This window comes from Salinibacterium sp. SWN248, from assembly GCF_015864575.1.
Classification (GTDB): domain Bacteria; phylum Actinomycetota; class Actinomycetes; order Actinomycetales; family Microbacteriaceae; genus Rhodoglobus.
On sequence record NZ_JADYWW010000002.1, the window covers coordinates 114,770 to 576,142 of the forward strand.

A 461,373-nucleotide genomic window follows, 5' to 3' on the forward strand; every position below is an offset into this window, starting at 1 on the left:
CGACGTCTTTCGCCACTCGATTTCGGCCGCGACATCCCGCAACGTTGCGGTATCGAGCTTGAGTTTGATGGAGTCGGCAGCGTGCGCAATCATGCGCGCTTTGCCCTCGAGGAGACGCGGCATCGTGCCACCGATGGTCTGCGGCCAAAAAGCGTTGAGCTGGGAGAGAGCCGAGGCGTGGAAGGTGCGCGCGGCGACGCCTTCTGCCCCGAGGCCACGTAGGCGCCCGCGCAGTTCCCCCGCGGCGCGATTCGTGAAGGTCAGAGCCATCACTCGGCCAGGAGGGTACACACCGGTAGCGACGCCGTACGCAATGCGGTGAGTGATTGCGCGAGTCTTTCCCGTGCCGGCACCCGCGAGAAGGCATACCGGTCCGAGGAGCGTTTCGGCGGCCTGACGCTGGCCCTCGTCTAGTGCGTCGAGTAATTCGTTAGCGTCAAGCGTCACGGTTGTTCGTCAATCGGTTGGCCGTACCAGTGCTCGATGATGGCGCGAGCGATCGAAGCATGGCCCGGCAGGCGGATGTCATTGAGAGAGTTCGCAAGCTCGTCGCGGCTGAACCAACGCAGGTCAAGAATCTCGGTGCCATCCGGGGTGCCGGGGCCCGTGAAACCGGGAGCAACGGATGCCGTGAAGCCGAGCATGAGCGAGGCCGGAAACGGCCAGGGCTGGCTGCCCAAATAGACGGGATCAACCACGGGAACACCGGATTCCTCAAAGATCTCGCGCTGCACGGCAGACTCCAACGACTCCCCCGGCTCCACAAAGCCGGCAAGCAACGAGTACCGGTTCGACTCCCACAGCGCGTTCGACCCGAGAAGCAAGCGGTCGTCGTTGTCGGTGACGCCCACAATGATCGCGGGATCAGTGCGCGGAAAAACTTCAAGTTTGGAGGCGACATCACGACGCACCCAACCGGCCTTCTCCACGACGGTCGGCTCTCCCGTGCGAGGTGAGAACAAGTGCGAGGAATGCCAATTCAAGATCGCGAGCGCTTCAGTGAAGAGCCCCGCATCGCGGTCGCTCAGCTGCGGAGCAATGCTGCGCAGGTTGCCCCACTCGGCCTCGGCAAAGTGGCCGGCATCCTCAAGTTCGACCGTCACGATAGGGGTGCCCACTGGTTCCGGACTCGTGGTCGACATCGAGCGCCCCAAATAGACGCTCGTGTGGCCGCGCTCGATCGCATCCGGGTGCAAGAGCGCTAACGAACCATCGGCAGACAGCAGCGCCGAGCCATTGAAAATGGGCAGCACGCGGGTGCCCGATTCGCGCCACAAGCGGTCAAGAAGACGCGGGTCTTCCCGAGCTAGGTGGTCACGATCGATCTCATATCGCGACAATGGCAGTCGCGAAAGAAAAGCCTGTGACATGTATCGACCCCGTCCCAAGTGCGTGGCGTGCGGCAAATGCACGTCAGAGCAACCTACCCTGAGTGTTATGGCCAGATCACATCTCACTCTAGCCGCGCTGGCGACCTCTGCTGTCGAGGGACTCGAAGTTGCCGCAGCCGCCCCGTTCGGCACCGGCAACGGAAACGACTTCGATTCCGCGCTCATCACTGACCGCGCCGGCAAACACTGGATTATTCGTGTGCCGCGAAACGCTGCGGCCGAGAACGTACAGTCCGCCGACCTCGTCGCTTTGCGCGCCTTGAGCGCCGGTGTGCGCACCCGTCTCCCCTTCAACGTCACGAGCTATGCGGGCCAGGTTCCCGTCGGACAAACGCGCGGCATCGTCTACGAATTTGTGTACGGCAGCAAAGTTCCGATGCGCTCGTACACCACCGGTGCTGGGTCGCTTGCGGCATCCATCGGTTCCGCGATCGCCGCGATTCACGCCCTTCCCACAAGCTTCGTGGCGGATGCCGGACTCCCCGTGCAGACCGCCGGCGAGTGCCTACGTTCCTGCATTTCGATCATCGATCGCGCCGCCGCCACTAAGTTGGTGCCCGCAGCACTGCTCGAACGCTGGCGCAAAGCGGCCGAAGATTCCAAGCTCTGGCAGTTCCAGCCCAGCGTCGTCAACGGTTCCCTCGTCTCCGATTCGTTCTTGAGCGCCGACAACGCAGTAACCGGCGTGCTCGGCTGGCAAGACATCAAGGTCGGCGATCCCGCCACAGACCTACAGTGGCTGCTTGGTCCACGCAACGACGCGATCATCGACACGGCGTTCGGAGCGTATGCGGATGCTCGCGGAGCGGGCGACCGCCAGCTCAAGCAACGCGCCACCTTCTATGCCGAACTTTCGGTCGCGAAGTGGTTGCTGCACGGCACCGAAGTGCGCAGTACCGAAATCGTCGACGACGCCGGTGAGATGCTCACGACGCTGCTCGATGACATCCGCGACGACGTCATGAACCCCATCAGCGCCAACACGATGCCGACCATGGCAGTGGACGAAGTTGAGGCAATGCTGCGCAAAGACAACCGCGCAGTTTAGGTTCATCTGCTGACCGCGCCTGCTCGCTACTTGCGTTCGCGGCGCCTCTTCGACGAAGAACGTAGGAGCGTCGAGCGCAACTTTCGCAACTTCATGCCGCGAGGTTCCGACGGCACTGCTTCAGCATCCACGATGGTGATGGGCTCGGTGATTGCGCGCGACTGATGCTTCGGCACAATGGCCACCCAACGACCGGCTCGGCGCGGCGCCACTTTTACTGTGAGGCGACCGGAGCGGGCGAGCACGATAGCGATGCCGATCGCGACCGCAGCGGGCACACCACCGGCGATGACGAAGGCAAGCTTGGCACCCCAGAGTTCGGCGATGGTTCCCATGAGCGGACCGCCAACGGCCTGACCGCCAAGAATCACCATGACCCAGAAGGCCATAACGCGACCACGAATGACGAGGTTCGACGAGAGTTGAACCATCGTTTCAGCGGCAGTCATGAGGAGGAGTCGGCTGAGGCCGATACCGATCAGCACACCCAAGAACATGCCGTAAATGGGCACGATGCCCGCGAGCATCATCATGGCGCCGTAGAGCACCGCGCCAAAGATGATCGTGCGCAGGCGGAGACTCGCTCGGCGGGCTGAAGCAAGTGCTCCGAGCAGGGCGCCGATCGCAGCGAGTGAGTTGTACAGGCCGTAACCGCTGGCGCCGGTGTCGTAGACGGTGTTGGCCATGGCGGCGAGAAGCGTGGGCATCGGCATCCCGAACACAGCGACAACGAAGACCATCACCATTGTCCAGAACAGTGTGGGTTTGGCACGAATGTAGCGAATTGCTTCGCGAATTTGGCCCTTCGATTCGGGAGCCCGCGGGGCGATCAGCAGTTCGTTCTTGCGCATGGACGCCAGGATGATCACTCCGATGACCACCGCGACGGCGTTGATGCCGATTGCCCAGCCGGAGCCAGCGGCCACGATGAGTGCTCCACTCAGGGCAGGCCCGAGGAAGGCGCCCGAGTGGAAAATCGACGCGTTGAGGCTGATGGCATTGCGCAAATGGCGAGGGCCAACGAGCTCGTTGACGAACACCGCACGAGCAGGGTTGTCGAAGACCTGGATGATGCCCATCAGGAGCACGAGCAGATAGACGAGCCAGAGCTGGGCGACTCCCATGATGGTGATGATTGCGAGCGCAAGACTGAGCATGCCGATGATGGACTGTGCGACCATCAAAGTCGCCCGCTTGTCGAAACGGTCGGCGATCACTCCGGCATACGCGCCAAGGATGATCGTCGGCGTGAACTGAATGGCGATCGTCAGGCCGACGAGCGCTACGTTTCCCGTGAGCTCCAGAACGAGCCAGTCGACGGCGATGCGCTGCACCCACGCCGCCGTGTACGCGATGAATTGCGCGATGACGTAGAGGCGGTAGTTGTGGAGCCGCAGGGAGCTGAAGGTATCGCGCCAGAGCGGCCGTTGCATGACCGCCGATATTGGCACGGTCGCCGGCGACGTCTCAGATGGCATGCTCACACGCTCAAGCGTATTGTCTCCTCACTCATTCCACGGCATAATCAACGCTATAAATTCGATTACGTTTCGTAATGGGGCATTGTGTTCGATCCTGTCTTGCTGAAATCCTTCGTCGCCGTCGCCGACACCCGCAGCTTCACCGACGCCGCTCGCACCCTCGAACTCAGCCAGCCCACGATCAGTCAACACATCCGCAAGCTTGAGGCTGCTGCAGGCCGGATGCTCGTACTGCGCGATACCCGCACCGTCTCCCTCACGGACAACGGTGAAGCCATGCTCGGCTTTGCGCGCGCGATCCTCGCGGCCGAAGACCAGGCGGTGAAGTACTTCACTGGCTCTGCGATGCGCGGCCGGCTTCGGTTCGGATCAGCCGATGACCTTGCCCTTACCCAGTTGCCGCGCATCCTGCGTGACTTTCGCCAGCTCTACCCACACATCAATCTCGAACTCACCGTGAGCCAGAGCGGCAATCTCGTACGCCGCCTGCAGGCCGGTCAGCTCGACCTCATTTTCGTCAAACAAGACGCTGGAGCGGAGGGCGGACGCTTAGTGCGCCGCGACCGGATGGTGTGGCTAGGCCACAAGAGCATGACCGTGGAATCGGGGACACCGGTTCCACTCATCGCTTATCAGGCGCCCAGTCTGGGGCGTGCGTACGCGATGCGCGCGCTTGAGGCTGTCGGACGCACCTGGCGCATCACCTGCAATGTGAAGGAAGTGAATGGGGCTCTCGCCGCTGTGCGGGCAGGCATCGGAATCGCAGTATTTCCGCAGTCGCTCATCCCGCCCGACTTGGCCCAGGTGCCAGCATCATTCGATCTGCCAGAGCTCGGCGACGTCGACTTTGTGTTGCTCGACAACCCCATGGCAGCCCGAGAACCAATCGAAGCGCTCAGCACCGCCATTCTGAGCCGCCCGGTGCAGCGGCGCGCCTAGCCACCGGCGCACCTACACACCGGCGCACCTACACACACTGACTGGCTCCGCCAGCGGCAGGCTCAGGCAGGCGCAGGCTCAGGCACCGACAGACTCAGCCACCGAAACTGGGTGCGGCGCCGACAGACTTCGCCCAGGCGTCACGCAGTTCGGCCTCGTCGGAGATGTGTTCAGGCCGAATCACGATGTCATCAGCGACGAAGTAGAACGCCGCATCGATCTTCTCGGGCGGCACGCCCTTCCACTGCGCGTAGGCCAGGCGGTAAAGCGCAAGCTGCAGTTGCTTCGCTTCGAGGTCGGCCGCATCCTGCGGAGCCCGACCGGTCTTCCAATCGACGATTTCGAAACGGTCACCGTCGGCATACACGGCATCGATCTTGCAAATGACGACGCGGTCGCCGAAGGGGACGTGAATCTCGATCTCAACATCGACCGGTTTGCGCGTGGCCCACGCCGAACGCTCGAAGGTGGCTTGCAGCTCGGCGAGCTTTTCGACATCCGCCGCGTTCTCGCCTTCGAACCCATCGAAGTCAGTGCCATCAATTTCGAGAACAAAAGCATCAAGCGTTTCGGTGGATGCTGTAGAACCGAATCGCGATTCGACCCACTCGTGAAATTGGGTTCCGAGGCGCGTGGCCCGGTAGGGCCTTTCGGGCATGGGACGACGGAGCGAGAGAGCGACGGCTTCGGGGTCGGCGATGTAGTCCTTGAAGCGCGAGGCCGGGATGCGCTGCGGCAGTGGAGTGCGGCGGGCTTCGCTCGCGGCACGACTGCGTTCGGCAAGCAGCAGGTCGATCTCGTGCGACCAGAGGCCGTCGGCGCCGGGGTCGGCTGTGGCGACGAGGTGCGCGGCGGTTTCAACGCTCGTACGACGGTTGCCGAGCGGATCGAACGGCCAGAGCGGGTCGACGACATCGTTGAGTGTGGGGTTCTCGTCGTTGACCGGGTCGGCGGGAAGCTCTTCGATCAGCCCGCGCTCTTCGAGCTCTTGCAGGAAGATACTCGGTGCTTGTGGTTTGCTGCGGCTCGACCAGAACGAACCGGTCAGCAGCAGATTGTCGCGGGCACGCGTGATCGCAACGTAGCCGAGGCGTCGTTCTTCTGCCTGATGACGGTCAGCCAGTGCCGATTTGAATTCTTTGAGAGAGCCATCGAACTCGGATTGGTAGTGCGCACTCTCCCACTCGAGTTCGGGTAGTTCGCCGGCGTCGCCACGAAATGCGAAGGGCAGCTTGCCAAAACTTACCCACCCTTTGCCCTCGCGGGAGGTGGCTGGCACTTCGCCCTCCACCAAGCGGGGCACGGCCACGAGATCCCATTCCAACCCTTTGGAGGCGTGAATCGTGAGCAATTGCACCGTGCCGGCTTCGGCATCGTCACTGCGCGGGCCCATCATGTCTTGCTGCGTTGCTCGTCGTAGCCACGACAAGAAGCTGCCCAAGTTCGCCTGATCATCACTGGCCAAGAAGCCTGCAAGCTCATCGTGGAAGGCATACAGATTCGCCATTCCGTGGGCCTGCGGGCGACTCGCCACTACTTCGATGTCAAGGAGCAGCTCTTGCTCAAGCAAGCGCACGAGGTCGCCGAGTTCGAGCCCTGCACGCGAGCGGAAGAATGCCAATTGCTTGGCGGCATCCTTGAGCCGAGACAGGCCTTCTTCGCTGAAACCCTTGAGCTGCGAGTGGCTTGCGGGAGCTTCGCCTACGAAGTCGAGAGCATCCACAATGGATGCCGAATCATCGACGGCGACGGAGTCCCGCATCCGTTGGCGCACTTCGGCGCTCAGCTCCTGCTGCGTGACTGAGCGGCTCAGCAACCAGCGCGAGAGTGACGCGAGCTCTTGCAGATCGCGCGGGCCGATGGACCAGCGCGCGCCCGACAGCAGCCGAATGAGTTCAGAGCCAGCGGTGGGGTCGTGGATCACGGTGAGCGCGCTCACAAGATCAACGATTTCGGGGGTCGAGAGCAGGCCACCGATGCCGAGCACGTGGTACGGAACGTCTTCTGCGCCTAGGGCAGTTGCGAAACGCTCCATGTCGCTGCGACGCCGGAACAGGATGGCGGCGGTCGGCGGGGTGGGAGCCTCAGCGTCAGGATCGGGGTTGTAGTGGTTCCACGCCTGCGGCGCTAGGGCACGAGCAAACCACTTCGCGACGCCGTGGGCTTCTTCATCAATGTGTTCGAAATAAAACGTGTCGACCGATCCAGCGGGGGCGGCGGGCCGAGCACCGAGCGATTCGACGCGCACCGGTGAGCGTGCGCTGAGCGGTTCGACGATCACGTTGGCGGCGTCGAGCACGGTGGTGGCATTGCGCCAACTCGTAGAGAGAGCGAAATATTGCGCATCAGCGTTCTCGGTGAAGTCACGGCTGAAGCGCGCGAGGTTGGCAGCACTGGCGCCACGCCAGCCATAAATCGACTGGTGCGGGTCGCCGACGGCCATGACCGAATGGTTGCCGAAGAGGCGTGCGAGCAGTCGGGTTTGCACGACGCTCGTGTCTTGGTATTCGTCGAGAAGAACGACTCGATAGCGGTCTTGGTAGTGCGCAACAACGTCGTCGGAGCGCTCAGCCACCTCAAGCGCGAGCGCAACCTGGTCGCTAAATTCGAGGAGACCCTGCGCCCGCTTCTGCTGGGCATACTGAACAGCCAACGTCAGCAGCGGCGCAAGCGAACCAACCTCTTTCACGGCATCAATAACCGAGGCGTAGGGTGTTTTCTTGCGGGCAGTCTCGGCGTAGGGAAGTTCGGAAATCTGGGTGAAGCGCTCCGCGTAGACGGCAACGTCAGCGGCATTGGCGACGTTGTCACTGAGCGCATGGCTGAGGTCGAGAACGGCCTCAGTGAGCGCGCTGATCGACTTTTCGAGGCCGATGAGCCGTTCATCCGTGCTCGACACCACAAGCTTGCGGGCCAGTTGCCACGAGGACGGATCGTTGAGGAGAGTCGATTCGGGTTCGCGACCGATGAGGAGCGCATTTTCGGTGAAGAGTGCGCTGGCAAAGGAGTTGTAGGTGGAGATCGTGGGCTGATCAAACTCGATCGAAGCTGTTTCGGGGGTCGCCATAAATCGTTCGGGATGCGCGCTCTGCACCTCGCGCAGGATCGCGATGCGTTCGCTCACCCGTTTGCTGAGCGAACCAGCGGCCTTGCGCGTGAAAGTGAGGCCGAGAATTTGGTCGGGGCTCACGAGGTTGTTGGCGACGAGCCACACGACGCGGCTGGCCATCGTATCGGTCTTGCCGCTGCCCGCGCCGGCGACGACGAGGGCGGGGCTGAGTGGAGCCTCGATCACGACACGTTGCTGTTCGGTGGGAGCGTGGATGCCCATGAGACCGGCGAGGTCGACAGAAGAGATCATCGGGCACTCACCGCCGGCACGACGTGGATGCGGCAGTTGCCGAAGCTCCACGGATCGGTGCAGTGGCTGCTCACCCTGGCTACGAATACGCTGCCGGCCATTCCGCGGGCATCCTCAATCACGCGCTGTCGGAACAGTTCGAGCTGCTCGTCGTTCATCGGTTGCTGCTTGGGTGCGTCATAGTCGCGCGTCTTGGCCGACGGCGAGAGCACGACAAGCTTCGCTCCCCCGTTGACGAGATCTTCGGGCACGCCGTCGATGGCTCCGGAGGCGAAGGCGAGTTGGTAAGCGGCGAGCTGCGGATGATCGGCAACGGCCTTATCGCTCGATGGCTCGTTCTTGCCGGTCTTGAGGTCGACGATCACGGCAGTGGTACCGCCGTACATCTCGACGCGGTCTATCTTTCCGCTCAGTCGGGCTTGTTCGAGGGGAAGCACGAAGCCCATCTCATTGCTGATGAGTTCTCCACCATCGGCAGTGAAATCACGGAGGTAGGTAGCGAGATGTTGCGTGAGTTTCTTGGCCCGCAGCTTCTCGGCCTCCGATTGCCAGGAGGCCTCGAAGGTCATCTCGCCCCAGCGTTCTTCGACCGCCTTATACAGCGCATCGGCACTGAAGTCGGTAGCTGTTTCTGCAACCCCATGAATGAGTGACCCCAGGTTCGAGGCCACGTTTGTCGTCGAGCCACCCAGCTGGTCGATCACCCAGTGCAGCGGGCACGTTTCGAACGATTCCATGCGCGAGGGAGACACCCGCACTTCGGCATCCGGTTCGCTCAGGTCGACGAGCGGCGCTGTGGTGCTTGGCGCACGAAGCCCGTACCAGGAACGCGGATCGGCACCGGGAACGCTTTCGCCGGCGAGGCGTGCCAGCGACGCGGCAGCAGCCTCCGGCTGAGCGCCCGTGGTCAGCTCGCGGCGCAGCACGCCCACGAGCCCACGCAGGCTGAGCGGCGGGCGCGAACGCACGGGCTCATCCGGTTCAGGAATGAGCGTCAAGAATGGGGACGGCATGTTGTCGTCACCGGCCACGGCAGTGACGATCACCTCGCTCGTGGCCCGCGACACGGCCTGAGCGAACATCCGCAATTCGTCGTGGAGCACTTCGCGGCGACGGTCGGCGACCGCGAGTTTCTCCCCCGCCAGCACACGCGGCAGATCGTGCGCACCGAGCAGCGACCCACGCACGCGGAGGTTGGGCCACACGTTCTCTTGCATGCCGGCAACCACCACGACATCGAACTCTTGGCCGATGACGGATGCCGGCGTTCCGACCGTGACCGAGTCAACAATCGAGCGCGCGGCGAGGGTGTCTTCCGCGACATCGGCCGAGAGCCATTCGTTGAGAAAAACGTTGGCGGGCGCATCCGGTCGACGTTCCACAAAGCGCTTGGCCGAGGAGAACAGGGCAACCACGGCATCGAGGTGGCGGTTGGCTTCTTCGGCGACAACGCCCGCGCCCAGTGCTTGCTCGAACCAGCGATCGGCGAGCCCGCTGCGCTGCCATGCGCCCCACAGGAGTTCTTCGATGGTGTCGCCTGCGGCCCCCGCAGCGGCGGTTTCGCGAAGGTTCTTGGCGACCGCTGCAGCCTGCCGGGCGACGCGATTGTCGATCGTGACGAACCCGGCCGGAGCCGCAAGCGCCTGCGCGATCAACTCGTCGGCCGAGTCGTAAATTTCGGCACCGAGCGCTTCGTGACGCAGCGCAGCCTTGAGGCGCCGCAGCGAGACGGTGTCGAAACCGCCAACGGAACTGCACAGCAGCTCGACGGCTGCTGCGGCATCCAGCGGGCGACGCTCTAATGCCAATTCAAGCAGAACGATTAAGCCGTTGACGCTGAATTCGTCGCGCACGGCACTGCGCGCACTCGACACGCTGGTCACCACTTCGAGGGTGCGCAACTGCCGGGCCAGCGATGGAATCAGCGAACCGGTGCGCACAATGACGGCCATGCGCGACCACGGCACCGACTCGAGCACATGCTTCTCGCGCAGGTGGCGCGCGATGAACGCAATCTCTTCGGCCGGTGTCGTCAGCTGAAAACTGTGGATGCTCGACGGCGCTGTGGCCACCGCCGGCGATTTGCGCTGCTCGATGAGCCCCGCAACACCGATGCGTTGAGTGAGGTTGGTGACCGTCTGACGCAACTCAGCACTGTGCCGATGCACCGACGACAAAAACAACGATTCGCAGCTCTCCAAGTGAAGGCGCGTCGCCCACTGCGACAGCACGGCGGGCTGAGCGCCCCGGAACGACCCTGTGGTGAGGTCAGGATCGCCGAAACCGATGATCGTAATGCCGCGACTGGCGAGTGCCCGCACGAGAGAAATGGTGGCCTCGGTGAGTTCGTGGGCGTCATCGACCACGACCAACCGCAGCCGATCGATCGCCGCATAGTGGCCGCCCTCAATCAGCCCGGCGGCCTCAGCCAGCAGCTCGCTCGCGTCGAAATGCCGATCGCGATAGCTGGCCTTCACCTGGTCGTACACAGAAATGAACGCGGATGCCGCCACCCATTCCGGTCGATCGGTGCGTTCGCCGAGCGCTGCCAAGTCAGCGGGAGTAACCCCAAACTCGACACAGCGCATCATGAGATCACGCAACTCGGTGCGGAACCCCCGCAGGCGGCGAACCTCTGGATCGAGGTGAGCCGGCCACGGCGCTCCCGTGCCGTCGGCGATTTCGCCCGCCAGCAGGTCAGAAATAATTTGGTCTTGCTCGGCGCCTGTGAGCAGTGTTGGCGGGCCTTCACCGGCAACAGCAGCAGCCTCGCGAATCACTTCGAACGCGAGCGAGTTCGCGGTTCGTGCCATTGGCCCCAAGGTAGGCGCATCAATGCGCGCCGCCAAACGATCACGCAGCGCCGTCGCGCTCTGACGGGTGGCCGACAGCACCACTATCTGCTCGGGAGACCAGCCGCGGGCGTGCACACGCTGCGCCACCAGCTCAACAAGAGTCTCGGTTTTACCCGTGCCCGGCGCTCCAACAACGATCGCGCTCACACCGTCGGCGAGGTCGACAACAGCGCACTGAGAATCGTCGAGCGTATGCGGTGCGGTAGCCGCGGCATCCGCACGCTCAGAGGGCAAGGTGACCATGCGTCAACGCTATCGGGATGCGCTGACAGTGAACGTGATATTCATCGCGCCCGGTTGTGTCGTAATCTTGGGTCGTGGACATTAGCATCGGTATCAACAACAGCCCCCGTGAGATCAACTTTGAGTCGGCACAGTCGTCGAGCGAGGTCGAGACCATCATCGCCGAGGCATTGAACTCGGATGCCAAGTACGTGAGCCTGCGTGACGCCAAGGGCAAGCTTTACATCGTTCCTACCGCGTCAGTCTCCTACGTCGAACTCGGCGAAGAAGAGTCGCGCCGCATCGGATTCGTGGCCTAACAGTGGAACTGCTGTTCGTCACCGTCATCGGAGCGTCGCTCGCGACCATCATTCGCTACCTGCTGCCGTCGCGCGGCATGTATGGTGCGGCGCTGCTGCCCGCTGTCGGTGCTGCCGTTACCGCAACCGTGTGGGTTGCTCTGGTCTGGGTCGGCCTCACATTTGACGGCACCTGGATCTGGGTTGCGAGCCTGCTCGCCGGCATTGCCGTGGCTCTGGTCGTCGCCATCCGTCTGCCGCGTCACCGCGAAGCCGCCGATGTGCGTTCCTTCGAAACGCTCTCGCGCAGCTAACTGAACACAGTTCGCTAGGCGGTCAGGCCGAGCGCATCCATTCGACGGGTGTGCGCTGCGATGAGCTCGGTAAACACCGGCTCAACCTGCGCCTCCGTGGTGCGAGTGTGGTCAGGGAAAACGAGCGCTGATCGCGCCAACAGCATCATGTCGCCCATGAGTCGACGGCCCCACATCGCCAGTCGCGAATCAAGGCGGGGATTGGCATCGATCGCTGCCTGCAGATATTCAGCGAGAACCTTCTCGCCTGACTCTCCGCGGAAAATCTCCACGAGTCGAGTGTGTGATTCCGTGGGAAGCCCGGCAGCAAGTCGCGCGTAAAAGTCGTCAAAGAATCCGGCGCTCAGGTAGGCCGTGATGAGCGATTCGTACCAGTCAGCGCCACGAGCAATGCGCTCGAAGTTGTCGACGGCTTCAGTAAATTGGTCCATCACTTCGGCAGGCGAGCCGCCAGCCTTCGTGATTTCTTCCACCAACCGGCGGTGCTTCGACAGCGACAACTCCGCCGCTTTGCCGATCGAGGTCTTCGCAGCGGTAGTGGGAGCGTTAGAAATGACGCGCGAGAGGTTCTCAAAGATCTTGAGCTGCACATACGCTGCGCGCCCTAAGAAGGCGAGAATGTCGGGAGTGAACTCCGCGAGGGCTACTTTTTCGGTCGCTGCAACATCAGATCGTGACCGAAGGCGAGGCACTTCGATGCGACCTGGCTTGCGCGAAAACCACTTAACCACGGAGCCAGCTTAGAGCGTGTGAGAGCCCTGCGCAGTTGCAACAACCCGCCTCGCCGCCTCAATTCACGGCCTCGACCCAGCAGAACCCGCTAAACTACGGGCATCCCCCCGACTCAGGAGGGGGTCCCGCGCCCCAGGTCAAAAAGGGCGCATCGCACCTAGACGGGCTTCATACGTGACTTTTTCAGAACTCAATATCGATCAGGACATGGTCGATGCTCTTGCCACCAAGGGCATCATCGAACCGTTCCCGATCCAAACTCAAACCATTCCTATGGGCCTCGCAGGCCAGGACATCATCGGTCAGGCCAAGACCGGTACCGGTAAGACACTCGGCTTCGGGCTTCCCGTGCTGCAGTCGCTCGGCATCGATCCTGAGCCCGGAGTAAAGGCACTCATTGTGGTGCCGACTCGCGAACTCTGTGTTCAGGTAGCTGAAGACCTCGTGCTCGCGGCATCCAACCGTTCGACCAAGGTTGCAGCCATTTACGGCGGCAAGGCATACGAAGGTCAGGTCGAACAGATCAAGGCCGGCGCCCAAGTCATCGTCGGCACGCCCGGTCGTTTGCTCGACCTCGCCAGTCAGCGCATGCTCTCGCTCAAAGACATCAAGGTCATGGTCTTGGATGAGGCAGACAAGATGCTCGACCTCGGCTTCCTCTCCGACATCGAGAAGCTGTTCGCGCAGACGCCTCCTACTCGCCACACCATGCTGTTCTCGGCAACGATGCCCGGCCCGATCGTGGCTCTCGCTCGTCGCTTCATGAACAAGCCCATCCACATCCGCGCCACCGACCCCGACGAGGGCCTGACGCAAAAGAACATCAAGCACGTCGTTTACCGTGCGCACAACCTCGACAAAGACGAGGTCATTGCGCGCATCCTGCAGTCTGAGGGTCGCGGCAAGACGGTTGTCTTCACGCGCACCAAGCGTGCTGCTGCCAAGCTTGTTGAAGAGCTGAACGACCGCGGCTTCAACGCTGCTGCCGTGCACGGTGACCTCAACCAAGAGCAGCGTGAGCGCGCCATGGCTGCGTTCAAGGCTGGCAAGAAAGACATTCTTATCGCGACGGATGTTGCGGCACGAGGCATTGACGTCAATGACGTCACCCACGTGATCAACCACACCATCCCTGACGACCACGACACCTACCTGCACCGTGCTGGCCGTACCGGTCGCGCCGGCAAGACCGGTGTTGCTGTCACGTTCGTGGACTGGGCAGACATGCTCAAGTGGACGCACATCAACAAGGCGCTCGAGATGGGCATCCCTGAGCCGACCGAGACCTACTCGTCGAGCCCGCACCTTTTCTCCGACCTCGACATTCCTGAGGGAACCAAGGGCCGCCTTCCTGGTTCGCACGCTCCGGCGGTGCGCACCAGTGGTGCTGCTTCGGGCTCCGGATCAGGGTCAGGCGGTGGCCGCGGATCACAGCGTTCAACCGACTCGTCACGTCCGCCCCGCAACCGCACGCGCTCTGGATCGGGTTCCGACTCCAATGCGCGTTCACGCTCGAGCGAGGGCGATTCTGTTTCCAGCGCACGCGCGGCTGACGACAACGTCCGCCCCGAAGGCGGCGGCACCCACGATGGTGGAGCCCCCGCCCGTCGCAAGCGCACGCGTCGCCGTCGCGGCGGAAACGAAGGCGCACCAACTGCGCCTCCGACCGCGTAGCGCACGCCGCCCGTCAGATTCATAAGAAAGCCCCACCTCGAGTGGGGCTTTCTTCGTGAGGGCACGGCGCACGCTGCAGCGGGCAATAGCTGCTCTCAGCGCGGTTCGCACAAGCACTGGTTTTATCGCCAGAACAGGCGCACAATAGAAAAAATGTTCCTCAGCGCACGGTAGCGAAGGAGGAGAACAATGCCGGTGCAACAGAAGAACTCTTCACCAGATTTCATGCCCGTTCTCTCTGCCGGGCGCCATCGTACTCCCCGCCGGGGCGGCTGCTTCATGGAGTTCGCCTCCTATCTTGCCGGCGAAAAATGGAGCGATCATCCTTCGTGCACTCATCCGGCGTTGGCCCTTCTGGCGCGTCTCGTGAATGACTGCACCGCCGACCACGACCGCTCTGAGCTCGTGGAGCTCATTCCGTCGGTGATTGGCATCACGAGCGATGATCCACGCCTAGCGCTTCGTATCGCGCTGCGTGCAGCAACGACCGCTCTGCCGATCGCCAGTGAAGGACGTCAGCGTGCTCTCGCCGTTGGCATCCTCTCGACACAGTCGCAACTGGCTGCATTCGAGCCCCTCCCCCACGACGATCTGAAAGATGCGGTTGCCTTCGCGTTCGCGCAAGCCCCAGCGGCTGAGTTCTGGGCACGCACGTTCAGTGCGGAGTGCCCCAGCGATCATCGCGCGCGCCATAGTCGTGAGGTGACGCGAATGGCCCAGGCGATCATCCGCACGTCCGTCATTGGCATCGCCTACGCGTGCTCCCCCAACGCTGACGCGCGGCTCAAAGCGCTGCTTCAGGATGCCATCGATGATTGCCGGATGCTCGTCGCCAGCACTGCCGCAGAGGCCACCGCCACTACGGCATCGCCGAAGCCTCGGACACGGTTGCGGGCGAGGTCGCTTCTACGGTCGTAGCGACTCCGCAACGCCACGAAGCGTGTTCGCCGACTCGGTGAGGAGGCGCAGTTCGGTCTCACTAAAGGTGGTTTCTTTGATCGGTGCCGCCCCGGCTGCGCTCACGATGCAGGGCACTGACAGTGCGACACCGCTGAGTCCATGGAAGTCAGTGAGCACGGGAGCAACCGGCATGACGGAGTGCTTGTCACCAAGGATCGCTTCCACGATGTGGGCGGTCGACAACCCGATCGCATAGTTCGTCGCGCCTTTGCCTTCGATGACCTTATAGGCGGCGTTGCGGACGCCGTCGGCGATGTCGTCGAGTTCGGCTTCTGTCATGCGGGGGTGGCCATCGCGTTGCCATTCCAGAATCGGCACGCCACCGATGGTGGCGCGTGACCACAGCGGAAACTCTGAGTCACCGTGTTCGCCAATAATCGACGCGTGAACGCTAGAAGGTGAGACACCAGCGCGCTCGGCAAGCTTCCAGCGCAATCGCGAGGTATCGAGCACAGTGCCAGACGCAAAAATACGCTCCGGCGGCAGGCCCGACTGCTCTTGCGCGAGCACCGTGAGCACGTCACAGGGGTTGGTCACGATGACATAAATCGCGTCAGGCGCGACCTCCATCAACTGCGGCATCATCGAACCGATAATGCGCGCGTTGACATCAGCAAGTTCGATGCGGGACTGGCCGGGATTCTGCTTCGCGCCAGCGGTGATCACCACAACGTGCGAGCCCTTCACGACCGAGATGTCGCTCCCGCCCATGATCTGACTCGACCCCGTGAACTGGGTGCCGTGGGCAAGGTCAAGCACTTCGGCATCCACCTTTTTAGTGGCAATGTCGTACAGCGCAATCTGTCGGGCAGACCCTCTGATCAGCGCAGCGTAGGCGGCACTAGCCCCCACGCTTCCGGCTCCAACAATGGTCAGCTTTGAGTTCTCGACAAGGCTCATGCGATTAGTGTCCCACGACTGCCCGCGACCTACGCTCGAAACTCAGAGAGAAAAAGCACGAGTTGGTAGACAGGAACCAAGCCCGCCGCGAGAGCGCACAAACCAGCCACGATGCGAAGCTGCCGCACGCGTCTTTCCATCTCCTTAGCTGGTTCATAGACAGCCTCATCCGTCATCTCCCCAATCTCAGTCCGAGGTTTGTACAGACTGAGATTGCTTGATTCATCAAGCGTTATGGAAGCCGCACGGCGCGACAGCACACGAGCGGTCGCGAACGAAAGCACTGCGGCTCCCAAGAGCACTACAGGCCAGTAAGCAGAAAAAAAGACGATAATCAGAGGTCCAGGTGCTTGCATGACTAAGAGCGCAATGCCCACCACTTGGTAGACAACAAAAAATACAACGATAAGAACAATCGCGGTAGCGCCAAGGAGAAGATTCCTCGCCGCATGCTTTAGCGCATTTCCCATTCGCTGATCATGACAAAAAAACAGCCTTTTGTGGCGACTTCTCGGCTACCCGTCTAGATAAGGTCTGCACGCGCTGACGAGGCGTGGACGAGAGCGGACTCGCTGCGGCATCCGACAATCGCTGGCGCTTGCCCGATGAGGGCGTCATTGGCGATTGCCTCCACCATGAAGAGGGCGAAATCGGTGCGGCGCGTGAGGTTACTCTCCAAGATCGACGAACCGACGGCGGAGCTCCAGACGGGCAGGCCCTCGCTCTCTCCCTCTTCGAGATCGCTCCCGCGCACGAGCGTCCACTGCGTGTTGCTCGCGAAGATCTGTTCAGCGGCGCGGGTCTGGTCAGCGATGTCGACGGCGCGCACCGCCTTCGCGAGCCAGGATGCGATGGCCACCGTCGCGAGGAAGCGTCGCGAATAAACGTCGGCTGCACTCGCTCTCACATGCCAGCCGCACGAGAAGATCAGTCGCGCCCCCACCGGAGCGAAATCCATGACGGCTTGAGCGGTGCGCGACGAATAATCTCGCACGCCCCACGGCGCAAGAACCGTCAATACGGCGGTGCAGCCCACGACCGCTCGCTCAATGACGCTGCGATCAGAGGTCTCCCCCGGTATTACCGTGATGCGATCGCCGAAGTGTTCAAGCTTCGTCACGCTCTTCGGGCGGCACACTCCCACGACTTCATAACCGCGTTCAAGTGCGTGAACTGCTAAATACTGGCCGAGCTTGCCGGAGATGCCAACGATGCACACGCGCTGGCGTGCGGCCGGGGTTGCTGGACGACTGTTTTCGGAGCTGGTCATGGTTTCCTCTCGAATTAACCTTACGCCGTAAGATTACCTTACGAAGTAAGATAGTCAATACCTCATACGACAAGGAGCAGCCGAGTGGCAGACAAGAGCCGAACGCGCACCGCCAAGAAGCGCCCACCGATCACGCGCGAAGCCGTGCTCGCCGCCGCCCTCGAGCTTGCCGATGCAGAGGGCTCCGCTGCTCTCACGATGCGCAAACTCGCCGATCGCATCGGCGTAGAAGCAATGTCGATTTACTACCACGTGCCCAACAAGGATGCGATCCTCACGGGTCTTGTCGATTTGGTCTTCGGAGAAATCGAACTCCCCGCCACCGAACACGGTTGGCGGCGGGCCATGCACGACCGCGCCGTCTCCACCCGCAACGTGCTCGTGCGCCACCGCTGGGCTATCGGGCTCATGGATTCACGCCGAGACCCCGGGCTTTCGACACTGCGTCACCACGATGCCGTCATCGGCGCCCTGCGAGCCGGCGGTTTTTCCATTGCCGGTGCTGCCCATGCCTTTTCCGCGCTCGACAGCTATATCTACGGTTTCGTGCTGCAAGAACTCAGCCTGCCCTTCGAGACGTCTGAGGAGCTCGCCGAGGTCGCCGACGGAATCGTCACCGAGATGCCGGCAGGCGAGTTTCCGCATCTCACCGAAATGGCCGTTCGCCACGCGATGCTGCCCGGCTACAGCTACGCCAACGAATTTGAGATCGGCCTCGACCTCATCCTCGATTCACTCGAACAGCGCCTGCCCCTCCCGGGTTGGGGCGAGGCGGCCGCAAGCGACTAGGCCGTCATCGCCGCAGCAAGCTGCGCAATGATGCGTTCCAGAATGGAGCGCGACGTTGCGAGGTTCACCCGAATGTGGCCAGCCCCGACAGCACCGTAGCCGACACCACCATTGACCCGGATGCCCGCCTTCTCACCCAGCATTTCCGCCAGTTCTGGCTCGTCAGAGTAGGCGCGCAAGTCAAGCCAGGACAGGTAAGTGCCCTGCATCGGAGCCATGCGTGCCTCGGGCAGCAGTTCTGCGAGCGCCGCCCGCGCATACTCGATATTGCCTTCTATGTACTCGCGCACTTCGCCGAGCCACGGCTCGCCACCGAGGTACGCGGCGGTGTTGAGGCGCATTCCGGGGGTGCTGGCACCGTGTGACGCCATCCAACCGATGGTCTCCCAGAGGGCACGGTCGGCGTCGTTGCTCAGGATAATTTGCGCACACTTGAGCCCGGGCAGATTGAAGGCCTTCGACGTGCTGGTCGCGGTGATCGCAACGCGTGCTCCGGCATCCGAGACGCTCGCCAACGGCACGTGCTTCGTGCCGAACAGCGTGAGCGGCGAGTGGATCTCGTCGCTGAAGACACGAGCCCCATGAGCATCGGCGACATCGGCGAGCGCCGACAACTCATCAGCCGTGAAAACCTTGCCGGTGGGGTTGCCGGGGTTAGCGAGAACGAAAAGGTTCGCGCCCGCAGCGAAGTGACGAGCTACGTCGTCGAGGTCAATTGAGAAACTGCCGTCTTCGCCGCGCAGCATGGGCGACTCAATGAGCTCGCGGCCGAACATTTTCGGCAGCATGAGGAATGGCATGTACGCGGGCGTCGGCACGATCACCGGCGCACCAGGCTTGCTGAACTCAAGGATGGCAAGCTCTAGCCCCTTGATAACGTCAGCGAGCGGGTGAACATCTGCGGCATCCACGTTCCAGCCGTATTGCTCGTGGTGCCATTTCGCGGTTGCCGCGCTCATCTCAAGAGCAACTGACTCATTCGGGTACCCAAACTCAAGGCGCTCGGCGATCAAGGCCCATTCGTCGAGCACAGCAGGTGCCGTGCCAAAGTCCATCTCGGCAACGCCGGCACACAGCAGTTCGCCTTCGGGTGCAGTCCATTTGTTGCTGCCGCGGCTGCGGAGCAATTCGGGGGTGAGGGCGTTCCACTGTTCGGCGTTGCTGGTCATGCTGTCTCCTACTCGGCGGGGTGATGCGTGTGCGCTGGCCTGTCCGGCCACGCAGTCGTTAGGCAGTGGTGCCCGCGATGAACGGCTTCGAACCGGTCGCACGGGCAATGAGTTTGTCGAGCACTTCGGGGTCAGTCGTGTTCTCGGCCAGACGGTTGGGTTTGCCTTCGCCGTGATAGTCACTCGACCCGGTGATTTCGAGCCCGAATTTCTTCACGACGGTCAGCAGCCATTCCTTGCCCTCGTCAGTGTTATCGCGGTGGTACACCTCAAGACCGAAGAGCCCGTTGTCGACGAGTTCGCGAATCACCGCGTCATCCATTGATCGGTATTTTCCGTGGGCGGCCGGATGCGCGAGCACGGGCACTCCCCCGGCAGCGACGATCATCTTCACGCCCTCGAGCGGACTCGGCGCGTAGTACTTCTCGTAATATCCGCCCTGCCAGTGCAGGATGCTCTCGAACGCAGCACTGCGGTTGGCAACGTGCCCCTTGCGCACGAGCGCGTCGGCGATGTGCGGACGCCCCAGCGTTGTGCCATCCGACGACTCGGCGAGCACGTCATCCCACGTCAAGTCGTAGTCGAGAGAGATCTTCTCGACGATGCGCTCGGCACGACGAAGCCGACCATCACGAATGCGTGCCGTTTCGGTCACGATGGTGCGATCGAGCGGATTGAACAGGTACGCGAGCACGTGAACGCTTGCTGGCCCAAAGTTGGTGCTCAACTCCATGCCCGGAATCACATTGATTCCCGAGACGGATGCCGCAGAAATCGCCTCCTGCCAGCCAGCGGTGGAGTCGTGGTCGGTGAGCGCTACCGTGCCGAGCCCAGCGCGGGCGGCAGAGCGCACCAGCTGGGTAGGGGTTTCGGTACCGTCGGACACGGCACTGTGAGTGTGCAGGTCGATCGGTGTGTTGAGCATTATGCAAGCCTATTGCTCTAGGCTCAGGTCGCTATGATTCAACGCTTTCTTGCGGCGATCTTTATACTCGCCACCGCAGCCGCCCTTATTGTCGCGGCCTGGCCCCAACTGTTCTCTCTTGAGCAGACGGTTGGCATTGCCCAGGTGGTTTCGTTGCGCGGACTCAGCGCTGCCGCGGCCTTCATCGCTGTGCTGGCGTTGACGCTCATTGCCCTCTTGTCGGCGCGGATGCACCGCTTCGCGGCATCCCTCGCTGTGGTCACTCTCGCCTTTAGTGCGCTCAGTCTTGTGGTGTTGGCGACTCGTGGTTTCGGCAGCCCGGGCTTTGAGACGAAAGCAGAAGGCGACGTGACCGTGTTGTCGTGGAACACTCTCGGCGACGCTCCCGGGGCCGAAGCGATTGCCGACCTCGCGCTAGAAAATGATGCCGACATCGTGGCGTTGCCCGAAACCACCCGAGAATTGGGCTTTGAGATTGCCCAACTGATGGCAGCAGCCGACCGACCGATGTGGGTTCACACGGTTGCCTACGACCAAATCTCGAAGTCACGATCAACAACCGTGCTCATCAGCGTTGCTCTGGGCGAATACGACGTAGACCTGCAGGCGCGCACCACCTCAACGCTGCCGAGTGTCGTCGCGATTCCTCAAGACCCCGCCAATCCCACGATTGTGGCCGTGCACGCCGTCGCCCCCGTACGAGGCGAGATGACGAACTGGCGCACCGACCTCGACTGGCTGGCCGAACAGTGCCGCGCAACCAATGTCATCCTCGCTGGGGATTTCAATTCGACCCTCGACCACTACGCGTCGCTCACTGATGGCGCAGACTTTGCGCTCGGTAGTTGCACGGATGCCGCGTCCACGACCGATAACGCCGCCATCGGCACCTGGCCAACCCAGTTGCCGTCGCTCCTGGGCGCTCCCATCGATCATGTGATGACCACAAGCGAGTGGACCACGACGGGGATGCGCGTAGTCGAGTCTCATGATGGGTTCGGCAGTGACCACCGCCCTATTCTCGCGAATCTCTCTCGCACTCAGTAGCCGCCCAGCCTGAGCGCCGACTACCCCGCAATCAGGCGAACACTGAGGGACCCTCTCGATGGTGCGTTTTACCGTGCAACGAGAGACACTAGAGGTATGGCAGATACTTCGACACCCAGCCCCCGCGCGACCTCCAACCGTTCTACAACTCCGCAGTCTTCGGGCTTCGCTGAGTACATCTCTTCGGGGTGGGCTGAGCGCGTTGACGCCGAGGTCACTCCCCGCGAGCAGTCTGCTTTTGCTGCTGCCCGCCGCGAGCGCCTCTCGCAACTTCATGTCGGCCAGCGCCTCATCATTCCGGCAGGTGCCGCCAAGGTGCGTTCCAACGACACCGACTACCCGTTCCGTGCCCACTCCACCTTTGCGCACGTCACCGGGTGGGGTTCGGATGTTGTTGCCGGCAGTGTTCTCGTGATGGAACCAACCGCTGATGGTCATTCGGCCACCCTGTACTTCCGTCCGACTGCAGGCCGTGACACGAGTGAGTTCTACGCAAACCCGGATGTCGGAGAGTTCTGGACCGGACCGCGCCCCTCTCTCGACAACGTCGCCACCGATCTCGGCCTTGCGACTCTCCCGTTGGTGGAGTTTGAGGCAGTGCTCGACAGCGTCGACGCCTCGACTGTGATCGTGCGCGACGCCGACCGCGACGTCACCGACCAGGTTGATGGCCGCCGTCTGCTCGCCGCCGATTCTGAAGCTCTCGAGCATGACGGTGACGACGAATTGAGCCGCGACCTGAGCGAGCTACGCCTCGTCAAGGACTCCTACGAGGTCGCTGAAATGCGCGCCGCCGTTGATGCCACGCAGATGGGCTTCAACGACGTCATCGCTGACTTGTCCAACATTGTGGAGCACACCCGCGGCGAGCGCCTCGTAGAGGGCACCTTCAACCGTCGCGCCCGCGCCGAGGGCAACACGGTCGGCTACGACACCATTGCCGCTTCTGGCCCGCACGCGTGCGTCTTGCACTGGACCCGCAACGATGGTCCGGTCAATGCCGGCGACCTCATCCTGATCGACGCCGGTATTGAGCTCGACAGCTACTACACGGCCGACATCACGCGCACCCTGCCCATCAGCGGCACCTTCACCGAGGTGCAGCGTCGCGTATACAACGCGGTGTTGGAAGCGGCAGATGCGGCGTTCGCTATCGTGCGCCCCGGAATCAAGTTCCGCGACATCCACGCCGAAGCAATGCGGGTCATCGCTGAGAAGACCGCCGAGTGGGGCTTCCTGCCTGTCTCCGCCGAAGAGTCGCTGCAGGCTGACAAGCAGTTCCACCGCCGCTACATGGTGCACGGCACAAGTCACCACCTCGGCATTGACGTGCACGACTGCGCTGCAGCCCGTCGCGACATGTACCTTGATGGCGTGCTGGAGCCCGGCATGGTCTTCACGATCGAGCCCGGCCTCTACTTCCAGCCCGACGATCTCACCGTTCCCGAGGAATACCGCGGCATCGGCGTGCGCATCGAAGACGACATCGTCGTTACCGAAGACGGTGCCGAGAACCTGTCGGTGAACATCCCACGAACAGCGGATGCCGTAGAAGCGTGGATCGCCCGCTCCTAGTTGTGTAGGCGCGCGTCAGCCAATCGAGGCGCGCGCCACCGCAGCACTGCGAGTAAGCGGCGCCTGCCCGCTATTTGGCGGCGTTGTCTGAGCGTTCGGTATCGGAGCCTTCGGCATCCGACTCAGTGCTCTCGCTGCTCTCGACCGTTCCTGAGGGAGTCGGCACGTGCGGTGCTGCGTGTACGCCATGCGCGCTGGCAGCCGTGCCCAGAATTGTGTGAGCCTTGGCGGTGAGGCCGGGAGCGATGATGATGTCGTAGTGCTCGGCAAGCAGTTGGGAGCTCGCCGCGTAGTCGCGACGCTTGCGCATGATCGAGTAGTTGACGACACCGAAGATCATGCCGATTCCAGCACCGGCCACGATAGCGGCAAAGAAGATGCCGATCTGCTGCGTGCTGAAGGGCGAAATGATCGTGGAGATCAGTCCGAAGAAGAGTCCGAGCCAGGCACCGCTCGTAGCACCGGAGAGTGCGGCACGACCATAACTGAGGCGGGCAGTGACCACTTCGACGGTCGTGAGCTCGCGACCGACGATCGCGACGCCTTTGATATCGAACTCTGCTTTGGCTAGTTGGTTGATTACGGCTTGGGCGTCGGTGTAGCTGGCATACCGGCCAAGTACGTCTCCGCGGGGCACGCTCGTCTGAAGAGGTGCGCGGCGGGAAAATCCACTGAAGTTACTCATCGGTTCATTCTCCCATGCAGGGGTAGGGTTTTACTTGTGAGCACCTCAAGAGTATTCGTCGCCCGATTGGTGGGCTGCTCAATTTTCGACCCCAATGGCGACCGCGTGGGCAAGGTCCGCGACGTGCTGGTCGTTGAGCGCGGCGATGCGAGCCCTCGCGTGGTCGGAATGATCGCTGAAGTTCCCGGTAAACGCCATGTTTTCTTGTCGATTGGTCGCGTCACGAGCATTGGCTCCGGCCAGATCATCACCACGGGTCTTCTGAACTTGCGCCGCTTCGAGCAGCGCGGTGGCGAAATCCGTGTCATGGCTGAGCTATTGGGCCGGCGCGTGTCGATGCGCGATGGCTCTGGCGAAGCTCAAATCGAAGACGTGTCGATCGAAGAGGTCGACATTGGCGAGTGGGAAATCAGCCAGCTGTTCTTGCGTCGCCCCAAGGCCAGCGGTTCACCGCTCTTCGCGAAGGGCCCCACCGATTTCGCGGCCTGGGATGAGCTGAAGCACAACACGCACGAGGGCGAAGCACAGTCGGCCACTCAACTGGTTGCGAGCTTCTCTGACCTGCTGCCTGCCGACCTCGCGAATGCCATGCTCGAACTTCCCATGCAGCGCATGATGGAAGTGGCTGAAGAACTTTCTGACGATCGCCTCGCTGACGTGCTCGAAGAGATGCCCGAGAACGAGCAGGTTGCTCTACTCAATAAGCTCGACGACGATCGTGCGGCTGATGTGCTCGACGAGATGCAGCCGGATGACGCGGCCGACCTCATCGCTCATCTCAGCGATGAGCGCGGCGAGACACTCCTCGATCTCATGGAGCCCGAAGAAGCCGAAGATGTGCGCTTCTTGCTCAGCTACGCCCCCGATACGGCAGGTGGACTCATGACCACCGAGCCCATCATTGTTTCTGCTGACGCCACTGTTGCTGAGGGCCTCGCCCTCATCCGCCGTCACGACCTTGCCCCGGCGCTCGGTGCCGCCATTTGTGTCACGCTGCCGCCCTATGAGCCGCCGACAGGTCGCCTGCTCGGCATGGTGCACTTTCAGCGGATGCTGCGCTACCCACCCAATGAACGCTTGGGTGCCCTGATCGACCAATCGCTTGAACCGGTACGCTCGTCCACGACTGCCGCAGAAGTGTCGCGCATTCTCGCGAGTTATGACCTCGTGTCAGTGCCCGTGGTCGATGACAACCATCGCTTGCTCGGGGTGGTGACCATTGACGACGTGCTTGACCATCTGCTTCCCGATGACTGGCGAAGTACCACCGACGAGTCGGCGAGCTTCGACGACACCTCTACGAGACCTCTAACCATCGTTCAGCAGAAAGAAATTCGCGCAGGGAGGGCACCCCGTGGCACTAGCTAAGCGGTCATCTCGATCACAGCGCAATGAACAGCGCCTCGATACCCCTAAGGGTTTGCGCAGCGGTTTTGGCATGTTCCAGAGCCGCGACCGCATGGGCCGCTACTCCGAAGCTTTTGCTCGCGGCATGGGCACCCCCTGGTTCCTGGTGGGGCTCTCCGCTTTCGTAGGCGTTTGGTTGATTTACAACACAAGCGCGCCTCTGGATGCGCAGTTTGACCCGCGCTCCACCAACTTCACCCTGCTCACGCTCATCCTGTCGCTGCAGGCCTCCTACGCTGCGCCCATGATTCTGCTCGCCCAGAACCGTCAAGATGACCGCGACCGCGTGCAGATTGAACAAGACCGTCAGCGTGCAGAACGCAACCTCAACGACACCGAATACTTGGCACGCGAAGTTGTTGCGCTGCGCCTGGCCATGACTGACCTCGCCAGCAAGGACTTCATTCGCGCTGAACTTCGTGGTCTGCTCGAAGAACTCGAGAAAGACGACGACGCCGACGCCGACACGGAGAACCGTGAACGCTGAGCTCGAAGCCGCGGTACTTACCTCCCTCGCCTCGGTGATCGACCCCGAGATTCGGCGACCCGTGACAGAGCTCGACATGATCTCTGGGGTTTCTGTCGACGACGCTGGTGCGGCATCCGTGGGTCTGACGTTGACGATTGTCGGATGCCCGGCCGCGACCTCCATCGAACGTGACGTGCGGGAGGCTACCGAGCGTGTGCCCGGCATCACGGCGGTGACCGTTGACGTGTCGATCATGTCGCCGGCGCAGCGCACTGCTCTCACCGAGAAGCTGCGCAAGGGCAAGCCCAAGACGATGCAGTTCGGGCCAGATTCGCTCACCCAGATTGTGGCTGTGACAAGTGGCAAGGGTGGCGTCGGCAAGTCGACGCTCACCGCGAACCTTGCGGTCTCGATGGCCCAGAGCGGCCTGCGCGTCGGAGTGATCGACGCCGATGTGTTCGGCTTCTCGATCCCGGGACTCCTGGGTCTGCACGGCGCCAAGCCCACTCAGGTGGGCGAGATGATTTTGCCGCCTGTCGCCTATGACGTGAAGGTCATCTCGATCGGCATGTTCGTCGAAGAGAACACGGCAGTTTCGTGGCGTGGGCCCATGTTGCACCGCACGATTCAGCAATTCTTGACCGATGTGTTCTTCGGCGATCTCGATGTGTTGCTGCTCGATCTGCCTCCCGGCACCGGCGATGTCGCTATCTCGCTCGGGCAATTGCTGCCGCACTCCGATGTGGTTGTCGTGACGACTCCGCAATCGGCCGCCGCCGATGTTGCTGAACGCAGCGGCCTCGTTGCGCGCCAAACCGGTCAGCGCGTGATCGGTGTCATCGAAAACATGGCAGGTCTCCCCCAGCCCGACGGCAGCGTGCTCGAACTCTTCGGCTCTGGTGGTGGGGCGGATGCCGCAGCCAAGCTCTCCACGCCAGACGAGCCGGTCTCGGTGCTGGCCTCGATCCCTCTCAGCATCGCCCTGCGCGAAGGTGGCGATTCCGGGGTGCCCGTAGTGATCGCGGCTCCCGAGGATCCGGCGGCTCAGGCCATCACGGCTCTTGCCACGACTCTCCGTTCGCTCAAGCGCAGCGTTGCCGGCCGCAAGTTGGGGCTCAGCCCCCGCTAACGCTGCGCCCCGATTGCGCGCTAATTCGCCCCGTTAACGCAAAAACACCACAGCAGTAATTGCTGTGGTGTTGCGTAAACCGGCTGGCGGTTGGCTACGGCATGGTGTTGTAGCGACGGGTGGGCACGCGACGGTATCCGTCGGTTGCAACGGCACGCAGGGTTGCGGCGATACCGGTTGCAGCTAGTGCCGCGATGATGATGATTTCGAAGTTCATGTCTATAGTCTGGCCGTGACCAACCTTTTAGAACAAGATGATCTTCCTTATCTAACCTTGTAGAGTAACTACATGGATATTCGGCGCTTGGAGTTGCTTCGCGAGCTGGCCGACCGTGGCAGTATTACCGCGGTCGCCAAGGCGACGATGCGCACGCCATCCGCGGTGTCTCAGCAGCTCAAAATTCTGGAACGCGAGGCCGGAATCCCTCTTACCGAGCGCGTAGGTCGCGGCATCGTGTTGACGTCGGCCGGCCGAGCGCTCGCCCACACCGCGGCCGATGTGGCTACCGCGATCGAGAAAGCCGAAGCGCTGTGGAACGACTTTCGAGAGTCCCCACGCGGCGACGTCACCATGACCATCTTCCCTACCGGCGGCGAGATGCTGCTGCCGGGGCTGTTTCACGCCGTGAATCGGCAGCCGGGGCTCACCCTGAGCTGCCACGACCAAGACTCTGTGCTCGAAGATGTCGCCAACCTCACCGCCGACTACGACGTTGTCGTCTCCGACTCGCCTCACGTACTCCCCGCCTGGACCGAGCGGGGGCTCGCTGTGGTTCCTCTCATGCGTGAGTCTCTGGATGTCGCTCTGCCCGAAGATCATCCGCTCGGCCGCAAGACGGCGCTCACCCCCGCCGACCTTCTCGACGAAACGTGGATTGGTGTGCCATCCGGCCTGCCATTCGACCGCATCCTCCGACGAATCGAAGCGGCAAACGGCGCCCCCGCGAAGGTTGCCCAGCGCCTGACGGACAACAGCATTGTTGAAGCTGTCGTGGCTGCGGGGCACGGCATCGCCATCCTGCCGCGCTTCACGACCCGAGACCGCGAAAACGGTCTCATCACCCGCCCCCTCAAAGGTGTTCCCTCGTCGCGCCTCATCTCGGCGCTGCTGCGCCCCGACCGCGCCGAACGTCCCTCCGTGCGTGCGATCGTCAAGGCCCTCGTCGATGAGGCGACGCGCTTCGAACGTGAGCACACGGTCTAGCGCCGCCGCGCATCCGCCCGCTTAGAATCACGGAGTGGAATACTCGCTACGCCCCAGCACCGCGCACGATCTCGACTGGTTGCTTGACCTTCGCACAGTCGAGCTTCGGGCCGACCTCGAACGCCACGGCATCTTCGACCCCGTGCGGGTGCGCACCTGGATGAGCGATGCCTTCGCACCGGAGAACACCCAGATCATTCGGGTCGCTGGCAACGATGTCGGCTCGATTAGCGTGCGCCACGAACCGGATGCCCGCTGGATCGAACACTTCTATCTGCCCTCGCGCCTGCAGGGGCACGGCATCGGCAGCCAGGTTCTCGCCGAAGTGCTCGCCCGGCCAGACCACCGCCCCTTTCGCCTCATGGTGCTTCAGGGCAGCGCCGCGCTGCGGCTCTACGCACGACATGGCTTCACGCCCTACGACGAAGACGATCACGACGTGTGGCTGACGCGACCCGCCTCCGTCTCGTAACGCTCGAAGCGACGGCGCCCTACTCGGTCGGCTCGATCAGTCGCGCGAGCAACTCGACAAGCAGGCGTTCGGTGAGCGGTGCCGGCATCGCGGCGATGAGAGCCAGCAGCGGCGCCATCCGGTCGGGAAGTCCCTGGTCGCCAGCACCGATGCCCAACGCGCCGAGGAGGCCCGCTGCGGTCACCGAATCGAGGGGTGCGGCATCCGCATCACCCAACGCTGCGAGCGCCTCAGCGGGCAACGTGGCCAGCACAGCTTCGGCAGAGACCGCAGGCACGCCGCGCACTTCGTCTGCCGCCGCCCGCAGCGCCGCGCTCAAGTCGTCGAGCACGTTAGCGGTCACGGGAGTCACCGTGAGGTGGGTCGTGGCGGGCAGCATCGTCCCATCACCCTGCACGAGTGAGGGCTGCAGTTGCAGCAAGAAGCCGTGCTCGCGCGTCTGGTCGGCCCAGTGGTGCGGGTCAACGCGACGATCAGCAGCAACGGAATCATCGGATGCGATAGCCAACAGCGGTCCGACCGGGTTGCCCACAACGCGGAGGCCTTCAATCTCGCCAATCACGTCGCGCAGGGCCTGAGTGGACCGCGCACACGACTCGGAGAGCTCGGCGAGCCCACTCGTGCCGAGTGCCTGAATAATCGCCCACGCAGCCGCGAGCGGCCCCGCCGACTTCGAGCCCAAGATGGTGGGGTTGACGATCGGGTAACCCGGCCACTGCGTTGTCGCAAAGTATTGCGTGCGTTGGCGGTCACGACCGCGCTGCAAGATCACCGAGGCGCCCTTGGGCGAGTAGCCAAACTTGTGCAGGTCGGCGCTGATGCTCGTGACGCCCGGTACTTCGAAGTTCCAGGGCGCGACGCCCTCCCAGAACGGCAGAACCCAGCCGCCGATGCAGGCATCAACATGACAGGCGATTCCGCGCTCGGATGCCGCAGCAGCGACCTCAACGACAGGGTCCATCGCGGCGTGCGCATAGCTCGGAGCTGAGACCACTACGAGCGCAACATCGTCGCCCATGCGTGCAATGAGATCGTCCGCGGCAACGTCGCCGCCCGGCCCGACCGGCACGAGGTCGAGTTCTAGGCCAAAGTAGTGTGCTGCTTTCTGGAACGCCGCATGCACCGTCACAGGAGCCAACAACCGGGGCATTCCCGTCCGCGCCGAAGCGCCCGTTCCCCGCCACACGTCGCGCGCCGTCTTGACGGCCAGCAGGCAACTTTCGGTGCCGCCCGTAGTGACGGTGCCGACGACATCCTCATCGCCACCAAGCAGGTCGCGAGCAAAGCCGAGCACTTCGCGTTCCATGACGGCAACCGAGGTGAAGGTCGTCGGGTCGAGGCCGTTGACGGGCTGCACGGCACGAATGGCGTGCGCCGCAAGTTCGTCGAGCTCCGCGAGGCCGGAGTCGTAGACATACGACAGCACATGCCCGCCATGGGTGGGAGCATCCGCTTCGCGTAGCGCGTTAAGGCGCTCAAGAATATCGGCGGGCTGGTGGTCGAACTTCATCGGGTCTCCTGATCGTTCGAAGTGGTGGTTGGGCCACTTGTGGGGTGTGGTTCGGCATCGGCATGGTCAATGTCGCTGCGGCGCAACGGGTAGCGCCTAAAGGTCAGCAGCGAGAGGCCGATGATCACGGCGGGCACGATGCTGAAGCTGATGATGATTCCGGCGATGGCCGAATCGGGCTGGGCGACCGTCTGATTGGCGACGGATTCGAGGTAGCCGGATGCCGCGAGCACGGTCGTGAGCACGGTGGCACCGAGTGCCATGCCGGTGGTTTCGCCCGCAGTCCACACGCCGCCAAAGGTGCCGGCCGAGGCGAGCTTGTGGCGACGGGAGTCGTGGGAAATCACGTCGGGCAGCATCGACATCGGCAGTGCTTGCATTCCCGCGTAGCCTGCTCCGGCGAGCGCGACGGGGGCGTAAATCCACGCACCGGGCGCCCACAGCTGCGGCACGATCAGCAGGGCGCCGAGACCATAGCAGGCGGAGGCCCACACGAAGGCGCGCTCTTTGCCGATGCGGCGGGAGATGGCAGCCCAGACCGGAGCGAAGAGCAGCGCTGGCCCGATGAGCGAGACAAAGAGGATCGCAACACCGGTGCCGAGCACCCAGGTGGCGACGTATTGGGCACCGGCCAGCATGACTCCGGTCGCGAGCCCCTGCAGTAGAAACGTCAGCAGCAGGGCGCGGAACGGTTGGCTGCGTTTGAGCGCGGCAACTCCGGCGCGATACGTCTCCACGATCGATACGGTCGGCGTCACCGACATCGTGCCGGTGGGCGCCGAGAACGAGGAGATGACGAGCGAGACGCCCATCAGGGCGGCCGCAGAAAGTGCCATAACGAGATAGCCGAGCCGTTCATCCGCAAAGGCATCACGAATCTCGGGCGCCCCCGCACCGAACAGCAAGATCGCCACCGTGAGCACGACGACGCGCACCGCGAGCAACCGCGTGCGTTCGTCATAGCTGCGGGTGAGTTCGGCGGGCAGGGCGATATACGGCACCTGAAACAGACTGAAAGCCGTTGCCGTAGCGACAAAGGCAATGAACACCCAGATGCCCGACGCAAGCGGGCCAATACCGGCGGGCACCGCAAACGTGACAACAAACAGAATCGGCAAGAGGATGGCGCCCACGAGCATGGCCGGTCGCCGAGTGCCGCGGTGAGCCAGACTGCGGTCGCTGCGGGCACCGATCACGGGATCGATGATCACGTCCCACACTTTGGCTGCGGTGACGAGGATGCCGGCGGCGAGCGCGGCGATCCCCAGAGTGTCGGTCAGGTAGTACACGAGCACAAGCCCGGGCAAGGCACCAAAACCCCCGGTGCCGAGCGAACCAATGGCATAAGTGGCGATGGAGCTTCGGGTAAGAGCTCGCGGCGCTGCGGTCGTCATCTTCGTGAGCCTAGCGCTTTGCTCAGCCGAAATTGTGGCGCGCGGTCGTAGTGTTGAGTTATGTCGCCACACACAGTCACTTCGCTCATCGGGTCTCGTCGCCGCGACACTCTCGTCGCCCAGCTGCGGTGCACCACTTCCGACACGGCCACCGTGATTGTCCCCTTCACGGGCAAGGCCCTGCATGAGCTGCCGCAGAGTTCGACCCGCGATGTTCGGGATGCCGCGACATCCGCCCGCCGAGCGCAGCGCGCCTGGCAGTCCGCCGGCTTTGCCTACCGTCGCCGCGTGCTGCTGCGCGCCCACGATCTGCTGCTGGAGCGCAAGGATGAGCTTCTCGACCTACTGCAAACCGAGTCGGGCAAGACGCGTGGTCAAGCGTTCGAAGAGATCTTTCAGGCCGCTACAATCACGCGCTACTACGCCGTTTCTGCCGAGCGGGTGTTGGCCACGAAGCGTCGCCGAGCGGGTATTCCGCTGCTGATGTCGACGCGCGTCAGCTACTCCCCCAAGCAACTCATCGGTGTCGTCACGCCGTGGAACTACCCGATCGCACTCGGGGCAATGGATATCGTTCCGGCCCTCGCTGCCGGCAGTGCCGTCATTCAAAAGATCGACAATCAGGGTGCGCTCTCGATGCTCGCAACCCGCGAGGCCTACATTGACGCGGGCGTCCCCGCCGCCGTCTGGCCGATTGTGGCGGGCCCCGGCGATCAGGTCGGCAACGCTGTCGTCGATAACAGCGACTACATCTGCTTCACGGGCTCAACGCCCACCGGCACCAAGGTCGGTAAGCGCGCCGCCGGGCGTCTCATCGGCGCCTCCCTTGAGTTGGGTGGCAAGAACCCGTTGCTCGTGCTCGGTGACGCCGACCCGGTGCAGGCCGCTGAGGATGCCGTCTACGCCTGCTTCGCCTCCATGGGCCAGCTGTGCGTCTCCATCGAACGCATCTACGTGCACAAGTCGATCGCAGCGGAGTTCAGTCGCGAGTTCGCCACGCGTGTGAAGGCGCTCACTCAAACCTCTGCTCTCGACTATTCGGGAGACGTGGGCTCACTCACGTCGCAGGCTCAGCTCGAGCGCGTCCAGGCGCACGTGGAGGATGCCGTCACAAAGGGCGCCACCGTGCTCGCTGGTGGTGTTCCCCGCCCCGATCTCGGCCCCTACTTCTACGCTCCGACCGTGCTGACGGATGTCACCGCCGAGATGGAGTGCTTTGCGAACGAAACTTTCGGCCCGGTCGTTGCTATCACGGCTGTCGAGAGCGATACCGAAGCAATTGACCGCGCCAACGACACTGAGTTCGGGCTCAACGCCTCGATCTTCAGTGGCTCCATCGCCCATGCGCGCCGCCTTGCCGATCGCTTGGATGCGGGCAGCGTCAACATCAACGAGGGCTACCGCGGTAGCTTCTCGAGCGTCGATGCGCCGATGGGTGGCATGAAGCACTCCGGGCTAGGACGCCGCAATGGGCCCGAGGGCATCCTGCGTTTCGTGCAATCGCGCACGGTCTCGCAGTCGAACGGCATTCTGCAGTTGCCTCGCTCGGGCGCCGAATTCGCGGCAATGGCTGGCCTCATGGTGACGCTGTTGGGCGTGCTGAAGTTGCTGCGCCGCCGCTAACCGCGGCTGGTCGTGAGGGAGATGGGGAGCTAAGTAGCTTCGTTATCGAAGGGCGCGACTTCGCCGGCCTTCAGTTCAGCTTTGAGTTGCGATTGGCGTTCAGCGAGCGCTGCTTGCCGTTCGGCATAGGCGGCTGAGCGCGGGGGCCGCACTTTAACGGGCGGCGTCTCATCTTCAAGCAGGGCATCGCGGATGATGCGACGCGGGTCGTACTGGCGCGGGTCAAGCTGCTTCCAGTCGATGTCGTCGAAGTCGGGGCCCATCTCTTCACGCATGCGATCTTTAGCGCCATTGGCCATGTCACGCAGCGAGCGGACGAGGCGTGCGAGTTGCGACGCGTAGTAGGGCAAACGGTCGGGGCCAAGCAAAAAGACAGCGATGATCCCAATGATCAGCAGTTTGTCGAATGTGAGACCGAAGGACACCCGTTTAGCTTACCGGTGCCTTCGCTCGCTGCGTCTACAGTTGACACAGCGATAGGAGCAATGTGTCAGACAAGCAGTTGAGTTGGAAGTACGCCGAGGAGTTCGTCGTCGAACCCCCAGAGATCGCTGCGGCGCGCGTGCATTCCAGTGAGCTGGGAATCGAAGCGGTGAGCCCCGCCGTCGGCGCCCAGTTGGCGTTGCTTGCTGCCGCTACCGGCGCCAAGAGCATCATCGAAGTGGGCACCGGTGTCGGCATTAGTGGACTCTGGATGCTCGCCGGCAGCCCTGGCGCACTGCTCACCACTATCGACTCCGAGATCGACCACCAGCAGGTTGCTCGCTCAGTCTTTGCTGAGGCAGGCATTCAGGCGAACCGAGTGCGCCAAATCGGCGGCAGGGCATCCGAGGTTCTTCCTCGCATGAACGAGTCAAGCTACGACCTCGTGTTTATCGATGCCGACCCACAGTCAGTGATCGAGTATGTCGAGCACGGCCTGCGCTTGGTGCGCCCCGGTGGCGTTGTGGCTGTCGCGCATGCCCTCTGGCGCGATCGTGTTCCGGATCCCGCGCAGCGCGATGCCACGGTTTCGAACTTCCGTTCGCTGCTCAAAGAGATTTCTCAGTCGACCGCCGTGATCAGTTCGTTGATCCCCGTCGGCGACGGGCTTTTGCAGCTCACCAAGCTCAGCGACTAACGCGCTCAGCGAACGCTCACTCGGCGTTCAGCATTGTGTCCGTACTGTGGATGAACAATCGCCACCCTGTACGTACACGACAGAGCGCGCGCTGCCGAGGAACTTGGGGTCTCCGCACGCCGTGAGAACGGAGCATCCATGAACAGCAATGATCGTGACGGCTGGGTTCGCGTTCGAGGGGCCCGCGAAAACAACCTCGCCAACATCGACCTCGATGTGCCCCGGGATTGCATGGTCGCCTTTACCGGCATCTCCGGCTCGGGAAAGTCCTCCCTTGCGTTCGGAACGCTCTACGCCGAGGCTCAGCGCCGCTACTTCGAGTCGGTCGCGCCGTATGCACGCCGACTACTCAATCAGGTCGGCGCTCCGGACGTCACCGACATCACTGGTTTGCCCCCGGCGGTTGCGCTTCAACAGCGCCGCGGAGCGCCCAGCTCGCGCTCGAGCGTCGGCACAATCACCACACTCTCCAACCTGTTGCGCATGTTGTATTCCCGCGCCGGCACGTATCCCGCTGGTGTCTCGCACTTGTCTGCCGAAGCGTTCTCGCCCAACACGGTAGCCGGCGCCTGCCCGCGCTGTCACGGTCTTGGCGTGGTGCATGACGTCACTGAGGACCTCCTCGTTCCCGATGACTCTCTCTCGATTCGCGACGGTGCAATCGCTGCCTGGCCCGGCGCCTGGCAGGGCGCGAACCTCAAGAGCATCGTCAACGGCCTCGGCATCGATACCCGCGCGCCGTGGAACTCGCTCAGCCGCAAGGATCGCGACTGGCTGCTGTACACCGAAGAACAGCCCTCCATCTTTATCCAGCGCGAAGAGGGTCGCATCGATCACGGTTACAACGGCAAGTTCTGGAGCGCCCGCAAGCACATCATGAACGTGCTCTCGCAGTCCCAGAGCGAGCGGATGCGCGAGCGCGCGCTTCGCTTCGTGCAGAGCATGACGTGCCCCGAGTGTGGCGGCAGCGGTCTGCAGGCGAACGCCCTCTCCGTTACCTTCGCGGGGCTCAGCATCGCCGAACTGAACCAGGTGCCGCTCACCGCTCTCGCGGACCGATTGCGAGAAGGCATGGGTCGGGCTGATTCCGAAAGCGAATCGTCCGAAGGCAACGAGGTTGCACATCGCATCGGCGATGACGTGATCGCCCGCGTGGATGTTCTTCTCGACCTTGGCTTGGGGTACCTCAGTCTGGGTCGCAACTCCACGACCCTCTCCCCCGGCGAAGCCCAGCGCCTGCGCATCGCTACTCAACTGCGCTCCGGCCTCTTCGGGGTTGTCTATGTGCTCGACGAGCCCTCAGCGGGACTGCACCCGGCGGATGCCGCACCGCTATTGAAAGTGCTCGACCGTTTGACGGAATCCGGCAACTCTCTCTTCGTCGTGGAGCACGACCTTGACGTCATTCGGCGTGCCGACTGGATCGTCGACATCGGTCCCGGTGCTGGTGAAGGCGGCGGGCAGCTCGTGTACTCCGGCCCCGTTGACGGCCTCAAGGATGTGCCCGAATCGGTCACCGGCCGCTATCTCTTTCCGCAGCAAGCGCAGCCGCTGCGCGAGGTGCGCACCCCGGAGTCCTGGGTGCGCCTCGACAAGGCGTCGCTGCACAACATCCGCGATCTCACCGTCGACTTTCCGCTTGGCGTGATGACCGCCGTGACAGGCGTGTCAGGGTCGGGCAAGTCAACGCTCGTGACCCAGGTACTCGCGCAGGCAGTGCGCTCTCATCTCGGTGCGGCTCCGGATGACGCCACCGAAGCGGATGACCAGCCGCACGACCTGACGCTCGAAGACACCACCGGGCTCGACTCTTTCGATCGTCTCGTGCTCGTCGACCAGCGCCCCATCGGACGCACCCCGCGCTCGAACCTCGCGACCTACACCGGAATGTTCGATGTTGTTCGCAAGCTCTTCGCGGCAACCGACGAAGCTCAGAAGCGCGGGTATACCGCGAGCCGGTTCTCCTTCAACGTGGCCGGCGGACGCTGCGAGACCTGCCAGGGCGAGGGCTTTGTCTCGGTCGAACTGCTGTTCCTGCCCGGAACATACGCTCCCTGCCACACCTGCCACGGGGCGCGCTACAACGACGAAACGCTCGAAGTCACCTACCTTGGCAAGAACATCGCCGAAGTACTGGGCATGACCGTCAACACCGCCGCAGACTTCTTTGCCGGATCCACCTCGGCGCTGCGCAGCCTCGACACCCTGCGCGATGTTGGCCTCGGCTACTTGCGTCTCGGCCAGCCAGCCACAGAACTCAGCGGTGGAGAAGCGCAGCGCATCAAGCTCGCGACCGAGCTGCAGCGCGCCCGTCGCGGCCACGCGCTCTACCTACTCGACGAACCGACGTCGGGGCTGCATCCTTCCGACACCGAGCTTTTGCTCGCCCAGCTTCAACAACTCGTGGATGCCGGCAACACTGTCGTGCTTGTCGAGCACGACCTCGCTACCATTGCTGCCAGCGACTGGGTAATCGACTTGGGGCCGAGCGGCGGAGACAAGGGCGGCACGATCGTCGCCACAGGAACCCCCCGCGAGGTTGCCGCGGGCGACGGCGCGACAGCGAAGTACCTCAGCGAGTGGATCGGTACCCGAGCAGCGGGCTGACCACAACCAGCGCGGGCTAACCACAACCATTGCGCGTTAACCACAAAACACCGAACACGAAGTGATCGCGTTCGGTGCTGTGTGTCGACTAGCTTCACGCTGTGAGCGTGGGCCGCCGATTAAGGCTGAGAAGGAAAGCTAGGCGGGAGTAACAACACCCGCGAGTGCGTCGTGCAATTCTTTTGCTTCATCGTCGTTTACAGAAACAACGAGACGACCGCCGCCTTCGAGAGGTACACGCACGACAATAAGTCGGCCCTCTTTGACAGCCTCCATCGGCCCGTCACCGGTCCTCGGCTTCATGGCTGCCATAGATAGTCCCCTTTCATCGGTACTACGTTCTATTATCCAGCAAAGACCGCCGATACTGAAACTCTGTCGAGTCATTAACCCCAGGGGTACCCCTAGGGCGGGGTCCAGTCATAGCCATCCACCCACCACGCGAGGTGGATCCAGGCCCACTGTCCTGCAATGCACGCCGCGAGGAGCAGTCCGCGATACACCCGCGACTGCGGCAACGCGAGAGCGCCCGCCAGCGGGAACATGGGCATCAGGAGACGGAATGTGCTCGATTGCGGAAAGAATACGGCCAACAAATACAGCGCATAACTGGCAACCCACAAGCGCAGATCTACCCCGAGGCGTCGCGCAGGATTCGTGAAAAGAAAAACGAAGAAAGCGAGAACACCGGCGACGAGCATCACGAGTAATAGCCACTGCGGCATCCACCACCACTGAGCCCAAAATTCGGCCCCTTGGATCCAGGCCGCGAACGGTACCAACTCGCCGTACCCGACGTAGGGCGCCCGCCACGCGAGCTCGGTGTCGGTGTACGCCGTCAGCGACCCCGTGGTCACCGCTGCGATGAGCAGCCAGGCAAAGCCCATCACGAGGCTGAAGGCAGTTGCCGAGAGTGCAGCAATGCGCTCGCGCAGCGAAAAGTCTTCACTGCGGCGAACCCACCAGCGATAAACCACGTGTAGTCCGAGCGCGAGCGCAAAGGCCAAGCCGCTTGGGCGGGTGAGGGACATGACCGCGATCACCGGCAACAGCATCCAGTATTGGCGCTTCATCAGCCAGTAGAGCGCCAAGGTGAGCAAGAAGAGATGCATCGACTCGGCGTAGGAGACCTGCAGGATGGCCGAGAGTGGCGCGAAGCAGAAGATGGCGACCGCGAACAGGGCGGTGCCAGCGGGTAACACAAGGTGCATCACGCGGTAGAACAGCAGTGCGGCCCCCAGCGAGAACGCGACGGAGACGATGACGCCCGCCACGGCGAAGTCGAGCGTTGTCAGCGTCATGACGAACCGCACAACGGCGGGATAACCGGGCATGAAAGCCCACGCATTCTCGGCGACGTGACCGGCGTCGGTCAGCGGCAACTCCGAGGGATACCCGGTCAGCGCAATGATGTAATACCAGTGGCCGTCCCAGATTCTCGCGAACGAGAAATAGTCGGGGGCAGGGCCCGTCCACGGGTTTTGCCCTTGGATGGATGCGAACCACAGCAGCAGCGAAGTCGTCACGACCCGCGAGGCAGCAAAGATCGCGATAACGGCGATCCACCAGCGCTCGGGAGCAAGTATCGCGGTTGTTGCGCGGCGCACCGTCGAGGCGAGCGAGCTGGTGGAGGCTAGCGAGCCGTCAGCCACGCCCGCAGTCCCTGCTCGCACGCCACGATCTCACTGGTGGCGACGCGCTCGTCGTCGGCGTGGGCGCGCAACGGGTTACCGGGGCCGTAGTTCACGGCGGGAACGCCGAGTTCAGCGAAGCGTGCCACATCGGTCCAGCCATACTTCGGGGCTGCTGTGCCACCGACCGCGGCGAGGAAGTCACGGGCGAGCGGAGCATCCAGTCCGGGGCGTGCGCCGCCAGCAAGGTCGGTGACTTCGAACTCGAAGCCGGCAAAGACCTCACGCAAGTGCTGGATCGCTTGCTCGGTACTGCGGTCGGGGGCGAACCGAAAGTTCACGGTCACCGTCGCAGCATCCGGAATCACATTGCCCGCAACACCACCGGTGATGCCGACGGCGTTGAGGCCCTCGCGATAGACGAGGCCATCAACCTCGTGCTGCTCGGGCTCATAGGCGGCCAGAATGGCGAGCACGGGCGCTGCCGCGTGGATGGCGTTCTCGCCCATCCAGGCACGCGCAGAGTGTGCGCGCAGCCCCGTGAGCGAAATGTCGATGCGAGCGGTGCCGTTGCAACCGCCCTCCACTGTCGCGTTCGAGGGTTCACCGATAATCGCGAAGTCACCCGCCATCAGGTCGGGGCGGTTGCGCGCAATGCGGCCGAGGCCGTTGAGGTCGGCGGCGACCTCTTCGTGATCGTAAAAAATCCAGGTCACATCGACGGCGGGGTCGGTGAGTTCTGCCGCCAGTTTGAGAGCAATCGCAACGCCGCCCTTCATATCAACGGTGCCGCGGCCAACGAGGTGTTCCTCACCGTCGATCATCTCGAGGGTCGTTGGCAGGTTCTCGTTCACGGGAACCGTATCGAGGTGCCCGGCGATCACAACGCGCTGCGCCTTGCCGCCGTTCGTGCGGGCAACGACAGCATCCGCATCCCGAATCACTTCAAGGTGGCTGAACGCCTTGAGGGCCGTCTCTACGGCATCCGCGATGCGCTGTTCGTTGCCAGAAACCGACTCGATATCGCAGATCTGGCGGGTAAGGTCGGGGCTTGACGCACCCAAATCGAGCACGGGAACGGTGAGATCGGTCGCAGGCATGCACCCAGTGTAAGTAACCTTGATGCATGACTTCGCGCACAGCATGGGGATACGGACTCGCAACAATCGCCAGCGACGGAACAACACTTGACGTGTGGTTCCCCGCTCCGCACCTGGGATCCATCCCTGAGGGCACTGACCCGCACTACACGCCCGCCGATCTTGAAGAGCACTTGGGGGCCGATGAGCGCCGCCGCGTGCGCACCGAATTCGTGACCGTTGAGATCGATTTAGATGCCGCACCGCAGAACGTTGCCGACGCCTACCTGCGTCTGCACCTGCTCAGCCACCTGCTCGTGCAGCCCAACAGCATCAACCTCGACGGTCTCTTCGGCGCCCTGCCGATCGTCGTCTGGACCAACGCCGGCGCAGTGCACCCCGACGACTTCCGCGAACTGCGCGTCTCGCTCAAGCGCCACGGCATCGTCGTGACCGGCATCGACAAGTTCCCACGGATGCTCGACTACGTCCTGCCCGAGCGCGTGCGCATCGCTGATGCCTCGCGCGTGCGCCTCGGCGCCTACCTCTCCCCCGGCACCACCGTCATGCACGAGGGCTTCGTCAACTTCAACGCCGGCACGCTCGGCAGTTCGATGGTCGAGGGCCGCATCTCTCAGGGTGTTGTTGTGGGTGACGGTGCCGACATCGGTGGCGGAGCATCCATCATGGGAACCCTCAGTGGTGGCGGAACCGAACGTGTCTCGATCGGTGAGCGCGCGCTCTTGGGCGCCAACTCGGGAATCGGAATCGCGATCGGTGACGACACCGTCGTCGAGGCTGGGCTCTACGTCACGGCCGGCACCAAGGTCACCATCATTGATGGTTCGGCAACGCCGCGCCGCGTCAAAGCTGTCGAACTGAGCGGCGTCAACGGGCTGCTGTTCCGCCGCAACTCCGTCACGGGTGCCGTCGAGGTGCTGCCTCGCAGCGGCAGCGGTGTCGAGCTGAACACCGCACTGCACGCCTAACGATCCGCGCTGTGTGGTCCGCTCATCCGAACCGCACGCCCCCAAACACGAACGGCCGGTTCCCCGAGGGGAACCGGCCGTTCGTCGTTAAGCTGCTGGTGCGCTAGCGCTGCGGCCAGTCGCGGGCTGCAGGGCCCGTGTAGAGCTGCTGCGGGCGACCAATCTTGGTCTTGGGGTCCTGGTTCATCTCGCGCCAGTTGGCAATCCAGCCCGGCAGACGACCGATGGCAAAGAGCACCGTGAACATGCGCGGCGGGAAACCCATTGCCTTGTAGATAACACCGGTGTAGAAGTCGACGTTGGGGTACAGCTTGCGCTCGATGAAGTAATCATCGGCCAAAGCGACCTCTTCGAGTTCACGAGCAATATCGAGCAGCGGATCGCTGACGCCCAAATTGGCGAGCACCTCATCCGCACTCTCTTTGACGAGACGTGCACGCGGGTCGAAGCTCTTGTAGACGCGGTGACCGAAGCCCATCAGGCGCACGCCATCTTCTTTGCGCTTCACACGATCAACAAACTTCTGAACGCCTTCGCCCGACTCCTGAATCTCGCCAAGCATCTTCAGAACGGCCTCGTTGGCGCCACCGTGAAGCGGACCGTAGAGAGCATTGATACCGGCGGAGATCGAAGCGAAAATGTTGGCTTCGGTCGAGCCGACCAGGCGCACCGTGGAGGTGGACGCGTTCTGCTCGTGGTCTTCGTGCAAAATCAGCAGGCGATCGAGCGCCTTGCTCAGCACGGGGTTGACCTCGTACTCCTCGGCCATGTTGCCGAAGTTGAGCTTCAAGAAGTTGTCGACAAAACTCATCGAATTGTCGGGATACAGCAGTGCCTGACCGAGCGACTTCTTGTGAGCATAGGCGGCAATGACGGGCAACTTTGCCAGCAAACGGATGGTCGAGATCTCGACCTGCTCGGGGTCACGCACGTCGTGCGAGTCTTCGTAATACGTCGACAGAGCCGACACCGCACTGGAGAGCACCGACATGGGGTGTGCGCTCGGCGGAAGGGCGTCGAAGAAGCGACGGAGGTCTTCGTGCAGCAGCGTGTGCCGACGGATCTTCTCATCGAACTCTTCGAGCTGCGACTTCGACGGCAGTTCACCGTAAATCAGCAGCCACGCTACTTCGAGATAGGTGGAGTTGGCCGCGACATCTTCGATCGCATACCCGCGGTAGCGCAGGATTCCACGGTCGCCATCGATGTACGTGATCTCACTGCGGGTTGACGCGGTGTTCACGAAACCTTGATCAAGCGCCGTGTATCCGGTCTGCTTCATGAAGGTGGAGATATCGATGCTGTTGTGACCATCGACCCCACGGATAATGGGAAATTCTGCAGCACCGCCCGGAAAGTGGAGGGTGGCCTTCTCTGGGTCTTGAGGGGCTTCATTCACCGCTACAGCCTACAAGGGTTGAATGGCCACTGTCACACCAACCAACCAAACCAGACCGGTTTTAGAGGTCAACGACAAGGCCTTCGCCGGTTAGTGCACTTAAGCGAGCAAATCGAGGCGAGCGACCGCGTCAGCAATGGTGTCGTCACTCGCGGTGAGCGCGATTCGCACGTGTCGCGCAGGGCTCTCGCCGTAGAACGAACCCGGGACCACGAGGATGCCGGACTGCGCCAAATCTCCGACCGTCTGCCACGAGTCTTCGTACTTTGTTGCCCACAGGTAGAGACCAGCAACGCTATCGTCCACGAAGAATCCCGCCCGTTTCAAAGCGGGCAGCAGCTTGGCACGACGTGCACGATAGAGCTCCCGTTGGGCGGCAACGTGGGCGTCATCCTGAAGTGCGGTGACCATCGCGGCTTGCACGGGGCCGGGCACGAGGAGTCCGACGTGTTTGCGCACGGCGAGTAGCTCTGAGATGAGCCCCGAGCATCCGGCCACAAAAGCGGCACGGTAGCCGGCCAAATTCGACTGCTTACTGAGCGAATACACCGCAAGCACTGACGACCGATCGCTGCCAATAACCTCGGGATCAAGAATGGATGGCGTGGGGTCGGGGCCATTCCAGTTGAGTTCGGCGTAGCACTCGTCTGAGGCGATCACCGCACCCAATTCGCGAGCGCGGGCAACAGCAGCGCGCAGCTGTTCAACGTCAGCCACACGGCCATCAGGGTTGCCTGGGCTGTTCAGCCAGACGAGAGCAGTGTTCTCGGGCCACGATGCCGGGTCGTCGGATGCCACAGCAGTAGCGCCAACCATGGCCGCCCCAATGGCATACGTCGGGTACGCAACCGAAGGATGCACGACGACGTCGTCTTTGCCGAGCCCCAGCAGCAGCGGCAGCAGTGCCACCAACTCTTTGGAACCGACGGTCGGCAGAACATTGTTGACGGTGAGCCCTGGCACACCACGGCGGCGCTCGAACCACTCCACGATGGCCTCGCGCAGCTGAACTGTGCCCATAGCGGTGGGGTAGGCGTGAGCATCCGTGGCCGTCGCCAAACTTTCGCGGATAACCGTGGGGGTGGGGTCTACCGGTGAACCGACAGACAGATCAACGAAGCCATCGGGGTGAGTGCGCGCAATCGTGCCGTACGGCACAAGCGAATCCCACGGAAAATCGGGGAGAGCCAATGGCGTGCGCGCCATTAGTCTGAGGACCCGCCACCCTCAGGCAGGGCCGCAATGAGGGCATGATCCTTGGGGATGACACCGACCTTTGCTGCGCCGCCGGGTGAGCTCACCTCGAGGAGATCAAAGAACTCAACGTTGGCCTTGTAGTAGTCGGCCCACTTATCGGGCAGGTCATCTTCGTAATAGATGGCCTCAACCGGACACACCGGCTCGCACGCACCACAGTCAACACACTCATCCGGGTGGATGTAGAGCATGCGGTCGCCTTCATAAATACAGTCGACTGGGCATTCATCTACACACGCGCGATCCTTAAGATCGACACAGGGCTGAGCGATGACGTAGGTCAAGAGATATCCGCACCTTTCACAGGAGAGTTCAACTCAATGTTAGCGCGGCTCGCCGACGAAACCTGACGGTTCACCCGAGGCCACCCCACCACAATGAGCACCACAAGCACCGGTGCAAAGGTCCACACGTAGCCCGCAACATTTGCCGGGATCAAAATTGTTCCGCCTGGCATTGCCGCAGCCAAGATTGCCGACATCACCAGAACACCGAGCGAAGCAAAACCTGCCGCGACTCGGGTGTCATAGATCAAGCGCAGGCCCAGAATGAGCGCCGTCACGAGCGTGACAGACACCACAATTCCCCACGGCACACGAACATTGCCGATCGTGAACGCCGACTGATGCACCGCGGTCAAGACGAGACCGACCAATGCGCCCAAGGCGAGCGACACCAGCGCCAAGATGACGCGCTCCACACGACTGCGTTCGCCAATCACCAATTCGCGGCGACGCAAGCGGCGCAGATATTCCGGAGGCGTCGAGATGCTCTCCCCCACCGGCACCTCATTGCGATAAATCTCGGTGGCCCGGCGCTTGAACGCGAGCGCCGTTGCCGACGACACCGCCACGCCACGATCAACAGGAACAGCGGATGCCGTATAGAAAGGCACCCCCGCAAGCTCTGTCGCCAACACCGTGGCCTCGTGCACGAGCAGTGCCTCAGCGCCGCGCGCCGTACCGCTGGACTCCTTGGCGTAGCTGACGACGACATCCGGCTTCAACGAGGTGATCGCTGCAGCGAGGTCAGACGCGAGAGCGCGAGCGTCGAGCTTGCTAAACTGGCGACCGTTGTCTTCGCGCAAGATGTGGTGAGAGGTAATGCCAAGAATTTCGCGGACAACCTCATCGACGGACACCGCCGTGCGTTCCCCGGTGTCGGTGTCGGCATCGGCATCGGTGTCGGCATCCGCATCAGTAGCGGAGTCAGCATCTGCGGTGTTCGCTTCAGCGCTGCTGCCCGTCGCGGCGCTTAAGGCCACAGAACCAGGCACTGCGGCGCCGTGCGAGACCGTCTCTGGCACGCTTCCGGTCGAGGGCGATGCCTCAATAGCGGCGGTCGCGTTGTTGCTGCAGCTGAGCACAATGAGTTCAGTGCCACGCTGAACAAGCGTTGCAATGGTGGCGCCGAAAACGTACGCCTCATCTTCTGGGCGTGCGGCAACAACCAATACCCGTTGTGCGCGATCTTTCACGGCCATTCCTCCACCATTTATTCTGCAGTAGACAGAATAAGCACAGGTAGCCGAATTAGGGTTGCTTAGGTTAGGCTTACCAACCTGTCCAGAACTCAATCGACAAGAGAGTCTCGTGCTCGCAAACTTCCTGATCGGCCTACGAGAAGGCCTTGAAGCCGCGCTTGTGGTTGGCATTCTCATCGCCTACGTTCGCAAGATCGATCGCACCGATGTACTCCCCCGCATCTGGCTCGGAGTGGCTATTGCCGTCGTGTTGTCCCTCGGCCTCGGTGCGAGTCTCACATTTGGCGCCTATGGCTTGTCATTCCAGGCTCAAGAGCTCATCGGCGGCATCCTCTCTATCGTTGCGACCGCCTTTGTCACGTGGATGATCTTCTGGATGCTGCGCGCCGCACGCGGCCTCGGTCGCGAACTGCGCAGCGAGGTTGATTCTCATCTCACGGGCGCGGGCTGGGGCCTCGTTCTCGTCGCGTTCCTCGCGGTCGGTCGCGAAGGTATCGAAACCGCCCTCTTCATTTGGGCAGCAGTGCAGGCGAGCGGCTCGACCGCACTCCCCCTCACTGGCGCAGCACTCGGCATCGCTGCCGCAATCGTGCTCGGCTACCTCATCTACCGCGGCGTCGTCAGCATCAACCTCACTCGCTTCTTCACCTGGACAGGCGCGATCCTCATCATCGTCGCCGCCGGCGTGCTCTCTTACGGTGTGCATGATCTGCAGGAGGCTGGCGTGCTGCCGGGGCTCCACGCGCTCGCCTTCGACGTCAGCGCGGCTATCCCGCCCGACAGCTGGTACGGCACCTTGCTTAAGGGCACGCTCAACTTCTCCCCCGCAACCACGTGGCTCGAAGCCGGTGTGTGGCTCGCCTATGTCGGGGCTGTCATGACGATTTTCATCCGCACTGTTCGCGGCAACAAGCGTGCTGACAAGCCGCTGCTGCCCGAAGCACACCTCAGCACTCAAGGAGCCTGATGACCACCCGCCCCACCCGCTACGGATTCGCCGCGGCGGCAACTGTCGCCGCGCTCGCTCTCACCGGCTGCGTTGCTAACAGCACCGAAGCCACCGCCGACAACACAATCACTGTCGACAGCAGTGCCACAGACTGCGCCGTGAGCGCCAGCGAAGCGCCAAGCGGCACCCTTGTCTTCTCCGTCACGAACTCCGGTGACCAGGTCACCGAGTTCTACCTGCTGGCGGATGACGGGCTGCGCATCGTCGGCGAGGTCGAGAACATCGGCCCCGGCATCAGTCGCGATCTCGTCGTACTGGCTCAACCGGGTGACTACTTCACGGTCTGCAAGCCAGGCATGATCGGCGAGGGAGTTGGCACGGCCGCGTTTACGGTCACCGATTCGGGCACCGATTTGTCGTTCAGCGGTGACACTGCCGAGCAAATCGCCGCGGCTAACGCCAATTACAAGAGCTACGTCAAGGATCAGATTGAGAATCTCGTCGTAGGCACAGAAGACTTTGCTGCCGCGTACATCGCTGGCGACGATGACGCTGCTCGCGCTCTCTACGCCCCGACGCGCGTGTTCTGGGAGCGTGTCGAAACAGTCGCTGAGTCGTTCGGTGACCTCGACCCCCGCATGGATCTGCGCGAAGCCGATCTCGAAGACGGTCAAGAGTGGACCGGCTGGCACGCCATGGAGAAAGACCTCTGGCCGGCGGATGCCGAAGCCGGCTTCGAACCCTACGACCAGTCGAAGCGTGAAGCGCTTGCGTCGCAACTCGTCGAAGACACCAACACGCTGTACAACAACGTGCAAGATCTTGAGTTCACACTCGACCAGCAGACCAACGGCGCCATCGGCCTCCTCGACGAGGTGGCCAGTGGCAAGGTGACCGGAGAAGAAGAGTTCTGGTCGCACACCGACCTCTGGGATTTCCAAGCCAATATTGATGGCGCTCGCGTGCTCTACGACGGTGTTCGCGACATCCTCGTCGCCAAGGATGCCGATCTTGCGGCCACCCTCGACGCGGAGTTCGACGAGCTGCAGGTGTTGCTCGATGCCCAGCGGGAGGGCGATGGCTTCCGTCTCTACACTGAGCTGTCCACGAGCGAAATTCGCGCGTTCTCCGATCAGGTGAACGCACTCGCCGAGCCCCTGTCCCGTCTCACCGCGGTGCTGGTGCTCTAGCTCCACTCCGCCCATCCCTGGCCGCTGCAGACAGCAAGCGCCGCCAACCACCCCACACCGAAAGAACTGCAATGCCGACAGATGACACCAAGGGTCTCTCCCGCCGCGGCCTCCTCGGGCTCGCCGGGGCTGGTGTCGTGGGTGCCGGACTTGGCGTTGGTGGGGCTTTCGCCTTCGGCGGCGGTGACGGCTCGTCGACGACGGGCAACGATGTCGCCGCGACCTACCCGTTCTTCGGCGATCACCAATCGGGCATCATTACGCCGGCGCAAGATCGACTGCACTTCGCCGCCTTTGACGTCAATGACATCTCTCGCGACGAACTCATCGAATTGCTCCAGGACTGGAGCTACGCCGCCGCGCGCATGACCACCGGCGAAGCCGCAGGCGACTACGGCCCCGCGAGTGGACCCTACGATGCGCCACCGGATGACACGGGCGAAGCCCTCGACCTGCCACCGGGTGGTCTCACGATCACTTTCGGGTTCGGCCCCGCCCTGTTCGATGACCGCTTCGGGCTCGCCGGCAAACGACCAGCAGCCCTCATTGACCTCCCCAAGTTCCCCAGTGACGCCCTGCTGCCCGAACTCGTCGGTGGTGACCTCTGCATCCAAGCGTGCAGCGACGACCCGCAGGTCGCCGTTCACGCGATCCGCAACCTCTCGCGCATCGCCTTTGGCCGCGCCACATTGCGCTGGTCTCAGCTCGGCTTCGGCCGCACGTCGTCAACAACGCAAGCGCAAAAGACGCCCCGCAACCTGTTCGGCTTCAAAGACGGCACTGCAAACCTCCGCGCCGAAGACACCGACGGCGTGAATGAACATGTGTGGGCGGCATCCAACGATGGAACCTCGTGGATGACCGGCGGCTCCTATCTCGTCAGCCGCAAGATTCGCATGACCATCGAAACGTGGGACCGCACCTCGCTCCGTGAACAAGAGACGATCTTCGGGCGCACCAAGGGTGAAGGCGCACCGCTCAGCGGCGGCTCCGAGTTCACCGACCCCGACTTCGAACAGGCTGGTCGCGATGATGCGCCACTGATTGACGAGAATTCACACATGAAGCTCGCCCACCCTGACACTCACGGCGGCGCACAAATTCTGCGACGCGGCTACAACTTCGTCGATGGCAACGATGAGCTCGGGCGCCTCAACGCTGGCCTGTTCTTCATCAGCTTCCAGCGCGATCCTGAAACCCAGTTCGTGCCGATTCAGCTTGCGCTCTCCCGCAACGACCTCATGAACGAATACGTGCGTTACGTCGGATCAGCGATCTTCGCCGTGCCGCCAGGGGCGCACTCGGGCAGTTTCATCGGCGCTGGGATGTTCGACCTCGCTTAACGCGGTCGACCCCGGCCGCTAGGCAGCCAGCCGTCGGGCTTGCTCGCCCTTCCGACCACTGAGCTTCCGAACTCTGTGCCGAGGTAGCCTATTCGCCCATCGAAGCGGGCGCGACGGTGTAGTTCGCGGTGTAGCCATCATCGGTCTGTGCGACGAGTACGACGACATTCCACGAATCGTTTGAGAAGAGAACCGAACCGGCACCATCAGCACCGCTGGCTTGCACTTGTGACTCGTAACCGGCATCCGCAAATTGCGTTTCGATGGCATCGAGGGGCGATTCAGTGCCCGTCAAGATGGTGATGTTGTAGCCGCGGTTATCTCCGTCGCCGGCAGCGATGCCAAACTGCACTTCGCCGGCGGCCAGTGGCACCGCGCTGGGGAAGCCCTCGGGAACCTCATCGCCGCCGAGGCTCACTTTGCCGCCCGTAGCCTGTTCCACGATTCCACCGATGGGGTTATCGCCGAAACAGCCCGACAGCGCTGGCGTAATGGCCAAGGCCAGAACGAGGGCGACGGATGCGCTAACACTGCGGCGGGCGCTCAACATGACTAACTCCAGAAGTGACGCGATGGTGCGGCTGAGTGCGCCGTTAACCAGCGATGCAGCCACGATCAGGATGACCGTAGCTGCATCGTACTCCGCGCAGATTGCTGACTCATGTGAGCCTGCTGCGAGAAGAAAGGTTAGGCGTTTTGCTTCTTCATACGCGACGTGCTGCGTGCGCGAGCGTTGGCATCGAGCTCGACCTTACGGATTCGCACGAACTCCGGAGTTACCTCTACGCACTCGTCTTCGCGAGCGAATTCGAGGCACTCTTCCAACGTGAGCTTGCGCGACGGTGTCATACGCTCGAACGAGTCCGAGGTCGACTGGCGCATGTTGGTGAGCTGCTTTTCCTTAGTGATGTTGACGTCCATGTCATCGGCGCGTGAGTTCTCGCCAACAACCATGCCTTCGTAGACCTCCTGCGTGGGCTCAACGAAGAACGACATGCGCTCCTGCAAAGCAACCATCGCGAACGGAGTAGCCGCACCGGCACGGTCAGCGACGATTGAGCCGTTGACACGGGTAAGGATTTCGCCGGCCCACTGGTCATAGCCGTGCGAGACCGCGTTGGCGATACCAGCACCGCGGGTGATGGTCATGAACTCGGTGCGGAATCCAATGAGACCACGCGAAGGAACAACGAACTCCATGCGAACCCAGCCGGTGCCGTGGTTGCTCATGCCGTCCATGCGGCCCTTGCGGGCGGCGAGAAGCTGAGTGATTGCACCCAAGTACTCTTCTGGAGCGTCGATCGTAAGGTGCTCGAACGGCTCGTGAAGCTTGCCGTCGACCCGCTTGGTAACTACCTGAGGCTTACCGACGGTGAGCTCGAAGCCTTCGCGACGCATCTGCTCAACGAGGATGGCGAGAGCAAGCTCTCCACGACCCTGAACTTCCCAGGCATCCGGACGACCGATGTCGACGAGCTTGAGCGAGACGTTACCGACGAGTTCGCGGTCGAGACGGTCCTTGACCATGCGAGCGGTGAGCTTGTGGCCCTTGACCTTGCCGATGACCGGCGAGGTGTTGGTTCCGATGGTCATCGAGATTGCGGGGTCGTCGACCGTGATGGTCGGCAACGGGCGAACATCGTTGGGGTCACAGAGAGTTTCACCAATGAAGATGTCCTCGAAGCCTGCAACAGCGACGATGTCGCCGGGGCCGGCGCTTTCGGCCGGGTAACGGTCGAGAGCCTTCGTGATCATGAGCTCGGTGACGCGCACGTTAGCGACGCTTCCATCGTGCTTGACCCAGGCAACAGTCTGGCCCTTCTTGATGGTGCCGTTGAAGACACGCAGAAGAGCAAGACGGCCGAGGAACGGCGAGGAGTCAAGGTTGGTAACCCAGGCCTGCAGGGGGTGCTCGTCGTCGTATGACGGTGCGGGAACGTGCTTGAGGATGGCGTCGAACAAAGGCTCGAGGTCATCGTTGTCAGGCAAGGTGCCGTTCTCGGGCTTGTTCCAGCTTGCAGCACCGGCACGGCCGGAAGCGTAAACGATCGGGACATCAAGAATGGCGTCCAAGTCGAGGTCGGGAACGTCGTCTGCCATGTCGCTCGCGAGGCCGAGGAGCAGGTCCTGGCTTTCGGCAACAACTTCGTCAATGCGCGCATCCGGACGGTCAGTCTTGTTGACCAACAGGATCACGGGAAGCTTGGCTTCAAGAGCCTTACGAAGAACGAAGCGAGTCTGCGGAAGCGGGCCCTCACTGGCGTCAACGAGCAGAACAACACCGTCAACCATGCTGAGTCCACGCTCAACCTCGCCACCGAAGTCGGCGTGGCCGGGGGTGTCGATGACGTTGATCGTGATGGGACCATCGGTGGCGTACTTGCCGTTGTACGAAATCGCGGTGTTCTTCGCGAGAATCGTGATGCCCTTTTCGCGCTCGAGCTCGTTCGAGTCCATTGCGCGCTCTTCGAGGTGCGCGTGCGCTTCGAACGAGTTCGTCTGGCGAAGCATCGCGTCAACGAGAGTTGTCTTTCCGTGGTCAACGTGGGCAACGATTGCTACGTTGCGCAAATCGCTGCGAGTGGCCATAGCCATAGCAATATTCCTTAATTCATTGGAGGCTGTGCGGTCTTTCACCGCAGACGCTGCGCAGAAATTCTCGGCAGCAGATCGGCGGCCTGATGCCACCGGGTAAAGATCTTGGGAGGGCGCAGAAGATCATTCAGAGTATCCTGCTCCACCAGTTTACCCTGTTTGACAAGATTTATCGCAGCCGCCCCATCAGGGAGTCGAAAATGCTAAGGCTTCCACTCCCACACGTTCCACCATACGCCTGGATTCAGCGACGATAGCGAGACGTTAGCAACCCGGTCTTGGTCGAACGCGATTGTGGTGGGGTATTGAAATAACGGCATTCCATAGGATGCACTCCACAGCGCAGCATCCGCCGTCTTCAGGGCGTTCGATCGCCCCTCGTCATCGAGGGCGGGGTCAGTCGCATCGGCGATCAGCGAATCGACCGTTGGATCCGAGAAGTAATTGAGGTTGGCATAGCCATCGGTGCTGTAGATAGCCGCCGAAAGACCTACGCCGGGGCGAGGATTCTGCCAGCTGAACAGCGCAGCGTCGTACGCACCGGGGGTGCCGAGTTGGTCACGCCAGTCATCACTCGAACAATCACTCACCACGAAACCCGCCGCCTCGGCCGACTCGGCAATGAACGCGTACTCGGCGGCACGCATGTCGTCGGCGGCGTCATAGAGGATGCATACGGCAGGCTTAGAGACGCCCGCTTCGGCAAGGAGTTCTTTGGCGCCGGCAATGTCTGGCTCGACGAAGTCGGCGGAACCGTTAGCGGCACGCGCGCTGCGATAGTCCTCATCGCCGGGAGCGAAGAGGAATGAGTCACGCGGCGTTGCTCGGGGATACAACTCCCCCAGCGCAGTCTGAACAACTGCGGCGCGCGGCACCGTTGCGAGGAAGGCTTGACGCACGAGCGGATCGTCGAAGGCGCCACTCTTTGATTCCGCGAATTGCAGGTCAAGGTGTTCAAAGCTATCGGTGGTGCCGTCGATGACGGTGGCGTTCATCGTCGCGAGAGCATTGCGCACGTCCTGATTCATCGTCGGCACTGCCACTTGCACAGCACCGACGAGCAACGCCTGTGCCTGCGCGAGCGGATCGCTCATGAACCGAACGCGAATCTCCTGAAAGGTCGGCTCGCGCATGCCGCTGTAGTTTTCATTGGCACGGAGCGTCACGTATTGATTCGCCACAAAATCTGAAACTACGTACGGCCCGTTCGAGACAACAAGGCTTTTGTTCGCGGGCATGCCTTCGAAATTGAAGACCGTATTCCAGGTGCGAGCAATCGCGGCAAGATCATTCTCATTGCCCTCACTAATGGCCGAGAAAACGCGCTCTTTCGCCGCAATCGAGTCGTCACTGGCAAACGCCATCATGCCAACAACATGAGCGGGTTTGGCGGCAGACTCCGCACCAAAGAAGGCAGATTGCCAGTTGGCTGTCGGTTCATCAAACACGAGGGTGAGCGACATCCGGTCATCGCTCATCTGCGGCATTTCAGTGACGAGAGCGATTCCGGTATCTCCCGTAGCGCTCGCGTCGAACAGCACGCGGTCATCCGAACGATCTATTGGCGCCCCGGTTTCGGGATCCACCGTGCTTGCGGCATCCGCATCAGGGGCATTAAGCGCACCGGATGTCGCAGCCCACTCGAGGAGCAGATCAACGGCGTCCACGGCGGAACCGTCTGACCAGCGCACGCCGTCAGACACCGTGTAGGTCACAGCGAGGGGGTCATCGGAGACCTTCTCGAAGTGGCCAAAAGACTCATCGCGCACAAGCGCTGACGTGTCATCAAAATAGGTGAAGCCTGAGCCTGTGGCATAGGCGATCGTCGCATTGGTGTCACTTGCGCCAAAGGACGTTGACGGGTTTCCCGACGTATAGGGGTGGGTGACCGCGACGGTGAGCTCAGAGCCTTCGATGGTGGGCGATTGCTGGGGAACACAGCCCGCCAACACCAAGACTGCGGCGGCGGCAACAGCAAGGCTCGCCGTAATTCTTGTGGCGCTCACGAAACCCCTCCTGCACACGGACACACAGCGCGCGGTGGCACGCTAGAAACGAGTCTAAGTCAGAAGGGCCGCTCCCCGAGTGGGGAACGGCCCTTCTGCACCGAGAAACTAGGCGCCGAGTGTGATGTTGGCGCCGGGGATCGCTTCGAGCAATTCCTGTGTGTAGGGATTGCTGGAGTTCTCAAAGACCTCGTCTGTTGATGCGGCTTCTACGATGCGGCCACCCTGCATGACGCAGACGTTATCCGCGACCAACCGCACGACAGCAAGGTCGTGGGTGATGAACAGGTAGGTCAAATCGAGCTCAGTCTGCAGTTCGGTGAGCAAGTTGAGAACTTGCCCCTGAACCAGCACATCGAGCGCCGACACTGCTTCGTCAAGCACCAGAACTTCTGGCTTGAGCGCCAACGCCCGAGCGATAGCCACCCGCTGACGCTGACCACCGGAGAGTTCGCCGGGGTAACGATGACGTGCGGCCTGCGGAAGCGAGACCTGATCAAGCAATTCGCTCACGCGCTTGAAACGCTCTTTCGCTGTGCCCAGCTTATGAGCCAGCAGGGGCTCAGCGATCGTGTTGCCTACGCTGTATTGCGGATCGAGCGAACCGTAGGGATCTTGGAACACGGGCTGTACACGGCGACGGAACTCGAGGAGCTCCTGTCCCTTGATTCCGGCAAGGTCTTTGCCATCGAACTCGATGGTTCCGCTCGTGAGGGACTCAAGTTGCAGAATCAGCTTGGCCACCGTGGACTTGCCAGAACCAGACTCTCCAACCAGGGCGGTCGTCGTGCCTTTCTTGACGCCGAACGAGATGTCGTTGACTGCGAGGAGCTTGTCCTTGCGGAACCCCTGCTTGCGAATCTCGTAGACCTTGGTGATGTTGCTTACCTTGATCAGGTCTTGATCTGCCGCCGCTTCTCGAGTCGCAGCTCGAGCAATGAGGGCCTCATCGAGCGATCCTTCCCCGAAAATCTTCGGGGCTTCGCCGTCGGGGCTCGACGTCTTGATCGATTGAATACGACGCGATGCCAAGCTCGGCGCCGCAGAAACAAGACGCTGAGTGTAAGGATGCTGCGGGTTCTCAAGAATCTCCCGCGACGGGCCTGACTCAACAACCTTGCCCTTGTACATCACCACGAGCTGTTCTGCGCGCTCCGCGGCAAGGCCGAGGTCGTGCGTGATGAACAACACTGACGTGCCGTAGTCTCGCGTGAGCGTTTGCAGGTGATCGAGGATCTGACGTTGCACCGTGACGTCGAGTGCTGAGGTCGGCTCGTCGGCGATCAGGAGCTTCGGGCGGGCGGAGAGCCCGATACCGATGAGTACGCGCTGGCGCATTCCTCCCGAGAACTGATGGGGGTACTGTTTCAGGCGCTCGCTCGCGTCGCTCAGACCAGCTTCCTGCAGCACTTCGATAGTGCGCTCTCTCGCTTGTTTGCCTTGAGCAAGCCCGTTGGCCCTGATCGCCTCTTCGACTTGAAAGCCGATGCTCCAGACGGGGTTCAGGTTCGACATGGGGTCTTGGGGAACGTAACCGATCTGGCTACCGCGCACTTCAGCGAACTGAGCGTCAGTGAAGGTAGAAAGATCGTTTCCCTCGAACTCAATCGAACCGCCGACGACCTTTCCGGCGCCGGGAAGAAGCCCGATGACAGCTTGGGCCGTCGTGGACTTGCCCGATCCGGATTCGCCAACGATCGCCAACGACTGCCCTTGGTAGAGCGTGAGGTCGACACCACGCACGGCGGAAACTATTCCGCGCTGCGTTTCGAAGCCCACTTCGAGCCCGCGGATTTTCAGCAGCGGGGTTTCTTCGGTAGAAGCGTCAGGAGTCACTGGAACTGTTTCTGGATTGGTCATCGGCGTGCTCTCGCTTCCGGGTCAAGGGCATCGCGAACTACGTCGCCGAACATGAGGAAGGCGAGAACGGTGATCGACAGCGCAGCCGAGGGCAGCAACAGGGTCTGCGGATGCGTGCGAACCGTTACTTGCGCCTGGTTGATCTCGTTTCCCCACGACATCACGGTCGGGGGCAGGCCGATTCCGAGGAACCCCAGCGTCGCTTCAGCAACGATGAAGATACCCAGCGACACGGTCGCTACGACGATTACCGGCGCGATTGCGTTGGGCACGACGTGGCGCACGAGTGTCTTGAATCGCGAGACACCGAGTGCTGCTGACGCAGTGACGTAGTCAGAGTTGCGTGCCGAGAGAACTGCACCACGCATGATTCGAGCGATCTGTGGCCACGCAAAGAGCGACAGCACGAGCGAGACCGTCAGAGCATCGCGAACCGAGATAACCGAGAACAGAACGATTGCTCCGAGAACGGTGGGGACAGCGAAGAAGACGTCACCAAGACGCGAGACGATCGAATCGAGGAGCCCGCCATAGAAGCCAGCAAGAGCTCCGATGACGCCGCCGAAGAGCGTGACGATCACGGTGGTTAGCAGACCGATCGTTACCGAAGCCTGCGTTCCGAAGATGATTCGCGAGTAGACGTCGCAGCCTTGACGGTTGAACCCGAGCGGATGACCGGCCTGCGGATCGCCATTGCTGAACTTCAGGTAGCACTCGCGTGGATCGACGCTCGCAAACAATCCAGGGAACAGGGCGACGATGAGGATCACGAAGATGAGACTGGAGGAAATCCAGAACATAGGACGACGACGCATGGCCTCCCACGCATCGGTCCATGTGCTGCGAGCCTTGCCGGTTTCGTCAACCTGATCGACCTCGGCTACCGGGGTTTCCGCCAGCGAGGCGATGAAGTGTTCTTGACCGGGCCGCTGGCGGCCAGTGTTGTTACTTTGCATAACGAATCCTTGGGTCGAGCGCGGCGTAGAGCAAGTCGACGAGCAAGTTGGCGAGCACGAAGATGATGACCATCACTGCAACGAACGAGACGACTGTGGGGCCTTCTCCCAACGTGATTGCTCGGTAGACGGTTCCACCGACACCGTTAATGTTGAAGATTCCTTCAGTTACGATCGCGCCGACCATGAGCGAACCGATGTCGACACCCAGGTAGGTGACGACGGGAACGAGCGAGTTCCGCAGAACGTGCACGGTAACAACACGACGTCGAGAAAGTCCCTTCGCCGTGGCGGTGCGCACAAAGTCAGCGTTGAGGTTGTCTGCGACGCTCGCACGAGTAAGCCGCACGATGTAGGCAAACGACACCGAGGCCAGCACGATCGCGGGCAAGATCAACTCGCCCCAGGGGGCCGAGCCGCTCACCGTTGTTCTCGCCCAGCCAAGCTGGATACCGAAGACGAATTGCAGCACGAATCCAACCACGAAGGTGGGGACCGAAATGAGCAGAAGGCTGATGACAAGAGCGGAAGCGTCGAAGAGCTTTCCCTTGCGAAGACCAGCAACGAGACCAACGATGATTCCGAAGAAGGCTTCGATCGCGAGCGCAAGAATGGCGAGGCGGGCAGTGATCGGGAAGGCCTGAGCCATGACATCAACCACGGGGCGACCCGAGAAGGTGGTTCCGAGATCACCCTGGAACAGTCCGCCAATGTAGAGCAGGTACTGAACGAGGAACGGCTTGTCGAGGTTGTACTCGGCCCGAATAGCTTCGATCACTCCCGGAGCTGGCGGGTGGTCGCCGTACAGAGCGGCGATGGGATCGCCAGGAACGGCGAAAACCATGAAGTAGATCAGAAAGGTCGCGCCGAAAAATACGGGGATCATCTGAAGGAAACGCTTGCCGGCGTACCACAGCATTAGATGGTTTCCTCGGAGGAACGGATAAGCATAAGAGTCACAATCACTGAATGAGGGTACTCAGTGTAATGCCCGGGGCCAAAGCAGCCCCGGGCATCACACGTTGAGAGTGGAAACTGGGTAAACCGATGAACTACTTAGTTCTTGGTTACCTCGTTGTACAGCGGGACAGAGTCCCAACCGAATACAACGTTGTCAACGCTGTCAGAGTAGACACCGGTGACGTTGGAGTACCACAGCGGGATCGAAGGAAGGTCGACCAAGAGAACTTCTTGAGCTTCCTGGTACTTCGCTGTTGCCTCTTCTACCGAAGTTGCACTAGCACCCTCAGCAAGGATGGCTTCGAACTCGGGGCTCGAGTAGCCTTCCTTGTTCGAGCCAGCGCCATCAACGTAGAGCGGGCCGAGGAAGTTGTACAGCGACGGGTAGTCAGCTTGCCATCCAGCACGAGTTCCACCGGTGAGTGCGTTAGCGTCACGGTCGTTGAGTGCGTCAGCGAACGTGGGGTATGCCTTGCCCTGAGCTTCGATTCCGAGCGAGTTGCTGATGCTGTTAGCAACAGCGTCAACCCATGCCTGGTGTCCGCCATCAGCGTTGTATGCGAGGTCGAAGACAGTGTCTCCGTACGGCGCAATTGCATCAGCTTCTGCCCACAGCTTCTTGGCCTCATCCGGGTTGAAGTCAAGAACTTCAGCACCAGCAAGGTTGTCGGAGTGACCAGCGATTACCGGCGAAGTGAAGTCGGTAGCGGGGGTACGGGTGCCCTGGAAGATGACATCCGTGATCTCAGCGCGGTCGATCGACATCGAGATCGCTGCACGACGCAGCTCTCCCTCTTCGCCCGACCAGTGCTCGAGGTAGTACGGCAGGTTGAACGCCTGGAAGATTGCTGCAGGCTGGTTCACCGAACGACCCGGGAAGTCTGAATCGTAGGTAGCAAATGCCGAGTCGGGGACAGCATCGAGGATATCGAGGTTGCCACCGAGAGCGTCAGCGTATGCCGCGTCCTGGCTGGTGTAGAAGATGATCGAAACGCCACCGTTGGCGGGCGTACGAACACCGTCGTAGTCAGGGTTCGTGACGAGGTCGATCTGTACGTCGTGCTGCCAAGCGCCTTCTTCGGCGAGCATGTACGGACCGTTACCGATGGGGTTCTCGCCGAAAACGTCGAGGTCTTCCCATGCAGCCTCAGGCAGCGGCATGAATGCCGAGTAGCCGAGACGCAGCGGGAAGTCTGCTTCAGGGTTGATGAGAGCAACGGTGAACTCAGTGTCGCTTACAGCGTCAAGACCGGTAAGTTCTGACTCTTCGTCGTAGCTGAAGCCTTCGATGTTGTCGAAGAAGTACGAGGAGCTCTGTGCGTTGCTGAGGAGCGCGCCGTACTGCCAGGCCTTAATGAAGGAGTCCGATGTGACGGGCTCACCGTTAGTGAAGGTCCAGCCCTCGTTGAGCGTGACGGTCCAGTTTTGGCCATCCTCAGACTCGATCGACTGAGCAACTTCGTTTTCTACATCGCCATCGGCGGTGTACGAAACCAGACCAGCGAAGATCGAGGTAACAATCTTTCCACCGCCAGTTTCAGTGGTGTTCGTCGGAATGAGCGACTGCTGCGGCTCGCTTCCGTTTGTGGTGATGATCGCGGCGCTGTCACCTTCGGCAGGCGCCTCGCTCGCCGAGCAGCCCGCAAGAGCGAGCGCTGAGGCTGACAGCAGTGCGACTGCACTGATGCCTATGCGTGATCTCTTCAATGTTTCCTCCTGTGCAGAATTGTGCTAACGGCACGGAATTTTTGACGCCGCACCGCGCTTGATAGTTCACACCCTAAAACGGGGGGATGCCCCAAGCAAAACTGTAAAGCCAAACGTTACACAGCAGTAACGCTCGTGAAGATTATGTGCATACTTTGCAGAATTCCCGCGCACTAACGCTGTCATTCACTACAAATCTGCGCAATCGCCTCCGGAGCAGCGCCCAGCAACGTGAGTTAACATCTTTCCATGTCGCAACCGAGCCCGGCTTCCCGCACGCCCCAGTCCATACTGATCTTTGACGGTGACTGCGCATTTTGCACTCTCTGGGTCAATCGTTTGCAGGCCATTCTTCCGGTGTTTCCCGAAAGCACTCCTTGGCAATGGACCGATCTCGATGACTACGCGCTGACTCAGGACGACGTCGAAAAAGCAGCCTGGTTCGTGACTCCTACTCGACAGTTCGCTGGACACATGGCTTTCTCCGCCCTCCTCCGAATTCAGCCACAGATCGGATGGCGCTTCCTCGGCCACCTCATTGCCACTGAGCCATTCAGCACCATCGCCTCTCTCGGCTACCGCTTCGTCGCGCGCTACCGCCACCGTCTGCCCGGCGGAACGCCAGCCTGCGCCGTGCGCCCCTCCGCGTGATTTCAACACCAGCGCTTCCCCAATCGCGCGGGCGACTGTGGTCAGAAATATCGATCGTTCTTGCACTCTCGCTTGGAGCATCCGCGATCTATTCGATCGTCTCGATCACGAACAGGCTGACCCGCACCGAATCGCTGTCGCAGCAAACCGCAACGCTGAACTCGTCACTCAGCACACGGCCAACTTTCGACCTGATCTACCAGTTGCTGGGAATCACCTTTGATCTCGCGCCCATCGCGCTCGTAGCGTTTCTCTTGTGGAACACCACAAAGCCTCGACTGTCGCGACTCGGAATCGACTTCACACGACCGGTTCGCGATGGCCTGACCGGCGTCGCACTGGCACTAGCGATTGGAATCCCCGGAATTGCCGTGTACCTCGGCGGGCGTGCTCTCGGCGTCACCGTGAACGTGGTTCCGGCCGCACTCGACCAGTACTGGTGGACCGTGCCCGTGCTGCTGCTCTCGGCTCTGCGTGCCGGCATCACCGAAGAAGTCATCGTGATCGGCTACCTGTACGCCCGACTCGGCGACCTTGGCTGGGGCCGGTGGCAGATCATTATCTCTACTGCAATACTGCGCGGCACGTACCACCTCTATCAGGGCATCGGCGCGTTTATTGGCAATGTCGCCATGGGGTTGCTCTTTGGCTGGCTCTACACGCGCTATCGCCGCGTGTTGCCTCTCGTGATCGCCCACACGCTCATCGACGCCGCGATCTTTGTCGGCTACGGCTGGGCTCTCGGCGCCTTCCCCGCGCTCTTCGGCACCACCGAATAAGTTCTCCACAACCGGTACCGCTCGCCAGATGCGAGGCGTAGAGTGTGGCGCATGTCGCCGGAAATCACTATTGAAACAGTGCCAAGCCATATCGTTGCCGGCATCGAGTTCTCGACAACGATGGAGACTCTGCCTGCCGACATGAGCAGCGTTATCGATACCCTGCTCGCCGAAACCGCCGACTCTGCCATCACCGTCCTCGGGCCAGTGATGGCTGTGTACACCGACGAGATGCGCGCTAATGGGCCGTGGAACTGCGAGGTCTGCGTTCCGGTCGCGAACGGTCTCATCGATCACCCGGTTCTCACGACACATGAACTCGCCGGTGGCCGTGTCGCCACCGTCACGCACACGGGCCCGTACGACGGCCTGAAGACGACCTATAACGTCATCTTTGGATGGTTCACCGAACACGGTCACACTTACGCCGGAGCGCCGCGCGAGATCTATCTCAACGCCCCTGGCGAGGTCGATGAAGCGGAACTCCTGACCCGCATCGAGTTTCCCGTGGTTCCCGCCGCGGGATAGCCCCAGAGAGGAAACGCCGATGAAAACGAACCCTTACCTGAGCTTCAGAGACAAAGCTCGCGAAGCCCTCACCTATTACCAGTCCGTCTTCGGCGGCACCACGGAAATTCACACCTTTGCCGATTTCAATGCTAGTGAAGATCCTGATGAACAAGAGTGGGTCATGCACGGACAGCTGGAGTCCCCGGCCGGAATCACTCTCATGATGGCCGACACCCCGAAAACACAGGAATACGCACCCGGTGGACCGATGTCGATCTCAATTGCGGGATTCCTCAGCGAAAAAGCCGCCATCGAGAACTACTGGGACAAGCTGTGCGACGGTGGACGAATCGACATGCCGCTCGAACGCGCCGAATGGGGCGGGATCTTCGGAATGGTGCTCGATCGCTACTCCGTGAACTGGATCGTCAGCATCAGCGACGACAACGAGACTCGTTAGCTCTCGGCCAGTTCAGCCGGCCGCCCCGGCTGCTACGTGCAGTTCGGGCGACACGACCGTTGACTCAGGGCATCCACGAGCACCTTGCCGAGGTCCTCGGGCACAGCAGCGGAATACGCTGCACCACCCGTCGACTGGGCAATCTCTGTCATTGACTTGAGGTCAGTGTCGGGACCGAATCCGATCAAGATCACCGGAACGGGCTCATTCGGGTCGTCAATCGCCTTCAGGTTTTTCAGAAGCGCCGACAGGCTGATGCCGTTGTCATCTTCGTTGTAGCCATCAGTAATGAGCAGAACCGAGTTGATCTTCGACGGGTCGTAATCTTCCTTGACCTCCTTGACCGCAGCCAAGATGGTGTCATAGAGCCCCGTGTAACCGTAAATGCGATCCGGCAACGATGCGACGACGCCGTTGATCTGCGACACGTGAGCGGGATCAGACAGCGGCGCAATCGGCGACAGCGGTTCCCAGTCTTGGGTGCCGATACGGTTTTGCGAGAAGGCCCACACCCCCAGCTCGGCTTCACCCGAGAACTTTGACAGCGCCTCGCTTGCCGCAAGCTGGAACACGTCGATGCGGCGCAGGCCGTTACTCGCCGGGTCGAGCATGGAACCTGAAGTGTCAATGACAACGAGAAGTCGCGAACGAAGCGTCAGAACACTCCACGAGCGAAGAATCTCGATCTGGACGGCAGCATCCGCCGTCGGCTTCGCTTCGGTCGCTGTCTCGGGGACTCCTGTCACCCTCAAGTCACCGCCGCCGTCAGCATCGCGGAACCCCTGCTTGGCCAAGACTTCAGCGGACAAGCGCGTCGCCGCAGCCAGTGCCGTCAAAAGCCGTTGGGGAGAGTCGGCCGCACTTATCTCGCTCGCCACTGCAGCAGAAGCCGTAGTAGACGTCGACGTGGCAGAAGCGGAAGTCTCCGCTGTCTCATCCCCGCTGATGACCTCAACGAAGGGGTAGGTCAATTCGACCGTGCCGTCCGTCGGATACAGCGCAATCATGGGCGAGGACTCTGACGCACTGTTGTAGGTGGCAACTTCTCGTTCCGTTGTCACGACAACGGTGGGCAGCGTTGCATCAGTCGCCAGCCCGAAGGCCTCTTCGGACGTCTGGGGAATTGTCTTTCCCATGGCGATCATGGCGCCGGCGAACTGGCGCGGATCTTCAGCAGACGAGACCGACTGGAGCTGCGCAAGCCCGGCAAGACTCGCGGTATTCGCCTCGGGATCGGGCACAAGGGTCGTTACGGTTCCGGTGAGCAGTGATTCCCACGACAGCGGGGTGTCTCCGAGTTTGGCTACTTGGGACGCCGATGTGGCCAGCACGACGGGGGTACTCGCGACGTAGTCGGTGATCTCGAGCTCGGGAGCAGTGCGCCCGAGCGAATCAGCCATCGACGTAACGCGATCAAGCCAGGCCGCCGAATCGGGAACCCACGCATCAAGATCGCCCGCAACACCCGAAGCGAACAGCGCAGCAGTGTCTGCGGAGACGAGTGAACGCACTTCGGTCTCGGTGCAGTTGCCGTCAGCCTCATCGAACTCCGCCGCGACAATGGTCAGCGCGGGAGCAATCGACGGGTCAGCCGCAATCACCACAGGGCGAGTCTCAGTGCAGCCGCCAGCGAGAGGCGCAACAGCGTTGGAAATCCACCCAATTGCACCCAATTGGATGCCAGCGAGCGAGAGCGCAGCAATAGCAACCAGCGCAATAGGCGCCAGCCACCAGCGTTTCTTCCACCGCTGCCAAAAGGTCTTACGGTGTCGATGCCGTCGGGTGGTCACGAACGTCTCCAGTCGGTGAAACAGCGATTTGGGGTTGTCGGGTCAACCACTCGCCGTACACCAGACGCACATTACAACATCCGGAGAGGGAAAATCCAGCCAAAGTGAAGAATTTTCTCCACAGGAGAGGCCGATGCCAGATGAATACTGGTGTCCCACTTTCGGGGGACAAAGTTATGGCGCGTGCAGAACCGAACTGGATCGGTTCTGCACGCGCCATTTTCCGTCTCAGAAGCGACGGAAACTAGCGCGATTTGTTAGTGCGCAAACGCCTCGATCGGAGGGCACGAGCAGACCAAATTGCGGTCACCATACGCGTTGTCAACACGACGAACCGGCGGCCAGTACTTGCCCGATACGAGGGAGCTCAACGGATACACCGCTTGCTCCCGCGAGTAGGAGTGATCCCAGTCGCCCGCGATCACCGAATGCGCCGTGTGCGGAGCATTGATGAGGGGGTTGTCGTCTGCTGGCCACGTTCCGGCCGCCACGGCATCCGCTTCTTCCTTGATGGCAATCATCGCGTCGATGAAGCGATCGAGCTCGGCGAGGTCTTCACTCTCGGTGGGCTCGACCATGAGCGTGCCCGAGACCGGGAACGACATCGTGGGCGCATGGAAACCGTAGTCAATGAGGCGCTTGGCGACATCGTTGTTGTCGATGCCGGTCGCCTCCTTGAGCGGACGCAAATCGAGGATGCACTCGTGAGCAACGAGGCCGTTGTCTCCCGCGTAGAGCACGGGGAAATGGTCGCGCAGGCGCACCGCAATGTAGTTCGCGGAGAGCACCGCAGCACCGGTTGCCGCCTTGAGGCCGGCCGATCCCATCATGCGCACGTACGCCCACGTGATGGGCAGGATGCTCGGGCTTCCGTAGGGCGCAGCGCTGACCGCTCCCCCGGCGTGAACATACGGACCGGCAGCACCGGTCTGCATGTCGAAAGCCGGATGATGCTGGCTCTGCGCCATAGGGTGGCCAGGCAAGAACTTGGCCAAGTGTGCTTTCGCAACGACCGGACCAACGCCGGGGCCGCCACCACCGTGCGGGATGCAGAAGGTCTTGTGCAGGTTGAGGTGGCTGACGTCTCCGCCAAAGTCACCGAACCGCGCGTAACCGAGCAGGGCGTTGAGGTTGGCACCGTCAACGTAGACCTGACCGCCCGCATCGTGCACAGCCTGCGTGATTTCACGCACTTCGTGCTCGTACACCCCGTGAGTCGAGGGGTAGGTGATCATCAGCGCAGCGATTTCGCTCGCGTGCTCAGCGATCTTGGCGCGCAAGTCATCGAGGTCGACGTTGCCGAGGTCATCGCAGGCCACCACGACAACACGCATTCCGGCGAGCATCGCGCTGGCGGCGTTCGTGCCGTGAGCACTCGACGGGATGAGGCAGATCGTGCGTTCCGGATTGCCGTTCGCGCGGTGGTAGCCACGAATCGCGAGGAGCCCCGCGAGTTCGCCCTGGCTGCCCGCGTTCGGCTGCAACGACGCGGTGTCGTACCCAGTTACCTCGGTGAGCCACGACTCGAGGTGCGAAATCATGACGAGGTAGCCGGAGACATCTTCGGCAGGAGCGAAGGGGTGGATGCCCGCAAATTCCGGCCAGCTCACCGCTTCCATCTCGCTTGCAGCGTTCAGCTTCATCGTGCACGAGCCCAGCGGGATCATGCCGCGGTCGAGCGCGTAGTCCTTGTCGGCGAGGTACTTGAGGTAGCGCATCATGCTCGTCTCCGAGCGGTGCGTGTTGAAGACCGGGTGCGTAAGGTACTCGCTCGTGCGGTTGAGAGCCTCGGGAATGCTGGAGTCGTCAAGCGGCGTCGTGTAGCCGCTCTCCAGCCCGAAGGCGTCGGCGAGATCATTCTCTTGTGCGGCGAGCATTCCGCCATAGGGCTGCGTCGATACTTCGTCGAAGCTCACACGCACAGTGTCAGCATCCACGACATAAATCAGGATGTCACTCTCGAGTGCCTTGGCGGCGATCGCCTGAGCCTGGCCCTTTTTCGTCACCGAGAGGGTGTCAAAGAAGGTGCTGTTCTCGACCGTGTAGCCCGCGGCGGTCAGGCGTGCCGCGAACTTGGCAGTGTCGTGATGAATGCGCTGAGCGATTCGCTTGAGACCTTGGGGACCGTGATAGACGGCATACATGGATGCCATGACAGCCAACAAAACCTGTGCAGTACAGATGTTGGAGGTCGCCTTTTCGCGGCGGATGTGCTGCTCACGCGCCTGCAACGACAGACGGTAGGCGGGGTCGCCGGCGGCATCCTGAGATACGCCGACGAGGCGGCCGGGCAACTGACGTTCGAGGCCCTTGCGCACGGACATGTAGCCGGCGTGCGGTCCGCCGAAGCCCATCGGAACGCCAAAGCGTTGCGTGGTGCCGACAGCGACATCTGCGCCAAGTTCTCCTGGCGACTTGAGAATCGTCAACGCAAGCAGATCAGCGGCAACAACGGCGAGTCCGCCGTGAGCTTTCACCGCAGCGATAACCTCGCTGGAATCCCACACGCGACCGGTTGCGCCCGGGTATTGGATGAGCGCGCCGAAGCACTCCGGCAGCTCAGGGTTCGCACCGAGCGTTGCCAGGTCGATCTCAACAAGCTCAATTCCGAGAGCCTCCGCGCGGTTCGCCAGCAGAGCCTTGGTCTGCGGAAAAGTATCGGCATCCACGATGAACACGGGCGACTCCACGCGGGCCGCACGGCGCGCAAGGAGCATCCCCTCAACAGCGGCGGTGCCCTCATCGAGCATCGACGCGTTCGTCGTGGTCATTCCAGCAAGGTCAGCAACCATCGTCTGGAAGTTGAGGAGAGCCTCAAGGCGACCCTGCGAAATCTCCGGCTGGTACGGCGTGTAGGCCGTGTACCAGCTCGGGTTTTCGAGCACGTTGCGCTTGATCACCGCGGGTGTGATGGTGTCGTAATAACCGAGACCGATCATGCTGCGACGAATCTTGTTTGCGCCAGCGAGAGCACGCAGTTCGGCGAGCGCTTCACGCTCGGAAGCAGGAGCCGGGATCGTGGAATTCACAATCGGAGTCTGGTGAATGGCGGGCGGAACCGCGGCATCCACGAGCGATTCAAGGCTGTCGTAGCCGACAGCGGCCAACATGCTGGCCTGCGCGGCGTCATCCGTGCCGATGTGGCGGTCAGCGAAAGTGCCGCTGATGAAAGGGTTGGGCATTATTCGCCTGTCAGTGCGGTGTATTCGTCGAGGCTGAGCATCGACGGGAGTTCGGAGAATTCGATCTTCACGAGCCAGCCTTCACCGAAGGGGTCGCTGTTAACGAGCTCGGGGCTATCGGCCACAGCGTCGTTGGACTCGACGACGGTTCCCGCAACGGGAGCGAAGAGTTCGCCCACCGACTTGGTCGACTCGATCTCGCCGACGATCTTGCCCTCGGCGACAGTGGCGCCGACCTTGGGGAGATCAACGAAGACGATGTCGCCGAGCTTTCCCGCGGCAAAGTCGGTGATTCCGACGGTTGCGACGTTTCCGTCAACCAGCACCCACTCGTGCTCGGCGGTGTACTTCAATTCGCTCTTCTCAGCCATGATCAGGCCTCTCTCTTGTAGAAGGGTAGGGAAACAACGGATGCAGCAATGCGACTGCCCCGCACATCAATGTGAAGCTCGGTGCCGACCTCACTCACGTCGGAGTCGACGTAAGCCATAGCGATCGGGTGCCCCAGCGTTGGCGACAGCGCGCCGGAGGTGATGACTCCGACCTCGGTGTCACCGTGAAAAAGAAGGTAATCGGCGCGACCGGCGCGACGCCCCTCGGCAGCGAGACCGACGAGAACGCGAGCACCGGCATCCGGGCCCGCTTCGATCGCGCTGCGACCGACGAAGTCACCTTCCTTGCTGAGCGCGACGACGCGGCCAAGACCGGCTTGCACGGGGAAGGTGCCGAGGTTGAGTTCGTGTCCATACAGCGGCATGCCCGCTTCAAGGCGGAGAGTGTCTCGGCACGCGAGACCGGCGGGCACGAGACCGAGCGGTTCGCCGGCGACCGTGAGCGCTGCCCACAGGGCGGCTGCGGCATCCACGTGAATGTATAGCTCGAAGCCGTCTTCGCCCGTGTAGCCAGTGCGACCGATGAGGAGGTCGGTGCCGTTGAAGGTGGCCGCGGTTTCGCGGTAGTACTTGAGTTCGTCGAGCGGTGTCGCAAAGTCAGTGAGCCCCGCGGTCGCCTCGAGGATGGCACGCGAGACCGGCCCCTGAACGGCGATCAGCGCATAGTCGTCGCTCTCATCGGTGACCGCGACCTCAAAGCCGACGGCCCGTTCAGTGAGCGCTGTTGCTGCGGCAAAGCGGTTTCCGGCATTGGCGACAACCAAGAAGTGGTCATCGGCGAGGCGATAGGTGACGAGGTCATCGATGATGCCACCCGCCTCATTGAGCAACAGGCTGTACTTAGCCTGCGCAAGAGCGATGCTTGAGAGCTTTCCGGCAAGCGCGTAGTCGAGGTACGCGCCAGCGTCAGCGCCGCGCACGTGAATCTCGGCCATGTGCGAGATGTCGAAAATACCGGCAGCGGTGCGCACGGCATGGTGCTCGGCGAGGTCGGAGCTATACCGCACCGGCATCATCCAGCCAGCGAAATCGGTGAACGCAGCACCGAGTTGCTCATGGATGCTGTGCAGCGGTGAGTACCTCACCGCGGTGGGCGAAGATTCAGCAGATGAAGCTTCAGAACTTGATACATCGGTCACGGAGTTCTCCTGGCGCATGGGCTAGTGAATAGAACTCCCCCTCTGTGATGAGCCTGAGAGCTTCACACGCTAAACGCTAGCGAGCTTTCACCGTCGGCGGAACCTCAGGGTGATGCGAGGTTCTCTTTCCAGAGTGGCCAAGTGCGATGCGGTACATGAACCTGAGAGATTGGCGGGGAGGCTTGCTCCTTCGGTGCCGGCCTAGCGCCTGCCAATTTCTGTTGACTAGCGCTGGGTGCCCGGCTCTCCCGCATCGTGTTGCGGCCCGATGTTCAGTTGTGAGTTCAGCATAGCAATGCGGGGCGGATGCTCGCGCCGATGAGCACGCCAAGAGCGAGCAATTCGTGCCTTTGGCCGACTGGTGCTCGGGTGGTCTACAGCGGCGGCCCGGATCGGCATCGGCGGTCGGGCTAGAGAAGTGCTGAGCTGAGCAACAAACTGGTCTCGCTGTTCACGACGCCCTCCACATTGCGCATGCGGGCCAAGACACGGTCAAAGTTGCTCAGGCTGTCGGTGCGGATGTCGGCGACCAGATCCCACGCGCCATTGGTGGTGTGGAGTTCATGGATCTCGGGCAGGCCGCGCAGCTGGCTGATCACGGAATCCGTCGATCGCCCTTCTACCTCAACGAAGGCAATCGCCCGGATGAAAGAAGGGTCGCGGTCCTCTCTAATGCGGATCGAGAACCCGAGAACGGTGCCGTTGCTCACGAGGCGATCGATACGGCTTGTGACGGTCGCTCGCGTGACGTTAAGTCGACGCGAGAGGCTCGCCACTGACTCGCGCGCATCAGCTCGAAGGGCGGCTAAGAGGCGGCGATCAAGGTCATCTAAGTCAGACATGAACAAATTGTACAATTCTGCCTCCCATTATGCATAGTTATTGGCCGGAAATAGGGTTGACTGGGAGTTGTAGATACATAGTGCATATTCGTAACGTAGGAAGCTCTAATACCGCAACGAAAGGAGTGACCATGGTTCACTACGTAGACGTCAACAACATGCGCCGCTGGATTGCCGACACCGGCATCGAGCCGATCATTATGGGCATCGTGGGTTACCTCGAACAGGATTATGCCAAGTGGCCCCAGTTCGACAAGTCACCTCGCGTTGCCGCTCACTCCCCTGAAGGCGTCATCGAATTGATGCCGACAAGTGATGGCGAAACGTATGGCTTCAAGTACGTCAACGGCCACCCTTCCAACCCTGCACTGGGCTTCCAGACCGTCACCGCGCTCGGCATGCTTGCTCGCGTCGACAACGGCTACCCCACCTTCTTCTCGGAGATGACTCTGCTCACGGCGCTGCGCACCTCTGCGACATCCGTCATGGCGGCGCGCGCTCTCGCCCGCCCCGACTCGAGCGTTCTCGCCCTCATCGGCACCGGCACTCAGTCTGAGTTCCAGGCACTCGGCTTCCGCGCTGGCCTCGGCATCACGAGCCTGCGCGTCTGGGACACCGACCCTGCTGCGATGGACAAATTCATTCGTAATGTGGAGCCGCTCGGTTTCGAGATCGTACGCGCAACCTCAGCAGCAGATGCTGTTGCGGGCGCCGACATCGTCACGACCTGCACCGCAGACAAGAAGAACGCGACGATCCTCACGGCCGACATGATCGAACCAGGAATGCACCTCAACGCCATTGGCGGAGACTGCCCGGGCAAGACAGAACTCGAAGAGGCCATCGTGCGCAGCTCGACCGTGTTTGTCGAGTTCCCCGAGCAGACCCGCATCGAGGGAGAAATTCAGCAGGTCGAAGCTGACTCCCCCATCACCGAGCTGTGGGAAGTTCTCGCCGGAACGGCTGCCGGCCGCACGTCTGCCGAAGAAGTAACCCTCTTCGACTCCGTTGGCTTCGCGATTGAAGACTTCTCGGCGCTGCGCTATGTCTTCGATGCCGTTCGCGACACCGACTACGCCACCGACCTTGACCTGATTGCCGACCCGGCTGATCCCAAGGACCTGTTCTCGCTCGTATCGCGCGTTCCTGCGCTGACCGCATAAACCACCGGTGAGCGTTCAAGCCCCAACGGCCGCTGTTCTCATCCGCCCGCACCGATTCACACCGAATAGCCAAACTGCGGGCGACAACGCCTTCCAGTCGACAGATCCCAGCCGAACCCCGGATGAGATCGCTCGCGCCGCGTACGACGAATCCACCCAGGTGGCCGAGACGTTGCGTGACGCGGGCGTGAACATCCACGTGTTCGAGGATGAGGAGAGCACGCGCCCCGACAGTGTGTTCCCGAACAACTGGTTCTCGACACACAGTGGTGGCCGCGTTGCCGTGTACCCGATGTATGCGCCGAACCGCCGCACGGAACGACGTACCGATGTCATCGAGATGTTGAAGCACGACTTTCGGGTGCAGGATGTTGTCGATTATTCCGGCCTGGAACACGACGGCATCTACCTCGAGGGCACCGGCGCGATGGTCATCGACCACACCAACCGGGTGGCGTATGCGGCTGAGTCGCACCGCGCCAACCCGCTCGCATTAGAGCGGTTCTGCGCTTCGTTTGGCTACGAGCCGATGATGTTTGAGGCCCGCGATAGCCATGGTGTGCCGATTTATCACACCAACGTCATGATGTGCATCGCGACCGATTTCGCCATGATCGGTCTCGACCTGATCGCCTCGGGAGACCGCCGTATGGAGATGGCTGAACGCTTGACCGCTCCGGGCCGCACTCTGATCGACCTCACCGCTGATCAGATTGCGAACTTCGCGGGCAATGCTCTCGAGCTGAAGACTCCGAACGGCCGCATCTTGGCACTCTCTACCCGCGCGCTCGCGAGCCTCACTCGCGCTCAGCGCTCGGTGATCGAAGCGAGTTGCGAGATCGTGCCGCTGGATATTCCGACGATTGAGTTGGCTGGCGGATCTGTGCGCTGCATGGTGGCCGGCATCCATTTGGATCGCCGTTCACGCATGGCGGCCGATGTTGCCGCCGGCGTTCCTGCTGCCGGCGCTGCCGAAACAGCCCCGACAGCAGGCGCCTAGCCAATCTGTGGCGGAAGCGGGTCCCTCCGCTTTCGCCACAGACCGCAGCAACCTGCGACACCGGTGGTGCCGCAGGTGCTGGGCGTTCGCTAACTGCAGTTCGGGCGGCAGTCGCGCTGTGACAACGCCTCGAGCATCACATTGCTGAGCTCGGTGGGGTTGTTTGCTTGGTAGGCCGTTCCACCGGTGACCTGGGCGATCTTTCGCATCGCCTCGACGTCGGTGTCTGGCCCAATTCCGACGAGCACCACGGGAACGGGCTCGTCGGTGTTCTTGTCGATCATCGCGTTCAGTTCGTCGACCAGTTTCTCCAAGGAGATGCCGTTGTCGTCTTCGTTGCGACCGTCGGTGATGAGGATCACCGAGTTGACTTTGTCGGGGTTGAAGTCTTCACGCACGTGGGTGACCGCAGCCAGAACGGTGTCGTTGAGTCCGGTGTAGCCGTTGATACGCGACGGCAGTGTGTCGATGATCGCCTGAAGGCTCTCGACATGCTCGGGGTCATTCATCGAGCGGATGCCCGCGACATCTTCCCAGTCTTCAGTGCCGACTCGCTCCTTGGAGAAGAGCCACATGCCCAGCTCGTCATCCTCCGAGAGAGTGCTGAAGGCATCCTCCGCGGAGTTTTGGAACATCTCAATGCGGCGCTGACCATCCCAGGCCCGCTCAAGCATGGAACCAGAGACGTCAACGACGGTGAGGATGCGCGAGCGAAGGTTGAGGGCGTTCCAGTTGCGCAGGATGCTAACGAGTTCGTCGGTGTCTCCGACGGTCTTGGTGGCCACCGGGGCTGCGATGACACCGGACGCGAGGATCTCCCCCTCACCGGCGTTGTCGCGGAAGCCTTCGGCGTTCAAAACCTGAGATGAGCCTCGGACGAGGTCAGCAAATTCCTCGAGGAGTTTCGTGCGGGAGGTCTCAAGCTCGGCGAGTTCTGTGCGCTCTTCTTCCGTCATCCGCGATGCTTCGAGCTCGGTGACTCCCGAGCTATCTACGACCACAAAGGGGTAGGTGAGGGCAACGGTGCCTTCGGACGGGTACAGCGCCACCAGGGGCTCATCAGGGCTCGACGCGTTGTGTTCCACAATCTCGCGCTCGGTCGCGAGAGCAACCATGCGGGAATCGGAGATCTGAAGCTCGGTGAACGCTGCCTTAGTGGAATCAGGAATCGAGCGCCCCAGATTCATCAGCACTCGATCGAAGTCAGCAGGGTCAGTGTCGGCGGCAAGATCATTGAGCGTAGCCAGCGCGATCATGCTCGCTGATGACGACTCGGGATCGGGCAGCAACGTGCGGTAGCGGCCGTCGAGGATTGCACCCCAGCCCACCTCAGACGCTTCGAACTCCGCGACCTTCACGGCCGGGGTTGCCAGCACGAGCGGGCTTGAGGCGATCGAATCCCACTCTTGAATTTTGGGGATTTCGCGGCCGAGAGCAGTCGCTGTGCTCTCCACTCGGTTGAGCCAGATCGGCGAATCAGGGATCCAGGCGTCGGCACCAGTGGAGGTGCCGGATGCCAGCAACGCGGCAGTATCCGCGGAGCGCTGCGTCACGATCTTGACGGAGAGGCACTGGCCAACGTGCTCAGCGTTGAAAGCATTCGCAACCGTTTGGACGGTCGACGAGATGGTGGGATCGGTGACGACGACGAGTTCGGTTGCGTTCGGGCATCCGAAAGTCTGGGCCACAAAATCGTCGAGCTTGTTCTGGGCGGCCAGCGCTACGAGAGCGCCACCACCGGCGAGGGACAAAGTGAGCAGGGTTGCGAGGGCGGGTGTACTAGCGCGGAGGAACCAGGATTTAATTGTTCTGGAACGGTGGCGAGGTCGGGACACAGGGGGACTCCATCGATCACGGGTGCTCATGGTTTCGGGGGAACCACAAGTTGACCCCCTTTCGGGGGTCTACACAATAGTGACACAATTTCGCGTCAGTGAAACGGTTACCCACAGGCTTTTCTCACTTATGCGATCGAAAACTGCCGATGTCACCACAAAGGCGCACACAATCGAGTCCCTGCGCAACAATGCGTCGTCGCTCAATCAGAGCGATGGCAGCTGCATCGCGCACCACAACAACCTCACTCCCGCCACGACAAATGCGCACCTAGCCAGCTTTCGTGACTTCGTAGTCAAAAGGATCGGATTCGAGACTCATCGAGTCGTCTACGGATGCCGCCAGCGGAGTGCGCGTCGCCGCAGGCTCTAGAGCCGAATCTCGAGCGCCACAGACTGCCCCGCAGTGCCACGGACCTTTTGCGCGAGGCGAATCGCGGTGTACTTGGCACCGTATTTTTTCTTCAAGGCCGCATCCATTACATCCAACGTCGCTGTGTCGTTGCGCACGGCTGCCGTTGCCGGCACCGCAACGGCTCCTTCGACAATGTTGCCGCGCATATCGCAGGGCGTGACCTCAACCCGAGGGGTGTGCCGCACCCGCTTCACCTTGCCCGAGGAGGGCGCCGTCGTGACGAACAATCGGTCCCGGTCGGCGACCACCCACACCGGTGTCGACACCGGCTCCCCTGACTTGCGGAAGGTAGTGACGGAGACATAGGTCTCGGTGGCGAGTGTGGAAAAGTCAGCGGCAGTCATGCGCCCATTATCCCCGTGGCACTACGCCTTGAAGTTGATCAGCTTGTGAGTGCCGTCACAAAACGGCTTTATCGCCGAGACCCCACACCGACAAAGAGCAACCGTTGTGCGTGTCTGCTCAATAGCTTCACCGTCGGAGGAGCGCAGGTCAATCTCGCCGCGGACGAGCAGTGGCCCGTTGGTGCAGGCCACTATCTCAACGTCATCTTTACTCTCTGACGAACTCATCGGGCCGCTCCCGCGCTCGTGATCGACGCGGAGGACGCGGGATCGTCGCCCCTACCGGTGAGCACTGCGTCGAAGGGGAAAGGCTTACGCAGCGACGACTCTCCGGCCATCCACGACTCGAGGATGTGCTCGCCTACCCAGTCGTCGATCAGCAGGCATGCACGGGCACCGAAGAAGATCTCGCTGAGCAAGGCCGGCTCGCTCTCGGCAAGCCCGCCGGCGAGGTCGCGGGCGGCAATTTGCTCGTGAACGGCATCCGCTTCAACGTGTTCGTCGAAGTACTCGGTGACGTTCTTGCCGAAACCTAATCGACGAAAACCGCGGGCGTAGAGCCCGTTGGGAATCGACGATGTCATTTCGAATGCCGCCAGATGCCCTGCGATCGCGCCCCGGAGACGGCGATTCATGCCGAACAGGGAAATCATGTTGAACGAGGCGAGCGTGATGGCCGGGGCGAAATTAACATAGGTGCCGTAGCGAGAGTCGAGCCCAATGCCCCGCATCGATCGCGCGAACAACTCCGAGTGCATCCGCTCGCGTCGACCGTTGCCGTATTCGTCCGCCTGGATCTCCACGAGCGCAGCCTTCGCCCGCCCGGTAAGTCTCGGGATCGCCCACGAGTGTGGATCGGCCTCTTTCAGCGTGTACACGGAGCGCTGCACCATGAACTCGACGGCCTGTTCGCGGGTAAGACTCTTCGCGACGTGGCGCGAGAGACTCGGTCCGGCATCCGGATCAGGGGCAGTGAGGGCGAAAAGCGCCTTCGCGACATCTTCTGCCGCCGCATTAGGGAGCTCTGGCGTGGGCACTAGGCGTCGGAGCTGGCCTTCGAACGCTCGTTCCAGCTCAAGGCGAGCGGCGATGGTATCGACATGCCATTCCCATTGGTCACCGTTTTCGACGACGCGGCCGTAGTACAGACCGTAAAGAAGGTAGAGGGCAAGTTGCACGTCGTCATCACGCACCAGATCGCGCCCGCTCTCGATAGCTGCGGATACTTCGTCGGCAAGACCGTCGATCGTGTGAGGTGACGACTGGCTCGCGAAAGCGTCGATGAGCAGCGAGCTGATCGGGCCGCGAGGCTCAATCTCTTCGTCGTGCCAATTTTCGCAGAGAGCGCTGGCTGCATCTGGATTGGTGCTGGGGGCTACTGCGGTCGCGTCGTAACCTGCGCCGTTGTGGGGTGCGGTTTCGTGCGCTGGAGAGTTCTCCGTGGGGTGCATCATGACCTCTCCGATCGTGTCGAAGCCCTGAGAGCGGGCACCCGATTGCCCGCTCAGCTTCATTGGTGAACTTATGTTGCCAACCGTTTCGGGCGCCGTCAACGCAATTGCCGCGCTCCCAAATATTTCTCAGTAAGCTCACCGAGAACCCTCAACTGATAGGTCTACTGGTGGATGCCGCGGCGTCGAGCAGCCGGCACCTCGGGTCACTGCTGCTCGCGAGACGGCGCTGCTGCGGCGCGCGAGTGCTATGTTGTTGCACGTCCCCACGGGAGCCCACAGGCAAGGGCTGAGAGGAAGCTGACGCAGCTTCGACCGTTGAACCTCCCGGGTAATGCCGGCGAAGGAAGTACGGCTCATGCGCCCCACTAGCTCGTCCCCCGCTGTCTCTGTTGCTGCAACCGACTCCGCTGCTCCGCTCGGCACCCGCCGTGCAGTGCGCGGCGGCATCTTCGGCAACTATGTCGACCAGTTCGACATCTTCTTGCCGGTCATCGCCCTGGCCCCGGCATCCGCCCAGCTGTTTGGCTCGGACAATCTGGTCGGGAACGCAGGCCTGATCTTCGTCGCAACCCTGCTGGGGCGCCCGATCGGGGCGGCGATCTTCGGATCGATCTCTGACCGCATTGGGCGAACGGCAACCACGAAAGTTGCTCTGCTCGGTGTCGCGCTCACGACGCTGCTGATCGCGTTCGTTCCCGATCACACGGTGCTGGGCAGCGGCACGCTGGCCGCGATTTTGCTGCTGCGGTTTGTGGGCGGCATCTTCCTGGGCGGCGAATACACCTCCGCCATTCCGCTCGCGATGGAATGGTCGCGGCCCGAACGGCGCGGCCTCGTCAGCGGCCTCATCATGTGGATGTCGCCCTGGGCCAACGCGTCGATCGCGGGCATGGTGTTCGTGCTGCAGAGCGTGCTCGACGCCGCCGCCTATAACCAGTGGGGGTGGCGAACGCTCTTCATTCTGGGCTCGCTGCTCGCCTTCACGATGCTGTTCTACTACCGTGCGCGGGTCGAAGAGTCGCCGCAGTGGCAACGCCCGGGGCAGCGCACTAACCCGTTGAAAGAGATTCTCGTCGGCCGCCACCGCCGCGCGCTCTGGCAAGTGTTCATCATGATGAGCGGGCTCTGGCTGCTCACTAACATGGCGATTCCGGTGCTGGCCGGGCAACTCGGTTCCGGCGCAGGGGCGCTGGGTGCGACAGGGACACTGGATGGTCGAACCCTGTCATTCGCGATGATGATCGGCACCGCGGCATCCGCTCTCACCATGGCAGCCTGCGGTCACCTTTCGACCTTCACCGGACGGCGACGCTTCTTTATAGGTTTTGGGCTCTTGACCGCCGTGGCCGGACCGCTCGCGTTCCTCGCGGTGTTTGCGGCACCCAACCTGGGGCAGCTCGTGCTCGGAGTAGTCGCGCTTCAAGTCGTGACGGTGTCGGCGTACGGGCCGGTCGGGGCGTACCTCGTCGAGCGGTTCCCCACTTCGGTGCGCGCGAGCGGGTACGGGGTCGGGTACAGCCTGTCAATTGTGATTCCCGCGCTCTACCCGTACTACCTGCCGGCGCTGCAAGGCGTGTTGGGGCAGCAGGGTGCGGTCGCTGCATTGCTCGCACTCGGCGGGGTGCTGATTGCGGTGGGGGCGTTCTTGGGGCCGGAGACGGCGGGGGTTGACCTCGACGGTGAGTCGCAGCCTCAGTTGCGCAGCTGACCCACTGCATCGACGTCGGGGGCGGCCGGCGCATGGCGGGGCTTACCGTCGGAGGTGTCCCCTCCCCCGATTCGATTGCTGCGTTCGGTGAGCGCAACGAGTCCGAGGTGTCGGTCCGAGGTCCAGCACACCAGTCGCCCTTTGTGATCCTTGGTGCGAGAAAGGATGCCCGCCTCACCGAGTTGGTTGAGAGCGCCCTGTGCCGCGACCGTCGAGACTCCATAGGTTGCTGCGACCCGCTCTGCTGTCAGAACAGGTTCAGATGCGAGATTCTTGAGCACACTCACAATGACGGCTCCCCGCCGTGGTTGCGCTGGCGACAGCCCGCTCTCGGTTCGATAAGCGAAGAGCTGGTCGAGCAGTACGCCGTCGAGCTGCGTGATGTCTTGGGCGAGTTCGACGGCGTTGGACGCAGCCTGCTCGGCCGCACGTGAGAATCCGACAATCCAATCATCGACACGATTTGCCCGGAAATCGGTGAGGCCGTCGATGTAGGAGTCTTTGTTGCCGACGAAAACGGTGGAGATCGGCACGAGAATGTTGCGCAGGGCATCCGACCGCTTCAGCACCGTGTGGATGAGAGCTCGGCCCGTGCGACCGTTGCCATCGATAAAAGGGTGAATGGTTTCGAACTGAGCGTGGGCGAGCGCCGCCCGAACGACGGGGTTGCCTTCAGTGGCGCTGACAAACTGGGCAAGGTTATCGAGCAATCGGCGCACCTCAGTTTCGGGAGGCGGCACGAACTCTGCCCTCAGCGGCGACCAGCCATTTCCGCCGACCCAGTTTTGCTCGCGACGAATCCCGGGCGGGAGGGACGGCTCGATAACGTGTTGCAGATGTTCGATGTCAGAGAGGCTGACCGGCCTCGTGCGGTCGGCCAGCACATCGATCGACTCTTCCGTTGCTCTCACGTTTGCAATCACGTCGAGAGCAACGCTCTTGCCCTGGTGCAACACTTCGGCGATCGCGAGTTTTTTGGGAGTGACCCGGTTTCCTTCGATCCACGACGAAGAGATACTTTCGGACCGGATCAGGAGATGGTTGAGGTATCCACTTTTCGCGCCAATGCGTTCGTCTGCCCGCGCGAGAACGGCGAGGGCATCCGTTGCTGCCTGGCTTGCTTCATCGGAAATTCGTGGGAGCACTAAATCTAGCTCGTCGGGAACGAACGCACGAAAAGTGCCAGCTGCGCGGTCTTTGCGGCTCAACCCAGCGCCATCTTGTGGATTCCACAGCAGATCGACGTAGTACATGGTGGCCACCTAAGGTTCGCGAATGAGGCGATAAAATAAGTTTAGTGCACCTAAACTTATTTTAGGCGCTGTCGCGAGTGATGGGTCTACGCCGTCGAGAAGGTCGGATTCTTAGGCGACCGAAGGCGCGCTCTCCGCATCGACCACAGGCATCACGTGCTTCACGAGCGCTTCGAGAATACGAGTGTTGAACTCGACCCCGAGCTGGTTGGGCACGGTTACCAGCAGGGTGTCAGCAGCCTGAACGGCTGCGTCGCGCGCGAGCTCGGCGGCGATCAGGTCGGGGGCTCCGATATAGGAGCGGCCGAAACGAGAGCGTGAACCGCCGAGCATGCCGACTTGATCACGCTGTTCGACTTGCCCCTGAACACCAAAGTAGTACTCGGTCTCGTCATCAATGATGGGCAGGATGCTGCGGCTCACCGAGACCCGTGGTGCACGGTCGTGGCCGGCACTCGCCCACGCATCGCGGAACATCGCAATCTGTTCGGCTTGCAGCTCATCGAAGGGAACTCCGGTGTCTTCGGTGAGGAGCGTCGAACTCATGAGGTTCATTCCCTGCTCGGCGGTCCAGATCGCGGTGGCTCGGGTGCCGGCGCCCCACCAGATACGTTCGCTGAGCCCCGGTGCCTGCGGCTGAATCGGCTGCAGAGCGCTCGTGCCAATCATCCGCGGGTTGCCGGAGGCGAACCCTTCGCCCGCGATCGCGCGACGAAACTTGTCCGTGTGGGCGCGAGCCATGTCGGCATCGCTCTCGCCCGCTGTCGGCTCATGACCGAACGCGCGCCATCCGTCGATCACCGTTTCGGGTGAGCCTCGGCTGATGCCTAGCTGCAGACGCCCCGCGGAAATGAGATCTGCTTGCGCCGCGAGTTCTGCCATCGCGAGGGGGTTCTCGTACCGCATATCGATGACACCAGTACCGAGCTCGATGGTGCTGGTGCGGGCAGCAGCAGCGGCGAGCAACGGCCAAGGCGATGCATGCTGGCGCGCGAAATGGTGCACGCGAAAGAAAGCACCATCGACGCCGACTTCCTCTGCCGCAACGGCGAGCTCCACTGCCTGGAGCAACACATCAGCCCCGGTGCGGGTGCGCGAGCCTTCGACGTCTTGCCAGTGTCCGAAGGAGAGGAACCCAAGTTTTGTCATACTGGCGAAACCGGTGACTCGAGCGCGCTATTCCCGAGCGAGAGGGCGACACCGTCGAGGATGTCGTGCTCGCTCGTCGTCACCCACTCGAGCGGGTGACCGGCTGCAGCCGCCGCCTCCGCTACTCGGTGAAGAACCGTGGCCCAGATGATGGCGCCCGAGGCGATCACGTCGACGCGGCCGGGGTGCATGTAGGGCAGTGCTTCGCGTTCGGCGCGAGGCATGTGGGTGAGCGCTTCGCAGGAACGGAGCACCGCTGCCAGCGGCAGCCGACTGCCGCTGATCGCGACAGGGTCGTAGCTGGTGAGGCCGAGGGCATGCGCGGTGATCGTAGTGACGGTGCCGGCAACACCGATGACTTCGGTGGCCCGCGAGAGATCCACCGTTGCGGTCGCGATATCGAGGGCTGCGCTGACGTCGCTGCGGATGGCGGCGAGCTCGGATTCGGAGGGCGGGTCGCTCGTGATGTTGCGCTCCGCCAGACGCACGCAGCCAACATCCATCGAATATGCCGCTTCGGGGATGTTGCCACCGATCACGAGTTCAGTGGAGCCGCCACCGAGGTCAACGACGAGGTGTTGGGGCGCTGGCGCGGAATTGACGGCGTCGTTGGGCTCGGCTGCCGGCAACGCCGTGAGCGCTCCGCGGAACGACAGCGCGGCTTCTTCGGTTCCGGGAATCACTTCGACCGGCACGCCCAGAATCGCGACGACCGCGTCGGTGAACTCGGCGCGGTTGGCGGCATCCCGTGTGGCAGAGGTAGCGACGAAACGGATGCGCTCGGCACCGTGCTCGCGGCACAGATCGGCGTAGCGGCGCACGGCCGCGAGGGTGCGGTCGAGCGCGGCCTGGCTGAACTGGCCGGTGCGGTCGACGCCCTCCCCCAAACGCACGACTTCGAGGGTGCGCAGCACATCGGTCAGCCCGCCGTGCCCGTCGAGGTCGGCGAGGTCGGCGATGAGCAGGCGGATCGAGTTGGTTCCGCAATCGATGGCGGCGACTCGGGTCATGAGTTCTCCTGAAGTGCGGTGGGTGGGGCTAGCGGGCGCGGACTAGCGAACGACCACGAGGGCTTCGTTGCGTTTCAAAAATCCCGGCTTCCACGGTGGGTCGTAGCGGGCGAAGTACACGGCACCCAAGGGTGCGACGCAGTCACGGTTGAGGGCGGCGAGAAGGGCATCCGCATTCTGCTGATATTTCTCTTCGTTGGAGCCGCCGCTGAAGCGCCGCGCTGCTACCCGCTGCTCGGGCACATCGGTCGTGCGCACGGTGGTGTCGCGAGGGGCAGGAACGCTCGTCGCTCCGGCCGGCATCACAAAACTCACGGTGTATTTCTTCGATTCTCCGGGAGCCTGAATGACCGGCGCGGTCATAGAAATATTCGATGCGCTGATGTACCGGATGAGCGGACGAAAGCCTTGATTGCCGGCCTCAAAGAACGAACCGTCGGCATCCACCTGCGCCAGAATGTGCGCCGGATACAGCCGCACTTCGTAACCATCATGCTCAGAAATCACGGTGTACGGCTGCTTTTCGGTCATGCCGTCACCCTACGCCTGCGCGCCTTGAACGAGCCTGACGATTCACCGTGCAGGAAGCCCTCGGTTGCGGGAGCCTAGACCTTCTTGACGACGCTCGACTTGAGCTGCATCTGGCCGAAACCGTCAACCTTGCAGTCGATGTCGTGGTCGCCAACACCATCAACGAGGCGGATGTTGCGCACCTTCGTTCCGACCTTGATCGACGTGGGGCTGCCCTTGACCTTGAGGTCCTTGATGATGCTCACCGTGTCGCCATCGGCGAGTGGAGTGCCGAACGCGTCCTTGATGACGGATGCGTTCTGCTCGGCTTCGGCAGCGGCATCCGCTTCGCTCGGCGACCACTCGTGCGCGCACATGGGACACACCAGCAGCGAGCCCATTTCGTAGGCGAGGTCGCTTGAGCAGTTCGGGCAGAGGGGCAGGGCGTCAGACATAAGGCACTTTCGGCTAGGCACCAATCGGGCTGGCGCAGCGCTGAACTAGTCGCTAATGGTCAATTTTACCTGATCGCGCGGACACAGATCGGTGCACTGGTCTGGAATACGACCGGCGACGCACGCGTTGCACCCCACGACATCGCAGATCGACTCTGTTCAGCTTCTGAAAGGCCTCTTCATGACCATGCTTCACGACCGTCTCGCCGCGACCGACTCCCCCATCCTTGATGTGCTTGCCGAACGGTGGAGCCCCCGCCACTTCGATGCCACCGCACCTCTTGACGAGGCGGCGTTGCAGAATGCTCTCGAAGCTGCTCGCTGGGCACCCTCGGCCTACAACAGCCAGCCGTGGCGCGTCGTCGTCGCTCGTCGCGGAACCCCGCAGCACGACGCCATCGTTTCTTCGCTTATCGCGTTCAACCAAACGTGGGCTGGATCCGCGTCAGCACTACTCGTCTTCCTGACGGAACACCACAACCCCGAAGGCAAGCCGCAGCCGACCGCCCTCTACGACACCGGTCAGGCCGTTGCCTACTTCACGATCCAGGCGCAGAGCCATGGACTGTTCAGCCACCAGATGTCGGGATTTGATCCGGATGCCGCAGCAGCAGCCCTCGACCTCGACCCGCACTTCACGCCCACCACGGTCATGGCCGTTGGCGCACTGGGCGACCCCGCCGAGATGACCGACGTAATCCGCGAGCGCGAAACCGCACCCCGCGCACGACGTGCCGCTGCAGAGTCGGTACTCGTCAACGCGTAACGCTTGATGGTTCGTGGAGTCGGCCTATTCGTTACGGGCGACTCCACGCCGCCACAAGAGCTCAGGACGGCAAGAACGCCGGAGGGCTGCGATCAGGTTGCAGCCCTTTTTGCAGCTATTCTGTTGCGATCCGACTCCCGCCTTCTACCTTTTTTCTCCTGAGCTTGAAGCGCAGCGAGATCCTCCTGCGCACGTCGTTCGGCCTCGAAGTTTGCGCGCCACTTGACCAGCTCATCGTGGCGAGCTTTAGCCTCTTCATTGCGCTGCTCTCTCAACGTGATGAGCGTGTGGCGGAAGTCTTCTCTTAGTTTGGGCAACGCATCGTCCGCCGAGGTATCCAAAATTTGGTTGAGGCTCCAGACCTGCGTTGCCTTGCGCCGGGGCGCCCAGATCGCGAGGTGGCGTATGTGGAGTGAATCTTCGAAGTCGAGGAGTGCATAGCCGAGTAGCTGCAGGAGTGCATTCCTAATCCACTGATTCGATATCCGCTCGCTGGTCTTGCATTCGACTAGAACATCGCCGACCATCCAGTCTGCGTCCGCTCCACCGACCTACCCGCTTCCGGCAAAGACCGGGTTCGGTTCAAAACCAACACCGCCTGCAATTTCTGATTTCCAGCGTTCTATCTGCGGGACTGCACTACTTCTCAAATGCGCAAGGTCTTGAAGCGAGCAAGGATCGATTGACTCGATTAGCGCTGCGCCGCTTTCTGCCTTGCGCAATTTTTTGCCCAATGTGCCGGCGATCAAGGCACCCATAGGTGCCCTATGGAAGCTCTCACACCAGGCAAGAACTATCGCCAAACGATCTGATGTAATCGCGTCGCCGCTCTCTGCCTGTTGGAGCGAGAGTGCATACGCATCGGCAAGCACACCAGCCATGTGCCTACCTCGCCTCACACCTTTGGTGTGTCTTTGGAAGTGTCGAAGTCCTGCGTGTGCCACTGTGTCGATCGGGGAAAAGGAGCCGAGCATCATCCGCGCTCTATAATCGAACGCGGTCCCGACGGCGCCCGCATAGGCTTGCTTGTCGCCGACACCCTCTGGGATTGAAACGGACAACTCTCGAGCTAAAAGTTCATTGAAATCAAACTCCTCGGCAGCTTCTCTACCAATTCTTCCTGGGCTCCCGGCGAGGCGGAGTCGAGGCGCACTTGAGTAAATGAACTGCCGCACCGGCGATTGAGCGCTCTTGAGATGATGCGTCAACGCCATCACAACACCCCATATCCGATTCAGGTTTGATCATAGCTTCAGCTTTCGCGACCTGCGCCTTTTAGGTCACCGCTTGATTAGAAGCTGCAATGCCGCCAGACTGTTTCTCCCCGCCTGAGCGCTCAGACTGGATCTAAGAATCACGCTGGCTGACTCTTGCGCTGGAGATGTGCCCCTCTCCCTCGTCTCCAAATTAAATTTTCAGAACTCAGCCGCGAGTTGATTCTGCTGTTCGAAGAACTTTGCTTCAATATGAGCCCTGCCCGGCACGCCGGAAACCACTGTTGCGGCTCGTTTGGTCTTCCGATCACGAGTGCAATCAATTTCGTCGAAGCCGGGAATACGAAGGCCAAAATGTGCCCCAGCCTCCACCGGAAGCCACTCTCCCAAACAGCTGATCGAAATCCGCAGCGGCGCGTCCCAAAATCGCCCGGGCATCATCGATGCAGAACGAAGAATTCCCACGGATTCATAGGCGTCTCGGCGAGCAAGGTTGAGAAAACCCCACCATAGTGCTCTCGCAGAAATATGATGCCTCTAGCAGCAAAGACCAACCGCCAAAGGGTGACGCTTGATAGGCCACCCGATTCGCTAGCGAGACGAACCGGAGAAACTGTGACGATCAAAAACATCACCGTGCAAGCCGACTACTGCTTTGGGGAACAGCCTCTGCTGCTCCCGGAATTGAAAAAAGTCAATTTCGTTTTCGCACCGAATGGCGCGGGCAAATCAACGATTTCGAAGGCTCTTGCTCAACAACCAACTGATCCAGACGAACGAGCGATCTGGCCTACAGCGCCCACCTCCTCCCCAATACGAGTGTTCAACGAGGCCTACCGATCACGGGTTCTAAACGAACAGGTAAACGGGATTTTCACCATCGGGGAAGAATCCGAGTCAGTAAACAAAAAAATCAGTGCGCTGGAAGACGGGAAGAGAACACGAAGAGCGAACCGTCAAGAGTGGCTCAAAGCGATCGGGTCAGCGGACGACAAGAAGGCACCCACCGGCGCGCTCGGAGAGATAGAAACCGCACGCTTTGAGGCAAGCGTTTCAGTCTTCGACGCTCACAAGAATCTAGATTCGTCGGTCGTCCCAATCGTTTTTGAAGGATACAGAAACGACCGTGCGAAGTTCTTTCGCGAGGCGGGCATTCGCTTTGGAAAGCTCGGCTCGCTCGCAACTGATGTCAACTGGGAATCAATCTCCGCACGCGCTCGAAGTCTGAGCGGCGACAAAGTCACGCGCTTGAGGCTTCCTGTTATTTCAACTGCGAGTTTATTGTCACCCGACGACATCGCGGAGGTGGGCACAATGGGTGCCCACGGCGGGGATGGAAGGTTCGCCGCCCTCATCCTGCACCTCAAGAACGAAGAATGGGTGAGCAAGGGGCGTGAGTACATTGATGACGCTGATGGGAAGTGCCCGTTCTGCCAGAACCAGGCGCCTGACGACCTCGAAAGCGAGTTATCGAACTATTTTGCGGGCGGCTTTGATAAGGCGCTCGGACGTTCACTGCTCATCGAGAGCGCGGCAAAGAGCAAAGCACGAAAACTGGAAGACGAGATTTCGGCGTTAGAGAATGCTGTAACTGCTGATTCTGAAATCGATGATTCAACATTTGGTATTCCGGCATCTGCGCTTCGACGGGCAGCAGAATTGCTCGGAGCACGTCTTCACGAGCGCAGCAATCGTCCGACCCAAGCAGTTGTGGTGTCTGACATCGACGAATTCGCAGCCGAGGTTAATGCCCTAATTGGACTCGAGAATCAAAGGATCGACGGACACAACCGGCTTGTAGCGAACGCGGTTGACGAAAGGCGGAGGCTAATTGACGATGGTTGGTCTTTGTTCGTCTCGGACGGTGCTGTTGCCGCAGAATTAAGTAGATACCGTGGGATCGAGTCGAGCAAGACTCAACGAGTCAACACGCTCCGAGAACAACTCGAAGGAGCGGCAGCCGCAGATGAAGTCGCCAATCAAGAGATCGCTGAACTAAGGCAAAAAATTTCGAATACTGCCGAGGTCGCTGATCGGATAAATAAGCTACTCAGCGCGATGGGGTTCCACCGCTTCAGTCTAAAGGTCGCGGACGCAATAAATGGCGGCTACCGGATCGTCCGAGAAAATGGCACATTGGCGTTTGAATCGCTATCTGAGGGCGAAAAGTCATTCATCTGTTTTGCCTATTTCTGGGAGTCGCTTTTCGGTACTGCAGAAGCGAACGCAACGCCAGAAGATGTCGTCGCGGTGATCGACGACCCGATCTCCAGCTTGGATAGCGACGCCCTTTTCATGGTTGCCGCCTATATCCGTGACGCTGCCAAAAGAGCCACCGATGAAAAGTCGAACCTTCAGCAATTGATCGTTCTGACGCACAACACTCAGTTCCACCATGAAGCCGCTTACGCCGTGGAGCGGAGTTCGAAGGAACGCCGCTATTTCAGGCTCGTAAAGAAGCTGGGTGGGTTTACTGAAATGCATGACGACGGTAATCGATCCAGAATCCGCGGAAGCTATGCGCTTCTCTGGCACTGCGTGGTCGAAGCCGCACAGAACGAGGATGAATCGGATCTAGTTCGCGTAGGCGTCTTCAACATCGTGCGTCGAATCCTCGAGGGATATTTCAAAACGATCGGGAACATCTCCGATTTTGACCGCCCTGATGGCATATCCCCGACCGAAGCGAGGATGGTAGCTCAGTTCCATATGTGGGCAAACTCGGGTTCCCACACGATTACTGACGATATTGACCAAACTATCGACGTAGGGCGCACTAGGGACTTCCTCGTGTTATTTATGCGATATTTCGAGTGGCAGGGCCACGGGGCCCATTTCGAGATGATGATTGCTGCAAGCGATGGGGCAGACCTCCTGGGGCCAAACGAGATTTTCGCTCGATCTTGATGACACGGCGCGCTGACGAATCGGTTCTCACCAACCCCTAACGTGGGATGTCTCGTGGAGTCCGCTCGCTCGTGAAGCGCGACTCCACGCCGCCTGGTTATTCACCGCGCGATGGCGCGGCTGATCGCCCGTCTCGCGGATTCAGGACGATATGAATCAGACTCCCGAACATCCCGATTACCGAGAGCAGCAGAATCGATCCCACGGGAACGAAGAAGTGCCACGCTTGCTCAAATTCCCACTCGTCGTCACGGGATCTCACTACGAGCGCGCTGCTCCAATCGCCCGAGAACTCAGGAAGCCCAACGATAAACGCGCCTAGGGAAAAGTAAGCCCCCATCGCCGCGAAAACAGCCAGCAGAATGACCCTGGCTCTACCTCGACTTGGTTGGGAAGCCAGCCAGAACTCAACCGGGCGATGCGGATCGTCTTTATGCCACAACGTCGCCCGCGATCAGTTCGCGCAGCGCGGTCACGATGCCATTCTTCACGTCGGACGACAGGTGCGAGACAAGCACGTGCGCGACGCCCGGCTCGGTAATGATGGTCGTCGCTTTGTCATCCAGCTTGATGGATGCCGGGTCGATTGCACTGCGGAGAGACACGACCGGTTCTTCCATCAGGTCACACGAGCGAACCGCGACATCGGTAACGACAATGCCGTACACACCCGCGAAGGTTTTATCGAGCGATGCGAACGCTATGGTCTCGCCGTCACCTAAGCCAATCTTGGGGCCAAATTTCTTCAGCATCTTGGCCAAGCGGGGGTCCTCGGCGAGCAACACGTCACTACGGATGCCGAGCTCTGCCAGCCGCGGAACCAGCTCAGCAGCAGTCGAGTTCTCAGTCTCTTCCTCGCCCGGTTCACCCGCGACGGCGAGCCCGAGCGCCTGCGAGAGCTGCACGACGCTCGTCACAGCGTCCTCAAGAAGCTGAGTGAGCCGGAACTCTGGAGAGTGGCCCTCAGCCGAGTCGGCTCCGATGAGCTTCACCATGTCTGACCAGTCGAAGGCACTGCCAACGGAACTGATCAGGGCCTGGCTGGAGGCGACCGGATCTACCGACGTGACGGGCAGCATCCGATAATTGGGAAGCTCTCGCCCGAATACTCCCGCAAACTTGTCTTGAATAACGATGCGCTGGTCGGTGACGAGAAAACCCAGAGTCTGGCGCTTTCGTGTGAAGCGATTCATGGCGTGGTAGCCGACAAACAGCAGCGGCACCTCGTTGGGTCGCGGAGCATCCGCAAGCAACAGCTGCTCGACAGCTTCGTCGAAGACTCGAGCAGCGTCGTCAAAAACCGGGTGATCCTTCTGGCCGGGAAGGAACACCACCGGCTGCAGTTCAGACGCAAGGTCCTTGGCCCACAGCGAGAGCCGGGCAGCGATGGTGTTTGTCGCCGAACGGTGGTCCGCAGGAATGTTGCGAAGGTACTCTTCCGCTGTCGTCATGAACTGATTCCTTTCGAAGGCCGGCAGGTTGTGCGACTAGTCGCGGAAGAGCGCACTATTCGCGGCCGTCTTCGAGCGGGATGAGCATCGTGCGGAACTCGCCTTCTGAAGCGTGGATGTCCCAGATGCGAGAAGCGACGTCATCAATGCCGTTGGGCAGCTGAAGCTTGGGAATGCCACCCGGGATGACGAGCTGACGGATGCGGATTTCCTCCCCTTCGAGCGTCTCGTGCAGCATCTCGCCGTAAGCACTCTCGGCGGGGAACGCGAGTGACGTTCCCGCGAAGCCGGCACGCGCCTTCACCGAGGTGCCGCCGTTGATCAGGATGATGCTGCCGTGACCTGCCTCACGCATCGCCGGCAGCACCGCGCGCACGGTATGGATGAGCCCGAGCGCTGAGAACTGCAGCGCTTCGAGCGCGAGTTCGGGAGTCAGATCGAGCACCGGCTTCAGGTAGTCACGTGACGGAAGCGGGCTGTACTGCACGGCGGTGATGGGCCCGAGCTCGGCAGCGGCACGAGCGAGCGCAGCCTCGAGCTGTGCCGGTTCCCGCACATCTGCAGCGTAGCCGCGAGCGCTCACGCCATCCGTTTCAAGCTCAGCGGCGAGAGCGTCAAGCTTCGACTGATCCCGCGAAATCAGGGCGACTGCAAAGCCTTCGCGCCCAAACCTGCGGGCGACTGCAGCGCCGAGTCCGGGGCCTGCTCCGATGATGGCGATAACGGGCATGAGATTCCTTCGCTGGACGTGTTTGGCGGGCTGTGCTGCTTGAAAAGCCTACCGGCGTTCTCCTGATCAATTCGAACGGGATGACTCACGAACAATGGCGATGACGCAAGCGCGTGCTGCCGCTAAAACTCTTCGTCCGTGATGCCTAGTTTCTCTTTAGTAGCGGCCCCTTCGTCCGCGTCGAGCCAAGCGAATTCGTAGCGACCGTTGTGTGGGGATTTGTGGCCGCTGAATTCGAAGTATCCCGCTTGCAGCTCCCGCACGGTGATCCATGGTGGATAGTCTTCCTGGGATAGCTCGTGAGTGCCGTCGGCCCAGACGACGATGTACCAGACCCACCATGTCTGCTGGAAGAGACTCAATGGCGATACGAAGTGCCCTACGACTGACGCGATGTGGCCGGCTTCGACGCCATCTTTCGTTAAGACACCAACGCCTCCCTCGAACGGATCCAGGGTTTCGTCCGGGATCGGAGGCTTGACATGCTTCTTCCAGAAAGACCGAATCATGGTCTAGGCCTAGCCCAGAAGTCCGCTCTGCGTCAGCCCAGCGGTCATGATCGTGAGCCAGACAGCGAAGAAAGCGACTTGGAACAACGTGCCCGCGATGCCGATGATGATCGCTGCGCGAGCTAGCCCGCGACCCGATTCCCCACTCGACGTGATCTGCTTGCGACCCATTGCGCCCAGCACCACCCCCACGATCGGAATCATGAACGCGGCGATGAATCCGATGAGTGCGAGCGTGTTCGTGCGCGGGACAGGGCTTGTTGTCATACGTCATAGTGGCACGACCGCGGAAAGACGTCGTGCGTCACTGCGAGACGCGCCTAGTTGTTGGAGCGGAATTCCACCGCGTTTCGTAGCCGATTGACCTCGGTGTGTTGTTCAGATGACCAGCACCGGCTCCATGCAACGACAGTAGGATGACAGGAGCCCAACGAAGGAGATATATGTGCCGCGTCCTCGCCTACCTCGGTCCTGAGACACCACTTGAGAACCTCCTACTCAAGCCAGAGAACAGCCTGATCAACCAGGCACTCGACCCCGAACGGCACCCCGAGCTCCAGTTGGCCGGATGGGGATTCGGGATCTGGGGCGAGCACCTGCTGAAGCCCGAAGAACCCTTCATTTACCGCCGCCCCATGGCGGCCTTTTACGACGACAACGCCACCCGGATGATCCCCAGCCTGCAGGCCAGCACGATGTTGGCGCATGTGCGAGCCGCGGTGTACGACTCGAAGGTCGTAATGGTCGACGAGAACTGCCACCCGTTCTCCTTCGAGGAGACCCCGTGGATCCTCGCCCAAAATGGCTACCTGCCCAACTGGCAGCTTCTGCAGCGCGAGCTTCTGCAGCACTGCGAGGATCGGTATCTCACACAGATGCGCGGGAACACGGACACCGAGTTCATCTACGTGCTACTCCTCTCGCTGCTCGAAGGTGACAGCAACGAGGACGTCCAACGAGCGATCGAGAAGCTCATCGAGCTGATCGCCCAGGCGATGAAGAACCTCGACCTCGGCGCTCTGACCAAGCTGAAGATGGCGCTCGTGTCGGACGGCCGAATCATCGGTGTCAACGTCGGCCTCGGTCACCACGGTGAGACCAACCCCGCTGGTGACTGGAAGAAGCTGCGAAAGTCAGCCCCCGACAGCGACGACTTCGCGCTCTCGATGCTCCTCGAACCGATGTACCTACTGATGGGGCGCAACTTCGAGGACGACGCAACGACCTACGATTTTGAGGAGTGCAGCGAGGATGACGCGACCGGTGTCATATTCGCCTCCGAGCCCTTGACCGAGGGTGACGACTGGTCGCAGCTCAACTTCGGCGAGATCGTCTTCCTTGAGAAAGACGGTGAGCGCATCACCAAAACCGTCAACACACTGAAGGTCTGAGCGCGCTAGGTGTTTTTCTCACGCAAGCTGTGATCAGCCGGGCGTAACGGAAGACGAAAACCCCTAGTTGTTGAAGCGGAACTCCACGACGTCGCCGTCGCTCATGACGTATTCCTTGCCCTCAACACGGGCCTTGCCCTTGGCGCGAGCCTCAGCGATGGAGCCGGTCTCGACGAGGTCGTCGAAGCCGATGACCTCGGCCTTGATGAAGCCCTTTTCGAAGTCGGTGTGGATGACGCCGGCAGCCTGAGGCGCCTTGGCACCCTTCGGGATCGTCCAGGCACGAGTCTCTTTCGGACCCGCCGTGAGGTACGTCTGCAGGCCGAGAGTGTCGAAGCCGATGCGGGCGAGCTGGTCGAGACCGCTCTCCTCCTGGCCAGTGCTCGCGAGAAGTTCTGCGGCATCCTCGTCGTCGAGGTCGATGAGTTCGGCCTCCAACTTGGCATCGAGGAAGATGGCCTTCGCGGGGGCAACCAGAGCCGCCAATTCGGCGAGCTTGTCTGAGTTACCCAGCACCGCTTCATCCACGTTGAAAACGTAAATGAACGGCTTGGAGGTGAGCAGACCGAGCTCCTGGATCAGCTCCAGTTCAATCTTGGTGGCTTCAGAGAGGGGCTTGCCCTCGTTAAGGAACGCCTGCGCAGCAAGCGCGGCCTCGAGAACGGCGGGCTCAACACGCTTGGTCTTGAGTTCCTTCTCGTACCGAGCGACAGCCTTTTCGAGGGTCTGCAGGTCAGCGAGAATCAGCTCGGTGTTGATGGTCTCCATGTCGGATGCCGCATCAACTTTGCCGTCGACGTGAATAACATCCGGGTCGCTAAAGCCGCGCACGACCTGAGCGATGGCGTCAGCCTCGCGAATGTTCGCCAAGAACTTGTTGCCCAGACCTTCGCCCTCACTGGCGCCCTGCACAATGCCGGCGATGTCAACGAAGGAAACAGGAGCAGGCAAGATGCGCTCACTGTTGAAGATACCCGCCAGCACCTTGAGGCGCGGGTCGGGCAGGTTCACGATGCCCACGTTAGGTTCGATGGTCGCGAACGGATAGTTCGCGGCGAGCACCGAATTCTTGGTCAGAGCGTTAAAAAGGGTGGACTTGCCGACATTCGGGAGTCCAACGATTGCAATAGTGAGAGCCACAGAAGACAATCCTACCGGCGATAGCGGCCCCGAGGTACGGGACCGCTATCGCGACGGTAAAGCGGACTAGGTGTTAGGCGTCGCTCTGCGGGAAGCCCAGGTTGATTCCACCGTGGCTGGGGTCGAGCCAGCGGCTGGTAACAGCCTTCTGACGGGTGAAGAAACGGATCGCGTCGGGACCATAAGCCTTCGTGTCGCCGAACATGGAGTCCTTCCACCCACCGAAGGAGAAGAAGGCAACCGGAACGGGGATCGGAACGTTGATGCCGACCATGCCGACCTCAACTTCGCGCTGGAAGCGACGAGCCGCTCCGCCATCGTTCGTGAAGATCGCGGTGCCGTTTCCGTACTGCGAGGAGTTGATCAGGGCGAGTCCCTCTTCGTAGCTCTGAACGCGAATCACGCCGAGAACCGGTCCGAAGATTTCGTGCTTGTAGACATCCGAGTCAGTGGAGACGTTGTCGATAAGCGTCGGGCCGAGCCAGAAGCCGTTAGCGTCGCCATCGATCTCGATGCCGCGTCCATCGACGACAACAGTGGAGCCGTCAGCCTCAGCTAGCTCGATGTAGCCAGCAACCTTGTCGCGGTGCTGCTGCGTGATGAGCGGCCCCATGTCGCAGGAGCGAGTTCCGTCGCCAACCTTGAGGGTCGACATCCGCTCGCTGACCTTCGCAATGAGCTCGTCAGCAACAGGCTCGACAGCAACGACGACCGAGATCGCCATGCAACGCTCGCCAGCGGAACCGAAGCCAGCGTTGACAGCAGAGTCAGCAACGAGGTCGAGGTCAGCATCCGGAAGAACCAGCATGTGGTTCTTCGCGCCACCGAGAGCCTGAACGCGCTTGCCGTGGTGAGCAGCGGTTTCGTAGATGTACTTGGCGATAGGAGTGGAACCAACGAACGAGACGCTGGCTACATCGGGGTGCTCAAGAAGAGTGTCAACGGCGAGCTTGTCACCGTGAACAACGTTGAAGACACCGTCAGGAAGGCCTGCCTCGGTGAAAAGCTCTGCCATCCAGAGCGAGGCGGACGGGTCCTTCTCGCTGGGCTTCAACACGACGGTGTTACCGGCGGCAACAGCCATGGGGAAGAACCACATCGGCACCATGGCCGGGAAGTTGAAGGGGCTGATGATCGAGACAACGCCGAGCGGCTGCTGCAACGAGTACACGTCAACACCGGTCGACACGTTTTCGCTGTACTCACCCTTGCTCAGGTGTGCGATGCCACAGGCGAAGTCGAGAACTTCGAGACCACGAGCGATCTCGCCAGCAGCATCCGAAAGAACCTTGCCGTGCTCGGCGGTGATGATGGCAGCAAGCTCATCCTTGCGAGCGTTGAAGAGCTCACGGAAGGCGAACATTACGGCGGTGCGCTTCGCGAGCGACGTGTTGCCCCAGGCGGGGAAGGCAGCCTTAGCCGCGGCAACACCAGCGTTGACATCAGCGACGGATGCGAGAGGAACGGTGCGAGCGACAGCGCCCGTTGCGGGGTTGAAGACGTCGCCACGGTTGGGCGAATCGCCCTCGGTAGCGGAGCCGTTGATCCAGTGCGGAATCGTGGAGTACATGGGCCTACTTTCGATCGGAGGTGTGCCCAGTCTGCAACCCATCCGATCTGCAATCAAGACCTATTAGTGCACGGGCAATCTGCAGAAACGCACACGGTGGCGTGAGGCGCTAGTTGAAGGGCAATAGCTCTGAGCCGCGCCGCGCGACCTCGCGATGCAAAGCCGCTCGCACCAGCTGAACGGCCTCGACATCCGCGGCCTCTTTGCGCACCGAAAGAGCGAACTCCAAGCGGAAACTGACCTCGTCGGGCAGCACCGCAACCAGGCCAGGCTCGGGCTCAGCCATGAAGGCGTGCAGCAGCCCAATGCCGGCTCCCTGACGCGTTGCCTCGAGTTGCGCAAACACACTCGTGGAACCGAATCCGACGCGCATGCCGCCGAGCACCGGGGCGAGGTCGAGCTCGCGAACCGTGAGCAGGGCATCCACGTAAAAAATCAGCGGATGGGCGTCGAGGTCGGCAACAGAATGAATCGCAGGGTGGGTCGCCACATAGTCGGGCGAGGCGTAGAGGCGCAGCGCATAGGCCGCGAGAGGTTCGGAGGCGAGGCGCGAAGTGGCCGCTGAGCCGATCGTGATCGCCAGATCGAAGCCTGCGCCACGCAAACTCAGCGGGCGGGTAGAGGTGACCAGCTCGACCGTGATGGCCGGATGCTCCGCCTGCACTGCCGCGAGCGCTGCCGTCACAAAGGTCGCCCCGAATCCATCGGGCGCGACGATGCGCACAGTGCCGCGCACTTCGTCCGCTCCCCCGCTGGTCGCCCCGACGACGTTTTCAACGATGTTCTCGAGCCCGGCGGCGCGGGTGGCAACTTCGCGGCCGATGGCGGTGAGCTCCCAGCCGTCAGCGCCACGGTCAAGGAGGCGCACCCCGAGGGCTGCTTCAAGCCGGTCTATGCGGCGACGCACGGTGGTGTGGTCGACGCCGAGCAGGGTTGCTGCCGACACCATTCGGCCGGCGCGGGCCACAGCAATGAGGTAGCGCAGATCGTCGGTGCTCACATCGAGCGGATGCACGGAATCGCTAGCCATGCGTTAACCCTAGGGGCGCTTCGGGACAACTGCCGCAGGGCATCCTGCAATGTCGTCGCCGGCTGGCACACTGGCGGAATGGATCCCCTCGTCGCCCTCATCGTTGGTCTACTCGTGGGCGCCGTCCTCGGCGTCGTGATTGGCCTGCTCATTGCCCGTGTTCGCGCGACCGCACCGACGGGCCGCGTTGACCCCGAAGTGCTGGAGGCTCGCCATCAGGCCGCGATCGCGAACGTGACTGCCGCCGAGCGCGAACAGCAGTCTCGGCTGGCAGCGGAGCTGGCATCCATCACGGCACGGTCTGAAGCGCTGGGCGAGCAAGTGGCGTCACTGCAAGCGCAGTACCGCGAGACCCTCGATCGTCAGCGTGATGAGGCTGCGGCTCTCGTTGAGCGCGAACGTCGCGAGTCGAAGGTGCTACAGGCGCTCACCCCCGTGCAAGAGACGCTACGCACGATGCAAAACAAAGTCACCGAGTTGGAGTCGCAGCGCAGCCTGCAACACGGCGAGCTGAGCCAGCAGCTCAAATCAGCCACCGAATCCGAAGAGCGCCTGCGCAGCACCGCCGAATCACTGGCCTCGGCCCTGCGCAACAACTCCACCCGTGGCGTGTGGGGCGAGACTCAGTTGCGCAACGTCGTGCAGGCCGCTGGCCTCATCGAACGGGTCGACTTCGACCTGCAATCGAGCATCAATTCGGATGCCGGTGCCGGCCGCCCCGACATGGTCGTGCACCTTCCCGGCGGCAAGAACATCGCGGTCGACGCCAAAGTTCCCTTCACCGCCTTCTTGGAGGCGAGCCAGATCTCAGTCACCGCGACGGGAGAAGAAGGTGCCCGCCGCGAGGCCCTCATCAAGCAGCACGTTAAGGTGATGCGCGGCCACATCGACACCCTCGCCAGCAAGGCCTACTGGGCCGGGCTCGAGGCCTCCCCCGAGCTCGTTATTGCGTTCATCCCGAGCGAATCGCTCGTATCGTCAGCGATGGAAGCTGACCCGTCAATCATGGATTACGCCTTCAGCAAGCGCGTCGCTCTCGCCTCCCCCGTGACCCTGTGGTCAGTGTTGAAGACGGTGGCGTTCTCCTGGCAGCAAGACGTGCTCACCGACCAAGCCAAGACGCTGTTTGATCTCAGCAAAGAGCTCTACCAGCGCCTCGCCACGCTTGCCGAGCACGCCGACAAACTGCGTCGCTCAATCGACACCACCGTGAACAGTTACAACCAGTTCGCGAACTCCCTAGAGAGCCGCGTGCTCGTGACCGCCCGCAAGCTCAATGCCCTCGACGAATCGAAAGTCATCGGAGACACCCACACGGTCGAAGGCACGCCAAAGCACATCACGGCAGCCGAAATGGAACTCGAACTGCCTACCGACAGCGACGGCCGTTAACGAGAACTGGCGCGCTCTCCGAGACGGAGAACGCGCCAATTGAAGGCTGTCTTTAGTGGTCGAGCCACTTCTCGGCGAGGTGATCAGCCGAAATGCGGCGAATCGTTCCCGAGTGCGACCGCAACACAATTGACTCCGTGCGGATGATGGGGCCGTAGCGACGCACACCCTTCACGAGTCCACCATCGGTGACACCCGTCGCAACGAAGAACGTATTGTCGCTGGCGACCATTTCGTCAGCCGTGTAGACGTGATCGAACTTGAGCCCGGCATCCATTCCGCGTTGACGTTCATCGTCAGACTGCGGGTACAGGATCGTCTGGATTTCGCCGCCGAGTGCCTTGATGGCACACGCGGTAGCAACACCCTCGGGGCTGCCACCGATGCCGACACACATGTCGATGCGTGTGCCATACAGCGCAGCGTTGATTCCGCCAGCAACGTCACCGTCGAGCATGAGGCGCGTACCCGCACCAGCTTCGCGGATGTCGTCGATGAGTTGAGCGTGACGCGGACGGTCAAGCACCGCAACCACGATGTCTTCAGGACGCTTGCCCTTAGCCTTCGCGAGCGCGCGGATGTTCTCGCCGATGGGCTTGTGGATGTCGATAACCCCGATGCCTTCAGCACCCGTGACGATCTTGTCCATGTAGAAAACGGTGGATGCATCGAGCATCGTGCCACGGTCAGACACAGCAATCATCGAGATTGCGTTCTGTCGCCCGGCTGCCGTGAGCGACGTGCCGTCAATCGGATCAACCGCGATGTCGCAGGCTGGCCCGCGACCGGTGCCCACGTGCTCACCGTTGAAAAGCATGGGGGCGTTGTCTTTTTCGCCCTCGCCAATAACAACAAGGCCGTCGAAGTCGACGGTGCCCAAGAACTTGCGCATCGCATCAACCGCGGCGCCATCGGCGCCAAGCTTGTCGCCCTTACCAATGAAGGGAACGGCGCGAATCGCGGCCGCTTCGGTTGCCCGCACAAGCTCAAGAGCGAGGTTGCGATCGGGATGGAGGAATAGCGTGCCGGTTTCTGTACTCACCTAGAGGCATCCTTCGTTGAGAGTGGTCGACTGGGGACGCGCCGGTGGTGGTCAGCGCAGCCCTCAGTCTATCCGAATCGTTCCACCGCCTTCGGTCGTTACCGGAGAGATCGCACTAACGTGCAACAGTTCGCGCCCACACAGAGGCGGTGGATAGAATCGAGGCGAGCCGGACCAGAGCGGTAGTCGGTACCGCATGAGGAGAGACAACAATGCCAGTCGCAACCCCAGACCAGTACGCAGAAATGCTCGACAAGGCGAAGAAGAACTCCTTCGCCTACCCCGCCATCAACGTTTCGTCGTCGTCCACCATCAACGGCGTGCTTCAGGGCCTCAGCGATGCTGGCTCTGACGGCATCATCCAAGTCACCACGGGTGGCGCAGATTACTTCGCTGGCCAGTCGGTCAAGGCACGCGCATCCGGAGCACTCGCTTTCGCTGCGTTCGTCACCGAAGCCGCCAAGAACTACCCCGTCACGGTCGCTCTGCACACCGACCACTGCCCCAAGAACGCTCTCGATGACTTTGTCTACCCGCTCATCGCGGCATCCGAAGCCGAGGTCAAGGCCGGTCGCAACCCGATCTTCCAGTCGCACATGTGGGACGGCTCAGCTGTTCCCCTCGACGAGAACCTCGCCATCGCACGCGACATCCTTCCCCGCATGAAGGCCATCAACTCGATTCTCGAAGTTGAAATCGGCGTCGTCGGCGGAGAAGAAGATGGTGTCAGCCACGACATCAACGACAGCCTCTACACGACGCTGGATGACGTCATCGCTACCGTCGAAGCGCTCGGTCTCGGCGAGCAGGGCCGCTACATCGCAGCCCTCACCTTCGGCAACGTGCACGGCGTGTACAAGCCCGGAAACGTGAAGCTTCGCCCTGAACTGCTCGGTGAAATTCAGGCCGGCATCGCCGCGAAGTACGGCACCGATGCTAACCCGCTCGACCTCGTCTTCCACGGCGGATCAGGTTCGACCGATGAAGAGATCGCGACCGCTGTTGCCAACGGTGTTATCAAGATGAACATCGACACCGACACCCAGTACGCCTACAGCCGCTCGATTGCTGACAGCGTTCTGAAGAACTACGACGGTTTCCTCAAGGTTGACGGCGAAGTGGGCAACAAGAAGATTTACGACCCCCGCGCCTGGGGCAAGACAGCAGAGTCGGCTCTCGCCCTCCGCGTTGTTGAAGCCACCAAGCAGCTCGGTTCGGCTGGATTCTCCAGCAAGTAGCGCTCGTTGCGAATAGGGGTTGACCTTCGGGTCAGCCCCTATTCGTCGTTAACAGCGGCGGCGGCTTTGTCGCCGCCAGCAGCTCTGCACACTCAAAGACAGCAGGAACGGCTACTGCAGGCTTTCGACGTACGCCATGAAACCGGGGTCGCTGAGCACAGCAACGAAGATCGCCACCATGAGCGCTAGCCCCGCGACGCTCGCACCGATGAGGGGAATCCAGAAGGCGATTCGTTTGCGCTGAATTTGCAGCAACGCGAAGATGATCGTGAGCACGAGGGCGGCAATGCGAACGATGTTGGCAACACCGCCGGCATCCGTGGCGATGGCGTCAGACGAGAAATCGTCCATGCCCTGAGCCGCGAGGCCCTCCCGCAGCACTGGGCCAAGGTTAGCTACTGTGCTGAACGTGTTGATGATGTCCGCGACGCCGAAGAGCAACAGGGTTGCGGTGAGAAAAACGTCCCACAGGCGATGTTTTCGCGCGGGTGCCTCCGCGTTAGCGCCGTGACCGGTGAGGCCAGCCGCCGCACCACGCTGGTGCTGCGCGTTAAGCGATGAATCGGGAATGATCGGCATGATCGGCGGTGCCATCGCGGCAGAATCAGTCGCTGACTCTCCCGCGCCTACCTCGCTCGTGCCTTCTGGCGCGGTGGGAGGCAGGGGTGCATACTCGCCGTATTTCGGGCGTGGGCGCGGGTCTGTCATAGGTTTTATTGCCAATCAAGTTTGCGATTGCGGCCACCGAGGCCACGCTCATCGGGGTTGCCTGCAGCGTCGGTGCGCAGTTCTTTGGGCAGCGAGAACATCAGATCTTCTTCGGCGGTGACGACAGTCGAGACATCGCCGTACCCTGCTTCTGCGAGGTCAGCCAGCACTTCTTGAACCAAAACTTCGGGAACGGATGCTCCGCTCGTGACGCCAACCGTGGCGACACCGTCGAGCCACTCTTGCTTGATCTCGCTCGCGTAATCGACCCGGTAGGCCGCCTTGGCACCGTATTCGAGGGCGACATCGACGAGGCGCACCGTGTTGGAGCTGTTGGCGCTGCCGACGACGATGACGAGTTCAGCGTCTTCGGCAACCTTCTTGATGGCCACCTGACGGTTCTGGGTGGCGTAACAAATGTCATCGCTCGGCGGATCTTGAAGTGTGGGGAACCGTTCGCGCAGCAGGCGAACTGTCTCCATCGTTTCATCGACGCTCAACGTGGTCTGCGAGAGCCAGACGAGGTTGTCGGTGTTCTCGACCACAATGTTGGGCACATCGGCGGGACTGTTGACGAGGATGGTGCGCTCGGGCGCGTGGCCCATCGTGCCTTCAACCTCTTCGTGGCCATCGTGGCCGATCAGTAAGATTTGGTAGTTGTCGCGAGCGAACCGCGTTGCTTCGCGGTGCACCTTCGTGACGAGCGGGCAGGTCGCGTCGATCGCGTGTAGCTCGCGGTCGGAGGCTCCCTTGACAACAGCCGGCGAGACACCGTGGGCAGAAAAGACAACGGTCGATCCTTCGGGGATCTCGTCGACCTCATCCACAAAAATGGCGCCTTGCGCTTCGAGGGTCGTCACGACGTGAATGTTGTGAACAATTTGCTTGCGCACATAGACAGGAGCGCCGTAGTTAGCGAGCGCTTTTTCGACAGCAATGACAGCGCGGTCGACTCCCGCGCAGTAGCCGCGCGGGGCCGCTAATACGACGCGTTTTGAGCCTGCGACCGGCAAATTTTTCAATTGCTCTCGGCGTGCGGGCATCGGGGGCATCGCTAGCGCTTGGGCGCTTCCGTTAGAAATGGTGCTCACTTAGGTGATTCTACCGAACACCGCTGCACGAACGCCGAACGGAGAGCAGTATCAGCGGCATCCTCTACCCTGTAATCACAAGCTTGAGGAGGCTAGGTGACGATCACAGAGGGACCGCCCACCGTCGATACTCCATGGCCGGTGTCGGTACTGTCGCACAAGATCCGCGGTTGGATCGAACGACTCGGCACGGCCTGGGTCGAAGGCGAGATCACCCAGTGGGGTGGTTCGGGCGGCAATATCTACGGCAAGCTCAAAGACCTTGAAGTGGATGCCACCATCTCGTTCACCATTTGGTCATCGGTGCGCACCAAGTTGCCCAAGGATCTCAAGCAGGGCGACCGCGTCGTTGCCCTCGTCAAACCCAACTACTGGGTCAAGGGCGGAACGCTCACTATGCAGGTGCTCGAGATGCGGCACGTCGGGCTCGGCGACTTGCTCGAGAAGCTCGAACTGCTGCGCCAGAAATTGCGCGCCGAGGGCCTCTTCGAACACAAAAAGCCCCTCCCCTTCTTGCCCAACTGCATCGGGCTTGTCACGGCGAAAGACAGCGACGCTGAAAAAGACGTGATTCGCAACGCTCAGCTACGCTGGCCCGCCGTGAAGTTCCGCACCACCCATGCGGCCGTGCAGGGCGAGCGTGCCGTCAACGAGGTGTCTCAGGGCATCCGAGAATTGGATGCCGATCCCGAGGTCGATGTCATCATCATCGCCCGTGGTGGTGGCGATTTTCAGAACCTGCTCGTGTTCAGCGATGAATCCTTAGTGCGCACGGCCGCGGCCTGTGTCACGCCGCTTGTCTCGGCGATTGGGCATGAGAACGATCGACCGCTACTTGACGAGGTTGCTGATTTGCGGGCATCCACCCCCACTGATGCGGCAAAACGTGTTGTGCCGGATGTCGCTGAAGAGTTGAGTCGCGTGCAGCAAGCGCGTTCAGGCATGCGACTGCGCATCACCCAGCGCCTCAGTTATGAGGGCGATCGTTTGGAATCGCTGCGCACCCGTCCGGTACTAGCGAACCCGGTGTCGCTTGTCGACGCGCACGCCGACGAGCTTTCGCGGTACGTCTCGCGCAGCAACGAACTGGTAGAGCGCGCGATTGAGAAAGCACACGCCGGGGTCACCGAGCTGACGGGCCAATTGCGAGCCCTCTCCCCTCAACGCACACTGCAGCGCGGCTATGCCATCGCGCAGCTGCCTGATGGCACTGCCGTGCGTTCCACTTCTGATGCCCCCGACGGCACTGAGCTCCTGCTCACCGTTGCCGACGGCAAGATTTCCACCACCGTTACCGGCCAGCCGGCAGACGACTAGAGAACAGTAGAATTACATCGTGGCTACCCCCAACGAAACCCCTGTCAGTGAGCTCAGTTATGAAGAAGCTCGGGATGAGCTCATTGCTGTAGTCAACGAACTCGAACAGGGTTCGGCAACGCTCGAACAATCGCTGGCGTTCTGGGAACGCGGCGAGGCTCTCGCCCAGCGGTGCGAAGAGTGGCTGATTGGCGCCCGCGCCCGGCTTGACGCCGCCCGCAGCGCCGGCACGGCTAGTGACCCTGCTGACGCGAGCACCGACCAGTAATGGCTAAGAGCACCGAACCGCGCATCGTCGCTGAGCTGGGGCGCCCCGAGACGCCAGAAGAGACTTTCGCGCGCAAGGCAGAGAACTCGCGCAAGCACCGCGCCAACCAGACGCTCCTCAACCTGGTTGGCGCCACGGTGGCATCCCTCGTTGTCGTGTTATTTCTTGTGCTCGTTGTTGTTCGCCCCGGCGAAGAAACCCCCGTGGTTGCCGACTACCAGACCATCGCCGCCGATGCTCAAGTCGATTCGAGCGAGCCGCTTCTCGCTCCCTCCTTGCCAGAGTCCTGGTACGCCAACTCGGCGCGACTGGGAACCACTTCGTCGGTGCAGACCTGGTACATCGGACTTGTGACGCCATCCACCGACACCTCGGGTGCGCAGTTCATCGCGCTTGAACAGGGCATCGAAGCGAACCCCACGTGGGTCGGAATCGTGACGGATGGCGCCCTCGCGACCGGCACGATCGTGATCGACGGAATCGAATGGACGATTTACGATCGCCGTTCTGACTCGGACACCGGAAACTATGCGTACGTGCTCTCGGCGGAGCTTGCAGGTAGCACTGTTGTGCTTCACGGAACGGCCGCCGATTCAGAGTTCGAACTACTTGCGGCATCCATCGCCGCCGATGTGGAGACACCATGACGAACCCCACCAAGACACCCGCCCAAGTGTGGAATGAGATGTCGCGCGGCAACGAGCGATTCGTTTCTGGCGCACCGGCGCATCCCCGTCAAGATGTAGATCGCCGCACCGAGCTGGCCAATGCTCAAGCCCCGCACGCCGCGCTGTTCGGCTGCAGTGACTCCCGCCTCGCAGCCGAAATCATTTTCGACAAAGGCCTCGGCGATCTCTTCGTCGTGCGAAACGCCGGCCAAGTCATTTCGAGCTCCGTCGTGGGCTCTCTCGAATATGCGGTGAGCGTGCTCAACGTTCCGCTGATTCTCGTTCTCGGCCACGACGAGTGTGGTGCTGTTGCTGCTGCCATCGAATCCCAGACAGCGGATGCTCCGGCGCTGCCCCCACACATCCAATCGTTGATCTCAAAAATTGTGCCCGCCGTGCGTCGCGTTGCTGGCAGCGAAACGGGCACCGTGGAGATCGACTCGATCAATGCGTATGACGTGGGGCGCATTCATTTGCGTGCCACCATCCTCGAACTCATGAATGCGTCCGAGCTCATCAGCGATGCGGTAGCCGCAGGTACCCTTGCAGTAGTAGGCGCGAACTACCGTTTGCTTGAAGGCCGGGCAGTCCCCGACCTCGTTATCGGCACGGTTTAGCGCCCTCCACCACGTCTCACCCAGTTCGCTCGCAAACAAAGGATTACAACGCTGTGACGAGTTCCACCGAATACCGCATCGAACACGACACCATGGGCGAGGTACGCGTGCCCAAGGATGCCCTCTACGGCGCTCAGACGCAGCGCGCAGTAGAGAACTTCCCCATCTCGGGCACCGGCCTTGAGCCCGCGCAGATCGTCGCTCTCGCCCGCGTCAAGCGTGCCGCCGCAATCGCCAACAGCGAACTCGGCAAGCTCGACCCCGCCATCGCGGATGCCATTGTCGGCGCCGCAGACCAGATCATCGACGGTCAGTTCCACAACCAGTTCCCGGTAGACACCTACCAGACCGGCAGCGGCACCTCCTCGAACATGAACATGAACGAAGTTCTTGCTCGACTCGCGACAGACTCGCTCGGCAGCGCCGTTCACCCCAACGACCACGTCAACGCATCGCAGTCGTCGAACGACGTGTTCCCCACCTCGGTGCACCTTGCCGTGACCGGTGCGCTTATCGGTGACCTCATCCCGTCGCTTGAGCACCTCGCTGCAGCGCTCGACGTGAAGGCAGAACTGTGGAAGGGCGCGGTCAAGGCCGGCCGTACCCACCTCATGGATGCCACTCCCGTCACCCTCGGCCAAGAATTTGCCGGCTACGCCCGCCAGATTCGCCTCGGCATCGCTCGCATCCAGTCGGCAATCCCCCGCGTCGCAGAGGTTCCCCTCGGCGGCACCGCCGTCGGCACCGGCATCAACACCCCACTCGGCTTCCCGCAGCGCGTTATCGAGATCCTCGCCGAGAACTCCGGTCTGCCGATCACCGAGGCTGAAGATCACTTCGAAGCTCAGGGTGCTCGCGACTCCCTCGTCGAGGCATCCGGTGCTCTTCGCGTGATCGCCGTCTCCGTTACCAAGATCTGCAACGACCTCCGCTGGATGGGCTCAGGCCCCAACACCGGTCTCGGCGAATTGCAAATCCCTGACCTCCAGCCCGGCTCCTCGATCATGCCCGGCAAGGTCAACCCCGTCATCCCCGAAGCCGTGCTCATGGTCTGTGCTCGCGTTATCGGAAACGACGCGACGATCGCGTGGGGTGGAGCATCCGGAGCATTCGAACTCAACGTTGCGATCCCCGTCATGGGAACCTCGCTGCTCGAGTCGAGCCGTCTGCTCTCCAACTCGCTGCGCGCCCTCGCCGACAAGACCGTTGACGGTCTCGAAGCGAACCTCGAGCGTGCTCTGGCTCTCGCCGAGTCCTCGCCGTCGATCGTGACCCCGCTCAACAAGATCATCGGTTACGAAGCAGCTTCCAAGATCGCCAAGCACGCTGTTGCACAGTCAATCACCGTGCGTGAAGCCGTGATTGATCTCGGATTCGTCGAGCGTGGCGAAGTCACCCTCGAACAGTTGGATGCCGCCCTCGACGTTCTGTCGATGACGACGCCTGGCTAACTAGCTGAATCAAGTAATGTGAGCGGCGTTCCGTCGAGGCCCTCGACGGAACGCTCTCCGATCACATCATTCAACGTGATCGGAATGAGCACTGAGCCGGTGAGGTCTTCACCGAGCGGGCACGCTTCTGCATTGTCGGGCTTCGAACCATCGCTTGGCGTGGGCAAGCCATACTGAACCGCGATTTGCACGCTCTCGGGCCCCTCAACGACGACAACCCGACGAGGAACACACAGCAGCGGGCCACGCACATGAATCAAGACATCAGCTCGACCAATCGTCGAATCTGTTTCGTCGGGCTCACTGCCGATGTAGCCCGGAATGTTCGTGGTGCCTAGCCGCGAAAACGGTTCGAGGTCGAGCAAATACAGCGGTGCCGCCTCATCATCGTTCACCGGGAGGTAATTCTCGATCGGTACCTCAACGAGGGCGGGATCAGGCGAGGTCGCGGGTTGGAACGTGCGGTACACGAACAGCGGTGCCGGCGAACCCCACGTCTGTTCAAGATCGCTGACGTGCGACGGCCCTTGGGGCTCACGCGAAGAGCTCGAGATAAGAGCGACGATGACCACGAGCAGCGCAAGCCCAAGCGCAATGCCAGCGATGAGTTGACGAGAAGCGTAAGCCGCGCCGCCTGGCTCTGAGGAGTGGGCGTTAGCTACCGACCACGAAAAAAGGCTCCGCCATTGGTTTCGGGGTGCGAGTATCGCCCACACCACGGCAACCCCAAGGGGAATTGCCAAAAACCACCACACCGAGCCCACGAGAAAACCTTACGTTGTCTGAGCGCGCCGCGCTGACACTCACGCGGCGCGCTCAGACTTTGTCAGCCAATCGTTAGGCGATGTCGTTGCCCTCCAGAAGCTCGGTGACGAGAGCGGCGATGGCGGAACGTTCCGATCGCGTGAGGGTGATGTGCCCGAAGAGTGAATGTCCCTTGAGCGTTTCAATCACTGACGCGACTCCATCGTGGCGTCCGACGCGGAGGTTGTCGCGCTGTGCCACATCGTGGGTCAACACGACACGTGAGTTCTGACCGATGCGGCTGAGCACCGTCAACAGAACATTGCGCTCAAGCGACTGCGCCTCATCCACAATCACAAACGCATCGTGAAGCGAACGACCACGGATGTGAGTGAGCGGAAGCACCTCGAGCAGTCCCCGATCAAGTACTTCCTCGAGAACGTTTTCCGAGACAACGGAGCCGAGAGTATCGAACACTGCCTGCGCCCAGGGGTTCATCTTCTCGGCCGCATCGCCGGGTAGGTAGCCCAATTCCTGACCGCCGACGGCGTAGAGCGGACGGAACACCATGATCTTGCGGTGCTGCTGTTTCTCCAACACTGCTTCCAAGCCAGCACACAGAGCGAGGGCAGACTTTCCCGTACCGGCACTTCCCCCGAGCGAGACGATGCCCAGTTCAGGATCAAGAAGCATTTCGATCGCTAGTCGCTGTTCGGCGCTACGACCGTGCAGCCCAAAGATTTCGCGATCGCCTCGAACGAGCGACATCGTGCCGCGGGCTGTCACCCGCGCCAAGGCCGAACCTCGTTCGGAGGTGACCACAAGCCCGGTGTTGATGGGCAGATCTCCCACCGCCCGCGTCTGCAAACGCTCCTTGTCATAGAGCTCGGCGACCTGATCGCCGCTGAGTTCAATCTCAGCCTGACCAGTCCAGCCCGAGTCCACCGCGAGCTCAGCGCGGTACTCCTCGGCCGCGAGACCGATGGATGCCGCCTTCACCCGCAGGGGGAGATCTTTCGAGACGACCGTGACATCCAGCCCCTCGTTGGCGAGGTTGAGCGCAACCGCAAGGATTCGCGAATCGTTGTCGCCCAGCTGCAGCCCGGAGGGAAGCACAGACATATTGGAGTGATTGAGCTCGACACGCAGCGTGCCACCGTCATCGCCCACCGAGATGGGAAAGTCGAGGCGCTCATGCTTGACGCGCATCTCGTCGAGACTGCGCAGCGCTTGCCTGGCGAAGTACCCAATCTCGGGGTCGTTGCGCTTGGCTTCGAGTTCGGTGATCACTACAACGGGCAGAACAACATTGTGTTCAGCAAACCGCTTGATCGAGCTCGGATCGGAGAGCAAAACAGACGTATCCAGAACGTAAGTACGTTCGGCTTGTCGTTGGGCCCGCCCTCCCGCCTTCGACGTGGTGATCGTGGTCTTGGGGGTTGCTAGGTCGGCCAACGTGCACTCCATCCCCGAGTGCGAGCACTCGGATCCAGTCTGCGAAGACGGCCAGTACTTTACGAAAACGAACTTACGTGGCCGTCTCGATCAGGCGCCATACCTGATGGATTGAACGCTAAACCCGTCACGCAATCTGGGCGCAGCGACACGCCCTAAGACACCATCGCGTCACATTTCGTTCGCGGTTAGGCACCGAAGCGACGATTGCGCCGCGAGAAATCACGAAGGGCGCGCAAGAAATCGACCTCGCGCAGATCGGGCCCGAGTGCTTCCATGAAGTACAACTCGCTGTGGGCAGATTGCCACAACATGAAGTCACTAATGCGCTGCTCCCCCGAGGTGCGGATAACGAGGTCGGGGTCTGGCTGGCCCTTGGTATAGAGGTGCTCACCAATGAGTTCGGGAGTGAGAAGTTCAGCGAGCGCGTCAAGGCTGTGACCTTCATCGCTGTGGTTGCGCACGATACGGCGCATGGCTTCAGCGATTTCGTGGCGTCCGCCGTAGCCGATGGCGAGGTTCACGTGCAGGCCGGTGTTGTCTGCGGTGCGCTCGTGAGCGCCCTTGAGCTGGGCTTTGAGCTGCTCGGGAAGACCAACATCCGATCCCACATGTTGAACGCGCCAGTCACGGAAGTGCGACAGGTCTTCGGCAAGGTCACCAATGATCGTGAAGAGCTCTTTCAGCTCTTCGGGCGATCGGCTGGTGAGGTTGTCGGTGGAGAGCAGGTAGAGCGTCGCCACTGAAATGTCGAGGTCGTCGCACCACACCAAAAACTCTCGATACTTGGCCGCACCGGCTCGATGGCCGTGCGCTGCCGTCTCGAGATCTTTCAATTTCGCCCAGCGCCTGTTGCCATCAATGATCATGGCTACGTGGCGCGGCAATTGCTGGCCCTCTAGCTGGCGCCGCAGTTTTTTCTGGTAAAGACCGTAAAGAAAACCGCGACCTAATGCAGACTGTCGCTTACTCACGGGACTACGTTAGACCACTGCGGCGCTCAGCAAGTGAATCTAGGTCAGGCGTAAACTGTGAGCATGAACCAAGATGCCGCCGATATCGCTGCTGCAGCGGCCGTTGAACAGGAAGACGCCTCGCGCCTTCCCGAGCTTCCATTCGTCGATGATGTGATGACGAACGACCCGGCAGAGAAGAAGCCGACGTGGCGTGGTTGGATCCACGCAGGCACTTTCCCCGTAGCCATAACGCTGGGCGTCATTCTGCTCGTGATGGCCGATGGCACCGCTGCCAAGGTCAGTTCCGCAGTGTTCGTAGCGTCGTCGCTCATGCTGTTCGGCGTTTCTGCCCTGTACCACCGCTTCAACTGGAGCGAGAAGACGCGGATGATGCTGAAGCGCTTCGATCACTCCAACATCTTCTTGCTGATTGCCGGTTCCTATACCCCGATCACGGTTCTGGCGCTTCCGCCCGAGAAGGCGACCATTTTGCTGTGGATCGTCTGGAGCGGCGCTGCTCTCGGCATCGGCTTCCGCATCTTCTGGGTAGGGGCCCCGCGCTGGCTCTACGTTCCCCTGTATGTGCTGCTCGGTTGGGGCGCGATGATGTTTATCGTCGACTTCTTCCAAGCGAACTGGATCATGATGACCCTCATCTTGGCCGGTGGACTGTTCTACACCGTTGGCGCCGTCATCTACGGTCTCAAGCGACCGAATCCCGTGCCCGGAGTGTTCGGGTTCCACGAGATTTTTCACACGCTGACGCTACTGGCGTTCCTCTGCCACTGGGTCGGCATCTTCCTTGTGGCGACTAATCCGCCCGTTGTGTAGGCGCAGCATCATCAGCATCGCCCGCATCAGCATCGCCGGACTCAGCCGAATCATCAGCCGCACCCTCGGTGAGACCATCAGTCTCGCCGGCGGCAGCAGCCTGCTCGGCCCGGATCGTTTCCTGCGCGAGCGCCCGGTAGCGAACGCGGCGCACGCGACGGTTCATGTCCATGACGATAACCAACGTGGCGACCGCGACGAACAGGATGCCGATGAAGCCGAGCACACCGGGAGTGACCAAGTTGGGGTCGCCCTCGTAGGCCGGGTACAGCGTCGGCTCAGGGCTGGGAGTTGCCGTCCAGAGAATCGCACTGGTTGCGAGCGAAGTGAAAGAAATCAACTGTTGTCCTCTGGAATGTTCACTCCATGATTTCATCATGTGAGTTTGCGAATAACCTTGCAGTAACAAGAATACCGTCGCAAGAAGGAGCCCCGCGTGCCCGAAGCATCCAGTAACCCCACTGGCACCGCTGATAGCGCCGCATCCGGCACGGCGACAGCCACCGATTTGGATGCCCGCTATGGTCGCAGCCCGAAAGCGAAACGCAACAACCGAGTGATCGTGATCGCCGTCGCAGCAGCCTTCGTTACGGTCTTCACTGCCTGGCTGGTGTGGGGCGGCCTGTTGGAATCTCCCGCTCAGTTCGAGGCAAAAGACACCGGCTACGAGCTCATTGATGACACTGCGGTCGAGGTGCGGTGGCAATTCAATGTTGCCGAGAACCAGGATGCTCGCTGTGCAGTGCAGGCCCTCAACTCCACTTTTGCCATCATCGGTTGGAAAGTCGTCGACGTTCCCGGGAGCGATCAGCGCAATCGAGAGTTGAGCACCACCGTTCGCACGACCGAACTAGCAGTGTCAGGCTTGATCTACCGGTGCTGGCTCACCTAGGCTGTAGCAAATCATCTCGAAACCGGTCGTCTTCGGCCGGTTTCTCTTTTGTATAGGGAGAAACACAGTGGCTGCAGAAAACAACGTCACGTGGTTGACCCAGGAGGCGTTCGACCGTCGCACCGCCGAACTGGAACAGCTCACGGGCGAAGCACGGTACGACATCGCCAAGAAGATTGAAGCCGCCCGCGAAGAAGGCGACCTCAAAGAGAACGGTGGCTACCACGCTGCCAAGGAAGAGCAGGGCAAAATTGAGGCCCGCATCCGCGTTCTCACCCAGCTTCTTCGCCATGCCGTAGTCGGCGACGTTCAAGATGACGACGGTGTCGTTGAGCCCGGAATTCTGGTCACGGCCGAGATCATGGGCGAAGAAAGTGTCTTCTTGCTCGGCAGCCGCGAAATCGTTGCCGAAGATAGCGATCTCGATGTTTACAGCGAGAAGAGCCCGCTCGGTCTCGCCATCAACGGGCTCAAGGTCGGGCAATCGAAGAAATACACCGCCCCTAACGGCAAAGAGATTACCGTCAAGATTCTGAAGATCGCGACCTACTCCGGCTAACTATCTAGCCTGACTAGAAGTCGACCTGAGGGTCAAATCCTTCGTCTCTGAGCCGCGCGAGCACTGACTCCGCGTGCTCAGGGCCACGGGTTTCAATGTGCAGTTCGAGCTGAACTTGGCTGAACTGCACTTTGTTGTTGTGCCTGCTGTGCAGCACCTCAACAACGTTGGCGTTCGCTTCGGCGACGAGCGCCGAGATGCGCGCCAATTGACCGGGGCGGTCGGGCAGCGGGATGCGCAAACGCAAATAGCGTTCGGATGCCGAAAGTCCGTGACTGATGATGCGTTCCATCATCATGGGGTCGATGTTGCCACCGCTCAGCAGCACCACGGTGTTGCCGCTTGGCGAGATCTTGCCCGCCAGGATGGCAGCAACTCCGACCGCGCCCGCCGGCTCAACGACCTGCTTGGCGCGCTCTAGAAGAACGAGCACCGCGTAGGCGATCTGGTCGTCAGAGACGGTGATCACTTCATCCACGAGGTCGCGGACCATGCTGAAGTTGAGCACGCCCGGGCGGCTGACAGCGATGCCGTCAGCAATCGTGGGAGTGGTGCGCACTTCAACGATTTCGCCCTTGTCGAGCGAAGGGCGGTAGGCGGACGCGTTGGCTGCCTGCACCCCGATGACGCGCACGTTGCGGCCTTCGAGGCGGGCACGCTGTTTGATCGCACCGGCAACGCCGGAGACGAGTCCGCCGCCGCCGATGGGCACGATGATCGTGTCGACCTGGGGAACCTGATCGAACACTTCAAGAGCGAGAGTGCCTTGACCCGCCACCACATCTTCATGATCGAAGGGATGGATGAGCACGGCACCGGTCTCTTCAGAGAAACGGGCGGCCGCACGCAACGGCTCTTCGACGGTGTGACCGCGCAGTACGACCTCGGCACCGTAATCGCGTGTGGCCTGCAGCTTCGGCAGGGGCACGCCTACGGGCATGAAAATGGTCGACTTGATACCTAGCTCACGGGCGGCGAAAGCGACGCCCTGGGCGTGGTTTCCGGCCGAGGCGGCCACGACTCCGCGCGCCTTCTCCTCCTCGGAGAGCCCCGCAAGACGGTTATAGGCTCCACGCAACTTGAAGGAGCCCGTGCGCTGAAGGTTCTCGCACTTGAGAAAGACGGGTGAGCCCAAGATTTCCGCGAGAAAACGGGAGGTCTGCATGGGGGTGACATCGGCAACTTCTGCGACCCGGACGCGTGCTGCTTCGTACTCAGCGAGCGTGGGGCCGGGCATCCGGTTATTTACCATTACCGAGCACGTCCGTGATCGTGGGGCGACCATTGAGACGCCAATCGCCGCTGGCGATGTATTTGGTCATGACGTTGACGACCGCGACGAGCGGCACAGCAAACAGCGCGCCGGGGATACCGGCCACGAATGAGCCAGCGGCTACCGCGAAGACGACGGCGAGGGGGTGAACCTTCACGGCCGTGCCCATCACGAGCGGCTGGAGAATATGACCTTCAAGTTGTTGCACAAGCAAAACGATTCCCAACATGATCACGGCGGGGAGTGGACCCAAGAAGACGAGGGCGATGAACACCGCGAGCGCCCCTGTAACAAGTGCACCCACGACAGGGATAAACGAACCTAAGAACACGGCGACGGCAATGGGGATGACGAGCGGGAACCCACCGTAAAACAAACCGAGGATCCACGCACCGACGCCGATGCCGATGGCATCCACCGCGGCCACAAAAATTTGCACCTTGACGAACGTGGTGAGGGTGAGCCATCCCGCTACTCCGGCGCCATCGACCGCGTTACGAGCCTTGCGCGGGAAGAGCCGAACCGTCCACGCCCAGATGCCCTTGCCGTCGACCAATACGAAGATGGTTGCGAACAGGCTCAAGAGCGCACCGGTGAGCACGTGACCGGCGGTAGAGCCGACCGAGAGGATGCCCGAGACGAGAGCTTGAGAGTCACGCTGGATGACGTCAAAAATCTCGGTGAGGTAACCATCGAGGTCTTGGTCACTGAGCTGCAGCGGAGAGCTGCGCAGGAATTCACGCAGGTTCTCGTAGGCGGTGGCCGACTGAGTTTGAAGAGCGGGAAGCCCGGAACGGACTTGGCCGACGACGACCACAACGAGGCCGCTGACAACGGCGAAAAATCCGATCAAAACCACAGTGACGGCAAGCCAGCGCGGCCACTTAATGCGCACCAAGAAACCGACAACGGGAACGAGAAGCGCCCCGATAAGAATCGCGATCAGGAACGGAATCACGATGTATTTGAGCGTAATCACCAAATAAATGAGAACTGCGACGAGGCCCAATACGACAAGCATGCGCCAGGAGTAGGCAGCCGCTATCGAAAGCCCGGCGGGAACCTCAGCGGCGTCTGTTGTGCTGGCGCGTGACGAGACCCGACTGTCTGGTTTCTTAGGTCGACCGAATATCACGTGCCTATCTTAGTTGTGCCAGAGTGCGCGCTTGCTGCGCCCCAATTCGATCGCGTGTGGCCGCTACTTCTTCACCTTGGGAGGCAGTGCACTCACGGGTGCGCCCTTGAGCCGCACCGTGACGGCCTCACCGGGCAACGGATGCCGCTCCACCTCATGCTGGATGGCAACGACCGTGTCGTCGAAGAGTCGCACGCGCGTGCGGCGCAGGGAGCCCAGGAAGCTCGACGAGATGACCGTGCCGGCGATTCCGTCGGTGGAGAGGGCGATGTCTTCCGGGCGAACGAGCGCAATGACGGGGCCATCGGGCATGGGGTCGCCGAGAAGGTTGAGGCTACAGCCGTGGAGGGTGACTTGGCCGTCAATCAGCTCGGCGGGCATCCGGTTGCTGAGACCAACAAAGTCGGCGACGAAGGCATTGGCTGGCGTCGCATAGAGCTCTTCTGGCGTGCCGATTTGTTCGATGCGACCGTCGCGCATGACGGCGACGCGGTCGGCGACGGCGAGCGCCTCTTCTTGGTCGTGGGTCACGAAGACGGTCGTGATGCCGAGTTCGGTTTGCAGGCGACGAATCTCTTCGCGCAGCTGCACCCGCACCTTGGCATCGAGGGCACTGAGCGGCTCATCGAGGAGCAGCACTCGGGGGCGCGTGACGAGGGCACGGGCGAGAGCAACACGCTGCTGCTGACCACCCGAGAGCTGGTGGGCGAAGCGGTCTTGGTGCTTCGTGAGACCGACCATGTCCAGGGTCTCGAGGGCGCGTTCGCGGCGACGAGCGGCGGCAACCTTGCGCATCTTGAGGCCAAACTCCACGTTCTCGAGCACCGTCATGTGCGGGAACAGCGAGTAGGCCTGAAAGACCATCCCGATGTCGCGCTTATTCGTGGGAGTGTCTGCGACATCCACGCCATCGATCACGATGCGACCGCTGTCGATGCTCTCAAGCCCGGAGATACTGCGCAGCGCGGTGGTCTTGCCGCAGCCGGAGGGACCGAGCAGCGCGACAAGTTCGCCGGGGGCAACGTCGAGGTCGATGCTGTTGAGCGCGGTGTGGCCCGAGAAAGCCTTCACGACGGCACTGAGCTGAACGGTTGCTCCCGCAGTCGGCGTGTGGGTGGCGGTGGGGCCCGTCATAGTAAACGTGGCGGTCATGATTTTCTCCTAGAGGGCGTTGCTGATCCGAGGCGGCCGATGATCAGCAGCAAGACGAAAGCGAGGGCAAGGGCTGCGAGCGCAAAGATCACAGCAACCCAGGGGTCGGACTGCGAGACCTGAAGCAGCGCGGTTTGCAGGTTGCGACGATTGAGCAGGCTCGCAATGGTGAACTCGCCAAGCACAACCGCAATCGAGATGAAGGATGCCGCGAGCACTCCCCGGCGCAGGTTCGGCAGCAGGATCGTCCACAGCACGGTCAGCCAGCCGGCACCAAGCGTGCTGGCCGCTTCGCTGAGAGTCTTCACGGGGATCGCATCGAGGTTGCCCTGAATGGCGCGGTAGGCATACGGCAGCACCGTGATGCCGTAGGCGAAGGCCAGAGTCCAGGTGGAGCCGCCGAGCACTTGCACGACCACCGAGTACACCGGCGCGAGACCGACGACGAGCACGATGGCGGGCACCGTGATGGGGATGATGCAGATGAATTCGAGGGTGCGCTTGAGGCGCGGGAACTGCATGTGCACGAGCACCATCGTCGGCAGCAGCAACACGAGCACGATGGCGACGGTAACGGCGGCGAGCACGAGCGAGTTCTCGATCGCCTGATACAGACCGCGGTAGGTGCGGGCGCTGTCTTCGCTGAAGAGTCCCGTCCAGTGGCTTGTCGTGTAGTCGCCGGCGAGGCCGTTGCGGAAGGTGAACTCGATCATCGCGATCACGGGGATCAGGAAGATGCCGCCGATGATGCCGAGGATGAGTCGGCGGGCAAGCGTGCTCGGTTCGGCTCCGATGCGCACGGCTTGGTTCGCGGTTTTCGGGCGCCGCTCTGCGGGCGCTGAAGCGGGAGCGGACTCCACGGGGCTCAGCGGCGCGGCCACGTCGGCGCTCACTTTTGCCACCGCGAGGTGCGAGCCTGCAGCACGGAGTACGCCCACATGACGACGACCATGACCACGATCATCCCGAGCGCAAGAGCGCCCGCCATATTTTCGCGGCCGAGCACGGTTTCGCTGACGAGCGCCGCACGGATCTGGAGGGGCACAATTTGCGAGCCCTGGCTGATGAGCGCAGCGGCCGTGGCGAACGACGAGAAGGCGTTGGCAAAGAGCAGCAGTAGCGAGCCGAGGAACGCCGGGGCGAGCACGGGAGCCGCAATGTGGCGCCAGTACGCGAAGCGAGTGCCGCCAAGCGTTGCACTGGCTTCGGCCCACTGCGGGCGCAGCGCGGTGAGGGCGGGCAAGAACGTGATCACCATGAGGGGAACCTGAAAGTAGACGTAGGGAAGGATGAGGCCGGGCACCTGATAGAGCCACACGCCATCCGCAAAAATATCGACGCCGAAGGTGTCACGCAGAATGACCGTGACGAGCCCTTGCACGCCGATCGTCGCGATGAACGCGAAGGCGAGCATCACGCCACCGAACTGGGCGAGCACGCTGGCCGCCGACTCGATGATCGTACGCAGTAGGCCACCAACCTTGGTGCCGAGCATCGCATAGCAAATGAGGGCACCCACAACGGCACCGATCACGGCGGTGACACCCGAGAGCCAGAACGAGCTACCAAAGGTGGCGAGGATGGTCGGGGTAAACAGTCCCGTGATGTTGTCGAACGTCAGCGAACCGTCGTCGGAGAAGAAGCCCGTGACCACCGCAAGGATGGTGGGAAGGGCAAGAAAGATGAGAACGTAGGCCGCAAACGGCGTTAGCCCCGCATAAGCGAGGCGACGACGCCGATTCGACGGCTTGACCAGGGCCACCCGAGGATGGTGCCGAGCGGTGAGCTCGACACCATCCTGTTCGGGCGCTGGCGCGGTGGCTAGCGACACGATGTATTAGCTAAAGGTGCGTGAGGGAATCAGCGTTAGCCGATTGCCGCAGCCCACTTCTCAGCCAGGATCGTTGCGTTTTCTTCAGCCTGCTCGGGGGTCGGGGTGACAAGTTCACCCTCGAGGGCTCCGAGAGCGTCCAGTGCTGCGGTGTCAACGGTTCCGGCATCCTGCAGCGCCTGAATCGTGACGGGGTACGCGCCACCGACGATGAAGAGGTTTTGCGCTTCGGGGCTGTAGAGGAATTCTTGCCAGAGACGAGCAGCAGCCGGGTGCGGGGCATCCTTGCTGACGGCCTGGTTGTAGAAGCTCGTGTACACAGCGCCGGGAAGAGTCGTGACCTTCCAGCCGTCAACCGTTGCTGCGGCAGCGAGGTTGTTGTAGCTCCAGTCGAAGGCAACCTTGGTCTCGCCGGCAGCAATGGTTGCTCCCGTGACGTTGACCGGGATGAAGTTGCCGGCGTCGTTGAGCTCTTCGAAGAACTCGATGCCGGGCGTGAAGTCATCGAGGGTTCCACCACTGTGAACCGTGGCGAGTCCGACAGCAGCGAAAGCCGCTCCGGCCTGCGTGGGGTCACCGTTCAGCGCAACAGCGCCACGGTAGTCAGCCTTGAGCAGGTCATCGAGGCTCGTGGGCTCGGGAACCGAGTTGGAGTCATAACCGATCGACATGCTGCCGGTGTAGTCGTTGACCCAGAGGCCGGTTGCTTCCTTGTTGCCCTCGGGAATTTCATCCCAGTTGGCAACCATGTAGGGAGCAAAGTAGTCGAGGCTGTCGAGCGTGACAGCGGTTCCGAGGTCGAAGACGTCAGGAGCGGTGTCCTGGCCCTTGAGGTTGTCCGCAGCGGCGATTTCTTCGGCGCTAGACACGTCGGGGTCAGCCGAGTTGACGATGATGTCGTACTTCTCTTCAAAGAGAGCCTTGATCTCGCCGTAGTTTGCCCAGTTGTCAGGCAACGCAATGACATTGAGTTCGCCCTCAGCCTGCGCGGCTGCGACAAGAGCGTCCATTCCGCCGAAGTCTTCAACGGTGGTGGCGGTCGATGCATCAACATCGCCAGCAGCTGCCTCAGCGGTGCTGCAACCACTGAGTGAGATCGCCGATGCTGCAACGAGTGCAACAGCGGCGAGGGTGCGCTTAGTGAACAAGACTTCCTCCAACGACCGTCGCAGCCGCCCGCGCTGTAAACGGGCAGAGGGTACCGAAACGATCCGGAGTTGACGGTACGCAGCCGGATGCGTCGGCTCCTGTCATCCCGGTAAACGAACGATGAACGACACAAACACAATTGCTCTTTAGCTCAGAAGCGGAGACGCACGGATGTCGTCACCGCTCGGTAGAGTCGAGCCGTGGCCGATTCCCTCTCTGCAGCGCAAGCGCGCCGAGTGCTGCTCGCCGCTCAAGGCTTTGGGCGCGGCACCGCGAGTGCCGCCAGCCCGGCGGGAACGCGCCAGCTTAACCTACTGTTCGACCGCATCCGGCTGCTGCAACTCGACTCGGTGAATGTGTTCGAGCGCAGTCACTACCAGCCGGTGTTCGCCCGTCTGGGCCACTACGACAAGGCCGCTCTTGATGCGCTGACGTTCCGCACGCCAACCGCGCGCACGCCCGGTCGTTACGTCGAATATTGGGCGCACGAAGCCGCGCTCATTCCGCTCGAGTCGTGGCCGCTGTGGCGCTGGAAGATGGACTCGCTGCGCGAACGCGATGCGGTGCGCTACGAATGGGTGCGTGACAACCAGCCCATGCTGCAGTGGCTGCGCGAAGAACTCGCCACCACCGGCCCCGTCACCGCGCGCGAGATCGAGCATGACGCCAACCGACGCACCGGGCCGTGGTGGGGATGGTCTGACGTAAAGCAAGGCCTCGAAATGCTGTTCCGCTGGGGCGAAGTCGTCAGCGCGGGCCGCACCCGCTTCGAACGCACCTACGCGCTGACCGAGCACCTCATTCCGGTCGAGCTGCGCGAGCGGGAAGTGTCCCGCGCCGACGCGCATCGGGCTCTGATTGCTGAGTCAGCACGGGCGCTGGGTATCGGCACGGCATCCGACCTCGCCGACTACTTTCGGCTCAAAGGCGCTGACGTTCGCCCGGCTATTGCCGAACTAGCGGATGCCGGCGAGCTTGTTCCCGTGACCGTGCGCGGCTGGGAGCAGCCCGCCTGGTTGCATCGGGATGCCCGCCTCCCCCGCCGCATCGAACACGTCGCCCTGCTCTCGCCCTTCGACCCCGTGGTCTGGGATCGCAAACGCGCCGAGCGCATGTTCGGCTTCCACTACCGCATCGAGATTTACACGCCAGAACCGAAACGTCAGTTCGGCTACTACTCGCTGCCCGTACTCGTGGATGACGCTCTCGTCGGCCGCATCGATCTCAAGACGGACCGCCAAGGGGGTGTGCTGCGCGTGCAATCCGCGTGGCACGAAGCCGGGCTTGACGCCCTCCCCGGCGGCACCGGAGCTCTCGCCGAACGCATCGTGCCGACCCTGCGCGAAATTGCGCACTGGCAAGGCATGGGCGAGATCGCCGTGACCGGCCGCGGAAACCTCTCCCCCGCCATCGAGGCAGAGTTGCAGCGCTAGCCAGCACCATCTGAACGCCGCGACTGCGGCAGCCAGAATCAGCTCCGTCGGCTAGAAGCCTCCGCCGATCTTGCCGAGACGCGCAACGCGGTCAGCGAGCGGCGGATGCGTGCTGAAGAGACGATCCATGATGCCCGGCTTCGTCGGATCCGAAATCCACATGTGGGCCATCGTCGAGTTTTGCTTCTGCATCGGACGGCTGTAATCCGACAGCTTCTGCAAAGCGCTAGCCAGAGCATCCGGGTGACGCGTCGTCAACGCACCCGTGGCATCCGCAAGATATTCACGCTGACGCGATATCGACGCCTGCACTGCCGCCGCGACAAGCGGCGAAATGAGGAGAGCGGCCAGTCCAACGATAATCATCACGGGGTTCGAGTTGTTGTTATTGCCGCGACCGCCAAACAGAGTGAAGCGCAACGCAATGTCCGAAATAAAACCGACAGCAACGACGAGACCGAACACGATCATCGATACCCGGATGTCATAGTTCTGCACGTGACCCATCTCATGGGCCATCACACCCTCGAGCTCCGAATCGTCAAGCAGATCCAGGAGCCCCGTTGTCGCAGCAACAGCAGCATGTTCCGGGTCACGCCCGGTCGCAAAAGCGTTTGGCGCCGGATCGTTGACGATGTACACCTTCGGCATCGGCGTGCCTGTTGTGATCGACAGGTTCTCGACAATGCGGTACAACCGCGGATTGTCAGATTTTTGAATCTCGACAGCGCCGCTCATTGCCAACGCCTGCTTCGACGCCGCGTAGTACTGAATCAGCGTGAACGCACCGGCACCAATGATCGTGCCGATCGTGATTGTCATCGGGTCGCCACCCATCAGGAAGCTCAGCGCAAAGCCGAGAAACCCAATGAGGATAACGAACAGGACGATGATCAGAACGGTGTTGCGCTTGTTTTTCGCTATGGCGCGATACATCTAGAACATCCTGGTCACGCGGTTAGAAAGACGAAGACTTAGAACTGCACGCGCGGCGGCTCTGCGATGGATGCGGCATCCGCAACCTCGAAGAACTCACGCTCGTGGAAACCAAGATTGCGCGCGAACAACGTGTTCGGGAAGATCTTGATCTTGGTGTTGAGCTCGCGCACACCACCGTTGTAGAAACGACGGCTGGCCTGAATCTTGTCTTCAGTGTCAACAAGTTCACCCTGAAGCTGAAGGTAGTTCTGGCTGGCCTGCAGCTGCGGGTACGCCTCAGCGACAGCAAAGATGCTCTTAAGGGCAGACTGCATGTGGTTCTCGGCAGCAGCCGCATCGACGGGACCCTGAGCGTTCAACGACTCGGCGCGGGCCTTCGTGACGGCCTCAAAGACGCCCTTCTCGTGCGCGGCATAGCCCTTGACCGTCTCGATGAGGTTCGGCAGCAGGTCAGCACGACGCTTGAGTTGCACCGTGATATCGCTCCACGCCTCGTCAACGCGCACGTTGAGCGTGACCAGCGAGTTATACGTCGACCACAGGTAGATGCCGACGATGACTGCGAGCAGGACGATTACGCCGATTACGATCAGGAATTCCATGCCTCAACTATAGAACGTGCTCCTGTGCCTCCACCGAGAAACTGGGCCACTTGCGACCCCCAATAAAGGGCCGACACACCGCTCTACTCCGGCTATGTGAACATCTTAGTTCCCGTGATCGTGGAGGTGACGAACGTGCCAATCACCGGCGCTGTCAGCAGGGCGAGGCCCGCGCGGCGCTTCCAGAGCTGGAACGTGGTGTGCGGCAGAAAGCCGTTCGCTGCCCGACGGCCAGCGGCCTGCTTATCGGCGACTACCGGCATCCATTCTTCTTCGTATTCGGCGAAGGTGGCGCTGAGTTCTCGATCGCTCGAAATCTTCTCGGCTAAGAGCAATCCACCTGCGATCGCCAACGACGCTCCCTGCCCGGCAAGCAACGAAACCGCTTGGCACGCATCGCCCGCGAAGACAACGCGGCCACGACTCCACACGGGCAGTTCGATCTGGGCAACCTGGTCGTAGTAAATCTTGTCGGGCTCCGGGCACTTCTCGAGCGCCTCAGCAACGTCATCGCCCATGCCCGCGTAGGCAGAGTGAATAGCCGCACGCGTATCGGCAGGAAGCACCGTGTCGTTGACGCGGTGGGCAGCGAAAAGCGCCACCCTGCCATCGCGCAATCCATACAAACCGACCATGCGATCCAACTCATCTGTTGAGATCAGCGCATCGCCGAGCTTGGCGTGAAGGCGTGGAGAGTCGAACGTGTAAGCGCAGGTGTGCATGCCCAGCTGGCGATCGAACGCCGCCGAATCACCAAAGAGATCATGCCGAACAGCCGAATGGATGCCATCCGCTGCCACCACAATGTCTCCCGAAATGCGCGAGCCATCGGCGAGCACCGCGGTGACGTAATCGGTGCGGTCTTCGACCGAGACAACAGCGCTGCCAAGCTGCAGTTCAACGCTCTCGGGGAGAACGTCGAAAAGAGTCTGTTCGAGGTCTTGGCGCATCAGGCTCATCAACTTGCCGCCCTCATTGGCCGCCACAAGCTCATAATCAATTGCTTGACTGCGACCGTTGGGGCGCACAAAACGGGCCTCGCTAATCGGGTACCGCAGCTCGCGCAAACGATCCAGAATGCCCATCTTCTCGGCGGCGTCGTAGCCGGGCCCAAAGAAGTCGATCATGTAGCCCTGCGTGCGGCGCTCGGGAGCAGCCTCCAGGAGCACAACCTCCCACCCGCGTTCAGCCAGCTGACCGGCGACCGTGAGTCCAGCGATTCCTGCTCCACACACAATGGCTTTGATAATCGCGCCCTTTCTCGTACTGCTCGACTCGCGCCTGCCGGCCCAAACCGCTACCGCCCCAACACTTGACGCAGATAGTCGTTCGCGAACACGCGACCGGGATCAAGCCGATCGCGAATGCTCAAGAACTCATTGAAACCCGGATACGCCGCCGCAAGCGATTCGGCTTGCCGGTTATGCAATTTTCCCCAGTGAGGTCGCCCATCGTGGGCCATCATGATCGCCTCAACCTCCCGAAAATACTCGGCCGGGTCTTCGCGCCAATACCGGTGCACCGCGACATAGCCGGTGGCCCGCCCCGACGCGGTCGACAGCAGCAATGAGTCCGCAGCAGCCGAGCGCACCTCGATGGGGAATGAAACTTTCCACTTTCGGTCAGCGATCAGCTTCTGGATGGCGCGCACGGCATCCGGCACCGCCTCGATGGGCAGGGCATATTCCATTTCGCGAAAACGGACTGTGCGATCGGTGACGAAGACGGTGCTCGAGACGTCGGTGAACTCGCGATTGCCCGAGAGCTTCACGGCGAGACGATTGATGGGCGGGATGATCGCGGGCACGGTTTTGCCCGCCGCGCAGATCGCGCGAAAGACCCCATTGGCCATGAACTCGTCATCGACCCAGCGGGAGAACTTCGCGAGCGGATGCCGCGGCGCATCGCCCGGTAAGCGCGTGTTGCTCTTGGTGAGGGCCGTCTCGGTGTGCGGCCACACGTAGAACTCAAAGTGGTCAGTTTCGGCGCTGCGCTGCAGCCACTCAGCGAGGACGGTGGCAGCGGGTTCAGGGCGCTCCACCGCGTGCAGCAGGAAGGTCGGCACACACTCGATCGTGACGTCGACGAGGATGCCGAGGGCGCCGAGGCCGAGGGCCGCGGCCGGGAGCAGTTCTGGGTTTTCGGTCGCGTTGATGCGCAGCACTTCGCCCGCGGCGGTCACGAGCGTGACGCCGCGCACGTAAGTGGCGATGCCGCCGAACTTCGCCCCCGTGCCGTGGGTGCCGGTGGAAATCGCGCCGGCAATCGTCTGGCGGTCGATGTCGCCCATGTTGGCGAGGGCGAGCCCGAGCGGTTCGAGCAGAGCCGGAAGCTCGAAGAGATAGGTGCCGGCACCGAGCGTGACGTGGGTGGGCTGCGTGCCGTCGGCACCCCCGACCGCGATCACGCCCGCGAGCGCGCCCACGTCGAGGTGCAGTCCGTCGGTTGCGGCAATCGAGGTGAAGCTGTGACCGGCACCCCAGGCCTTGACCGTCACGCCGGAGTCGCGCGCGAAGTTCACCGCCGCGATGACCTCGTCAACGCTCTCCGGACGCGCCACAAATTCGGGATGCGAATGCTCAGAACGGCCCCAATTGCGCCACACGGAACCGGGACTCAAGGATGCCGGAGTCGGGCTCGACGCGCGGCGCTCGGCTGGCGGCATCCACTCGGGAGTCGTCACAGGAAGGCTTTGCCTTCGCCGCGGTAGGTCGGAATCGTGTCGACGATGCGACCATCGGCCACGACCGCGAATTCGTTGAGATGCTCAGACAGCTCGCCGGCCTTGGTATGACGGAACCACACGCGGTCGCCCACCTCGAGGTGTTCGGCAGCGGCGCCCGTGAGGGGTGACTGCACTTCGCCAGCGCCCTCCCGCGGCACATACTTGAGGCCTTCGGGCCACGTGGGCTGGGGCATCCGGTCGACGCCCGCTTCGCCCGAGGCGATCCAACCGCCCCCGTGCACCGTGGCGATATCAAGGGAGTATTTGCGGTCGATGGCGAGCGCGAATGCTGCCGCCGGGGCCGGGGTGAAATGGCTGTAGTTGTCGAACAGGTGCGGACCGAACAGGCCGCTGCCCGCCGCGATCTCGGTGACCGACGTATCTTCGGCAGTGGATTCGAGCGAGCCCGTTCCCCCACCGTTCACGAACTCGAGCTCGGCAATTTCGCTCACCGACGCCACGATCTCGCCACGACGTTCACGAAGTTCTTTCGCGGATGCCGCCTGCATGACATCGAGGAGGCGACCGTAGGCAGCCTTGTGCGGCGGGCGGTTGCCGACGCCCGCGATCTGGGCTTCGTACGCCATGATCCCGACGAGAGTGAAGCCGTCACGGTCGACCACGGTGCTGGCGAGGGTGCGCGCTTGCGCCGCCGAGCGCACGGGCGAGCGATGCGCTCCCACGTGACCGAGCAGCGGTGACTGGAACGAGGCATCCACGTCGATGCAGACTCGGATGGTTTCGCGATGTTGGGGCGAGAGCACCGAGTCGACGAAGTCGAGGTGCTCGACCGAGTCGATCATGAGCGTCACGCGTTCGGCGAGCGCCGGGCTCGTGCCGAGGGCGGCGATGGCCGCGCGATCGACCGAGGGGTAGCCGACGACGACATCATCGACGGTCTCGGCTAGCCAGAGTGCTTCGGTGAGGGTGTAGGCCAGAACGCCCCGGAATTCGTCGAGCTCAAGCACGGCATCCATCACCGCACGAACTCGAATCGACTTGCTCGCCACCCGAATCGGCACCCCGGATGCCCGGCGAACCATATCGGCAGCGTTGTGTGACAGCGCCTCGAGCGACAGCACCCCATACGGAGCATCGAGCGAGAGCGTCGCGTCGGAGAGCGACTGCCAATAGTCCTCGGGCGTGCGCCAGGGCGTTGCGGGGGTGCTGAGCAGCTTCACGGATTCCTTTGGGCCACGGCGGCGAGTATCACGGCACAGCGCGACCGGGTGGGCAGCGGCGCCGTGGTGGATCAACTTTCCCAGAACCGGGCGCGCAGCACAACGGGCCGCGCTGGGTTACGGCTGTCGCGTCGCGCGTGCGCGCGGACCACGGCGCGGCCCGTCGATGGCCGCTTGACCGTCGCGCGCCAGTGGCGTTGAGTGGAGCCATGACTTTCGTAAACGTAGGCACCCTCGGAGTGAAGCCCGGCCACCGCGATGAGGTTGTCGCCATTCTCACGCGGCGCAGCACCGATCTGGATAGCGCCGGATGCCTCTGCTACGAGGTTGGCGTGAGCGACGAGCATCCCGACACCGTGTTCGTTTCCGAGCTGTGGGAATCCGCCGAAGCCCATGCCCTCTCGCTGCAACTAGCGAGCGTGCAGGCCGCGATCAAGGAGGCGATGCCGCTGCTGAGTGGCGAGACGGGCGGCAACCGCTTCGAGGTCGTCGGATCACCGCTGCGCGACTAGGAATTGCGGTTCGCGCGACTACGTTTTCCGGCGTTCCACCAGAACACCCAGGCGATGAGCCCAAAATAGGGAATCGCGAGCAGCACGAAGGCCCACAGGAGCAGAAAGAACATCGACAGGGTCGTCTCGCGGGCGGTGACGATAATTGCCCAGACGCTCGCAGCGTAGGGCAGGATCAGCGTCGCGACGATGACGAGGTGCCACACATTGAAGTTGTCGATCATCGTGACCCCATCACCATAAATTGAGAATCTATCTGCTTGAGGTTACGCGATTCGGCGCTCGGGAAATACCCACCGCACGAGACCGAAGCCGATCGCTGCACCGAGCAGCTGGGCCGCGATGAAACCGGGGGCCGAGCCCGGGGCGATTCCCGCAAATGTGTCGCTGAACATCCGACCGATGGTGATGGCCGGGTTGGCGAAGCTCGTGGAGCTCGTGAAGAAATAGGCGCCGCCGATATAGGTGCCAACGGCGATCGGGGCGAGGTTTGCACGCCCCGTGCGCACAAGAGCGAAGATCACGACGATGAGTCCGGCGGTGGCGACGACCTCGCTGAGAAAGTGGCCGGGGGTGAGGCGCACAGTGGTGCTGAACGTGACCGCGGCCTGCGCAAACATGAGGTTGGCGAGGATCGCGCCGGCGATGCACCCGATGATTTGAGTGGGAATGTAGAACGCTGTGTCGCGCCACGACCGCAGCCCGCTCAGCGAGTCGACGATGGAGACGACGGGGTTGAAGTGCGCACCGCTGACTGTCATGAAGACGAGGATGAGCACGCCAAGGCCGAAGGCGGTCGCGAGAGCATTCTCGAGAAGTTGCAGCCCCGTGTCGCCCGGCGAGAGCTGTTGGGCAGCGATGCCCGACCCGATGACGACGGCAGCGAGCCCTGCACTTCCGACAAATTCTGCGGTCAGGCGGCGGGCAAGAGCGAAGGTGCGAGGCGCGGTCATTCGGCGATCATACCGAAACATTGATAACTGTCTATGAATCGCGCGTCCTCGCTTAGACTGACTGTCATGCCTGCGACCGAGTCACCTGCTTCCGCCCCCGAAAGCGAACGCGCGGTAGCCGAACGTATCGCCCAGAGCATGCGCGCGATCGCCGACCCCACCCGGGTGCAGATCTTGCGTCTCATCATGGATGCCGCCGATGGCCGCCGCGGAGTCACCGACCTTGCCGCCCGCCTCGGCCTCACCCAGCCCACCGTGAGCCACCACGTGCGCATCATGGCAACCGACGGCATCCTGCAGAGCACTCAAGAGGGGCGCCAGGTCTGGTACTCACTCGTGCCGTCGCGCCTTGCCGATGTGTTTGATTTTGTGCAGCACTCCCCCTCCGACGCCAGCCCCACTCAGGTGGACCCCGCGATCCTCGCGCGCATCACCGATGACCTCGCGCTGCGCTTCACCGGAGTCTTCTCCCGTGAGACCGTGGCCGAGTACGTCGCGAGCAGCTACGAGCTTCTGCGCCAGGGCGCTCCGCGCGATCGCCACTTGTCGTCTCATACATCGCGCTTCGCTGCCGACCGCTTGGGCTCACTGGCCGAGGCGGATGCCGCATCGAGTTCACTCACCACCCTGAACGGTCGCACCATTTCCACGCCCATTGATGTGCTCTTCGTCTGCGTGCAGAATGCTGGACGATCCCAACTGGCTGCCGCCATCCTCCGCTCCCTCGCCGGAGATCGAGTTCGCGTGCTGACCGCCGGCTCACAACCGACCGAGTCGATCAACCCGAAGATCGTGGCCGCCCTCGACGAAATCGGCGTCTCGGTCGACGGCGAGTATCCCAAACCCCTCACCGATGAGGTTGTGCGCGGGGCGGATATCGTGATCACGATGGGCTGCGGTGACGCCTGCCCCATCTATCCCGGCCGCCGCTACCTCGATTGGGAACTGCCCGACCCCGCCGATATGGCGATGGATGGCGTTCGAGCCGTGCGGGACGACGTCGACGCCCGAGTGCGCGAACTGCTTCGCTCACTTCCACCGGTAAACGCTGAGTGAACTATCGCGTTCCCGCGTCCGCACCGCTCGCACAAAGCATAGATATTCATCTATGCTTTGCTTATGACTACCGACACTGCCCCTGCCACTAAGCCCGTCGTTCTGTTCGTCTGCATCCACAATGCAGGCCGTTCCCAGATGGCCGCCGGCTACATGACGGCGCTCTCGAACGGTGCCGTCGAGGTTCGCTCGGGCGGCTCGGAGCCCGGCAACGAAATCAATCCCACCGCCATCGCCGCGATGGCTGAAGAGGGCATCGACATCTCGCAGGCGGTCCCCCAGCTCATGACGACCGACCAGGTGCAGGCCTCGGATGTCGTCATCACGATGGGCTGCGGCGACGTCTGCCCCATCTTCCCCGGCAAGCGCTACGAAGACTGGGAGCTCGTCGACCCTCGCGGCAAGGGCATTGAAGAGGTTCGCCCTATCCGCGATGACATCAAGGCGCGCATCCAGACGCTACTCGCGGAGATCCTTCCCGCCTGAGCACCCCGTTAATCGACTGAAGGCGGCCGCATTGCGACCGCCTTCAGTTCGTTAACAACACAGTGCCCCGACAGGGACTCGAACCCTGACTGTGATGATTTTAAGTCATCTGCCTCTGCCAATTGGGCTATCGGGGCACGCCCCACGCTTTCGCGTGGAGCATGCAGTCACGCTATTTGGGGCGTGAAGCGAATTCTTCGAATGCGCGGCGCGGTTCTACGCGTGCCTCGAGCGAAATGGTGTCGCGACCCCAGAAGAAGTTCGTGATCCAGTTGCTGAAGACGCGAGCCTTGCGCTCGAACATTGGCATCGCCATGCCGTGGTAGCCACGGTGCATGAACCACGCCGGGAAACCCTTGACCGCGATCTTGCCCGACTGGAAAACGCCGTGGTAAAGACCGAGACCGGCAACGGCACCCTGGTTCTTGTGGAAGTAGTCCTTGGTCTCTTCGCCGCGAAGCGAAGCCACAATGTTCTTGGCCATGAGCTTGGCCTGGCGAACAGCGTGCTGAGCGTTCGGAACGCAGAAGCCGCCAACGCCACCACCGGTGAGGTCAGGAACAGCACACACGTCGCCGGCACCCCAGGCACCCTCGACAACACCGTCATCGTTGATGACACGGAGGTCTGCCTGTACGCGGATGCGTCCACGCTCTTCAATGGGAAGGTCAGTGCTGCGCACGACCGGGTTGGCCATAACGCCAGCGGTCCACACGATGGTGTCTGACTCGAAGCTTTCACCGGTCGACAACTCAACCACGCCATCCACAGCTGACTTCAGCTGGGTGTCGAGGTGGATTTGTGCGCCACGGTCGGCGAGGTTCTTGATAACCCACTTGCTCGTCTCGAGCGAGACCTCGGGCATGATGCGGCCCATGGCTTCGATGAGGTGGAAGTGAGTGTCTTCGAAGTTAAGGCTCGGGTAGAGCGGCAGCAGTGACGAGGCAAGGCTGCGCATTTCGCCGAAGGCTTCGATACCGGCGAAGCCGCCACCGACAACGACGAACGTCAGCAGACGGTCGCGCTCGGGGCCTGCAGGCAGGTTGGATGCCTTGTCAAAGTTGGTGAGAAGACGGTCACGAACGGCAACAGCCTCTTCGATCGTCTTCATGCCGATGGCTTCGTCAGCAACGCCCGGGATCGGGAAGGTGCGTGAAACGGCGCCAGCGGTAACGACAACGAGGTCGTAGTCGATCTCCCACGAGTCACCCACTTCAGGCTGAATCGTTGCAGTCTTCGCCTCGTGGTTGATTCCGGTGACCTTCGCCGTGACGACCTTGGTGGTCTTCAGGTGGCGACGGTGCGGAACAACCGCGTGGCGAGGCTCAATGGAGCCTGCTGCAACCTCAGGCAAGAAAGGCTGGTACGTCATGTAGGGAAGAGGGTCCACCATGGTGACCTCAGCTTCGCCGCGACGCAGCCACTTTTCGAGCTTACGAGCAGTGTAAAAACCGGCGTAACCGCCGCCGACAATCAAGATTTTTGGCACGAGTTAGAGTCTCCTAAAAGGGAAGTTCGCCACCAAACTTACTCTGTCTCGCGCAGACTCCTAAACCGACGCCAAGCTAAGACGCCCGAACCGGCCAAAATCATCAAGAAAATCGCATAAATTGCAAGTGGTACGCCCACATTGCGAAGCATGCTCACGGTAGGGAGCACAGTTCCAAGCGGACTGACCGGCCCCGCGACATCCGGAGCCACCTCAGGAATCGGCGTAGCCGTCGGGCTAAAGCTCGGCACCGGAATCGGCGTTGACGCCGCGCGACGGTAGATCGTGATCCACTCCGCGAGACTGCCCATCGGGTTCTCGTCGACGAGCGGAACGTTTGCTGTCACCGCTTCTTCTGCATCGATCAGTCCGAAACCGTAAATCGCGTCTGCGCCGGGAGCACCCGTGTCATGTGCCGTCGACACAATGCGATTAATGACGTTGTTCGCATCCAGTTCAGGATGCGCGGCACGCACGAGCGCAACGACACCGGCCACAATCGGGGTTGCCCCGCTGGTGCCGTTCCACAAAACGTGCGAACCGCCGGGAGCGACGCCGACCAGGTCTTCGCTTGGCGCGGCCACACCAATCGTGATGCCCTGAGTGGAGGCGTTGAAACTCGCGACGCCGTTGACATCGACACCCGCAACGGTCAGAACGCCGGGCATCGTCGCGGGCGCCCCCACCGAGGCGGTTCCGCTGCCACGGTTGCCCGCCGCCGCCACGACTACAACGTCATTGTCCATTGCGTACAAGAACGCGCTGTCCCAGCTGAGCGGCCAGTCGAGAGTCTCGCGGGTCAGCGACAGGTTGATGACATCAGCGCCCTGATCGACCGCATAGCGAACTGCCTGAGCGATCTGGTCATCCGAACTGATCGGACCACCCGTGAAGCCGATAGAGATCGCCAAAATGTTAGCTGCGGGAGCCGCACCAATCACGCCAGCGCCCGTGCCGGTGCCACGGCCAGCAGCGAGCGACGCCACGAGTGTGCCGTGGGCCGGGTTGTCGTCGCCTACCGGCGTTTGACCATCAGGGGAACCCTGGCCCGAGAAATCTGTTCCCCCCGTGACAGCACCGACGAGCTCTTTCACCGAGCCGTCAACACCAGTGTCGATCACCGCGATCGTGACGCCGGCGCCCTTGGTGGTTTTCCACGCGGCTTCAATGCCGTACTCCTGAAGCCAATATTCCTGGTCGCGCACCGCATCCGCGTGGGCAGGAGTCGCCACCAATAGCGAAGCGAGGCTCGCCATCAGTATCGCGCCAGCAGCCCACCGCTTCACTGCCGTGTCTCCCCCGCCGCCTTCGCTGAGGCGTTTGTCGTCGCGGAGGTGCCATCGCTGGCCACCTCTGAATAGTCGGGGCACTGGCACACGGTCGGGCTCCACGAGGCGCGCTCAAGAGCAATGTCGCCGATCGGGTTGACGCCAGGGCCTGCTGCCAGTGAATGCCCGACGAGAGCGTGCAAGCACTTCACTCGTGTGGGCATGCCGCCAGCAGAAACGCCGGCCAGCTCGGGAACGACCTCGATGCCATCCCGGTCGGCAATGTAGGCCTCGTGGGCAGCCTGATACTGCGCAGCGATCTCACCCTCAAGCATTGCTGCAAGTTCAGGCATCTGGCCCTCAGCTTCAAGCGTCGACACGGATGCCGTGGCCGCCGGGTGGCACAGGTAATAGATCGTGGGGAACGGTGTTCCATCGCTCAGGCGCGGTTTCGTTGACACGACAGTGGGAGCTCCACACACGCAGCGCGAGGCAATGCCGATCACGTCGCGAGCGGGGCGGCCGAGTTGAAGCGACACAATGCGCACATCTTCATCGCTGACGGCGTCAAACGGTGGGGTGGTCATTGCTTGGGTCCTTCAATCACGGGGGCGGTCAGCTCGTCGGGCGCGTCTTCAGTGAGACCAGCAGTGTAAATGGACGATACGAGAGTTTGCACCCAATCAATCTGGGTGGTTTGGATGGTCGCGCTCACCGGAACACCATCATTGGTGGTGACATCGGCCGCTTCACCGGTCACCAGGTAGCTCACTTCGCCTGGGTACACGTAGTACAGCCGGTCGCGGGCTTGGGACTCGATGTAGGCGCGGTCATCCCAGCGGGCAACGTTTTCGGTAAGGCTGTCGACAGACTCTTGAGCCTCTTCTACTTCAGACTGCAGTTGCGCAATGGTCTGCTGTTGCTCGATCAGAATGCGCAAGTTGGGCGCAAGAACGATGACGGCGAGTATGAGCAAACCAAGCATGAGCACGGTGAAGCCCGAGAAGCGGATCGTGCGCAACCAGTGTTCGGGCGCGCTCTCCTCGGGCAGCGACACCGCTACCTTTTTTGCTCGTACTCGCCTAGCCATGCGTTCGATGCTAGACGACGCTGATGGGCGCTAGCCGTTGAACCGCGGGAAGGCGGTGCGACCAGCGTAAACAGCGGCATCGCCGAGCTCTTCTTCGATGCGCAGCAGCTGGTTGTACTTTGCTACGCGCTCGGAGCGAGCCGGTGCGCCGGTCTTGATCTGACCGGTGTTGAGCGCTACCGCGAGGTCAGCGATCGTGGTGTCTTCGGTCTCGCCTGAACGGTGCGAGATAACCGCCGTGTAGCCGGCACGCTGAGCCATTGCGACAGCGTCGAGGGTCTCGGTGAGCGAACCAATCTGGTTCACCTTGACGAGGATCGAGTTTGCCGTGGCGAGCTCGATGCCCTTGGCGAGACGCTTCGGGTTGGTGACGAACAGGTCGTCTCCGACGATCTGAGTCTTCGAACCGATTTCGGCGTTGAGCTGAGCCCAACCTTCCCAGTCGTCTTCGTCCAGCGGGTCTTCGATCGATACGAGGGGGTACGCGGCAACGAGCTCGGCGTAGTACGCGCTCATGTCGCCAGCCGACTTCGAGGCGCCCTCGAACGTGTACGAACCGTCCTTGTAGAACTCGGTTGCAGCAACGTCGAGGCCAACAGCGATGTCCTTGCCCGGCGTGAAGCCAGCCTTCTCGATTGCTTCCATGAGCAGGTCGAGTGCAGCGCGGTTGCTGGAGAGGTCGGGGGCAAAGCCACCCTCGTCGCCGAGGCCGGTGCTGAGGCCCTTGCTCTTGAGCAGTCCCTTGAGCACGTGGTACGTCTCAACGCCCCAGCGAAGGCCTTCACTGAAGGTGTCTGCACCGTGCGGGAGGATCATGAACTCTTGGATGTCGACATTGCTGTCGGCGTGCGAGCCACCGTTAATGACGTTCATCATCGGCACGGGAAGCACGTGAGCGTTGGGGCCACCGAGGTAGCGGAAGAGGGGCAGGTCTGCCGAGTCAGCAGCAGCCTTCGCTACGGCGAGGGACACACCGAGGATCGAGTTAGCGCCGAGGTTCTTCTTGTTCTCGGAACCGTCGACGGCGATGAGCTCAGCGTCAATGAGGCGCTGGTCGGAGGCGTCGAGGCCTTCGATTGCGGGGCCGAGGTCATCGATAACCGCGTCAACGGCCTTCTGAACGCCCTTGCCGAGGTAACGGTCCTTGTCGCCATCGCGAAGCTCGTAAGCCTCGAATGCGCCAGTGGATGCTCCCGAAGGAACTGCGGCGCGGGAAACTACGCCGTCGTCGAGCAAAACCTCAACCTCGACCGTGGGGTTACCACGGGAATCAAGAATTTCGCGGGCGCCAACTGCTTCGATCAAAGCCACAGGGGGTCTCCTTAAAGAAAGTTTGTTTGGACTGGAAGTGGTGGATGTCCGTGTGAAAGCCTACTCCGCGCCAGCGACGGGCGCTGACTCGTTACGGCTAACAGTCGGTGACGGGGCTGGCGAGCGAAACTGCCCGGTGACCACCAGGACGATCACGAGAAGGATCGGGACGAGCCATCCGGTCCACCCCAAAATGCTGGCCTGAAGGGGGTCGAAAGACTCGCCAACCATGATGAAAATGATCGAAAAACCAGCTGCTGCGTTGAAGGCACCGTGAGCCAAGGCGGCAGGCCACACCGATGCCGAACGGATGCGCAGCCACGCGAACACACCGCCAACGACGATCGTCATGCCGACCATGGCGGTGAGGGCGAGCCAGCCGGGAGCACCAGGGTAGTTGTAGCCGAGCAGGATGAGCGGGGCGTGCCACAGGCCCCAGATCACTCCCGAGATGAGGATGGCCGGAATGATGCCGAGGGGCAGCAGCTTGGGCAACAGCCAGCCGCGCCAGCCGAGCTCTTCACCGAACGCAGGAATCGTATTGATGACCGCACCGATCAACACGTTCACGAACTGCAGCGCGACCAACAGGCCAATCGGAACCGGCAGCGGCTCTTCGCCAAGCGCTGCGAGCTGGCTATCGACCATCGCTTGGAAGCCGGAGAAGTTCACAAAGTCGGCGGGGTAGACCCCCACGATCGCACCGACGACGAGCGCCGCCAGGATCAAGGCGGGTGGAACGACGAGCGCCAACGCCAAGTAGCGCAGGAACCGGCCGACGGGGCGCACCGAACCCAGCCCCAGCGCCGCGCGTCGAGAACGCGCATCCGGATGCTTCTCGACAAAGAAGACGACCACGAGCGCCGCGATCGCCGGCGTAAACATCATCGCGAGGGCAAACACGGTGAAGAACGGATTCTCGAGACCGCCCGTGAACCAGAGAGGAAGGGCAAAGAGCCACGCGAGCCCAAAACTCACGCCCACAAAAACAAGAATGGGTGTTGTTCTGACGTTCACGACTTCTCCCTCGAAGGCTATGTTCCGCTAGCCACCCAGCGGCTTGAACTCAAGGCTATCAAAACTCACGTTTTCGGCACGGACCGTTGCGAAACTGGTGAAACCGGCATCCTTCAGCTGGTCGAGAAGTTGCGGCAACTTCTTCGGTCGAGCTTCGAGTCGCACGCGTTTGCCATCCCGAATAAGTGCCGCCTGCAAGCGCACGAGGGTCGCAGCATCCACATCGGCGTCATAGACCAGGGCGAGCTGGTCGTCATTGGCGGCATCGCCGAGCTCGACCAGATCGACAAGGCGTTCGAAGCCGAGCGAGAATCCCACAGCGGGCACATCGCTGCCCAAGAAACGGCCGATCATTCCGTCATAGCGGCCACCGCCACCAAGCGAATACCCGAGCGACGGATGCGCGACCTCAAAGATTGCGCCCGTGTAGTAGCCCATCCCCCGCACCAACCACGGGTCAAACTCAATGAGAGAGCCGGAGTCGCCGCGGCCCGCTTCAACCGCCTGGCCGATCGCCGCGAGTTCGAGAATGACCTCCTCGGTGACGCCTGCGGGCAGAGCGGCACGGATGGCATCCGCGCTGAACTCAGGAGTAGTTTCGGGGGCCGGACGCGTCAGGAATTCGGCGAGCGCCGCCACCGGACCATCGGGGAAGGCACGTTCGCGCAGCTCAGCGACGACGCCGTCAGCACCGAGTTTATCGAGCTTGTCGACCGTGATGAGCACCGCTTCGTGTTCCTTCGCGGGGAAGCCGAGGATGCTGAGCGAACTCGTGAGCAGGCGACGATCGTTCACGCGAATGGTGCACCCGTCAATGCCGAGGGCATCGAGCGTGGCAGCCGTGGCGGTGATCAGTTCGATCTCGGCGCTGGGCCCGGCCTCGCCCATAATGTCAATGTCGCACTGCACGAACTGGCGGTAACGCCCCTTCTGCGGGCGCTCGGCACGCCAGACGGGCGCCATCTGAATCGCCCGGAAGACCTTCGGCAACTCGGGACGGTGCGTGGCATAGAAACGAGCGAGCGGCACTGTGAGGTCAAACCGCATTCCGAGGTCAGCGAGTTCAAGCGCATCGGATGCCGCCTGCAGCTTCTCACTCGTGAGCCCACGCTTCATGACAGCAAATGCGAGCTTCTCGTTGTCGCCGCCCAAACCGGCGTGCAAGCGTGAACTGTCTTCCATCACGGGCGTTTCGATCTCGTCGAAACCGTGAGCGCGATAGCTCGCCCGGATCACACCGAGCACACGTTCGCGCTGAGCTTTTTCTGCGGGAAGGAAATCCCGCATGCCGCGGGGAGGATTAACAGTGGACGCCATGGTTCCTATTCTCTCGCACCGACGAGGCGCGTGCGGCTACCGAGCTACTTCGGCAATGAGTTGTTCGACCCGAGCGCGGTGGTGCGCGATCGCCGTCTCAAAGACGGCGTTAGAGGCATCGGTGTTCTGGTTGAGCACGAGGTCGAACTGCACTCCGTGGAACGTGTTGACGAGCAAGCGAGCCTCCACCTCGGCCGCGCCGCGTTCTACCCCTAGGGCAACTAGCGCCGCTGTGCCCATCGCGATCCATCGCCCAAAGTAGTCGCGCGTGATCGAAAGCTCGTCGCGTTCAACCGCTTCAAGCAGCCCTGCTTCGAGCTCAAGTCGTTGACGGTGCAGATTCTCGGGCAGTTGCGTCCATCGCCACGACTGCGAGAGGCTCGCAAAGTAATCGTCAAGGGTGCCGGCCGGAAGCATCGCGGCTTCGTGGGGGCTCACTCCACGCGCATTCATACGTACGATTTCTCGAACCAGCTCTGCACGCGTTCCAAAATGGTAAACAAGTGTGAATGTGCTGACGTCGAGTGCTCGTGCGAGCGAACGAAAAGTGAGACTAGACAGCGGTTTATCAGCAAGATAGGCAATAGTTTGCTGAAGAAGAGCTGGCTTGCGCGTCGGGTCGGGTCTACGGGCCATAAAATAAACATAACGGTTGTTTGCTAATGAGATCGGCAGTGGTTATGATTTCTCCTTGTGCCGGAAACCTGTTAACGGCGCCACATCTACTTGAATCCCCCTCACCAGGGGCTTCTCCAACGCTGGATCGGTAGGCCGGGTAATCCCACCGATCCTTCAGCGCGCGATGCCATTCAGTAGACGATCGACGTGCGATCACATGTCTCGTTTGCCGGCGTTGCGCCGGTGCCCTCCTTATTCGGGTTAAGGGGGGCACCACCCTTCGGGGTGTTAGCTCGCTGAATCAGCCTGAGCGGTCGACACTTCATAATCCTTGATCTCTTCGGTGAGCTGGCGCAGCGCCGTGCGCAGTGCCCGCTCCGAATCCAAACCGTTTGCCTTCGCGGATGCCACAATCGCGAGCAGCAGCGGGCCGAGTTCGTCTTCTTCCGTGACGTTGATCGCCCCCGGTGTAGTGGCATCCAAGAGTCCCACCTTGTGGGCTCGACCGAGCAGTTTGTCGGCGAGCGCCAACGCCGGCATCTTTTGCGGGATGCCGTCGGTGACGCTGGTGCGTTCAGGTTTCTCTGTCTTCTTGAGTTCGTCCCACGCCGCCACGACGTCATCAGCAGTCTCTGCGGTGGCGTCGGCAAACACGTGAGGGTGACGGCTCACCATTTTGGTGTTCATGTGAGCGGCGACGTCTTCGAGAGTGAAGCGCCCCGCCTCGGTCGCAATGTCGGCATGAAAAAGCACTTGGTAGAGCACATCGCCCAGCTCTTCGACCATGTCGGCGGTATCGCCACCTTCGATCGCATCCACCAGCTCGTAGGTCTCCTCCACGAGGTGCTTCACGAGCGACTCATGCGTCTGATCGCGATCCCACGCGCACCCTCCCGGCGCACGCAACCGTTCGAGAGTTGCAATAAGGGTGTCGAGTTCGGGATGAGGCGCAGCAGGCTCGGTCATGCCCACCATTCTCCCACTTCTCAAACTAAGCCAAAGTCACCTTCCGTGTTGCGGTATGTCCTCCGGCCAGAGTGTCATGCTCTCAACCACTATGTGTCGTGTGGACCCGAAGAACACGTCTCCTAAGCGCGCCATCGGTGTGCCTTCTGCCACTCCCGCTACTCGCCGTTTCATCGCTGGCTTCATCCAGTTATTCAAGCCTCTCCTCAGAGTGAACTTGATCGCCTACCGGGTCGAAACCGCGAACGCACTCTTTCCCGACGATGCCCCCGAGGGAGGAGTGGACGGCCCCGATCCTTCCCGGATGCTGTTTATCGGAGACTCGGCGGCATCCGGCTTCGGCGTACTCAATCACGGGCTCGCCGTGGTCTCGCAAACTGCACGCTTCGTGGCGCGCGAACACGGTTCCGGATGCTCGTGGACGACCATGACCGACACTGAACTCACGATGGCTCGCGCCGCCCGCCAGCTTGCCGACACCTCGGTCGACGTGGATGCGGTGGTCGTCTTGCTCGGTCCGCCCGATGTGCTGCTGGGAACCACCGCCACCGAGTGGAGGGAAAGCCTCGTGGCGCTGGTCGAGGCTGCGCGTCACGGCGCACACTCTGATTGCCCCGTAATTGTGTCTGAAGTTCCCGTTATGTACCGCTTTCGCCCCATGCCGCTCGTCGTACAGCGCATCCTCGCCCTGCAGATCAATCGCCTGAACGAGGCGACACTCACTGTCTGCGAGGCGGTGCCCGACGTGACCTACGCGCCCTTCCCTGCGCTCGAAACCAGCACCGCGTTCATCGAGCAAAGCCTGAATTGGAAAACTGTGCACTCTCTCTGGGGCAAAGAGCTCGGCACCGCCACGGCGCGGGCGATCGCCGCCCAGCAGCACCCCGACAGCACCAAAATTGACGACGACAACTAGATAACATTCGTCGCCTTCCGCCGCACCCTTCGTCTCAGCCCCGCCGCAGCATGCAAGAATCTTCCCGTGGCAGCCTCCCCTCAACGTCCCCGCACTCTTGGCACTCTTATCGTTGTCGTGCTCGTCGCGGTGATCGCGATTGCCACCTACTTCGGCAACGGAACACCAGGCTTCACTCCCGACGATTCTGAGATCGCTGGCACCCCGAACAGCTCGGATTCCGCTCCCGAAAGCGCGCCCGAGACCGCAGACACTGACGCCGACAACGCCGACGCAGCGAGCGCCACCATCGGCATCCCGACTGACGCTTTCGCGGCGACCGTCAATTATGTGCACGACGGCGACACGCTTTATCTCCAGAACGGCAGCGCCGAATTGAAGGTGCGCCTCATCGGGCTTGACACCCCCGAGCTTTCCAGCCAGCAGAATCCGGATGCCGAAGAATGCTACGGAATCGAAGCGCGCGAGCTGCTGCGCGACTTCCTCCCCGAAGGCACCGCCGTGTGGGCCGCTGAGGATCGCGAACCCGAGGACCGCTACGGCCGCTCGCTGCTCTACGTCTACCTGCAAGACGGCACGTTCGTGAACTTAGCCATGGTCGAACTCGGCGCCGCTGAAGCTCTCAAAGTCGGACTTAACGATCGCTACTGGCCCGAGCTGCGCGACGCCGAAGATGATGCCTACGCGGCGAAGCTCGGCATGTGGGGTTCCTGCTAGGTCGCCTCCCCCGCGCCCGGCGTCGGTCACTCAGCCACCCCATGGCACGATTGGGGCATGCTCGACCCCGCTAACCTCCTCATGCTCGCACTGCTCTGGCTTACGCTCGGTGGGGTTCTGACGGTTCTCGCTGTGCGCACCTTCCGCCGGGATCAGCGCGAATACCGCCGCTTCAAGCGTTTTCGCACCACCAAGCGTCGCCAAAAGATGTTGCGACGCTGGTTGCTGATCTCCTTCACACTGTTTGGCGGTCTCTCGCTCCTCACTCTGCTCGCGAGCGGAGCCTTCGCCGCTCCTCTCCTTGCTGACGTGCAAGCGTGGCCCTGGGTGTCCTGGTTGCTTGGCGTGCTCGCCGCCCGCCCCTCCGTCACCGGCGGAGTGCTCGTGGGCCTTGCGATCGGCGTGATCACTGTCACAGTGATTGCGATCATCTCGGTCCGTAACGAGGGTGACGAAGTCGTGAGCCTCGGTGATGTTCAAGCGATACTTCCCCGCAATCGCCAAGAGCTCGTACTGGGTGGATTGCTCTCCATCAATGCCGGGATCGTTGAAGAGTTGCTTTTCCGCCTCGCTCTGCCGGCGCTGCTTTTTGCCACCACCGGCAATGCGATCGTCGCGGTGGTGCTGAGCCTTCTCCTATTCGGGCTCATGCACTCCTACCAGGGACTCACAGGCATCATCGTCACGACGGTGCTCGGCGCAGTCTTCATGGCCATCTACGTGCTCACCGGAAGCATCCTCATCACGATCATCGCTCACGCGCTTCTCGACCTGCGCTCGCTCGTGTTGATCCCGATGGCGATCGGGGGCGTGCACCGAATCGACGGTCGACGAAACCCACTTGCGTTTAAACCGACGGCGACGCCCACGACGCCCGCGAAACCTGCAACTCTTACTGAGGCCGAGCCCGAGGCTGAGGCTGCTTCGAGCGACACAGCAGCCGAGGCCGCGGCAACCACGCCGGAGCCAGCACCCTAGTTCTTAGCTCGCGCTAGACGTACCCGACGTACCGGACGCAGCGGCAGCGTCCTTCGTCTCTTTTGCTTCTTTCGCTTTGGCTGCTGCCTTGTCGGCCGCAAGCTTCTCGGCCGCTTCGGCCGCAAGTGCAACCTCCGCGAGCTCTGCCGCGGTATCTTGAGCGCCGAACACTGACACGAGCAACTCCTTGGCCCAGTCGATGAGGTCGCCATCGCTCGCGCCGGTGGGCAGCGGAATGATCGCCGTGGAGGCGGCCGAGTGATACTTCGATCCTGGATACATCCGCTGCAGACGGATCTGCTTCGAGTCGAGCAGATCGGCGGGCGCGATGCGTAGCTTGTCGCCCATGACGACAACCTCGCTGAGCCCGAGTCGCTGCGACATCCGCCGCAAGCGAGACACCGCAATCAGGTGCTTCACTTCCTCGGGCGGTTCGCCGTAACGGTCGGTAAGTTCGTCGAGAACACGATCGATGCTGTCGGCGGATGCCGATGGCGCGCTTGCCGTGGAGAGCTTTTGGTAGGCCTCAAGGCGCAGGCGCTCGCTCTCGACGTAGTCCTCGGGGATGCTGGCATCCACGGGCAACTCAAGCCGCAGCTCGGTCTGGCCCTCGGCAACATCACCACGGAATGTGGAGACGGCTTCGCCGATCATCCGCAAATAAAGGTCAAAGCCGACACCGGCAATGTGGCCAGACTGTTCGCCACCGAGCAGGTTTCCGGCACCACGAATTTCGAGGTCCTTCATCGCGATCTGCATACCGGCACCCAGCTCGTTGTTGGCGGCGATGGTGTCGAGACGTTCGTGCGCGGTTTCGCTGAGCGGCTTCTCTTCGTCGTACAGGAAGTACGCGTAGGCCCGCTCGCGTCCACGGCCCACCCGGCCACGCAACTGGTGCAGTTGGCTGAGGCCATACTTATCGGCCCGGTCGATGATGAGTGTGTTGGCATTGGGGATGTCGAGCCCGGTTTCCACGATCGTGGTGGAGACGAGCACATCAAACTTTCGATCCCAGAAGTCGACCATCACTTGCTCAAGAGCCGCCTCGGGCATCTGGCCGTGAGCAATCGCGATGCGAGCATCCGGCACCAGTTCGGCAATCTTGGCCGCTACCCGGTTGATGGAGCTCACGCGGTTGTGCACGTAGAACACTTGGCCCTCGCGCAGCAACTCGCGCCGAATCGCAGCGCCAACCTGACGCTCTGAATACGGGCCAACGAAGCTGAGGATCGGATGCCGGTCTTCTGGTGGAGTCGCGAGCGTCGACATTTCGCGGATGCCCGTGACCGCCATCTCGAGCGTGCGCGGAATCGGGGTTGCTGTCATCGCCAGGATGTCGACGTTGGTTTTGAGCTTCTTGAGGGCATCTTTGTGTTCAACACCGAAGCGCTGCTCTTCATCGATGATGACGAGGCCGAGGTCTTTGAAGGCGATGCTCTTCGAGAGCAAACGGTGCGTTCCGATGACGACATCGACGGTGCCATCGGCGAGGCCGGCGATCGTTTCGCGCGACTCTTTCTCGGTCTGGAAACGGCTGAGCGCCCGCAAGTGCACGGGGAAGCCCGCGAAACGATCGGCAAACGTCTCGACGTGCTGGCGCACGAGCAGCGTCGTCGGCACGATCATCGCGACCTGTTTGCCGTCTTGCACAGCTTTGAACGCGGCGCGCACCGCAACTTCCGTCTTGCCGTAGCCGACGTCACCGCTCAGCAGGCGGTCCATCGGCACGGGGCTCTGCATGTCGGCCTTCACCTCATCGATTGTGGTGAGCTGGTCAGGAGTTTCCGCAAAGGCAAAAGCCTCCTCGAGCTCACGCTGCCACGGGGTATCCGGCCCAAAGGCGTACCCCTTGCTGGCCATGCGGGCGCTGTAGAGCTTGACCAGCTCGACAGCGATATCGCGAACGGCACGACGTGCTTTGGTCTTAGCAGCCGACCAGTCGCTGCCGCCCATCTTGTTGAGGGCTGGCGATTCGCCGCCGACATAGCGCGAGAGCAGGTCGAGCTGATCGGTGGGCACATACAGTTTGTCGCCAGGGTAGCCACGCTTATTCGGCGCGTACTCGAGCACCAAAAACTCGCGCTGAGTCTTGACCGCATTGCGGCCGCCCGTGCTGACCTCGCGTGACACCAACTCGATGAACTTGCCGATGCCGTGCGTCTGGTGCACAACGTGGTCGCCGCTCGAGAGCTGCAGCGGGTCAACAACGTTCTTGCGTCTGGCCGCGAGCTTGCGTGCCGGGCGCGAAGCGTAGCCGACCGACCGACCAAAGAACTCGCCTTCGCTAAGCACCGCGAGCTTCGCCTCGGGCATCGCAAAACCATGATCGACGGATGCCCGCAGCAGATACGCCACTCCCGGCTCGGTCTCGGCGGGGAAGGCCTCAACGGCACGCCCCGCCAATTCGCGTTCGCCCAGCAGATTAGCCGTGCGCTCTACGAGACCGGCTCCCTCCGCGACGATCGCTACCGTCCAGCCATCGGCGAGCAAGTGGCCGACGTGGTCGAGGGCGCCATCGAGAGTTCCCGCAAACGAGGGGGTTGCCGTGGCAGCGATTCGAACATATTCGGATGCCTCTTCCGCACCATCCAGCAGGTCGACGGCATCCGCTGCCCCCGAGTCGAAGGTGCTGAGGGTCCACCAGGGGCGATCCCCCGCGGACGCCCGAAGCGCGTTGAGCGTGACAAAGTCACCGGCATCCAAGTCAATGGGCGCTTCGGCGCCGGCCGTTGCCGCGTTCCACGCCGCACTCAAAAACTCTTGGTTCGTCTCAGCGAGGCTGATCGCGCGCGACGACACCTTCTCGGGCGAGAGCACCGCTATGGCAGCATCCGCCGGAAGGTAGTGAGTGATCGGCACCAGCTTGTCGACCAACGCGGGCGCTAGCGATTCCATGCCATCAACCGGGATGCCCTCGGCGATCTTCGCGAGCATCGTAGAGAGACTCGGAAACTCGTGCTGCATTTCGCGGGCACGCTGACGCACCGCATCGTTCAACAACAGTTCGCGACTCGGCACCAGCTCGACAGACTCAACATCACCCTCGATGGAGCGCTGGTCGGCAACCGAGAACTCGCGCAACTGCTCAAGCTCATCGCCAAAGAATTCGAGGCGAAGCGGATGCTCGTGGTTGGGCGCAAACACGTCGAGGATGCCACCGCGCACCGCAAACTCTCCGCGCCGCGTCACCATGTCGACGCGGGAATATGCCAGAGCCACGAGTCGCTCCGACAGCGCCGAAAGATCGTAGTTGCGGCCGCCCTTGGTGAGCTCAACCGGTTCGATCGTCGTGAGGTTGTCAGCGATGGGCTGCAGCGCTGCCCGAACGGATGCCACCAGTACAAACTGGCCGACGGGGTTCGCTTGCCACTTGGCCAAGTCGCGCAGGGCCTGCATCCGCTTGCCGACTGTTTCGGCACTCGGGCTTAACCGCTCGTGCGGGAGGGTTTCCCACGCCGGAAATTCGACAATCTGAGCATCGGGCAGATAGCTCGTGAGCGCACGGCGCAATGATTCGGACTCGCGACCGGTCGCCGTAACCGCCAACAGGGACCGCGGTGCGTTCGACTTTGTCAGCAGCCCGCCGAGCAGGGGTGCACGCATGCCATCAACGAGTGAGAAGTCTGCGCTTCGTTCAGAGAAACGGAGGGCGCTCTCTACGGTTTGGGCGCGCGAAAGTGCTGAGATAATTCCGTCGAGAGTCACCGGATTACTCTACTCGCGGCCACTGACGCTACGGTGCGAGTTCACCCACAGCGCAGCAACGCCGAGGCAGGCAACGCTGCGCAGGCAACGCTGAGGCAGGTAATGCTGCGCGGGCCCGACGGCGTCACCGCGGCTGCCGCACTCGCAAGAACTAGCGCGGGCTATGGAAACGCTGCTGCGCAGCTTCGAGGCCTTCGCGCGCCACCATCGTGACGGCATCCGCGGCATCGCTCAAGAGGTTCGGCAACGCTTTGCGTTCTTCGCCCGAGAAGTCGCGCAAGACGAAATCTGCCGCGGGCTGGCGACCAGGAGGACGCCCGATACCCACGCGCACCCGCGTGAAGTCGGGAGAGCCGACAGCGGCAGCAATATCGCGGATGCCGTTGTGGCCTCCGTGACCGCCACCGGTTTTGAGCTTCACCGTGTCGAAATCGATATCGAGTTCATCATGCACGACGATGAGGCGCTCGACCGGAATCTTGTAGAACCGCATCAGTGCTGCGGTGGGCCCGCCCGAAAGATTCATAAAAGAATTGGGCTTCGCCAGAATCAGCTTGGGGCCATCACCAAAACTGCGGCCTTCAGCGACCGCAGCATTGGCTTTGTGGTTCTTGAAAGTGGCAGACAATTCGTCTGCCAAATGGGCCAACACCATGTGGCCCACGTTGTGGCGATTACCGGCGTAGCCGGGCCCGGGGTTACCGAGCCCGACTACTAACCATTGGTCATCCACGATTTCTCGCTTACGAAAGAATCTGATTATTCAGCAGCCGCGGTGCTAGCAGCCTCGGCAGCAACTGCTGCGGCTTCTTCTTCAGCAGCTTCAGCCTCAACCGACGCACGCGGCATGCTGACGGCGACAACGAGAAGCTCGGGGTCGGAGAGCAGGTTCGAGCCCTCGATGAGCTCAACGTCGGCGGCGTAGATGTGAGCGCCTTCTTCTCGGCCCTCGATGTCGACGGTGAAGTACTCAGGAATGTGAGTTGCTTCTGCCTCAACCGAGATGGTCGGAGCGTCGAGGTTGGCGAGGGTGCCAGGAGCCGACTCACCAGTAACGTGGATCGGCACGTCAACGATAACTTTTTCACCCTTGCGGATGACAACGAGGTCGATGTGCTCGATGATCTGGCGAACGGGGTCCTTCTGAACATCCTTGACCAGTGCGAGCTGGCTCTTGCCGTTGATGTCGAGATCCAAGATCTGGTTCGACTTGCGGAGGATGAGCCCGATCTCGTGACCCGGGAGGGCAACGTGGATGGGGTCGGTGCCGTGACCGTAGATGACGGCGGGGATCTTGCCTGCAGCGCGGAGCTTGCGAGCAGCACCCTTGCCGAAGGATTCACGGGCATCCGTGACTACGTGGTTAACGCCTGGCTTAGCCATTGTTATCTCCTAGTAAGACCGAAGTCTGTTGTGGGCCCGGTGCCTGCAACAAGCGGAGTGCTCGTGGCGGGCGCAGCGCCCAGATCATTGTCTGTAGTTCAACTCGAACGCCGGCAGACCAAAGATCTGCCACGTGAGGAAAAGCCCTGTGACTTGCCCGCCGCGTCGATAACGGAACCAAATGGTTCCCTCGCCGAAGTTCAACTGCCGAGTTTACACGGTTAATGAGCGACTGCACTTCGTATTTCTGCGGCCCTGAGCGCCGCCCTTCGCGGGAGCCCTCACCCGCTACTGTAGGAGCATGTCCGGAGGTCTTCACGCACGCGTGCTTAACGATCTCGGGCTCAGCATCGTCTCGGGCGAGATCACCCCCGATTCTACGATCCTCGCCGAACAGCTCGAAGAACGCTACGGCGTTTCACGCTCGGTCGTTCGCGAAGCGGTTCGCGTGCTCCAGTCACTCGGCATGGTCGCCTCCGTGAAGCGCGTCGGGATGCGCGTCAAACCGATGTCCGAGTGGAGTCTGTACGATCCTCTCGTCATCCGGTGGCGGCTCGAACAGACCGAAAACGGGCGCCAGCTGCGCTCGCTCACCGAACTGCGCAGCGCTATCGAACCTCAAGCCGCGCAACTTGCCGCGCAACACGCATCCAACGAGGCTGCCGGCGAGCTACTGGCGCTGGCCGCGCGTATGCGGGCCGTCGGCCGCTCGGGCGACCTTGAGCTGTTTCTTGAGCTCGACATCCGCTTTCATTCGCTCGTTTTGGCGGCAAGCGGCAACGAGATGTTCGCCCGCCTCGACCGTGTGATCGCCGAAGTGCTGACAGGGCGCACCAACCGCGGCCTCATGCCGTCGACTCCGCACGAAGAGGCGCTGCAGTTGCACGTGGACGTGGCGGACGCCATTCAGGGCAAGCGCCCCCACGACGCCTTCGCCTCCATGGAGCGCATCATGACGCGCACCATTGAAGAGGTTGAGCCCATCTGGGCTGGCGAACCCCGCATCTTCCTCGACTAGGAACGCCGCGCGGGGATCAGTTACGAGCAGAGCCCGCTAGCAAGAGGATGTCCCCGAAGCGCAGTGAGCTAGAAGCGCAGCAACACCTTGCCGCTGTTTTCCGAGTCCTTGGCTACCGCAAACGCTTCATGAGCATCGGATGCCGCGAACTCGTGCGTCACGATCGGAGCGACAACGAGGCTGCCATCGGCGAGCGCCGCGATCACTTCGTCGATCTCGTCGTTGAAGCGGAATGACCCGACGAGTTCGAGCTCGCGCGTGATGGCAAGCGAGATGAGCGCGGGCTGCTGGCCGGAGGGCAAGAGCCCGACCATGACAACGCGGCCGCCACGAGTCGCTCCGCGCACGGCAGACTCGAGACCGCGATAGCTGCCCGATGATTCGAAGACGATGTCGGCGTCGACTGCGGCGATGGCATCCACGTCGGTGGCGTGAAGAGTTTCGGTTGCACCGACCTGGCGAGCGATGGCGAGCGGGCCGGCGAACATGTCAACGGCCACGATCTCACTGGCACCCGCGCGCTTGAGAACGGCGACGATGAGGGCACCAATGGGGCCGGCGCCAATGACGAGAGCGCGCTTTCCGCGCACATCTCCGGCACGCGAGACCGCATGCCAGGCCACACTCGCGGGCTCGACGAGGGCTGCATCCCGCAGTGTCAGAGAACTGGGGAGTGCTCGCAGCATCCGGCTGGGCAGAGTGACGAACTCGGCGAACGCACCTTCAGCGTGCGGAAAGCGTGCCGCGCTGCCGAGGTAGGTGCAGCCGGGCGAAAGATTGGGGCGGTTTTCGGGCCACCGTGGCTCGGTTCCGCCGGGAGTTGCGGGGTGCACGGCTACGGCCGTCCCCGCCACAGGGCCGCTGCCATCAGCGGCCTGCTGAATGACGGTGCCGACAACTTCGTGGCCGAGAATCATCGGAGCCTTGAGAATCGACTCCCCCGCGGCACCGTGCGACCAGTAGTGCAGGTCAGACCCGCAGACCCCGCCGAATGCAATCTGGATCACAGCTTCGTCGGCGGCCGGAGCGGCCAACGGAATGCTCTCCACGCGCAAGTCATCTTGAGCGTGAATCGTGACCGCGAGAGTTTCGGCGGGGGCTGCACTTGTCATGACAATCTTTTCTGTAGAACGGTGCCGGCAGTGACGCGCGGCGATGAAGCAGAGGGCTAAACGACGACCGTCATACCGCCATCGATGAAGATGACCTGGCCATTGACGTAGTCAGAACCACTCGAGGCGAGCCACACGGCGGGGCCGCCCAGGTCGGCGGGAGTTCCCCAGCGACCGGCGGGCGTGCGCCCGAGAATCCAGTTGTTGAACGTGTCGTCGTCAACAAGCGCCTGCGTCATCTCGGTGTGGATGTAGCCAGGCGCGATCGCGTTGATCTGCAACCCGCCGCTCGCCCACTCGGCCGTCATGGCACGAGTGAGATTGCGAATGCCGCCCTTCGAGACCGTGTACGGCCCGATGGTCGGGCGAGCCAGATCGGTCTGCACCGACGCGATGTTGATGATCTTGCCCTCGCCCCGCTCGAGCATGTGCCGGGCAACTTCGCGCCCGACGAGGAACGCGCTGGTGAGGTTGGTGGCGATCACTCGGTTCCAGTCCTCCACGTCGAGGTCGAGCATCGGTTCGCGATGCTGGATGCCCGCGTTGTTCACGAGCACCCCAATCGCACCGATGGATGCCTCGATCTCGGCGATAGCGGTGGCGACAGCCGTGGCATCCGCTACGTCAAACGCACGAGCGTAGACGCGGTCGACCCCAAACTCGGAGCTGAAGTCGGTGTGAGTGGCGGCGAGCCGCTCCTCGTCGCGACCGTTCAGCACGATCGTTGCTCCGGCTTCGGCGAGGGCTTGCGCAATGACGCGCCCGATTCCTCGACTCGATCCGGTAACGAGGGCGATGCGCCCGGTGAGGTCAAACATGGTGGATGCCACAGCTATCTCCTAGAACATTCCGGCGACGATGAAGATGACGAACGCGATCGCGAAGCCCATGACACCGATCAGTGCCTGACCGACGGTCCAGGTGCGAAGCGTGGTCTGGGTGTCCATGCCGAAGAAGCGGCTAACCAACCAGAAACCCGAGTCGTTCACGTGACCAGCAAACACCGAACCGGCGGCGAGCGCGAGCACGATGGCAGCGAGTTCGACGGGGTTGAGGCTGGCGTCAGCGAGTACGACAGGCTGAATGAGCGCGGCCGAAGTGGTGAGCGCGACTGTTGCGGAACCTTGGGCGACGCGGATGATCGCGGCGATCACGAAGCCGGCAACGATCAGCGGCATACCGATCGACTCGAGCGAGGTTGCGATGCTGGCGCCGATTCCGCTGGCGCGCAGTACGCCACCGAACATTCCACCGGCACCGGTGATGAGGATGATCGAGCTAACCGGGCCGAGGGCGCTGTCAACGATGGTCTCGATGAGGGTGCGCTTCTTGTTGCGCTTCCAGCCGAGCAGCCACATGGCGAACACGACAGTGATGAGCAGAGCGATGGGAGTTTCGCCGAGGAGACGAAGCGCCTGAACGAGCGGGCTCTCAAGGTCAACGACGCCAGCGGTTGCGAGGGCGTTGAGACCGGTGTTCATGAAGATGAGCACGAGAGGAAGGAGGAGGAGGAAGAGGATGGTGCCGAGCTTGGGGTTCGACTTGAACTCTGCAGCCTTCTCGTCGTCGTGAACACCGAAGAGGATGTCGGGAATCGCAATATCGAAGCGCTTACCGGTCCAGGTGCCGAATTTGTAACCCACGACGTACCAGGTGGGGATGGCAACGATGAGACCAAAGATCAGAACGAGTCCGACGTCAGCACCAAGAAGACCGGTTGCGGCAACGGGGCCGGGGTGCGGCGGCACGAAGATGTGCATGACCGAGAACGCCACTGCTGCGGGGAAGGCGTAGAGGAGGAGCGATCCGCCGAGGCGACGAGCAACCGTGAAGATGATCGGCAGCATGACGACAAGACCGGCGTCGAAGAAGATGGGGAACCCCATCATGAGCGACGCTACAGCGAGAGCAAGCGGCGCACGCTTTTCACCGAAGCGGTTGATGAGTGAATCGGCGAGCACTTGCGCTCCGCCACTCATCTCGAGCATCCGACCGAGCATCGCTCCTAGACCGACCAGAAGCGCAACGCTGGCGAGAGTACCGCCGAAGCCCGACGTGAGCGTCGGAATTATCTGGTTCGTGGGGATACCTGCGGCAAGCGCCGTCACGAGGCTGACGATGATCAGTGAGAGGAACGCGTGAACGCGCCCCACGATGATCAGTACGAGCAGGAGCGCAATCGCGCCGGCTGCGAGAAGGAGTAGGCCCCAGGTGGGCAACTCCCAGAGCAGTTGGAGGTCGGTCATCATTGTCCTATTTCTTTAGTGCAGCTCAGACGACGTAGTTGTCGGTGAGGTCGTTGGTGATGGACCGGACGATGTCGTCCGGAGTCTGGGTGAGGTCGACGAGCACACCGCGCTCATCGTCCTGGAGCGGTTCGAGGGTGTCGAACTGCGAGCTGAGCAAGCTGTTGGGCATGTACTCGTGGTTGCGGTGCGACTGACGCTCGGCGATGACTTCGCGCGCTCCCTGCAAGTGGACGAAGACCGTCGAGGGAGCGTGCGCGGTGAGGATGCGGCGATATGACCGCTTGAGCGATGAGCACGCGACGATGATGGGGTTTCCCTCAGCGAGTTCGGCGCCGATACGGTCAGCGATGATCTCGAGCCACGGAGCGCGGTCTTCGTCGTTCAGAGCGTGGCCGGCAGCCATCTTCTCTTTGTTAGCTCGCGGGTGGAGGTCGTCACCGTCGATGAACTGCATTCCCAGAGATTCACTGAGGGCAGCGCCAACGGTCGATTTACCGGATCCCGAGACACCCATCACGATGAGGGGTGGAAATTGTGAAGCCACTGTTTTCCTAACATTCGACGCATCGTTACGTCTGATATCAATCTGACCAGTGTGCCTTAAAGCAGACTTAATGCAAAGTTGTTGAGAATATATCTCCGAAGCCTCGCAAGCGGATGCCTCCAGTGCTGCCCACTAACCGCGCATTTCCCCGCAACAAAGGCTGGTAACTCGCGGACCACAGTGGGAGAATTGGGCCACGGAAGGATCACTCCATGAGCGAGAATCTGAATGAACCAGTTGAAGAATTAGCGCTGGAAACCTGTTGGGAATTGCTGCGCACCGCCGATCTGGGCAGGATCGCCGTCAGCTTTCAGGGAGAACCTGACATTACGCCCGTCAATTTCATTGCGGTCGGCGAGCGGCTGCTCTTGCGTACGTCGCAGGGGACCAAGCTTCTCAAACTCACCATCAATGAGCGCGTCGCCTTCGAAACCGACTTCGTGGGCCCGCACACTGCGTGGAGTGTCGTAGCCAAAGGCACCGCTCGAATCATTGAATCTCAGGATGAGATCTACGAAGCGGACCAGCTACCGCTTCGCCCGCTCATCCCTACCCTCAAATACATTTGGGTCGAGATCACTCCCACCGAGATCAGCGGGCGACGCTTCCTTTTGGGCCCGGAGCCCGAGCGCTACTAGCTCGAGGCGCTACTGCGCCTGCACACACGAACGCGTCGATCGGTTGAGCCCAGAAGACGCAACCGATCGACGCGGAACAGTGAGAAGAACGCTGCTGCTTAGAGCGCGCCCTTTCCCGTGGCGCCGATGGGGATGGGTGACATTCGCGTCACGGCAACCTCGGCCGTGAGGTACTGACCGATCTCACCGACAAGAGCGGCGACGGCCGGGCTTTGACCGTGAGCATCAAGAAGTGCCTCCGACTCCCACTTCTCGATCATGACGAGCGTGCCGTCTGCCGTCTCGTGGATGGCGTAGAGCTCGCAACCGGGCTCCTCATGCACGAGAGGAAGTGCGGTGTGAAGTGCCTCGACAACGGCATCGCGGCTATCGGGTCGAATGTGAAAAATGGCGGTAACGATCACTGGCTGGCTCATACCTCCACGCTACTCCTCAGATCTCGTACGTTGTCTGGGACGGCTACGGCGTCAGGCTCCCTGAGGCTTCTCCGCGGCTTTCCCCTCGGCCGTGAAGCCTGAATGGATGCCGCGAGGCTGTTCCGCGGTGTGCCCTAGGCTTGATGATTGGGCCAACCAGTCGTGAGCCCGCCACTTTGTCCCAGAGTCAAGGAGTGAACGATATGACCGCTGCTGAGCAAGCATCCGCAAACATTGGCGTAGTAGGGCTCGCAGTTATGGGCTCCAACCTCGCCCGTAACCTCGCGAGTCGCGAAGGCAACACCGTTGCCATCTACAACCGTTCCTACTCGAAGACTGAGACGCTGCTCACCGAGCACCCCGAAGCTAACTTCGTTCCGGCATCCACGTATGAAGAATTTGCGGCGTCGCTGTCGAAGCCACGCACCGCGATCATCATGGTGCAGGCCGGCAAGGGCACGGATGCCGTGATTGACGCTCTGACCGAAGCGTTTGAGCCCGGCGACATCATCGTCGACGGCGGCAACGCGCTCTTCACCGACACCATCCGTCGCGAGAAGGCAGTGCGCGAGACCGGCATCAACTTCGTCGGCGCTGGCATCTCTGGTGGCGAAGAGGGCGCGCTTCTCGGCCCATCGATCATGCCTGGCGGTTCCGCTGAAGCATGGGAGACCCTCGGCCCGATCCTCAAGTCGATCGCCGCAATTGCCGAAGGCGAGCCCTGCGTGACCCACGTCGGCACCGATGGTGCTGGCCACTTCGTCAAGATGATCCACAACGGCATCGAATACGCCGACATGCAGCTCATCGCTGAGGCCTACGACCTCATCCGCCAGGGCACCGGCGCCACCCCCGCTGAGATCGCCGACATCTTCGCCGAGTGGAACAAGGGCGAGCTCGAGAGCTACCTCATCGAGATCACCGCCGAAGTTCTGCGCCAGGTCGACGCCAAGACTGACAAGCCCCTCGTCGACATCATCCTCGACCAGGCTGGTTCCAAGGGAACCGGCGTGTGGACCGTGCAGACCGCACTCAACCTCGGAGTCCCCGTATCGGGCATCGCGGAAGCGGTGTTCGCTCGCGCTGTCTCCTCGAAGCCCGCCCAGCGTGCGGCATCCGCAGCGCTGCCCGGCCCGAGCTCGGTGCCTACCGTCGACGACAAGGCCGCGTTCATCGAAGATGTTCGCCAGGCTCTCTACGCCTCGAAGATCATTGCGTACAGCCAGGGCTTCGACGCCATTGTTGCCGGCGCTGAAGAATACAACTGGGACATCAAGAAGGGCGAGATCGCCAAGATCTGGCGCGGTGGTTGCATCATCCGTGCACGCTTCTTGAACCGCATCACCGAGGCCTACGCCGAGAACCCCGGCCTCGTGGCCCTCGTTACCGCGCCGTACTTCACCGACGCGATGGCAGGCACACAGGACTCGTGGCGTCGCGTTGTGGGTGGCGCTGCCGCTGCCGGCATCCCCACCCCAGCATTCTCCTCGTCGCTCGCCTACTACGACAGCCTGCGCGCACCGCGCCTTCCTGCCGCCCTCGTTCAGGGTCAGCGCGACTTCTTCGGCGCTCACACCTACAAGCGCGTCGACATGGATGGCACCTTCCACACACTGTGGTCGGGCGATCGCACCGAGATCGAAGCTACTGACTCGCACTAATCGAGATGGCGGCGAACCGAGGGTTCGCCGCCATTCGTGTCTTAACTCGGCGACAGTAACGTCGCCACCACCTGCAAGTGACAGAATGGCCAACGATGAGCACCTCTGATGAGCACCCCGAGCTCGATGGCTACGAGCCGCACAACGAACGACCGTTGCGCTCGCGCACGTTCGTGTGGGTGATGCGTGTTGTTGTTGTCTTAGGACTCATCGGGCTCGTGGTTCCCGGCATCGTCTCTGCTGCCGCCACCGCCGACAACACAGCCAATCGCACCTGCGCGACCTACGTGCAGTATCTGGCGCCCCAAGCGGTGTCGTATTCGGTGCGTTTCGAGCTGACCGGCGATGGCGACCCCGGCTGGAAATGCTACGCAATCGCCTTCAACGGCAAGGAGACATTGCTTCGTTCGCTGGGGTTGATTCCCGGGCCTGCGGTGATTCCGACAAGCCCGGCCGATAACACCTAGCGGTCAGCGACTGCTACCGGTCAGCGAGCAGTTCGTCGCGAACCTGGCGACGCAACACCTTGCCGATGAGCGACCGCGGAAGATCCTCGACGCTCACGATCGTTTTGGGAACCTTGTAGGCCGAGAGATGCTCGCGCAGGTAGCTGCGCACAGCCTCCTGGTCGAGGCTTTCGCCGTGTGCGAGAACCACGGCCGCAGCAACATCTTCACCGCTGTGCTCGCTCGGAAGCCCCACCACGGCGGCATCCGCGATGGACGGATGACTCCGCAGCGCTTCTTCGACCTCGCTCGGAGCAACATTGAAGCCACCCGTGATGATCAGTTCTTTGATGCGATCAACGATCGTGACGAAACCATCGGAATCCACCGTGACGATATCGCCCGTGCGGAACCACTCTTTGCCGTCATCCGATGCGGGCGCAAACACTTCCGCGGTCTCGTCGGGCTTGCCCCAGTAACCCGAGAACACCTGAGGCCCGCGAACGATGAGCTCGCCCTCCTCCCCCAGCGCACGGTCGACGGTGGGGTTGTCGGGGTCAACAACGCGGATCTCGGTATTGGGCAGCGGCAGCCCGACGGTGCCCGCGCGTCGCGTGGGCCCGACCGGGTTAGCGATGAGGATCGGGCTGGTTTCTGAGAGACCGTAACCTTCGACGAGCGTGCCGCCAGTGCGTTCTTCCCACGGCTCTACGACGGCGGCCGAGAGCGGCATCGCACCAGAAATGGCAATCTCGATACCTTTAAGTGATACCCCGGCAGCGTCAGCTGCCTCCGTGAGACGCGCATAGATGGGCGGCACGGCCGGGAAAAATGTGGCGGGACGCTTCTTGACCACAGCGAGCACGAGGTCAGGATCGAACTTGGGGAACAACACCAGCCGCGCTCCCATGCTCGTAGTGAACGTGAGGCAGAGCGTGAGGCCGTAAGCATGGAACATCGGCAAGACAGCGTAAACGACAGAGGTTCCCCGAGGCACCGCCGGCACCCAGGCACGCGCCTGCGCAGCGTTGGTGAGCAGGTTGAGGTGCGTGAGCATGGCTCCCTTGGGGAAGCCGGTCGTGCCGCTGGTGTACTGAATAAGTGCAAGGTCATCAGACCCTGGCCGCACGATGTGCGCGTCGATCGGATTCGACGTCAGCAGCTCTTCCCACGTGATCGTGCCGCGCACGCTCGTGGTCAATGCAGCGCGTGACTCCCGCGCTTTCGCGATGGGCAACCGCAGCAGCGCTCGCGTAACGAGGCGCATCGCACGAGGCACGTCAACCGAGATGATGGTCTCGAGCGCGAGATCATCCGGGAAATCTTGCAGGGTCTCTACCGCGTTATTCCAGGCAATGACGACGCGCGCACCATGATCCTCGAACTGATGGCGGAGTTCCCGCGCGGTGTAGAGCGGGTTGTGCTCGACCACGATCGCGCCGAGACGCAGCACCGCATAGAACGCCGCAACGTGTTGGGGACAGTTAGGCAGCACGAGGGCGACACGATCACCCTTTTGTACACCAAGAAGGCGAAGGCCTTCCGCCGCACGGTTGATTTGTGCGCCCAGCTCACCGTAGGTGGTCTCTTTGCCAAAAAACTCCAGCGCAACACCGCGCGGATACTCAGCGATGGATGCCTCGACCAGATCGTAAAGTGATCCGTCGGGGAGCGGAATTTCTTGGGGTACACCGTCGGCATAGCTCTTAAGCCACGGGCGGTCGGACAACGCAGTCATACGTTAACTGTATGCCTGTGAGACGCACTCAAAAAACACAGTGCGCCGGGCACAAATGCCGTGGTTGCTTAGGCAGCGCCGTCGAACATCGAGGTAACCGAACCATCATCGAAGACTTCGTGAATGGCGCGAGCCAGCAGCGGAGCAATCGGCAGAATAGTGAGGGTGGGGAACCGCTTGTGCTCCGGCACCGGCAGCGTGTCTGTAACAACGACGGAGTCGATGAACTCGCTCTGCAAAATGGTGGGAGCGGGGTCAGAGAAGATGGCATGAGTTGCAGCCACAACGACCTTGAGCGCCCCGGCGCGCTTGAGTGCTTCGGCAGCTTTAACAATGGTTCCGCCGGTGTCGATCATGTCGTCAACGAGCAAGCACACGCGACCGTCGACATCGCCGACGATGTCGTGAACGGTGACCTTGTTGGGAACCAGAGGATCGCGACGCTTGTGGATGATCGCCAGCGGCGCACCAAGCTTGTCGCTCCAGATATCGGCAACGCGCACGCGGCCCATGTCAGGGCTCACCACGGTGAGAGTGGAGGGGTCGAGCAGCTTCTGGAAGTGCTCAAGCAGAACCGGCATCGCGAAGAGGTGGTCGACGGGGCCGTCGAAGAAGCCCTGAATCTGGGCGGCGTGAAGGTCAACGCTCATGATGCGGTCAGCACCGGCGGCTTTGTAGAGATCCGCAATCAGGCGAGCGCTGATCGGTTCGCGACCGCGGCCCTTTTTGTCTTGGCGGGCGTAGGGATAGAAGGGCGAGACGACGGTGATGCGCTTAGCAGAAGCGCGCTTGAGGGCATCCACCATGATCAGCTGTTCCATGAGCCACTCGTTGATGGGCTCGGTGTGCGACTGGATGACGAACGCATCGCAGCCACGAACACTTTCGTCATAGCGGGCGTAGATTTCACCGTTCGCAAAGGTGCGGGCATCGGTGGGAACCAGATCGCTGCCGAGCTCTTCAGCGATGTCGAGCGCAAGCTGAGGGTGAGCTCGTCCGGAGACGAGCACGAGTCGCTTCTGACCGGAAACTTTAATGCTGGCCACGTGGGGACTCGCTCTCTGCCGTGGTTACGGCGTACTTCGGTCAGGCGTCGTTTTCGTCGTGTGCTGCGGCAGCTGCCTGAGCCGCTGCAGTACCCGCCCGATTGGTTTCAACCCAGCCACTGATATTGCGCTGCGGAGCAACATTGATTGCCAGAGACCCCGCCGGTACATCTTTTCGGATGACCGACCCGGCTCCGGTATACGCTCCATCAGCAATTCTAACCGGAGCGACGAAGACGTTGTGCGACCCACTTCTGACGTGCGAGCCAACTACTGTGCGGCTCTTGTTCACTCCGTCGTAATTTGCCGTGATTGTTCCCGCACCAACATTGGACTGAACACCCACTTCGGTGTCACCGATGTAGCTGAGGTGAGGCACCTTGCTTCCCTCACCGATAGTGGAATTTTTGGTCTCGACGAACGTACCGATCTTGCCGCCGACACCGAGCTTGGTGTTGGGGCGGAGATAGGCAAACGGGCCAACGGAGGCGTTTGCTCCGATCACGCTGAGGGTGGCATCCGTGCGCTTCACGACAGCATTCTCGCCAACCTCACAGTCAACGAGGGTCGTGTCCGGGCCGATGATGGCGCCAGACTGCACGAGCGTTGCGCCCTTGAGCTGGGTGCCGGGCAGAATTTCGACGTCAGCGTTGAGTGTGACATCCGCATCGATCCAGGTCGTGGCTGGATCTTCGATCGTGACTCCGGCACGCTGCCACTTCTGCACAATGAGTTCGTTCATGCGACGAGCGGCTTCGGCCAGCTGCACGCGGTCGTTGACGCCGGCGACCATCCATCCGGCGGTCACAGGCATCGCAGCAACCGTGGCTCCAACGCCACGAAGCAGCCCGACGACGTCGGTGATGTATTTCTCGGCTTGGGCGTTGTCGGTCGTCAAACGCACAAGTTGCTCACGCAGCGGGCCAACACGGAACGCATAGGTTCCCGAGTTGATTTCCGTGATCGAGAGCTCGTCGGTGTTTGCATCTTTTTGCTCAACGATGCGATCGAGGCCGCCCTGAGCGTCACGCACAACACGGCCATAACCGGTGGCGTCGTCAAGAATGGCGGAAAGCACGGTGGCGGCAGCAGACTGCGCTCGGTGCTGCTCGAGCAGCGCCGCCAGAGTGGCCGAATCGAGAAGAGGAACGTCTCCGCTGACCACAACGACATCCCCGTCGAAGTCAGCAGGCAAAGAATCGACCGCGACCTCAACGGCACGACCAGTGCCGGCGACATCGTCTTGGTCAACGATGAGGATGTCGGGCATGAGTTCCGTCAAGCTCGCTACAACTTCGTCGCGCTGGTGTCGCACAACGGCAATCACATGATCAGGGTTCAGCTCGCGGGCGACAGCCACCACGTGCCCAATGAGTTCGCGACCGGCAAGGCGGTGCAACACTTTGGGCTTAGCGGACTTCATGCGGGTGCCTTGGCCTGCAGCGAGAACAATGACGGCGAGTTTGTGTTCGGTCATAGACCTATTCTGCCCTGAATGAGCGGCGCTCAGAACGCGCACCCGGAACTCAGGAAGAACAAGGAAAAAGCGGGAGATCCTTGTAGTTCGTATGGTTAGCGATTCAAACTGTCCTCGTAGGCAGCAGCCGCGGCGGCGAGCTCCTCCGATTCCACGAATGGGTCTTCCGGAAGCAGGTACGGACGATCGAAGCTCGTGCCGTTTGAACAGACATAGTCGTCGTGCCAGTCGTCGTTATAAGTCGGGTCCCAGATACAGAGCCATCCCCCGCTCGCTTCGCTTTCGGCGGGTTGTTGATCGGCGGAGTTTTCGCCTTCAGTTTGAAGCTGTTCCTGAGGCGGTTGATAGTCGTCTTGGCTGTCGAAGTAGGACGAACATCCTGCGAGCGCGAGCACAGACACGAACAGGACAGCTACAGAGCGGCGATACATTGGCGGCAAAGCCTCTCGGATTTATGCGGTGAGCGAGTCAGGAATCATCCAGAGATTACAGCGGCAATTAGACGTCAGCTAGCCCCCAACTCAGGGCTCAGCGCAGGTCGCGCAACAGCCCAAACGCAAGCTCTGAAGGAGCCGAATACACGGTCCTCGACCGGACAAGCGCCAAAGGCCGGACCAGTCTGAGAAAGCAAAAAGCCGGAACCTCGACGCTACGTCGGGTTCCGGCTTTTTCTTTGCCCTGAAATCCCTCTAAAGGGTTTCGACCATAAGAACGCTTGGGTTTTCAGAACCTCTTACAGCTCCGCCTCTAGGATTCGAACCTAGACTGGACAGCTCCAAAGGCTGCCGTGCTGCCATTACACCAAAGCGGACCGCACCCGAAGGCGCTAACCAATTCTGCCATGTCATTCGCCCTCTGTCGTGCACCTAGCCCGATTCGGAGGTTTCGCACACGGTTTTGGGGGCCATCCCGACGGCTTGGCTGCACACATCCGTGTCGTGAAACTGGGATAATGACCGGATGCCCCAACGCGACGAAGTCGACCGAATTGTCGAAGCGTGGTCCCGCGAGCGTCCTGATCTCGACTTTGCGCCGCTGCATGTTCTCAGCCGGGTTGGTCGCCTCGCCAAGCACTTGGAGCGCGCCCGTCGGTCGGCGTTCGCTGTGGCGGGCGTAGAGCCGTGGGAGTTTGATGTGTTGTCGGCGCTGCGCAAAGCCGGCGCCCCGTACCAATTGAGCCCCACCGCTCTCGTGCAGCAGACGATGGTGTCAAGCGGAACCATGACAAATCGCATTGATCGTATGGTCTCGCGCGGTCTCGTTCAACGTCGCACCGACCCCAATGATGGTCGTGGTGTGATTGTGAGAATGACCGCGAGCGGTCGCGAAAGTGTTGATGGCGCCATTACTTCCTTGGTTCACGACGAAACAGCCTTGCTGGCGCGCATGTCTCCCGCGGAACAAGAACGATTGAGCGGACTGCTCAGAAAGTTGAGCCTCGACGGTGAATAGCACCCCTACGCAAACCGCATTCCGACGCAACATTCCCGGACTGGGGTTGGCACTAGGGGCATTCGGGCTCGCACTACTGATCAGTTTTCTTGTGCCGGCGATCCCCACGCTCACGGCGTGTGTCGTGCTCGGCATCGTGTTCACCGCACTGCCCTGGCGCAACTCCGTACGCGCGGAGATGAAGCCAGGCCTCACCATTGCGGCCCGTCGTCTGCTTCGCATCGGTGTGGTGCTGTTGGGGTTCAAACTGAGCCTTGTGAGCATTGCTGAGCTCGGCTGGTTGGTGCTCGGCATGATTGTGGCGATCGTTGTCATCACCTTCTTCTTCACCTGGGGCTTGGGAAGGATGCTGCGCCTCCCCGGTCAGCAGCCGTTGATGATTGCGGCCGGGTTTTCCATCTGTGGCGCCTCCGCTGTTGGCGCAATGGCCGGTATGACTCGCGCCAAAGAATCTGACACCGCTACTCCGGTAGCCCTTGTCACCCTGTGCGGAACCCTCGCCATCGCGCTGCTGCCCGCGCTACGCCCGCTGATCGGTCTGGATACCGCCGAGTTCGGGATGTGGGTGGGAGCGAGTGTGCACGATGTGGGCCAGGTTGTCGCCACAGCCCAAATCGCAGGCGCAACAGCCCTCGCCGTTGCTGTCGTCGTGAAGCTCACTCGCGTCGCAATGCTGGCGCCGATGGTTGCGCTTGCCGGGATTGTTGTTGCTCGCGGCGATCGCAAGGCCGCGGCCGCCGCCGATGCGGCGGGCACTCTGGAAGCAGAGTCTGTCGATGTGAAGCCAGCGAAGCGCCCCGCGATCCTGCCGCTCTTCGTGGTCGGATTCCTCGCTGCTGTGCTGGTGCGCACCTTCGTTCCGCTCTCAGACAGCTTTCTTGAGATTGCGTCCTACGGACAAGAGCTCCTGCTCGGCATGGCTCTCTTCGGGCTCGGTGCCGCTATCAGTATTGGCAACCTCATCCGCACCGGTGGCCGTTCGCTCGTTGTCGCCCTCGTCTCGTGGGCGTTCATCGCGCTTATCTCCCTCGGTGCTGTCGAGATCGCCCGTGCCGCAGGAGTCGCGGCCCTCGGCTAGATCTGCTGCCTGCACGCTCTGCTGACTGCACGCGAAACGGCCCGTAACTCGCACAATGCGAGCAACGGGCCGTGAGCGATATCTCGTGGATCGTCGATGTCGACTAGAGCCAGCGACGAACGGGTGCTGCGAACCAACGAGATTCTGGCTTCTTTCGAAGAACCAGCTTTTCGATGATGGTCGTCACCGACAGTCGTGAAGCACTGACCACGAACGCCGCAACAACGACCGAGAGGGCCAGCATGATCGGGTACTCCTCGATCAGCTGATCGGCTGACCAGTACGACAGAAGCGTCACTGCGCTCATAAGGACGGCGGGGAAGGTCAGCACGCCCAAGATCAGCGCGATTCCCAGCCCGACTTCGAGAGCGGGGATAGCCCAGCCGAAGAAGCCGGGGGCGCCACCGAGGAAAGTAGCGGTAAACGCCTCGAAGCCATCTGCCACCCGATTGTTGGATGCTGTGCTTTGAACGACAAGGCCGATGTCGGCTCCGTCGAATCCTGCCTTGATTTTGAAGAGACCTTCGTTCAACCACAGGATGCCGAGGCCCACCCTCGCCGCTCCCGTGATGACGGAAGCGAAGAGGGAAAGCGCGCGGTTCATCATGAGAGGAGTGCTGATCCGAAGATTGCCTTGACCTTGTCGCAGTAGATGACGACGGTGTCGTAGCCGGAGATATCCATGGCGTCGAAGGTGAAGGTCTGGCTGGCTTCGTCGAACACGACGGAGTCGATCTGCATGCCTGCTGCTACGGCATCTTCATCGGCACCGTTGGTGAGATAAATGTTCAGGTCGGGACCCTCGTCGGAGGAATAGCCCGAGAGCACGATCTCAATGTCGCTGACGGTGACGGTTCCTTCGACGGAGTGTTCGCCGGCGCCCTCGAAGGTTCCTGTGACCTCTTCGTGCATCATCTCCGTGTCGGTTTCGGTCTCCGAGGATTCCGGAGCCGTGGATTCACTGCTCGACGTGTCAGTGGCTGCACCGCTGCAGGCACTGAGCATGAGGGAGAGCGCGAGAATTGCTGCAGCTGGAATAGCTATTTTTCTCATGAGGGAGTTCCTAAGTTCGTGAGGTTATGGGTGATGCCTCCGAGTCGATGACGCGGTGACGGTTACGAAGGTAAGCCGCGGCATCCCTGAAAATGACGAATGTTTCAAGAGCGTAAGAATTGAAACCCGTTACGCCACGACCGCTCAATCTAGGCTGGGGTTATGGAAAACCAGCCGAGCGTCATGATCGTCGAAGACGATGCCACCGTGCTCTCGGTTGTCACCGAATTTCTGCGCGCACGTGGATATTCCGTTACCGGCATTAGCGATGGCCTTCAGGCCCGCGATGCCTTGCGCGGGCCATTGCCCGATGTTCTTATTCTCGATCGGATGCTGCCCGGCGTCGCGGGCGACGAACTCTGTCGCCAGGCGCGTGCGGCATCCCCGCAACTGCCGATCATCATGCTGACCGCTCTGGATGCCGTTGAAGAACGCATCGATGGTCTCGAACACGGTGCTGACGACTACATCGCAAAACCCTTCTCGCTGCGCGAATTGCAGCTGCGGGTGGACGCGATGGTGCGTCGTACGCGCAGCTCGCACGTGTCATCCGAACCGTTTGCCCTCGGGCAGTTTCGGGTTGATCCAGCGCATCGCAAGATCTTGCTCGACGGCCACGAAATGACGTTGACCACCCGCGAATACGAGCTCTTTCTCTTTCTGTTGCAGAACCCCGAACGCGTGCTGAGCCGCGACGATATTTTGCGCGAGGTCTGGGGCTGGAGCTTTGGCGAGGCATCCACCGTCACGGTGCACGTGCGCCGCCTGCGCGAAAAGATTGAACCCGAACCGCGCTACCCCCGCTACCTCCTCACGGAGTGGGGCAAGGGGTATCGCTTCACCGTGAAGGATGCCGCATGATCCTCAATTCCAGTGAGCTGCTGTTTATTCTCGCGACCGCTGCCGTCTGCACGGCCGTCGTCATGCTGGTCGCGCTTCTCGTTCTGCGGCTCGGGCGTCGTCGCTCAATCGCCTTCCAGTTCACGGTTGTCGTGATTGCCGCGATTATGTCGATCGCGCTCACGACCGTGGTGGTGACCGCGCAAATGTATCTCTCGGCCCACGATCTGCAGGTTGTGCTCTGGGTCGTGGGAATCTCCACGGTCATGAGTCTCGGTGCGGCCCTCGTGAGCGGGCGTGCGGTCCGGCGGGCGTTTGCCAAGCTGCGAGAAAGCGTCGCGCAGGTTGGTGCCGGCGACGTCGTTGCGGCCAACTCCGACACCTGGAAAGAGGTTGCCGAAGTATCGGTGCAACTCTCTGAAGCCTCCCAGCGGCTTGCTGCCGCTCGCGACGAAATCACTCGCCTCGACGCCTCCCGCCGCCAGTTTTTCGCCTGGATCTCGCACGACCTGCGCACTCCCCTGACCGGCATCAGCGCCCTCGCCGAAGCCCTCGACGCGGGAGTCGTCGATGACCCGAGCGACTACCTGCGCCAGATTCGCGCCCAGGTTGGCACCATGAATCGTCTCGTCGATGACCTCTTTGAGCTGTCGCTTATTCAGAGCGGCACCCTCAAGCTCCGCCCCGAGAACGTTGAACTGCTCGATATTGTGTCGGATGCCGTCGCCGACGTCAGCCAGCTGGCTGCGGCCCGCGGCATCCAGATCAGCCATGCCGGCGTCGAGGGGCGGATGCTCTGGGCCGACCCCCATGAGCTCACTCGCGTCGTCGTGAATCTGCTCACCAACAGCATCCGGTACTCGCCGGCAGACTCGCAGATTCTGGTGAGTGCTGACCAGCGCGACGACACGAGCCTCGTGCTTTCGGTGCTCGATCAGGGCAGCGGGGTCGCCAGTGAAGACCTCAGCCACATGTTTGAGATCGGCTGGCGTGCCACCGAAGCCCGCACTCCCGATCAGGAGTCGAGCGGATCAGGCGGTGCAGGACTCGGGCTCGCGATTGTGCGCGGCATCGTGGAAGCACACGGCGGCGGCGTGAACGCCGAGAACGGCCCCGAGGGGTTCCGTCTCAACGTCGCACTGCCGACCGGTGTGGCAGCCCGCTAAGCGAGTAGTTCGTCGAGTTCGAGCCAGCGGTTCTCGACGGTGTCGAGAGCCTCTTGCAGAGCCTGCTGCTCGCCGACGAGGGCACCGAGACCAGCAAAGTCTGACTGGTCATGAGCGGCCATGCGCTGGTGAAGTTCAGCGATCTGCCCCTGCAGCTTGGCGATCTTGCGACCGGCCGCAGCGTGCTCCTTTTGCGAGTTGCGCAGTTCAGCACCGCCCAACTTGGGCTTCGCTTTGGCGGCTGTGGCATCCGGAGCACCAGCGGCAGCGCCGCTTGCCCCCGTGGAGCCCTTGAGCTGCTGCGTGCGCAATTCGAGGTACTGGTCAACACCGCGCGGAAGGTGGCGGAAGCTGCCCTCCATCACGGCATATTGCTGGTCGGTGACGCGCTCGAGCAAGTACCGGTCGTGGCTGACAACCAGCAGCGTTCCCGGGTAGGTGTCGAGGAGGTCTTCGATCGCCGCAAGCATGTCGGTGTCGAGGTCGTTAGTGGGCTCATCCAGAATCAGCACGTTCGGCTCGGAGAGCAAAATGAGCAGCAGCTGGAGGCGACGCTTCTGACCACCCGAGAGGTCTTTCACCGGGGTGGAGAGCTGCGTGCTTGTGAAGCCAACGCGCTCCAGCATCTGGGTCGGCGTCATTTCTTTGCCGCCCGTGACATAGGTGCTCTTGTGGCGACCGATGACCGTGCTGACGCGCTCGTTCCAAATGTCTTCGAGCTCAGCAAGCTGCTGCGTGAGCGTGGCGACCTTGATGGTCTTACCGCGCTTGACGCGACCCTTGGTGGGCAAGAGGGTTCCCGAGACGAGCGACAGCAGCGTCGATTTTCCGGCGCCGTTGACACCCAGGATGCCCGTGCGCTCACCAGGAGCGATGCGCCAGGTGACGTCTTTCAGTACAGTCTTCTCGCCCGCGGCTCCGGAGGCGGGATCCGTGACCTGATAGGTGACGGTGACGTCTTCGAGGTCAACGACATCTTTGCCGAGACGCTGCATCGCCATCGACGACAGCGAAACACTGTCGCGGGCGGGCGGCTCGTTCTCGATCAAATCGTTTGCCGCATCAATGCGGAACTTTGGCTTGGTGGTGCGGGCGGGAGCACCGCGGCGCAACCACGCCAGCTCTTTGCGCATCAGGTTTTGACGCTTCGACTCTGAGGCAGCCGCCATGCGGTCACGCTCAACACGCTGCAGAATGTAGGCCGCATAGCCGCCCTCGAAGGGCTCGATCAGACGATCGTGCACCTCCCACGTTGCGGTACAAATCTCGTCGAGGAACCACCGGTCGTGAGTGACGACCAGCAACCCACCGGCGTTAGTGCCCCAGCGGCGCTTGAGATGGTTCGCAAGCCACGAGATACCTTCGACGTCGAGGTGGTTAGTGGGCTCATCCAAGAAGATGACATCCCAGTCACCAATCAGGAGAGCAGCGAGAGCAACCCGGCGACGCTGACCACCGGAAAGGTCGCCAACTTTGGCTTCCCATGGGATGTCAGCAGCAAGACCCGCAATGACGTCGCGAACCTTGGGGTCGCCCGCCCACACGTGCTCATCAATGTCGCCAATGACGGTCTCGTGCACCGTCTTGGTGCCATCAAGCTCATCGGCCTGATCGAGCATGCCGAGAGTGACGCCATTGCGTCTGGTTACTCGCCCGTCGTCGGGGTCGAGCTTGCCCGAGAGCATCCGCATAAGGGTGGTTTTGCCGTCACCGTTGCGACCGACAATGCCGATACGGTCGCCCTCGTCGAGGCCGATGGTGACATTGTCGAAGATTACGCGGGTCGGAAATTCAAGATGAAGGGACTCAGCGCCAAGAAGGTGTGCCATTCGGGCAAGCCTACTGCGGTTAGTCGGTAATGATTCGCGCTCCGTGCACTGGACCGGTTGCTCGCACCACATTCATTTGGGCTGCACTGAGCGCAATCTGCAGTTCGAGAGCCGAATCGAGGTCGGCTGTGAGGAACGCTACGGTCGGCCCTGAGCCCGAAACGACGCCAGCGAGAGCACCGTTCTTTTCGCCAAGTTCAATCACTGCGGCGAGAGAGGGCTGCAACTTGAGGGCGGGGGCCTGAAGGTCATTGTGGAGACATTCGGCGAGCATGTGCGGGTCGCCGGCGCGCAACGCCTGCAGCACATCGGTCTCGACCGTTGGGGCAACCTCCGCGGGAAAAATGTCTTGAGAGTGACGCTGACGGTGGAGGTCGAGCTCGGTGTAGACCTCCGGGGTTGAGAGCCCGAAGTCGGCGAGCGCCAACACCCACTGAAACTGACCTTTGGCCAGAGCCGGGCTGAGTTGGTCGCCACGACCTGTTCCGATCGCGGTTCCACCGGTGAGCGCAAACGGCACGTCGGAACCCAGTTCAGAAGCGAGGCCGAGCATTTCTTCGCGAGAGATGTTGGTGCCCCACAACGCGTCGCAGGCAAGGAGGGTTGCTGCGGCATCCGCAGAACCGCCACCCATGCCGCCGGTGACAGGAACATGCTTTTCGATCTCGAGGCGAACGCCGCCGCGGTAGCCGGTGCGGCGGGCAAGCAGGCGGGCTGCTTGAATCGCAATGTTCGAACCATCGGTGGGAACGCGCGACAGGTTTACCGTTCCCGTGACAGAAACAGAGAAGTCGTCGGCGTGGAATGCTCGAACATCTTCACACAGCGAAAGGGCCTGATAGGCAATCGCAACATCGTGATAACCATCGTCGAGCAGCGAGCCCACTTTGAGAAAGACGTTGACCTTGCCGGGGGCACGGGCGTGAACCATTGTTGAGGCTGCCGGGGCGGTAGTCATGAACCAAACTTACCTTGTGCGGCGGACCTGTCTGTGCGCCGGATGGGAATAACTGGCCCCCGCGCACAATTGTGAGGGTCTCGTTACCGTAGCGAAATCACGGGGAAATAGTGAGCCCGCGGATCGCCGCATAGCGCGCTGTAACCGACTCCGCCCACTCGCTGCTCACGTGAGCAGCGTTGGCTTCAAACCAGCTCAGAAACTCGGAGTGCTGCCACGTGGTTGCGCCCGCCATATCGAGAAAAGCAAACCACTCATCGGGATGCCGCCCTGTTCCTTCCAGAACGTCGCGGTCACTGGGGGTGCTGTTCGTTGCTTCCGACATGAGGTAAACCTACCGTCGTTTGGCACCAAACGGAATGGCTGCGCTACGCCGCGCGGGCAATAGCAAGGAAATCGTGCACCGTGAGCTCCTCGCCGCGGGCCGTGGGCGCGACACCCGCCGCAATGAGACGGTCGGAGGCGGCAGTTGAGCTGCCCAACAGACTCGAGAGCGACTGACGCAACATTTTGCGACGCTGCTGGAAGGCGGCATCCACGAGCGCGAAGGTAGCTTTGCGTTCGTCGATCGTGCCCGGCTGTTCGCGGCGTTCAAAGCGCACGAGCACCGAGTCGACATTGGGCACGGGCCAGAACACCTGGCGGCTCACCAGACCCGCGGTGGAGAACTCGCCGTACCAGGCCGCCTTGATGCTCGGCGAACCGTAGACCTTGCTGCCGGGGCCCGCCGCGACGCGGTTGCCGACCTCGGCCTGCACCATCACGAGGCCGCGATCGAGCGAATCGAAGTGCTCCAAGAAGTGCAGCAACACCGGCACCGACACGTTGTAGGGCAGGTTCGCGACGAAAACACGGGGGTCGTTGGGTAGCTCAGTGACGCGCAACGCGTCGTCGGTGATGACCGTGAGTTGAGCATCCGGCTGCATCTGGCTGACGGTAATGGGCAACTGGGCAGCCAGGCGCTTATCGATTTCGACAGCGACAACGGATGCCCCGGTCTCGAGCAACCCGAGGGTCAACGATCCCAGCCCTGGTCCGACCTCGACCACCGTTTCGCCCGAGACGACGTGCGCGGCCTTCACGATGCGGCGCACCGTGTTGGGATCAATGACAAAGTTTTGGCCCAACTTCTTGGTGGGCTGGATGCCGAGCAGATCAGCAAGATCGCGGATTTCGGCGGGACCGAGCAAAGTATTCATCGCGTGCCTACATTCTGTGCGCTCGAGACGGATGCAGCGGTCGCGTCGCCGCGCGCGGGTGCGGCCTCGATACCGGCGGGAAGTTCGGTATCCCACGAACCATAGACGGCTTCGGTAGTGGCGGAGAGCTGAGCCGAAAGCTCGAGCTCGGTGATCTCGAGGTGAGCGGCCATCGCGCGCACCGTGTGCGGCATCAGGTACGGCGCGTTGGGCCGCCCCCGCAGCGGATGCGGCGTGAGGTAGGGAGCGTCGGTTTCGACCATAATGCGGTCGAGATCGATGACGGAGAGAGCCTCGCGCAGGTTCGCCGCGTTCTTGAACGTCACCGTTCCGGCGAACGACAAGAACCAGCCATTGTCGGCGGCGATGCGGGCCATTGCAGCGTCGCCCGAGAAGCAGTGGAAGACCGTTCGCTCGGGAGCGCCAACGCGCAGCAGTGTCTCGATGACGTCGTCGTGGGCGTCGCGATCGTGAATCTGCAGCGCCAGGCCGTGCCGTTTGGCAATCGCAATGTGCTCTTCGAAGGAGCGGAACTGCGCCGGGCGGCCCGCGTCATCCGTGCGGAAAAAGTCGAGACCCGTTTCGCCGACCGCGCGCACTCGTGGAAGCGCGGCGAGTGCGTCGATGGCTGCGAGCGCGTCATCCAACTCCCCTGCGGCGTCGAGTTCGGGAGCATCGTTCGGGTGAATCGCTACCGCAGCGAGAACACGTGGGTTAGTGGCGGCAAGTTCAGCCGACCAACGACTCGTCGCCACATCGGTGCCAACCTGCACGACGCCACGAACACCGACCGAGGCTGCGCGCGCGAGATGTTCGGTGAAGTAGAGCGCGCCGTCTGGCCCGCCGTCAGCGATCTCGAGGTGCGTGTGATTGTCGTAGACAACGCCCTCGAGCGGCTCAGGCAGCGGCGGATACTGCGTCTTCTCAGAGGCTTTGTCGTCGGCGCTGCGGTGACGCTGCCTCATAAACGGTTCGGTCACGCCGTGCCGCTCTCGGCATCCACTTCAATGCGCGGGAACAGTGACGATTCGAGCGCGGTCACGCGACCGGTGTTCGACCAGCTCGTGGCATCGTCGATGCGCTGCTCGCGCAGTTCACCCACACCACCGATGGCTTGCCAGAGCTTTTCGGTTGCCTTCGGCAGCACGGGCGACAGCAGAATCGCGAGGGTGCCCAGACCGTTGACGGTCGTGGCCAACACGGTGCCGAGACGCTCGCGGTTGGCGGGGTCTTTCGACAGCGCCCACGGCTCTTGCTCGGTGATGTACCCGTTGAGTTCATCCACGAGTTGCCACACCGAGGCCAGCGCTTCGTTGATCGCGAACGTGTCAATTAGCGCGTTCGACTGCTCGGTCGCACGCTTCTGGGTGGCAATAATCGCTTCGTCGGATGCCGTCAGCTCACCGAGCGTCGGAATCTCACCATCGAAGTACTTATTCACCATCGCAATAACGCGCGAGGCAAGGTTGCCGAAGCCGTTGGCCAGCTCTGACTGGTAGCGCGCGCTCAGGTCTTCCCAGCTGAAGGAGCCGTCTTGACCGAACGTGATGGCGCTCATGAAGTAGTAGCGGAACGCATCAGAACCGAACGTGTCGGTGATTTGGCTCGGGGCGATACCGGTGAGCTTCGACTTGGACATCTTTTCGCCACCGACGAGCAACCAGCCGTGACCGAAGACGGCGCGCGGAACGGGTAGCCCAGCAGCCATGAGCATGGCGGGCCAGATGACGGCGTGGAAGCGGGCAATGTCTTTGCCGACGAGTTGTACGGCGGGCCAGCGCTTGGCGAACTGTTCGTCGTCGACGCCGTAGCCGATGGCGCTGACGTAGTTGAGCAGCGCATCGAACCAGACGTACACGACGTGGGTTTCATCCCACGGAACCTTGACACCCCAGTCGAAGCTGGAGCGCGAAATGGAGAGGTCGTCGAGCCCCTGCTTGACGAACTGCACGATTTCGTTGCGCACGCTCGCGGGCTGCACGAAGTCGGGTTGGCTTTCGTAGAGGTCGAGCAGCTTCTGCCCGAAGTCGCTCATGCGGAAGAAGTAGTTCTTCTCCTTGAGAATCTCGACGGGGCGCGAGTGAATCGCACACACGAGCTGCCCCTTGTAGTCGCCATCGGGAGCGGTGACGAGGTCATCAAGCTGCTTGTATTCTTCGCAACCGACGCAGTAGTAACCCTCGTATTCGCCGGCATAAATGTGGCCGTCGTCATAGAGGCGCTGCAGGAAGGTCGACACTGCCTTCTCGTGACGCTCATCGGTCGTGCGGATGAAGTCATCGTTGGCGATGTCGATCGTCTCGAGCAGCGGCTGCCAGGAGTCGGCAACGAGGCGGTCGGCCCACTCCTGCGGAGTCGTGTTGTTGGCCACGGCGGTGCGCAGAATCTTCTGGCCGTGCTCGTCAGTGCCCGTGAGCAACCAGGCGTCTTCACCCCGCTGACGGTGCCAGCGCGCAAGAACGTCGGCGGCCACCTCCGTATACGCGTGCCCGATGTGGGGAACGTCGTTTACATAGAAAATGGGCGTCGCAATGTAGAAGGAGTCGCCGGCAGACATGCCCCCATTCTATTCGCCTGTGTCGATTGATTACGCCGGGGGTGTTTTGAGCGCAGCAGCAACAGTCCACGACCGAGTCGGGAGTCGGATGCACGCCTCCCCATGTGGGAGTGTGTGGTTTTTTCTTTATTTGTGTTGCATTGCCGCGGCAACAAGCGTACTCTCGCAGAAACGCAGTCGGGTGCGTTGGCAATCACTGGAGATTACGGATGTACGCAGAAGAGCGGCAACAGCACATAGAGGGCACGCTTGCTGAAGTTGGTCGCGTCGCCGTAATCGACCTCGCCCGCACGTTCGACGTGTCAAGCGAAACGGTCCGTCGAGACCTCGATCAGCTCGAAGCACGAGGCGTATTGCGTCGCGTGCACGGGGGCGCGGTCTCGGCGGCTCGGATTAGTCGCGTCGAGGAAAGTGTCGCTGCCCGCACCGACCGCAACTCGGATGCCAAAGAGCGCATTGCGGTGGCCGCGATGGCCCTTATTCCGTCCACCTTCACCGGCGCGATCAGCATCGACTCGGGCACCACGACGAGCCGCCTGGCGCAGCACTTGCGTGACTGGCAGCCCGCGACATCCGCTGGTTCGCTGACCGTCATCACCAACTCGATCTCGATTGCCGCAATCGTGAGCGAGAACCCGCACATTGAGGTTCAGCTCATCGGCGGTCGCTTGCGCGGCATCACGGGGGCTGCGGTCGGTTCCACCACGCTCAGCCAGCTGGCGGGCATCCGCCCCGATATCGCATTCTTGGGAGCCAACGGTGTTCACGCCGACTTTGGTTTCAGCACGCCAGACCCCGACGAAGCAGCCGTCAAGAGCGCGCTCACTCGAGGTTCGCGTCGCGCCATCGCTCTCGTCGACGCGTCGAAGCTCGGCATCGAAACGCTGATGAGTTTCGCCTCACTCTCGGAGGTCGACACCATCATCACCGATCACTCCCCCGACGATGACCTCACGCTTGCCCTCGGGCGCGCGGATGTCGAAACGGTGATCGCATGATCGTCACCATCACCGCCAACCCCAGCCTCGATCGCACGATCGAGCTCGACTCTGCTCTCGACCGCGGCGAAGTTCAGCGCTCGGTAGCTAGCAGCGAGCAGCCAGGCGGCAAGGGTGTCAACGTGTCGCGAGCGCTCATCGCGTCGGGCCTCGACACGATTGCCGTGCTGCCCGGCGATGCTTCTGACCCGATGCTGGTCGCCCTGCGCGCCGAGCACACTCCGACCGCTGGGCTGCCGATCGCGGGTCGCGTGCGCTCCAACGTGACGATCACCGAGCCCGATGGCACGACCACCAAGATCAACGAGCCCGGCCCGCAGCTCACCGCTGATGACGATGCCGCTCTCATCGATCTTGTCGTCTCGCACGCTCGCCGTGCAGAGTGGGTTGTTCTCGCCGGCTCGCTTCCTCCCGGCCTGAGCGACGACTTTTATGTGCGCGTCATTGAAGCCATTCGCGCTGCCGCTGCTGACGATACGGCTGCTGGCGCGTGCCCCCGAATCGCCGTCGACTCCTCCGGCTCCCCCATGCTCGCGCTCATTGAGTCGGGTGTTGGCGTTGACCTCATTAAGCCCAACGCCGAAGAGCTCGCAGAAATGACCGGCCTTCCCGACACGTTTGAGGACGATCCGGATGCCGCCGCTGCCGCCGCGCTCAGCCTCGTCGCTCGCGGCTGCCGTGCCGTCCTCGCCACCCTCGGATCACGCGGAGCGCTCCTCGTGACCGCCGACGAGACGTGGCGCGCCACCATGCCTCCCGTGGCGGCCAAGAGCACCGTCGGCGCCGGAGATGCCTCCTTAGCCGGTTACCTTCTCGCCGACCAGCGCGGTGCTGCCCCCGAACGACGCCTCGCGCAGGCCGTCGCTCACGGAGCCGCCGCCGCCTCCCTGCCCGGCAGCACCATGCCGAGCCCCGAAGACACCACCCCCACCGCCGCTGACGTGCGCCTACTCAGCCGCCCCACCGCACCATAAATCTCAGCATCACCACTGCTGCCTACAAGGAGAAAGCAATGTCGCACCTCATCACCACCGACCTCGTGTTGTTGGATGCCGATCTCGGCACCGACCGCGAAAGTGTCATTCGCGCGCTAACGAATCTCGTCGCCGAACAGGGCCGCGCCACGAACGCGGAGTCGCTCTTCGACGACGCCTGGGCTCGCGAACAGCTCACCGACACGGGAGTTCCCGGCGGAATCGCCATCCCCCACTGCCGTTCAGAAGCCGTCACCGAGGCAACCCTCGTGATGGCACGCCTGAAGCCCGCCGTTGATTTCGGGGCGGCGGATGCTGCAGCCGACCTCATCTTCTTGATCGCGGCCCCGGCCGGCGCCGACCAAGAACACCTCACGGTGCTCTCCACTCTCGCCCGCTCGCTCGTGAACCCCGAGTTCGTCGACAGCCTGCGCGCCGCGGAAACCCGCGAAGACATCGTTGCTCTCGTCGAGCAGGCCACCGCGCCCGAAGCAGAGGCTGCACCCGCTGCTGGGGCTGGATCTGCCGCTGGTGCTGGTGCCGCCGGTGCAGCGAGCACCGCCAAACACGCTGCTCCCGCCGCGACCGCTGCCTCGGGCTCAGACGGCGCCGCGCGCCCCGTGTTGATTGCCGTCACCGCGTGCCCCACCGGCATCGCCCACACCTACATGGCCGCCGATTCACTCGCCGCCGCCGCAGAACGAGCTGGCGTGGAACTCCACGTCGAGACTCAGGGTTCGTCAGGGGCAACGCCGCTGGATCCTGCGATTATTGCTGCGGCATCCGCTGTCATCTTTGCTGTGGATGTGGATGTGCGCGACAAGGCTCGTTTCGCCGGCAAGGCTCTTGTGCAGTCGCCCGTGAAGCGCGGCATTGACGCGCCAGACGAGATGATCGCTGAAGCTCTCGCCGCCGCGAGCGACCCCGACGCTGCGCGCGTTGCCGGTGACGGAGCAGCCACTGAGGCCACCAGCAGCACGAGCGACGAGCACTTCGGCCAGACCGTCAAGCGCGCCCTGCTCACCGGTGTGAGCTACATGATTCCGTTCGTGGCCGGTGGCGGTCTCTTGATCGCGCTCGGCTTCCTACTTGGTGGCTACCTGATCACCGACACCGCGAGCGACATCATCGCGCAAAACAGCCTCTGGAACTTGCCTGAGGGGGGCCTCGCGGCGTACCTCGGCGCTGCAGCCTTTAAGATCGGTGCCGCCTCGATGGGCTTCCTCGTGCCCGCCCTTGCCGGTTACATCGCCTACGCGATTGCTGACCGCCCCGGCATCGCCCCCGGTTTCACCGCCGGAGCTGTCGCGGGTCTGATGGGTGCTGGCTTCCTCGGCGGAATCGTTGGTGGACTCCTCGCCGGTGTCGCCGCGCACTGGCTCGCTCAGCGCAAGACCGCAGCTTGGTTCCGCGGTCTCATGCCCGTCGTCGTGATCCCGTTGCTGGCGTCGATCTTCGCCTCCGGCCTCATGGTGCTGATCCTTGGCGGACCGATCGCCTCCCTCACCGTTGCTCTCAACAACTTCCTCAACGGCCTGACCGGCGCCTCCGCTGTCGTTCTCGGCCTCATCTTGGGAGCCATGATGGGCTTCGACCTCGGTGGCCCCGTGAACAAGGTGGCGTACGCCTTTGCTGTCGCCGGTCTCGGTGCCGGTGCAATCGACAACCAGGCACCGTGGATGATCATGGCCGCCGTCATGGCATCAGGAATGGTTGCGCCTCTCGCGATGGCGCTCGCCTCCACCGTGCTTGCTCGCCGTCTGTTCTCGCCCGTCGAGAAGGAAAACGGCAAGGCAGCGTGGTTGCTTGGTGCTTCGTTCATCTCGGAGGGCGCCATCCCGTTCGCTGCTGCTGACCCGCTGCGCGTGATCCCTGCCAGCGCCATCGGCAGTGCCGTCACTGGTGGAATCATCATGGCTGCGGGCGTTACCTCGCAGGCGCCGCACGGTGGAGTGTTCGTGTTCTTCGCGATCAATCCGTTCCCGATGTTCCTGCTCGCGATTGTTGCCGGAACCATCGTCACCGCCCTCATCGTCGTCGCCCTCAAGCGTTTCGTGCGCAAGAGCAGCACCGTCACTGACGCGCACGCGCAGGTGCCCGTCGCGGCATAAGGTCGTAGGCTTCATCTACGCAACGCTGCCGCTCATGCGCCGAGAGCTTCACGTCGTGCGTCGAATTTGGGAGACTCAATGAAGATCACCGACAGCGTGCACATTGATGCGCCAACGCAACGCGTCTTCGAGATTTTCACTGACCTCGACAGCACACCATCCCGAGTCAGCGGCATCCTCTCGCTCGAAGTTCTTGAGGGCCCTGCGCAACTCTCTGTCGGCACAAAGTGGCGTGAGACTCGCGTGTTTGCGGGAAAAGAAGCCACCGAAGTGATGTGGGTGACGGCCTACGAGCAGGATGTGTCGTACACCGTGGATGCGCAGTCGCACGGCATGCACTACCAGAGCGTGTACCTGTTCATGCCGAGTCACGGCGGAACTCGGTTGGACTACCGCTTCACGATGACACCGCTCACCTTCGGGGCACGCCTCATGAGCGTGGTCGGATTGCTGTTCCTCGGAGCAACAAAGAAGGCGCTTACGAAAGACCACCACGAGTTGAAGGTTGCGTGCGAGTCAGCGGCCTAAACCGCTCACGATGACAACGATCCCTCGCTTCAGCGGCGGGATGACGTTCAGAGGGAGTCGAGAGGTTACGGCTTGGAGCGCAAGGCCGCTTCGTACAGTTCGCGCTTGCTGAGCCCGGTTTGCTCGGCCACTTCGGTCGCCGCCTCTTTTAGGCGAGCACCATCGGCGACCAGCGCGAGCACGTAAGTGACTGCGGTCGGGAGATCGGATGTCGCGGGCGGTGCACCCTCGACGACGAGACAGATCTCGCCTCGGGCGCCGTCTTTGAACTTGGCGGCGAGTTCAGCGGCGGTGCCGCGGGCAACCTCTTCGTACATCTTGGTGAGTTCACGGCAGACGACAGCGCGACGGTCATCGCCCAAGGCGGTGGCGAGGTCGGCGAGCGCCGCGGGCAGACGGTTGGGGCTCTCGAAGAACACCATCGTGCGCTCTTCACGAGCGAGGGTGCGGAAGTAGGCGACGCGGCCCTTGCGCGGCAAGAAGCCTTCGAAGCTGAAGCGGTCAGTCGGCAGGCCGGAGACAGCGAGGGCGGTAAGGACTGCGCTCGGTCCTGGCAAAGCGGTGACGGTAACCCCCGCGGCGGCGGCTGCCGAGACGAGAGGAAATCCGGGGTCGCTGATGGCGGGCATCCCGGCATCGCTGAGAACCAGAACGTCGGCATCACGGGCCAACTCGACGATCTCGGCGGCCTTCTCTGACTCGTTGTGTTCGTGCAGCGGAATGAGCCGCGGCCGGTTGTCGATGCCGAGAGCGCGCATGAGATGGATGGTCGTGCGGGTGTCTTCGCTCGCGATCACCTCAGCGTTCGTGAGGGCCTCGATGAGGCGCTGAGACGCGTCGCCAAGGTTGCCAATGGGAGTCGCCGCAAGAATGATCACTCGGCCATTCTCCCACCCGCGCACAACGCGCAGAATTCGGCTCCCTTTCGCGCGCAGATCACCCCTTCTCAGGTCGTAGGGTTGCACTATGTCGACTCGTCCGCCCTTGAGGGGAACGCCCCTCGGCGCTGTCATGCTTGTGGTGTTGGGCCTGATCTTTCAGGACGTCGGCGCTTCGGTAGCGGTGCTGCTGTTCCCCGAAGTCGGCCCCGCCGGAATGGTGTCGCTGCGCCTGGTTTTCTCCGCCGCGATTCTGCTGGCGATTGCCCGCCCCAACCTGCGCGCCATCTCGAAGCGGGCCTGGCTCATGGCGGTCATTTTTGGTATTTCGCTCGGCGGCATGAACCTGCTGTTCTACGAAGCTCTCTCGCGCGTTGACCTCGGGGCGACCGTCACTATTGAGGTGCTCGGCCCGCTCGTACTTTCCGTCATCGTCGCCCGCCGCGCTAGTGCGTGGCTGTGGGCTGTGCTCGCCTTCGCCGGTGTCGCCCTGCTCAGCCTGGGCAGCGTTGGCGCCCTCGACCCCGTCGGTGTTGCCTTCGCTCTTGCCGCCGCCGTGTCGTGGGCGGGCTACATCTTGGCCTCACGCAAGACCGGCCAAGTCTTTGCCGGCTTGGACGGTCTGGCTATCGCCATGGCAATCGGCGCGATCATCAGCCTCCCCTTCGGCATCTCGCAGGCCGGAAGCACTCTGCTCGAACCTTCGATTCTCGTGCGCGGCCTCGCGGTCGCCATCTGCTCATCAGCGATTCCCTACGCCCTCGAACTGATCGCGCTGCGTCGTATCTCCGCCGCCGCGTTCTCAGTGCTCATGGCACTGGCTCCCGCTATCGCGACCGGCGCTGGCTTCTTCGTGCTCGGGCAAAACATCACCCTGATTCAGGGAGTCGGAATCGCGCTCGTGATCGCAGCATCAATCGGGGCCGTGCGGGCGGCATCCCGCGTGCCCGGAGAACCCGGGGCTGGGCCGAACGCACTACTGCCCGAAGAGACTCCGCTGTAGCGGAAGCCTCCCCGGGCAGCGGGAGCGAGTGTTAGCGGTTAGCGCTCAGCGGGTGCAGGCTCTGAACTGCTGCTCGCGTCATCCGGAGCAACAACGTGCATGGGGTGACTGCGCTCGAGAGCGGCACCCTCGACATCCACACTGGGCAGGATGCGGTCAAGCCACTTCGGCAGCCACCACGCGGAGGCCCCAAGCAAGTGCATGAGCGACGGGATGAGCAGCATCCGCACGACGAAGGCATCGAACAGCACGCCGACGGCAAGACCGAAGCCGAGCGGGCGCACCATCGCGAGGTGCGAGAAGACGAAGCCTCCGAAGACGGCGATCATGATGATCGCGGCGGCCGTGACAACCGCTCGCCCGCTGCGCAATCCGCTCATGACCGCGGCCCTAGCCGGGACACCGTGAACGTACGCTTCGCGCATGCCCGAAACCAGGAACAACTGGTAATCCATGGCGAGGCCAAACAGCACGCCCATGATGATGATCGGGGCGAAGTTCAACAGCGGCCCCGGATCGGTGACGCCGAAGACGGCACCCAACCAGCCCCACTGGTACACGGCGACCATCGCGCCGAACGCAGCCAGCAGCGACAACACGTAGCCGAGAGTCGCAATAACCGGCACGAGTAGTGAACGGAAGACCAGAATCAGGATGAGCAGCGAGAGCCCCACGACGACGGCGAGGTAGAGCGGCAGCACTCCCGCGAGCTTCTCGGAGATGTCGATGTTTCCGCTGGCCGAACCCGCAACACCGAGTTCGATTCCACCATCGAGCGGCGAACTGTCGCGCAGGTCGTGCACGAGTTGGCCGGTCGACTCACTCGACGGACCGTCAACAGGGATGACCTGGAACGCGAAGTAATCTGACTCATCCGAGACACCGACGGGGGCAACCGCGACGACGTCATCGAAGGCCAGCAGCATGTCGGCGAGGTCGGCTTGCGTCTCGACAACGGCATCCTCCTCCACGCCTTCGGGCAGGGTGGCCGTGACCAAGAGCGCACCGTTCTGCCCGGCACCGAATTCTTCGGCGACCGTCGTGTAGGCGCGGTACTGGGTCGAATCGGCCGGCTCAGACGAACCATCCGGCAAGCCGAGACGCATCGAGAGCGCGGGGATGGCGACCACGAGCAGTCCGAGAATGGCAACCACGAGAATCGCAATCGCCCGGCTCGTGCGCATCGGTCGCGCGGCAACCTGCTTGTGCACCTCATGACCGATTTCCTGGCGGGCACGACGCGACAGAACGCGAGTGCCGAGCAACGACAACAGTGCCGGAGTCAGGCTGACCGCAATAAGAACCGAGACGAGCACGCAGACAGCGCCGACCGTTCCCATCACACCGAGGAACGGGATGCCGCTGACATTGAGGGCGAGCAAAGCCACCAACACCGTCGACCCGGCAAACAACACCGCGTTGCCCGACGTTCCATTGGCGAGACCGATCGACTCGTGGAGCTCCATGCCCGCCGCCAACTGACGACGGTGACGCTGCACGATAAAGAGGGTGTAGTCGATGCCGACCGCGAGGCCCAACATCACACCGAGAATCGGAGTAACCGAGGTCATTTCTACGACGCCCGACAGAGCGAGCGAACCCGCAACACCCACACCAACACCAATGAGCGATGACACAATCGGCAGCACCGCAGGCAAGAACGAGCGGAACAGCACGAGCAAGACGAGCCCGGCCAGCAGCACACCGATCAACTCGCCGATGCCGAGAAGGCCATCGGTCGAGGTCGCAATCGACGACGAGTAGTCGACGGTTACTCCATCGATCTGGATGGCATCGAGCTCAGCAGCGATCGCACTCTTCGTCTCCCCCGAGAGGTCGAGCAGTTCGCTGTCGAACGTGAGGAGGCCGAGCGCCGTAGCGCCATCGTCGGAGACAAAGGTGATTGCGGCGGCGGCATCCATGAGGCGCTCGCCGTAGCCAAGCTGCTGCTCCTGCTCGTCGAGCAGCGTCGTGTTCTCGTCGATCGTGGCCTGCTGGGCGGTGAGCTCGGCTAGTCCGGCATCAATCTGAGCCTGTTGGGCATCGAACTGAGCGACGGATGCCTCGTAGAAGCCTGCCGCTTTGGCCTGCTCAATCGCGGCATCCAGTTGGGTCTGACCAGCCTCAAGTTCTTGAGCGCCTGCATCCAATTGGGCCTGGCCGTCACTGATCTGCTGCTTGCCTGCGTCGATCTGCTCGCGACCGTCCACGATCTGTTGCGCTTGCTCGTCGCGTTGGGCGTCAGTCTCGAAGGGGTCGATGACCGCGCTGACATCGTTCTGTGAGGTGAGCTCGGCGAGAGCATCCGTGATCTCAGACTGCTGCGAAGCAGAGAACGCTTCGCCGTCTTTTGAACCGAACACAACGGTGGCGGAGATGCCGCCAATGTCGCCGAGGCGGTCGGTGAGTTCGGAGGCCACACGCTCTGTTTCAGTGCCGGGAATCGACATCGTCGACGACAGCGTGCCGCCGAAGAGGGCGAAGCCACCAACGGCGAGACCAAGAACAGCGATCCAGCTCACGATAAAGAGCCAAGCGCGGCGGGCCGAGAGACGGCCAAGGCGATACAGAAGTTCAGCCATGCTGAAGAGGACCTCTCGTAGAAAACAGTACGGGGCACTTCATCGGGCCATGGCCATCGTATTCGTCTTTGACGAGTTTTCCAACAACTGTCGGAAAACTCACATTCGCGGCGAGATTGTCTGCCAGAATCAAAGAATGGATGTGCGCGTAGAACGAACAAGACAGAGCCTGCAGCAGGCACTCTTCGCCCTCACCCAAGAACGCGCCTTCGACGAAGTAACCGTCAGCGACATCGCCGAACGCGCCGGCGTCAACCGCAGCAGCTTCTACCAGCACTACGCCGACAAAGAGACCCTGTTGGCCTTCGCCATCGAAGCCGCGGCGGATGAGGCCGGCGTTCAACTGGCAGACCTCGACCCCGAAAGTGCCACAGCCCCGCCCGCGCTCAGCAACTATCTCGGCCACATCGATGCCAATGCGGCGGTCTACTCCAGCGCCCTAGGACCACGCGGTTCAGCCCTCGTCGCCTCGCGCATGCGCACCCGGCTCAAACAGATCGTGCGCGAAGGAATCATCAACCACGGCAGCGACCAGCTGGAAGGCATCGCCCTCGACATCGAAAGTGCCAGCATCACCGGCGCAACCTTCGGCATCATCGAAGCGTGGCTCGCCATGGAACCGCGCCCATCGGCCGAGACCGCAGTGACCTGGATCTGGCAGTCCTTCGGAACCCCGAGTGGGCGCTGGGACGAAATCTTTCCCGCGAGCTAGCGTCGACTCCCCCAGAACACTGGGCTCCGGTCTGCAGCGCATGGTTTCCCTCAGTACCATTGCGGGGTGAGCCAGACGAACCCGCGCGACTTCGACGACATCCTGTCGAACGAGTCGCCGGCACGTGCGTCTGAGATTTCGGACGGCTCAGAGGCTTCGGATTCTTCAGCACCCTCGGGCCGCCACTATGCCGCCGACGAGGGCTCTGGGCTCGATCATTGGTGGGCGGCGAGAAGTCCGCTGACCCGCCGCTGGCTCGGGTGGGCTGGGCCGGCGATTGTGGTGCTGATCGCAGCATTCACGCGACTGGTTGGCCTCGGGCATCCGTCGTCGCTGGTGTTTGACGAGACCTTCTATGTGAAGGATTCGTGGACGCTAGTGAATCTCGGCTACGAGGCACAGTGGCCAGCCGAAGCCGATGCCCTGTTCAACAGCGGCAAGGTCAACATCTTTCTGAATGACCCGTCGTTTGTGGTGCATCCGCCACTCGGCAAGTGGCTGATCGGGTTGGGCATGCTGCCGGGCGGAGGCGAAGATCCCTTTGGCTGGCGCATCGCGACCGCCATTGTCGGCATTCTCGCGGTCGTGGTGCTCATGCTGATCGCCAAGAAACTGTTTGGCTCCACGCTGTTGGCGACTCTCGCCGGGCTGTTGATGGCGATCGATGGCAACGCGATTGTCATGAGTCGGGTCGCGTTGCTCGACAACTTTGTGATGATCTTCGCCCTGCTCGGGGTCGGTGCGATGCTGCTGGATCGCGAGCATTCGGCCACCCGGCTGGCGCTGTGGAGCAGTCGCCGTGGGCTCCGCGGCGCGAGCACCGAATGGGGTCCTGCGTTGTGGTGGCGGCCCTGGCTCATTCTCGCCGCCGTCGCCTTCGGGCTTGCTGCCGCCGTCAAATGGAATGGTCTCTATTTTTTGGCCGCCTTCGCCGTCTACAGCCTGGTAGTGGATGCTCTGGCGCGCCGCAGCGCCGGCATCAGCTTCTGGGGCTCCGGCACTCTCTTCAAGCAAGCCCCCGTCAGCTTCCTGCTGACCGTGCCGATTGCGCTGCTCGTGTACCTCAGCACGTGGACCGCCTGGTTCCTCAGCGACAACAGCTACGACCGCAACTGGGCCGAAAACGACGGCAACGCGTGGACAGGTTTCTTCAGCTGGGTGCCGCTCGACCTGCAAAGCCTGTGGCACTTTCAGTCGAGCGTCTACAGCTACCACGTGGGCGAAAGCCGACCACATCCGTATCAAGCAAACCCGCTGACCTGGCTGCTGCTCATCCGCCCCACGAGCATGTTCTACGAAAACTTGTCCCGCGGCGACGACGGCTGTCTCGCGGATGCCTGCGGCGCCTCCATCTCTGGAATCGCCAACCCCATCATCTGGTGGGCTGCGACCGCGGCCATGCTGTATCTCGTGTACCGACTGGTGCGCTACCGCCAGTGGCAGACCGGCTTCATTCTGATGGGCGTCGCCGCCGGCTACCTGCCGTGGTTGCTCTACCTGAACCGCACCGTGTTCCAGTTCTACACAATCGTGTTCGAGCCGTACCTGATCCTGGCGCTCGTGGCCGCACTCGGGGTGATCATCGGCAGATCCGACGACGATCGCTATCGACGCACGAGCGGGCTCGGCGTCGTCGCCGTCTTTGTCGTCGTCGCCATCGCGGTCAGCGTGTTCTTCTGGCCGCTCTGGACCGGCCAAACCATCGACTACGACCTGCTGCGACTGCGCTGGTGGCTGCCGACGTGGATCTAGACCGACCACTTTCGTGGCGTTCTGTTACGGCGAAAGACCGCTGGCGGCATCCGTTCTCTGTAGCCTGAAGCCATGGCTGATCGCGACTATGGTTTCCGCACGCGTGCAATTCACGCGGGCAACATCCCTGATGCGGCGACGGGCGCTCGCGCTCTGCCGATCTATCAGACCAGCGCCTACGTCTTTGATGACACCGCGGATGCCGCAGCCCGCTTCGCTCTGCAGAAGTACGGCAACATCTATTCCCGGCTGGCCAACCCCACGGTCGCCAGCTTTGAGGAACGCGTCGCTTCGCTCGAGGGTGGCCTCGGCGCTGTGGCCACCGGCAGCGGACTGAGCGCGCAATTCATCACGTTCGCGGCGCTCGCGGGGGCTGGCGATCACATTGTCTCGAGTGCCAACCTCTATGGCGGCTCGATTACGCAGTTGGATGTCACGCTGCGCCGTTTCGGGGTCGAGACCACGTTTGTGCGCTCCTCCGACCCTGCCGACTATGCGGCAGCGATCACCCCGAAGACGAAGCTGATCTTTGCGGAGACCATCGCGAATCCCTCCGGCGAGATCGCGGACATTGAGGGACTCGCTGAGGTCGCGCACGCCCACAACATTCCGCTCGTTATCGACTCGACGGTCGCGACCCCGTACTTGAGCCGCCCGATCGAGTGGGGCGCCGATATCGTCACTCACTCGGCGACCAAGTTTCTCGGCGGTGCCGGCACAACTCTCGGCGGTGTCGTCGTGGAGAGCGGCCGTTTCGACTGGGCTAACGAACACTTCCCCCTCTTCGATGAGCCTGTTCCCAGTTATGGCGGCCTCAACTGGAGCGGCAACTTTGGCGAATACGCCTTCCTCACCCGGCTGCGCGCTGAGCAGTTGCGCGACATCGGGCCCGCCCTTGCGCCGCACTCGGCCTGGTTGCTCGCGACCGGTGTTGAGACTCTGCCTTTCCGGATGCAAGCCCACGTCGACAACGCCCGCATCGTTGCCGAGTGGCTCGAAGCCGACCCGCGCATCGAAACTGTGTACTGGGCTGGCCTGCCGGGGCATCCGCATTTCGAGCGTGCGCAGAAGTATTTGCCCAAGGGTGCCGGCTCGGTGTTCTCGTTCGAGGTTCGCGGCGCGGGAACGCAGAACAGTCGGGCCGTCGGTCAGAAGTTCATTGAGAGCGTTGAGCTAGCCAGCCACCTTGCCAACATTGGTGATGCGAAGACGCTCGTGATTCATCCCGCGTCAACGACTCACGCGCAACTCACCGAGCAACAGCTCATCGACGGCGGCGTACTGCCGGGTGTCGTGCGCATTAGCGTGGGAATCGAAGATCCAGAAGACATCATCGCCGACCTCGATCAGGCGTTGACCATCGCAGTGAAGGGCTAAGGATGTCGACAGAAGAAGTGCAGACCACCCAGCTCAGCAATGGGCTCACGTGCGATCTGCCCGCCAGTTCTCCGCTCGCCAAACTGCTCAAGTCGCAGCGAACCTGGGTGGGGCCGGATGCCAAAAAGCGTGCCGCGATCCTGCGCGCGGCGAAGTCAATCGCCATTGTCGGGGCCTCCCCCAATCCCTCACGGTCGAGCTACTTCGTGGGCACGTATCTGCTGCAGTCCACCGACTACCGCGTGTACTTCGTGAACCCCAACGCCGACACGATTCTGGGCCACAAGGCCTATCCCGACCTCGCGTCGCTGCCCGAAGTGCCCGACATCGTCGACGTGTTTCGCAAGGCCAGCGACATTCCCGCCGTGGTCGAGGACGTACTCGCCATCGGCGCACTGCATGGCCAGAATCCGGCCGTGTGGGTTCAGCTCGGAATCTGGAATGAAGAGGCCGCCGTTTACGCCGAATCGCAGGGACTCACCATCGTCATGGACCGTTGCCTTAAAGTCGAGCACGCACGCTTCAACGGTGGCCTCAACCTCATGGGTTTCGACACCGGGGTTATCTCGTCACGTCGCGCCCGGCGCTAGCCTCACGGGGCGTTACTCGCTCGGCACTCCCAGCAGGGCAAGGCCGTTGCGATCGCCGTGCTCGATCATGTCGCCGTAGTACTCAATCACGAAGGTGCGGGCGAGCTGCCCAGCCCGAGCGCCATCCTGGGCTTCGATGGCGTTGAAGATTTCGTAGTCATGGGCGAGCGACAGCTTCATTTGCGCGCCGGAGTCTGGCGCACTGTCGATGCGGTCGTTCACCAGATCAACGAGCGCGCCGCGGGCGGCGTCACCGCAGATCTGCATGAGTTGATTGTGGCTTGCCTCCCACACCGTGGCGTGGAATTCGACATCCGCTTGGCTAAACGCCGCTGAGCCGCCAGCGATGCTCGACTCCATGGCTTCGACCGCGGTGCGCATTACTTCAAGCTGTTCTGGTGTGCGATGTTCGGCAGCCAGGGTGCAGGATGCCCCTTCGAGCATGACGCGGAATTCGACCAGTTCAGAGAGCTTGATCGTGCCACTGCGCACCAGCCGGTTCATCGCTTTGTGCAACGTTGCTGGCGACGCTTGAAGAATTTCGGGTCCGCGAGGATCGCCGGGGCGTGAGCGCACCAGCCCACCGCTTTCGAGCACACGAAGGGCTTCGCGCACGGTCGCGCGGCTCACAGCGAAGGTGCCCATCAGGTCTCGTTCGCTCGGCAGACGATCTCCGGGGTTGAGTTGACGCGTGGCGATCGCTTGCTCGATCTGTTCCACGATCGCTTCATACGCGCGCACAGGCTTGACGGCGACGAACTCAGTTTTGTCAGTCATCTACTTTCCTTTTGCACATCATTGTTGCCGATTTTTAATCATTTCGCGCCCCGTGTTGACGACCCTCGTGGAGCGTGCAACACTATCGGACACGTCCCAAGTGTACTGGTCAGACCAGTTGTTTCGGGCCGTTATCCATCACATTTCACCCCCGTTTCGCACCACTCCCTTTCCCGCAATAAATCGGAAACAAACCAAGGAGATTGTCAAGACATGAGGTCCTTTACCCGGCGGAAATCCCTCGCCATCACCGCAACCGCAATGGTTGCTTCCCTCGCGCTCGTCGGATGTTCAGCCGCCGACGATTCCAGCGATGCTGCCGCAAGCACCGAGCTTGTTGTCGGCCTGCTTGCTTCCCCGGCAAGCCTCGACTACTCGACCACCGGCGGTGCCGCGATCCCGCAGGCACTGCTTTACAACGTCTACGAAGGCCTCGTCAAAATCGACAACGCCGGCGACATCCAGCCACTGCTCGCCGAGTCCTACACGGTCAGTGATGATGGACTCGTCTACACGTTCCTCCTGCACGAGGGCGTGACCTTCTCCAACGGCTCGCCCTTCACCGCCGAGAGCGTCAAATTCAGCCTCGAACGCGTCGCCGACAACTGGACCGCCAACGGCCCCGGCTACCTCGACCCCATCTCCTCCGTGGATGTGGTGTCGGACACCGAAGTAACCATTACACTCAGCACCCCGAGCAACAGCTGGCTCTTCAACATGGCTGGCCCGGTCGGAACGATGTTCAGCCCCGACGGCATCGATGATCTCGCCACCGATCCAGTCGGCACCGGCCCCTACGACGTGAGCGAATTCACCTCGGGTACCAGCCTCGAGCTGACCGAACGCGACGACTACTGGGGCGAAGCACCCTTCATGAGCGACGTCACGTTCAACTACTACGCCGACGCCACCGCCCAGACAAACGCGCTGTTGGGTGGAGACATCGACCTCATCTCCGCGCTCACCGCGTACCAGCTCATCGGCCAGTTCGAATCGGATGACGACTTCGCCGTCTACGAAGGAACATCAACCGGCGAGACCACGATGACCTTGAACAACCAGAGCGACGCCTTCAGCGACGTTCGCGTTCGTCAAGCTGTCATGTACGCCGTCGACCGCCAGGCAGTGCTCGACACCGTGAACAGCGGCTACGGTTCGATCATCGGCTCGATGGTTCCGCCGACTGACCCCTGGTTCGATGACTCACTCGTTGACCTCTACCCCTACGACCCCGCCAAGGCAGAAGCACTTTTGGCCGAAGCAGGCGTCAGTGACCTCACCGTTTCGATGAAGCTCCCGAACCTGCCCTACGCGGTGGATGCCGGACAGGTCGTCAAGGATCAGCTCGCGCAGGTCGGCATCACCGCCGACGTCACCACGCTGGAGTTCCCCGCAGTCTGGCTCGACGAGGTCTTCACCAACCACGATTACGACATCTCGATCATCGCTCACACCGAACCGCGCGATGTCAGCGCATTTGCGGCGCCAACCTACTACGCGGGATACGACAACCCCGAAGTAATGGCACTGTTCGCTGAAGCAGACGCGAGCGACGAAGAAACCTTCGTCGAGTTGATGAAGGAAGCCACCGCGACCATGGCCGAAGAAGCCGCGGCCGACTGGCTCTTCCTGAACCCGAACGTGACGGCGGCAGACGCTGACCTCACCGGGGTTCCGCTGAACGCGCCGACGTTGTCATTCGACCTGACAACAATCGCACGCTAGAACTAGCCTCACCAGCACCACTCCCCTGACGGGTGGGGCCGGTACGTCACCATCCCTGACGCTCCGGCTCCGCCCGCCAGGCCCCAGATCCATCACTGCGAAAAGGCCCAATCATGTTGTTGACCATCGCCCGCCGAATCGGCATCTTTGCTGCGACTCTGGTGGCGGCATCCATCATCACCTTCTTGATGCTGTCGATCCTCCCCGGCAACGCGGCGCGCGTCGCCCTCGGCATCGACGCCACCGAAGCTCAAGTCGCCGCCCAAGAGCAACTCATGGGCCTCGACCGCCCCCTCTACGCTCAGTTCTTCGACTGGTTCGGACACCTCCTCATCGGCGACTTCGGCACCTCAACGGTGTCGGGTCAAGAAATTGGGCCCCAGATCGGCGACGCTCTTGCCATCACCGGAGTGCTCGTGATCTCCAGCGTGATCCTCGCGCTGCTCTTCGCCATCCCCATGGGCATCCTCTCGGCCGTTCGCCAGAACAAAGCCGACGGCGTGATCATCTCCGGCATCAGCCAGATCGGAATCTCGATCCCCGGCTTTCTCTTCGGAATCCTTCTTGTGGCGCTCTTCGCCGTCAAGCTCAAATGGCTGCCGGCTGGAGGCTGGGACGACCCGGGAGAAGACTTCGTCGGGTTCCTTGAGCACCTCATCCTTCCGGCCATCGCGCTCGGCTCGGTGCAGGGCGCAGTGCTCAGCCGCTACGTTCGCTCGTCGGTACTCGAGGTGATGCGCGAGGACTTCCTTCGCACCGCCCGCGCCAAGGGCCTCGCCCCCAACCGTGCGCTCATGCGACACGGCCTTCGTAACGCCGCCATTCCTGTGATGACCGTGCTCGGCCTTCAAATTGCCTCGCTGCTGATTGGCGCCGTCGTCATCGAACGCGTCTTCGCGATCCCCGGCCTCGGCAGCCTCCTGCTCGACAAGGTGGCCCTGCGCGACCTGCCAAGCATCCAAGGAATTGTGATGGTTCTCGTGGCCCTCGTACTGCTGCTCAACCTTCTCATCGACATCGCCTACACCATCGTTGACCCCCGACTCCGGAGCGCATCATGACGACAACCACTCCCGCTCCCGCAGCCCCGCGCCTGCGCAAAAACGCCATTCCTTCGGGCAAACGCCGCAACGGCAACCTCGTCGTCGGCATCATCCTGATCGGGCTCATCGTCTTTGCCGCAGTGCTCTCTGCGTTCTGGACTCCGTTCGACCCCGAAGGTGTCTTTCCCGGAGAACTTCTGCTTCCGCCCGGTGCCGAGCACCTCCTCGGCACCGACAACTTCGGTCGCGACGTACTCAGCTCGATCCTTCGTGGCGCCCAAATTTCACTGATCGTCGGAATCGTCGCCGTCGGCATTGCGGCTGTACTCGGAGTTCCTTTCGGAATCGTCGCTGGCATGAACCCAGGACGACTCGACCAGTTCATGATGCGCGGCAACGACATCCTGCTCGCCTTCCCCGCCCTGCTGCTCGCCATCATCTTCGGTGCCGTCTTCGGAGCAAACACCACCACCGCGATGGTCGCGCTCGGCATCGGTTCAGCGCCATCCTTCGCCTCAATCGCCCGCAGTGGCACTCAACAGGTGATGAGCCGTGAGTATGTGCAGGCGTCCAAAGCCTCCGGAAAAAACGGCTGGTTCGTGGGCGTCAAGCACGTGCTGCCCAACATCTCCGGAATTCTTATCGTGCAAGCATCCGTCTCCTTCGGCATCGCCGTGCTTGCCGAAGCAGCCCTCTCCTACCTCGGCCTCGGCACCACCCCGCCGACCCCCTCCTGGGGCCGCATGCTGCAAGACGCCCAGGGCTACCTCTACGTTCAACCGCTCTTGGTCGTCTGGCCCGGAATCGCGATCGCGATTGCGGTGCTCGGCTTCAACCTCCTCGGTGACGGATTACGCGACCGGCTCGACCCCAGAATGCAGGTAAAACGATGACCACGACAGACTCCCCCATCGAACCGACGCTCAGCGTTCGCAACCTCACCGTCAACTCCGCCTTCGCCGAGCTACTGCACGGCATCAGCTTCGACATCGCCCCCGGAGAGCGCGTCGGACTCATCGGAGAATCCGGTTCCGGCAAGTCCCTGACCGCAACATCCGTCATGGGCTTGCTGCCCGAGACGCTCGCAGCCAATGGCGAGATTCACCTTGCCGGCGGCCACGGAGATCTCGTACACGCCTCCGAATCGAAGCTGAGCCAGTTGCGCGGCAACACCATGGCCATGGTCTTTCAGGAGCCCATGACCGCACTGAACCCGCTCATGAAGGTTGGCGCGCAGGTTGCCGAGATCATGACCCAGCACCGCACGGTGCCTTCCGGCCAGACTGCCGCCGCCCGCGCCGTAGAACTGTTGGCGCAAGTGAAGCTGCCGAAGCCCGCCGAAGCCGCGCTCGCGTTCCCCCACCAGCTCTCGGGTGGTCAACGCCAGCGCGTCATGCTCGCCATGGCGATGGCCAACGACCCCCAGCTGCTGCTGTGCGACGAACCGACCACCGCTCTGGATGTCACGGTGCAGGCAGAAGTACTGCGCCTGATCGAGGGGCTCGTCACCGAACGCGGCACCTCGCTCCTCTTCATCACCCACGACATCGGAGTGGTCGCTGAGGTCTGCGAGCGCGTGCTCGTGATGTACAAGGGCGACATTGTGGAAGACGGAACGGTGGAGCAGGTCATCACCAACCCGCAGCATCCGTATACGAAAGCACTCATCGCCGCGTCGAACCTTTCTGTCGTGGATGAGCGGGGTCGCCTGCACACGATTGCGACCAGTGCGATCACGCTTCCCACCGCTGCCGAGCTCGCCGCTGCGCTGGAGGAGCCTGCTGCTCCGACCGCCCCGGTGGAGCCGACCATCGCCACTCCGGCGTCAGCAAGCACGCTCGATTTCGTCATCCCTCACCAGCGCCGCACCGACCCGGATGAGCGGATCATCTTTAACGAAATCGAGGGCGAGCCGCTGATTCGGGTGCGCGACCTCACGCGCCAGTACAAGCGCCGCGGTGGTGGCAAGCTCTTCGGCAAACCGCCCGTCGTGCACGGTCTACGCGGGCTTGATTTCGATGTGGCCAAGGGCCAGCGCTTCGGCATCGTCGGCGAATCAGGGTCGGGAAAGTCGACGCTGATGCGCTTGATGTGTGCCCTCGATGAGCCCACCGGCGGCAGCATCACGGTCTCCGGGCAAGAGCTTGCGGGCGCGAAGGAGCGCGAGTTGCGCGACTTCCGCAGCCAAGTGCAGATCGTGTTCCAAGACCCCATGGGGTCACTCGATCCGCGCATGAAGGTCGAGCAGATCGTGGCTGAGCCACTGCGCGGGGTTAGCCGCGATGAGTCCCGCGAGCGAGTGATTGCCCAGCTGGAATCTGTTGGCCTTGACGCGGATGTCATGCACCGTCATCCGCACCAGTTCTCCGGTGGTCAGCGCCAGCGCATTTCGATCGCGCGGGCCCTCATCACGCGTCCTCGCGTGTTGGTGGCCGATGAGGCAGTGAGCGCTCTGGATGTTTCGGTACGCGCACAGGTGCTCAACCTGCTCTCAGACCTAGTCGACGAGTACGCACTCACGCTGTTGTTCGTCTCGCATGACCTCGGGGTTATCCGGCACGCGTGCGACACCGTTGCGGTGCTGTCGGATGGTCGCATCGTCGAATGCGGACCGACAGACGACGTCTACGACAATCCCCTTCACCCGTACACCCAGAAGCTCGTGAGTGCGACACCGTCGATCTCCGAGCTCGCCGGACGGGCCCGCTCGTGAGCGGCGCAGCCGGCGCCGGCCGTCGCGACGTTGGTTCCATTACTGATGTCGACGGCATCCGCGTTGGTCAGGTCAACAAGCAGGGCGATGGCTGGCTCAGCGGTGTGACCGTGGTGTTGCCTGACGCCGACACCATCGGCGGCGTTGATGTGCGAGGCGGTGGCCCCGGCACCCACGAAACCGATGCCCTCGATCCACGCACGCTGGTGCCCACGGTCGATGCAGTTGTACTCACGGGCGGGAGTGCTTTTGGGCTCGCTACGGCCCAGGGCGCTCAGCGCTGGTGTGCCGAGGATGAGCGCGGAATTCTCGTCGGCACTCTCCCCCACGAGGTGGTGCCGATTGTTCCCGCTGCCGCAATTTTTGATCTCGGGCGCGGTGGAGAATTCGGCAACCGCCCTACCGAGCAGATGGGCTACGACGCCGCAGCAGCCGCTGCCGCCAGCCCACCCTTCAGCCCTGTTGAGCGCGGCAACGTCGGTGCTGGCACCGGTGGCGCGCTCGGCGGACTCTACAAGGGCGGCGTCGGCACAGCCTCGGTCACTCTCCCCGGAGACAACGGAGACATCGTTGTCGGGGCCATCGTGGTCGTGAATGCGGTCGGGATGCCGTGGCTTCCCCAGACGGCTGCGTCCACTACCGCAGGCGGTAAAGCTGCAGCCGCGGCGGCTGGCCTCGAGCCGGTGCGTTCGGCATCGCCGCCGCAGGGACTCAACACGACCATCGCTGTAGTCGCGACGAATGCGATTCTCGATCCGGCGGAAGCGTCGCGCACGGCGACGACCGCCCACGATGGGTTCGCTCGGGTGTTGAACCCCGTGCACACGCTCACCGATGGCGACACCATTTTTGTGCTCGCTACGTCCAAGAAGGAACTGGCCGGCGATGACCGCAGCGGCCGCGTAGCGTCGCTCTTCGCCTTGCAGACGGCAGCAGCAGAAGCGATGCGTCTCGCCATTCTGGATGCCATTGATTGCGCTCGCACCGTGACGACCCCGGTCGTGACTCTGGAACGTTTCCCTCTCCCCACTGACCTCGACTGGAGCGTCCTCGCATGACCGCCACCCCCACCGGCAGCACCGCATCGCTGGCAACGCTGACCGCTACTGAACTTGTTTCTCTCTTCGCGAGCCGAGCGATCTCCCCCGTGGAGGTCACCCGCGCTGTGCTCGAGCGAGCGGAAGCCAAGCAGGCTGAGCTGAACTGTTTTTATGCCATCGATGCCGCGGGGGCTACCACTGCGGCTGAGGCGAGCGAGAAGCGCTGGGCTGCTGGCGAACCACTGGGCGCCATCGACGGCGTTCCGGCCACGATCAAAGAGAACGTAGCGCTGGCCGGCTTCAGCCAGCCTTCGGGCACGGCAGCGAAGTTCGACGCGCCTCCGGCCACCGCCGACGGCCCTCTCGCGGCCCGCCTCAAAGAATCGGGTTGCGTCATTTTCGGCATCACTGTGATGCCTGACTACGGGATGCTCTCCTCGGGTGTCTCGTCGCTGCACGGCATCACCCGCAGCCCCTGGAACCCCGCGTGGACTGTTGGTGGTTCCAGTGGTGGAGCCGGTGCTGCAGCGGCGGCGGGCGTTGGCCCGCTGCACTCTGGTTCTGACATCGGCGGATCACTGCGCCTTCCGGCAACGTGGCTCGGGCTTGTCACGCTCAAGCCCAGCTCTGGACGCGTCGCCGTCGATCCGCCCTACATGGGGCGCGTCGCTGGCCCCCTCACCCGCACGGTCGATGACGCTGCTCTCATGATGAGCGTGATGACGCGACCCGACATTCGTGACTACACGAGCCTCGGCCAGCAAGATCTCGACTGGAGCGACATCCACTATCCCGACCTTGATTCTGCGATGCGCGGCAAGAAGGTCGCCTTCCACTTGGAGGGTGGCGCCGGCTTGCCGACCGACCCCGAGGTTGCTGCTGCAATTCAGGATGCCGTCAGCCACTTTGCTGCCGCCGGTGCCGAGATCACAGAGATAGCTCCGCCCATGACCGAGGAGTATCTCGATGACCTCGACATGTTCTTGCGCGTGCGTTCGCTCGGAGACTTCGAGGCGCTGAGCCCGGAGCGTCAAGCGATGGTGCTGCCGTTCATCCAAGACTGGGTACTCGCCGGTCAGGGAGTCACGGGCGTTGAATCACTGCGTCACTACCAAACGATTCAGTCGATGCGTGCCAGCACGGTGCGCTCCACCGCGCCCTACGATCTGGTGCTGTCTGCTGCCTCGCCCGTCGCGGCGTTCCCTGCCGAGTGGCCGATGCCCAGCAATGATGCCGCAACCTCGCTGCACCACATTGCCTACACGGCTCCCTACAATTTCTCGGAACAGCCAGCATCGACACTGAACTGTGGTTTCACCGCCGACGGTCGCCCGATCGGACTACAGATCGCCGGGCGCCGCTATGACGACCTCGAAGTCATGCGCGCCAGCCACTGGTACGAGCAGACCCGCCCGTCCGACGCCGCCCCGGCTTGGCCACTGTGAATCGACGCTGGGGCGGCCCCCTCGCCCTGGCCGGCATCCTGCTCGTCGCCCTGAACCTTCGCCCAGCGGTTGCGTCGTTGTCACCGATTATTGTCGCCGTGCAGCGGGACATTTCGCTCGACAGCGTTGCTCTCGGCATCCTCGGTATGCTTGCGCCGGCATGTTTCGCTGTCGCCGGCCTCACGATGCATCTGATCAGTCGTCGCCTGCACGCCGAGTGGATTCTGCTTGGCGCTCTCGTAGCGATTGTGGGCGGTCAGCTTGTGCGTGCGACGAGCTTCTCCTTCGCGGGTCTGCTCGTCGGTGGCATCTTTGCCTTCCTCGGCATGGGCATCGCGAACGTTCTTTTGCCGCCGCTGGTCAAGAAGTACTTCCCGCGACGCATCGGGCTCGTCACGTCGCTGTATGTGACGCTTATCTCCGTTGGCGCGCTCGTGCCACCATTGCTGGCAGTGCCTCTCGCGCAGGCGACGGGGTGGCGTGAGTCGCTCGGCTCGTGGGCACTCATAGGCATGCTGGCGATCATCCCGTGGATCGCACTCGTTATCGGGCGCCGCAGTCGAGACACCGCCAATGCCGCCTCCACAATCCCGACGCCCCGCATCGGTGGCCTCTGGAAATCACGAATCGCGTGGGGTGTTTCGCTCATCTTCGCCATCTCCAGCTTCAACGGCTACGCCATGTTCGCGTGGCTGCCACCCCTGCTGGTAGCGACCGCGGGAAGCACCGAAACCGAAGCCGGGCAACTTCTCTCGCTATTCGCGACCATCGGCATCCCCGCCGCCATTTTTGTGCCCATTATCGCGAATCGGATGCGCGAACCCCTGCACCTCGTCTACCCGGGCGTCGCCGCCTTCGTTGTCGGATATCTCGGCCTCATTCTGGCGCCATCGGTCATGACCTGGCTGTGGGTATCCATCCTCGGAATCGGCACGCTGATCTTTCCGCTGAGCCTGCTGCTGGTCAACCTGCGCACCCTCACCTTCGAAGGATCGATCGCGCTCAGCGGTTTCGTGCAGGGAGTCGGTTACGTGCTCGGAGCCCTCGGACCGCTGTCGGTCGGTGTCGTTCACGCCATCTCGGGCAACTGGACGGCGCCCCTCATCGTGCTGCTCGTCGCCTCTGCCGTGGTTGGTGGCGTCGCACTGCTGCTGATGACGCCGGGAACTCTAGAGAATCCGGGCGGGGGCTCGCGGCGGTCGCATGCTGCTGCTGCCGCCTCTACGCCAACTCGCGCTTGAGCTCAGGCAGAAACTGCGAGTCGCGGTCGTCGTCCGCAGCGTCGTCAGTCCGTTGAGGCCCGCGGTGCACTAACTTAGCCCTATGGCTGTGGCTCAGACTCGACGCGCGCGTGCTGCCCGACGCCGCAAACGCCGGGTCGATGCCGCCGACAACGATCTCACCGCCGAGCAGTGGGAATCGCTCAAGCGCGAGTGGGGCGGCTGCGCTTATTGCGCCACGGCCGCCACCGACTCTGCACTGCAGAAAGATTGCGTTCAGCCCATCTCTCGCGGTGGCAGCTACACCGTGGGCAACGTCGTTCCCGCCTGCGGTTCCTGCAACGCGAGCAAAAGCAACAGCGAAGTGACGTCATGGATGCGTCGCAAACGCCTCGATGAACGCGCTTTCCTCACGCAGTACGTGCACGTGCGGCAGGCGCTGGGCCTGATTTAGGCCCGTGACAGTTGCGCCTACAGTGGCGGCGTTGAATCTCCACCAAGTTTTTCTCGCACACTAATCCAGGCAGCACGATCTTCATCGAGACGTTTGAGGATCTCGTGCAGCTCGGCGATCACGATCGACTGTTGCTGGTTGAGGGCAAATACTTCTTCAATGTCGAGCTTCGCTGCCTCGTCGACTTCGTAATCGTGCTGGGCCAGCGCCGCAGAGATGCCGTCTTGCCGCTTCGCCGAGATGAGAAGGATTGCACCCTGCAGTCCCGCGAGCATGCTCAAGAAGAGGTTAAGCAGGATGTATGGATACGGATCCCAGTTCGCCGCAGTGAGCGAATTGACCGCCGCCCAGATTCCCATGAACGCCAGGAAGCCGATAACGAATACCCAGCTGCCCATCGAATTGCGCAACCGATCGGCCGCCCGCTGACCGGTGGTGAGGGAATCGTCGTGAACCCGGTGCCAATTTCGTGGTGCCTTGCGTGCGCTAGTGATCTTCATGAGGCTCAGCCTAGAGCGCTAGCGCGAAGCCAGCAGTGCCGTCAACGCCGCCGCATCTGTCAGCGGCAGGCGGCACACGAACTCTTCACACAGGTACGCCGTCGGTTCGCCGCCGGTAGCGGTGCGGGCAGCAAATAACTCGAAACCGGATGCCGCAAAAGCGTCGGCCTGAGTCTGCGAGACCGCAACACCAATGCCTCCAGCGCGGTGCAGCGTGTGAGCAAGACGCGTGAGCTCGCCGCCGCCTGTGGCGCTCTCGTCGGAGGCGTCGCCAGCCGCACCGGCAGCCCCGCCGCCCGCCTCATCTGCCGTCACGACGACGAGTTGGCGCAAGGGCGCACCGAGCTCCGACATGAGGGTGAGGGCGGTTCCGAACGAGATAGGTTGCTGGGCTGCGAGTTGGCCGACCAGCTTCATGGAAGCCTCGGCGGCATCCCTGTACGTGGCGTCGCCGGTGAGAGCGAAGAGGGTGTGCGCGGCGGCGGCCATGGCGCTGAGACCGCTGGGGTGGGCTCCGTCGCTGATGTCAGCTTCGGTCGACAGGCCCTGCGCGGCGAGCACGGAGTCGCTGCCACCGGGGAGGCCGAAGGGCGAGCTCCCCGAGCCCGCGGCTCCGGCTGCGAGCGCCCCGTCGACGAGGTCGCGGGCAGCGAGCGCGTAGCGAACCTCGCCGGTAGCGATGGAGAGTTCGAGCAGGCCTTGGGCGAGCATCCCGCTGTCTTCGAGGGTTGCTGCCGCGTCGGAGAGGATGCCGTCGATCGAGGTGCGCACGAGCCGTTGCCCCGCACCCGCACCACCAACACCCACATGCTCAGCAAGCAGGAAGTCAGCGGCACCGCGGGCCAGCGCGATCCACTCGGGGTTGCCGTGACGAGCGCCGGCGAGAGCAAGGGCTTCGATGGCCAGACCGTTCCAGCCGGTGAGGATCTTGTCGTCGCGGGGCGGGGCTTCGACGCGGGCGCGGCTCGCGGCATCCAGCGAATAGTAGAAGCCTTCAACACGTTTGCCGTCGACGGTGCTTTCAGAGTCGAGGCCTGACGCGAATGCTCCTGAGGGCAGCAACAACCGGTCGCGCAAGAACTCGGCGACGCCCGTCGCGATCTCAGCCGAGTCGGCGAGCGCATACGCGGCGAGCAGTTGGGCGTTGTCGTAGAGCATGCGTTCGTAGTGCGGATCGGTCCAGTCGGCTTGGGTGGAGTAGCGGAAGAAGCCGCCATCGACCGGGTCGCGCAGGGCGGATGCCGCCATTGCCGTCAGCGTGCGGTCGGCAAGGCCGGCTGCCTCGGGCGAGTGTTCGGCGGAGCGGGCACCGCGATCGAGGAGGAACCGTAACACCGGCGTGACCGGAAATTTGGGGGCGTCGCCGAATCCGCCATGGTCAAGATCTTCGGCGGCAGCGAGCGCATCAATTACGGGCGCGAAGTCGGCGACGAGCTCACTCTCCACACCGCGGCTTTGGGCGAGCGCCTGGGCAATCGCAGCACCGCTGGTCTCCACTTGCTCACGCCGCGCCGTCCACGCATCCGTCACCGATTCGAGCACTTGCCGGAAGGCCGGATGCTGCCCCACCGCGGTCGGCGGCCAGTAGGTGCCGGCAAAGAATGCGCGCCCCGCGGGCGTGACGAACACGTTGAGGGGCCAGCCCAGGTTGGGCGTGAAGGCGGATGCCGCCGCCAGATAGGTGGAGTCCACTTCGGCGTGCTCTTCGCGGTCGACTTTGATCGCCACGAAGTTGTCGTTGAGGTAGGCGGCCAGCACGGGGTCGCTGAAGGATTCGCGCGCCATTACGTGACACCAGTGGCAGGTGGAGTAGCCGATGGAGACGAGCACGGGCACATCTCGGCGTTCCGCTTCGGCAAAAGCTTCGGCAGACCACTCCCACCAGTCCACCGGATTGGTGGCGTGTGATCTCAGGTACGGGCTCGCAGCAGTTTCCAGACGATTGGGCATAGTCTCAGAGTATGTCGAAGTTGACCGTGACCTACATTGGCGGCCCCACCGCGTTGCTCGAATATGCGGGATTGCGCATCGTGACTGATCCCACCTTCGATGCCCCACAGCTCTACCCCGACGAGGGCGGTGTGCCGCTCACCAAGACGGCGGGTCCAGCACTGAGCCGAGCGGATGTTGGCGCTGTCGATCTCGTGTTGCTGTCGCATCACGAACACCAAGACAACCTCGACTACGAGGGACTCGAACTTCTCGCCACCGGCGTGCTGACGATCAGCACCATGAAGGCGGGCTCTGACCTCTTCGGCGGCGGCGTTGTCGGTCTCGACTCTTGGGAGTCTCGTGAGGTCGGCGCTGTCACCGTCACCGCAGTGCCCGCCCTGCATGGCCCTCCCGGTGCGGAAGCCCGGCTCGGCCCGGTCACCGGTTTCGTGCTGCAGGCCGAGGGCGAACCCACCATCTACGTCAGCGGCGACAACGCCTCCCTGCCGCTCGTACAGCAAATCGCCGACCGCTTCCCCGACATCAGTATCGCGGTGCTGTTCGCGGGTGCTGCCCGCATCCCTGCGGTCAACGGCCCTCTCACTTTGACGTCAGCGGATGCCGCAGAAGCCGCCCGTATCTTGGGCGTTAGCCATGTGGTCGGCCTCCACACCGAAGGCTGGGAACACTTCACCGAAACCCGCGCCGACCTCGAGGCTGCATTCGCAGGGACGGGGTTGCTCGTGGAGACGCCGCCGGGGGTTGCGGTGGGGATTGGGCGTTTGGCCTCGGAAGCGTAGAGAACTCCGTCGGCGCGATACTTCATGCGAAGTTGCTATTGACGATGCTCTAGCAACGCTTAGCCCACTGGCGATTTACGAGCCGCTCTCAGCACAATGCCTGTCTGGTCGTCGACAAGCGGCAACTCGTATCGACGGCTACTGATGGTGTTATAGCCCTTACTGGTTTCGACAATTTCTCTTGCTTCCACTCGGTTATATCCCAATAGCTGGACCCAAAGCGCAGCGAAAGCACCGAGTCCGAAACTCGCGAGCCCGATGTACAGCAATAAATCAAAGCCTTGAGTTCCCGCCACGACCAACGCTAGCGAAACTGCCATCAAGACGACGCTCCAAATCACGATCGAGCGCATCGTCTGATGTAAGCGGCGAGCAGAACAGCCCGGCCACAACTCAACTCGACCACTAGTAGACAAAACTGCCCCCCTACTCTTGAAGGTATTGGAACGATGTGACCGTTCCGATTGGCACATCGAATATCCCTCCGATTGTCAAGCTTTGACGCAACCCCACAGGCGCAGATCGCACCGCTGCTCCGAGGCCGAAGCCCATACCCACTGTTGCCAGACCAAATATACACATGCCAGTCTTCCCGCGGACACAGTCAATCGCAACAGCCGCGTAATTTGCGGCCGAAGACACTGCGTACAAAACAGCAGCGACTGGAAGACCAACCCCTGTCGCCGCGAGCGCAAGCGAGACCACCCCAGTGGCTACTGCTACCGCGGATAACCCAAGACCAAAATTTGCCCAGTTCTTATCGTTTTGAGCCGCTGACACTGGAACAGGGCGGGGTGCGGCAATGAAGTGACCACAAACCGAAGATCGCGAAGTCGTACACGGAGGAAGAGGTCGATTGGCTTGGAACATTACTCGAGCTTTAGTTCCGTAACGCTCCGCCCTATCCGCAGTCATCTCGCCACTGAGGTCCAGCTCGTTGATCGGGTCAGCAGGATAGTCATAAGCATTAGTCACCCCGCCCTCAACAGGGTCCACCTCTAGGAACCTGCCAAGCCCGGCAACATACTGCCTGGCACCCATCTCGATCGTTGCGATCGAACCTTGGTGTTCATACAGCTTCCGATGTGCACCCACGAAGGCGTAATCTGCGTCGCCCGGCGAGGTATCCGTGACCGCGTCATCCGCCACCTCAGTACCGATGTCGCCCGTGACCGGGTCGATCGGTTGCCCGAACGGATCAAATGCTGCCCGTGCACCAATCCGGATACCAACATGGTCGGTGAGGATGATCGAGTCACCATGCAAATTCGGGTACGACCACCGCGCATCCGCACCCACCGGCAGTGACACACTCACCCCGCCCGGCAACGACAGCGTCTCCTCAATCAGAGCACCGGCACCATCCAGCACACCAAACAGGCCACCAGCAGTAAATGTGTAACGAACAACCTCTGGCGACCCGCCGGGTGCGGTGGAGCTGCGCTGAACAATCCGCCCCGTCGCATCCCGCACGTATTCGATTACGGTGCCGTCATCCAAGACCGTCTTCATATGCCGGTCAGCACCGTCATAGAACAGTTGCTGATCAGCCAACCTGGTCGTATTGCCCTGCGCATCATACGTCAGCGTTGCAGCGCCTAGGCTGCTGGAGAGCAGAGTGTTTGCCCCTGCCGGAGCACCCGCCACCGCCGAAGGGAACAGGCTAACGGTCACCACACACACGGGGGGGGGGGGGGGATCTACACAATCGGCATTGTCGCATCGACACTTTCTTACGCCGAGGCGTGCAGTTCAGCAGCTTTAGGGGTTCGAAAACGCAATCCACTTGGTGCGAAAATTGGCGCTACGCCCCAAGTAACATCCCGAACACCGTTGCTGAAGCTCCCAGAGTGAAAAACAAAATGCTGCCAACTTTAGCGATGAGCACCAATTGTTCTCGTGACCGGGACAGAATTCCGCGCCCCTTCAAATTTCGGTGAACCAATTCAGCCCACGCATACCTCGCGAAGAACATCACAACTCCAGCTAGGGCAGTCATCAACCCGACCTCAATCAATTGGGGCCCCAAGACAGTCACCACAGCTCCACCATCCCCCGAGTATTACGTATCGCCTGCGTTGCAGCCAGCCCCCGCTCTAGGCGCCCAGCTTGCTCCCGTATGGCGAACTGGGAAGCCAGAATCCCCACCGACTCCGATCTCTCCGTACGCGGCACCAGGGCCGACCTCGAAGCTTCGCTCGCGGGGCCGGGGTTGCTCGTGGAGACACCGCCAGGGGTTGCGGTGTGAGTTGGGCACTCGCCTGCTTGGGCGTAGCAGAAGGCTAATCCCCATCCTGAAGGTCGCCTTGTGTCTGCTTCTCCCGCGCGGGTTGACGGTTCGACCAAAGCGCGAACCACACAGCTCCGATAAACGCCGTAGCAATTGGCACCCAAACCAAACTCTGGATTTCCATGATTGGGCCTAGAACCAAGATAGCGACGACGGCGACACCTAGCGCCGAGAGGCCGGAAACAACGGAAACTAACACCGTCTCCAGCCTGCCGTTGATACTCAGCACACCTCGAACCGCGAGTCCAACTCCCGCACTAAGCAAGCCCATAACTCCTCCGACGACTAACGCGAGCACAATTGCTATCGGCAGGAAAATGAAGAACATATCAACGTTGACGCTACGGCTAAAGAGTATTGCGAGTGCGAGAAGAAGCCCCGCGGCGGCGCCGAATAGCAGACCGTAAGGGGCAACGACGAAGGGTCGGACCGTAAGCGTTCGCTTGAGCCTTCGAATCATTTGGTCCTACAGCTCTCCAATAGTTGGGTCGCTTTCACTTGAGCCAGCGCACGGGCCCTGACAGAGGCCGCCAACCGAAATGAAGTTTCTCTAGGGCCTGTTCATCTTCAGATCCATATGGGATCCAGTCAATAGCCCATTCCGTTTCTATCCAGTCGACGATGTCATCGCCCTCGAAGTGCATGTCGCCCGGGATTCCGGGTGTTGGAGAAGGATGCACCACTACGGTCCACCATTCCGGGAGCGTGTCTGGATAAACAAACACATAGCGCCCTTGCCAGGGGCCGGAATTGGCGAGACCAACTCGGCCCTGACTACCCCAAAACTCCAGAGCACGAGTCATTCTAAAATCGGCCCCAATGGTTGACGTGGAGGTTGGAGTATAAGTGACTCCCGCGGTTTCCGTATGTAAGGTTCGAAGATACACCGAATCTTCCTTTTGAAGCCCCCCCGAAAACCAGCCGAACCGTTTTGAATCCAGCCTGACCCACTTCTGGAACGGTCACGGATGGCCGTGTGTTGCCACGATCTTGTCCACACTCGCCCAGCAATTGCAGCGGCGGGCCTACTCGCGGAGACACTCGCCACGTTACCTGCACCGGGCGTAAGTCGACGTGTGGCATTCAGCACTTTCAACACACCGCTACCTATGCTCGCTGTACCTCCGCCAACCGCGCCCAGCAGACCTCCAACCACGCCCGCTGAGACGAATCCCATCGCCGAATACTCGCTTGCGTCCGTAGTGACGGCGTATGTTGCGACTCCTGCGGCAATGCCGATCACCGCACCGACGACGACCCCACAAACTACCGTTGCCGCACAGGCGATACCTGCGGCGACAACTGCCACCGTCGCTGCAACTGCTATGAATACGCTCCAGAAACCACCGGAATCGGAATCAGCACTCATACCAGACAGGTCGAGCTGGTTGATCGGGTCAGCCGGGTAGTCATAAGCATTCGTCACCCCACCCTCAACCGGGTCAACCTCTAAGAACCTGCCAAGTCCGGCAACATACTGTCTGGCACCCATTTCAATCGTGGCGATCGAACCCTGATGCTCATACAACTTCCGGTGCTGCCCCACGAACGCGTAGTCCGCCTCCCCCGGCGAGGTGTCAGTGACCGCGTCATCCGCCACCTCAGTACCGATGTCGCCGGTGACCGGGTCGATGGGTTGCCCGAACGGATCGAACGCAGCTCGCGCACCGATGCGAACACCAACATGGTCGGTGAGGATGATCGAGTCACCATGCAAGTTCCGGTATGACCACTTCGCATCCGAAGCCACCGGGAGTGACACGCTCACCCCGCCCGGTAACGACAGAGTCTGCTCAATCAACGCACCGGCACCATCCAACACACCGAACAGGCCACCCGCAGTAAACGTGTAACGGATAACCTCTGCCGCCTCACCCGGCGCGGTCAAGGTGCGTTGCACGATCCGCCCCGTCGCATCCCGAAGATATTTGATCTCGGTGCCGTCATCCAACGCCGTCTTCATGTGGCGGTCGGCGCCGTCATAGAACAGTTGCTGATCAGCCAACCTCGTCGTGTTGCCATGCGCGTCATACGTCAGACTTGCCGCACCCAAATTTGTGGACAGCAGAGTGTTTGCCCCTGCCGGAGCACCCGCCACAGCCGTCGACACCAACCGGTCAGACCCGTCATAACAGTAATCAGTGGTGATCGGGGTGCCGGCATCCTTGACATCAGAGAACGACGTGCGATTACCGTTACGACCGGCAAGATCACTCGCCCCCACAGCACACGTGGTATCGCCGAAACCATACGAGAGCACATGCCTCGGGATGACCGCCTGGGTCAAACGACCAGCAGCATCGAAGGTGTAAGTCGAGGTTTCCGTACGCGGATCAGCCACCCACGAGTCCGACAAACTGTTCTGAATGATCCGGCCCGACTGCGACCGCACCACAGAATCAGACACCACCGTGGCATCCGGGAAACTCCAACTGAAACCAGTACCCGCACCAGCTTCATTACGGGTTGGGGTTCACCGTGGGGTTCACCGTGGGCTTCGCCCAGAGAATGGTCAACGTGATCGCTGCCGCAAAGGCTACGAAGCTGATTGGGCTGTAGATGGCGAACGTACCGAGCACAGTACGCTCTTGCTCGTACCCAATCACATTCCCGATTGAAGTTCCCATCGTTATCTGGGGCCAGAGCGAACCGAAAGTCACGCCGACTATCGACCACAGGCTTAGAACAATAAATCGCTTGATCGAGTATCGGCCGCCCCAACGTCCAGATGTTGGTTGGTGGGCGAAGAATATTGCCGTGGCGATGACAATAAGCGTGAAGACTGGCCAAGGTAAAGTGCTGATCATGATTGATGACAAGCTGCCTGTCTTACCAATCGCAAACATTTGTCTGTAAGCCTCGTGGAGCGAATCGGATATCTCGAGTGGCAACCGCGAGTATATGAGGACTGCCCCGTACGCGAACCAGCCGAGAGAAACGGCGATAAGGATTACGATTCCGGCGACCGGCGCAAATCGCCTGAGCCTACTATTTGACCCGTTGTTCATCACCAATTGCACGCGCCCCCAAGCGCCCAACCATCTGTTGGGTTTCCGATTCTACCGCCAGAGTTGCCCATCCAATAGGGATTCGACGTCCGATACAACTCGATGTCGTATTCCCTCGAAAGGTCAGCGATGCCGCCCAAGGCGTGACATTGCCACTGCTGCGCCCCGGTGTCTTGACCGAGAATGCCACCCGGGAAATACTTCATCTCGCCGTAACGAGGTCTTATTGTGTTTTCCCACTCGGACGTTATGAGCGCACCATGGAGCGCTCCTGGTTGTGAGAGCGCGGCCCCGAGAGGTGTCATCGTGACAGTGAGAACCAAGCCCTCCTGCTTAAGATGGAGGCGGGAACTTCCTACAAGCCAGTTGCCTGGGTATGTTTTTCTTCCTCCATATTTTCTGATGATGACAGCATTTGTTTGGCGATTCATCGAAGCCGCAATGGCTGCTTTCTTGGCCAATGCCTTTCGTTCCATATTCTCTGCCAGCCCCTCGCCGCTCAAGTCGAGTTTATTGATCGGGTCAGCCGGATAGTCATAAGCATTCGTCACCCCACCCTCAACAGGGTCAACTTCGAGGAACCTGCCAAGCCCGGCAACATACTGCCTGGCGCCCATCTCGATCGTGGCGATCGAACCCTGATGCTCATACAACTTCCGATGCTGCCCTACGAACGCGTAATCCGCCTCGCCCGGCGAGGTGTCCGTGACCGCGTCATCCGCTGTCTCTGTGCCGATGTCACCGGTGACCGGGTCGATGGGTTGCCCGAACGGATCAAACGCCGCCCGCACACCAACCCGAGCACCGAGGTGGTCGGTGAGGATGATCGAATCCCCATGCAGGTTCAGGTACGACCACTTCGCATCCGCGGCCACAGGTAGTGACACATTCACCCCACCGGGCAATGACAGAGTCTCCTCGATCAGAGCACCGGCACCATCCAACACACCAAACCTGCCACCAGCAGTAAACGTGTAGCGGATGACCTCCGCGTCCTCGCCCGGTGCTGTGGAGCTGCGCTGAACAATCCGCCCCGTCGCATCCCGCACATATTTGATCTCGGTGCCGTCATCCAACGCCGTCTTCATGTGGCGGTCGGCGCCGTCATAGAAAAGTTGCTGATCAGCCAACCGGGTCGTGTTGCCATGGGCGTCATACGTCAGAGTTGCCGCACCCAGATTTGTTGACAGCAGAGTGTTCGCCCCGGCCGGAGCACCCGCCACCGCCGTCGACAACAACCGGTCGGACGCGTCATAACAGTAATCAGTCGTGATCGAGGCACCCGCGTCCTTCACATCAGAGAACGACGTGCGGTTACCGTTACGCCCCGCAAGATCACTCGCCCCCGCACCACACGTGGTGTCACCGAAACCATACGCGAGCACATGCCTCGGGATGACCGCCTGGGTCAAACGACCAGCAGCATCGAACGTGTAGGTCGAGGTTTCGGTACGCGGATCAGCCACCCACGAATCCAACAGAGTGTTCTGAATAATCCGGCCCGACTGCGACCGCACCACCGAATCCGACACCACCGTGGCATCCGGAAAACTCCAACTAAAACCAGTACCCGCACCAGCCTCATCGCAGCCTCCACCCGCAACGATGCCGTCAACGAGCTCCTAACCCTGACCCTAAGCGGATGCCGCAAAGGCAGCCAATATCTTGGGCGTTCACCACGTGGTCGGTCTCCACACCGAAGAGTGGAACACTTCACCGAAACCCGGGGCAATCTTGACGCTGCGTTCGCGGGGACTGGGTTGCTCGTGGACACGCCGCCAGGAGTTGTGGTGGAGGTTGATGTTCTTCGCCAGCTGCACTGGTTCAGCGAAGGCTACATCTGCCAGGAACAATCACGCGGCGCCGCAGAGCCTACTGTGACTTGCTGTGCTCCAAGGGATTGGACGCGAGACTGAGGTGAGCTGAAGACTCATCTTGGTTCTTGCTCAACCCTTCATCGACGATCGTCGCTATCGAGACACGAATTACTGTCATCACGGTGCGCCACATCGCGTCGACCGTCCAAGAGCATCGATCAGTGCATCCGCTGCATTTCAGCCATCGCGACCTACCCTTGTGAATCTAAAAACTTGCTTGAATGTGTCAACGATCGACAAGTGAAGCTTGAGGCAATCGTCGTCAGCGTGCAACTTCACAAACGGAATTTTAAACGCCCGAGATTTCTCGTTCGACCAGCGGCCATCAAGGTACGCGAGCGCGGCGCGAACGTAGTATTCGAGAATCTCCCGCACATCGTCGTCGGGTGTGAGATCGCTCGTTTGGCCAGTGACAAAGCCACCCGCGACCCCAAGTTCGAACCAGCCGTCTCCCGGCGTGGAGATGACCGCGTAATCTCCGGAATCTGAGGTTGAGACAAGCTTGAGGAATGTGTAGTTGTGCGGCATCACTCCAGCCATGCCTACCTCAGAGTGCACTTCAGACGCTGATGGAGCAAGTTCACGCAAGAGCTCTTGTGCATCAGATACGTTCATTTTGTGTTCCCATGCCAATTCTTATCTCAGAGTCCAATATTTACTGAAGCGGATCGGACGATATATATCGAAGCCAACCTTTTCACGTGATAGGTGCAGATGAACGGGCAGAAAGCGTTTCTTCAACGGAGAAAGTTTCTCCCAGTATTTAGGTGCGGCGCCCAATGACACCCTGTTCACCGTTCCAGGCGTCTGGGGCCCCCAACGTATGACGGGTTTAACGAACTTGCGAACCGCCGCCATACTCGCAGAGACGCCAACTTTTCTCAGACCGACAGCTAAAAGCCCGCCCGGAATCAGTACGCTAAGAGCGGTAGCCGCTGTTTCTGCGTACACCATCTCATCTTCGGTCACTGGATCAAAGCGCTCGCACCCTCGATACCCGTCCCAGCTACCACAAGTTCTATCTTCATCGGCCCCGTTTACGCCGCAAGCTACGTCCCACGAGCAGCGCCCGCTCAAATCGAGTTGGTTGATCGGGTCAGCCGGGTAGTCATAAGCATTCGTCACCCCACCCTCAACCGGGTCAACCTCTAAGAATCTGCCAAGTCCGGCAACATACTGCCTGGCACCCATCTCGATCGTCGCGATCGAGCCCTGATGCTCATACAGCTTCCGGTGCTGACCAACGAAGGCGTAATCCGCATCGCCCGGGGAGGTGTCCGTGACGGCATCATCCGCGACCTCTGTGCCGATGTCGCCGGTGACCGGGTCGATCGGTTGCCCGAACGGATCAAACGCCGCCCGCGCACCAATCCGGATACCAACATGGTCGGTGAGGATGATCGAGTCACCATGCAAATTCGGGTACGACCACCGCGCATCCGCCCCCACCGGCAGTGAAACACTCACCCCGCCCGGCAACGACAGGGTCTCCTCAATCAGAGCACCGGCACCATCCAACACACCAAACATGCCACCAGCAGCAAACGTGTAACGAATAACCTCCGGCGACTCGCCCGGTGCTGTGGAGCTGCGCTGAACAATCCGCCCCGTCGCATCCCGCAGATATTCGATCTCGGTGCCGTCATCCAACACCGTCTTCATATGCCGATCAGCACCGTCATAGAACAGCTGCTGATCAGCCAACCGCGTCGTGTTGCCATGCGCGTCATACGTGAGGGTTGCCGCACCCAGGTTTGTCGAGAGCAGAGTGTTCGCGCCTGCCGGAGCACCCGCCACTGCCGTCGACAACAACCGGTCAGAGGCGTCGTAACAGTAATCCGTTGTGATCGGGATGCCGGCATCCTTCACATCAGAGAACGACGTGCGATTACCGTTACGACCGGCAAGATCACTCGCCCCCGCAGCACACGTGGTATCGCCGAAACCATACGAGAGCACATGCCTCGGGATGACCGCCTGGGCCAAACGGCCTGCAGCATCGAACGTGTAAGTCGAGGTTTCCGTTCGCGGATCAGCCGCCCACGAATCCGACAGAGTGTTCTGAAGAATTCGACCCGACTGCGACCGCACCACCGAATCCGACACCACCGTGGCATCCGAGAAACTCCAACTGAAACCAGTACCCGCACCAGCCTCATTACGAGTGATGCTGCCCAGACTGCTGCCATTGGCATATGCCACCGACTCCAGAAGCTGTGTAGCCGTGGCATACGACGGCGTCGCAATGGCAACGTCGTTGTGCTTGACCACGGTCACCTTGCCGTCAGCGTCGTACTCGAAAGACTGCTTGCCGGTCACACCGCCAGCACCAGCAGTGACCGTGGTGACCGAAGTCACACGACCCGTCTTCGTCTCGTATTCAGGCGTCGTCACCGTGCCCCACACATCCGTGTACTTCACCGTGCGGCCGAGAAGGTCACTGGTTGCGGTGATGATGCCAGCCGAATCCGTAGTCGTCACAACCATTTCATCGCCGTCAAAGGCATAGGTTGTCGTGGTCGTGCGGGCCGCGGACGAACCGAATGCAGACAGCACACTCGAGGTTGCCCTGCCGCGATCGTCGAAGTAGTTACAGCTCCAACTCGTGTCGCCGGAACGCTTCGTTCCGACCGTGCGCCCCCACAAGTCATAAACGAATTCCGTCACCACGGCACTGCCCACAGCGGGCGTTGCGCCGGTCGAAGTCTTCATGAAGCCGTGCTGCGGTGTACTCAACGGAACCCCACACACCTCAGCCGCGAAACCGGCCTCGGCCAGAGTCTCGGTGTCGCCGTAGTAAACCGAGGAGTTGCCCTCCGACGCGGCCGGCGCGGAGGCCCCTGCCGCGGCAACCGCAGCAGGAAGGTGACGTGTCAGACGACGCAGGTACCCGCTTCCGCCCGGAGCTTCGTAACTTTCCGCCGTCGTCAACGCCAACCCGTCGGGGTCAATCGTTGTGCTCGTCGCCGCGCCCAACCACGGGTGCTCATACTGCAGCGAAGTCACGATGTCGGGCATCTGCGCATCAGACAGCCCGCTCGATACCGGTGCTGAATCGTGCACGGTGGTGCGGTTCGCCAGCCCATAATCGGGCGAGAACGCAGAGCCAGGAACCGTTGTCCAAGTCTCCGACCCTGGCACCTTCCACTGCAGATCCAACTTGGCATTGCCCGTGCGATCCGCATACGCCAGACGGATGCTCTTCGTTTGACCCGCCGTGACCGCAGGGATATCGCGCTCAGCAGACGTGTGAGCGTTCTCCCCCGCCCAGTCGCCGATCACCAAAATGTCATCGATCCACAACTGCGTCGCGTCATCGGCGACCGTGCGGAAGTTGTAGACCCCAGCATCCGGGAACGTGATCAAACCAGTAGCCCGAAGTGACCAATTATCGGTGACGCCCAGCCCTGCCGGTGCTGCTGCGCCCCAGTCCTTGGCCAGCGCGCCACCGGGGCCCTCCAGCCCAAAGTTGAATGCCTTCGGGGAGCCCGACAAAATCGGGTTCGAGTAGAACGCGACGTGCAAACCCTCAAGTGAGTCATCGAACGCGGTCTCAGTGTGCGCAGGCACAATCGCACAGGACGGCAAAGGCAGCCGGTCCGTGCCGAAGCACGTTGTCGGCGCTGGACCATAACTATCGGTCGCGCGATCTTCGCCGTCGTAGATCGTTGTCGTCATCAGTCCGGTGGCATCCGTCGCCGACAGAATCATGTCGTCGTCGTTCCACACCTGTGATGCGGTGAGTCCCATCGCGGATGTTGCCGTCAGTTGACGCCAGGCCAAGTCAAAGGTGACTGTTTTGGCGTGGGCGCCAGAAGGAACCGTGAGGCCGTCAACGTCTACATAGGTGCTGCTGCCGTTGTAGGTGTAAGTCTTCTTGGGACGATCCGCAGCCGTCGTGCCATCGGGTGCCGGCAAAGTCACCGACGTTGCCTTACCTTCAGCATCGTAGGCAATCTCGACAGTCGACTCCGCTGCCGGAGTATTCGGCGTCGCCGCGAGCCAGTCGTTAGCAAGCGAATCGCGGATGGACGACATGCGGCCCTCGGTGTCATACCCGAAGCTCGACAACTCGTTGCCGGGATCAAGAATCGCGGCCAACTGCCCGTTGCTGTTGTAGAACAGGCGGGTCGTGTCATCCGCACCCTCGACATGGCCAGGGTAAATGATGCGACACAACATGTTCGCCGGTGGCGCTGCATAATCGAGGCCCGACTCGAACGGACAGGCATTTCCTGACAGGTCGGTCGAATCGGTTATCCCTAGGCCGACATCGCCAACAACATCGCCAGAATAGGCGAAACGGACCTCGCGAGAGTATGTCGGCGGAGACGTCGCCGGTAGCACCTCAGAAAGCGGATCCGAAATCCGGTCAATCTGACCAGTACCCTCCCGGTAGTGCACGATCGGTGTCGCAGGCTTCTGTGAATCTGCCGGGCTCGTTACCGAACCCACCTTGCCCTGCGCGGTGAACGAATAGACCGTGCCGTCATCTTCAGTGAGAATGACCAACCCCGCACCATCCACCGAGAGCACACCGTACTCACCCTTCGGCGTTGTGTACCCGCCCGCAGACTTCTTGGCGTAGATATGCACGGAGCCGGAGATGTCGGTGAGGGTCACCGATGACTCGGTGACAGTCGCCGAAGCGTAGACACCAGAGTTACCGTTCACCGGCGCGGAACCGTTCCACCCGAAAGGCAGAACCGGAATCTCTGTCGTAAACCAGTCCGGCGGAACCTCCATCGCCGTTGCAGCACCGTCGAATTTCACGAGAAGCTTGACGTTGGCCGCACCTGTGGCCTGGTAGTAGTCGAATTGGAAGCGCGCAGGAACGCCCGCGGTCAACGAAATGGGGGTGGCGGGGAGATCTTTCGCGCCGGTCGTCCAGGCGCTAAGCAATTCAGTATCCGCGACGCGCAACTTCACGCCGTCATCGCCTACGACCTCGAACACATACTCGCCAGTGCCACCCGTGGGCGGAGTAATGAAACCTGTCCATCGAACCAAGAAGTTTTCTTCTGGCACTGCCGGCGCACGTGACTCATCAGTCCACTCGAACGACACTGCTGGGTCTGTGCGCACCAGCACCGGCTGTTTGTCATCAAAATCAAAATCCGGGGTGGATGTCGGCGATGCTTTCGCGTTGTAGTAGCTACCGATAAGCCCCTTCTTGGAGGCGGGCGATCGCAGCGAGTTATAGGCGAACGACATGCCCATCGGCCCGCCGACAGTCGACACCATCGGCGACGTGAAGCCCAAGCTCACGTTACCGTTCGCAAGGTTGACAGAGACGGGACCTGCAGCATCGGTCGGAGCGGGACCCGCCGAACCGATGCGCTGGTCTACCTTGAATGAATTAACCCACGACGGGTCGATGCTGTCGTCAACACCGTCTTTGGTTTGCACGACCCAGGTGTAGGTACCACCGTCTTGCAGGGTTCCCGCTGGAACTTCCCACGATGGCGTCGGCAACCAACCCGAAGAAAGGCAGCGCGATATACAGCAGAACGGTGTTCCCTTGAGTGCCAACAAACCCAACGATGCCCGACACCAGCATCACAAGCAGTGCCACTCCCGCGACAGCATTCTGCTGCCTGTGGAGGCGAAGCGCTGACAGGCCAGGCAACAGAGAAACTCGATTGCTGGCCGACGAATCCGGTCCGTGGGACCCAGCTAACATGTGCGCCTTGGGGTTCCAGCGGTTCGCCCCGACCCCTGGCTCTCCCGAGTTCTGCTCCGCGGGAGGAACATCAGACTCCAGTTCCACAATGACGCCCTGGACTACCCCGGTTACGTCCAACCGCCACCGGACGTCGATCTCGCTCAATTCAGTCTCACGGTGGGCGCCAAGTAGACGCTCCCAGTCGAGATCAGCGAGGTAGTCAAGAGATATTTGCACCGCGAAGAATGTCTCCTCGACAGCCTCGTCGAAAGGAGACAACTCGATCTCCAGACCGATAGACGGATCGAGCTCAAACAACTCGTCGCAGAGCAGATCCCGCTCCTCTGGGCTAAGCCCAAGTAGGTATCGTCTGAGATTGCTCAGTTCTTCAATATCGGCGGGCACAGCTACGGAATTCATCCTGCCGTCTGCGGATCTCCACATCGAAGTTGCCTCTCTATTGAATAGTGATGACTATTCCACACGAAATTACATCGGCAGCGCTTGTCGAGTTAGCGATTTCGGAACGGACGATACTTCGCACCGAACCAACGCTTGACCCGAGACGACAACGAACGACTATCGACCTCGTACCCCACAAACATCTGGAAGCCAACCAGCAGTTCGAAATGCCAGCGCTCAGATTGCTGCTCAAGCGCAGCGATCACGCCCTCTCCCAGATCCGGGACATTAGGGCCCACCGTCAAGACGATTTCCTCGGGCAAGTAAGTATCCTCGAATTGCTCCTCCTCGTGAGGGTCGAAGCTCTCCAGCTTGGGCCGATTGACGACATCGTCGATGTAAGCATCGAGCTTGTGAATAGTGGCTCGCAGCTCCTTGCCGCTAGCCCTGCGCACGCGCTGAACTAGCTCCGGGCTGAAAGCCTCTTCATAGTCAGTGATCGCCACCGAGTGTTGCACTCCGTCGCTGTCTCTCCACATACGGTTCCTCTCCCCCGAAGCCAAACATAGATTGGCGGGATTCAAACTCTCAACATCGCGGATGCGTGCAGTGCGAGTGCTGCTATCCGCCAGGAACGTGACCTGTTTTCGTTTCGGAAAGCTGAGCATCGGATGCAGCTTCGCCTGCACGCGCGATGGCCATGGTCTGCTCGATTGGTGCGCCGGCTATGTACGCTCTCACCTGCCGCACCTGCAGTTCCGACAACCGTGCGCGCGTAGTTGTTGCCATTCCTAGCCGTCGTTGCGTGTCATCCAAAAGGTCAAGCTGAAGCTCTCGTGTTCCGCGAGACGGCTTCGGAGAAGGCATCATGCTCAGCGAGATACTGAAACAACCTTCCAGCTCCGAACGATTTACCGTGATGGTGCGCCACAGGGTACGGGCCACGATCCGATCGTCATACAACCACACTCCCAGGAAGAGCGACCGAATCGACGCCACGATGATGGCAACAGGTGGAATGGCAGCGATGAGCAGCTCTGGTTCTTGCGCCAGGTCCGCGCGATACAGCGAGACGACGACACCAATCAATACCGCGATTCCGGCGGGAACAAAACGGTACTGAAGATAACGGCCTGAGCGGATGACCCGTACCCGACGTGGCCGCACTGCCGGAAGGCTGCTGTCGACATCACTCTTCGTCATGCTTGCGCTGTCCGAGAATCACTGACCGCGCCGAGGCGCAGGTTCTCTAGCGACCTAACGAGTGCTTGGTGAGCGGCTCGATCCACGATTTCCAGTCGAAGCGGTCGCATGGAGAGCGACGAAATCGTGACACTCGGGGCACCCGATTTTCCATCTATCTTAACCGCGGGATAGTGAAGGCCGTTTATTTCGTATCTGGTTACTGAGACCTTGGCGACATCCCGCCACGAGATGGTCATGAACTCCCGAGGTTCTCGATGCCCGCCCCAGAACGTGAGACCTACGTCATCGGCCACAGTAGTGAAATTCTTATTTGTTTTGACCTCCTCAGCATTTATTTCAGGCTCCCACCGGTCAATGCCGTTAGCCGTCGATAACACGATCGCTTTCGGAAACCGTTGCGCAAGAACTCGGTGGCGCACCTTGAACTTTTGAAGGGAAAGTAGATATGCAGACGGCCCGACAAGACAGAGAAGCGCCAAAATAGCAAGCGAGAGAGGAACCAGTGGAGGGGTTAGGGATTCGGGGTTGTTGATCGCTCCAAACCAAAATGCGAACATCAGGCCGCTCATCAAAACGAGGAAACCGCCAAGAAAAACAAAGGAGCTCACAGTTAGAGGCACCACAGCGGCGCTAGAGCGACTCAATCTTTCGCGGCCCTCAGCGCTCATAGCGTTCGTCCTGCCTGGCAGAGCTGGGCTCGGGCAAATCGAGGCTCCGGCTCTCGCCGAGCGGAAGAAGCCTGACATCCGGCGCTCACGATATCGGCCAAAAGCCAGCCCCTGTATTCATGAGTGCAAATCTACTTCGTGCTGGCATTCGAACGCCAGAGGGCGGAGCTAGACCGAATCTGCCGCTCGTAGGCAACGCGGCCCTCAGTCGGCTCCTGCAGCGCTCATTGCCACCGCGTGCCTCCACCCCAACCCGATGACGCATCATCAACGGATGCGCGAGATCACCGCGATCTCGTCCGGCTCGCGCCGATAGATTCCGGCACTGTACTCGTCTGAGGGGTCGATGGGCTTGCCTTCCTCGGGTTTCAATAGTTCTCGGTGGTTTGTCGCCTTCGCGAACAGCCCGATGAGCGGAAGCATCCGAAGTTGGCTGAGCGTGCCAAAATATGGTTTCTAAGCTATTTGTGGGAAAGAACGGCGGTGACCACTATGGCTAATGCATCCACGCTGGTTCGCGCTGCCCGAAAAAGTCGACGCCTCACTCAAGAGCAGCTTGCTTCTCGTTCCTCGATCGATCAGGGCAGCATTTCGCGGTCAGAACGAGGGCGCGACGCAAGCTTCGACACGATTGACCGCCTCTTAGCTGGAGCGGGGCACCGGCTGTATTCCGCCCCCACTCGCCGGGACGACGCCGCAACCGCCGCTACCGAAATCCGTCACCAGCTCGCAGCCGGCGACAAGGACAGGGCTCTTCGGGTACTGCTGCAACTCAACGACAACCTTGTAGCCGAGCACGGGCTGATTCGCGGAGTCCTCGGGCTTGCCGAGCCCGAGTCGACTCGAGACCCGGTGTGGGATGCCGCACTAGCAGCGCTTGTAGCGTGGCGACTCGCAGACGAGGGCATTCCTCTGCCGCAGTGGGTTGATCTCCCCCACCGGTTCCTCAGCAAACACCGAACTCTTGACGTAGATCCCGCAGACCCTGTTGCTCCACTCGCCGAAGTCCCCGCCGAGTTCGCTAAACGCGGCGTCCTTGCGTGGCGTGACACGTTCGAGAGCGTGTAGTCGTGGCAACCGCTCTTGGCGATGAAGCTGCGCGCCAACCGCCCCGGTCCCGACACCCGCGACATCCGACTACTTGTGAGCTTGTGCGCGATCAGTTCCCTCGACGACGCTGACGAGCTGCACGAGGAGTTCTGCCCGTGTGACAGCCTCTACCCCCGAGCGGTATCGATGGTGACCGCGATACTTGCCGACGGGAAAAGCGATACCCCCGTGCGACCAAAGCCGATCAACTTCTAGAGCTACTCCAGCGATGTCTCCGTTAATCTGAACGCTCGCGCGACGCCTTCGAACCCTGTGCAGCTAAGCGCCCCCGCGGACGTGTCACCGGAACTTCTGCGGGATTTCTCGCAGGGTAGAAAAATCAGCTTTGAACACGTCGAGCTCAAATAGCTCACCAAACTGATCCACGTTCAGCGTGGCGGAAACCCGCATGCCGTCAACATCGAAAAAAGTTACCTCCGCTACTTGATCCTCGAAACGTCGTTCTAGCGAAGGAGGGCCGATCGCCAAGCTGCCCATACCGCCATCGTTCATTGACGCAACGGTCAGCTCTGAGAGGGTAGAAAGCGAACCCGAAAACCGCAGGGCTCGTTCGACCAAAGCACGCAAAAGCCGCAGCTCTGCCTCGGTCGGGGATCGGTAGCTTTCCGGCGAAGGACTAACAAACTTTGGGTGAGTTGCGGCGGCCTGCGAGGACCGCATCCGCGACCAGAGGCCGAACCACACGACACCAACAACGGCAAAGGTGATCGGCAGCCACGTGGGGAACGTGGTGCCGAGAGACTCTCCCATCAACCAGGTCGAGAGCACTGCGGCTGCCAGCAGGAAGGTGCTCGAGCCCAATGCCACCATGGTGCTGTTGAGACGGTCGCCTGTGTTGAGGATGGCACGGAGGCCAAGCCCCACGGTGACAGATAGCAGCCCTACGATGCTCCCGCCGATGATCCCGAAGAATAGCGATGCCGGCAGGAACCTGGAGAACGCCTCAGTTCCCCAGTACTCGCTGATGAGGGCGAGCGCAAAAGCCGCCCCTGCGACTGCACCGAACAGCGACCCGTAGAGCGCAACGACCCACGGGCCCACGTTGAGCGTTCGTCGGATTCCGCGGATCATTCACTCAATGTAGCGGCAGCAGCGCCCAGCGCGAAGCATCCGGAGGCATGAATCACCGCCGCCCTCTCTGGCGTGCCTATGCGGGCTGCTCGAAACGAGCCCACGGGCCGTCCGCGGCGACGCGTGAGGCAATGTGAGGTTCCTCGCCATCGCTTTCCCAACCAGAGGGATGCTGCATGGGTTCATCAATCGCGAGCCCGTGGAACAACTCGCGGCGGGCAACATTCTGAAGGTGCGCCGGAGCCCACTCGATGTCGAAGTCGCGAACGGTTGCGACTCCGAAGCTATCTTGGGCTACAAAAACTTCGTCTTCGCCATCGGGGCCTCCACCCGCAATGCTGATCTCCCACATGCGCTCAGCACGGGGAAAGAGCTTGACCAGATTGGAAAAGACGCACTTCCCTCGATACTTGCCGGCGCGACAGACGCCCACCGTAGGAAGCAATGGAATAGGGAAATCCACCCGATCTCTATCACTCACGGGAACGAACGTCGACGTGCCAGAGTCGGCCGCCGGAACCGCCCGACGCCGGAACACCCGCCTCCACGATTCATCGATCGAGAGCGAGAGGGGGAGCGGTATCGAGCCATCACCAGTGTCGATGACAACAGACGGCAGCCGGAACAGTCGCGATGTTCGAGCACTCCAGTGGCCAGAAAAGTACGCCAACGCAGCGCTGACATACTTCTCCAGATACTCGCGAGCATCATCATTAGTGGCCAAGTCATCCGCTACAACATGCATCAGCTTGCCCGGGATCTCCAACTGGAACCAACCGCCAGTCCCCACGGAAACAATCGCGTACTCATCGCGGTTCGCAAGCGAGGTGAGCTGCAGAAAAGTCTCGTCGTGCGGGTGCACTCCCCCAATACCGACTTCGGCGTGCACGCCCTCTGTCGACGCCGCTAGATCCTTCAGGAGCGCGAGCAAAACAGTCCGGTCCATGCTGCCTTCCTCGCTTGCGGGTTACTGAGCCGGAAGTTCGCGAGCGTCGTGCAGCTCGACAGCGCCGTTGAGCCCGGCAACTTCGAGAAGCACACGCCACTCGCCGCCGTTGCGTTCAACGACAGCGGGCCGTCCCTGGCTCATATCGAGCACGTCATCGTCGGTGAGAGTGACACCGTATTCTTCCGCCGCCCATTCCTGCATGGCATCCGTGTACTCCGCAAATGTCGCAGCATGGCGCTCTTCGAAGCTGTCTGCGGCAGCGCTGAGGCCGAGCGCACTTGCCGTTCCCGCAGCTATCGCCAGCACCGTGAGCCCCAACGCCCGGAGCCGAAACTTACGACCCGGGCCAGCAAGCCAATACAGCACGGCAATCACTGCGATACCGAAAGTTGCGAGCGCGCCAAAAAACGGGAGGAAAGCCCAGCCTTCAGCGGGGCTCTGATAGAGACCGGGGTTTGTCATGACTCTGGTCCTCGCCGCTCAATTCGTTGTGTTTCGCCCAGACCACTCAGCCCGAGCAACACTCTGTGAGCGTCTAGCGTACCAGCGCCTTAACGACAGAGGCCGGCATCCGCTCATCGAGACGAGTACGGAGGCCGGCCCCTGAGCGAAGCACCAAGCGAAGCACCAAGCGAAGCTTAGAAAGTAGCTTCGTCGGGGTTCGTGCCCACGCGCTGGTCACGGTCGATCGCGTCGATGGAGGCCATCTCATCCGCAGACAGTTCGAAACCAAAGACATCGAAGTTCTCGGCCATACGCTCGCGCGAGTTCGATTTGGGGAACACAATGATGCCGTTCTGCAGGTGCCAACGGATCGCAACTTGAGCAGGCGAAACCTCGTGGGCTGCGGCAGCGGTCTGCAACGCCGGCTCGCTGAACAGGTCATACTTGCCCTGGCCGAGTGGACCCCACGCCTCAGTGTGGATGCCAAGCTCGGCACCATAGGCGCGCAGCTCGCGCTGAGCAAACGCGGGGTGAAGCTCGATCTGGTTTACTGCGGGCACCGTTTCGCTTCCCGCAAGAATCTTCTCGAGGTGCGGGCGGTGGAAGTTGCTGACACCAATCGAACGCGTCTTGCCCGCAGCTTTGAGCTCTTCCATGGTGAGCCAGGTCTCAAGGTAACGGTCGAGGTCGGGGCGAGGCCAGTGGATGAGATACAGATCGACGTAGTCGAGACCCAGCTTTTCAAGGCTGAGATCCATGGCGTCGCGAGCAGAGTCGGTGCCCTGGTCGCTGTTCCACAGCTTCGTCGTGATGAAGATTTCTTCACGCGGGATGCCCGAGGCTTTGATGGCGTTGCCGACACCCTGCTCGTTGCCGTAAATCATGGCGGTGTCGAGGTGGCGGTAGCCAACCTCAAGCGCGTCAGTGACGATGCGCTCGGTTTCTGCGGGGTCAACTTTGAAGACTCCGAACCCGAGCTGCGGGATGGAATTGCCGTCGTTGAGTTCAATCTGGGGAACAGTCATGTCCCCATCCTGCCACTCACAACTGACGATTCCACCCTCGCAGATCACGCTCCCAGCGAACGGGCAAACCTTCTAGCTGATGTGGCGCTCGTCAACACCCGAGTACGCCGCGAGGGGGCGGATGAGGGCGTTCGAAGCAGCCTGCTCCATGATGTGAGCGGTCCAGCCGGTGATTCGCGCAGCAACGAACAGCGGCGTGAACATGTCTGTGTCGAAGCCGATGAGGTTGTACGCGGGGCCGCTCGGGTAGTCGAGGTTCGGCTTGATGTTCTTGCGGCTCGTCATGGCCGTTTCGAGTGCCTCGTAGAGTTCCATCATGTCGGGGCGGCGATACTCGGCGATCAGAGTTTCGAGCGCCGCCTTCATGGTGGGAACCCGCGAGTCACCGTTCTTGTAGACCCGGTGGCCAAAGCCCATGATCTTGCGCTTCTCGGCGAGCGCCGTCTCGAGCCAGGCTTCAGCATTCGCTGCAGTGCCGATCTCGTCGAAGACGTGCATGACAGCTTCGTTCGCTCCACCGTGCAACTGACCCTTGAGTGCACCAATTGCTGCCGTGACCGCGCTGTAGAGATCGCTCATCGTGCTGGTGACAACGCGAGCGGTGAAGGTCGACGCGTTGAAGGAGTGCTCGGCATACAGAATCATCGAGACGTCGAACGCGTTCACGACAACGAGGTCAGGAACCTCGCCGAAGGTCATGTGCAAGAAGTTGGCCGAATAGCTGAGGTCATCGCGCGGCTCAACAAGTTCCTGATCACGGCGACGGCGCTGGTCGTACGCGATGATCGCGGGCAGCTTCGCAAAGAGAGTCAGCGAGCGCTCAAAGTTGAGATCTGCGTCGATCATGCTGGCGGGGTCGGTGAGGGTGTCATCCATCGCGCCGATCACGCTGACGGCGGTGCGTACGACATCCATCGGATGCGCGCTGAGCGGCAGCTCGTCAATCACACGCTTGGTGTGAGCGTCGAGGTGACGCTGCGCCCGCTCGACGCGCTGGAACTCCTCGAGCTGTTCGCCGGTCGGCAGTTCACCGTGCCACAGCAGATAAGCCACCTCTTCAAAGGTGCACTTCTCGGCCAGTTCCTGCACGGGATAGCCGCGATAGAGCAAGGAGTTAGTCTCAGGGTTAACCTTCGAAATGGCGGTTGTATCGGCAATAACGCCGGCTAGCCCTTTGCGGATCTCGCTTGCGGGGGCTGTGGGTGTTTCAGTCATGGTGCTCCTCGGAGGTGTCTGTCGAGTCGAAATTGTGTGCGTTGATGTGCGCGTTTGTCAGAAGTGGTTGTCGAGGGTGAAGTTGAACACTGATGAATCGAAAGAGTTGTAGCTTTCGTAATCGAGCAGTTCATACAGGCGAGCCCTCGTCTGCATTTCGCCGACAACAGACTGCTGAGTGCCGTCGGCGTTGATTGCATCGAGAGTGCGCTCCGCAGCACCCATGGCACTACGCAACAGGGTTACGGGGTAAATAACAATGTTTACGCCAATATTGCCCAATTGGGTTGTCGTGAAAAGTTCGCTCTTACCAAACTCTGTCATGTTTGCGAGGATCGGAACGTCCACGGCGTTACGCATCGCCTCAAACTCGCTGAGGTCCTTCATGGCCTCGGGGAAAATAGCGTCAGCCCCGGCATCCACGAGCTGCTTGGCGCGGTCCATCGCAACGTCTAAACCATCGACGGCGCGGATGTCGGTGCGGGCCATGATGAGCAGGTTCGGGTCACGACGGGCCGAGACTGCGGCGCGGATGCGCTTGAGGGCGGTGTCAGTATCGACAACCGCTTTGCCATCGAGGTGTCCACAGCGCTTCGGGTTTACCTGATCTTCGATGTGGAGCCCGGAGACGCCCGCATCTTCGAGAGTCTGCACGGTGCGCGCGACGTTCATGGGCTCGCCGAAGCCGGTGTCGGCGTCAACGAGCGACGGCAGGTCGGTCATCCGCGCGATCTGTTGCGAACGGCCGGCCACCTCGGTGAGAGTCGTCAGCCCAATGTCGGGCAGGGCCAAGTCGGCGCTGATGACGGCGCCCGAAATGTAGACGCCGTCGAAGCCCTTGTCTTGGATAAGGCGAGCGCTCAGCGGGTTGAACGCGCCGGGTACCCGCAGCAGCTCGCCGCTTGCGAGGCGCTCGCGAAACTGGGCACGCTTGGTTGCTGGATCGGTTTGGGCGTACAACATTAGAAGATTCCTTTGGCAGTGATAGCGGGGAAGTTGCCGCGGACGGTCAACTCACCAAGTTCGGATGCCGCGAGTTGCGGCAGGCGCTGGGCGACGTCCAAGAAGCGTTCGATTTCGTCGCTCGCGAGCACACCATCCGCGAGGGTGCGGAACTTGTTGATGTACTGCTCACGGGCGAAGGGTCGAGCACCGAGCGGATGCGCGTCAGCGACGGCGATCTCTTCAACGATGCGGCTTCCGTCAGTCATTTCGATCTCGACGCGACCGCCGAATGCCTTCTCGGCGGGGTCGATCGAGTGGTAGCGACGCGTCCACTCGGCGTCCTCTTCGGTGGTCACACGCTTCCACAATGCGACCGTGTCTGCGCGGTTGGCACGCTCGGGGGCGTAGCTGTTGACGTGGTGCCACGCCTGGTCCTGCAGCGCGACCGTGAAGATATACGGGATGGAGTGGTCGAGCGTTTCGCGGCTCGCGTTGGGGTCGTACTTTTGCGGGTCGTTCGCGCCCGAGCCGATCACATAGTGCGTGTGGTGGCTCGTGTGCAGCACGATGCGGTTGATGTTCTCTTCGACCAGTTCAGGATGCTCGCGCCCCAACTTGCGGGCGAGGTCGATCCACGCCTGTGCCTGGTACTCAGCCGAGTGCTCCTTTGTGTAGGAGTCGAGGATCGCGGTGCGGGCCTCCCCCAGCTCAGGCAGCGGAACCTCGTAGTGTGCGTCTGGACCGTCGAGCATCCACGCAATTACGCCATCTTCGCCTTCATAAATCGGGGTGGGGCTGGTCTGGCCGCGCATGGCACGGTCGACGGCTTCGACGGCCATCTTGCCGGCGAAAGCGGGAGCGTGTGCCTTCCACGTGGAGATCTCGCCCTTGCGCGACTGGCGCGTAGCGGTGGTCGTGTGGAGAGCTTGGCCAACGGCCTGGAAGATTGTTTCGGTGTCGAGCCCGAGGAGGGTTCCGATGCCGGCGGCCGCGCTCGGGCCGAGGTGGGCCACGTGGTCAATCTTGTGCTTGTGCAGGCAAATCGCCTTCACGAGGTCGATCTGAATCTCGTACCCGGTGACGATGCCGCGAAGCAGGTCAGCGCCGGTGCGACCCGTGTGCTGAGCAACCGCCAAGATCGGCGGGATGTTGTCGCCGGGGTGCGAGTACTCGGCGGCCAAGAAGGTGTCGTGGTAGTCGAGCTCGCGCACGGCAACGCCGTTAGCCCAGGCTGCCCACTCCGGGCTGACACGAAGGTTGGAACCGAACACAGTGGAACCCGGCTCCGTGGGGTGGCGTTCAGCCTGCGCGCGAGCGGACACTACCGGCGCACGGTTGAGGGAAGCGGTGGCAACGGCAGCGTTGTCAATGACTCGATTGATGACCATGTCGGTCACGGCGTCGGTGGGTTCGAGTTGTTCCGACGCGATTTCGGCAATCTTGTGCGCGAGTTGGTCTTCGCGAGCCAAATTTTCATCGCTGCGGTAGACGCGGAGGGCATGGTTTTTCACGGTAGAGCCTTTCAATTGGCGGCGCGCAGCGGAGAATTTGCGGCCATAGCTAACGCGCTCGTGAGCGCGTGATGGAGGTGAACATGAGTGGCGTGCGCGGCAAGTTCGGCATCGCGCATCACGATCGCGCGCACGATAAGGAGGTGTTCCCGGGCAGCGTCCGCTAGGCGTTGCGGGTTGGACTGCGCTAGGCGACGCACGCGTGCAAGATGAGTGCGGAGAGAGCTGAGTGCGCCAGTGAGATAAATGTTTTCCCCTGCTTCATCGACTGCAGCGTCGAAACGACGCACGAGATCGAAGTAAGCGCTGCGGTCGTTACTGTCGAGCGAAAGAAGTCCTGGCACTGCCTCGAACTCACGTTCAAGGTCGGCGAAAATCGTTCCGCTGTGGCGCTCAGCGGCGAGCCTCACAGCTTTCACTTCGAGGGCTTCACGCACGGCAAAAAGTTCGCGAATATTTTCGACGGAGATATCGGTGACGACTAGTCCCCGCCCGGTCTGGCTTGCCACTAATCCGTCAGCCATCAGCCGCGAAAGAGCTTCTCGCAGCGGTGTACGAGACACCCCAAGTCGAGTCGACTGCTCCACTTCGCCCAAAACCACACCGGGTGAGAGCTTCCAGCCTACGATGTCGTCGCGCAGGGTCTGATATGCGCGCTCGCTAGCTCGTAGCGGTGTTGACATGCGCATCCTCTCCATCGCACTAGACAAAGTTCTGTATACAGAAACTTCAGTATAAGCAGTATTTTCCAGAAATCAAAGTAAATATCCATCTATCTGCATACAGACTTGAGCGCTAGTGCCGTTCTCGCGGCGCAACGATCCCAATCGCTCGGTTGCCGACGTCCCGCCGAGCGACCAAGAGCTTTCCGCCGCGGCGTCGCGCGCCCATCAAGATGCGCCGCGATCGTGTTGTGGGGCAAAGCGAAACCGTGGTGTATAGACGGGGCTATTGGCCAGCGCGCGAGTCTCGAGATAAGCGGCGAAAGCTTCACGGCTGGTTTTGCTTGGCGTAAAGCCAAACGTTTTCTTGAGCGCCGCGTTGTCGAGCACCGGCCGGTAGCGCAAAAACTTCACCTGAGCAGGCCCGTGAGGCGTCAGGCGTAACCCATGAGCCGCCCACAACAGCGCAGCGAAGAGCCACGGCGGCAACACAATCAACTTCTTGCCGAGCGCTGCTGCGATCTCCCCAACGGTCATCTTGCCGTCACCGGCAACGTTGAAGATGCCGGCCGGACCACCACTCGCAGCACGAACCATGACCTCGACAACGTCATCCACCCAGATGAACACAAAGGGGCTGTCGGAGCCCGTGAGCTTCAACACTCGCTTCCCGTCCCAGAGCGCGGTGATCTGGTTCTCCACTGCAGGCCCCAAAATCGTGCCGATGCGGAACACCGTCTGAGTGAGTTGTGGTGCCGATTCGCGCGCTTCGGCCAGCATCTCTTCGACCAGGCGCTTGTGGCGGCTATACGGAAAGTCGTCGTTGCCTCGCATCGGATCACCCTCGGTAATCCACTCCGCGTTTTCGGGGTGGTACCCATAGGCGGCCCCGCTAGACGAGACCACGATGCGCGAGATCCCGGCCTCGATACAGGCGTCGAGCACGGCGCGCGACCCCTCGACGTCAACCGCAAATTCTTGAGTGACCGTGGTGCTCTTGCCCGGGTTAACGATGGAGGCGAGATGAACGACCGTGTCGACCTCATGGCGTCGCAGCAGTGCAGGCAGATCAGGAGCATCCGTCACATCGACGCGTTCGTAGAGCACACCAGGCAACCGCACGCCGGGGCTGGGGGCGCGAATATCAGCGCTCACCACACACTCAATGGCGTCGGATGCAGCCAACCCTGCCACCACAGAGGTACCCAAGAATCCGGTGCCACCCGTCACAAGAACTCGACTCATGCGTGTGCCTCCGTTTCATTCGCTGGGCTACCGGAGATCGGCCCCGAACTGTCTGTGGCACCCCGAGCCTTACGGCGTCCCCACCAGGTCGCGAGTGCGAGTCCGGCGATGATGTCCCAGATGCCCCACCATCCCGCAACAACGGCCATTCCGCCTAGTCCCCCAAAGAAGGCGAAGACTAAACCAAGGCCGAGACCGGCGTTGCGGATTCCGACTTCGAACGTGACTGCTTTGGCTTCGTAGAGCGCGAGCCCACCGAGTCGCGCACTGGCGTAGCCGAGACCGAGCGCGACCGCATCGTGCAGGAACACCGCCAACAGCACGACCTCTACATAGGCGATGAAGAACTGAAAGTTTCCGGCGAGCGCCGCGATGATGAAGCCGAGAAGCGCGAGCAGACTGATCCACTTCACGGTGGGTTGCACCTTTTTGGCGAAGGCGGGCCAGCGGTGTTTGATGGCGAATCCCACGGCGAACGGCAGCCCGATGATGAGCACAATTTCGAGCAGCATCTGCCAGCCATTGATGCTGACGCTTTCCAGAATCGTGGATGCGGTGGGGTGCCAGCCGCCCCACAGCGACAAGTTCACGGGAAGCATGACGATGTAGATCACGTTGGTGACCGCCGTCATCGAGACCGAGAGAGCAACGTTGCCCCGCGCCCGATAGGTGAGCACTTGGGAAATGTTTCCCGGCGGACAACACGCAACCAAAATCATCCCGAGGGCGATCGACGGGCCGACCTGCAACAGCAGGGTGAGGCCGAAGGTGACCGCAGGCAGCAGCACAAGTTGAGCAACGAGCGAGATGGCGAACGCGCGGGGTGCTTTCAGAACTGCCCGAAAGTCTTCGAGGCTCGTATCGAGTGCGATTCCGAACATGATGAGGCCGAGCACAATGCTGAGCGCGATGAGTGAACCCGGGCTGAAGTTGAGTTGCGCATCATCGATCGTCATGAATTGACCTTCCGGGTGAGCGTCTCAAGCAAGCGTCGAATGGTGCGCCGGTAGGCATCTTTATTGACGTAGTACGACATGCGCTCAAGCGCCAAATATTTGTAGCCACCGGTGAGGTCGGGCCACGGTTCTTCGGCGGTCTCTCGAAAGTGGGCGGCGGCGCGCGGAGCGGTGTCTTGAGCTGCCAGATACGCCGCCAAGAGCTCCGCCTGTTCGTATCTTCCCTGCCAGCCGATACCGCTCGCTTCGATCATCCCCATCACGTAGAGACCGTTAAAGCTGGGCGGGAAAATATTCAAATACAGCTCGGGCGCGTCGGAAGACCAATTAAGGTGCTCCCGCCCCACAAAGGGGTACGCGAGCGTGTAACCGGTAGCCAACACGATGAGGTCGTAGTCTGCCTCGGTGCCATCGCTAAAGTGCACGGTGTTGCCGTCGAAACGTTCGGGAGCAGGCACCACACGCAGATCGCCTTGACCGAGGTGACCGAGCACGAGAGTGTTCACGATCGGATGTGATTCGTAGATTCGGTAGTCAGGCTTCGGGAAACCAAAGTTCACCGGGTCGCCCGTGAACGCGCGCAACACTCGCTTGTCGATAAATTGTTTGAGGCGGGCCGGCAGCGGGCGGCCCTGATTGAGGGTGTCCGCCGGTTTACCGAAAAGGTAGCGCGGAACAAAGTAGTAGCCCCGGCGCACACTCAGGTCGATGCTGTCGGCATGGTGCACGGCATCCACCGCAATATCGCAGCCGCTATTGCCGGCACCCACCACGAGAACCCGCTTGCCCGCAAACATCGTCGCCTTCTTGTACTGGCTCGAATGAAGGATCCCACCAGCAAATTCACCCTCAAATTGCGGGATGCTGGGGCGGGCTAGCGTGCCATTGGCGAGCACAACACCATCGAAACGTTCCGTTCGCGGCTCGTGCCCCGCGGTAGTGCACGTGACGTTCCAGCCGTCGTCGTCGGTCGGTTCGAGACGGTCGACGGTGGTGTTGAAGAGGAATTTCTCGCCCAGATCGAACCGATCGCTATAGGCCCGAAAGTACTTTTTGAGTTCGCGGTGGCTGGGGTAATCTGCCGTGGTCTGCATAGGCAGCTCGTGAAACTCGGTGGTGGTGCGCGACGAAATCAAGTGCGCAGATTCGTACATTGAGCTGCGCGGATTGTCGATATTCCAGAGGCCACCAACGTCATTAGCCGACTCAAAACCGACGAAATGGATGCCTGCCTTGTCGAGAGCGCGGGCAGCGGCGAGTCCCGAAGGACCAGCGCCGATGATGGCGATGGTGCGGGGCATTCGTTCCTCCCGGGATGAACAACGATATTCACGGCGTTTCCGCAGCCTACTAGACCGTTTTTGGCGGGTAGACCAATTTGTCGAGGCGTAGCATTTTGTTGCAAGAACTAAACCCAGTGCGAATACTGGGCGTGCAGGATACCCGCCGGCATCTACCCGAAAGATGCCGATCTTGCACACAAGGGATCTAACCACTATGCCCGAAACTCCTACGGTTGCGCCTTCACGGCGTCGCCAGTGGGGCGCTGAGTCGCGCCTCGAACCGCTGCCCACTGTCCATCCCGCGCCGAGCGACCGCAAAATCGCGCTCGCTCGCCTCGCTATTGTCGCCACCGTTGTGTTTTGGCTGACCTACGTGATCTACACGATCGTTCGTCAGTTCATCAACAACGGCACCGAGAGTTTCCGTTTCACGACGGAGGCCATCTCCTACGTCATCGTGGTGACCTTCCTGACCTTCTCGGCGCTCATGTACTTGATCGCCCGTCACGGAGCCTTCCAACGCTTTCGCGCGCACGCTCGTGTGCCGCGGGCTGAACTCGACCGACACTTCGCCGACAACCAGGGCTCCATCACCGTGTTGGTGCCCAGCTACAGCGAAGAGCCCGATGTCGTTCGTGCCACCCTCTGGTCGGCATGCCTTCAGGAGTACCCCAGCCTTCGTGTCGTGCTCCTGCTCGATGACCCGCCCTTTCCCGATGACCCGGATGCCGCAGCCCAGCTGTCGAAGTCACGCCAGCTCACCGAAGAGATTCAGCGTGAGCTCGCAGCGCCCCGCTCACGTTTCGCTGATGCTCTGTCGACCTTCGAATCACGACTTCGCCAACAACGCCCGATGGGCATCGCTGAGCTCGCGGATCTTGCCGGTCAGTACCAGTGGGCATCCGCGTGGCTCGAGAACAAGGCAGACAACGAACAGCGCATTGACCACGTTGATGAGTTCTTTGTCACGCAGGTTCTTCAGGGCTTGGCTGGCGAACTGCAGCTGACGGCTGACGCGTTGGGCGCAGCGCTCGACGAGCGCATGGTTCCGCCAGCAACTCGACTGCACGAGCTTTACCGCCGTCTCGCGCGCACTTTCGATGCTGAGCTGTCGACCTTCGAGCGCAAGTTGTACGCCTCCGTTTCTCACGAAGCGAACAAGGCGATGAACCTCAACGCCTACATCGGCCTGATGGGTGGCAACTACCGCCCCGAAGAAACTCCCGACGGAACGGTGCTGCGGCCCGTGAGCCACGCCGGAGCCGGCGACCTCTCTATTCCCGATTCGGAATACCTCCTCACCCTCGATGCCGACTCGCTCCTGCTGCGCGACTACTGCCTGCGCCTCGTCTACCTTCTCGAGCAAAAAGACAACGCTCGCGTTGCCGTGACGCAGACTCCGTACTCATCGTTCCGCGGTGCTAGCACGCGCATCGAACGCCTCGCTGGGGCCACCACCGACCTGCAGCACATCCTGCACCAGGGCAAGTCGTACTACGGCGCCACCTTCTGGGTGGGCGCCAACGCCGTCATCCGCAAGGCTGCTCTGGATGACATTGTCGAGACCGAAACCGAGGGCGGCTTCACCGTCAAACGGTACGTTCAAGACCGCACGGTTATCGAAGATACCGAATCGAGCATCGACCTCGGCACCCACGGTTGGACGCTCGTCAACTACCCTGAGCGCCTGAGCTACAGCGCCACCCCACCCGACTTCGGATCGCTGGTTGTTCAGCGCCGACGTTGGGCCAACGGCGGTCTCTTGATCATGCCGAAGCTCATGCGCCAGATGCGTGAACGTCGGGCCCGTGGCGAAACAGTGCCGTGGACCGAGTTCTTCCTGCGCGTGAACTACATGACGTCGATTACGTGGGCCAGCTTCGGCCTCGTCTTCCTCCTCGCCTACCCGTACGACAGCCGACTGCTGAGCCCGGTGGTTCTGCTGGCGGCGGTTCCGTACTTCTTGGCAATGGGAAGCGACCTGCGCTATAGCGGCTACAAGTTCAGCGACATTTTCCGCATCTACGGCTTCAACCTGATCCTTCTTCCGGTGAACTTGGCCGGCGTGCTGAAGTCGCTCGAGCAAGCCATCACGAGCAAGAAGATTCCGTTCGCTCGCACCCCCAAGGTGCGCAACCGCACGGCAACCCCGCTGCTGTATGTGATTGCACCGCTGATCATCATTGGGTTCTCCGCCTTCACCTTCTGGCGCGACCTCAATGCCGGCAACTGGGGCAACGCCGCTTTCGCAGCGTTCAACACGATCCTCGCTGGGCTCGCACTCGTCTCCTACATCGGCATCTGGAATGCGATCGTCGACATCTGGATTGGTGTCACTAGTCCTCTGTTCGTCGAACGCAAACCCAAGGAGGAGAAGGCGGAACCCGAGCCGGAATCGACCACGCTCGACTGGCGTTCGATCCTCTACTACGGGGATGACAGCGGATCGCACCGCAAGGTGCGCGACTCGATTGTCTTCGCCGAGATGCTCCCCCCTATTGATGAAACCAGAGAGGTTCGATCATGAGTTCAGCTACCCGTCGTCTTTCCTTCTGGCGACTCGTTATTGCAGCGATTGTGGCTGTCGCCGTTGCTGCTGGCGGCCTGTTCGCCTATCAAGCCTGGGCATCCACCCAAGCGGCACCAGCCCCCGACCCGTGGTTCGCCGCCTATGTGGATGTCACGGCAACGCCAAGTTACGAGTTCGAGTCCGCTGTGAACGACAGCGGAAAAGAGGTCATGCTGTCGTTCATCGTCGCCGCGACAGATGATGCCTGCACTCCCACCTGGGGCACCGCCTACACAATGGATGAGGCAGCAGTATCGCTCGACCTCGATCGCCGCATCGCACGCTTGCAACAGCAGGGTGGGGATGTCGGGGTATCGTTCGGCGGCCTGCTGAACGACGAGCTCGCAACATCCTGCACCGATCACGACAGTCTCGTTGAGGCCTACAGCTCGGTGATTGACCGCTACGCCTCCACCACGATCGACCTCGACATTGAGGGCGAGAACCTCAGCGATACCGCTGCCGGTGAACGTCGCGCCGCCGCTATTGCTGATCTGCAGCAGTCGCGTCGCGCTGCTGGCGAAGACCTCGCCGTGTGGCTCACGCTGCCCGCTGCCACCTTCGGTCTCACCGAAGATGGCACCACAGCAGTCACGCAAATGTTGGATGCCGGAGTAGACGTCTCTGGCGTCAACATCATGACGATGAACTTCGGTCAGAGCTTGGCCGATGGCGAAACCAGCGGTGACGCCTCGATTCGTGCCCTTCAGGAGACTCACCGCCAGCTCGGCATCCTCTACGACCAGGTCGGAATCGAACTGACGGATGCCACGCTCTGGACGAAACTCGGTGCAACCCCGATGATCGGCCAGAACGACATCGAAGAAGAAGTCTTCACCATGAGCGATGCTTCCACGCTCAACGAATTCGCGACGGAACAAGGAATCGGCCGAATGTCGATGTGGTCGCTCAACCGCGACACGACCTGTGGCCCGAACTATGCCGATGTCACTCGCGTCTCCGATGCCTGCAGTGGTGTGGCTCAGGGCGATCTCTTCTTCGCTGATGTGTTGGCCGAGAACTTCGAGGGACAGCTCGCGAGTTCTGCCAAGACCATCACCACCGAAGAGCCAACTGATCCCGCCGACTTCATCGACGACCCGGCCACCAGCCCGTACCCGATCTGGCAAGAAGACGCCAGCTACCTTGCCGGCACCAAGGTCGTGCTGCACCGCAACGTGTATCAAGCCAAGTGGTGGACTCGCGGAGATGTTCCCGATAACCCCGTACTCAACTCGTGGGAGACCCCGTGGACGCTTGTCGGCCCGGTTCTTCAGGGCGAGACCCCGGTCGAGGTTCCAACCGTGCCTGACGGCACCTACCCCAACTGGGATGGCGCTTCAATTTACGAAGAAGAGGATCGCGTTCTCTTCGACGGTGTTCCTTACGAAGCCAAATGGTGGACCCAGGGCGACAGTCCCGCAGCGTTCTCCTCTGATCCAGATGGATCACCGTGGATTCCGCTCACCTCTGAAGAAGTCAAAGCCATCGCCGACAGCAGCACGATTGACGAGTCGACGACACTAGCTCCAGCCAGCACAGAACGCTAGATTTCTCGTTCTATGCCCGGTTGGTCACGGGAGGCAGGCGGCGGGAATCGGGTTCCCGCCGTCTGCTGAGTTTCCGTTCCGCTAGGAGAAAAGGCCTTCGCGCTCGGCACGGCGGCGACGCTGTTCTTCCGGATCCGGTAGCGGCACAGCCGCAATGAGTCGCTGCGTGTATTCCTCTTTCGGACTACGCAGCACTTGATCGCGCGTTCCCTGCTCCACGATCTTGCCGCGGTGCATCACTGCGATGCGGTCGGCAAGAATATCGATCACCGCCAAGTCGTGGGTCACGAACAGGCACGCGAATCCGAGTTCTTTCTGCAGTTCTTGAAAGAGCTCGAGCACTTTCGCCTGCACCGACACGTCGAGCGCCGACGTTGGCTCATCGGCCACAAGCAGTTTGGGGCTGAGCGCCAGAGCGCGCGCGATGCCGACACGTTGGCGCTGACCGCCCGACAGTTCGTGCGGGTACCGGTTACGCATGTGAGAGGAAAGCTGCACTCGGTCGAGCAGAAGACTCACGCGGGCTTCTTCGTCTTTGCGACTGAAACCGCCACCGAGACGCATCGGTTCTCCGATACTCTCGCCAATCGGCATCCGGGGGTTCAACGACGAACCCGGGTCTTGAAAGACGATGCCGATATCGCGACGAACCGCGCGGAGTTTGGCCTTGTTGATACCGACCATGTTGGTGCCGACGATGTCGAGCGTGCCCTCTACCGCGGGGAGCAGGCCGACAACGGCACGACCGATCGTGGTCTTGCCCGAGCCAGACTCCCCCACAAGGCCGAGCACTTCACCCTGACGAATCGTGAGGTTGATGTTATCGGCGGCGCGGAACGCGGGAACCCGACCCCGCTTGGGGTATTCAATGGCGACGTTAGTCATCGTCACGACGACTTCACGATCATCCTTCGAGGCGGATGCTTCGCCAGCTTCACCGAGGTGAGGCACGGCCGCGAGCAGAGCCTGAGTGTACGGATGCGTGGCACCGGCGAACAGCGAATCTGCTGTTCCGGTCTCCACAACTTCGCCATCCTTCATCACCATCACGCGGTCGGCGAGGTCAGCGACAACGCCCATATCGTGAGTGATGAGGATGATCGCGCTGTCGAGCTTCGAACGCAAGTGGTGCAGCAGTTCCAAAATCTCGGCTTGCACGGTCACGTCGAGAGCCGTCGTCGGCTCATCGGCGATGAGCACGCGGGGGTCGCACGAGATGGATTGCGCGATCATGGCGCGTTGGCGCTGCCCTCCCGACAACTGGTGTGGGTACGAATCGAACGCCTTCTGGGGGTCGGGAAGCTCCACCATCGCAAGCAGTTCGAGGGCGCGCTTCTTGGCATCCACCCGAAGCATGCCGGCATTGTGCACTTGAAGCGCCTCAACGATCTGGAAGCCGATCGTGTACACGGGGTTGAGCGCCGTCATGGGCTCTTGGAAGATCACCGCGATGCCGGCACCGCGCAGCTGACGCAGTCGGTGCAGCGAGGCACCCACGAGTTCTTCACCGGCGAGCTTCACGCTGCCCGAGAGACGCCCGTTCTCGGGCAGCAGTCCGAGCAGCCCCATGGCGCTCGTGCTCTTGCCCGAACCTGACTCGCCCACAATGGCGAGAACGTCGCCGCCGTGCAGCGTATAGCTGACGTTCTTGGCCGCCGTGACCCACTCGCCTTCGACCCAAAAGTCGACGCCCAGGTCAGTGACCTCAATCGCGGGAACCTTTGCGGTTGCCTCGGTAGTAGCTGATTCAGTCATCAGGAGTCTCGCCTTTCACCCTGGATGCGTGGCTCTCGTGGGAACATGGTTCCGTGTCGCCAAACTTCACCCTGCACTCGCGATTCGGGCGCGTACTTTCGATTGTTGTCATTGCTGCCTTTGCGGCGGGACTCGTTGTCACGGCTGTTCAAGGCCGGTGGCTGGATGCCCTGCAAGTCGCCCCCGTTTTCGGACTGCTCAGCGTGCTCACGTGGGCCATGTTCTGGCGCCCCCAGGTGCGCGTGACCGCTGCCGGCGTGACCCTGCATAACGTGCTGCGCACCATTGAGGTCGCGTGGCCCGAGATCCGCCGCATCGACACCAAATACGCTCTCACTCTGGAAACCGCGCACGGCAAAGCCACGGCGTGGGCCGCGCCCGCTCCGGGCCGCCATGCGGTCTTCAGCGCCGTGCGCCAAGACGGCAAGAACCTGCCCGAGTCGAGCTACCTTGCGGGCACGGTGCGACCTGGCGACCTCATCACGTCGGATTCCGGTCAGGCCGCGTTCGTCATCCGCACGCACTGGGAGCAATTGCGCGATGCCGGTCACTTGGATGCCGCCACGAGCGAGTTCACCAAACTGCGAGTCACGTGGCATTGGCGCACCATCGCGGCTCTCGTTGCGCTGACGCTGCTCAGCATGCTCACGTCGTTCAACTAGCTGCGACGCCATCACTTGTTCGACGTCCTGTCGCCGGGACGTGCTCCGGGAATGTAGGCCTTGAAGAAGTTGCCGACCTCGGAACCTAGGCTTCGCTGACGCGGTACGCGCTTCTGGCGGGGGTCGAACGCATCGCGCAGACCATCACCGATGAAGTTGATGCACAGCGCAATGACCACGATGAAGAGACCTGGCCACCAGAACAGCCACGGCCGCGTCTTGAACGCTTCGTTGTATTCACTGATGATCTGACCGAGTGAAATATCCGGAGCCGTAATGCCGAATCCGAGGAAGCTCAGTGACGTCTCGAGCAGAATTACGGCACTCATGAGCAGCGTCGCGCTCACGACGATCACGCCGACCGTGTTGGGCAGGATGTGGCGGAAGATGATGCGGAAGTCGCTGGCCCCAGCCACTCGGGCCGCATCAACGAACTCACGTTCGCGCAGGCTCAAGAACTCGGCACGCACGAGTCGTGCCATTCCGGTCCACGCGATGAGCCCGATCATGACGGCCAACAGGAACGCGTCGCCACCGATCGTCTGGCCGAGAACGGCACCGAGGATGAGCAGCGGCACGATGATGATCACGTCGGTGAGACGCATGATGACCTGGTCGATCCAACCGCGGTAGTAACCGGCGAGGGCTCCAAGCACGACGCCGATGACAGTTGAGATGATTCCGACGATGAACACAACGTTGAGCGATTGCTGCATGCCGCGCATCACACGAGCGAAGACATCCTTACCCGTGTTGTCTTGGCCGAAGGGATGCTCGCCGAAGGAGAAGGGCCACCAGGTGAACGTGGGGGCACCGCCAGGGAGCACGATGTCGTAGCGTTCCCACCAGGTGAATCCCCACCAGCCGGGGATGCGGAAACCGTCGACGATGAGGCGTGTGCCGGTGGGATCCGGGGTGAGCTTTCCCGTGCCGCCGATAACGGTACCCACCGAAGTAAACGCAAGGAGCACAAGAAAGAGCAACACGAAGACCGAGACGACGGCACCACGGTGCTGCAGGAAGCGGCGGCGCACGATCGCACCCTGGCTGAGACCAACCGTGGCGCGCTGTTCAATACTGAGTTCTTGGCCCACCGACTGTTCGTCGGCGACGGGCTTCTTGTCGGTCATGATCAGCTCACCCGAATTCTGGGGTCAAGGGCCGAGTACAAGAGGTCGGCAATTACGTTGAAGATAACGGCGAGGATGCCCGTGACGAGGAAGAAGCCCATCACGAGGTTCACGTCGATGTGCTGAAGCCCCTCGTTGAAGAGGGAGCCCATCGCCTGCCAGGCGAAGACTCTTTCTGTGATCACGGCACCACCGATCACCGCCCCGAAGTCGAGCGCGATGATGGTCGCGATCGGGATCATGGCGTTGCGGAAGGCGTGACGCATCACCACGGTGCGTTCGCCGAGTCCCTTGGCACGAGCAGTGCGCACGTAGTCCTGGTTCATGACGTCGAGCAGGCTGGCGCGAGCGTAGCGCGTGTAGGCCGCCAGTGAGATGATCATGAGCGCGATAGTGGGCAGCAGCATGTGGGTCAGCGAGTCGAGCATGTTCAGCCAGGTGTCATCCACGCGGCGGATGGCGGGAGTCGAAGCACCGATCGTCGCAATCACACCGTTGCTGAGCGGGATGCGCGCGACGTACTCATCCCAGCGGATAAACATTTGGTCGAGCACGAGGGGAAGCACGCCCAGACCGCCAACGATGGCGGCGGTGCGAGCGACGACGGCCTTGCCATCGCCTCCCACAAAGAAGCCGACGAGCAGGCCGAGCCCCACCAGAATGGCGAGAACAAGCAGCACGGTCCAGGGGCTATTGACGTAGTAGAAGAGGAACTGGAAGGGCCAGCTCAAGATGACCGTCAGCACAACCACAATTCCTACCGCGAGCAGGGCACGTCGGTTGTGGAAGCCGGTGGAGGTGAAGAGCACCACCGCGCCCGTCGCGATGGACATCAGCGCGATTCCGACGAAGCCGATCGAGGGGCTTTCAAACCAGCGCGTGACATCGAGAAGGATGAGCAACGCAGCAATACCGCCGCCGACGCTGACGAAGGAGATGACGCGCGTTCGCAGCTCGCCGCCAACGATTGAGGAGGCGATGAAGCCCATCACGAGCCCGATGATGAGGATCGACCACCACGGTATGACGGGGTCGCCGAGGAACGAGTTGAACTGAATAGCGCCGAACTCTTTGAGGAGCACCGCTACCCAGAAGATGGGCAGCGAGTAAAAGACGAAGGTGAGGAACGTGACGACGTAGTCGTAACCGCTGTACTGGCGAAGGGCGGTTGTCATTCCGATGGCGACACCGATGACGATCGCGAGGATCGTTGCGGCGAGCACCAGTTGAAGCGTGGAGCCGAGTGCTCCACCGATGGCTTCAATCACGGGCTGCTGGCCTCGCGCGACTGAGATACCGAGGTCGCACTGGCCAATGAAGCAGGCCCCCACTCCTCCGAGCCAGGAGAAGTAGCGAATCACGGGTGGCTGATCGAGATTGAGCAGTCCACTCAAGTACGCAATTTGATCTTGAGCGCTGGGATCTCGGCTGCCCCGAAGTTCTCGGAGCGGATCGCCGGAATTGGCGGTTAGTACATAGACGATAAATGAAGCCACTAAAAGAACTAAAAGAGTGGCTACAAGGCGCCTGGCGACAAAGGTCAGCACCGGAGATCCTCATTTCGGGGGCATGCAAAAACGGAACAAAACAGTGCCGCTGAGCGGCATAACGACGTGCACGCAAGTGGGCCGGACTTGGAGCCCGGCCCACTCGTGAGCGCTACCGAGAAATTACTCGGTGTCGGTCGGTGCCCACTCCCAGAAGTTCCAGAAGTAGGTCGGCGACAGCGGACTCGGGTCCACGTTCGTTACTGAGTTGTTCCAGACGGTGATTCCGGGGAACTGGAAGAGGGTAACGCCGTACGCGTCTTCCCAGACCAGCTTCTCGACCTCAACCTGAATCTCGGTCTGAACCTCGGGGTCCAGCTCGGTCTCGAGGTCCTTGAGGAGTCCGTCTACCTCGGTGTTGGAGTATCCACCGAAGTTGCTGGGCTGGCCACTACCGAGGTACTGGTCAGAACCGGTGAGCGCGAGGCTCGTCGACTGCCATGCGAAGATAACCGCGTCGTGCGGGTTGATCGGCAGTGCTTCCTTGTCGGTGAATGCCCACGTGGGCTCCGAGTCGTCAACAACCGTGAAGCCGGCAAGAGCAGCCGACTGCTGGATGAACTCGAACTCGGATGCGCGACGAACGTTGCCCTCGGGGTACCAGAACTTGACCTCAACAGGAGTTGTCACTCCGGCGTCAGCAAGCAGCGCCTTGGCGCCTTCGATGTCAACCTCGGCGTAGTCAGCCGAACCGTTGGTCGAAGCGATATCGTCGTAGCCGGGAGCACCAGGAATCTGGAGGACCGAGTCGCGCAGAGTGGCGTTTTCGTTCAGCGGGAGGATCAGCTTGTCGAGGATCTCCTGACGAGGAACAACCTTCAGGAATGCCTGACGAACAGCCTTAGCGGTGTCTTCGTCTCCGCCGTAGGTAGCGGGGTCGAAGGGACCACCGTTGTTGAAGGTGAGGTCGATGTGCTCGTAGGTTGCCTCATCGGCAGTGACGTAGTCAGCGTTGTCGAGTCCCTTGACGAGCTCAAGCACGTCAGGAGTCGGCTGGCCGGCTGCGATCTGCACGTCACCATTCTCGATGGCCTGAACCTGAGCGGTCGAGTCCTCGATCTGGCGAACGATGATGCGTTCGTACTTGGGCGACGGGCCCCACGTGTAGAGCGGGTTTGCTACGAGTGCGACGTACTCGTTTTCGACGAGTTCGTCGAGAACGTAGGCACCGCTAGAGAGGGCAACAAGGTCACTGTCGGGGGTGCTCGGCGCCTGGTACTCGTCGTTCCATGCCTTAGCTACCGGGGTGAGCCAGTCAACGTCGTCGTTTTGTACTGCTTCAACGAACATCGCCTTTGCTTCTTCGGGATCAGTGATCTCGGGGTAAGCAAGCTCAACGACACCGTGAGCGGCAACACCGAGGTCGAACTGGATCTCCCAGTCAACGTAGGCCTTGTCGTACACAATCGTGATGCTCTTGTCGTCGATCTCGGGCAGCGCCGAAGCGAGGTCACCACGCGGGTTGGCGTGGGTGAAGAGCGGCGCGTCGTCAGCATCCGTGACGCCGGCGAAGATAGTGGTCCACGCGAGCAGCAAGTCGGCGGAGTCGATGGGGGTGCCATCAGACCACGTGACGTTGTCATTGATCGTGTACTTGACCGTTAGCGGGTCGTCGCTCGTCTTTTCGAACGTACCGAAATCGGTGTTACGGACGAGTGCCGGTTCGCTGTTGTAGTACAGGAACGACGAGTTCATCATGTACAACACAACGGCGTTAGCGGTGTTGTTGCCCGCTGCGCTGCTTCCGTTGAAGTTGTCAATCAGGTCATTCCACGCCACCGTGATCTCGGTGTCGGCAATTACTTCTGACTCATACGGCGGAGTACACCCTGTTAGGGCGAGGGCTCCGGCCGCGAGCACAGCTATGGCAGCTGAGACGCGCTTCTTCTTCATCTTTCCTCCAGTAGAAAGGTGGTCGAAGGGACGGTGTAGACCAATCCCATGGCCGCCATTACACCGTATTGCTGAACGTCAGGGCAATAGAAACTGACGATTCGCACAATTCGCAACAAGAACGACACAATCCTGCGTGGATATATGTGTCTACCCCACAGCGGGGGTGATGCGCGGATGAGCGGAGGGTGAGAGGGCACAGCATTTGTGGCGTCCACGGGGGTGCCCGCAAAGTTGCAGCAGAACCTCGACGCAAGAAATCGCCGCAGTGGCGATCGAAAGCTGTGACACAAGAAATTTACACATCAGGGCAGTGTCGGCTCGCGGCATCCAACTTAGACTTGAACCCAGCGAAGCCCACACCGGCCGTCACTGTTGCCGCTGGACAACAGATAAGGAGTGCGCTGATGTCGCCCGAAAACGCCCCAATCACGATCTCGATCGAACGCACCGTTGACCCCGCCCGCATCGCGCAAGCCACAGCCTGGATGCAAACCGGCATCAACCTCGCCACGACCTACCCCGGCTTTCTCGGCTCCGGCTGGGTACGCGCCGGCACCGACAGCACCACGTGGCACATGCTCTACCGATTCGCGGATGACGCAGCACTCTTGCACTGGGAACAATCCCCCGAACGTGCGTGGTGGCTCCAGAGCGGCAGCGGGTTTATGAGCCAGCACCGCAGCGAACGCCGCACCGGCATCGAAGGTTGGTTCGATGAACCAACCGAGGTCACTGTCGAGCATGCGGGTCTCGCTGCGGCGGCCCCTGCCGCACCACCGCGCTGGAAGCAGGCCGTGACTATTTGGCTGGGCTTCTTTCCTCTCAACCTCCTTTTCACGGTGCTCGTGACACTGCTGGTTCCTGGCTGGGACGAGCTGCCGATCGTGTTGCGGGTACTCCTCACTACCCTGTGCCTCACCCCGGTCATGACCTACGTGTTGCTGCCCGGCGTGACCCGGATGCTGCGACGCTGGCTGTCACCGACTAGCTAAGCGAGCGCCCTACCCCAGCAGTTTTTTGAGACTCGCGGTGTAGACCTCGAACGCTGAACGCCCCCGCGCCGTCAAGTTGAGATAGGTGACGGGGCTACGACCCTGGTGGGCTTTCGTGACTTCGACATAACCCGCATCTTCGAGTTTTCGCAGGTGCGTTGAGAGATTGCCCGGCGTCATTTCGAGCAGCTGCTGCAGCCGCGGGAATGCGAGGCGATCGCCCGCGGCGAGGGTGGCGAGAGCTGCAGTAATGCGCAAACGCGCGGAAGCATGGATGACGGGATCGAGTTCATCCATTGTCTTAGGCCATTCTGCGAAGGTGGAGCGCGAACACGATGGCGGCGATCAGCATGCTTCCGCCCCCGACGAGTGCCATCACCACATTGTTGGTCGGTGCGCCGAAGAAGGGAGAGATCGCCCCAGCCACCAGCAAGATGCTACCCAACACCAGTTGGCTTTTTTCTTGCCAGAGGGCGGCGCCCAAGAAATAGATCATTCCCGCCATGATTCCGAACACCGCGGGAAAATAGAGGGAAGCAAGCTCTGGGGATAACCCGTTCTGAATGAGCCCAGCGCCAACGGTGCTGAATCCAGTGCTTGCCACCAGCCATGAGAGTCCGTAAACGGTGCCCGCAAACGTGGAGTTGCCCTGCACTCCTGTGCTAATCCGGATGCCGAGAATCGTTGAAATCACGATGGCGCCGCCGATGAGCACAGCGAACGCGACGCGAGCGGGAACCAAGGGCACCGAGATCCATGAGCTGCCGCTCTGCGCCGCTGCCCACAGCAATCCGAAACCGATGAGCCACGCGATTCCCCACACGCCCAGCATCCACGGAATAGGCGAAAGCTGTTGGCGCACCATCACACTTTGTTGGTCGTCGACCAGCTTGAGCATCTGCTCCGGTGAGAGCGCCGACTCATCGTGGTCGACACCAGCCACGTCTACAGAAATCGGAGCGCCGTCATTGTTCGCCATAGTGAACTCCTTTGTGTTGCGACCAAGAAGCCCCGGTTCGGTGTCTCGTTTCGCTATCTACTTTGTAACACAAAGTACTTTGTCAACGCAATAAGTCTGCACCGATTCCTGCTGCCCAAGGCACACCGCGTAAGCTGAAGGGCTATGTCTGCCTCCGAAGTTCACTCCGCCAGCACCGCGACTGTCGCGAGCGCTGACATCGTGGTGACCTTCCCGCCCGAGCTGCCTGTCAGCCAGCGCAAGGACGACATCGCGAAGGCCATTCGCGAGAACCAAGTCGTGATCATCGCGGGAGCGACCGGTAGCGGAAAAACCACCCAGCTGCCCAAGATCTTGCTGGAACTGGGCAAGACATCCATTGGGCACACGCAGCCGCGACGAATTGCCGCGCGCACCGTTGCGGAGCGCATCGCCGAAGAATTGGGCAGCGAACTCGGCGACCTCGTGGGTTACCAAGTGCGGTTCACCGATCGTGTGGGAAAAAACACGCGCGTGAAGCTCATGACCGACGGCATCTTGCTGAATGAGATTCACCGCGACCGCGACCTCAAGAAGTACGACGCGATCATCATCGACGAGGCCCACGAACGCAGCCTCACCGTCGACTTCTTGCTCGGCTATCTCAAGCAGCTGAGGGCCCGCCGCCCCGATCTCAGCATCATCATCACGAGTGCCACGATCGACCCCGAGAGCTTCTCGAAACACTTCGACGGCGCCCCCATCATTGAGGTCTCTGGCCGCACTTTCCCCGTCGAGATTCGGTACCGTCCTCTCGTCGCCGAAGAAAGCACTGGCGACGATCTCGAAGCGGAGGATGCCGAAGAAGCTGCCGCGAACCGCACCGACCGCGACTACCTCGAAGGCATCAATGACGCCCTCGACGAGCTCTCTCGCGAGAGCGACGGCGACGTGCTCGTCTTCCTCTCCGGCGAGACCGAGATTCGGGATGCCGAAGAATCCATCCGCGGACGCATCAGCGCCGGCAAGCTCTCCGAGGGCACCGAAGTGCTCCCCCTCTATGGGCGGCTGAGCTCCGCCGAGCAGCACCGCGTGTTCGAGTCGCGCCGCACGCCCGGCACTCGACGCCGCATTGTGCTCGCCACGAACGTTGCCGAAACCAGCCTGACGGTGCCCGGCATCCGCTACGTCATCGATGCGGGAACCGCGCGCATCAGCCGGTACAGCACGCGCGCCAAAATTCAGCGTCTGCCGATCGAAGCGATCAGCCAGGCCAGCGCCAACCAGCGCTCGGGCCGTTCTGGACGAACGAGTGACGGAATTGCGATCCGCCTCTACTCCGAAGAAGACTTCAACTCCCGCCCCGAGTTCATGGAACCCGAGATTCTGCGCACCAACCTCGCGGCAGTCATCCTGCAGATGATCTCGCTTCGGCTCGGAAATATCGCCGAGTTCCCGTTCTTGCAGCCGCCAGATTCTCGCGGCATCAAAGACGGCCTTGAGCTGCTGACCGAGCTCGGTGCTGTCGAAAATGCGATGGTCGGCCAGACAAAAGCCGGGCACAAGGCCGCCGGTCCGAAAGATGCCGCCCCGCGCATCACCCGCATCGGCAAGCAACTCACCCAGCTGCCCATCGACCCTCGCCTCGCGCGCATGGTGCTCGAATCGAAGCAGCACAGCACCACGCGCGAGGTTATGGCGATCGTTGCCGGTCTCAGCATCCAAGATCCCCGAGAACGCCCACTGGACAAGCGCCCGCAAGCCGACCAGCAGCACGCGCGCTTCATTGACCCCACAAGTGACTTCCTCACCATGCTCAACCTCTGGAACTACCTCGAAGAGAAACAGAAAGAACTCTCGGGCAACCAGTTTCGACGTATGTGCAAAAACGAATATCTCAACTATTTGCGCGTGCGCGAATGGCACGATGTCTACCGCCAGTTGAGCCGCATGGCCAAGCCGCTCGGTCTTGTGATCGGTGATGCACACTCGAACCCCGATGGCATCCATCGCTCGCTGCTGGCTGGCTTGCTTAGCCACATTGGGCTCAAGGATGTCGCGAAACGCGACTACATCGGCGCCCGTCAGACTCGGTTTGTCATCTTCCCCGGCTCGGCTCTGGCCAAGAAGCAGCCGAACGCTATCATGAGCGCTGAGCTCGTAGAAACGAGCAGGCTTTTCGCACGGATGAATGCGTCAATCGATCCGGTGTGGGCTGAGAAGCTTGCCGGCGATCTCGTGAAGCGCAGCTATTCGGAACCGCACTGGGAGAAGAAGCAGGGCGCGGCCGTCGCGTTCGAGCGCGTGACGCTCTATGGCGTCACCCTGGCCGCTCGCCGTCGCATCCAGTTCTCGCGCGTAGATTTGCCCGCCGCCCGCGAACTCTTCATTCGCCATGCCCTTGTTGAGGGCGAAGACGACCTGACGAAACGCGACAAGCGCGTGTGGGGCTTCGACGCCTCGAACCGAGCGCTCCGCCGCGACCTTGAGCAACTCGAAGAGCGCAGCCGTCGCCGCGATATCTTGCACGACGACGAAACCATTTTCGAGTTCTACGACAAACGCGTTCCACCGACCGTCGCCTCGGTGCGCGACTTCGAGGGCTGGTGGAAGAAAGCTCGTCACGACTCCCCCGACCTGCTCACCCTCTCCACCGACGATCTCCTTGAGAACGCGGATGACGCCGAAGTCGACGAGACTGCCTTCCCAACCACATGGGTGCGCGGCGATCAAACGCTGAGCCTGAGCTACCGCTTCGAGCCCGGCACGGACGATGACGGTGTTACCGTCGCTGTGCCGCTGCCCTTACTCGCCGGACTTCGCCCCGAAGGCTTCGACTGGCAAGTGCCCGGCCTGCGCGACGAACTCGTGACCGCGCTCATCAAGGCCCTGCCGAAGCCTATTCGCCGCAACGTCGTCCCCGCCGCTGACTGGGCTCGCCGCTTGCTCGAAAACGCTCCAGACGACCCCGCCGCCGCCGCCCTCGACGAGGGCCCAGGCGTGACCGAATATCTGGCCAAAGAAATCACGCGACTGACCTATGTGAAGGTCGCGGCATCCGACTTCGAACTCGACCGCGTGCCCGCCCATTTGAAGGTCACCTTCGCGGTGATCAACGAGCGTGGCAAAAAAGTCGGTGCCAACAAGTCGCTGCGCAGCCTGCAAGCGAGCCTCAAGCCGGCCGCCCGGGAGAGTGTTGCCCGGGCCGTGGAAGGCGCCGCTCAGCGGTCTCCGGAGCGCCCGGCAGACACCCTCGAACGCTCCGGAATCACAACCTGGGACTTCGGAGAGCTCGATCGATCGCGCGACACCCAGCACGGCGGCAACACCATCCGCGCTTACCCTGCACTCGTAGACGACGGCGACTCGGTCTCCCTCCGCCTCATGTCGACGCCCTACGATCAGGCCATCGCGCACCAGGGCGGTGTGCGTCGCCTGCTGCTGTTGGCGATTCCCTCGCCCCTCGGCTACATCAACGAACATCTCACCGGCACCGAAAAGCTGGTGCTCGCCCAGAGCCCCTACCGCTCCACGAATGCTCTCTTCGACGATTGTTTGCGCGCGTGCGTTGACTCCGTGATGGGCGATCGCGATGTCTTCTCGCAGAGCGAATTCGAGGCGCTGCGGAACGAAATTTCGGCAGGGCTGGTCGACTCGCTGTTTGCGACCGTCTCGCTCGTGGCATCCATTGTGTCGGGGGTTCGACTGGCCGATAAGGCGATCCGTGCCGCGACAAGTATGCATCTGATTGCACCGCTCGGGGATGCGCGCGAACAGCTCGATGCGCTCGTCTTCCCCGGCTTTGTTTCGGCGACAGGGCTCACTCAATTGCGACGCCTCCCGGTCTACCTCAAGGGCATCGAGCATCGGGTGGCGAAACTCACCGAGAACCCCGGCCGCGACCGCGGGTGGATGTCCGAAGTCGAATTAGCGACCCGTCGCTACAAGGACGCGGGCGGCACTCTGCCGCTAGAAAAGCATCCCGAACCGCAGATCGTGCGTGCCCGGTGGATGCTCGAAGAACTGCGGTTGAGCCTCTTTGCGCAACACTTGGGAACCGCCGAATCGGTGAGCCTGCAGCGCATTGCCAAAGTGCTCGCTTCCTAAACCCTTTTATTCAGCGGCCCATCACCCCCACAAGTTACTCTGGAGGCTGCGAGAAGCACGATAACCGGCCTCTCTTCTGAAAGAAAGCAGTTCACGCGTGTCCGAAAGCACCACCGATCACCCGACCACCCACGATGTTTCCGCCGAGATCGCGCGTTCGTGGCTTCTGGTGGCAGCCACTCGCCCCGAAGACTTCGACGCCGCTGAGCGTTCACGCGCCGACCAGATCATCCTCGACGTGGAGGATGCCGTAGACCCTCGCCTCAAGTCCATCGCTCGCGATTCCGTTGTCGAATGGTTGAGCAACGGTGGCAGTGGCTGGGTTCGCATCAACGACCGCACTTCTGATTTCTGGTCAGACGATGTGGATGCCCTCGCCGGACTTCCCGGACTACGCGGGGTCATGCTGGCTAAGGCCGAAGCAGCGGCTCATGTCTCTGAAACCTTCGACCGCCTCAAGGGAATCACGCCCGTGATCGCCCTCGTCGAGTCGGCCCTCGGCATCGAAGAAGCTGTCTCGATCGCCCGCGCCCGCGGCGCCTACCGTCTTGCCTTTGGCAGTGGCGACTACCGTCGCGACACCGGTGCCAGCGCCGACGACCTCGCCATGGCCTACCCTCGCTCGCGCCTAGTTATCGCCAGCCGCGTCGGCAACCTGCCCGGCCCCATCGACGGCCCGACCGTCGGCACGAGCCACCCCGTTCTTCGCGAACAGGGCAGCATGGCCGTCTCCCTCGGTATGACAGGCAAGCTGTGTCTCGACATCGAGCAGCTGCCGATCATCAACGAAGTCATCAGCCCTACTCGTTCGGATGTCGCGTGGGCTCGCGAATTCTTGGAAGACTTCGAGGCTCGCGGCCGCGTCATCCGCGACGGCAGCGACCTGCCCCGCCTTGGCCGCGCACAGAAGATCGACAAGCTCGCTCGCGCGTTCGGTGTCGAACCGGCCTAACCGTAGTACTTAAGCGCACTCGCCGTTAGTCTTGAACCATGACAACGGCAGTCATTGTTGACGCAATTCGTACGCCTTCGGGCCGGGGAAAACCGGGCGGAGCGCTCTCTGGCGAGCATCCGGTGGATCTTCTCGCTGTTGTGTTGCGCAGCCTCGTCGACCGCCATGATCTCGACCCCACCACCATCGATGATGTGATGGCGGGGTGTGTCACCCAATCCGGTATGCAGGCGGTCAACATCGCCCGCAACGCAGTGCTCGCAGCGGGGCTTCCCGAGACGGTACCGGGCACCACAATCGATCGTCAGTGTGGCTCGAGCCAGCAGGCCGCTCACTTTGCTGCGCAGTCGATTATGGCTGGCGTGAATGACGTCGTCATCGCGTGCGGAATCGAACTGATGAGTTCCCACCCCATCGGCCAAGCTACTCTCGGCTACGGCACCACGAGTTCGTTGCTCAACGACCGCTACCCCGCAGGCCTCGTGAATCAGGGCATCTCCGCCGAACTCATTGCGGCACGCTGGGGGCTCGACCGCGACGACCTCGATGTTTTCGCCGCGCTCTCCCACGCGCGTGCTTCCGCCGCCGATTTCAGCAACGAAATTCTGCCCATTGGCGAGTTCAACCACGATGAAACGATTCGACCCGGCACTACGGCAGAAGGTCTCTCCGGCCTCGGTCCGGCCTTCTACGATGCCGAGATTGCCGCCCGTTTTCCCGAGATTCAGTGGCGGGTCACCGCGGGCAACTCTTCACCGCTCACCGACGGCGCTTCGGCGGTGCTCATCATGAGCGAAGAGCGCGCTGCCGCTTTGGGGCTCCGGCCACTCGCACGGTTCCACTCCTTTGCGGTTGTCGGCTCCGACCCGATTGAAATGCTGACCGGGATCATCCCCGCAACCCACCGCGTGTTGGAGCGCAGCGGCATCCGTCTCGATCAGCTCGACAGCATCGAAGTCAACGAAGCGTTCGCCTCGGTCGCGCTCGCCTGGCTGCAAGAGTTCCCCGTCGACCCCACGATTGTGAACCCGCGTGGCGGTGCCATTGCCCTCGGTCACGCGCTCGGTTCCTCGGGTACGCGCCTGCTCACCACCCTCGTCAACCAGCTCGACAGCACCGGCGGTCGCTATGGCCTCCAGGTCATGTGCGAAGGCGGCGGCATGGCCAACGCAACCCTCATCGAAAGGCTCTAATTGAAGATTCAGGATGCCGCAGCACTCATCACCGGTGGCGCAAGCGGACTCGGTCTTGCTACCGCCCGCGCTCTCGCCGCGCAGGGGGCGAAGGTCACCATCGCCGACCTGCCCAGCTCCCGTGGAATCGAGATCGCCGCCGAATATGGCTTCCAGTTCGCGCCCACCGACGTTCGCTCAGAGGTGGATGTTCAGGCTGCCGTCGCACTCGCCTCCTCAACCGGACCACTGCGCATCGTCGTGAACTGCGCCGGCGTTGCGACCCCGGGCAAGACGCTCGGTCGCAAGGGAGTGCTGCCGCTCGAAACCTTTGAAACCGTGATCGGCATCAACCTCACGGGAACATTCAATGTCATCCGCCTGGCGGCGGCCGCGATGGTCGAAACCGAACCCATCGACGGCGAGCGTGGCGTGATCGTGAACACGGCATCCGTCGCCGCCTTTGATGGGCAGATTGGTCAGCCCGCCTACGCCGCATCCAAGGCGGGCGTTGCCGGAATGACCCTGCCGCTCGCCCGCGAGTTCGCGGCGAGCTTGCTGCGCGTCATGACGATCGCTCCGGGCATCTTCGAGACGCCGATGATGGCAGGCCTGCCGCAGGAGGCGCAGGATTCTCTCGGCGCTCAAGTGCCGCATCCGTCACGACTCGGACGGCCCGACGAATATGCCGCGCTCGTGCAGCACATCGTGGAGAACCCCATGCTCAATGGCGAGGTCATTCGCCTTGACGGCGCAATCCGGATGCAGCCGCGTTAGCAGCAGCATCCGGATCGACCGACGCCCGCAAGCGAGCCAAAGGAACCGAGCGAGCCGCGCTCAGAGCACCTTCGAGAGGAAGGCCCTCGTTCGTTCGTGCTGCGGGTTGCCGAGTACCTCATCGGGATCGCCCGACTCGACGACAACACCGCCATCCATGAACACGAGCTGGTCGGCGACTTCGCGCGCGAACCCCATCTCGTGCGTGACCACAATCATGGTCATGCCGGATTCGGCGAGACCCTTCATGACGTCGAGCACTTCACCCACGAGTTCCGGGTCGAGCGCCGAGGTGGGCTCATCGAAGAGCATGAGCTTGGGCTCCATGGCGAGAGCGCGCGCAATGGCCACTCGCTGCTGCTGACCACCGGAAAGGTGAGCGGGATAGGCGTCCTCTTTCTCGGCCAGTCCAACCTGAGCCAGCAGTTCGCGGCCCTTCGCCATCGCGGCGTCTTTCTTCACCCTGTTGACGCGGATGGGCGCCTCAATAATGTTCTCCAGCGCTGTCATGTGCGGGAAGAGATTGAAGCGCTGAAACACCATGCCGATATCGCGGCGCTGGCGGGCGGCTTCGCGTGGCTTCAGCTCGTAGAGTTTGTCGCCGCGTTCTTCATATCCGACGAGAACTCCGTCGACGCTGAGCCGGCCAGCATCCACATTTTCTAGATGATTGATGCAGCGCAGGAACGTCGATTTGCCGGAACCACTCGGGCCAACAAGGCACATCACTTCGCCCTGCGGCACCGACAACGAAATGCTCTTCAAGACTTCGTTAGAACCGAAACTCTTCGAGACGCGGTCGGCATGCACCATCGGTGCGCCGCTTGTCGTTGCGTTCGTCATCGGTGCTCCTTTCCTGACGGATCCGTACTGGAATCGGATGCCTCACCCGGAGCCACAATCGCACCCGTCTTCAGCGTGATCGCTCCGGTCTCGGTGCCCGCCTTTTCGGGGCGCGCTTGACCAACACCGCGCGAGAAGCGCTTCTCGAGGAAGTACTGGCCCACCATCAGAATCGAGGTGAACAGCAGGTACCAAGCAGAAGCAACGAGCAGCAGCGGGATCGGGTCGAAGATCACCACGGAGATGTCGCGCGAGCGTCCGTAGAGTTCCAGACTGAACGGAATGGCAGTGACCAGGGAGGTGGTCTTCAGCATCGAAATGACTTCGTTGCCGGTCGGCGGGATGATGATGCGCATTGCCTGCGGGATGACGACGCGCGTCATTGTTTGCAGCCACGACATTCCGAGGGCAGTTGCTGCTTCGTCTTGTCCCTTATCGACCGAAAGGATTCCGGCACGCACAATCTCGGCCATGTAGGCGGACTCGTTGAGCGCGAGACCAATCACGGCAAGCCAAAACACGCTGATGAGGTCGTTGGTTTCCAGGGAGAGCCACGGCTCCGTGAAGGGGATGCCCACGTCGATCGTTGAGTAGATCGTGGCGAAAAGACCCCAGAACACGAGCTGCACGTAGACAGGAGTTCCACGGAAAACCCAGAGGTACAACCACGCAATGCCCTTGACGACAGGGTTGTCAGAAAGCCGCATCACTGCGAGAGTCACACCAAGGATGATCGCGATGATCATCGAGTAGACCGTCAACAGAATGGTGTAACCGGCGGCCTGAGAGATGCGCTTATCGAAGATGTATTTGCCGAAGTTCTCCCAGCCATAGGCCTCGCGCTGCGACGCATCGACGACGAAGAGAATGAGCATCGCGACAAGGATGACCGCGACAACATTTCGCCACGGGTGGCGAAGGCGAATCGCTTTGATTGCCTCCGCTTGGTCAGCGCCGTTCGGCGACACGCTTAACGGTGTCGCCGAACGGCCAGAGTCTGACACAGCCAATACCTAGCTGGTGGTCGCCGCGTTGATGGAGATCGACGAGACAGCACCGCTGAAGACGCCCCAGTCTTCGAGGATCGTCTTGTAGGTTCCGTCATCGATCATCGACTGAAGTGCAGCCTGAAGGGCCGCGGAGAGCTCTGAATCCTTCTGCACGGCGATGCCGTACGGCGCGGTGTCGAACGAGTCGCCCGCGAGTTCGATCTTGTCGTCAACCTGGCTCACCGCGTACTGCGTGATGGGCGAGTCAGCGCTCATCGCGTCCGCACGGCCCAGAGCGAGAGCGTTAGTCGCTTCGTCTTGAGTGTCGAACTTGAGGATGTCGATGGGCTCGTTGCCAGCATCCGTGCACTCCTGCGACTTGGCGGGAAGCTCATCAGTCTCTTCGTACGTTGCGGTCTGCACTGCAACGGTCAGGCCACAGGCGTTGGCGGGGTCAACGTCGACGCCGATGAGCTGGGCCCACTGGATTCCAGCCTCGTAGTAGTTGACGAAGTCGACGACCTTCTCGCGCTCTTCGTTGTCGGTGAAGGAGGAAAGCCCGATGTCGTAGCTGCCGCCGGTGACGCTGGGGATGATCTTGTCGAAGCTGGAGGGCTGGTACTGGGTGTCGAGACCGAGCTTGGCAGCCATGGCGTCGCCGAGGTCAACTTCCCATCCGATGGGGTTACCCGCGTCATCCTTGTACTCGTTGGGGGCGTAGGTCGGGTCGATACCGATTACGAGAACGCCGGCCTCTTTGATGTCGTCGGGCAAGAGGGCAACAGCTGCTTCGTCAATGCCGACCTCAACAGTGCTGCCGCCGGTGGTACCGGTGTCGGTGTCGGTGCTGTTATCAACACATCCCGACAGTGCGAGAACGGTGACGACGGCCAATGCTGGCAGCGCGTAGGTGATTTTCATGGTGCAACCTTTTTCTTTATCCCGATGAAAGCTGGTGCCGGCGATAAGGCGTCGCCCCTGACGGGTGCGCCGCTGAATCATCGACGCTGGAAGCCTACCCCCGGGTGCGCGCAATATTACGCTCACTTGCGCCGTGTAGTTGCGGCGCCAAGAGAGCAGTGACGAATATTCAGCGGATACACGGCTCAGCGGCAACCCCGGAGCACGAATGCGGGGCTTAGTACTCGCCCTGCGCCGCAGCTTCGAGCTCGGCCAAGTTGATGGTGCGCAGCTCACGCAGTCGCGTATCGCGGTCTTTCAGATACTGCGGATCAGCGGTCGGAATATACGAATCGCGCAGCTTCGCGATGATCGCCGTGCCAATCTCGCTCCACGCTAGTTCGCGCGCCTCATCGATGATGGCCGAAATGAGTTCGCCATTCATGGATGCTTGGCGCAGCCCCTCAGCGAGCCCCGCCTGCACGGCGCGGTTGCGATCAGTGTGCGAACCACGAAGCAGGGGTTCCGTCTGCTCGGCGAGGTGGTCGAATTCGACGTGCACCAAGCCAGCTAACGCACCGTCGTCGTAGTCGAGGTGGTCACGGGCGGCATCCACAATAATGCGGTTTTTGACGGCCATGCGCACGGCATTACGCGCGATCAGCACGCCCTCTTCGACGACCCGTTCGATGGGTGCCTCTTCGACAGGCTCGGGCGCCTTAAACTTGCCCAAGTTAAGGCGCGGGCGCCGCCGAAAAATACTCACAGTGCAATTGTTCCGGGTTAGGTCGATGAGGGGTATCCCCCATCCGGTGCAGCTTAGACGGCGAAGCTGAACGGACTATAAAGACTTCTCATAACAGACGCTGAAAGGGATCGCTGCGTAGCCGCCGAACACATCGATGCGTTCATAACCAAGGCTCTCGTAGAGCGCCATTGCGGGCGTCTGCAAGTTGCCCGTCTGCAGAATCAGTGAGCGTGCATTCGCTTCGCGAGCAACTGCTTCTAGCTCGAGCATCAGCAGACGCGCTGCGCCTTTGCCACGGTGACGAGAGTCGACGAAGACCTTTTTCACTTCAAGCGATTGATCAAAGGGACGAAGGGCCGCATGCCCAATCACTGTGTCTCCGTCGAGCACCAACAGCGTGTGGCTGATGTCATCGGGCGAGACCGTCAACGCAGCTCTCACTGCGGTGCGTCCGGCATCGTCAAGATCAGCCTGACGGCCGGCATAGATCGCGCCCGTCTCTTCATCCATCGCCGCTCGCTGCTCGACCGCTCGCGGGTCTAACCAACCGACCCGCGCAACGGTCAGGCTCACTCGACTTTAGCTTTGGTGGTTGCCGACGCGTTGGCCTCGTACGAGGTATTGGTCGACTCAAAGAAGTTCACGAGCTCAAGAGTGTCATTGGCTGTCGCCATCCACTTGGCCGGGTTCGAGACCTTGTAGTGCGCCTCGAATCCGAGCTCTTCCAAACGACGGTCAGCCAGGTACTTGACGTACTGGTTGATGTAGTTGGCGTTGAGTCCGAGGATGCCGCCGGGGAGCAGGTCGTGGTTGTAGGCCTCTTCCATCTCCACAGCGTCCAAGATCATCTGGCGAATTTCGTCAGCGAACTCTTCGGTCTGAATCTCGGGGTTCTCTTCGAGCACCGTGAGAATCAGGTTGATACCAAACTTGAGGTGCAGGCTCTCGTCGCGAACAACCCAGTCCATGAGCGAACCGAAGTTGCGCAGCAGGTTGCGCTGGCGGAACGACAAAGCAACCATGAAGCCCGAGTAGAACCAGATGCCTTCGAGTACCACGTTGTAGGCAACGAGGTTACGGATGAAGTCCTGCTTGCCCTCGATGGTGTTGATGTCGAGAGTTTGCTCCGTCATGCGACGGATGTACTTCATCTCAAACTCTTCCTTGCGCGCCATCGACGGCACATCAACGTGAGAGTTGTAGGCCGCTTCACGGTCGATGGGGAAGGTTTCGAGAACGTACTCGAAGCTCATGCAGTGGTTAGCTTCTTCCCACATCTGCTTCGCGAGGTACAGCGAGCATTCTGCGGCAGAAACGTAGGGGTACACGCCGAAAGCGAGTGCCTTATTGACGAGCAGCTCATTCGGGTTGAAGTAGCTCATGAGGAACGTCACTGCGTGACGCTCTTCATCAGTCATCTTCTTGAAGTCGGCGATGTCTTCGCCCAGCTGGATCTCGTTAGGGAACCACGTGTTGGCGACGGCCTGGTCGTACAGGTCCATTGCCCACTGGTACTTGATCGGCTTCAGCAGGAGGCCGTCTTGGAGGCCCGTTCCTAGAATTCCCATTACTGGCAGCTATCGCACTGCAGGTCGTCCATGGGATCGACGGGAACGAAGTAGTCGTCTGTGGTGTTTTCGCGGTTCATTATGCTTCTGCCTTCTTTGCGAACCCGCCGAAGCCTCGGCGTGCGGGGGTTGATGATGCTGCTGTTGCTCCGGTCTCAGACGCGGCAGCCTTAGTCGACGAGATCTCCTCGGACTTGTTGACCTTGACGGTCGACTGCTCTGCCTGGTGGCGGGGCTTCATGTGGAGGTAATAGGTGGTCTTGACGCCGCGCGACCAGGCGTCGAAGTAGATGTCCATCATGTCTCCGAGGTCACGCGTCTCGAGGTACATGTTGCGGCTGATCGCCTGGTCAATCCACTTCTGGGCACGAGCGGCAACCTCAAGGAACGCATACGGCGAGAGCTGGAAGCTCGTCTTGAATACGGCCTTGATGTCGTCGGGGATGCCGGCAACGTTCTGGATGTCACCCTGGCTGCGCAGGATGGCTTCGCGGTTCTTTTCCCACAGTCCGTGCTCCTGAAGAGTCGCAACAAGGTTGCGGTTCACTTCGAGGAACTTGCCGTTCGAGGTTGAGCGGCTGAAGATCTGCGAGAACTGCGGGTCGAGGCCGGGCGTGGTGCCCGCAACGAGACCAATGGATGCGGTGGGTGCGATCGCCATGAGCGTTGCGTTACGCATTCCGCCCTTGACCTTCTCGCGCATGGCATCCCAGTCGAGGCGTGTCTTGCGGTTGACCTTGATCTCCATGCCACGGTCTTCTTCCGTGAGCGCGATGGAGTCGAGCGGCACGAGGCCCTCCGACCAGCGGCTGCCTTCGAAGTTCGTGTACGAGCCACGCTCCTTAGCGAGCTCGGTGCTGGCGTCGATCGCAGCGTAAGAAACGTGCTCCATGATTTCGTCGATGAGGTCGTAGGCCTCTTCGCTCTCGTAGCTGTAGCCGAGCTTCTCGATGATGTCGGTGAAGCCCATCACGCCGAGACCAACCGCACGGTTCTGCTCGTTGGAGAAGTCTGCTTCTTTCACGCTGGAGCGAGTGATGTCGATGAGGTTGTCGAGCTGGCGCACAGCCAATCGAGCGCTCTCGGCGATCTTCACGAAGTCCACTCCGCCTTCCGGCAGGAGGTGACGCGACAGGTTGATCGATGCGAGGTTGCAGACGGAGACGTTGTCTTCGTCTTGCGGAAGCGTGATCTCGGTGCACAGGTTGGAGAGGTGGATCGTGCCCGTGTTGTTGTTGAGCGCACGGTTGTTGATCGTGTCTTTGAAGGTCAGCCACGGGTGGCTGGAGGTTTGCAAAGAAATAAGGATCGACTTGAACTGCTCGCGAGCACCGATCTTCTTGAACATGTGCATTTCGCCGGCATCCGCCATCGCAACATATTCGTTGTAGCGCGTGGAGAATGCCTGGCCGTACAGCTCGTTGAGGTCAGTGACTTCGAGCGGGTCGAAGAGATACCAGGAGTCGTCGTTCTGAACGCGCTTCATGAACTCGTCGCTGATCCACACGGCCGTGTTGGCGGTGCGGGTGCGACGGTAGGGGTCACCAGAGTTGCTGCGGAGTTCGAGGAACTCTGGGAAGTCCATGTGCCAGTTCTCCATGTAGAAGCAGAGGGCGCCGAACTTCTTGCCACCGCGGCTGACCGCACGCAGGATCGAGTCGATCGTGTGCATGAACGGGATGGGACCGGTTGAGGTGGTGTTGTTGGAGCGGATGGGCGAACCCTGAGCGCGAAGCTTGGTGACCGAGAGGCCAATTCCGCCGGTGCCCTTGGTGAGCCACATGACATCGCGCGTCGTCTTGGCGATGTGCTCCATGTCGTCTTGCATTTCCATGACGAAGCAGTTGGCGAGCTGCGGGTAGATCGTTCCCGCGTTCACGAGAGTGGAGCCGGCAGCCAAGTATTCGAGGCTCGACATCTTTTCGTAGAACTTGAGGGCAGCCTCATTCGGGTTCGCTTCGTTGAGCGAGAGGCCCATCGCGATGCGCATCCAGAAGTACTGCGGAACCTCAAGAGCGTCGCCGTTGCGACCCTTGATGCCGTAGCGGTTGTTGAGGGTAACAACACCGATGTACTTGAGCAGCTCGTCGTGAGCGGGCTCAAGGTGCTCGGCAAGAGCATCCAAGTCGAACATGGTCGTGAGGCGCGGGTCGAGCAATCCCTCTTCGACGCCACGTATGACGTTGGGGCCGAAGTGCTCTTTGTGCAGGCGCTTGAGGTCAGCTGCGTCGGTGTAGTCACCGAGAACGCGCTTGTAGATGGTCTTGAGGAGAAGACGGGCTGCAACGGTGTCGAAGGCCGGGTCGTCTTTAACGTTTTGGAGCGCTACTTGGATAACAGCTTCGTCGAGCTGCTGCGTCGTGATGCCGTCAAACAGCGTCAGTTCGAGCTCGGAAGCGATCTGGGTTACCCACGTGATGTTGTCGTCGAGACCAGTGGCGGCATCTTCAATTGCGAGGTTGATCTTGTTGGCGTCATACGGCTCTCGCTGACCGTTGCGCTTGACGACTGTAATTGCCACGAAAACTCCCTAAAATCCCCATAAAACCTCGAAAACCGCGACCCCCGGCCAAGCGGTCTCACCACTATATATCGTGGGTGCCACCTGTCGCCAACCCTAGATGTAGTGGGCGTGTCCTCCACAGGTGTGGATAACTTCGCGGAGTTTTCCACAGCCTAGGGATAACCACTGACACCCGAAAACCCGCTGAAATCCGGGCCATTTGGCCAGCTAAGCTGGAGTCCTTGTGAACGCATACATCGACCTGTTGAAAACTCCGGGCATCGCCAGAATCATTGCCGCCCAGCTCACCGCGCGACTGCCCGGCGGCATGCTCTCGTTGGCGATCCTTCTTCACGTCGAGCAGATCCACAATTCCTACGGTGCTGCCGGCCTCGTACTCGCCGCAACGAGCATCGGGCAAGGTGTCGCCGGGCCCCTCACGAGCCGCTGGATGGGCATTTGGGGCATGCGCAAAGTGCTCATCCTCACCCTCATCATTTCAGCGACCGCAATCTTCACCATCGCACTCGCTCCGCTGAGCGTCGGCATGTTCATGGTCGTCGGGCTCATCGCGGGACTCAGCAACCCGCCCGTGCAGCCTGCGGTGCGCACGATCTACCCCAAAATGGTGAACTCGAAACAGCTCACCCCACTGTTCTCTCTTGATGCCTCCGCCCAAGAAATCATCTGGGTTGCCGGCCCTGTAGTTGCTACTTTCCTCGCGATCCAGATATCGACCACCACGGCCATTGTGGTTGCTGGCGCGTTTCTCATCGGGGGCGGAGCCTGGTTCATTGCCAGCCCCGAAGTCGGCCAGGTGCGCATCCCGCGCAGCAAACGTTCATTCGGCACCGTACTTCGCCGCCGCCCCGTCCTGCTGGCAACGATCACCGGGTTCCTGCTCGTCGGCGCGGCGTCAGCAGTCGAAGCATCCGTCGTTTCAGTGTTCGGTCATGACGGCCCTCAAGCAGGCTTCGTGCTCGGCATCTGGGCGATTGGTTCACTCCTTGGCGGCCTGTTCTTGGGCCATTTGCCCATCGGACCATGGGCACTCGCCCGTCGCATGTTCATCGTTTTCGTCGGCATGGCCTTGGCGATGATCTACCTCGACTTCTGGTGGCTCGCCGCCATGCTGCTCATCGCTGGTGTCGGCATCGCGCCGGCATTCGCTGTCATTTTCGCCATCGTTTCCGCCAGCGTAAAGTTCAGCGATACCGCCGAAGCCTACGGCTGGGTCGGCACTGGTCAGCTCATTGGCGCAGCGCTCGGCTCAGCAATCGCCGGATTCCTGATCGACCTTCACGGGCCCATCGGCGGGTTCTGGGCGGCAACCGTCATCGCCGCACTGGGAGCACTCGTCCCCGCACTACTCCGCGGTTGGCACCCCGACCTGCGCGGCAAAGACGCGAGCCCCATCCCCGACACCGAACCGATCAGCACCCTGCGCCAATAGGTACCGCGTCAGGCGGTCACGCTAAGCGTTCGCGCTTGAGGCACGAAGCACGTTCCTGCTCGTGCTACCAGCGCGGATGCACGGCCGCACGGAAGTGGCGGTCGTAAATGTCGCGCACCCCGGCCATGAAGCCCTCGCTCAGCTCCGGCACTTCGCCAGCACCCGCATTGGACTGAGCCTGAGCAACGTTGCGGGCACCAGGAATCACCGAACTGACGCCGGGCTGCTGAGCCACCCACGCCAGAGCAACCTGCGGGGTCGAGAAGTCAGCAACAGCGGGCTCGGCAGCGAGCAGCGCCGCAAACTCCCCCGCTGCAGCAACGCCGGTCTCGAAATCGACGCCCGAGAAGGTCTCGCCCACATCAAACGCTTCGCCGTTGCGGTTGTAGGTGCGGTGGTCGTTCTCCGCGAAGGTCGTGTCGACGCGGTACTTGCCACTGAGCAGACCGGAGGCCAGCGGAACGCGGGCGATGATTCCAACACCGGCGTCGAGAGCGGCCGGAAGTACGGCATCCAGCGGCTTGAGGCGGAAGGCGTTGAGGATAATTTGCACGCTCGCAACGTTGGGTCGGGCAATCGCGGCGAGCGCCTCATCCGCGGTCTCAACGCTCACGCCATAGGCCGCAATCGCACCGTCGGCAACGAGGGTGTCGAGGTCGTCAAAGACAGCACCCATGCTGAAGACCGCGGTGGGAGGGCAGTGCAGTTGCACGAGATCGAGGGTGTCGACGCCGAGGTTGCGGCGCGATCGGTCGGTCCATTCGCGGAACTTTGCGAGGGTGAAGTTGCTGGGGTCTTGTGCTTCGCGGCGCCCCATCTTGGTCGCGACGGTAATGTCGAGGCCGGGGCGGTCGGCGAGGTAGCTACCAATGAACTTTTCGCTGCGACCATCACCATAGACATCGGCGGTGTCGAAGAAGGTGACTCCGCCATCCGCTGCGGTGTCGAGCACGCTGCGAGCATCCGCCTCGCTCACGTCGCCCCAGTCGGCACCAAGCTGCCAGGTGCCAAGACCGATTGCGGAAACAGAGCGGCCGGTGCGGCCGAGAGCGCGAATATCCATGGGATAACGCTACGCCCTCTAGCGGTCAGCTAGTACGCCATCAGCGGTGCTTAGCGCTCGGGGCGGTCGCTAGCACCGGTTCCTGATCTGGCACCTGCGCGCTCTCCCGAAACACTACCGACGGGGTCTTCGCCGCCGATCGCCGTCGAGACGAGGCTGGCGGCTGAGTAGTCGCCCGCGTGCGCAAAGCCGCCAAGAATGGTGTCGCCCACGGCGCCGCCCGTATAGGCGTCGTAGCTTGCACCGGCCACGATCACGTCAGAGCTAAAGACAATCGACTGGGTTGTTTTCAGGGTGGTGAAGGCCGCCACCGCATTGCCGGCGCTATCGACGAGAGTCACCACGGTGTCCGCGGGGAGGTCGGTATCGAACGTGAACGAGACAGTGGCCTGTTCGGATTCGGCGTCCGGCGCTTCTGCCATTGCCGAGCTGCCTGCTGCAAGAAGTGTTCCGCCCGAAATGGTGAAGGTGCTGTCGGTATCGAGCGCGCCATTGCGGCTGTCGGTGGTGCCGGTGACAACGATCGTTCCGCCCTCAATGCTGGCCGCACCGTTCACGTCAATACCGTCGCTGCCAGAATCGATCAGGATCTCCCCACCGGTGATCAGCAAAGTGTTGGTGCTTTCGGCGGCGTCCTCTGTTCCCGTCGCTGACCCACCAGCTTCGTCGCCGTCAGGACCGTCTGATGACGACACATTGATGCCATCGTCGCTCGCTGTGACATCGATGAAGCCACCAGAAATCGTGACGGCCTGACCTTCGATTCCCTCGGCACTCTGCGTAATGAGCAGGGTTCCGTCGCTGATGTAAGCGGTGCCCTCGGCGTGGAAACCGTCATCACCGGTTGCGAGCGTGATATTGCCCGAGGCGAGGTGAATGGCGCCATCGGAGTGCACCGCGTCATCGGAAGAATCGATGGTAACGCCAGCGCCCTCAAGCACGGTGAAGTCGCCTGACTTCAGCCCCTTCGACGACACATCAGCATCGGCGAGAACAGCGGCCCCGCCACCGGCCACCACTGCGAGTGAGCCGCCCGTGACGACCAGATCGGTTTCTGCCTGCACGCCGTCGCCCGTGGCATCCACGACCACAATGCCTGCCGTGATCGCAATGAAACCGCGAGTTTCTTCGTCTTCGTTGTCAGCTTTGAGTCCGTCGCCGCCCGCAGTGACCGTGACTTCGCCGCCCTGAATCACGAGGTAATCCTTGCCACGGATGCCGTCATCAACGGCGTCGACAGCGATGCTTCCGGAGTCGATCGTGAGCCCATCGGAGCTCGCAATCGCATCGTTCGCGTTGCCGGTGACGGTCAGCGAGCCATCACCCCAGATGAGGAGGTCGGTGCTGCTATCGAGCGCCGCCCCCGCCTCGGAATCCTCGGCATAAGCGCTCGTGTCACTGAGCGAATTGGCGCTGCCGCCCGCCAGAGCAATCTGCGCCTCGTCCGCTGCCGCGAAATGGATCGCGGCCGTGGTCGAGCTGGAGATATCAGCACCATCGAGAACCAGACGCACAATGCCATCGTCCGCGGTATCGACAATGACCTGGCCATCATCGAGAGTGCCACCGAGCACATAGGTGCCCGCCGTGGTAATCGTGATCGTGCTGCCCTCAATAACCGCACCGGCACCACTGGCGATCGCCGTCGACCCCTGCAGAGCGATCGACACCGCCTGCGCCACGGTGTAGTCAAAGTCGGTGGATGCCGTGGGCTCGGTGTCGTTCGCCGCCATGATCTGCTCGGCATTCTGCGTCGCGTCAAGACCCAGAGCCCCCACCGCGGCCGTCTCAGCTGCGGCGTCGCTGAGGGCCGCAGTGGAGCATCCGGCCAGCACCACTGTGAGCACAATCGTGGACAGGCTGGCGGCGACGAGATTCGACTTTCTCACGGCGTCCTTAGGGTGGGGTTGTTAGGCAGCGAGAATCGAGGCCTGGTCTTGTGCTTCAAGCGCGGGAGTGAAGTGGCGGCGCAATACGCGCGCCCACCGGTTGTTGGGGAGTTCTGGCCGCAACGCAGCGAGCCCCGTCGCAAACTTGGAAATGCGGTCGGGGCGGTGCCCCATTCGCCACAGGATGCGGTCAACCTCGCTGGCCTGACCTGACGACTTCGTCTCCACAATCACCGTGTCTGCGAACGACAGTTCAGTAGTGCCGAACTCGGCATCGTCGAACTCGGAGCTGTCGGGCCCGTCGGCGGCGTGCTCGTCGGCGGCAGTGCGCTGCCAGACGAGAGAGCTATCGATCGTGCAGCGGCTGCCACTGGAAGGCAAGAACAGGGTGGTGCGGGTGTAGCGGGTGGTGAGCACCGGCTCCATTGTCTCCGTATCGATTCCTTCGACCGAAGCGTCGTGTAGCAGTTCGTCGATGTAACCACGACCGGCCTCCGTGAGGTGATCGCGCTCGTCGAAGCTATACGGCAAACGCTGCTTGGCGGTGGTTCCCCGCGAGCCCTTGGTCTTGACCTCGAGGTAGCAGTCGCCGGTGTCCATGTAGCTGCGAGTGCGAGCCTTGAAGCGGCGACGACGCGGGTGGGCCGCCAGCAAGTAGCTGGCGGCACCCGGAGTATCGAAGTAGACCGATTCATAGTCAAAGTGCTGCTGACTGTTGATCTCCAGCACCCTGGCTTGGTCTTCAAGCTCACCGAGCAATGCGACCAGATCGGATGCCGGCACCAGATACTTGCGGTCAACGCGCGTCAGGAGAGAGGCCCGTTCGGCCAACTCCTCAAGCGAGATCGTGGCGAAGCGTTCGGTGTCGGGGGTAGTCATCGGCGTGCTCCTTCCAGGAGCTCTGACGCGGTGGTCGGGGCGGTGGCACTCGAGGTGTGGGCGCCGCCGGTGATCCGGTAGCGCACATCCACCACGGTGGTGTCGTTGACAAGGTCAAGCTTGGCGATCGTGAGGGAGTGCACCTGAGCGCCAAGAAGGTTTTCGAGGCGCAGACGCAGGATGGACTCGTCGGCGATTGCGGCATCCAGAGTCACCGTCTGCTGACGGTAAGCGCGGAACAGTCGCGGGCTATCTCCGAAGGTCATCACCAGCAGAATCATCGCCATGAGAGCGGGAGCCACAAAGCTAGCGAGGGCCGTGGTGGTAGTGGTGCTCGAAAGGTCAGCCGCGCCGAGCCCGGCAATGAGACCGAGAGCGAGAGCGGCGAAGTAGTAAGCCACCTCGTGTTGTGCGATCTCAGAAGAGCGCAGACGGATGATGGAAAGCACGCCGAATAGGCCAAGACCGAGACCAACGCCCACCGCGCTATCGGCGAGCATGACCGTGACAGCCATGACACCCACGTTCACGATGAGGTACGCCACAAGCAGGTCGCGGCGGCGGTGGCGAGCAAAGTACAGAGCGAAGGTGAGAAGGCCGATGGCGACAAGGTCAAGGGCGATCATGGTGAGTTGGCTCATTGCGGGCCTCCAGGTTGGTGCGAGATGTAGTCGCGCTTTCACGCTGGTACCCATTGAGCCCGAGAACCCTATGGGGTTTCTATGAACAGACTTCGCGCGGCGTGGGAGTCTGAAGATGGCTCGCAATACCCAGTGCAGGTGAGAGAATTCGACAATGGATGCCCTCCTCGACTCTCTCGCCCGCACCACGCCCGTCGACATTTCGCCGACCCTGCTGATCGTGATTGTGGCCGCCGCAGCCGTGCTGAGCATCCCGCAGCCGATTTGGAAATGGTTTGGACTCTTCACGACCCTCGTGCACGAACTCGGGCACGCCGTTGGCGCGATCCTGACGGGTCGCTTCGTTCACGGCATGAAAATTCGCATGAATCACTCGGGCGAAGCCGTCAGCAGTGGGCGCGGCAAACTCGGCTCCGTCATCAGTGGATCGCTTGGCTACCCGGCTCCCGCAATCGTCGGAGCCGTGCAACTCTGGTGTGTCACGCAGGGCTACACCGCTATGGCATTGTTCGTCGGCGGGATCATCCTCGTGCTCACCCTGCTCGTGATCCGCAACCTCTTTGGCTTCCTCGTTGTCGCCGTCTCCGCCGCCGCGAGCGCCGCCCTCTGGGTGTGGGCAACACCGGAACAGCAAAGCTACGTATTGCTGATTATCGCGATTGCGCTTCTCGTGGGAAGCGTGCGCGGCCTCGCCACCGTGATCGGCGTACACACTCGTCGCCGCGACCAGTTGAACACCTCAGACGCCTACCTGCTCTTCAAGCGGACAGGCGTACCGTCGGTCTTCTGGCTGCTCGTGTTTGCTGCGCTGATCGGTGCCAGCGTGGTCTGGGCCGTCACTATGGTTCTCGAAACGTACTAGCGCGGTCTCGCCTGTCTAGGCCACAACGGCCGGAGCTGCGCTGATCGCTGCTAGCTGCGCGGTCGCAGAATGCCGCGCGCGATGCGTTCCGGGCGGAACCCGTAGCCCACAAGCCTCGCTAACAGAGGACGAAGGCGCGGGAGAACCACCGCGATCACAAAACGTTCGCGCAAGCGCGGTGGGTTGTGCAGAACGACTCCACTTGTCGCGCGATTGATAAGCCGATGCGCTACCCGTTGCATGCGCTGCATGAGCGCCGTTGGAAGCGCGCGGCGACGCTGCAGGGCAGCACACGCCGCATCGATCGCTGCGGCATCCGTCCCCTTGCTCCGCAGTGTGGGAACCAGGATGTTTGCGAGAGCAACCGCATCCTGAATCGCGTAGTTGATGCCCACGCCGAAAGCGGGCGACATGGCATGGGCAGCGTCGCCGATACACAACGCGCCAGGAACGGACCATTCGCGCAAGCGGTTGATCTGCACCGACAACAGCTTCACATCATCGAAGCTGCCGATCTCGGCCGTGACGTCAGCCAGACGCGGGGCGATGCTCGCGATCTTGTGACGGAAGGCTTCGATGCCGGCCGTCTGAAACTCAAGAAAAGCGCCCTTGCGGATGAGGAGCCCGCACTGAAAATAGTCCGGCCGCGGAATCGTCACGAGAGCAGAACCATTCCGGATGTTCGCCAAGGTATCCCGCATGGGTTGTGTCGGCCGCGGCACCCGAAACCACAACACATCAATGGGAACGCCGTAATCAACGGGCACCAAACCGAGCGAGTCTCGCACGGCAGAATCGCGCCCATCAGCCGCAATCGTGAGCGCGGCATTCACGCGCACAGGGCCATCAGGCGTGCTCGCCTCAACACCGACCACTCGGCCGTTTTCCTGAATTTCCGACTGCGCGGTCGCCTCAAGCACCAGCCGGAACGAAGGCTGTGTGCGCGCTTCCTCAACGAGCAACGTCAACAGATCCCACTGCGGCATGAGCGTGACATAACGATGCGGGGCAGGCAGGGTTGTGAAATCAACCGCCTGCACTCGGATGCCATCAATGACCGCATCCAGACTCGACAGTTCGCTGTGCTCGATCGCTTTCGCAGAGGCGCCCAGCCCCAACTGGTCGAGCAGATTCAGCGTGGACGGGTGCACCGTGTCGCCGCGAAAATCGCGCAGAAAGTCCGCGTGCTTCTCCAGCACCACAACATCGATGCCAGCGCGGGCAAGGATGAGCCCGGCCACAATTCCCGCCGGACCTCCGCCCGCAATGCAGACAGTGGCATCGAGTTGTTGAGCCATGAGAGTTCCCTCCGTTGGCCTCCACGGTACTACCCCGCCGCAGCGGATCAGCTAGACCGCTGTGAGTTCTACCTCTACCTTTCTAATGCTCGCAATGCGAGCCACGCAGCAGTGCGGTCGTCTGGGTTCTCCATAGAGAGCCCCGTGCGGTCTTCGATCTGACGCAGTCGCGAACTCAGAGTCTGCCTATGGATGACGAGTTGCGTTGCCGTAATCCCGAGCGATCCATTCTCTGCAAGGTATACGCGGAGAGTGCGCGTGAGCTCACCGTGCTGACCATCGTTTTCGCGCAACCCGTTGAGGGTTCTGGCGAGGTTCGCTTGCGCGTCACTATCGAGCTGATCGAGCACGAACCGCACAGTCGGCAACGCTTCGTATTGAACGTGGACCTGCCCGTCAGCAAGTGCAACCTGATGCGCTTGGCGAGCTTCGGATGCACTCTGCTCCAGGTGTTCAATCGGCGAGCTTGTTCCGAATCCGCACCGAAGGGGCACGTTCACTTCTCTTGCGTAGTCCATAATTCGCGTAGCCACGGCATCAACGCGGTCGTCACGGATGAAGCCCAAGACGGCCCCATTCTCCAACGTCATCACGTGCATCCAGCCGAGCTCATCGAACCAACGCGTCACAAGCCGCTCGAGGTCGACCGACTTGGACCGAGAGCTGAGCACGAAAGCAGTAAGGCGATCGTCATGCACACCCCAGCGACGGAGCAGGGTTCGCGGATCTGCTGACTGACCAGTCAACAGGCTGGTAATCATGACGTCCCGACCGAGTCTGTCCGCGGTGGTGTTGTCGTGGGTGCGCAACAGCAAGTCAAGCAGCGCCGCTCCGTGTGACGAAAGGTCCCGAATGCGGCTCATCGCTCCGGCTCTCGAGGCGACTACGAGATAGGCGGTGAGGTCCTCGCTGGCGCCCACCGGGTGCAACTGGAGACCGGGGTGCCGCACTCGGACCGGCTGATTGAGCGCAACGGCGGCCGCATCGCGCACGTGCAGGGCTCCCGCGCCTGAACTGGCAATTGCATGCCCCTGGCTGTCGAGCAGTACTGCCCAACCATCGATCCGATGAGCTAGCTCCGCCATGACAGCTTTCACTCCACCACGTCGCGCAACCTGCGTGAGCACTTTCGTGCCGCTCGTCACGAGTCGGTCTTCCGCCGCTTGGTCAACTGCCAACGCCGCCGCAATCTCGGTGAGCACGGCGCTCCGGCTTCGCGGCGGACACAGTATTGCCATCACGCCGCTGTCTTCGATCACCCGTTCGACAACTATTCCATCGGCACCCTCAGCTCCCGCAGGGCTTGCGTCCACGATGAGTACACCTGCACGAACTGCATCCTTTCGGTGGTCGTCGGAGCGCAAGAGAGCGGCTAATTCATCTGAGGTCACCACAATCGCCGTTACAAACTGAGGGTGGGCGTGCACGGTGAGATCGCGCGCCACAATAACGGAGTCGATGGGCGTAGTTGCCCTCCTATCAGCATTTTTGAGCGTTCCACCGAGCAGCCGCGTCAGGGAAAGAACGTCGAATGCCATTGTCTGAGTGTACATAATCGTGGAAACTCAGGAAGTTTCCACACTCTTTCACAGTGCCCAGCGAATTTCCGCGCCCTACCATCGGCGTAATCATCCACGCACTCAGGAGGCACCCATGAAGGCCATCGTCTTCCGCTCCCCCGACCAGCCACTCGAATACACCGACGTAGAACTTGCCGCCCCCAAGGCTGGCGAGGTGCGCGTAAAGATCGCTGCGGCGGGGGTCTGTCACTCAGACCTCCATATCAAGCGCGGCGAATGGGACGCGCCAGCGCCCCTCGTCATGGGCCACGAAGGCTCCGGCGTTGTCGTCGAACTCGGCGAAGGCGTCACGTCACTCTCCGTCGGCGACCACGTAGTCCTTTCGTGGGTTCCGCCGTGTGGAGAGTGCCGCTATTGCCGCTCTGGTCACGAAGCTCGTTGCCAAAAGGTTGCCACCGTCGTCGCCCCCAAAGGCGTTCTCTTCGACGGCACGTCTCGACTGAGCCGCGAGGGTGATGAGAACATGCACCACTACCTCGGCGTCTCGTCATTCGCTGAAGAAGTTGTTGTTCCAGCATCCGGAGCGGTAAAAATCCGCGATGACGCCCCTCTGGATATCGTTGCTCTCGTCGGCTGCGCTGTAGCGACAGGCGTGGGTGCCGTACTCAACACCGCGGCCGTTGAACCAGGCTCGACCGTGGTTGTCATCGGCTGTGGAGGCGTTGGCCTCAACGTCGTTCAGGGCGCAAAGCTCGCCGGCGCCGAACGCATCATCGCGATCGACGTGCGCGCCGAGAAGACCGCCCTCGCTACCCAGTTCGGCGCCACCGACGCAATCGACGCGTCGCAGGTGGATGCCGTAGCCGCCCTCTACGAGCTGATTCCGGATGGTGTCGATTACGCCTTCGATGCCATCGGCCGCACCTCGACGACGGAACAGGCCATTAAGATGCTTGGTCTGGGTGGAGCCGCGGTCATCGTTGGCCTCCCCCCGACGGGTGCTCGTGCATCCTTCGAGCCTCTTGTTCTTGCCGAAGCCGACCAGCGCATCATCGGCTCGAACTACGGCAGCGTTCGCCCTTCTATCGATATCCCTGCGCTCGTCGACCGCTACATGGACGGCCAGCTCAAACTCGACCCGCTCGTATCTGGGCGACGTCCCCTCGCAGAGGCAGCGGAAGCGTTCGATGATCTCGAATTCCGCGGTGCCCTTCGCACCCTGCTCATTCCCTGACACTTCGCGTCACTACGCCCACTCTGAGGAGAGTTTGTTCATGTCAGCACCAACCAGCACGCCACCAACCGCGAGCGCGACCCCCACCGATGTGGGATTGCGCCGCGGAGTAATGAGCGGCCCAGAACTCGCCGCTCAAGCCATTGCCAACATCGCCCCGAGCGCGGTCATCGCGTTCACCGCCGCCGCCATCTTCTTGGGCGCCGGCAACAGCACTGTTTATTCCTTCATCCTGGCCACGGTCGTTATCCTGAGCGTTGGTTACTGCGTAGCCGTCTTCGCGAAGCGTCATGCCTCGGCCGGCTCGCTCTACACCTATGTTTCCAAGGGTCTCGGCCCATTCGGAGCCTACGTGGCCGGCGTCACCCTGCTGATCGGATGCTGGGGAATCGCCGCCGGATCATTGGGAGGTTCCGTCTCGTACATGAGCCAGTTCCTCGTCGCGATCGGGGTTCCCGCTGGCGGTGTTCTCGCGCAGATCGGTCTCGCCATTTTGCTCGGTGGACTCGCGACGCTCTTCACGATTCGTGGCATCCGCCTCTCCGCTCGCATCTCGCTGGTGCTTGAACTCGTCTCGGTAGCCATCATTCTGGTTCTGCTCGTGATGGCTCTCGTCTGGGCTGGTGCAAACGCTTGGGACCCCTCGCAGTTCTCGCTCACTGGAGTGCCCATATCGGGCGTTGCGACCGGAATGGTTCTCGGTATCCTCGGTTTTGTCGGCTTTTCGTCGGCTGATGCACTCGGCCGTGAAGCTCGCAACCCCTACACCGCTATCCCCCGCGCCATTATGTGGAGTGCTGTCACCGTCGGCATCCTCTACGTCTTCGCCGCGTACACACAGGTTGTCATCTTGGGCGACGGTCTCGGCGCGAGCGCAAACCCACTCGAAGAGATCTCGACCACCATCGGCATGCCAGCGTGGTTCGCTCCGGTTCTGACCTTCGGCGTTGGCGCATCGTTCTTCGCCGTTGTTGTTGCTCCGCTCAACGTTGTGGGCCGCATCCTGTACGTCATGGGAAAAGAAGGCGTTGTTCCTGAGCGCTTCGGTCGCACCCACGAGCGCCACATGACCCCGCACCGCGTGCTCTTGGTTGCCGGACCGCTCGCGATCGCCCTCGACGTCGTCATGCTCGCCTTTGGCGTTCACGCCATGGACATCGTGGTCTGGGTCGACACGTTCGGCACCTACGGCTATATGGTGGCGTACTCACTCGTTGCGATCGCCTGTGTCATCTACACGCAGCGCGAGAAGATCCCCAACGTGCTTGTGTGGATCGCCGCTACCGTCGCCGTCGCGAGCATGATTTGGGTGTTCATTGCGAACGTCTACCCCGTGCCGCCGTACCCGCTGAACCTGATTACCTACATCTTCCTTGCGGTGATGGTCGCGGCTGTCGTGTGGTACCGCAACCTTGCCAAGAAGCGCCCGGACGTTATTGCCGCTATCGGTAAGACCGAAACGGATCAGATGAACGGTGTCGGCTAAGTCTCGCTAGTCGACGCACTACGTCAGGCGGCTCTGCTCAAGCATTTCGAGCAGGGCCGTCTGACGACGTTAAGCGCCACGGTGCGCGCTATCGCTGCTTCTCTGCGAGCTCATGGCCCGCGTCAAGAACGGCGACCAAACGCTTTGCGAGACGTTTGCGCACGAGGTGATCGTTCGCCTCGACCCGGTGCATGGTGACGTGCCTCATCTGTTCGATGATGCGCATGGTGCCTGGCGCAATGAATTGGTCGAGCGAGCCGTAGACAACGTCGATGGGGACGCGCACTGCGGCGATGTCGCTCACGGTGGTTTGTGTCTCGATACAGTTCTGAAGGCTCAGCACGAATGCCCGCCAATTGTGCTCAGAGACATCGAGAATGTCATCGAGCTGAAAAAGTCGACGAAGAGTGTCGACGGTGTTCATGGTGAACTCTTTGTTCGTCCTCAAGAATTCGTAGGCTCGCATATAGGCCCCGACTCGCGCCCGTATGAGCGGGTCGCCGATCTGGTTCGGCGGGACATAGATGGGCGGACTCACGAGCACCAGCCTGCTCACCTTGCTCGGGTGAGCTGCAGCGTAGCGGGCCGCGAGAAGACTTCCGAGAGAGTGCCCGACGAGAATGAAGGGGGCATCCAACTTGAGAGAGTGCACCGTCGACCTGATGGAATCGACGTGATCTTCGATCGTGTAGTTCGAGTCTGCCGGGCTTGGTGATTCCCCAAAGCCCAACAGATCGAACGAGATGCAACGGTAGTGATCAGACAGCTGCGGGATGACGTGCGCGAACGTCGCCGCTGATGAGGCGATTCCGTGAAGGAAGATGATCACGGGACCATCACCCTCATCCGCGGCGATGTTCAGGAGGGGTGCTCGTGACGGCAGTATTCTGCGTCGAAGTGCGCCCCATAAGTTCATGGCCCTAGTATCCCAGCCTTAGAAGGTCGGATGCGGGACCAGAGCACTTATTAGCGAAGGTCTTCTTTGTATTCGTTCTTCGCCTTCGTAGCTTCGCTCTCAGCTTTCGCGCGTTCGAGGTCGGCCTCAGCCTTCGACACTTCGGCGTCAGCCTCGACCTGATCGGCGGCGTCGCTCACGCGTTCCTTGGTGTCATCGACGAATTCGCCAACCTTCTTGGCTGTAGCTTCGCCGGCATCCTTTGCGTTATCAATGAGACCCATGATTGCTCCTTGTGTTGGTAATCCGCGTCTTTCGCGCCCCTGTCGAGGCACAATTTCACAATACCTACGCGGTGAGAGCAGGTTCATATTTTCCATGGAACACCAAGAGTGCTCCCAGATAACGTCAAGGTCACGCTCCGGCCTCGCTCACTCTGCGCACGACAACAATCCGGGGGTGACGCCCGAATCGTGACAAACGTTGGGTAGTTTTTCGCCGTTGTTCAGCCCACCATGGAAACCATGAGGCGCACACTATTCATCACCACAGCATTGGCACTTTCCGCTTTAACCCTGTCGGGATGTTCGGCAGGGATGAGCGACACATCCACGAGTGAGTCCCAAGAGTTCCTTGTCGATCAGGTGGAGGCCGGCAGCTCCGGCGACTCGGCCGTTCTGGACCAAGGCGCACCCGCCGCCGACGGCGCACTAGTAAGCGGATCGGACATCAGCCGCGAGGTCATCACGACGGGCTACATGTCGGTGATCGTCGAAACACCGGAAGACGCCACCACCGAGGCGATTCGCATCACCGAAGCCGTCGGTGGACACGTCGATGCCCGCAACGAATACGCCCCGTCGGAGGGAAACGGCGGGAGCTCGACGTTAACGCTGCGCATTCCGGCATCCGATCTCACTGCCACTCTCGACAAGTTCAAGGGATTAGGTGAACTGCAGGAGGTATCGACCAACGCGGTCGACGTCACGATGCAGTCGCGGGACCTCGAGGCTCGCATCACCGCACTTGAGGCATCCGTCGACCGTTTGCTGGCACTGCTCACCAAGGCAGAGGACACCGATACGCTCATCCAGTTGGAGACCGCGATCTCGAGCCGTCAGGGCGAGCTGGAGAGCCTGAAGTCACAAAAACGGTACCTCGATGATCAAGTAGCGATGTCCACGCTGACTCTCAGTTTGGTCTCTGAGGCCGAGGCGCCCAGTGTCGAACCAGGCAACTTCTTCGACGGACTCAGTGCAGGCTGGGCCGCTCTCGTCACCTTCTTCTCCGGGCTGCTGGTCCTCGCCGGTGTACTGCTCCCGTGGATCATCTTCCTCGCGATCGTCGCCGCAATCGTTGTGATGATCGTGCGATTTGCCCTACGAAACCGACGCGTCACCCCGGCGACAGTCTCGACTCCCCCGACCACCCCGGAGCCTGCCGCGGAGGTGAAGGCCGACTAGGCCTTCTCTGCCAGCAGTTCCCGCACCCGGGGAATGACCTCGGTGGCGTACAACTCAATACTGCGCATCATGCGTTCGTGAGGCAGGGTTCCTGCGCTGTACTTCATGTCGAATCGCTGGATGCCGAGGGCAGAGATAGTGTTCGCTATCTTCTGCGCCACGGTCTCCGGCGATCCGGCGTACATGGAGCCGTGCTTCACTTCGCCGATGAACTCATCAACGCTCGATTCGGGCCAGCCGCGGTCGCGACCGATGCGGTCACGCATGGTCTTGTAGTGCGGCCACAGCTCCTCAACGACCTTGTCGTCGGAGTCGGTGATGTAGCCGGGCGAGTGAACGGCGATCGGCAGGTCGGGTTGCCCCAACTCGGCCAGCGCGTTCTGGAACAGCTGCGCGTAGGGAGCAAAGCGCTCGGGCTGGCCACCGATGATGGCCAGCACGAGCGGCATCCCGTAGCGGGCCGCGCGCACGACAGACTCGGGGCTTCCGCCGACGCCAATCCACGTCTTGAGAGAGCCGGATTCGGTGCGCGGGAAGACCTGTTGGTTCTTGAGGCCCGCCCGCAGCGTGCCCGACCAAGTGACGGGCTCTTCCTTGATGAGCTCAGAGAAGAGGTCGAGCTTCTCGGAGAACAACGTTTCGTAGTCGGCGAGGTTGTAGCCGAAGAGCGGGAACGACTCCGTGAAGGAGCCGCGACCGAGGATGATCTCCGCGCGGCCGTTCGACAGGGCATCCACGGTGGCAAAGCGTTCGTAGACGCGCACGGGGTCGTCAGAGCTCAAGACCGTAACGGCCGAGCCCAGCTGGATGTTGGTGGTCGCGGCGGCAAGAGCGCCGAGCACGGTTTCGGGAGCGGTAATCGCAAAATCGTCGCGGTGATGCTCGCCCACACCGAAGTAGTCGATGCCGAGCTTGTCGGCCAGCACTCCTTCAGCAACAACGTTGCGGATGACCTGCGCTTGGCTGAGCGGCGCACCATCTTCATCTACCGTGACGTCGCCAAATGTGCCGAGTCCAAACTGAACCTGCTGATTCACGAGCTCCCTTTCGCTGAGACGCCGATCGCGTCTGTAGGCAAAACCGTAGCCGGGCATCCGCTATTCCACGATTCTGAGGCAGGCACCCGCCAGATGGCGGTCGGGCGGATGCGGGGCGCGCGGCCGTGGTGCGTTAGACCGAGTCGCGCCGCACGAGAGAGGTCGGCAGGGTGTCCCTGATTGGCCCCGCCGCCGGAGCAGCAATGAGTTCGGCGAGCGCGGTTACCATTCGAGCGCCGAGTTCTTCCAGCGGCTGGCGTACCGTCGTGAGCCGAGGTTCAAGGGTTGTCGCAATCACGGTGTCGTCGAAGGAGACGAGCGCGACGTCTTCGGGCACGCGACGCCCTCGCGCCTTGAGCGTTCCTACCGCCCCAGCCGCCATAAGATCGGACATCACGAATACGCCGTCGAGATCAGGGTGCTGGTCGAGCAGAAGCCCCATGGCCTCCGCACCCCCAACCGTTTGGAAGTCTGACTCGGCGACAAGGGAACTATCGAGACCATGGGCGTCGAGGGCCTGCTGAAAACCTCGAAGACGGTCTTGAGAGACGCCCATTCCGTGAGGACCAGTGATGACGCCAATGCGGCGTCGACCCGCAGCGATCAGTGCCTCCGCAGCGAGCGTGCTGCCGCCGACGTTGTCGGAGTCAATATACGACAGCGGAGCATCGACCGATTCAGTGGGCCGTCCCAGAAACACGACGGGAAGATCGGACTGCGCGAGCAAGCGAGGAAGCTCGGTGTTGTGCGCTTCGAGAATAACCATGGCGCCGTCGACGTGGCTGGCTTCGAGAAAGCGCAGAAACTTCTCGTCGCTCTCATCGTTGGCACGCAGCAGCATCACGAGTTGTTGGTCCGTTTTGGCGATCTCCCGAATGGCTCCGTGGAGCGCCATCGCGAAGAACGAGTTGGTCATGCCTTCGATGTTCGTTTCCGAGACGATGAGCGCGACCGAATCGTGGCGACCACGGGCTAACGAGCGTGCGGCAGGGTTGGGGCGAAAGCCTAGCTTTTCAGCTGCACGCTGCACCGCTGCACTGCGCTCGGGGTGAACCGTGAGCTTGCCGTTGATTGCGCGAGAAGCCGTTGTGCGCGATACGCCGGCCTCACGCGCGACGTCGTCGAGGGTAACCATCTGCACATCATCCCCTGCCTCGTCGTAATTCGTGGAACGCGCACCGCTCGTCGTTGCGAATTTTAGGGAAGCGCAATCTTTTTGTTGTCTTTCCCGACATAAGCCTATACGGTGGCATTACTTCATCAAGGAAGCGCTTCCTCGGACAGTCCTCGAACGCACTTCCCCGATGGATGCCCCCTCAAATCCCCAATCACACCTCAACGTGGAGGACGTAATGTCAGCGAAAAGAATCGCCAGAACAGTGATCGCGGGAGGCGCAGCTCTTGCGCTTCTTGCCGGATGCTCGGGCGGAGGTGACACCGACGGAAAGATCACTCTCGACGTCTGGACCTTCGGTGGCATGGGCCTCGACGAAGCATTTGCAACGTACCAAGAAGAAAACCCCAACATCATCCTCAAGGTCACCAACGCCGGCGGATCCGATGAACAAGCTCAGGCACTGACCACCGCCCTCGCTGGCGGCAAGGGGCCCGACGTAGCGGCAATCGAAGTCGGCTACATGTCGCAGTTCAAGGCTCAACCGCAAAACTTCGTTGATCTGCGCACTCTCGGTTCAGACGACATTGAAAGCAGCTTTCTCGACTGGCGCTGGTCTCAAGGCGTCGCCGCTGACGGCTCGGTAGTCGGCATCCCCACCGACGTGGGCGGGCTGGCAATGGCCTACCGCACCGATCTCTTCGAAGCCGCCGGACTCCCCAGCGACCGCGACGAGGTAAGCGCCCTCTGGCCGACGTGGGACGACTTCATCGAGGTCGGCGCAGAGTACCGCGCAGCTACCGGCAAGGGAATGATCGACAACGTTAACAGCGCGATCTTCAACCCTGCGGTACGCCAGGGCAGCGAAATGTACTACGGCGACGGCGACGACGACCTCATCTACGACAGCAACCCCGACGTGCGGGAGGCGTTTGGCTACGCTCTCGACGCCATCGATGCGGGCATCAGCTCACGCACTCCGTCGTGGAGTGAAGCGTGGAACGCCGGTATGAACAACGGTGACTTCGCCGTGCTTGCCGCACCAGCGTGGATGATGACGTACATCTCCCAGCAGGCGCCAGACACCTCAGGAAAGTGGGATATCGCAGCGGTTCCCGAGAACGCCGGCAACTGGGGCGGCAGCCAGCTCGCTATCCCCGCTAAGTCAGACCACCCCGAAGAGGCATTCGCCTTTATCGAGTGGCTCATGTCGCCGGAGCGTCAGCTCGAGATTTTCCAGGCCCACGGCAACTTCCCGTCGACCCCGGAACTCTACGAAACGGAAGACATCCAGAACTTCACCAGTGAGTTCTTCAACGATGCCCCTGTCGGACCGATCTACGCCAACAGCGTGGCGTCCATCGAGCCGATCTTCGAAGGTCCGCAGCAGCGCATCATCGACACCGCAATCTTGAACTCGCTCTCACAAGTCGAGAACGGTGAAGAACCTGCGGCTGATGCCTGGTCCACTGCACTTAAGAACGTCAAGACTGCCCTAGGCGGCTAGTGCTCCCGGGGCGGGCTCACTCGCGTGGGTCCGCCCCTTCCCATCCCCTGTCAAGGAGTTCGCCATGGTTCTGTCTGCCCCTCCCCGTTCCACCCCCGCGCCTCAGAGCACCAAGAGCGCCAAGAGCACCGCCCTCAAGCCTCGCCGTCGCATCAAGTCGGCGTCGCGAGTGGATGCTTTTGCCCCCTACATGTACATTGCGCCGTTCTTCGCGCTCTTCGCCGTGTTCGGCCTGTTCCCCACCGTCTTCACGTTCTATGTCGCTCTCTTCGACTGGAATCCGATCGGCGGCCAGACCTTCATCGGCCTGGACAACTTCGTCACCCTCTACGGCGACGAGCGTTTCTGGAACGCGATGCGCAACACCTTCAGCATCTGGATTCTCTCGACTGTTCCGCAGCTGCTGCTCGCCCTCTTCCTTGCTCAGCTACTCAACAACGCTCGATTGAAGTTCGCGAACCTTTTCCGCATGACGATGCTCGTTCCTTACATCACCTCGGTGGTGGCGACAACGATCGTCTTTGCCTCGCTCTTTGGTCGCGACTACGGCCTCATCAATAGCTTCCTCAACTTCTTCGGAGTCGAGTCGATTGACTTCGCGGCCAACACGTTCGCCAGTCACATCATGGTTTCGACCATGGTGCTGTGGCGCTGGTTCGGGTACAACACTCTGATCTATCTGGCGGCGCTCCAAGCGATCCCCAAGGACATCTATGAAGCTGCCGCCATCGATGGTGCGGGAGGTTTCAAACAGTTCTTCTATGTGACGATTCCGTCGCTTCGTCCCGTCATCATTTTCACGATTATCGTTTCCACCATTGGTGGCCTTCAGGTCTTTACGGAGCCTCTACTACTCTCCGCCCCTGGCCTCACGGGCGGTTCCGGTCGCCAGTTCCAGACCCTCAGCCTGTTTATGTACGAGCAAGGGTTCGGCAACTTCCAGTTCGGCTACGGCTCCGCCATCGGCGTGACCCTGTTCGCCCTGATCGTCGTGTTCTCTGTCATCAACTATCTGCTCTCTCGTCGCATCACCTCAGACGACTAAGGACGCCATCATGACTACTTCCACCCCTGACGCTGTCGTCACCACTGCTCCTCGCCTCCGCAAACGTGCTTTCGCCGGTCGCGTGCGCTGGTGGACCTACGCGTTCCTCTTCGCCTCGGTCGCCGTGAGTGCGTTTCCGTTGTATTGGATGTTCGTCGTCTCGACGAATGACTCCGCAGCGGTTTCCCAAACTCCCCCAACTGTGGTGCCGGGCGGTAACTTCTTTGTTCTCGCGGAGCAGGTCTTTACGACTGTGCCGTTTGTGCAGAGCTTGGCGAACTCGTTCGTCGTGGCGGGAAGCATCGCGATTTCTCAGATGATCTTGTGCACTCTCGCCGGCTTCGCTTTCGCGAAGCTGGAGTTCCGTGGGCGCGATCCGCTCTTCATCATTGTGCTCATCACCATGATGGTTCCCACCCAGCTCGCGGTGATCCCCCTGTACATGATCATGTCGAACCTCGAGTGGATCGATACCCTTCAGGCGCTGATCGTGCCCGGCATGGCAAGCGCCTTCGGCATTTTCTGGATGCGCCAGCACCTCTCGACCGTTCTCAACAACGAGCTCATGCAGGCGGCAAGAATCGACGGCTGCAGCACCTGGCAGATCTATTGGCGCATCGCCTTCCCGCTCGTGCGCTCCGCTGGATTCGTGCTCGGACTGCTCGCGTTCGTCACGGCGTGGAACGACTTCCTCTGGCCCCTGATCGTCATCCAGTCGCCCGAAAACTACACGGTGCAATTGGCCATCAAGGCTCTGCAGCGGCAGTACTTCGTCGACTACGGCCTCGCGATGTCCGGGTCATTCCTCGCGACAATTCCGCTGCTGATTCTCTTCATCTTCGTCGGCCGCAAGATGGTCGCCGGCGTCATGGATGGTGCCTTCAAGGGGTAATCACCTTCCCCTGTCGGCATCACCAATTCGCTTCCACCCCAGAAAGAAACCATGACTCTCTTTATCACCACGCCCGCTGGCGCCAGCGAAACCAACGATCAGGTCGAGAATCTCATCGCGCAGATGACTCTCGAAGAAAAACTCGCCCAACTCGTCGGCATCTGGGTAGGCGCTGGCGTCGATGGCCAGAGTGTTGCCCCCATGCAGAGTGCGCAAGACGACGGGGCCGACGACTTCAACGAATTCTCGAAGAACGGCCTCGGCCACCTCACTCGCGTGTTCGGTACGGTTCCGGTCAGTCCCGCCGCTGGTAGGTCCGCGTTGGGCCGTACCCAACGGTGGTTGCGCGACAACACTCGGTTGGGTATCCCGGCGATCGCCCACGAAGAGTGCCTGACCGGTTTGGCGGCGTGGCAAGCGACCACGTTCCCCACTCCCTTGGCGTGGGGCGCAACGTTTGATCCGGCCCTCATCGAAGAGATGGGGCACGCGATCGGCGAGAGTATGGCGAAGCTCGGGGTTCACCAGGGCCTCGCTCCCGTGCTCGATGTGATCCGCGACGTGCGCTGGGGCCGGGTCGAAGAGTGCATTGCCGAAGACCCTTTCGTCGTTGGGGAACTCGGTTCTGCCTACGTTCGTGGACTGCAATCCACGGGCGTCATCGCCACCCTTAAGCACTTCGTCGGGTACTCGAACTCGCGAGCGGGGCGCAACCTGGCTCCCGTCCATGCCGGCCCGCGCGAAGTGGCCGACGTGCTGCTTGTTCCCTTCGAGATGGCGGTGTTGGATGCGGGCGTGGGCTCGGTCATGCACTCGTACGCCGAAATTGACGGCGTGCCCGTAGCATCCGACCCCACTCTCTTGACCGACCTGTTGCGTGAGCGCTGGGGCTTTCGGGGAACCGTGGTGGCTGATTACTTTGGCGTCGCATTTCTCGAATCGCTGCATCAGGTTGCGAGCGATCTCGGCGACGCGGCCGCTCAAGCCTTGGCCGCCGGCGTCGATATCGAGCTACCCACCGGCAAGGCTTACTTGGCACCGCTCGCCGAGAAGGTGCGCAACGGTGACGTCGACATCGCCCTCGTCGATCGGGCACTGCGCCGGGTGTTGGCACAGAAACAACAGCTCGGCTTGCTCGACCCCGAGTCCGCCGCTTTCTCAGTAGACGCGACTGACGAGGAGATCGATCTCGATCCCCCGCACCACCGCGCGATTGCCGCGACGATCGCCGAAAAGTCCGTCACTCTGTTGAGTAACGGTGGGATTCTGCCGCTTGCTCCGGATGCGCGAATCGCTGTGGTTGGCCCTAATGCTCACCGCACCGCTGCCCTCTTCGGCTGCTACTCCTTTACCAATCACGTGCTCGGGCAGCATCCGGATGTCGAAATGGGCATTGAGGTTGAGACTCTTTTCGAGAGCCTGCACCATGACTTTGGTGGGGTGCTTGGTTTCGCGCAGGGGTGTGCCGTGGATGACGACGACACCTCACAAATTGCCGAGGCTGTTGAACTCGCCACCACTGCAGGGGTTGCCGTCATTGCCGTCGGCGACCACGCCGGGCTCTTTGGCCGCGGCACCTCGGGGGAAGGCTGCGACCGCGACTCGCTCGAGCTGCCCGGCGTTCAACGCCAGCTCGTCGAAGCAGTGCTCGACACCGGAACCCCGGTGGTACTCGTGGTCATTTCCGGACGCCCCTATGCCATCGATTGGGCTGCTGCTCGTGGCGCCGCCATCGTTCAAGCGTTCTTCCCCGGCGAAGAGGGCGCCGCGGCGATCAGCGGTGCGATCGCCGGTCGCATCAATCCCTCAGGCCGGCTGGCCGTTTCAGTACCGCGCTCAGCGGGGTCGCAACCGTACTCGTACCTTCACCCGCGTCTCGGGGAACCGAGCGAAGTATCGAACCTCACGACGGCTCCCGCCTTCCCTTTCGGCTTCGGGCTCAGCTACACGAGCTTCGGCTATTCGGATGCGGGCGTCGCTTCCGAGACGATCGCTGCCGATGGCAGGTTCGACATCCACTTCACGGTGACGAACACGGGCGCCCGCGAGGGTGACGAAGTCGTTCAGGTGTATGCGCATGATGTCGTGGGTTCTGTTACCCGGCCCACGCGCCAGTTGGTTGCATTCACACGAGTGACGCTGCAGCCGGGCGAATCGCGCACTTTCGCGATGAGCATCCCGACCACGCGCATCGCGTTCAGCGACCGCAGCCTGACGCGCATCGTCGAGCCCGGCGACGTGCGGCTGTGGCTCGGCAGTGACTGCGAGACCGAAGCTGTACCGCTCGGAACGGTCACGATCTCCGGGCCCGTTCACTCCGTGACGACGAACGACAGCCGAAGCGTGGATATCACTGTCGTCACCTAAGCCGTCTGGCTTTCGGCGGGCGGCTGAGCATCCCCCGCCGAAATAGCGGATGCCGCACCGCACGCACTTGTCCCGCGGGCGCGCGGGCTCCGCGCACAACAGCGCCCCGGTCAAGATGGTGACCGGGGCGCTGCTGGAGCCGATCAGATGATCGGAGAGAGCGTACTTACGCTGCGGTGAGCGTGTTCGTTACCGAGATGAGGGTAACGATTGCCGCGTTGATGAAGCCGGCGATGTACGGGTTGTTCGTCTCACGGTAGATCTTGCGCGAGATGACTGCGGTTACGGCCAGGATGAGAATGACCGGGTAGAGCCAGATGCTGAAGATGCCGCCGAAGCCGTCGATCGTGTACCCCGTGGTGAAGAAGTTGGTGTACTGAGCGACGACGAGAACGATGGGTGCCAGAGCGTTGAAGAACGCGAGCAGTGCCGTGTTGATCCACTCCTTGCCGCGGATGGAGAAGCGGTTGAAGGCGTTGACCGCCACCGAGTTCGCCACGAAGTAGATCGCGAAGAGCGGCAGGTACATGAGCGCAATGCCGACCTTGTCAGGCGTGAAGGCCTTGACAGCGATGACCCACCAGCGGAAGTCCGTCTTGAAGAAGTAGTCGAGCACGAAGACGATCGCGTACGCCGAAACAACAACGACAAACGACAGACCGAGTCCGTGGAAGAACTTCTTCCAGCCAGGCAGCACTCCGGAGGCACGAAGGTCGAGACCGTTCTTGCGCCCGAAGACCAGGTACGAGATCGTCATGATGATGATCGCGGCAATCGCGTTGACCGCGGCCCAGAAGGCTACGAAGAACACGGCACCCTGAGGCATGAAGAACGACACAGCGTTGAACGCGATCGCGCCCATCCATGGGGTGTTAGCGAGGATCAACCAGCTCCAACCGGAGATGATTGCCGAAACAACCAGTCCACCCCAGAACCAGGCGAGTCCCTTACGAGTTGCGGGTACTACTGCTGCGGCAGGAGCGCGCAGTCCAGCGAAGGCGCGGGTCGAGAGCAGTGCACGCGTGAAGGCGACGAGGAAGATTCCGAAGCCGATCAGTCCGAAGAGCGTGAAGGTTTCCTTGACCTGCCACACCTGCGAACCGGATGCGATCTCGTTGGGAGCGCCGAACGCTTCTTCAAAGAACTCGATCTGGCTAGCAACCGTCGTCTGGGAGATGGTTCCCCAGGGGTGGTTTTCTGCTGGCGTGTAAACGATGCGGAGAGCATCCTCACCATCGACGGAGTCGGTGTAGAACTCGCTCGCTTCGCGAACGTCAGAGGAAACCTCTTCCGGGTTTGCACCGAAGTGGAGGAACGACTGTGCGTTCGGGGTTCCGATGTAGTCGCGCGGCGGCGTGAGAACTTCGCCCTCGGGGCTGTAGCTGCGGAAGAAGAACTCGTCGTACTGGTCAGCAACGATTCCGACATCGCGGGCACCGTAGAGGTTGAAGTACGCGTTCTCAGCTTCGGCATCCGTGTAGACGGCGTCGTTGTCGACGAGCAGGATGGCCGAGATGAGCTGTTCGTCAGCGGCGTTGTCGAGCACGGTCGAGAAGTTTGCTGCGCGCGCACCGTTCGAGTGACCGCTCACACCAATCTTGTCGGTGTCAACGTAGGGAAAGTCAGCGACGAGCTTTACAGCGTCGTACATACCGGTTCCACCGAGGGTGACATCCGTGGTCAACGGCGAGGAGTTGCCGTGACCGTACATGTCGATCGACACAACAACGTAGCCGCGACGTGCAAGCTCAACGTAGTTGGCGTCTTGCATTTCGCGGTTGTTCCACCAACCGTGGCTCACCACGATGACCGGAGCCTTGTTGTCGACGGTTGCACTGTCAGGCTTGAAGAGCAGCGCGCTCATCATCTGGCCCGACGAGGTCTCCCAGTTCATGTCCTTGACGCTGATTGAGCCTGCACCGGTTTGAACGATGGACGCACCGATGGATGTGACCAACATCATGACTAGCGAGAGAACGAGCCAGAAGCTGTTCCTCTTTACTAACGAGGTTTTCATTGATTCCCTACCCCTTCGTGGGTATCGATTGCTGTGTGGTTATGAACGTGACTGACAGCACGTCCGTCATGGGTAAATCAGGCAGATCAGGTCTCCACGTCCTCATCAACCCAGCCCATGGTCTTGGTTACCGCTTTTTTCCAGTTGCGGTAAAGCTGATCTCTCTCGAGGCGAGCCATTTGCGGCTTCCACCTCTTGTCTTCGTTCCAGGTCGACAGCACATCGTGCTCGCTCTCCCAGAAACCGATCGCGATCCCGGCTGCAAAGGCGGCGCCGAGGGCGGTGGTTTCGGTGATGCGGGGGCGGATAACATCCACGCCCAGCTGGTCAGCCTGAAACTGCATGAGAAGTTCGTTTGCCACCATGCCGCCGTCGACGCGGAGCTCAGCGAGGTCGACTCCGGCATCCGCATTCATGGCGTCCATAACCTCGCGCGTTTGGTACGCGGTGGCTTCGAGCGCGGCGCGAGCGATGTGGTTCTTGGTGACGTAGCGAGTGAGTCCGAGAAGGGCCCCCCGAGCATCCGGTCGCCAGTAGGGGGCGAAGAGTCCGGAGAAGGCAGGCACGAAGTAGGCGCCGCCGTTGTCTTCAACTTCGAGAGCGAGGCGTTCGATGTCAGGCGCATCGGCAAACATGCCGAGGTTGTCGCGCAGCCACTGAACGAGCGATCCGGTCACCGCGATCGAGCCCTCGAGGGCATAGACGGGAGCGGCGTCACCGATCTTGTAGCAAACCGTAGTGATGAGGCCGTTATTGCTGTGCACGCGCTTGTTGCCGGTGTTGAGCAGCAAGAAGTTGCCGGTGCCGTAGGTGTTCTTGGCCATGCCCTCGCTGAAGCACGCCTGACCGAAGGTGGCAGCCTGCTGGTCTCCGAGGATGCCCGCAATCGGCACTCCCGGCAGCGAACCGTGGTCGCGGCAATGGCCAAAGATCTCGCTCGATGAACGAATCTCGGGCAGCATCGACATCGGGATTCCCATATCGGCGGCAATATCTTCACGCCACTGCAGGGTGTCAAGGTCCATCAGCATGGTGCGGGATGCGTTGGTCACGTCGGTCGCGTGCACTCCCCCGTCGATACCGCCGGTGAGGTTCCAGAGCAGCCACGTGTCAATGGTTCCGAAGAGCAGTTCACCGCGGTCGGCCGCTTCTTGAGCACCGTCGATGTAGCGGAGAATCCAGGTGACCTTGGGTCCGGCGAAGTACGGTGCGAGCGGAAGGCCAGTGATGGCTTTGTACTTTTCGAGTCCCTCGGCGCCCGCGAGCTCGTTCACGATGTGCTGAGTGCGAGTGTCTTGCCAGACGATTGCGTTCGTGACCGGCTTGCCCGTGAGCTTGTTCCACACCACCGTGGTTTCACGCTGGTTGGTAATGCCGACGGCGGCGATGTCCTGGTACGTGAGGTTCGCACGCGACAGCGAAAGGCCTACTGTCTCTCGAACGTTGTCCCAGATTTCCATCGGGTCATGTTCGACCCAGCCGGCGCGCGGAAATATCTGTTCGTGTTCGAGCTGCCCGTTCGAGACGATACGCGCGTCATGATCAAAGATGATCGAGCGAGAGCTCGTCGTTCCCTGGTCAATTGACAAGATGTACTGTGTCATTTTTGGCGTATCTCCATTGATCGTCTGTACTTCTGTAGGGCAGTTTCGTGCCCGGTTTCAGTAGTTCGGTTACTTCGATTCGAGTGCTGCGGGCGGGGTAACGAGCGGCACGATTTGCGGTGCTGCTTCGCGCACGGTGGATGCGGCTTCGTCATCGCGGGTGAGCGCGGCAGCAGCCACGGCATCCGCCATCTGGTGGTACACGGCAACTTCGTGAGCGGTGGTCTGCTCGTCCCAACCGAGCAAGCTCGCTGCGATTTCAGCGACCTCCGGCACGGCGGCCATTCCCTCGTTGAGGTACTCGTAGTTCATTCGAGTGCGTCGCGTCATGAGATCTTCGAGGTGCAAAGCGCCTTCATGCGTGATGGCGTAGGCGATCTCGGCACGAAGGTAAGCGGACGCGTGCGTGAGCGGCTTGCCCATCGTTGCGTCAGCATCCGCCATTGCAGCGATTTCGCTGATGTTGGCGCCATAGCGGTGCAGGAGGTGGTCGATCATCTGATCGCTCCAGCCGTACGTGGCGCCGAGGCCGGCGGCACTAGCGCGGGCCTCTTCGAGACCGTCAGCACCGAGAAGCGCAACACGAGCGGTGGTCGAAGGGTTAGCTTTGGCAGCGTCTTTGCCGATGGCAAAGTCGACGGCATCCTTGGCCATGACGCGGTAGGTGGTGAACTTTCCGCCGGCAATCACGGTGAGGCCGGGGATGGGCGACGCCACGGTGTGCTCGCGCGACACCTTGGCAGAGTTGGTGCCTTCCATCGTGCCGGGCTGCAGCAGGGGGCGAAGACCTGCCCAGGTGCCGATCACGTCGGTGCGGTCGATGGGGTGGGCGAGAACGGCGTTCGCTTCGGCGATGACGTAGTCAATGTCGTCGGCAGTCGCTGCGGGGTTGAGCAGGTTTTCTTTCCACGGGGTGTCCGTGGTGCCGATGACCCAGTAACGCGACCACGGAATAACGAAGAGCACGCTCTTGGACGTCTGCAAGATCAGCCCAGCTTCACCCTTGATGCGTTCACGAGGAACAACAATGTGGATGCCCTTGGAGGCCAGCACCTTGAGTCCGCCGCTTTCGTGGGCGAGCTCTTGGGTCTCGCCAGTCCAGACGCCAGTGGAGTTGATGACGGCCTTGGCCCGTACCGGGAAGGTCTTTCCGGTTTCGAGGTCGACCATGACGGCGCCGTTGACGGCACCCTCATCGTTGTGAGTGATTTCGATGACCTGGGTGCGGCTAGCTGCTGCTGCGCCGTGGGCCGAAGCGGTGCGGATGACGCTGACAACGTAGCGAGCATCATCGACGTTGGCATCCCAGTATTCGATCGCACCAACGGCAGCGTCGTGAGCGAGGCCGGGGAATCGAGCCGCGAGTTGCTTGCGCGACAGGTGGCGGTGCCACGGCACGCTGCGCTTGCCGCGAGAGTTCTTGACCGTGACGGACGCGAGGAAGTCGTAGAGGGCGATACCGGCACCGACGAAAGCGCGCTCCCACACGTGGTGGCGCAGCGGGTAAAGGAAGGGCAGCGGACGCACGAGGTGCGGTGCCACATTGTTCAGCAGCAGATCGCGCTCGGTGAGTGCTTCGTGCACGAGCTTGAAGTCGAGCATCTGCAGGTATCGCAGTCCACCGTGGATGAGCTTGCTGGCGCGGCTGGAGGAACCCGCGGCCCAGTCTTGGGCTTCGACAACGACGGTGTCGAGACCCCGAGTTGCGGCATCCAGTGCGATTCCCGCACCGGTGATTCCTCCACCAATAACGAGCACGTCAAGCTCACGGCCCGGCTGTGCACTATCAACGAGGCGCTGGATAGCGCTGTCGCGGGTTTCTCGAGTGAGGGACTGATCAGCCATGAACAATGCTCTTCTAACGTGTGGTGGTGGTACCGCCGAGGGCGGCTGTGAATCCTCTGAGATGAGTCACGTTGAGCAGCGTATTACGGTATCTATACCCAATGACAAACTGAGCAGCACATCTGCACGAACGTGCAAGGATGGAAGGCATGGAACGCGAAGAGGCAATGCTGTCGGCATCATCGATGTATTACTTGCAAGACATCAAGATGGACACCATCGCCAACCACCTACATATGTCGCGCTCGAGCGTGTCTCGGCTGCTTCGAGATGCTCGCGAAAGTGGTCTCGTTGAGATCACTCTGCGCCCCACCCCCACGCGCGGTCCCGGTCTCGCGAAAAAGATCGAGGGTTGCTTCGGCGTCGAGACCCACGTTGTCCCGGTTGCTGACCTGGCGGATGAGGCAGAACGGCTCGATCAAGTGGCCCGTGCCACCGCCAGAATGGTGACCAGCTGGTTCGACTCCGACATGATTATGGGGGTTGCTTGGGGTACCACTTTGGCCGCGATCTCCAAGTATTTAGGCAAAAAACCCACCCGGGGAAGCGCCGTTGTTCAGCTCAATGGTGCGGCGAACGTGCGCACCTCGGGAGTCGAATACGCGGGTAATCTGATCGCCAACTTCGGTGACGCCTTCGATGCCCAGGTGCACCTTTTCCCAGTGCCCGCGTTCTTCGATTACGCGGAAACCCGCAACGCGATGTGGTCAGAGCGGTCAATTGTGCGCGTGCTCGAATATCAGCGCCGAGCCGATATTGCGCTGTTCTCGATCGGTGCGATTGCGGGAGAGGTGCCCAGCCACGTCTACTCCGCCGGCTACCTCGAAGCCGGAGACATCGCCACCCTCGACAGCGAAGGGATTGTGGGCGACGTGTGCACCATTTTCTTGCGTGAAGATGGCACCTACGAAGACCTCTCGATGAACGCACGTGCAACCGGACCGACCCCCGCCGAACTGCGGTCAATCCCCCGCCGCATCTGCGGCGTCGCCGGCGACAACAAGGTCATTCCGCTACTCGCAGCTCTGCGGGCAGGCGTTATTACTGACCTCGTAATCGATGAACAGACCGCGACGAGACTCGTCGAACACGTTCTCGAGCTCAAGGATGGCGCGGCATCCGACGGCGAAATCGCCTTCCAAGGCGAGCAGCGCAACGATGAGGCGGGTACCCCGAGCTAGGGCTCGTGGTATCCGCCACAGTTTTCAGTTCGAAGTGCGCTCGCTAGTGTGGTTGGAAGAAAATGATCGTCTTGAGGTTTTACCGCGCTTCGTAGCGTGGCACTATCGAACGGTCATACGCGCGGAGGCCCTGCGACGACTTGAAGTTCGGTGAAACCGTGAAGCCCCCAGGGACCATTCTCAACGCCGACACCGCTCCACTTATGCCCGCCGAACGGGAGGTGCGGCCGCACACCACGCCCGTGCTCGTTGATCGAAACCTGACCGGCATCGAGCTCGCCGGCGATGCTATAGGCACGCTCCGGATCACCCGACCAAACGGATGCCGTCAATCCGTACTCACTCTTGTTTGCACGCTTGATTGCGTCATCGATATCGGTGTATGACAAAACGGGCAACACAGGCCCGAACTGCTCTTCAGCAACGACCCGTGTGCTGTCAGAAACATTGTCGAGAATCGTAGGTTGGAAGAAGTATCCGTCCCTGTCGATTCGTGAGCCCCCAGCAACGGTACGTGCGCCGTTGCTTGTCGCATCCTCGACCAGCTCCGCCACGCGGCTCAACTGGGGTTCGTTGTTGATCGGGCCGAGCCGTGCTCCGGCCACAGTGCCGTCATCGACCTTCACGGAGCGAGCAATCTCACCCAGTGCTTCGGTGAGCTCAGCGCGAATGCTCTCGTGCGCGTAAACCCTCTTGACGGCATAGCAGAGTTGACCGTTGTTGTAAAAGGCATTCCAGAACAAAGTCTCGGCTACCTCGGAGACGTTTACGTCCGGAAGGATGATCGCCGGGTCGTTGCCGCCCAGTTCCAGAGTGACGCGCTTGAGGTCATCCGCTGCGTTAAGGGCGACGATCTTGCCAATCTCAGTGGAGCCCGTGAAACTCACCTTGCGCGGAATTGGATCCGAGACCATAGCCGACCCCAGGGTTCCCGAGACCACGTTGAGCACGCCGTCCGGAACGATCCCGCGGAAAAGCTGCCCCAGCGCAAGAGTTGACATAGGGGTGAATTGCGATGGCTTGACCACCACGGTGTTGCCCGCACGAAGCGCCGGGGCGATCTTCCAGACGGCGAGTGCGATAGGGAAATTCCAGGGAGTGATCGCGCTGACGACACCGAGCGGGCGCCGGAAGATTTCTTCGTAACCGGCTGCATCATCGCGGATCACCTCGCGCGGAATCTCTAACTCTGCGTAGTAATCGAACCATGCAGCCGCGGCCATCAGTTCGCTCGCCGCCACATCCAATGGCTTCCCCTGCTCGGCAGTGAGAATGGGCGCAATCGAACTGACTCCGTTCCGAACCGCGTTCGCCATCTCTCTGAGCACTTCGCGGCGGTAGTTGTCGTCCCTCTTCCACGTAGCAAAAGCAGACTGAGCCACTTCGAAGACACCGTGGAGCTGCTCTGCGGTGATCGAGGGTGCCTCCGCAAAAAAGCGACCCGTCGCTGGGTTAATGACAGAGAAGGAACTGGACGCGTTAAGGTCCTTTCCGCCACTGGTGGCCGCAATTTTCAGCATCTGCGTGTCGGAAATCGTCATTGAAATCTTCCTCTCGTAACCGAGGTCATCGACTCCGACGACCTGGTGTTGCTAAACCCTTTGACGCCGTTGAAAGCGTACTCGCCAGAATAGTCCGACGTGCGTTGTTTGTATACTTTTTAATCTGAAAATGTGGGGTATTCATCCTCACAGGGATCCTAAAACGCAAGATTGTATACATCATGCATTCTTGCGACACAGGGCGTGACAGCTAGTCGCGCCCCCACACGAACCTAGGTTTCTCCCGTGCGGCGAAAGCTGCGGCCCCGATCGAGGGGTCCTCGCTCACCTTCAGCTCTTCCCACCAGCGCGCGTAGAGCTGCTCGACATCGCCATCGCCTGACACGAGAGCGCCGATGAGCTGCTTAGTAGAATGAATCGAGAGCTGAGATCTAGCCACCAGATCGGCACAGAGCGACTCAAGGCTCGATGGGAAATGTTCATCCGCGACGACCGAAGTGATCAATCCCATTTCGTAAGCCTCGGTAGCCGAGACGCTATTGCCAGTAAAGAGCAAGTACTTGGCCCGGGCCGGGCCGACGATATTCACTAGCCTCGTGATGCCCGACAACGGGTAGATGATGCCAATTTTTGCCGGCGTTATGGCCAAACTTGAACTCGTGGCCGCCACACGTAGGTCACAGGCCGCCGCAACTTCCCAACCACCGCCAAAACAAATCCCCTCGATCGCGGCCACTGTCGGCTTGGGGAAGGCAGCGATCGCCTCCTCTGCACGAGAAACCCACCCTCCTAACCCCACGCTTGGATCAAGGATGGAATCGAGCGAGCCAATATCTGCGCCCGCCGAGAAGTGCCCCTCCGCACCGCGAATCACCACGACGGTGACGGTTGAGTCATCCGCTAGCCTCGCCAGAGTCGGCTCGAACGACTGCCACATCGATAGCGTCATCGCGTTTCGTCGGGGCGGGTTGGAAATTGTGATGGTCGCGACGGCACAGTCCTGCGTCACGGTGAGGTTTCCGTCCGTCATCACGCGAGACCGATGTTGTATACCAATGAAACAATTTCTAAGCGATTCACGCCTAACAGTCTAGCGTTCTGGGCGCAAAAGTATACAATACGCAGATCGAAAGGAACACGATGAGCACCGAAGCGATCAACCAGCAACTAGCAATCGGCGGCGACCTCCCCGTGCGTCGAATCGGCTACGGAACCATGCAACTCACTGGGCCCGGCGTTTGGGATTGGCCAACCAACCGCGACGACGCCGTCGCGGTGATCAGACTCGCTGTGGAACTCGGCGTCACGCTGATCGACACCGCAGACGTCTACGGCCCGTACGTCACCGATGCCCTTATCCGAGAGGCACTTCACCCCTACCGCAACGATGTCGTAATCGCCACCAAAGTTGGATTCACCCGACAGGGCCCCAACCAGTGGATCCCCCTTGGTCGCCCCGAGTACCTTCGTCAGCAGACTGAGTTAAGCCTGCGCAACCTCGGCCTCGAACGCATCGACCTATTACAGTTGCATCGGGTTGACCCGACGGTTCCACTCGAGGATCAAGTCGGTGAGCTGAAGGCGCTGCAGCAAGAAGGCAAGATTCGTCACATTGGACTCTCCGAGGTAACCGTCGAGCAAATCGAGCAAGCTCGCGCTGTCGCCGAGATCGTCACCGTCCAGAATCGCTACAACCTTGGATTCCGCGACTTCGAGAATGTACTTGATTACGCCGCAGCCAATGGGATTGGTTTCATCCCGTGGTTTCCGCTCGATACCGGCAACCTCACGACGGCAGACGCCGTGGTTCGCGTTGCATCGGAGACGGGAAGCACTCCCGCGCAGGTCGCCATCGCTTGGCTGCTCAAGCGCTCAGACGTCATGCTGCCAATTCCAGGTACATCGTCTCAACAGCATCTTCGCGAAAATCTCGGAGCGGAAGAAATCACTCTGACTGACGAGCAATTCGCTTCACTCCACGGTTAAACTCGGCTTCCGGCCCAGCCGCATAGCGGTACTGGGCCGGAAGAGAGTCACTCTGGCTTGGTCCCCTAGCGGTACGCGATCGGCAAGACGTGCTGCACAGGGCCGCCCGTCCGCACAGCGCCAACCTCAAGCAACGCAGTGATCTCGTCGTCGTCGAACCCGGCTTCTGTGAGCACGGCTACCGTGCTTTGCCCGACCCCATCCGGGCTCAAAGGCCCGCGACGCTGAGTCCGACTGAATCCGGCATAACGCGCTGTCATCATGAAGCTGCTCTTATCGTCGGCTGTGCGCACATGCACTGCCTCTGCGTCAAGCAAACGTGGATCACGGAGCACTGAACTCAGCGGCCGCGCTTGCACTGCACGAAGCCCTGCCGCCGAAACAGCAGCCACCGCCTCCTCGCTCGTCAACTCGCGCAACGACTTTGCCAGCGACTCACGAACAGCGTCCATGTCACCGGAAGAAGTGTCTGAGTTTATGAGTTCCGCGAACACCAGCATCGAGGTTGCTGCTGCCGGCCCTCCCTTGACGAGCGTGGAATCAACGTAGATCCACCCATCCGAAGTCTCATAGTATGACTGCACTGGTGAGAGGCCTCGAAGGTCGCTGCGCCCAACGGCCAGCTCCGGACGGCCATCGTACTTGACCATGTCTCCCATCTGCAGGAAGACCGAAACCGCCGCCAGCGAGTCCCAGGTGCGCTGCCCCCGACCAGTTTGCTGCCTGTCGTAGAGCGCTAGAACGCACGTGAGCGCAGAGAGCGCGGCTGCAGTCACGTCGTTGATAGCAATCGTATTTGCAACAGGGTCATCCTCCCCGCCCCACGATGTCATCATTCCGCTCATCGCCTGAACGACCATGTCGACCCCCGGAGCCTGCGAGAGCGGCCCACCTTCACCATAGGCAGAGAGCGACATCGTGACGATATTTTGGTTGATTTCGGCGAGTTTCTCGTAGTCGATATTAAGACTGGACATCACCCCAGGGCGCATGCCGTCGATCACGACATCACTGACCTTGACGAGCCGATGGAACGCGCCCTGCCCTGCCTCAGATTTTAGATCAATCGCAAGACTGCGCATCCCTCTGTTGTAGGCGTAACCCGAACCGCGGAATGGGTCGCCTGTGAGTGGCTCAACCTTGATCACATCAGCCCCCAGTTCCTTCAAGAGGAATCCTGCGTAGGGCGAGGCCACAAAGGTTCCCATATTGAGTACTCGGAATCCCGCGAGCGGGCCCTCAACGAAACGGGGCGCCGGCTCCTCAGAAACGGGACGAGCGCTCCAGGGCGTGGCGCCGTTGTGTTCGCCATGCGAGGGAGCATGGCGGTCGAATCGTGCTGGTGTGCGTGTGAGATTAATCGCTGAGCCAGGCATTACGACACGACCACGGGCCGGATCGTCGATCTCCACCCGCATACCGATTCCGCGAATCTGTGGGTGATCGAGCCATTCTTCCCTGCTCATCGCGGGGCCGCAAGGAATGCCAATGCTGGAAAGCAGCGCGAGCGATTCCTCCCGCGTGCGCGAAGCGAAAGCGTCGACGAGTTTTGGCAAACACCATTCGAAATTCTCCGTGAGCGCCATTCGAGCTGATACCCCGTCGATTCTTGGGTCAGCGAGAATGGCGTCGAGGCCGAGGGCTTTCAGCAGACCCGTTTCAAACTTCGGGCCGAGAGCACCACAGGAAATCCAGGTACCGTCGGAACAGCGGAACTGACGGTAGGTAGGATGACGCCCCGCTGGACCAACTTTCATCGAGGGGTCAGGCAGGGTGGGATCGACGCTCATCGCAGTGACTGTTGCCTCGATCAATCCTTGAACACCAGTGACCGTCACCACTTGCCCGAGCCCGGAAACCGTGCGTTCGACCAACGCAGCAACTAAACATGCCGCTGCCCACACGCCATGGATATAGAGGAGATACGGCGACATGGTCTCGATCGGACCGCCCGCGACTGACGACTGCCGCATCGCTTGTCCGCCATATGCTGCCAAGAGACCATTTGACTCACCCTCCCACGGTGCGTAACCGTCAAGGTAGGGCGGCATTCGAAGCTCGATGAGTCTGATGTTTGCCGCAGCCGCAGACTCAACCTCCGGGCCCCAGGCCGCTAAGCTGTCTGCGGCGCCCAGAATGCACACATCCGCGTTGCCGATGGCAGCCACTAACCAGTCTCGGTCCGCTTCCACCGTCGGATCAATGACGACGGAGCGCTTGTTACGATTCCATACAGCGGCACCGGGCAGCGAATCGTAGACGTCTGGTTCAGGCGAGGCGACTTTGATCACGTCTGCGCCGAAGTCACCAAGGAACATACTCGCGACGGGCGCCGCGATTCCGGTGCTGAGATCGAGTACTCGGATGTCTGCCAGTGCGCTCGTATCGTCGCCCCCGGCCTGTTTACGGACGCTCATCGTAGCGTCATCGATCCGCGGTCGAGCACAACTTCGCCCGCACTATTGAGCGTCTGGAACCGGGCGCCCGAATCCTCCGACCACATCCGCACAGTGAGCGTCTCCCCGAGGGAAACGACCTTTGTGAATCGTGCGTGCATACTGCCGAATCGCGACGGATCGGAACCCGCGATGCCGTGCAGGAGTGCTCGGGCGGTGAAGCCATAGGTGCACATGCCGTGCAAAATCGGCGCCGGAAATCCTGCACGTGCGGCAAATGTTGGGTCGCTGTGCAACGGGTTGCGGTCGCCAGTCAAACGGTAGAGCAGTGCTTGTTCTGGGCGAGTCTCGTAGGTGATGATGACGTCGGGTTCTCGATCGGGCTGCTCCCAACCATCGCCGGGTCCACGCTCGCCTCCGAATCCGCCTTCACCGCGCACGAACATTCCCGACTGTAGACGCGCAACGAGCTCTCCACTAGCCGTGTCGACCACGTCGGTAGCGGTTGATACTAGGGCGCCTGAACCCTTGTCAAAAATTCCAGTGATCGAAGCGGTGGATGTGACGTCTCCGCTGGCATCCAAGTCGCCGAACAACTCGAACCCCATGTCCGCGTGCAGCATCTTGGTCATATCGATGCTGAAGCCGTCGGGCAGTGGTCCGCCAGCCGCGACACAAATGAATGACGGCAGCACGCGCTGTTGAACAGCAGAATTCTCTGTAGTGAACTTCAGCTCGGCTGACGCATCGCCTTGGCCAGCACCCACAGCGACCGCATAGAGCAATGCATCTTTTGATTCCCACGTGCGCCGCAGCGGGGCGCCGGTTTTACCTACGTATGACGTATCGATGGCCACGATCGAACTCCTTTGTTTGATGGATCCAGATTAGCCGGATTTAGACTTTTTGTATACATTCAGCGCATTCAATTCAGAAATTGAGGCTCAAACCGCCTGAACCGTGAGAAATGTATGCATAGCCGGAACTAGCGACGCCGCTACAGGGAGAGGTGAACTCGATTTAGGAATGAACTGCTCTGACGCTCACGTAGAAACAGAATGGCGAACGGGGTCGAGCTGCGTGCCGGCCGCGTAGCGGAAATCGAACGCTACAGCGCCCTCTGAAAGCAACGCTGCTTCGAGAAGAACTGAAGAAACATCGGCCCCCTCGGCGCCGTGAGCCGGAGTGCTCAACTGCGCAAGGAACAAGCGGAGCCCGGCAGTGCGGGTGGCCTCTGTGCCAGCAACGCTGAGCCGACTGCCGTCATTATCCACGTGGACCCAGGGGTCCGAAATCAACAAGTTCATGGCTCCAGCGTGGGCACTAAACCGAACCGCTCCACCGAATTTCAGAACCCCGTCGCCCTCCGCAACAAACGGGAACAAAAAAGCTTGCTGCTGCTTTGCCGCACCATCAGTCACCTCGATAGTTCCACCGACGTCTTCAACGTAAGAGCGGAATGCCGTTTTTACATTCCATGCCAAATAAGGGCTGACCGGTCCTGACATATGGTTACTCCTCAGTGGTATTGATGTGCGCCGCGCAAAAAACTGATTCCTGCGCGGCGCACTCAAACAAACGGGTACTACTTGGTCAGCACAGTCTCACTTGCCTCTGCCTGCGAGTCCTCCTGCCGAGCAAGTTTGCTCAGCGCTTCAGCAGCGGCCATTTCATCTGTCGCCGCGACCTTATCGAAGCCTTCGATAGCGGGGTAGGGGTACTTACCGAGAAACGCAATCGTGATCGCAGAAACCACGAGTACACCCGCGAGTACCGGAATCACCGGGTCGTACGCCCCGAACGTGTCGTAGGCAAGACCGAGCAAGAGCGGGCCGAAGGCGGTTCCCAACAGGAAGGCAGAAAGCACGACGCCGAGAATACGTCCGAAGTGCTTCATGCCAAGGTAGCGGCTGACAAAAAAAGCGATTAAGTCCGCTTCGATTCCGTACGCAAGCCCGATGAGACCGACCGCGATCGCGGCGCTCAAGAAGGGGGTGTGAAGGAAGAAAAGGCCGATGGCCGGCGCGATAATCACGATCGGGCCAATAATGCGGCCATCAATCCTGTCGATGAGCACGCCCCCAACAAGTCGCCCAACGAGCGATGCGAGCCCGAATATCGTCACCAGCAATACCGCTTGCGGCACACCAAGCCCGCGGTCCGACATCATGGGCACCAAGTGAACTTGCAAGCCAACGATTGTGACACCGACAAAACCAAGTGCGAGCGCGAGCATCCAGAAGTGGCGCCCTCGCAGCGCCTCTCCCAAGGTGAGCCCTGGCAATTCAAGGCTGACAACCTCGCCATCTTCGACGGACTCGGTAACTAGTCGCCCCTTAACACTGCGCTCGGCACGCACGCGGACAAACGCAAAGGTCATGGTGAGCGCGACAACCAAGGCGATGAGAGCCATCAGCGGGTAGGCGGTACGCCAACCGTAGTTGCCAATAAATACACCCGCGATGATGGGCACGAACGAAGTACCGAGCCCAGTAATCGCTGCCATGACACCGACGGCGAGTGCCCGCTTGTTGTCGAACCAACTCATTAACGCCTTGGTGAAGGTGAGCGATGTTCCAGCTCCGAAGAAGCCAAGCAGGAAGAAAGGTACCAAGAAAAGTACGACGTTATCAGCCGGCGTAAGCGCGATGACCGCGGTGAAGGCTGTGAAGCCGGTCCAGCAAATCACAAGGACCGGGCGCAACGCATACTTGTCGACCATACGGCCGACGATGGGAAGTCCGATGGCCATGCCGATAGCCGCCACAGAATAGGCGCCAGTAACGACAGTCCTCCCCCACCCCGTCTCATCAGTGATCGGGATAACAAAGATACCGAGGGTGCTGAGAACGACCGGACCGGGACCGAACGCGCCAGCGACACCCCCGCCAAATACCACCCACCACGGGCTCCGTCTTTTTCGAACAGCTGTAGTCATGCTCATTATTTCTCCTCATTGAGTTTCATGTAGCGGCTACGGTCGCCCGACCAGTTGGCCTTGATAGACCGAGGTGACGCCTGCGCGCCACCCCGGAAAATGGTGTTCTAGTCCTTTAGTTCTTCTTTCGCGGTGGGCCCGCGACGACCTGGAGCTCGGTGAAGCTGTGCAGCCCCCACGGGCCGTTCTCAACTCCAACGCCGCTCCATTTGTGGCCACCGAATGGAAGGTGTGGCAACACTCCTCGCCCATGGGCGTTGATCGAAACCTGCCCACTGTCGATGTGTGACGCGACCGCAAGCGCGTGCTCGGTATCGGCTGACCACACTGATGCGGTGAGCCCGTACTCGCTGTTGTTCGCCCGGTCGATTGCGTCGGATTCATCGGTGAATTCGAGAATCGGCAGAACAGGTCCAAACTGTTCTTCGTCAACAACTCTGAAATCATCCTCGACACCGTCGAGAATGGTTGGCTTGTAGAAGTAGCCGTCCCGGTCAAGCGCTTCACCACCGGCAACCACCCGAGCTCCCCGCCCCACAGCGTCGCGCACAAGGTCTTTCACTCGCTCGAACTGTGGCTTGTTATTGATCGGACCGAGCTGCACCCCGTCAGTCATACCGTCATCGATGCGGGCCTTACGCGCGATCTCGCCGAGTGCTTCTACCAGTTCCTGCTTGACATCTTTGTGCGCATATACACGTTTGACGGCTAGGCAAATCTGGCCGTTATTGGCGAACGCGCTCCAGAAGAGGCTGTCTGCGACCTCCTGGACATTGACGTCCCGGAGAATAATGGCGGGGTCGTTGCCGCCCAACTCAAGAGTGACTCGTTTGAGATCTTCTGCGGCTGCAACAGCAACGCGCTTGCCCACTGCGGTCGATCCGGTGAAGCTGACCTTACGCGGAACTGGATGCGAAACCATTGCGGCACCAAGCGGATCCGGCCCCGTAACAACGTTGAGCACGCCATCCGGCAACACCCCGCGCAGAACCTTCGCGAGGGCGAGTGTAGCTAGAGGCGTATAGGGAGAAGGCTTCACCACAATTGTGTTTCCAGCGCGCAATGCTGGTGCGATCTTCCACATAGCGAGCGTGATGGGAAAATTCCACGGCGTTATGGCGCTCACGACGCCCATCGGGCGGCGCAAAACCTCTTCGTACCCTTCGGCGTCGTCTCGGATTACTTCCCTCGGCACCTCGAGCTCCGCGAAGTAACGCAGCCACATGGCAGCGCCGAGAAATTCCATCCGTGAGTCAGCGAGTGGTTTCCCCTGTTCAGCGGTGAGGATAGGCGCCAGTTCCTCGACGGCAGCCTCAATCGCGGCTGCTGCGGCCAGCAGGCCGGCACGACGGAACTCGTCGTCCCGCTTCCACATCTGGAAGGCTCGATCCGCTGCAGCAAAAACGAGATCTAGCTGCAGCGGAGTCACCGCGGGTGCTTGGGCAAAGACGGCGCCTGTCGACGGGTTAATAACGCCAAAGGTTGTTTCGGTCGCAAAATCTGCGCCGTTCACTGTCGCCAGAGCTGGCATCGAGAATAGGTCTGCACTTGTCATGATTGTTTCCCCCCTTCGATCAGGCTTCGCTGACAACGAGTACAGGCTTGATCGTCACGCCCGACAATGAGTCGGCTTCCGCCTGGTTGATGTCCGCGAGCGGGTAGGTTCGAATGAGCTTCTCAAAGGGAAACAGCCCCTTTTTCCAAAATTCGAGCAACTGCGGAATGAAAATTTGAGGTATTGAGCTACCTTCTAGGGCATACGTCACGGTGCGTCCCGCGAGGAGATTGGGGGCGACAACTAGGTCTCCACCACCAGCGCCCACAAGAACAGCTTTGCCCGGACGAGCGAGCACGGTGATGGAGGTTTGGATCACTGAGCTGACCGCGGTCGTCTCGAACGTGAAGTCAACCCCACTGCTGCCTGCCACCACTGCCGCCTGAACGTCAGGGTCGTCGCCCCGCACGACGCGGGTCGCTCCGAGCTCAAGCGCCATCTCCAATCGGCTCTCATTGAGATCGATCACGACGATCTCACTGGCGCCCGCAATTTTGGCGGCCATCACTGCGGAGAGACCAACAGCACCCGCTCCAAAGATTGCAATGCTCTGGCCTGCGGCAAGCTTCATCTCGTTGAGCACTGAGCCAGCACCGGTCTGGATGCCGCAGCCAAGCGGCCCGAGAAGATCAAGCGGCACTTCCTTGTCGACTACAACAATGTTGCGCTCTGTCGCAATCGAGTATTCGGCGAAAGAGGATTGGCCGAACCAACGGTTGGCGACTGGATCCCCAGACTCGGTCGTCGCGCTGACGGAGCCGTCAGCACGACGACCTGTCACGTTCCGCAGCTCGAATTCAACGCAATACGCCGGCGCTCCGCGAAGGCACGATTCGCACCAGCCACAGGAGTCAAAGCTCATAAGTACGTGATCGCCAACGGCGGTGCGGGTTACGGCCGAACCGATCTTTTCGACCACACCTGACCCTTCATGTCCGAGAACTACCGGCGCGACCATGGCGCCGAATTCGGGGATCCGAGGCAACATGTCTGTGTGACACATGCCTGCTCCGACCACGCGAACAAGCACCTCGTTCTGAGCGAGTTCGCCTAGAGTGACCTCTTCCACTACGAACGGCTGGTCGTGGCCTTTGAGTACTGCTGCTTTCATTTCTTTGACAACTTCCTTGTTGAATACTGTTGAAATGGGGGTGGGGTCAGCGGCTGGAGGATGCCGCTGTGGCGGGCTGAAGAATGTCGCCTGCACGATCGAAGTCGCCGCGCTCAGCGATGAAACGACGGTATTTCATGATTCGTCGTGGCTCGTTCAGCGTCGCTACCCCGACGAGGCGGTCTCCTGCACGGTAGAGCGCGACGAACTTGTCTTCGTCGGGACCACCGGAGACAAAACTCACGCTGTCGGCAATTGCCGTTCCTACGAACTGGATCCGATTGCCATACCAATCGCTCCAGAAGTAAGGCACAGTTTCGTACTTCTTTGCCTTTTCAGAGAAGAGCGCGTTAGTCGCGGCCTGCGTGCCTTGGTCTGCGGCATTCGTCCAATTCTCGAGGCGCATCGTAGAATCCATGAGCCCATTCGGCCAGTGAGCGACATCTCCTGCCGCGTACACACCCTCAGCAGATGTCTGCATGAAGGCGTCGCAGACGATGCCACCGTCAATAGGGCTCATTTCGAGGCCCGAGTCGGCAAGCCAGCTGGTTGCTGGTGCGGCTCCTACTCCCACGATAATGAGATCGGCAGGAATGATCTCGCCGTTGTTGAGGCGCACCGCCTCGACATGATCCGTTCCGATTACCTCATCGATTTGTACGCTGGTGAGCAGGCGAGTTCCGTTTCTCCCGTGGAGCGCAGAGATTGCCTTTCCCACAACTTCGCCGACCGCACGCACTAGCGGAACAGGTGCGGCTTCGATCACCGTGACCGTCGCACCTCTGGCCTGCGCCGAGGACGCGATCTCTGAACCGATGAAGCCTGCACCGATGACAACAAGGTTGCTACCTTCGCCGATTGCATCGCGGATCTGACGCGCATCCTCGAGGGTACGTAGCGTCAGAATGCCGTCAATCGCGGGAAGGTGCGCAAGTACCCGTGGCTCTGCGCCCGTTGCAATGATGAGGCGTTCATAGGGAATCTCTTGATCGCCAACCGTGACCACCTTTCGTTCCGTGTCAACGCCGTCGACGAAAGTACCCAACCGAAGATCTACGTTGAGCTCAGTGCGAAGTTCCTCTTCTGTGAGGAAGTAGTCGGGAGACGCTCCCTCAGCGAGGAATCCTTTTGACAGCGGAGGGCGGTCGTACGGGAGATAGATCTCGGCCCCGATGAGTGTAATGGAATCGGTATACCCACCACGTCGCGCGGATTCAACCGCGCGAAGGCCGGCCAGGCTCGCTCCAACTACAACGAGCCCGGCTCCTGCTTCATTAGTCATTTTCAGATTACCTCTAGCTTGAGCGCTTTTGCTGGGCACGAGCGCACGGCCGTTTCTACGTCTTCTAGATCAGCATCCGTGACTGTTTCGCTGAGCAGCAGCAGTGACCCATCGTCACTGACTTCAAAGTGCTCGGGTGCCAAGGATTCACAGATGCCAATGCCAGTGCAGCGGCCGCGGTCAACAACGATCCTCATGCGTGCCGCTTCGGTGTGAACGTCACTCATGATCAGCTCACCTTCACTGGAAGGTTCTTGACGCCATTGATGAAATTGCTGTACAGGTTCACTGGCTCACCAACCTCCATGTTCGGCAGCTTGGTCGTAATCTCACTGAAGAGCGCGTTCAGTTGAGCCTTCGCGACACCATTGCCGAGACAGAAGTGCACTCCACCGCCACCGAAACCAACGTGTGGGCTGCGTCCACGGGTGAGGTCGAACTTGTGAGGATCCTCGAATTCGCGTTCGTCACGGTTTCCCGATCCGTAGAAGATGACGACCTTGTCGCCCTTGAGAATCTTCTGTCCACGCAGCTCGATGTCTTCGCGTGCGGTGCGCGCGAACTCAATGACGGGCGATGCATGGCGAACGAACTCTTCGATCGACCCAGCAATACGGCCTTCGTAGTCTTCCATGAGCCAGTCGCGCTGGTCCGGGTTACGGTCAAGTGACACAACAGTCCGTGACGTCGTCTGCTTCGTCGTATCGTTGCCGGCGACGCTCAACAACAGCATCATTGCGCCGATGTCGTCATCGCTCAACGGTTTGCCGTCGAAATCGGCATTTGCCAGTGCCGTCGCAATGTCTGCAGCAGGGTACTTGCGGCGGTGATTGACAATGTCGACGCCAATCTCCTGCAGAATTGCGATTTGCTGCAGCACGAAATCTAACGGATTCACTCCGGCCGGAAGAATGTCAGGGTCGCTCGCACCAACCTGATTGTCGCCGGCTTGCGCGAAGGCCCCTACGAGGTCTTCTGGAACACCCACCATGTCCGCAACAGTCAGCATCGGCAGCTTTGCCGACACTTCGTGCACGAAGTCGAATTCACCAGCGCCGACGACCCGGTCGACAATCTGTGCGGCTCGTTCTTTAATCTTGACGCTCAACACACCGACTGCCTTGGGAGTGAAGGCCCGGCTCATGATCTGGCGGTATCGGGTATGAAATGGAGGGTCCATGCTGAGGAATGTCGGCGGAATCAGAAGCCCAGGATAACGAGGCGCCAAACTGATGTGTCCTGGCTCAGCGGAGCTAAAGATCTCGTTGTTCTCGCTAACGAAGCGGATGTCTTCGGCCAGAGTTACAGCCCAGAACCCAGCTTCCCCATGCACCTCCTGAGGCATTGTCGGAACCTCAAGCGATCGGTGCCAGCTGACGGGATTATCCTTGCGAAGTCGCGCGAATGTTTCGTCTCGCTGTTCAAAACTCTTTCTCCAGAAATCTTCGCTGGAGATGTCTTCGTCGGTCGTCAACTCGTGCTCTGTGGAATAAACTGTCGTCATTGACTTTGCTCCTATTTCTTTGTGCTCGTTGAACGAGCTACTTCTTTGTCTGGGACGAGAACGGGCTCGGAGCGAGGCCCTCAGCGAGGGGGCGGAACGTGCTCTCGATCTCGGTGGCAAGATCCTGAACTGCCCACGGCTCGTCGCCTGAGATTTCCGCAATCTGCTCGGGCACGTTGTACAGTCCGACCTTGTAGCCGGCGGCAGCGACAACTCGGCCGCTCATCCAATCTGAGCGATCCGAAGCGAGGTACACGGCAACAGGTGCAATGTTGTCCGGCGACATAGCCCTCTCGTCAGCCGGCGCCTCACCCATCTTTTTCCCATCCGGGATCGTAGCGACGAGACGAGTCGCGGCGCCTGGTGCGATTGCGTTGGCCGTTACGCCGTAGCGAGCCAATCCCTGCGCGAGCGACTGAGTAAGTCCGACGACGCCCATCTTCGCTGCAGCGTAGTTGGGCTGTCCCGGCGAACCGTGAAGGCCCGATACCGAGGTGAAGTTGATGATTCGGTAGTTTCCCTCGGGGTTGCGCTGCTCACGCCAGTAGGCGGATGCAGGGCGCACGGTGCTGTACACGCCTTTCATGTGTACACGGATGACCGCGTCCCAGTCTTTTTCTTCGAGGTTGAAAATCATACGGTCACGAAGAATGCCGGCGACGTTGACCACGATGTCGAGCTTTCCAAAGTTCTCAATAGCTGCGGCGACCAGGCGCTCGCCGGTCGCGACATCAGCGATATCTCCGCCATCTGCGACAACGCGGAGCCCATTTACGTTGAGTTCAGCGGCGATGTCTGTTGCAGGCCCAGCGTCAAGCCCGGTGCCATCTTCGGTGGAACCGAGGTCATTCACTACGACCGATGCGCCTTCTTTGACGAAGGCGCGGGTAATGGAAGCGCCGATGCCCCGTCCGCCGCCCGTAATGATGGCTACTTTACCTTCGAGAATTCCCACAATCACTCCTTTGTGTTCTGTTTTATCTTTGACTTAGCTGAACAATAGCCGCCATTTGGGCACTTGTATACAACTGTTGCAAATTGGCGACAATTATCAGGTTGTCGAATTTATCTTCCCACGCGCGCAGACATTAGGACTGACCATCGTGCCATCGTGAAACTGAACAATTTTCTTCATTTTTCGGCCTGAATTGGAGTTTCTTAACCCAATAGTCGCAACGCGAGAGGGGTCTGATGATCCTCACTCGTGCGCCCCTTTTGGGCTTTTTGTGTACAGAACGTGAAATTCGTATACAGTGGGCGTCAGCAGCGCGGATCACGCGCCGACATCGTCGTCGAAGGGCAACCATGACAGCCGGGCCGGTACCCCTACCCACTCCCCAGACAGCTCCGTTCTGGGACGGAACGCGAAACAGTGAATTGCGGGTGCAACGCTGCCGCGCATGCAGCCGCCACTTTTTCTATCCCAGACCGATTTGTCGGTACTGCCAGTCGTCAGACTTGGAGTGGGTGACGACTTCTGGACGAGCAACGCTCGCGTCCTACATCATCAACTACCGCCCGTTGCCGTTCTTCGAGACGAAGGAACCCCAAGTCATCGCACTCGTTGATCTGGAAGAGGGGCCGCGAATGGTCTGCACCCTCATCGGCGTGGAACCGCGCCCCGAAGCCATCTCTATTGGGATGGCTCTATATGTGAGCTTCGAAGAGCGAGGCGACCAGATGCTGCCGGTGTTTGGCCCAGTAGAAGTGAGAAACAAATGACCTCGATGCACGGTGGCGATGTAGCAATCGTTGGCGCTTCAGAATCCACCCGTCTCGGGACCATCCCGGATATGTCTGTTCTTGAGCTGCACGTAGAGTCCGCCCTTAACGCGCTCGCTGACGCCGGCCTGACCCCGGCGGATGTTGATGGCATCGCTAACGATGTAATGCCGGCGTATGAAGTTGCCGACATGCTCGGAATTCGTCCGCGGTGGCTCGACGGCACTTCGGTCGGAGGGTGCAGTTTTATGCTGCACGTCCGCCACGCCGCTTCCGCCATTGCTTCTGGCGCAGCCAACGTCGTGCTCATTACGCACGGTGAATCAGGACGATCCCGTGTCGGCACTAAGCCCTACGTAGGCGACCCGTCTTCCTTGGCCGGACAGTTCGAACACCCCTATGGCGCCCTCGCCCCGTACTCGAGCTTCACCCTTCCCGTCATGGGCTTCCTTGAGTCTCGAGGAATGTCCAGGCGAGATCTCGCTGAAGTTGCTTCAGCACAGCGCTCGTGGGCGGAGCGCAACCCTCGAGCGCTTCGCCAGACTCCCATCACCGTTGACGAGGTGCTCGACGCACCCCCCGTCGCGTACCCCTTTACGCGCGATATGTGCTGCGTTGTAACGGATGGCGGCGGCGCGCTCGTCATGATGAGCGCGGAACGGGCCAAAGACCTTCCTTCCGCTAACCGGGCGATTTATCTGCTCGGGTCTGGAGAGTCGTCAGAAAGCGCCATCATCTCGCAGATGGATGATCTCGACAGCTTCGGCGCGTTCCGCCGATCAAGCGATGAAGCATTTCGGACAGCAGGCATCGAACGCGCCGACGTCGATCACGCGATGTTCTACGACGCTTTCGCGCACCTTCCTCTTTACATGCTCGAAGACACAGGTTTCGTGGGCCGCGGAGAGTCTGGCGCGTTTATTCGCGAAGGTCACACGCGTGCCGGTGGTTCGTTACCCATGAATACCAATGGCGGTGGTCTCTCTTACACTCACACCGGCAAATACGGCATGTTCGCCATCCAAGAGGCCGTACGCCAGCTTCGCGGCGAAGCCGCTGCGCAAGTTCCTGATGTCGAGATCAGTTTCGTTCAGGGAGTGGGGATGATGTTCGGCGCCGCTGGCAGCTTGGTGCTCAGCAACAAAGAGAACTAGCGCGCTCGCGATGCCTTCGCTAAAGCGAGAAAAGCGCGAAACTCCGGAATCGGGAAAAAACGGCGAGCAACCTCGCTTGCCTCCACGCACAAGCAAAAAGAGTGCTCGGGGGAAACCGAGCGCTAGTATAACTCCTATGCGTGCTAGTGAAACTGCCTATCGTCGACTGCGGGATGACATCATTCAATGGCGGCTGCAGCCCGGCACGCCTCTCGGTGAAGTGGAAACCGCCGCACGCATCGGCGTCTCACGGACTCCGGTTCGTGAGGCTCTTTCTCGCCTTACGGCAGAGGGGCTAGTTGACACCGTCAATGGAAGAACCGCGGCCGTGTCAAGCCTCTCGCGCGCCAACGTCATCGAGCTCTTCGAACTACGCGAAGCGCTCGAGGCACAATCTGCCAGGCTGGCGGCACGCAAACGAGATCCAATCGTTTTCGAAAAGTTGCGAGCAGACTTCCTTGCCGGACCAAGTGAGACCGAACCAGAAGGTCTCGATCAGCCACGTCCTTATTTTCTTGCTGACGCACTGGATCTCGCCATCGATCAGGCCGCGGATAGCATTTACCTGCGGAATGCTCAGACCACTCTGCGGGGCCACCTCGCTCGAGTCCGACGCAATGCTCATTCCGTTCCCGGTCGACTTCAACGCGCTACCGAGGAGCACCTCCTCATCGTCGAAGCGATCCTCGAGCAAAACGAAGCTCTCGCGGTGCACGCTACGGCTGTACATCTCCACAATAGTCTTGCCAACGTATTGTCAACGCTTCCGCTGACTGACGACTAGGCCCCAGCGCCGCGCACTACACACAGGCTCCGCTTATCGGCGACGAAGCTGCGTGCTGCTCTAACCCAGTTCCGGCCGGTTGTACGGAGCGGTCGGCCCGGTTTGGTTTGCGCCAGGGAAGGTAGGGCCCAAAGATCGACCCGCCCGGAGCACGAATATCAACGTCGTCACCACGAGCATTGCAGCGACTACATAGGCGGCCCCGAAGCCCAAGCTCTCAGCGAGCAAGCCGCTAACGAGCGGCCCAAGGATTCCGGCAAGGTCGCTTCCAACCCAGTACGCCGCGAGACCAAATCCAGAACGGCCGACCTTGGAATCGCCCAAAAGAGAGATAGCGGCTGTCGCGATGAGGCCACCCGCAAGTCCCAAAGTCATGAACGTGATGACCGCAATAGTGAAGTACTCCGAAAAATTCAAGCCGACGGCTGCTAAGAAAGCGAGACCGAGTCCGACGACGAGGGGTTTAATGCGCCCGATTCGGTCGGAGATGGTACCACCAGTGGATGACCCGACGATCTGCAGAACTGCAGAAATCGAGAGCAACAGTCCAATGACGCCTACCGAGTACCCGATGCTGGAGAGGTTGAGCGGCAGAGTGGTAGTGCGCATTCCATAGAAAACCCACCCCACTAGAACCTGACATGCAACAGCGGCGACGAAGAGCCGATCGGAAAAGATCGCGGCAAAAGCAGCTCTACGACCACCGATTACTCCCCCTTCGGGAGCGACCTCGGCGGGGACCGCTTTTACATCACGTGCAGAGCGGAGCAAAACCACAGTGACCGCGGATGCTAGGGCCAGCGCACCGCCATAGCCGAGAAGAGGCAACCGCGGATCGAAAATGGCAAGCAGGCCGCCAAGGGCTGGGCCTGCCACTGTCCCCAACGCCGTTGAACTGGCGAAGACGCTCATGGCCCGGCCTCTCACGGCGACGGGAGCCAGCACGAGCAGCAGCGCCGAGGATGCGATTGTGAACGCCGCGCTACCGACACCGCTGATGGTTCTGAACGTGATAAAGCCGAGATAATCAGGAGACAAGCCCGCGATAATGCTGCACACCGATTGGACCAAAAGGCCGACCCACAGAACCGTTCGGAGTCGAAGCCGGTCGAGGTATTTGGCGAACGCCAAGTTCGTGATGAGACGGGCGGCAGCGAAACCGCTAATGGCCAGGCTCATAAGAGTGGTGCCAGCATTGAACTCGCGGCCGAGCGCCGGGAGCGACGGCCCGATGACTCCGAACCCCAGCGTGACGATGAACCCTATCAGGGATACGATCCACACTTCTTTGGGAAGCCGCGCCCTAACCATTCGTTCTCTCTTCTGTCGAATTCTTCACCGCGTCCATTTCCCTGCATACAATTTAGGGGAAATCGCGCGATGTCACCTCCAGTAGAACATGGTTTGGTGGTTTAGGTATACAACAAACCGATTTGGCGTGAATTGGACCAAGATGCGGTCGCCGCAGGAGGCCACCCACACGCGTATGTGGGAGTGCGAAAATTGCGACATCAGAGAATCGAGCTGGCGTCAATCGCGGAACCGTGCGGAAAAAGCTCCGGCAGGCTACTCGGCGACGACGTGCATGGCGCGGGCGGCATCCGTGATGCTTCCCGTCAGTGACGGGTAAACAGAGAACGCGCGAGCCATTTGGTCGACGGTAAGGCGGTGCTCTACCGCGAGCGCGATCGAGATGATCAGCTCGGAGGCATTGGGGGCAACGATGACTCCACCAATCACCGTGCCAGAACCGGTGCGAGCAAAGAGCTTCACGAAGCCGTCCTTGATGCCCATCATCTTGGCGCGCGGGTTCGATGCCAGCGGCAACTTGTAGATCGTGCCCTGAACGAGCCCGTCTTCGATCTGCTTTTGCGACCAGCCAACCGTGGCGATTTCAGGCTGAGTGAAGATGTTGGATGCCACGTTGCGCAGTTCGATCGGCGTCACGCCGTCGCCCATCGCGTGGAATACGGCGGTGCGGCCCTGCATAGAAGCAACCGAGGCGAGCGGGAAGAAGTCTGAACAGTCACCGGCCGCGTAGATCGACGGCATCGAGGTGCGGGCAACACGGTTGACCCGGATGTGACCAGACTCGGTCAGTTGCACGCCAGCCTCTTCGAGTCCGAGACCTTCGGTATTCGGCAGCGAACCCACGGCCATGAGGCAGTGGCTGCCTTCAACCGTTCGTCCGTCGCTGAGCGTAGCAATCACGCCATTCTTGGTGGTGGTGACGGATTCGGCCCGCGACTTGGAGAGCACGGTCATACCGTTGCGCTTGAACACGTCTTCAATCACGCGGGCAGCGTCTTCGTCTTCACCGGGCAGCACGCGGTCGCGCGAAGAAATCAGGGTGACTTTGGCGCCGAGCGCCGTGTACGCCGACGCGAATTCGGCACCGGTTACACCGGAACCGACCACGATGAGGTGTTCGGGGGTTTCGGTGAGCGTGTAGAGCTGCGTCCACGTGAGGATGCGCTTGCCATCGGGCAGTGCGGAGTCGAGCACGCGCGGGCGGGCGCCGACCGAGACAATGACGGTGTCGGCATCCACTTCGTCGAAGTCTGTTCCTGCTTTGCCCTTGCCGGTCGACACGACCAGGCGCTGCGGGCCATCGAGGCGGCCTTCGCCGTGGATGATTTTCACCCCGGCCTTGATGAGTTGCGACTTCATATCGTCGGACTGTTGCTGCGCAAGGCGCATGAGGCGCGCGTTCACGGCAGCAAGGTTCACGGTGATTTCGGGGCGAACGGCACGACCGGAATCGGAGCGCGAGTAGAACTGCACGCCCAGCTCTGCGGCATCCCGAATCGCGTTGGTTGCTTCTGCAGTGGCGATGAGCGTCTTCGACGGCACCACATCAGTGAGCACAGCAGATCCGCCGACACCTTCGCGCTCAACGAGGGTCACCTCCGCGCCCAGCTGCGCGCCCGCCAGGGCTGCTTCGTAGCCACCGGGGCCACCGCCGAGTATTGCAATTCGTTGGGTGCGCTCGAACTCATAGGCCATGCGCCAATTCTCTCGCGGTTCTGCCTCATCGACAAACCGCACGCTCACCGGTGTGCGTCAGCGCACTGCGCGGCTCGAATCACCCGCGTCGTGCGCGTCGGCCTGCTCACATTCGCGCTGAATGTACCGGTGAGTCGCAGTCACCACCGTTTAGAGTGGATGCCATGTCACAGTCGCCAACCACAAACCCCCTCGACGACCCCACAGCAGACCCGTTTGAGGTCGCGAAAGACGCCGCTGCAGCAATCGCAGCCGCGACCGGAGTCGAGAAGCACGACATTGCCCTCACCCTCGGAAGTGGGTGGGGCAAAGCCGCCGACCTGATCGGTGAAACAACGGCAACGATTGCCGCCTCCGACATCCCCGGCTTCTCCAAGCCTGCCCTCGAAGGCCACGTCGGAACCCTGCGGTCAATCCTGTTGCCGAGCGGCAAGCGCGCCCTCGTCATTGGCGCTCGCACGCACTACTACGAAAACCACGGCGTTCGCCGCGTTGTTCACTCGGTACGCACCGCTGCCGCCACCGGCGCGACGACCATGATCCTCACGAACGGTGCCGGCGGCATCAAAGAGACGTGGAAGCCCGGAACCCCCGTGCTGATCAGTGATCACCTCAACCTCACGGCAGACTCGCCCCTCGAAGGTGCGACGTTCATCGACCTCACCGACCTCTACAGCAAGCGCCTACGCGAGATCGCCAAGTCGATCGATCCGAGCCTCGACGAGGGTGTGTACACGCAGTTCCGCGGCCCGCACTACGAGACGCCCGCTGAAGTCCAGATGGCCAAGACCATGGGCGGCCACATCGTGGGAATGTCCACGGCGCTCGAAGCGATTGCCGCGCGCCAAGCGGGCATGGAAATCCTGGGAATGTCACTCATCACGAACCTGGCCGCCGGCATCCAAACCACTCCCCTCAGCCACGAAGAAGTAATTCAGGCGGGCAAGGATGCTGAAGTACAGATCAGTGGTCTTCTCGCCCAGATTGTGACCGCACTATGAGCACCGAAATTCTCACCACCGCCGAGCTCATCGCTGCGGCCGACGCGTGGCTAGAGCAAGACCCCGACGCCGTCACCCACACTGAGCTCGAAGCTCTAATTACGGATGCCGCCCAGGGCGACGAGGCCGCTATCGCTGGCCTTCATGACCGCTTTGATTCGCGGCTCGCGTTCGGCACTGCGGGGTTGCGCGGCGCGCTGGGTGCCGGCCCCAACCGCATGAACCGGGTGTTGGTCACTCAGGCGGCTGCGGGACTTGCCGCCTACCTTCTCACCCATGAGCTCAGCCCGAGCATCGTGATCGGCTACGACGGCCGCATCAACTCTGAAGTTTTCGCTCGAGACACCGCCACCATCATGGCAGGGGCTGGTGTGCGCGCCATCCTGTTGCCGCGACTGCTGCCCACCCCCGTGCTCGCCTTCGCTGTGCGCCACCTTAACGTCAGCGCCGGTGTGATGGTCACCGCCAGCCACAACCCCGCAATCGACAACGGCTACAAGGTCTATCTGGGCGGCGACAACCACGGTTCACAAATCGTGCCGCCCGCCGACGCCGACATCGCCCACGCCATTGATCTCGTTGCGAAGGGGTCGATTGCCGACCTCCCACGCTCCACCGATTTTGTCACCACCGACGAGGGTGTTGTCGACGAATACATTGCCCTCACGGCGGCCCTCGCCGGCCCCATCAAGGACGTCGTTTACACCTACACGGCTATGCACGGCGTGGGTTGGGAAACTAGCAAAGCCGTCTATGAGAAGGCCGGATTCGCCGCCCCCGCCCTCGTCGAAGAACAAGCCCACCCCGACGCCGCGTTCCCCACCGTCGCCTTCCCTAACCCGGAAGAGCCAGGTGCCATGGACCTCAGCTTTGCGAAAGCACGCGAAGTAGGGGCCGACCTCGCCATTGCTCACGACCCCGACGCCGACCGCCTCGCGGTGGCAGTGCCCGGTCGCGACGGCGAATGGCGCCGGCTGAGCGGAAACGAAGTGGGAATATTGCTGGGGTGGCGCGCGGCAAAACGCGCCAACGGTCACGGCGTTCTCGCGGCATCCATTGTCTCGTCTCCGGCGCTGCGTGCCATCGCTGCGGGCTACGACCTGGACTACACAGACACCCTCACGGGCTTCAAGTGGATCTCCCGTATCGATGGGCTCGTGTTCGGCTACGAAGAAGCTCTCGGCTACCTCGTTGATCCCGCCAAAGTTCGCGACAAGGATGGCATCTCGGCGTCAGTCGACTTCCTCTCGATGGCCGCCGAGCTCAAGGCCGATGGCAAGACCGTGCTCGACAGGCTTGACGAATTCGCGGCACGCTTCGGCGCTTTTGCCTCTCGCCAGGTATCGCTGCGCTTCGCCAAGATTTCAGAGATTGGTGAGACGATGACGCGCTTGCGTGCGAACGCTCCCGCCACCGTCGGTGGTCTCGCTGTGGCATCCTTCGATGACTTTGAAAACGGTGTTGACGGCTTCGCGCCCAGCAACATCATTCGCCTGCAATTCGAGGGCGGAGCACGCGTCATCGTGCGCCCCAGTGGCACAGAACCCAAACTCAAGTTCTATGTGGATGCCTCGAGCATGTCAGGCGAAGGCACTGAGCGTCAGGCTGCGGCCGAAGCCGTCGCGAGCCAGCTTGAAGCGGGGATGCGCGAGGTTCTCGGCTAGCACCGCAGGTGCTGCTGCCGAACGGCAGCGCGCGAAGAAACGTGGGGAGGGCGTCCTCGGTTAGCCGAGGGCGTCCTCTAGCTTTTGGGCAAGCTCCGACGTGTCAAAGAGGTTCACAATCACGATGACATCGGCGTTGGTCTTGCCAATCGCCTCAACGAACTCTTGCGTCGTGAGAATAATCTGAGCATCCGCGGCAACCGTGCGAACGGTACTCACTTCAGCGGCAACGACAGTGGCTTCGAGATCAAGCGCGCGCAACGCACGTTCTGCGTTGACCTTGAGAACACCGGAACTGCCGATGCCAGCACCACAGATGGTCACGATTTTCACGACGGATTCACTCCCATAATGCGTTGGACCTCGGCAGCGGACGTTGCTGCGGCGAGCTCGTTAATCGCCGAGGAGTCATTGAAAATGTTAGCGACAGCCGCGACCGCTGCCAAGTGTGCGCCCGCCTCAGAAATAGCGAGGCCAAGCACCACCCTCACCGGATCGTTGTGGGCGTGACCGAACCGTACAGGTTCTTTGAGAGTGACAACCGAGAGCCCGTTTGCGATCACTTGGGGGCCAGGGCGAGCGTGAGCCAAAGCAAGACCGGGCGCAATAACGACGTAGGGACCGTGATCCTCGATCATGCGGATCATCTCGTCGGCATACCCCGGCTTCGCCGCGCCAGAACGCACGAGGGCTTCGCCCGACAGTCGAACAGCGGCTCGCCAATCAACCGCAAAAGCATCAATTTCAATCGCTGATTCGGGCAGCGGAGGGAGGGACATAGCTACGCTTTCTCAAAACCGACGCTGATGGCCTCGGAGAGCTCTTCGCGTTCTTCAAGGGGCAGGAAGGCTGCGGCCGCAGCATTGAGCTGGAAGACCTCGATGTCGGTGAGGTCGTAGCCAAACGCTTCCGTAAGCAACGCGAGTTCACGGCTGAGAGTCGTGGCACTCATCAGCCGGTTGTCGGTGTTGACGGTGACGCGGAATCCGAGTTGGTAGAGCAAATCGAAGGGGTGATCGATGATCTCGTCGCCCCACTGCTCGATCGCACCGGTTTGAAGGTTGGATGACGGGCTCAACTCGAGCGCGATCTCGCGATCCTTGACCCACTGGGCCAAGTCCCCGAGCGTCACATACGTGTTCTCGTCGTCTTCGTTGGCAATCGTGATGTCTTCAGCCAGGCGAACGCCGTGCCCGAGACGAAGCGCGCGACCGTCAAAGAGGGCACTGCGGATGCTGTCGAGGCCGTCTGCTTCCCCCGCGTGCACGGTGGCAGGAATGTAGTTGTGCGCGAGCAAGTCGAACGCACCACGGAGGCGGCTCGGCGGGAATCCTGCTTCGGGACCAGCAATGTCGAAACCGATAACACCGCGGTCGCGGTGACGGATTGCCAGCTCGGCGATGTCGGTGCCGCGATCGGCTTGGCGCATGGCAGACAACAACTGCCCCACCCGGATGCTGCGGCCGCTCGAGCGCACGGCATCCACACCCTGCTCCAAGCCTTCTTGCACGGCGGTGACAACCTGATCGAGGTCGAGCCCCTTCTGCAGGTGCTGCTCTGGCGCCCAACGGATTTCACCATAAATGACACCGTCATCAGCAAGGTCTTCCACGAACTCGCGGGCGACCCGCTGGAGACCCTCGGTGGTCTGCATGACAGCGATGGTGGCGTCGAAAGTCGCGAGGTAATTCACGAGCGAGCCGGAATCGGCCTGAGTCGCAAACCATGATTTCAGCGCCTCCGAGTCATTCTCGGGGAGCGCGTAGCCGACCTCATCGGCAAGTTCGACGATGGTCTGAGGCCGCAACCCTCCATCGAGGTGATCGTGGAGGGAAACCTTGGGAAGCGCAGTAATGCTCGCGCCACCTCCGGGCATCAAAAAGTTCTCAACAGCGGCGTTCATACGTCTAAATCTACCGTGCCTCTGGCTGAAAGCGCGCTGAGGTTAACCTGAACGGCGTTACGATCCTGTGAATGCTTCCCCGCTGAGGAGAATCGAGATTTCTTTTGCGGCGGCGGATGCCAATTCTTGAACGCGGTCCACACCCACTTCGCTGAACGTTGGTGCCACGTATGGCACCGTCAGTGCGGCCACCACAGCACCTCTCGCCCCGAGAATCGGCGCCACTACATCGGTGATTCCGGGGTGCAAGGTATCGGCGCGCACGACCGTGTCAGCCGTCACTGCTGATGTTGCCGCAAGCACCGAACCTGTCGCCGTCGTCGTCAAATCGAATGTTGCCCCGACGCGCACTCGAAAACCGAAGTCGGCGGGAGACTCCACCTGGGCGACGACGCGCACTTCACTGCCATCGAGCACGGCGAGGTTGCACGATTGCCGCACCTGCTCCGCGAGAACCTGCATGATGGGTTGCGCCACGCTGACCAATCCCCGAAGTGGCGGATGCCGGTGCGCGAGTTCCAAGAGTTTCATTGCCAGCGTGTAGAGCCCCGACTGCTTGTCCCGGAACACGTAGCCGCGGCGCTCGAGAGTGGAAAGAACTCGAAAAATCTGGCCAATACTGCGCCCGGTTGCTTCCGCAATTTCCGACTGACTGAGGGCTCCCGATGTTTCGGCGAGCAGCTCGAGAATGTCGAGCCCTTTGTCGAGGGCTGGCGCAGTGTACTCGGGAGTGGTCGCCATTAGCGGTCCGCTTTCATCACGGCGAGCATCCGCCGGGCCGCTTCGCGGTTGATGCTGTCGGGCACGGGTTGCGCACCTGGTTCGAGCGTGCCTGCCGCTGTCGCAATGCGTTCAAGCGAAAGCGCTTGAAGCAGAAATCCGAGATCCATCGATTCGATCGAGTTGCCCCGAGGCTCGCGCCCCGCCAGATTGATCATGCGGCCGTCCGCGAGCAGGGTGACGTGGCGGTTTCCTGGGAGGTTAACTCGCTCGATTGCACCGTCGATCACGGTCGTGCTCGTCGCCGCATCGCGCAGAGCCAGAACGTCGATTTCCCAGTCGAAGTGACCGCAGTTCACGAGCATCGCCCCGTCTGCGACAACCTCGAAGAAGTCGGTAGTCAGAACCTGCGGATGGCCGGTAGCCGTAATGAAGACCTCGCCCCAGCCGGCGAGGTCGAATACGTTTGCCACTCGATAGCCATCGAGTGCTGCCTCAAGGGCCTTGATCTCATCGACTTCTACAACAGCTACCTTGCCGCCCAAAGCACGAAGATAGTGCGCCACGCCGCGACCGCACCACCCGTAGCCAGCGACCACAAAGCGGCGCCCAGAGACCATGACGTTCGTGACACGCATAAAGCTCTCAACAACTGACTGACCTGCCGCATGCTTGTTCTCATTGATCACCGTCAGGGGGTTGTCGTCGATAACGATGATGGGAAAGCGGATGTGCGTAGCGAGTTCCTCGCGCAGACGGTAGCTTCCTGAGGTGGTTTCTTCGGTGCCGCCGACAATGCGATCGGTCTCTCCGAGCTCAACGAGACGAGCAACAATGCCGGCGCCGTTGTCGAGAATGATGTCTGGTTTCGACTCCACCACGTTTCGAATGTGTGCCTCATATTCGCACTCAGAGTCATCGCGGGCACCAAAAATTGTCATTCCCTGCGACCGCAAATAGGCAACAACATCATCCTGCGTCGACCCGAGATTGCCGGTCGCGACGATCTCCGCTCCCCCGGCCTTCAAGGTCTCGAGCAACACCGCTGTCTTCGGCTCGAGGTGCATCGCCATGCCGATGCGGTGCCCGGCGAAGGGCTTCGCTTGCTCGAACCGCTTTCGCACTTCGGCGAGCAACGGCATACGAGATCTCACCCAGAGCAACCGGGCGGCGGCACCGTCAATAAGATCATTTGTCATATCTCAACTCTACATATATGAATGACGTTTTCATATATGCTTTTGATCATGGCTGAAAAAATTATCCTCGACTGCGACCCCGGGCACGACGACGCGATTGCGATCCTGCTCGCTCACGGTAGCCCGCACATCGAACTCCTCGGAGTCACGACCGTGATGGGCAACCAAACAATCGAGAAAGTCACTCGCAACGCTCTGGCCGTTGCCCGCGTCGCCGGCATCACCGACGTGCCCTTCGCCCGCGGAGCCCACCGCCCGCTCGTGCGCGAAGTCGAAGTAGCCGAATCCATTCACGGCGAATCCGGTCTTGACGGCCCCGTGCTCCCCGAGCCTCTTATCGAGTTGGATGCTCGTCACGCCGTCGACTTCATCATCGACACCGTTATGCAGAACGAGCCAGGCACCGTCACGCTCGTGCCAACCGGCGCGCTCACCAACCTCGCTCTTGCCGTGCGCAAGGAGCCCCGCATCGCAGAGCGCGTCAAGCAAGTTGTCATGATGGGTGGCGGCGTCAACGTCGGCAACTGGAGCGCTACCGCCGAGTTCAACATTGTGATCGACCCAGAGGCCGCCCACATCGTCGTCAACGAATCGTGGCCACTCACGATGGTGGGCATTGACGTCACTCACGACGCCCTCGCCACCGACGACGTCGCCGCTGCGATCGCCGCCGTAGGCACCGCCCCCGCAGCATTCGTCGGTGAACTCCTTGAATTCTTCGGCGCTACGTACCGCGAAGCTCAAGGCTTCGAGCACCCGCCCGTGCACGACCCATGTGCCGTCGCGTTCGTGATCGACCCCACCATCATGGACACCGTCAAGGTCCCCTTGAATGTGGAACTCACGGGTCAGCTCACGCTCGGCATGACCGTCACAGACTTCCGCGCGCCGGCCCCCGCCGACTGCACGACTCAGGTCGCTCGCAACATCGACGTTCCCAAATTCTGGGACATGATCGTCGACGCCCTCGAGCGCATCGGCGACCCGAAGCTCTAGACCTGCAGCGCGCGTGCCCGGCGCTTGCGTGCACCGAGATCGATAACGCCAACAAGCATCGCGATCGAGAAGAAGAGCGTTGTGGCGAGCATCCCGGTGCCGTAAGCGTGGTGGTACAGCTCGACGGTGCTTTCGCCGCTGTTGCGTTCGTTGTACAGAGTGGAATAGAACAACGAGAGTGCGACGGCGGTTCCGATCGCCGTCCCAATTCGTTGGCCAAGCTGCCCTACGGATCCCGCTAGGCCACCCTCGACGGGCGAAATGTCGTGCAGTGTGAGGGTCTGGTTGGGCGAGACGACGAGCCCACCGCCGGTGCCACCGATAATGAGGGCTGCCGCCATCATGTAGGGCGTCAGCTCCGGCGGAGTCAGAATCGCGGCGGCCATGAGGAGCCCAAGCCCCACGAGCAAGATGGCGAGGCCCACGACAACGAGCGAGCGTCCGTAGCGCTCAACCAGGATGCCGCCGCGCCACGACGACACCGCACTGGTCAGCGCAAAACCGATCGTCACCATCCCCGCGAAGACGGGCTCGAGACCAAGCCCTAGCTGCAAATACAGCGTCGTCATGAGAAACATCGCTGGCATTGCCGCGAAGTACACGGTCGCGAGCAGCGTTCCGTTGCGGAACGAGCTGATGCGGAACAGCTGAAGCGGAACGAGAGGCGCCCGTCCCCCTGCTGCGTAGCGACGCTCCCACGCGACGAAAGCGGCGGCAGAAAGCACAAAGAGCACCAGCAGCCACCAACGGTTGGGGTCATCCGTCGGAGCACCCGTCGTGAAGAGGAATGGCCACATCAACGCAAGCACCGTGATGCCGAAGATCGCGATACCGACCGGGTCGAGGCTGAGACGCTCGTAGCCTGCCTTGGAGGTGGTCGGGAGAATGCGCCATGCCAGGACGAGGGCGATGATGCCGAGGGGCACGTTCATCCAGAAGATGTAACGCCAGCCGTCTTCGGCGCCGCCGATCGCGATCATCAGCCCACCAAGCGTGGGGCCAAACGCAGTGGCGACACCGATCATCGCACCGAAAAGACCAAAAGCGCGGCCACGCTCGGGCCCCCGGAACAACTGCTGGATAAGGCCAATGACCTGAGGCATTTGGATGCCGGCCGCGACACCCTGCAGCAACCGGAACACCAGCAACAGGGTCGCATTCGGGGCGAGGGCACACGCGACACTGGCGAGGGTGAAGAGCGTCAGCCCCACGAGAAACAGTTTCTTGCGCGAACGCTGATCGCCCAGGCGGCCCGCGGGCACCAGCACAAGGCCAAAGGTCAGCACATAGCCTGACACAATGAGCTGCAATTGTGTGGATGTCGCGCCGAGAGCATCCTCGATCGACGGAAGAGCCACGTTGACCTTCGAGAGGTCAAGGATCGTGATTGCGGCGACCACAACACACACCCAGAAGGCACGCCATTTAGCCGAGTGTTCGGCTTCGGTCTCGGTAGTGTGTGCGCCACCCGGTGCCGGATCAGCACTGGCGGTGGTCTCATCCGCGGTCGTCATTGAGACAACATTACGTCAGCGGATGAGACCCACCATTCAGCTTACGAAGCCAGCATTCGGGGCGGTGCGCTAGTCGATGCGCCCAGCGATCAGCGGACCGCCATCGTGGATGGTGTCCCCGGCATCACCGATGCGGTACGCGCCCTCGAGCGACTCGAGTGCGCGCTCAAAACGAGCAGGCTCGTCGGCGTGCATCGTGAACAACGGCTCGCCCTTGCGCACGGTGTCGCCCGGCTTGGCATGCAAATCGATGCCAGCGGCGTGCTGCACCGGGTCCTGCTTGCGAGCGCGACCGGCGCCGAGACGCCATGCAGCAACGCCAAATGGGAGAGCTTCTTGTTCCACGAGAACGCCATCGCGCTCGGCGACAACAACGTGGCTTTCCTTCGGCTGCGGCAAGGCAGCGTCGGGGTCTCCACCCTGAGCGGAGATCATGCCGCGCCAGGCATCCATCGCTTGGCCGCTATCGAGAGCGGCTTCAACATCCGCGTCTTCGTGACCAACCTGAGCCAACATTTCGCGGGCGAGCGCTACCGTCAGCGCACGCACATCAGCGGGGCCGCCACCGGCGAGAACCTCAACCGATTCGCGTACCTCATTAGCGTTTCCGATGGTGAGACCGAGGGGAACATTCATGTTGGTGAGCAGCGCGACAGTCTTGACTCCCGCATCCTTGCCTAGGCGAACCATGGTTTCGGCGAGCTCGCGACTACGGTCGGCATCCTTCATGAAGGCGCCAGAGCCGAACTTAACATCGAGCACGAGGGCCGACGTTCCTTCCGCAATCTTCTTGCTCATGATCGAGGATGCGATCAACGGGATCGCTTCAACCGTTCCGGTGATGTCGCGAAGGGCATACAACTTCTTGTCGGCCGGAGCGAGCCCTGAACCGGCAGCACAGATCACTCCGCCAACGCCGCGCAGCTGGGCGTAGAACTCTTCGTTGCTGAGGTCAGCACGCCAGCCGGGGATGCTCTCGAGCTTGTCGAGCGTGCCACCCGTGTGGCCAAGACCGCGGCCCGAAAGCTGCGGCACGGCGACGCCGAAGGAGGCGACGAGCGGGGCGAGCGGCAAGGTGATCTTGTCACCAACGCCACCGGTCGAGTGCTTGTCGGTCGTGGGCTTGCCCAGTCCTTCAAAGCTCAGCGTCTCGCCGCTGGCGATCATGGCCAGGGTGAGGTCACGGATTTCTTCGCGCTCCATGCCGTTGATGAAGATGGCCATTGTCATGGCAGCCATCTGCTCGTCGCCGACATAACCGCGAGTGTAGGCATCCACGAGCCAGTTGATCTGGTCGGCGCTGAGTACACCCTTGTCACGCTTGGTGTGGATGAGGTCCACGGCGTCGAAACGTTCGACCTGCTTGGCTTCTGCGCTGTTATTCACTGCGGTACTCCTCAAGAGTGCGTGGCCCGAACGCGTCGGGGATCACTTCGTCAATCGTTTTGATGCCAGAAACGGTGTCGAGCAACATGCCTTCGGCGGAGTGCTCGAACAACAGTTGGCGGCAGCGCCCGCACGGCATGAGGGCGTTGCCTTTGCCATCGACACACGTGAAGGCAACGAGCTTTCCGCCGCCTGTCATGTGCAGGGCAGAGATCAGAGAACACTCCCCACACAGAGTGAGGCCGTAGGACGCGTTCTCGACGTTCGCCCCCGAAATCACCCGGCCGTCGTCGACAATTGCGGCGACGCCGACCGGGAACTTCGAATAGGGAACGTAGGCGTGGGTCAGGGCGTCTGTGGCGACGAGCCTCAGCGCATCCCAGTCAATAGATTGCGGCTCGATCGTCATAGCGTTACCCCTTTATGTATGGTGTTCCGGATGCTGCTGGCGGCCGAGACTTTCCGACCAGACCGGCGACGGCGATGATTGTCACGACGTACGGCAGCATGAGCATGAACTCGCTCGGAACCGGCGAACCCACCACGCTCAGAGCGTTCTGCAGGTTGCTGGCGAAGCCGAAGAGCAGCGCCGCGAGCGTTGCCTTGATCGGGTCCCAGCGACCAAAGATCACGGCGGCGAGAGCGATAAAGCCGGCGCCCGCAGTGACGTCCTTGCCGAACTGGCCTGTCTGGCTCAGCGTGATGAATGCTCCACCGAGACCGGCGATCGCGCCGGCAAGGGCGACGTTCCAGAAACGGGTAAGCGTCACGTTGATGCCGACGGTGTCGGCGGCCTTGGGGTGCTCACCGACGGCACGCAGACGCAGTCCCCAGCGAGTGCGGTACAGCGCGAACGCAACGGCGGCCACGATGACGTACAGCAAGTAGACGATCAGCGTCTGCTGGAACAGCACCGGGCCGATGATCGGGATGCCGCTCAGCAGCGGAATCGCCAGCGTCGAGAACCCTTCCGGGTTGTTCAACTGCTCGGGGTTGTCCGTAAGCCAAGTCGAGTACAGGAATCCGGTGAGACCAGAAACCAGAACGTTGATGACAACACCGACGATGATCTGATTGACGAGGTATTTGATCGCGAAGACCGAGAGCAAGAACGACACGAGCATTCCGGCGACAGCCGCCGCGAAGAGTCCCGCGAAGGCGGAGCCCGTGAGGGTTCCGACGACGGCGGAAACAAACGCACCGGCCAGCAGTTGGGCTTCGATCGCGATGTTGACGACACCGACGCGCTCGGAGATTACGCCACCGAGAGCACCAAATATGAGCGGAACGGCAAGCACGAGAGAACCGGCAAGCAGTTCAGGAACGCGAAGCGTCTCATCGGCAGCAGCCCAGGTGAGGAAGCCGGTGAGAGCGAGAATTGCACCCACGATCGGAATCCACTTAGGCACCGCGCGATCCTGCGAGATCATGAATGCCGAGCCGACCGCGATGAGCGCGGTCAGGATCGTCACGACAACGCCGGTCGCGAGCGCAGGCAAGTGAATAACCGGCAGTTGGAACAGGTCGGACCCCGTGGAGAGGTTGAACCCGGTGGGGGCGTCCTCAGCGAAGCCTACGAAGAGCACGCCAGAGATCAGCGAGACAATCGCGAATGCGATCGGGAGCTTCCAGCTACGACGATCGATCTTCGATCCTGCGTGGCTTTTGCCTTCAGAAGTTTTGGTGAAAGTCATTAGCTGACCACCTTCTTTGCGCGAGCGCCGGGTTGCGGCAGTCGGAACACAGCCCTCACGAGCGGCGGAGCTGCGATAAACAGAACGATGAGGGACTGAACAACGAGAACGATGTCAATCGGGATGCCCTGCGAAGCCTGCATGGTGAACCCGCCTGCTTTGAAAGCACCAAAGAGGAGGCCGGCAGCGAAGGTTCCCCACGGGGTTGAACGCCCGAGGAGAGCAACGGTGATGGCGTCGAAGCCGATTCCCGCATCGACTCCAGAGGTGAATCCGCTCGTGGTCGTTCCGAGCACCTCGGTGCTCGCAGCGAGACCAGCGTAGCCACCCGCAATCAGCATGACGTAGATGTAGATGCGCTCAACCTTGACACCGGCGACGCGAGCCGCGTGAGGGTTGAGGCCCACAGCGCGGAACTTGAAACCGAGGCTTGAGCGGTCAATGAGCCACCAAGCCACAACGGTAGCCGCAACCACGAGAACGAAGCCCCAGTGCAGTTTGAAGCCGTCACCAAAGATGGGCTGCAGGACGGCGCTTTCTGCTGCCGGTGGTGTCTTCGGGTTGTTGGAACCTGGGTTCTTGAGCAGATCAGTGCGCAGCAAGAAGCTGATCAGGTAGTAGGCAACGTAGTTGAGCATGATCGTGACGATCACCTCGTGAGCACCGGTGCGCGCTTTCAAGAGACCAGCAATCGCACCCCAGAGGGCACCACCGATGATTCCCATGATCACAGCAACGGTGACGTGGATGACGATGGGCAGATCCCACGCGAAGCTCGCGTAGCCGGCGAATGCTGCACCGACGATGATCTGGCCGCGGCCACCAATGTTGAACAGACCAACACGGAAGGCGATCGCGACACCGAGCCCGGCGGCTATCAGCGGCGTTGCGAAGACCAAGGTCTGCGTTAGCGGCTTGATGGCCGAAAGGAAGTCATCGCGACGGAAGTCGTAGATCGATCCTTGGAACAGTGCGAGGTAAGCACCGCCGACAGCGGAGCCGATGGCCGCGAAGAGGTCACCGGGACGAGCAAAGAAGTAACCGGCTGCATCCTGCACATCGGAATCGGTGAATGCGATGAGCACTCCACCAATCAGGATCGCCAAGACGACGGCGAGCAGCGAAAGCAGCGCGTTACCCGACGCGATTTCTCGGAACGCGTTCGTCCAGCGGACAGTGTCCTGGTTCGTTTCCGAGGTCGTGGCAGTCTCTGTCACGGCCGCTTCTTCGGCTTTCAGGTCTTCAGGCTTCTGGTCTTCAGGTTTCTGTGGTGTTGGCTCGCTCATGCTGCCTCCTCCGTAATGCGTTCGCCAGCCATCATGAGGCCGAGTTTTTCGCGCGGGGTATCCGCAGGCACGATTCCAACAATTTGTCCCTTGTACATGACCGCGATGCGGTCTGCGAGGGAAACGACTTCGTCGAGTTCAGTCGAGACGACGATCACGGGAACTCCGCGATCACGCACTCGAACAATCTGCTCGTGAACAAATTCGATAGAACCAACGTCGAGTCCACGAGTCGGCTGCGAGACGACCAACAACGACAGCTCGCGGCTGAGTTCTCGAGCCAACACAACCTTCTGCTGGTTACCGCCCGAGAGCTTCGAGACGAGCTCGCCAATGCTCTGAGCGCGGATGTCGTATTCCTCAAGCTTCTCGGTCGCAAACTCGGTGAGCACGTCCGTTTGCAACGTGGCGTACTTGACGAACGGTTCCCCGTCACTGCGGTCGAGCATCAAGTTTTCGGCAACCGAGAAGGCACCGACGAGACCATCGAGAGTGCGGTCTTCCGGGACATAACCAACGCCAGCATCGAGGATTTGGCGGGCGTTGAGGCCGAGCAATTCGGTGCCGTTCAACGTAATGGAACCCGATGCTCGCTCTTGCATGCCGAGCAGCGCTTCAGCCAGTTCAGTTTGACCGTTGCCCTGCACTCCCGCGATGGCGAGAATCTCGCCACCCCGAATCGTGACGCTGAGGTCTGTGACTGCACGGTGCCCAAGTTCATCAGCGATCGACAGCTTGTCGATCACGAGAGAGTTGTCGGTGAGCTGCGCCGGAGCCTTGTCGATCGTGAGGTCGACAGCACGGCCGACCATGAGCGATGCCAGTTCTTCCTTGTTCGCACTCGGGTCTGCTTCGCCAACAACTTTTCCTAGGCGGATGACGGTGATGCGGTCCGCTACTTCGCGAACTTCACGCAGCTTGTGCGTGATGAAAACAATGGAGGTGCCTTCGGACTTGAGCTGGCGCATGATGGCCATAAACTCGTCAGTCTCTTGAGGCGTCAGTACCGCGGTCGGCTCATCGAAGACCAGGATCTTGGCTTCACGCGAGAGCGCCTTGACGATCTCCACACGCTGCTGCACGCCAACCGGCAAATCCTCGACGAGAGCGTCGGGATCGATGTCGAAACCGAAGCGAGCGGATATGTCGCGCACGAGTGTGCGCGCGGCTTCGAGGTTGAGGAGCCCTGGACCGTAGACCTCTTCGTGACCAAGAGCCACGTTCTCTGCAACCGTAAACACGGGGATCAGCATGAAGTGTTGGTGGACCATGCCGATACCGGAGCGCATCGCGTCTCCTGGTCCGGCGAAGTGACGCACCTCGTCATCGATGAGAATTTCGCCCTCCTCGGCCTGATACAGGCCGTAGAGCACATTCATCAACGTTGACTTACCCGCGCCATTCTCGCCGAGGAGGCAGTGAATCTCGCCCTCTTCGACCGTGAGATCAATATGGTCATTCGCGATTAGGTCACCGAAGCGCTTGGTAATACCTCGCAGCTCAAGCTTCACAATCTCTCCTCAGTACTGTGACGGGCATCATCGCCGTCGTCGGGTTTCACAAGAATAGCCTCAGAGGACTAGTCCAAAACGAAGGGGGCTGACCCTCAGGCCAGCCCCCTCAGTTCTATCTAATTAGTTCAGGTACGACGTTACGGCGATGTCGCCGGAAATGATGCCGTCCTTGACGGTGACGAGCTCAGCTTCGAGCCCTCCGTCAACCATCGACTCGAAGTCGTGGAACGGCGAGATGCCAACTCCACCGTTTTCGAGGGTTCCGATGTACGGCGTGGTGTCGAGCGAACCGGTCGATGCCTCGTTGACGACGTCTTCAACTGCAACGCCGATCTGCTTGAGGATCGAGGTGAGGAACAAGTCCGCAGCTGCGGTCTCGGTCTCGGTCAGGTCAGCGTCTACACCGATCATGGCGATGTCCTTGCCGGAGTCGCGGATTGCCTCAACCGCGCTCTGGAAGATGGGTCCACCAGCAGGAAGCAGAACGTCTGCACCCTGGTCGATCAGGTTCTGAGCTGCTGCACGCGAGTCGGTTCCCGGAGCGAAGGTACCGATGAAGGTTCCGTCCTGTGCTGCGATGTCCCAACCACGAACGGTGACGTCGGTGCCCTTTTCGGAGTTGTAGTACTCAACACCCTGAGCGGTTCCGTCGAGGAAGATCGAAACGGTGGGGAAGTTCATTCCGCCGTACATTCCGATAACACCGGTCTTGGAGTAGCTAGCCGCAGCGTAACCCGCGAGGAATGCAGCACCAGCGGTGTCGAAGAGGATCGGCTTGATGTTCGGAGCGTCGATGGTGCCATCGAAGTCGTTGTCTGCCGCGTCGTCAACAATTGCGAAGTCGATGTCGGGGTTCGCGAGAGCGAACTCAACGGTGGCTGCGGAGAGGTTGAATCCGACGGTGACGATCAGGTCGCAACCCTCAGCTACGAGGCTTTCGATGTTGGGTGCGTAGTCTGCATCGCTGGTCGACTCGACAGCGTTGAATTCAACACCGAGTTCGGTGGCTGCCTTTTCGATACCTTCGTAGCCGAGCTGGTTGAACGACTTGTCGTCGAATCCGCCCGAGTCAGAAACCATGCAGGGAAGGTAGTCAAGCATTTCGCCTGATCCGGCGTCGGTCTCTTCGGGTGCTGATGCGCAACCGGCGAGTACGAGTGCGCTGGTGGCAACGAGCGCCATGCCGCTGAGTGCGCGGCCGTGAGTGCTGATTCTCAAGGTGTCCTCCAAGATGCTGTCCGACAGAAATTGTCGAAACATAGTGAACCTACGCTACCGAAGAATCAAGGAATGCATTGTGCGAATATGAGCGCCGAAGCCGAATGGTTACAAACGCGAAATACGGTTGTCACAACACATCATTGCGTCCGGAGACTTTTAGAGCATCCACTACAGATTTCACTCTCTGAGCGTTTGCAGTTGTAGTAACCAGCAAAGCATCGGGCGTATCGACCACGACAATGTCGTTTACCCCAATTAGGGAAATAAGCCGATCAGTCTGGCTAATCACCACTCCGGTGGACTTATCGGCCAGTACTCGAGCATTTTCGCCGAGGATCGCGAGGTCTGATTTGCGCCCGCCCGAGTGCAACTTGGCGATCGAAGCGAAGTCGCCAACGTCATCCCAATCGAAGTCTCCGGGGATCACGACGAGGCGCCCTTCTTCGGCAGCAGGTTCGGCCACCGTGTAGTCAATGGCGATCTTGGCGAGGTGCGGCCAGACGGCGTCGACGACGGCGCCACGTTCTGGGGTGTCCCACACTTCAGCGAGCTCGGTGAGGCCAGCCAACAGTTCGGGTTCGGCTTTGCCCAGTTGTTCGAGAAGCACGTCGGCACGCGAAATAAACATGCCGCCGTTCCAGAGGTAGTCGCCGCTGGCCACGTAGGCCTGGGCTGTCTCGAAATCGGGCTTCTCAACGAACGACTTCGCCATGACAGCGCTGGGAGCGTCGTCGATCTCGAGCGGATCGCCGCAGTGGATGTAGCCAAACCCAATCGCGGGCTCGGTGGGCGTGATTCCAATGGCAGCGATGTAACCGGCATTGGCCACGGCGATCGACTCGCGCACGCTGCGCCTGAATCCGCGGATGTCGCGGATCACATGGTCAGCAGCAAACGATCCGATGATGACGTTGGGGTCGCGTTTGAGCAGGATCGCGGCCGCAAGCCCGATCGCTGCAGAGGAGTCTTTGGGCTCGCTCTCGAGCACGACGTTGGGGTCGCTGAGCTCAGGCAGCTGCTTTTCGACAGCGGCACGGTGCGCGCGCCCGGTCACGACCATAATGCGGTCGGCGCCAGAGATCGGCGCAAGGCGATCCCAGGTGTCCCGCAGCAAGGTCTGGCCTGATCCGGTGAGGTCGTGCAAGAACTTGGGGGCGTCGGCCCGCGACAGCGGCCATAGCCGTGACCCGATACCGCCGGCGGGGATCACGCTATAGAAGTTGTCGAACGGGGCCTGATGTTGGCTCATGCCTCCACCTTAGACTTCAGCACCCGTTAACTCGCCGGTTGTCTGCACCTTCTACTGTCAGGGTCACGACAACCGATTGAGGTGCTGATTGTGCGAGTCGCCATTGTGAGCGAAAGCTTCCTCCCCACTGTCAACGGCGTCACCAACAGCGTGCTGAAGGTGCTCGACTATTTGAGCGCCGAAGGCCACGAGGCGATTGTGATTTGTCCATCGGCTGGCGCCCCCAAGACCTACGCGGGATTCACAGTGCACGCGGTGCCCGCACTGGCTTATCGGCAGTTTCCTGTTGGCCTGCCTAATCCGCAAGTCCACAAGTTGATCGCCGACTTTCGCCCCGATGTGGTTCACGCCGCTGCTCCCTTTCTTCTCGGCGCTCAAGCCATTTCGTCGGCGAATCGCCTCGGCATCCCCGCAGTAGCGATTTTTCAGACGGATGTCGCAGGCTACGCTCGCCGTCACCACCTCGGTCAGGCAACCAAGCTGGCCTGGCGCATCGTGCGCTGGATCCACGATGGTGCTGAGCTCACGCTTGCCCCGTCGAGCACCGCAATGACGGATCTGCGGGCCATCGGCCTCACGAAGCTTGAACGCTGGGGTCGCGGCGTCGACCTCGCGATGTATCACCCCGCCAAGAAGCTCTCGCCTACGACGGCGAAGCTGCGCAAGCGCCTCTCCCCCAATGGCGAAATCGTCGTTGGATATGTGGGACGCATCGCTCCCGAGAAACAGGTGGAGCGGCTGCGAGCGTTTCGGGGCCTCACCGGGGTGCGCGTTGCGATCGTCGGAGACGGTTCATCGGTACCTCTGGTTAAGAAGGAGCTCGCCGGCATCCCCGTGACGTGGCTGGGCAAGTTGGGTGGCGAGGATTTGGCCACGGCCTATGCCGCCTTCGACATTTTTGCGCACACGGGAACTGAAGAGACCTTTGGCCAAACTTTGCAGGAAGCACATTCGGCAGGTTTGCCCGTAGTGGCGCCCCGCGCTGGCGGCCCCATTGATTTGATTGACCACGGAATTGACGGCTTCCTCTTTGAGGCCGACAACGAAGATCAGTTGCGTGCGTATATAGAGGCGCTCGCTATTGATCCGGCGCTTCGAGCTCGCATGGGTGAGGCCGGGCGGCGCACTGTTCTCGGAAAGTCGTGGAGCGGAGTCTGCAGCGAACTTGTTCAGCACTACGAAGCGACGATTGCTGCTGCATCCGCACCGGTTCCTCGGTAGGTAGCTGCACACTGTGCCCACAGTGACTTGACTTAGAGTGCGCTCTAGGAACAAACATGGGTGGCACGATGACAACAACGAACGAACGAGTACTCACCATCGGCGAGGTTGCCGAGGCGACCGGCGTCACCGATCACACGCTTCGCTACTACGAGAAAGCAGGACTTCTTGTGGTTCCCCGCCTCGCGAACGGTCAGCGGCGTTACCGCGAAATGGATGTCAAGGCCGTCGAGTTCATCGGCCATCTTCGCCGCACCGGGATGCCCATCCGCACCATTCGGGAGTATGCCGATCTGGTGCGCAGCGGCAAAGACACCTCAGCGGAGCGGATGCGCTTGCTCGAGCAGCACCGCGAAAATGTCATTCGTGACCTGGCCGAACAACAGAAGCACCTCGACGGGATCACACTGAAAATCGAATGGTACCGAGCGGCGATGGATCAGCGCGAAAGTTCCGGGGCTCAGTTCTCAGAATCTTTGGCGTCAACGGCGATTGCGCCCTAGATTCAGCGCTTCGCTGGCAACACGGCTCGTTAACTTTCACAATATTCTCGAAAACATTCCGGATATCTCGCTATTTAGGGTCGACTGGGAAGCGAGGGCCTTCACGCGGGAATAGAATGAGAGAGTCCGCCTGTGCGGACACTCATCGGTCGCGGTGGACGCGACCCCACACCGCAAGGAGGGTCCTCGTGCCAGAGAAGTCGGCGAGTAACCTAGTGGCGGAGCCGCAGTCGCCGCCCAAGATTCGCTCACCCAAGAGACCTGCTGGCACCCTGTACCGGGGTAAAGAGGGCATGTGGTCGTGGGTGTTGCACCGTATTACCGGTGTTGCTATCTACTTCTTCCTCCTCGTGCACATTCTCGACACCGCCCTCGTGCGTGTGAGTCCTGAGGCCTACAACGCGGTGATCGACACCTACAAGACGCCCCTCATGGGACTTGGCGAGATTGCCCTCGTCGCGGCGATCGCATTCCACGCCTTCAACGGACTGCGCATCATCCTGATCGACTTTTGGGCGTTCGGTGCCAAGCACCAGCGCACCATGTTCTGGGTTGTCATTGGTCTCTGGGTGGTTCTGCTTGCCGCGTTCATCCCCCGCCAGCTAATGCACATCTTCGGAGGTTGAGCATGAGTCTCATCGAAGCCCCCCGCACCCCTACCCGTGGCCACCGCACCGGTGGAATCAACTGGGAAAAATGGGGATGGATCTACATGCGCGCTTCTGGCGTCGTGCTGATCGTTCTGATCTTCGGCCACCTCTTCGTCAACCTTGTTGCCGGCGAGGGTGTCAAAGCCATCGACTTCGCGTTCGTCGGCGGAAAGCTCGCTGACCCGTTCTGGATTGTGTGGGACGGCCTCATGCTGTGGCTCGCGCTCATCCACGGCGGCAACGGAATGCGCACGCTCGTGAACGACTATGCAACCAACCCCAAGGTGCGCAAGGTTCTCTTGATCGGAATTGCCGCATCCACGGTCATCCTGATCATTCTGGGAACGCTCGTGATCACTACCTTTGACCCCTGCCCAGCCGGAGCTGACCCAGCTCTGCTCCCCAGCTTCTGTGAGGCATCTTAATTGGCAACGATTAACACCGGCGACATCGCCGACGGAACCGTTATTGACGGAATCCATTACCACCAGTTCGACATCGTTATTGTGGGCGCCGGTGGCGCTGGCATGCGAGCGGCTATCGAAGCCGGCCCGCACGCCAAGACCGCTGTCATCTCCAAGCTCTACCCCACGCGTTCGCACACTGGTGCAGCGCAGGGTGGCATGGCTGCGGCCCTCGCCAACGTCGAAGAAGACAACTGGGAATGGCACACCTACGACACCGTCAAGGGTGGCGACTACCTCGTCGACCAAGATGCGGCAGAGATTCTCGCTAAAGAGGCCATCGACGCCGTTGTAGACCTTGAGAACATGGGTCTTCCGTTCAACCGCACCGAAGACGGCAAGATCGACCAGCGTCGCTTTGGTGGCCACACTCGCGAGCACGGCAAGGCTCCGGTTCGCCGCGCCTGCTACGCCGCTGACCGCACCGGTCACATGATCCTTCAGACGTTGTACCAAAACTGCGTCAAGCTCGGCATCAACTTCTTCAACGAGTTCTATGTTCTCGACCTGGTCATGACCGAGGTCGATGGCGTTGACGAACCGTCGGGCGTTGTTGCCTACGAGCTCGCTACCGGCGAGCTCCACGTGTTCCAGTCGAAGGCGATCATCTTCGCTACCGGTGGATTCGGCAAGATCTTCAAGACGACATCCAACGCTCACACCCTCACCGGTGATGGCGTCGGAATCATCTGGCGCAAGGGCCTTCCGTTGGAGGACATGGAGTTCTTCCAGTTCCACCCCACCGGGTTGGCTGGCCTCGGCATCCTGCTTTCCGAAGCTGCCCGTGGAGAGGGCGCGATTCTGCGCAACTCCGAGGGCGAGCGCTTCATGGAGCGCTACACGCCGACGCTCAAGGACCTCGCGCCGCGTGACATCGTTGCGCGCTCGATGGCCACTGAGATTCGTGAAGGCCGTGGAGCTGGTCCCGACAAGGACTACCTGTTCCTCGACATCACTCACCTCGAGCCGGCCGTCATTGACGAGAAGCTGCCTGACATCACCGAGTTCGCTCGCACCTACTTGGGCGTCGAGCCGTACACCGAGCCCGTTCCCGTGCTGCCGACCGCGCACTACGCGATGGGTGGTATTCCCACCAACGTTCAGGCCGAAGTACTGCGCAACAACACGGATGTCGTCAAGGGGCTCTACGCCGCTGGCGAGTGTGCGTGCGTTTCCGTTCACGGTTCTAACCGTTTGGGAACCAACTCGCTGCTCGACATCAACGTCTTCGGAAAGCGCGCCGGAAAGGCAGCCGTCGAGTACGTCAAGACTGCTGAATTCGTGCCGCTGCCCGAGAACCCTGCCGGGGGCGTCAAGAACATCCTCGACATGGTTCGTGCCGGCGATGGCACCGAGCGTATTGCCGTCATCCGCAAGGAACTGCAGGTCTCGATGGACCGCAACGCGCAAATCTTCCGCACCGATGAAAGCCTCGAAGAGGTAACCAAGCTCATCCAGACGTTGCGCGCTCGCTACAAGAACATCCGCCTCGACGACAAGGGCAAGCGGTTCAACACCGACCTGCTCGAAGCCGTAGAGCTTGGTTTCCTGCTCGACCTCGCTGAAGTACTCGTGTTCTCAGCTCGGTCTCGCAAGGAAAGCCGTGGCGGCCACATGCGTGAGGACTACCCCAACCGTGACGACGAGAACTTCCTCGTACACACCATGGCGTACCTCACGGGCGACCCAGAATCAGAAGAGGCGGGTGACCACATCCGTCTCGACTGGAAGCCGGTAGTGATCACCAACTACCCGCCGATGGAAAGAAAGTACTAATGAGCACTGCCGTCGCTGAAAACAAGCCTGCCGCAGCAGAGGTCGTTCCGACCTTCACTGCGACGCTCATGATTCGTCGTTTCGATCCCGAGGTGGATGAAGAACCGCGCTGGGAAGACTTCGACGTTGAGCTGTACGAGACCGACCGTATTCTCGATGCTCTTCACAAGATCAAGTGGGAGATGGATGGGTCGCTGACCTTCCGTCGCTCCTGCGCGCACGGTGTTTGTGGTTCGGATGCGATGCGCATCAACGGCCGCAACCGCCTGGCCTGCAAGACCCTGATCAAGGACCTCGACATTTCGAAGCCGATCTACGTGGAGGCCATCAAGGGTCTCCCCCTGGAGAAGGACTTGATCGTCGATATGGAGCCGTTCTTCGACTCGTTCAAAGAGGTCAACCCGTTCCTCATGGCCGGTCCCGTCAAGGGCGGCAAAGAGCGCAAGCAAAGCCCTGTGGAGCGCGCCCGCTTCGACGACACCACCAAGTGCATCCTGTGTGCTGCGTGCACGTCGAGCTGCCCCGTGTTCTGGACTGACGGTCAGTACTTCGGTCCTGCCGCCATCGTGAACGCGCACCGCTTCATCTTTGACTCGCGCGATGAGGGTGCTGGCGTTCGCCTCGACATCCTCAACGACAAAGAGGGCGTGTGGCGTTGCCGCACCACCTTCAACTGCACCGACGCGTGCCCCCGTGGCATCCAAGTCACTCAGGCAATCGCTGAAGTGAAGCAGGCCATCATCAAGGGCAAGCCGTAACCACGTTTTTCGCTTAAAACAAGATCGCCCCTGGCGCTACCGAGGTAGCGCCAGGGGCGATTTGTTTGTGTGCGTCCGTCACCCACGGCGGACGCCCACTGTAGGCATTCGGGTTGCCTAATGAAAGAGACTGGTCTTCGCTCACATTATGACGAGAAGATTCGGCAATCACCCCCGAATTGGGGTTTAGCTCAGGAGGCGAACGTTGATGCCTTGGTTGTTGCCCGACGACAGTTGAAGCGGCTTGATGAGATCGTTGATGAGGCCATCGACCGTGCCGAGGAGGCCACCGAGCAGACCGCCGGTGCCGACGAGGCCACCCAAATAGCCGCGGTCAACGGTCTGAACCAAGTCGAGAGACGACAGCCCGCCGGGGATGCCCGTGACGTTGAGCGCAAAGGTGCCGTCGCTTGACACGGTAGTTGTCGCGTAAACGAGCCCAGCTGCCTGCAACGACAGATGCGCGCCGGGAGTGGCAGTGCCGACGAGGTTGAGGTTGACATCCGCGCCCACAACGCCGCCAGGGGCCGTGTGGCCTTCGGGGGGTGCTCCTCCCGTAACGGTGCCGACGACCGAGTCGACGAGTCCACCGACAGCGTCACCAACAGAACCGACGAGACCACCAGTGCCGCTGGCGATGCCGTCGGCGTCGGTGGCATCGTCAATAGACGGGACGGTAGGAATCGTGATGTCGCTGGGATCAGTGCGGGAGCCACCGAGATTGTCACTCACTCCCGAGTTCGTGACGTCGGCATTGTTCTGGCCAGGGGAGGTTTCACTCGTCGAAGTGCCTTCTGCACTTGTCGAGTCTGGCGCCGTCGGTCCGAGCACAACAAGCGAACCCGTCAGAGCCACCGCCGCAGCAAGCGTGCCAGCGACCGCGACAGGAAGCGCGCCCGCGCTAGCACCACCCACAGCGACCGCACTGCCGGCACCCGCAAGATGAGTACTGGCAACGACGGCTGCTGGCATGGCCGGCGCTGCAGCTGCGGTGAGCGACGCTGCACCGCCCTGCCCGAAGGCGCTCAGGAAACCGCCACCGGCAACGCCGCCCAGCAGCATCGGGATCATCACGAGTGCTAGGCGTGAACCAACCTCATCGACCTCTTCGCACACGATCGCGCAACGAGTGCACGAGGCAAGATGCGCTTCAATACGCGTAGTGTCTCTGCCGCTGAGGCTTTTGCGAGCATGCTCGCCAAACTTTGACATCGCCCACTGGCATTCACCGGATGCCGTTGCATCGTTGATATGGGCCTGCAACCAGGCTTTGCGAAGGCCCTCACGCGCGCGATACGACAGCGCAGCGACTCCGTTGGGGCTCATCCCGAGTAGTGGTGCCACCTCATGAGGATCCATGCCTTCAACTTCGGTGTACCAGAGCACTGACTGCCAGCGTTCCGGAAGTTCACGGAACGCTTTCGCGGTGAGCGAGTGGTCGAGTGCGACCGCAATCGGGTCGTCGAGAGTCTTGGGGTCTTCGAAGTCGGCAATCTCATCCACTTGCACTTCGCGGGAGGCAGCGCCCCAGGTCGACGCGAGGTTGCGGATGGTCGTGTAGAGGTAGGGGCGGAAGGCGCCCTGCGGGCCGCCACCCGCCAGCACACGCTGGTAAATACGCGCGAACGACTCAGACACGAGATCGTCCGCGTCTATCGACGTGTACTGACGGGCGACACATATTCCCGAGCGGTAGTGGCGACTCCAGAGCTCGGCAAAGGCGTTTTGTACCCCCGTACGCGCCTGTGCCAGCAGCTGCTCGTCCGAAGTGGTTAGCTTCGGTGCCACGATTCCGCTCATCCCCCTGATCCATTTCCCGGGCCTCTCTTTGTCCCTTGTGGGCGAAGATTTTAGACACAAAACCTTCTTACCCAAAGAGACTGATGAACCCGTTCTCTATGACGCAGACTATCGAAAGTTCTCAGAAATGTGTGCCCCCCTTAGGGGGGAACAGCTCATTCTGTCCCGAATGATCAAGCGTTATAGCCAGTTTCAGAGTAGCGCTGACGAGTTCACCAGCACTGCCACTGGTAGACCACCTGTACGGGATGAAAACACTCTCTCGGGCGCACGACAGTCAACGGAGAGTTCGTCCCGCCCGGGAGCTCCCCCGCAACCGCGCGAACCACTTTTGCTGGTCAGGCTAACAAATCGCTCGCGCTGGCAGCGCTGACGGTGGGAGAGTTTTGTACCCCGATTATTCGAGACGAGATTTTTGAGAAGAGTTCAGCTCCAAACGTGCACCCTCCAGTTCATGCGAGATAGACGTTTTAGCTGGACCACTTTCATGCTGGTGGAGATACCGAAAGCCACAGGGTGCACCCCCACCGCAGTTACGGCCACACCGAGACATCGTCGAAAAAGTTTGTGCACACCGCACACCAAGACCTGCGACTGCCGGTTAACGACGTAGCGCCACGATTCCCGAAGGAATCGTGGCGCTACGAAAGAGTTATTCGAGCGAGCTAGGCAGCGTTCGCCGCAGCTTCACGAGCGGTCGGTCCGGTGGTCGCGTTGATGGCGGCCGCGGCGCGAGCCTTGGCCTGTTCGAGCGTGACCGTCAGAAGCTCGGCGCGCACGTCGGCGAGCGCCGCGGGCGTCATCGAGAGGCTCGTGACTCCCAGACCGACAAGGACGATGGCGAGTTGCGGATCGGCGGCAGCTTCACCGCAGACTCCGACAGGCTTGCCCGCAGCGGCTCCCGCGTCTCCGAGCATCTTCACCATGCGGAGCACGGCAGGGTGCCACGGGTCTTGGAACTTAGCGAGGGTGCCGAGCATCCGGTCCGCAGCCAGCGTGTACTGGGTGAGGTCGTTAGACCCGATCGAAACAAAGTCGCTGCGCTCGGCGACCTGGTCGGCGAGAACGGCGAGCGAGGGAACCTCGGCCATGACACCCACGGTGTTGAGGCCGAGTTCGCGGCCCAGGGCGACGAAGTAGTCGGTCTCTTCGGCATCCGACACCATCGGGGCCATGACCCAGAGGTCGGCGTCGGTGGCGTTCTGAGCGTTGACAAGAGCAGTGAGCTGATCGCGCAGGATGTTCTCGTTGACACGAAGCGAGCGAAGGCCGCGCTGGCCAAGGGCGGGGTTTACTTCTTCGCCCATGTCCATGAAGCTCAGCGGCTTGTCAGCACCGGCGTCGAGGGCACGAACGACAACCTTCTTACCCGGGAAGTGCTGAAGCATCTCGGTGTATTCCTTGGTCTGCTCTTCGACCGTGGGGGCCGAAGTGGCGTCAAGGAACATGAGCTCGGTGCGGAAGAGGCCAACACCTTCAGCGCCGAGTTCGACAGCCTGCGCGGCCTCAGACGGAGTGCCGAGGTTGGCGAGGAGCGGAACGAGGGTTCCGTCAGCGAGAGCTCCATCGGTGATGGGGGCGTCTGCTGCGGCAGCGAGCTCGGCGATGCGGGCTTCTGCTGCGGCGACTTGCTCAGCGGTGGGCTCCGTCGTGATGGTGCCAGCACCGGCATCCACAATTAACAGAGTGTCATCGGCAAGACCAAGAGCTTCCGCAACGCCCATGATGGCCGGAATGGCCTTCGAGCGAGCAAGAATAGCGGTGTGACTCGTGGGGCCACCCTGACGGGTAACAAGAGCGAGCACCTTGTCGAGCTCTAGCAGCGCGGTGTCGGCCGGAGCGAGGTCATCGGCCACCAGCACAAACGGCTCATCGCGCTGGGGAACACCAGGAGCAGCAACGCCACGGAGGCGAGCGACAACACGCTGGCTCACATCGCTGAGGTCGGTTGCGCGCTCGGCCATCATGCCGCCGAGGGAAATAAGCATGTCGCGGAACGTGGCAAAAGCCTCGAACACGGCACGCTCGGCAGTCTTGCCACCGTCAATAATTTCGTTGACGCTATCGAGAATCGAGGGGTCTTCAGCCATGAGCGCCGTGGCGGTAAGCACCTCGTTGGCTTCGGCATCCGCCTTCGCGGCACGTTCGCGCAGGTCAGCTGCCACGAAAGTTAGTGCTGAGGCTGCCGCTTCTTTCTCTGCTGCAGCATCGCCTGAATGGCGAGCATCTTTCGGTTCCGGAAGGGGGTCGGGCATACGCACGACTTTCCCGATAGCTACCGATCGTCCGACTCCAACACCCTGAAGTTCCATGTGATCTGACCTCTCCTCTGAGTTACGCACAGTCAGCCTAGCTATTCTTAACGGATGCAGCTTGCGCAACGACTGAAACCAGCCATTGATTGGGTGCTCCAACTGCGACCGGTACGTGTATTCATGCACTACGCGGACAAGTTAGGACCACTCCTCTCATCGGGACTTTCCTACCAAGCGATCTTCGCCGTCTTCGCCGCAATCTGGGTTGGTTTCGCTGTCGCGGGCTTCATCGTGCAGGGCGATCCCGTCTTGCTCGATGCGGTCTACAACTTCATCTCCACGAACATCCCTGGGCTCATTGGCGACGGGAGCGGCAACGGTGCGATCAGTCGTGAGACCTTGGCCGACACCAGCATCCTGGGCATTACGGGTGTGATTGCCGCCTTCGGTTTGATCTTCACAGCGCTGGGGTGGATCGCCTCTGGCCGCGACGCTGTGCGCTCCATGTTCGGCCTCGAGAGTTCCGAAACGAATTTCTTGATCCTCAAGCTCAAGGACCTCGGGCTCGCTATCGGCTTCGGACTCGCCGTTCTCGTGTCTGCCGCGATGTCGGTCGCGAGCACCGCCGCCCTGAACTGGATTCTCGATCTGATCTCAATCGATGAAGATTCGGATGCTGCGCGCATTGCTACCCGCGGTGTCGCGCTCGTCATCGTGCTGATTCTCGATGCGGCCACCCTGGGAGTGTTCTACCGTGTGGTCTCGGGCATCAAGATTCCCTTCCGGATCCTCGCGCAAGGAACGATTATTGCCGCCGTCGCGCTCGGGGCCCTGAAATTTGGTGGCGCGTTTTTGCTTGAGGGCGCAACTCGCAACCCGCTGCTCGCCTCCTTCGCGGTGATCATTGGTCTGCTGATTTGGTTCAACCTGATCTGCCAGATCATTCTCATCGGTTCGGCGTGGATTGCGGTCTCTGCCGACGATGCGGACCTCGATATCAGCGGTGACAAGCGTGACGAAGATGCGCCTCGTGCGGTGGCTGCGACGAAAGCCACCGAAGAGGCGAAAGCGAAAAAGGCTGTCAAGACGGAGCGCACAACCAAACGCAAGCGCGCCGACAAAGGAGCCGACACTGGAGTCGATAGCGGCAACGACTCTCCCGAAGAGCAGAGCGAACTCGACAAAGCCAACGAAGTCAAGTTCAAGCGCACCTTCAAACGGATGATGAAGCGCAACAGCAAGAGGTAGCTGACGGTCACCACAGGGTCAGTGGCGCTCGGTAGTCTTGAGGCATGGCAACACGTCTTCGCATCGCATCCGTCAACGTCAATGGTGTTCGCGCCGCTTACCGCAAGGGCATGGGCGACTGGCTGGATGCCCGAGACATCGACATTCTCGCGTTGCAAGAGGTTCGCGCCGCTGATGCCGACATCGAAGGTCTGCTCGGCGATGGCTGGAACATTCTGCACGATGCCGCGACCGCGAAGGGCCGCGCGGGCGTCGCGCTGGCCTCACGCAAGGGGTCGGCGGCATCCGCCCCTCTTGCTCACCGCGTAGCGCTCGGCGCCGATGACTTCGACAGCGCCGGTCGCTGGCTCGAAGCCGACTTCGATGTCAACGGCACGACCGTCACCGTCGTCAGCACTTACGTTCACTCGGGCGTCGTTGATACCCCCAAGCAGGTCGAGAAGTACAAGTTCCTCGAGGCCATGCTCGTGCGCCTGCCCGAACTTGCCGCCCACAGCGACCACGCCCTGATCGTGGGCGACCTCAACGTTGGTCACCGCGAACTCGACATCAAGAACTGGCGCGGCAACCGCAAGAAGGCCGGGTTCTTGCTGGAAGAACGCGCCTACTTCGACCGCATCTTCGGCGCTGCTGGCGAGACCATCGAATGCGTCGACGGCACGACAGGCCCCGGCCTCGGCTGGGTGGATGTCGGCCGTCAGTTCGCTGGTGAAGTCGACGGCCCCTACACCTGGTGGTCGCAGCGCGGCCAAGCTTTCGACACCGACACTGGTTGGCGTATCGACTACCACGTCGCCACCCCCGCGCTTGCAGCCACCGTTGCGGATTACCGCATCGACAAGGCCGGCGCCTGGGATGAGCGCTGGAGCGACCACGCTCCCGTCGTTGTTGACTATTCGATCTGAAAGAATTAGCCCATGAGCACCACACCTCGCCTGTTCTCAGGTATGCAGCCGTCTGCCGATTCGCTCCACGTGGGCAACTACGTTGGCGCGCTCATGCAGTGGCGCGAAATGCAGCAGAACTACGACGCGGTCTTCTGCGTTGTTGACATGCACGCCATCACGGTTCCGCAAGATCCGGCGCTGCTGCGCGCTCAGACTCGGCGCACCGCCGCGCAGTACATTGCGGGCGGCATCGACCCGGAGAACTCTGTGCTGTTCGTTCAGTCGCAGGTTCCGGCGCACGCTGAGCTCGCGTGGGTGCTGAACACCATCACCGGCTTCGGTGAGGCTTCGCGCATGACGCAGTACAAAGACAAGTCAGCCAAGCAGGGGTCGGATGCCGCCTCGGTTGGTCTCTTCACCTACCCCATCCTGATGGCCGCCGACATTCTGCTCTACGACACCGCCATTGTGCCGGTGGGCGAAGATCAGCGTCAGCACATCGAGCTCACGCGCGACCTCGCGGCACGCTTTAACTCTCGCTTCGGCGACACCTTCGTGATGCCGGAGCCGCAGATTCAGAAGGCCACGGCCAAGATTTACGACCTGCAGAACCCCGAGTCGAAGATGAGCAAGTCAGCGACGACGGATGCCGGCGTGCTGTGGTTGCTCGACGAGCCGAACAAGACGGCAAAGAAGATCAAGTCGGCCATGACCGATGACGAGCGCGAGATTCGCTTCGACCGTGAAGCGAAGCCGGGCGTCTCGAACCTGTTGACGCTGCACTCCACGTTTAGTGGAACATCCGTCGCCGACCTCGAAGAGCACTTCGCGGGCAAGGGTTATGGCGATCTCAAGAAAGAGGTTGCCGAGGTGGTGACAGCTGAATTCGCCCCCGTGCGCGAGCGCACTCTTGAGCTGCTGAATGACCCTGCCGAACTCGACCGCATGCTCAGCAAAAACGCTGAACGTGCCAACGAAATGGCCCAAAAGACGCTTGACCGCGTCTACGACCGAATCGGCTTCCTGCCGCGGGTGCGCTAATGCAAACTTTTACTCTCACGAGCGAACGCCTCACTCTCGACGCCCTCACCGGCGACGATGTCGAACTCATGACCGCCTACTGCCAAGACCCGATCTTTGAGCACACGCTCACGATCCCGTGGCCGTACGCAAAGTCGGATGCCGAATTCTTCATCAACAACCTCGTAGCTCAGTGGTGGGAAGACGACGACGAGTACACCTGGGCGATCCGCGAAACCGGCAAGCCCGAGCTGCTCGGCGTCATCAGCTTCCGTCTCTACAACGACACGATCGGCTATTGGATGGGTGCGCCCCACCGCGGCCATGGCTACATGAAAGAAGCTGTCGCTGAGGTTTGCCGCTGGGTGTTCTCCACCGGCCGCCCCGAAGTGCGCTGGGAAGCCCTCGTGGGCAACAAAGCCTCCGCCGCCATTGCGAAGAGCCTCGGCTTCATCTACACCGGCATCGAGCCCGCCTCGAGCGAATACCGCGGCGGAACGCATCCGCCATCGTGGTGGGCAACAATCACCGCTCCGGATGAGAACCCCACCTATGAGGTCGAATCCGGCCAGCCCTGGCCGGTCTAGCGAGCAACTTATGCAGCCCGTTGTCCTGACGACCGAACGGCTTACTCTCGACGCGCTCATTGACGCGGATGTCGATGTGATGACTTCGTACTGTCAAGACAGCGCGCTCAAAGATGCGGTTCCCATTCCATGGCCGTACGAGCGTGCGCACGCGGACGGGTTCATTAATGAACTAGCACGCCAGTGGTGGGCAGAGGGCTCTGAATTCACGTGGGCGATTCGTCGCAGGGGCGAACCGCTGCTGCTCGGCGTCGTCGGATTTAACGTGAAGAGCGCCGCGATCGGCTACTGGCTAGGGGCTCCGCACCGCGGCAACGGCTTCATGCCCGAGGCTGTGGCTGCGGCCGTGAACTGGCTTCACTCAGCGGAGCACACCGACCTCCGCTGGGAAGCGATCGTGGGCAACGTCGCTTCGGCGCGCGTTGCTGAGAAAGTCGGCTTCGAGTACACCGGCACCGCACCTTCGCTGGGTCAATTTCGTGACGAAACGCACCCGCTGTGCTGGCACGCTCACCGCACTGCCGACAACGGTGAGCTAGCCGAACCGCCAGGCGCCGCCCTGCCGTGGCCTCACTCCTTCGAAACGGACGTGCATTGACCATCACCGTCGCCCTCTTTGACCTTGACGACACCCTGTTCGCCCACCGGGCATCCGTGGATCTCGGCATTCGTAACCACCGTCGCTCACTCGGCGCTGCGTTCGCTGCGGGGCCGACCAGCGACGGCAGCATCGTGTGGCCTGACGACGCGGCTGAGAGTGTGCGCTGGACCGAGCTCGAAGAGCACCACTACCACCGCTACCTCGGCGGCGAGCTGACCTTCGAGGGCCAACGGCAAGCCCGCGCCCGCGGCTTCGTCGAGCCCTACGGCGTGACCCTCTCCGATGCCGAAGCGAGCCTCTGGTTCGACACTTACTTCGAGGCGTACCGCGACGCGTGGCACCTGCACGACGACGCCCTCGCCTGCCTCGACTCGCTGGAGGCCCGCTCCCCCGCCGCCCGCCTCGGCATCATCACCAACGGCGAACTCGACTTTCAAACCCGCAAGGTTGAGACAGTCGGCCTCACCCACCGGGTTGAGCACCTCGTCGCCAGCGGCGAATTCGGGCACACCAAACCCAACCCGCGCATCTTTCACCACACCTGCGAACTCTTCGGCATTGAACCCGCCAACGCGGTCTACATCGGCGACCGGCTAGCGACGGATGCGCTGGGAGCCGCGAATGCCGGACTCACCGGGGTGTGGCTTGATCGCGAGCGCAACGCAACCACCGAACAACTCGACGAAGCTCGGGCGGCCGGCGTCAGCGTCATCCACTCGCTTGATGAATTGGCGGCGCTGCTCGACTAGAGCATCTTCATAGCTCCGTAACAAACTGAGAGGTTGGGGCGGGAATAGTTTGCGGCGAAACGCGTTGAGTAGACTAAGCAAAGCAAAACGTGCTCCGGGGCTCGGTGAGAATCCGAACCGGCGGTTATAGTCCGCGACCCGCGCCGAAGTGAGAACTTCGAAACGGTTGACCTGGTGAAACTCCGGGACCGACGGTAATGAAGTCGCAAGACTTCTCAGTCCGGATAAGAGGAAGCACGAGCTGAACCATCTAGCGTGCCCATATTCTGGGCGAACTCGATAGTTCAGTGGGTTTTTGGAACCCATTTTCCCGGAGCGCGTCCCATGAGACGAGAGCCCGGATGACCACACCAGAACAGCAGGCACAGCTGGAGAAGCTGATGCGACATGCGCTGTCGTTGGCGAGCCACGGGCCGATCACGGGCGGCAATCCCCAAGTCGGTTGCGTGCTCGTGGATGCTGCTGGCACGATTATCGCCGAGGGCTGGCACCACGGCGCGGGAACCCCGCACGCCGAAGTGGATGCTCTCGCCAAGCTTGGCGCTAGCAAACCCGGTGCCGGCGAAGTTGATACCAGCGAACTTACTGGCAGCGCGACAGGCACGGGCGCGGATGGGATTGCCGCGGGCCTCACCGCCGTCGTGACTCTCGAGCCCTGCAACCACCACGGCCGCACCGGCCCCTGCGCTCAAGCCCTGCTCGATGCTGGCGTGAGCCGCGTTGTTTATGCAGTGCCAGATCCCGGCCCAAACTCCGGCGGTGGCGCCGAACGACTCCGCAACGGTGGCGTCGAAGTGATCGCCGGCATCGCTCAGGCCGACGCTGAAGAGTTTTTGCACTCGTGGCTGACCGCTGCTCGACTGCAGCGTCCCCACGTCACGGTGAAGTGGGCATCCACCCTCGACGGGCGTGCTGCGGCAGCCGACGGCACGAGCCAGTGGATCACCGGCACCGCCGCCCGCCAGCACGTGCACGAGCAACGAGCGCGCGCCGATGCCATCGTTGTGGGCACGGGCACAGTGCTCGCCGATGACCCGAGCCTGACCGCGCGGGGCAACGCCGGCGAACTGCTCGAGTGGCAACCGCAGCCGGTGGTGCTCGGTCGGCGCGAGATTCCGGCGGATGCGCAACTGCGCCAGCACCCCGAGAAACTGCGTCAGATCGACGGCAGCGACCTCGACGCCGCACTGAGTGAACTGTTCGAGGCGGGCATCCGTCGCGTCTTCGTTGAAGGTGGCCCGACCATCGCGAGCGCGTTCATCGCCGCCGGGCTGGCGGATGAACTACTCATCTACTTGGCCCCGAAACTGTTGGGCGGACCGAAGGTCGCGCTCGGCGATCTCGGGGTATCGACCATGGCTGAGGCGAAAGACCTCAGCATCACTGAACTTCGCCCGCTGGGCAACGACGTGCTGATTGTCGCCCGCCCGGCGATAGAAACGAGAGCGTAACCATGTTTACCGGAATCATTGAAGAGCTCGGCGACGTCGTCGAGTTTGCGGCGACCGACGATGGGGCCCGCCTCACGGTGCGCGCTCCGCAGGCGGTGTCGGATGCCGGCCACGGTGACTCGATCAGCGTCAGCGGTGTGTGTCTCACTGTCGTCGATCAGGGCCCCGACTGGTTCACGGCCGACGTCATGGGCGTCACCCTCGACATGAGCACGCTCGGCTCGCTCGCTGCCGGCGCCCGCGTGAACATCGAGCGCGCCATGCAGGTCGGCGATCGCCTCGGCGGCCACATCGTGCAGGGTCACATCGACGGCACGAGCACAGTTCTGAGCATCACCGATGAGGGTAGCTGGAGCATCCTGCGCTTCAGCCTCACCGAAGAACTCGCCCCGCTCGTAGCCCGCAAGGGTTCGATCGCGGTGCACGGTGTTTCGCTCACGGTGAGTGCTGTGGGGCGCGACTGGTTCGAGGTCTCGCTGATTCCCGAAACCCTCACCGCAACAACGTTGGGAGCGCTCGCTGTGGGCGACTCCGTCAACATCGAAACCGACATCCTCGCACGCCATGTGGCCCGGATGGCGGAGTTCACCGACGCTGACCAGCGTCACGAAAGGAGCGGGTCATGAGCCTCGCCACCATCCCCCAGGCCATTGAAGCGATCCGCGCTGGCCGCCCCGTGATCGTTGCCGATGATGAGGGTCGTGAAAACGAGGGCGATGTCATCATCTCCGCCGAGCTCGCCAGCCAAGAGTGGATTGCGTGGATGGTGCGCCACTCTTCCGGCTTCATCTGCGCCCCGATGACCAACGAGATCGCCGATGCCCTCGCGCTGCCGCCGATGGTTGCTCACAACGAAGACCCCCGCGGCACGGCGTACACCGTGTCGGTGGATGCCGCGAACCGTCTCAGCACCGGCATCAGCGCCTCCGATCGGGCCCACACTCTGCGGGTGCTCGCCGATCCCCTTTCGCAACCGTCGAGTCTGCACCGCCCGGGCCACATCATGCCGCTGCGCGCGGTCGATGGTGGCGTGCGTGAGCGTGACGGTCACACCGAGGCATCCGTCGATCTGATGAAGCTTGCCGGTCTTCGCCCCGTTGCCGCGATTTCGGAGATCGTGCATGACTCGGGCGAGATGATGCGACTGCCCGAACTGATCGAGTTTGGCGCGCGCGAAGGCGTTCTCGTCATCACGATTCTGGATCTCATGCGCTGGCTCGAAGAGAACCGCTGCGACACCATCCCGGCACCGATTGAGCCGATCCCCGAGATGAGCCGGGTGACGTTCGAGGTCGAAACCACGATCCCGACCGTGCACGGCTCCTTCACCGTTCGCGCCTACCGCGACAACTCGACCGGTGCCGATCATGTTGCTTTTATTGCGCCAGGAACCCTCGAACACACCGGCGACGGCCCCACTCTCGTGCGCGTGCACTCCGAGTGCCTCACGGGGGAAGCGTTCGGTTCGCTCAAGTGCGAGTGCGGTCCCCAGCTGGATGTCTCGCTCGAGACCGTGCAGCGTGAGGGTGGCGCGGTGATTTACCTCCGTGGCCACGAAGGCCGCGGGATCGGGCTCATCAACAAGCTGCGCGCCTACCGCCTGCAAGAAGATGGGCTCGACACTCTGGATGCGAATCTGGCCCTCGGCCTGCCCGCTGATTCCCGCGACTATGGGGCTGCTGTTGGCATCCTCAAAGACCTAGGAATTTCGTCGGTGCGGCTGCTCAGTAACAATCCGGAGAAGCAGCGTCAGCTCGAAGAGCGCGGCGTGACGGTGACCGAACTTGTTCCTCTCGTGGTTGGTGTCGGCGCCGGCAATGAGGGTTACCTCGAAACAAAGCGTGACCGCATGGGTCACCAACTCCCCACCACCGCCGTGCTCGATGAAGCACGACTTACCGCGAAAGGCCTCTGATGAGTGGCGCAGGATCCCCCGAAATCGTTACCGACGCAACCGGCCTCAAGGTCACGATCATCGCCGGGCAGTGGCATGAAGTCATCACCAATGGACTGCTCGCTGGTGCTCACCGTGCCCTCAACGCAGCCAATGCCGAGGTGACCGAGGTGCGGGTTCCCGGCAGCTTCGAGCTGCCCGTCGCGAGCAAGGCAGCCCTCGATGCTGGGGCGGATGCCGTTGTTGCTCTCGGCGTCATCATCCGTGGAGGAACACCCCACTTTGAATACGTGTCGGATGCCGCCACCAGCGGCCTCACGCAGGTCTCGATCCTGACCGGTAAACCGGTGGGCTTCGGCGTGCTCACGCTCGACGACGAACAGCAGGGCCTCGATCGTGCCGGGCTTGAAGGCTCAAAAGAGGACAAGGGTGAAGAGGCTGCCAACGCCGCTATCGCGACCGCGGTGCTGTTGCGTCAGCTGCGCGGGGAATAACCGTCGCACGCTCCCCGCGAACCCATCCGGGAATCAGCGGTATCGCACTCGTCAGTTCGAAACCGCGCGAGCCAGAAGACTCGCCACCGTCTTCGGCTCACTGATAAACGGCGAGTGGCTCGTCGCGATCTCGACGGCATCGCCGCAACGACGCGCCATCTCCCGCTGGAGCTCAGGGTCAAGAGCGCGGTCCCGGGTGCAGACGACGTAGGTCGACCGCGTGGAATGCCAGCCAATGTGGCTGGGGACTCCGCGACCGTGTCCCGGAGCTTGACGGCGCAACAGGGTTGTCGCCCACTCACTGACCTCTTCCGAACATTCTCCGTAGAGGTACTCCCCCGCCTTCGACGGATCGACACGGGTGGAACCGTCACTAGTAGTGATGAGAGCCGTCTTAATCAGCGGCTCCGGGCCACCAAGCGAAGCGCTGCTCTCTCCGCTGTCGGGCACGAAAGCCGCCACGAATACGAGGTGATGCACGCCCCGCAGCCCGGTGATCACCGATCCACCATAGGAATGTCCCATTACAACCGGTGCACTTGCACAGGCATCCACTGCGTCCTGAACGACGGCGGTATCGGCCGCAAGCGACCCCCGGTGCAGCTCCGGTGCAATGACTCGGATGCCATTCTCCCGAAGTTCGCGCGTGACGAGCGACAGGTGCGCTGGCTGGTGCCACAGGCCATGCACCAGAATGACCTCCCGCACTTGTTCCATCCCGCGAGCGTAGAGCGTACGAGCGAGAAAACTCATACAACGAGCACTATTGGGGATGAAACTATTTCAGAAACCCTAGCCGTCGACTCAAGACCCGTCCTAGGCTGGCGGCATGCGAAACTCACAGAGAATGACGCACACTGCTCGATCCCTCGCCGCGCTAGTGATTTTTGGCCTCGCGATTGCGGTCTCCGGATGCACGCCCGGAAGCCCCTCGGATGCGGATTCCACCGCAACGCCGACGTTCATCCCGGCTGAGGCTAGCGCGTCAGCTTCGGCGGATGGCACGAGCGAGCCGATCGAAAGTACGGCGCCCGGCAGCGAAGTCGCCTTTCAGATGCACGACAAGTACACGAAGTACGAAGACGGCCCCGGCGTAGTCATCATCGTTGGCCAAGCGGTAACGGGAGTGTTTCGCCCGGGTGATGGACTAGAGCTACTGGGCGGCGGCCCCGACACCGGCACCGTGATTCTCGAAATAAGGCAGGGCGCGCCTAGCGTGGCCGTCGACTCCCTTCCTGCAGGCGAATTCGGCGAATTCCTCGTTACCGGCTCCCTCGACGACTACGACTTCATCGAGGAGTTCGTGAGGCCGACGGAGTAGTTCGGGCGGCGGCCCCTCGGCGTCTCCCCCGCCCCTCACGCTTGCTACCCACTGAATTTGATGAAAGCTTTAGTACTCGAGAGCGAGGCAGACCGGGCGCACCTCCCGGATGCCTAGTTCTGCGGCATCCAACTAAGGGGATTTTTTGAAGAAGAGTGAGGCGTGGGGAATTTGTGGAATCGTAGCCGGCGCGGTGTTCGTATTGGTCGCCGGCGTCCTCACGATTCAAGCGTCGGGACTTGCGGCTGGCGCGCAGTATGACCTCAACAATTCTCTTGCTTCGATCATTACTCCACGCGTTCCGTACCTCATGATGGGTGCCCTCGCGGTGCTGAGTGCCGCGGTTGTCTTTACCCTTACCGTGGCCATGCGAAACCGTTCCGCTGTCTCGCGGATGGCATTCACGAGCGGTTTTAGCGCCGCGACACTGCTCCTCATCATTGCGTCTTTCGCCTTCGCTGCCACCGGCATGACGCCGGAAACCCCAATGATTGGCGTAGCGCCGGGATGGCAAGGCTGGCTGAATCGCGGAGGAAGCAGCTCCGCCGTTCATCTAGTACTTCTTCTGTCAGTTGGCTTGCTATGGCTGCACTCCAAAAGCCCCAAGCCCACACATCGTGACGCAACAGCGTCAATGCCGAGGCCCATTAACATCCCGCTGAGAAGTGCAGCCTGGGGCATCTACGGGATGTTGCTCGGAGTGGTGTTCGTCTTCATCATCGGCATGCTGAGCGCTCAGGTTGTAGCCCGAAAGCTGGGCGCAATTCTCGATCTCAACAACATGGTGACGGCAGTTTCCTCAGCCACCGTGCCATTCCTGCCGATGATTGCGATCGCTGTGCTGAGCACCATTGTGACGTTCTTACTGACCGTGGCGGCGAAAAACAGGCTCAGACGATTCCGGGTGGCATTAGTGGTGGGGTTCAGCTCCGCGACAGTCCTGCTGCTTTCTGCCTCGTTCCTACTTGGTCCGTTGAGGGGACCGAAGGTTGGCGCGTCGATAGGGATCGAACCAGGGTGGGTCGGCTGGTTGGCTGAGGGCAGCATCAATTCCGCTGTGCCCGTGGTCTTGCTTATCGCGGTTGGATCGCTGTGGTGGTATTCGAACTCCGCGAAGACCACTCCCGACCACTAGCCGCTTCACAGGGCTAAGTCTGACCCGCACGTCCTCTGAAAGCGTCGCAACCGGGGACGACCCGGAAGCCAGACGCTAGGATCGACGCATGAAGGATCGCTCGTGACCGAACCAGTACAGCCACCTCCTCGCCGCTTTCCGCGCCGCGTCTACGGCGTCGGCACTGAGCCGGATGCCCGCTTCAGCCTCGCCAACGAGCGCACCTTTCTGGCGTGGATCCGCACCGCTCTCGCGCTGATCGCTGCGGGGGTGGCACTGGAGGCATTCGTGTTGCCGATCGCTCCCGGGTTCCGACTCGGGGCATCCGTGCTGCTCATTCTGTTGGGCGTGCTCGCCCCGATGCAGGCGTGGTTCGGCTGGATGAAGGCCGAGCAGTCGCTGCGTCTCGGGCGCCCGCTGCCCTCCCCTAACCTCGCTGGCCCTATCGGTGGCGGCGTTGTTGTGGCCGGGCTGCTGCTCGCGATCGGTATCCTCCTCCAGTGACGCGCGCCTTCGACCGCCCTTTCGATGCCGGCCTGCAAGCGGAACGCACCGCCCTCGCCTGGCAGCGCACCGTGCTGTCGTTTGCCATCGCCGCGCTCGTCTCCGCACGCCTCCTGCTCAACACTGTCAGCATCGGCAGCTATGCGGTTGCCGCGATCGGCCTCATCCTGACCGCGGTGCTGTTCTATGTGGGGCACCGCCGATACCGCACCGTGCACACAAAACTCGTTCAGGCATCCACCGATCGCATCCGTCTCACGAGTGCTGCCCCGCTGTTCTTGTGGGCGCTGGCCGTGTTTGTGCTCGCCGTTGTGGGTGCGGTGTTTGCCGCGCTCGGCATCGTCGCGACGCTCCAGTCGTAGCTGGCTCGGCATTCAACAGGAACAACTACGCCACTCATCGGCGCCTGCGCTCACCACCCAACGGCGCAGCAGCATCCGCACAGATACACCGGATGTTGTACGCAACATCCAGCGGAAAGGCATAGTGTTTTAGAGGCTGATTGCTGATGCCGATGTCGCTGAACATTCGCGGCACCTTCGCCCTCCAGTTTTGGGACAACGAGAAACTTCATGAGCTCGACTTCACACACCGCTGCACCGCGTCGCGGACGTTCTGGATCACGCGACAACCCCGACGACGGCCCCCGCGCCAAGTTCAGCGAGCTGCTCCCCTACCTCTTTGAGCACCGCAAGGTCATGATCTTCGTGATCATCCTCAGCGTGCTCGGCGCGGGCGCTTCGCTCGCCCAGCCGCTGCTCGTCAGCCAGGTCATCACGATCGTTGAGGCTCGCGAATCGCTCGGCACTCTCGTGTGGCTGCTCATCGGCCTGGTCGTCATCTCGGGCCTCATCAGCGGCTACCAGCACTACCTTCTGCAGCGCACCGGCGAAGGTGTCGTGCTCTCGAGCCGTCGTCGACTGGTGAGCCGGATGCTCAACCTCCCCATCTCGGAGTTCGACCGTCGCCGCACCGGTGACCTCGTCTCCCGTGTCGGCAGCGACACGACCCTGCTGCGCGCGGTACTCACCCAGGGCCTCGTCGAAGCCATCGGTGGGTCGATCACCTTCATCGGTGCGCTTATCGCGATGCTCATCATCGACCCCGTGCTGCTCGGTCTCACGGTGCTCGTGATCGCGATCGCGATCGTCACCGTCACGACGCTCTCGAAGCGCATCCGCGTGGCCAGTCAGCGCGCTCAGCGCAAGGTCGGCGACCTGGCCGCCGCCGTAGAACGTGCGATTTCCGCTGTGCGCACGCTGCGAGCATCCAACGCCACCGAGCGTGAAATCGAGGCCGTGAACGAAGACGCTCTCGGTGCCTGGAAGATGGGCATCAGCGTTGCCAAGATCTCGGCCCTCGTGGTGCCGATCGCCGGAATCGCCCTTCAGGTGTCGTTCCTCGTCGTACTCGGCGTCGGTGGCTACCGCGTGGCCAGTGGCGCCATCGAGATCGCCGACCTCGTCGCGTTCATCCTGTTCCTCTTCCTCATGATCATGCCGCTCGGCCAAGCCTTCGGTGCCGTCACCGCCGTCAACCAGGCGCTCGGTGCCCTCGGTCGCATCCAAGAGATCATCAAACTGCCCAGCGAGCTCGAATCTGACGCTGACGTGGTTGCTGTCGCCAGCATCGAATCGGATGCCGCCATCACTTTCGACAACGTCGAATTCTCCTACCCCCGCGACTCGGTGCTCGTTCAAGCCGAAACGGAACTGGCCGCGCTCAAGCACGCCGGCACCGAAGCTGCCGCCGACGAGATCGACCTCACGGTTCTGCGCGGAGTCAGCTTCGCTGTGAAGCGCGGCGAACGCACCGCTATCGTGGGCCCCTCGGGCGCCGGCAAGAGCACCATCCTCGCCCTCGTCGAGCGCTTCTATGATCCAACCGGTGGAGTTGTGCGTCTGGGCGGCGACGACCTCCGCGCCCTCAACCGCGAAGAGCTGCGCGCCCAGATCGGCTACGTCGAGCAAGATGCTCCCGTGCTCGCCGGCACCATCCGCCAAAACCTTCTCATCGGTGCGCCCAACGCGACCGACGACGAATGCGTCAACGTCATCGCTGCGGTGAACCTCACCGGCGTGCTCGACCGAAACCCTGCTCGTCTGGATGCCGCTGTCGGCGAAGACGGAGTGATGCTTTCCGGTGGTGAGCGTCAGCGTCTCGCAATCGCCCGCACGCTGCTCGCCGCTCCCCCGATTCTGCTGCTCGACGAATCGACCTCCAGCCTCGACGGCCTCAACGAGCAAATGCTCCGCGAAGCCATCGACGCTGTGGCCGAGAACCGCACCCTCCTCGTGATCGCACACCGACTCTCAACGGTCGTCGACTCCGACCAGATCGTGGTGCTCGACAAGGGCAAGGTCGTGGGCGTCGGAACCCACTCCGAGCTCGTGAAGTCGACCCCGCTCTACAAGGACCTCGCTAAGCACCAGCTGCTCGTTTAGCGGTTCGCGGGTGCGCCGCTTCGGCGGTGCGCCCGCCCGCTAGCGCGCGGCCCGCTCAGCTGTGGAGGCACGCGGCTGCTGCTGCTCCGCGCTGCTGTTGCGGCGCTACTGCAGCGGCTACTCGACCGCGAGCGCGAACATCGCGACCGCAGCGGTCGCCGCAACGTTGAGCGAGTCGATGCCGTGACGCATCGGAATCTGCACGATCGAATCGGCGGCATCGATGGCCTCGCGGGTGAGACCGTGGCCCTCGGTGCCCAGCACGAGCGCAACCTTCTCGGGAGCATCCGCCGCGTAATCGCGCAGCGACACCGCACCGTCCTCGAGGGCGAGCGCCGCGATCTGAAAGCCGGATGCCGTGAGCAGCGCGCGAGTGTCTGTCCAGTTGCCGATGCGAGTCCACGGCACCTGCAGCACGGTTCCCATCGAGACACGGATCGCGCGGCGGTAGAACGGGTCGGAGCACTGCTCGGTGACGAGCACGGCGTCTGCCCCAATACCGGCGACTGAGCGGAAGATCGCGCCTACGTTGGTGGGATCAACGACGTTTTCGAGAATCACGATGCGGCGGGCATCCGCCAACAGGGCCTCGGGAGTCGGCAACGGCGGCCGGTGCATCGACGCAATAACACCACGGTGCAATACGTAACCGGTGAGCTCCGCGAGCAGCGACCCGTCGCCCGTGAAAATGGGAACCTCGTCGCCGACGAGGTCAACAATCTCGTCCACCGAAGTGCCGAGCGCGAGCACCGAGCGCACGCGATGACCGGAGCGCAGCGCACGCTGCAATACGAGGGTCGATTCGGCGAGGTAGAGACCGTGTTCGGTGCCCTGCGCTTTACGCAGCGCCACATCGGTCTGGTGCGAATAGTCAGCTAGCCGCGGATCGCTGAGCTCGGTGACGGGTATGACGGGCACGCTAGAGTGCCCGACTCACGCGGATGAGAATCACGGTGCGTCCATCGGCACGCTGCCCACTCGCGGCCTCAAAGTCGGGCCCGGTGACCGACTCGACACCTTGATAGAGCAGGAGGTTGTCGAGCCCAAGCGCATCCGCTTCCGCAGCCCACGACAGCGTCGGTGCGACCCGGTAATTACCGGACCGCACCGGGTCGGCAGCACCCTCCGGCAAGACGACAGTGGCGTAGAGCAACCCGTAAGAGCCTTCAACGGTGGCGTATTGCACGCTCTCGACTTCGGCTTCTGCGGGAAGGTCGATCTGAGAGAACTCGGCGATCTGGTCAAGCGACACATCGCTGCAGGTGCCATCAGAGGCATCGCACAGCGTTGCGGTCGTGGGCCAGATGGCAGTAAACAGTGCGGCACCACCAGCCACGGCGATCCCGATAACAAGCCCCAGCCCCACGAGCAGGGCAAGCAATCGCCAGCCCAAACCTTTGCTGGGCGGGAGAACTTCAGACTCGGCCACGAAGCCGGGAAGGTGAAGCTCCTCAGGAGAATCCGTCATTCGCGCATCACGCTTCGTGAGAGACGAGCGTGATGCCCGTCTCTGCCATCGTGGCCAGAGCAGCTGTGCTCGACTCGGGGGCGACACCAGCGACCAGCCCGGTCAGCACCGACACTTCGCGGCCGCTGCCGGCGGCATCCAGTGCAGAAGCAAGAACGCAGTAGTCGGTTGCGAGCCCGGCGACGTCAATAGTGTCTACGCCAAGGCGCTGCAGCAACGCCGGCAGCGTTTCATCATCGTCCGTCGTGCCCTCAAAGATCGAGTACGCCGGAACTCCCTGCCCTTTGCGCACGTGCACGTTCACGAGCGAGGTATCGAGGGCGGAGTGGTACTCCGCACCGGGCGTGCCTGCCACGCAGTGAACCGGCCACGTGTCGACGAAGTTGGGTTCGGCATCCGTCGCAAAATGGCCACCGTTGCTGTTGTCAGCATCGTGCCAATCGCGAGAGGCGATCACGACGTCGTAGCGATCAGGATTGGCCCGCAGATAGTCGGTGATTCCGGCCGCCACAGCGGCACCGCCGTCGACGCCTAATGCGCCACCCTCGGTGAAATCGTTCTGGACATCAATGATGAAGAGTGCAGCAACCACGCTGCCAGTCTAAGTCGCGCAGGCCGCAACTGGCCGCGCAGAGCGCCCTAGTAGTTGGAGAGATTGCTTCCGCAGGCATAGACGCCGGCAACGAGGTTGTCTAGCGCGGTGCGTGCGTCGGTGGAGATCCCCTCGCCGATCGCGTAGAACGCGAAAGCCAGCTGAGTGCCGTCCTCGGCAAATAGCACGCCACCGAGGGAGTGCTCTTGGTTCGTCCATCCCGACTTAGCAGCCACGTGACCGGATGCCGCAGCGGCATCACCCTCAAAACGGTTGTAGAGGTCACCGCTTTCGCCTCCGACCGGAAGCATCGATAGCGCTGTCGCGATTGCGCCACTGCCCGATGCCCCTGCCGCCATGAACTGCGCGACAAACAACGGCGGGACTTGGTTCTTGGGGCTCAACCCGGAGCCATCAGTGATGGTGATGCTTCCGGCATCATCGAGGCCGGCATCCGACAGCACGCTTTGGATGGCCTGGTTCAGAGTGCTTGCAGCGCCGCTGAGACCCTGCTGCTTAGAGACGAGGCGGGCAAGCGACTCAGCCAAGGAGTCATCGCCACTGATCAGCATCTGCTCGACGAGCACACTGATGGGCTGCGACTTTACTTCAGCCAGCACGGTGGAACCGACCGCGGCGCCGTTCGAGAACGTGACGGCGGGCAAACCAGCGGCCTGAGCGAATGCTTGGCCAGCAGACTGCACGGGATCGGTGCCGCGCGGGCTGATCGCAATAGTGGGGTCAGCGCGATCCCCATTCACCATGAGCGCGGTGACATACGAGTGGTACCCGCCGGTGCGTTCACGCTCGGGCCAATTGGAATCCCAGGCATCACTCGTGTTCCACAGCGTGGAGTCCAGCACGATCTCGGTGATCGGAATACCGGGATGAAGCTCTTCGTACCGTGTCATTGCCTGCGAGGCGAGATCTGAAATCTGGGGAGCGTCACGATAGTACGACGCATTGGTCGTCGCGAGGGTCGGGTCACCACCACCCACCAGCACGATCACGCCAGCTGATGAACCGTCGATAACTTTGGTACTGATACGGGTGTCAGCGCCAAGAGCCTGAAGCGCTGCAGCCGCCGTCATCGCCGTCACGATGTGCGCGGGGCTGGCCGCTTTGTCGGCAGAACGGCCCCACAGCACGTCGCCCGTAGCGGCATCCGTCACTACGCCGACAAGCGAGGGGAAGGTCGCGACCGTAGCAAGTGGTTCAACAGAACACGTGCGCACCGCGATCGCTCCGGGGGTAACATCCGGTTGGCTCCGCTGCTCTGCAGTGACTTCGTCTGGGGTGACATCAACTGCCGAGTTAGCGGAGCCAACCGAAATTCCGGCGAATACTGCTACTACTGCGAGTAGTACGAATACAACCGCCGCAACCGTCACCGTGGATGCGGTGGGGTGTTGAGTTATAAACGCGCGTATTCCTCCCGGCGCTTTTGGCTCACTACTGGCTGAATCAGTCACCCGGTTATAGTACCCGGATGTTCCAACCCAGCGCTTCGAGTGGGCCTAGCAGTACGTCCATCGTGCTGCAGCGCGGGTAAAGCTATAGGGCTCATCGATTCCGCCATGGGTCATTGCGAAGGCGATGCACGCACCACCGGTGCTGACACCGGGGCGGTAAAGAGATGCGCGGTGTGAATACGATTCCCACCATTTGGATGCGACGGTGGCGCCGCTGTTTCCCGAACCGCCAGCAAGGTTTCCGTCGCAACCACGAGCAGCAACGCCGTCGGAGCGAGTGGTGCCGTTGTGGCCCCAACCGTCGAGCGGATTCGAGCTTGGCGATTCTGCCATCCAGAAGAGGCGCTCTTCCATGCAGGAGTCGTAGCGGAAGTTCGACAGCGCGATGGGCTGCAAGCAGTTAGCAACGCGGATCGAGTTGTAGGCGTAGGCAAAGGATGCCAGGTCGCCCGAAGTCGTGCCGGCGACACCCTGTGATGAGCTACGGCTTGGTGCACCAGAGACGCCGCCACCAACATTGCCCGGGCAGGACTGGCCTGCGGAAGCGTACGCTGCACGGATCTGATCAACGGACGCGGTGCCGGTCGATGCGACAACAATCGGCTTCGGCTTCGGCACAGCCTTCTGAGCGAGGTGTTCGGAGTCAGTGGTCAGCGACTTGGCTTCAGCCTTGATTGCTGCAGCCAGTGACTCTTCGGTGACGCGTTCGATGCTGGCAATCGCGACGACATCGACCGACTCTTCGAGCGGCGCTGTGGCGGTAGATGCAAACAGCGGCGACCGTGCGGCGGCGCTAGCGGTTGCACTGTCAGTAAGACCAGGTCCGCCTCCCCCGACGAACGGTACTACTCCGACAATCACTACTGTGACAAAAGCCGTTAAAAACGGAATTCTCCCCATAAAAATCGTCCCCCAGACGAATGAATAGGAGGCAGACCCCTCTGCTTCCTGCTGCCAAAACTAGGCGCGAAAGCAGCGTTCCACAAGGGAAAAACCCCGGAAACATAAGGAAATACCCGTTAATGGGGGGTCTGGGTGACGGGTCTATCCTCTGTTTGGGGGACACCCTCGTGGCCCGAAACTGCCGCTATTGGCGCTGGGGACAATGGGGGCCTTATTTGTGTTTGCGTGCAGCTTCTGCGCGTCGCAGATCACGTTCGGCATCGGCCGCTGCCGCCTCGTCTGGCGTCGGCGCAGTTCCGCCGAGGTGCCGCGGCTGCCACCACTGACCTGTGCCGTCGAGGGGGTAGGCCTTCTGTGCCGTTTCGAGCAGCCCCTCCATTGTCCTCTTGAGCCGCGCAGTTGCCGTTGTTGCATCATCCGTCGGCGCAACCATCATCGGGTCCCCGACGACCATCACGATCGGGATGCCCACGCGTTCGCGCAACGTGATCGTGCGGTTCTTCGTCATGAGGCGCTGCCCACCCCACAGTGCGATGGGGATCACAGGAACCCCTGCTTCTGCCGCCAAACGAACCGCACCGGTTTTGAAATCGCGGATGGTGAAGGATGCACTCACTCCGGCTTCGGGAAACACCCCAATGAGTTCCCCGGTGCGCAGCGCTGTAACCGCGGAGGCGTAGGCGTTAGCGCCAGCCTTCATATCGACGGGGATGTGCTTCATGTTCCGCATGAACGAACCGACCACACGTTTTTCGAACACGCTCTTCTTCGCCATGAATCGAATGCGACGGTGATTGTGCAGCCATAACGCCCACTCGACGAGCGCGAATTCGAGGTAACCGAAGTGGGTCATCGCGAATACGGCCCCACCCTCGGCGGGCAAATTCTGCGATCCGATTACGGTGCGCCGCACGCGAAGCGCGCCGAACATGGCGCGGCCAGCGCCGATGGCTGCGGTGTAGATGGGTTCGTTGCGGTACTTCATACCTCCAGCTTAAGACTCCGGTATGAGAGTTTGCCGCCACCACAACGCACAACGAGGGCCAGATTTCTCTGACCCTCGTGAGTGAACGGAGCCGCCTGTCAGAATCGAACTGACGACCTTCTCATTACGAGTGAGATGCTCTACCAACTGAGCTAAGGCGGCCGGCCACATTTTCATGAGGCACAGCAAGATAGCTTAGCCGAAGTTTTCGGGCCCGAAAGCCCACAACACCAACTGGCCGTTATGCGCCACAATCTGGATCGTCATTCGGCACAACGCCATTGATGAAATAGGCGTCGACAGCCCCGTCGATGCAGCCGATACCACCGTTGTAGGCAGTGTGTCCTTCACCGTTGTAGGTGATGAGTTGGGCGCTCTGCAGCTGCTCACTGAGTGCGACTCCCCACTCGTAGGGCGTCGCCGGGTCGCCCGTGGTGGAGATGATCAGTACGGGCGGTGCCCCTTCACCGGTCAGCTCGGTGATCTCGGGCCCGATGTATTTGTACGGCCAGTTCAGGCAGGTCAGATCGCCCGTTGGTGGAAACTCCCGGTACGTCGTTGGCGAGGCCTCGCGCATGAGTTCCTGCTGCTTCACGAGCACCGCCGGGTCGGTCTCCACGGGGTAATCAACGCAGTAGATCGCGATAAACGCCTCGAGTGAGTTGTCGGTGTAGCTGCCGTCAATGTCGCGGCTGTAATAGAAGTCGGCAAGGAAGAAAGCGGTATCCGTCTCACCCCGCGCTGCCTCCGAGAAAAGATCGTTAAGGAACGGCCAGGAATCCTGAGAGTAAAGAGCCGTACTCATGGCAATATCGAGCACTCCGGCATCCATCATGCGTCCATCAGGGGCAGCAATCGGATTCGCGTCATAGCGGTCGTAGAGTTCGCGGATCGTCGCTAAGGCAGCATCCACTCCGCCGGTGAACGCGCAGTCATCGAATGACGTCGGGCAGGCCGCCAAATAGTTTTCGAGCGCGCGCTGGAAACCGGTCGTCTGAACGCGGCCAACCTCGAACACCGAAATCGACGAGTCGGTGGCGCCGTCAAGCACAATGCGCCCGACATTCTGGGGGAAATTCTCGATGTAATACGAACCAATATCGCTGCCATACGAGTACCCCAAGTACTGCAGCTTCTCGTCGCCCACAATCGCGCGCAACATATCGAGGTCGTGCACTGTGCTCTGAGTGTCAATGAACTGGAGGATCTCGCCCGTATTCTCGAGGCACGCTTGGCCGAAATCGATGGCCGCTTGCTCGCTCTCGGCAAGCCACTCATCACTGCCAACCGCTGAATCCGGAATACCGAAAATGAAGTCATCGAGACCCGCGTCGTCGAGGCACGTCACGGGAGTCGAACGGCCAACCCCGCGCGGGTCCCAGCCGATCACATCGTAGTTCTCGCGCAGGTTCGCACTCACCGCAAAATCGACATCGTCGTGGATGAGATCAAAACCTGATGCGCCCGGCCCACCCGGGTTCACGAACAGCGAGCCCATGCTTTGCCCGGTCGCTTGATGCCGGGCCATGGCGATCTCGATATCCGTTTCCGGAGACGGGTTTGCCCAATCCATCGGAGCAATCGCCGTCGCGCACTGAGCGCCGTTATCGCAATCAACCCACGTGAGAACCTGCTCGTAGTAGGGAGCGAGTTCCTCCGACACAGCCTCCCCCGTCGGCTCCGATGTCTGTGCGAAAAGCTCCGAGAAAAGGTTCGCGCACCCGCTCAGAACGAGAGTGAGGGCGAGAGCCGGCACCACAAGGGCAAACCTGCGAGCGCGAGAGGCTGGGGCTGCGGCGATGAAGTTCACCGCATGAGCCTAGCGGTTAGCAGTTCGGATCGGCGCTCGGAACTTCACCCCTGAGGAGAAAGTCTTCTACCGCCACGTTGACGCACTCATTCGACTTGTTGTACGCCGTGTGACCTTCACCGTTGTAGGTGATTAGGTGGCCCGAATCGAGGTTGTCGGCAACGGTTTGCGCCCAGATGTACGGCGTCGCCGGGTCATTCGTCGTGCCGATCACCAGCATGTCGGCCGCGCCAGGGGCAGCAATGGCCACGCGATCCCGTTTAGCCTCGACGGGCCAGTTCGCGCAACCGGGGTCACCGTACGACATCTGCGGGCCAAAGACCGGAGCCGCGACGGCAAGCTCAGCCGCCCGCGCACGCATGCTGTCGTTATCGGCCGGCTCACGGGCATCCAAACAGTTGATCGCTATGAACGCTTCTGTTTGATTTTCGGCATATGTGCCGTCAGCGCTGCGGCCGTTGTAGTTGTCGGCCAAATCGAAGGCGATGCTGGCGTCGCCCCTCATTACCGAGTCGAAAAGTTGGCGAAGATACGCCCAGTTATCTTGACTGTAGAGCGGCAAAATGATCGCCGTGAACATGGTTGCACTGCCCAACTTGCGGCCGTCAGCATTCGTGAGCGGGCTCGCATCGAGGCGGTCGAGCAGCGTGCGAATTGTTGTGCGCGACTGCTCCACCGAACCGGTGAACGGGCAATCGCTCGCACCAGCGCAGTCAGCCAAGAACGCGTCAAGCGCACCCTCGAAGCCTTCCGCTTGCGCCTTAGTGGCCTCGAATTCGGATGCCTCGGGGTCGACAGCACCGTCAAGCACAAGTCGCCCGGTCTTCTCCGGGAACAACTCGGCATAGACCTGGCCGAGCAACGTTCCGTAGGAGTAGCCCAAATAGTTGAGCGTCTCATCGCCCAGGGCAGCGCGCAGCATGTCGAGGTCGCGAGCAGCACTGGGGGTATCGACGAAGCCCAACAGCTCCCCCGTCTCTTCGCTACAGCGCTGAGCAAACTGAGCGGAAGCATCGGTCGCCGCGGCGATCCATTCGTCGCTGCCCTTCTCGCCCGGGGTGATCCCATAAATGTACTCATCGAGCTCAGCCGGGTCGGAATAACACGACACCGGCGTCGAACGATTCACACCCCGAGGGTCAAAACCGACCACATCGAACTGGGACTGAAGCGCCTCGCTGGTGGCGTAATCCACACTGTCGGCAACGAAATCGAAGCCGGAGCCGCCCGGACCGCCGGGGTTCACCAGCAGCGACCCGATGCGGTCGTTGCCGCGTGCGGTCTGACGCACAAGGGCTAACTCGATCGTGTCTCCCTCGGGGCTTTCCCAATCCACCGGCGCGATGGCGGTAGCGCACTGCAGATCGTCTCCGCAGCCCGCCCACTCAAGCACCTGGTGGTAGAACTTCGTCAGGTTCGGGGCAACAGCCTCTTGCGTCGGCGTCGACGTTGTGCCGGATGCCGGTGGCATGAACCAGGAAACACAGCCGCTCAAGACGAGTGATACAGCCAGCGCGACCGCAGTCACCCCGAAGACCCGGGAGGTGCGACGGGTCATGCGCCGCGCCCCGATACAGCAACCTTCACGAGCATCGCCTCAAGGGCGAGCGCCGGAGCAACGTTGCTTTCGATACGACGGCGCGCTTCAGCAATGCCATCCATGATGGCGAGCGTCGCTGGCGCTGTCGTGCGGTTCGCTACGGCCGTGATGTTGTTGATGATGCTGAGGTTAATGAGTTCTCCCGGGGCACCGATTTGGGTCAACAGAATGTCGCGATAGAGCGACAGCAGGTCAACCATGATGCGGTCAATGCCGTCACGGAGGCTCCGAGTCGCCCGGCGCTTCTGGTCTTCTTCGAGGTTCTTAAGCTGCACCCGCAGCGCCGGCGGGATAGTGCCGCCGGGGGCAACACCGAGCGAGCGAAGCGCTGACTCGCGTTCGTGGGCGTCCTTCTCTTCGGTGAGGGCCGTGGCATCCGCCTTCGACAGCTCCAGCAAGAGGGAGGCGGCGATCACAGCGTCTGAGACAGTGCGGATGTTGAGCACCGTTGTCAGCGCCTGTTCGCGTCGTTCGCGGGCCTCTGAATTGGTTGCGAGACGGTGGGCCATGCCAATGTGGCTTTGGGCTTCCCGCGCCGCGCGAAGGGCGATGTCGGGTGCGACGCCATCGCGGTCTTGCAGCAGCTGGGCGACGTCTTCGATCGCGGGGGTGCGGAGGCGAACGCTGCGCACGCGCGAACGGATGGTGGGGATGAGGTCTGCTTCGCTGGGCGCGCACAGAATCCACACGGTGCGCGGTGGTGGCTCTTCGAGTGCTTTGAGCAGAACGTTGGAGGTGCGCTCGACCATGCGGTCGGCATCCTCAATAATCATGACGCGGTAGTGGCCGACCGACGGCGAGAACTGTGATGACGCGACAAGTTTGCGCACTTCATCAATCGAGATGATGACGCGTTCAGTGCTGAGCACACCGAGGTCAGGATGCGTGCGCGCGACAACCTGCTTGTAGACCGACTCTTCGGTTTCATCACCGCGTGTGCCAAGCAGCGCAGCAGCGAAGGCATAGGCAATATTGGAGCGGCCAGATCCGGGCGGCCCCGTGATCAACCAGGAGTGCGTCATCGACGACTGACCTGCACTGCCCAACGCCGATGACGAGGCGGCGGCCTCAAGAACGGCGATCGCTTCAGCTTGGCCCGTCAGGCCTTCCCACAACGACATGCGCTCAGTCTAGGCGGGTTGCGGGAGGTGGTTCTGAATGCGCTCACGGATCGTCGTGGCGATGTCGTCCACGCTGCGGGCGGCATCCACCACAAGAATGCGGTCGGGCTCTTTCGCGGCACGCTCGAGGAACGCTTCGCGCACCCGGGTGTGAAATTCTTGCTTCTCTGCTTCGAGGCGGTCATAGCGAGTGCGAGCGCTGTCGAGGCGTTTACGGCTATCGGCAGAATCAAGATCGAGCAGCACTGTCACGTCGGGAAGCAAGTTCTGCGTAGCCCACAGCGAGAGGTCACGCACTTCGTCAGAACCGAGAACTCGACCCGCACCCTGGTAGGCCTCAGAGGAGTCGATGTAGCGATCCTGAACGACAATCTCGCCGCGTTCCAGTGCTGGCCGCACGAGCGTCGCGATGTGATGAGCGCGGTCGGCGGCATAGATGAGCGCTTCGGCGCGCGGATCCATGTCGCCGCGGCGGTGCAGCACGATTTCGCGCAGCTCAAGTCCAAGATCAGTGCCACCGGGTTCGCGGGTCACGATAACGGTGTGACCGGCCTCTTCAAGCCACTTCACGAGAAGCTGCGATTGCGTCGTCTTACCGACGCCATCGCCGCCCTCGAGAGTGATAAACAATCCGGGCACGCTACTCCGCTTCAGTAGTGGCGGCCTTGGGCGCAGCAGGCTTTTTCGCTGCAGGCTTCTTGGCGGCAGCGGTTTTAGCCGCCGTCGTCTTCGCTGCCGTTGCTTTAGCCGCCGTCGTCTTAGCAGCTGGTTTCTTCGCTGCCGGCTTTTTGGCGGCTGGCTTCTTGGCCGCTGGTTTCTTCGCAGCAGGCTTTTTCGCTGCCGGCTTCTTCGCAGCCGTCTTGCGCTTGACCGGCCCCTTCGCTCGCTTGTCGGCGAGCAGCTGAACGGCACGCTCGAAGTCAACGTCTTCGACGGTTTCGCCGCGCGGGATGGTGGCGTTGGTGGTTCCGTCGGTTACATACGCACCAAAACGGCCATCCTTGATCTTGATCGGCTTCTCGCTGACCGGGTCAGCATCGAACTCTTTGAGAGCACTGGATGCTGCGCGGTTGCCGTACTTGGGCTGGGCGTAGAGCTCTACTGCACCGGCAACGTCGATGTCGAAGATGAGGTCTTCGCTCGTGAGCGATCGGGTTTCGACACCCTTCTTGAGATAGGGGCCGTAGCGTCCATTTTGCGCGGTGATTTCGACGCCCGTTTCAGGGTCGAGGCCGACGACGCGAGGCAGGCTGAGCAGTTTGAGCGCGGTGTCGAGGTCGATCGCGTCGAGTTCCATGGTCTTGAAGATGGAAGCCGTGCGCGGCTTCACGACGGCAGCCTTCTTAGGCTTCTTGGCCTTCTTCACTTCGCCGGTCTTGGGATCGATCTCTTCGACGGGCTCAGGAACAGGCTCGGGTTCTGGCTCGAGCTCGGTGACGTAGGGGCCGAAGCGGCCATCCTTCGCCACGATCTCTTTGCCGTTCTCCGGGTTGACACCGATAACACGGTCGCCGACGACGGGAGCTTCGATCAGTTCGATCGCCTTGGCAAGGGTGAGTTCGTCGGGCGCGAGCGCTTCGGGGATGTTGACCCGACGCGGTTTCTCCGGGTCGTCACTGGGGGTCTCCAGGTATGGGCCGTACTTTCCGATGCGCAGCGTCACGTCATCCGACAGCTTCATCGAGTTGATTTCCTTGGCATCGATTTCGCCAAGGTTGTCGATGACGGTGCGGAGGCCGCGGTATTTCTCGTCACCGAAGTAAAACGACTGCAGCCATTCAACGCGGTTCTGGGTTCCGCTAGCGATGCGGTCGAGGTCGTCTTCCATGCCAGCGGTGAAGTCGTACTGCACCAGATCGCCGAAATACTCTTCGAGCAAACGGATCACGGAGAACGCAATCCAGTTCGGAACGAGGGCCTGGCCGCGCGGCGTGATATAGCCGCGGTCGATGATCGTGGAGATGATCGACGCGTAGGTCGACGGGCGACCGATGCCGAGTTCTTCGAGCTTCTTGACGAGGCTCGCTTCGGTGTAGCGCGGCGGCGGGCTAGTCTCGTGGCCCTTCGCTTCGATATCGAGAAGCGTGAGCGTCTGGCCTTCCTTGAGCGGAGGCAGTTTCGCTTCTTTGGGCTCAGCGGTGGCGTTGCGCTCTTCGTCTTGGCCTTCTTCGTAGGCCTGCATGAAGCCGCGGAAGGTGATGATGGTTCCGCTGGCCGAGAATTCGGCAACGGGAGCTTCGCCGGCAGCGATCGTGATGGATGCCGTTGACCCCTTGGCGTCAGCCATCTGCGAGGCGACGGTGCGCTTCCAGATCAGTTCGTAGAGCTTGAAGTCGTTTCCGCGCAGCGTCGACTGAAGTTCGCTTGGCGTGCGGAAGGTGTCTCCCGAGGGGCGAATAGCTTCGTGGGCCTCTTGAGCGTTCTTGCTCTTGCTGGCGTAGACACGGGGCTTGTCGGGCACAGCGTCTGCACCGTAGAGGGCAACGGCCTGGGTGCGGGCGGCGGTGATGGCCTGCTGCGAGAGCGACGAGGAGTCGGTTCGCATATAGGTGATGTAACCGTTTTCGTACAGCGACTGGGCAACACTCATGGTCTGGCGTGCGGAGTAGCGCAGCTTGCGGCCGGCCTCCTGCTGCAGCGTTGAGGTGGTGAAGGGCGCTGCGGGGCGACGCGTATATGGCTTGGTCTCGACCGTTTTTACGGTGATGGCGGTACTCGGCATCCGCAGTGCGTCTGCGAGAGTTTGGGCAGCCTTCTCGTCGAGCGCTACTGCTTCGCCCTTGAGGTTTCCGCGGTCATCGAAGTCGCGGCCGGCAGCAACGCGCTTGCCGTCGAGGCGCACGAGCTTGGATTCGAAGCCGTTGGTTTCGCTGTCGGGCGAGAGCTGGGCGATGAGATCCCAGTAGTTGGCGGTGATGAAGGCGAGGCGTTCGCGTTCACGCTCGACAACAAGGCGGGTCGCGGCGGACTGCACGCGGCCAGCGGAAAGGCCGGGGCCGACTTTGCGCCAGAGCACAGGCGAAATTTCGTAGCCGTAGAGGCGGTCGAGAATGCGGCGGGTTTCTTGAGCGTCAACGAGTGCGGTGTCGACGTCGCGGGTGTTGTTGATGGCGGCTTCGATGGCGTCTTCGGTGATTTCGTGGAACACCATGCGCTTCACGGGAACTTTGGGCTTCAGCACCTGCAGGAGGTGCCAGGCGATGGCCTCACCTTCGCGGTCCTCATCAGTTGCGAGGAAGAGTTCGTTCGCTCCGCTGAGCGCCTTCTTGAGTTCGGCGACGGTTTTCTTCTTGGCGTCGGAGACCACGTAGTAGGGCTCGAAGCCGTTGTCGACGTCGACAGAGAACTTGCCGAGGGAGCCCTTTTTGAGTTCGGGTGGCAGGTTGCGGGGTTCGACGAGGTCACGAATGTGACCGACGGACGAGAGCACGTCGTAGTCGTCACCGAGATACTTGGCTATCGTCTTGGCCTTGGTGGGCGACTCGACAATGACAAGCTTTTTGGTGCCAGACACGGGACTCCTTGGGTGATGACGCACTTGACCGGTGGCAGCGCCACTATCAGCGACACAATACACACACCGACCGCTCAGTTGCCTAATCCGCCCTGGTTGGGGGTGGGCCTGCTGTAGCGCTCGTTGTGACCAGTATGCCGAGGATGCGGCGACTAGCGGTAACTGTCACGATACGCCCATCAACCACACAGTCCTCTATAAGGGAGTCATTAGCACTCGCGAGCCGCGTCGCATTGTCGCAGGGGTAGCCAGCGATGAGCCCGCTCGCGGTGTCGGCTGCGGCGAGCGCGGCAGCGTCGGTCGCCCCGGCAAGCGCGTGCCTCACACTGAGCGCCCAATAGAGAGGGATGACGAGGGCAGTGGCGGCGATAACGGTGGCGATGAGACCGACCATGAGGATGGTGCCCGAACCGTGTTCGTCATTCAGCCGGCGACGCGCAGCGCACACCGTCACCCCAGCGCCTGCCCGCAATGTGGCCATTATTGGCCTCCCGCGAGAGCGCAGCTGGTGGCACTGAGCGTGATCGGAAGCAGCCCGAGCAGTGCGTTGCGCGCGGGGGCGCTCACCGTGGCGCACACGAGGCCGTCGCGCTGATGGGAACTGAGTCGTGCTGACGCGACCAGAGCGGATGCGGTAGCCGCGACAGTGCCGGAGCTTTCGTCGCGAGCGAGGCTGCGTGCTGACCCAGCTGCCGCGTCCTGCAACCGGATTTGCAGCCCGGCGAGTTGCACCCCGCTGAGACAGCACACGAGTACGAGGGCGACAGCGGGCAACGCCAACGCAAACTCTGCGGTGACGCTGCCACGCTCGTTTATCGCTGCTCGTGCTCGATCACGCCGGGATCGAGAGAGCATTGCGCACGAGGTCAGTGAGCATGCCGCGCACCTCTCCGGAACGAAGAATCACGACGAGCAGTCCGGCGAAACCGACTGCGGCCAGAGTGGTGATGGCGTATTCAGCGGTTGCTGCGCCGCGCTCGGAGCGCAGGCGGGTGCGCACGCGGGCACGGAGCTGGCGCGCACGTAGCGACATCCCCGCGTCGCCGAACCGGAGGCAGCGGGCACGGCCCGGTTCGAGAATGGGCAAGGGAACAAGGTGCGGATCATTCATGAGGTACTCCTTCGTGCGCTGTCGCGCAGTCTGCGGCCGAGTGACTCCAGCCTGCCGAGAGCGGGGGTCGCGCGACTCAGCAGGGCCCGATGTGTGGAACACCGCTAGAACCCGGCAACGGTGGATGAGATGACCGCGACCATGAGCGGCAGCACTCCGAGCACCATGAAGGCCGGGAGCACGCAGAGCCCGAGCGGAAGCATGAGCCGCACCGAGAGCGCTGCGGCACCGGCGCGAGCTTCCGCGTCGGCCGCCAGCCGCACCTCGTCGGCTTCAGCCCGCAAGAGTTCAGCGGCAGGTACTCCGGCCTCTTGAGAGAGTTGCAGCACCTCGTCGAGGTGGGAGCCGTCCCCGGGCAACCCGAAGCGTTCCAGGGCCTGCGTCACAACAACTCGCGCCTGCACGAGTGAGCCACCACCTGAGACCGCAACGGCCATCAGTTCGCACTCGAGACCGGGTGCTGCGCGTGTGGGCGTCGCCGACCGCACGAGCCTGTTGTTCCACCTCACAGCGATCACGATGAGCCCACCGCCGACCGCGAGGCACCCCCACCCGATCGGTGTCGTGAAGAGCACTCCCAGGGTGTCGAAACCCAGTAGCGCTCCAAAGATGAGTCCAACGGCGGGCAACGCCAAGACCATGCGCGCGGTGGCGACGGGGGCAGCGAGGGCGGTGGCTACTTCGCGCTGGATGTGCACGAGCATCCGTAATGCCCGCGCGTGGGTTCGGAGCGCACCGGCCAGCGGGGCCCCGACTTGACCCGCAACAAACCACGCGGCGGCAAGCGAGTTCCACGCTTGCCGATCCAACGCTGGCAGACCCGCGGATGCCCGTGAAATACGTTCTGGAGCCCCTCCCGAATCGCTGCCTTCCACCGCTACCGCCGCCGCCACGCCCCCCTCGGCGCGGCCGCGCGCGACGTGCTGCCAGGCCGAAGTGGGAGACAGCCCGGCGTGCAGCAGCACGGCGAGCCGTTGGGTGACACTGGCGACGTCGGGCAGTTGCGATGGCGGGCGTTTCATTCGATTTCGGCGATCGCGAGGCGGTCGTTGTCGTCGAGCACGAGCCGGCCGAGGTGGGTGAGGCGTCGGCGGCCGTCGACGCGATCCACGTGCAGCACGGCACCAATGGCGCTGACGGCTTGGCGTGCGATGGCGGTCGCGTCTAATCCGGCGAGTGCCCCTAACGCTTCGAGCCTGCTTGGTACGTCTTTCAGCGAGTTGGCGTGCAGCGTGCCGGCTCCGCCATCGTGGCCGGTGTTGAGCGCGCTCAGGAGTTCGCGGATCTCCGCGCCCCGACATTCGCCGACGACGAGCCGATCGGGGCGCATTCGCAGAGCTTCGCGCACCAGCGCGGGCAGCCCGTAGCCGCCGGCACCTTCGAGGTTGGCTTGACGCGCCTCGAGCGATACAAAGTGTGGGTGTTCGACGCGCAGCTCCGCGACATCTTCGATAGCGACGATGCGTTCGGTGTCGGATGCCGCCGCCAACAGTGCGCCAAGAAACGTGGTTTTTCCGGCTCCTGATGCGCCCGAGATGAGCACATTCTCCCTCCCGTCGATGAGGGCTTTCACTCGCTGCAGCGGCACCTCGTTGAAGAAGCCAGCGAAGTCGAGTTCTGCCAACCCCAACGGTTCTCGGCTGGGCACACGGATTGAGAGCAGGGTGCCGGTGGCGGAGATGGGAGGGAGAACAGCGTGTACGCGCACCCCACCGGCGAGCCGAACATCCACACACGGAGTCGCTTCGTCGACATGGCGTCCACCGAGGTTAATGAGGCGGATGGCGAGCGCACGGAGATCTGCTTCGGTCATGCCGACATCGCCGACGAGTTCGAGCCCTCCGCCACGGTCGATCCAGACATTCTGGGCACCGTTGACGAACACGTCGGTGGTGTTCGGGCGCCCAACGTAGGGGGCTAATGGGCCGAACTCGTGGAGTGCCCGCGTCATTGCGTCCCCGTTTGCCGCCCCAGAGCCGAGGCCAGCGCCGCCACCCGCTCCCGGCACGCCCCGAGCCTGTGCACTGGCCGCAGGGGTGGCCTCAGCCGTAAACCGTCGCCGAGCAACGAAAGGAACAATGTCGGGGTGCGAAGGGGTCGTAGTCACAGGGCAACGCTAAGGAGACTCCGACTGCAGTTTCGGCGGCACAACCGCACTCGTGCCGAACGGCGACTCCCTGACTTTGTTGGGGAGAAGTGCGCAGGAAACCGGGTCAGCGATAGGCCGAAACGAGCTCAGCCCGGTTCGAGACCCCCGCCTTGCGCAGCAGGTTAGCCACATGAAACTTCACCGTGTTCTCGCTGATGGATAGCGAGAGTGCGATGGCTTTATTGCGGGCACCCGAGGCAACCAGCTCCAGCACATCGGCTTCCCGTTGCGTGATCTGCCACTGCACGCTGGGCGAGCGATCGAGTCCTTCAGCGCTCAGGGGCAAGACCACCGAAATTTCGGAACCCCACCCCGCAGTACCGTTCACGCTCAACCGACCACGAAGAGCATCCGCCCTTTCAACAAGTTGCCGCACCGCGGGGTCTTCCACTGCCAGCTCGCCAGGCCCGTCATCGCGAATCCCAATCAGCAGATTCTCACCGTCGCAATCCCACTCCACCCGCAATCGCGCGACTCCCGGTTGGTCAACGAGCGCAAGCACAGCGCCCCGAACAATCGCTCGGCCAGCGTGGGCGACTTCGCCCGGCAATGCGCGACCGTTGGCGGGTGGTTCCACAAATTGCACGTCAAGGCCTCCGAACCGGGCCAAGGGCCGCAAGTCTGCTTTGAGACGTTCGAAAGCGCGCGCAACCGGCTCCTCAGCCAAACTGCGATCCCGATCAGACACCGCCCGCAGATTGACCATCGCCGTAGCGGCCAGCTCGGTAGCTTCCTGGCGCGCCGTCTCATCCGACGCACTACGAGAGCGCAACGTCGCAAGAATTTGTTCCAGAGTCGTGGAGTGCGCATCGGTGAGATCGGCAATGACCTGGGCGCGGTCCTGCGATGCCATCCGCGAATCCCGAAGGTAGTCGGGGCTTGCAACGGCAACCTGCTGCTGGATGCTCACCGCCACCAATCGCCACAGTGACGCGATCGTCGCCAACGCCTGTTCCTGTGATTGCGCACCAGACACGAGCACAGGATCGGTGAGGACGAGCAGCGAACCGGTCGGCGCAATCCACACCGCTGCGGGGCGCTCGTGGCGGGCAACTACCGCCGTGATTCCCCACACCGGATGCCCGACGCTCGACACTGTCTCACGCACGGCGTCGAGTTCGGCGATGCTCACGTGATTGGTAATCGAAGGATCACCCGCTTTCTTCTGGGGGCGCCCGGTGCAGTCTTCCGTGAATATCAATAGAGAGCTGTGCGCCACCATGGGCGCGAGCACAGCAGAAAATGCGCTCGCTATCTGAAGTAGCGAACGTGACACCACCGAATGGACGGCATCGAGGAGGTCAAGGGAACTGGCGTTACTGAGAGCAGTCACTCCCCCATTTTAGGCATGACCTACCCGTTCGGATAGGGAAAACCGGCCAAAAGGTGGGCTGTCTGCTGCCCAAACGGGTGGCACAGTGAAGTAATGGCCAGCAACGACACCACTACGGTTTCCTCCGCAATCGAACTTGTTCTCGCGGAAAATACCCGCATCAGCACCGCAATCGCCCGCGACGACTCCGAGGCAGCGCGATCAGCAATCGACCTCCTCAGCGCCGCATCCCGAGTGTTCGTACTCGGCTCTGGCCGCTCCGGACTGGCCCTGCGGATGCTCGCGATGCGCCTCATGCATGGGGGCCTCACCGTGCACGTCGTTGGCGAGGTAACGACTCCCGCGATTGCTGCTGGAGATGTTCTTCTCGCAGCAAGCGGCTCGGGAACGACCGCCGGCATCATCCGTTCAGCAACGACTGCGAAGGAGGTTGGCGCTCAGGTCATCGCCGTCACCACGGCAGCGGACTCGCCTCTGGCGCAGCTCGCACAGGTCGCCGTGATTATCCCCGCCGCGCAGAAACAAGATCACGGGCACACTCGTTCGGCTCAATACTCCGGCGGATTGTTCGAGCAATCGCTGCTGCTGCTTGGCGACGCACTCTTCCACGTGATGTGGCAAGAGTCCGGCGCGACCGCCGTAGAACTGTGGCCGCGGCACGCCAACCTCGAGTAGCAGCACACCCCTTCTCCCCGGCTACACCCTCTCCCCGACTCTCCCCGTCGGCCGATTCCCGTCGGCCAACTCCCCCATAAAGAAAGAGAACTCAATGAAGCTTCAAGTAGCAATGGATGTACTCACCACAGAAGCCGCCCTCACTCTGGCCGGCCAGGTTGCTGCGTATGTCGACATCATCGAATTGGGCACACCCCTCATCAAGCACGAAGGCCTCAGTGCCGTGCGCGCCATCAAGGATGCTCACCCCGACAAGATGGTCTTCGCCGACCTGAAGACGATGGATGCCGGAGAGCTCGAAGCCGACATCGCATTTTCTGCAGGCGCCGACTACGTCACCGTCTTGGGCACCGCCGGAGATAGCACCATCATCGGTGCGGTGAAGGCGGCGAAAGCCCACAAGAAGGGCATCGTTGTTGACCTTATCGGCGTAGCCGACAAGGTCACTCGCGCGAAGGAGGTCACCGCTCTTGGTGCCGTTTTCGTCGAGATGCATGCGGGACTCGATGAGCAGGCGGAACCCGGATTCACCTTCGAGACGCTGCTCAATGACGGTGAGACCGCGAAGGTTCCGTTCTCGGTCGCTGGAGGCATCAACGCCTCCACGATCGCAGCAGTGCAGCGTGCCGGCGCGACCGTTGCCGTTGCCGGGAGCTCAATCTATAGCGCAGCTGACCCAACGGCAGCAGCCGCCGCGCTGAAGGCCGCAATCCTCTAGTAAGCACACTACATAGAGAGCAGAAACGAGGGGGCGCCTACCGGCACCCCCTCGTTTCATATTCATACGAACGCGTCACGACGCGCCCGCTGACGATTAGTCCTGAGTAACGGTGACAGTTACCTCGATGTTGCCGCGAGTGGCGTTGGAGTAAGGGCAAATCTGGTGGGCGGCATCCGCAAGCGCTTGCGCTTTCTCGTGCTCGAGTTCGGGGATAACCACCTCGAGGTCGACAGCGAGTTTGAATCCACCGCCGTCGATCGGGAGAAGGTGCACAGCACTACCCACGGAGGAGTGCTCGATGGCGACTTTCTCGTTGCGCGCCACCAACTGCAGCGCGGAGTGGAAGCACGCGGCGTAACCGGCGGCAAAGAGCTCTTCGGGGTTGCCACCGTTGCCAGATCCTCCCATCGACTTCGGCACAGCCAAGTCAAGGTCAACGGAGCCGGATGTCGTAGCAACGTGGCCGTTGCGCCCGGCGCCAGTCGCGAGAGCCTGTGCAGTGTAGAGAGCTTCCATTAGTTCTGCCTTTCAATGACATGAGCTCCAGCAGCAGGTGCTGTGGAGAGGTTGGTGGTGACCTGATGAAGCGTCGACAGTGTTGAGGTGAATTCGGGGAGCGTAATGCCGGTGGCCTCGGCGATGCAGCCGGGAATGTGAGCGAGTTCCTCGCGCAACGCACGACCAGCAGCAGTCAGCGACACCATGACGCGACGTTCGTCAGATTCTGATCGCTCACGCGTGACGAAGCCGCGGTCTTCTAACCGCCGGATCAGCGGCGAGGTGGTGCCGAGGTCGAGCATGAGGCTTTCCGCGAGGCCGCTCACCGTCGACGACCGACGTTCCCACAGGAGAATCAGGACCAAATATTGCGGGTAGGTCAGCCCCCACGGCGCCAAAAGCGCGGTGTAGCGACGATTCGTCGCCCGAGCAGCGGCATAAAGGCCGAAGCACAGCATGGTGTCGAGGGCGGATGAAGCCGATTCTGTCTCGTTCTGTTCGTCATCCATTGGATAAGCTTTGCACACAAATTAATCGTGCACAAAGCACTGCAAGGAACTGCCAGCCTGGGCCGGGCTCCGGCCTGCAGCGTGCCTGCGAAACGTGCCAACACAATTGGCCGTTAAAGAGAGAGGGGCGGCGCCCATTGGGGGGAAAGGGCGCCGCCACAGCGGCCGACGATTGGGGGGAATCGTATTGGCCACTTGCTGAACTTACGCTCAGCGACTTTCAGTGTAACGCAACGGTATGGGGGTGCAACGGAGGTTCTAGAATCGGTGGAATACTTTCAGAAAGCACGTGGTCGAGAAATGCAATCACACGATCGAAGAGGATCAAATGCCCAGTAATTCCATTGACAGTCTTCTGCACGAATCACGCCGTTTTGCCCCGTCAGAGGCCTTTTCTGCGGCTTCCGAGGCAAGCGCTGATCTCTACACTTCAGCTAAAGAAGACCGGGTTGAGTTCTGGGCCGATAAAGCGCGTGAATACGTGCACTGGCACAAGCCGTTCACAGAAACTCTCGATTGGTCTACCCCACCCTTCGCCAAGTGGTTCGCCGACGGCGAGCTCAACGTCGCCTACAACTGTCTCGACCGTCACGTGCTCGCCGGCAACGGTGACCGCGTCGCCATCCACTGGGAGGGTGAGCCCGGCGATAGCCGCAGCATCACGTACGCCGAACTGACCGCAGAGGTCAAGCGCGCGGCCAACGCCATGGCTGCCCTCGGTGTCGGCCAGGGTGACGTCGTGGCCATCTACATGCCGCTCGTTCCCGAGGCCGTCATCGCGATGCTCGCGACGGTTCGGCTCGGCGCAGCGCACTCTGTCGTGTTCGGTGGCTTCAGCGCCGAAAGCCTGCGCAGCCGCATCGACGACGCGAGCGCCAAACTTGTTGTCACCGCCGATGGTGGCTGGCGCAAGGGCAAAGTCTTCCCGCTCAAAGCGGCAGTGGATGCCGCACTCGCCAACGGGGAATCCAGCGTCACCAATGTGTTGGTCGTCAAGCGCGGCGACAACGAGGTGGAGTGGACCGAGGGTCGCGATCTGTGGTGGCACGATCAGATTGAGGCAGCGGAGCCCGAGCACGAGGCGCAGGGGTTCCCTGCCGAGAACCCTCTCTTTGTGCTCTACACCTCAGGCACAACAGGTAAACCGAAGGGCATCCTGCACACGAGTGGCGGCTACCTCACTCAGGCTGCGTTCACTCACAAGAACGTGTTCGATTTGAAGCCCGAGACCGATGTCTATTGGTGCACCGCCGATGTGGGCTGGATCACCGGCCACACGTATGTCACCTACGGTCCGCTCGCGAACGGTGCGACTCAGGTGCTCTACGAGGGCACCCCCGATAGCCCCAACCCTGGCCGCTGGTGGGAGATCATTCAGAAGTTTGGGGTGAGCATTTTCTACACGGCGCCCACCGCCATCCGTTCGTTCATGAAGGCCGGGCGTCAAATCCCCGAGCAGTTCGACCTGAGCTCGATTCGCGTGCTTGGTTCGGTGGGCGAGCCCATCAACCCTGAAGCGTGGATTTGGTACCGCGACGTGATCGGTGCGGGCACCGCCCCCATCGTTGACACGTGGTGGCAGACCGAAACCGGCGCCATCATGATCGCCGCTCTGCCGGGGCTCACGACGTTGAAGCCGGGCTCAGCCCAGGTGCCCATTCCGGGCATCAAGATTGACATCCTCGGTGAAGATGGCACTCGCGTCGATCCGCCCAACGGCGGGTTGCTCGTAGTCTCAGAACCGTGGCCCGCCATGCTGCGCGGCATTTGGGGCGACCCCGAGCGCTTCAAGGAAACCTACTGGTCAAAGTTCGCGCAGCTCGAAGGCGAACAGTACTTCGCCGGCGATGGCGCCCACGTCGACGAAGATGGCGACATTTGGCTGCTCGGCCGTGTGGATGACGTCATGAACGTCTCCGGCCACCGTCTGTCGACGACCGAAATCGAGTCCGCTCTCGTCTCCAACCCGATCGTGGCAGAAGCCGCTGTCGTCGGCGCCGCTGACGAAGCGACCGGTCAGGCAGTAGTCGCGTTCGTGATCCTCAAGTCGAATCAGGAGCACGCTCAGACCGCCGCCGAGGCGAGTGCCCTCTTGCGTCAGCACGTTGCGAAGGAGATTGGGGCGATTGCTCGCCCCCGCGAAATCTTCATCGTCGCCGAGCTGCCCAAGACCCGCTCGGGCAAGATCATGCGCCGCCTGCTGCAGGATGTCGCAGAGGGCCGTGAGATCGGCGACACCACCACCCTCGCCGACACCACCGTGATGCAGATCATCTCCGACAAGCTCAACTAGCTCTCGAAGCAACAACAAAGGCCGGGCCCCACGGGACCCGGCCTTTGTTGCGTTACAACTGAATTCTCGCTACTTCGCGCGCTCCTTGAGCAAGCGAATAGCGGTGTCGATGTCGCTGAACGGTACGCGCTCATTGCCGACAATTTGGTACGGTTCGTGACCCTTGCCCTGCAAGAGCACCACGTCATCCGGATTCGCTGCATCAATCGCGTAGGCGATAGCGGTCGCCCGGTCGCGAATTTCCACTACCCGCTCCGGGTGTTCGAATCCGGCGCGAATGTGATCCACAATCTGGTCGCCATCTTCGTTGTGCACATCGTCGTCGGTAACGACGATTACGTCAGAGGCCTCTTCAACGATGCGGGCCATCACCGGGCGCTTGCCCGGATCACGGTCGCCTGTGGCACCAAAGACCGTCACGATGCGGGTGTGGCCCGAGTCACGCAGAGCCGTGACTGCCTGACGCACCGCATCGGGAGTGTGGCCGGCATCCACTACAACCAACGGCAGTTGGTCGTTTTCGCGGATGCGGGTCATACGCCCCAGCACCGGCTCGAGCGGCGCCAATACCTCAGCGATCGCTCGCGGCTCGATGCCTTGCGCCCACAACACCGTCGCGCAGGTAAGCAAGTTGTCCACGTTGAAGCGCCCGATGAGGCCGCTCGAGACATGATTGCTCTCGCCCTCGATCACGAGATCGAACTCGAGACCCTCCGTGGTGAGCTGCACGTTGTCGGCACACACGCTCGCTTCGGCATGGCCGTGCGACGTCATGCCAATGGCCCGCACTCCTGCCGGAACGGTGTGGTGAAAATGGTTCTCGGCGGCGGCATCATCAAGATTTAGCAGAGCCGTCTGGATGCCGGGCAGCGTGAAGATCTTCGCCTTCTGCGCCGCGTACTCCTCCATCGACCCGTGATAGTCGAGGTGATCGCGAGTGAAGTTCGTGAACGCCACAATGTCGAACGCGACACCGTCTACTCGGCGTTGCTCAAGCGCGTGAGAGCTGACCTCCATAGCCACGTTCGTGACGCCGGCACGGTGGAAGTCATCCAAGAAATGGTGCACCGCCGTCACTTGGGGGGTCGTCATCCCCATGTTGATACGGCGTTCGCCCGTGATGCCAGCGCCCAACGTTCCGATGGTCGCCGACGTCATTCCGAGCCGCTGCCACGCTTGCGTGAGCAAGTGAGCGGTAGACGTTTTACCGTTCGTGCCCGTGATGCCAACCATCGCCATCGAAGCGGATGGATGCTGCACAAACGCATCTGCCATCGTGCCGATCACGTCGCGAAGGTTCGCAATCGCGAACACGCGGTCGTCACCGTGGGCGCTCTCGGCCGCCTTCGCGTCCACGAGCACAGCGACAGCACCCTGGGCGAGAGCGGCATCGATGTACGGCAATGCCGACGACGCAGTGGTGCCGATAGCGACAAACACGTCATCTGGCCCAGCCTCTCGACTGTCTTGCACCAGACGACGCGCCTGCAGCGTGACGCCCACGAGCGTAGGATCCCACGCACTCAGATCTAGCGAACGAAGCGGCGCATTCTCTCCGGCTTGGCCGGACTGCCAGACTTCGATCACGCGAACTCGAACACGAACTCGACCTCAACAGGAGAATCGAGCGGCAACACCGCAACACCAACAGCACTGCGAGCGTGCGTGCCGATCTCGCCAAAAATCTCGACCAAGAGCTCAGACGCTCCGTTAATCACACCGGGCTGGCCGGTAAAGCTGGGGTCGGATGCGACAAAACCGACAACCTTGACCACGCGCGTGATGCGGTCGAGCGATCCGATCGCACCGCGGGCGGCAGCGAGGCCATTGAGAACACAGGTCTTGGCGTACTCCTGCGCTGCAGCAGCATCCACCTCGGCACCGACCTTGCCTGTGGCCGGAAGAGCACCGTCGACCATGGGAAGTTGGCCCGACGTGTACACCAGGTTTCCAGAAACCATTGCTGGCAAATAGGAGGCAAGTGGCTTTGAACTTTCTGGGACCGTCAGGCCCAGCTCTGCGAGCCGCTGGTCAAGCTGTGACATTACTTATTCTCTTCCTTGATGCGTTTGAAATAAGCGACCGGGCCCCCTTCAGGGCCGGTACCGACCTGCACAAGCTCCCAGCCCTCAGATCCCCAGTTATTGAGGATTGCGGTGGAATTGTGCACCATCAGTGGTGTTGTCAAGTACTCCCATTTAGGCATATTTGCGGCTCCCGTTCAGCATGGCGTTATCAATGATCCCCTACTCTTGATCATATGTCTGCCCAAAAAACTCCGCGTCGCGGCATCTTCTCGGCTGTAGCCGGATTGATCAGCTTCAGCGTCCTCTCTGGCGTGCTTGTCACAGCCATGGTTGCTCCCGCGCTCGCCGTCACTGGCATCACCGCCACAAGCACCATCGGCATCTTCGATGGGCTTCCCGATTACCTCGAACTCGACCAGCAGCCTGAACGCAACACGATCTACGCCCAGTACACGGGCAAGGGCAATGTTGACGGTTACCTGCCTATCGCAACCATCTATGACCAGAACCGCCAAGAGGTCAGCTACGACGAGATTTCCGAGTTTGCCGTAGAGGCAGTCGTCGCCGGTGAAGACCGTCGTTTCTTCGATCACGGCGGAGTCGACCTCACGTCGCTCGTGCGTGCGGCTGTGGGCAACTTCGTTTCTTCGGGAATCGAGAGTGGTGCATCCACCCTCACGATGCAGCTCGTCAAGAACACCTACATTTCGGAAGCAGAATCCCTGCCGACCGAAGATGAGCGCTCGGCCGCGTATCTCGCCGCCACGAGTCAGTCTTTCGACCGCAAGCTCAAGGAAATGAAGCTGGCAATCGGTCTTGAGAAGCGGTACACGAAGAAGGAAATCCTGACCGCGTACCTCAACATCGCCAACTTCGGCAACGCGACGTACGGAATTCAAGCCGCCGCGCAGCGCTACTACAGCGTCGATGCGAAGGACCTCACTCTTGAGCAGTCAGCAAGCCTCATCGCCATTGTGCAAGAACCCAGTATTCGAAACCTGTCGGATCCTGAGTACTACGCGGCCAACCAAGACCGTCGCGACGTGATCCTGAGCGCAATGCTCGACGTCGGCTCCATCGATCGCGAACAATACGACGAAGCCGTCGCCATTCAGGTCGACGAAGAATCTGTCGACCTCTCGGCCCCGAACAACGGTTGCACCTCGGCCTACAAGTACGCCAAGTGGTTCTGCGACTATGTCGTCAAGAGCGTTCCCGACTTTGAGTTCCTCGGCGACACCGTCGACGAGCGCAATGAGAGCTGGAAGCAGGGCGGTTACAAGCTCTACACCACCCTCGACCTCGATGCTCAGATTCCTTCGCAGAAGGCAACCTGGACCTACGCGCCCAACAACGAGACCGCCTTCAGCCTCGGAAGCGCCACCTCCACGGTTGAGTCCGGCACCGGACGAGTGCTCGTCATGGCCGAAAACAAGCTCTTCAATGACACCCTCGACGGTGGCGGCATTGAGAGCACAGCCGTGAACTACAACACCAGCTATGAGTACGGTGGATCGAGCGGCTTCCAGCCTGGATCGACCTACAAGGTCTTCACCCTGATCGAGTGGCTGAATCAGGGCAAGGGCATTAACGAGCGCCTCGAAGGTACCGCTCGCGACATCCCTGGCTCTCAGTTCCTCGACAGTTGTAATGGCCCGTACGGCGGCACCGTCGAATTCGGTAACAACGCGAACGAAGCCGGAATCTATACGGTGGCCGAAGGTACTGCCGAGTCGATTAACGGTATTTTCTTCTCGATGGCGACCCAACTCGACCTCTGCAACATCCGTAACGTCGCCGCCAGCATGGGTGTCGAGCGAGCCGATGGCGCCGAACTGGAGAGCTTCCCGTCGTCGATCATCGGTACCAACGATGTAACCCCGCTCAGCATGGCTTCCGCCTACGCCGCAATCGGCGCTGGCGGGCTCTGGTGCGAGCCGATCATCATCGACAAAGCCATCAGCGCGAACAACACCGACCTTGGTGGTCAGGAGCAGAACTGCCGCCAGGCAATCTCACCTGAGGTCGCTGCAACCACGGCCTACGTGCTCACTGAGGTGCTGAACCGCGGTAACGCTGCGTACTCCGACCCCAATGACGGCATCCCGATCTTCGGTAAGACGGGAACCACCGACGGCGCTGTACACACGTGGATGGCCAGCGGAACAACCCGCTACGGCACGGCAACCTGGGTCGGGAACATTTCCGGATTCCAAGACATCAGCCAGGTCTACTACGCCGATGTTCAGGGCTACCGCCTGCGCCACTACATCACGCGTGCCACCGACGGCGCCCTCAACATCAAGTACCCGGGTGGCGCACTGCCCGAGCCTGACTCCAAGCTGCTGACCGGCTCGGGAACTGAAGTTCCTGACCTCACTCTGCAGTCGCTGGAACAGGCCAAGTCAGTGCTCGAAAGCCTCGGCTTCTCATTCAGAGATGGCGGCGAAGTCGACTCTGAGTTGCCCGCCGGACAGGTCGTCAGAACGAGCCCCGGTGCCGGCACCCAGTCCGCAGCCGGCGCCACCGTCACGGTCTACACCAGCAAGGGCAACAAGGTGAAGATTCCGGATGCGGTAGGAGACGGTGAATCGAACGACTTCGCGACCGCGCAGGGCATTCTCAGTAGCGCTGGATTCTCGAACGTGAGCCAGTCCTGTGAGGAAGTATCGCCGGGCGATCCGAGCGACGGAAAGGTCACAGCCTCTAGCCCGTCGGCGGGCACCTTCGCCAAGACGAGTACGACGATCACACTGACCGTCGCGCAAATTCTGCCCTGTCCATGAGTCGACGTCTTTCCCCCACAGCTACCGCACTCGGTGCGGTAGCTGTGGCAGGGGCCGCCGCGTTCGCGTGGGGCTCGCTAGTGGAACGCAATGCGTTCACCGTTCGACACGAGATCCTTCCGATTCTCGACCCGAGCGCGCGTGACATCACGGTGCTGCACATCTCCGATTTGCACATGGCTCCGTGGCAAACCCGCAAGCAGGACTGGGTTCGCGAGCTCGCACTCTACGAACCAGACCTCGTCATCAACACTGGCGACAACCTCGGTCACGCCAACGGCATCACGGGCATCAAACGTGCTTTCGAACCCTTCGCGGGGGTGCCCGGTGTGTTCGTGCACGGCTCGAATGACTATTACGGCCCCCAATTCAAAAACCCGTTCACCTACTTCACCGGACCGTCGTCTGGGCATCGCCCCGTCGAACACCTCGATACGGATGCCCTCAACGAGTATTTCGAAGACGAACTCGGCTGGCTCTCGCTCAATAACCACGCGCGGGCGATCGAGATGCGCGGGTCACGGCTCGAACTGTTCGGCACGGCAGATGCGCATCGCGGTTGGGAGCGCCTTGACCGGCTTCCCGCCAATGTCGAAGAGATGCGCGAGAACGTGGGCTGGGCGGATGACCCGCACGGGCCCGAAACGGTCGCAATCGGTGTGACCCACGCGCCCTACCGTCGCGTGCTTGACGCTCTCGTCACTAACGGAGCTGACGCCATCTTCGCCGGGCACACCCACGGAGGCCAAGTTCGGGTCCCTGGCATGCCTGCCCTCGTGACCAATTGCGATATCCCTCGCGAGCAAGCGAGCGGCCTCAGCATCTGGCACCACTTGCGTCGTGCTGCGTTCCTCAACGTCAGCGCAGGCCTCGGAACATCGATTTATGCGCCCGTTCGCTTCGCTTGCAAACCAGAAGCGGTGATAGTGACTCTCACCGCCGGAGATATCGGCTATTCTTGATCTATCGGTCGCGCAAGTGACCGATGATCGGGGTGTGGCGCAGCTTGGTAGCGCGCTTCGTTCGGGACGAAGAGGTCGTGGGTTCAAATCCCGCTACCCCGACAAACTGCAGTATGTACAACGAAACGCCCTCCTTCGGGAGGGCGTTTCGTCGTTAACAACTTCACGGCACGGCAGCTGTGCCGTCGCCAGCCTTACGAGAAGTCGGCGTCAGGCGCGCTTCCGTAGCTGAACTCAATCTTGGGGCGCCAGCCGCTATTGAGAACGCCGCCGCTCTCTTCGAGGTAGCACGCTCCGCACAGCGACTGGTAGCCGACATCCACCCCATCGATCGCGACTTGGTCGCCATCGAAGATGAACTGATCCCCGACAGTGCGAGCGTTGAAGACCGCTTTGCGACCGCAGCGGCAAATCGTCTTGAGCTCCTCAAGGGAGTGCGCGATTTCGAGCAAGCGACGACTGCCCGGGAACGCCACCGTCTGGAAGTCTGTGCGTATGCCGTAGGCCAGCACCGGAACCTTTTCTACGATGGCGATGCGGAGCAAATCATCGACCTGGGCCTCGGTAAAGAACTGAGCCTCGTCGACGAGCAAGCAGCTCACCGGCAGCCCAGTCTTCTCGAAGACACGGGCGCGTTCTCGGGCGAACACTTCGTACACGTCATCGGTGGGTGAAATGGTGAAGTCGACCTGACGAGTCACCCCCAAACGCGAAATGATCGCGTTGTCACCCTTGGTGTCGATGTGCGGCTTCGCCAGCAACACTTGCTGATCGCGCTCTTCGTAGTTGAAGGCGGCCTGCAGCAACGCGGTGCTCTTGCCACTGTTCATAGCTCCGTAGCGGAAATACAGTTTGCTCATCAGCGTAGAAATCCATCCTCAGCAGCCCGACGAATCAGGTCAGCCTTTTTACTTGCCGGCCGGTTGGCCTTTGCGTACTTTTCGCGCACTCTCCGAAGATAGGTCTTTGCCGTTTCGTATTGCACATTCATACGCTCGGCGACCTGCGGTGTGCTTAGTCCAGAAGCGTACAGGGTGAGGGCGTCAGCCTCGCCAGCGCTGAGCTTCGGCTTCGACTGGTCCGCCGAACCTGAGGGCAGAGGGCGCCAGTCGTGCTGCTGCGAACCTTCGCCCTCGACGCCCATGATCTGGCGGGCGGCATCCATCACTTCATGCATCGGCAACGACTTCGAGAGGAAAGTGGCCGCACCGGCCGCCAGAGCCCGATCACGGGCTTCACGACTATCGAGGCTGGAGAGCACAATCACTTTGGCTCCCGCCGCGCGACACGTGCGTACACGGGCTTCGATCGAGACGGGCTCTTTCAACTGGAAGTCGAGAAAGACCAGCTCGGTGGGAAAGCGATCGCTGTGCACGAGTTCAAGCCACGTGCTCGCGGTGAGCACCACATCAAAGTCTGGTGCGTTGTTCGTGATCCAGCTATTGAGGCTGTCGAGCAGCACCTCGTGATCGTCGAGGATCGCAAGGCGAATGGGCGGCCTGTCGCCGAGGTGAGCGCTGAGGTGGGTCTCAGGGGGTGTCATAAGTGAACCTTACGGTGAGTGAGGGCGATCGATAGGAAATACGAAGTCCGGTGAAGACGACGCGCAATACTGCGAGATAGGGCGCCAGTGATGAGCGCCACGACGATTCGGAGGAGGTAATGACGCCCGTTACGGTGATCGCCGCCCCGACTTTGGTCTTTTCGATGGAGAGACGCACGCTCTGCCGATCGATTTCACCACCGGTCGCGACGGCCAGCACAGCAGCACGCAGCGCTGTGCGCTGATGGGGCGTCATCGCTCCCGCTAGGCGATGAGGGTCGTACACGCGATTGCCGTCGTCGAGAGAACCGAAAGAGCTGGCGACCACGGATTCGAGCCAACTACGGTTGACTTCAGCAACCATAAGCTCGCGAATGGATTCCGAATACTCGGCCGCCCGGGCACGGTCCTCGGGCGAGATAATTCCGCGCTGAGCGAGTTCGGCAAAAAGCGGCACAATGTCGCGGTTCAGAATGGTCACTCTGTCCTGCTGCACCGAACGGGCAACGCCCTCGTGTTGCCGTCTCAACTGACGCATTGTTGCTCGCTGAGCGCGAGACACCCAACGCTCATGAGTCCGGATGAGCGACCGCACAAACGCGGCGCCACCCAAAGACATCGTGAGCACGGGGGTGACGGAATAGAGAATCACGATCATCGCTGGTGCATGGACATCTGACACTGACGATTGCACGAGCGCAATGAAGCCCGTAAAGATGGAAGCCACTACCCCCATCGTCACCAGCTCAGCGATGGGCCGATACGGCGCGAGCGCCATGCAGGCAACTCCGATGAGGAGCGGCCCCCAGAAATCAGTCAGCACTTCAGCTGAGCTTCCCAGCGATGCCGAGCTGAGCGCGAAAGCAATAACCAGAAACCCAATCACTGCGGCGTGCAGTCCTCCGCTGAAGGGGGCACGGAGCGGGCTAGTACCGACGATGAGACTCAGCGATGACAGCGCTATGAAGACTAACGCCAGGTTGGCGAAGAGGGGCTGCGCGACAGCTGACGCGGTCGCCCAGGTCATCACAGATCCGAAAGTGAGAAGACCGACCCCGGCTACTACGCTCACCGGGCGCCCGTCGAGGGTTCCGAGGGGATCGAGTTGCTGGATCGATTCCGTGTCCGCTAGCGCCGTCACTGGATTGCACTCGCGGTGAGGGCCGGCGCGTCTTCGCCGACAGGCACGCGAATCATCACGGAGGTGCCGAGCTCCGGAGTCGACCAGACGTGAACAGTCCCGGAGACAATTTCAATGCGGCGGCGAACAGACTGCCGCAATCCGAGTCGGTCAGCACCAGTTTCTGCTTCATTGAAGCCCTTGCCCGCATCGACCACGAGCACGCTTACTTCATGGTCAGACCCGAAGATGGCGACTTCCGCCTGCATCACACCCGAGTGCTTAATTACGTTGACGAGACACTGCTTGACGGCGGGCCCCAGTGCAGCATCACCTCGAGCATCCAGTCGAGACAATGCGGTCAGATCGCCGGTCACTTCCACGACTAACTCCAAAGCGCGCACCTCAGTAATCGCCGCGAGGAGTGCACTGTTCTGCCAATCGTGCCTCACGCTGTCCGTTGAGTCGAGCGTCGCCTCTGAGAGCCACTCCTCGCCCACCAACACTTCAAGGTCACGCTTGATGTCACGCTGAAGTTTCGGATTCATCGCGCCAAACGGAGCATTCGCAATGGCGGCAAGATGCCCGAGAACAGTGTCGTGCATGACAGCAGCGGAAGTAGCTTCGATGCCGTAACGGAGGCTCGCGAACTCATCGTCGCGGGCCGCCCGGTGCAAATGCGATTGCACCCGTCGCACCCCACGTTGGCTGAGCCGCAAAATAACGAGCACTGCTACGACTGCCACGTAAACAACTACAGGCGCCGGGTGCGGATGCACGTAGCCCTGCCACTGCAGCGAGGCCAAAGCCACGGCACCCTGTGAGACGCCGAGCCCCACCGTGCACCAGAGGATGCTCCATCCCACGGTGCGACTCGCGCCGCCGACGAGCATGAGAGCGATTCCGACCAGGTTGAGCAAGTAGTGGCCGACGACGCCCACTGGTTGCAGTTGCGAGATGACGGTGAGAGAGAACCAATAAACTGCCGGACCGCCGATCACTAGGTGCGCGACCGTAAAGAACACGGTGCGATAGCGATTGACGAGTGTGATCGTGACGAAAAGCGGAATCAGCGCGATCGCAGCCGGCAGGAGGTAGCGGGAGGGGTCTCCGGCGTACAGGGTCACAACGCCGACGAAAGCGAGGGAGAAACAAATGAATGCAACAGTGTTGATTGCTCGCGCGAAGGCACGGCTCACACTCTCTTTGCGCAGATGGGCTGGCAAGCCAATAGACATGCATGCCCCCATTCGTCGCGCCGTGAATGCACAAGCTCCAGTATGGCAGCATTCGGGGTACGAACTGTACCCCGCGTGCGGGGTACAGTTGAGGCCAATGGCCCACTAAACGGGGGACAAGCAGTTCGTGCGGGCTGCTTACGGGTTGATGTGAAGCGCCGTCGCCGTGCGCGTGATCGTCTCGTGCGCAAGTTCGGGCGAGTCAGCAAGCTGCTGACCGAACGTCGGAATCATCTTCTCGATCTTCGGACGCCACTCATCCATGCGCTCCGGGAAGCACTTCTCCACCAGACCGAGCATGATCGGAACGGCCGTGGAAGCTCCCGGCGATGCTCCGAGAAGGCCAGCAATACTGCCATCGGCGGAGGACACAACCTCGGTGCCAAACTGCAAGACACCGATCTTCTTCGGGTCTTTCTTCATCACCTGCACGCGCTGCCCAGCCGTAATGCTGTACCAATCTTCTGGCTTGGCATTCGGCACGAATGCCTTGAGCTCTTCGAACTTGGTCTCGGGGCTCGCCATCAGCTGCCCGACCAAGTACTTGACGAGAGAAAGGTTACTGAGCCCGGCGGCGACCATCGGGAGCACGTTGTGCCAGCGGATGGAAGCGAACAGGTCAAGAACTGAACCTGTCTTCAAGAACTTGGGGCTGAATCCGGCGTAGGGGCCGAACATGAGGCTGCCTTCCCCCTCCACGACACGAAGGTCGAGGTGAGGAACCGACATGGGAGGCGAACCAACAGCGGCCTTGCCGTAGACCTTGGCGCTGTGGGCTGCCACGATCTCGGGGTTGTCCGTGCGGAGGAACTCGCCGCTGACGGGGAACCCGCCGAAGCCACGAATCTCTTTGATGCCTGACTTCTGAAGAAGGTTGAGGGCGTAACCGCCAGCGCCCACGAAGACGAAACGTGCGGTCACGGGCTCGACAGGAGTGCCGCCGATGTCGTGACGCAGGTTGAGCTTCCAGAGGCCGTCGCGCTGTTTCGTGAGGTTTGTGACCAGGATGCCCGTGTTGAGCTCAGCGCCCGACTCCACGAGGTTGTTGACGAGATAGTGCGAGAGCGCGCCAAAGTCGACGTCTGTGCCTGAAGCAATATGGGTTGCGGCTACGGGCTCTGACTTGAGGCGACCTGGCATCATGAGCGGCGCCCAGCCGTGAATGACGGCAGGGTCTTCGCTGTATTCCATGCCCGCGAAGAGCGGGTGATCCTTGAGCGCTTCGAAACGCTTGCGAAGGTACTCAACGTTCGTCTCGCCCCACACGAAGCTCATGTGCGGGGTCGCATTGATGAACGACTCGGGTACGGGCAACGCTCCCTCGTCAACGAGGTACGACCAGAACTGACGTGACACCTGGAACTGCTCGTTGACTTTCACCGCACTCGAAATCTCGATAGAGCCATCGCTCTTTTGCGGGGTGTAATTGAGCTCGCACAGCGCGGAATGTCCGGTGCCAGCGTTGTTCCACGGATTCGAACTCTCCAGGGCAAGATCGCCCAAGCGTTCGAAAATCTGGATCTCCCAGTCAGGCTGCAATTGCTTCAACAGCGTTCCGAGGGTGGCACTCATAATTCCGCCGCCGATAAGCGCGACGTCGACGGTTTTCTTCACAACTCCACTTTAGCCTTCTGTTAGAGACCCACAGTGCGAAGAGCCTGATCCATCTCTGTCGCCAGCGCGGCGTAACCCTCATCGTTGGGATGTAAGCCGTCGCTGGCCATCCACTCGGGGTGACCTTCGATCCAGTGGGAGGCTCCCGGAATGTAGTCAGCACCGCTGTCGGATGCCGCAGCCTCAACCCAGCCGATGATCGTCTCCACCGACTCTGGCCGCTCATCCGTGTACCAGAACGGCTCGACAACAATGAAGCGGGCATTCGGCAGCGCGGTTGTTAGCCGATCGAGGTCGTCAGCGATCTGGGCCCGGATGTCGCTGGCGCGGGCATCGAAACTGAAGTTGTCGTTGAGGCCCATCGTCACGATCACGATGTCTGGGGCATCCGCGATGATCAGACTCGGCAGGTCGCCATCACCGAACGTGCTGCGGTTGTTGATAAAGCCGAGTCCGTTCACGCTCGGATTGAACTCGCTCCACCCCCGCTGCTCGCTGATCACCGTCGACCACCGGTTGTCAGCCGACGACGCGCCTGTTCCGAGAGTGTAAGAATCGCCATAGAACGCGACGCGCACATCGTTCGGGTTGCGTTCGGCTGGGGGCTCCTCGGAGCTGCAGGCCGAAAGGCTGAGGGCCGCTGCGACCACAACGGTCGTCGCGATAATGCGGGCTACTGAATCGAACTTCATGGAAGGAGTTCGGCGCGGGTGGCCCAAACGATTGCTGTGGTCTGGGAGGCGGGAGACCATGAGCGGTTCACGAGCGCTAGCGCCCGAGTTCGCGAAGCGCGTGATCCATCTGGGTTGCGATCGCCGCATGCCCCGCATCGTTGGGATGCAGGTTGTCGTCGGACATCCACTCCGGATGCCCCGTGAGCCAATAGGACGCCCCCGAGATGTAATCGGCGCCGACTTCAGTCGCGGCGTCGCGCACCCACGAAATGATCACGTCGACCGAAGCGGGGCGCTGGTTTTTGTACCAGAACGGTTCAACAACAATGATCTGGGCATCCGGAAGCTGCGTCACGAGTCGCTCGAAATCACTCAGGACCTGGCCGGGCAGCTCGTCGGCATAGGCGTCGTAGGCGAAGTTGTCGTTGAGCCCCATCGTGACGATAACGACGTCGGGATCATCCGAAATAATGAGGCCAGGCAGGTCGCCGTCGCCGAACTCCGTGCGGTTGCGCATGAACCCAAGACCGCTCACGCTCGGGTTGAACTCACTCCAGCCCTGCTGGCTGCTGAGAAGCGTCGACCAGCGCAGTTGCTCCGCCGATGCTCCGGTTCCCCGCGTATACGAGTCGCCATAGAAAGCGACCCGGAGAGCATCGGAATCAGCCGCCGCCACAACGAGAGGCTCCGTCGAAGACGCGCTCGTCGCGCACCCCGCAAGACCCACCGTGACCGAGACCGCGATCATCGCAATGATCGTGCGGGCAGCGGAACCAAAGGCCATACGGGAAGTTCGGAGCGGCGGGCAATAAAGCGTGCCCGCTAAGCCGACACCTTCGCGAGAAGCTTCGCGGCAACGAGCTCCGCGATCTGCACCGCATTGAGAGCGGCACCCTTGCGGAGATTGTCATTGCTGATGAACAAGGCGAGGCCGCGGCCATTCGGCACACCCTCATCCGTGCGGATGCGACCCACAAAGCTGGGGTCGGCGCCGGCAGCGTCGAGAGGCGTCGGGATGTCGCTGAGGCTGACACCCGGAGCATCCGCCAGCAATTCCTTCGCCCGCTCGGGGCTCAAGGGCTTAGCGAATTCGGCGTTGATCGACAACGAATGACCGGTGAAGACTGGGACGCGAACGCACGTGCCACTGACCAGCAGGCCGGGCAGTTCGAGAATCTTGCGGCTCTCGTTGCGCAGCTTCTTCTCTTCGTCGGTCTCGTTGAGTCCATCATCGACAATGTTGCCCGCAAACGGAACGACGTTGAACGCAATGTTCTTGGGGAACTTGTTCGGGGCCGGCATCGTGACGGCCGCGCCATCCTCGACGAGTCCCATCGTGTTTTGGGCGACCGCAGCAGCAGCCTGCTCGAGTAGCTCTTCGCCACCGGCAAGGCCAGCGCCAGACACAGCCTGGTAGGTGCTCACGATCAAGCGCTCAAGACCGGCTTCGGCATCCAGAACCTTCAACACCGGCATCGCTGCCATCGTCGTGCAGTTCGGGTTCGCAATGATGCCCTTGACGGCCTGATCAATCGCGTGCGGGTTGACCTCGCTGACGACCAGCGGAACCTCAGGGTCCATGCGCCAGCCCGACGAGTTATCGATCACCGTGACGCCAGCCGCAGCAAAGCGGGGAGCCTGCGCCAGCGACGTCGTGGCACCAGCCGAGAAAATGGCAACGTCAAGGCCCGTGGGATCAGCAATAGACGCATCTTCAACGGTGATTTGCTCACCCTTGAACGGCAACGTCGTTCCGGCACTGCGAGCGGACGCGAAGTAGCGAATCTCCGCTACCGGAAAATCACGCTCTTCCAACAGACGACGCACAACAGCGCCAACCTGACCCGTTGCACCAACAACACCAATACGGATGCCTGCGTTACTCATGAGTACCTCTACCTACAGTTTGTATTCGCCACACTAGCGCCGAACAAGAAGAAAATTTGGCCGTGAAGCGCGGTTAGCGACCCGTGCCCGCGTGAACAACAGCCTCTTCGTCACCGTCGAGACCGAACGCGGTGTGCACGACACGCACCGCCTGAGCGACCGTATCCGCACGCGTCACTACAGAAATACGGATCTCGCTCGTGGAGATCATTTCCATGTTGATGCCCGCCTCGAACAGAGCCGTGAACAGTCGAGCCGACACTCCAGCGTTGGTGCGCATGCCGCCGCCGACCACGGAGAGCTTTCCGATCTGGTCATCGTGCTGCAGCGACTCGAAGCCAACCTCTTCTTGATTGAAGGTCAACGCGCGGAGCACATCTTCGGCATCCGACTTCTTCAGAGTGAAGGAGATGTCGGTGCGACCCGTGGCTGCCTCAGAAACGTTCTGAACGATCATGTCGATGTTGGCATTAGCGGTGGCCACAATCGTGAAGATCTGCGCGGCCTTTCCTGGAACGTCAGGAACTCCTACCACCGTGATCTTCGCTTCGCTCAGATCGGAGGCAACACCTGTGATGATTGCTTCTTCCACGCTCTCTCCATCCTTCGGATTGACTACCAACGTGCCTGTCTTGTTATTGAACGACGACCGCACGTGAATCGTTACCCCGTGTCGACGCGCATATTCCACTGCGCGCACGTCGAGAACCTTGGCCCCTGCCGCAGCAAGCTCCAACATCTCTTCGCTCGTGACGACATCGACCTTGCCCGCGGACTTCACGATGCGGGGATCGGCCGTGAAGATGCCATCAACGTCGGTATAAATTTCACACGTCTCTGCGCCGAGGGCAGCAGCAAGCGCTACAGCGGTGGTGTCTGACCCACCGCGACCGAGAGTCGTGATGTCTCCGGTGCCGCGGTTGAATCCTTGAAAACCAGCAACGATCGCAATCGCGCCATCATCGAGGGCTTCTTTGACGCGGCGGGGAGAAACCTCCACGATGCGCGCGGCACCGTGTTGAGCATCCGTGACCATTCCGGCCTGGCTACCCGTGTAGCTGCGGGCATCGACGCCCAGACTCTTGATGGCCATCGCGAGCAGCGCCATTGAAATTCGTTCGCCTGCCGTGAGCAGCATGTCGAGCTCACGGCCGGTCGGCACTGGCACGACTTGTGCGGCGAGGTCGAAGAGTTCGTCGGTGGTGTCACCCATGGCTGAGACGACGACAACAACGTCGTTTCCGGCCTTGCGGGTCTCGACAATGCGCTTGGCGACGCGCTTGATACTCTCAGCGTCGGCAACGGACGAGCCACCGAACTTCTGAACGATGAGGCTCATTGTTCTCCTGAAGCGTGGTTGATCGGGCAGCTGGTGCCCAAAATGCGAGTCTAACGGTGCCAGCACCATCCGCCGCAGTTCATTACGGGAGCGCTAGTTGTCGATCGTTCGACGGCCTTCGAATGCACGGCCGAGGGTTACCTCGTCGGCGTATTCCAGATCTCCACCGACCGGAAGCCCGGATGCAAGGCGCGAGATTCGAAGGTTGGGTTGAATGAGAAGCCGCGTGAGGTAGGTAGCGGTTGCTTCACCTTCGAGATTGGGGTCGGTCGCGATGATGACTTCTGTGACGACACCGTCAGCTAACCGGCCCAACAGCTGCTTGATGCGCAGCTGGTCGGGACCAATTCCATCGATGGGGCTGATAGCTCCACCGAGTACATGATACAGCCCGTGGAATTCGCGAGTGCGTTCGATAGCGACGACGTCTTTCGCCTCTTCGACCACACAAATCGTGGCCGGCGAGCGCCGAGCATCCCGACAAATTGAACACGTGTCGTGCTCGGTGACGTTGCCGCAAATGGCGCAAAAATGCACTTTGTCGCGGATGTCGTTGAGCAGTTCTGCAAGTCGACGAACATCAAAACTTTCGGTCTGCAATATGTGGAAAGCGATGCGCTGAGCAGACTTGGGCCCGATGCCGGGAAGCCGACCGAGTTCGTCGATCAGTTCTTGAACAATTCCGTCGTACACGGGTTACTCGTCTCTCGGCTGCGGCACCACACGGGGCGCCACTTGCTCTTCTTCGATAAAGGTCGCGTTCAGCAGTTCGCGCACCACGGATTCGCCATAACGCGAACGATCCATTTGCGCTGCCGTTGCCGACATCGCTGCTTTCGCCATTGATTCTGGCGGGGCTGGGGGCGCAGCAGCTGCCGCTTCTGCCAGCCGGTCGGCCGTTGGCTTCTTCGCCGCTTGCTGGGCTTGCTGCGCTTGCGCGTTAGCAGTGCGTTGAGCTGCAGCGCCACCGCGTGCTGCAGAAGGATCGCCTTCAGGTTCTGGCTCGGACTCGGGGATAGCCGCTACAGCCCATCCCCCGGGTTCACGATCTTCGGCCGGCGCAGGTTCCTCAGGCTCCGGGCCCTCATCAACGGCGGGCGCGGTGCGCTGCGGCGAGCGCGGCTGAGCCGTAGGTTCCGGCGACATCTCGGGCGCGGGCATCCGCGATTCTTGCTGAGGTGCTGCCGCGGCGGGACGACCTGCGGGCGGCGCTGACGGCGCACCCTCAACCTTGGCGATGAACGCGGGCTCGAAACCGAGCACGTGCACCACGGCCTTCTTGAGATAGTCGCCGACTCCTTCGCCAGGAGCACTGCGCTGCTTGAGAGCATCGACGTCACGTTGGCTGGGGAACGAGAGCACCAAAATCTTGTCATCGCGCAGCTCGAGAGGCTTCGCAGTGAATACCACCATCCAGGCGGTGCGCTTGAGGTTTTCGACAACATCGAGAATCTCGGGCCAGGCGTCTCTCACCTGCTGAATCGACACGGGCGTCGTGCGCGGTGCAGCGGGGGCGGAGAGACCCGTGTTGGATGCTGCGGGCGCGGGCGGCGAGGAAGCGGCTGCGGGCGCACCTGCTGGTGCCACCGATGTCGCGGCAGGTGTCTCCGGTGCCGACGCGCGTGGAGCCTCCGCACCGGGACGTTCAGCCGGTGCAGCCGCAGAGGCAGGGGCCGCAGCACGCGACGGTGCCGCGCTCGCAGCGGGAGCAGCCGCGATGGGTGCGTCACCCTCAATACCAATACGACGCTCGAGGCGCTCGACCCGGGCCAGAGCACCACGTTGCGTGTTATCGCTTGCGGGAACCAAAATGCGCGCAATCATCAGTTCGAGATGCAGCCGCGGCGAGGTCGCACCGGTCATTTCGGAGAGCGCTGCGTTGATGACATCAGCCGCTCGCGAAAGTTCAGCAGCGCCGAGCGTGTGGGCTTGCTGCGCCATGCGCTCAAGTTGATCTTGCGGGATGCCGCGCAGCACGGAGGCCGCGTTGTCTGCGGTTGCCGCAACAACGATGAGGTCGCGCATCCGCTCTAGAAGATCTTCAACGAAACGACGCGGATCTTGACCGGTCTGGATGACGCGGTCGACCGACGAGAACGCAGCGGCAGCGTCGCCAGTGCCGAGAGCATCAATCACTTCGTCGAGCAGCTCAGCGTGGGTGTACCCCAGCAACGCAACGGCGCGTTCGTAACCGACCGTGGCGGTGTCGGAACCAGCGATGAGTTGGTCGAGCAGCGAGAGAGTGTCGCGCACCGAACCGCCACCGGCACGAACAACGAGCGGAAGCACTCCTGGCTCAACCTCGACGTTCTCGCTTTCACACAACTGCTGAACGTAGTCGAGCATCTGGGCAGGCGGAACCAAACGGAAGGGGTAGTGATGGGTGCGCGAACGAATCGTGCCAATCACCTTGTCAGGCTCGGTAGTCGCGAAGATGAACTTCACGTGCTCCGGCGGCTCTTCAACAATCTTGAGCATCGCGTTGAATCCCTGAGGCGTCACCATGTGCGCCTCGTCGAGAATGAAAATCTTGAAACGGTCGCGGGCCGGGGCAAACACTGCGCGCTCGCGCAAGTCACGGGCATCCTCAACACCGTTGTGGCTTGCCGCGTCAATCTCAACAACATCGAGCGAACCGCCACCATCACGCGACAGCTCTACACACGACGCACACACACCACAGGGAGTGTCAGTCGGGCCCTCGGCACAGTTGAGGCAGCGCGCCAGAATTCGGGCGGATGTCGTCTTGCCACAGCCACGCGGACCACTGAACAGATACGCGTGATTGACTCGATCGGTGCGCAACGCTGTGCGCAGCGGATCGGTCACTTGAGATTGGCCGATGAGTTCAGCAAAAGTCTCGGGCCGGTATCGGCGATATAGGGCAGCAACCACGCCCCTAGCGTAGTCGTGCCCGCTGACGATCCCAACGCGCGCTGAGCGAACACGCGTGGCTCACGCTCTTCTCAACGTGTTTCGAAATCGACCAAACTACCCGGCCGCCGGTTCCGAATCATCTCTGGTCGGCTGGTTACCGACCACAGCCACACCTGATCCGTGGCATGCGTTACCCGAATAGACGTGCAGGGCTCACCCGGGGGGTGGGAAAACCCTGCACGCACTTAGCTCTCGAGGCGAGTGAACGGGCGGCAGCACTCCAGTGCGCTGCCGCCCCTATTCACGCGCGATGGCGCCCGGTGGGGCGTCGAGAAATCATGAATAGTCCGCCGGCACCGATGAGGGCGACAGCGAGCCAAGCAACTGAGGAGCCGGACGAACCGGTGAAGGCGAGGCCGTCATCCGCGGCCGCCAGCGTCGTGAGTTCGAAGGTGAAGCCAGGAGTGCTGACCTCCAGCGCACCCGACGCGACCATCGCGGGAACCCACATCGCTTCGTGTTCCGGAGTGATCACGGTGGCGACTGTGTCACTCAGAACGGTGAAGTTGGAGCCCCACACAGCGCCGAAGCGAGCTCCGGTAGCGGCCGAGAATCCAGTTCCACGAAGCGTCACCAGAGTGCCACCATCATCGGGACCGACCAGTGGCGTCATGGACATGACGACGGGCGTTACGACGTAGGTGAAGTTGCCGCCATCAGCATCACCAATCGGATGCTGCACTACGACAGCCGCTGCGCCTTCAGAACCTGCAGGTGTGGTCACCGTAATTTCGGTATCGCTCACGACCGTGAACGACGTTCCGGCATCCCCGTCAAAGGTCACTCCGGTTGCGCCGGTGAAACCGGAACCGATGATCGTCACTTCGGTTCCTCCTGTGAGCGGCCCTTCATTCGGGCTGATCGAGGTCACCGTGGGCGGCGCCACGTAAGTGAAGTCAGCGGGGGCAGAGTTGCCAACTGCGTGAGCAACCACGACATCGATTTCTCCGGCCGAGCGTGCGGGGCTTGTCACCGTGATCTCGGTGTCGCTCACGACCGTGAACGACGTTCCGGCATCCCCGTCGAATGTGACGCCCGTCGCTCCGGTGAAACCAGAGCCGGTGATGGTGACGACCGTGCCTCCCGCTGTCGATCCGGTTGCGGGAGCCAGCGACGCAATCGTTGGTGCCGAAGTGTAGGTGAAGTCGCCCGCAGCAGCATTGATGATCGGATGCACGACGACAACAGCCGCGTCACCCGCCGCATGGGCTGGACTCGTGACCGTGATTTTGGTGTCACTGACGACAGTGAACGACGTTCCGGCATCCCCGTCGAACGTCACGCCCGTCGCCCCGGTGAAACCAGAGCCTGTGATGGTGACTTCAGTGCCGCCAGCCAAAGGACCCGAGGTAGGAGTGAGGTCGCTGACGCTGGGGTTAGCGAGGTAGGTGAAGTCTCCCGCCGCGGCGTTTCCACCCGCGTGCTCCACTACGACAGCAACCGCGCCGGCTGCGTGTGCCGGGCTCGTCACCGTAATCTCGGTATCGCTCACGAACGTGAACGACGTTCCAGCATCCCCGTCAAAGGTCACACCGGTTGCTCCGGTGAATCCGGAACCAGTGATCGTCACGGCTGTGCCGCCTGCGATTGGTCCCAGGTCAGGGCTCATTGCAGAGACCGTCGGTGCGGCAACGTAGGTGAAGTCGCCTGCGTTGGCGTCGCCGGCAGGGTGCTCGACCACGACCGCGGCAGCACCCACCGTGCCCGCGGGTGTCGTCACAGTGATCTCGGTATCGCTGACGACGGTGAACGACGTTCCGTCATCGCCATCGAACGTCACGCCGGTTGCTCCGGTAAAGCCAGTGCCCGTGATCGTGACTTCCGTGCCACCAGCGAGCGGGCCCTCATCGGGAGCGATCGAGGACACTGTCGGTGCGGCTTGATAGCTGAAAGTGCCCGGCGACGAATCGGATGGCGTGTTCTGCACGATCACGTCAACAACGCCAATAACGTGTGCCGGGGTGGACACAGTGATTTCGGTGTCGCTCACGACCGTGAACGACGTTCCGGCATCCCCATCGAAGGTGACGCCTGTCGCTCCGGTGAAACCGGTGCCCGCGATCGTCACGACAGTGCCGCCCGCGACCGGACCGATGTTCGGTGACAGCGACGAGATAATGGGAGCAGCGGTGTACGTGAAGTCACCCGCGGCAGCGTCTCCAATCGGATGCTGCACGACCACCTCAATGGTTTCCTCGACATGCGCGGGGCTCGAGACGGTGATCTCGGTGTCGCTCACTACAGTGAACGACGTTCCGGCATCCCCATCGAAGGTGACCCCCGTGGAGCCGGTGAAACCGGTACCCGTGATCGTCACTTCAGTGCCGCCCGCGAGCGGACCTTCGGTCGGTGTCATACCGGAAACCGTTGGCGCTCCGCGGTACGTGAACGTGGCGGGAGCTGAATTACCGGTTGCGCGTTCAATAATCAGGTCGACAGCGCCCAGGGCGTGTGCCGGGCTCGTCACCGTGATCTGAATGTCGCTATCGACGGTGAACGACGTGCCATCGATGCCATCAAAAGTGACGCCCGTGGCACCCGTAAATTCAGAACCGGTGATGGTCACCACAGTGCCGCCAGCGATCGGGCCGAAGTTCGGTGTGAGGGAGGAGATGAGAGGTACCGGCGTGTAAGTGAACTCGGCAGCATCCGAAGCACCCGCAGGATGTTGGATGATCACATCGACGTCGCCCGCGGCGTGCGCGGGGCTCGTCACGGTGATTTCGGTGTCGCTCACGACCGTGAACGTTGTTCCGGCATCCCCATCAAAGGTGACTCCCGTGGAGCCTGTGAAACCGGTACCCGTGATGGTCACCGCGGTGCCGCCCGTTGCGGGGCCGCTGGAGGGATCGACGTCGGAAATGACGGGGATCACACCCGCATGGTTCGGGCCGACGGCGGAGCGTGCGACATCCAACTCAAGAAGGCTGGCCACCGGACCTTGGGCGAGCAGCCCCACGCGCAGTGCCGTTTCGACAAATTGCTGTTCGGGTGCTGTGCCGATGAGCTCTTGGTTGTTGATAGTGATCGCGAGCACGGACTCTAGAGCTGTGAAGACCGGCGAAAGCGCATCGATCACGGGCGTAACGACGCCCGACTGTAAACCGGCAATAAAGATCTGCAGTGCCGACGTGCTGGGGTCGAGAAGATCGGATACGAGAGGTGCAAGCGCCGCACTGACGATCGCGTCCGTTAGCGCAGTGACAGGAATAATGCCGAGGGCCGTAATGCCGATCGTTGCCGACGAACTTGCGAGTTCAGCGAGGGTGCCAGACACAGTCACTTGGGCGAGAGGAGCTGCGCCCAACCCCAAATTCACCTCGATGTCGACTTCTGCGGCCTCGAGTGCCGCTGTGACGGCGTCTTCGACGTTGTCGGCGAATTGCCCGACCAAAGTTGTTATGGATGCGGTAATCGCGGTGAGCTCTGCGGAGGTCAATACCGATGTGTTTGCCGGCTGCCCAGAAAGCGAACCACCCTTCAGCTCGGCAAGATCGACAGTGATCTCTCCCGTGCCGAAGTCGATCGTTACAGCGTCGGAGGTCATCGGAGTGTAGAGCGGCGCGATCGCGCCGGGAAGATCCAGCGTGACACTCGCCGACGTTCCCGTCGTCGAAACGAGACCAAGTCCGCCGAGCGCGCTCAAAGCGACAGTAGATATTGTGCCCACAAGAGAACCGCCGGAGCCCGCAATTGTATCCACGGCCCCGGAAAGAGTTCCTGCCAGCCCGTCAACTGTCGAGCTCACTCCGGCAACGGTGTCGCTCGTAAGTTTGAGTTCAGCGCCAACGATTTCGTAGGTGCCTGTGGCAGCGGCAGGGGCAGCCGCTTCTGCGCGCGAACTCGTTGCTCCCAGTTCAAGCGACAGCGCCGTGAGTTCACTCGCCAGCCCTGAGTCAAGAACGTCAGCAAGATCAAGAGCGAGCGGCGAGGGACGATCGCTCACATCGAAGAGCGCTACGCCGACATCGCCATCAACATCGACGAGTCCCGTGGCAGCAATCGAGCTGCCGTCGTCGGCTGCTTGCGAGAACGCGCTCAACACACCCGCATCGGCGAGCGCGATCGGCACACCGATTCCACCCACGGTGGCAGTGACCGCCGCGAGCACGCCGACTCCGGAGGTGTCCGTCTGTAGAGCTTGGGTTCCGTCGTTGCTCGCGGCTGATGCGCCGAGAAGAGCCAATTCGCCGGCGAGCAGTCCCGAGAGCACGCTCCCCGAAAGGTAGGCAGACTCCGCGGTGGAGGCATCGCCCGCGACCGCGTGCGCCGGAGCGCCAGTAGAGAAGACAGAGAGCGTGACAAGCCCCGCAGCGGCGAACGTAGCTACGCTCGCGCGAATGGTGCGCGCCTGACCGCTCGTACGCTTGTTTGTACTAAAAATTGGTTCCCTGAAAACCACAATGCCCCCCAGATCGCGAGACCGGTGCACCGCGTGCACACAGTCTCAACTCGAATAGTGGTGAGCTACTCGCAGGGTGGTTGGCCCAACGTTGAGACCGCCCGAATTCGGTCTCGAAACCATAATAAAAGCTCACAGCTGGGCAATACAAGAGTCCACAATGGGGGACAAGAAAATTGGTCTATCGGGTTACAGCTTCAACCGATTCCCGTGCTAGACGCAGTTCCACATCGGCAATGGTCAGCTACCCGACGAGCTCCACAAGCATCTTTCGAAGCTCTGGGACCTGGGTCATCGTCCAAGATCGCGTCAAGTGGTTGTAGTCCCGGTAAACCGGTATGTCACCATCCATGACCTTGCAGTATTCGTCACACAGAACGTCGTTAGTGGTGAAGAATGCATCAATTTCATGCCCAGCCATAGCTTCTCTCGCGACCTCTTGCAGCACGGCGGTCGCGTCTAATGCCTCATCCCGAGGTGAAGCGCAGCTCTCCGCAGTGGCTCCGGGCTCGACCAGACACGTACTGGGGTCGTAATCAACGCGAGGGTTGTCCTGAATGATGCCGACGCGAGGACTCCACTGTTTGAACAGCGTCAAGGTCTCGTCGTAGGACGATCGCCACAGGTCGAGTTGCGCAGGGAGATCCAGTTCCCCGCCATCTGGCTCAACGATCCTGCCGTCATAAGCCTCCGCTTGAGAAATCAAGACCGCATCCGGCTCAATTTCTTGGATGATGGCTCGGGTCTCCTCGACAAACGACGGGCATCCTTCCGTGAACGTCCCCCGTGTGCTCACAGTGTCAGCTCCAATTGCCGCGCACGCGGTAAGCCAGCGAACCACCAGACGAATGTCTTCTTGCTTTGCCGCCTCCGCCAGAGCATCCTTCCACTGACCGGCATGTGAGTCACCGACCAGAACTACCGTGACGGGGCTATCAACCGCACCCATTTCGCACAGCGCGATGTCAAGAACCATCGTGGTCTCACGATCGCACTCGGGAGCTGGCCTATCGAGGCGCACATCTTGAAATACCGCGTACCGCTCCCCTGCATTGTTTCCCTGCACGATGGCACCGCCGACCGCTAACAGCCCGACAAGGGTGGCAGCACCGGCAGCGATAAACGTGCGCCGCAGCGATTGCGTTAGCGCGGGATTAAATCGAATCGGGTTCTCCACGAGGTAATACGTGAGGACTGCAGCACCCAAAGACGCGAGCGCAGCTGTGCCAAGGACCCATGAAGTTTGCGTCTCAAACGCCACTCCCGCCAAGACAATGAAGGGCCAGTGCCAGAGGTACCAGGAGTAGGACAACTTACCGACCCACTGCATCGGCGCTATCGCCAAGAGGCGAGCAGGCCAGACTTGAGTCTCGCCCTCGCGCGTGCGACCGCCAAGAATGATCAGGATGGTTGCCAGGACAGGCAGCAGCGCGGCGAAACCGGGGAATGGTGCCGCTTCCGTCAGCAGGAAGACAGTGCCAAGAAGCACGACTCCACCGACCACGATCATCGTCGCGCGAAGCGCCGGTGCTCCCAAGAATTTGGTCGACAGCATTGCGACTAAACCTGCCGCTGCGAATTCCCACGCTCGGGTGGGAAGCAGATAGAACGCTGCCGCCGGGGCGGTCTGGGTCCAGTAGAGCGAGAGAGCGAACGACAGCACGATCGTTACCGAGAACGCAACGAGGAGGATGCGCTGAATCGACACCCCACGACGGCGCGCAAAGGCGGCCGCGGCAATGATGAGGAGCGGCCACAGCACGTAGAACTGTTCTTCAACACCGAGCGACCACATGTGGAGGTACGGGCTCGGATCGCCGAGATCGACCGCAAAATAGTCAGTCGCTTGCTGCGCGAAAACAAAGTTGGAGATGTAGAGCAGGGCCGATCCGGCATCCCGCCCCAGTGTCGACCACTGCAGCGGAGAAAGTATCCACAGAGCAAGCGGTAGCGTCACGAGAATCATCAGCACCGATGCGGGCAGGAGCCGTCGCACTCGTTTCGCCCAGAACTGCGCAACGTTCACGCGGCTCGTTGCGGTGACCTCGCGCACGAGGTTCGTGGTGATCAAGAACCCCGAAATGACGAAGAAGACATCGACGCCGATGAAGCCGCCGCTGAATCCGGGGAAACCAGCATGGAAAGCGACAACGGGGCCGATGGCAAGGACCCTGAGCCCGTTAATGTCTCCGCGAAACCAATGAGCTGGCCGCGCAGCGGAACTGCTGCTCCGAACTTGTGACACGTCTCCCCTGCCTTGCCCGGCCTGCCCGAACCGTCGGCAGACTATCACTCCGCTGGGCGAAGAGTTGTCTAATCCTCGCAGCGCCGCCGCGGAAGTACCCGCACGGCTCGTCGTCTATCGGGCTACAGCTTCAACCGATTCCCGTGCTATCTGCAGTTCTTCGTTCGTTGGAATGACGAGAACCTTCACGCTCGAATCGGATGCCGAGATGACGCGCTCGCCACGATTGGCTGCGGCGTTAGCCGCGACATCCATCTCGATCCCAAACGATTCGAGACCCTCGACCGTCGCGAGGCGCGTGTTGGCGTTGTTCTCGCCGACGCCCGCGGTGAACACGACGGCGTCCGCTCCGCCAAGGGCCACGAGGTACGCCCCCAAGTAGTGACGCAACCGGTGGTAGTAAACACCGAGCGCTGCCTGCGCCTGCTCATCGCCAGCATCCGCCTTCGATTGCACATCGCGCATGTCTCCGGTGCCGGTCATGCCGAGCAATCCACTCTCACGGTTGAGCAAGTGGTCTAAGCCGGGGAGGTCCATTCCGGCCCGGCCGAGATGAAAAAGTGCCCCAGGATCGATGTTGCCCGAGCGGGTGCCCATCACGAGCCCCTCGAGCGGAGTCATGCCCATTGAGGTGTCGACGCTGCGACCACCATCGATCGCGCACACGGATGCTCCATTGCCCAGGTGAAACACGATCAGTTTGAGATCGGCGAGATCTTTGCCCAGCACCGCAGCGGTCCGCTCCGAAACGTATCGATACGAGGTGCCATGAAAACCGTAGCGACGGATGCCGTGCACTCGAGCCAGTTCCGTGTCAATCGCGTAGGTGTACGCGTGGGGTGGCAGCGTGCCATGGAATGCGGTGTCGAAAATCGCCACATGAGGCACGGTCGAGAACGTCGCTCGCGCTGCGCGAATGCCCTTCAGATTGGCGGGGTTGTGCAACGGCGCCAGCACTGAAATCTCTTCAAGGCGGTCCTCGACCTCATCGGTGATCACGGTCGCCTGCGTGAACTCGGCTCCCCCGTGAACAACGCGGTGGCCAACGACGGCCGGATGCTCGTCCCCGAGCTCCGCAAGGATCTGCCGCATCCCGTCGTCGTGGTCCGCTGCGCCTCCGCCGGGTTCCCCGATGCGTTCCACGATGCCGCCGCTATAGACGGAACCGGACTCGGCATCGAGCAGTTCCCACTTGATCGACGATGAACCGGAGTTCACCACGAAGACGGTTGTCATTCTTACTCCTTGGCAGCGGCATCATCGGCGATGCCCTGTAGCGCGGCAGCCTCGGCGGCGACCGATTGAGCCTGAATTGCAGTGATCGCGACGGTGTTCACAATGTCTTGCACGAGCGCCCCACGCGAGAGATCGTTGATCGGTTTGCGGAGGCCTTGAAGGACAGGCCCGATGGCCACTGCTCCGGCGCTGCGCTGCACGGCTTTGTAGGTGTTGTTGCCCGTATTCAGATCGGGGAATATGAACACGGTCGCGCGGCCGGCAACTTCTGAGTCGGGCATTTTAGATTTGCCGACGGCGGCATCCACGGCAGCGTCGTATTGAATAGGGCCGTCGACGGCAAGATCCGGGCGTCGTTCGACCACGAGCGCGGTAGCGGCCCGAACCTTGTCGACGTCAGCACCGCTGCCTGAGGAGCCGGTGGAGTACGACAGCATGGCAATGCGCTGCTCGATGCCGAATTGGGCGGCAGTCGCGGCAGAAGAGATAGCGATGTCAGCGAGTTGAGCGGAATCCGGGTCGGGGTTCACAGCGCAGTCACCATAGACAAGGACGCGGTCTTCAAGACACATCAAGAACACACTCGACACGATCGACACATCGGGCTTGGTTTTGATGATTTCAAAACTCGGGCGGATGGTGTGAGCCGTGGTGTGCGCGGCGCCCGAGACCATGCCGTCGGCCAGCCCCAAGTGCACCATCATGGTGCCGAAATACGAGACGTCGGTCACGGTGTCGCGCGCGACCTCCATCGTCATTCCCTTGTGGGCGCGCAGCTTCACATACTCCGTCGCGAATCGGGTGCGCAGTTCTTCATCAAAGGGGCTCAGGATGCTCGCGGCCGAGATATCGAGACCGAGTTCAGCGGCGCGGCCACGCACTTCACCCTCGTCACCCAGGATCGTGAGCGTGGCAACGCCACGGCGCAACAGCGTGCTCGACGCGCGCAAAATGCGGTCATCACTGCCCTCCGGCAACACAATGTGCTGCGGGATGCTGCGAGCGCGATCGAGCAGACCGTACTCGAACATGAGCGGCGTGACGACGGTGGGCGGATGCAGGTCGAGTCGACGCAGCAGCTCTGCGGCATCCACGTGCTGTTCAAACAGGGCAAGCGCCGTGTCGAACTTGCGGGGAGACTCGGCAGCCAAGCGACCGCGCGTCTTGGTAATAATGCGCGCGGTGTCATAGGTGCCGAACGACGTGCGAATCACCGGCAACGACACATCGAGACCATCCATGAGGCGCTCGATCTGGGGCAGCAGATCAAAGCCACCATTGAGGATGATGCCCGCAAGCGAAGGGAACGTCTCCGACGCGTGCGCCATCAGCGTCGCCAGCAACACATCCGACCGGTCGCCAGCAACCACCACGACCGAGCCCTCGATAAGACGCAGCAGCACGTTCTCCATCGTCATACCGGCCACGACCACGCCGAGCGCTTCACGCTGCAACAGATCATCGTCGCCGCGCAGCAACTCACCATCAACGGCAGTGAGCAGAGAGGCAAGGCTGGGTGCGATAAGGAAGGGGTCTTCGGGGATAGCCCACACCGGAGTATCGTCGCCGACCGCCGCGCTGACTCCGGCGATGATGTCGGTCATGAAGTCGGGGTCAGATCTGTTGACGATCACGCCGACCAACCGCGCGTGGGCGGCATCCAATTCTTGATGCGCTATCGAATACACCTGAGCCATGTCGGCGGGGCTGCGGCTCTCGCCGTCCTCAGACTGACCACCCAGTACTAGGAGCACCGGAGCACCGAGGTTTGCGGCGACGCGTGCGTTGTAGGACAGCTCTGTCGGGCTGCCGACATCCGTGTAGTCAGAGCCCACAATCACGACAACGTCGCACTGCGCCTCGACGGCCTTGAACCGCTCGATGATGCGGCTGAGCGCCAGCTCGGGGTCAGCGTGCACGTCGTCATAGCCCACGCCGACAGCCTCGTCGTAGCTGAGATTGACTGCTTCGTGACCGAGCAACATCTCTAAGACGTAGTCTCGCTCATCGCTGGTGCGAGCGACGGGCCGAAACACACCAAGTCGTTTCGCTTCGCGACTAAGCGTGTCGAGCAGACCGAGGGCGATGGTGGACTTGCCAGCGTGGCCCTCGATGGAGGTGATGTAGATATTCCGCGTCACCTCTCCAGCCTACGCCGGAAGATACGCCCCAGAAGGAGATGCCGGGCGCTTAACAGAAAAGACCCCTCGCGCACCCGCCAGAGCCCGGTTACCCTTGCTACGTTTCCGTCCTGGGGGAATTGGCCTGGATGGCGCCACGCGAGGAGCCGCCCCCAGTCTACCCAAAATTATTGCCCCTCGCGCGCCGGCGGCACTCCCCGAATTCACGGCGTTCGGAACGTCGATTACCACTGGGCCGCCCACCCCGTTATGATCACTTGAGGCTGTTTGCGCTAACGCGCGTTCAACCTCTCAGGAGAATTCGCCTAGTGGCCTATGGCGCACGCTTGGAAAGCGTGTTGGGTGCAAGCCCTCGGGGGTTCGAATCCCCCATTCTCCGCACTTACCCCATTGTGATCGCCCACGCGAAAAACCGAAGGGAACGCCGTTGTCGACTAGGCCAGTGAGCCTCAAACCTCGCCGTGACGATCCTCGTCGGCGGCTAGGTCAACCCCGTTCGCTCTTGTGGCGCGGGTTTCAGGCTTGGCTGATTTTCACGGTAATCGTGTTCGGCGCGCTGTATACCCTCACGATTCCGGATGGGCCGTGGCTTGCGGTTGTGATCACTCACGCGGTCGCTATCGCCGCCGCCATAGCCGCGTGTGTTTCCTACTTTCGCAGCGCCATCTGGATCGGTGCAAACTCCCCGCTCGTCACCGAGCGCGGTTTTTTCTTCGGGCGACTGACGCACTTTGACAAGTCAGATGCCACCTTGATCGTGCGGTCAACCGTCTTCACGAGCGATGGCTTGGAGTCGCGGGCTGAACTCTCCGTGATGGGTCACAACGGCCGTCGCCTGTTGCGCATGCGTGGACAGTATTGGGCTCCCGAGGATTTCGAATTCGTCGCCTCTCACTTCAACGTGCCAGTCGAAACAATTCCCGGCACCGTTTCCCACGGCGAAATTCGGCGCGATTACCCCGAAACCCTGTATACCTACGAGCGGTACCCCCTCCTCGTGGTCGCTATTGCGATTGGCACCACGGCCGCGGTTGCCGGTGTCTTTGCCGCAGCGCTCACGGTCATCAACGCCCTCGCGCGCTAGCGACGGCCGCAGCTCCCCTTAACGCGCAAATGCCGCGGTGCCGGCGCCCTCTGGATGGGCAACAGCACCGCGGCATTCGCGGCGAGGAGATCTGAGCTAGCTCTTGACCGAGCCGCTCATCAGACCACCGATGAAGTACTTGCCAAGCACGATGTACACGACCAGCGTGGGCAGCGATGCAAGCAGCGCACCCGCCATCGCGGCACCGTAGTTCGCCAGTTGAGCGCCCTGCGCCAGGTTGTTGAGCGCGAGTGACACGGGCCCTTCATTCTGGTTCGACAGGAACAGCGCGAACAGGAAGTCGTTCCACGCTGAGGTGAACTGCCAGATGATCGTGACAACAAAGCCGGGAAGCGACAGTGGCAAGACGATGCTGCGGAACGTGCGCAGCATCCCCGAACCGTCCATGCGGGCAGCCTCCATGAGCTCATGAGGGATGCCGGCGTAGTAGTTGCGGAAGATCAACGTACAGATCGGCAGACCGTAAATCACGTGCACCACGAGCAGGGTGGAGACATCGCTCGGCAAGCCGAGGCTGGTCTTCATCTGCACGAGCGGCGTCATGATCGCCTGGTACGGAATGAACATTCCGAACAGGATGAACGTGAAGACGACGTCGGCGTACGGGAAGCGCCAGCGGGCAAGCACGAAGCCGTTCATTGCTCCGAGGAACGACGCGATCAGTGCGGCAGGGATCGCCAGCAAGAACGTGCGACCGATGGATGCCGACAACGCGTTCCAGGCGAGAGCCCAGTTGTCGAAGCCGGTGGGTCCACCCTCGAAAGCAGGCTCCCACGGCCAACGAACCGGAAGCCCCCACGAGGTGGCGGGGTTGACGTCCTGTGGCGGCTTGAGGCTCGTGACGATCAATACGTACACGGGCATCAACACAATGACCAGGAAGAACACCAGCAGTACATACTTCGCGGTGCGGCTCAGACCAGCCCGCGCACGAATCGCCGAACTCTGCGGCATGTGCGACTCAGTGGTGGGTTCGCTTGGCTTCTTGTCGAGTCCAGTTGCGACACTCATCCTTGCCTCTTCTCTGCGCGAGCGGTGTAGATCAAGTAGGGGACGATTACGACGGCAACGAAGAGCAACAGGATCGTCGCGATCGTGGCCGACTTGGCGTAGTCGTTAGAGGTCAAAGCAACCCACAGGTAGGTTGCGGGAACCTCGGTCTGGTAGATCGACTTCGTGATCGCCATGATGAGGTCGAAGACCTTCAGCGACATGTGGCCCACGATGATGAGAGCCGACAGCGCGACGGGGCTGAGCTGGGGGAAGATCACGTAGCGGTAGAGCTTCCACTCGGTCGCGCCATCCATGCGCGCTGCTTCGCGCAGCTCTTCAGGGATGCCACGGAAGCCCGAAAGAAAGAGCGCCATGACGTAGCCGGCGAGCTGCCAGATGGCGGGCAACGCAATGGCCGCCATGCCCCAGGTCGGATCGTTCCACCACGAGTTCTGGAGAAAGTCGAGCCCGAGGTTCTCGAAGACCCGGTTGAGTCCGGATGCACGGTCACCCTCAGCGCTGTTGAGCAACCAGCGCCAGACGACACCGGATGCCACGAACGAGATCGCCATGGGGAACAGGAACACCGAGCGGAAAACGCCCTCTGCGGTGACGCCCTTGTCGAGCATCCACGCCCACAAGAATCCGAAGATCATGGTGCCACCGATGAAGAAGAGGGTGAAGATACCAAGGTTCTGAAGCGAGTGGATGAAGCGCTCTTCGCCAAACAGAGCGATGTAGTTATCGAGCCCAACGAACTCGGTAGCGGGAACAAGACTGTTCCGGTTGCTGAGCGACACCGAGATGTTGGCGCCGATCAAGCCATAAACAAATATCCCGAGAACGATAATCGTCGGGGATATTAAGAGGAGCGGTGGGCCCCAGTTTTTGTATCCTTTTTTCACGCGCGAGCTCCTCGGTTTGCACGGTAGTGGGTGAGGGCGTCTCCACCCTCACCCACTATTTCTCGTGGTGCTAGTTAGCCCTGAGCCTTGTCAGAAGCAGCAACTAGTCCGGAAAGCAGCGATGCTGCGTCGCGGTCGGCGCCGAACTTACCGATGGCCGAAGAGATGTCTCCTGACCAAGCGATGCTTGCGGCTGCTCCGTGTGCGAGCGAGCTAACAACGGTGTCTTCACCGAACGACTTGATAGCCGTCTGCTGGTACGCGGGGTAGTCAGCAGCAACCGTGTCGGTGCGTGCCGGGATCGAACCCTTAGCGAGGTTGAATGCCTTCTGGCCTTCAGCCGAGCTGATGGTCGTCAGCCAGTCAATGGCAGCTGCTTCGTGAGGAGCACCTACCGAGAGAGTGAACGAGTCAGCGAGGAAGTCGAAGACTCCATCGGTGCCGGGGGTTGCCCAGGTGGTGTACTCGTTGTCGTAGGTCCAACCAGCCTGCTGGAATGCAGACTCGGCCCAGTCACCCATGACGTTGTAAGCAGCGTTGCCATCGAGAACGATCTGCGTTGCAGCATCCCAGTCGAGGCCAGCGAAGTCGCTGTTGGTGTATTCGAGCAGGTCGCCGTAGTGACCGATCGCGGTCTCTACTCCAGCGTCGTCCCAGGCGGTGTCGCCGGTCCAGAGTCCCGAGTAGCCCTCGGCGCCAAGGTCAGCGATGAGAACGTTTTCGAAGAGCTGCATCTGAGTCCACTCGGTGCCGAGCGCGAGAGGAGTCTCGACTCCAGCGTCCTTGAGCTTCTTCAGGTCTACAAGCCACGCGTCGATGTCAGCAGGAGCAGCCTTGGGGTCGATCCCGGCATCCTCGAGCACCTGGGTGTTGGCCCAGACTACGTTGGCACGGTGGATGTTGCTGGGTACCGAGTAGATGGCACCGTCAACGGTGATGCGCTCGATCAGGCTCTCGGGGAAGACATCCGTGAGGCCGTTCTCTTGGTAGAACGAGCTGAGGTCTTGAAGCTGACCAGCGTTGATGTAGTCCGTGAGCTCTGCTCCGGCATGGGCCTGGAACGTGTCCGGCGGGTCGTTCGACTCGAGGCGTGATGCAAGAGCTGCCTTGGCGTTGGAGCCGGCGCCACCAGCTACAGACGCATTGATGAACTCAATGTCAGGGTTCTGCTCTGCGAATACCGTGACGAGAGCGTCAAGGCCGACCTTTTCGGATCCTGAGGCCCACCAGGTGAATACCTCAACCTGGTCAGCGTTGTCGGGGTCTGAGCTAGGGGTGCTCGAGCAGCCCGCAAGAACGAGGCCTAAGGCCACCGCCCCGGCGATAATGGAAAGTGGCTTACGCATTCTGTGTTCCTCCATTGGAATATGAGTGCTGTTCCGTTCAAGAAGTGAATCGGACGTTCACCAGTAAACTGTCTAACCGTTGGGTTTGACAAGTGAACGCAGCAAGTTTTTGCACATTCGTATGGTCACAATTTGGCAACAGCGAGCTTGTTTTGGTTCACTGCCACCGCCGACTGGAGCGAACCTTGCGCTCTACTTCCGCTAGAACACTGGGTTTTAGGCGCGTTTGCGTGCCCGAATACCCGCTGCGGAGAGCTCCGGATACGGGTCGGAACTACCGACGCTTGAGGGTCGAAAAAATTCCGCGAAGCACCTCGCGCACGACCGTCTGTCCAGTTCGTGAACTCAAGGCGTCGCCCAAAACGTTGGGCTGCTTGCGCGTTGTCGTGCGTGTAGTGGTGCGCGACGTGGTCTTTTTGTTCATGTCTTTGAGCGCTCGTTCGTAGTCGGCTTGCACCTTCGCCTGCTCCTTAGCGTGCGCCTTCGCGAGCTTCTCAGCGTCTTTAGCGGCAACCGCAGCAGCGTCTGCCGCCGCCTCCGCCGCCTCCGCTTTGGCATCTGCCTCAGCCGCCGCATTCATCTTGCCGGCCAAAATCTCCCGAGCAGATTCCCGATCGACCGCGGTGCCGTAGGTCTCCATCAGCGGGGATGCGGCGACCGCAGCTTCCATCGTGGCGGCGTCAGTGGGCGACATCGAACCTTGCGGTGCGCGCAATCGCGTCCACGCCACGGGAGTCGGAGCGCCCTTCTCGTTCATGACAGTGATGATGGCCTCGCCAGTCGCGAGTGACGTCAGCACCTCCCCCAGGTCGTAGCCCGATGTGGGGTAGGTCGAGACGGTCGCCTTGAGTGCCTTCGCCGAATCCGGCGTGTGCGCGCGCAGCTGATGCTGGAAGCGCGAACCGATCTGGGCAAGCACATCGCTCGGAACATCCTTGGGGGTCTGGGTGACGAACACCACACCGACGCCCTTGGAACGGATGAGCCGCACCGTCTGAGTGATTGACTCAATAAAGTCTTTCGAGGCATCGTTGAACAGCAAGTGGGCTTCGTCAAAGAAGAACACGAGCTTGGGCTTGTCGATATCTCCGACCTCGGGAAGGTCATTGAAGAGGTCAGCAAGAAGCCACATCAAGAATGTCGAGAAGAGCGCTGGTTTGTTGCTCACGCCCGGCAGCTCAAGCAAGCTCACAATGCCCTTGCCTTCCGCGTTGGTGCGCAGGAAGAGTGACGTATCTATCTCCGGTTCGCCAAAGAACTCGTCGGCGCCCTCGTTCGCAAAACCGATGAGCTCACGCAGGATGACGCCAGCAGTCGCCGACGACAAGCCGCCCAGGTTCTTCAACTCGGCCTTGCCATCATCGCTCAGCAGGTATTGCACGACAGCGCGCAAATCGCTGAGATCAACCAGCGGCAGTCCTGTCTGATCGGCGTAGTGGAAAATCAGGCCAAGACTCGACTCCTGCGTGTCATTGAGACCGAGCACTTTCGAGAGCAGCAACGGCCCGAAGCTTGAGACGGTCGCACGAATCGGCACGCCGATGCCCTTGCCGCCGAGCGTGAAATATTCGGTCGGGGATGCCGCGGGCTGCCAGTCTTGCCCGATCGACTCGGTGCGCTCCAGTAACTTCTCGCTCGAACTGCCTGCCGTAGCAATGCCCGAGAGGTCACCTTTGATGTCGGCGGCGAAGACGGGAACACCGGCAGCCGAAAGCTGCTCGGCCAGCACCTGCAACGTTTTCGTCTTACCGGTTCCGGTGGCACCCGCCACCAAACCGTGGCGGTTGAGCATCGCGATCGGAATGCGCACCGGAACGTCAGCGAGCGCATCTCCATTGACGAGAGCGCCCATCTCGAGCACCTCACCGTCAAAGGCGTAGCCCTTTCGGATGTCGGCTACCTGAGCCGCGCTGAGAGGGCCATCACCGGAGTCGGTCGCCTGGGTGGCTTTCGCTGGGGCCGACTTCGCCGCTGCCGGCCTGTCGGCTGCCGGTTCTGAGGGCGCGGCCTCCGGTGCGGTCTCGGCGGTCGTTGCCTCCGACACTGCGGCCGCGGCCTGCTCGGCGGCAAGCGCGGCCTCAGCCGATGCCAGCTCGGCGGCCGCGAGCGCGGCCTGCGCCTGGGCTAAGGCTTTCTTGGCGGCTTCTACTTGGGCTGCGGCATCCGTCATTCTTCTAGCCTACGGAGTGAGGTCGCCCAGCGCTCTTATTGATGCCAGATTGTGGGTCTTCGGTCGCTAAGCGATGAGCGAATGGCGCCCACACAATGATCGCGACACCAACACCGAGGAGTGCACCTCCGATGGTGTCGCTCAGCCAGTGCGCCCCCAGATACGTGCGACTCAAGATCATGAGAATTGTGTAGGCGATACCGGCCACCAGCACCCACCGACGCTGCAACAGGATGATGAGCACGACCGTGACGGTAGCGGCGTTGGCCACATGCCCCGACGGGAATGAACCGATATCGGCTGTGACCAAGATCTCCTCGGGACGCGCGCGACCAAAGAGTGACTTGAGTAACTGAACAACGCCAGCGCTCAGTGCTGACGCCAGCACAAAGTAGAGCGCTGCCGAACGACGTTTCGCAATAAAGAACGCAAGCGCGGCCCCCAGCGGGACTACAAATACCCCGAACCAGCCACCACCCACAAAATCCATGACCAGAGCTGGCGCGGTGAAAATATCGGCACGGACGCTCAGCAGGTCGTCGAGTACGAGCTGGTCGAGACTCAGCACGCCGTCTCGCGTCGCGATAAGAACACCGAGCAGCACGGCCAGCACCACGGCGGTCACTCCACTGATAAGCGGCCATCGCTGGGTAACCTGACGAGCTTCCGCGGGCGAAATTTCAGTATTCACCCATTTACGGTACCGGGTGAATCTTGGCGAGTGCCGAGACAATCCGCGGCTGTCAGCGCTTCGTGAGCCTCAGCACTTCTCGCGATGCCTAGCGCGATAGCGCGGGCACGGTTCGCGGACGGATGACAGTCCACATGACGATGATCGACACGATTGCGGTGCTCCCCATCACAATGCCCATCGGGATTGCGTTGGTGATTCCGAAGGCGCCGACGATAGGCGAGGTGAGTCCGGCAAGCCCAAAGTTCACGGCGCCCAACACTGACGCCGCCGTCGCCGCTTCTCCCCCGTGGTTGGCGAGCGCCAACACTTGAGTACAGGGGAACGAGAAGCCACAGGACATCACGAAGAAGAACAGGGGAATCAGCACCGTGATGAGGTCGCCGTTCACAATGTCGAGGAACACGATCGTGGATGCCGAGAGCAGCAGCATGACTCCGGAGCCGGCAAGAATCCACTGCGGCCCGATGAATCGCATCAGGAACGCTGCGGACTGGACTCCGATCACGACGCCCACCGAGTTCACGGCGAAGACAAGACCGAACGCTTGAGGATCAAGGCCGTAGACGTTCTGCAAGAGGAACGGAGATGAGGCGAGGTAGGCGAAGAGCCCAGAGAATGTCATTCCCGCGATGATCGCCGTGCCCACGAACACCCGGTCAGTGAAGAGGGCCTTGTAGCGCTGCCCTGCCGTGGCATGGCCGAGATCTCGGCGCCGGGCTGGCGGCAGGGTTTCGATAATAAGGAACCACGCAGCTATCAATACCAAACCGGCGTAGATCGCCAGGAAGACGAACATTCCACGCCACGGGGTGATCAGCAGAAGCTGAGACCCGATGAGCGGAGCCAAGATGGGCGCAAGCCCCTGCACGAGGGCAAGGCGTGACAGCATCCGCACAAGAGGGAGCCCGCCGAAGAGGTCGCGCACGATCGCCATCGTGACGACAGCACCGGCCGCCGCTCCCATTCCTTGGATGAGGCGAAAGACGAAGAGAAGTTCGATGTTGGCTGCGAGGGCAACTCCGATACTCGCCATGAGATGCACGCTCGTGGCAACGAGTAGCGGAAGGCGTCGACCGATGCGGTCGCTCAGCGGACCGACGATGAGCTGGCCAAGTGCGAAACCCAGAGTCGTCGCGGTCAGCGTGAGCTGCACAATGGCGGCCGTGGTGTCGAGATCCGCTTCAATGAGCGGGAACGCGGGCAAGTACAGATCAACGGTAAACGGCCCGAGCGCAGTGAGCGCGCCAAGCACGAGGACATACACAAGCCGTTGACGTGCAGAGAGTGAGTCACCGGGATGAACGACGGTAGTCAAGCGATTCCTAGCTAAGAGAGTGCCCGGTTGTGGGCGCGGCAAAAGTAGTGTGCCCGCAACCCCGAGGGCTACCCCAGCCTACGCCCAGCGCCCGGAACGTTGGCGCTCGACGCAACAGCGCTCTCCGGCGGGATGCACGTGGCCCCTAGTCGGCGCGGTTCTGCTCCGCATACAACCGTGAGTACTCGCCGCCGCGCATGATCAACTCGGCGTGGGTTCCGCGCTCCACAATCGCTCCGGCGACGACAACGAATATCACGTCCGCCGAACGCACCGTCGACAACCGGTGGGCTACGGCAATGGTCGTTCGACCCCGCGAAGCGGTATCGAGGGCTGCTTGCACAATGCGCTCAGAGATGGAGTCCAACGCGCTCGTCGCTTCATCGAGGATCAGCACACTGGGGTCTTTGAGCAGCACGCGCGCAATAGCAATGCGCTGTTTCTCTCCGCCCGACAGGCGGTAACCGCGCTCCCCCACCGTCGTGGCGTAGCCATCGGGAAACGACATGATCGTCTCGTGGATGTTCGCAGCACGCGCTGCGGCTTCGATCTGCTCGGTCGTCGCATCCGGTCGCGCATAGGAGAGGTTCTCGGCGATGGTCGCGTGAAAGAGGTAGGTTTCCTGGGTCACAATGCCGATGTTGCGGATAAGCGAATCTTGGGTGAGATCCTTCACATCGTCGCCGGCGAAGAGCACGCGCCCGTTGCTCGCTTCATGGAGCCGAGGAATCAGATAGGACACGGTGGTTTTGCCGGCACCGGAGGGACCGACAAAGGCCGCGTACTGTCCGGGCTCAATCGAGAAGCTGACTGAGTCGAGCGTTGGCCGAGTGGATGCCTCGGCGTCGGGATAGCGGAAAGTCAGGTTATCGAAAGCGACCGCTCCGAGCTCGGCCCTATTAACCTCGTGGGCATCGGCCTTGTCGGTGATCGCTGGCGTGAGGTCGAGGTACTCGAAAATTCGAGCGAAGAGAGCCGAAGATGTTTGAAGGTCGAGCGCCACCCTCATAAGTCCAAGGAGAGGGAACATGAGACGTGCCTGCACTGTCGTGAAGGCCACGATTGTTCCGGCAGTGACGTCAACGCCACCAGTAATAAGGTACGCGGCAACCATATAGACGATCGCAGGAATGACCGACAAGAAGATATTGACGGTGGCGAAGAACCACTGGCCACTCATCTGCTGGCGCACCTGCAGGTCGACCTGTTGTTCGTTCTCGTCGGAATACCGCAGCGTTTCGATGTCCTGTTGGTTGAAGCTCTTGGAGAGAAGGATGCCCGAAACGCTCAAGGACTCTTGCGTGATTGCGGTCATGTTGCTCAGCGACTCTTGAGTCTTGGTGGCAATGCGCGCGCGGATCTGCCCAACGCGACGTTGAGCGATCACAATGCCCGGAAGCACAATGACGGCAACCACGGTGAGCTGCCAGCTGAGCACGAGCATGCTGATGAACGCCGCGATCACCGTGACGGTGTTGCCGATCACGCTCGACACGGTGTTGTTGAGCACGCCAGCAACGCCACCAACGTCGTTTTGAAGCCGGGATTGGATGACGCCCGTCTTAGTGCGGGTGAAGAATGCGAGCTCCATGCGCTGCAGCTGATCGAAGAGACGCACCCGGAGTGCACCCATGACCTTATTGCCCACTGTTGCGGTGAGGTAGGTCTGCCAGACGCCTAGCGCGGCAGACGCTATCCAGAGGGCGATCATGATGATGACGAGTTGCGCCAGCACGGGAATATCGGGTGTGCCTGACGCCGGGAAGAGGCCTTCGTCGAAGGCTTGCTTGGTGAGCAGCGGTGGCAGCACGCTTATGCCGGCGCCGATCAGCACAAGAGTGATGGTGAGCGTTAGCGCTGACTTGTGCGGCTCAAAGAGGTGAGCGATGCGCTGGAGGAGATGGGGGACCTTGGGGGCTGCAGCATTTTCTGCTTTTTGGGCGGAGTAGTCTCCGCCGCTAACTCGGCCACCGCGTCGCGGACCACCTACTGTGCTCATAATTCGAGCCTAGTTCGCAGTTCTGCCCTTAACGGCCAATCGCACAGCGCCCGAGTGCGCTGTGCGAGAAACCTCACACGGGAGTTCGGCGGGCAACTAGGGTTGCCCGCCGAACAGTCAGGATCAGTTTCCGCGAACTACCGAACGTCGTCGCGCAACGCTGAACCCTACGAGCACCAATCCGAGCTGCAGGAACCCGAGTCCAGCCAGTGTCGGAACGATTGTGCTCGAGCCTGTGTATGCCAGGGTAGGCAACTCAACTGAGGAAGGCACCGTGGTCGGCGGCTCCTCGGGAGGAAGCGGCAAAGTGGGCAGATCGCACACTTCGAGTGTCACTTCGCTCTGACTGATCAGTTCCATATCGGAACTAGCCACAGTCACTGTGTAGGTGGCGCCATTGGGAACGTTCTCGATGGTGACCGTTCGAGTCGTCATGTCTGCTTCGAAGGTGACAGGAACGACACCCTCTACCGCTTCACCGGTCGACTTCGTAACAACCGTAACGGTGTAGGTCTCTCCGACGAAGAGGTTGTCTGCCGTTACTTCGATGCTGGAATCTCCACCAACGGTGCACTCCACTTGCGAGCCGAGCACGGCTGGCATTTGCGGGCAGGCGTCCAGGTACATGTCTGCTGCAGCAGTCACTGTCGGGCTCGACTTCGTGTCTGTTACGACTACCCGGTACGTGTTCTCGGGCTCGAGGCCGTCAAACGTGAACTTCTGCGCGTTGCCGGTGCTGGAATCAAGCGACTTGGCATCTACAGCAACGTTGTCGAGCATGAGCGTGACGGTGTAGTCACGGCCGACTGCGTAGTTCGAGACCGTTGCAGTGATTGCTGCGGCTCCGCCAGGAACGGTGCACTGCTCTGCTGCCAATTCGACCGTGGTCTCGTTGGTGGCGCAGGGAAGGAGCGTAGCGGTAACGCTGTTCGTGTATTCCGGCTGGGCGGCATCCGTCACCGTGGCGGTGTACTTGCCTTCGGCAAGACCGGTCAGTGCTGCGTCATAGCGGTCGGTCGTTGCAACGTAGTTGTTCTCGGAGAGAACCGGCTGCTGAGAACCGTCGGTGATGACGATGGTGTAGGTGCGGCCAGGAACCAAACCATCAACGGCGAACGTGATCTCGCCCGCTGCATCAGAGGAGATAACGTCACACTGCGTAGCCATCAAAGTGAGCCCGCCGATTTCACCGGGGCACGGAAGGAACGTGTGCGTGCTGCTCTTCAGCGGCGTTGCATTTGCCTCACGAGTGTCAACGATCGTGGCGTAGTAGGTAGCGGACGGTGTTGCAGGCGAGTTGTAAACCCCGCTGGTTGCGTCTGCCGTGAAGGTGTTGCTGTCAACGACGGCGTCAGACGCTGCGTTGATGATGTCGATGCGGTATTCACGGCCGATAACGAGATCGCTCACGTTGATCTTCAGCGATGCGCCTTCACCAGGCACGGTGCATTCGTTCGCAAGGATTGCAATACCGGCAGTTTCAGGGCAGGGCACTGAGTGAACGGTCTTGCACGCCACGAGCGAGCGGTTCGTCGTGTCGGTGATCGTCACGGTGTAGGTCGGGCCGGCAGCCGTTCCCTCCCACGTGTAGCTTCCCGTGGTCTGTGTCGGCGTGTACTTAACCGTCTGGCTGTGACCGGAAGTGTCGGACAGCGTCACTTCGTAGGTGCGGTTAGCAACGAGATCTTTGAATTCTGCGGTGATGTCGGTCGAGCCACCAGGAACCTCGCAACGAGGAGCGGTCAGGCTGACGATGCTCTGCGCGACGCACGGTTCGGAGGTCTTGGTCCAGGTGCGGTTCCAGCTCGAGTTTGTGGGGTTGTTCCACGCGGTCACCGATGCGGTGAAGGTGTGGGCTTCGGTGGAGTTGGGGAACGCGAAGAAGTGCGATCCGTTCTTGCTGAACTCAATAACCTGCTGCTTGCCTCCCTCAAGTTGGAACTTGATGAGGTTCTGCTGGCCTTCGCCTGAGCCGCTAGCTTCGTAGTAGCGACCAGTAACGGTTACACCTTCACACGTAACGTCGATGCTCGGCGTGTGCGCTTCGGCTGCGGAGGAGACAGAAACGACTGCCAGTCCAGAACCGACCACAAGTGCGAGAGCGACCATGGCGGAGATGCCACGCAGGTCTCGCAACGACCAACGCTTACGTTGCTGGCCAGTGGCCTTATCGAATCGGGGGCTTCGATTTGCGGCGCGCCAGCGCGCCAAAAAGTTATTCACTTCGGGTTTCGCTCTCGGGTAACGAGGGACCTGGAACTATTCGAACCAATACGCTGGGGGGCGCGTTAGCCCGGCGGGGGATTCCGGGTAGCTCTATCGGGATTTGTCACACGTTCGGGGGTCAAGAATGCGACGTGCCTATTATGGGGGGTCGTGAGGAAATAATGCAAGCGCGGCGCGCGGAGGGAGTAGTCTGTAAATCCTCGCGTCACCCACCCGACCAGGCGAGATCTTCGAACTCATCGAGACAGCTGTCTCGAAGGGGGGAATACAGCAATGGCGACAGCCGACGTTAGCGCGCTCGAACGCGCTTTCGATGCTGCCCGCTCCGCAGGAGACTTCACGCTTGCACTCGACGAACTGAGCGAAGCGTGGCCCCGAGTGGTAAGTACGGCGGGTGCTTCACTGCGCACAATGCTCGACTCCACCCCAGACGATTTGTGGCACAGTGACCCGTGGTTGATTACCTGCTACGCGTCAAGTTTCCGCTCAGCAGACACTGCGAGCCGCACTACAGCGCTCCCGTACTACGAAGCCGCTTTCGCGCTCCTCACCCCCGAGACCCCCGCGTTCGTGCGTGCGACCCTATACGTGCGATATGCGGCAGCTCTTCGCTCGCTTGGCCGCCTCAATGACGCTCTCGCCGCGATCACAAGCGCGAGTGCCATCGCGGATAGTCGCGATGTCATCCCGCTCGCCCGGCGCGTTCCGCTCACCGCAGAGATTGCGCTTCAGCGCGGAGCAATCGCTCTCCACGGTGGCGATTTCGATCGGGCAAAAGCAGATTTCCGCTTAGCCGGCTCGCTCGCGGAAACGAATCTGAGTGTTGCCAATCAGCTGGAAGTTTTCGGATGTCTCGCTCTCATCCAACTCCTCATGGGCGACTTTGAGCATGCCCTCAGTTACGTCGCCAGAGCCGAATCCACGGGGGCTAGCCCCGCGCTGCGCGACAGCAGATTCAATGCCCCGGCGCTGATCACCGAGCTGTTGATCGGCGCCATGCAACGCGGCACAGACTCCGTCGGACCGCTCGTAGACAGGCTGCAGAAAGCGATTCGAGAGAGCGACTGGGAACCCTTAGGGCTCTACGCACAAGCCTTCACTGAACTCTTCGTCGGAAACGCCCACGAAGGTCTAGAAAAGCTTCGGCTAGCGCTCTTCTCGCTCGATGAATGGCAGCCCGTCGGCTTCGTTGATTCTGAGATTCGAGGACTGCGCGCCGCCGCTTTTCTGCAACTCGGCGACAGCGGAGCAGCCTGGGATGTACTCGCCAGCCTCTCCCCCACCCAGCACCACACCGTCTGCCCTAGCCGGCTTGTAGCTCACTTGCGCTTCGTCACCGGCGACGCCAGAGGTGCTCTGGATGCGCTGCGCGAATGTGAGACTTTGGGCGACAATCACTCAAGTCGCACGCTTGCCGATGTCTTTCTCGTGAAGGCAGCCGCGCATCTTTCCCTCGGGGGCGAAGAACAATCGGATGTTGCCTTCGACCGCGCCCTACGCCTGGCTGCGCGCAACCGCATGCACAGCCCATTCCGCCTTATACCCAGCGAAGTGGTTCAAGAAATGCTCACTCGCGCATCGACGCGAAGCCAGCCGCTTGAAGTTGGAGCGCTCATCAAACGACTCGACGGCCTTACGGTCGTCCTCGTACGGCGTGACTCACTAGCCCTGAGCGACCGAGAACGCTCAATCGCCCGCGAACTCGTACGCGGGCGCAACTCAGCAGAGATCGCGGAAACGCTCTTCATTTCGGTGAATACAGTGAAATCTCACCTCAAGAGCATTTACCGAAAACTGGGAGTGACATCGCGAGTCGAGGCAATCCACAAGTCCCGCGAGTTAGGCCTTCAGGTGGATATCACCCGCGACTAACCCTCTATTCACCCTCGCCGCTGTTGCTGCGTAACTTTCACCTCGATAGGTTAGTGACACCACTTCCGCTAGCCCCGTATTCTTTACGCGCCTAGCGGTCTCGTGCCGAAACATCCGCCTCCGGAACCTGATCCCTGGTGTCAACGGATTCGGCACGTTGGTGGGGCGCCCGGCTGGTTACCAGGCGCCCCACCCCCTCTCTCACACCGGTTCTCCCCCGAGACACTTTCCCCGGCAGTGTTCTTGTTAGCCCTGCGCCCGCTCGCGCAACAAGCCTTGGGGCGTGCTCTCGTCACACACGCGCCCCGCTATCCGCACGCATCCACACATGAGGCCGCAGAGCGCCCTCTCCGCCCCTCCCGGGCGAACCGCGACCCGAGTGTTGATTAACGCAGAAAGGCGCCACCCCGAAGGGTGACGCCTTTCTGGCAAGTAAGTCTCCAAAGAGACTCGAACCTAGTTAAAGGATTCGACTACTTAAGGGTTACGGTTGCGCCGGCTTCTTCAAGAGCAGCCTTTGCCTTCTCAGCGGTCTCCTTGTTTGCACCCTCGAGTACAGCCTTGGGAGCGCCGTCAACGACTGCCTTCGCCTCTCCGAGACCGAGGCTCGTGAGTGCGCGCACCTCCTTGATAACCTGGATCTTCTTCTCGCCAGCAGCTTCGAGGATGACGTCGAAGGAATCCTTCTCTTCAACCTCTTCAGCAGCAGCAGCAGGTGCAGCAGCAGCAGCAACCGGAGCAGCAGCAGTAACTTCGAAGACCTCTTCGAACTTCTTAACGAAGTCGCTGAGCTCGATGAGGGTCAGTTCCTTGAAGGCCTCGATGAGGTCGTCGCTTGACATTTTCGCCATGATTTTCTCCTATATTTCTTAAGCTAATTAACCCGCGCGTTACTGCGCGGAATCCTGCTTCTCGCGCAGCGCGTCGACCGTGCGAACGGCCTGAGCGAGCGGTGCGTTGAACAGATACGCGGCGCCGAACAGTGAAGCCTTGGCTGCTCCAGCAAACTTCGCAAGGAGCACCTCCCGACTTTCCAGTGCGGCCAGCTTGTTGACCTCTTCAGCGGTGAGCGCGTTACCGTCAAAGTAACCACCCTTCACCACGAGAAGAGGGTTTGCCTTGGCAAAGTCACGCATAGCCTTCGCAACGGCGACAGGGTCTCCGTGTACGAATGCGATTGCAGACGGACCAACGAGCTCTTCGTCGAACGACGAAATGCCTGCTGCGTTAGCTGCAATCTTTGTCAGCGTGTTCTTCACCACGGCGTATGTTGCGTGCTCACTGATTGACTTGCGCAGCGTCTTGAGCTGGGCAACAGTGAGTCCGCGATACTCGGTTAGCAGAACGGCGGTCGAGTTGCGGAAAAGATCCGTAAGCTCGGCGACCGATGCTTCCTTGTTCGCCATGGTGCTCCCTACTGGTTGATGTGTGTCTGCCTCAGAGCCGCACGGAAGTGTAAAGAGTGGCTGGAGAAAAGAAAAAGCTCCGATCCTACTGCGCTAACACAGAGGCACGGAGCTGAGTTGCGGCCAGAACTGGCCGAAAAACTACTTCACACACCTGCGCTGGCCTTCGTTTTCACGAACTTCGATCACACACACTTTCGCGCATGCAAACGACCGGCGGTCTTTGGCTTCGATAAGAGTACGTGATGGGGAGCATCTGCGCAAACCAGCAGAAGCCCTCAGCTAAAGAACAACGCCCGCCGGCAGCTCAATGCGGAATACCGTATTGCCAGGCTCACTCGTAACTGAGCTCGAACCGCCATGCGCCTCGATTACCGCAGCAACAATAGCGAGGCCCAGCCCAGTGCTCCCCGCAGCGCGCGAGCGTGAACTGTCTCCACGTACGAAGCGTTCGAAGACCGTCGCCTGCAACTCATCAGCAATGCCAGGACCGGTGTCTCGGATTTCGATGACGGCGCGATCTGCCTCCAACGTCAAACACGCGGTAACCGTGGTGCCCGCGGGAGTATGCACTCGCGCATTGGCGAGCAGGTTGGCGACGACCTGATGCAATCGGGCGTGGTCGCCGCTGACCACTATCGAGTCATCCGGAAGTTCAAGCTCCCACACATGGTCGGGGCCAGCCACATGGGCATCCCCGACTGCGTCAATCAGGAGTCGAGAGAGATCGACAGAGGCATGCTCGACTGGCGCAGCTTCATCGAGGCGGGCCAACAGGAGCAAACTTTCAACGAGACCGGTCATGCGCACGGACTCTGACTCGATGCGTCCGATCGCGTGAGCAACGTCATCCGGAATCTCATGGCCACCCCGGCGGGTGAGCTCGGCGTAGCCGCGGATCGAGGCTAGAGGCGTGCGCAACTCGTGGCTCGCATCCGCCACAAAGGAACGCACTTTCTTCTCACTGGCTTCACGAGAGGAGAGAGCGGATGCCACATGCTCCAGCAGCCGGTTGAGAGCGGATCCCACTTGCCCCACTTCGGTGCGCGGGTCGGCGTCATCGGCCGAGACTCGTTCTGCGAGCGCGACAGCACCGCGATCAAGTTGGAGCTCAGACACCCGTGTTGCGGTGCTCGCGACTCGCTCAAGCGGGCGAAGGGCGAAGCGCACGGCGATCGCGCCAGCAAAAGCGGCAATCAGAATCGCGAGGAGGCCGATTCCGATAACAAGCATCGTGAGTTGAAGTACCGTCGCACGCACATCAGATAACGGCAGGGCGACAATGAGGGATTCCCCGGTTGCCGCATTGTGCGACGCGATAGCCCGATAGTCGCCGAGGTCGCCGCCCAAAGAAACAGTCGTGGGTTCGTCAATTTCTGCAAGTGACGCCAGAGCCTCGAGTTGCTCCTCTGTGAGCGGCGTCGAGGCTCCTCTGTTGCCAAGAACACCCGCCGTGGTCTGACCACTGGAGCTTACGAGTCCCGCAATAGTTCCCTCGCTTTGCCCCGGGAGCGCAAGGTAATCTCTTGCTGGTGGCGGCTTAGCCGGATCGTTCGATTCACGAATATCGAGGGCACCCTGAGAACGATTCGTCGCTGACTCGAGCTGATCATCGAGCCGATTCACGAGGAAGCCCTGAAGGGCCAACACACTCACAACACCGATAAGAATCGCGGCAAGCGCAATGAGTGCAGCGCTGCCAAGCACCAAACGCTTGCGGAGACTCAGCGGTGGACGCCGTGTGCCCGGAGCCCGGACCTCTCGAGGTCTGGTCATTCCGGAGCTCGCAGCATGTAACCAACCCCGCGCACGGTTTGGATCATGGGCGGGCCAAGAACATCGACCTTCTTGCGAAGGTAAGAAATATAGATTTCGACCACGCTAGCTTTGCCCCCAAAGTCGTAACTCCACACCCGGTCGAGGATCTGGGCTCGGCTCAGAACTCGACGTGGGTTACGCATAAGGTACCGCAACAGTTCAAACTCGGTGGCCGTGAGTTCGATCGCGGTGCCGGCGCGGCTTACTTCATAGGTGCTTTCATCGAGACTCAAGTCGCCGACTTCGATGATGGGGTTAGCCTCCCCCGAGATCGTGAGCGCTGAACGACGGAGCAGTGCCCGCAATCGCGCAACAAGCTCTTCGAGGCTGAACGGCTTCGTGACGTAGTCGTCGCCGCCCACCGTGAGACCGGCAATGCGGTCGTCAACGGAGTCTTTGGCGGTGAGAAAAAGAATCGGGGTTTGGATGCCATCCGCCCGCAAGCGAGAAAGCACCGAGAGGCCATCGAGGCCAGGAAGCATGATGTCGAGAACGACGACGTCTGGCTTGAACTCGCGGATGGTCGACAGCGCTTGTGGACCATCGGACGCGAGCCGAACATCCCACCCCTCATAGCGCAGCGCCATCGAGAGTAAATCGGTGAGCGAGTCTTCATCGTCGACCACAACCGCACGAATAGCGGTTCCATCGGCGCGGCTGAGGCGCGGTTGAGCCTGGACGGCGGGGAGGTGGTGTGACTGGGTCATGTCGTCTAGTTATTCGGAGTTTCCTATGAAATTTCTGTGCGCCATCGATGCAACTGCCACACGTCCACGGGCTTACGACCTTCAAAGCCCACTCTCAGCCTTGCCATAGAGCCCTGATAGACGACGTTTCTAGGTTTGTGTCAACTACCGCACCGTCCGCATCACCCGAGGAGACCCATGTTCGGAACGTACCTGTATCGAGAGCTCAGCAATCGACGCAAACAAACAGCCATTATCGCGGCCGGAATGGCTCTTGCCATTGCCCTTGTCATGATCGTCAATGGAGTAGCCGCCGGCGTCAAGGATGCCCAAGCTACCGTGCTGGCCTCGGTCTACGGCGTCGGCACCGACATCACCATCACGCAAGACCCCGCACAACCAGTCGAAGGCGAAGAAGGCCAGACGCAACAACAGCAGCCCCGCTTCGAATTCGGCGCTGATGACGGCGAAACGACAGACGGCACCACCGCCATCAGCCAATCCCGCCTCACCAGCGGCATCGCCAGCACCACCTTCGATGCGGATGCCCTCACCACAGCACAGGGCCTCGACACCGTAGCCGCAGCCACCGCCACTCTGGCCCTCACCAACGTGAGCTTCAGCGGCGAAGTAGCAGCGCCCGATGCCGCAACCGAACAAGGCACAGGACAGGAAGGTGCAGTGCCAGGAGAAGGTGCAGCACAGGGCGGCCGCGGCGGCCCAGACGGAGCAGGCGGAAGCGCCTTCGACGTTGATACCTTCACCGTCACCGGAATTGACGTTGCTGGCGAAAGCGTCGGCCCACTCACCTCCGTAGAACTTGTCGACGGCCGCGCCTTCGAGACGAGCGACAGCGACTCCAACGTCGTCATCCTCGACACGAGCTACGCCACCACGAGCTCACTCGCCGTCGACGACACCCTCGAGATTGGTGGCGAAGAGTTCACCATCATCGGAACCGTCACCTCTACCTCGTCTGACGCGACTACGGCATCCAACACCTACATTCCGCTCGATACCGCCCAGCGTGTAGCTGACCTTGAAGGTCAGGTCTCCACTGTCTACGTGCAGGCGGCAAGCTCCACAGACATCGCGAGTGTTCAGTCAGCACTGCAAACTGCGCTTCCGGATGCCTCAGTGAAGACCCAAGAAGACCTCGCCTCGAGCGTTTCTGGTTCGCTTTCCACCGCCTCCGACCTCGTCGGAAAGCTCGGAACGTGGCTGTCGATCATCGTGCTCGCCGCTGCCTTCCTGATCTCCGTACTGCTCACCACGTCGGGCGTCGCCCGTCGCACTCGTGAGTTCGGAACTCTGAAAGCAATCGGCTGGAACAATGGCGCCGTGGTGCGTCAAGTTGCCGGCGAATCACTCGTGCAGGGCGCCATCGGTGGAGTGATCGGAGTCGTCGTCGGTTTGCTCGGCATCCTCTCCATCAACCTCATCGCTCCGGTGCTCAGCGCGAGCGCAGTCGCCACAACAGCGGTCGCAGGCCAGGGTGCCGGTCAGGGCGGAGGCGGAAACCGCTTCGGTGATGCCGCAACCACCGCAGCCGCAACGACCGATATCGCTCTCCAGATTCCCGTGACCTTCGGAATCATCGGCATCGCTGTTGTTCTCGCCATCGCGGGAGGCCTCATCGCCGGAGCATTCGGTGGATGGCGTGCAGCGCGACTGCGCCCGGCCGAAGCTCTCCGCAGCGTCGCCTGATCCCCCGCACCCTGTAGATCTCAAGGAGACTTTCTATGTATGAACTCAACGAACTTACAAAAACCTACGAAACCAAGCGGGGCACGGTAACGGCCCTTAACAAGGTGAGTTTGACCATCCCGACCGGACAGATGGTGGCCATCCAGGGCCCCACCGGTGGTGGCAAATCAACGCTGCTGCAAATGTTGGGCGCGCTCGAACGCCCCACCAGTGGCACCGTCACGCTCGGCGATGACGAACTATCGAAGATGCCGGATTCGCGGCTCGCAGAAATTCGCGCCCGCACCATCGGGTTCGTCTTTCAGGGCTTCAACCTCATCCCCACCCTCACCGCTCAAGAAAACGTGGAGACCGCACTAGCGCCTCTCGGGCTCTCAAGCCAGGATCGCAAGAGTCGAGCCACGGCGGCTCTGGAAAAAGTTGGACTTGGCGAGCGTCTCACCCACCACCCTTCCGAGCTCTCGGGTGGTCAACAACAACGTGTTGCGATCGCGCGCGCCCTCGTCAAAGAGCCGACCGTGCTGTTGGCCGATGAGCCGACAGGGAACCTCGACGAGCAGACCCGTGACGAAATCATGGAATTGCTCGAGGGGCTGTGGCGGGATCAGGGCCTCACTCTCATCATCGTCACCCACGACTCAGCCGTCGCGAAGCGTGCCGAGCGCCGACTGACGCTGAAGCACGGTGCGGTGACCGAGAAGAAGTAGCAGGGTCGTATCCCTCGGACGGGCGGCGCGCGGTCGCTAGCGCGTCGCCCCAGGGATCAGCCAGCGATCGCCTCGCGCACGGATGCCCAGAGTGACAGCGCGGGCACCGATATAGCCGAGACCAAACGCGAACCACAGGGCCACGATTGCGGACACGGCTGTGAAGTGTGCCGTGTCGACCCACCACAGCAGGGGCACGTAGACCGCCAGATTGATGAGGCCAGTGAGCGCCAGATAGCGCGCATCCCCCGCGCCAATTAATACGCCATCGAGGACAAACACAAAGCCCGCGATCGGAATGCCGAGGGCAAGCACCGGCAGAAGCGCCGCCAAGCCGCTGTGCACCTCTGGGTCTGAACTAAACGCAAAACCGATCCACGGTGACGACACAAGAACCATGACTCCGAGAACGACACCGCTGCCGATTCCCAGCTCGATAAGGCGCCGCGTTATGGCACGCGCGCGCGGGAGGTCGCTCGCCCCCAGTTCTTTACCGATCATCGCTTGCCCGGCGATCGCGAGCGCATCAAGCACAAAGGCGAGCGTGGCGAAGATGGTGAGTGCGATCTGAACCGTCGCAAGCTCGGGCACTCCGAAGCTCGTGGCGACGGCTATCGTGGCGAGCATCGCTGCCCGTAACGAGGCAGTGCGCAATAGAAGCCAAGCTCCTGCATGGCCAGCCAACAGCATGCCTGTCGCGTGCGGTCGCAGCCGGGCACCCTCGCGACGGGCAAGAGTGACGAGCATCACTAGGTAGGCGGCAGCCATACCCCAACTTGCGACGACGGTGCCGATTGCTGACCCTGCAACGCCCCAGCCGAAACCGTAAATGAAGAGTGTGTTGAGCAGCGCATTCGAGACAAACCCGGCAACGGCAACCACGAGCGGGGTGCGCGTATCCTGCAATCCCCGCAGCAATCCGGATGCCGCGAAGGTGATGAGCATCGCGGGCAAGCCCAGGATCGAAATTGACAGGTATTCGGTGGCGTAGCCGACGACACTGGCATCCGGGTTGAAGAGGCTAATCAGCCAGGGAGTGGTGGGGATGCCGACCGCCACGAGCACGACGCCGAGTGCGATGGCCAGCCACACGCCATCAACGCCGGCGGCGACAGCACGCGCCCGATTGCCGACCCCCAGCCAGCGAGCGACTGCGGGAGTGGTGGAATACGCCAAAAAAATGAGGAGCCCGACGGCCGTCTGCAGCACAGCACTCGCGACGCTCAAGCCGCCAAGTTGGGCACTGCCGAGGTGCCCCACGAGGGCGGTGTCGGTGAGCAGAAAGATCGGTTCCGCCACAAGCGCGCCCAGCGCCGGCACGGCAAGGCGGCGGATGTCACGATCAAGTGGAGAGTGCAGCAATCCCACGGTTGTCTAGTCTGCTGCGCTATCGGTCGCGTCTGCACCCGCGGACGGTGAAGTGTTCTTCGGTACAGGCTTTTTCGGCGCGGGCTTCTTTGGCGCAGGCTTCTTTGGCGCAGGCTTCTTTGTGGCTGGTTCGCTCGCGGCCGGCTTTTTCGCGGCCGAATCGCTCGTGGTCGGCTTGCTTGCGGCTGGCTGGGGCGCACGCTTTTTCGCTGCTGGTTTCGCTACAGCGGGCTTCGACGCTGCCGTGGTCGCTGTAGCTGTCGCTGTCGCGGACTGTGAAGTGGGTTTCGCCAGAGTCTTCGCCGTCGTCTTCGCCGCCGCTTTTCTAGGCGCTGATGTCGATGCCGTTTTTGGCTTCGCTTTCACGGGAGTCTTCGGCGCTGCCGGGGCGGAAGTTTTCTTCACCGCAGTTGTCGTGGCCTTAGCAGCGGATGCCTTCGCCGGAGTCTTTCGTGGCGTGACCGTCGCAGCGGGCGTCTTCGGAGCTGCCGCTTTCTTCGAGGGCGCCTTTTTCGCTGGTGTGTTCTTCGCGGGGGCCTTCTTCGCGGGGGCTCGCTTCGCGGCAGGTTTCTTCACTGCGGCGGTTGCCGCCTGTACTCCAGCAACCTCCTCCGCAATCTCGCTCTCAACCGCGATCTCATCGTCAACAGAAGTTGGCGGCGCTGTGCCCGCGGGCACAGCGGTCTCTAACGCAACATCCGATTCCGTGGCGTCGCTGTCGCCAGCCGAGGCGGCTTCGTCGATAGCTTCGCTAATGTCGGCTGCCGGTCCGTCTCTTGCCGCGCGACGTTCGCGGCGTTCGCGCACCTGGCCAACGACCGTCGGAATCAGCAGGACCAACAACACCACGACGATTGTCGTCACGATCAGCACCACAGACTGCACTGAGCCTTGGTCAGGCTGTGGCGTCTCGTCGACGACCTCAACGAGGCGCGTGGACACGATGGGCTGGTATGCCTCGAGCGTCATTTCTCCCGCTACTTCGCTAGAGCCACGAACAAGGGGCGTGATCACACCGTCAAGGAGGCTGAACCAGGCACCGGTCTCGGGTTCCTGCACAAGGGTTGCATCGTCGTCGACATCGTCAAGTGCAAGCGCAACGCCGGGGCGGCGAATGAAGTCAATCATTTCGGGGTCAACGGTCGCGGGATCAATGCCGATCATTGCGACGCCGACGGGCTCTTCTCCGATTGTCACCGGGACCATCCAACGGTTTACGTACTGCACCGGAGTCTCTGTCGATTGGCCCGAGTGATAATCGTTCGACCACAAGAAGACGCGATCAATGGCTCCGAGCTCGATTCCATTGGTGAAATCTAGTCCGCTGCCGCGTTGATTCTGCCCGAAAAACTCTTCGAGTTCCAAGAGCAACCCGTCATCAGCGTTGGCGAACAGCGTGACATCCGGCGGCGTCGAACCCACGGATGCCGAAGCTCCCACAACTGGAACCAGCGTCACGATTGCCACCATTGCAGCCGCTGCTACTCCGACCCAGCGACGACGGAAGCTCGGGGTTGACGCTGTGTCGGGGTGCATGGCTGGCATGGGCCTAGTCTGCCAGTTCGTACCGGCATTGAATGCGCGGACGCGTGCCTCGTGGCCACTTAGCAGCGACGAATCCCTCCTTTCTCTGTCGTGCGCGCACGCTATGCCACCGGCACGGGAGACAATAGGGGTGTGACTATGCAACCGGAACTCGATCTTTGGGAGCCGGTTGCGCCCAATCATCGCGACCGCATTGTTGCCCATTCTGAGGATCGAGTCGCATGGCTTCGTGCCCGCAGTCGTGGCGTGACAGCAACGGATGCCGCCCGCCTAGCCACTGAACAATCCTTGCGTGCGGTTGTGGAGAGCAAGCTTCTCGGCTCCGGTTTCAGCGGCAACGCATTCACTGATCATGGCCGCGCTCGGGAACCAGAAATCGCACGCTGGGTGCTGGGTGCGCACGGCATCCAGTCAAGTTCGGCGCTCTATCACGCCCACGATCAGCCCCTGCATTTAGCAACCCCCGACGGCGTCTCGGTGCTTGATGGTTCGCTCGTTCTTTCGGAGATCAAGACGACGGCGAAAGCGTGGCGCACCATCCCGCGCTCGTACCTGCGTCAGGTCTGGTGGCAACAGTATGTGCTGGGCGCTGACCGCACGCTCGTAGTGTGGGAGCAACACACTGACTTTGTTCCCGTGCATTCTGAGCCGAAGTGCCAGTGGGTTGAGCGCGACGAAGATCAGATCCACACCCTGGTGGGCTTGGCCGATCGACTGCTCGATCTCATGCGAGCACCCTAGCCCTCTGTACTCAGCGAGCTCGTTACTCGCGTGCATTCCGTGACAGCGCGCGAGCAGCAATCACTGTGCCGAGGATGATGAGCCACGCAATCGCAATCGTCGTGGCAACAAATTCAAGCCTGCTGCCGAGCACAACCTGAAAGCGGAAGAGCGAAAAGAGCCCACCCGTTCCCGCAATTACTGCGACCGCAACGGCGGTGATGAGTGACATTCTGGCGAGCACACGGTGTTCCCGCGCGAACGAGGTTTGGATCATCGCCCAACATGCTGCTGCGAATGCAATGACCGCCGCCATGGTGTGCGTGAAGTCTTGCCAGGTGAAACTCGGGCCGTAGGGCAAAGGGCAGCCAGAAGTGCAGGTCACTTGCGATGCAATTAGGAAGAAGCCGCACCCCACCCAGAGAGATAACGCTGGCGAACCGACAGAGAGCAATGGCGGCCAGGCGCGCACCCGTCGGGCGCTCCACGCAACTGCTGAGCCACCGCCCACAATGAGCAAGAGCGCGATCTCAAAGGCGGCCGCTGTAGGTTCGCCTTCCGCCCCCAACTCGCTGACATACAGCTCTCGGGGCACCATGAGCCGAGACGCCCAAATGACGACAAGCGCGATGCCGACAGCGACACTGCCGACGACGGCAGCGACTCCCTCAATGGCAGCGGTTGACACGCGCTGCGGCGCAATAGTAGTCATTGGCTACTGGGCGGACAGCGGTTCGTTGAGCGAAAGCTGACGCACGAAGTCGTCTTCCCAGCGCTCTCCGACCAGAAACTTTTTGGTGCCGGCGAGCTCGAAGCCCATCTTTTCGTAGAAACGATTGGCGCGAGCATTCTCCTGATTCACGCCCAGCCACATCCCGGCAAAGCCTTGATCGCGAGCCCACGCGATTCCCGTACCGATCAACGCGGGCGCGACGCCAGCGCCGTGAAAGAGGCCGAGAACGTAGCATTTACTGAGTTCTACTGTGGGGTGAAGGGTAAGCACCTGGGCGACATCCGGATCACTGGGCTCGGCGGCAGAAAACAGCGCGTAGCCGGCGGGCTGGCCATCTACCTCGGCGAGAAGAACCTCGCGGGCAGGGTCAGTGAGGTAGTGACGGAACGCCGATACCGAAAGGTGTTCTGCGATGTAGGACGCGATCGCGTCGAGCGTTGTTGTGGCAGGGCACGCCAACGGAAAAGTCTGGCGAGCGATCTCGTGGAGCAACTCGGCGTCACTCTCGATAGCGCGGCGAACAGTGGTGGTCACAACAAGGCTCCCTACGGCAGATACTGACCAGCATATTCCCCAAGCACAATGCCTAGGGAATGCAAAAAACGGGGGCCGGCGCAAGCCGACCCCCGTTCATTTAAGCAGTATTAGATCGAGTTGATGTCGACCGGGATGCCAGGACCGAAGGTGGTCGAAACCGTTGCCTTCGTGATGTAGCGACCCTTGGAAGAGCTGGGCTTTGCGCGCAGAACCTCGTCGAGCGCTGCCTTGATGTTCTCGTCAAGCTGCTCAGCCGTGAAGCCAGCCTTGCCCACGATGAAGTGAACGTTGGAGTGCTTGTCAACGCGGAATTCGATCTTTCCGCCCTTGATCTCCGAGACAGCCTTTGCGGTGTCAGGGGTAACCGTTCCGGTCTTCGGGTTTGGCATGAGGCCACGCGGACCAAGAACCTTACCCAAACGACCAACCTGGCCCATGAGCTCGGGGGTCGAAACTGCTGCATCGAAGCTGGTGTAGCCAGCGGCTACCTTCTCGATGAGCTCCGAGCCACCAACCTCGTCAGCGCCAGCAGCGATTGCTGCTTCTGCTGCAGGACCGGTTGCGAAAACAATAACGCGAGCAGTCTTACCCGTGCCGTGAGGCAGGATAACGGTGCCACGAACCATCTGGTCAGCCTTGCGAGGGTCTACACCCAAGCGAAGAGCAACCTCAACGGTGGAGTCGAACTTCTTCGAGCTCATTTCGCGAGCAACAGAGACAGCCTCGGTGGGCGTGTAGAACTTGCCCTCTTCGAGCTTCTCAGCGGCGGACTTGTATGCCTTGGAATTCTTGGACATTATGCCTCCACCGTGATTCCCATCGAGCGAGCGGTGCCCGCGATGATCTTCATTGCGCCGTCGATGTCGTTGGCGTTGAGGTCAGCCATCTTCTGCTCGGCGATCGTACGTACCTGGTCTTTGGTGAGCTGCGCAACCTTGACGGTGTGCGGCGTGCCCGAACCCTTTGCAACTCCAGCAGCCTTCTTGATGAGCTCTGCTGCCGGCGGGGTCTTGAGGATGAACGTAAACGAACGGTCCTCGTACACAGTGATCTCTACCGGGATAACGTTTCCACGCTGAGCCTCGGTAGCGGCGTTGTACGCCTTGCAGAACTCCATGATGTTAACGCCGTGCTGTCCCAGCGCAGGCCCGATGGGCGGTGCGGGGTTAGCGGCGCCGGCTTGGATCTGAAGCTTAATCAGACCTGTAACCTTCTTTTTCGGTGCCATTGTGTTTCCTTTTCAGTACGAACTGACCCGTGTGGCCAGCTCTCCCGCACCCGAAGGGCGCGGTGGTTTTTTAGGGGCGTAAGCCCTTAAAGCTTGGTGACCTGATCGAAGCTGAGCTCGACCGGGGTCTCGCGCTCGAAGAGGGAAACCAGAACGATGAGCTTTCCGCTCTCCGCCTTGATCTCGCTGATCGAACCGGGAAGGCCCGCGAACGAACCCTCCTTGATGGTGATGGTCTCGCCGATTTCGAAGTCGATCTCTGCGGGGATAGCGCGTGCAGCGGTCTTGCTCTTCTGCGATGCGCCCTTAGCAACAGGAGCTTCAACGATCTCAACAAGGCTCTTTAGCATGTTGAATGCTTCTTCGAAACGCAGCGGTACGGGGTTGTGGGCGTTGCCCACGAAGCCAGTAACACCGGGAGTGTGACGAACAACCGACCAGCTGTCTTCGTTGAGGTCCATGCGAACCAGAACGTAGCCGGGGATGCGAACACGGTTAACGAGCTTGCGCTGACCGTTCTTGATCTCGACAACATCTTCCATCGGAACCTCGACCTGGAAGACGTAATCTTCCATCGCCATGGAAACCTTGCGGTTCTCGATATTGTGCTTGACGCGCTTTTCGAAACCAGCGTAGGAGTGGATGACGTACCACTTGCCTGGCTGCAGGCGCAGATCCATGCGGAATTCGGCGTACGGGTCGACCTCAACCTCTTCGCCCTCGACTGCCTCAGCAGCGTCGGTGCCTTCCGCTTCAGCGTCATCCGCTGCTTCGTCATCGGTTGCAGCAACAGAAGCGTCAGCCTCTGCAGCGTTATCGATGTCGAGCGCGTCGTTTACTTCAGCATCTGCTGCAGGGTCGACTGCGGCATCCAGAGCCTCAAGGAGACCAGCAAGATCGGCGTCGACATCAGCCGAGTCGCCTTCAACGTGCATTGCCTGGTGCTCGGCGGAGTCTTCTGAACGCTCTGCCGCAGCCAAGGTGTTACCCGTCTGCGCCTCATCCTCCTCGGAGGACTGCTCTGCTGCCGTAGCGAGCTCGGAGTCTTCGCGGTGGTTCTCGGACACTAAATCTCTTTTCGTTGCTCTGCAGTTCGGCCGTAACCGCTGCGGTTTATGAAGGGCTTAGACGACCAGGTTCGGGTCGCCGAACAAGAAGTTCACCAACGCGCTAAACCCAAAGTCGAGGGCCGAAACGATACCCATCATGATGATGACGAACACAAGAACAACGAGAGTAAAGCTGACCAGCTCGCGCCGAGTCGGAGTTACTACCTTCTTGAGTTCGTTAATAACTTGGCGGATGAAGAGTGTCATGCGGCCGAAGGGTCCACGACGCTGCGCGCTCTCCTTCTTCGCCTTGGCGACGACGTCCTCGCTGGGCTCGTCTACGTCTTTCTTGGCCACTCTTACTACCTTCCGATACTTCGGCTTACTCGACCCGCTCCGTTTCTCACAGAGAGGGACTTGCAGGGCGGACAGGACTCGAACCTGCAACCTGCGGTTTTGGAGACCGCTGCTCTACCAATTGAGCCACCACCCTTTGCAAGAGATCGAAATCTCTTACCCACACTTTCGCACAAACACTACGACACATCCACATTGAGAAGTGAGGAGCAGGCGCGCGAAAGTATGGCAGTTATCAACAACCTGAACAAGTGTACGTCATCCTGGGCCGTCCCGCAGTGCCCACTCCCCCTGTAGAGAGATCAATACAGAGAACCAGCAGAAATGGGCGGCAATTCGCCCACTTCTTCACCCGCCATTTGGGTCTCTCAGAAAAAGTTTTCAAGAAAGTTTGAAAACCCGCGTCATAACCGAGGGGGGTCTCAGTCTCTCTATGCAAGCAGGGCAAACCAACCCTTCTTATTCGGGCAACACCAGCAACACCAGCACCACCATTCGGGCACCACCACGCGAGACCTCACCATCTCGCCGCATAACTCAAAAACAAGCACCACCACATGGGCAAGCGAAGCTGAGATCAGGCAGTAGTTCGTGGCACAACCCTCAGGTTGGCCTCATCGTCGTATCAGCTTCCTTATCCGAACAGGATCAGGAAGGTACCAGTCGTGTTTACACAACACATCCCGCGCACTGGGAAGCCAGTCGGGAACACCAAGCACACCCCAGCAGTCCGTTTCGGAGCGGCTCTGGGAACCGTAGCCCTCGTATCGGGCTTCACTCTTATTGCACCCGTTGCAGCAAGCGCAGAGGAGACCACCGGCGCCTCCTATGCTTACGCAGAATTCCTTTCCGGCGATGTGCTCGGAACGGACCTCGGCAATGTTGCGGGTCTCGGCCAGGTAGTCGCCACCAACAACGGCAATCAGGCACGACAGGTTCACCGCGATCCCCTCACTGTTGACGCTCTCGGCGCAACCGTGCTCAACCAGCCAGGCGGCCTGCAGCTGCCCCTTCTTGATGTAGTGGATGCCGGAGTCGTCAACCAGTACGCCGAAGCCGACAAGAACGGCGAATCATTCGCTTCCACCGGAGCCATTCAGGATGACGGCGGAATCGGCATCGGAAACGTTGCTTCCGGCCCCGCCGGCGACCTCACGCTCGACCTCGACAGCCTCCTCAACAATGAGTTCACTTCGGTGCTCACCGACCTGAAGCTCGACTTGGACGCCGTAGCCGCTCGCGCCGATGGAAACATGACATCGGCATCCGGGGACTACACCCTCGCCGACGCAACGCTCAGCTTCTCCAGCCCCGCCATCAGCAAGCTGACCAGCAAAGTCACCTCTGCGCTGAGCGGCGTTGACAGCAAACTGATCAGCTTGGGCGGCGATAACGGCGCTCTCGGTAACTCCATCGACGGCATCCTCGACCCTGTTCTTGGAGTGGTCGGCTCCTCGGCCGACGTCAAGGTCGTTGTTGATGCAGACCTCGACAAAGCCGTGAGTTCACTGCTCAAGGGCAGCTACGGCAACGGCGGCGTCAGCTTCAACCTCGAAACTGGCGCAGTCATGGTTGACCTCGAGACTCTCCTCGGCAGCGACCTCAACGATCTTCCGCCGAACACGGAGCTGTTGACGGATGCTGTCGTCAACAAGATCCTCAACGGCATCAGCGAAACCGTAGCCACTCTCGCCGACGACATCGTTGATCGCGTCGAGCTGGCTCTGCGCGACGCCAACGTTGAGGTGTCGGCGAAGCTGAACCTCCTGACCGCACAGGACCCCGTGCAGAACACGGTGTGCCGCGACATCCGCGTACCGATCATCGGTGACATTCTCAACGGAGACTCGACGGGCGGCGGGCTCGTCGGCGGACTCCTCGGTGGGCTCACTGGCGGCCTCACAGACGGTGTCACGCAGGGCATCATCGGCTACACAACGGACACCGTGTGCGACCTCGTCGACACTGTTCTTCCCGACCTCCGCAGCACCGTGGACGTCAGCATCATCGGAAACGTTGACGATCTCATCAACGGCACCGCAGCCTCTGCGAAGGCGAACATCTCGCTGCTCGGTGGAACGGTCAAGACCGGCCTCAACGTTAAGACGCTGATCGGCAGCCTCGGCCAGAGCCTCAACACGTCGCTCTTCTCCAACGGCGGAGTAGTGACCTCGCTCGTCAACAGCCTCAACACCGGCCTCGTGAATCCCGCTGTCACCGGCCTCCTCGGTAACAACTCAGTAGCGACAGTGCTCCACGATCTGGTCTCCATCAAGGTCAACGTGCAAGAGCAGTGGACATCGACCGGTGCAGTCTCGGGTGACATGTTCAGCGAAACCGCAGTGCGCGTGTCCGTCGGATCAGGGCTCACCACAGCGGGGCTCTCCAGCGCCGGCGGCCTCCTGAACGGTGCACTCGGCCAGGCAACAGCGGCCCCAAGCTTCGCTTCGACTGGAGTTGCAACACTCAATGTGGCTCGCGCCGTTGTTGGACCCAACGTTCAGACCGTCGTTGATCCTGGATGCACCGAAAACTGTGGAACCGGCGGAGACCCCGATGGCGACCCTGACCCCTGTGTCGGTATCTGCGTCGTTGGTGATTCGGACTTCCTCGACCTTCCGACCTATGCCCTCGGTGGGCAGCTCGCATACACCGGTGCCGGTGTTGCGACGCTCCTCGCCCTCATCGTCGCGTTGTTGGCAGCGGGTGCCTACTTCGCGCGTCAGGGTTACCTACGTACACACCCCAAGTCCGAGCTCTAGGACTGCGTAAGTAACCTCTAGCGGCCGGAGCTTATCGTCCCCCCAGGATCACAGCTCCGGCCGCTTCCCTCTGCCCCTACCGCGTTCTCGCGGTAGGGGCAGTCTTCTGCGCCAGCGCTGCTCTCGCTGGGTAGGCAATCTCTGGGCATCCGCCCTTCTGAAGCCATACACTTGAAGGGTGACCTCACCTCGCCTCTCCGCCAGAATTTCCGCCATCGCCGAGTCAGCCACCCTCAAGGTGGATGCCAAGGCCAAGTCGCTTCTTGCGGCAGGGCGGCCCATCATCAGTTATGCGGCTGGCGAGCCAGACTTCGCCACTCCCGCGAACATTGTGGCTGCGGCATCCAGGGCAGTGCTCGACCCCAAGAACCACCGCTACACGCCAGCAGCCGGCCTGCCCGAACTGCGTGAGGCCATCGCCGCCAAGACGTTGCGCGACAGCGGCCTTGAGATCGGCATCAATCAGGTTGTAGTCACCAACGGCGGCAAGCAAGCCGTCTACCAAGCTTTTGCGACGCTCGTCGATCAGGGCGACGAAGTCATCGTTCCGACCCCGTACTGGACCACCTACCCCGAAGCGATCAAGCTCGCCGGTGGCACCATGGTCGAAGTTTTTGCTGGCGCAGACCAGGGTTACCTCGTGACCGTGGAACAGCTCGAAGCCGCTCGCACCGAAAACACCAAGGTGCTGCTCTTCGTTTCGCCATCGAACCCCACCGGTGCCGTCTACACCCCCGAGCAGACCAAAGCCATTGGCGAATGGGCGCTCGAGCACGGCATCTGGGTGATCAGCGATGACATCTACCAAAACCTCGTCTACGACGGAGTGCGTGCCGTCTCCATCGTCGAGGTTGTTCCGGCACTCGCGGACACCACCATCCTCGTCAACGGTGTTGCCAAGAGCTACTCGATGACCGGCTGGCGCCTCGGCTGGATGGTCGGCCCCGTCGACGCCATGAAGGGCGCTGCGAACCTGCAGTCACACCTCACGAGCAACGTCTCCAACATCTCGCAGCGCGCTGCCATCGAAGCCCTGACCGGCCCACAGGATGCCGTGGAAGAGATGCGTGTGGCCTTCGACCGCCGCCGCAAGCTCATGGTCTCCGAACTCAACAAGATCGACGGCATCAACTGCCCAACACCCCAGGGCGCGTTCTACGTGTACCCGGATGTGTCCGGCTTACTGAACCGCGAATGGGACGGAGTCACTCCGACCACAAGCCTCGAACTTGCCGACCTGATTCTCGAGAAGGCCGAAGTTGCGGTCATCCCGGGAGAAGCGTTTGGGCCAAGCGGTTACCTCCGCCTCTCCTACGCCCTCGGCGACGACGCCCTCCTCGAAGGCGTGCAGCGCTTACAGAAGCTTTTTAGCTAACCGAACCGCCCTCGGGGCGGTGGAGGAACTATGGATGCGACACCGCCGCTCGATGCGGCAGGCCGGTTGAACGTAGCCCTCACCGCCGCGCTTCCCTCCCAACGGCTTCAGGCTGCCCTCTCCGCCGGAACGCACCCGAGAGACGAGTTCGTGCGCGTGCTGCTAGAGCGGTGCGCGATCGAACCCGACCTCAACGTTCGCGAGACGCTCACGTGGGCGCTCATGCGGCATCCGTCGTCGATTACCGTGCCGCTGCTGATTGCCGAAACACGATCCGCGACAGCGCAGGCGCGCAGCCAAGCGCTGCACACTCTCTCGAAGATCGGTGACCCCGCCGGGTGGGAAGCGATCACCCCTGAGTTGCTGAACGACTCGGCTGAGGCGGTGGCCCGCACCGCGTGGCGCGTTGCAACGGTACTGGTGCCCCACGGTAGCGAAACGAAACTTGCGAGAGCGCTCGTGGCGCACCTCGGTCGGGGTGAGCGCGAAGCCCACATGAGTCTCAGCCGATCCCTCGTGGCACTCGGGGAGCACGCCGCCGCGCTGCTGAACGACATCGCCGAGAACGGCGCAGGCGATGAGCGGCTTCACGCCATGACCACGCTGCTGCTGTGCGAATCTCCCGACGACGGCTACGAAGCGGCGCTATTCGACGCGGAGTTGCGGGTGCTGTTGGCGGATGCCGGCGCGGGCGAATAGCCTGCCGTGCGCCGTTACTAGCGTCCGGGAAGCTCGATCGTCACGGTGGTTCCGCCGTACCCGTTGGCCTGGTCCCGACCCTCGATCGTGACCTCGGCGATGCCCTCAGGGATTTCCACTCCCGGCTGGGTGCGGGTGAACGGTTGCTCGGCGGCGTGATCGTGGGTGAGCGTGTGCTCACCGAGCACCGTGCCATCGGGGGCGAGCACGCGCCATCCGTCGGCATACTGCTCAGGAGTGTCGTACGGCGAGCTGATCGTGACCGCGAAGTCGAAAAGATTGGTGCCCGTTGGCGAGACGCTCACGTCTTCCACATCAGGGAAGAACGTGGCGGCGTCGGCGCTTGAGCTGGCTGGCGGTGTTGTGCTGAGTTCAGACGTGTTGCTCGAGGTGCTCGCAGCGGAGCATCCCGTCACGGCGAAGGTGACGGCGAGCGGGAGCGCCGCCAGAGCGGAGGTTCGGGAGCGGGCCGGCGTGATCATGGTTCGACGGTAGCGGGACAGGCTGAATGTCACCGCCACGCTGCGCACCAACACCGCGCATCAACACTGCGCACCAACACCGCGTATCAACCGATCGGTTGATAGACCTCTAACCGTCTGCACCTGTCGCAGCTGGGCCAGACAAGCGACGATAGAAGCATGAACACCACCGCTCCCGTCGTGCAGGTCGAAAATCTGCGCAAAACCTACGGTTCGTTTGCCGCTGTTGACTCCGTCAGTTTTGAGATTCAGCGCGGCGAGACCTTCGCCCTGCTTGGTCCAAACGGTGCAGGCAAGTCGACCACGATCGAGATTCTCGAAGGCTACCGGGATCGAACCGGTGGCTCGGTGAGCGTGCTCGGCGTCGACCCCGGCAAGGGTGGCCTCGACTGGAAGGCGCGCCTCGGCATCGTGCTGCAGTCAAGCGGCGAGAGCGGCAACGTCTCGGTGCGCGAACAGCTCACCCACTTTGCTGGTTACTACCCCCACCCGCGCGACGTCGAAGAAGTTATCGCTTCAGTCGGTCTTGAAGAGAAGGCTGGCAAGCTGATCCGCAAGCTTTCGGGCGGACAACGTCGACGAGTGGATGTCGCGCTCGGCATCATCGGAAGCCCCGAGCTGCTCTTTCTCGACGAACCAACCACAGGCTTTGACCCCGAGGCTCGTCAGCAGTTTTGGCAGCTGATTCGCTCGCTCAAGGCGGACGGCACGAGCATCCTCCTCACCACTCACTACCTCGACGAAGCGGCCCAGCTGGGCGACCGTGCCGGAGTAATCGCGGGTGGAAAAATGATCGACATCGGCGCTATCGACGAGATCGGCGGGCAAGAAGCGCGCACCCCCGTCGTGCGTTGGCGCGATGCCAACGGCAAGCATGAAGAGCGCACGCACACCCCTGGCGCTGTCGTGGCATCCCTCATGGCGTCTGGCGCAGAACCGGCCGGGCTCGAGATTGTTCGCCCCAGTCTGGAAGACATCTATCTGCAGCTGGTCTCCGACCACGCGCACGCACGCGAAGTGGAGAACGCACGATGAGCACGACAACAACACCGACGGCCCCTGCTGCCAGCGCGCCGAGCTTCGGTCTCGGAATCGGCCGCAGCCTCAGGCTCGGGTTCAGCCGCATCAAGCTCGAAGTGCGTAGCTACTTTCGCCAGGGCGACTCGGTCTTCTTCACCTTCCTCTTTCCTGTCGTCATGCTCACGATCTTCGCGGTTGCCTTCAGCGAGCAGAACTTCGGGACCGAAGAAGAACCACTCACGGCAGCCGCCTTTTACCTGCCAGGGATGATCGCCGCGGGTCTGCTGCTGAGCGGCCTACAGAACATGGCGATCGACATTGCTATGGAACGCAGCGACGGAACGCTCAAACGTCTGGCCGGAACACCCCTGCCGGTGATGAGCTATTTCATTGGCAAGATCGGGCAAGTCTTTACGACCGGTGTGCTGCAGGCCACTCTCGTGATTCTGGTCGCGAGCCTCGCCTTCGACGTCGAACTGCCGAGCGAACCCAGCAAATGGCTGACGTTCGCGTGGGTCTTTGTGCTCGGTGTTACAACATCCGCCGTGCTCGGTATTGCACTGAGCGGCCTCCCCCGCAGCGGCAAGAGTGCCACTGCCGTCGTCATCCCCGTCGCGCTCGTGTTGCAGTTCATCTCCGGCGTGTACCTCGGCTTCTCGATGTTGCCTGAGTGGCTGCAAAACTTCGCCAGCATCTTCCCGCTCAAGTGGATGGCACAGGGGATGCGCGAAGTGTTCCTGCCGGCAAGCTTCGAAGTGATGGAGCAATCTGAAAGCTGGAACCTGCCAGGAGTCGCCATCGCCACCGGCCTCTGGTTGGTCATCGGTCTCATCGTGACGCGCATCACGTTCCGCTGGATCCGCAAGGATAGCTAAATGGGTTTCGCGCGTTGGATGAGCATTGCTGTGACCGTCACCACGGCGGTCATGGCAGTGCTCATCGCCGGCTCCGGTGGCTATGGCCCCGGTAGCCGACTCGGTGCTGCGGTGGCCCTCGCCGCCTTCGCTCTCGCCTGGTTCACGCTCGGCATCCGCGCGAGGGACAACAGCATCATCGCCGTCATCTACGTCGGTGTGCTCGTGGTCACCGTGGGTGCTGCCGTCGCCTTCATGCCGGTCATGGCCACACTGCAATCGCTGGCCTATCCCCTCGTCTGGGTGCTCGCCGAGCGCACGCGAAACGCCATCATCGGCAACGTCGCCCTCGCCCTCTCTGTCGGCGTCGGCTTTCTGATCAACATGGGCCTCAGCGCGGATGCCCTGCTCTACAGCAGCACGATCGTCGCCCTCTCGCTCATCTTCAGCCTCGCCCTCGGCCTCTGGATCACCCAGATATCTACCCTCAGCGACCAACGCCACGACCTCGTACTCGAGCTGCACTCCACCCGCGACGAACTCGCCGCCATCAGTCGGGATGCCGGAGTCTCCAGCGAACGAGAGCGGCTCGCCCGCGAAATCCACGACACCATCGCGCAAGACCTCACCGGACTAGTACTCGTTGCCCAAAGAGCTAAGCGCGAACTCGACAACAACCACCCTGCCGCTGCAGCCGAACAACTCGAGCTCATTGAAGACAGTGCCCGCGCAGCACTTGCGGAAGCGCGTGCACTTGTCACGGCATCCGCTCCGGTTGGCCTGACGGGTGACGGCATCACAAGCGCCCTGAACCGATTGGCCGAGCGTTACAGCCGCGAAACCCAACTGACTGTAACCGTGGATGCCGAACAGCTGCCCGCGATGGCCCGCGAAACCGAGGTGGTTATGTTGCGCTGCGCTCAGGAGGCTCTCGCTAATGTGCGCAAGCATGCTGAGGCCACTCGCGCGACGATCACAGTCTCTGCTGATGATATGGGGCTGACGATTTCCGTCGCCGACGACGGCGTAGGCTTCGACCCCACCACCGCTCACCCCGGTTTCGGCCTCGAGGGGATGAGCGAACGTTTGGCTCTCGTCAACGGCCGTCTCGACGTTGATAGTTCGGCCGCCGGCACCACCGTGCGTGCCACCATTCCGAAGGAAGTTATTGCATGATCCGTGTCGTTGTTGCCGACGATCATCCGATCGTCCGCAGTGGAATCGTCGGCCTGCTGGGGTCGGCGGATGACATCGAAGTCGTCGGAGAAGCCAGCGACGGCACCGAGGCGGTTGCCTTGGCCACGCAGCTCTCCCCCGACGTTGTGCTCATGGATTTGCGCATGCCCGGCCTCGGAGGCGCAGAAGCGACCGCGCAACTCGTGGCCGCACGCCCCGACGTCCGCGTGCTCATCCTCACGACCTACGAGTCTGACGAGAACATTCTGACCGCGATTGAGGCGGGAGCGAGCGGCTATCTGTTGAAGGCGGCACCGCAAGAGGAGATTCTGGCCGGGCTGCGTTCGGTCGCGCGCGGCGAAGTCGCTCTGGCTCCATCGATTGCGGCGCTGCTCGTGAACCGCATGCGTGAGCCGGCGAAGGTGACACTGAGCGACCGTGAGACTCAAGTGCTGGCACTTGTGTCGGAGGGCAACAGCAACCGAAAAATTGCCGCAGCTCTGTTCGTGAGCGAGGCGACCGTGAAGACACACCTCATCCATGTCTTCGAGAAGCTCGACGTGAAGGACCGTACGCGGGCCGTCACGAAGGCAATGGAGTTGGGGCTGCTGCCTCGCTCGCATTAGCGCGCCTGAGTGAGGCGAGCCTGGCGCGTGAGCGCAGGTTGTGAGGTGAGTTGGGCGAGCTAGGCGAGTTCGACGCCGACGCCAACAGGTTCTGGCTGCAGGTAGATGCCGTAGCGGCTGAGTACGCACGCGCCAATGTACCGGGCGAGTTCTGCAACTTCGGCAGCGTCCGCGCCAGTGCGATTGACGATCGCCAAGCTGTGTTTCGTCGACACGGCGGCTCGTGAGCCTGGCAGACGAAAGCCCTTGTTCACGCCCGAATGTTCGATGAGCCAGGCGGCGCTGAGCTTGACCAGGCGCGGCTTGGGCGCGGGTGGCGGGGCAGGTTCTTCCCCGAGCGGAACAGCAACGTCGGTGACGGGTTCGTCCTCGATAACCCAGCGTGGGGCATCCGCGGGAAGCCCTCTTGCGATGTGCTCTGGCACGATCGGGTTGGTGAAGAACGAGCCACAACTGGCGGAGTCTGGTTCGTTGGGGTCGAGCACCATTGCTTTGGAGGCGCGCAGGGCGAGCACGGTGTCGCGCACTTGTTGTACGGGCACTCGGTCGCCGATGTTGACACCGAGCGCGGTCGCGAGCTGTTGGTACTGCACGGTGCTCTCGGGCGATGCCGCGAGGGTGACGTACACGGCGAGGACAACGCCGGCGCGCCCCTCTTTGATCACCGAGTTGCGGTAACCCAGTTCGAGTTCGGCGGTCGTGAGGTGAACGAACTCACCGTTGTCGTAGTCGAGAAAGTCGATGCCATCGAGCACGCTGGCGACTTCTTGACCATAAGCGCCGATGTTCTGAATGGGGGCTGCGCCTACTGAACCGGGAATGCCGCTGAGCGCTTCGAGCCCAGCCCAGCCCCGTGAAACGAGCTTCGCCACGAGGCCGTCCCAGGACTCGCCGGCTTGCACGCGAAGGCTCAGCGAGGTCTCGGTTTGAGAGACGAGTTGGATGCCGCGTGTTGCGATATGGATGACAGTGCCGTCGAATCCTTCATCGCTGATGACCATGTTGGAGCCGCCCCCAATGAGCAGCCATTCGTCGCCTCGTTGCCACACGTCTCGCACGTTCGCGATCAGTTCTTGCTCGGTGGCGGGGCGCAGCAGCGTGTGCGCTGGCCCTCCTACCTTGATGGTGGTGAGGTCGGCGAGCGCCACGTTGTATTGCGGCGGTGTGCTTTCGCTGGGGGCGGTGTCGGTCATTTGTTGAGTTTGACCCTCACTTGCGACTTGCCGAGCACGGTTTGGTTAGCGGCGCTGACGGTGAGGTCGATGCGCGTCACGTCGTCTTCGATGGCGCCCACTTTGGCGGAGACGGTAACGACGACGCCCCCATTGCCGTCGACGACGACGGGGCGAGTGAAGCGCACACCGTATTCGACGAGTTCGCCGCGGTCGCCCATCCAGTCAATGACGGGTTGCACAGCGAGGCCCATGGTGAGCATGCCGTGGGCGAGTACGCCGGGGAGGCCAACGGAGGCAGCAACGTCATCGCGGTAGTGGATGGGGTTGAAGTCTCCGGATGCTCCCGCGTAGCGCACGAGCGAGAAGCGGGTGAGGGTGATATTGCCGGTGATCAGTTCTTGGCCGACGACGAGGTCGCTCATTCTGTGCCTCTCATGACGAGTACGGAGGTTGCGGTGACGACGTGCTCGCCTGTGGCGTCGCTGATGGCGGTTTCGGCGGTGATCATGTCGTTGCCGCCGAGCGACTTAATGCTCGTGACGGTGAGGATGGCGGTGAGTTCGTCGCCGGCGACGATGGGCCGCGTGTAGGTGAACTTTTGTTCGCCGTGCACGATGCGCGAGAAGTCGATGCCGGTGTCGGGGGCGGCCAGGAGAAGGGCAAGGCCTGCCTCTTGGATGACGACGGCGAAGGTGGGCGGTGCTACGACATCCACAAAGCCTGCTGCTTTCGCGGCTTCGGGGTCGTGGTTGAGCGGACTTTGAGCGAAGACGGCGCGCGCAAATTCGCGTACTTTTTCTCGCCCGACGAGGTAGGGGGTCGTAGGCGGGAAAACCCGGCCTTCTAGTTCTTTATTCACTGGCACGGTGTCCAGCTTAGGCAATGTTGGCGATACGCGCGTGGGTGAGATTGGGGTTGTGTTTGTGGGCCGGCTTATTGCGGCGGGATTGTGTTGCGGGCGGATTGGGTTGCGGCTGTTAAATGGGTGAAGCCCCGGTGACCGTGAGGTCTGCCGGGGCTTCAGAAATTCTGTGAGGCGTTAGCTCAGTAAGTTTTTACTGGCAGCTGTCGCACTGCAGAAGATCCATTGGGTCGACGGGAATTGCATATCCGCCAACGGTGTCGTTTTCGTTATCCATTCGATCCTCCTTAAAAGTCTGCTAGAAGTTTGCCGACGGTTTGTCGGAGATTTCACTATATATGGGTAATGACACCCATGTCATTACCCCAGATGTAGTGTCTCGGCGTGTCGGCCAACTTTCTTTAAATCTACTCTCACCCGCTGACATTTGGCCGCAACTTCAGATTGCAGCCAAGCCGCGCTGACCGCTGTCCCGCCTAAAATTGCCTCATGTTGTCGTGCGAAGATGCCCTACCTCAGCGCCCGCGCCGTGTTCTCGTGGCAGGAGTCTCTGGCGCGGGAAAGACGACTCTCGCTCTGCGGATTGCCGACACCCTCGCGATTCCGCACGGCCCGTGCGGGCCGAACACGTCGTGAAGTGGGCGATCTCAACCCGCAAGAAGTATCACACCGAGATTCCCGCTCTCGTGCGGAAGCATCCGAAGCTCGTCATTGTGCGGCTGCGTTCCCAGCAGGAGGTCGAACGCTGGCTAGCAGGCACCCTCAGTATCAGCATCGATGTAGTGCAGAATAGGTCAACCGATAGCGAAAGGAACCTCATGGATTCACACACCGACCTTCCCCCCATCGAACGCTGGTGGCCCGAACTGAGCATTCCGGCGAAGCATGCGATTCAGGAGGATCTTCACGGCGAGATCAGCGCGTCAGTGCTCGAAGAAATCGAGACGCTTTCGGGGAGCACTGTTCCGGCTGCGCCCCAGCACCTCAACGACGACGAGCGCGCTTTCATCGCCACCCAAACTGAGATCGTCGACTGAGCCAACGCTCCCCTGGCCGAGTTGATGGATGACTTCGAATTCTCCGTTGACGCTCTAGCAACGAGAAAACAGCACCTAGCCTTGCGATAAATGCGTAGTACCCGAGATGTGCGTCACAGGCGGCGACATCGGATGCGGGGAGGACCCGCGAGTGAGAGTGTGTGGACAACCAACACGCGGCTAGATGAACAGCGTCGTCGTGGATTCAGCTGCTTCTCCAAGGAACGTCGCGACACCGCCAAGTTCGACACCGTCGATGAGGTCTGATTCGGCGATGCCGAGCAGGTCCATCGTCATGGTGCAGCCGATGATGCGAGCGCCGCCCGCCATCGCCGATTCCATGAGCTCAGGCAGCGAGTGCACACCGTTCTTCTTCATGGTCTTCTTGATCATCGCGGTGCCCGCCCCCATCATGTGCATCTGCGAGAGCGTGAGCTTGTCGGCTCCGGCGGGCATCATTCCGGCAAAGAGTTTGTCCATCGCCTTACGCTGACGCTTCGGTGGCTTCTGCTGACGCAGCGCGTTCAGGCCCCAGAAGGTGAAGAACATCGAAACCTCTTCGCCCATCGAGACCGCACCATTGGCGATGATGAACGCGGCGATCACCTTGTCGAGGTCGCCCGAGAACACCACAAATGACACCTTGGGTTTCGCAGGGGCGGCAACTACTCCTCCACCGCCAGCGAGCAAGAGTGCCTCGGGACCAGCCTTGCGGATGGTGGCCACATAGCCTGGCCCCTCCGGTTCGATAGCCAAGAGTTCGTGACCGTTGCGACGCACCCACGCGGGGGCATCGCTCGCGAAGCCGGGGTCGGAGACGTGCACCACGATCTCGTCGCCCAGGTTGAGCCCCTTCATCTCGGTGGCAAGCTTCATGATGGGCCCCGGGCACGCGAGGCCCGTGCAGTCCAGGTTTACTGAGACGCCCGTGCCGTTCGCGACGTGGGCGGCAACGCGAGCCGAGTTGAGCGCTTCAGCGGCTTCGGCGTACGACGTTTCTGGTTCGATCGGTCCGTCGGTGTCGGGCTCGACCTCATGCCACGCTCGGAACGTTTCGGATCCGCCCGACAGTGTGGCGACATCCGTAAATCCCAGCTGCACGAGGATGCGGTACGCCAGGTAACTGCGGAAACCGACGGAACAGTAGAGGCGCAGGCCTACTGACCGGTCCCAGTCGACCGTGTCGGTGCGGAGGGTTGCGAGCGGCACATTCTCGGCGCCGGGGAGGTGGAAGATGGAGAACTCTTCTGCAGTGCGCACATCGATAATGCGTGCACCGTCGGTGGCGTGGGGGTAGTCCTGCGCGTACCAGAGGTTGAGGTCGCCAAGCAGTACGTTGCTGGCGACGAAGCCAGCCATGTTGACCGGGTCCTTAGCCGAACCAAACGGCGGGGCGTAAGCGAGCTCGAGTTCTTCAAGATCCCAGACGGTGAGGCCAGCACGAAGCGCGGTAGCGAAGACATCGAGGCGCTTGTCGACGCCATCGAAACCGGTGACTTGAGCGCCGAGCACCTTTCCTGTGTCGGGCGCAAACAGCAGCTTGATGTGCATCATCGCGGTGCCCGGGTAGTAACCAGCATGACCGGATGGATGCACGTGCACGGCCCGGTACGTCACTCCCGCTGCCCGCAACTGGCGTTCCGTCGCGCCGGTGCCACCCGCGACCATCTCGAAGATTTTCACTATCGAGGTGCCCTGAGTGGACTTGTACTCCGTGTCGCGGCCGCAGATATTCTCAGCTGCAACGCGCGCTTCGCGGTTAGCTGGCCCGGCAAGCGGAGCGAGCCACGACCCCGGCAACACCGCGTTCGGGGTTTCAACCGAGTCGCCCGCCGCCCAAATGTTCGGGTCAGACGTGCGCATATGGGTGTCGACGGCTAGGCCGCCATTCTCGCCCAGATCGAGACCGGCATCCCGGGCAAGGCCAACACTGGGGCGGACTCCGACCGACAGAATGACGAGGTCCGCTTCGATAGTGGTCGAGTTTGTGAGTTCCACCATGACCCCTCCGCCGGTGCGCGGCGCGAACGCGGCAGCCCCCGTCGAGAGGTGAAGAGCGATTCCTCGGCTGCGGAGGTGGTGTTCTACGGGAACCGACATCTCGTGGTCGAGAGGCGGAAGAATCTGGTCGCTCAGTTCCACGACATCCACGAGCGCACCACGGTGCTTCAGGTTTTCGGCCATCTCAAGGCCGATGTAGCCCGCACCGATCACGACGCAACGCACGGGACCGCGAGCGCCACTGGCCGCCTTCTCAAGGTCAGCATCGAGTTCGGCTTTGATGGCATCCATGTCGCCTATGCGACGGAGGACATGCACCTCGGGAAGGTCGATACCGGGCAGCGGTGGGCGGATGGCTTCCGCCCCCGTGCACAGGGCGAGGTTGTCGTAACTTTCGACATATTCACGCCCGGTGTCGACCTCGCGTACCGAAACGGTTTTGGCCTGGCGGTCAATCGCAGTGACCTCGTGAGCGATACGCACTTCGATGTTGAGAGACTCGCGCAGGCTCTCGGGCGTCTGCAGAAGCAGTCGGTCTCTCTCGGTGATGACTTCACCAATGTGGTACGGCAATCCGCAGTTTGCGAACGAGACGTGATGACCGCGCTCCAGCACGACAATCTCTGCACTTTCATCGAGCCTGCGAGCGCGAGCGGCGACCGATGCGCCTCCAGCGACTCCTCCAACAACGACCAACTTCATGGGATGCCGTGCCTTCTGCGGCGACCTCTGGGCTGTGCCTTTCACAGTCCATCAATGCACCGCTATATAGCCAACGCTACTCCTCTCCCTCAGGCCGTGCGGGAGTACCGGGCGCTTGTCGCGAGGTGCGATCTACCCACCCTCACTGAGCAATTTTCCACAGGCCAGTAGCGGCATCCGGAGGACCATTTGCTAGTCTGCGAACCTGCCGCAGCGGCAGCGCAACGACAGCCCAGCGGCCTCGTCGCGGCATCCGAGAGGGTTCGCATGTATTCACCGATCGTCTTCGACTACTGGTTGCCGACCTACGAACGCGAGCCCGCATTCGACGAGTTGTATGTGGTGCGGATCGCCGAATCGCTTCCCACCAACACCGCAGTCACGCTGCTGGATGTCGCCGAAGGGCCCAGCATCGTCAGAATGATTCCCACTTTTGCGGAACGCCTCGACCTCGTTGAGGGGCAACGCGTTAGCGGCCAGCAATTGCGCTCAGATCTCGACGCCGCCGGAGTCGCTCTCAACGGTGCAGATCAGCTTTTCTATTTACCCCGGCATGCTCAGGATGTGCTCCGCGCTGAGGTGACTCCTGAGACAACGCGCCAGCTGACTGGAGCGGATGCGACAGCATTCGAACAGTTCACTGCGGCCGTTCCGGAAAGAGAATTAGACGAGGCCTTCGTCGAACTCGACCATTGGCTCGTGTACGGAACCTTTGCCGACGACCGCCTCGTCGCCGCCTCCAGCATGTACCCGTGGCAAGGATCACAGCTTGCGGACCTCGGCATCGTCACCCTGCCCGATTACCGCGGTCGAGGGTTCGCCACCCAGACCGTTCGCGCCATCAGCGCCCACGCCCTCGGCGGAGGCTACGAACCGCAATACCGCTGTCAGCCCGACAACGTTGGGTCTGTGGCAGCGGCCCTCGCCGCAGGCTTCACCCGCTTTGGGCAGTGGGATGTCGTGCCGCTGAACGACTGACGTGCAGCGCGCGCGGCTATTCTCCGCGCCAGGTAGCCGGCACGATTGTCCAGATGACTTCGGCACCGAGTTCGGCATCCGCTTCCCAGTTGTGCGGTTCACGGCCCGGGAACGTGAGCGAGTCGCCTGCCGCAAGCGGAATTTCGCGGTCCACGAAATGTACGGTCACCGCACCAGAGATCACGTGGAGGACTTCGACTTCGCAACTGATCGTGTAGAACGCATCCCCACCGTTGGCGGCGGGTTGCATGTGGGTGCGGATGACTTGAACGCGCGATTCGTTACGCGGGGAGATGAGCCGCTCATCCACTCCTTGACCACCGAGATTGATGTGCGGGGCATCCGCCAAAGAAATTTTTACTGCTTCAGGTTCGGCGAAGAGTGACCCGATTTCGAGTGAGAGAACTTGGCACAACTGCACCAGCGTCGCGACGCTTGGGGAAGTCTCGTCGCGTTCGAGCCGACTGAGAAAACCCTTGGTCAGCCCAGCAGTTGTGGCGATTTGTTCGAGGGTGAACCCCTGTGCTTTGCGGGCGCTGCGGATGCGCGCCCCGATGGCGAGCGCTTCGGCACTGGGTGAGGGCGACAGGGGTCTCATGGCTCTACTCCATCACTTACCGGGGTTGACGAGGCGCACCTCTGGGTTTACTGTGAGTTCACGTTTACTGCTGATTATCGAAAGTTTACTATGACGAAACCTATTGTTGGCCCGGTCGATGCAAGTATTGTCCCTCGCTTTGCCGGTATCGCCACATTCGCTCGTCTGCCGCGCATCGAAGATGTCGAGCACACCGACATCGCGATCGTCGGCATCCCTTTCGATAGCGGAGTGAGCTACCGCCCCGGTGCCCGCTTCGGTCCGGCCCACGTGCGAGAAGCATCGCGTCTGCTGCGCCCCTACAACCCCGCGCAAGACGTATCGCCGTTCGCGGCCCAGCAAGTGTCGGACGCCGGCGACATTGCCGCAAACCCCTTCAGCATCGACGACGCCATCCTCGAAATCGAGGCCGCCGCCCTCGACCTCGCAACCCGCGCCGACCGCATCCTCACCATCGGCGGCGACCACACGATCGCACTCCCCCTCTTGCGCGCCGTCACCAAGAAGCACGGCCCCGTCGCTGTGCTCCACTTCGACGCTCACCTCGACACCTGGGACACCTACTTCGGTGCGCCGGTTACTCACGGCACCCCGTTTCGCCGGGCATCCGAAGAGGGTCTTATCGACCTCACCGCGAGCATGCACGTCGGCACCCGCGGCCCGCTCTACAGCGCCGAAGACCTCACCGACGACAGCCGCCTGGGCTTCGCAGTCGTCACAAGCGAAGACATCGAAGACGACGGAGTAGCCGTCGCGATCGAGCGCATCCGCGACCGCATCGGCGACAAGCCGCTCTACATCTCTATCGACATTGACGTTCTCGACCCTGCGCACGCACCGGGCACCGGAACCCCCGAAGCCGGCGGACTCACGAGCCGTGAACTGCTGCGCATTCTTCGCGCCCTCGCTGACAAGAACATCGTTGGCGCCGACGTCGTCGAAGTCGCCCCGGCCTACGACCACGCGCAGCTCACGGCCGTTGCCGCGAGCCACGTCGCCTACGAGCTGCTGAGCGCGATGGCTCCCCGCGATAACCAGACCCCGACCGCAACGCCCGAGAGCTAGAGGAGCGCACCATGAGCACGACAACCCCGCATCAGGATGACGTGCTCAGCGCAGCATCCGCCATCGTTGACGCTTTTAGGGCCACCGACGGCGACCAGTACTTTCGCGGCTTCGCGCCCGAAGCGACCTTCATCTTTCACACCGAGCCCGCTCGTCTAAACGACCGTGCCGAATACGAAGGCCTCTGGGCTGGCTGGGTTGAGGGCGGCTGGAAAGTACTCGACTGCGAATCGTCGGATGCCTCAGTGCAGTCGTTCCCCGGCGGCGCTGTGTTCAGCCACACCGTTTTCACTCGCGTCGACACCGGCGACGGCGAAGACTCCTACCGCGAGCGCGAAACCATCGTGTTCCGCCTCGACAATGATCAGCTACTGGCCGTGCACGAGCACCTTTCGCCCGTGTCCGCCGCCGCCGCCGCCGCATAACTATCTGACTACCCGAACACTCAACCCAACCGCACCCTACTGAGGAGACAGCAGCAATGTCGCTCTATTCCCGTCTAAGCAAACACACTCAAGATCAGTCCGATGGCGGCAAGCCCGTCAAGGGCACCTACTCACTGCTGCGCATTGGAATGATTTGGCTCGCAGCCAACCTCGTTGTCACGACGCTGCTCACGGGAACGCTGTTCGTTCCCGGCGTGGACTTCGCTACCGCGTTTCTCATGATCATTCTCGGAACCCTCGGCGGAGCCATCGTGCTCACCGCCATCGGAGCCATTGGCACCCGCACGGGATTGCCGACCATGGCAATCACCCGCGGCGCCTTCGGAACGCGCGGCAGCCTGCTGCCCGTCGCCGCCAACGTGATCGTGCTTATGGGCTGGAGCTGGGTGCAGGCGATGCTCGCGGGCGTCACCGTGAATTTTATGGTGGAGAGCGCTACGGGATACTCCAACCCCATCCTGTTCTCCGTTCTCTGCCAGAGCATCGTCGTAATTCTCGCGATTTTGGGCCACGAAGGTATCTCCAAGATTGAGCCGTGGCTTGCCGTTCTCATTCTCGGCATCATCGCGTGGGTCTTCATCGCCGCGTTCACCGCATTTGACCTTGGCGACTTCCAGGCTGTTGCCCCCGATGAGAGCCTCGGCTTCACGCCGATCATCGTGCTCGACATCGTGATCGCGACCGCCGTCTCGTGGACCGTGCTGTCAGCCGACTTCAACCGTTTCGCCCGCACCACCAAGGCTGGCGTGATCGGATCGGGCATCGGCTACACCGTCTCGACAGTGACCGCGATGACGCTCGGCCTCACCGCCTTCGTCTACGTGATCCTCAAGGGCGACGAAGCCGCTGCGTTCGACCCCACCACGATCGTCGCCGCCTTCGGTGCACCGCTCGCGATCATCATCTTCCTTTCGGTGATGGCCACGAACACAATGGTCGTCTACGGAATGGTGACCTCGGTCGTCAACGCCAAGGTCGGTAGCCGGCTGAAGTTCCTGCCGACAGCACTCATCCTCGGTGGTATCTCGATCCTCGGCTCGACCTGGTTGCAGTTGCTCAACCAGTTCACCGACTTCCTTGTCGTCATCGGTGCCTTCTTCGTGCCGGTGTTCGCGATCATGATCGTCGACTACTACATCGTGAAGCGGGGCGCCTACACGAAGGACATCCTTGAGGCTCGAGGCGGTCGCTACTGGTACAAGGCCGGCGTCAATTGGTTCGCCGTCGCCATCTGGGTCATCGGCGCCACCATGTCGTACGTGTGGGCCTACGTCTGGCCGCTGCCGATCGGTGCCACGATCCCCGCGTTCGTTCTCACCTTCGTGCTCTATCTTGCAGTCATGCTTCCTGAGCGGAAGCGTCACGAAGCCGTTCGCAGCCAGCACCTTGCTGACACTGCGGATGCCGACGTGGATGCCGCCGCTCGCCCCGTCGCCTAACTCGCGCCGTCGACTAACTCGCCACGTCGACTAACTCGCACTAGCCTCACCAGGAATCAGGTACCCCATGCGCGAACTGAGCCACCCCATCACCAGTGGAATGCAGGTTTACCCCGGTGACCCTGCGGTCTCAGTCGATAGCGCACTCAGCGTGGAGCAGGATGGCGTTGACGTCAGCCTGCTCCACCTGGGATCACACACCGGCACTCACCTCGACGCCCCGTCGCACACCGTCGCCGGCGGCCGCACGACAGCGGCAATCAGCCTTGACGAACTCGTCGGCGAAGCGCTTGTCGTGCACCTCGCTGGGCAGAAGCCCCACGCGCTCTATGACATCGACGAGATCACGGCAGCCCTCGGGGAGCTTCCCGCCGCTGTGCCTGCCATCGTCATCATCAATACCGGATGGGCTCAGCACTTTGGTTCAGACGAAGCGTTGAATCATCCCGCGATTGCTCCGGATGCCGCAGCTGAACTCTGGAGCCGTGGCATGCGCTTGCTCGCCGTCGACACCCTCAGCCCCGACCCCACGGGCGAAGGCTCCACTGATTTTCCGGTGCACGAGATTGTGCTGGGCGGCGACGGCCTCATCGTGGAAAACATCACCGGCCTTGAGGGACTGCCCGAGCGCGTGCGCGTCGGTTTCTTCCCGCTACCGATCGATGCCGACGGTGCACCCGTGCGCGCGGTCGTTCTCAACGACTAACGACTCAGTTGGAGATAGCGGCAAGAATCGTGTCGCAGAGCGCCATCGTGCGCACGTTATCCGCTGCCGACGGGCTGAGCTCTTCGGTGCCCTGCAGCACTCCGAGGAAGTGTTTCATCTCGCCGATGTAGCCACGAAGATAGAGATCTTTGAGGCTTCCGGATCCGGGAGAGTTCGAGACGTCGAACGTGACGGACCGCTCAGCGAGGGTTTCACCCGGCCCGGTGCCGGCACCAGCTACTTCGCCCGTGAGCACCTGGATGCGGCTCAGGTCGGAGACGCGCACAACCCCGTTGGCGCACGTCACACTGAGCGCTTCGGCCTCGCGCGACCACGCTTTCGCTGAAACGAAGTTCAACGATCCGATGACTCCGCTTTCGTGGCGGACCTGCACGATAATCGCGAGTCCGTCGCCGACGCTGTTCTGCATCGCCGACACGTCAACCACCTCGCCGAATACGTCGCGCACGAGATCAATCAGATGGATGACCGCCTGGGTGATGAACTCGACAGGCGTGAAGTCAGGCTTCCACGCGGCGAAGCCGAACTCGCAGGCGTAGGAGATGACCGGGCCCTGCTCGGTGTCTTCACCAATGAGGGTTTTCAGCTGGGTGTAGGCCGGGGCGAAACGCTTCATGAATCCGAGCATCACGGGCACACCGGCATCCGCTGCAATTTCGGAAATTTTTCGGGCTTCGGCCTCGGTTGACCCGAGCGGTTTCTCGACAAACACGGCGACGCCCGCGCGAACACAGTCGGCAACGACGTCAGCCTGCAGGTGTGGCGCAAGCGACACCACAATGCCGTCGAGGTTCGAGGCTTCGATCAGCGCGAGGTGGTTCGGGAAGATGGGATGGATGCCGCGGGCTTCAGCCTCAGCGACGCGGGCAAGATTGCGCTCCGCAACACCAACCAGAGGAACGCCCGTCGCGGCAAAGGCGGGATAAAGGTTGAGCGAGGAGTGGAGGCCTGCGCCGACAAATCCGATTCGGGGCTGTGCAACGGTCGGCATAGTTCCTCACCTCTTCTGTGCACGAGTGGCACTGCCCCATTGTCTCCCACTCGCGCGGCGGCGCGGCCGCGATGGGAGCTGTGGTGTGCGGGTGTGCGCTGGGTGGTGCGCGCCTCCGGAATTGTCCGGCTCAATGTCAGGCGCGGCTGCTTCACTACCTCCATGGATGCCGCATCGCTCAGTTCCGACGGGTACGACGCTGACTTCTTGGGTGTTCCCGTGCCGTTTCCTTCTCCGGCCTCAGGAGCCCCGATTCGTGAGTTGCCCTACACGCATTTCACGGTAAATCTGGATCCGCTGCGGGGGCTCGCCAGCGCGACCGGCGTGAATATCGATGGAGATCAGCTCGTTGATGTGGGTCGCGGCAATGACTGGCATCTGGATTCGCGCATCCCGGAGCAGGAGCAGACCGGCGAAGCGGTGTACGCCCGCAACGATCTCGACCGCGGGCATCTTGTGCGGCGGCGTGACCCCGTGTGGGGTGACGGGGCGACTGCAAGCCAAGCGAATTACGACACGTTTGCGTTCACGAACGCTGCGCCTCAAGCTGCGGGATTCAATCAATCGAAAGAGTTGTGGCTCGGTCTCGAAGATCACGTATTGGAGTACGCGCGTACGAACCGAAACCGCATCAGCGTATTTACAGCGCCAGTGCTCGGCGACGACGATCCGGTGTACCGAGGTGTGGGCATCCCGCAACTGTTTTGGAAGATCGCCGCGTGGGCGACGACGACCGATGGCGCCGTCGAACTTCGCGCCGCCGGGTTCGTGCTTGACCAACGCCCTCAGCTAGCTGATGTCGATCTCGATGAGGCACGCGCCCAAGCCGTCGCCACTGGCGCTCCCCCACCGTTGGGGCCATTCCGCACCTTCCAAGTGCCCATCGTTGAGATCGATGAGATCGCCGGGCTGACCATGGACGCGCTCAGCGCGGCGGATGTACTCGAGCCCGTGGCGGCAGCGAGCGCGGAGGGCGACCACGAAGCGCGGTGGGTCGAGTTGAGCTCGACCGAGAGCGTGCGGTTGTAGTGCATGCCGCGTTAGTCGCCAGCAGCGCTCAAGCACCCGTGAGCACGTCGGACCGAAGTCGTTCCTAGGAGTGAGAGCTGCCGCCCGCAACATCGGCAATGGCACCCGCGAGGTCGGGATGCTCGAACGTGAAGCCCGCCTCGGTGAGAGTGCTGGGCACCACCCAGCGGCTCTTGAGGATGAGTTCGGGTTCGGTTCTGAGCACCCACATCGCGGGCTCGAGCATCCAACGCCAAGCGGGCAACCCGAACGGTGCACCGACTGCGCGCCGCAGGATGCCCATGAGGGTGCGGTTATCGGAGGGATGGGGGCTCGCGAGGTTGACGGGGCCGGCGATGGTGTCGGTGTCGCGCAGAAAGCGGATCGCGCTGACGACATCGTCGAGATGAATCCAGCTGAACTTCTGGCGCCCGCCCGTCTTGTGGCCTGTGGCGCGACCGCTGCCGGTCGGCGTCGGGCCGATGCCGCGGTACCGGTTGTGACCGAACCACCAGCCGTCGATTTGCGGGCCGCCGAGGCCGACGCGCGCAAGGCGCAGCAGCAGGTTGGTGGCCGGGCCATCACCCAGCACGATCGCCATGCGGAGGGCAACGCGGCGCGTGTGCGGCAGGTCGCCTTCGAAGAATTCGTTCTCCCAGTTGCGGGCAACATCCACCGAGAAACCCTTGCCAAGTTCACCGTTGTCGTCGCTGTTGGGGCGGTCGATTGAGTGGCGGTAGATCGTCGCTGTGGAGGCGTTCATCCAGGTCGCCGGCGGGGCGGATGCTGCAGCGATTGCCGTGCGCAAGGCCCGAGTCGTCTCCACTCGCGAGCGCAGAATCTCGTTGCGGTTCTTCACGGTGTAGCGGCAGTTCACGGATTTGCCGGCGAGGTTCACGACGATCGCTGAGCCGTCGATGAGCTGCGCGATCGCGGTGGGATCGTCCCACGTGACGGCGGCGCTGCGGCCGATGAACCGTACGTCGTAGCCGTCGTCGCGGAAGGCGTTCGCAATCGCTGGCCCGACGAAGCCGCTGGCCCCGGCGATCACCGCGATCGGCTGCGCTGACTGCGCCGCTGTCGGTTCCGCTGCCGCTTGCTCCGCTGCCATGACGCCCCCATCAGCCTGAAATTTTCTCAGTCCAGCCTATCGAGTTTGCGTGCCGCACTCCCGCAGCTAGGACTGCGCTGGCACCGCAGCTCGCACGAGCCCGCGCGCCAATTCGATGCTCACCGCGAGGGTGTCGAGCGAGAGCTGTTGCGTGACGAGGGCGCCCTCGTGCAGCACCAAGAGTTGAGTAGCGAGCGTGTCGGGAGCCGAGCATCCGGCCGCCGTGGCGAGCTCAAGGAACAGGTCGATCAGCCACTGCTTCTGTTTCGTCGCGACGACGTGAGCGGGATGAGTCGGGTCGGGCAGTTCGGCGAGGGCGTTGATGAAGGCGCAGCCGCGCGGGTTGTTCTGGTTCCAGATGCGCTGGGCTTCGAGAGGGGCGAGCACTGCCTCGATCGGTGACTCGGCGGCGGCGATGGTTTCGCGAACCAGTAGCTGCCAACGCTGTTCACGCTCTTCGAGGTACGCGACCACGAGCTGATCCTTGGACCCGAACTGGTTGTAAAGGGTGCGCTTGGTCACGCCCGAGTGCTCGGCGATGAGGTCGACGCCAACCGCCGTAATGCCGCGGCTGTAGAAGAGGTCGCCGGCGGCATCCAGAATGCGCTGTCCTGCAACTGACATCGGTTTCGTCTCCGACATTCGACGCTCCTTTACCGATCGGTGTACTGTAGGTCTAGTTCACCGATCAGCATACCCACGAGGAGACTCCCATGGACGTTCCCGCCACCATGCGCGCCGTACAGCTCACCCAGCACGGAGGTCCCGAGGTTTTACGCGTGACCGAGGTGGCGACGCCTTCCCCCGGCGTTGGCGAAGTGCTCGTGAAGGTGAGCGCCGCAGCCCTCAACAACACCGATCTCTGGACCCGCGAAGGCGAGTACGGCCTGCCGGGCCCGCGCGCTGGCTGGCGTGGTCCGCTCGACTTTCCGCGCATCCAGGGAGCGGATGTTGCCGGCCACGTCGTCGCTCTTGGCTACGGCGTTGACGCGAACGTGCTCGGCTCTCGCGTGGTCATCGACCCCGCTATCTACGACGCGGACGAACCCGATGCGAACATCACAGGACTCATGGGCAGCGAACGTGACGGCGGCTACGCCGAATACGTGATCGCACCGGCCGACCGCATCCACGATGTGACCGAGTCACCCCTCAACGACGACCAGCTCGCCGCCCTGCCTATCTCCTATGGAACGGCGCTCGGCATGATCGAGCGTGGCCGCCTGCAGTCGGGGGAAACGGTGTTGGTGTCGGGAGCATCCGGTGGCGTTGGCGTTGCGCTCGTGCAGTTGGCGCGCGCCCGCGGTGCTCGGGTGATCGCGATCAGCAGCGGTTCCAAGATTCAGGCGGTTCGGGATGCCGGCGCCGACGTCGTTGTCGACCGCGCGACCGACGTGGCCGAGCAGGTGCGCGCCGCCGCCCCTCACGGCATCGACGTCGTTCTCGATGTTGTCGCCGGAGACCTCGTCCACGGCGGACTCCCCCTATTGCGCAAGGCCGGCCGCTGGGTCGTCGCCGGAGCCCTCGGCGGTCACACTATCGGCTTCGACGTGCGCGACCTCTACCTGCACAACCGGCAACTCATCGGCTCCACGATGCACACCCCGGAGCACTTCGAGCTGCTTATGGAGATGGCGCGGCGGGGCGAAATCACACCTCTCGTCGCGGCGATCTTCCCGCTCGAGGAGGCTGCCGAAGCCCAGGAAGAACTCGCTCGCCGGGCGCACGTCGGCAAGATTGTGTTGCGCCCATAGCTGACTTTAGGGTTTGCGACCGCTGAGCATCGCGCTAACAACAAGCAGTAGCAGCGCACCCAGCGCTATCCCGCCCATCGCGGCGGGTACACCGCTCGCCTGAATGAGCACTCCTGCGAGCGCACTGCCGGCGGCACCGCCAATGTTGTGACTGGTGTTCACCCACGTCATGGCTGAGTTCTGCTGGTGCTCGCCACCCGAAGCGTGCGCGGCAACATAGGTGACGATCATCACAGGAGAGAAGAACAGCCCGGCGACAACAAGCACCGCGCTGACCGCGACCGCACCCGTGACGATGGCAACGAGAGAGGTGCTCGCAAGAAGCACAACCGAGAGTACGACGAGCTGCCTAGCCGGCGAGCCAGGCAGCTTCAGCGCGCCATAGAGGAGTCCGCCGAGCGCACTACCTCCGGCGAACAAGCCAAGCGCGATTCCCGCGGCTGCCGATCCGCCATAGGTTGCCAGCGCGACCGGCACCGCAACACTGAGTGATCCCGCGACGCTTCCCGCGATGAGTGCCGGCAAGAGAAGACCCACGAAGCGAGCATCCAGAATCAACGGTGTGAGCTGTGGAAGCTCACGGCCGCCTGCTTCCGGATGCGCATCGCGCGGCCTCATCGCCCCGACTGCAGGAGTAGCAACAAAGATGAGGCCACCCGCGAGCACCAACACCGCGGGAATGATGAGCGCCACCCCGGGGGCGATGAACGCCAACGCGAGTCCGGCAATGGCCGGGCCTACGAGATAGAGCAGCTCTTCCACGACGGCGTCGAAACTCAAGCCTTTCTTGAGCAGCTCGGGGTTCGGGGTCAATGATCCCCACGCCACCCGCATCGTCGGTCCAACCGGCGGGGCAACAACCCCCGCGACCGCCGCAAGAATCACGAGCTGCAGTCCCGGTCCGCCAATCAGTGACGTGGCGGCGAGCACACCGAGCGTGGCGCTGAAAAGCACCACCAAAATGGTGAGAACTCGACGAGCACCGAAGCGATCGATTAGTGATGCACGTACGGGCGCGAGCACGCTTGCCGTCGCTCCATACAGCGCAAGGGCAGTGCCGGCGAGCGCAACAGAACCTGTCGCCTCCACCACCGCATAAAACAGTGGAAGCAAAACCAAAGCGTACGCAGAACGACCGATCAGGGCGGTGCCAAAAGTGAGCGGCACCTGAGGCAGGGAAAGCGCGTCGCGGTAGCGAGTAGTCACAGGCTGGGGCATCCGTTTAATCGCATAACGCCCTAAGGGGAGTCGTGTCACTCGTCAGTAAACTCTTCGACCGTCTTCTGCTCTAGGTCGTGGCGCACTACGCGGAGAAGCTGATCGGCCTCTTCGACCGAGTCGACCGAAGTGCGGAGGATCTCCGCGCCCGTATCGCGGCGCACCACCACGAGATCGGCACCTGGCCCTCTCGGACTGGTATCGCCCATCAGCAGACTTCCGACAAGCTCAGCCGCGAATCGGGCAGCATGACGCACCGGATGGTCGCGGCGCTTTTCGATGCGAACCTCGAGGTGTTCGGCCGCGCGATCCTGCTCCGACATGCTGCGCTCCTTGCTTCTTCAGCGAAACCCAGTAGCTGAGCCTAGTTCATTTCACGCACGGCGCAGCCCTGATGATCGAGCGAGGCGAAGAACGCGGCTGCTCACTGCCATCGTGCCTCTATGTTTTAGGAAACGTAGCCGGTCGGCCTACCGTCAAGTAGATTCCGGGTAAATCGCGAAATGTCATCGTGGAGTCCCGTGTGGGCATGCGCAACCGGTGCCTCTGCGCGCACAAAGTCCTCGACACTTTCGAGCGCTGCCGTGACGATCGCGCGCGCTGAACGCACTTTCCACGTCTCAGCTTCCGCGACGAGGTCGTCGATCGTGATGGCGCTATGCGCATACTTTCGGTTCACCGCCAACGCCATCTTGCCGTCACTGTCAAGGTGGGTTTGCGGCACCACATCGTAGGCCGGGGTGATTCTCGTGGTGCCGTCGTGCAGGTGGAGCATGCTGATGTTCTTGCCGTGCATATCGAGGTTTCCGACTGCTTGTGAGACCGTGAGAAGTCTCAGCAGTTGCTCGACAGCCTCCCGATCGCCGTCACGACCTAGAACATCCGCTATTCGTTTGAGCGTTACTTTGCCGCCGAATTCTTGGTACTTCTCGTTCTTCGATGCGCCGAGCGCCTGGTTCATATCTTCTTGGTGGATGCGCCCCTGCGGCGCGTTTGGCGAGCGATCATATCGCTCGATCACTAGGCCCTGGATGCCATCGAAGTCTTCGATCTTTGCTTCAAGCGAGGTCAGGCCTGCGGCCTTCGCTGCTCGATAGCCATACTCCTCGTCGAACGTAATGGTGGGGTAACGGGATGACGGTGGCTTAATGATGTGGGTAGACGGATACCCCTCCAACACCTGAAACCATTGCCCCTCGCTACGCGCGAGAACAATCTTGTCTTGAACGCCAGCTAACGAAGTTCGGCCCGACTGGGGGCGATTTCCGAGCGGAGCTGCTTGGGTGTTGGTGAGCATCCGACCAATTTCGGCGGAGCTAACCGCCGCACGGGCGGGTGTGCGGGGCTCCCCCAGAGCCTCCGGGTCGTAGATCTGCACCGCGCCGGCTACGTCTCTTCCGAATCTGGCGAGCAGCGGAATAACGTCATCGGCAGAGACCCTGATCTCCGCGGCCAAGTTCTCGAGAGCCCGACCCTCAGGAAGTATCTCGGCGAAGAAATTGCGGCGGCGCCCTGCGCGGCTGCGGTTCGCGACGAGGTCGAACGGCACCGACTCCGAGAGGATCGTGCTCCCCAGCCCCCACGTGGCGATGGCCTCTGGGGTCGCGATGAAGTCGAAAGTGCGACGGTCACTGCCTACGAGATGTCCCACCAACTCACCGTAGAGCTCGACGCGCAGGTCAGCCATTGCTGGCATCCCCAGCGTTCTCCGCTGATTCCGCCTGCGGCTCGCCGACTTCCAGATACATCCGGATGCCCGTCGCTCTCATGATCTCGAAAATGCGCTCAAGCACGATCTGCTTCTTTCCGGATTCCAGAGCCCAAATGTACTTTTGATCGGCATCAAGTCGCTCGGCGAGTTCGCGCTGAGAGAGACCGCTGACCAAACGGCCCTGTTGCAGCATCCGGCCGAGCGCCTCCGCACTTTTCACTTCTCCTCGCGCTGCCATGACTGCTCCCCTCGACGGTCTTATTGCCTTCAGAGTATCCGACGGTCTTATTGCCGTCAAGACGTGCGACGGCAATAAGACCGTCGCGGATTCCATTGGCGGCTCGCAGCACTCGGCGCTGCAGCCCAGACAACCCCGCTTCATTTAGGCTGAACGCAGCGGTCTGAGCGACCGGATGCAGGCAAGAGGATTCCGCCCATGACCACCACCCCTGAGCACGTTCCCACCATCGTTTTGTCGAAGGCGTCGGCGGGTGGCGCTCACGAAAAGCCTGAGCTGACGACGCTGATCCATGGGCTCGAAGCATCCATGAAATCGGCCATCGAAGCCACGGGTGCTCGCGTCATCAGCGTTGACGGCTTTACCGAGGCTGACGTGGATGCCGCGCTCAGCCAGGCAGACGGCGTCGTGCTGCTCGGCGGTGGCGATGTTGACCCGGACGAGTATGGGGCGACGGAGCGGCATCCGAAGCTCTACAACATCGACCGCACGACCGACCGCGTCGACATTGAACTCGTAAACCAGGCCACCGAGCGCCGCCTGCCGCTGCTCGCAATCTGCCGCGGGATGCACATCGTGAATGTTGCGCGCGGTGGAACACTCATCCAGCACCTCGAACCGAGCGCCGTTGTGCACAGCGGCGGCGGAGTCGACGCGATGGTCGATCACGACGTGACGCTTGAGCCCGCTTCGCAACTCTCTGAACTGTATGGCGACGGCACGATGACGATTCGCTCCGGTCATCACCAAGCGGTGGATGTCGTCGGCGCCGGACTCACCGCCACCGGTCGCGCTGCCGACGGCGTGGTCGAAGCGGTGGAAAGCACCGACCCGACTTCTCCCCTGATCGCGGTTCAGTGGCATCCCGAAGACCACAAGGCAAGCGAATGCGACCGCGAACTTCTCTTCGGCTGGCTCACCACGCAGGCGCGCGAATTTCACGCACGCCAGAGCGAAGTAGCCGCTTAGAGCCGGTCACCAAAGCTGAAGCATCCTTGCGAATGGATGGCCGCAGTGCGACGCTGAGAGCATGCGGAAACTAGCCCTCGCCTTCCTTGCCGGTAGTGCCGCACTCGCTCTCGCGGGCTGCACTGCCTCCGCTAACCCTGAGTTTGCGCCCGCCAGTGGGTCGCCGGCCGAATTCCCGGAGTGGGTGCGCGAGGACTTCACGAACGAATATTCCGACCTCACGCTTGTCAGCGAAGCCACCGATGAAGTCGGCGAGGATCTCATATATTCCGCACGCAACACCAAGGATTTTGTGTGCGTCGTCATTGCAACCCCTCCCACCGACGGCGGAGATGGCGATGACTGGTTCCTCTCAGCAGGGTGCGTGCCGCCGTCACGCTTCGCCGAGAACGGCGCAATGGTGTCGTACGGCGGCGGAGGCCGCAGCGGCGGAGCTCACCTATTCCCAACCGGCTTCAACATACCTCTCGAAGCCGGATGGGTGCGCGTGAGTCCGCAGCTAGCGATCAAGGACTAGCGAACCGCCATTGCGGCACGAACGCCAGCGTTGACGATTTCGCCACCGGCTACGTTCAAGCCGCGAGCAAGTGCTGGGGATGCGGCAGCGGCGGCATCCCAGCCCAGGTTCGCGATGGCGACAACGAACGGCAGCGTGGCATTGCTGAGCGCGCGAGTTGAGGTGCGCGGAACAGCGCCGGGCATGTTGGCAACGCAGTAGTAGAGCGAGTTGTGAACGGCGAAGGTGGGGTCGTCGTAGGTCGTGGCGTGGGAGCCTTCGAAGCATCCGCCCTGGTCGATCGCGATGTCGACGAGCACCGAACCGGGCTTCATCGACGCCACCATTTCGTCAGTGACGAGCTTGGGAGCTGCAGCGCCGGGGATCAGCACCGAACCGATCACGAGGTCGGCTTCGAGAAGCTGTTCGGCAATTTCGTAGCGCGTCGAAACACGGGTCTGAATCTGGCCGTTGAAGCGCTCTTCGAGAACCCGAAGGCGCGGCAGCGAAATGTCAATGATCGTGACGGCTGCGCCCAAACCGAGAGCGTTGGCCGCAGCGTGCTCACCAGCAACGCCGCCACCGATGACAACAACTTTGGCCTTGGGGGTTCCGGCAACTCCGCCGAGCAGTTGACCGCTGCCACCCTCAGCCTTGAGCAGAGCGTGGGCACCAGCAACGATCGAGAGTCGACCAGCGACCTCGCTCATCGGGGCAAGAAGTGGAAGCGAACGGTCGTCGCCCTGAACGGTCTCGTAGGCGATCGCGGTGGTGCCGGAAGCAACGAGGGCCTCGGTCAGCGCGCGATCGGCAGCGAGGTGCAGGTACGTGAAAAGGGTGAGGTCTGTGCGAAAGTAGCCGTACTCCGAAGCGATGGGTTCCTTGACCTTCACGACGAGGTCGGCGGATGCCCACACCTCGTCGGCCGCAACGACAATGCGTGCGCCCGCAGCAGCGTAATCCTCATCAGTGAAACCACTGCCGAGACCGGCACCGGACTGCAGCGTCACGGTGTGCCCGGCTGCTACAAGGGTGTCGACGCCCGCAGGGGTAATCGCGACACGATTTTCGTTGTTCTTGATCTCAGTGGGCACAGAAATTTGCATCGACTAGCCTTTCGCGGTGGAGTGGGGTAAGCCTGTCAGGAATTCTGTCTTTTGTGGAAAAGTCAGAATTTTAATCGGAAAATCATCTCTGGTTGTCGCAATTCATGCCAAAATTGCGCTCAATCCCCATCCCAACCGAAGGATATTCGCATGCAAGACGAACTCGATTCGATCGACATGAAGATCCTCACCCTGCTCTCGCGTGATGCCCGGATGAGCAACGCCGCTATCGCGAGCACGGTCGGCATCGCAGCATCCACCGCTCACACTCGCATCAAGTCGCTCTTCGACCGCGGCCTGATCACGGGCTATCACGCCGCGCTCAACCAGGCGAAACTCGGGCGCGGGCTGCAAGCAATCATCGGAGTCTCGCTGCGCCCCGGTGCTCGCCAAGAAAGCATCCAAGCCTTTACGGAAGAAATCCGGCGGCTGCCCGAAGTGATTCAGCTGTTTTTCGTGGGCGGCGGCGATGACTTTCTCGTGCACATTGCGGTCGAAAACTCGTCCAAGGTGCGGCTATTCGTAGTCGACCATTTGTCGGCCCGCCACAGCGTTGCCTCGACCAATACGAGCATGATCTTCGAATACCACCGCAACGCGGTTGCTACTGACTTCGCCTAGAACTGGTCGAAGCACGGGCTCGTAAGCGGCCAGTCGCGTTCGATCCACGCGGGCACGAACTCATCGAGTGCGGCTTCGAGCTCGGTGCCGACGTACTCGTCGCGCACCCACCAGGAAACGTCGGCATCCGCTGTCTCGTCAAAGAGCGCGAAGTTGAACGACTCGTGGGTCTGCATCTCGTCGGCATGCCGCTGCAGATCCGCGCGATCCTGCTCGGCGGTCATCGTCGCCGGCGGCCAGCCCCACGCTTCGCCATAGATCGACCACAGCCGTTCCCGCGACCCCCTCACGGCATCCATATCGAGCTGAGTATCTGAGGCACGGATCGGGCGGAGGTGGTGGCCGGTCGGCAGGGAGACGTGGGTCGGATGCTGCCAGCCCGCGGGCAACCACGGCGCGGCCGATGGTGACGTGTTGCTGGGGTCAGTCATTGGGGTCCTTCTCGCTGAACGTTCTAACGCAGTAGTCCATTCGCGTACGCGTGCGCGACAATCTGCACCCGAGAGGTGAGTGACAGCTTCGCAAGAATGCTGCGGATATGGCTCTTCACTGTCGTCTCGCCGATGTACGCGGTTTGCGCGATCTCTGCGTTGCTCAGCCCTCGCGCTGCCAACAAGAAAACTTCTTTCTCGCGCACCGAGAGAACATCGATTGCTTCGGCGACGCGCTCGCGCTGCACGGATGATGTCTGCGCGCGGATGAGGTCTACCGTGTCACTCGCAGCGATTACCGACTGCCCAGCGTGCACAGCCCGAATGGCGGCCAGAACGAACTCGGGAGTCGCATCCTTCACCAAGAATCCCTCGGCACCTGCCTGAATCGCGCGAACCACCGCCTGATCACGCTGGAAAGTCGTCAGCATGATGATCTTCGGGCCCAGTCGGGGTGCTGACCCTTCACTCCCTTCACTCCCTTCGCGTTCTGCCGCGGTCTCGGCGAGCGCGCTCATGATGCGCGTCGTCGCCTCGATACCGTCGAGAAGCGGCATCCGAATGTCCATCAACAGAACGTGCGGGTTCACCTCGTGAGCCAACGCAACGGCCGCTTCTCCGTCGTAGGCGGCACCCACGAATGCGAGGTCGTCCTGTGACTCAATCAACATCTGGATGCCCGAGCAGAACAACTGGTGATCGTCAGCTATAGCAACACGAATGGGGCTCATTGAGCGGCCACCTCGTCTGCGACCAGCGGCTTCTCGTAGCGTTCCCCGTCACCCGGGTTCTCCTCGCTGGTTGAGGGAATGAACGCGGTAACGAGATAGACATCGCGCTCATCAGCGGCACCCGTCGTGAGCCACCCGCCCGCTAACCGTGCACGCTCGCGCATTCCGTACAGCCCCCGAGTCGTGCGCGGAGCAGCCTCCGCGACGGCATCGGCGACCGCCGGAGCACCTGTCGAAGAAACGCTCAACGCCAAACCCGGCCCGCGCCAGTCCAGCGTGATGCGTGCCGCTGGTTCTCGCCCGGCATGCTTCAGAGCATTGGTCAGAGCTTCTTGAACGATTCTGTACACGGCGAGCTGTTGACCAGGCGTGAGCGGTCGCGGGTACCCAAAACTCTCGATCGTGGCAGCAAGCCCAGCCCCGCGCATCCGCTCAACCAACTCGTCGAGGCTCTCGATCGTCGGGTTCGAATGCCCCTCGGGCTCAGACACCAACGACTCGATAAGGATGCGCACCTCCGAGAGGGAGGAGCGTGCAGAGCTCGCGATCCGTTCCAATGATTCTCCCATCGCATCGGGCCGCTGGGGGCCGATAAACCGAGCGCCGTCGGCCTGAGCGATGATCACCGCGAGCGAGTGCGCCATGATGTCGTGCACGTCCTGGGCAATACGGTCGCGCTCACGCGACACGATGAGGTCGATCTCAGCAGAGTGGAGTTCCTCGACGGTCGCACCAAACTTGGCATCCGTTTCGTGAAGCTGCTGCGAGGACCGAAGCCCGAAAGCAACAGCCCACGTGCCGATTGCACACACGACGCTTGCCGCGAGCACGAGAAAGAAAGTTTGGTGAACGGGGAGGCTGGCGAGAAATCGAGAACCGACCCACGCCGGCCACCCCGCGCCGTCAGACAAGAGCGGCACCCCCGTGAGTAGCGCGCACATCACGGCGTACGCCAGCATGATGGGAAGCGCCACAAGACGGATTCGCTTGTGCGCACTAGAACTCACAATGAAACACGCGATCACAATGCCGAAGTAGACAGCCCACGTTGTCTCCCCATACCGAGCCGGCGCGAAAGCAAGCTGGAACAGCAGCACCGCCCCAGGGAGCAAAATCGCGATATGAGGATAGGCGCGCGCCAAGCCGATGGCTGCGGCAATGACGGCGAGAGTGAACGGGTATGCGGGCCAGGGTGCACCGATAGTGCGACCCGTTTCGGCGAGGATCCACAGCACGTAGAAAACGACGGCAATGGTCGGCTCGAGCAGCCAGCGATATTTGCGAAGAATGATGAGCATGCGGTAATGCTAGGTGCGCGGCTCGGAGAGAACCTCACGAATTGGCGGAGTTCATCCCTATGGAGGAGGAAGGCCGCCTCTAAGGCGGAGCACGGGCCGCACGAAGCCGTGCAGCGCTGAGCGGAGAAAACGAGGGGCAGCTACAGCCCCTCGCCTTCGGCCTATCCCGCCGTAAGAACCGTCCAGGTGTCTCCGCCATCGAATGACTCGACGAGTCCGCGCTCGTCGATCAGGGCAATGCGGTCACCCTCTGCCCCAACCGCAAGGGCGAAAGCTGTGCCCTGCACGGTTCCGCGGTCAGACCACGCCTCTGTCTCAGCCGAACGCACCCAGACGATGCCTTCGACATCCACTCCCACGAGCACACCAGGCGCTTGCGGCGCTGCGGCAAGCAAATACAGCAGTGGCGCCCCCGCCGTCAGCGCGAATGACTGCCCCGCATCATCGCTCACCGTTAGGCCATCTGGCGTGGTGGCGTACAGCCGGTCAACACTGCTCGGGTCAGCAACGAGTGAATAGGCTTCAATGCTCGCACCGGCGCTCCAGGTCACCCCGCCATCTGTGCTTGCCGACAGCGGCGCACCGTCCGATGACAATCCGTACAGCTGGCTGGGGTCATTCTGGTTGACCGTGAGCGAGTGGAAATCTGTGGCCCCGGCTAGCGAGACGCTCGCCCATGACTCCCCCGCATCAGCGCTCGAGAGCAGCCCCAAGTTGGGACCGTTAAAGGCGTTAGAGCTGGGATCCGGATGCCCCGAGACGAAGTACTGGTCGCCCGCCGCCGCGAAGCCCATCGCGTCGAACGACTCTCCGCCAAGCGGACCGCTCAACTCACCCGTGGCATCCACCCGGTAAATACCCGAATGGCTTGCCACGAGAATGTTCTCGCTGGAGTCGATGCCGAGGCCATGCACGTGCTCGAAAACGCTGAGAGCTGACGGCGTGCTGTCCGCCTCCACAATCGGCGTTACCGCGGTGCACCCGGTCAAGGCAATAGCAGTAATGGTTGTCACGGCTGCGAGCGCACCGGGGTTCATGGTAATTCTGTTCTTCACTGTGTTCCTTCTCATTCGTACTCAAATCGGCGGCGCCCCGAAAGGAGCCGTAAAGATCTCGGCTAAGCCGACATCCCGCCGATTAGGTGCGATTGATAGAAAGCGCGTGAAGCGAAGGTGCGGGAGCGCCCAGGATGGCGCCGGTGCTCTGCGAGTGAGAGGCCGTCAGCGGACCCGCAAGTGCACACTGCGAGCGCAACGAGGCCGGGGCGACGACACCGGTCAACGCAGCAACCGGGGTGCAGTCCACCATCGACATCGACGAATCGGAGTCGCTCGGGCAGGGGCAATGCTCGGCGCTCGAAGGCTCCGAGTCGTGCGATGCTGCGGCGGATTGGGCGATAGCGTGGCCGGTCATAGCCGGAGCCGCCCCTGCTGCCGCTGAGTGCATAGCGAGAAGCGCCACCACTGCCAGCAGTGTTGCGATCACCAGAAGGGCAGCACGAAGCGATTGAACAACGTTCGTCGCCTGCTGCGTCACGGTCACCCTCCCTGCCTTACGTCCCACTGATCGTAATCGACGGCGCACTCTCGCTAGCTGGGCGATAGCCGATAACGAAGACGGGCTGCGCTTCTCAGCGCCGAGCTTCTGGACCCAGATGATAGGTCAGTGCCTGCCGCACGCACTCGCTCAACTCGTCGACCGGGATCTTGTCGCCGACGTTGAACTGCACCGCGCGGTCGCCCTCATACGCGAAGGTATCGCCGAACTGGGTCCGAAAGTCGCTGACTAAGTTCGTGCTGCAGATAAAGAACATCGCATAGTCGTGTGCCGACTTCGCGTTCGTCGGCGCGATACGGATCGTGCTGCCGCTGCGCGTCTCCTTCGTGAGGTACGCGGGCTCGCCCCACTTCAAGGTTTCAGTGATCATGCCAACACCGTCCGTTTCGGATGCCGTGGCAAGAATCAGAGCGCGAAGCCTGAGCAACTCGGCGCGCATCGCCTCGGGGTAGTCGTTGAAGGTCGCTGCGACCTCGGGCGGCATAGCTGCGCTGCCTGAAGCCGCACCCACACTCGTGTTCGTCTTCGCCGACTCACTCATGCTTCGACGCTACCGCTTCTCTTGGCGACGCACCATCTCCGCAATCCACAGCGGTGCATAGGGAGAGGTGCAGCCCCGCGGGGCGGGGTAGTCCTCCAGCACCTCGAGCCGTTCGCCAATCTCGAGCGCTCGCTCGGCGGTCAGTGCCCAGCCGGCGCTACGCACTCCGGCATCCGGGTCATCCGTCCACGCCGCCCGCAACTCTTCGAAGTGGGGGCTCTTTTTGACGACATAGTTGATCAACCAGTCGCGCACCTTCGATGCCCTCGCCTGGCGCACCATGGCATCCAACTCGGCGGCAGTGAACTCTGTGGGCCGACAGATGAGCAGCGCCAAGAGTTGCGCGGGGGCGTCATCCGTTTCCCACAATTCGACGGCGAGTGGATGCTGCGCCTTGAGCCGTTTCGCAATTGCCCGCAGCGTGCTGAGGTTCACCCCATGGTCGTCGCCGTGGCGCTCGTTAATGGCGCGAGCCTTTGGATCCTCGAGCGCCGCCAACTCAGCCATCACCTCAGTTGCTGCAGTGGTATTCACGCCCCGACGCTACTCCGCCTGCGCCTCCCGTGCGCGAGCACTGAGCACGGTCAGATCGAGGCCAGAAAACTCCACCAAAGATTTAGTTGCTTAAGGTAAGTAATATAGTTACTCTCGCTAAGTACTTAAGGAGATGAGCCATGATTGACGAGACGGATGCCTCAGGCCTGCTCACGGGACTGGTCACGATCAGCCGCACCTTTCGCAAGGCTGGTCAACGCAGTCGCGAGCGCAGCCTCGCGGGCACGAAGTACGGATTTTTGCGGTGCCTGATCGACTCTGATGCTCGCCTCGGTGAGCTCGCCAACCAGCTCATCGTCTCGGCGCCCGTCGCCTCCCGCGCTGTTGAAGCCCTCGAGGCCGAAGAGCTCGTCGAACGCCGCCCCGACCCGAGCGATGCGCGCGCCATCCTCATCTCTATCACCGACCACGGGCGCGCGGCAGTGGCCGAAGGCGACAGCCACATCATCCGCAAGTTTGCTACCGCCCTTGACGACTGGTCTCCCGAAGAAGCCGAGCGCGCCATCCGCCTGCTCAGCGTGCTCAACGAACGACTGGCTGACGTACTTCAGCCCTCCGAAGCTTCGGCCGACGCTGAAACCAGCGCTACGCCCGACACCACCCCAATCAACTGACGCCCTCACCACAAAGACGAAAAAGAGAACAACGAATGACAGCAACCGCACGCTCCACAGCGCAGACGCCAGCCCAGCCCGGCGCGCCAGTGACGTACACCCACCGCGAAATCTTGCAGGTGATGACCGGCCTCCTTGCCGCCCTCTTCACCGCCATGATCTCCACCACGATCGTGTCAACCGCGTTGCCGACGATCATCGCCGAGCTTGACGGAACTCAGCGCCAGTACACCTGGGTGATCACCGCCAGCCTGCTGACAATGACCATCACCACCCCGATCTGGGGCAAGCTCTCTGACCTCTACAACAAGAAGATGCTGACCCAGCTCTCCATCGTCTTCTTCCTCGTCGGCTCCATCGCCGCCGGCTTCGCTGGCTCCATAGGCGTTCTGATGATCGCCCGCGCGCTCCAAGGCGTTGCTTTGGGTGGCCTTACCGCCCTTGTGCAGTCGATCATGGGATCGATCATTGCTCCGCGTGAGCGTGGACGCTACGCCGGCTATATGGGTGCGGTCATGGCAGTCGCCACCGTCTCCGGACCGCTGCTCGGCGGCATCATCACCGACTCGCTCGGATGGCGCTGGTGCTTCTTCGTCAGCCTGCCGCTGGCGATCATCGCGCTCATTGTGCTGCAACTGAAGCTTCACCTGCCCACCAACCCGCACGCTAAGACTCAGCTTGACTACCTCGGAGCCGTTCTCGTCTCCATCACGGCAGCACTGCCGATGCTCTGGGTGACTTTCGCCGGAAGCGACTACGACTGGATTTCGTGGCAGTCGGGCGTCTTTCTCGCCGCCTTCCTCATCGTCGGCTTCTTCGCTGTCGTCGTCGAGCTACGCGCTCCCGCCCCCATGATTCCCCTGCGTCTCCTCGGAAATTCGACAACAATCTGGATGATCATCGCCAGCGTCGGCATCGGTGTCGGCATGTTTGGCTCCGGGGTGTTCCTCACCCAGTACTTCCAGCTCGGTACCGGCGCGACCCCGACCCAAGCGGGACTGATGACCATTCCGATGATCATCGCCCAACTGCTGTCCGCCACCATCGGTGGAATCATCGTCAGCCGCATCGGTCGCTGGAAGCCCGTCATGCTCGTCGGCAGCATCCTGATGCTCGCTGGCCTCAGCGGCCTCGGCACCATCACCCACGACACCCCGTATTGGGCTGTCGCGATCTACATGGCCCTCATGGGTGTCGGCATCGGCGCCCTCGTGCAGAACGTGGTGCTCGCCGTGCAGAACACCGTGGACGTCAAGGACGTGGGATCAGCATCCGCTGCAATTGCGTTCTTCCGCTCGCTCGGTGGCGCTGTTGGCGTGACCGTCCTGGGTGCTGTGCTCACGAACCACGTGACCAGTAACATCAAGGATGACCTTGCCGAGATCGGCGTCGACCCCAGCGCGCTCTCGAATGGTTCCGGCGAAACCAGCCTCGATATCACTGGCCTGCCCGACGTCATCCAGACGGCATTCCACCACGCCTACGCGGATGCGTTCGGTTCCATCTTCATGATCGCCGCGTTCGTCACCGCCACCGCAGTGATCGCCATCGCGGTAGCTCGCGGCTCAGTGCTCCGCACCACAATTGGCATGGCACCTCCCGCTGGCGTTGCCGTCACCGAGACCGGCGCCGAGACCCCCGCTGCCGACGCAACTGCGGACAGAGACCCAGCTGCTGATGCAGCCGGAGAGACATCCGAAGGTTCGACTGAACGAACTGATCGCCCCAGTACGGACTAACCCGCGCTGGCTCGCTTAAGGGACTGGCCCGACGAACACTTCGCCATCACAGCTAGTGTGCGTCGGGCCAGTGCCGTTTATGACGTTCGCGCTAGGCGTGCGCGTTGCGGGCGTGCGCGTTGCGGGCGTGCGCGTTACGGGTGCGCGCTAGCCGTGCGTGCTAGCCGTGCGCGCTACGCGAGCTCGCGAATGGCAGCGACGAACGCGTCGATGTCTACCGCCTGGTGCGCGAAGGACACCACGATGCGCACGACACCGGGCTCCCAACGGTTGGCATAAAAGCCAAAGCCGCGATCGTGGAGGGCTTCAGTAAGTTCGTCCGAAAAGACAGCGAAGAGGATGTTGCTGCCGGGCTCACTCGTGACAGTCACGCCCGCGACATCCGCGATTCCCGCACGAAGGCGCGCAGCCATGGCATTGGCTTGGCGCGCGTTGTCGAGCCACAGATCATCGGTCAGGTAGGCGTCGAGCTGGGCGGCCTGGAACCGCATCTTGGAGGTGAGCTGGCCGCCGCGCTTGTGACGGAACGACAACTCCGTCGCCAGGCTCGGATCGAAGCACACGATGGCATCCGCCGTCAGTGCACCATTCTTGGTTGCCCCGAACGAGAGCATGTCGACGCCAAGCTTCCAGGTCATCTCGGCGGGGCTCACATCGAGGGCGACAAGCGCGTTGGCAAAGCGAGCACCATCCATGTGGACGCGCAGGCCAGCATCGCGCGCAATGTCTGCCAGAACCCGCAATTCGTCGATCGTGTACACACTGCCGGTCTCGGTGACCTGCGTGATGCTGAGCACGGATGCTTGGACACTGTGCACGTCGCCGCGACCAGCCTTCACCGCCACCCGCAACTCGTCGGGGTCAATCTTGGAGTGCTCGCCCCCGAGCAACACAATCTTCGAACCGTCAGTGAAGAACTCGGGCGCTCCGGCCTCGTCGTTCTGAATGTGGCTGTCGGCGTGAGCGAGAATGCTGCCCCACGGTCGCGTGAGCGACGCAAGGCCGATGCCGTTGGCCGCAGAGCCGGTTCCGACCGCAAACACATCAAGCTCACACTCGAACGCCGCCGCCATCTTCGCGCGCATCTGAGCCGTGAGCTCATCGTTTCCATAGGGCGCTGCGGGGCCAGCGGATGCCGCAACGACGGCATCCAGAATCTGCGGTGAGGCGCCGGCAGCATTGTCACTCAAATAGCCACGCAGGATGGAATCGGTCGGAGTCATGGCAGCTTTCTGAAACGAGAAATAGGGAATGCCAATCGGATGCGCCTCGGGCCCTGGGCCTCGAGCGCTACTAGACCGAATCGCCACCGCAGAAAGCGAATCAGTCGAGTGTTCGGCAACGATCAGCACTGCTCCGAGCCACTCTTAGTCGATGATATCTCGCGGCGAGTGGTGCCGGATAGCGGCTCCCTCTCGTGGTCGGTTGTGTGCAGCTTTATTGCGTCGAACGCAATGACGCGACGCCCCTTTGAGGGCTATGGTGCGTCGCTCCAGCCCGGTACCCTTGAAACATGAGTATTTTTGCAGCAGTGAGCAACGGTGGGCCCGACGGGTCGGCAGCGTTCGCGGTCGTCTTCATGATGATCTTTTGGTTCGCCTACATCGGATTCTTCGTCGTGCTGGGGCTCGCCTCGGCCGTGGTGTCCGTGCTCGCACTCGTGTCGATCTATCGCAATCGCTCCACACTGCGGGGCATCGAGCTCGCCGCGTGGGTTGCAATCTCGCTCGCCATTACGATCGCTGGCCCTCTCTGCTGGTTCCTCATCGGGCGCCGCAAGATGCTGGATGATGCCCGCGCAGAAGAACAGCCGACACCCGCTTAAGCAGCGAATGTTACGAACAACACAATTGCTCGAATGAGGCCTCGACAGATTCGCTCGTAAGGAGTTGAATCTTAGTGAGCACCACCCGCACAGCAGCGGGATGCAACCTTGCAGTGTCTGAGGTCTTCAATAGTGTGAACTCGAAGGAGTAAAAAACTATGACGATAGCCGCGCCCCGGCCGACCGAAAGTTCAACAGACCGAGCACGCCCCACCGTCGTGTGGACCCCCATTCAAGCTGGTCTCTGGGTCGGCAATGCCGCCGGAGAATTCGCTGGAATGATCGAGCGGAGTTCGGCGGGTGAATTCTTCATTACCGATCACCGCGCCAAGCCGCTCGGCACCTGCTCCACACTCGATGAAGCACAAGCGCGCCACAACCGGCAGTTCCTGCTCACCAACGCCGAACGCCGCGACTAAGCCGAACGCCCGCCCGCTCCTCATCCACGCGCGCCGCTCGGCGGCGGCCGTGGCGGTGGAGGTGGCTCGGGAGACCGCCACAGAATTGTGCGACTGCGCAGCTGTGCGGTGGCTGTGTTCCTCGCCCCGCTATTGATATTAGAACTTGCGCATGTGATTATATTCGTATGAGCGCAGACATTTCGGACTGGTCAGACCCCAGCGATGATTACGTTTCAGTCGCTGTCGAAATCTTCTCCCTGCTCGCCGATGCCACCCGCTTTCGCATCGTGCTCGCCCTCCGCGAAGGAGAACTGGCCGTCGGGGAGATCGCGGAACGTGTCTCCAAGCCGCAAGCCACCGTGTCGCAACACCTCGCAAAACTGCGCATGAGCCGAGTCGTCACCACGCGCCACGAAGGTGCCCGCGTCTACTACCGGCTCAGCAACGATCACGCACTCGAACTCATCCGCGTCGCCGTGTTCCAAGCGGAGCACGCTGTAGACGACACCCTGCGCCACAGCCACCACGCGCCCGGACCTGCAGTCGCCAGCGCACACGCCAGCGGAGCGCACTGATGGGCGCCGGGCACGACCACGCCGCGGGCACCTCCAACCGCACTCGGCTACTGATCGCCTTCATCATTACCGTCGGCGTTGTCATAGCCCAAGCCATTGGGGCAATCATCACGGGCAGCCTCGCGCTGCTCGTCGACACCGCCCACATGCTCACCGACTCTGCCGGCCTCCTCATGGCGTTGCTCGCTGCTGGTCTTATGCAACGCCCGGCCACCAGCAAACACTCCTGGGGGCTCAAGCGCACTGAAGTGCTGAGCGCTATGGCGCAATCGAGCTTGCTCTTCGCCGTCGGAATTTACGCTCTCGTTGAAGGCGTGCGCCGCCTCTTTGACCCACCCGAGATTCAGCCGACCGGCTTGCTGGTTTTCGGAATCATTGGCCTCGTCGCCAACCTCATCGCCATGATCGTGCTGACCGGTGGACGCAACTCCAACCTCAACATGAAGGCAGCGTTTCTCGAAGTCGTGAACGACGCGCTCGGCTCGGTCGGCGTCATCATCAGCGCAATCGTGATCGCCCTCTTCGGTTGGTATCAGGCGGATGCCGTGGTCGGCATCCTCATCGCTCTCCTGATCGTGCCGCGCACCATCATCCTGCTCAAAGCGAGCCTCGGCGTGCTGCTGGAATCCACGCCCAAGGGCATCGACCCCGAAGCAGTGCGTGCCCACATCTTGGCCATGGAGCACGTCACTGCAGTGCACGACCTGCACATCACACGCATTTCCTCCGACCTGCCCGTGCTCACGGCGCACGTCATTGTTGGCGATGCGTGCTTCCGCGACGGTCACGCCGCCGAAATGCTGCCAGCGCTACAAAAATGCGTCGCCGAACACTTCGAGCTCAGCATCGAACACTCAACATTCCAGATCGAGCCAGAAAGCAACATCGACGAAGAACACGTGCACCACCACTAGGTCTGACCGAGCGGACTAGCTATTTGGTTCGTGCGGTCACAATCGACGCAATCAAGTCAGCCTGCGACAGCGAACGCTCGACGACAGCGGGAAGGTGTTCCTTCAACGACGCTGCGACAGTTTCGCGCGAGTCAGCAAGCTGCTCGAACCGAACAATAAGCGACGCCAGCTCAGCCTCGCTGTGCGGCATCGCCCACTCTTCAGCGCCGAACATTTCCAAGACCTCTTGATACTTGTGGCTCCACCCAATCACGAGGGTGGGAACAGTCATCGCGAGTGCCGACACCATGGCGTGAAAACGGCTGGCTACGAAAAGGTC

The 461,373-nt window shown here is 61.4% G+C and carries 425 protein-coding genes, 6 tRNA genes, 1 other RNA gene, 2 pseudogenes and 3 riboswitches (2 of these 437 only partly in view); of the genes and pseudogenes, 161 read left to right on the forward strand and 273 right to left on the reverse strand.

Annotated elements, in window-relative coordinates; all coding sequences use genetic code 11:
* Both I6E73_RS14895 and nudC read right to left on the reverse strand, forming a co-directional pair.
* Positions 1–447, reverse strand: partial view of an ATP-dependent helicase gene (locus I6E73_RS14895; RefSeq protein ID WP_197125407.1) — the 5' portion only. It extends 1,248 nt beyond the left edge of the window; the window shows 447 of its 1,695 coding nt (coding positions 1–447); the start codon lies at positions 445–447; its stop codon lies off the left edge, out of view.
* Positions 444–1,370, reverse strand: coding sequence for an NAD(+) diphosphatase (gene nudC / locus I6E73_RS10465; RefSeq protein WP_197125409.1), 927 nt, complete (start codon positions 1,368–1,370; stop codon positions 444–446). Before nudC ends, I6E73_RS14895 begins: the two co-directional genes overlap by 4 nt.
* 67 nt (positions 1,371–1,437) lie before the next feature.
* Here nudC and I6E73_RS10470 point away from each other — a divergent pair, with 67 nt between their 5' ends.
* The gene (locus tag I6E73_RS10470) at positions 1,438–2,439 is read left to right on the forward strand and encodes a phosphotransferase (protein ID WP_197107339.1); all 1,002 of its coding nucleotides are present in this window, start codon (positions 1,438–1,440) and stop codon (positions 2,437–2,439) included.
* Positions 2,440–2,465: 26 nt separating this feature from the next.
* On the opposite strand, the gene I6E73_RS10475 is transcribed toward I6E73_RS10470, so the two are convergent.
* Positions 2,466–3,917, reverse strand: a complete 1,452-nt coding sequence (locus I6E73_RS10475) for an MFS transporter (RefSeq protein WP_197125411.1) — start codon at positions 3,915–3,917, stop codon at positions 2,466–2,468.
* A gap of 87 nt (positions 3,918–4,004) precedes the next feature.
* Between I6E73_RS10475 and I6E73_RS10480 the strand changes: the two genes are divergently transcribed.
* Positions 4,005–4,859: a LysR family transcriptional regulator gene (locus tag I6E73_RS10480; protein WP_197125413.1), complete on the forward strand. Its 855-nt coding sequence runs from the start codon at positions 4,005–4,007 to the stop codon at positions 4,857–4,859.
* A 94-nt stretch (positions 4,860–4,953) separates the two neighbouring features.
* Here the strand turns inward: I6E73_RS10480 and I6E73_RS10485 are convergent, their stop codons facing one another.
* Positions 4,954–8,220 (reverse strand): ATP-dependent DNA helicase, encoded by a 3,267-nt coding sequence (locus I6E73_RS10485; protein ID WP_197125418.1) that lies wholly within the window; start codon positions 8,218–8,220, stop codon positions 4,954–4,956.
* Positions 8,217–11,318: an ATP-dependent DNA helicase gene (locus I6E73_RS10490; RefSeq protein ID WP_197125420.1), complete on the reverse strand. Its 3,102-nt coding sequence runs from the start codon at positions 11,316–11,318 to the stop codon at positions 8,217–8,219. Before I6E73_RS10490 ends, I6E73_RS10485 begins: the two co-directional genes overlap by 4 nt.
* Before the next feature lie 74 nt (positions 11,319–11,392).
* Here I6E73_RS10490 and I6E73_RS10495 point away from each other — a divergent pair, with 74 nt between their 5' ends.
* Positions 11,393–11,617 carry a DUF3107 domain-containing protein gene (locus I6E73_RS10495; RefSeq protein WP_129073342.1) on the forward strand — a complete coding sequence of 75 codons (225 nt, stop codon included), beginning with the start codon at positions 11,393–11,395 and terminating at the stop codon, positions 11,615–11,617.
* A gap of 2 nt (positions 11,618–11,619) precedes the next feature.
* The gene (locus I6E73_RS10500) at positions 11,620–11,910 is read left to right on the forward strand and encodes a hypothetical protein (RefSeq protein ID WP_197125423.1); all 291 of its coding nucleotides are present in this window, start codon (positions 11,620–11,622) and stop codon (positions 11,908–11,910) included.
* A 14-nt stretch (positions 11,911–11,924) separates the two neighbouring features.
* Here the strand turns inward: I6E73_RS10500 and I6E73_RS10505 are convergent, their stop codons facing one another.
* The gene (locus I6E73_RS10505; RefSeq protein ID WP_197107345.1) at positions 11,925–12,641 is read right to left on the reverse strand and encodes a ferritin-like fold-containing protein; all 717 of its coding nucleotides are present in this window, start codon (positions 12,639–12,641) and stop codon (positions 11,925–11,927) included.
* 175 nt (positions 12,642–12,816) lie between these two features.
* Here I6E73_RS10505 and I6E73_RS10510 point away from each other — a divergent pair, with 175 nt between their 5' ends.
* Positions 12,817–14,316 carry a DEAD/DEAH box helicase gene (locus tag I6E73_RS10510; protein ID WP_197125425.1) on the forward strand — a complete coding sequence of 500 codons (1,500 nt, stop codon included), beginning with the start codon at positions 12,817–12,819 and terminating at the stop codon, positions 14,314–14,316.
* Between the two features lie 279 nt (positions 14,317–14,595).
* Positions 14,596–15,234 (forward strand): hypothetical protein, encoded by a 639-nt coding sequence (locus I6E73_RS10515; protein WP_197125427.1) that lies wholly within the window; start codon positions 14,596–14,598, stop codon positions 15,232–15,234.
* On the opposite strand, the gene I6E73_RS10520 is transcribed toward I6E73_RS10515, so the two are convergent.
* The 3 genes from I6E73_RS10520 to I6E73_RS10530 are packed head-to-tail and all read right to left on the reverse strand — an operon-like array spanning position 15,223 to position 17,446.
* A complete protein-coding gene (locus I6E73_RS10520; RefSeq protein ID WP_197125429.1) occupies positions 15,223–16,176 on the reverse strand; it encodes an L-lactate dehydrogenase in 954 nt (317 codons plus the stop codon). The two genes, I6E73_RS10515 and I6E73_RS10520, sit on opposite strands and share 12 nt — an antisense overlap.
* Positions 16,177–16,205: 29 nt before the next feature.
* Positions 16,206–16,646: a hypothetical protein gene (locus I6E73_RS10525; protein ID WP_197125431.1), complete on the reverse strand. Its 441-nt coding sequence runs from the start codon at positions 16,644–16,646 to the stop codon at positions 16,206–16,208.
* A gap of 53 nt (positions 16,647–16,699) precedes the next feature.
* The gene (locus I6E73_RS10530; RefSeq protein ID WP_197125433.1) at positions 16,700–17,446 is read right to left on the reverse strand and encodes an NAD(P)H-binding protein; all 747 of its coding nucleotides are present in this window, start codon (positions 17,444–17,446) and stop codon (positions 16,700–16,702) included.
* Between the two features lie 84 nt (positions 17,447–17,530).
* On the opposite strand from I6E73_RS10530, the gene I6E73_RS10535 reads away from it, so the two are divergent.
* Entirely contained in the window at positions 17,531–18,235 is a 705-nt protein-coding gene (locus I6E73_RS10535; protein WP_307784291.1) for a TetR/AcrR family transcriptional regulator C-terminal domain-containing protein, read from the forward strand.
* Here the strand turns inward: I6E73_RS10535 and I6E73_RS10540 are convergent.
* Entirely contained in the window at positions 18,232–19,404 is a 1,173-nt protein-coding gene (locus tag I6E73_RS10540; RefSeq protein WP_197125436.1) for a MalY/PatB family protein, read from the reverse strand. The genes I6E73_RS10535 and I6E73_RS10540 overlap by 4 nt on opposite strands.
* Positions 19,405–19,462: 58 nt before the next feature.
* Positions 19,463–20,329: a PHP domain-containing protein gene (locus I6E73_RS10545; RefSeq protein ID WP_197125438.1), complete on the reverse strand. Its 867-nt coding sequence runs from the start codon at positions 20,327–20,329 to the stop codon at positions 19,463–19,465.
* Positions 20,330–20,362: 33 nt separating this feature from the next.
* Between I6E73_RS10545 and I6E73_RS10550 the strand changes: the two genes are divergently transcribed.
* Entirely contained in the window at positions 20,363–21,376 is a 1,014-nt protein-coding gene (locus I6E73_RS10550; RefSeq protein ID WP_197125440.1) for an endonuclease/exonuclease/phosphatase family protein, read from the forward strand.
* Between the two features lie 96 nt (positions 21,377–21,472).
* Entirely contained in the window at positions 21,473–22,951 is a 1,479-nt protein-coding gene (locus I6E73_RS10555; RefSeq protein ID WP_197125442.1) for an aminopeptidase P family protein, read from the forward strand.
* Between the two features lie 70 nt (positions 22,952–23,021).
* Here the strand turns inward: I6E73_RS10555 and I6E73_RS10560 are convergent, their stop codons facing one another.
* On the reverse strand, positions 23,022–23,636 hold the full coding sequence (locus I6E73_RS10560; protein ID WP_197125444.1) for a general stress protein: 615 nt from the start codon (positions 23,634–23,636) through the stop codon (positions 23,022–23,024).
* Between the two features lie 36 nt (positions 23,637–23,672).
* Between I6E73_RS10560 and I6E73_RS10565 the strand changes: the two genes are divergently transcribed.
* Genes I6E73_RS10565 through I6E73_RS10575 form a run of 3 tightly spaced genes read left to right on the forward strand, consistent with a single transcriptional unit; the run spans position 23,673 to position 26,641 of the window.
* A complete protein-coding gene (locus I6E73_RS10565; protein ID WP_197107363.1) occupies positions 23,673–25,004 on the forward strand; it encodes a magnesium transporter MgtE N-terminal domain-containing protein in 1,332 nt (443 codons plus the stop codon).
* Positions 24,991–25,530, forward strand: a complete 540-nt coding sequence (locus tag I6E73_RS10570) for a DUF1003 domain-containing protein (RefSeq protein ID WP_197125445.1) — start codon at positions 24,991–24,993, stop codon at positions 25,528–25,530. Before I6E73_RS10565 ends, I6E73_RS10570 begins: the two co-directional genes overlap by 14 nt.
* On the forward strand, positions 25,520–26,641 hold the full coding sequence (locus I6E73_RS10575) for a P-loop NTPase (protein WP_197125446.1): 1,122 nt from the start codon (positions 25,520–25,522) through the stop codon (positions 26,639–26,641). Before I6E73_RS10570 ends, I6E73_RS10575 begins: the two co-directional genes overlap by 11 nt.
* Before the next feature lie 94 nt (positions 26,642–26,735).
* On the opposite strand, the gene I6E73_RS14785 is transcribed toward I6E73_RS10575, so the two are convergent.
* Positions 26,736–26,858, reverse strand: a complete 123-nt coding sequence (locus I6E73_RS14785; RefSeq protein ID WP_255528508.1) for a hypothetical protein — start codon at positions 26,856–26,858, stop codon at positions 26,736–26,738.
* 72 nt (positions 26,859–26,930) lie between these two features.
* On the opposite strand from I6E73_RS14785, the gene I6E73_RS10580 reads away from it, so the two are divergent.
* Together I6E73_RS10580 and I6E73_RS10585 are read left to right on the forward strand one after the other, a co-directional pair.
* Positions 26,931–27,845: a LysR family transcriptional regulator gene (locus I6E73_RS10580; protein ID WP_197125447.1), complete on the forward strand. Its 915-nt coding sequence runs from the start codon at positions 26,931–26,933 to the stop codon at positions 27,843–27,845.
* A gap of 34 nt (positions 27,846–27,879) precedes the next feature.
* Complete coding sequence (locus tag I6E73_RS10585; RefSeq protein WP_197125448.1) at positions 27,880–28,317, forward strand: GNAT family N-acetyltransferase; 438 nt, start codon at positions 27,880–27,882, stop codon at positions 28,315–28,317.
* Positions 28,318–28,336: 19 nt separating this feature from the next.
* On the opposite strand, the gene I6E73_RS10590 is transcribed toward I6E73_RS10585, so the two are convergent.
* A complete protein-coding gene (locus tag I6E73_RS10590; protein ID WP_197125449.1) occupies positions 28,337–29,827 on the reverse strand; it encodes an aminotransferase class V-fold PLP-dependent enzyme in 1,491 nt (496 codons plus the stop codon).
* Positions 29,824–31,221, reverse strand: a complete 1,398-nt coding sequence (locus I6E73_RS10595) for an MFS transporter (RefSeq protein WP_197110274.1) — start codon at positions 31,219–31,221, stop codon at positions 29,824–29,826. The genes I6E73_RS10590 and I6E73_RS10595 overlap by 4 nt, the downstream gene beginning before the upstream one ends.
* A gap of 60 nt (positions 31,222–31,281) precedes the next feature.
* Here I6E73_RS10595 and I6E73_RS10600 point away from each other — a divergent pair, with 60 nt between their 5' ends.
* The gene (locus I6E73_RS10600; protein WP_197125451.1) at positions 31,282–32,844 is read left to right on the forward strand and encodes a succinic semialdehyde dehydrogenase; all 1,563 of its coding nucleotides are present in this window, start codon (positions 31,282–31,284) and stop codon (positions 32,842–32,844) included.
* 29 nt (positions 32,845–32,873) lie between these two features.
* On the opposite strand, the gene I6E73_RS10605 is transcribed toward I6E73_RS10600, so the two are convergent.
* Positions 32,874–33,269 carry a sec-independent translocase gene (locus I6E73_RS10605; protein WP_197107371.1) on the reverse strand — a complete coding sequence of 132 codons (396 nt, stop codon included), beginning with the start codon at positions 33,267–33,269 and terminating at the stop codon, positions 32,874–32,876.
* A gap of 62 nt (positions 33,270–33,331) precedes the next feature.
* Between I6E73_RS10605 and I6E73_RS10610 the strand changes: the two genes are divergently transcribed.
* On the forward strand, positions 33,332–33,964 hold the full coding sequence (locus I6E73_RS10610) for an O-methyltransferase (RefSeq protein ID WP_197107372.1): 633 nt from the start codon (positions 33,332–33,334) through the stop codon (positions 33,962–33,964).
* 138 nt (positions 33,965–34,102) lie between these two features.
* The gene (gene uvrA, locus I6E73_RS10615) at positions 34,103–36,571 is read left to right on the forward strand and encodes an excinuclease ABC subunit UvrA (protein WP_197125453.1); all 2,469 of its coding nucleotides are present in this window, start codon (positions 34,103–34,105) and stop codon (positions 36,569–36,571) included.
* Between the two features lie 138 nt (positions 36,572–36,709).
* Here the strand turns inward: uvrA and I6E73_RS10620 are convergent, their stop codons facing one another.
* The 3 genes from I6E73_RS10620 to dapE all read right to left on the reverse strand — a co-directional run bounded on the left by I6E73_RS10620 (position 36,710) and on the right by dapE (position 39,302).
* Entirely contained in the window at positions 36,710–36,883 is a 174-nt protein-coding gene (locus tag I6E73_RS10620) for a DUF3117 domain-containing protein (RefSeq protein WP_197107374.1), read from the reverse strand.
* 92 nt (positions 36,884–36,975) lie between these two features.
* Positions 36,976–38,223: a hypothetical protein gene (locus I6E73_RS10625; RefSeq protein ID WP_307784292.1), complete on the reverse strand. Its 1,248-nt coding sequence runs from the start codon at positions 38,221–38,223 to the stop codon at positions 36,976–36,978.
* The gene (gene dapE, locus I6E73_RS10630) at positions 38,205–39,302 is read right to left on the reverse strand and encodes a succinyl-diaminopimelate desuccinylase (RefSeq protein ID WP_197110277.1); all 1,098 of its coding nucleotides are present in this window, start codon (positions 39,300–39,302) and stop codon (positions 38,205–38,207) included. Before dapE ends, I6E73_RS10625 begins: the two co-directional genes overlap by 19 nt.
* A gap of 26 nt (positions 39,303–39,328) precedes the next feature.
* On the opposite strand from dapE, the gene dapD reads away from it, so the two are divergent.
* A complete protein-coding gene (gene dapD / locus I6E73_RS10635) occupies positions 39,329–40,270 on the forward strand; it encodes a 2,3,4,5-tetrahydropyridine-2,6-dicarboxylate N-succinyltransferase (protein ID WP_197125455.1) in 942 nt (313 codons plus the stop codon).
* 103 nt (positions 40,271–40,373) lie between these two features.
* On the opposite strand, the gene I6E73_RS10640 is transcribed toward dapD, so the two are convergent.
* The 4 genes from I6E73_RS10640 to I6E73_RS10655 all read right to left on the reverse strand — a co-directional run bounded on the left by I6E73_RS10640 (position 40,374) and on the right by I6E73_RS10655 (position 44,403).
* Positions 40,374–41,669, reverse strand: coding sequence for a citrate synthase (locus tag I6E73_RS10640; RefSeq protein ID WP_197107378.1), 1,296 nt, complete (start codon positions 41,667–41,669; stop codon positions 40,374–40,376).
* A gap of 99 nt (positions 41,670–41,768) precedes the next feature.
* On the reverse strand, positions 41,769–42,875 hold the full coding sequence (gene dapC, locus I6E73_RS10645; protein ID WP_197125458.1) for a succinyldiaminopimelate transaminase: 1,107 nt from the start codon (positions 42,873–42,875) through the stop codon (positions 41,769–41,771).
* Positions 42,875–43,210, reverse strand: coding sequence for a ferredoxin (gene fdxA, locus I6E73_RS10650; protein WP_197107380.1), 336 nt, complete (start codon positions 43,208–43,210; stop codon positions 42,875–42,877). Before fdxA ends, dapC begins: the two co-directional genes overlap by 1 nt.
* Positions 43,207–44,403 (reverse strand): PIG-L family deacetylase, encoded by a 1,197-nt coding sequence (locus tag I6E73_RS10655; protein ID WP_197125461.1) that lies wholly within the window; start codon positions 44,401–44,403, stop codon positions 43,207–43,209. Before I6E73_RS10655 ends, fdxA begins: the two co-directional genes overlap by 4 nt.
* Before the next feature lie 115 nt (positions 44,404–44,518).
* On the opposite strand from I6E73_RS10655, the gene efeU reads away from it, so the two are divergent.
* The 3 genes from efeU to efeB all read left to right on the forward strand — a co-directional run bounded on the left by efeU (position 44,519) and on the right by efeB (position 47,891).
* Entirely contained in the window at positions 44,519–45,376 is an 858-nt protein-coding gene (gene efeU, locus I6E73_RS10660; protein ID WP_197107382.1) for an iron uptake transporter permease EfeU, read from the forward strand.
* Complete coding sequence (efeO, locus tag I6E73_RS10665; RefSeq protein ID WP_197107383.1) at positions 45,376–46,548, forward strand: iron uptake system protein EfeO; 1,173 nt, start codon at positions 45,376–45,378, stop codon at positions 46,546–46,548. Before efeU ends, efeO begins: the two co-directional genes overlap by 1 nt.
* A 71-nt stretch (positions 46,549–46,619) precedes the next feature.
* Positions 46,620–47,891, forward strand: a complete 1,272-nt coding sequence (efeB, locus tag I6E73_RS10670; protein ID WP_197107384.1) for an iron uptake transporter deferrochelatase/peroxidase subunit — start codon at positions 46,620–46,622, stop codon at positions 47,889–47,891.
* An 88-nt stretch (positions 47,892–47,979) separates the two neighbouring features.
* Here efeB and I6E73_RS10675 read toward each other — a convergent pair whose 3' ends face one another.
* From I6E73_RS10675 to I6E73_RS10705, 7 genes are all read right to left on the reverse strand, one after another.
* Positions 47,980–48,504, reverse strand: a complete 525-nt coding sequence (locus tag I6E73_RS10675) for a hypothetical protein (RefSeq protein WP_307784293.1) — start codon at positions 48,502–48,504, stop codon at positions 47,980–47,982.
* A 74-nt stretch (positions 48,505–48,578) separates the two neighbouring features.
* Entirely contained in the window at positions 48,579–50,486 is a 1,908-nt protein-coding gene (gene typA / locus I6E73_RS10680) for a translational GTPase TypA (protein ID WP_197107385.1), read from the reverse strand.
* Between the two features lie 203 nt (positions 50,487–50,689).
* Positions 50,690–52,492 (reverse strand): ABC transporter family substrate-binding protein, encoded by a 1,803-nt coding sequence (locus tag I6E73_RS10685; RefSeq protein WP_307784294.1) that lies wholly within the window; start codon positions 52,490–52,492, stop codon positions 50,690–50,692.
* A 108-nt stretch (positions 52,493–52,600) separates the two neighbouring features.
* Positions 52,601–54,352 (reverse strand): ABC transporter ATP-binding protein, encoded by a 1,752-nt coding sequence (locus tag I6E73_RS10690; RefSeq protein WP_197107386.1) that lies wholly within the window; start codon positions 54,350–54,352, stop codon positions 52,601–52,603.
* Positions 54,349–55,308, reverse strand: coding sequence for an ABC transporter permease (locus I6E73_RS10695; RefSeq protein ID WP_197107387.1), 960 nt, complete (start codon positions 55,306–55,308; stop codon positions 54,349–54,351). Before I6E73_RS10695 ends, I6E73_RS10690 begins: the two co-directional genes overlap by 4 nt.
* Positions 55,298–56,227 carry an ABC transporter permease gene (locus tag I6E73_RS10700; RefSeq protein ID WP_197107388.1) on the reverse strand — a complete coding sequence of 310 codons (930 nt, stop codon included), beginning with the start codon at positions 56,225–56,227 and terminating at the stop codon, positions 55,298–55,300. The genes I6E73_RS10695 and I6E73_RS10700 overlap by 11 nt, the downstream gene beginning before the upstream one ends.
* A gap of 137 nt (positions 56,228–56,364) precedes the next feature.
* Positions 56,365–57,975 (reverse strand): ABC transporter substrate-binding protein, encoded by a 1,611-nt coding sequence (locus I6E73_RS10705; RefSeq protein ID WP_197107389.1) that lies wholly within the window; start codon positions 57,973–57,975, stop codon positions 56,365–56,367.
* Positions 57,976–58,224: 249 nt separating this feature from the next.
* On the opposite strand from I6E73_RS10705, the gene I6E73_RS10710 reads away from it, so the two are divergent.
* The 4 genes from I6E73_RS10710 to I6E73_RS10725 are packed head-to-tail and all read left to right on the forward strand — an operon-like array spanning position 58,225 to position 60,375.
* Positions 58,225–58,626 carry a thiol-disulfide oxidoreductase DCC family protein gene (locus I6E73_RS10710; RefSeq protein ID WP_197107390.1) on the forward strand — a complete coding sequence of 134 codons (402 nt, stop codon included), beginning with the start codon at positions 58,225–58,227 and terminating at the stop codon, positions 58,624–58,626.
* Positions 58,623–59,405, forward strand: coding sequence for a CPBP family intramembrane glutamic endopeptidase (locus I6E73_RS10715; RefSeq protein ID WP_197125462.1), 783 nt, complete (start codon positions 58,623–58,625; stop codon positions 59,403–59,405). Before I6E73_RS10710 ends, I6E73_RS10715 begins: the two co-directional genes overlap by 4 nt.
* Before the next feature lie 51 nt (positions 59,406–59,456).
* Positions 59,457–59,933, forward strand: coding sequence for a GyrI-like domain-containing protein (locus I6E73_RS10720; protein ID WP_197125464.1), 477 nt, complete (start codon positions 59,457–59,459; stop codon positions 59,931–59,933).
* 19 nt (positions 59,934–59,952) lie between these two features.
* Positions 59,953–60,375: a VOC family protein gene (locus I6E73_RS10725; protein ID WP_197125466.1), complete on the forward strand. Its 423-nt coding sequence runs from the start codon at positions 59,953–59,955 to the stop codon at positions 60,373–60,375.
* Between the two features lie 32 nt (positions 60,376–60,407).
* On the opposite strand, the gene I6E73_RS10730 is transcribed toward I6E73_RS10725, so the two are convergent.
* From I6E73_RS10730 to I6E73_RS10750, 5 genes are all read right to left on the reverse strand, one after another.
* Complete coding sequence (locus tag I6E73_RS10730) at positions 60,408–62,165, reverse strand: VWA domain-containing protein (protein ID WP_197107394.1); 1,758 nt, start codon at positions 62,163–62,165, stop codon at positions 60,408–60,410.
* Between the two features lie 257 nt (positions 62,166–62,422).
* Positions 62,423–65,347, reverse strand: a complete 2,925-nt coding sequence (gene gcvP / locus I6E73_RS10735) for an aminomethyl-transferring glycine dehydrogenase (RefSeq protein WP_197125468.1) — start codon at positions 65,345–65,347, stop codon at positions 62,423–62,425.
* Complete coding sequence (gcvH, locus tag I6E73_RS10740) at positions 65,347–65,718, reverse strand: glycine cleavage system protein GcvH (protein ID WP_197125469.1); 372 nt, start codon at positions 65,716–65,718, stop codon at positions 65,347–65,349. The genes gcvP and gcvH overlap by 1 nt, the downstream gene beginning before the upstream one ends.
* 2 nt (positions 65,719–65,720) lie before the next feature.
* Complete coding sequence (gcvT, locus tag I6E73_RS10745; RefSeq protein WP_197125472.1) at positions 65,721–66,878, reverse strand: glycine cleavage system aminomethyltransferase GcvT; 1,158 nt, start codon at positions 66,876–66,878, stop codon at positions 65,721–65,723.
* 139 nt (positions 66,879–67,017) lie between these two features.
* A riboswitch (glycine riboswitch) is annotated at positions 67,018–67,139 on the reverse strand.
* 149 nt (positions 67,140–67,288) lie between these two features.
* On the reverse strand, positions 67,289–67,720 hold the full coding sequence (locus tag I6E73_RS10750) for an Lrp/AsnC family transcriptional regulator (protein ID WP_197107398.1): 432 nt from the start codon (positions 67,718–67,720) through the stop codon (positions 67,289–67,291).
* Positions 67,721–67,851: 131 nt separating this feature from the next.
* Here I6E73_RS10750 and I6E73_RS10755 point away from each other — a divergent pair, with 131 nt between their 5' ends.
* The gene (locus I6E73_RS10755) at positions 67,852–68,883 is read left to right on the forward strand and encodes an ornithine cyclodeaminase (RefSeq protein ID WP_197125474.1); all 1,032 of its coding nucleotides are present in this window, start codon (positions 67,852–67,854) and stop codon (positions 68,881–68,883) included.
* Between the two features lie 7 nt (positions 68,884–68,890).
* The gene (ctlX, locus tag I6E73_RS10760) at positions 68,891–69,883 is read left to right on the forward strand and encodes a citrulline utilization hydrolase CtlX (protein ID WP_197125476.1); all 993 of its coding nucleotides are present in this window, start codon (positions 68,891–68,893) and stop codon (positions 69,881–69,883) included.
* Positions 69,884–69,972: 89 nt separating this feature from the next.
* Here the strand turns inward: ctlX and I6E73_RS10765 are convergent, their stop codons facing one another.
* The 4 genes from I6E73_RS10765 to I6E73_RS10780 all read right to left on the reverse strand — a co-directional run bounded on the left by I6E73_RS10765 (position 69,973) and on the right by I6E73_RS10780 (position 73,991).
* A complete protein-coding gene (locus tag I6E73_RS10765) occupies positions 69,973–71,634 on the reverse strand; it encodes a VWA domain-containing protein (RefSeq protein WP_197125477.1) in 1,662 nt (553 codons plus the stop codon).
* Positions 71,635–72,087: 453 nt separating this feature from the next.
* Positions 72,088–72,477, reverse strand: a complete 390-nt coding sequence (locus tag I6E73_RS10770; protein ID WP_197125479.1) for a PPOX class F420-dependent oxidoreductase — start codon at positions 72,475–72,477, stop codon at positions 72,088–72,090.
* Positions 72,478–72,498: 21 nt separating this feature from the next.
* Complete coding sequence (locus I6E73_RS10775) at positions 72,499–72,705, reverse strand: CDGSH iron-sulfur domain-containing protein (protein WP_197107404.1); 207 nt, start codon at positions 72,703–72,705, stop codon at positions 72,499–72,501.
* Positions 72,702–73,991, reverse strand: a complete 1,290-nt coding sequence (locus I6E73_RS10780) for an iron-containing redox enzyme family protein (protein WP_231600898.1) — start codon at positions 73,989–73,991, stop codon at positions 72,702–72,704. The genes I6E73_RS10775 and I6E73_RS10780 overlap by 4 nt, the downstream gene beginning before the upstream one ends.
* A 195-nt stretch (positions 73,992–74,186) precedes the next feature.
* A riboswitch (TPP riboswitch) is annotated at positions 74,187–74,296 on the forward strand.
* On the opposite strand from I6E73_RS10780, the gene I6E73_RS10785 reads away from it, so the two are divergent.
* Positions 74,287–75,639 (forward strand): MFS transporter, encoded by a 1,353-nt coding sequence (locus tag I6E73_RS10785; RefSeq protein ID WP_197125481.1) that lies wholly within the window; start codon positions 74,287–74,289, stop codon positions 75,637–75,639. It overlaps the preceding riboswitch by 10 nt.
* Here the strand turns inward: I6E73_RS10785 and I6E73_RS10790 are convergent.
* The 5 genes from I6E73_RS10790 to I6E73_RS10810 all read right to left on the reverse strand — a co-directional run bounded on the left by I6E73_RS10790 (position 75,624) and on the right by I6E73_RS10810 (position 80,016).
* Entirely contained in the window at positions 75,624–76,892 is a 1,269-nt protein-coding gene (locus tag I6E73_RS10790) for a Fic family protein (RefSeq protein WP_197125483.1), read from the reverse strand. The genes I6E73_RS10785 and I6E73_RS10790 overlap by 16 nt on opposite strands.
* 111 nt (positions 76,893–77,003) lie before the next feature.
* Positions 77,004–78,041, reverse strand: a complete 1,038-nt coding sequence (locus I6E73_RS10795; protein WP_197125485.1) for an LLM class flavin-dependent oxidoreductase — start codon at positions 78,039–78,041, stop codon at positions 77,004–77,006.
* Positions 78,038–79,051: a Ppx/GppA phosphatase family protein gene (locus I6E73_RS10800; RefSeq protein WP_197125487.1), complete on the reverse strand. Its 1,014-nt coding sequence runs from the start codon at positions 79,049–79,051 to the stop codon at positions 78,038–78,040. The genes I6E73_RS10795 and I6E73_RS10800 overlap by 4 nt, the downstream gene beginning before the upstream one ends.
* Positions 79,052–79,093: 42 nt before the next feature.
* The gene (locus tag I6E73_RS10805) at positions 79,094–79,582 is read right to left on the reverse strand and encodes a heme-binding protein (RefSeq protein WP_197125489.1); all 489 of its coding nucleotides are present in this window, start codon (positions 79,580–79,582) and stop codon (positions 79,094–79,096) included.
* 74 nt (positions 79,583–79,656) lie between these two features.
* A complete protein-coding gene (locus tag I6E73_RS10810) occupies positions 79,657–80,016 on the reverse strand; it encodes a zinc ribbon domain-containing protein YjdM (protein WP_197125491.1) in 360 nt (119 codons plus the stop codon).
* Positions 80,017–80,197: 181 nt separating this feature from the next.
* Between I6E73_RS10810 and I6E73_RS10815 the strand changes: the two genes are divergently transcribed.
* A complete protein-coding gene (locus tag I6E73_RS10815; RefSeq protein ID WP_197125493.1) occupies positions 80,198–80,782 on the forward strand; it encodes a nitroreductase family protein in 585 nt (194 codons plus the stop codon).
* Positions 80,783–80,874: 92 nt separating this feature from the next.
* On the opposite strand, the gene I6E73_RS10820 is transcribed toward I6E73_RS10815, so the two are convergent.
* The 3 genes from I6E73_RS10820 to I6E73_RS10830 form a co-directional block, all read right to left on the reverse strand.
* A complete protein-coding gene (locus I6E73_RS10820) occupies positions 80,875–81,309 on the reverse strand; it encodes a hypothetical protein (protein ID WP_197125495.1) in 435 nt (144 codons plus the stop codon).
* 24 nt (positions 81,310–81,333) lie between these two features.
* Positions 81,334–81,663, reverse strand: a complete 330-nt coding sequence (locus I6E73_RS10825; protein ID WP_197125497.1) for a hypothetical protein — start codon at positions 81,661–81,663, stop codon at positions 81,334–81,336.
* 534 nt (positions 81,664–82,197) lie between these two features.
* Positions 82,198–82,461 (reverse strand): hypothetical protein, encoded by a 264-nt coding sequence (locus I6E73_RS10830; protein ID WP_197125499.1) that lies wholly within the window; start codon positions 82,459–82,461, stop codon positions 82,198–82,200.
* A 150-nt stretch (positions 82,462–82,611) separates the two neighbouring features.
* Here I6E73_RS10830 and I6E73_RS10835 point away from each other — a divergent pair, with 150 nt between their 5' ends.
* Complete coding sequence (locus tag I6E73_RS10835; RefSeq protein WP_197125506.1) at positions 82,612–84,903, forward strand: AAA family ATPase; 2,292 nt, start codon at positions 82,612–82,614, stop codon at positions 84,901–84,903.
* Positions 84,904–85,334: 431 nt separating this feature from the next.
* Here the strand turns inward: I6E73_RS10835 and I6E73_RS10840 are convergent, their stop codons facing one another.
* From I6E73_RS10840 to I6E73_RS10855, 4 genes are all read right to left on the reverse strand, one after another.
* Positions 85,335–86,354, reverse strand: coding sequence for a hypothetical protein (locus I6E73_RS10840; protein WP_197125508.1), 1,020 nt, complete (start codon positions 86,352–86,354; stop codon positions 85,335–85,337).
* A gap of 55 nt (positions 86,355–86,409) precedes the next feature.
* A complete protein-coding gene (locus tag I6E73_RS10845) occupies positions 86,410–87,084 on the reverse strand; it encodes an SDR family oxidoreductase (RefSeq protein WP_197125512.1) in 675 nt (224 codons plus the stop codon).
* A gap of 122 nt (positions 87,085–87,206) precedes the next feature.
* Positions 87,207–87,593, reverse strand: coding sequence for a hypothetical protein (locus I6E73_RS10850; RefSeq protein WP_197125513.1), 387 nt, complete (start codon positions 87,591–87,593; stop codon positions 87,207–87,209).
* 9 nt (positions 87,594–87,602) lie between these two features.
* The gene (locus tag I6E73_RS10855; protein WP_197107416.1) at positions 87,603–87,860 is read right to left on the reverse strand and encodes a DUF4190 domain-containing protein; all 258 of its coding nucleotides are present in this window, start codon (positions 87,858–87,860) and stop codon (positions 87,603–87,605) included.
* A gap of 176 nt (positions 87,861–88,036) precedes the next feature.
* Between I6E73_RS10855 and I6E73_RS10860 the strand changes: the two genes are divergently transcribed.
* Positions 88,037–88,984 carry a class II glutamine amidotransferase gene (locus tag I6E73_RS10860; protein WP_197125514.1) on the forward strand — a complete coding sequence of 316 codons (948 nt, stop codon included), beginning with the start codon at positions 88,037–88,039 and terminating at the stop codon, positions 88,982–88,984.
* 63 nt (positions 88,985–89,047) lie between these two features.
* On the opposite strand, the gene ychF is transcribed toward I6E73_RS10860, so the two are convergent.
* The 3 genes from ychF to I6E73_RS10875 all read right to left on the reverse strand — a co-directional run bounded on the left by ychF (position 89,048) and on the right by I6E73_RS10875 (position 92,724).
* Positions 89,048–90,124 (reverse strand): redox-regulated ATPase YchF, encoded by a 1,077-nt coding sequence (ychF, locus tag I6E73_RS10865; RefSeq protein WP_197125516.1) that lies wholly within the window; start codon positions 90,122–90,124, stop codon positions 89,048–89,050.
* A gap of 73 nt (positions 90,125–90,197) precedes the next feature.
* Positions 90,198–91,694 (reverse strand): CoA-acylating methylmalonate-semialdehyde dehydrogenase, encoded by a 1,497-nt coding sequence (locus I6E73_RS10870; RefSeq protein WP_197125518.1) that lies wholly within the window; start codon positions 91,692–91,694, stop codon positions 90,198–90,200.
* Between the two features lie 109 nt (positions 91,695–91,803).
* On the reverse strand, positions 91,804–92,724 hold the full coding sequence (locus I6E73_RS10875; RefSeq protein WP_197125520.1) for a LysR family transcriptional regulator: 921 nt from the start codon (positions 92,722–92,724) through the stop codon (positions 91,804–91,806).
* Positions 92,725–92,802: 78 nt separating this feature from the next.
* On the opposite strand from I6E73_RS10875, the gene rmuC reads away from it, so the two are divergent.
* On the forward strand, positions 92,803–94,116 hold the full coding sequence (gene rmuC / locus I6E73_RS10880) for a DNA recombination protein RmuC (RefSeq protein ID WP_197125522.1): 1,314 nt from the start codon (positions 92,803–92,805) through the stop codon (positions 94,114–94,116).
* A 52-nt stretch (positions 94,117–94,168) separates the two neighbouring features.
* On the opposite strand, the gene glpX is transcribed toward rmuC, so the two are convergent.
* The gene (glpX, locus tag I6E73_RS10885) at positions 94,169–95,158 is read right to left on the reverse strand and encodes a class II fructose-bisphosphatase (protein WP_197107423.1); all 990 of its coding nucleotides are present in this window, start codon (positions 95,156–95,158) and stop codon (positions 94,169–94,171) included.
* A 212-nt stretch (positions 95,159–95,370) separates the two neighbouring features.
* Here glpX and fbaA point away from each other — a divergent pair, with 212 nt between their 5' ends.
* On the forward strand, positions 95,371–96,396 hold the full coding sequence (gene fbaA, locus I6E73_RS10890; protein WP_197107424.1) for a class II fructose-bisphosphate aldolase: 1,026 nt from the start codon (positions 95,371–95,373) through the stop codon (positions 96,394–96,396).
* A 111-nt stretch (positions 96,397–96,507) separates the two neighbouring features.
* Here fbaA and I6E73_RS10895 read toward each other — a convergent pair whose 3' ends face one another.
* Together I6E73_RS10895 and I6E73_RS10900 are read right to left on the reverse strand one after the other, a co-directional pair.
* On the reverse strand, positions 96,508–97,104 hold the full coding sequence (locus tag I6E73_RS10895; protein WP_197125524.1) for a DUF6264 family protein: 597 nt from the start codon (positions 97,102–97,104) through the stop codon (positions 96,508–96,510).
* A gap of 5 nt (positions 97,105–97,109) precedes the next feature.
* Positions 97,110–98,156 carry a 4-hydroxy-3-methylbut-2-enyl diphosphate reductase gene (locus I6E73_RS10900; RefSeq protein WP_197108525.1) on the reverse strand — a complete coding sequence of 349 codons (1,047 nt, stop codon included), beginning with the start codon at positions 98,154–98,156 and terminating at the stop codon, positions 97,110–97,112.
* Between the two features lie 135 nt (positions 98,157–98,291).
* Here I6E73_RS10900 and xseA point away from each other — a divergent pair, with 135 nt between their 5' ends.
* The 5 genes from xseA to I6E73_RS10925 are packed head-to-tail and all read left to right on the forward strand — an operon-like array spanning position 98,292 to position 102,516.
* Positions 98,292–99,512: an exodeoxyribonuclease VII large subunit gene (gene xseA / locus I6E73_RS10905; RefSeq protein WP_197125526.1), complete on the forward strand. Its 1,221-nt coding sequence runs from the start codon at positions 98,292–98,294 to the stop codon at positions 99,510–99,512.
* Positions 99,513–99,531: 19 nt separating this feature from the next.
* Complete coding sequence (locus I6E73_RS10910) at positions 99,532–99,780, forward strand: exodeoxyribonuclease VII small subunit (protein WP_197125528.1); 249 nt, start codon at positions 99,532–99,534, stop codon at positions 99,778–99,780.
* Positions 99,780–100,427 carry a DUF4245 domain-containing protein gene (locus tag I6E73_RS10915; RefSeq protein ID WP_197125530.1) on the forward strand — a complete coding sequence of 216 codons (648 nt, stop codon included), beginning with the start codon at positions 99,780–99,782 and terminating at the stop codon, positions 100,425–100,427. The genes I6E73_RS10910 and I6E73_RS10915 overlap by 1 nt, the downstream gene beginning before the upstream one ends.
* Complete coding sequence (locus tag I6E73_RS10920) at positions 100,424–101,065, forward strand: carbonic anhydrase (RefSeq protein ID WP_197125532.1); 642 nt, start codon at positions 100,424–100,426, stop codon at positions 101,063–101,065. The genes I6E73_RS10915 and I6E73_RS10920 overlap by 4 nt, the downstream gene beginning before the upstream one ends.
* 53 nt (positions 101,066–101,118) lie before the next feature.
* Positions 101,119–102,516 (forward strand): class II fumarate hydratase, encoded by a 1,398-nt coding sequence (locus tag I6E73_RS10925; RefSeq protein WP_197107433.1) that lies wholly within the window; start codon positions 101,119–101,121, stop codon positions 102,514–102,516.
* Here I6E73_RS10925 and I6E73_RS10930 read toward each other — a convergent pair.
* The 3 genes from I6E73_RS10930 to I6E73_RS10940 form a co-directional block, all read right to left on the reverse strand.
* A complete protein-coding gene (locus tag I6E73_RS10930) occupies positions 102,513–103,259 on the reverse strand; it encodes a fumarate hydratase (protein WP_231600900.1) in 747 nt (248 codons plus the stop codon). The genes I6E73_RS10925 and I6E73_RS10930 overlap by 4 nt on opposite strands.
* Before the next feature lie 94 nt (positions 103,260–103,353).
* Entirely contained in the window at positions 103,354–104,727 is a 1,374-nt protein-coding gene (locus I6E73_RS10935) for a PhoH family protein (protein ID WP_374059110.1), read from the reverse strand.
* Between the two features lie 176 nt (positions 104,728–104,903).
* Positions 104,904–105,689 (reverse strand): isoprenyl transferase, encoded by a 786-nt coding sequence (locus tag I6E73_RS10940; protein ID WP_197107439.1) that lies wholly within the window; start codon positions 105,687–105,689, stop codon positions 104,904–104,906.
* Between the two features lie 63 nt (positions 105,690–105,752).
* Between I6E73_RS10940 and I6E73_RS10945 the strand changes: the two genes are divergently transcribed.
* Complete coding sequence (locus I6E73_RS10945; RefSeq protein WP_197125535.1) at positions 105,753–106,502, forward strand: hemolysin III family protein; 750 nt, start codon at positions 105,753–105,755, stop codon at positions 106,500–106,502.
* Here the strand turns inward: I6E73_RS10945 and I6E73_RS10950 are convergent.
* On the reverse strand, positions 106,483–106,842 hold the full coding sequence (locus I6E73_RS10950) for a hypothetical protein (protein ID WP_197125537.1): 360 nt from the start codon (positions 106,840–106,842) through the stop codon (positions 106,483–106,485). The genes I6E73_RS10945 and I6E73_RS10950 overlap by 20 nt on opposite strands.
* Positions 106,843–106,938: 96 nt before the next feature.
* Between I6E73_RS10950 and I6E73_RS10955 the strand changes: the two genes are divergently transcribed.
* The gene (locus tag I6E73_RS10955) at positions 106,939–107,394 is read left to right on the forward strand and encodes a DUF4307 domain-containing protein (protein ID WP_197125539.1); all 456 of its coding nucleotides are present in this window, start codon (positions 106,939–106,941) and stop codon (positions 107,392–107,394) included.
* A gap of 67 nt (positions 107,395–107,461) precedes the next feature.
* A complete protein-coding gene (greA, locus tag I6E73_RS10960; RefSeq protein WP_197125541.1) occupies positions 107,462–107,953 on the forward strand; it encodes a transcription elongation factor GreA in 492 nt (163 codons plus the stop codon).
* A 13-nt stretch (positions 107,954–107,966) separates the two neighbouring features.
* On the opposite strand, the gene ilvA is transcribed toward greA, so the two are convergent.
* The 6 genes from ilvA to I6E73_RS10990 form a co-directional block, all read right to left on the reverse strand.
* The gene (ilvA, locus tag I6E73_RS10965; protein WP_231600901.1) at positions 107,967–109,205 is read right to left on the reverse strand and encodes a threonine ammonia-lyase; all 1,239 of its coding nucleotides are present in this window, start codon (positions 109,203–109,205) and stop codon (positions 107,967–107,969) included.
* Positions 109,195–110,361 (reverse strand): AI-2E family transporter, encoded by a 1,167-nt coding sequence (locus tag I6E73_RS10970; protein ID WP_307784295.1) that lies wholly within the window; start codon positions 110,359–110,361, stop codon positions 109,195–109,197. The genes ilvA and I6E73_RS10970 overlap by 11 nt, the downstream gene beginning before the upstream one ends.
* Positions 110,362–110,424: 63 nt before the next feature.
* Positions 110,425–111,513 (reverse strand): ABC transporter ATP-binding protein, encoded by a 1,089-nt coding sequence (locus I6E73_RS10975; RefSeq protein WP_197125543.1) that lies wholly within the window; start codon positions 111,511–111,513, stop codon positions 110,425–110,427.
* Entirely contained in the window at positions 111,510–112,406 is an 897-nt protein-coding gene (locus I6E73_RS10980) for an ABC transporter permease (RefSeq protein ID WP_197125545.1), read from the reverse strand. The genes I6E73_RS10975 and I6E73_RS10980 overlap by 4 nt, the downstream gene beginning before the upstream one ends.
* Positions 112,403–113,344, reverse strand: a complete 942-nt coding sequence (locus I6E73_RS10985) for an ABC transporter permease subunit (RefSeq protein WP_197125546.1) — start codon at positions 113,342–113,344, stop codon at positions 112,403–112,405. The genes I6E73_RS10980 and I6E73_RS10985 overlap by 4 nt, the downstream gene beginning before the upstream one ends.
* Positions 113,345–113,379: 35 nt before the next feature.
* Positions 113,380–114,492 carry an ABC transporter substrate-binding protein gene (locus tag I6E73_RS10990; RefSeq protein WP_197125547.1) on the reverse strand — a complete coding sequence of 371 codons (1,113 nt, stop codon included), beginning with the start codon at positions 114,490–114,492 and terminating at the stop codon, positions 113,380–113,382.
* A 201-nt stretch (positions 114,493–114,693) separates the two neighbouring features.
* Here I6E73_RS10990 and I6E73_RS10995 point away from each other — a divergent pair, with 201 nt between their 5' ends.
* Positions 114,694–115,926: a winged helix-turn-helix domain-containing protein gene (locus I6E73_RS10995; RefSeq protein ID WP_197125548.1), complete on the forward strand. Its 1,233-nt coding sequence runs from the start codon at positions 114,694–114,696 to the stop codon at positions 115,924–115,926.
* 51 nt (positions 115,927–115,977) lie between these two features.
* On the opposite strand, the gene I6E73_RS11000 is transcribed toward I6E73_RS10995, so the two are convergent.
* From I6E73_RS11000 to I6E73_RS11020, 5 genes are all read right to left on the reverse strand, one after another.
* Positions 115,978–116,862 carry a M48 family metalloprotease gene (locus I6E73_RS11000; RefSeq protein WP_197125552.1) on the reverse strand — a complete coding sequence of 295 codons (885 nt, stop codon included), beginning with the start codon at positions 116,860–116,862 and terminating at the stop codon, positions 115,978–115,980.
* A 38-nt stretch (positions 116,863–116,900) separates the two neighbouring features.
* Positions 116,901–117,467, reverse strand: a complete 567-nt coding sequence (locus I6E73_RS11005) for a LemA family protein (protein ID WP_197107474.1) — start codon at positions 117,465–117,467, stop codon at positions 116,901–116,903.
* A 92-nt stretch (positions 117,468–117,559) separates the two neighbouring features.
* Positions 117,560–118,702 carry an FAD-dependent monooxygenase gene (locus tag I6E73_RS11010; RefSeq protein ID WP_197125554.1) on the reverse strand — a complete coding sequence of 381 codons (1,143 nt, stop codon included), beginning with the start codon at positions 118,700–118,702 and terminating at the stop codon, positions 117,560–117,562.
* A 62-nt stretch (positions 118,703–118,764) separates the two neighbouring features.
* Positions 118,765–120,150: a D-arabinono-1,4-lactone oxidase gene (locus I6E73_RS11015; protein WP_374189168.1), complete on the reverse strand. Its 1,386-nt coding sequence runs from the start codon at positions 120,148–120,150 to the stop codon at positions 118,765–118,767.
* The gene (locus tag I6E73_RS11020) at positions 120,147–121,373 is read right to left on the reverse strand and encodes an amino acid deaminase/aldolase (protein WP_197125556.1); all 1,227 of its coding nucleotides are present in this window, start codon (positions 121,371–121,373) and stop codon (positions 120,147–120,149) included. The genes I6E73_RS11015 and I6E73_RS11020 overlap by 4 nt, the downstream gene beginning before the upstream one ends.
* A gap of 209 nt (positions 121,374–121,582) precedes the next feature.
* Between I6E73_RS11020 and I6E73_RS11025 the strand changes: the two genes are divergently transcribed.
* Positions 121,583–121,885 carry a putative quinol monooxygenase gene (locus tag I6E73_RS11025; protein WP_197125558.1) on the forward strand — a complete coding sequence of 101 codons (303 nt, stop codon included), beginning with the start codon at positions 121,583–121,585 and terminating at the stop codon, positions 121,883–121,885.
* Here the strand turns inward: I6E73_RS11025 and I6E73_RS11030 are convergent.
* Together I6E73_RS11030 and I6E73_RS11035 are read right to left on the reverse strand one after the other, a co-directional pair.
* The gene (locus I6E73_RS11030) at positions 121,882–122,109 is read right to left on the reverse strand and encodes a hypothetical protein (RefSeq protein ID WP_197125560.1); all 228 of its coding nucleotides are present in this window, start codon (positions 122,107–122,109) and stop codon (positions 121,882–121,884) included. The genes I6E73_RS11025 and I6E73_RS11030 overlap by 4 nt on opposite strands.
* 42 nt (positions 122,110–122,151) lie before the next feature.
* On the reverse strand, positions 122,152–122,838 hold the full coding sequence (locus I6E73_RS11035) for an MIP/aquaporin family protein (protein WP_197125562.1): 687 nt from the start codon (positions 122,836–122,838) through the stop codon (positions 122,152–122,154).
* 66 nt (positions 122,839–122,904) lie between these two features.
* Here I6E73_RS11035 and I6E73_RS11040 point away from each other — a divergent pair, with 66 nt between their 5' ends.
* Both I6E73_RS11040 and I6E73_RS11045 read left to right on the forward strand, forming a co-directional pair.
* A complete protein-coding gene (locus tag I6E73_RS11040) occupies positions 122,905–123,894 on the forward strand; it encodes a metalloregulator ArsR/SmtB family transcription factor (protein WP_197125571.1) in 990 nt (329 codons plus the stop codon).
* A gap of 63 nt (positions 123,895–123,957) precedes the next feature.
* The gene (locus I6E73_RS11045; RefSeq protein WP_197125573.1) at positions 123,958–124,380 is read left to right on the forward strand and encodes an arsenate reductase ArsC; all 423 of its coding nucleotides are present in this window, start codon (positions 123,958–123,960) and stop codon (positions 124,378–124,380) included.
* A 63-nt stretch (positions 124,381–124,443) separates the two neighbouring features.
* Here the strand turns inward: I6E73_RS11045 and I6E73_RS11050 are convergent.
* From I6E73_RS11050 to I6E73_RS11095, 11 genes and pseudogenes are all read right to left on the reverse strand, one after another.
* Positions 124,444–124,517: transfer RNA gene (locus tag I6E73_RS11050), tRNA-Leu, on the reverse strand.
* Positions 124,518–124,552: 35 nt separating this feature from the next.
* Positions 124,553–125,869 carry an NAD(P)/FAD-dependent oxidoreductase gene (locus I6E73_RS11055; protein WP_197107494.1) on the reverse strand — a complete coding sequence of 439 codons (1,317 nt, stop codon included), beginning with the start codon at positions 125,867–125,869 and terminating at the stop codon, positions 124,553–124,555.
* 38 nt (positions 125,870–125,907) lie between these two features.
* Entirely contained in the window at positions 125,908–127,155 is a 1,248-nt protein-coding gene (locus I6E73_RS11060) for a S8 family serine peptidase (RefSeq protein WP_307784297.1), read from the reverse strand.
* Positions 127,152–127,724, reverse strand: a complete 573-nt coding sequence (locus tag I6E73_RS11065) for a DUF501 domain-containing protein (RefSeq protein ID WP_197125575.1) — start codon at positions 127,722–127,724, stop codon at positions 127,152–127,154. Before I6E73_RS11065 ends, I6E73_RS11060 begins: the two co-directional genes overlap by 4 nt.
* Complete coding sequence (locus tag I6E73_RS11070) at positions 127,721–128,227, reverse strand: septum formation initiator family protein (protein ID WP_231600902.1); 507 nt, start codon at positions 128,225–128,227, stop codon at positions 127,721–127,723. Before I6E73_RS11070 ends, I6E73_RS11065 begins: the two co-directional genes overlap by 4 nt.
* A gap of 30 nt (positions 128,228–128,257) precedes the next feature.
* Positions 128,258–129,538 (reverse strand): phosphopyruvate hydratase, encoded by a 1,281-nt coding sequence (gene eno, locus I6E73_RS11075; RefSeq protein ID WP_197125577.1) that lies wholly within the window; start codon positions 129,536–129,538, stop codon positions 128,258–128,260.
* Positions 129,539–129,598: 60 nt separating this feature from the next.
* A complete protein-coding gene (locus I6E73_RS14900) occupies positions 129,599–130,555 on the reverse strand; it encodes a CPBP family intramembrane glutamic endopeptidase (protein ID WP_307784298.1) in 957 nt (318 codons plus the stop codon).
* Between the two features lie 27 nt (positions 130,556–130,582).
* A complete protein-coding gene (gene hisS / locus I6E73_RS11085; protein ID WP_197125579.1) occupies positions 130,583–131,872 on the reverse strand; it encodes a histidine--tRNA ligase in 1,290 nt (429 codons plus the stop codon).
* Positions 131,873–131,908: 36 nt separating this feature from the next.
* Positions 131,909–132,325: a hypothetical protein gene (locus I6E73_RS11090; RefSeq protein WP_231601025.1), complete on the reverse strand. Its 417-nt coding sequence runs from the start codon at positions 132,323–132,325 to the stop codon at positions 131,909–131,911.
* A gap of 18 nt (positions 132,326–132,343) precedes the next feature.
* Positions 132,344–132,508, reverse strand: a pseudogene (locus I6E73_RS14660) (TetR family transcriptional regulator); the annotation flags it as partial.
* Between the two features lie 270 nt (positions 132,509–132,778).
* Positions 132,779–133,456 carry a YabN family protein gene (locus tag I6E73_RS11095; RefSeq protein WP_197107502.1) on the reverse strand — a complete coding sequence of 226 codons (678 nt, stop codon included), beginning with the start codon at positions 133,454–133,456 and terminating at the stop codon, positions 132,779–132,781.
* A 100-nt stretch (positions 133,457–133,556) separates the two neighbouring features.
* On the opposite strand from I6E73_RS11095, the gene I6E73_RS11100 reads away from it, so the two are divergent.
* The 3 genes from I6E73_RS11100 to I6E73_RS11110 all read left to right on the forward strand — a co-directional run bounded on the left by I6E73_RS11100 (position 133,557) and on the right by I6E73_RS11110 (position 136,067).
* Entirely contained in the window at positions 133,557–134,372 is an 816-nt protein-coding gene (locus tag I6E73_RS11100) for an SGNH/GDSL hydrolase family protein (protein ID WP_307784299.1), read from the forward strand.
* A gap of 66 nt (positions 134,373–134,438) precedes the next feature.
* Positions 134,439–135,089 (forward strand): thermonuclease family protein, encoded by a 651-nt coding sequence (locus I6E73_RS14905; protein ID WP_197125583.1) that lies wholly within the window; start codon positions 134,439–134,441, stop codon positions 135,087–135,089.
* Between the two features lie 57 nt (positions 135,090–135,146).
* Positions 135,147–136,067: a CPBP family intramembrane glutamic endopeptidase gene (locus I6E73_RS11110; RefSeq protein ID WP_197125585.1), complete on the forward strand. Its 921-nt coding sequence runs from the start codon at positions 135,147–135,149 to the stop codon at positions 136,065–136,067.
* Between the two features lie 3 nt (positions 136,068–136,070).
* On the opposite strand, the gene mfd is transcribed toward I6E73_RS11110, so the two are convergent.
* The 3 genes from mfd to I6E73_RS11125 form a co-directional block, all read right to left on the reverse strand.
* Positions 136,071–139,772: a transcription-repair coupling factor gene (gene mfd / locus I6E73_RS11115; RefSeq protein WP_197125587.1), complete on the reverse strand. Its 3,702-nt coding sequence runs from the start codon at positions 139,770–139,772 to the stop codon at positions 136,071–136,073.
* Between the two features lie 151 nt (positions 139,773–139,923).
* Positions 139,924–140,505 (reverse strand): aminoacyl-tRNA hydrolase, encoded by a 582-nt coding sequence (pth, locus tag I6E73_RS11120; RefSeq protein ID WP_197125589.1) that lies wholly within the window; start codon positions 140,503–140,505, stop codon positions 139,924–139,926.
* A 26-nt stretch (positions 140,506–140,531) separates the two neighbouring features.
* Entirely contained in the window at positions 140,532–141,155 is a 624-nt protein-coding gene (locus tag I6E73_RS11125; protein WP_197125591.1) for a 50S ribosomal protein L25/general stress protein Ctc, read from the reverse strand.
* 301 nt (positions 141,156–141,456) lie between these two features.
* Between I6E73_RS11125 and I6E73_RS11130 the strand changes: the two genes are divergently transcribed.
* Positions 141,457–142,173 (forward strand): FadR/GntR family transcriptional regulator, encoded by a 717-nt coding sequence (locus tag I6E73_RS11130; protein ID WP_197125593.1) that lies wholly within the window; start codon positions 141,457–141,459, stop codon positions 142,171–142,173.
* Positions 142,174–142,241: 68 nt separating this feature from the next.
* Here I6E73_RS11130 and I6E73_RS11135 read toward each other — a convergent pair whose 3' ends face one another.
* Genes I6E73_RS11135 through I6E73_RS11150 form a run of 4 tightly spaced genes read right to left on the reverse strand, consistent with a single transcriptional unit; the run spans position 142,242 to position 146,078 of the window.
* A complete protein-coding gene (locus I6E73_RS11135) occupies positions 142,242–143,285 on the reverse strand; it encodes an L-idonate 5-dehydrogenase (RefSeq protein ID WP_197125595.1) in 1,044 nt (347 codons plus the stop codon).
* A 56-nt stretch (positions 143,286–143,341) separates the two neighbouring features.
* Positions 143,342–144,115 carry an SDR family oxidoreductase gene (locus I6E73_RS11140; RefSeq protein WP_307784300.1) on the reverse strand — a complete coding sequence of 258 codons (774 nt, stop codon included), beginning with the start codon at positions 144,113–144,115 and terminating at the stop codon, positions 143,342–143,344.
* Between the two features lie 9 nt (positions 144,116–144,124).
* Positions 144,125–145,534, reverse strand: a complete 1,410-nt coding sequence (locus I6E73_RS11145; RefSeq protein WP_197125597.1) for a GntP family permease — start codon at positions 145,532–145,534, stop codon at positions 144,125–144,127.
* Positions 145,535–145,556: 22 nt separating this feature from the next.
* Complete coding sequence (locus tag I6E73_RS11150; RefSeq protein ID WP_197125599.1) at positions 145,557–146,078, reverse strand: gluconokinase; 522 nt, start codon at positions 146,076–146,078, stop codon at positions 145,557–145,559.
* Between the two features lie 212 nt (positions 146,079–146,290).
* On the opposite strand from I6E73_RS11150, the gene I6E73_RS11155 reads away from it, so the two are divergent.
* Positions 146,291–146,716: a pyridoxamine 5'-phosphate oxidase family protein gene (locus I6E73_RS11155; RefSeq protein WP_197125601.1), complete on the forward strand. Its 426-nt coding sequence runs from the start codon at positions 146,291–146,293 to the stop codon at positions 146,714–146,716.
* A 98-nt stretch (positions 146,717–146,814) separates the two neighbouring features.
* Here the strand turns inward: I6E73_RS11155 and I6E73_RS11160 are convergent, their stop codons facing one another.
* Positions 146,815–147,132, reverse strand: coding sequence for a putative quinol monooxygenase (locus tag I6E73_RS11160; RefSeq protein ID WP_197125603.1), 318 nt, complete (start codon positions 147,130–147,132; stop codon positions 146,815–146,817).
* Positions 147,133–147,335: 203 nt separating this feature from the next.
* Between I6E73_RS11160 and gndA the strand changes: the two genes are divergently transcribed.
* On the forward strand, positions 147,336–148,793 hold the full coding sequence (gene gndA / locus I6E73_RS11165; RefSeq protein ID WP_197126311.1) for an NADP-dependent phosphogluconate dehydrogenase: 1,458 nt from the start codon (positions 147,336–147,338) through the stop codon (positions 148,791–148,793).
* Positions 148,794–148,888: 95 nt separating this feature from the next.
* On the forward strand, positions 148,889–149,260 hold the full coding sequence (locus I6E73_RS11170; protein WP_197107522.1) for a hypothetical protein: 372 nt from the start codon (positions 148,889–148,891) through the stop codon (positions 149,258–149,260).
* Positions 149,261–149,273: 13 nt separating this feature from the next.
* On the opposite strand, the gene I6E73_RS11175 is transcribed toward I6E73_RS11170, so the two are convergent.
* The 5 genes from I6E73_RS11175 to I6E73_RS11195 form a co-directional block, all read right to left on the reverse strand.
* Positions 149,274–150,977 carry a long-chain-fatty-acid--CoA ligase gene (locus tag I6E73_RS11175; protein WP_197125605.1) on the reverse strand — a complete coding sequence of 568 codons (1,704 nt, stop codon included), beginning with the start codon at positions 150,975–150,977 and terminating at the stop codon, positions 149,274–149,276.
* A gap of 68 nt (positions 150,978–151,045) precedes the next feature.
* A complete protein-coding gene (locus I6E73_RS11180) occupies positions 151,046–152,023 on the reverse strand; it encodes a ribose-phosphate diphosphokinase (RefSeq protein WP_197107527.1) in 978 nt (325 codons plus the stop codon).
* A gap of 40 nt (positions 152,024–152,063) precedes the next feature.
* Complete coding sequence (gene glmU / locus I6E73_RS11185; protein WP_197107529.1) at positions 152,064–153,500, reverse strand: bifunctional UDP-N-acetylglucosamine diphosphorylase/glucosamine-1-phosphate N-acetyltransferase GlmU; 1,437 nt, start codon at positions 153,498–153,500, stop codon at positions 152,064–152,066.
* Positions 153,501–153,595: 95 nt separating this feature from the next.
* Positions 153,596–153,931, reverse strand: coding sequence for a hypothetical protein (locus tag I6E73_RS11190; RefSeq protein WP_197125607.1), 336 nt, complete (start codon positions 153,929–153,931; stop codon positions 153,596–153,598).
* Positions 153,932–154,239: 308 nt separating this feature from the next.
* Positions 154,240–154,311 (reverse strand) — tRNA-Gln (locus I6E73_RS11195).
* Positions 154,312–154,460: 149 nt separating this feature from the next.
* On the opposite strand from I6E73_RS11195, the gene I6E73_RS11200 reads away from it, so the two are divergent.
* Both I6E73_RS11200 and I6E73_RS11205 read left to right on the forward strand, forming a co-directional pair.
* Positions 154,461–154,952, forward strand: coding sequence for a MarR family winged helix-turn-helix transcriptional regulator (locus tag I6E73_RS11200; RefSeq protein ID WP_197107535.1), 492 nt, complete (start codon positions 154,461–154,463; stop codon positions 154,950–154,952).
* Complete coding sequence (locus tag I6E73_RS11205; RefSeq protein WP_197125609.1) at positions 154,945–156,030, forward strand: YeiH family protein; 1,086 nt, start codon at positions 154,945–154,947, stop codon at positions 156,028–156,030. The genes I6E73_RS11200 and I6E73_RS11205 overlap by 8 nt, the downstream gene beginning before the upstream one ends.
* A 103-nt stretch (positions 156,031–156,133) precedes the next feature.
* Here I6E73_RS11205 and I6E73_RS11210 read toward each other — a convergent pair whose 3' ends face one another.
* Entirely contained in the window at positions 156,134–156,637 is a 504-nt protein-coding gene (locus I6E73_RS11210; RefSeq protein WP_197125611.1) for a DoxX family membrane protein, read from the reverse strand.
* Positions 156,634–157,083: a DM13 domain-containing protein gene (locus tag I6E73_RS11215; RefSeq protein WP_197125613.1), complete on the reverse strand. Its 450-nt coding sequence runs from the start codon at positions 157,081–157,083 to the stop codon at positions 156,634–156,636. Before I6E73_RS11215 ends, I6E73_RS11210 begins: the two co-directional genes overlap by 4 nt.
* Before the next feature lie 162 nt (positions 157,084–157,245).
* Here I6E73_RS11215 and I6E73_RS11220 point away from each other — a divergent pair, with 162 nt between their 5' ends.
* Positions 157,246–157,944, forward strand: a complete 699-nt coding sequence (locus I6E73_RS11220; protein WP_197125615.1) for a response regulator transcription factor — start codon at positions 157,246–157,248, stop codon at positions 157,942–157,944.
* The gene (locus I6E73_RS11225; protein ID WP_197125617.1) at positions 157,941–159,089 is read left to right on the forward strand and encodes a sensor histidine kinase KdpD; all 1,149 of its coding nucleotides are present in this window, start codon (positions 157,941–157,943) and stop codon (positions 159,087–159,089) included. The genes I6E73_RS11220 and I6E73_RS11225 overlap by 4 nt, the downstream gene beginning before the upstream one ends.
* Here I6E73_RS11225 and I6E73_RS11230 read toward each other — a convergent pair.
* The 6 genes from I6E73_RS11230 to metG form a co-directional block, all read right to left on the reverse strand.
* Positions 159,086–160,918: an ABC-F family ATP-binding cassette domain-containing protein gene (locus I6E73_RS11230; protein ID WP_197107543.1), complete on the reverse strand. Its 1,833-nt coding sequence runs from the start codon at positions 160,916–160,918 to the stop codon at positions 159,086–159,088. The two genes, I6E73_RS11225 and I6E73_RS11230, sit on opposite strands and share 4 nt — an antisense overlap.
* Before the next feature lie 19 nt (positions 160,919–160,937).
* Complete coding sequence (locus I6E73_RS11235) at positions 160,938–161,876, reverse strand: 4-(cytidine 5'-diphospho)-2-C-methyl-D-erythritol kinase (RefSeq protein ID WP_197125619.1); 939 nt, start codon at positions 161,874–161,876, stop codon at positions 160,938–160,940.
* A 97-nt stretch (positions 161,877–161,973) separates the two neighbouring features.
* Positions 161,974–162,201, reverse strand: a complete 228-nt coding sequence (locus I6E73_RS11240) for a 4-diphosphocytidyl-2C-methyl-D-erythritol kinase (RefSeq protein WP_197125621.1) — start codon at positions 162,199–162,201, stop codon at positions 161,974–161,976.
* Between the two features lie 43 nt (positions 162,202–162,244).
* On the reverse strand, positions 162,245–163,075 hold the full coding sequence (gene rsmA / locus I6E73_RS11245; RefSeq protein ID WP_197107549.1) for a 16S rRNA (adenine(1518)-N(6)/adenine(1519)-N(6))-dimethyltransferase RsmA: 831 nt from the start codon (positions 163,073–163,075) through the stop codon (positions 162,245–162,247).
* The gene (locus I6E73_RS11250) at positions 163,072–164,055 is read right to left on the reverse strand and encodes a TatD family hydrolase (RefSeq protein WP_197125624.1); all 984 of its coding nucleotides are present in this window, start codon (positions 164,053–164,055) and stop codon (positions 163,072–163,074) included. The genes rsmA and I6E73_RS11250 overlap by 4 nt, the downstream gene beginning before the upstream one ends.
* Positions 164,052–165,632, reverse strand: coding sequence for a methionine--tRNA ligase (metG, locus tag I6E73_RS11255; protein WP_197125626.1), 1,581 nt, complete (start codon positions 165,630–165,632; stop codon positions 164,052–164,054). Before metG ends, I6E73_RS11250 begins: the two co-directional genes overlap by 4 nt.
* Before the next feature lie 209 nt (positions 165,633–165,841).
* On the opposite strand from metG, the gene I6E73_RS11260 reads away from it, so the two are divergent.
* The 4 genes from I6E73_RS11260 to I6E73_RS11275 all read left to right on the forward strand — a co-directional run bounded on the left by I6E73_RS11260 (position 165,842) and on the right by I6E73_RS11275 (position 170,243).
* On the forward strand, positions 165,842–166,630 hold the full coding sequence (locus I6E73_RS11260) for a DeoR/GlpR family DNA-binding transcription regulator (RefSeq protein ID WP_197125628.1): 789 nt from the start codon (positions 165,842–165,844) through the stop codon (positions 166,628–166,630).
* Positions 166,627–167,604, forward strand: coding sequence for a 1-phosphofructokinase family hexose kinase (locus I6E73_RS11265; protein ID WP_197125631.1), 978 nt, complete (start codon positions 166,627–166,629; stop codon positions 167,602–167,604). Before I6E73_RS11260 ends, I6E73_RS11265 begins: the two co-directional genes overlap by 4 nt.
* Before the next feature lie 38 nt (positions 167,605–167,642).
* Positions 167,643–169,715, forward strand: a complete 2,073-nt coding sequence (locus I6E73_RS11270) for a fructose-specific PTS transporter subunit EIIC (RefSeq protein ID WP_197125633.1) — start codon at positions 167,643–167,645, stop codon at positions 169,713–169,715.
* A gap of 78 nt (positions 169,716–169,793) precedes the next feature.
* Complete coding sequence (locus tag I6E73_RS11275) at positions 169,794–170,243, forward strand: SRPBCC family protein (protein ID WP_197125635.1); 450 nt, start codon at positions 169,794–169,796, stop codon at positions 170,241–170,243.
* Positions 170,244–170,308: 65 nt separating this feature from the next.
* Here I6E73_RS11275 and rsmI read toward each other — a convergent pair whose 3' ends face one another.
* Positions 170,309–171,121 (reverse strand): 16S rRNA (cytidine(1402)-2'-O)-methyltransferase, encoded by an 813-nt coding sequence (gene rsmI, locus I6E73_RS11280; protein WP_197107561.1) that lies wholly within the window; start codon positions 171,119–171,121, stop codon positions 170,309–170,311.
* 133 nt (positions 171,122–171,254) lie between these two features.
* Here rsmI and I6E73_RS11285 point away from each other — a divergent pair, with 133 nt between their 5' ends.
* On the forward strand, positions 171,255–172,124 hold the full coding sequence (locus I6E73_RS11285) for a DMT family transporter (RefSeq protein WP_197126312.1): 870 nt from the start codon (positions 171,255–171,257) through the stop codon (positions 172,122–172,124).
* A 38-nt stretch (positions 172,125–172,162) separates the two neighbouring features.
* On the opposite strand, the gene I6E73_RS11290 is transcribed toward I6E73_RS11285, so the two are convergent.
* Entirely contained in the window at positions 172,163–174,706 is a 2,544-nt protein-coding gene (locus I6E73_RS11290) for an MMPL family transporter (RefSeq protein WP_197125637.1), read from the reverse strand.
* A gap of 136 nt (positions 174,707–174,842) precedes the next feature.
* On the opposite strand from I6E73_RS11290, the gene I6E73_RS11295 reads away from it, so the two are divergent.
* The 4 genes from I6E73_RS11295 to I6E73_RS11310 all read left to right on the forward strand — a co-directional run bounded on the left by I6E73_RS11295 (position 174,843) and on the right by I6E73_RS11310 (position 179,137).
* Positions 174,843–175,418: a TetR/AcrR family transcriptional regulator gene (locus I6E73_RS11295; RefSeq protein WP_231600903.1), complete on the forward strand. Its 576-nt coding sequence runs from the start codon at positions 174,843–174,845 to the stop codon at positions 175,416–175,418.
* 66 nt (positions 175,419–175,484) lie between these two features.
* Positions 175,485–177,170 (forward strand): dolichyl-phosphate-mannose--protein mannosyltransferase, encoded by a 1,686-nt coding sequence (locus I6E73_RS11300; protein ID WP_197125648.1) that lies wholly within the window; start codon positions 175,485–175,487, stop codon positions 177,168–177,170.
* A 72-nt stretch (positions 177,171–177,242) separates the two neighbouring features.
* Positions 177,243–178,547 (forward strand): O-acetylhomoserine aminocarboxypropyltransferase/cysteine synthase family protein, encoded by a 1,305-nt coding sequence (locus I6E73_RS11305; RefSeq protein WP_197125650.1) that lies wholly within the window; start codon positions 177,243–177,245, stop codon positions 178,545–178,547.
* A 2-nt stretch (positions 178,548–178,549) separates the two neighbouring features.
* Positions 178,550–179,137, forward strand: a complete 588-nt coding sequence (locus I6E73_RS11310; protein WP_197125652.1) for a CoA-binding protein — start codon at positions 178,550–178,552, stop codon at positions 179,135–179,137.
* Positions 179,138–179,149: 12 nt separating this feature from the next.
* On the opposite strand, the gene I6E73_RS11315 is transcribed toward I6E73_RS11310, so the two are convergent.
* The gene (locus I6E73_RS11315; protein WP_197125654.1) at positions 179,150–179,914 is read right to left on the reverse strand and encodes a FadR/GntR family transcriptional regulator; all 765 of its coding nucleotides are present in this window, start codon (positions 179,912–179,914) and stop codon (positions 179,150–179,152) included.
* 213 nt (positions 179,915–180,127) lie between these two features.
* Here I6E73_RS11315 and I6E73_RS11320 point away from each other — a divergent pair, with 213 nt between their 5' ends.
* The 8 genes from I6E73_RS11320 (at position 180,128) to I6E73_RS11355 (ending at position 189,554) form a co-directional block, all read left to right on the forward strand.
* On the forward strand, positions 180,128–181,639 hold the full coding sequence (locus I6E73_RS11320) for an ABC transporter substrate-binding protein (RefSeq protein ID WP_197125656.1): 1,512 nt from the start codon (positions 180,128–180,130) through the stop codon (positions 181,637–181,639).
* A gap of 113 nt (positions 181,640–181,752) precedes the next feature.
* The gene (locus tag I6E73_RS11325) at positions 181,753–182,700 is read left to right on the forward strand and encodes an ABC transporter permease (protein ID WP_197125658.1); all 948 of its coding nucleotides are present in this window, start codon (positions 181,753–181,755) and stop codon (positions 182,698–182,700) included.
* Entirely contained in the window at positions 182,697–183,575 is an 879-nt protein-coding gene (locus I6E73_RS11330; RefSeq protein WP_197107593.1) for an ABC transporter permease, read from the forward strand. The genes I6E73_RS11325 and I6E73_RS11330 overlap by 4 nt, the downstream gene beginning before the upstream one ends.
* A complete protein-coding gene (locus I6E73_RS11335; protein WP_197125660.1) occupies positions 183,572–185,395 on the forward strand; it encodes an ABC transporter ATP-binding protein in 1,824 nt (607 codons plus the stop codon). Before I6E73_RS11330 ends, I6E73_RS11335 begins: the two co-directional genes overlap by 4 nt.
* Positions 185,392–186,453, forward strand: coding sequence for a P1 family peptidase (locus I6E73_RS11340; protein ID WP_197107597.1), 1,062 nt, complete (start codon positions 185,392–185,394; stop codon positions 186,451–186,453). Before I6E73_RS11335 ends, I6E73_RS11340 begins: the two co-directional genes overlap by 4 nt.
* Positions 186,450–187,880, forward strand: coding sequence for an amidase (locus I6E73_RS11345; protein ID WP_197125664.1), 1,431 nt, complete (start codon positions 186,450–186,452; stop codon positions 187,878–187,880). The genes I6E73_RS11340 and I6E73_RS11345 overlap by 4 nt, the downstream gene beginning before the upstream one ends.
* Positions 187,877–189,121: a CynX/NimT family MFS transporter gene (locus I6E73_RS11350; protein WP_197125673.1), complete on the forward strand. Its 1,245-nt coding sequence runs from the start codon at positions 187,877–187,879 to the stop codon at positions 189,119–189,121. The genes I6E73_RS11345 and I6E73_RS11350 overlap by 4 nt, the downstream gene beginning before the upstream one ends.
* Positions 189,122–189,203: 82 nt before the next feature.
* Positions 189,204–189,554, forward strand: a complete 351-nt coding sequence (locus I6E73_RS11355) for an HNH endonuclease (RefSeq protein WP_197125674.1) — start codon at positions 189,204–189,206, stop codon at positions 189,552–189,554.
* 17 nt (positions 189,555–189,571) lie between these two features.
* Here the strand turns inward: I6E73_RS11355 and I6E73_RS11360 are convergent, their stop codons facing one another.
* On the reverse strand, positions 189,572–190,054 hold the full coding sequence (locus I6E73_RS11360; RefSeq protein WP_197125676.1) for a DUF1003 domain-containing protein: 483 nt from the start codon (positions 190,052–190,054) through the stop codon (positions 189,572–189,574).
* Positions 190,055–190,072: 18 nt separating this feature from the next.
* On the reverse strand, positions 190,073–192,004 hold the full coding sequence (locus tag I6E73_RS11365) for a thioredoxin domain-containing protein (protein WP_197125678.1): 1,932 nt from the start codon (positions 192,002–192,004) through the stop codon (positions 190,073–190,075).
* Between the two features lie 11 nt (positions 192,005–192,015).
* On the opposite strand from I6E73_RS11365, the gene I6E73_RS11370 reads away from it, so the two are divergent.
* Entirely contained in the window at positions 192,016–192,786 is a 771-nt protein-coding gene (locus I6E73_RS11370) for an MBL fold metallo-hydrolase (protein WP_197125680.1), read from the forward strand.
* A gap of 59 nt (positions 192,787–192,845) precedes the next feature.
* Here the strand turns inward: I6E73_RS11370 and I6E73_RS11375 are convergent, their stop codons facing one another.
* The 13 genes from I6E73_RS11375 to I6E73_RS11435 all read right to left on the reverse strand — a co-directional run bounded on the left by I6E73_RS11375 (position 192,846) and on the right by I6E73_RS11435 (position 208,325).
* Positions 192,846–193,139, reverse strand: coding sequence for a hypothetical protein (locus I6E73_RS11375; RefSeq protein WP_197125682.1), 294 nt, complete (start codon positions 193,137–193,139; stop codon positions 192,846–192,848).
* A gap of 73 nt (positions 193,140–193,212) precedes the next feature.
* On the reverse strand, positions 193,213–194,340 hold the full coding sequence (locus I6E73_RS11380) for a hypothetical protein (RefSeq protein WP_197125684.1): 1,128 nt from the start codon (positions 194,338–194,340) through the stop codon (positions 193,213–193,215).
* Between the two features lie 728 nt (positions 194,341–195,068).
* A complete protein-coding gene (locus I6E73_RS11385; RefSeq protein WP_197125686.1) occupies positions 195,069–195,536 on the reverse strand; it encodes a hypothetical protein in 468 nt (155 codons plus the stop codon).
* 339 nt (positions 195,537–195,875) lie between these two features.
* A complete protein-coding gene (locus tag I6E73_RS11390) occupies positions 195,876–197,417 on the reverse strand; it encodes an RHS repeat-associated core domain-containing protein (RefSeq protein ID WP_197125688.1) in 1,542 nt (513 codons plus the stop codon).
* 118 nt (positions 197,418–197,535) lie between these two features.
* Positions 197,536–197,895 carry a hypothetical protein gene (locus tag I6E73_RS11395; protein ID WP_197125690.1) on the reverse strand — a complete coding sequence of 120 codons (360 nt, stop codon included), beginning with the start codon at positions 197,893–197,895 and terminating at the stop codon, positions 197,536–197,538.
* A 188-nt stretch (positions 197,896–198,083) separates the two neighbouring features.
* Positions 198,084–199,550, reverse strand: coding sequence for an RHS repeat-associated core domain-containing protein (locus I6E73_RS11400; RefSeq protein ID WP_197125692.1), 1,467 nt, complete (start codon positions 199,548–199,550; stop codon positions 198,084–198,086).
* 588 nt (positions 199,551–200,138) lie between these two features.
* The gene (locus tag I6E73_RS11405) at positions 200,139–200,576 is read right to left on the reverse strand and encodes a hypothetical protein (protein WP_197125694.1); all 438 of its coding nucleotides are present in this window, start codon (positions 200,574–200,576) and stop codon (positions 200,139–200,141) included.
* Positions 200,577–200,597: 21 nt separating this feature from the next.
* The gene (locus tag I6E73_RS11410; protein ID WP_197125696.1) at positions 200,598–205,370 is read right to left on the reverse strand and encodes a PA14 domain-containing protein; all 4,773 of its coding nucleotides are present in this window, start codon (positions 205,368–205,370) and stop codon (positions 200,598–200,600) included.
* Positions 205,348–206,070, reverse strand: coding sequence for a hypothetical protein (locus I6E73_RS11415; RefSeq protein WP_197125698.1), 723 nt, complete (start codon positions 206,068–206,070; stop codon positions 205,348–205,350). Before I6E73_RS11415 ends, I6E73_RS11410 begins: the two co-directional genes overlap by 23 nt.
* A 68-nt stretch (positions 206,071–206,138) precedes the next feature.
* A complete protein-coding gene (locus I6E73_RS11420) occupies positions 206,139–206,534 on the reverse strand; it encodes a hypothetical protein (RefSeq protein WP_197125700.1) in 396 nt (131 codons plus the stop codon).
* A 115-nt stretch (positions 206,535–206,649) separates the two neighbouring features.
* Entirely contained in the window at positions 206,650–207,231 is a 582-nt protein-coding gene (locus I6E73_RS11425; RefSeq protein WP_197125702.1) for a hypothetical protein, read from the reverse strand.
* Positions 207,228–207,842 carry a hypothetical protein gene (locus tag I6E73_RS11430; protein ID WP_197125704.1) on the reverse strand — a complete coding sequence of 205 codons (615 nt, stop codon included), beginning with the start codon at positions 207,840–207,842 and terminating at the stop codon, positions 207,228–207,230. The genes I6E73_RS11425 and I6E73_RS11430 overlap by 4 nt, the downstream gene beginning before the upstream one ends.
* A gap of 327 nt (positions 207,843–208,169) precedes the next feature.
* Positions 208,170–208,325 carry a hypothetical protein gene (locus tag I6E73_RS11435; protein ID WP_197125706.1) on the reverse strand — a complete coding sequence of 52 codons (156 nt, stop codon included), beginning with the start codon at positions 208,323–208,325 and terminating at the stop codon, positions 208,170–208,172.
* 69 nt (positions 208,326–208,394) lie between these two features.
* Here I6E73_RS11435 and I6E73_RS11440 point away from each other — a divergent pair, with 69 nt between their 5' ends.
* Together I6E73_RS11440 and I6E73_RS11445 are read left to right on the forward strand one after the other, a co-directional pair.
* Positions 208,395–208,970 carry a helix-turn-helix domain-containing protein gene (locus I6E73_RS11440; RefSeq protein ID WP_197125708.1) on the forward strand — a complete coding sequence of 192 codons (576 nt, stop codon included), beginning with the start codon at positions 208,395–208,397 and terminating at the stop codon, positions 208,968–208,970.
* A 15-nt stretch (positions 208,971–208,985) separates the two neighbouring features.
* Positions 208,986–209,207: a hypothetical protein gene (locus tag I6E73_RS11445; protein WP_197125710.1), complete on the forward strand. Its 222-nt coding sequence runs from the start codon at positions 208,986–208,988 to the stop codon at positions 209,205–209,207.
* A gap of 84 nt (positions 209,208–209,291) precedes the next feature.
* Here I6E73_RS11445 and I6E73_RS11450 read toward each other — a convergent pair whose 3' ends face one another.
* The 11 genes from I6E73_RS11450 to I6E73_RS11500 form a co-directional block, all read right to left on the reverse strand.
* The gene (locus I6E73_RS11450) at positions 209,292–210,083 is read right to left on the reverse strand and encodes a hypothetical protein (protein WP_197125712.1); all 792 of its coding nucleotides are present in this window, start codon (positions 210,081–210,083) and stop codon (positions 209,292–209,294) included.
* Between the two features lie 76 nt (positions 210,084–210,159).
* Positions 210,160–211,029 carry a hypothetical protein gene (locus I6E73_RS11455; RefSeq protein ID WP_197125714.1) on the reverse strand — a complete coding sequence of 290 codons (870 nt, stop codon included), beginning with the start codon at positions 211,027–211,029 and terminating at the stop codon, positions 210,160–210,162.
* Positions 211,030–211,050: 21 nt separating this feature from the next.
* Positions 211,051–211,494, reverse strand: a complete 444-nt coding sequence (locus tag I6E73_RS11460) for a hypothetical protein (RefSeq protein WP_197125716.1) — start codon at positions 211,492–211,494, stop codon at positions 211,051–211,053.
* Positions 211,495–211,670: 176 nt separating this feature from the next.
* A complete protein-coding gene (locus I6E73_RS11465; protein WP_197125719.1) occupies positions 211,671–212,501 on the reverse strand; it encodes an aldo/keto reductase in 831 nt (276 codons plus the stop codon).
* Between the two features lie 72 nt (positions 212,502–212,573).
* Entirely contained in the window at positions 212,574–213,716 is a 1,143-nt protein-coding gene (locus I6E73_RS11470) for a bifunctional 2-methylcitrate synthase/citrate synthase (protein WP_197125721.1), read from the reverse strand.
* 57 nt (positions 213,717–213,773) lie between these two features.
* Positions 213,774–214,679: a methylisocitrate lyase gene (prpB, locus tag I6E73_RS11475; RefSeq protein WP_197125723.1), complete on the reverse strand. Its 906-nt coding sequence runs from the start codon at positions 214,677–214,679 to the stop codon at positions 213,774–213,776.
* Entirely contained in the window at positions 214,679–216,172 is a 1,494-nt protein-coding gene (locus I6E73_RS11480; RefSeq protein WP_197125725.1) for an MmgE/PrpD family protein, read from the reverse strand. Before I6E73_RS11480 ends, prpB begins: the two co-directional genes overlap by 1 nt.
* Before the next feature lie 11 nt (positions 216,173–216,183).
* Positions 216,184–216,855: a GntR family transcriptional regulator gene (locus tag I6E73_RS11485; protein ID WP_197125727.1), complete on the reverse strand. Its 672-nt coding sequence runs from the start codon at positions 216,853–216,855 to the stop codon at positions 216,184–216,186.
* A gap of 207 nt (positions 216,856–217,062) precedes the next feature.
* Entirely contained in the window at positions 217,063–218,079 is a 1,017-nt protein-coding gene (locus tag I6E73_RS11490; protein ID WP_197125729.1) for an SDR family oxidoreductase, read from the reverse strand.
* Positions 218,076–219,035, reverse strand: a complete 960-nt coding sequence (locus I6E73_RS11495; protein ID WP_197125731.1) for a bile acid:sodium symporter family protein — start codon at positions 219,033–219,035, stop codon at positions 218,076–218,078. The genes I6E73_RS11490 and I6E73_RS11495 overlap by 4 nt, the downstream gene beginning before the upstream one ends.
* Positions 219,032–220,336 (reverse strand): NAD(P)/FAD-dependent oxidoreductase, encoded by a 1,305-nt coding sequence (locus tag I6E73_RS11500; protein WP_197125733.1) that lies wholly within the window; start codon positions 220,334–220,336, stop codon positions 219,032–219,034. Before I6E73_RS11500 ends, I6E73_RS11495 begins: the two co-directional genes overlap by 4 nt.
* Positions 220,337–220,532: 196 nt before the next feature.
* Here I6E73_RS11500 and I6E73_RS11505 point away from each other — a divergent pair, with 196 nt between their 5' ends.
* Positions 220,533–222,845 (forward strand): glycosyltransferase family 2 protein, encoded by a 2,313-nt coding sequence (locus I6E73_RS11505; protein ID WP_197125734.1) that lies wholly within the window; start codon positions 220,533–220,535, stop codon positions 222,843–222,845.
* Positions 222,842–224,437 (forward strand): chitinase, encoded by a 1,596-nt coding sequence (locus tag I6E73_RS11510; RefSeq protein WP_197125735.1) that lies wholly within the window; start codon positions 222,842–222,844, stop codon positions 224,435–224,437. The genes I6E73_RS11505 and I6E73_RS11510 overlap by 4 nt, the downstream gene beginning before the upstream one ends.
* 81 nt (positions 224,438–224,518) lie before the next feature.
* On the opposite strand, the gene I6E73_RS11515 is transcribed toward I6E73_RS11510, so the two are convergent.
* Positions 224,519–226,192 (reverse strand): ABC transporter ATP-binding protein, encoded by a 1,674-nt coding sequence (locus I6E73_RS11515; RefSeq protein WP_197125736.1) that lies wholly within the window; start codon positions 226,190–226,192, stop codon positions 224,519–224,521.
* A 53-nt stretch (positions 226,193–226,245) separates the two neighbouring features.
* Between I6E73_RS11515 and I6E73_RS11520 the strand changes: the two genes are divergently transcribed.
* Entirely contained in the window at positions 226,246–226,854 is a 609-nt protein-coding gene (locus tag I6E73_RS11520; protein ID WP_197110363.1) for a PH domain-containing protein, read from the forward strand.
* An 11-nt stretch (positions 226,855–226,865) separates the two neighbouring features.
* On the opposite strand, the gene I6E73_RS11525 is transcribed toward I6E73_RS11520, so the two are convergent.
* From I6E73_RS11525 to I6E73_RS11535, 3 genes are all read right to left on the reverse strand, one after another.
* Positions 226,866–227,984 carry an ABC transporter permease gene (locus I6E73_RS11525; protein WP_197125737.1) on the reverse strand — a complete coding sequence of 373 codons (1,119 nt, stop codon included), beginning with the start codon at positions 227,982–227,984 and terminating at the stop codon, positions 226,866–226,868.
* 2 nt (positions 227,985–227,986) lie between these two features.
* Positions 227,987–229,480 carry an ABC transporter permease gene (locus tag I6E73_RS11530; protein ID WP_374189169.1) on the reverse strand — a complete coding sequence of 498 codons (1,494 nt, stop codon included), beginning with the start codon at positions 229,478–229,480 and terminating at the stop codon, positions 227,987–227,989.
* Positions 229,481–229,654: 174 nt separating this feature from the next.
* Positions 229,655–231,424 carry an ABC transporter family substrate-binding protein gene (locus I6E73_RS11535; protein ID WP_197125739.1) on the reverse strand — a complete coding sequence of 590 codons (1,770 nt, stop codon included), beginning with the start codon at positions 231,422–231,424 and terminating at the stop codon, positions 229,655–229,657.
* Between the two features lie 407 nt (positions 231,425–231,831).
* Here I6E73_RS11535 and I6E73_RS11540 point away from each other — a divergent pair, with 407 nt between their 5' ends.
* Positions 231,832–232,419 (forward strand): antibiotic biosynthesis monooxygenase, encoded by a 588-nt coding sequence (locus I6E73_RS11540; protein ID WP_197125740.1) that lies wholly within the window; start codon positions 231,832–231,834, stop codon positions 232,417–232,419.
* A 9-nt stretch (positions 232,420–232,428) separates the two neighbouring features.
* Here I6E73_RS11540 and I6E73_RS11545 read toward each other — a convergent pair whose 3' ends face one another.
* Together I6E73_RS11545 and I6E73_RS11550 are read right to left on the reverse strand one after the other, a co-directional pair.
* Positions 232,429–232,716, reverse strand: a complete 288-nt coding sequence (locus I6E73_RS11545; RefSeq protein WP_197125741.1) for a transcriptional regulator — start codon at positions 232,714–232,716, stop codon at positions 232,429–232,431.
* Between the two features lie 4 nt (positions 232,717–232,720).
* Positions 232,721–233,398 carry a hypothetical protein gene (locus tag I6E73_RS11550; RefSeq protein WP_197125743.1) on the reverse strand — a complete coding sequence of 226 codons (678 nt, stop codon included), beginning with the start codon at positions 233,396–233,398 and terminating at the stop codon, positions 232,721–232,723.
* Between the two features lie 144 nt (positions 233,399–233,542).
* Here I6E73_RS11550 and hrpA point away from each other — a divergent pair, with 144 nt between their 5' ends.
* From hrpA to I6E73_RS11570, 4 genes are all read left to right on the forward strand, one after another.
* Positions 233,543–237,463, forward strand: coding sequence for an ATP-dependent RNA helicase HrpA (hrpA, locus tag I6E73_RS11555; protein ID WP_197125744.1), 3,921 nt, complete (start codon positions 233,543–233,545; stop codon positions 237,461–237,463).
* A 97-nt stretch (positions 237,464–237,560) separates the two neighbouring features.
* Positions 237,561–238,415: a CoA ester lyase gene (locus I6E73_RS11560; RefSeq protein WP_197125746.1), complete on the forward strand. Its 855-nt coding sequence runs from the start codon at positions 237,561–237,563 to the stop codon at positions 238,413–238,415.
* Positions 238,416–238,453: 38 nt separating this feature from the next.
* On the forward strand, positions 238,454–239,608 hold the full coding sequence (locus tag I6E73_RS11565) for a thiolase family protein (RefSeq protein ID WP_197125748.1): 1,155 nt from the start codon (positions 238,454–238,456) through the stop codon (positions 239,606–239,608).
* Positions 239,609–240,364, forward strand: coding sequence for a 3-hydroxyacyl-CoA dehydrogenase (locus I6E73_RS11570; RefSeq protein ID WP_197125750.1), 756 nt, complete (start codon positions 239,609–239,611; stop codon positions 240,362–240,364). It begins immediately after the preceding gene.
* Positions 240,365–240,424: 60 nt separating this feature from the next.
* On the opposite strand, the gene I6E73_RS11575 is transcribed toward I6E73_RS11570, so the two are convergent.
* From I6E73_RS11575 to I6E73_RS11605, 7 genes are all read right to left on the reverse strand, one after another.
* Positions 240,425–241,177: an amino acid ABC transporter ATP-binding protein gene (locus I6E73_RS11575; protein WP_197126313.1), complete on the reverse strand. Its 753-nt coding sequence runs from the start codon at positions 241,175–241,177 to the stop codon at positions 240,425–240,427.
* A gap of 26 nt (positions 241,178–241,203) precedes the next feature.
* Positions 241,204–242,211, reverse strand: coding sequence for an amino acid ABC transporter permease (locus tag I6E73_RS11580; RefSeq protein WP_197125752.1), 1,008 nt, complete (start codon positions 242,209–242,211; stop codon positions 241,204–241,206).
* A 9-nt stretch (positions 242,212–242,220) separates the two neighbouring features.
* Positions 242,221–243,117 (reverse strand): ABC transporter substrate-binding protein, encoded by an 897-nt coding sequence (locus I6E73_RS11585; protein ID WP_197125754.1) that lies wholly within the window; start codon positions 243,115–243,117, stop codon positions 242,221–242,223.
* 217 nt (positions 243,118–243,334) lie between these two features.
* The gene (locus tag I6E73_RS11590; RefSeq protein WP_307784301.1) at positions 243,335–243,862 is read right to left on the reverse strand and encodes a hypothetical protein; all 528 of its coding nucleotides are present in this window, start codon (positions 243,860–243,862) and stop codon (positions 243,335–243,337) included.
* Positions 243,863–243,937: 75 nt separating this feature from the next.
* Complete coding sequence (locus tag I6E73_RS11595) at positions 243,938–244,354, reverse strand: GNAT family N-acetyltransferase (RefSeq protein WP_231600905.1); 417 nt, start codon at positions 244,352–244,354, stop codon at positions 243,938–243,940.
* 59 nt (positions 244,355–244,413) lie between these two features.
* Positions 244,414–245,412, reverse strand: a complete 999-nt coding sequence (locus I6E73_RS11600) for a ribonucleotide-diphosphate reductase subunit beta (protein ID WP_197107705.1) — start codon at positions 245,410–245,412, stop codon at positions 244,414–244,416.
* A gap of 79 nt (positions 245,413–245,491) precedes the next feature.
* Positions 245,492–247,933 (reverse strand): ribonucleoside-diphosphate reductase subunit alpha, encoded by a 2,442-nt coding sequence (locus I6E73_RS11605; protein WP_197107707.1) that lies wholly within the window; start codon positions 247,931–247,933, stop codon positions 245,492–245,494.
* Positions 247,934–248,159: 226 nt separating this feature from the next.
* Here I6E73_RS11605 and I6E73_RS11610 point away from each other — a divergent pair, with 226 nt between their 5' ends.
* On the forward strand, positions 248,160–249,368 hold the full coding sequence (locus I6E73_RS11610; RefSeq protein ID WP_197107709.1) for an MFS transporter: 1,209 nt from the start codon (positions 248,160–248,162) through the stop codon (positions 249,366–249,368).
* Between the two features lie 64 nt (positions 249,369–249,432).
* Here the strand turns inward: I6E73_RS11610 and I6E73_RS11615 are convergent, their stop codons facing one another.
* Genes I6E73_RS11615 through I6E73_RS11630 form a run of 4 tightly spaced genes read right to left on the reverse strand, consistent with a single transcriptional unit; the run spans position 249,433 to position 253,840 of the window.
* Entirely contained in the window at positions 249,433–250,431 is a 999-nt protein-coding gene (locus I6E73_RS11615; RefSeq protein WP_197125758.1) for an aldo/keto reductase, read from the reverse strand.
* Between the two features lie 50 nt (positions 250,432–250,481).
* Entirely contained in the window at positions 250,482–252,320 is a 1,839-nt protein-coding gene (locus I6E73_RS11620) for a carbohydrate-binding domain-containing protein (RefSeq protein ID WP_197125760.1), read from the reverse strand.
* A 21-nt stretch (positions 252,321–252,341) separates the two neighbouring features.
* Complete coding sequence (locus I6E73_RS11625; RefSeq protein ID WP_197125762.1) at positions 252,342–253,199, reverse strand: VTC domain-containing protein; 858 nt, start codon at positions 253,197–253,199, stop codon at positions 252,342–252,344.
* Positions 253,196–253,840, reverse strand: a complete 645-nt coding sequence (locus I6E73_RS11630) for a DUF4956 domain-containing protein (RefSeq protein ID WP_197125764.1) — start codon at positions 253,838–253,840, stop codon at positions 253,196–253,198. The genes I6E73_RS11625 and I6E73_RS11630 overlap by 4 nt, the downstream gene beginning before the upstream one ends.
* Before the next feature lie 154 nt (positions 253,841–253,994).
* Between I6E73_RS11630 and I6E73_RS11635 the strand changes: the two genes are divergently transcribed.
* Entirely contained in the window at positions 253,995–254,702 is a 708-nt protein-coding gene (locus I6E73_RS11635; protein WP_197107717.1) for a M50 family metallopeptidase, read from the forward strand.
* A 50-nt stretch (positions 254,703–254,752) separates the two neighbouring features.
* Here the strand turns inward: I6E73_RS11635 and I6E73_RS11640 are convergent, their stop codons facing one another.
* Both I6E73_RS11640 and I6E73_RS11645 read right to left on the reverse strand, forming a co-directional pair.
* Complete coding sequence (locus I6E73_RS11640; RefSeq protein WP_197125766.1) at positions 254,753–256,000, reverse strand: FAD-dependent oxidoreductase; 1,248 nt, start codon at positions 255,998–256,000, stop codon at positions 254,753–254,755.
* A gap of 74 nt (positions 256,001–256,074) precedes the next feature.
* Entirely contained in the window at positions 256,075–257,538 is a 1,464-nt protein-coding gene (locus tag I6E73_RS11645; RefSeq protein ID WP_197125769.1) for a CdaR family transcriptional regulator, read from the reverse strand.
* A 115-nt stretch (positions 257,539–257,653) separates the two neighbouring features.
* On the opposite strand from I6E73_RS11645, the gene I6E73_RS11650 reads away from it, so the two are divergent.
* Positions 257,654–258,754 carry an alcohol dehydrogenase catalytic domain-containing protein gene (locus I6E73_RS11650; RefSeq protein WP_197107723.1) on the forward strand — a complete coding sequence of 367 codons (1,101 nt, stop codon included), beginning with the start codon at positions 257,654–257,656 and terminating at the stop codon, positions 258,752–258,754.
* Between the two features lie 40 nt (positions 258,755–258,794).
* Complete coding sequence (locus I6E73_RS11655; RefSeq protein ID WP_231600906.1) at positions 258,795–260,240, forward strand: APC family permease; 1,446 nt, start codon at positions 258,795–258,797, stop codon at positions 260,238–260,240.
* An 88-nt stretch (positions 260,241–260,328) separates the two neighbouring features.
* On the opposite strand, the gene I6E73_RS11660 is transcribed toward I6E73_RS11655, so the two are convergent.
* A complete protein-coding gene (locus I6E73_RS11660) occupies positions 260,329–261,156 on the reverse strand; it encodes an alpha/beta fold hydrolase (RefSeq protein WP_197125770.1) in 828 nt (275 codons plus the stop codon).
* Positions 261,157–261,206: 50 nt separating this feature from the next.
* Complete coding sequence (locus tag I6E73_RS11665; RefSeq protein ID WP_197107727.1) at positions 261,207–261,419, reverse strand: hypothetical protein; 213 nt, start codon at positions 261,417–261,419, stop codon at positions 261,207–261,209.
* Positions 261,420–261,731: 312 nt separating this feature from the next.
* Here I6E73_RS11665 and I6E73_RS11670 point away from each other — a divergent pair, with 312 nt between their 5' ends.
* Positions 261,732–262,598, forward strand: coding sequence for a DUF4349 domain-containing protein (locus I6E73_RS11670; protein ID WP_197125771.1), 867 nt, complete (start codon positions 261,732–261,734; stop codon positions 262,596–262,598).
* Here I6E73_RS11670 and I6E73_RS11675 read toward each other — a convergent pair.
* Together I6E73_RS11675 and I6E73_RS11680 are read right to left on the reverse strand one after the other, a co-directional pair.
* Complete coding sequence (locus I6E73_RS11675) at positions 262,595–263,635, reverse strand: LLM class flavin-dependent oxidoreductase (protein WP_197125772.1); 1,041 nt, start codon at positions 263,633–263,635, stop codon at positions 262,595–262,597. The genes I6E73_RS11670 and I6E73_RS11675 overlap by 4 nt on opposite strands.
* Positions 263,636–263,768: 133 nt before the next feature.
* Complete coding sequence (locus I6E73_RS11680; protein WP_197125773.1) at positions 263,769–264,770, reverse strand: LacI family DNA-binding transcriptional regulator; 1,002 nt, start codon at positions 264,768–264,770, stop codon at positions 263,769–263,771.
* 217 nt (positions 264,771–264,987) lie between these two features.
* Between I6E73_RS11680 and I6E73_RS11685 the strand changes: the two genes are divergently transcribed.
* The 4 genes from I6E73_RS11685 (at position 264,988) to I6E73_RS11700 (ending at position 270,560) form a co-directional block, all read left to right on the forward strand.
* Positions 264,988–266,256, forward strand: coding sequence for an ABC transporter substrate-binding protein (locus I6E73_RS11685; protein ID WP_197125774.1), 1,269 nt, complete (start codon positions 264,988–264,990; stop codon positions 266,254–266,256).
* Positions 266,257–266,320: 64 nt separating this feature from the next.
* The gene (locus I6E73_RS11690) at positions 266,321–267,301 is read left to right on the forward strand and encodes a carbohydrate ABC transporter permease (protein WP_197125775.1); all 981 of its coding nucleotides are present in this window, start codon (positions 266,321–266,323) and stop codon (positions 267,299–267,301) included.
* A 10-nt stretch (positions 267,302–267,311) separates the two neighbouring features.
* Positions 267,312–268,193 (forward strand): carbohydrate ABC transporter permease, encoded by an 882-nt coding sequence (locus I6E73_RS11695; protein WP_197125776.1) that lies wholly within the window; start codon positions 267,312–267,314, stop codon positions 268,191–268,193.
* A 51-nt stretch (positions 268,194–268,244) separates the two neighbouring features.
* Entirely contained in the window at positions 268,245–270,560 is a 2,316-nt protein-coding gene (locus tag I6E73_RS11700) for a glycoside hydrolase family 3 N-terminal domain-containing protein (RefSeq protein WP_197125777.1), read from the forward strand.
* A gap of 166 nt (positions 270,561–270,726) precedes the next feature.
* On the opposite strand, the gene I6E73_RS11705 is transcribed toward I6E73_RS11700, so the two are convergent.
* From I6E73_RS11705 to I6E73_RS11715, 3 genes are all read right to left on the reverse strand, one after another.
* A complete protein-coding gene (locus tag I6E73_RS11705) occupies positions 270,727–272,577 on the reverse strand; it encodes a S9 family peptidase (protein ID WP_197125779.1) in 1,851 nt (616 codons plus the stop codon).
* An 86-nt stretch (positions 272,578–272,663) separates the two neighbouring features.
* Positions 272,664–274,181 carry a glycerol kinase GlpK gene (gene glpK / locus I6E73_RS11710; protein WP_197125780.1) on the reverse strand — a complete coding sequence of 506 codons (1,518 nt, stop codon included), beginning with the start codon at positions 274,179–274,181 and terminating at the stop codon, positions 272,664–272,666.
* A 69-nt stretch (positions 274,182–274,250) separates the two neighbouring features.
* Positions 274,251–276,026: a glycerol-3-phosphate dehydrogenase/oxidase gene (locus I6E73_RS11715; protein ID WP_197125781.1), complete on the reverse strand. Its 1,776-nt coding sequence runs from the start codon at positions 276,024–276,026 to the stop codon at positions 274,251–274,253.
* A gap of 149 nt (positions 276,027–276,175) precedes the next feature.
* Between I6E73_RS11715 and I6E73_RS11720 the strand changes: the two genes are divergently transcribed.
* Complete coding sequence (locus I6E73_RS11720; RefSeq protein WP_197125782.1) at positions 276,176–277,207, forward strand: sugar-binding transcriptional regulator; 1,032 nt, start codon at positions 276,176–276,178, stop codon at positions 277,205–277,207.
* Positions 277,208–277,320: 113 nt separating this feature from the next.
* Here I6E73_RS11720 and I6E73_RS11725 read toward each other — a convergent pair whose 3' ends face one another.
* The gene (locus tag I6E73_RS11725; protein ID WP_197125783.1) at positions 277,321–278,748 is read right to left on the reverse strand and encodes an aldehyde dehydrogenase family protein; all 1,428 of its coding nucleotides are present in this window, start codon (positions 278,746–278,748) and stop codon (positions 277,321–277,323) included.
* 211 nt (positions 278,749–278,959) lie between these two features.
* Positions 278,960–279,739: an enoyl-CoA hydratase/isomerase family protein gene (locus tag I6E73_RS11730; RefSeq protein WP_197125784.1), complete on the reverse strand. Its 780-nt coding sequence runs from the start codon at positions 279,737–279,739 to the stop codon at positions 278,960–278,962.
* 110 nt (positions 279,740–279,849) lie between these two features.
* On the opposite strand from I6E73_RS11730, the gene I6E73_RS11735 reads away from it, so the two are divergent.
* Positions 279,850–280,695, forward strand: a complete 846-nt coding sequence (locus I6E73_RS11735; protein ID WP_197125786.1) for an aldo/keto reductase — start codon at positions 279,850–279,852, stop codon at positions 280,693–280,695.
* A 65-nt stretch (positions 280,696–280,760) separates the two neighbouring features.
* Here I6E73_RS11735 and I6E73_RS11740 read toward each other — a convergent pair whose 3' ends face one another.
* The 10 genes from I6E73_RS11740 to I6E73_RS11785 form a co-directional block, all read right to left on the reverse strand.
* The gene (locus tag I6E73_RS11740) at positions 280,761–283,112 is read right to left on the reverse strand and encodes a CoA transferase (RefSeq protein ID WP_197125788.1); all 2,352 of its coding nucleotides are present in this window, start codon (positions 283,110–283,112) and stop codon (positions 280,761–280,763) included.
* Positions 283,109–283,948 carry a MaoC family dehydratase gene (locus I6E73_RS14910; RefSeq protein ID WP_197125790.1) on the reverse strand — a complete coding sequence of 280 codons (840 nt, stop codon included), beginning with the start codon at positions 283,946–283,948 and terminating at the stop codon, positions 283,109–283,111. Before I6E73_RS14910 ends, I6E73_RS11740 begins: the two co-directional genes overlap by 4 nt.
* 186 nt (positions 283,949–284,134) lie before the next feature.
* Positions 284,135–284,599 carry an HtaA domain-containing protein gene (locus I6E73_RS11750; RefSeq protein ID WP_197125792.1) on the reverse strand — a complete coding sequence of 155 codons (465 nt, stop codon included), beginning with the start codon at positions 284,597–284,599 and terminating at the stop codon, positions 284,135–284,137.
* 77 nt (positions 284,600–284,676) lie between these two features.
* Complete coding sequence (locus tag I6E73_RS11755; protein WP_197125794.1) at positions 284,677–286,029, reverse strand: MFS transporter; 1,353 nt, start codon at positions 286,027–286,029, stop codon at positions 284,677–284,679.
* Between the two features lie 115 nt (positions 286,030–286,144).
* On the reverse strand, positions 286,145–287,584 hold the full coding sequence (locus tag I6E73_RS11760) for an aldehyde dehydrogenase family protein (RefSeq protein WP_231600907.1): 1,440 nt from the start codon (positions 287,582–287,584) through the stop codon (positions 286,145–286,147).
* 19 nt (positions 287,585–287,603) lie between these two features.
* Complete coding sequence (locus I6E73_RS11765) at positions 287,604–288,695, reverse strand: NAD(P)-dependent alcohol dehydrogenase (protein ID WP_197125795.1); 1,092 nt, start codon at positions 288,693–288,695, stop codon at positions 287,604–287,606.
* A gap of 46 nt (positions 288,696–288,741) precedes the next feature.
* Positions 288,742–289,977 carry an NAD(P)/FAD-dependent oxidoreductase gene (locus I6E73_RS11770; RefSeq protein WP_197125796.1) on the reverse strand — a complete coding sequence of 412 codons (1,236 nt, stop codon included), beginning with the start codon at positions 289,975–289,977 and terminating at the stop codon, positions 288,742–288,744.
* A gap of 2 nt (positions 289,978–289,979) precedes the next feature.
* The gene (locus I6E73_RS11775; RefSeq protein ID WP_197125797.1) at positions 289,980–290,204 is read right to left on the reverse strand and encodes a ferredoxin; all 225 of its coding nucleotides are present in this window, start codon (positions 290,202–290,204) and stop codon (positions 289,980–289,982) included.
* Positions 290,205–290,206: 2 nt separating this feature from the next.
* Positions 290,207–291,481: a cytochrome P450 gene (locus I6E73_RS11780; protein ID WP_197125798.1), complete on the reverse strand. Its 1,275-nt coding sequence runs from the start codon at positions 291,479–291,481 to the stop codon at positions 290,207–290,209.
* 37 nt (positions 291,482–291,518) lie between these two features.
* A complete protein-coding gene (locus tag I6E73_RS11785; RefSeq protein WP_197125801.1) occupies positions 291,519–292,436 on the reverse strand; it encodes an SDR family NAD(P)-dependent oxidoreductase in 918 nt (305 codons plus the stop codon).
* 350 nt (positions 292,437–292,786) lie between these two features.
* On the opposite strand from I6E73_RS11785, the pseudogene I6E73_RS14985 reads away from it, so the two are divergent.
* The 4 genes and pseudogenes from I6E73_RS14985 to I6E73_RS11800 all read left to right on the forward strand — a co-directional run.
* A pseudogene (locus tag I6E73_RS14985) lies at positions 292,787–292,933 on the forward strand (zinc ribbon domain-containing protein); the annotation flags it as partial.
* 15 nt (positions 292,934–292,948) lie between these two features.
* Entirely contained in the window at positions 292,949–293,203 is a 255-nt protein-coding gene (locus I6E73_RS14915; RefSeq protein ID WP_307784303.1) for an OB-fold domain-containing protein, read from the forward strand.
* A complete protein-coding gene (locus tag I6E73_RS11795; RefSeq protein WP_197125811.1) occupies positions 293,200–294,357 on the forward strand; it encodes a thiolase domain-containing protein in 1,158 nt (385 codons plus the stop codon). The genes I6E73_RS14915 and I6E73_RS11795 overlap by 4 nt, the downstream gene beginning before the upstream one ends.
* A 136-nt stretch (positions 294,358–294,493) precedes the next feature.
* On the forward strand, positions 294,494–295,141 hold the full coding sequence (locus I6E73_RS11800) for a GntR family transcriptional regulator (RefSeq protein ID WP_197125812.1): 648 nt from the start codon (positions 294,494–294,496) through the stop codon (positions 295,139–295,141).
* A 60-nt stretch (positions 295,142–295,201) separates the two neighbouring features.
* Here I6E73_RS11800 and I6E73_RS11805 read toward each other — a convergent pair whose 3' ends face one another.
* A complete protein-coding gene (locus tag I6E73_RS11805; RefSeq protein ID WP_197125814.1) occupies positions 295,202–296,425 on the reverse strand; it encodes an MFS transporter in 1,224 nt (407 codons plus the stop codon).
* A gap of 282 nt (positions 296,426–296,707) precedes the next feature.
* Complete coding sequence (locus I6E73_RS11810) at positions 296,708–298,147, reverse strand: NAD(P)H-quinone dehydrogenase (protein ID WP_197125816.1); 1,440 nt, start codon at positions 298,145–298,147, stop codon at positions 296,708–296,710.
* Positions 298,148–298,311: 164 nt separating this feature from the next.
* Here I6E73_RS11810 and I6E73_RS11815 point away from each other — a divergent pair, with 164 nt between their 5' ends.
* The gene (locus I6E73_RS11815) at positions 298,312–299,148 is read left to right on the forward strand and encodes a purine-nucleoside phosphorylase (RefSeq protein WP_197125817.1); all 837 of its coding nucleotides are present in this window, start codon (positions 298,312–298,314) and stop codon (positions 299,146–299,148) included.
* Positions 299,145–300,812, forward strand: a complete 1,668-nt coding sequence (locus I6E73_RS11820; RefSeq protein ID WP_197125818.1) for a phospho-sugar mutase — start codon at positions 299,145–299,147, stop codon at positions 300,810–300,812. The genes I6E73_RS11815 and I6E73_RS11820 overlap by 4 nt, the downstream gene beginning before the upstream one ends.
* 60 nt (positions 300,813–300,872) lie before the next feature.
* On the opposite strand, the gene I6E73_RS11825 is transcribed toward I6E73_RS11820, so the two are convergent.
* Genes I6E73_RS11825 through I6E73_RS11845 form a run of 5 tightly spaced genes read right to left on the reverse strand, consistent with a single transcriptional unit; the run spans position 300,873 to position 304,634 of the window.
* Positions 300,873–301,145, reverse strand: coding sequence for a PTS sugar transporter subunit IIB (locus I6E73_RS11825; protein WP_197107762.1), 273 nt, complete (start codon positions 301,143–301,145; stop codon positions 300,873–300,875).
* Positions 301,142–301,591: a PTS sugar transporter subunit IIA gene (locus I6E73_RS11830; protein ID WP_197107763.1), complete on the reverse strand. Its 450-nt coding sequence runs from the start codon at positions 301,589–301,591 to the stop codon at positions 301,142–301,144. Before I6E73_RS11830 ends, I6E73_RS11825 begins: the two co-directional genes overlap by 4 nt.
* Before the next feature lie 2 nt (positions 301,592–301,593).
* Positions 301,594–302,715, reverse strand: a complete 1,122-nt coding sequence (locus I6E73_RS11835; protein ID WP_197125819.1) for an adenosine deaminase — start codon at positions 302,713–302,715, stop codon at positions 301,594–301,596.
* Between the two features lie 57 nt (positions 302,716–302,772).
* Entirely contained in the window at positions 302,773–303,456 is a 684-nt protein-coding gene (locus tag I6E73_RS11840) for an IclR family transcriptional regulator (RefSeq protein ID WP_197125820.1), read from the reverse strand.
* Positions 303,456–304,634, reverse strand: a complete 1,179-nt coding sequence (locus I6E73_RS11845; RefSeq protein ID WP_197125821.1) for an adenosylhomocysteinase — start codon at positions 304,632–304,634, stop codon at positions 303,456–303,458. Before I6E73_RS11845 ends, I6E73_RS11840 begins: the two co-directional genes overlap by 1 nt.
* A 48-nt stretch (positions 304,635–304,682) precedes the next feature.
* Here I6E73_RS11845 and I6E73_RS11850 point away from each other — a divergent pair, with 48 nt between their 5' ends.
* A complete protein-coding gene (locus I6E73_RS11850) occupies positions 304,683–305,630 on the forward strand; it encodes a nucleoside hydrolase (RefSeq protein WP_197125822.1) in 948 nt (315 codons plus the stop codon).
* Here the strand turns inward: I6E73_RS11850 and I6E73_RS11855 are convergent.
* The 8 genes from I6E73_RS11855 to I6E73_RS11890 all read right to left on the reverse strand — a co-directional run bounded on the left by I6E73_RS11855 (position 305,627) and on the right by I6E73_RS11890 (position 315,494).
* Positions 305,627–307,144, reverse strand: coding sequence for an MFS transporter (locus tag I6E73_RS11855; RefSeq protein ID WP_197125823.1), 1,518 nt, complete (start codon positions 307,142–307,144; stop codon positions 305,627–305,629). The two genes, I6E73_RS11850 and I6E73_RS11855, sit on opposite strands and share 4 nt — an antisense overlap.
* Positions 307,145–307,213: 69 nt before the next feature.
* A complete protein-coding gene (locus I6E73_RS11860) occupies positions 307,214–308,530 on the reverse strand; it encodes a thymidine phosphorylase (protein WP_197125824.1) in 1,317 nt (438 codons plus the stop codon).
* Positions 308,523–308,939, reverse strand: coding sequence for a cytidine deaminase (locus I6E73_RS11865; RefSeq protein WP_197107777.1), 417 nt, complete (start codon positions 308,937–308,939; stop codon positions 308,523–308,525). Before I6E73_RS11865 ends, I6E73_RS11860 begins: the two co-directional genes overlap by 8 nt.
* A 4-nt stretch (positions 308,940–308,943) precedes the next feature.
* Positions 308,944–310,224: an ABC transporter permease gene (locus tag I6E73_RS11870; RefSeq protein WP_197107779.1), complete on the reverse strand. Its 1,281-nt coding sequence runs from the start codon at positions 310,222–310,224 to the stop codon at positions 308,944–308,946.
* Complete coding sequence (locus I6E73_RS11875; protein WP_197107781.1) at positions 310,224–311,510, reverse strand: ABC transporter permease; 1,287 nt, start codon at positions 311,508–311,510, stop codon at positions 310,224–310,226. Before I6E73_RS11875 ends, I6E73_RS11870 begins: the two co-directional genes overlap by 1 nt.
* Positions 311,507–313,021, reverse strand: coding sequence for an ABC transporter ATP-binding protein (locus I6E73_RS11880; protein WP_197107783.1), 1,515 nt, complete (start codon positions 313,019–313,021; stop codon positions 311,507–311,509). Before I6E73_RS11880 ends, I6E73_RS11875 begins: the two co-directional genes overlap by 4 nt.
* Before the next feature lie 123 nt (positions 313,022–313,144).
* Positions 313,145–314,284 (reverse strand): BMP family protein, encoded by a 1,140-nt coding sequence (locus tag I6E73_RS11885; RefSeq protein WP_197125825.1) that lies wholly within the window; start codon positions 314,282–314,284, stop codon positions 313,145–313,147.
* An 88-nt stretch (positions 314,285–314,372) separates the two neighbouring features.
* A complete protein-coding gene (locus I6E73_RS11890) occupies positions 314,373–315,494 on the reverse strand; it encodes a mannose-1-phosphate guanylyltransferase (RefSeq protein WP_197125827.1) in 1,122 nt (373 codons plus the stop codon).
* A gap of 90 nt (positions 315,495–315,584) precedes the next feature.
* On the opposite strand from I6E73_RS11890, the gene I6E73_RS11895 reads away from it, so the two are divergent.
* The 6 genes from I6E73_RS11895 (at position 315,585) to I6E73_RS11920 (ending at position 320,866) form a co-directional block, all read left to right on the forward strand.
* On the forward strand, positions 315,585–316,715 hold the full coding sequence (locus tag I6E73_RS11895; RefSeq protein ID WP_197125829.1) for a glycosyltransferase family 1 protein: 1,131 nt from the start codon (positions 315,585–315,587) through the stop codon (positions 316,713–316,715).
* A gap of 68 nt (positions 316,716–316,783) precedes the next feature.
* Entirely contained in the window at positions 316,784–317,218 is a 435-nt protein-coding gene (locus tag I6E73_RS11900) for a MerR family transcriptional regulator (protein ID WP_197125831.1), read from the forward strand.
* A 215-nt stretch (positions 317,219–317,433) separates the two neighbouring features.
* A complete protein-coding gene (gene sdhC / locus I6E73_RS11905; RefSeq protein WP_374058855.1) occupies positions 317,434–317,844 on the forward strand; it encodes a succinate dehydrogenase, cytochrome b556 subunit in 411 nt (136 codons plus the stop codon).
* 2 nt (positions 317,845–317,846) lie between these two features.
* A complete protein-coding gene (locus tag I6E73_RS11910; protein WP_197107795.1) occupies positions 317,847–318,293 on the forward strand; it encodes a succinate dehydrogenase hydrophobic membrane anchor subunit in 447 nt (148 codons plus the stop codon).
* Entirely contained in the window at positions 318,294–320,108 is a 1,815-nt protein-coding gene (gene sdhA / locus I6E73_RS11915) for a succinate dehydrogenase flavoprotein subunit (protein WP_197107797.1), read from the forward strand. It abuts the gene before it with no gap.
* On the forward strand, positions 320,108–320,866 hold the full coding sequence (locus I6E73_RS11920) for a succinate dehydrogenase iron-sulfur subunit (RefSeq protein ID WP_197125833.1): 759 nt from the start codon (positions 320,108–320,110) through the stop codon (positions 320,864–320,866). The genes sdhA and I6E73_RS11920 overlap by 1 nt, the downstream gene beginning before the upstream one ends.
* A gap of 186 nt (positions 320,867–321,052) precedes the next feature.
* On the opposite strand, the gene I6E73_RS11925 is transcribed toward I6E73_RS11920, so the two are convergent.
* Entirely contained in the window at positions 321,053–322,666 is a 1,614-nt protein-coding gene (locus tag I6E73_RS11925; RefSeq protein WP_197125840.1) for a sigma-70 family RNA polymerase sigma factor, read from the reverse strand.
* Positions 322,667–323,331: 665 nt separating this feature from the next.
* Complete coding sequence (ptsP, locus tag I6E73_RS11930) at positions 323,332–324,978, reverse strand: phosphoenolpyruvate--protein phosphotransferase (protein ID WP_197125842.1); 1,647 nt, start codon at positions 324,976–324,978, stop codon at positions 323,332–323,334.
* Between the two features lie 123 nt (positions 324,979–325,101).
* Between ptsP and I6E73_RS11935 the strand changes: the two genes are divergently transcribed.
* From I6E73_RS11935 to ribH, 10 genes are all read left to right on the forward strand, one after another.
* The gene (locus tag I6E73_RS11935) at positions 325,102–326,169 is read left to right on the forward strand and encodes a YihY/virulence factor BrkB family protein (protein ID WP_231600910.1); all 1,068 of its coding nucleotides are present in this window, start codon (positions 325,102–325,104) and stop codon (positions 326,167–326,169) included.
* Between the two features lie 44 nt (positions 326,170–326,213).
* Entirely contained in the window at positions 326,214–327,074 is an 861-nt protein-coding gene (locus I6E73_RS11940) for an exodeoxyribonuclease III (RefSeq protein ID WP_197125852.1), read from the forward strand.
* Positions 327,075–327,086: 12 nt separating this feature from the next.
* On the forward strand, positions 327,087–328,097 hold the full coding sequence (trpS, locus tag I6E73_RS11945) for a tryptophan--tRNA ligase (protein ID WP_197125854.1): 1,011 nt from the start codon (positions 327,087–327,089) through the stop codon (positions 328,095–328,097).
* Positions 328,097–328,663, forward strand: coding sequence for a GNAT family N-acetyltransferase (locus I6E73_RS11950; protein WP_197125856.1), 567 nt, complete (start codon positions 328,097–328,099; stop codon positions 328,661–328,663). Before trpS ends, I6E73_RS11950 begins: the two co-directional genes overlap by 1 nt.
* Positions 328,664–328,673: 10 nt before the next feature.
* Positions 328,674–329,261, forward strand: a complete 588-nt coding sequence (locus tag I6E73_RS11955; RefSeq protein WP_197125858.1) for a GNAT family N-acetyltransferase — start codon at positions 328,674–328,676, stop codon at positions 329,259–329,261.
* The gene (locus tag I6E73_RS11960) at positions 329,258–330,013 is read left to right on the forward strand and encodes an HAD family hydrolase (protein WP_197125860.1); all 756 of its coding nucleotides are present in this window, start codon (positions 329,258–329,260) and stop codon (positions 330,011–330,013) included. The genes I6E73_RS11955 and I6E73_RS11960 overlap by 4 nt, the downstream gene beginning before the upstream one ends.
* Positions 330,014–330,099: 86 nt before the next feature.
* Positions 330,100–330,254, forward strand: a riboswitch (FMN riboswitch).
* A gap of 100 nt (positions 330,255–330,354) precedes the next feature.
* Positions 330,355–331,464 carry a bifunctional diaminohydroxyphosphoribosylaminopyrimidine deaminase/5-amino-6-(5-phosphoribosylamino)uracil reductase RibD gene (gene ribD / locus I6E73_RS11965; protein ID WP_197125862.1) on the forward strand — a complete coding sequence of 370 codons (1,110 nt, stop codon included), beginning with the start codon at positions 330,355–330,357 and terminating at the stop codon, positions 331,462–331,464.
* 2 nt (positions 331,465–331,466) lie between these two features.
* A complete protein-coding gene (locus tag I6E73_RS11970) occupies positions 331,467–332,090 on the forward strand; it encodes a riboflavin synthase (protein ID WP_197125864.1) in 624 nt (207 codons plus the stop codon).
* Positions 332,087–333,379, forward strand: a complete 1,293-nt coding sequence (ribB, locus tag I6E73_RS11975) for a 3,4-dihydroxy-2-butanone-4-phosphate synthase (RefSeq protein WP_197125866.1) — start codon at positions 332,087–332,089, stop codon at positions 333,377–333,379. The genes I6E73_RS11970 and ribB overlap by 4 nt, the downstream gene beginning before the upstream one ends.
* A complete protein-coding gene (ribH, locus tag I6E73_RS11980) occupies positions 333,379–333,852 on the forward strand; it encodes a 6,7-dimethyl-8-ribityllumazine synthase (protein ID WP_197125868.1) in 474 nt (157 codons plus the stop codon). Before ribB ends, ribH begins: the two co-directional genes overlap by 1 nt.
* 51 nt (positions 333,853–333,903) lie before the next feature.
* On the opposite strand, the gene I6E73_RS11985 is transcribed toward ribH, so the two are convergent.
* Positions 333,904–334,569: an alpha/beta hydrolase gene (locus I6E73_RS11985; RefSeq protein WP_197125870.1), complete on the reverse strand. Its 666-nt coding sequence runs from the start codon at positions 334,567–334,569 to the stop codon at positions 333,904–333,906.
* Positions 334,570–334,699: 130 nt separating this feature from the next.
* Here I6E73_RS11985 and I6E73_RS11990 point away from each other — a divergent pair, with 130 nt between their 5' ends.
* The 5 genes from I6E73_RS11990 to I6E73_RS12010 all read left to right on the forward strand — a co-directional run bounded on the left by I6E73_RS11990 (position 334,700) and on the right by I6E73_RS12010 (position 339,235).
* Entirely contained in the window at positions 334,700–335,173 is a 474-nt protein-coding gene (locus I6E73_RS11990) for a hypothetical protein (protein ID WP_197125871.1), read from the forward strand.
* Positions 335,174–335,318: 145 nt separating this feature from the next.
* Complete coding sequence (locus tag I6E73_RS11995; RefSeq protein ID WP_197125873.1) at positions 335,319–336,308, forward strand: hypothetical protein; 990 nt, start codon at positions 335,319–335,321, stop codon at positions 336,306–336,308.
* 102 nt (positions 336,309–336,410) lie between these two features.
* Positions 336,411–336,791, forward strand: coding sequence for a YidH family protein (locus I6E73_RS12000; RefSeq protein ID WP_197107834.1), 381 nt, complete (start codon positions 336,411–336,413; stop codon positions 336,789–336,791).
* The gene (locus I6E73_RS12005) at positions 336,788–337,153 is read left to right on the forward strand and encodes a DUF202 domain-containing protein (protein WP_197125874.1); all 366 of its coding nucleotides are present in this window, start codon (positions 336,788–336,790) and stop codon (positions 337,151–337,153) included. The genes I6E73_RS12000 and I6E73_RS12005 overlap by 4 nt, the downstream gene beginning before the upstream one ends.
* A 210-nt stretch (positions 337,154–337,363) precedes the next feature.
* Positions 337,364–339,235, forward strand: coding sequence for an ABC transporter ATP-binding protein (locus I6E73_RS12010; protein WP_197125875.1), 1,872 nt, complete (start codon positions 337,364–337,366; stop codon positions 339,233–339,235).
* Positions 339,236–339,352: 117 nt separating this feature from the next.
* Here I6E73_RS12010 and I6E73_RS12015 read toward each other — a convergent pair whose 3' ends face one another.
* The 18 genes from I6E73_RS12015 to I6E73_RS14925 all read right to left on the reverse strand — a co-directional run bounded on the left by I6E73_RS12015 (position 339,353) and on the right by I6E73_RS14925 (position 357,293).
* Entirely contained in the window at positions 339,353–340,153 is an 801-nt protein-coding gene (locus tag I6E73_RS12015; RefSeq protein ID WP_197125876.1) for an RNA methyltransferase, read from the reverse strand.
* Between the two features lies 1 nt (position 340,154).
* On the reverse strand, positions 340,155–340,703 hold the full coding sequence (locus I6E73_RS12020; protein WP_197125877.1) for a hypothetical protein: 549 nt from the start codon (positions 340,701–340,703) through the stop codon (positions 340,155–340,157).
* Positions 340,704–340,710: 7 nt separating this feature from the next.
* Positions 340,711–341,295 (reverse strand): isochorismatase family protein, encoded by a 585-nt coding sequence (locus I6E73_RS12025; RefSeq protein ID WP_197107850.1) that lies wholly within the window; start codon positions 341,293–341,295, stop codon positions 340,711–340,713.
* A gap of 47 nt (positions 341,296–341,342) precedes the next feature.
* The gene (locus I6E73_RS12030; protein ID WP_197125878.1) at positions 341,343–342,767 is read right to left on the reverse strand and encodes a D-alanyl-D-alanine carboxypeptidase; all 1,425 of its coding nucleotides are present in this window, start codon (positions 342,765–342,767) and stop codon (positions 341,343–341,345) included.
* A 45-nt stretch (positions 342,768–342,812) separates the two neighbouring features.
* Complete coding sequence (locus tag I6E73_RS12035; RefSeq protein ID WP_307784304.1) at positions 342,813–343,628, reverse strand: hypothetical protein; 816 nt, start codon at positions 343,626–343,628, stop codon at positions 342,813–342,815.
* A 253-nt stretch (positions 343,629–343,881) separates the two neighbouring features.
* Positions 343,882–344,655 carry a 1-acyl-sn-glycerol-3-phosphate acyltransferase gene (locus I6E73_RS12040; RefSeq protein ID WP_197125881.1) on the reverse strand — a complete coding sequence of 258 codons (774 nt, stop codon included), beginning with the start codon at positions 344,653–344,655 and terminating at the stop codon, positions 343,882–343,884.
* An 89-nt stretch (positions 344,656–344,744) separates the two neighbouring features.
* A tRNA-Thr gene (locus tag I6E73_RS12045) sits at positions 344,745–344,817 on the reverse strand.
* Between the two features lie 79 nt (positions 344,818–344,896).
* The gene (locus I6E73_RS14920) at positions 344,897–346,465 is read right to left on the reverse strand and encodes an alpha/beta hydrolase (RefSeq protein ID WP_197125882.1); all 1,569 of its coding nucleotides are present in this window, start codon (positions 346,463–346,465) and stop codon (positions 344,897–344,899) included.
* A gap of 16 nt (positions 346,466–346,481) precedes the next feature.
* Entirely contained in the window at positions 346,482–348,023 is a 1,542-nt protein-coding gene (locus I6E73_RS12055) for an alpha/beta hydrolase (RefSeq protein WP_197125884.1), read from the reverse strand.
* On the reverse strand, positions 348,020–349,186 hold the full coding sequence (locus I6E73_RS12060; protein WP_197125886.1) for a DNA polymerase III subunit delta': 1,167 nt from the start codon (positions 349,184–349,186) through the stop codon (positions 348,020–348,022). Before I6E73_RS12060 ends, I6E73_RS12055 begins: the two co-directional genes overlap by 4 nt.
* A gap of 9 nt (positions 349,187–349,195) precedes the next feature.
* The gene (gene tmk, locus I6E73_RS12065) at positions 349,196–349,825 is read right to left on the reverse strand and encodes a dTMP kinase (RefSeq protein WP_197110407.1); all 630 of its coding nucleotides are present in this window, start codon (positions 349,823–349,825) and stop codon (positions 349,196–349,198) included.
* A gap of 1 nt (position 349,826) precedes the next feature.
* A complete protein-coding gene (gene topA, locus I6E73_RS12070; protein WP_197125888.1) occupies positions 349,827–352,700 on the reverse strand; it encodes a type I DNA topoisomerase in 2,874 nt (957 codons plus the stop codon).
* A gap of 82 nt (positions 352,701–352,782) precedes the next feature.
* Positions 352,783–353,181, reverse strand: coding sequence for an Rv3654c family TadE-like protein (locus I6E73_RS12075; RefSeq protein WP_197125890.1), 399 nt, complete (start codon positions 353,179–353,181; stop codon positions 352,783–352,785).
* Positions 353,181–353,555, reverse strand: coding sequence for a TadE family type IV pilus minor pilin (locus I6E73_RS12080; RefSeq protein ID WP_231600911.1), 375 nt, complete (start codon positions 353,553–353,555; stop codon positions 353,181–353,183). Before I6E73_RS12080 ends, I6E73_RS12075 begins: the two co-directional genes overlap by 1 nt.
* A complete protein-coding gene (locus I6E73_RS12085) occupies positions 353,533–353,811 on the reverse strand; it encodes a DUF4244 domain-containing protein (RefSeq protein WP_231600912.1) in 279 nt (92 codons plus the stop codon). The genes I6E73_RS12080 and I6E73_RS12085 overlap by 23 nt, the downstream gene beginning before the upstream one ends.
* A 104-nt stretch (positions 353,812–353,915) precedes the next feature.
* Positions 353,916–354,833, reverse strand: coding sequence for a type II secretion system F family protein (locus I6E73_RS12090; protein WP_197125898.1), 918 nt, complete (start codon positions 354,831–354,833; stop codon positions 353,916–353,918).
* Positions 354,830–355,918 carry a TadA family conjugal transfer-associated ATPase gene (locus I6E73_RS12095; RefSeq protein WP_197125906.1) on the reverse strand — a complete coding sequence of 363 codons (1,089 nt, stop codon included), beginning with the start codon at positions 355,916–355,918 and terminating at the stop codon, positions 354,830–354,832. The genes I6E73_RS12090 and I6E73_RS12095 overlap by 4 nt, the downstream gene beginning before the upstream one ends.
* Before the next feature lie 106 nt (positions 355,919–356,024).
* Positions 356,025–357,293 (reverse strand): response regulator transcription factor family protein, encoded by a 1,269-nt coding sequence (locus I6E73_RS14925; protein ID WP_197125909.1) that lies wholly within the window; start codon positions 357,291–357,293, stop codon positions 356,025–356,027.
* A 93-nt stretch (positions 357,294–357,386) separates the two neighbouring features.
* Between I6E73_RS14925 and hxlB the strand changes: the two genes are divergently transcribed.
* Both hxlB and hxlA read left to right on the forward strand, forming a co-directional pair.
* Positions 357,387–357,968, forward strand: a complete 582-nt coding sequence (gene hxlB / locus I6E73_RS12105; RefSeq protein ID WP_197125911.1) for a 6-phospho-3-hexuloisomerase — start codon at positions 357,387–357,389, stop codon at positions 357,966–357,968.
* Between the two features lie 94 nt (positions 357,969–358,062).
* Positions 358,063–358,686: a 3-hexulose-6-phosphate synthase gene (hxlA, locus tag I6E73_RS12110; protein WP_197125916.1), complete on the forward strand. Its 624-nt coding sequence runs from the start codon at positions 358,063–358,065 to the stop codon at positions 358,684–358,686.
* Between the two features lie 96 nt (positions 358,687–358,782).
* Here hxlA and I6E73_RS12115 read toward each other — a convergent pair whose 3' ends face one another.
* Together I6E73_RS12115 and I6E73_RS12120 are read right to left on the reverse strand one after the other, a co-directional pair.
* Positions 358,783–359,205 (reverse strand): organic hydroperoxide resistance protein, encoded by a 423-nt coding sequence (locus I6E73_RS12115; protein ID WP_197107929.1) that lies wholly within the window; start codon positions 359,203–359,205, stop codon positions 358,783–358,785.
* Positions 359,205–359,696, reverse strand: coding sequence for a MarR family winged helix-turn-helix transcriptional regulator (locus I6E73_RS12120; RefSeq protein ID WP_197125917.1), 492 nt, complete (start codon positions 359,694–359,696; stop codon positions 359,205–359,207). Before I6E73_RS12120 ends, I6E73_RS12115 begins: the two co-directional genes overlap by 1 nt.
* A gap of 328 nt (positions 359,697–360,024) precedes the next feature.
* Here I6E73_RS12120 and acs point away from each other — a divergent pair, with 328 nt between their 5' ends.
* Positions 360,025–361,989: an acetate--CoA ligase gene (gene acs, locus I6E73_RS12125; RefSeq protein ID WP_197125918.1), complete on the forward strand. Its 1,965-nt coding sequence runs from the start codon at positions 360,025–360,027 to the stop codon at positions 361,987–361,989.
* Positions 361,990–362,058: 69 nt separating this feature from the next.
* Here the strand turns inward: acs and I6E73_RS12130 are convergent, their stop codons facing one another.
* Together I6E73_RS12130 and I6E73_RS12135 are read right to left on the reverse strand one after the other, a co-directional pair.
* Positions 362,059–363,576, reverse strand: coding sequence for a UDP-N-acetylmuramoyl-L-alanyl-D-glutamate--2,6-diaminopimelate ligase (locus I6E73_RS12130; RefSeq protein WP_197125919.1), 1,518 nt, complete (start codon positions 363,574–363,576; stop codon positions 362,059–362,061).
* The gene (locus I6E73_RS12135) at positions 363,573–364,034 is read right to left on the reverse strand and encodes a RidA family protein (protein ID WP_197107937.1); all 462 of its coding nucleotides are present in this window, start codon (positions 364,032–364,034) and stop codon (positions 363,573–363,575) included. Before I6E73_RS12135 ends, I6E73_RS12130 begins: the two co-directional genes overlap by 4 nt.
* Before the next feature lie 215 nt (positions 364,035–364,249).
* Here I6E73_RS12135 and I6E73_RS12140 point away from each other — a divergent pair, with 215 nt between their 5' ends.
* The 3 genes from I6E73_RS12140 (at position 364,250) to I6E73_RS12150 (ending at position 367,866) form a co-directional block, all read left to right on the forward strand.
* Positions 364,250–366,802, forward strand: a complete 2,553-nt coding sequence (locus I6E73_RS12140; protein ID WP_197125927.1) for a transglycosylase domain-containing protein — start codon at positions 364,250–364,252, stop codon at positions 366,800–366,802.
* On the forward strand, positions 366,799–367,764 hold the full coding sequence (locus tag I6E73_RS12145) for a metallophosphoesterase (protein WP_197110418.1): 966 nt from the start codon (positions 366,799–366,801) through the stop codon (positions 367,762–367,764). Before I6E73_RS12140 ends, I6E73_RS12145 begins: the two co-directional genes overlap by 4 nt.
* A 28-nt stretch (positions 367,765–367,792) precedes the next feature.
* Positions 367,793–367,866, forward strand: a tRNA-Pro gene (locus I6E73_RS12150).
* 92 nt (positions 367,867–367,958) lie between these two features.
* Here the strand turns inward: I6E73_RS12150 and I6E73_RS12155 are convergent.
* The 16 genes from I6E73_RS12155 to ffs all read right to left on the reverse strand — a co-directional run bounded on the left by I6E73_RS12155 (position 367,959) and on the right by ffs (position 390,291).
* Entirely contained in the window at positions 367,959–368,624 is a 666-nt protein-coding gene (locus I6E73_RS12155; RefSeq protein WP_197107950.1) for a thymidine kinase, read from the reverse strand.
* A complete protein-coding gene (locus I6E73_RS12160) occupies positions 368,624–369,307 on the reverse strand; it encodes a response regulator (protein WP_197107952.1) in 684 nt (227 codons plus the stop codon). Before I6E73_RS12160 ends, I6E73_RS12155 begins: the two co-directional genes overlap by 1 nt.
* Positions 369,294–370,448: a hypothetical protein gene (locus I6E73_RS12165; RefSeq protein ID WP_197125929.1), complete on the reverse strand. Its 1,155-nt coding sequence runs from the start codon at positions 370,446–370,448 to the stop codon at positions 369,294–369,296. Before I6E73_RS12165 ends, I6E73_RS12160 begins: the two co-directional genes overlap by 14 nt.
* Positions 370,445–371,665: a sensor histidine kinase gene (locus I6E73_RS12170; protein WP_197107957.1), complete on the reverse strand. Its 1,221-nt coding sequence runs from the start codon at positions 371,663–371,665 to the stop codon at positions 370,445–370,447. Before I6E73_RS12170 ends, I6E73_RS12165 begins: the two co-directional genes overlap by 4 nt.
* Positions 371,666–371,803: 138 nt before the next feature.
* On the reverse strand, positions 371,804–373,279 hold the full coding sequence (locus I6E73_RS12175) for a malate:quinone oxidoreductase (RefSeq protein WP_197125931.1): 1,476 nt from the start codon (positions 373,277–373,279) through the stop codon (positions 371,804–371,806).
* A 20-nt stretch (positions 373,280–373,299) separates the two neighbouring features.
* Positions 373,300–373,971 carry an SGNH/GDSL hydrolase family protein gene (locus tag I6E73_RS12180; RefSeq protein ID WP_197125933.1) on the reverse strand — a complete coding sequence of 224 codons (672 nt, stop codon included), beginning with the start codon at positions 373,969–373,971 and terminating at the stop codon, positions 373,300–373,302.
* Between the two features lie 76 nt (positions 373,972–374,047).
* Positions 374,048–374,737, reverse strand: coding sequence for an SGNH/GDSL hydrolase family protein (locus I6E73_RS12185; protein WP_197125935.1), 690 nt, complete (start codon positions 374,735–374,737; stop codon positions 374,048–374,050).
* 38 nt (positions 374,738–374,775) lie between these two features.
* Positions 374,776–375,840 carry an aspartate-semialdehyde dehydrogenase gene (locus I6E73_RS12190; protein ID WP_197125942.1) on the reverse strand — a complete coding sequence of 355 codons (1,065 nt, stop codon included), beginning with the start codon at positions 375,838–375,840 and terminating at the stop codon, positions 374,776–374,778.
* A 73-nt stretch (positions 375,841–375,913) separates the two neighbouring features.
* The gene (locus tag I6E73_RS12195) at positions 375,914–377,179 is read right to left on the reverse strand and encodes an aspartate kinase (RefSeq protein WP_197110424.1); all 1,266 of its coding nucleotides are present in this window, start codon (positions 377,177–377,179) and stop codon (positions 375,914–375,916) included.
* Positions 377,180–377,272: 93 nt separating this feature from the next.
* A complete protein-coding gene (gene recR / locus I6E73_RS12200; protein ID WP_197125944.1) occupies positions 377,273–377,872 on the reverse strand; it encodes a recombination mediator RecR in 600 nt (199 codons plus the stop codon).
* 3 nt (positions 377,873–377,875) lie between these two features.
* Positions 377,876–380,074: a DNA polymerase III subunit gamma and tau gene (locus I6E73_RS12205; RefSeq protein WP_197125946.1), complete on the reverse strand. Its 2,199-nt coding sequence runs from the start codon at positions 380,072–380,074 to the stop codon at positions 377,876–377,878.
* A 283-nt stretch (positions 380,075–380,357) separates the two neighbouring features.
* Entirely contained in the window at positions 380,358–384,518 is a 4,161-nt protein-coding gene (locus I6E73_RS12210; RefSeq protein ID WP_197125948.1) for an IPT/TIG domain-containing protein, read from the reverse strand.
* Positions 384,519–384,762: 244 nt separating this feature from the next.
* Entirely contained in the window at positions 384,763–386,763 is a 2,001-nt protein-coding gene (locus I6E73_RS12215; protein ID WP_197125950.1) for an acyltransferase family protein, read from the reverse strand.
* A 114-nt stretch (positions 386,764–386,877) separates the two neighbouring features.
* On the reverse strand, positions 386,878–387,999 hold the full coding sequence (locus I6E73_RS12220) for an acetate/propionate family kinase (protein WP_197125952.1): 1,122 nt from the start codon (positions 387,997–387,999) through the stop codon (positions 386,878–386,880).
* A gap of 2 nt (positions 388,000–388,001) precedes the next feature.
* Entirely contained in the window at positions 388,002–390,140 is a 2,139-nt protein-coding gene (gene pta, locus I6E73_RS12225) for a phosphate acetyltransferase (protein ID WP_197125954.1), read from the reverse strand.
* Between the two features lie 54 nt (positions 390,141–390,194).
* Positions 390,195–390,291, reverse strand: an RNA gene (gene ffs / locus I6E73_RS12230) — signal recognition particle sRNA small type.
* A 143-nt stretch (positions 390,292–390,434) separates the two neighbouring features.
* On the opposite strand from ffs, the gene I6E73_RS12235 reads away from it, so the two are divergent.
* Together I6E73_RS12235 and I6E73_RS12240 are read left to right on the forward strand one after the other, a co-directional pair.
* A tRNA-Ser gene (locus I6E73_RS12235) sits at positions 390,435–390,519 on the forward strand.
* A gap of 63 nt (positions 390,520–390,582) precedes the next feature.
* Positions 390,583–391,224, forward strand: a complete 642-nt coding sequence (locus tag I6E73_RS12240; protein ID WP_307784305.1) for a hypothetical protein — start codon at positions 390,583–390,585, stop codon at positions 391,222–391,224.
* A gap of 96 nt (positions 391,225–391,320) precedes the next feature.
* Here the strand turns inward: I6E73_RS12240 and I6E73_RS12245 are convergent, their stop codons facing one another.
* The 8 genes from I6E73_RS12245 to I6E73_RS12280 form a co-directional block, all read right to left on the reverse strand.
* On the reverse strand, positions 391,321–392,256 hold the full coding sequence (locus tag I6E73_RS12245) for a carbohydrate ABC transporter permease (protein WP_129073070.1): 936 nt from the start codon (positions 392,254–392,256) through the stop codon (positions 391,321–391,323).
* The gene (locus tag I6E73_RS12250; RefSeq protein WP_129073069.1) at positions 392,253–393,143 is read right to left on the reverse strand and encodes a carbohydrate ABC transporter permease; all 891 of its coding nucleotides are present in this window, start codon (positions 393,141–393,143) and stop codon (positions 392,253–392,255) included. Before I6E73_RS12250 ends, I6E73_RS12245 begins: the two co-directional genes overlap by 4 nt.
* 74 nt (positions 393,144–393,217) lie before the next feature.
* Positions 393,218–394,489 (reverse strand): ABC transporter substrate-binding protein, encoded by a 1,272-nt coding sequence (locus I6E73_RS12255; RefSeq protein ID WP_197125957.1) that lies wholly within the window; start codon positions 394,487–394,489, stop codon positions 393,218–393,220.
* Positions 394,490–394,763: 274 nt separating this feature from the next.
* Positions 394,764–396,659 carry a helicase HerA-like domain-containing protein gene (locus I6E73_RS12260; RefSeq protein WP_197125958.1) on the reverse strand — a complete coding sequence of 632 codons (1,896 nt, stop codon included), beginning with the start codon at positions 396,657–396,659 and terminating at the stop codon, positions 394,764–394,766.
* Between the two features lie 4 nt (positions 396,660–396,663).
* Positions 396,664–397,350: a phosphatase PAP2 family protein gene (locus I6E73_RS12265; protein ID WP_307784306.1), complete on the reverse strand. Its 687-nt coding sequence runs from the start codon at positions 397,348–397,350 to the stop codon at positions 396,664–396,666.
* 88 nt (positions 397,351–397,438) lie between these two features.
* Entirely contained in the window at positions 397,439–398,668 is a 1,230-nt protein-coding gene (locus I6E73_RS12270) for a multidrug effflux MFS transporter (RefSeq protein ID WP_197108003.1), read from the reverse strand.
* 145 nt (positions 398,669–398,813) lie between these two features.
* Complete coding sequence (locus I6E73_RS12275) at positions 398,814–400,667, reverse strand: ABC transporter ATP-binding protein (protein WP_197125959.1); 1,854 nt, start codon at positions 400,665–400,667, stop codon at positions 398,814–398,816.
* Positions 400,668–400,790: 123 nt separating this feature from the next.
* The gene (locus tag I6E73_RS12280) at positions 400,791–402,803 is read right to left on the reverse strand and encodes an RTX toxin (RefSeq protein WP_231600913.1); all 2,013 of its coding nucleotides are present in this window, start codon (positions 402,801–402,803) and stop codon (positions 400,791–400,793) included.
* 363 nt (positions 402,804–403,166) lie between these two features.
* On the opposite strand from I6E73_RS12280, the gene I6E73_RS12285 reads away from it, so the two are divergent.
* Positions 403,167–404,765, forward strand: coding sequence for a response regulator transcription factor (locus I6E73_RS12285; protein ID WP_197125961.1), 1,599 nt, complete (start codon positions 403,167–403,169; stop codon positions 404,763–404,765).
* A 473-nt stretch (positions 404,766–405,238) separates the two neighbouring features.
* Here the strand turns inward: I6E73_RS12285 and rplL are convergent, their stop codons facing one another.
* The 4 genes from rplL to I6E73_RS12305 form a co-directional block, all read right to left on the reverse strand.
* Positions 405,239–405,616 carry a 50S ribosomal protein L7/L12 gene (rplL, locus tag I6E73_RS12290; RefSeq protein ID WP_197108011.1) on the reverse strand — a complete coding sequence of 126 codons (378 nt, stop codon included), beginning with the start codon at positions 405,614–405,616 and terminating at the stop codon, positions 405,239–405,241.
* Positions 405,617–405,655: 39 nt separating this feature from the next.
* Complete coding sequence (rplJ, locus tag I6E73_RS12295; protein WP_197108013.1) at positions 405,656–406,171, reverse strand: 50S ribosomal protein L10; 516 nt, start codon at positions 406,169–406,171, stop codon at positions 405,656–405,658.
* 282 nt (positions 406,172–406,453) lie between these two features.
* Positions 406,454–407,947 (reverse strand): cell wall metabolism sensor histidine kinase WalK, encoded by a 1,494-nt coding sequence (locus I6E73_RS12300; protein ID WP_197125962.1) that lies wholly within the window; start codon positions 407,945–407,947, stop codon positions 406,454–406,456.
* On the reverse strand, positions 407,944–408,696 hold the full coding sequence (locus I6E73_RS12305) for a response regulator transcription factor (protein WP_197108016.1): 753 nt from the start codon (positions 408,694–408,696) through the stop codon (positions 407,944–407,946). Before I6E73_RS12305 ends, I6E73_RS12300 begins: the two co-directional genes overlap by 4 nt.
* 177 nt (positions 408,697–408,873) lie before the next feature.
* Between I6E73_RS12305 and I6E73_RS12310 the strand changes: the two genes are divergently transcribed.
* Positions 408,874–410,382: an ABC transporter permease gene (locus I6E73_RS12310; protein ID WP_197125963.1), complete on the forward strand. Its 1,509-nt coding sequence runs from the start codon at positions 408,874–408,876 to the stop codon at positions 410,380–410,382.
* Positions 410,383–410,417: 35 nt separating this feature from the next.
* A complete protein-coding gene (locus I6E73_RS12315) occupies positions 410,418–411,089 on the forward strand; it encodes an ABC transporter ATP-binding protein (protein WP_197125964.1) in 672 nt (223 codons plus the stop codon).
* Positions 411,090–411,125: 36 nt separating this feature from the next.
* Here I6E73_RS12315 and I6E73_RS12320 read toward each other — a convergent pair whose 3' ends face one another.
* Positions 411,126–412,457 (reverse strand): MATE family efflux transporter, encoded by a 1,332-nt coding sequence (locus I6E73_RS12320; RefSeq protein WP_197125966.1) that lies wholly within the window; start codon positions 412,455–412,457, stop codon positions 411,126–411,128.
* 6 nt (positions 412,458–412,463) lie between these two features.
* Entirely contained in the window at positions 412,464–414,002 is a 1,539-nt protein-coding gene (locus tag I6E73_RS12325; RefSeq protein ID WP_197125967.1) for a hypothetical protein, read from the reverse strand.
* Positions 414,003–414,140: 138 nt separating this feature from the next.
* Here I6E73_RS12325 and I6E73_RS12330 point away from each other — a divergent pair, with 138 nt between their 5' ends.
* Positions 414,141–414,743, forward strand: coding sequence for a YqaJ viral recombinase family protein (locus tag I6E73_RS12330; RefSeq protein WP_197108572.1), 603 nt, complete (start codon positions 414,141–414,143; stop codon positions 414,741–414,743).
* A gap of 22 nt (positions 414,744–414,765) precedes the next feature.
* On the opposite strand, the gene I6E73_RS12335 is transcribed toward I6E73_RS12330, so the two are convergent.
* The 7 genes from I6E73_RS12335 to I6E73_RS12365 all read right to left on the reverse strand — a co-directional run bounded on the left by I6E73_RS12335 (position 414,766) and on the right by I6E73_RS12365 (position 418,762).
* Positions 414,766–415,434: a DUF998 domain-containing protein gene (locus I6E73_RS12335; protein WP_197125969.1), complete on the reverse strand. Its 669-nt coding sequence runs from the start codon at positions 415,432–415,434 to the stop codon at positions 414,766–414,768.
* A 3-nt stretch (positions 415,435–415,437) separates the two neighbouring features.
* Positions 415,438–415,989: a GNAT family N-acetyltransferase gene (locus tag I6E73_RS12340; protein ID WP_197125970.1), complete on the reverse strand. Its 552-nt coding sequence runs from the start codon at positions 415,987–415,989 to the stop codon at positions 415,438–415,440.
* Positions 415,990–416,099: 110 nt separating this feature from the next.
* Positions 416,100–416,789 carry a 50S ribosomal protein L1 gene (gene rplA, locus I6E73_RS12345; RefSeq protein WP_197108030.1) on the reverse strand — a complete coding sequence of 230 codons (690 nt, stop codon included), beginning with the start codon at positions 416,787–416,789 and terminating at the stop codon, positions 416,100–416,102.
* Positions 416,789–417,220, reverse strand: coding sequence for a 50S ribosomal protein L11 (rplK, locus tag I6E73_RS12350; protein ID WP_100389473.1), 432 nt, complete (start codon positions 417,218–417,220; stop codon positions 416,789–416,791). Before rplK ends, rplA begins: the two co-directional genes overlap by 1 nt.
* 86 nt (positions 417,221–417,306) lie before the next feature.
* A complete protein-coding gene (gene nusG, locus I6E73_RS12355; protein WP_197108032.1) occupies positions 417,307–418,287 on the reverse strand; it encodes a transcription termination/antitermination protein NusG in 981 nt (326 codons plus the stop codon).
* 57 nt (positions 418,288–418,344) lie between these two features.
* Positions 418,345–418,626 carry a preprotein translocase subunit SecE gene (gene secE, locus I6E73_RS12360; protein ID WP_197108034.1) on the reverse strand — a complete coding sequence of 94 codons (282 nt, stop codon included), beginning with the start codon at positions 418,624–418,626 and terminating at the stop codon, positions 418,345–418,347.
* A gap of 63 nt (positions 418,627–418,689) precedes the next feature.
* Positions 418,690–418,762, reverse strand: a tRNA-Trp gene (locus I6E73_RS12365).
* A gap of 529 nt (positions 418,763–419,291) precedes the next feature.
* Here I6E73_RS12365 and I6E73_RS12370 point away from each other — a divergent pair.
* The 3 genes from I6E73_RS12370 (at position 419,292) to I6E73_RS12380 (ending at position 423,462) form a co-directional block, all read left to right on the forward strand.
* Entirely contained in the window at positions 419,292–421,388 is a 2,097-nt protein-coding gene (locus tag I6E73_RS12370) for a choice-of-anchor G family protein (protein ID WP_197125972.1), read from the forward strand.
* A 178-nt stretch (positions 421,389–421,566) separates the two neighbouring features.
* On the forward strand, positions 421,567–422,763 hold the full coding sequence (locus I6E73_RS12375; RefSeq protein ID WP_197125974.1) for a pyridoxal phosphate-dependent aminotransferase: 1,197 nt from the start codon (positions 421,567–421,569) through the stop codon (positions 422,761–422,763).
* A gap of 30 nt (positions 422,764–422,793) precedes the next feature.
* Positions 422,794–423,462: a HEAT repeat domain-containing protein gene (locus I6E73_RS12380; protein ID WP_197125976.1), complete on the forward strand. Its 669-nt coding sequence runs from the start codon at positions 422,794–422,796 to the stop codon at positions 423,460–423,462.
* A gap of 17 nt (positions 423,463–423,479) precedes the next feature.
* On the opposite strand, the gene I6E73_RS12385 is transcribed toward I6E73_RS12380, so the two are convergent.
* The gene (locus I6E73_RS12385) at positions 423,480–423,944 is read right to left on the reverse strand and encodes a hypothetical protein (RefSeq protein ID WP_197125978.1); all 465 of its coding nucleotides are present in this window, start codon (positions 423,942–423,944) and stop codon (positions 423,480–423,482) included.
* A 159-nt stretch (positions 423,945–424,103) separates the two neighbouring features.
* Here I6E73_RS12385 and I6E73_RS12390 point away from each other — a divergent pair, with 159 nt between their 5' ends.
* From I6E73_RS12390 to I6E73_RS12405, 4 genes are read left to right on the forward strand one after another with little or no spacing between them, the layout of a single operon-like run.
* On the forward strand, positions 424,104–424,979 hold the full coding sequence (locus I6E73_RS12390) for an ABC transporter ATP-binding protein (RefSeq protein ID WP_197125980.1): 876 nt from the start codon (positions 424,104–424,106) through the stop codon (positions 424,977–424,979).
* Positions 424,976–425,839, forward strand: a complete 864-nt coding sequence (locus tag I6E73_RS12395; RefSeq protein ID WP_231600915.1) for an ABC transporter permease — start codon at positions 424,976–424,978, stop codon at positions 425,837–425,839. The genes I6E73_RS12390 and I6E73_RS12395 overlap by 4 nt, the downstream gene beginning before the upstream one ends.
* Positions 425,840–426,994: a sensor histidine kinase gene (locus tag I6E73_RS12400; RefSeq protein ID WP_197125982.1), complete on the forward strand. Its 1,155-nt coding sequence runs from the start codon at positions 425,840–425,842 to the stop codon at positions 426,992–426,994.
* The gene (locus tag I6E73_RS12405) at positions 426,991–427,620 is read left to right on the forward strand and encodes a response regulator transcription factor (protein ID WP_197125984.1); all 630 of its coding nucleotides are present in this window, start codon (positions 426,991–426,993) and stop codon (positions 427,618–427,620) included. The genes I6E73_RS12400 and I6E73_RS12405 overlap by 4 nt, the downstream gene beginning before the upstream one ends.
* A 59-nt stretch (positions 427,621–427,679) precedes the next feature.
* Here I6E73_RS12405 and I6E73_RS12410 read toward each other — a convergent pair whose 3' ends face one another.
* From I6E73_RS12410 to I6E73_RS12420, 3 genes are read right to left on the reverse strand one after another with little or no spacing between them, the layout of a single operon-like run.
* Positions 427,680–428,813, reverse strand: coding sequence for a UDP-N-acetylmuramate dehydrogenase (locus tag I6E73_RS12410; protein WP_197108052.1), 1,134 nt, complete (start codon positions 428,811–428,813; stop codon positions 427,680–427,682).
* Positions 428,810–429,217 carry a MaoC/PaaZ C-terminal domain-containing protein gene (locus I6E73_RS12415; protein ID WP_197125986.1) on the reverse strand — a complete coding sequence of 136 codons (408 nt, stop codon included), beginning with the start codon at positions 429,215–429,217 and terminating at the stop codon, positions 428,810–428,812. The genes I6E73_RS12410 and I6E73_RS12415 overlap by 4 nt, the downstream gene beginning before the upstream one ends.
* Positions 429,214–429,660, reverse strand: a complete 447-nt coding sequence (locus I6E73_RS12420; RefSeq protein ID WP_197108056.1) for a MaoC family dehydratase N-terminal domain-containing protein — start codon at positions 429,658–429,660, stop codon at positions 429,214–429,216. Before I6E73_RS12420 ends, I6E73_RS12415 begins: the two co-directional genes overlap by 4 nt.
* 486 nt (positions 429,661–430,146) lie before the next feature.
* Here I6E73_RS12420 and I6E73_RS12425 point away from each other — a divergent pair, with 486 nt between their 5' ends.
* Together I6E73_RS12425 and I6E73_RS12430 are read left to right on the forward strand one after the other, a co-directional pair.
* A complete protein-coding gene (locus I6E73_RS12425) occupies positions 430,147–430,293 on the forward strand; it encodes a hypothetical protein (protein WP_197125987.1) in 147 nt (48 codons plus the stop codon).
* Positions 430,272–430,694 carry a hypothetical protein gene (locus tag I6E73_RS12430; protein WP_197125988.1) on the forward strand — a complete coding sequence of 141 codons (423 nt, stop codon included), beginning with the start codon at positions 430,272–430,274 and terminating at the stop codon, positions 430,692–430,694. Before I6E73_RS12425 ends, I6E73_RS12430 begins: the two co-directional genes overlap by 22 nt.
* A gap of 180 nt (positions 430,695–430,874) precedes the next feature.
* Here I6E73_RS12430 and I6E73_RS12435 read toward each other — a convergent pair whose 3' ends face one another.
* Positions 430,875–433,397 (reverse strand): FAD-dependent oxidoreductase, encoded by a 2,523-nt coding sequence (locus I6E73_RS12435; RefSeq protein WP_197125989.1) that lies wholly within the window; start codon positions 433,395–433,397, stop codon positions 430,875–430,877.
* Between the two features lie 267 nt (positions 433,398–433,664).
* Between I6E73_RS12435 and I6E73_RS12440 the strand changes: the two genes are divergently transcribed.
* Entirely contained in the window at positions 433,665–434,375 is a 711-nt protein-coding gene (locus tag I6E73_RS12440) for a GNAT family N-acetyltransferase (protein WP_197125990.1), read from the forward strand.
* 16 nt (positions 434,376–434,391) lie between these two features.
* On the opposite strand, the gene I6E73_RS12445 is transcribed toward I6E73_RS12440, so the two are convergent.
* A complete protein-coding gene (locus I6E73_RS12445; RefSeq protein WP_197125991.1) occupies positions 434,392–434,973 on the reverse strand; it encodes a helix-turn-helix domain-containing protein in 582 nt (193 codons plus the stop codon).
* 90 nt (positions 434,974–435,063) lie between these two features.
* Here I6E73_RS12445 and speB point away from each other — a divergent pair, with 90 nt between their 5' ends.
* From speB to I6E73_RS12465, 4 genes are all read left to right on the forward strand, one after another.
* On the forward strand, positions 435,064–436,038 hold the full coding sequence (gene speB / locus I6E73_RS12450) for an agmatinase (protein WP_197125992.1): 975 nt from the start codon (positions 435,064–435,066) through the stop codon (positions 436,036–436,038).
* 11 nt (positions 436,039–436,049) lie between these two features.
* Positions 436,050–436,463 carry a nuclear transport factor 2 family protein gene (locus tag I6E73_RS12455; protein WP_197125993.1) on the forward strand — a complete coding sequence of 138 codons (414 nt, stop codon included), beginning with the start codon at positions 436,050–436,052 and terminating at the stop codon, positions 436,461–436,463.
* 56 nt (positions 436,464–436,519) lie between these two features.
* Complete coding sequence (locus I6E73_RS12460; protein ID WP_197125995.1) at positions 436,520–437,923, forward strand: cytosine permease; 1,404 nt, start codon at positions 436,520–436,522, stop codon at positions 437,921–437,923.
* A 67-nt stretch (positions 437,924–437,990) separates the two neighbouring features.
* A complete protein-coding gene (locus I6E73_RS12465) occupies positions 437,991–438,629 on the forward strand; it encodes a cyclase family protein (protein ID WP_197125997.1) in 639 nt (212 codons plus the stop codon).
* A 4-nt stretch (positions 438,630–438,633) separates the two neighbouring features.
* Here I6E73_RS12465 and I6E73_RS12470 read toward each other — a convergent pair whose 3' ends face one another.
* Complete coding sequence (locus I6E73_RS12470) at positions 438,634–439,641, reverse strand: Gfo/Idh/MocA family protein (protein ID WP_197125999.1); 1,008 nt, start codon at positions 439,639–439,641, stop codon at positions 438,634–438,636.
* A 162-nt stretch (positions 439,642–439,803) separates the two neighbouring features.
* Here I6E73_RS12470 and I6E73_RS12475 point away from each other — a divergent pair, with 162 nt between their 5' ends.
* The gene (locus I6E73_RS12475; protein ID WP_197126000.1) at positions 439,804–440,670 is read left to right on the forward strand and encodes a DNA/RNA non-specific endonuclease; all 867 of its coding nucleotides are present in this window, start codon (positions 439,804–439,806) and stop codon (positions 440,668–440,670) included.
* Positions 440,671–440,734: 64 nt separating this feature from the next.
* Here I6E73_RS12475 and I6E73_RS12480 read toward each other — a convergent pair whose 3' ends face one another.
* Entirely contained in the window at positions 440,735–441,760 is a 1,026-nt protein-coding gene (locus I6E73_RS12480; protein ID WP_197126001.1) for an epimerase, read from the reverse strand.
* A gap of 66 nt (positions 441,761–441,826) precedes the next feature.
* On the reverse strand, positions 441,827–442,402 hold the full coding sequence (locus I6E73_RS12485; protein ID WP_197126002.1) for a TetR/AcrR family transcriptional regulator: 576 nt from the start codon (positions 442,400–442,402) through the stop codon (positions 441,827–441,829).
* 71 nt (positions 442,403–442,473) lie between these two features.
* On the opposite strand from I6E73_RS12485, the gene I6E73_RS12490 reads away from it, so the two are divergent.
* A complete protein-coding gene (locus I6E73_RS12490; RefSeq protein WP_197126003.1) occupies positions 442,474–443,514 on the forward strand; it encodes a zinc-binding dehydrogenase in 1,041 nt (346 codons plus the stop codon).
* Positions 443,515–443,520: 6 nt separating this feature from the next.
* On the opposite strand, the gene I6E73_RS12495 is transcribed toward I6E73_RS12490, so the two are convergent.
* The 4 genes from I6E73_RS12495 to I6E73_RS12510 all read right to left on the reverse strand — a co-directional run bounded on the left by I6E73_RS12495 (position 443,521) and on the right by I6E73_RS12510 (position 446,681).
* Complete coding sequence (locus tag I6E73_RS12495; protein ID WP_197126004.1) at positions 443,521–444,720, reverse strand: MFS transporter; 1,200 nt, start codon at positions 444,718–444,720, stop codon at positions 443,521–443,523.
* 47 nt (positions 444,721–444,767) lie between these two features.
* Positions 444,768–445,055 (reverse strand): hypothetical protein, encoded by a 288-nt coding sequence (locus I6E73_RS12500; protein WP_197126005.1) that lies wholly within the window; start codon positions 445,053–445,055, stop codon positions 444,768–444,770.
* A gap of 125 nt (positions 445,056–445,180) precedes the next feature.
* The gene (locus tag I6E73_RS12505) at positions 445,181–446,419 is read right to left on the reverse strand and encodes a type II toxin-antitoxin system HipA family toxin (protein ID WP_197126006.1); all 1,239 of its coding nucleotides are present in this window, start codon (positions 446,417–446,419) and stop codon (positions 445,181–445,183) included.
* Positions 446,412–446,681 carry a helix-turn-helix domain-containing protein gene (locus I6E73_RS12510; RefSeq protein ID WP_197126008.1) on the reverse strand — a complete coding sequence of 90 codons (270 nt, stop codon included), beginning with the start codon at positions 446,679–446,681 and terminating at the stop codon, positions 446,412–446,414. Before I6E73_RS12510 ends, I6E73_RS12505 begins: the two co-directional genes overlap by 8 nt.
* On the opposite strand from I6E73_RS12510, the gene I6E73_RS12515 reads away from it, so the two are divergent.
* The 3 genes from I6E73_RS12515 (at position 446,680) to I6E73_RS12525 (ending at position 448,167) form a co-directional block, all read left to right on the forward strand.
* Positions 446,680–446,829, forward strand: a complete 150-nt coding sequence (locus I6E73_RS12515) for a hypothetical protein (RefSeq protein WP_197126009.1) — start codon at positions 446,680–446,682, stop codon at positions 446,827–446,829. The two genes, I6E73_RS12510 and I6E73_RS12515, sit on opposite strands and share 2 nt — an antisense overlap.
* Before the next feature lie 50 nt (positions 446,830–446,879).
* Entirely contained in the window at positions 446,880–447,650 is a 771-nt protein-coding gene (locus tag I6E73_RS12520; RefSeq protein WP_197126011.1) for a gamma-glutamyl-gamma-aminobutyrate hydrolase family protein, read from the forward strand.
* Positions 447,651–447,711: 61 nt separating this feature from the next.
* Positions 447,712–448,167 (forward strand): hypothetical protein, encoded by a 456-nt coding sequence (locus tag I6E73_RS12525; RefSeq protein ID WP_197126013.1) that lies wholly within the window; start codon positions 447,712–447,714, stop codon positions 448,165–448,167.
* On the opposite strand, the gene ald is transcribed toward I6E73_RS12525, so the two are convergent.
* A complete protein-coding gene (gene ald, locus I6E73_RS12530; protein ID WP_197126015.1) occupies positions 448,164–449,252 on the reverse strand; it encodes an alanine dehydrogenase in 1,089 nt (362 codons plus the stop codon). The two genes, I6E73_RS12525 and ald, sit on opposite strands and share 4 nt — an antisense overlap.
* Before the next feature lie 150 nt (positions 449,253–449,402).
* On the opposite strand from ald, the gene I6E73_RS12535 reads away from it, so the two are divergent.
* Positions 449,403–449,873, forward strand: a complete 471-nt coding sequence (locus I6E73_RS12535; protein ID WP_197126017.1) for an Lrp/AsnC family transcriptional regulator — start codon at positions 449,403–449,405, stop codon at positions 449,871–449,873.
* Here the strand turns inward: I6E73_RS12535 and I6E73_RS12540 are convergent.
* The 7 genes from I6E73_RS12540 to I6E73_RS12570 form a co-directional block, all read right to left on the reverse strand.
* Complete coding sequence (locus tag I6E73_RS12540; protein WP_197126018.1) at positions 449,870–450,304, reverse strand: hypothetical protein; 435 nt, start codon at positions 450,302–450,304, stop codon at positions 449,870–449,872. The two genes, I6E73_RS12535 and I6E73_RS12540, sit on opposite strands and share 4 nt — an antisense overlap.
* Before the next feature lie 23 nt (positions 450,305–450,327).
* The gene (locus I6E73_RS12545) at positions 450,328–451,035 is read right to left on the reverse strand and encodes a response regulator transcription factor (protein WP_197126020.1); all 708 of its coding nucleotides are present in this window, start codon (positions 451,033–451,035) and stop codon (positions 450,328–450,330) included.
* Positions 451,032–452,333: a sensor histidine kinase gene (locus I6E73_RS12550; RefSeq protein ID WP_197126022.1), complete on the reverse strand. Its 1,302-nt coding sequence runs from the start codon at positions 452,331–452,333 to the stop codon at positions 451,032–451,034. The genes I6E73_RS12545 and I6E73_RS12550 overlap by 4 nt, the downstream gene beginning before the upstream one ends.
* 161 nt (positions 452,334–452,494) lie before the next feature.
* Positions 452,495–453,388, reverse strand: coding sequence for a F510_1955 family glycosylhydrolase (locus tag I6E73_RS12555; RefSeq protein ID WP_307784307.1), 894 nt, complete (start codon positions 453,386–453,388; stop codon positions 452,495–452,497).
* Between the two features lie 82 nt (positions 453,389–453,470).
* Positions 453,471–453,875, reverse strand: a complete 405-nt coding sequence (locus tag I6E73_RS12560; protein WP_307784308.1) for a hypothetical protein — start codon at positions 453,873–453,875, stop codon at positions 453,471–453,473.
* An 88-nt stretch (positions 453,876–453,963) separates the two neighbouring features.
* The gene (locus I6E73_RS12565) at positions 453,964–454,431 is read right to left on the reverse strand and encodes a DUF1801 domain-containing protein (protein WP_197126026.1); all 468 of its coding nucleotides are present in this window, start codon (positions 454,429–454,431) and stop codon (positions 453,964–453,966) included.
* 9 nt (positions 454,432–454,440) lie between these two features.
* On the reverse strand, positions 454,441–454,965 hold the full coding sequence (locus I6E73_RS12570; protein ID WP_374189170.1) for a DNA alkylation repair protein: 525 nt from the start codon (positions 454,963–454,965) through the stop codon (positions 454,441–454,443).
* Between the two features lie 140 nt (positions 454,966–455,105).
* Between I6E73_RS12570 and I6E73_RS12575 the strand changes: the two genes are divergently transcribed.
* Together I6E73_RS12575 and I6E73_RS12580 are read left to right on the forward strand one after the other, a co-directional pair.
* Positions 455,106–455,600, forward strand: coding sequence for a MarR family winged helix-turn-helix transcriptional regulator (locus I6E73_RS12575; protein ID WP_197126028.1), 495 nt, complete (start codon positions 455,106–455,108; stop codon positions 455,598–455,600).
* Between the two features lie 35 nt (positions 455,601–455,635).
* Complete coding sequence (locus tag I6E73_RS12580; protein ID WP_197126030.1) at positions 455,636–457,339, forward strand: MDR family MFS transporter; 1,704 nt, start codon at positions 455,636–455,638, stop codon at positions 457,337–457,339.
* 173 nt (positions 457,340–457,512) lie between these two features.
* Here I6E73_RS12580 and I6E73_RS12585 read toward each other — a convergent pair whose 3' ends face one another.
* Positions 457,513–458,562: a low specificity L-threonine aldolase gene (locus I6E73_RS12585; RefSeq protein ID WP_231600917.1), complete on the reverse strand. Its 1,050-nt coding sequence runs from the start codon at positions 458,560–458,562 to the stop codon at positions 457,513–457,515.
* 290 nt (positions 458,563–458,852) lie between these two features.
* On the opposite strand from I6E73_RS12585, the gene I6E73_RS12590 reads away from it, so the two are divergent.
* The 4 genes from I6E73_RS12590 to I6E73_RS12605 all read left to right on the forward strand — a co-directional run bounded on the left by I6E73_RS12590 (position 458,853) and on the right by I6E73_RS12605 (position 461,054).
* The gene (locus I6E73_RS12590) at positions 458,853–459,164 is read left to right on the forward strand and encodes a PLDc N-terminal domain-containing protein (RefSeq protein WP_197108143.1); all 312 of its coding nucleotides are present in this window, start codon (positions 458,853–458,855) and stop codon (positions 459,162–459,164) included.
* A gap of 158 nt (positions 459,165–459,322) precedes the next feature.
* Positions 459,323–459,583 carry a hypothetical protein gene (locus I6E73_RS12595; protein ID WP_197108144.1) on the forward strand — a complete coding sequence of 87 codons (261 nt, stop codon included), beginning with the start codon at positions 459,323–459,325 and terminating at the stop codon, positions 459,581–459,583.
* Between the two features lie 167 nt (positions 459,584–459,750).
* Positions 459,751–460,140, forward strand: coding sequence for a metalloregulator ArsR/SmtB family transcription factor (locus I6E73_RS12600; protein ID WP_197126033.1), 390 nt, complete (start codon positions 459,751–459,753; stop codon positions 460,138–460,140).
* Positions 460,140–461,054 carry a cation diffusion facilitator family transporter gene (locus tag I6E73_RS12605; RefSeq protein WP_197108148.1) on the forward strand — a complete coding sequence of 305 codons (915 nt, stop codon included), beginning with the start codon at positions 460,140–460,142 and terminating at the stop codon, positions 461,052–461,054. The genes I6E73_RS12600 and I6E73_RS12605 overlap by 1 nt, the downstream gene beginning before the upstream one ends.
* 19 nt (positions 461,055–461,073) lie before the next feature.
* Here I6E73_RS12605 and I6E73_RS12610 read toward each other — a convergent pair whose 3' ends face one another.
* Positions 461,074–461,373, reverse strand: the 3' end of a protein-coding gene (locus tag I6E73_RS12610; RefSeq protein ID WP_307784309.1) for a polysaccharide pyruvyl transferase family protein. It continues 936 nt past the right edge of the window; the window shows 300 of its 1,236 coding nt (coding positions 937–1,236); the start codon falls outside the window, past its right edge; it ends in the stop codon at positions 461,074–461,076.

Coding starts and splice junctions, on each gene's coding strand:
- nudC (WP_197125409.1), bottom strand. CDS start 1,370: ATGTCACAGGCTTTTCTTTCGCGACTGCCATTGTCGCGATATGAGATC.
- I6E73_RS10470 (WP_197107339.1), top strand. CDS start 1,438: ATGGCCAGATCACATCTCACTCTAGCCGCGCTGGCGACCTCTGCTGTC.
- I6E73_RS10475 (WP_197125411.1), bottom strand. CDS start 3,917: ATGCCATCTGAGACGTCGCCGGCGACCGTGCCAATATCGGCGGTCATG.
- I6E73_RS10485 (WP_197125418.1), bottom strand. CDS start 8,220: ATGATCTCTTCTGTCGACCTCGCCGGTCTCATGGGCATCCACGCTCCC.
- I6E73_RS10490 (WP_197125420.1), bottom strand. CDS start 11,318: ATGGTCACCTTGCCCTCTGAGCGTGCGGATGCCGCGGCTACCGCACCG.
- I6E73_RS10515 (WP_197125427.1), top strand. CDS start 14,596: ATGGAGTTCGCCTCCTATCTTGCCGGCGAAAAATGGAGCGATCATCCT.
- I6E73_RS10520 (WP_197125429.1), bottom strand. CDS start 16,176: ATGAGCCTTGTCGAGAACTCAAAGCTGACCATTGTTGGAGCCGGAAGC.
- I6E73_RS10525 (WP_197125431.1), bottom strand. CDS start 16,646: ATGGGAAATGCGCTAAAGCATGCGGCGAGGAATCTTCTCCTTGGCGCT.
- I6E73_RS10530 (WP_197125433.1), bottom strand. CDS start 17,446: ATGACCAGCTCCGAAAACAGTCGTCCAGCAACCCCGGCCGCACGCCAG.
- I6E73_RS10540 (WP_197125436.1), bottom strand. CDS start 19,404: ATGACCAGCAACGCCGAACAGTGGAACGCCCTCACCCCCGAATTGCTC.
- I6E73_RS10545 (WP_197125438.1), bottom strand. CDS start 20,329: ATGCTCAACACACCGATCGACCTGCACACTCACAGTGCCGTGTCCGAC.
- I6E73_RS10550 (WP_197125440.1), top strand. CDS start 20,363: ATGATTCAACGCTTTCTTGCGGCGATCTTTATACTCGCCACCGCAGCC.
- I6E73_RS10555 (WP_197125442.1), top strand. CDS start 21,473: ATGGCAGATACTTCGACACCCAGCCCCCGCGCGACCTCCAACCGTTCT.
- I6E73_RS10560 (WP_197125444.1), bottom strand. CDS start 23,636: ATGAGTAACTTCAGTGGATTTTCCCGCCGCGCACCTCTTCAGACGAGC.
- I6E73_RS14785 (WP_255528508.1), bottom strand. CDS start 26,858: ATGAACTTCGAAATCATCATCATCGCGGCACTAGCTGCAACCGGTATC.
- I6E73_RS10580 (WP_197125447.1), top strand. CDS start 26,931: ATGGATATTCGGCGCTTGGAGTTGCTTCGCGAGCTGGCCGACCGTGGC.
- I6E73_RS10590 (WP_197125449.1), bottom strand. CDS start 29,827: ATGAAGTTCGACCACCAGCCCGCCGATATTCTTGAGCGCCTTAACGCG.
- I6E73_RS10595 (WP_197110274.1), bottom strand. CDS start 31,221: ATGACGACCGCAGCGCCGCGAGCTCTTACCCGAAGCTCCATCGCCACT.
- I6E73_RS10600 (WP_197125451.1), top strand. CDS start 31,282: ATGTCGCCACACACAGTCACTTCGCTCATCGGGTCTCGTCGCCGCGAC.
- uvrA (WP_197125453.1), top strand. CDS start 34,103: ATGAACAGCAATGATCGTGACGGCTGGGTTCGCGTTCGAGGGGCCCGC.
- I6E73_RS10620 (WP_197107374.1), bottom strand. CDS start 36,883: ATGGCAGCCATGAAGCCGAGGACCGGTGACGGGCCGATGGAGGCTGTC.
- dapE (WP_197110277.1), bottom strand. CDS start 39,302: ATGCCTGCGACCGATCTCACCGTTCCCGTGCTCGATTTGGGTGCGTCA.
- dapD (WP_197125455.1), top strand. CDS start 39,329: ATGACTTCGCGCACAGCATGGGGATACGGACTCGCAACAATCGCCAGC.
- dapC (WP_197125458.1), bottom strand. CDS start 42,875: ATGGCGCGCACGCCATTGGCTCTCCCCGATTTTCCGTGGGATTCGCTT.
- efeO (WP_197107383.1), top strand. CDS start 45,376: ATGACCACCCGCCCCACCCGCTACGGATTCGCCGCGGCGGCAACTGTC.
- efeB (WP_197107384.1), top strand. CDS start 46,620: ATGCCGACAGATGACACCAAGGGTCTCTCCCGCCGCGGCCTCCTCGGG.
- typA (WP_197107385.1), bottom strand. CDS start 50,486: ATGGCTATGGCCACTCGCAGCGATTTGCGCAACGTAGCAATCGTTGCC.
- I6E73_RS10690 (WP_197107386.1), bottom strand. CDS start 54,352: ATGACCAATCCAGAAACAGTTCCAGTGACTCCTGACGCTTCTACCGAA.
- I6E73_RS10695 (WP_197107387.1), bottom strand. CDS start 55,308: ATGCAAAGTAACAACACTGGCCGCCAGCGGCCCGGTCAAGAACACTTC.
- I6E73_RS10700 (WP_197107388.1), bottom strand. CDS start 56,227: ATGCTGTGGTACGCCGGCAAGCGTTTCCTTCAGATGATCCCCGTATTT.
- I6E73_RS10710 (WP_197107390.1), top strand. CDS start 58,225: ATGTCGCAACCGAGCCCGGCTTCCCGCACGCCCCAGTCCATACTGATC.
- I6E73_RS10720 (WP_197125464.1), top strand. CDS start 59,457: ATGTCGCCGGAAATCACTATTGAAACAGTGCCAAGCCATATCGTTGCC.
- I6E73_RS10725 (WP_197125466.1), top strand. CDS start 59,953: ATGAAAACGAACCCTTACCTGAGCTTCAGAGACAAAGCTCGCGAAGCC.
- gcvP (WP_197125468.1), bottom strand. CDS start 65,347: ATGCCCAACCCTTTCATCAGCGGCACTTTCGCTGACCGCCACATCGGC.
- gcvH (WP_197125469.1), bottom strand. CDS start 65,718: ATGGCTGAGAAGAGCGAATTGAAGTACACCGCCGAGCACGAGTGGGTG.
- I6E73_RS10750 (WP_197107398.1), bottom strand. CDS start 67,720: ATGTCTGACTTAGATGACCTTGATCGCCGCCTCTTAGCCGCCCTTCGA.
- I6E73_RS10755 (WP_197125474.1), top strand. CDS start 67,852: ATGGTTCACTACGTAGACGTCAACAACATGCGCCGCTGGATTGCCGAC.
- I6E73_RS10770 (WP_197125479.1), bottom strand. CDS start 72,477: ATGACTGCCGCTGACTTTTCCACACTCGCCACCGAGACCTATGTCTCC.
- I6E73_RS10775 (WP_197107404.1), bottom strand. CDS start 72,705: ATGAGTTCGTCAGAGAGTAAAGATGACGTTGAGATAGTGGCCTGCACC.
- I6E73_RS10780 (WP_231600898.1), bottom strand. CDS start 73,991: ATGAAGCTGAGCGGGCAATCGGGTGCCCGCTCTCAGGGCTTCGACACG.
- I6E73_RS10785 (WP_197125481.1), top strand. CDS start 74,287: ATGCGCCCCACTAGCTCGTCCCCCGCTGTCTCTGTTGCTGCAACCGAC.
- I6E73_RS10790 (WP_197125483.1), bottom strand. CDS start 76,892: ATGTACTACGTCGATCTGCTGTGGAATCCACAAGATGGCGCTGGGTTG.
- I6E73_RS10795 (WP_197125485.1), bottom strand. CDS start 78,041: ATGACAAAACTTGGGTTCCTCTCCTTCGGACACTGGCAAGACGTCGAA.
- I6E73_RS10800 (WP_197125487.1), bottom strand. CDS start 79,051: ATGACCCGAGTCGCCGCCATCGATTGCGGAACCAACTCGATCCGCCTG.
- I6E73_RS10805 (WP_197125489.1), bottom strand. CDS start 79,582: ATGACCGAAAAGCAGCCGTACACCGTGATTTCTGAGCATGATGGTTAC.
- I6E73_RS10810 (WP_197125491.1), bottom strand. CDS start 80,016: ATGTCTGACGCCCTGCCCCTCTGCCCGAACTGCTCAAGCGACCTCGCC.
- I6E73_RS10815 (WP_197125493.1), top strand. CDS start 80,198: ATGACCATGCTTCACGACCGTCTCGCCGCGACCGACTCCCCCATCCTT.
- I6E73_RS10820 (WP_197125495.1), bottom strand. CDS start 81,309: ATGGTCGGCGATGTTCTAGTCGAATGCAAGACCAGCGAGCGGATATCG.
- I6E73_RS10825 (WP_197125497.1), bottom strand. CDS start 81,663: ATGGCTGGTGTGCTTGCCGATGCGTATGCACTCTCGCTCCAACAGGCA.
- I6E73_RS10840 (WP_197125508.1), bottom strand. CDS start 86,354: ATGACGACAGCGGAAGAGTACCTTCGCAACATTCCTGCGGACCACCGT.
- I6E73_RS10845 (WP_197125512.1), bottom strand. CDS start 87,084: ATGCCCGTTATCGCCATCATCGGAGCAGGCCCCGGACTCGGCGCTGCA.
- I6E73_RS10850 (WP_197125513.1), bottom strand. CDS start 87,593: ATGATTCGGTCTTTCTGGAAGAAGCATGTCAAGCCTCCGATCCCGGAC.
- I6E73_RS10855 (WP_197107416.1), bottom strand. CDS start 87,860: ATGACAACAAGCCCTGTCCCGCGCACGAACACGCTCGCACTCATCGGA.
- I6E73_RS10860 (WP_197125514.1), top strand. CDS start 88,037: ATGTGCCGCGTCCTCGCCTACCTCGGTCCTGAGACACCACTTGAGAAC.
- I6E73_RS10870 (WP_197125518.1), bottom strand. CDS start 91,694: ATGTACTCCACGATTCCGCACTGGATCAACGGCTCCGCTACCGAGGGC.
- I6E73_RS10875 (WP_197125520.1), bottom strand. CDS start 92,724: ATGGCTAGCGATTCCGTGCATCCGCTCGATGTGAGCACCGACGATCTG.
- rmuC (WP_197125522.1), top strand. CDS start 92,803: ATGGATCCCCTCGTCGCCCTCATCGTTGGTCTACTCGTGGGCGCCGTC.
- fbaA (WP_197107424.1), top strand. CDS start 95,371: ATGCCAGTCGCAACCCCAGACCAGTACGCAGAAATGCTCGACAAGGCG.
- I6E73_RS10895 (WP_197125524.1), bottom strand. CDS start 97,104: ATGACAGACCCGCGCCCACGCCCGAAATACGGCGAGTATGCACCCCTG.
- I6E73_RS10900 (WP_197108525.1), bottom strand. CDS start 98,156: ATGCCCCCGATGCCCGCACGCCGAGAGCAATTGAAAAATTTGCCGGTC.
- I6E73_RS10915 (WP_197125530.1), top strand. CDS start 99,780: ATGGCTAAGAGCACCGAACCGCGCATCGTCGCTGAGCTGGGGCGCCCC.
- I6E73_RS10920 (WP_197125532.1), top strand. CDS start 100,424: ATGACGAACCCCACCAAGACACCCGCCCAAGTGTGGAATGAGATGTCG.
- I6E73_RS10935 (WP_374059110.1), bottom strand. CDS start 104,727: ATGGAGTGCACGTTGGCCGACCTAGCAACCCCCAAGACCACGATCACC.
- I6E73_RS10945 (WP_197125535.1), top strand. CDS start 105,753: ATGAACCAAGATGCCGCCGATATCGCTGCTGCAGCGGCCGTTGAACAG.
- ilvA (WP_231600901.1), bottom strand. CDS start 109,205: ATGGTAAATAACCGGATGCCCGGCCCCACGCTCGCTGAGTACGAAGCA.
- I6E73_RS10975 (WP_197125543.1), bottom strand. CDS start 111,513: ATGACCGCCACGTTTACTATGACGGGCCCCACCGCCACCCACACGCCG.
- I6E73_RS11000 (WP_197125552.1), bottom strand. CDS start 116,862: ATGTATCGCGCCATAGCGAAAAACAAGCGCAACACCGTTCTGATCATC.
- I6E73_RS11005 (WP_197107474.1), bottom strand. CDS start 117,467: ATGGAATTCCTGATCGTAATCGGCGTAATCGTCCTGCTCGCAGTCATC.
- I6E73_RS11025 (WP_197125558.1), top strand. CDS start 121,583: ATGACTTTCGTAAACGTAGGCACCCTCGGAGTGAAGCCCGGCCACCGC.
- I6E73_RS11030 (WP_197125560.1), bottom strand. CDS start 122,109: ATGATCGACAACTTCAATGTGTGGCACCTCGTCATCGTCGCGACGCTG.
- I6E73_RS11035 (WP_197125562.1), bottom strand. CDS start 122,838: ATGACCGCGCCTCGCACCTTCGCTCTTGCCCGCCGCCTGACCGCAGAA.
- I6E73_RS11040 (WP_197125571.1), top strand. CDS start 122,905: ATGCCTGCGACCGAGTCACCTGCTTCCGCCCCCGAAAGCGAACGCGCG.
- I6E73_RS11045 (WP_197125573.1), top strand. CDS start 123,958: ATGACTACCGACACTGCCCCTGCCACTAAGCCCGTCGTTCTGTTCGTC.
- I6E73_RS11065 (WP_197125575.1), bottom strand. CDS start 127,724: ATGACCACCCCACCGTTTGACGCCGTCAGCGATGAAGATGTGCGCATT.
- I6E73_RS11070 (WP_231600902.1), bottom strand. CDS start 128,227: ATGGCTAGGCGAGTACGAGCAAAAAAGGTAGCGGTGTCGCTGCCCGAG.
- hisS (WP_197125579.1), bottom strand. CDS start 131,872: ATGGCGTCCACTGTTAATCCTCCCCGCGGCATGCGGGATTTCCTTCCC.
- I6E73_RS11090 (WP_231601025.1), bottom strand. CDS start 132,325: ATGAATGCGCGTGGAGTGAGCCCCCACGAAGCCGCGATGCTTCCGGCC.
- I6E73_RS11095 (WP_197107502.1), bottom strand. CDS start 133,456: ATGACCGAGCCTGCTGCGCCTCATCCCGAACTCGACACCCTTATTGCA.
- I6E73_RS11110 (WP_197125585.1), top strand. CDS start 135,147: ATGCTCGACCCCGCTAACCTCCTCATGCTCGCACTGCTCTGGCTTACG.
- I6E73_RS11125 (WP_197125591.1), bottom strand. CDS start 141,155: ATGGCTAAGCCAGGCGTTAACCACGTAGTCACGGATGCCCGTGAATCC.
- I6E73_RS11130 (WP_197125593.1), top strand. CDS start 141,457: ATGTCCGGAGGTCTTCACGCACGCGTGCTTAACGATCTCGGGCTCAGC.
- I6E73_RS11135 (WP_197125595.1), bottom strand. CDS start 143,285: ATGACAAGTGCAGCCCCCGCCGAAACTCTCGCGGTCACGATTCACGCT.
- I6E73_RS11145 (WP_197125597.1), bottom strand. CDS start 145,534: ATGATGACCGACCTCCAACTGCTCTGGGAGTTGCCCACCTGGGGCCTA.
- I6E73_RS11155 (WP_197125601.1), top strand. CDS start 146,291: ATGAGCGAGAATCTGAATGAACCAGTTGAAGAATTAGCGCTGGAAACC.
- I6E73_RS11160 (WP_197125603.1), bottom strand. CDS start 147,132: ATGAGCCAGCCAGTGATCGTTACCGCCATTTTTCACATTCGACCCGAT.
- gndA (WP_197126311.1), top strand. CDS start 147,336: ATGACCGCTGCTGAGCAAGCATCCGCAAACATTGGCGTAGTAGGGCTC.
- I6E73_RS11170 (WP_197107522.1), top strand. CDS start 148,889: ATGAGCACCTCTGATGAGCACCCCGAGCTCGATGGCTACGAGCCGCAC.
- I6E73_RS11175 (WP_197125605.1), bottom strand. CDS start 150,977: ATGACTGCGTTGTCCGACCGCCCGTGGCTTAAGAGCTATGCCGACGGT.
- glmU (WP_197107529.1), bottom strand. CDS start 153,500: ATGACCGAACACAAACTCGCCGTCATTGTTCTCGCTGCAGGCCAAGGC.
- I6E73_RS11190 (WP_197125607.1), bottom strand. CDS start 153,931: ATGTATCGCCGCTCTGTAGCTGTCCTGTTCGTGTCTGTGCTCGCGCTC.
- I6E73_RS11200 (WP_197107535.1), top strand. CDS start 154,461: ATGCCCCAACGCGACGAAGTCGACCGAATTGTCGAAGCGTGGTCCCGC.
- I6E73_RS11210 (WP_197125611.1), bottom strand. CDS start 156,637: ATGATGAACCGCGCGCTTTCCCTCTTCGCTTCCGTCATCACGGGAGCG.
- I6E73_RS11215 (WP_197125613.1), bottom strand. CDS start 157,083: ATGAGAAAAATAGCTATTCCAGCTGCAGCAATTCTCGCGCTCTCCCTC.
- I6E73_RS11220 (WP_197125615.1), top strand. CDS start 157,246: ATGGAAAACCAGCCGAGCGTCATGATCGTCGAAGACGATGCCACCGTG.
- I6E73_RS11225 (WP_197125617.1), top strand. CDS start 157,941: ATGATCCTCAATTCCAGTGAGCTGCTGTTTATTCTCGCGACCGCTGCC.
- I6E73_RS11230 (WP_197107543.1), bottom strand. CDS start 160,918: ATGGCACACCTTCTTGGCGCTGAGTCCCTTCATCTTGAATTTCCGACC.
- I6E73_RS11235 (WP_197125619.1), bottom strand. CDS start 161,876: ATGACTACCGCCCCGGCAGCCTCAACAATGGTTCACGCCCGTGCCCCC.
- I6E73_RS11240 (WP_197125621.1), bottom strand. CDS start 162,201: ATGTCGGAAGCAACGAACAGCACCCCCAGTGACCGCGACGTTCTGGAA.
- rsmA (WP_197107549.1), bottom strand. CDS start 163,075: ATGAATACTTTGCTCGGTCCCGCCGAAATCCGCGATCTTGCTGATCTG.
- metG (WP_197125626.1), bottom strand. CDS start 165,632: ATGTCTGCCGGCGACTCCTTCTACATTGCGACGCCCATTTTCTATGTA.
- I6E73_RS11260 (WP_197125628.1), top strand. CDS start 165,842: ATGTACGCAGAAGAGCGGCAACAGCACATAGAGGGCACGCTTGCTGAA.
- I6E73_RS11265 (WP_197125631.1), top strand. CDS start 166,627: ATGATCGTCACCATCACCGCCAACCCCAGCCTCGATCGCACGATCGAG.
- I6E73_RS11270 (WP_197125633.1), top strand. CDS start 167,643: ATGTCGCACCTCATCACCACCGACCTCGTGTTGTTGGATGCCGATCTC.
- I6E73_RS11275 (WP_197125635.1), top strand. CDS start 169,794: ATGAAGATCACCGACAGCGTGCACATTGATGCGCCAACGCAACGCGTC.
- I6E73_RS11285 (WP_197126312.1), top strand. CDS start 171,255: ATGCTTGTGGTGTTGGGCCTGATCTTTCAGGACGTCGGCGCTTCGGTA.
- I6E73_RS11290 (WP_197125637.1), bottom strand. CDS start 174,706: ATGGCTGAACTTCTGTATCGCCTTGGCCGTCTCTCGGCCCGCCGCGCT.
- I6E73_RS11295 (WP_231600903.1), top strand. CDS start 174,843: ATGGATGTGCGCGTAGAACGAACAAGACAGAGCCTGCAGCAGGCACTC.
- I6E73_RS11305 (WP_197125650.1), top strand. CDS start 177,243: ATGGCTGATCGCGACTATGGTTTCCGCACGCGTGCAATTCACGCGGGC.
- I6E73_RS11310 (WP_197125652.1), top strand. CDS start 178,550: ATGTCGACAGAAGAAGTGCAGACCACCCAGCTCAGCAATGGGCTCACG.
- I6E73_RS11315 (WP_197125654.1), bottom strand. CDS start 179,914: ATGACTGACAAAACTGAGTTCGTCGCCGTCAAGCCTGTGCGCGCGTAT.
- I6E73_RS11320 (WP_197125656.1), top strand. CDS start 180,128: ATGAGGTCCTTTACCCGGCGGAAATCCCTCGCCATCACCGCAACCGCA.
- I6E73_RS11325 (WP_197125658.1), top strand. CDS start 181,753: ATGTTGTTGACCATCGCCCGCCGAATCGGCATCTTTGCTGCGACTCTG.
- I6E73_RS11330 (WP_197107593.1), top strand. CDS start 182,697: ATGACGACAACCACTCCCGCTCCCGCAGCCCCGCGCCTGCGCAAAAAC.
- I6E73_RS11335 (WP_197125660.1), top strand. CDS start 183,572: ATGACCACGACAGACTCCCCCATCGAACCGACGCTCAGCGTTCGCAAC.
- I6E73_RS11345 (WP_197125664.1), top strand. CDS start 186,450: ATGACCGCCACCCCCACCGGCAGCACCGCATCGCTGGCAACGCTGACC.
- I6E73_RS11355 (WP_197125674.1), top strand. CDS start 189,204: ATGGCTGTGGCTCAGACTCGACGCGCGCGTGCTGCCCGACGCCGCAAA.
- I6E73_RS11360 (WP_197125676.1), bottom strand. CDS start 190,054: ATGAAGATCACTAGCGCACGCAAGGCACCACGAAATTGGCACCGGGTT.
- I6E73_RS11365 (WP_197125678.1), bottom strand. CDS start 192,004: ATGCCCAATCGTCTGGAAACTGCTGCGAGCCCGTACCTGAGATCACAC.
- I6E73_RS11370 (WP_197125680.1), top strand. CDS start 192,016: ATGTCGAAGTTGACCGTGACCTACATTGGCGGCCCCACCGCGTTGCTC.
- I6E73_RS11375 (WP_197125682.1), bottom strand. CDS start 193,139: ATGCGCTCGATCGTGATTTGGAGCGTCGTCTTGATGGCAGTTTCGCTA.
- I6E73_RS11385 (WP_197125686.1), bottom strand. CDS start 195,536: ATGATTCGAAGGCTCAAGCGAACGCTTACGGTCCGACCCTTCGTCGTT.
- I6E73_RS11405 (WP_197125694.1), bottom strand. CDS start 200,576: ATGAACGTATCTGATGCACAAGAGCTCTTGCGTGAACTTGCTCCATCA.
- I6E73_RS11415 (WP_197125698.1), bottom strand. CDS start 206,070: ATGTGGAGATCCGCAGACGGCAGGATGAATTCCGTAGCTGTGCCCGCC.
- I6E73_RS11425 (WP_197125702.1), bottom strand. CDS start 207,231: ATGACGAAGAGTGATGTCGACAGCAGCCTTCCGGCAGTGCGGCCACGT.
- I6E73_RS11435 (WP_197125706.1), bottom strand. CDS start 208,325: ATGCTTCCGCTCATCGGGCTGTTCGCGAAGGCGACAAACCACCGAGAA.
- I6E73_RS11440 (WP_197125708.1), top strand. CDS start 208,395: ATGGCTAATGCATCCACGCTGGTTCGCGCTGCCCGAAAAAGTCGACGC.
- I6E73_RS11450 (WP_197125712.1), bottom strand. CDS start 210,083: ATGATCCGCGGAATCCGACGAACGCTCAACGTGGGCCCGTGGGTCGTT.
- I6E73_RS11455 (WP_197125714.1), bottom strand. CDS start 211,029: ATGGACCGGACTGTTTTGCTCGCGCTCCTGAAGGATCTAGCGGCGTCG.
- I6E73_RS11460 (WP_197125716.1), bottom strand. CDS start 211,494: ATGACAAACCCCGGTCTCTATCAGAGCCCCGCTGAAGGCTGGGCTTTC.
- I6E73_RS11465 (WP_197125719.1), bottom strand. CDS start 212,501: ATGACTGTTCCCCAGATTGAACTCAACGACGGCAATTCCATCCCGCAG.
- I6E73_RS11470 (WP_197125721.1), bottom strand. CDS start 213,716: ATGACTGAAACACCCACAGCCCCCGCAAGCGAGATCCGCAAAGGGCTA.
- prpB (WP_197125723.1), bottom strand. CDS start 214,679: ATGTTGTACGCCCAAACCGATCCAGCAACCAAGCGTGCCCAGTTTCGC.
- I6E73_RS11485 (WP_197125727.1), bottom strand. CDS start 216,855: ATGTCAACACCGCTACGAGCTAGCGAGCGCGCATATCAGACCCTGCGC.
- I6E73_RS11490 (WP_197125729.1), bottom strand. CDS start 218,079: ATGAGTCGAGTTCTTGTGACGGGTGGCACCGGATTCTTGGGTACCTCT.
- I6E73_RS11495 (WP_197125731.1), bottom strand. CDS start 219,035: ATGACGATCGATGATGCGCAACTCAACTTCAGCCCGGGTTCACTCATC.
- I6E73_RS11500 (WP_197125733.1), bottom strand. CDS start 220,336: ATGCCCCGCACCATCGCCATCATCGGCGCTGGTCCTTCGGGACTCGCC.
- I6E73_RS11505 (WP_197125734.1), top strand. CDS start 220,533: ATGCCCGAAACTCCTACGGTTGCGCCTTCACGGCGTCGCCAGTGGGGC.
- I6E73_RS11510 (WP_197125735.1), top strand. CDS start 222,842: ATGAGTTCAGCTACCCGTCGTCTTTCCTTCTGGCGACTCGTTATTGCA.
- I6E73_RS11515 (WP_197125736.1), bottom strand. CDS start 226,192: ATGACTGAATCAGCTACTACCGAGGCAACCGCAAAGGTTCCCGCGATT.
- I6E73_RS11525 (WP_197125737.1), bottom strand. CDS start 227,984: ATGACCGACAAGAAGCCCGTCGCCGACGAACAGTCGGTGGGCCAAGAA.
- I6E73_RS11535 (WP_197125739.1), bottom strand. CDS start 231,424: ATGAAGAAGAAGCGCGTCTCAGCTGCCATAGCTGTGCTCGCGGCCGGA.
- I6E73_RS11540 (WP_197125740.1), top strand. CDS start 231,832: ATGTCGCCCGAAAACGCCCCAATCACGATCTCGATCGAACGCACCGTT.
- I6E73_RS11545 (WP_197125741.1), bottom strand. CDS start 232,716: ATGGATGAACTCGATCCCGTCATCCATGCTTCCGCGCGTTTGCGCATT.
- I6E73_RS11550 (WP_197125743.1), bottom strand. CDS start 233,398: ATGGCGAACAATGACGGCGCTCCGATTTCTGTAGACGTGGCTGGTGTC.
- hrpA (WP_197125744.1), top strand. CDS start 233,543: ATGTCTGCCTCCGAAGTTCACTCCGCCAGCACCGCGACTGTCGCGAGC.
- I6E73_RS11565 (WP_197125748.1), top strand. CDS start 238,454: ATGACAACGGCAGTCATTGTTGACGCAATTCGTACGCCTTCGGGCCGG.
- I6E73_RS11575 (WP_197126313.1), bottom strand. CDS start 241,177: ATGGTGCATGCCGACCGCGTCTCGAAGAGTTTCGGTTCTAACGAAGTC.
- I6E73_RS11585 (WP_197125754.1), bottom strand. CDS start 243,117: ATGAAAATCACCTACGCGCTGCCAGCATTGGCCGTCGTCACCGTTCTC.
- I6E73_RS11595 (WP_231600905.1), bottom strand. CDS start 244,354: ATGGATGAAGAGACGGGCGCGATCTATGCCGGCCGTCAGGCTGATCTT.
- I6E73_RS11600 (WP_197107705.1), bottom strand. CDS start 245,412: ATGGGAATTCTAGGAACGGGCCTCCAAGACGGCCTCCTGCTGAAGCCG.
- I6E73_RS11615 (WP_197125758.1), bottom strand. CDS start 250,431: ATGGATATTCGCGCTCTCGGCCGCACCGGCCGCTCTGTTTCCGCAATC.
- I6E73_RS11625 (WP_197125762.1), bottom strand. CDS start 253,199: ATGACTACCCCCGACACCGAACGCTTCGCCACGATCTCGCTTGAGGAG.
- I6E73_RS11630 (WP_197125764.1), bottom strand. CDS start 253,840: ATGAGCCAACTCACCATGATCGCCCTTGACCTTGTCGCCATCGGCCTT.
- I6E73_RS11635 (WP_197107717.1), top strand. CDS start 253,995: ATGGATGCCCTCCTCGACTCTCTCGCCCGCACCACGCCCGTCGACATT.
- I6E73_RS11640 (WP_197125766.1), bottom strand. CDS start 256,000: ATGGCTCAACAACTCGATGCCACTGTCTGCATTGCGGGCGGAGGTCCG.
- I6E73_RS11645 (WP_197125769.1), bottom strand. CDS start 257,538: ATGGCATTCGACGTTCTTTCCCTGACGCGGCTGCTCGGTGGAACGCTC.
- I6E73_RS11650 (WP_197107723.1), top strand. CDS start 257,654: ATGAAGGCCATCGTCTTCCGCTCCCCCGACCAGCCACTCGAATACACC.
- I6E73_RS11655 (WP_231600906.1), top strand. CDS start 258,795: ATGTCAGCACCAACCAGCACGCCACCAACCGCGAGCGCGACCCCCACC.
- I6E73_RS11660 (WP_197125770.1), bottom strand. CDS start 261,156: ATGAACTTATGGGGCGCACTTCGACGCAGAATACTGCCGTCACGAGCA.
- I6E73_RS11665 (WP_197107727.1), bottom strand. CDS start 261,419: ATGGGTCTCATTGATAACGCAAAGGATGCCGGCGAAGCTACAGCCAAG.
- I6E73_RS11670 (WP_197125771.1), top strand. CDS start 261,732: ATGAGCGACACATCCACGAGTGAGTCCCAAGAGTTCCTTGTCGATCAG.
- I6E73_RS11680 (WP_197125773.1), bottom strand. CDS start 264,770: ATGGTTACCCTCGACGACGTCGCGCGTGAGGCCGGCGTATCGCGCACA.
- I6E73_RS11685 (WP_197125774.1), top strand. CDS start 264,988: ATGTCAGCGAAAAGAATCGCCAGAACAGTGATCGCGGGAGGCGCAGCT.
- I6E73_RS11690 (WP_197125775.1), top strand. CDS start 266,321: ATGGTTCTGTCTGCCCCTCCCCGTTCCACCCCCGCGCCTCAGAGCACC.
- I6E73_RS11695 (WP_197125776.1), top strand. CDS start 267,312: ATGACTACTTCCACCCCTGACGCTGTCGTCACCACTGCTCCTCGCCTC.
- I6E73_RS11700 (WP_197125777.1), top strand. CDS start 268,245: ATGACTCTCTTTATCACCACGCCCGCTGGCGCCAGCGAAACCAACGAT.
- I6E73_RS11705 (WP_197125779.1), bottom strand. CDS start 272,577: ATGAAAACCTCGTTAGTAAAGAGGAACAGCTTCTGGCTCGTTCTCTCG.
- glpK (WP_197125780.1), bottom strand. CDS start 274,181: ATGACACAGTACATCTTGTCAATTGACCAGGGAACGACGAGCTCTCGC.
- I6E73_RS11715 (WP_197125781.1), bottom strand. CDS start 276,026: ATGGCTGATCAGTCCCTCACTCGAGAAACCCGCGACAGCGCTATCCAG.
- I6E73_RS11720 (WP_197125782.1), top strand. CDS start 276,176: ATGGAACGCGAAGAGGCAATGCTGTCGGCATCATCGATGTATTACTTG.
- I6E73_RS11725 (WP_197125783.1), bottom strand. CDS start 278,748: ATGACGATTTCCGACACGCAGATGCTGAAAATTGCGGCCACCAGTGGC.
- I6E73_RS11730 (WP_197125784.1), bottom strand. CDS start 279,739: ATGACGGACGGAAACCTCACCGTGACGCAGGACTGTGCCGTCGCGACC.
- I6E73_RS11735 (WP_197125786.1), top strand. CDS start 279,850: ATGAGCACCGAAGCGATCAACCAGCAACTAGCAATCGGCGGCGACCTC.
- I6E73_RS11740 (WP_197125788.1), bottom strand. CDS start 283,112: ATGAGCGTCCGTAAACAGGCCGGGGGCGACGATACGAGCGCACTGGCA.
- I6E73_RS11750 (WP_197125792.1), bottom strand. CDS start 284,599: ATGTCAGGACCGGTCAGCCCTTATTTGGCATGGAATGTAAAAACGGCA.
- I6E73_RS11755 (WP_197125794.1), bottom strand. CDS start 286,029: ATGACTACAGCTGTTCGAAAAAGACGGAGCCCGTGGTGGGTGGTATTT.
- I6E73_RS11760 (WP_231600907.1), bottom strand. CDS start 287,584: ATGACAAGTGCAGACCTATTCTCGATGCCAGCTCTGGCGACAGTGAAC.
- I6E73_RS11765 (WP_197125795.1), bottom strand. CDS start 288,695: ATGAAAGCAGCAGTACTCAAAGGCCACGACCAGCCGTTCGTAGTGGAA.
- I6E73_RS11770 (WP_197125796.1), bottom strand. CDS start 289,977: ATGACTAATGAAGCAGGAGCCGGGCTCGTTGTAGTTGGAGCGAGCCTG.
- I6E73_RS11775 (WP_197125797.1), bottom strand. CDS start 290,204: ATGAGTGACGTTCACACCGAAGCGGCACGCATGAGGATCGTTGTTGAC.
- I6E73_RS11780 (WP_197125798.1), bottom strand. CDS start 291,481: ATGACGACAGTTTATTCCACAGAGCACGAGTTGACGACCGACGAAGAC.
- I6E73_RS11795 (WP_197125811.1), top strand. CDS start 293,200: ATGACCTCGATGCACGGTGGCGATGTAGCAATCGTTGGCGCTTCAGAA.
- I6E73_RS11800 (WP_197125812.1), top strand. CDS start 294,494: ATGCGTGCTAGTGAAACTGCCTATCGTCGACTGCGGGATGACATCATT.
- I6E73_RS11810 (WP_197125816.1), bottom strand. CDS start 298,147: ATGGCCTATGAGTTCGAGCGCACCCAACGAATTGCAATACTCGGCGGT.
- I6E73_RS11815 (WP_197125817.1), top strand. CDS start 298,312: ATGTCACAGTCGCCAACCACAAACCCCCTCGACGACCCCACAGCAGAC.
- I6E73_RS11820 (WP_197125818.1), top strand. CDS start 299,145: ATGAGCACCGAAATTCTCACCACCGCCGAGCTCATCGCTGCGGCCGAC.
- I6E73_RS11830 (WP_197107763.1), bottom strand. CDS start 301,591: ATGTCCCTCCCTCCGCTGCCCGAATCAGCGATTGAAATTGATGCTTTT.
- I6E73_RS11835 (WP_197125819.1), bottom strand. CDS start 302,715: ATGAACGCCGCTGTTGAGAACTTTTTGATGCCCGGAGGTGGCGCGAGC.
- I6E73_RS11840 (WP_197125820.1), bottom strand. CDS start 303,456: ATGGCGACCACTCCCGAGTACACTGCGCCAGCCCTCGACAAAGGGCTC.
- I6E73_RS11845 (WP_197125821.1), bottom strand. CDS start 304,634: ATGACAAATGATCTTATTGACGGTGCCGCCGCCCGGTTGCTCTGGGTG.
- I6E73_RS11850 (WP_197125822.1), top strand. CDS start 304,683: ATGGCTGAAAAAATTATCCTCGACTGCGACCCCGGGCACGACGACGCG.
- I6E73_RS11855 (WP_197125823.1), bottom strand. CDS start 307,144: ATGACGACCGCGGATGAGACCACCGCCAGTGCTGATCCGGCACCGGGT.
- I6E73_RS11865 (WP_197107777.1), bottom strand. CDS start 308,939: ATGACGATCGAGCCGCAATCTATTGACTGGGATGCGCTGAGGCTCGTC.
- I6E73_RS11870 (WP_197107779.1), bottom strand. CDS start 310,224: ATGACTTTCACCAAAACTTCTGAAGGCAAAAGCCACGCAGGATCGAAG.
- I6E73_RS11875 (WP_197107781.1), bottom strand. CDS start 311,510: ATGAGCGAGCCAACACCACAGAAACCTGAAGACCAGAAGCCTGAAGAC.
- I6E73_RS11885 (WP_197125825.1), bottom strand. CDS start 314,284: ATGTTTCGACAATTTCTGTCGGACAGCATCTTGGAGGACACCTTGAGA.
- I6E73_RS11890 (WP_197125827.1), bottom strand. CDS start 315,494: ATGAGCCAACATCAGGCCCCGTTCGACAACTTCTATAGCGTGATCCCC.
- I6E73_RS11900 (WP_197125831.1), top strand. CDS start 316,784: ATGACAACAACGAACGAACGAGTACTCACCATCGGCGAGGTTGCCGAG.
- I6E73_RS11910 (WP_197107795.1), top strand. CDS start 317,847: ATGAGTCTCATCGAAGCCCCCCGCACCCCTACCCGTGGCCACCGCACC.
- I6E73_RS11920 (WP_197125833.1), top strand. CDS start 320,108: ATGAGCACTGCCGTCGCTGAAAACAAGCCTGCCGCAGCAGAGGTCGTT.
- I6E73_RS11925 (WP_197125840.1), bottom strand. CDS start 322,666: ATGAGCGGAATCGTGGCACCGAAGCTAACCACTTCGGACGAGCAGCTG.
- ptsP (WP_197125842.1), bottom strand. CDS start 324,978: ATGGAACTTCAGGGTGTTGGAGTCGGACGATCGGTAGCTATCGGGAAA.
- I6E73_RS11935 (WP_231600910.1), top strand. CDS start 325,102: ATGCACTACGCGGACAAGTTAGGACCACTCCTCTCATCGGGACTTTCC.
- I6E73_RS11940 (WP_197125852.1), top strand. CDS start 326,214: ATGGCAACACGTCTTCGCATCGCATCCGTCAACGTCAATGGTGTTCGC.
- trpS (WP_197125854.1), top strand. CDS start 327,087: ATGAGCACCACACCTCGCCTGTTCTCAGGTATGCAGCCGTCTGCCGAT.
- I6E73_RS11950 (WP_197125856.1), top strand. CDS start 328,097: ATGCAAACTTTTACTCTCACGAGCGAACGCCTCACTCTCGACGCCCTC.
- I6E73_RS11955 (WP_197125858.1), top strand. CDS start 328,674: ATGCAGCCCGTTGTCCTGACGACCGAACGGCTTACTCTCGACGCGCTC.
- ribD (WP_197125862.1), top strand. CDS start 330,355: ATGACCACACCAGAACAGCAGGCACAGCTGGAGAAGCTGATGCGACAT.
- I6E73_RS11970 (WP_197125864.1), top strand. CDS start 331,467: ATGTTTACCGGAATCATTGAAGAGCTCGGCGACGTCGTCGAGTTTGCG.
- ribB (WP_197125866.1), top strand. CDS start 332,087: ATGAGCCTCGCCACCATCCCCCAGGCCATTGAAGCGATCCGCGCTGGC.
- ribH (WP_197125868.1), top strand. CDS start 333,379: ATGAGTGGCGCAGGATCCCCCGAAATCGTTACCGACGCAACCGGCCTC.
- I6E73_RS11985 (WP_197125870.1), bottom strand. CDS start 334,569: ATGGAACAAGTGCGGGAGGTCATTCTGGTGCATGGCCTGTGGCACCAG.
- I6E73_RS11990 (WP_197125871.1), top strand. CDS start 334,700: ATGACGCACACTGCTCGATCCCTCGCCGCGCTAGTGATTTTTGGCCTC.
- I6E73_RS12010 (WP_197125875.1), top strand. CDS start 337,364: ATGAGCTCGACTTCACACACCGCTGCACCGCGTCGCGGACGTTCTGGA.
- I6E73_RS12020 (WP_197125877.1), bottom strand. CDS start 340,703: ATGACGGATTCTCCTGAGGAGCTTCACCTTCCCGGCTTCGTGGCCGAG.
- I6E73_RS12040 (WP_197125881.1), bottom strand. CDS start 344,655: ATGAAGTACCGCAACGAACCCATCTACACCGCAGCCATCGGCGCTGGC.
- I6E73_RS12055 (WP_197125884.1), bottom strand. CDS start 348,023: ATGACCCGTCGCACCTCCCGGGTCTTCGGGGTGACTGCGGTCGCGCTG.
- I6E73_RS12060 (WP_197125886.1), bottom strand. CDS start 349,186: ATGTCGTTGTGGGAAGGCCTGACGGGCCAAGCTGAAGCGATCGCCGTT.
- I6E73_RS12075 (WP_197125890.1), bottom strand. CDS start 353,181: ATGGCCACATTGCGGGCAGGCGCTGGGGTGACGGTGTGCGCTGCGCGT.
- I6E73_RS12080 (WP_231600911.1), bottom strand. CDS start 353,555: ATGCTCTCTCGATCCCGGCGTGATCGAGCACGAGCAGCGATAAACGAG.
- I6E73_RS12085 (WP_231600912.1), bottom strand. CDS start 353,811: ATGAATGATCCGCACCTTGTTCCCTTGCCCATTCTCGAACCGGGCCGT.
- I6E73_RS12090 (WP_197125898.1), bottom strand. CDS start 354,833: ATGAAACGCCCGCCATCGCAACTGCCCGACGTCGCCAGTGTCACCCAA.
- hxlB (WP_197125911.1), top strand. CDS start 357,387: ATGGCCAGCAACGACACCACTACGGTTTCCTCCGCAATCGAACTTGTT.
- hxlA (WP_197125916.1), top strand. CDS start 358,063: ATGAAGCTTCAAGTAGCAATGGATGTACTCACCACAGAAGCCGCCCTC.
- I6E73_RS12115 (WP_197107929.1), bottom strand. CDS start 359,205: ATGGAAGCTCTCTACACTGCACAGGCTCTCGCGACTGGCGCCGGGCGC.
- I6E73_RS12120 (WP_197125917.1), bottom strand. CDS start 359,696: ATGGATGACGAACAGAACGAGACAGAATCGGCTTCATCCGCCCTCGAC.
- acs (WP_197125918.1), top strand. CDS start 360,025: ATGCCCAGTAATTCCATTGACAGTCTTCTGCACGAATCACGCCGTTTT.
- I6E73_RS12135 (WP_197107937.1), bottom strand. CDS start 364,034: ATGTCACAGCTTGACCAGCGGCTCGCAGAGCTGGGCCTGACGGTCCCA.
- I6E73_RS12140 (WP_197125927.1), top strand. CDS start 364,250: ATGTCTGCCCAAAAAACTCCGCGTCGCGGCATCTTCTCGGCTGTAGCC.
- I6E73_RS12145 (WP_197110418.1), top strand. CDS start 366,799: ATGAGTCGACGTCTTTCCCCCACAGCTACCGCACTCGGTGCGGTAGCT.
- I6E73_RS12155 (WP_197107950.1), bottom strand. CDS start 368,624: ATGAGCAAACTGTATTTCCGCTACGGAGCTATGAACAGTGGCAAGAGC.
- I6E73_RS12160 (WP_197107952.1), bottom strand. CDS start 369,307: ATGACACCCCCTGAGACCCACCTCAGCGCTCACCTCGGCGACAGGCCG.
- I6E73_RS12170 (WP_197107957.1), bottom strand. CDS start 371,665: ATGTCTATTGGCTTGCCAGCCCATCTGCGCAAAGAGAGTGTGAGCCGT.
- I6E73_RS12180 (WP_197125933.1), bottom strand. CDS start 373,971: ATGAAGTTCGATTCAGTAGCCCGCATTATCGCGACGACCGTTGTGGTC.
- I6E73_RS12185 (WP_197125935.1), bottom strand. CDS start 374,737: ATGGCCTTTGGTTCCGCTGCCCGCACGATCATTGCGATGATCGCGGTC.
- I6E73_RS12190 (WP_197125942.1), bottom strand. CDS start 375,840: ATGAGTAACGCAGGCATCCGTATTGGTGTTGTTGGTGCAACGGGTCAG.
- I6E73_RS12195 (WP_197110424.1), bottom strand. CDS start 377,179: ATGAGCCTCATCGTTCAGAAGTTCGGTGGCTCGTCCGTTGCCGACGCT.
- I6E73_RS12220 (WP_197125952.1), bottom strand. CDS start 387,999: ATGACAACCGTCTTCGTGGTGAACTCCGGTTCATCGTCGATCAAGTGG.
- I6E73_RS12245 (WP_129073070.1), bottom strand. CDS start 392,256: ATGAGTGTCGCAACTGGACTCGACAAGAAGCCAAGCGAACCCACCACT.
- I6E73_RS12255 (WP_197125957.1), bottom strand. CDS start 394,489: ATGCGTAAGCCACTTTCCATTATCGCCGGGGCGGTGGCCTTAGGCCTC.
- I6E73_RS12260 (WP_197125958.1), bottom strand. CDS start 396,659: ATGACGGATGCCGCAGCCCAAGTAGAAGCCGCCAAGAAAGCCTTAGCC.
- I6E73_RS12275 (WP_197125959.1), bottom strand. CDS start 400,667: ATGAGCACAGTAGGTGGTCCGCGACGCGGTGGCCGAGTTAGCGGCGGA.
- I6E73_RS12285 (WP_197125961.1), top strand. CDS start 403,167: ATGGCGACAGCCGACGTTAGCGCGCTCGAACGCGCTTTCGATGCTGCC.
- rplL (WP_197108011.1), bottom strand. CDS start 405,616: ATGGCGAAAATGTCAAGCGACGACCTCATCGAGGCCTTCAAGGAACTG.
- rplJ (WP_197108013.1), bottom strand. CDS start 406,171: ATGGCGAACAAGGAAGCATCGGTCGCCGAGCTTACGGATCTTTTCCGC.
- I6E73_RS12300 (WP_197125962.1), bottom strand. CDS start 407,947: ATGACCAGACCTCGAGAGGTCCGGGCTCCGGGCACACGGCGTCCACCG.
- I6E73_RS12305 (WP_197108016.1), bottom strand. CDS start 408,696: ATGACCCAGTCACACCACCTCCCCGCCGTCCAGGCTCAACCGCGCCTC.
- I6E73_RS12310 (WP_197125963.1), top strand. CDS start 408,874: ATGTTCGGAACGTACCTGTATCGAGAGCTCAGCAATCGACGCAAACAA.
- I6E73_RS12315 (WP_197125964.1), top strand. CDS start 410,418: ATGTATGAACTCAACGAACTTACAAAAACCTACGAAACCAAGCGGGGC.
- I6E73_RS12325 (WP_197125967.1), bottom strand. CDS start 414,002: ATGCCAGCCATGCACCCCGACACAGCGTCAACCCCGAGCTTCCGTCGT.
- I6E73_RS12330 (WP_197108572.1), top strand. CDS start 414,141: ATGCAACCGGAACTCGATCTTTGGGAGCCGGTTGCGCCCAATCATCGC.
- I6E73_RS12335 (WP_197125969.1), bottom strand. CDS start 415,434: ATGACTACTATTGCGCCGCAGCGCGTGTCAACCGCTGCCATTGAGGGA.
- rplA (WP_197108030.1), bottom strand. CDS start 416,789: ATGTCCAAGAATTCCAAGGCATACAAGTCCGCCGCTGAGAAGCTCGAA.
- rplK (WP_100389473.1), bottom strand. CDS start 417,220: ATGGCACCGAAAAAGAAGGTTACAGGTCTGATTAAGCTTCAGATCCAA.
- I6E73_RS12380 (WP_197125976.1), top strand. CDS start 422,794: ATGGATGCGACACCGCCGCTCGATGCGGCAGGCCGGTTGAACGTAGCC.
- I6E73_RS12385 (WP_197125978.1), bottom strand. CDS start 423,944: ATGATCACGCCGGCCCGCTCCCGAACCTCCGCTCTGGCGGCGCTCCCG.
- I6E73_RS12390 (WP_197125980.1), top strand. CDS start 424,104: ATGAACACCACCGCTCCCGTCGTGCAGGTCGAAAATCTGCGCAAAACC.
- I6E73_RS12395 (WP_231600915.1), top strand. CDS start 424,976: ATGAGCACGACAACAACACCGACGGCCCCTGCTGCCAGCGCGCCGAGC.
- I6E73_RS12400 (WP_197125982.1), top strand. CDS start 425,840: ATGGGTTTCGCGCGTTGGATGAGCATTGCTGTGACCGTCACCACGGCG.
- I6E73_RS12405 (WP_197125984.1), top strand. CDS start 426,991: ATGATCCGTGTCGTTGTTGCCGACGATCATCCGATCGTCCGCAGTGGA.
- I6E73_RS12410 (WP_197108052.1), bottom strand. CDS start 428,813: ATGACCGACACCGCCCCCAGCGAAAGCACACCGCCGCAATACAACGTG.
- I6E73_RS12415 (WP_197125986.1), bottom strand. CDS start 429,217: ATGAGCGACCTCGTCGTCGGCCAAGAACTGATCACCGGCAATATCACC.
- I6E73_RS12425 (WP_197125987.1), top strand. CDS start 430,147: ATGTTGTCGTGCGAAGATGCCCTACCTCAGCGCCCGCGCCGTGTTCTC.
- I6E73_RS12435 (WP_197125989.1), bottom strand. CDS start 433,397: ATGAAGTTGGTCGTTGTTGGAGGAGTCGCTGGAGGCGCATCGGTCGCC.
- I6E73_RS12440 (WP_197125990.1), top strand. CDS start 433,665: ATGTATTCACCGATCGTCTTCGACTACTGGTTGCCGACCTACGAACGC.
- I6E73_RS12445 (WP_197125991.1), bottom strand. CDS start 434,973: ATGAGACCCCTGTCGCCCTCACCCAGTGCCGAAGCGCTCGCCATCGGG.
- speB (WP_197125992.1), top strand. CDS start 435,064: ATGACGAAACCTATTGTTGGCCCGGTCGATGCAAGTATTGTCCCTCGC.
- I6E73_RS12455 (WP_197125993.1), top strand. CDS start 436,050: ATGAGCACGACAACCCCGCATCAGGATGACGTGCTCAGCGCAGCATCC.
- I6E73_RS12460 (WP_197125995.1), top strand. CDS start 436,520: ATGTCGCTCTATTCCCGTCTAAGCAAACACACTCAAGATCAGTCCGAT.
- I6E73_RS12465 (WP_197125997.1), top strand. CDS start 437,991: ATGCGCGAACTGAGCCACCCCATCACCAGTGGAATGCAGGTTTACCCC.
- I6E73_RS12470 (WP_197125999.1), bottom strand. CDS start 439,641: ATGCCGACCGTTGCACAGCCCCGAATCGGATTTGTCGGCGCAGGCCTC.
- I6E73_RS12475 (WP_197126000.1), top strand. CDS start 439,804: ATGGATGCCGCATCGCTCAGTTCCGACGGGTACGACGCTGACTTCTTG.
- I6E73_RS12480 (WP_197126001.1), bottom strand. CDS start 441,760: ATGGCAGCGGAGCAAGCGGCAGCGGAACCGACAGCGGCGCAGTCAGCG.
- I6E73_RS12485 (WP_197126002.1), bottom strand. CDS start 442,402: ATGTCGGAGACGAAACCGATGTCAGTTGCAGGACAGCGCATTCTGGAT.
- I6E73_RS12490 (WP_197126003.1), top strand. CDS start 442,474: ATGGACGTTCCCGCCACCATGCGCGCCGTACAGCTCACCCAGCACGGA.
- I6E73_RS12500 (WP_197126005.1), bottom strand. CDS start 445,055: ATGTCGGAGCAGGATCGCGCGGCCGAACACCTCGAGGTTCGCATCGAA.
- I6E73_RS12505 (WP_197126006.1), bottom strand. CDS start 446,419: ATGGCTGACCTGCGCGTCGAGCTCTACGGTGAGTTGGTGGGACATCTC.
- I6E73_RS12515 (WP_197126009.1), top strand. CDS start 446,680: ATGACTGCTCCCCTCGACGGTCTTATTGCCTTCAGAGTATCCGACGGT.
- I6E73_RS12510 (WP_197126008.1), bottom strand. CDS start 446,681: ATGGCAGCGCGAGGAGAAGTGAAAAGTGCGGAGGCGCTCGGCCGGATG.
- I6E73_RS12520 (WP_197126011.1), top strand. CDS start 446,880: ATGACCACCACCCCTGAGCACGTTCCCACCATCGTTTTGTCGAAGGCG.
- I6E73_RS12525 (WP_197126013.1), top strand. CDS start 447,712: ATGCGGAAACTAGCCCTCGCCTTCCTTGCCGGTAGTGCCGCACTCGCT.
- ald (WP_197126015.1), bottom strand. CDS start 449,252: ATGCAAATTTCTGTGCCCACTGAGATCAAGAACAACGAAAATCGTGTC.
- I6E73_RS12535 (WP_197126017.1), top strand. CDS start 449,403: ATGCAAGACGAACTCGATTCGATCGACATGAAGATCCTCACCCTGCTC.
- I6E73_RS12540 (WP_197126018.1), bottom strand. CDS start 450,304: ATGACTGACCCCAGCAACACGTCACCATCGGCCGCGCCGTGGTTGCCC.
- I6E73_RS12545 (WP_197126020.1), bottom strand. CDS start 451,035: ATGAGCCCCATTCGTGTTGCTATAGCTGACGATCACCAGTTGTTCTGC.
- I6E73_RS12550 (WP_197126022.1), bottom strand. CDS start 452,333: ATGCTCATCATTCTTCGCAAATATCGCTGGCTGCTCGAGCCGACCATT.
- I6E73_RS12565 (WP_197126026.1), bottom strand. CDS start 454,431: ATGAGTGAGTCGGCGAAGACGAACACGAGTGTGGGTGCGGCTTCAGGC.
- I6E73_RS12575 (WP_197126028.1), top strand. CDS start 455,106: ATGATTGACGAGACGGATGCCTCAGGCCTGCTCACGGGACTGGTCACG.
- I6E73_RS12580 (WP_197126030.1), top strand. CDS start 455,636: ATGACAGCAACCGCACGCTCCACAGCGCAGACGCCAGCCCAGCCCGGC.
- I6E73_RS12585 (WP_231600917.1), bottom strand. CDS start 458,562: ATGACTCCGACCGATTCCATCCTGCGTGGCTATTTGAGTGACAATGCT.
- I6E73_RS12590 (WP_197108143.1), top strand. CDS start 458,853: ATGAGTATTTTTGCAGCAGTGAGCAACGGTGGGCCCGACGGGTCGGCA.
- I6E73_RS12595 (WP_197108144.1), top strand. CDS start 459,323: ATGACGATAGCCGCGCCCCGGCCGACCGAAAGTTCAACAGACCGAGCA.
- I6E73_RS12600 (WP_197126033.1), top strand. CDS start 459,751: ATGAGCGCAGACATTTCGGACTGGTCAGACCCCAGCGATGATTACGTT.
- I6E73_RS12605 (WP_197108148.1), top strand. CDS start 460,140: ATGGGCGCCGGGCACGACCACGCCGCGGGCACCTCCAACCGCACTCGG.